At 70.4% G+C, this 459326-nt stretch carries 424 protein-coding genes, 7 tRNA genes, 17 pseudogenes and 5 riboswitches (2 of these 453 cut by a window edge); of the genes and pseudogenes, 174 read left to right on the top strand and 274 right to left on the bottom strand.

Annotation, left to right across the window (positions count from 1 at the left end; genetic code table 11):
* The 6 genes from dtd to FB557_RS02685 all read right to left on the bottom strand — a co-directional run.
* Positions 1-294, bottom strand: partial view of a D-aminoacyl-tRNA deacylase gene (gene dtd / locus FB557_RS02710; RefSeq protein WP_144855395.1) — the 5' portion only. It extends 165 nt beyond the left edge of the window; only the first 294 of its 459 coding nucleotides appear in the window; the start codon lies at positions 292-294; its stop codon lies off the left edge, out of view.
* 11 nt (positions 295-305) lie between these two features.
* On the bottom strand, positions 306-1295 hold the full coding sequence (locus FB557_RS02705; RefSeq protein WP_144855393.1) for an asparaginase: 990 nt from the start codon (positions 1293-1295) through the stop codon (positions 306-308).
* A gap of 30 nt (positions 1296-1325) precedes the next feature.
* Positions 1326-1952 carry a hypothetical protein gene (locus FB557_RS02700; protein ID WP_144855391.1) on the bottom strand — a complete coding sequence of 209 codons (627 nt, stop codon included), beginning with the start codon at positions 1950-1952 and terminating at the stop codon, positions 1326-1328.
* A gap of 21 nt (positions 1953-1973) precedes the next feature.
* The gene (locus tag FB557_RS02695) at positions 1974-2540 is read right to left on the bottom strand and encodes a helix-turn-helix domain-containing protein (protein WP_144855389.1); all 567 of its coding nucleotides are present in this window, start codon (positions 2538-2540) and stop codon (positions 1974-1976) included.
* A 247-nt stretch (positions 2541-2787) separates the two neighbouring features.
* Positions 2788-3807, bottom strand: coding sequence for a CAF17-like 4Fe-4S cluster assembly/insertion protein YgfZ (ygfZ, locus tag FB557_RS02690; protein WP_144855387.1), 1020 nt, complete (start codon positions 3805-3807; stop codon positions 2788-2790).
* Complete coding sequence (locus FB557_RS02685; RefSeq protein ID WP_144855385.1) at positions 3804-4238, bottom strand: Fur family transcriptional regulator; 435 nt, start codon at positions 4236-4238, stop codon at positions 3804-3806. The genes ygfZ and FB557_RS02685 overlap by 4 nt, the downstream gene beginning before the upstream one ends.
* A 57-nt stretch (positions 4239-4295) precedes the next feature.
* Between FB557_RS02685 and FB557_RS02680 the strand changes: the two genes are divergently transcribed.
* Positions 4296-5345 carry an LCP family protein gene (locus tag FB557_RS02680; RefSeq protein ID WP_144855383.1) on the top strand — a complete coding sequence of 350 codons (1050 nt, stop codon included), beginning with the start codon at positions 4296-4298 and terminating at the stop codon, positions 5343-5345.
* Between the two features lie 133 nt (positions 5346-5478).
* On the opposite strand, the gene FB557_RS02675 is transcribed toward FB557_RS02680, so the two are convergent.
* Positions 5479-5976 carry a heme-binding beta-barrel domain-containing protein gene (locus FB557_RS02675; RefSeq protein WP_144855381.1) on the bottom strand — a complete coding sequence of 166 codons (498 nt, stop codon included), beginning with the start codon at positions 5974-5976 and terminating at the stop codon, positions 5479-5481.
* 35 nt (positions 5977-6011) lie between these two features.
* The gene (locus FB557_RS02670; RefSeq protein ID WP_144855379.1) at positions 6012-6863 is read right to left on the bottom strand and encodes a hypothetical protein; all 852 of its coding nucleotides are present in this window, start codon (positions 6861-6863) and stop codon (positions 6012-6014) included.
* A 41-nt stretch (positions 6864-6904) separates the two neighbouring features.
* On the opposite strand from FB557_RS02670, the gene FB557_RS02665 reads away from it, so the two are divergent.
* From FB557_RS02665 to pstB, 8 genes are all read left to right on the top strand, one after another.
* The gene (locus FB557_RS02665) at positions 6905-7615 is read left to right on the top strand and encodes a winged helix-turn-helix transcriptional regulator (protein WP_144855377.1); all 711 of its coding nucleotides are present in this window, start codon (positions 6905-6907) and stop codon (positions 7613-7615) included.
* On the top strand, positions 7612-8508 hold the full coding sequence (mshD, locus tag FB557_RS02660) for a mycothiol synthase (protein ID WP_144855375.1): 897 nt from the start codon (positions 7612-7614) through the stop codon (positions 8506-8508). Before FB557_RS02665 ends, mshD begins: the two co-directional genes overlap by 4 nt.
* Before the next feature lie 4 nt (positions 8509-8512).
* On the top strand, positions 8513-10759 hold the full coding sequence (locus tag FB557_RS02655) for an RNA degradosome polyphosphate kinase (protein ID WP_144855373.1): 2247 nt from the start codon (positions 8513-8515) through the stop codon (positions 10757-10759).
* Entirely contained in the window at positions 10756-11718 is a 963-nt protein-coding gene (locus FB557_RS02650) for an NUDIX hydrolase (protein WP_144855371.1), read from the top strand. The genes FB557_RS02655 and FB557_RS02650 overlap by 4 nt, the downstream gene beginning before the upstream one ends.
* Positions 11719-11942: 224 nt before the next feature.
* Positions 11943-13064, top strand: coding sequence for a phosphate ABC transporter substrate-binding protein PstS (gene pstS / locus FB557_RS02645; protein ID WP_144855369.1), 1122 nt, complete (start codon positions 11943-11945; stop codon positions 13062-13064).
* 129 nt (positions 13065-13193) lie between these two features.
* Positions 13194-14147, top strand: a complete 954-nt coding sequence (pstC, locus tag FB557_RS02640) for a phosphate ABC transporter permease subunit PstC (protein WP_211356464.1) — start codon at positions 13194-13196, stop codon at positions 14145-14147.
* On the top strand, positions 14147-15244 hold the full coding sequence (pstA, locus tag FB557_RS02635) for a phosphate ABC transporter permease PstA (protein WP_144855367.1): 1098 nt from the start codon (positions 14147-14149) through the stop codon (positions 15242-15244). Before pstC ends, pstA begins: the two co-directional genes overlap by 1 nt.
* Before the next feature lie 28 nt (positions 15245-15272).
* The gene (gene pstB / locus FB557_RS02630; RefSeq protein ID WP_144855365.1) at positions 15273-16052 is read left to right on the top strand and encodes a phosphate ABC transporter ATP-binding protein PstB; all 780 of its coding nucleotides are present in this window, start codon (positions 15273-15275) and stop codon (positions 16050-16052) included.
* Positions 16053-16223: 171 nt separating this feature from the next.
* Here the strand turns inward: pstB and FB557_RS02625 are convergent, their stop codons facing one another.
* The 4 genes from FB557_RS02625 to FB557_RS02610 all read right to left on the bottom strand — a co-directional run bounded on the left by FB557_RS02625 (position 16224) and on the right by FB557_RS02610 (position 19607).
* Positions 16224-17216, bottom strand: a complete 993-nt coding sequence (locus FB557_RS02625) for an inorganic phosphate transporter (protein WP_144855363.1) — start codon at positions 17214-17216, stop codon at positions 16224-16226.
* Positions 17217-17218: 2 nt separating this feature from the next.
* On the bottom strand, positions 17219-17842 hold the full coding sequence (locus FB557_RS02620; RefSeq protein WP_170236156.1) for a DUF47 domain-containing protein: 624 nt from the start codon (positions 17840-17842) through the stop codon (positions 17219-17221).
* Positions 17843-18252: 410 nt separating this feature from the next.
* Entirely contained in the window at positions 18253-18816 is a 564-nt protein-coding gene (locus tag FB557_RS02615; protein WP_144855359.1) for a hypothetical protein, read from the bottom strand.
* 38 nt (positions 18817-18854) lie between these two features.
* Positions 18855-19607, bottom strand: coding sequence for an enoyl-CoA hydratase/isomerase family protein (locus FB557_RS02610; protein WP_144855357.1), 753 nt, complete (start codon positions 19605-19607; stop codon positions 18855-18857).
* 67 nt (positions 19608-19674) lie between these two features.
* Here FB557_RS02610 and FB557_RS02605 point away from each other — a divergent pair, with 67 nt between their 5' ends.
* The 3 genes and pseudogenes from FB557_RS02605 to FB557_RS02590 all read left to right on the top strand — a co-directional run bounded on the left by FB557_RS02605 (position 19675) and on the right by FB557_RS02590 (position 22680).
* A complete protein-coding gene (locus FB557_RS02605) occupies positions 19675-20004 on the top strand; it encodes a DMT family transporter (RefSeq protein WP_144855355.1) in 330 nt (109 codons plus the stop codon).
* A 571-nt stretch (positions 20005-20575) separates the two neighbouring features.
* Positions 20576-21117 (top strand): annotated as a pseudogene (locus FB557_RS14460) (DNA-processing protein DprA).
* A gap of 81 nt (positions 21118-21198) precedes the next feature.
* Positions 21199-22680 carry a serine/threonine-protein kinase gene (locus tag FB557_RS02590; RefSeq protein WP_211356463.1) on the top strand — a complete coding sequence of 494 codons (1482 nt, stop codon included), beginning with the start codon at positions 21199-21201 and terminating at the stop codon, positions 22678-22680.
* A 361-nt stretch (positions 22681-23041) separates the two neighbouring features.
* Here FB557_RS02590 and mobF read toward each other — a convergent pair.
* Positions 23042-24361: pseudogene (gene mobF, locus FB557_RS02585) on the bottom strand (MobF family relaxase); the annotation flags it as partial.
* A 55-nt stretch (positions 24362-24416) separates the two neighbouring features.
* Positions 24417-25664 carry a PIN-like domain-containing protein gene (locus FB557_RS02580; protein WP_144855351.1) on the bottom strand — a complete coding sequence of 416 codons (1248 nt, stop codon included), beginning with the start codon at positions 25662-25664 and terminating at the stop codon, positions 24417-24419.
* Positions 25665-26086: 422 nt separating this feature from the next.
* Here FB557_RS02580 and FB557_RS02575 point away from each other — a divergent pair.
* Positions 26087-26933: pseudogene (locus tag FB557_RS02575) on the top strand (type VI secretion protein); the annotation flags it as partial.
* Positions 26934-27005: 72 nt separating this feature from the next.
* Complete coding sequence (locus tag FB557_RS14095; protein ID WP_170236155.1) at positions 27006-27293, top strand: hypothetical protein; 288 nt, start codon at positions 27006-27008, stop codon at positions 27291-27293.
* Positions 27294-27370: 77 nt separating this feature from the next.
* Here the strand turns inward: FB557_RS14095 and FB557_RS02565 are convergent.
* Both FB557_RS02565 and FB557_RS02560 read right to left on the bottom strand, forming a co-directional pair.
* Positions 27371-27443 (bottom strand) — tRNA-Lys (locus tag FB557_RS02565).
* A 57-nt stretch (positions 27444-27500) separates the two neighbouring features.
* The gene (locus FB557_RS02560; protein ID WP_144855349.1) at positions 27501-28244 is read right to left on the bottom strand and encodes a sulfotransferase family protein; all 744 of its coding nucleotides are present in this window, start codon (positions 28242-28244) and stop codon (positions 27501-27503) included.
* Between the two features lie 241 nt (positions 28245-28485).
* Here FB557_RS02560 and FB557_RS02555 point away from each other — a divergent pair, with 241 nt between their 5' ends.
* Together FB557_RS02555 and FB557_RS02550 are read left to right on the top strand one after the other, a co-directional pair.
* Positions 28486-29445 carry a glycosyltransferase gene (locus FB557_RS02555; RefSeq protein WP_144855347.1) on the top strand — a complete coding sequence of 320 codons (960 nt, stop codon included), beginning with the start codon at positions 28486-28488 and terminating at the stop codon, positions 29443-29445.
* A 17-nt stretch (positions 29446-29462) separates the two neighbouring features.
* Positions 29463-30749, top strand: coding sequence for a glycosyltransferase family 2 protein (locus FB557_RS02550; RefSeq protein WP_144855345.1), 1287 nt, complete (start codon positions 29463-29465; stop codon positions 30747-30749).
* Positions 30750-30756: 7 nt separating this feature from the next.
* On the opposite strand, the gene FB557_RS02545 is transcribed toward FB557_RS02550, so the two are convergent.
* Complete coding sequence (locus tag FB557_RS02545; protein WP_144855343.1) at positions 30757-31899, bottom strand: UDP-galactopyranose/dTDP-fucopyranose mutase family protein; 1143 nt, start codon at positions 31897-31899, stop codon at positions 30757-30759.
* Between the two features lie 215 nt (positions 31900-32114).
* On the opposite strand from FB557_RS02545, the gene FB557_RS02540 reads away from it, so the two are divergent.
* On the top strand, positions 32115-33044 hold the full coding sequence (locus FB557_RS02540; RefSeq protein ID WP_144855341.1) for a glycosyltransferase family 2 protein: 930 nt from the start codon (positions 32115-32117) through the stop codon (positions 33042-33044).
* Positions 33041-33949, top strand: a complete 909-nt coding sequence (locus tag FB557_RS02535; RefSeq protein ID WP_211356462.1) for a glycosyltransferase family 2 protein — start codon at positions 33041-33043, stop codon at positions 33947-33949. Before FB557_RS02540 ends, FB557_RS02535 begins: the two co-directional genes overlap by 4 nt.
* Positions 33950-34014: 65 nt before the next feature.
* On the opposite strand, the gene FB557_RS02530 is transcribed toward FB557_RS02535, so the two are convergent.
* Positions 34015-35271: a DUF445 domain-containing protein gene (locus tag FB557_RS02530; protein WP_144855339.1), complete on the bottom strand. Its 1257-nt coding sequence runs from the start codon at positions 35269-35271 to the stop codon at positions 34015-34017.
* A 75-nt stretch (positions 35272-35346) separates the two neighbouring features.
* On the opposite strand from FB557_RS02530, the gene FB557_RS02525 reads away from it, so the two are divergent.
* The 5 genes from FB557_RS02525 to FB557_RS02505 all read left to right on the top strand — a co-directional run bounded on the left by FB557_RS02525 (position 35347) and on the right by FB557_RS02505 (position 38321).
* On the top strand, positions 35347-36783 hold the full coding sequence (locus FB557_RS02525) for a GuaB1 family IMP dehydrogenase-related protein (protein ID WP_144855337.1): 1437 nt from the start codon (positions 35347-35349) through the stop codon (positions 36781-36783).
* 85 nt (positions 36784-36868) lie between these two features.
* The gene (locus FB557_RS02520) at positions 36869-37936 is read left to right on the top strand and encodes a PHP domain-containing protein (protein ID WP_144855335.1); all 1068 of its coding nucleotides are present in this window, start codon (positions 36869-36871) and stop codon (positions 37934-37936) included.
* A gap of 117 nt (positions 37937-38053) precedes the next feature.
* Positions 38054-38126, top strand: a tRNA-Glu gene (locus FB557_RS02515).
* Between the two features lie 22 nt (positions 38127-38148).
* Positions 38149-38222, top strand: a tRNA-Asp gene (locus tag FB557_RS02510).
* Between the two features lie 25 nt (positions 38223-38247).
* Positions 38248-38321 (top strand) — tRNA-Phe (locus FB557_RS02505).
* Between the two features lie 64 nt (positions 38322-38385).
* Here FB557_RS02505 and FB557_RS02500 read toward each other — a convergent pair.
* Positions 38386-38847 (bottom strand): FAD synthase family protein, encoded by a 462-nt coding sequence (locus FB557_RS02500; protein ID WP_144855333.1) that lies wholly within the window; start codon positions 38845-38847, stop codon positions 38386-38388.
* A gap of 144 nt (positions 38848-38991) precedes the next feature.
* Between FB557_RS02500 and FB557_RS02495 the strand changes: the two genes are divergently transcribed.
* On the top strand, positions 38992-39870 hold the full coding sequence (locus FB557_RS02495; protein ID WP_144855331.1) for a glycosyltransferase family 2 protein: 879 nt from the start codon (positions 38992-38994) through the stop codon (positions 39868-39870).
* 73 nt (positions 39871-39943) lie between these two features.
* Entirely contained in the window at positions 39944-40672 is a 729-nt protein-coding gene (locus FB557_RS02490) for a sulfotransferase family 2 domain-containing protein (RefSeq protein WP_170236154.1), read from the top strand.
* Here FB557_RS02490 and FB557_RS02485 read toward each other — a convergent pair.
* Positions 40641-43241, bottom strand: a complete 2601-nt coding sequence (locus FB557_RS02485; RefSeq protein ID WP_144855327.1) for a glycosyltransferase — start codon at positions 43239-43241, stop codon at positions 40641-40643. The genes FB557_RS02490 and FB557_RS02485 overlap by 32 nt on opposite strands.
* Before the next feature lie 254 nt (positions 43242-43495).
* Entirely contained in the window at positions 43496-43711 is a 216-nt protein-coding gene (locus tag FB557_RS02480; RefSeq protein WP_144855325.1) for a hypothetical protein, read from the bottom strand.
* Positions 43712-43889: 178 nt separating this feature from the next.
* On the opposite strand from FB557_RS02480, the gene FB557_RS14280 reads away from it, so the two are divergent.
* The 3 genes from FB557_RS14280 to FB557_RS02465 all read left to right on the top strand — a co-directional run bounded on the left by FB557_RS14280 (position 43890) and on the right by FB557_RS02465 (position 49191).
* Positions 43890-44042 (top strand): hypothetical protein, encoded by a 153-nt coding sequence (locus FB557_RS14280; RefSeq protein WP_211356461.1) that lies wholly within the window; start codon positions 43890-43892, stop codon positions 44040-44042.
* 61 nt (positions 44043-44103) lie between these two features.
* Positions 44104-45729: a stealth family protein gene (locus tag FB557_RS02470; RefSeq protein WP_144855323.1), complete on the top strand. Its 1626-nt coding sequence runs from the start codon at positions 44104-44106 to the stop codon at positions 45727-45729.
* A 3-nt stretch (positions 45730-45732) separates the two neighbouring features.
* Complete coding sequence (locus FB557_RS02465; protein WP_246074337.1) at positions 45733-49191, top strand: CDP-glycerol glycerophosphotransferase family protein; 3459 nt, start codon at positions 45733-45735, stop codon at positions 49189-49191.
* On the opposite strand, the gene FB557_RS02460 is transcribed toward FB557_RS02465, so the two are convergent.
* The 4 genes from FB557_RS02460 to FB557_RS02445 all read right to left on the bottom strand — a co-directional run bounded on the left by FB557_RS02460 (position 49154) and on the right by FB557_RS02445 (position 57095).
* On the bottom strand, positions 49154-51331 hold the full coding sequence (locus tag FB557_RS02460) for an acyltransferase family protein (RefSeq protein ID WP_144855321.1): 2178 nt from the start codon (positions 51329-51331) through the stop codon (positions 49154-49156). The two genes, FB557_RS02465 and FB557_RS02460, sit on opposite strands and share 38 nt — an antisense overlap.
* A 77-nt stretch (positions 51332-51408) precedes the next feature.
* On the bottom strand, positions 51409-53160 hold the full coding sequence (locus tag FB557_RS02455) for a glycosyltransferase (protein ID WP_170236153.1): 1752 nt from the start codon (positions 53158-53160) through the stop codon (positions 51409-51411).
* Positions 53161-53757: 597 nt separating this feature from the next.
* Positions 53758-54573, bottom strand: coding sequence for a CDP-alcohol phosphatidyltransferase family protein (locus FB557_RS02450; RefSeq protein WP_144855317.1), 816 nt, complete (start codon positions 54571-54573; stop codon positions 53758-53760).
* Positions 54570-57095: a glycosyltransferase gene (locus FB557_RS02445; protein WP_144855315.1), complete on the bottom strand. Its 2526-nt coding sequence runs from the start codon at positions 57093-57095 to the stop codon at positions 54570-54572. Before FB557_RS02445 ends, FB557_RS02450 begins: the two co-directional genes overlap by 4 nt.
* Positions 57096-57244: 149 nt before the next feature.
* Between FB557_RS02445 and FB557_RS02440 the strand changes: the two genes are divergently transcribed.
* From FB557_RS02440 to FB557_RS02430, 3 genes are all read left to right on the top strand, one after another.
* Positions 57245-58120, top strand: coding sequence for an ABC transporter permease (locus FB557_RS02440; protein WP_144855313.1), 876 nt, complete (start codon positions 57245-57247; stop codon positions 58118-58120).
* The gene (locus tag FB557_RS14795) at positions 58113-59843 is read left to right on the top strand and encodes an ABC transporter ATP-binding protein (protein ID WP_144855311.1); all 1731 of its coding nucleotides are present in this window, start codon (positions 58113-58115) and stop codon (positions 59841-59843) included. Before FB557_RS02440 ends, FB557_RS14795 begins: the two co-directional genes overlap by 8 nt.
* Positions 59844-59996: 153 nt before the next feature.
* A complete protein-coding gene (locus FB557_RS02430) occupies positions 59997-60188 on the top strand; it encodes a DUF3073 domain-containing protein (RefSeq protein WP_144855309.1) in 192 nt (63 codons plus the stop codon).
* A gap of 49 nt (positions 60189-60237) precedes the next feature.
* On the opposite strand, the gene FB557_RS02425 is transcribed toward FB557_RS02430, so the two are convergent.
* The 4 genes from FB557_RS02425 to FB557_RS02410 all read right to left on the bottom strand — a co-directional run bounded on the left by FB557_RS02425 (position 60238) and on the right by FB557_RS02410 (position 64003).
* The gene (locus tag FB557_RS02425) at positions 60238-60858 is read right to left on the bottom strand and encodes a response regulator transcription factor (RefSeq protein WP_144855307.1); all 621 of its coding nucleotides are present in this window, start codon (positions 60856-60858) and stop codon (positions 60238-60240) included.
* On the bottom strand, positions 60855-61961 hold the full coding sequence (purM, locus tag FB557_RS02420; protein ID WP_144855305.1) for a phosphoribosylformylglycinamidine cyclo-ligase: 1107 nt from the start codon (positions 61959-61961) through the stop codon (positions 60855-60857). The genes FB557_RS02425 and purM overlap by 4 nt, the downstream gene beginning before the upstream one ends.
* Positions 61962-62005: 44 nt before the next feature.
* The gene (gene purF / locus FB557_RS02415; protein ID WP_211356460.1) at positions 62006-63613 is read right to left on the bottom strand and encodes an amidophosphoribosyltransferase; all 1608 of its coding nucleotides are present in this window, start codon (positions 63611-63613) and stop codon (positions 62006-62008) included.
* Between the two features lie 129 nt (positions 63614-63742).
* Positions 63743-64003, bottom strand: coding sequence for a hypothetical protein (locus FB557_RS02410; RefSeq protein WP_144855301.1), 261 nt, complete (start codon positions 64001-64003; stop codon positions 63743-63745).
* Between the two features lie 96 nt (positions 64004-64099).
* Between FB557_RS02410 and FB557_RS02405 the strand changes: the two genes are divergently transcribed.
* Complete coding sequence (locus FB557_RS02405) at positions 64100-65188, top strand: Gfo/Idh/MocA family protein (RefSeq protein WP_144855299.1); 1089 nt, start codon at positions 64100-64102, stop codon at positions 65186-65188.
* Here the strand turns inward: FB557_RS02405 and FB557_RS02400 are convergent.
* Positions 65185-65547, bottom strand: a complete 363-nt coding sequence (locus FB557_RS02400; RefSeq protein ID WP_144855297.1) for a sterol carrier family protein — start codon at positions 65545-65547, stop codon at positions 65185-65187. The two genes, FB557_RS02405 and FB557_RS02400, sit on opposite strands and share 4 nt — an antisense overlap.
* Positions 65548-65832: 285 nt before the next feature.
* On the opposite strand from FB557_RS02400, the gene FB557_RS02395 reads away from it, so the two are divergent.
* Entirely contained in the window at positions 65833-66654 is an 822-nt protein-coding gene (locus FB557_RS02395) for a spermidine synthase (protein WP_144855295.1), read from the top strand.
* A 28-nt stretch (positions 66655-66682) separates the two neighbouring features.
* Here FB557_RS02395 and FB557_RS02390 read toward each other — a convergent pair whose 3' ends face one another.
* The 11 genes from FB557_RS02390 to FB557_RS02340 all read right to left on the bottom strand — a co-directional run bounded on the left by FB557_RS02390 (position 66683) and on the right by FB557_RS02340 (position 77968).
* Positions 66683-67321: a hypothetical protein gene (locus FB557_RS02390; protein WP_144855293.1), complete on the bottom strand. Its 639-nt coding sequence runs from the start codon at positions 67319-67321 to the stop codon at positions 66683-66685.
* 23 nt (positions 67322-67344) lie between these two features.
* A complete protein-coding gene (locus tag FB557_RS02385) occupies positions 67345-68025 on the bottom strand; it encodes an HAD family hydrolase (protein ID WP_144855291.1) in 681 nt (226 codons plus the stop codon).
* 3 nt (positions 68026-68028) lie between these two features.
* Entirely contained in the window at positions 68029-68940 is a 912-nt protein-coding gene (locus FB557_RS02380; protein ID WP_144855289.1) for a LysR family transcriptional regulator, read from the bottom strand.
* Between the two features lie 381 nt (positions 68941-69321).
* Positions 69322-71595 carry a phosphoribosylformylglycinamidine synthase subunit PurL gene (gene purL, locus FB557_RS02375; protein WP_144855287.1) on the bottom strand — a complete coding sequence of 758 codons (2274 nt, stop codon included), beginning with the start codon at positions 71593-71595 and terminating at the stop codon, positions 69322-69324.
* Entirely contained in the window at positions 71592-72263 is a 672-nt protein-coding gene (gene purQ, locus FB557_RS02370; protein WP_144855285.1) for a phosphoribosylformylglycinamidine synthase subunit PurQ, read from the bottom strand. Before purQ ends, purL begins: the two co-directional genes overlap by 4 nt.
* The gene (purS, locus tag FB557_RS02365) at positions 72260-72568 is read right to left on the bottom strand and encodes a phosphoribosylformylglycinamidine synthase subunit PurS (protein WP_144855283.1); all 309 of its coding nucleotides are present in this window, start codon (positions 72566-72568) and stop codon (positions 72260-72262) included. Before purS ends, purQ begins: the two co-directional genes overlap by 4 nt.
* A gap of 100 nt (positions 72569-72668) precedes the next feature.
* Positions 72669-75230: a glycosyltransferase family protein gene (locus tag FB557_RS02360; protein ID WP_211356459.1), complete on the bottom strand. Its 2562-nt coding sequence runs from the start codon at positions 75228-75230 to the stop codon at positions 72669-72671.
* A 270-nt stretch (positions 75231-75500) separates the two neighbouring features.
* Positions 75501-75878, bottom strand: a complete 378-nt coding sequence (locus FB557_RS02355) for a type II toxin-antitoxin system death-on-curing family toxin (RefSeq protein ID WP_144855279.1) — start codon at positions 75876-75878, stop codon at positions 75501-75503.
* On the bottom strand, positions 75875-76078 hold the full coding sequence (locus FB557_RS02350; protein WP_144855277.1) for a ribbon-helix-helix protein, CopG family: 204 nt from the start codon (positions 76076-76078) through the stop codon (positions 75875-75877). Before FB557_RS02350 ends, FB557_RS02355 begins: the two co-directional genes overlap by 4 nt.
* Before the next feature lie 12 nt (positions 76079-76090).
* Entirely contained in the window at positions 76091-76702 is a 612-nt protein-coding gene (locus tag FB557_RS02345) for a hypothetical protein (RefSeq protein ID WP_144855275.1), read from the bottom strand.
* A gap of 51 nt (positions 76703-76753) precedes the next feature.
* Positions 76754-77968, bottom strand: a complete 1215-nt coding sequence (locus FB557_RS02340) for an MFS transporter (protein WP_144855273.1) — start codon at positions 77966-77968, stop codon at positions 76754-76756.
* 51 nt (positions 77969-78019) lie between these two features.
* On the opposite strand from FB557_RS02340, the gene FB557_RS02335 reads away from it, so the two are divergent.
* The gene (locus FB557_RS02335) at positions 78020-78592 is read left to right on the top strand and encodes an ArsR/SmtB family transcription factor (RefSeq protein WP_170236152.1); all 573 of its coding nucleotides are present in this window, start codon (positions 78020-78022) and stop codon (positions 78590-78592) included.
* Between the two features lie 140 nt (positions 78593-78732).
* Here the strand turns inward: FB557_RS02335 and FB557_RS02330 are convergent, their stop codons facing one another.
* The 3 genes from FB557_RS02330 to purD all read right to left on the bottom strand — a co-directional run bounded on the left by FB557_RS02330 (position 78733) and on the right by purD (position 82112).
* Positions 78733-79689 (bottom strand): phosphoribosylaminoimidazolesuccinocarboxamide synthase, encoded by a 957-nt coding sequence (locus FB557_RS02330; RefSeq protein ID WP_144855269.1) that lies wholly within the window; start codon positions 79687-79689, stop codon positions 78733-78735.
* Positions 79686-80579 (bottom strand): polyphosphate kinase 2, encoded by an 894-nt coding sequence (gene ppk2, locus FB557_RS02325; protein ID WP_144855267.1) that lies wholly within the window; start codon positions 80577-80579, stop codon positions 79686-79688. The genes FB557_RS02330 and ppk2 overlap by 4 nt, the downstream gene beginning before the upstream one ends.
* Before the next feature lie 237 nt (positions 80580-80816).
* A complete protein-coding gene (gene purD / locus FB557_RS02320) occupies positions 80817-82112 on the bottom strand; it encodes a phosphoribosylamine--glycine ligase (protein ID WP_144855265.1) in 1296 nt (431 codons plus the stop codon).
* Between the two features lie 357 nt (positions 82113-82469).
* Between purD and FB557_RS02315 the strand changes: the two genes are divergently transcribed.
* On the top strand, positions 82470-84713 hold the full coding sequence (locus FB557_RS02315) for a HelD family protein (protein ID WP_144856029.1): 2244 nt from the start codon (positions 82470-82472) through the stop codon (positions 84711-84713).
* Between the two features lie 186 nt (positions 84714-84899).
* Here the strand turns inward: FB557_RS02315 and FB557_RS02310 are convergent, their stop codons facing one another.
* The gene (locus FB557_RS02310; protein WP_144855263.1) at positions 84900-85079 is read right to left on the bottom strand and encodes a DUF5302 domain-containing protein; all 180 of its coding nucleotides are present in this window, start codon (positions 85077-85079) and stop codon (positions 84900-84902) included.
* A gap of 163 nt (positions 85080-85242) precedes the next feature.
* On the opposite strand from FB557_RS02310, the gene FB557_RS02305 reads away from it, so the two are divergent.
* Positions 85243-86529: an adenylosuccinate synthase gene (locus FB557_RS02305; protein WP_144855261.1), complete on the top strand. Its 1287-nt coding sequence runs from the start codon at positions 85243-85245 to the stop codon at positions 86527-86529.
* A gap of 201 nt (positions 86530-86730) precedes the next feature.
* Here the strand turns inward: FB557_RS02305 and FB557_RS02300 are convergent, their stop codons facing one another.
* The 3 genes from FB557_RS02300 to fbaA form a co-directional block, all read right to left on the bottom strand.
* Positions 86731-87516, bottom strand: coding sequence for a helix-turn-helix transcriptional regulator (locus FB557_RS02300; protein WP_144855259.1), 786 nt, complete (start codon positions 87514-87516; stop codon positions 86731-86733).
* Between the two features lie 211 nt (positions 87517-87727).
* On the bottom strand, positions 87728-88129 hold the full coding sequence (locus FB557_RS02295; RefSeq protein ID WP_211356458.1) for a DUF3151 domain-containing protein: 402 nt from the start codon (positions 88127-88129) through the stop codon (positions 87728-87730).
* A gap of 2 nt (positions 88130-88131) precedes the next feature.
* Positions 88132-89166, bottom strand: coding sequence for a class II fructose-bisphosphate aldolase (gene fbaA, locus FB557_RS02290; protein ID WP_144855257.1), 1035 nt, complete (start codon positions 89164-89166; stop codon positions 88132-88134).
* Positions 89167-89476: 310 nt separating this feature from the next.
* Here fbaA and FB557_RS02285 point away from each other — a divergent pair, with 310 nt between their 5' ends.
* A complete protein-coding gene (locus FB557_RS02285) occupies positions 89477-90229 on the top strand; it encodes a hypothetical protein (RefSeq protein WP_144855255.1) in 753 nt (250 codons plus the stop codon).
* Between the two features lie 54 nt (positions 90230-90283).
* Here the strand turns inward: FB557_RS02285 and FB557_RS02280 are convergent, their stop codons facing one another.
* Genes FB557_RS02280 through FB557_RS02270 form a run of 3 tightly spaced genes read right to left on the bottom strand, consistent with a single transcriptional unit; the run spans position 90284 to position 93004 of the window.
* Positions 90284-91141: a mechanosensitive ion channel family protein gene (locus tag FB557_RS02280; protein WP_144855254.1), complete on the bottom strand. Its 858-nt coding sequence runs from the start codon at positions 91139-91141 to the stop codon at positions 90284-90286.
* Positions 91138-92346 (bottom strand): aminotransferase class I/II-fold pyridoxal phosphate-dependent enzyme, encoded by a 1209-nt coding sequence (locus FB557_RS02275; RefSeq protein ID WP_144855252.1) that lies wholly within the window; start codon positions 92344-92346, stop codon positions 91138-91140. Before FB557_RS02275 ends, FB557_RS02280 begins: the two co-directional genes overlap by 4 nt.
* A gap of 22 nt (positions 92347-92368) precedes the next feature.
* Positions 92369-93004: a TrmH family RNA methyltransferase gene (locus FB557_RS02270; protein ID WP_144855250.1), complete on the bottom strand. Its 636-nt coding sequence runs from the start codon at positions 93002-93004 to the stop codon at positions 92369-92371.
* A 118-nt stretch (positions 93005-93122) separates the two neighbouring features.
* Between FB557_RS02270 and FB557_RS02265 the strand changes: the two genes are divergently transcribed.
* Complete coding sequence (locus FB557_RS02265; protein WP_144855247.1) at positions 93123-93761, top strand: DedA family protein; 639 nt, start codon at positions 93123-93125, stop codon at positions 93759-93761.
* Between the two features lie 86 nt (positions 93762-93847).
* On the opposite strand, the gene serS is transcribed toward FB557_RS02265, so the two are convergent.
* Positions 93848-95167, bottom strand: coding sequence for a serine--tRNA ligase (gene serS, locus FB557_RS02260; protein WP_144855245.1), 1320 nt, complete (start codon positions 95165-95167; stop codon positions 93848-93850).
* Positions 95164-96507 carry a cation:proton antiporter domain-containing protein gene (locus FB557_RS02255; RefSeq protein WP_144855243.1) on the bottom strand — a complete coding sequence of 448 codons (1344 nt, stop codon included), beginning with the start codon at positions 96505-96507 and terminating at the stop codon, positions 95164-95166. Before FB557_RS02255 ends, serS begins: the two co-directional genes overlap by 4 nt.
* 43 nt (positions 96508-96550) lie before the next feature.
* On the opposite strand from FB557_RS02255, the gene FB557_RS02250 reads away from it, so the two are divergent.
* Positions 96551-97681, top strand: a complete 1131-nt coding sequence (locus FB557_RS02250) for a diacylglycerol/lipid kinase family protein (protein WP_246074335.1) — start codon at positions 96551-96553, stop codon at positions 97679-97681.
* A 99-nt stretch (positions 97682-97780) separates the two neighbouring features.
* Here the strand turns inward: FB557_RS02250 and FB557_RS02245 are convergent, their stop codons facing one another.
* The 7 genes from FB557_RS02245 to FB557_RS02215 form a co-directional block, all read right to left on the bottom strand.
* Positions 97781-99217, bottom strand: a complete 1437-nt coding sequence (locus FB557_RS02245; RefSeq protein WP_144855239.1) for an HAD-IB family hydrolase — start codon at positions 99215-99217, stop codon at positions 97781-97783.
* Positions 99218-99310: 93 nt separating this feature from the next.
* Positions 99311-99502, bottom strand: coding sequence for a 50S ribosomal protein L32 (rpmF, locus tag FB557_RS02240; protein WP_144855237.1), 192 nt, complete (start codon positions 99500-99502; stop codon positions 99311-99313).
* Between the two features lie 100 nt (positions 99503-99602).
* Complete coding sequence (locus FB557_RS02235) at positions 99603-100517, bottom strand: N-acetylglucosamine-6-phosphate deacetylase (RefSeq protein WP_144855235.1); 915 nt, start codon at positions 100515-100517, stop codon at positions 99603-99605.
* Positions 100514-101347 carry a carbohydrate ABC transporter permease gene (locus FB557_RS02230; RefSeq protein ID WP_144855233.1) on the bottom strand — a complete coding sequence of 278 codons (834 nt, stop codon included), beginning with the start codon at positions 101345-101347 and terminating at the stop codon, positions 100514-100516. The genes FB557_RS02235 and FB557_RS02230 overlap by 4 nt, the downstream gene beginning before the upstream one ends.
* Positions 101344-102261: a carbohydrate ABC transporter permease gene (locus FB557_RS02225; RefSeq protein ID WP_144855231.1), complete on the bottom strand. Its 918-nt coding sequence runs from the start codon at positions 102259-102261 to the stop codon at positions 101344-101346. The genes FB557_RS02230 and FB557_RS02225 overlap by 4 nt, the downstream gene beginning before the upstream one ends.
* Entirely contained in the window at positions 102258-103511 is a 1254-nt protein-coding gene (locus FB557_RS02220) for an extracellular solute-binding protein (RefSeq protein WP_246074333.1), read from the bottom strand. The genes FB557_RS02225 and FB557_RS02220 overlap by 4 nt, the downstream gene beginning before the upstream one ends.
* 161 nt (positions 103512-103672) lie before the next feature.
* Complete coding sequence (locus FB557_RS02215) at positions 103673-104485, bottom strand: DeoR/GlpR family DNA-binding transcription regulator (protein WP_144855229.1); 813 nt, start codon at positions 104483-104485, stop codon at positions 103673-103675.
* 99 nt (positions 104486-104584) lie between these two features.
* Between FB557_RS02215 and FB557_RS02210 the strand changes: the two genes are divergently transcribed.
* Both FB557_RS02210 and FB557_RS02205 read left to right on the top strand, forming a co-directional pair.
* Positions 104585-105490, top strand: coding sequence for an SIS domain-containing protein (locus FB557_RS02210; RefSeq protein WP_246074331.1), 906 nt, complete (start codon positions 104585-104587; stop codon positions 105488-105490).
* The gene (locus FB557_RS02205) at positions 105487-106317 is read left to right on the top strand and encodes a class II fructose-bisphosphate aldolase (protein ID WP_144855227.1); all 831 of its coding nucleotides are present in this window, start codon (positions 105487-105489) and stop codon (positions 106315-106317) included. The genes FB557_RS02210 and FB557_RS02205 overlap by 4 nt, the downstream gene beginning before the upstream one ends.
* A 1-nt stretch (position 106318) precedes the next feature.
* Here the strand turns inward: FB557_RS02205 and FB557_RS02200 are convergent, their stop codons facing one another.
* From FB557_RS02200 to FB557_RS02190, 3 genes are read right to left on the bottom strand one after another with little or no spacing between them, the layout of a single operon-like run.
* The gene (locus FB557_RS02200; RefSeq protein WP_144855225.1) at positions 106319-107293 is read right to left on the bottom strand and encodes a 1-phosphofructokinase family hexose kinase; all 975 of its coding nucleotides are present in this window, start codon (positions 107291-107293) and stop codon (positions 106319-106321) included.
* Complete coding sequence (locus tag FB557_RS02195; protein WP_246074328.1) at positions 107290-108201, bottom strand: ROK family protein; 912 nt, start codon at positions 108199-108201, stop codon at positions 107290-107292. Before FB557_RS02195 ends, FB557_RS02200 begins: the two co-directional genes overlap by 4 nt.
* Entirely contained in the window at positions 108198-109394 is a 1197-nt protein-coding gene (locus tag FB557_RS02190; RefSeq protein ID WP_144855223.1) for a CPBP family intramembrane glutamic endopeptidase, read from the bottom strand. Before FB557_RS02190 ends, FB557_RS02195 begins: the two co-directional genes overlap by 4 nt.
* 407 nt (positions 109395-109801) lie before the next feature.
* Here FB557_RS02190 and FB557_RS02185 point away from each other — a divergent pair, with 407 nt between their 5' ends.
* Positions 109802-113551, top strand: coding sequence for a transglutaminase family protein (locus FB557_RS02185; RefSeq protein WP_211356457.1), 3750 nt, complete (start codon positions 109802-109804; stop codon positions 113549-113551).
* A 234-nt stretch (positions 113552-113785) separates the two neighbouring features.
* Here FB557_RS02185 and FB557_RS02180 read toward each other — a convergent pair whose 3' ends face one another.
* On the bottom strand, positions 113786-114499 hold the full coding sequence (locus FB557_RS02180; RefSeq protein WP_144855221.1) for a DUF2189 domain-containing protein: 714 nt from the start codon (positions 114497-114499) through the stop codon (positions 113786-113788).
* Between the two features lie 247 nt (positions 114500-114746).
* Between FB557_RS02180 and FB557_RS02175 the strand changes: the two genes are divergently transcribed.
* The 4 genes from FB557_RS02175 (at position 114747) to FB557_RS14440 (ending at position 121081) form a co-directional block, all read left to right on the top strand.
* Positions 114747-116099, top strand: a complete 1353-nt coding sequence (locus FB557_RS02175; RefSeq protein ID WP_144855219.1) for a cryptochrome/photolyase family protein — start codon at positions 114747-114749, stop codon at positions 116097-116099.
* 73 nt (positions 116100-116172) lie between these two features.
* On the top strand, positions 116173-116601 hold the full coding sequence (locus FB557_RS02170; protein WP_144855217.1) for an SRPBCC family protein: 429 nt from the start codon (positions 116173-116175) through the stop codon (positions 116599-116601).
* A complete protein-coding gene (locus FB557_RS14790; protein WP_144855215.1) occupies positions 116598-120119 on the top strand; it encodes a DUF1365 family protein in 3522 nt (1173 codons plus the stop codon). The genes FB557_RS02170 and FB557_RS14790 overlap by 4 nt, the downstream gene beginning before the upstream one ends.
* Positions 120116-121081, top strand: a complete 966-nt coding sequence (locus tag FB557_RS14440) for an SDR family NAD(P)-dependent oxidoreductase (RefSeq protein WP_144855212.1) — start codon at positions 120116-120118, stop codon at positions 121079-121081. Before FB557_RS14790 ends, FB557_RS14440 begins: the two co-directional genes overlap by 4 nt.
* Before the next feature lie 463 nt (positions 121082-121544).
* Here FB557_RS14440 and FB557_RS14855 read toward each other — a convergent pair.
* A pseudogene (locus FB557_RS14855) lies at positions 121545-122012 on the bottom strand (MerR family transcriptional regulator); the annotation flags it as partial.
* Positions 122013-122118: 106 nt separating this feature from the next.
* On the opposite strand from FB557_RS14855, the gene FB557_RS02150 reads away from it, so the two are divergent.
* The 3 genes from FB557_RS02150 to FB557_RS02140 are packed head-to-tail and all read left to right on the top strand — an operon-like array spanning position 122119 to position 125463.
* Positions 122119-123297, top strand: a complete 1179-nt coding sequence (locus tag FB557_RS02150) for an alanine racemase (protein ID WP_144855208.1) — start codon at positions 122119-122121, stop codon at positions 123295-123297.
* Positions 123294-124616 (top strand): D-arabinono-1,4-lactone oxidase, encoded by a 1323-nt coding sequence (locus tag FB557_RS02145; RefSeq protein WP_144855206.1) that lies wholly within the window; start codon positions 123294-123296, stop codon positions 124614-124616. The genes FB557_RS02150 and FB557_RS02145 overlap by 4 nt, the downstream gene beginning before the upstream one ends.
* Positions 124617-124647: 31 nt before the next feature.
* The gene (locus tag FB557_RS02140; protein WP_144855204.1) at positions 124648-125463 is read left to right on the top strand and encodes an acyl-CoA thioesterase; all 816 of its coding nucleotides are present in this window, start codon (positions 124648-124650) and stop codon (positions 125461-125463) included.
* Positions 125464-125502: 39 nt separating this feature from the next.
* Here the strand turns inward: FB557_RS02140 and FB557_RS02135 are convergent, their stop codons facing one another.
* The 5 genes from FB557_RS02135 to FB557_RS02115 form a co-directional block, all read right to left on the bottom strand.
* Complete coding sequence (locus FB557_RS02135) at positions 125503-125973, bottom strand: SRPBCC family protein (protein ID WP_144855202.1); 471 nt, start codon at positions 125971-125973, stop codon at positions 125503-125505.
* A 103-nt stretch (positions 125974-126076) separates the two neighbouring features.
* Complete coding sequence (locus tag FB557_RS02130) at positions 126077-127555, bottom strand: DEAD/DEAH box helicase (protein WP_144855200.1); 1479 nt, start codon at positions 127553-127555, stop codon at positions 126077-126079.
* 245 nt (positions 127556-127800) lie between these two features.
* The gene (locus tag FB557_RS02125) at positions 127801-128691 is read right to left on the bottom strand and encodes a M23 family metallopeptidase (RefSeq protein ID WP_144855198.1); all 891 of its coding nucleotides are present in this window, start codon (positions 128689-128691) and stop codon (positions 127801-127803) included.
* Positions 128692-128749: 58 nt separating this feature from the next.
* Entirely contained in the window at positions 128750-130087 is a 1338-nt protein-coding gene (locus FB557_RS02120) for an MFS transporter (protein ID WP_144855196.1), read from the bottom strand.
* The gene (locus FB557_RS02115) at positions 130080-130661 is read right to left on the bottom strand and encodes a winged helix-turn-helix domain-containing protein (protein ID WP_170236151.1); all 582 of its coding nucleotides are present in this window, start codon (positions 130659-130661) and stop codon (positions 130080-130082) included. The genes FB557_RS02120 and FB557_RS02115 overlap by 8 nt, the downstream gene beginning before the upstream one ends.
* A gap of 128 nt (positions 130662-130789) precedes the next feature.
* Between FB557_RS02115 and FB557_RS02110 the strand changes: the two genes are divergently transcribed.
* Positions 130790-131839, top strand: coding sequence for an NAD(P)H-binding protein (locus tag FB557_RS02110; RefSeq protein WP_144855192.1), 1050 nt, complete (start codon positions 130790-130792; stop codon positions 131837-131839).
* A gap of 31 nt (positions 131840-131870) precedes the next feature.
* Here the strand turns inward: FB557_RS02110 and FB557_RS02105 are convergent, their stop codons facing one another.
* Entirely contained in the window at positions 131871-132146 is a 276-nt protein-coding gene (locus FB557_RS02105; RefSeq protein WP_144855190.1) for a DUF7218 family protein, read from the bottom strand.
* A gap of 120 nt (positions 132147-132266) precedes the next feature.
* On the opposite strand from FB557_RS02105, the gene FB557_RS02100 reads away from it, so the two are divergent.
* From FB557_RS02100 to FB557_RS02060, 9 genes are all read left to right on the top strand, one after another.
* Positions 132267-133130, top strand: a complete 864-nt coding sequence (locus FB557_RS02100) for an SDR family oxidoreductase (protein WP_144855188.1) — start codon at positions 132267-132269, stop codon at positions 133128-133130.
* A 69-nt stretch (positions 133131-133199) separates the two neighbouring features.
* Positions 133200-135776 (top strand): circularly permuted type 2 ATP-grasp protein, encoded by a 2577-nt coding sequence (locus tag FB557_RS02095; protein ID WP_144855186.1) that lies wholly within the window; start codon positions 133200-133202, stop codon positions 135774-135776.
* Positions 135773-136855 (top strand): transglutaminase family protein, encoded by a 1083-nt coding sequence (locus tag FB557_RS02090; RefSeq protein WP_246074327.1) that lies wholly within the window; start codon positions 135773-135775, stop codon positions 136853-136855. The genes FB557_RS02095 and FB557_RS02090 overlap by 4 nt, the downstream gene beginning before the upstream one ends.
* Entirely contained in the window at positions 136852-137670 is an 819-nt protein-coding gene (locus FB557_RS02085; protein ID WP_170236150.1) for a patatin-like phospholipase family protein, read from the top strand. The genes FB557_RS02090 and FB557_RS02085 overlap by 4 nt, the downstream gene beginning before the upstream one ends.
* Entirely contained in the window at positions 137667-138668 is a 1002-nt protein-coding gene (locus tag FB557_RS02080) for a 1-acyl-sn-glycerol-3-phosphate acyltransferase (RefSeq protein WP_144855184.1), read from the top strand. Before FB557_RS02085 ends, FB557_RS02080 begins: the two co-directional genes overlap by 4 nt.
* Before the next feature lie 65 nt (positions 138669-138733).
* Positions 138734-139756 (top strand): alpha/beta hydrolase, encoded by a 1023-nt coding sequence (locus tag FB557_RS02075; RefSeq protein WP_144855181.1) that lies wholly within the window; start codon positions 138734-138736, stop codon positions 139754-139756.
* Positions 139757-139822: 66 nt separating this feature from the next.
* The gene (locus FB557_RS02070) at positions 139823-140662 is read left to right on the top strand and encodes an N-formylglutamate amidohydrolase (RefSeq protein WP_144855179.1); all 840 of its coding nucleotides are present in this window, start codon (positions 139823-139825) and stop codon (positions 140660-140662) included.
* The gene (locus FB557_RS02065) at positions 140659-141852 is read left to right on the top strand and encodes a peptidase MATCAP family protein (RefSeq protein ID WP_246074325.1); all 1194 of its coding nucleotides are present in this window, start codon (positions 140659-140661) and stop codon (positions 141850-141852) included. Before FB557_RS02070 ends, FB557_RS02065 begins: the two co-directional genes overlap by 4 nt.
* A 79-nt stretch (positions 141853-141931) precedes the next feature.
* Complete coding sequence (locus FB557_RS02060; protein ID WP_144855177.1) at positions 141932-142975, top strand: glutathione synthetase; 1044 nt, start codon at positions 141932-141934, stop codon at positions 142973-142975.
* On the opposite strand, the gene FB557_RS02055 is transcribed toward FB557_RS02060, so the two are convergent.
* The 4 genes from FB557_RS02055 to FB557_RS02040 form a co-directional block, all read right to left on the bottom strand.
* Positions 142933-143574 (bottom strand): hypothetical protein, encoded by a 642-nt coding sequence (locus tag FB557_RS02055; protein WP_211356456.1) that lies wholly within the window; start codon positions 143572-143574, stop codon positions 142933-142935. The genes FB557_RS02060 and FB557_RS02055 overlap by 43 nt on opposite strands.
* Positions 143571-144497: a prephenate dehydratase gene (gene pheA / locus FB557_RS02050; RefSeq protein WP_144855176.1), complete on the bottom strand. Its 927-nt coding sequence runs from the start codon at positions 144495-144497 to the stop codon at positions 143571-143573. The genes FB557_RS02055 and pheA overlap by 4 nt, the downstream gene beginning before the upstream one ends.
* Positions 144498-144973: 476 nt before the next feature.
* Positions 144974-145390, bottom strand: coding sequence for a DUF4446 family protein (locus tag FB557_RS02045; RefSeq protein WP_144855174.1), 417 nt, complete (start codon positions 145388-145390; stop codon positions 144974-144976).
* Positions 145378-146658, bottom strand: coding sequence for a glycosyltransferase 87 family protein (locus FB557_RS02040; RefSeq protein ID WP_246074323.1), 1281 nt, complete (start codon positions 146656-146658; stop codon positions 145378-145380). The genes FB557_RS02045 and FB557_RS02040 overlap by 13 nt, the downstream gene beginning before the upstream one ends.
* Positions 146659-146786: 128 nt before the next feature.
* Here FB557_RS02040 and FB557_RS02035 point away from each other — a divergent pair, with 128 nt between their 5' ends.
* Entirely contained in the window at positions 146787-148910 is a 2124-nt protein-coding gene (locus tag FB557_RS02035) for a hypothetical protein (RefSeq protein ID WP_144855170.1), read from the top strand.
* Here the strand turns inward: FB557_RS02035 and FB557_RS02030 are convergent.
* The 4 genes from FB557_RS02030 to FB557_RS02015 are packed head-to-tail and all read right to left on the bottom strand — an operon-like array spanning position 148825 to position 152544.
* On the bottom strand, positions 148825-150426 hold the full coding sequence (locus FB557_RS02030) for an MptA/MptB family glycosyltransferase (protein ID WP_144855168.1): 1602 nt from the start codon (positions 150424-150426) through the stop codon (positions 148825-148827). The two genes, FB557_RS02035 and FB557_RS02030, sit on opposite strands and share 86 nt — an antisense overlap.
* Complete coding sequence (locus tag FB557_RS02025) at positions 150419-151126, bottom strand: glycosyltransferase (protein WP_144855166.1); 708 nt, start codon at positions 151124-151126, stop codon at positions 150419-150421. Before FB557_RS02025 ends, FB557_RS02030 begins: the two co-directional genes overlap by 8 nt.
* Before the next feature lie 2 nt (positions 151127-151128).
* Positions 151129-152010: a DUF5926 family protein gene (locus FB557_RS02020; protein WP_144855164.1), complete on the bottom strand. Its 882-nt coding sequence runs from the start codon at positions 152008-152010 to the stop codon at positions 151129-151131.
* 57 nt (positions 152011-152067) lie between these two features.
* Positions 152068-152544 (bottom strand): ATP-binding protein, encoded by a 477-nt coding sequence (locus tag FB557_RS02015; protein ID WP_246074321.1) that lies wholly within the window; start codon positions 152542-152544, stop codon positions 152068-152070.
* Between the two features lie 52 nt (positions 152545-152596).
* Here FB557_RS02015 and FB557_RS02010 point away from each other — a divergent pair.
* Positions 152597-152845, top strand: a pseudogene (locus tag FB557_RS02010) (response regulator transcription factor); the annotation flags it as partial.
* A 33-nt stretch (positions 152846-152878) separates the two neighbouring features.
* On the opposite strand, the gene FB557_RS02005 reads toward FB557_RS02010, so the two are convergent.
* The 5 genes from FB557_RS02005 to FB557_RS01985 all read right to left on the bottom strand — a co-directional run bounded on the left by FB557_RS02005 (position 152879) and on the right by FB557_RS01985 (position 158456).
* Positions 152879-154378, bottom strand: coding sequence for a DUF4232 domain-containing protein (locus tag FB557_RS02005; protein ID WP_144855160.1), 1500 nt, complete (start codon positions 154376-154378; stop codon positions 152879-152881).
* A 57-nt stretch (positions 154379-154435) separates the two neighbouring features.
* Positions 154436-155443 (bottom strand): pirin family protein, encoded by a 1008-nt coding sequence (locus tag FB557_RS02000; protein ID WP_144855158.1) that lies wholly within the window; start codon positions 155441-155443, stop codon positions 154436-154438.
* A 163-nt stretch (positions 155444-155606) separates the two neighbouring features.
* On the bottom strand, positions 155607-157214 hold the full coding sequence (locus FB557_RS01995; RefSeq protein WP_144855156.1) for an MDR family MFS transporter: 1608 nt from the start codon (positions 157212-157214) through the stop codon (positions 155607-155609).
* Complete coding sequence (locus FB557_RS01990; RefSeq protein ID WP_211356455.1) at positions 157211-157684, bottom strand: MarR family winged helix-turn-helix transcriptional regulator; 474 nt, start codon at positions 157682-157684, stop codon at positions 157211-157213. Before FB557_RS01990 ends, FB557_RS01995 begins: the two co-directional genes overlap by 4 nt.
* Before the next feature lie 121 nt (positions 157685-157805).
* Entirely contained in the window at positions 157806-158456 is a 651-nt protein-coding gene (locus FB557_RS01985) for a VOC family protein (RefSeq protein ID WP_144855152.1), read from the bottom strand.
* 34 nt (positions 158457-158490) lie between these two features.
* Here FB557_RS01985 and FB557_RS14690 point away from each other — a divergent pair, with 34 nt between their 5' ends.
* Together FB557_RS14690 and FB557_RS01980 are read left to right on the top strand one after the other, a co-directional pair.
* Positions 158491-158622, top strand: a complete 132-nt coding sequence (locus tag FB557_RS14690) for a hypothetical protein (protein ID WP_281290037.1) — start codon at positions 158491-158493, stop codon at positions 158620-158622.
* Positions 158619-158852: pseudogene (locus FB557_RS01980) on the top strand (type II toxin-antitoxin system PemK/MazF family toxin); the annotation flags it as partial. The gene FB557_RS14690 and the pseudogene FB557_RS01980, both read left to right, overlap by 4 nt.
* A gap of 170 nt (positions 158853-159022) precedes the next feature.
* On the opposite strand, the gene FB557_RS01975 reads toward FB557_RS01980, so the two are convergent.
* Positions 159023-159784 (bottom strand): SDR family oxidoreductase, encoded by a 762-nt coding sequence (locus FB557_RS01975; protein WP_144855150.1) that lies wholly within the window; start codon positions 159782-159784, stop codon positions 159023-159025.
* 87 nt (positions 159785-159871) lie between these two features.
* Positions 159872-159986: riboswitch (SAM riboswitch) on the top strand.
* 51 nt (positions 159987-160037) lie between these two features.
* Between FB557_RS01975 and FB557_RS01970 the strand changes: the two genes are divergently transcribed.
* Together FB557_RS01970 and FB557_RS01965 are read left to right on the top strand one after the other, a co-directional pair.
* The gene (locus FB557_RS01970; protein ID WP_144855148.1) at positions 160038-161051 is read left to right on the top strand and encodes an isopenicillin N synthase family dioxygenase; all 1014 of its coding nucleotides are present in this window, start codon (positions 160038-160040) and stop codon (positions 161049-161051) included.
* A 49-nt stretch (positions 161052-161100) separates the two neighbouring features.
* Positions 161101-161601, top strand: a pseudogene (locus FB557_RS01965) (ABC transporter permease subunit); the annotation flags it as partial.
* Here FB557_RS01965 and FB557_RS01960 read toward each other — a convergent pair.
* From FB557_RS01960 to FB557_RS01940, 5 genes are all read right to left on the bottom strand, one after another.
* Positions 161511-162380 (bottom strand): carbohydrate kinase family protein, encoded by an 870-nt coding sequence (locus tag FB557_RS01960; RefSeq protein ID WP_246074319.1) that lies wholly within the window; start codon positions 162378-162380, stop codon positions 161511-161513. The pseudogene FB557_RS01965 and the gene FB557_RS01960 overlap by 91 nt on opposite strands.
* Entirely contained in the window at positions 162380-163351 is a 972-nt protein-coding gene (locus FB557_RS01955) for a pseudouridine-5'-phosphate glycosidase (RefSeq protein ID WP_246074318.1), read from the bottom strand. The genes FB557_RS01960 and FB557_RS01955 overlap by 1 nt, the downstream gene beginning before the upstream one ends.
* Complete coding sequence (locus FB557_RS01950; RefSeq protein ID WP_144855144.1) at positions 163348-164298, bottom strand: phosphatase domain-containing protein; 951 nt, start codon at positions 164296-164298, stop codon at positions 163348-163350. Before FB557_RS01950 ends, FB557_RS01955 begins: the two co-directional genes overlap by 4 nt.
* Complete coding sequence (locus FB557_RS01945; protein ID WP_144855142.1) at positions 164295-165218, bottom strand: diacylglycerol/lipid kinase family protein; 924 nt, start codon at positions 165216-165218, stop codon at positions 164295-164297. Before FB557_RS01945 ends, FB557_RS01950 begins: the two co-directional genes overlap by 4 nt.
* Positions 165219-165435: 217 nt before the next feature.
* A complete protein-coding gene (locus FB557_RS01940; protein ID WP_144855140.1) occupies positions 165436-166686 on the bottom strand; it encodes a YncE family protein in 1251 nt (416 codons plus the stop codon).
* 169 nt (positions 166687-166855) lie between these two features.
* On the opposite strand from FB557_RS01940, the gene FB557_RS01935 reads away from it, so the two are divergent.
* On the top strand, positions 166856-167377 hold the full coding sequence (locus FB557_RS01935; protein WP_342778888.1) for a DUF4442 domain-containing protein: 522 nt from the start codon (positions 166856-166858) through the stop codon (positions 167375-167377).
* A 27-nt stretch (positions 167378-167404) separates the two neighbouring features.
* On the top strand, positions 167405-168223 hold the full coding sequence (locus FB557_RS01930; protein ID WP_144855138.1) for a hypothetical protein: 819 nt from the start codon (positions 167405-167407) through the stop codon (positions 168221-168223).
* 144 nt (positions 168224-168367) lie between these two features.
* Here the strand turns inward: FB557_RS01930 and FB557_RS01925 are convergent, their stop codons facing one another.
* Genes FB557_RS01925 through FB557_RS01910 form a run of 4 tightly spaced genes read right to left on the bottom strand, consistent with a single transcriptional unit; the run spans position 168368 to position 172113 of the window.
* On the bottom strand, positions 168368-168880 hold the full coding sequence (locus FB557_RS01925) for a hypothetical protein (protein WP_144855136.1): 513 nt from the start codon (positions 168878-168880) through the stop codon (positions 168368-168370).
* A 46-nt stretch (positions 168881-168926) separates the two neighbouring features.
* The gene (locus tag FB557_RS01920; RefSeq protein ID WP_144855134.1) at positions 168927-170531 is read right to left on the bottom strand and encodes an ABC transporter permease; all 1605 of its coding nucleotides are present in this window, start codon (positions 170529-170531) and stop codon (positions 168927-168929) included.
* Entirely contained in the window at positions 170528-171469 is a 942-nt protein-coding gene (locus FB557_RS01915; protein ID WP_144855132.1) for an ABC transporter ATP-binding protein, read from the bottom strand. The genes FB557_RS01920 and FB557_RS01915 overlap by 4 nt, the downstream gene beginning before the upstream one ends.
* Positions 171469-172113, bottom strand: coding sequence for a TetR/AcrR family transcriptional regulator (locus tag FB557_RS01910; RefSeq protein WP_144855130.1), 645 nt, complete (start codon positions 172111-172113; stop codon positions 171469-171471). Before FB557_RS01910 ends, FB557_RS01915 begins: the two co-directional genes overlap by 1 nt.
* A 253-nt stretch (positions 172114-172366) precedes the next feature.
* On the opposite strand from FB557_RS01910, the gene FB557_RS14435 reads away from it, so the two are divergent.
* Entirely contained in the window at positions 172367-172660 is a 294-nt protein-coding gene (locus FB557_RS14435; RefSeq protein WP_246074317.1) for a type II toxin-antitoxin system VapC family toxin, read from the top strand.
* Between the two features lie 18 nt (positions 172661-172678).
* Here FB557_RS14435 and FB557_RS01900 read toward each other — a convergent pair whose 3' ends face one another.
* Together FB557_RS01900 and FB557_RS01895 are read right to left on the bottom strand one after the other, a co-directional pair.
* Positions 172679-172987, bottom strand: a complete 309-nt coding sequence (locus FB557_RS01900) for a transcriptional regulator (protein ID WP_144855128.1) — start codon at positions 172985-172987, stop codon at positions 172679-172681.
* On the bottom strand, positions 172977-173417 hold the full coding sequence (locus FB557_RS01895; protein ID WP_144855126.1) for a hypothetical protein: 441 nt from the start codon (positions 173415-173417) through the stop codon (positions 172977-172979). Before FB557_RS01895 ends, FB557_RS01900 begins: the two co-directional genes overlap by 11 nt.
* A 207-nt stretch (positions 173418-173624) precedes the next feature.
* Here FB557_RS01895 and FB557_RS01890 point away from each other — a divergent pair, with 207 nt between their 5' ends.
* Positions 173625-174080 (top strand): universal stress protein, encoded by a 456-nt coding sequence (locus tag FB557_RS01890; protein WP_144855124.1) that lies wholly within the window; start codon positions 173625-173627, stop codon positions 174078-174080.
* 53 nt (positions 174081-174133) lie between these two features.
* Here FB557_RS01890 and FB557_RS01885 read toward each other — a convergent pair whose 3' ends face one another.
* Positions 174134-174337, bottom strand: coding sequence for a hypothetical protein (locus tag FB557_RS01885; protein ID WP_144855122.1), 204 nt, complete (start codon positions 174335-174337; stop codon positions 174134-174136).
* Positions 174338-174421: 84 nt separating this feature from the next.
* Here FB557_RS01885 and FB557_RS01880 point away from each other — a divergent pair, with 84 nt between their 5' ends.
* Entirely contained in the window at positions 174422-175918 is a 1497-nt protein-coding gene (locus FB557_RS01880) for a DHA2 family efflux MFS transporter permease subunit (RefSeq protein WP_246074315.1), read from the top strand.
* 308 nt (positions 175919-176226) lie between these two features.
* On the opposite strand, the gene FB557_RS01875 is transcribed toward FB557_RS01880, so the two are convergent.
* Complete coding sequence (locus FB557_RS01875; RefSeq protein WP_144855120.1) at positions 176227-176574, bottom strand: MGMT family protein; 348 nt, start codon at positions 176572-176574, stop codon at positions 176227-176229.
* A gap of 134 nt (positions 176575-176708) precedes the next feature.
* Between FB557_RS01875 and FB557_RS01870 the strand changes: the two genes are divergently transcribed.
* On the top strand, positions 176709-177227 hold the full coding sequence (locus FB557_RS01870) for a hypothetical protein (protein WP_144855117.1): 519 nt from the start codon (positions 176709-176711) through the stop codon (positions 177225-177227).
* 67 nt (positions 177228-177294) lie between these two features.
* On the opposite strand, the gene FB557_RS01865 is transcribed toward FB557_RS01870, so the two are convergent.
* Entirely contained in the window at positions 177295-177987 is a 693-nt protein-coding gene (locus FB557_RS01865) for a peptidylprolyl isomerase (protein WP_144855115.1), read from the bottom strand.
* 96 nt (positions 177988-178083) lie between these two features.
* Between FB557_RS01865 and FB557_RS01860 the strand changes: the two genes are divergently transcribed.
* Complete coding sequence (locus FB557_RS01860; protein ID WP_144855113.1) at positions 178084-179574, top strand: hypothetical protein; 1491 nt, start codon at positions 178084-178086, stop codon at positions 179572-179574.
* Positions 179575-179624: 50 nt separating this feature from the next.
* Positions 179625-180152 carry a DUF421 domain-containing protein gene (locus FB557_RS01855; RefSeq protein WP_246074313.1) on the top strand — a complete coding sequence of 176 codons (528 nt, stop codon included), beginning with the start codon at positions 179625-179627 and terminating at the stop codon, positions 180150-180152.
* Positions 180153-180254: 102 nt separating this feature from the next.
* On the opposite strand, the gene FB557_RS01850 is transcribed toward FB557_RS01855, so the two are convergent.
* The 5 genes from FB557_RS01850 to FB557_RS01830 all read right to left on the bottom strand — a co-directional run bounded on the left by FB557_RS01850 (position 180255) and on the right by FB557_RS01830 (position 184589).
* Positions 180255-180941, bottom strand: a complete 687-nt coding sequence (locus tag FB557_RS01850) for an FMN reductase (protein WP_144855111.1) — start codon at positions 180939-180941, stop codon at positions 180255-180257.
* Positions 180938-182113 (bottom strand): LLM class flavin-dependent oxidoreductase, encoded by a 1176-nt coding sequence (locus FB557_RS01845; protein WP_144855109.1) that lies wholly within the window; start codon positions 182111-182113, stop codon positions 180938-180940. Before FB557_RS01845 ends, FB557_RS01850 begins: the two co-directional genes overlap by 4 nt.
* Before the next feature lie 36 nt (positions 182114-182149).
* Positions 182150-182668 (bottom strand): DedA family protein, encoded by a 519-nt coding sequence (locus tag FB557_RS01840; protein WP_144855107.1) that lies wholly within the window; start codon positions 182666-182668, stop codon positions 182150-182152.
* A 3-nt stretch (positions 182669-182671) separates the two neighbouring features.
* A complete protein-coding gene (locus FB557_RS01835) occupies positions 182672-183325 on the bottom strand; it encodes a biliverdin-producing heme oxygenase (protein WP_144855105.1) in 654 nt (217 codons plus the stop codon).
* A 223-nt stretch (positions 183326-183548) separates the two neighbouring features.
* On the bottom strand, positions 183549-184589 hold the full coding sequence (locus tag FB557_RS01830; protein ID WP_144855103.1) for an alcohol dehydrogenase catalytic domain-containing protein: 1041 nt from the start codon (positions 184587-184589) through the stop codon (positions 183549-183551).
* A gap of 107 nt (positions 184590-184696) precedes the next feature.
* Here FB557_RS01830 and FB557_RS01825 point away from each other — a divergent pair, with 107 nt between their 5' ends.
* The 3 genes from FB557_RS01825 to ykgO all read left to right on the top strand — a co-directional run bounded on the left by FB557_RS01825 (position 184697) and on the right by ykgO (position 186656).
* A complete protein-coding gene (locus FB557_RS01825; protein ID WP_144855101.1) occupies positions 184697-185632 on the top strand; it encodes an intradiol ring-cleavage dioxygenase in 936 nt (311 codons plus the stop codon).
* 99 nt (positions 185633-185731) lie between these two features.
* Positions 185732-186433 (top strand): hypothetical protein, encoded by a 702-nt coding sequence (locus tag FB557_RS01820; protein WP_144855099.1) that lies wholly within the window; start codon positions 185732-185734, stop codon positions 186431-186433.
* Between the two features lie 100 nt (positions 186434-186533).
* Positions 186534-186656, top strand: a complete 123-nt coding sequence (ykgO, locus tag FB557_RS01815; RefSeq protein ID WP_144855097.1) for a type B 50S ribosomal protein L36 — start codon at positions 186534-186536, stop codon at positions 186654-186656.
* 129 nt (positions 186657-186785) lie between these two features.
* Here ykgO and FB557_RS01810 read toward each other — a convergent pair whose 3' ends face one another.
* The gene (locus tag FB557_RS01810) at positions 186786-187610 is read right to left on the bottom strand and encodes an oxidoreductase (RefSeq protein WP_246074311.1); all 825 of its coding nucleotides are present in this window, start codon (positions 187608-187610) and stop codon (positions 186786-186788) included.
* Positions 187611-187755: 145 nt separating this feature from the next.
* On the opposite strand from FB557_RS01810, the gene FB557_RS01805 reads away from it, so the two are divergent.
* From FB557_RS01805 to FB557_RS01780, 6 genes and pseudogenes are all read left to right on the top strand, one after another.
* A complete protein-coding gene (locus tag FB557_RS01805) occupies positions 187756-188829 on the top strand; it encodes a hypothetical protein (protein ID WP_144855093.1) in 1074 nt (357 codons plus the stop codon).
* 272 nt (positions 188830-189101) lie between these two features.
* The gene (locus FB557_RS14275) at positions 189102-189395 is read left to right on the top strand and encodes a transposase (protein ID WP_211356454.1); all 294 of its coding nucleotides are present in this window, start codon (positions 189102-189104) and stop codon (positions 189393-189395) included.
* A 52-nt stretch (positions 189396-189447) separates the two neighbouring features.
* Complete coding sequence (locus FB557_RS14270) at positions 189448-190206, top strand: DDE-type integrase/transposase/recombinase (protein ID WP_211356453.1); 759 nt, start codon at positions 189448-189450, stop codon at positions 190204-190206.
* Positions 190146-191495, top strand: a pseudogene (locus FB557_RS01790) (IS30 family transposase). Before FB557_RS14270 ends, FB557_RS01790 begins: the two are co-directional and overlap by 61 nt.
* Before the next feature lie 4 nt (positions 191496-191499).
* Positions 191500-191787, top strand: a pseudogene (locus FB557_RS01785) (integrase core domain-containing protein); the annotation flags it as partial.
* 381 nt (positions 191788-192168) lie between these two features.
* Positions 192169-193466: pseudogene (locus FB557_RS01780) on the top strand (ISL3 family transposase).
* Between the two features lie 185 nt (positions 193467-193651).
* Here the strand turns inward: FB557_RS01780 and FB557_RS01775 are convergent.
* The 7 genes from FB557_RS01775 to FB557_RS01745 form a co-directional block, all read right to left on the bottom strand.
* Positions 193652-196579, bottom strand: a complete 2928-nt coding sequence (locus tag FB557_RS01775) for an FAD-binding and (Fe-S)-binding domain-containing protein (protein ID WP_144855091.1) — start codon at positions 196577-196579, stop codon at positions 193652-193654.
* Between the two features lie 57 nt (positions 196580-196636).
* The gene (locus FB557_RS01770) at positions 196637-198130 is read right to left on the bottom strand and encodes a tripartite tricarboxylate transporter permease (protein ID WP_144855089.1); all 1494 of its coding nucleotides are present in this window, start codon (positions 198128-198130) and stop codon (positions 196637-196639) included.
* Positions 198127-198537, bottom strand: coding sequence for a tripartite tricarboxylate transporter TctB family protein (locus tag FB557_RS01765; protein ID WP_170236149.1), 411 nt, complete (start codon positions 198535-198537; stop codon positions 198127-198129). The genes FB557_RS01770 and FB557_RS01765 overlap by 4 nt, the downstream gene beginning before the upstream one ends.
* 348 nt (positions 198538-198885) lie before the next feature.
* Positions 198886-199737 (bottom strand): tripartite tricarboxylate transporter substrate binding protein, encoded by an 852-nt coding sequence (locus FB557_RS01760; protein ID WP_170236148.1) that lies wholly within the window; start codon positions 199735-199737, stop codon positions 198886-198888.
* 220 nt (positions 199738-199957) lie between these two features.
* Positions 199958-200950 (bottom strand): NAD(P)-dependent oxidoreductase, encoded by a 993-nt coding sequence (locus tag FB557_RS01755; protein WP_144855084.1) that lies wholly within the window; start codon positions 200948-200950, stop codon positions 199958-199960.
* Complete coding sequence (locus tag FB557_RS01750) at positions 200947-202527, bottom strand: amidohydrolase (RefSeq protein WP_144855082.1); 1581 nt, start codon at positions 202525-202527, stop codon at positions 200947-200949. Before FB557_RS01750 ends, FB557_RS01755 begins: the two co-directional genes overlap by 4 nt.
* A complete protein-coding gene (locus tag FB557_RS01745; RefSeq protein ID WP_144855080.1) occupies positions 202517-203182 on the bottom strand; it encodes an FMN-binding negative transcriptional regulator in 666 nt (221 codons plus the stop codon). Before FB557_RS01745 ends, FB557_RS01750 begins: the two co-directional genes overlap by 11 nt.
* 26 nt (positions 203183-203208) lie before the next feature.
* Between FB557_RS01745 and FB557_RS01740 the strand changes: the two genes are divergently transcribed.
* A complete protein-coding gene (locus FB557_RS01740) occupies positions 203209-204531 on the top strand; it encodes an aminotransferase class I/II-fold pyridoxal phosphate-dependent enzyme (protein ID WP_170236147.1) in 1323 nt (440 codons plus the stop codon).
* A gap of 60 nt (positions 204532-204591) precedes the next feature.
* A complete protein-coding gene (locus tag FB557_RS01735; protein ID WP_144855076.1) occupies positions 204592-206019 on the top strand; it encodes an aldehyde dehydrogenase family protein in 1428 nt (475 codons plus the stop codon).
* A gap of 484 nt (positions 206020-206503) precedes the next feature.
* Here the strand turns inward: FB557_RS01735 and FB557_RS01725 are convergent.
* Positions 206504-207719 (bottom strand): annotated as a pseudogene (locus tag FB557_RS01725) (IS3 family transposase).
* Positions 207720-207818: 99 nt separating this feature from the next.
* Between FB557_RS01725 and FB557_RS01720 the strand changes: the two are divergent.
* Positions 207819-208309, top strand: a pseudogene (locus FB557_RS01720) (IS630 family transposase); the annotation flags it as partial.
* 28 nt (positions 208310-208337) lie between these two features.
* Here the strand turns inward: FB557_RS01720 and FB557_RS01715 are convergent.
* Positions 208338-208715 (bottom strand): annotated as a pseudogene (locus FB557_RS01715) (IS1634 family transposase); the annotation flags it as partial.
* A 6-nt stretch (positions 208716-208721) separates the two neighbouring features.
* A pseudogene (locus tag FB557_RS01710) lies at positions 208722-210019 on the bottom strand (ISL3 family transposase).
* 413 nt (positions 210020-210432) lie between these two features.
* On the opposite strand from FB557_RS01710, the gene FB557_RS01705 reads away from it, so the two are divergent.
* Positions 210433-211575 (top strand): mechanosensitive ion channel, encoded by a 1143-nt coding sequence (locus FB557_RS01705; protein ID WP_246074308.1) that lies wholly within the window; start codon positions 210433-210435, stop codon positions 211573-211575.
* Positions 211576-211755: 180 nt separating this feature from the next.
* Here FB557_RS01705 and FB557_RS01700 read toward each other — a convergent pair whose 3' ends face one another.
* The 4 genes from FB557_RS01700 to FB557_RS01685 form a co-directional block, all read right to left on the bottom strand.
* Entirely contained in the window at positions 211756-212304 is a 549-nt protein-coding gene (locus tag FB557_RS01700; RefSeq protein WP_144855072.1) for an OsmC family protein, read from the bottom strand.
* Positions 212301-213461: a dimethylsulfone monooxygenase SfnG gene (gene sfnG, locus FB557_RS01695; protein ID WP_144855070.1), complete on the bottom strand. Its 1161-nt coding sequence runs from the start codon at positions 213459-213461 to the stop codon at positions 212301-212303. The genes FB557_RS01700 and sfnG overlap by 4 nt, the downstream gene beginning before the upstream one ends.
* A gap of 147 nt (positions 213462-213608) precedes the next feature.
* Positions 213609-214154 carry a flavin reductase family protein gene (locus tag FB557_RS01690; protein WP_170236146.1) on the bottom strand — a complete coding sequence of 182 codons (546 nt, stop codon included), beginning with the start codon at positions 214152-214154 and terminating at the stop codon, positions 213609-213611.
* A 5-nt stretch (positions 214155-214159) separates the two neighbouring features.
* A riboswitch (SAM riboswitch) is annotated at positions 214160-214248 on the bottom strand.
* 99 nt (positions 214249-214347) lie between these two features.
* On the bottom strand, positions 214348-215628 hold the full coding sequence (locus tag FB557_RS01685; RefSeq protein ID WP_144855066.1) for a DUF2254 domain-containing protein: 1281 nt from the start codon (positions 215626-215628) through the stop codon (positions 214348-214350).
* Between the two features lie 83 nt (positions 215629-215711).
* Here FB557_RS01685 and FB557_RS01680 point away from each other — a divergent pair, with 83 nt between their 5' ends.
* Complete coding sequence (locus FB557_RS01680; protein WP_144855064.1) at positions 215712-216323, top strand: DUF421 domain-containing protein; 612 nt, start codon at positions 215712-215714, stop codon at positions 216321-216323.
* Positions 216324-216352: 29 nt separating this feature from the next.
* Here FB557_RS01680 and FB557_RS01675 read toward each other — a convergent pair whose 3' ends face one another.
* The 3 genes from FB557_RS01675 to FB557_RS01665 are packed head-to-tail and all read right to left on the bottom strand — an operon-like array spanning position 216353 to position 217955.
* A complete protein-coding gene (locus FB557_RS01675) occupies positions 216353-216793 on the bottom strand; it encodes a TA system VapC family ribonuclease toxin (RefSeq protein WP_170236145.1) in 441 nt (146 codons plus the stop codon).
* Positions 216774-217037, bottom strand: a complete 264-nt coding sequence (locus FB557_RS01670) for a type II toxin-antitoxin system VapB family antitoxin (protein WP_144855061.1) — start codon at positions 217035-217037, stop codon at positions 216774-216776. The genes FB557_RS01675 and FB557_RS01670 overlap by 20 nt, the downstream gene beginning before the upstream one ends.
* Positions 217038-217088: 51 nt before the next feature.
* On the bottom strand, positions 217089-217955 hold the full coding sequence (locus FB557_RS01665) for an SMP-30/gluconolactonase/LRE family protein (RefSeq protein ID WP_144855059.1): 867 nt from the start codon (positions 217953-217955) through the stop codon (positions 217089-217091).
* 59 nt (positions 217956-218014) lie between these two features.
* Between FB557_RS01665 and FB557_RS01660 the strand changes: the two genes are divergently transcribed.
* Both FB557_RS01660 and FB557_RS01655 read left to right on the top strand, forming a co-directional pair.
* On the top strand, positions 218015-218854 hold the full coding sequence (locus FB557_RS01660; RefSeq protein WP_144855057.1) for a mechanosensitive ion channel family protein: 840 nt from the start codon (positions 218015-218017) through the stop codon (positions 218852-218854).
* Positions 218855-218941: 87 nt separating this feature from the next.
* Positions 218942-220189 (top strand): glucose-1-phosphate adenylyltransferase family protein, encoded by a 1248-nt coding sequence (locus tag FB557_RS01655; protein ID WP_144855055.1) that lies wholly within the window; start codon positions 218942-218944, stop codon positions 220187-220189.
* Positions 220190-220220: 31 nt separating this feature from the next.
* Here the strand turns inward: FB557_RS01655 and FB557_RS01650 are convergent, their stop codons facing one another.
* The 5 genes from FB557_RS01650 to FB557_RS01630 form a co-directional block, all read right to left on the bottom strand.
* The gene (locus tag FB557_RS01650; protein ID WP_144855053.1) at positions 220221-220580 is read right to left on the bottom strand and encodes a TraR/DksA family transcriptional regulator; all 360 of its coding nucleotides are present in this window, start codon (positions 220578-220580) and stop codon (positions 220221-220223) included.
* Between the two features lie 71 nt (positions 220581-220651).
* The gene (locus FB557_RS01645) at positions 220652-221026 is read right to left on the bottom strand and encodes a type II toxin-antitoxin system VapC family toxin (protein ID WP_144855051.1); all 375 of its coding nucleotides are present in this window, start codon (positions 221024-221026) and stop codon (positions 220652-220654) included.
* A gap of 75 nt (positions 221027-221101) precedes the next feature.
* Positions 221102-221995, bottom strand: a complete 894-nt coding sequence (locus tag FB557_RS01640; protein WP_144855049.1) for a 5-oxoprolinase subunit C family protein — start codon at positions 221993-221995, stop codon at positions 221102-221104.
* Positions 221992-222627 carry a 5-oxoprolinase subunit B family protein gene (locus tag FB557_RS01635; RefSeq protein WP_144855047.1) on the bottom strand — a complete coding sequence of 212 codons (636 nt, stop codon included), beginning with the start codon at positions 222625-222627 and terminating at the stop codon, positions 221992-221994. The genes FB557_RS01640 and FB557_RS01635 overlap by 4 nt, the downstream gene beginning before the upstream one ends.
* 33 nt (positions 222628-222660) lie before the next feature.
* Complete coding sequence (locus tag FB557_RS01630) at positions 222661-223491, bottom strand: LamB/YcsF family protein (protein ID WP_144855045.1); 831 nt, start codon at positions 223489-223491, stop codon at positions 222661-222663.
* A gap of 102 nt (positions 223492-223593) precedes the next feature.
* Between FB557_RS01630 and FB557_RS01625 the strand changes: the two genes are divergently transcribed.
* Positions 223594-224808: an MFS transporter gene (locus tag FB557_RS01625; protein WP_144855043.1), complete on the top strand. Its 1215-nt coding sequence runs from the start codon at positions 223594-223596 to the stop codon at positions 224806-224808.
* 25 nt (positions 224809-224833) lie between these two features.
* Positions 224834-225124 (top strand): hypothetical protein, encoded by a 291-nt coding sequence (locus FB557_RS01620; protein ID WP_144855041.1) that lies wholly within the window; start codon positions 224834-224836, stop codon positions 225122-225124.
* 30 nt (positions 225125-225154) lie between these two features.
* Here the strand turns inward: FB557_RS01620 and FB557_RS01615 are convergent, their stop codons facing one another.
* Complete coding sequence (locus FB557_RS01615; protein ID WP_144855039.1) at positions 225155-225625, bottom strand: aminoacyl-tRNA deacylase; 471 nt, start codon at positions 225623-225625, stop codon at positions 225155-225157.
* A 53-nt stretch (positions 225626-225678) separates the two neighbouring features.
* Between FB557_RS01615 and FB557_RS01610 the strand changes: the two genes are divergently transcribed.
* From FB557_RS01610 to FB557_RS01595, 4 genes are all read left to right on the top strand, one after another.
* A complete protein-coding gene (locus FB557_RS01610; RefSeq protein WP_144855037.1) occupies positions 225679-225909 on the top strand; it encodes a hypothetical protein in 231 nt (76 codons plus the stop codon).
* A gap of 418 nt (positions 225910-226327) precedes the next feature.
* Positions 226328-227620, top strand: a complete 1293-nt coding sequence (locus tag FB557_RS01605; RefSeq protein WP_144855035.1) for a hypothetical protein — start codon at positions 226328-226330, stop codon at positions 227618-227620.
* Between the two features lie 115 nt (positions 227621-227735).
* Complete coding sequence (locus tag FB557_RS01600; RefSeq protein WP_144855991.1) at positions 227736-228647, top strand: GNAT family N-acetyltransferase; 912 nt, start codon at positions 227736-227738, stop codon at positions 228645-228647.
* 10 nt (positions 228648-228657) lie between these two features.
* The gene (locus FB557_RS01595) at positions 228658-229269 is read left to right on the top strand and encodes a phosphotransferase (protein ID WP_144855033.1); all 612 of its coding nucleotides are present in this window, start codon (positions 228658-228660) and stop codon (positions 229267-229269) included.
* A 127-nt stretch (positions 229270-229396) separates the two neighbouring features.
* On the opposite strand, the gene FB557_RS01590 is transcribed toward FB557_RS01595, so the two are convergent.
* Both FB557_RS01590 and FB557_RS01585 read right to left on the bottom strand, forming a co-directional pair.
* Positions 229397-230152, bottom strand: a complete 756-nt coding sequence (locus FB557_RS01590; RefSeq protein WP_144855031.1) for a hypothetical protein — start codon at positions 230150-230152, stop codon at positions 229397-229399.
* Positions 230153-230159: 7 nt separating this feature from the next.
* The gene (locus tag FB557_RS01585) at positions 230160-230345 is read right to left on the bottom strand and encodes a hypothetical protein (RefSeq protein ID WP_144855029.1); all 186 of its coding nucleotides are present in this window, start codon (positions 230343-230345) and stop codon (positions 230160-230162) included.
* Positions 230346-230642: 297 nt separating this feature from the next.
* On the opposite strand from FB557_RS01585, the gene FB557_RS01580 reads away from it, so the two are divergent.
* Complete coding sequence (locus FB557_RS01580; protein ID WP_144855027.1) at positions 230643-231950, top strand: toprim domain-containing protein; 1308 nt, start codon at positions 230643-230645, stop codon at positions 231948-231950.
* Between the two features lie 326 nt (positions 231951-232276).
* Here FB557_RS01580 and FB557_RS14845 read toward each other — a convergent pair whose 3' ends face one another.
* The 14 genes from FB557_RS14845 to FB557_RS01505 form a co-directional block, all read right to left on the bottom strand.
* Positions 232277-233455: a TniQ family protein gene (locus FB557_RS14845; RefSeq protein ID WP_144855025.1), complete on the bottom strand. Its 1179-nt coding sequence runs from the start codon at positions 233453-233455 to the stop codon at positions 232277-232279.
* Entirely contained in the window at positions 233452-234789 is a 1338-nt protein-coding gene (locus tag FB557_RS01570; RefSeq protein ID WP_144855022.1) for a TniQ family protein, read from the bottom strand. Before FB557_RS01570 ends, FB557_RS14845 begins: the two co-directional genes overlap by 4 nt.
* Positions 234786-235766, bottom strand: a complete 981-nt coding sequence (locus FB557_RS01565; protein WP_170236144.1) for a TniB family NTP-binding protein — start codon at positions 235764-235766, stop codon at positions 234786-234788. Before FB557_RS01565 ends, FB557_RS01570 begins: the two co-directional genes overlap by 4 nt.
* A gap of 23 nt (positions 235767-235789) precedes the next feature.
* Positions 235790-237745: a DDE-type integrase/transposase/recombinase gene (locus FB557_RS01560; protein ID WP_144855018.1), complete on the bottom strand. Its 1956-nt coding sequence runs from the start codon at positions 237743-237745 to the stop codon at positions 235790-235792.
* A gap of 203 nt (positions 237746-237948) precedes the next feature.
* Positions 237949-238845 carry a TnsA endonuclease N-terminal domain-containing protein gene (locus FB557_RS01555; RefSeq protein ID WP_144855016.1) on the bottom strand — a complete coding sequence of 299 codons (897 nt, stop codon included), beginning with the start codon at positions 238843-238845 and terminating at the stop codon, positions 237949-237951.
* A gap of 196 nt (positions 238846-239041) precedes the next feature.
* On the bottom strand, positions 239042-239248 hold the full coding sequence (locus tag FB557_RS01550) for a hypothetical protein (protein WP_144855014.1): 207 nt from the start codon (positions 239246-239248) through the stop codon (positions 239042-239044).
* Positions 239249-239412: 164 nt separating this feature from the next.
* Positions 239413-240906 carry a type I restriction-modification system subunit M gene (locus FB557_RS01545; protein ID WP_144855012.1) on the bottom strand — a complete coding sequence of 498 codons (1494 nt, stop codon included), beginning with the start codon at positions 240904-240906 and terminating at the stop codon, positions 239413-239415.
* A complete protein-coding gene (locus FB557_RS01540; protein WP_211356452.1) occupies positions 240890-241282 on the bottom strand; it encodes a hypothetical protein in 393 nt (130 codons plus the stop codon). The genes FB557_RS01545 and FB557_RS01540 overlap by 17 nt, the downstream gene beginning before the upstream one ends.
* 48 nt (positions 241283-241330) lie before the next feature.
* Positions 241331-242230 (bottom strand): GIY-YIG nuclease family protein, encoded by a 900-nt coding sequence (locus FB557_RS01535; RefSeq protein ID WP_144855010.1) that lies wholly within the window; start codon positions 242228-242230, stop codon positions 241331-241333.
* Positions 242227-243432: a restriction endonuclease subunit S gene (locus FB557_RS01530; protein WP_144855008.1), complete on the bottom strand. Its 1206-nt coding sequence runs from the start codon at positions 243430-243432 to the stop codon at positions 242227-242229. Before FB557_RS01530 ends, FB557_RS01535 begins: the two co-directional genes overlap by 4 nt.
* Positions 243429-246140, bottom strand: a complete 2712-nt coding sequence (locus FB557_RS01520; protein ID WP_246074306.1) for a type I restriction endonuclease subunit R — start codon at positions 246138-246140, stop codon at positions 243429-243431. The genes FB557_RS01530 and FB557_RS01520 overlap by 4 nt, the downstream gene beginning before the upstream one ends.
* A gap of 685 nt (positions 246141-246825) precedes the next feature.
* Positions 246826-248052 carry an ATP-binding protein gene (locus FB557_RS01515; RefSeq protein ID WP_144855004.1) on the bottom strand — a complete coding sequence of 409 codons (1227 nt, stop codon included), beginning with the start codon at positions 248050-248052 and terminating at the stop codon, positions 246826-246828.
* Between the two features lie 44 nt (positions 248053-248096).
* A complete protein-coding gene (locus FB557_RS01510; protein WP_144855001.1) occupies positions 248097-248795 on the bottom strand; it encodes an SAM-dependent methyltransferase in 699 nt (232 codons plus the stop codon).
* 24 nt (positions 248796-248819) lie between these two features.
* Positions 248820-249350: a GNAT family N-acetyltransferase gene (locus tag FB557_RS01505; protein ID WP_170236143.1), complete on the bottom strand. Its 531-nt coding sequence runs from the start codon at positions 249348-249350 to the stop codon at positions 248820-248822.
* Between the two features lie 210 nt (positions 249351-249560).
* On the opposite strand from FB557_RS01505, the gene FB557_RS01500 reads away from it, so the two are divergent.
* Positions 249561-251057, top strand: coding sequence for an HNH endonuclease signature motif containing protein (locus FB557_RS01500; protein WP_144854997.1), 1497 nt, complete (start codon positions 249561-249563; stop codon positions 251055-251057).
* 122 nt (positions 251058-251179) lie between these two features.
* On the opposite strand, the gene FB557_RS01495 is transcribed toward FB557_RS01500, so the two are convergent.
* Positions 251180-252247, bottom strand: a complete 1068-nt coding sequence (locus FB557_RS01495; protein WP_144854995.1) for an SGNH/GDSL hydrolase family protein — start codon at positions 252245-252247, stop codon at positions 251180-251182.
* A 159-nt stretch (positions 252248-252406) separates the two neighbouring features.
* Here FB557_RS01495 and FB557_RS01490 point away from each other — a divergent pair, with 159 nt between their 5' ends.
* The 5 genes from FB557_RS01490 to FB557_RS01470 all read left to right on the top strand — a co-directional run bounded on the left by FB557_RS01490 (position 252407) and on the right by FB557_RS01470 (position 257670).
* Complete coding sequence (locus tag FB557_RS01490; RefSeq protein WP_144854993.1) at positions 252407-253918, top strand: NAD-dependent malic enzyme; 1512 nt, start codon at positions 252407-252409, stop codon at positions 253916-253918.
* Between the two features lie 25 nt (positions 253919-253943).
* On the top strand, positions 253944-254738 hold the full coding sequence (locus FB557_RS01485; protein ID WP_144854991.1) for a fructosamine kinase family protein: 795 nt from the start codon (positions 253944-253946) through the stop codon (positions 254736-254738).
* A 143-nt stretch (positions 254739-254881) separates the two neighbouring features.
* Positions 254882-256243, top strand: a complete 1362-nt coding sequence (locus tag FB557_RS01480; RefSeq protein ID WP_144854989.1) for a sensor histidine kinase — start codon at positions 254882-254884, stop codon at positions 256241-256243.
* A 59-nt stretch (positions 256244-256302) separates the two neighbouring features.
* Entirely contained in the window at positions 256303-256953 is a 651-nt protein-coding gene (locus tag FB557_RS01475) for a response regulator transcription factor (protein WP_144855986.1), read from the top strand.
* A gap of 3 nt (positions 256954-256956) precedes the next feature.
* Positions 256957-257670 carry a hypothetical protein gene (locus FB557_RS01470; protein ID WP_144854987.1) on the top strand — a complete coding sequence of 238 codons (714 nt, stop codon included), beginning with the start codon at positions 256957-256959 and terminating at the stop codon, positions 257668-257670.
* Positions 257671-257812: 142 nt separating this feature from the next.
* On the opposite strand, the gene FB557_RS01465 is transcribed toward FB557_RS01470, so the two are convergent.
* The 7 genes and pseudogenes from FB557_RS01465 to FB557_RS01435 form a co-directional block, all read right to left on the bottom strand.
* A complete protein-coding gene (locus tag FB557_RS01465; RefSeq protein WP_144854985.1) occupies positions 257813-259231 on the bottom strand; it encodes a xylulokinase in 1419 nt (472 codons plus the stop codon).
* Positions 259228-260382 carry an NAD(P)-dependent alcohol dehydrogenase gene (locus tag FB557_RS01460; RefSeq protein ID WP_246074305.1) on the bottom strand — a complete coding sequence of 385 codons (1155 nt, stop codon included), beginning with the start codon at positions 260380-260382 and terminating at the stop codon, positions 259228-259230. The genes FB557_RS01465 and FB557_RS01460 overlap by 4 nt, the downstream gene beginning before the upstream one ends.
* Positions 260370-261440, bottom strand: a complete 1071-nt coding sequence (locus FB557_RS01455) for a zinc-dependent alcohol dehydrogenase family protein (protein WP_144854983.1) — start codon at positions 261438-261440, stop codon at positions 260370-260372. The genes FB557_RS01460 and FB557_RS01455 overlap by 13 nt, the downstream gene beginning before the upstream one ends.
* Positions 261433-262977, bottom strand: a complete 1545-nt coding sequence (locus tag FB557_RS01450; protein WP_144854981.1) for a mannitol dehydrogenase family protein — start codon at positions 262975-262977, stop codon at positions 261433-261435. Before FB557_RS01450 ends, FB557_RS01455 begins: the two co-directional genes overlap by 8 nt.
* An 11-nt stretch (positions 262978-262988) precedes the next feature.
* The gene (locus FB557_RS01445) at positions 262989-263831 is read right to left on the bottom strand and encodes a carbohydrate ABC transporter permease (RefSeq protein WP_144854979.1); all 843 of its coding nucleotides are present in this window, start codon (positions 263829-263831) and stop codon (positions 262989-262991) included.
* Entirely contained in the window at positions 263828-264739 is a 912-nt protein-coding gene (locus FB557_RS01440) for a carbohydrate ABC transporter permease (protein WP_246074303.1), read from the bottom strand. The genes FB557_RS01445 and FB557_RS01440 overlap by 4 nt, the downstream gene beginning before the upstream one ends.
* Positions 264736-266061: pseudogene (locus FB557_RS01435) on the bottom strand (ABC transporter substrate-binding protein). The gene FB557_RS01440 and the pseudogene FB557_RS01435 overlap by 4 nt, the downstream one beginning before the upstream one ends.
* Before the next feature lie 150 nt (positions 266062-266211).
* Between FB557_RS01435 and FB557_RS01430 the strand changes: the two are divergent.
* Positions 266212-267141, top strand: coding sequence for a sugar-binding transcriptional regulator (locus FB557_RS01430; protein ID WP_144854977.1), 930 nt, complete (start codon positions 266212-266214; stop codon positions 267139-267141).
* Positions 267142-267279: 138 nt separating this feature from the next.
* On the opposite strand, the gene FB557_RS01425 is transcribed toward FB557_RS01430, so the two are convergent.
* The 4 genes from FB557_RS01425 to FB557_RS01410 all read right to left on the bottom strand — a co-directional run bounded on the left by FB557_RS01425 (position 267280) and on the right by FB557_RS01410 (position 270665).
* Positions 267280-268140: an Fpg/Nei family DNA glycosylase gene (locus tag FB557_RS01425; protein ID WP_144854975.1), complete on the bottom strand. Its 861-nt coding sequence runs from the start codon at positions 268138-268140 to the stop codon at positions 267280-267282.
* Positions 268133-269227: an App1 family protein phosphatidate phosphatase gene (locus tag FB557_RS01420; protein WP_144854973.1), complete on the bottom strand. Its 1095-nt coding sequence runs from the start codon at positions 269225-269227 to the stop codon at positions 268133-268135. The genes FB557_RS01425 and FB557_RS01420 overlap by 8 nt, the downstream gene beginning before the upstream one ends.
* A gap of 44 nt (positions 269228-269271) precedes the next feature.
* Positions 269272-269775 (bottom strand): thioredoxin domain-containing protein, encoded by a 504-nt coding sequence (locus tag FB557_RS01415; protein ID WP_144854971.1) that lies wholly within the window; start codon positions 269773-269775, stop codon positions 269272-269274.
* A 152-nt stretch (positions 269776-269927) separates the two neighbouring features.
* Positions 269928-270665, bottom strand: a complete 738-nt coding sequence (locus tag FB557_RS01410) for a GAF and ANTAR domain-containing protein (RefSeq protein WP_144854969.1) — start codon at positions 270663-270665, stop codon at positions 269928-269930.
* A 96-nt stretch (positions 270666-270761) separates the two neighbouring features.
* Between FB557_RS01410 and FB557_RS01405 the strand changes: the two genes are divergently transcribed.
* Entirely contained in the window at positions 270762-272012 is a 1251-nt protein-coding gene (locus FB557_RS01405; protein ID WP_144854967.1) for a hypothetical protein, read from the top strand.
* Positions 272013-272100: 88 nt separating this feature from the next.
* On the opposite strand, the gene FB557_RS01400 is transcribed toward FB557_RS01405, so the two are convergent.
* The 4 genes from FB557_RS01400 to FB557_RS01385 all read right to left on the bottom strand — a co-directional run bounded on the left by FB557_RS01400 (position 272101) and on the right by FB557_RS01385 (position 276456).
* A complete protein-coding gene (locus FB557_RS01400) occupies positions 272101-272964 on the bottom strand; it encodes a DUF3152 domain-containing protein (protein WP_170236142.1) in 864 nt (287 codons plus the stop codon).
* A gap of 46 nt (positions 272965-273010) precedes the next feature.
* Positions 273011-274081: an L-glyceraldehyde 3-phosphate reductase gene (mgrA, locus tag FB557_RS01395; protein WP_144854963.1), complete on the bottom strand. Its 1071-nt coding sequence runs from the start codon at positions 274079-274081 to the stop codon at positions 273011-273013.
* A 189-nt stretch (positions 274082-274270) separates the two neighbouring features.
* Positions 274271-275401, bottom strand: a complete 1131-nt coding sequence (locus FB557_RS01390) for an NADH:flavin oxidoreductase/NADH oxidase (protein ID WP_144854961.1) — start codon at positions 275399-275401, stop codon at positions 274271-274273.
* Positions 275398-276456, bottom strand: coding sequence for an exodeoxyribonuclease III (locus tag FB557_RS01385; protein ID WP_144854959.1), 1059 nt, complete (start codon positions 276454-276456; stop codon positions 275398-275400). The genes FB557_RS01390 and FB557_RS01385 overlap by 4 nt, the downstream gene beginning before the upstream one ends.
* Between FB557_RS01385 and FB557_RS01380 the strand changes: the two genes are divergently transcribed.
* A complete protein-coding gene (locus FB557_RS01380; protein ID WP_144854957.1) occupies positions 276455-276976 on the top strand; it encodes a hypothetical protein in 522 nt (173 codons plus the stop codon). The two genes, FB557_RS01385 and FB557_RS01380, sit on opposite strands and share 2 nt — an antisense overlap.
* A gap of 215 nt (positions 276977-277191) precedes the next feature.
* Here FB557_RS01380 and FB557_RS14685 read toward each other — a convergent pair whose 3' ends face one another.
* Both FB557_RS14685 and FB557_RS01370 read right to left on the bottom strand, forming a co-directional pair.
* The gene (locus tag FB557_RS14685; protein WP_144854955.1) at positions 277192-277749 is read right to left on the bottom strand and encodes an OmpA family protein; all 558 of its coding nucleotides are present in this window, start codon (positions 277747-277749) and stop codon (positions 277192-277194) included.
* The gene (locus tag FB557_RS01370; RefSeq protein WP_144854953.1) at positions 277746-278408 is read right to left on the bottom strand and encodes an ICP22 family protein; all 663 of its coding nucleotides are present in this window, start codon (positions 278406-278408) and stop codon (positions 277746-277748) included. The genes FB557_RS14685 and FB557_RS01370 overlap by 4 nt, the downstream gene beginning before the upstream one ends.
* Before the next feature lie 92 nt (positions 278409-278500).
* Here FB557_RS01370 and yaaA point away from each other — a divergent pair, with 92 nt between their 5' ends.
* A complete protein-coding gene (gene yaaA, locus FB557_RS01365) occupies positions 278501-279280 on the top strand; it encodes a peroxide stress protein YaaA (RefSeq protein WP_144854951.1) in 780 nt (259 codons plus the stop codon).
* Between the two features lie 104 nt (positions 279281-279384).
* On the opposite strand, the gene arsC is transcribed toward yaaA, so the two are convergent.
* The 3 genes from arsC to FB557_RS01350 are packed head-to-tail and all read right to left on the bottom strand — an operon-like array spanning position 279385 to position 281078.
* Entirely contained in the window at positions 279385-279738 is a 354-nt protein-coding gene (gene arsC / locus FB557_RS01360; RefSeq protein ID WP_144854949.1) for an arsenate reductase (glutaredoxin), read from the bottom strand.
* Between the two features lie 8 nt (positions 279739-279746).
* The gene (locus FB557_RS01355; RefSeq protein ID WP_144854946.1) at positions 279747-280403 is read right to left on the bottom strand and encodes an NAD(P)H-binding protein; all 657 of its coding nucleotides are present in this window, start codon (positions 280401-280403) and stop codon (positions 279747-279749) included.
* Between the two features lie 36 nt (positions 280404-280439).
* The gene (locus tag FB557_RS01350) at positions 280440-281078 is read right to left on the bottom strand and encodes a hypothetical protein (protein ID WP_144854944.1); all 639 of its coding nucleotides are present in this window, start codon (positions 281076-281078) and stop codon (positions 280440-280442) included.
* A 118-nt stretch (positions 281079-281196) separates the two neighbouring features.
* Between FB557_RS01350 and FB557_RS01345 the strand changes: the two genes are divergently transcribed.
* The gene (locus FB557_RS01345; protein ID WP_246074301.1) at positions 281197-281901 is read left to right on the top strand and encodes a M50 family metallopeptidase; all 705 of its coding nucleotides are present in this window, start codon (positions 281197-281199) and stop codon (positions 281899-281901) included.
* 81 nt (positions 281902-281982) lie between these two features.
* On the top strand, positions 281983-282753 hold the full coding sequence (locus FB557_RS01340; RefSeq protein WP_144854940.1) for an SDR family NAD(P)-dependent oxidoreductase: 771 nt from the start codon (positions 281983-281985) through the stop codon (positions 282751-282753).
* 170 nt (positions 282754-282923) lie between these two features.
* Here the strand turns inward: FB557_RS01340 and FB557_RS14425 are convergent, their stop codons facing one another.
* Complete coding sequence (locus tag FB557_RS14425; protein WP_246074299.1) at positions 282924-283967, bottom strand: thermonuclease family protein; 1044 nt, start codon at positions 283965-283967, stop codon at positions 282924-282926.
* Between the two features lie 143 nt (positions 283968-284110).
* Here FB557_RS14425 and FB557_RS01330 point away from each other — a divergent pair, with 143 nt between their 5' ends.
* Both FB557_RS01330 and FB557_RS01325 read left to right on the top strand, forming a co-directional pair.
* A complete protein-coding gene (locus tag FB557_RS01330; RefSeq protein WP_144854938.1) occupies positions 284111-285109 on the top strand; it encodes a DNA topoisomerase IB in 999 nt (332 codons plus the stop codon).
* Between the two features lie 221 nt (positions 285110-285330).
* Positions 285331-285693 carry a (deoxy)nucleoside triphosphate pyrophosphohydrolase gene (locus tag FB557_RS01325; RefSeq protein ID WP_144854936.1) on the top strand — a complete coding sequence of 121 codons (363 nt, stop codon included), beginning with the start codon at positions 285331-285333 and terminating at the stop codon, positions 285691-285693.
* Positions 285694-285721: 28 nt separating this feature from the next.
* On the opposite strand, the pseudogene FB557_RS01320 reads toward FB557_RS01325, so the two are convergent.
* The 12 genes and pseudogenes from FB557_RS01320 to FB557_RS01265 all read right to left on the bottom strand — a co-directional run bounded on the left by FB557_RS01320 (position 285722) and on the right by FB557_RS01265 (position 298305).
* Positions 285722-286714, bottom strand: a pseudogene (locus FB557_RS01320) (IS3 family transposase).
* Positions 286662-287372, bottom strand: a complete 711-nt coding sequence (locus tag FB557_RS01315) for a hypothetical protein (RefSeq protein ID WP_144854934.1) — start codon at positions 287370-287372, stop codon at positions 286662-286664. The pseudogene FB557_RS01320 and the gene FB557_RS01315 overlap by 53 nt, the downstream one beginning before the upstream one ends.
* A 316-nt stretch (positions 287373-287688) precedes the next feature.
* Positions 287689-288405 (bottom strand): ABC transporter ATP-binding protein, encoded by a 717-nt coding sequence (locus tag FB557_RS01310; protein WP_144854932.1) that lies wholly within the window; start codon positions 288403-288405, stop codon positions 287689-287691.
* Complete coding sequence (locus tag FB557_RS01305; RefSeq protein WP_144854930.1) at positions 288398-289468, bottom strand: branched-chain amino acid ABC transporter permease; 1071 nt, start codon at positions 289466-289468, stop codon at positions 288398-288400. The genes FB557_RS01310 and FB557_RS01305 overlap by 8 nt, the downstream gene beginning before the upstream one ends.
* Positions 289465-290331, bottom strand: a complete 867-nt coding sequence (locus FB557_RS01300; protein ID WP_144854928.1) for a branched-chain amino acid ABC transporter permease — start codon at positions 290329-290331, stop codon at positions 289465-289467. Before FB557_RS01300 ends, FB557_RS01305 begins: the two co-directional genes overlap by 4 nt.
* On the bottom strand, positions 290332-291072 hold the full coding sequence (locus FB557_RS01295) for an ABC transporter ATP-binding protein (RefSeq protein ID WP_144854926.1): 741 nt from the start codon (positions 291070-291072) through the stop codon (positions 290332-290334).
* 11 nt (positions 291073-291083) lie between these two features.
* Positions 291084-292421: an ABC transporter substrate-binding protein gene (locus FB557_RS01290; protein ID WP_144854924.1), complete on the bottom strand. Its 1338-nt coding sequence runs from the start codon at positions 292419-292421 to the stop codon at positions 291084-291086.
* Positions 292418-293197 (bottom strand): enoyl-CoA hydratase/isomerase family protein, encoded by a 780-nt coding sequence (locus FB557_RS01285; RefSeq protein WP_211356450.1) that lies wholly within the window; start codon positions 293195-293197, stop codon positions 292418-292420. Before FB557_RS01285 ends, FB557_RS01290 begins: the two co-directional genes overlap by 4 nt.
* Positions 293194-294267 (bottom strand): acyl-CoA dehydrogenase family protein, encoded by a 1074-nt coding sequence (locus FB557_RS01280; protein WP_144854920.1) that lies wholly within the window; start codon positions 294265-294267, stop codon positions 293194-293196. Before FB557_RS01280 ends, FB557_RS01285 begins: the two co-directional genes overlap by 4 nt.
* Positions 294264-295418 (bottom strand): acyl-CoA dehydrogenase family protein, encoded by a 1155-nt coding sequence (locus tag FB557_RS01275; RefSeq protein WP_211356449.1) that lies wholly within the window; start codon positions 295416-295418, stop codon positions 294264-294266. The genes FB557_RS01280 and FB557_RS01275 overlap by 4 nt, the downstream gene beginning before the upstream one ends.
* Entirely contained in the window at positions 295415-296167 is a 753-nt protein-coding gene (locus FB557_RS01270) for an enoyl-CoA hydratase/isomerase family protein (RefSeq protein WP_144854918.1), read from the bottom strand. The genes FB557_RS01275 and FB557_RS01270 overlap by 4 nt, the downstream gene beginning before the upstream one ends.
* Positions 296167-298305, bottom strand: coding sequence for an acetate--CoA ligase family protein (locus FB557_RS01265; protein WP_170236141.1), 2139 nt, complete (start codon positions 298303-298305; stop codon positions 296167-296169). Before FB557_RS01265 ends, FB557_RS01270 begins: the two co-directional genes overlap by 1 nt.
* A 129-nt stretch (positions 298306-298434) precedes the next feature.
* Between FB557_RS01265 and FB557_RS01260 the strand changes: the two genes are divergently transcribed.
* Complete coding sequence (locus FB557_RS01260) at positions 298435-299400, top strand: phosphotriesterase family protein (RefSeq protein WP_144854913.1); 966 nt, start codon at positions 298435-298437, stop codon at positions 299398-299400.
* On the opposite strand, the gene FB557_RS01255 is transcribed toward FB557_RS01260, so the two are convergent.
* The gene (locus FB557_RS01255; protein ID WP_144854911.1) at positions 299397-300053 is read right to left on the bottom strand and encodes a TetR/AcrR family transcriptional regulator; all 657 of its coding nucleotides are present in this window, start codon (positions 300051-300053) and stop codon (positions 299397-299399) included. The genes FB557_RS01260 and FB557_RS01255 overlap by 4 nt on opposite strands.
* A gap of 172 nt (positions 300054-300225) precedes the next feature.
* Here FB557_RS01255 and FB557_RS01250 point away from each other — a divergent pair, with 172 nt between their 5' ends.
* Both FB557_RS01250 and FB557_RS01245 read left to right on the top strand, forming a co-directional pair.
* Complete coding sequence (locus FB557_RS01250) at positions 300226-302010, top strand: flavin-containing monooxygenase (RefSeq protein WP_144854909.1); 1785 nt, start codon at positions 300226-300228, stop codon at positions 302008-302010.
* 3 nt (positions 302011-302013) lie between these two features.
* Positions 302014-303006, top strand: a complete 993-nt coding sequence (locus tag FB557_RS01245; protein ID WP_144854907.1) for an Ldh family oxidoreductase — start codon at positions 302014-302016, stop codon at positions 303004-303006.
* Positions 303007-303088: 82 nt separating this feature from the next.
* Here FB557_RS01245 and FB557_RS01240 read toward each other — a convergent pair.
* Positions 303089-304081: pseudogene (locus tag FB557_RS01240) on the bottom strand (IS3 family transposase).
* Between FB557_RS01240 and FB557_RS01235 the strand changes: the two are divergent.
* A complete protein-coding gene (locus tag FB557_RS01235) occupies positions 304065-304559 on the top strand; it encodes a DUF3427 domain-containing protein (protein WP_246074297.1) in 495 nt (164 codons plus the stop codon). The pseudogene FB557_RS01240 and the gene FB557_RS01235 overlap by 17 nt on opposite strands.
* A gap of 31 nt (positions 304560-304590) precedes the next feature.
* On the opposite strand, the gene FB557_RS01230 is transcribed toward FB557_RS01235, so the two are convergent.
* The 6 genes from FB557_RS01230 to gdhA all read right to left on the bottom strand — a co-directional run bounded on the left by FB557_RS01230 (position 304591) and on the right by gdhA (position 310209).
* Positions 304591-304836 carry a hypothetical protein gene (locus FB557_RS01230; protein ID WP_144854905.1) on the bottom strand — a complete coding sequence of 82 codons (246 nt, stop codon included), beginning with the start codon at positions 304834-304836 and terminating at the stop codon, positions 304591-304593.
* A gap of 142 nt (positions 304837-304978) precedes the next feature.
* Complete coding sequence (locus FB557_RS14840; RefSeq protein ID WP_246074295.1) at positions 304979-306634, bottom strand: NERD domain-containing protein; 1656 nt, start codon at positions 306632-306634, stop codon at positions 304979-304981.
* Between the two features lie 111 nt (positions 306635-306745).
* Positions 306746-307156, bottom strand: a complete 411-nt coding sequence (hepT, locus tag FB557_RS01220; RefSeq protein WP_170236140.1) for a type VII toxin-antitoxin system HepT family RNase toxin — start codon at positions 307154-307156, stop codon at positions 306746-306748.
* 23 nt (positions 307157-307179) lie between these two features.
* Positions 307180-307590 carry a hypothetical protein gene (locus FB557_RS01215; RefSeq protein ID WP_144854901.1) on the bottom strand — a complete coding sequence of 137 codons (411 nt, stop codon included), beginning with the start codon at positions 307588-307590 and terminating at the stop codon, positions 307180-307182.
* Between the two features lie 186 nt (positions 307591-307776).
* Entirely contained in the window at positions 307777-308814 is a 1038-nt protein-coding gene (locus FB557_RS14680; RefSeq protein ID WP_144854899.1) for an NYN domain-containing protein, read from the bottom strand.
* Between the two features lie 42 nt (positions 308815-308856).
* Positions 308857-310209 carry an NADP-specific glutamate dehydrogenase gene (gene gdhA, locus FB557_RS01205; RefSeq protein ID WP_144854897.1) on the bottom strand — a complete coding sequence of 451 codons (1353 nt, stop codon included), beginning with the start codon at positions 310207-310209 and terminating at the stop codon, positions 308857-308859.
* A 105-nt stretch (positions 310210-310314) separates the two neighbouring features.
* Here gdhA and FB557_RS01200 point away from each other — a divergent pair, with 105 nt between their 5' ends.
* From FB557_RS01200 to FB557_RS14075, 3 genes are all read left to right on the top strand, one after another.
* Complete coding sequence (locus FB557_RS01200; protein ID WP_144854895.1) at positions 310315-310578, top strand: GlsB/YeaQ/YmgE family stress response membrane protein; 264 nt, start codon at positions 310315-310317, stop codon at positions 310576-310578.
* Between the two features lie 294 nt (positions 310579-310872).
* The gene (locus FB557_RS01190; protein WP_144854891.1) at positions 310873-311418 is read left to right on the top strand and encodes an NYN domain-containing protein; all 546 of its coding nucleotides are present in this window, start codon (positions 310873-310875) and stop codon (positions 311416-311418) included.
* 230 nt (positions 311419-311648) lie between these two features.
* Positions 311649-312515: a sunset domain-containing protein gene (locus tag FB557_RS14075; RefSeq protein WP_170236139.1), complete on the top strand. Its 867-nt coding sequence runs from the start codon at positions 311649-311651 to the stop codon at positions 312513-312515.
* Between the two features lie 48 nt (positions 312516-312563).
* Here FB557_RS14075 and FB557_RS01175 read toward each other — a convergent pair whose 3' ends face one another.
* The 3 genes from FB557_RS01175 to FB557_RS01165 are packed head-to-tail and all read right to left on the bottom strand — an operon-like array spanning position 312564 to position 314430.
* Positions 312564-312962 carry a hypothetical protein gene (locus FB557_RS01175; protein WP_144854886.1) on the bottom strand — a complete coding sequence of 133 codons (399 nt, stop codon included), beginning with the start codon at positions 312960-312962 and terminating at the stop codon, positions 312564-312566.
* Positions 312959-313492, bottom strand: a complete 534-nt coding sequence (locus FB557_RS01170; protein WP_144854884.1) for a DUF4919 domain-containing protein — start codon at positions 313490-313492, stop codon at positions 312959-312961. The genes FB557_RS01175 and FB557_RS01170 overlap by 4 nt, the downstream gene beginning before the upstream one ends.
* Positions 313489-314430 (bottom strand): WXG100 family type VII secretion target, encoded by a 942-nt coding sequence (locus FB557_RS01165; protein WP_144854882.1) that lies wholly within the window; start codon positions 314428-314430, stop codon positions 313489-313491. The genes FB557_RS01170 and FB557_RS01165 overlap by 4 nt, the downstream gene beginning before the upstream one ends.
* Positions 314431-314546: 116 nt before the next feature.
* Between FB557_RS01165 and FB557_RS01160 the strand changes: the two genes are divergently transcribed.
* The 5 genes from FB557_RS01160 to FB557_RS01140 all read left to right on the top strand — a co-directional run bounded on the left by FB557_RS01160 (position 314547) and on the right by FB557_RS01140 (position 319459).
* Positions 314547-315371 (top strand): maleylpyruvate isomerase family mycothiol-dependent enzyme, encoded by an 825-nt coding sequence (locus FB557_RS01160; RefSeq protein WP_144854880.1) that lies wholly within the window; start codon positions 314547-314549, stop codon positions 315369-315371.
* Between the two features lie 149 nt (positions 315372-315520).
* Positions 315521-316474 (top strand): nitrite reductase, encoded by a 954-nt coding sequence (locus FB557_RS01155; RefSeq protein ID WP_144854878.1) that lies wholly within the window; start codon positions 315521-315523, stop codon positions 316472-316474.
* The gene (locus tag FB557_RS01150) at positions 316471-317139 is read left to right on the top strand and encodes a precorrin-8X methylmutase (protein WP_144854876.1); all 669 of its coding nucleotides are present in this window, start codon (positions 316471-316473) and stop codon (positions 317137-317139) included. The genes FB557_RS01155 and FB557_RS01150 overlap by 4 nt, the downstream gene beginning before the upstream one ends.
* The gene (cobJ, locus tag FB557_RS01145; RefSeq protein ID WP_144854874.1) at positions 317136-318689 is read left to right on the top strand and encodes a precorrin-3B C(17)-methyltransferase; all 1554 of its coding nucleotides are present in this window, start codon (positions 317136-317138) and stop codon (positions 318687-318689) included. Before FB557_RS01150 ends, cobJ begins: the two co-directional genes overlap by 4 nt.
* The gene (locus tag FB557_RS01140; RefSeq protein WP_144854872.1) at positions 318686-319459 is read left to right on the top strand and encodes a cobalt-precorrin-4/precorrin-4 C(11)-methyltransferase; all 774 of its coding nucleotides are present in this window, start codon (positions 318686-318688) and stop codon (positions 319457-319459) included. Before cobJ ends, FB557_RS01140 begins: the two co-directional genes overlap by 4 nt.
* Here the strand turns inward: FB557_RS01140 and cbiE are convergent.
* Positions 319393-320691 carry a precorrin-6y C5,15-methyltransferase (decarboxylating) subunit CbiE gene (gene cbiE, locus FB557_RS01135; RefSeq protein ID WP_246074293.1) on the bottom strand — a complete coding sequence of 433 codons (1299 nt, stop codon included), beginning with the start codon at positions 320689-320691 and terminating at the stop codon, positions 319393-319395. The two genes, FB557_RS01140 and cbiE, sit on opposite strands and share 67 nt — an antisense overlap.
* Positions 320692-320703: 12 nt before the next feature.
* A riboswitch (cobalamin riboswitch) is annotated at positions 320704-320860 on the top strand.
* Between the two features lie 22 nt (positions 320861-320882).
* On the opposite strand from cbiE, the gene FB557_RS01130 reads away from it, so the two are divergent.
* The 6 genes from FB557_RS01130 to FB557_RS01110 are packed head-to-tail and all read left to right on the top strand — an operon-like array spanning position 320883 to position 328922.
* A complete protein-coding gene (locus FB557_RS01130) occupies positions 320883-323033 on the top strand; it encodes a VWA domain-containing protein (RefSeq protein WP_144854868.1) in 2151 nt (716 codons plus the stop codon).
* Positions 323033-323647, top strand: a complete 615-nt coding sequence (gene cobO, locus FB557_RS01125) for a cob(I)yrinic acid a,c-diamide adenosyltransferase (protein WP_144854866.1) — start codon at positions 323033-323035, stop codon at positions 323645-323647. Before FB557_RS01130 ends, cobO begins: the two co-directional genes overlap by 1 nt.
* Before the next feature lie 7 nt (positions 323648-323654).
* A complete protein-coding gene (gene cobBC / locus FB557_RS01120; protein WP_246074291.1) occupies positions 323655-326156 on the top strand; it encodes a bifunctional hydrogenobyrinic acid a,c-diamide synthase/histidinol phosphate aminotransferase CobBC in 2502 nt (833 codons plus the stop codon).
* Positions 326153-327193 (top strand): nicotinate-nucleotide--dimethylbenzimidazole phosphoribosyltransferase, encoded by a 1041-nt coding sequence (gene cobT / locus FB557_RS01115; RefSeq protein ID WP_144854864.1) that lies wholly within the window; start codon positions 326153-326155, stop codon positions 327191-327193. Before cobBC ends, cobT begins: the two co-directional genes overlap by 4 nt.
* Positions 327190-327960 carry an adenosylcobinamide-GDP ribazoletransferase gene (locus FB557_RS14265; RefSeq protein WP_246074289.1) on the top strand — a complete coding sequence of 257 codons (771 nt, stop codon included), beginning with the start codon at positions 327190-327192 and terminating at the stop codon, positions 327958-327960. Before cobT ends, FB557_RS14265 begins: the two co-directional genes overlap by 4 nt.
* Positions 327957-328922, top strand: coding sequence for a cobalamin biosynthesis protein (locus FB557_RS01110; RefSeq protein ID WP_211356448.1), 966 nt, complete (start codon positions 327957-327959; stop codon positions 328920-328922). The genes FB557_RS14265 and FB557_RS01110 overlap by 4 nt, the downstream gene beginning before the upstream one ends.
* Positions 328923-328961: 39 nt before the next feature.
* Here the strand turns inward: FB557_RS01110 and FB557_RS01105 are convergent, their stop codons facing one another.
* The 9 genes from FB557_RS01105 to cobN form a co-directional block, all read right to left on the bottom strand.
* Positions 328962-329696 (bottom strand): (2Fe-2S) ferredoxin domain-containing protein, encoded by a 735-nt coding sequence (locus tag FB557_RS01105; RefSeq protein WP_144854860.1) that lies wholly within the window; start codon positions 329694-329696, stop codon positions 328962-328964.
* Entirely contained in the window at positions 329693-330466 is a 774-nt protein-coding gene (locus tag FB557_RS01100) for an ABC transporter ATP-binding protein (RefSeq protein WP_144854858.1), read from the bottom strand. Before FB557_RS01100 ends, FB557_RS01105 begins: the two co-directional genes overlap by 4 nt.
* Entirely contained in the window at positions 330463-331542 is a 1080-nt protein-coding gene (locus tag FB557_RS01095; RefSeq protein WP_246074287.1) for a FecCD family ABC transporter permease, read from the bottom strand. The genes FB557_RS01100 and FB557_RS01095 overlap by 4 nt, the downstream gene beginning before the upstream one ends.
* On the bottom strand, positions 331539-332555 hold the full coding sequence (locus FB557_RS01090; protein WP_144854856.1) for an ABC transporter substrate-binding protein: 1017 nt from the start codon (positions 332553-332555) through the stop codon (positions 331539-331541). The genes FB557_RS01095 and FB557_RS01090 overlap by 4 nt, the downstream gene beginning before the upstream one ends.
* A gap of 111 nt (positions 332556-332666) precedes the next feature.
* Positions 332667-332876, bottom strand: a riboswitch (cobalamin riboswitch).
* An 87-nt stretch (positions 332877-332963) separates the two neighbouring features.
* The gene (locus tag FB557_RS01085) at positions 332964-333521 is read right to left on the bottom strand and encodes a bifunctional adenosylcobinamide kinase/adenosylcobinamide-phosphate guanylyltransferase (protein ID WP_144854854.1); all 558 of its coding nucleotides are present in this window, start codon (positions 333519-333521) and stop codon (positions 332964-332966) included.
* Positions 333518-334252 (bottom strand): cobalt-precorrin-6A reductase, encoded by a 735-nt coding sequence (locus FB557_RS01080; protein WP_144854852.1) that lies wholly within the window; start codon positions 334250-334252, stop codon positions 333518-333520. Before FB557_RS01080 ends, FB557_RS01085 begins: the two co-directional genes overlap by 4 nt.
* On the bottom strand, positions 334249-335763 hold the full coding sequence (locus FB557_RS01075) for a cobyric acid synthase (RefSeq protein ID WP_144854850.1): 1515 nt from the start codon (positions 335761-335763) through the stop codon (positions 334249-334251). The genes FB557_RS01080 and FB557_RS01075 overlap by 4 nt, the downstream gene beginning before the upstream one ends.
* The gene (cobF, locus tag FB557_RS01070; RefSeq protein WP_246074285.1) at positions 335760-336515 is read right to left on the bottom strand and encodes a precorrin-6A synthase (deacetylating); all 756 of its coding nucleotides are present in this window, start codon (positions 336513-336515) and stop codon (positions 335760-335762) included. Before cobF ends, FB557_RS01075 begins: the two co-directional genes overlap by 4 nt.
* Before the next feature lie 4 nt (positions 336516-336519).
* Positions 336520-340128, bottom strand: a complete 3609-nt coding sequence (gene cobN, locus FB557_RS01065) for a cobaltochelatase subunit CobN (protein WP_144854848.1) — start codon at positions 340126-340128, stop codon at positions 336520-336522.
* A gap of 55 nt (positions 340129-340183) precedes the next feature.
* Positions 340184-340262, bottom strand: a riboswitch (cobalamin riboswitch).
* 39 nt (positions 340263-340301) lie between these two features.
* On the opposite strand from cobN, the gene FB557_RS01060 reads away from it, so the two are divergent.
* Positions 340302-340886 (top strand): histidine phosphatase family protein, encoded by a 585-nt coding sequence (locus FB557_RS01060; RefSeq protein WP_144854846.1) that lies wholly within the window; start codon positions 340302-340304, stop codon positions 340884-340886.
* Positions 340887-340891: 5 nt separating this feature from the next.
* On the top strand, positions 340892-341698 hold the full coding sequence (cobA, locus tag FB557_RS01055) for a uroporphyrinogen-III C-methyltransferase (RefSeq protein ID WP_211356447.1): 807 nt from the start codon (positions 340892-340894) through the stop codon (positions 341696-341698).
* Between the two features lie 67 nt (positions 341699-341765).
* On the opposite strand, the gene FB557_RS01050 is transcribed toward cobA, so the two are convergent.
* Complete coding sequence (locus FB557_RS01050) at positions 341766-342410, bottom strand: TetR/AcrR family transcriptional regulator (RefSeq protein WP_170236138.1); 645 nt, start codon at positions 342408-342410, stop codon at positions 341766-341768.
* A gap of 82 nt (positions 342411-342492) precedes the next feature.
* Here FB557_RS01050 and FB557_RS01045 point away from each other — a divergent pair, with 82 nt between their 5' ends.
* The 4 genes from FB557_RS01045 to FB557_RS01030 all read left to right on the top strand — a co-directional run bounded on the left by FB557_RS01045 (position 342493) and on the right by FB557_RS01030 (position 349091).
* Entirely contained in the window at positions 342493-344004 is a 1512-nt protein-coding gene (locus FB557_RS01045; protein ID WP_144854840.1) for an aldehyde dehydrogenase family protein, read from the top strand.
* Positions 344005-344148: 144 nt separating this feature from the next.
* Positions 344149-345900, top strand: a complete 1752-nt coding sequence (gene betA, locus FB557_RS01040) for a choline dehydrogenase (protein ID WP_144854838.1) — start codon at positions 344149-344151, stop codon at positions 345898-345900.
* A complete protein-coding gene (gene betT / locus FB557_RS01035; protein ID WP_144854836.1) occupies positions 345897-347933 on the top strand; it encodes a choline BCCT transporter BetT in 2037 nt (678 codons plus the stop codon). Before betA ends, betT begins: the two co-directional genes overlap by 4 nt.
* A gap of 54 nt (positions 347934-347987) precedes the next feature.
* Positions 347988-349091 (top strand): NAD(P)H-dependent flavin oxidoreductase, encoded by a 1104-nt coding sequence (locus FB557_RS01030; RefSeq protein ID WP_281290034.1) that lies wholly within the window; start codon positions 347988-347990, stop codon positions 349089-349091.
* A gap of 346 nt (positions 349092-349437) precedes the next feature.
* Here FB557_RS01030 and FB557_RS01025 read toward each other — a convergent pair whose 3' ends face one another.
* Positions 349438-350694, bottom strand: coding sequence for an acyl-CoA dehydrogenase family protein (locus tag FB557_RS01025; RefSeq protein WP_246074283.1), 1257 nt, complete (start codon positions 350692-350694; stop codon positions 349438-349440).
* A gap of 9 nt (positions 350695-350703) precedes the next feature.
* Between FB557_RS01025 and FB557_RS01020 the strand changes: the two genes are divergently transcribed.
* A complete protein-coding gene (locus FB557_RS01020; protein ID WP_144854834.1) occupies positions 350704-351159 on the top strand; it encodes a MaoC family dehydratase in 456 nt (151 codons plus the stop codon).
* A 12-nt stretch (positions 351160-351171) separates the two neighbouring features.
* Here FB557_RS01020 and FB557_RS01015 read toward each other — a convergent pair whose 3' ends face one another.
* Positions 351172-352533, bottom strand: coding sequence for a MauE/DoxX family redox-associated membrane protein (locus FB557_RS01015; RefSeq protein ID WP_144854832.1), 1362 nt, complete (start codon positions 352531-352533; stop codon positions 351172-351174).
* Between the two features lie 119 nt (positions 352534-352652).
* On the opposite strand from FB557_RS01015, the gene FB557_RS01010 reads away from it, so the two are divergent.
* Positions 352653-353297, top strand: coding sequence for a DUF2975 domain-containing protein (locus tag FB557_RS01010; RefSeq protein ID WP_144854830.1), 645 nt, complete (start codon positions 352653-352655; stop codon positions 353295-353297).
* Positions 353298-353300: 3 nt separating this feature from the next.
* A complete protein-coding gene (locus FB557_RS01005) occupies positions 353301-353537 on the top strand; it encodes a helix-turn-helix domain-containing protein (protein WP_144854828.1) in 237 nt (78 codons plus the stop codon).
* 71 nt (positions 353538-353608) lie between these two features.
* Here the strand turns inward: FB557_RS01005 and hypE are convergent, their stop codons facing one another.
* Genes hypE through FB557_RS00950 form a run of 11 tightly spaced genes read right to left on the bottom strand, consistent with a single transcriptional unit; the run spans position 353609 to position 366639 of the window.
* Positions 353609-354685 carry a hydrogenase expression/formation protein HypE gene (hypE, locus tag FB557_RS01000; RefSeq protein WP_144854826.1) on the bottom strand — a complete coding sequence of 359 codons (1077 nt, stop codon included), beginning with the start codon at positions 354683-354685 and terminating at the stop codon, positions 353609-353611.
* Positions 354682-355785, bottom strand: a complete 1104-nt coding sequence (gene hypD, locus FB557_RS00995) for a hydrogenase formation protein HypD (protein WP_144854824.1) — start codon at positions 355783-355785, stop codon at positions 354682-354684. The genes hypE and hypD overlap by 4 nt, the downstream gene beginning before the upstream one ends.
* Complete coding sequence (locus tag FB557_RS00990) at positions 355782-356069, bottom strand: HypC/HybG/HupF family hydrogenase formation chaperone (RefSeq protein ID WP_144854822.1); 288 nt, start codon at positions 356067-356069, stop codon at positions 355782-355784. Before FB557_RS00990 ends, hypD begins: the two co-directional genes overlap by 4 nt.
* Before the next feature lie 9 nt (positions 356070-356078).
* Positions 356079-358679 carry a carbamoyltransferase HypF gene (gene hypF / locus FB557_RS00985; protein ID WP_246074282.1) on the bottom strand — a complete coding sequence of 867 codons (2601 nt, stop codon included), beginning with the start codon at positions 358677-358679 and terminating at the stop codon, positions 356079-356081.
* Positions 358676-359917 (bottom strand): NHL repeat-containing protein, encoded by a 1242-nt coding sequence (locus tag FB557_RS00980; RefSeq protein ID WP_144854820.1) that lies wholly within the window; start codon positions 359915-359917, stop codon positions 358676-358678. The genes hypF and FB557_RS00980 overlap by 4 nt, the downstream gene beginning before the upstream one ends.
* Positions 359918-359930: 13 nt before the next feature.
* Entirely contained in the window at positions 359931-360890 is a 960-nt protein-coding gene (locus FB557_RS00975) for a Rieske 2Fe-2S domain-containing protein (protein ID WP_144854818.1), read from the bottom strand.
* Positions 360887-362458, bottom strand: a complete 1572-nt coding sequence (locus FB557_RS00970; RefSeq protein ID WP_211356446.1) for a hypothetical protein — start codon at positions 362456-362458, stop codon at positions 360887-360889. The genes FB557_RS00975 and FB557_RS00970 overlap by 4 nt, the downstream gene beginning before the upstream one ends.
* Positions 362455-363321 (bottom strand): hydrogenase maturation protease, encoded by an 867-nt coding sequence (locus FB557_RS00965; protein WP_144854815.1) that lies wholly within the window; start codon positions 363319-363321, stop codon positions 362455-362457. Before FB557_RS00965 ends, FB557_RS00970 begins: the two co-directional genes overlap by 4 nt.
* Positions 363322-363329: 8 nt before the next feature.
* Complete coding sequence (locus FB557_RS00960; protein ID WP_144854813.1) at positions 363330-364970, bottom strand: nickel-dependent hydrogenase large subunit; 1641 nt, start codon at positions 364968-364970, stop codon at positions 363330-363332.
* A 48-nt stretch (positions 364971-365018) separates the two neighbouring features.
* Positions 365019-365990, bottom strand: a complete 972-nt coding sequence (locus tag FB557_RS00955; protein WP_144854811.1) for an NADH-quinone oxidoreductase subunit B family protein — start codon at positions 365988-365990, stop codon at positions 365019-365021.
* Between the two features lie 10 nt (positions 365991-366000).
* On the bottom strand, positions 366001-366639 hold the full coding sequence (locus FB557_RS00950; RefSeq protein WP_144854809.1) for a DUF1641 domain-containing protein: 639 nt from the start codon (positions 366637-366639) through the stop codon (positions 366001-366003).
* A 135-nt stretch (positions 366640-366774) separates the two neighbouring features.
* Between FB557_RS00950 and FB557_RS00945 the strand changes: the two genes are divergently transcribed.
* The 4 genes from FB557_RS00945 (at position 366775) to FB557_RS00930 (ending at position 370174) form a co-directional block, all read left to right on the top strand.
* A complete protein-coding gene (locus FB557_RS00945) occupies positions 366775-367830 on the top strand; it encodes an AraC family transcriptional regulator (protein ID WP_144854807.1) in 1056 nt (351 codons plus the stop codon).
* 357 nt (positions 367831-368187) lie between these two features.
* A complete protein-coding gene (locus FB557_RS00940; RefSeq protein WP_144854805.1) occupies positions 368188-368583 on the top strand; it encodes a hydrogenase maturation nickel metallochaperone HypA/HybF in 396 nt (131 codons plus the stop codon).
* Entirely contained in the window at positions 368583-369398 is an 816-nt protein-coding gene (gene hypB / locus FB557_RS00935) for a hydrogenase nickel incorporation protein HypB (protein WP_144854803.1), read from the top strand. The genes FB557_RS00940 and hypB overlap by 1 nt, the downstream gene beginning before the upstream one ends.
* Positions 369395-370174: a hypothetical protein gene (locus tag FB557_RS00930; protein WP_144854801.1), complete on the top strand. Its 780-nt coding sequence runs from the start codon at positions 369395-369397 to the stop codon at positions 370172-370174. Before hypB ends, FB557_RS00930 begins: the two co-directional genes overlap by 4 nt.
* Positions 370175-370274: 100 nt before the next feature.
* Here FB557_RS00930 and FB557_RS00925 read toward each other — a convergent pair whose 3' ends face one another.
* Genes FB557_RS00925 through FB557_RS00910 form a run of 4 tightly spaced genes read right to left on the bottom strand, consistent with a single transcriptional unit; the run spans position 370275 to position 372121 of the window.
* Complete coding sequence (locus FB557_RS00925) at positions 370275-370952, bottom strand: dienelactone hydrolase family protein (protein ID WP_144854799.1); 678 nt, start codon at positions 370950-370952, stop codon at positions 370275-370277.
* Positions 370949-371275, bottom strand: coding sequence for a helix-turn-helix domain-containing protein (locus FB557_RS00920; RefSeq protein ID WP_144854797.1), 327 nt, complete (start codon positions 371273-371275; stop codon positions 370949-370951). Before FB557_RS00920 ends, FB557_RS00925 begins: the two co-directional genes overlap by 4 nt.
* A 36-nt stretch (positions 371276-371311) precedes the next feature.
* The gene (locus FB557_RS00915; protein WP_144854795.1) at positions 371312-371725 is read right to left on the bottom strand and encodes a DoxX family protein; all 414 of its coding nucleotides are present in this window, start codon (positions 371723-371725) and stop codon (positions 371312-371314) included.
* 6 nt (positions 371726-371731) lie between these two features.
* Positions 371732-372121 (bottom strand): antibiotic biosynthesis monooxygenase family protein, encoded by a 390-nt coding sequence (locus FB557_RS00910; RefSeq protein WP_144854792.1) that lies wholly within the window; start codon positions 372119-372121, stop codon positions 371732-371734.
* 247 nt (positions 372122-372368) lie between these two features.
* Here FB557_RS00910 and FB557_RS00905 point away from each other — a divergent pair, with 247 nt between their 5' ends.
* On the top strand, positions 372369-373793 hold the full coding sequence (locus FB557_RS00905) for an aminotransferase class I/II-fold pyridoxal phosphate-dependent enzyme (protein WP_144854790.1): 1425 nt from the start codon (positions 372369-372371) through the stop codon (positions 373791-373793).
* A gap of 243 nt (positions 373794-374036) precedes the next feature.
* On the opposite strand, the gene FB557_RS14070 is transcribed toward FB557_RS00905, so the two are convergent.
* The 3 genes from FB557_RS14070 to trxA (FB557_RS00895) form a co-directional block, all read right to left on the bottom strand.
* The gene (locus FB557_RS14070) at positions 374037-374201 is read right to left on the bottom strand and encodes a hypothetical protein (protein WP_170236137.1); all 165 of its coding nucleotides are present in this window, start codon (positions 374199-374201) and stop codon (positions 374037-374039) included.
* A 63-nt stretch (positions 374202-374264) separates the two neighbouring features.
* A complete protein-coding gene (locus FB557_RS00900; RefSeq protein ID WP_144854788.1) occupies positions 374265-374525 on the bottom strand; it encodes a metal-sensitive transcriptional regulator in 261 nt (86 codons plus the stop codon).
* A gap of 71 nt (positions 374526-374596) precedes the next feature.
* Positions 374597-375019: a thioredoxin gene (trxA, locus tag FB557_RS00895; RefSeq protein WP_144854786.1), complete on the bottom strand. Its 423-nt coding sequence runs from the start codon at positions 375017-375019 to the stop codon at positions 374597-374599.
* A 177-nt stretch (positions 375020-375196) separates the two neighbouring features.
* Between trxA (FB557_RS00895) and FB557_RS00890 the strand changes: the two genes are divergently transcribed.
* Positions 375197-376774: a cation:proton antiporter family protein gene (locus tag FB557_RS00890; protein ID WP_144854784.1), complete on the top strand. Its 1578-nt coding sequence runs from the start codon at positions 375197-375199 to the stop codon at positions 376772-376774.
* A gap of 105 nt (positions 376775-376879) precedes the next feature.
* On the opposite strand, the gene rraA is transcribed toward FB557_RS00890, so the two are convergent.
* Positions 376880-377362, bottom strand: coding sequence for a ribonuclease E activity regulator RraA (gene rraA, locus FB557_RS00885; RefSeq protein ID WP_144854782.1), 483 nt, complete (start codon positions 377360-377362; stop codon positions 376880-376882).
* Positions 377363-377535: 173 nt separating this feature from the next.
* On the opposite strand from rraA, the gene aceB reads away from it, so the two are divergent.
* On the top strand, positions 377536-379152 hold the full coding sequence (gene aceB / locus FB557_RS00880; protein WP_144854780.1) for a malate synthase A: 1617 nt from the start codon (positions 377536-377538) through the stop codon (positions 379150-379152).
* A 285-nt stretch (positions 379153-379437) separates the two neighbouring features.
* On the opposite strand, the gene FB557_RS00875 is transcribed toward aceB, so the two are convergent.
* The 6 genes from FB557_RS00875 to FB557_RS00850 form a co-directional block, all read right to left on the bottom strand.
* Positions 379438-381693: an isocitrate lyase/phosphoenolpyruvate mutase family protein gene (locus tag FB557_RS00875; protein ID WP_144854778.1), complete on the bottom strand. Its 2256-nt coding sequence runs from the start codon at positions 381691-381693 to the stop codon at positions 379438-379440.
* 20 nt (positions 381694-381713) lie between these two features.
* On the bottom strand, positions 381714-383597 hold the full coding sequence (locus tag FB557_RS00870) for an aldolase/citrate lyase/malate synthase family protein (protein WP_144854776.1): 1884 nt from the start codon (positions 383595-383597) through the stop codon (positions 381714-381716).
* A gap of 153 nt (positions 383598-383750) precedes the next feature.
* Positions 383751-384200: a hypothetical protein gene (locus FB557_RS00865; RefSeq protein WP_144854774.1), complete on the bottom strand. Its 450-nt coding sequence runs from the start codon at positions 384198-384200 to the stop codon at positions 383751-383753.
* 52 nt (positions 384201-384252) lie between these two features.
* Positions 384253-384807, bottom strand: coding sequence for a type 1 glutamine amidotransferase domain-containing protein (locus FB557_RS00860; protein WP_144854771.1), 555 nt, complete (start codon positions 384805-384807; stop codon positions 384253-384255).
* Between the two features lie 120 nt (positions 384808-384927).
* Positions 384928-385614 (bottom strand): DUF1345 domain-containing protein, encoded by a 687-nt coding sequence (locus tag FB557_RS00855; RefSeq protein ID WP_144854769.1) that lies wholly within the window; start codon positions 385612-385614, stop codon positions 384928-384930.
* 163 nt (positions 385615-385777) lie between these two features.
* The gene (locus tag FB557_RS00850; protein WP_144854767.1) at positions 385778-386203 is read right to left on the bottom strand and encodes an excisionase family DNA-binding protein; all 426 of its coding nucleotides are present in this window, start codon (positions 386201-386203) and stop codon (positions 385778-385780) included.
* Here FB557_RS00850 and FB557_RS00845 point away from each other — a divergent pair.
* Entirely contained in the window at positions 386126-386410 is a 285-nt protein-coding gene (locus FB557_RS00845) for a hypothetical protein (RefSeq protein WP_211356488.1), read from the top strand. The genes FB557_RS00850 and FB557_RS00845 overlap by 78 nt on opposite strands.
* Before the next feature lie 39 nt (positions 386411-386449).
* On the opposite strand, the gene FB557_RS00840 is transcribed toward FB557_RS00845, so the two are convergent.
* From FB557_RS00840 to FB557_RS14415, 3 genes are all read right to left on the bottom strand, one after another.
* Positions 386450-386532, bottom strand: a tRNA-Leu gene (locus tag FB557_RS00840).
* Positions 386533-386592: 60 nt separating this feature from the next.
* Positions 386593-387090, bottom strand: a complete 498-nt coding sequence (locus tag FB557_RS00835) for a MerR family transcriptional regulator (RefSeq protein WP_246074279.1) — start codon at positions 387088-387090, stop codon at positions 386593-386595.
* Positions 387087-387179 carry a MerR family transcriptional regulator gene (locus FB557_RS14415; RefSeq protein WP_246074277.1) on the bottom strand — a complete coding sequence of 31 codons (93 nt, stop codon included), beginning with the start codon at positions 387177-387179 and terminating at the stop codon, positions 387087-387089. Before FB557_RS14415 ends, FB557_RS00835 begins: the two co-directional genes overlap by 4 nt.
* 76 nt (positions 387180-387255) lie before the next feature.
* Between FB557_RS14415 and FB557_RS00830 the strand changes: the two genes are divergently transcribed.
* The 9 genes from FB557_RS00830 to pknB all read left to right on the top strand — a co-directional run bounded on the left by FB557_RS00830 (position 387256) and on the right by pknB (position 398197).
* Positions 387256-387438 carry a monooxygenase family protein gene (locus FB557_RS00830; RefSeq protein ID WP_144854765.1) on the top strand — a complete coding sequence of 61 codons (183 nt, stop codon included), beginning with the start codon at positions 387256-387258 and terminating at the stop codon, positions 387436-387438.
* Positions 387439-387672: 234 nt separating this feature from the next.
* The gene (locus FB557_RS00825; protein ID WP_246074275.1) at positions 387673-389700 is read left to right on the top strand and encodes an MMPL family transporter; all 2028 of its coding nucleotides are present in this window, start codon (positions 387673-387675) and stop codon (positions 389698-389700) included.
* The gene (locus FB557_RS00820; RefSeq protein ID WP_144854763.1) at positions 389697-390548 is read left to right on the top strand and encodes an oxygenase MpaB family protein; all 852 of its coding nucleotides are present in this window, start codon (positions 389697-389699) and stop codon (positions 390546-390548) included. Before FB557_RS00825 ends, FB557_RS00820 begins: the two co-directional genes overlap by 4 nt.
* A gap of 89 nt (positions 390549-390637) precedes the next feature.
* A complete protein-coding gene (locus tag FB557_RS00815; RefSeq protein ID WP_170236136.1) occupies positions 390638-391570 on the top strand; it encodes an FHA domain-containing protein in 933 nt (310 codons plus the stop codon).
* A 64-nt stretch (positions 391571-391634) separates the two neighbouring features.
* On the top strand, positions 391635-392108 hold the full coding sequence (locus tag FB557_RS00810) for an FHA domain-containing protein FhaB/FipA (RefSeq protein ID WP_144854761.1): 474 nt from the start codon (positions 391635-391637) through the stop codon (positions 392106-392108).
* Positions 392109-392111: 3 nt separating this feature from the next.
* A complete protein-coding gene (locus FB557_RS00805) occupies positions 392112-393353 on the top strand; it encodes a Stp1/IreP family PP2C-type Ser/Thr phosphatase (protein WP_144854759.1) in 1242 nt (413 codons plus the stop codon).
* A complete protein-coding gene (locus FB557_RS00800; protein ID WP_144854757.1) occupies positions 393341-394723 on the top strand; it encodes an FtsW/RodA/SpoVE family cell cycle protein in 1383 nt (460 codons plus the stop codon). The genes FB557_RS00805 and FB557_RS00800 overlap by 13 nt, the downstream gene beginning before the upstream one ends.
* Positions 394720-396174, top strand: a complete 1455-nt coding sequence (locus FB557_RS00795) for a peptidoglycan D,D-transpeptidase FtsI family protein (protein WP_144854755.1) — start codon at positions 394720-394722, stop codon at positions 396172-396174. The genes FB557_RS00800 and FB557_RS00795 overlap by 4 nt, the downstream gene beginning before the upstream one ends.
* 124 nt (positions 396175-396298) lie before the next feature.
* Positions 396299-398197, top strand: coding sequence for a Stk1 family PASTA domain-containing Ser/Thr kinase (gene pknB / locus FB557_RS00790; RefSeq protein ID WP_144854753.1), 1899 nt, complete (start codon positions 396299-396301; stop codon positions 398195-398197).
* 3 nt (positions 398198-398200) lie between these two features.
* Here pknB and FB557_RS00785 read toward each other — a convergent pair whose 3' ends face one another.
* From FB557_RS00785 to FB557_RS00775, 3 genes are all read right to left on the bottom strand, one after another.
* Positions 398201-399190: a YihY/virulence factor BrkB family protein gene (locus tag FB557_RS00785; protein WP_144854751.1), complete on the bottom strand. Its 990-nt coding sequence runs from the start codon at positions 399188-399190 to the stop codon at positions 398201-398203.
* A gap of 7 nt (positions 399191-399197) precedes the next feature.
* Positions 399198-399854, bottom strand: coding sequence for an aminodeoxychorismate/anthranilate synthase component II (locus FB557_RS00780; RefSeq protein WP_144854748.1), 657 nt, complete (start codon positions 399852-399854; stop codon positions 399198-399200).
* 124 nt (positions 399855-399978) lie between these two features.
* Positions 399979-400755 carry a DUF881 domain-containing protein gene (locus FB557_RS00775; protein WP_144854746.1) on the bottom strand — a complete coding sequence of 259 codons (777 nt, stop codon included), beginning with the start codon at positions 400753-400755 and terminating at the stop codon, positions 399979-399981.
* Positions 400756-400857: 102 nt separating this feature from the next.
* On the opposite strand from FB557_RS00775, the gene FB557_RS00770 reads away from it, so the two are divergent.
* The gene (locus FB557_RS00770; protein ID WP_246074274.1) at positions 400858-401241 is read left to right on the top strand and encodes a cell division protein CrgA; all 384 of its coding nucleotides are present in this window, start codon (positions 400858-400860) and stop codon (positions 401239-401241) included.
* A 196-nt stretch (positions 401242-401437) separates the two neighbouring features.
* On the opposite strand, the gene FB557_RS00765 is transcribed toward FB557_RS00770, so the two are convergent.
* Both FB557_RS00765 and FB557_RS00760 read right to left on the bottom strand, forming a co-directional pair.
* Positions 401438-402283 carry a rhomboid family intramembrane serine protease gene (locus FB557_RS00765; RefSeq protein ID WP_246074272.1) on the bottom strand — a complete coding sequence of 282 codons (846 nt, stop codon included), beginning with the start codon at positions 402281-402283 and terminating at the stop codon, positions 401438-401440.
* A gap of 50 nt (positions 402284-402333) precedes the next feature.
* Entirely contained in the window at positions 402334-402852 is a 519-nt protein-coding gene (locus FB557_RS00760; protein ID WP_144854744.1) for a peptidylprolyl isomerase, read from the bottom strand.
* 152 nt (positions 402853-403004) lie between these two features.
* Here FB557_RS00760 and FB557_RS00755 point away from each other — a divergent pair, with 152 nt between their 5' ends.
* From FB557_RS00755 to FB557_RS00735, 5 genes are all read left to right on the top strand, one after another.
* A complete protein-coding gene (locus FB557_RS00755; RefSeq protein WP_144854742.1) occupies positions 403005-404207 on the top strand; it encodes a hypothetical protein in 1203 nt (400 codons plus the stop codon).
* 176 nt (positions 404208-404383) lie between these two features.
* Positions 404384-405205 (top strand): DUF4397 domain-containing protein, encoded by an 822-nt coding sequence (locus tag FB557_RS00750; protein ID WP_144854740.1) that lies wholly within the window; start codon positions 404384-404386, stop codon positions 405203-405205.
* Positions 405206-405210: 5 nt separating this feature from the next.
* Complete coding sequence (locus FB557_RS00745) at positions 405211-405879, top strand: class F sortase (RefSeq protein ID WP_246074270.1); 669 nt, start codon at positions 405211-405213, stop codon at positions 405877-405879.
* 75 nt (positions 405880-405954) lie between these two features.
* On the top strand, positions 405955-406482 hold the full coding sequence (locus FB557_RS00740) for an RNA polymerase sigma factor (RefSeq protein WP_144854738.1): 528 nt from the start codon (positions 405955-405957) through the stop codon (positions 406480-406482).
* A complete protein-coding gene (locus FB557_RS00735; protein ID WP_144854736.1) occupies positions 406475-407260 on the top strand; it encodes an anti-sigma factor in 786 nt (261 codons plus the stop codon). Before FB557_RS00740 ends, FB557_RS00735 begins: the two co-directional genes overlap by 8 nt.
* A gap of 48 nt (positions 407261-407308) precedes the next feature.
* On the opposite strand, the gene FB557_RS00730 is transcribed toward FB557_RS00735, so the two are convergent.
* From FB557_RS00730 to FB557_RS14065, 3 genes are all read right to left on the bottom strand, one after another.
* Positions 407309-407872 carry a DUF411 domain-containing protein gene (locus FB557_RS00730; RefSeq protein ID WP_144854734.1) on the bottom strand — a complete coding sequence of 188 codons (564 nt, stop codon included), beginning with the start codon at positions 407870-407872 and terminating at the stop codon, positions 407309-407311.
* Positions 407869-409893, bottom strand: a complete 2025-nt coding sequence (locus FB557_RS00725; protein WP_246074268.1) for a heavy metal translocating P-type ATPase — start codon at positions 409891-409893, stop codon at positions 407869-407871. The genes FB557_RS00730 and FB557_RS00725 overlap by 4 nt, the downstream gene beginning before the upstream one ends.
* 169 nt (positions 409894-410062) lie before the next feature.
* A complete protein-coding gene (locus FB557_RS14065; RefSeq protein WP_170236135.1) occupies positions 410063-410200 on the bottom strand; it encodes a hypothetical protein in 138 nt (45 codons plus the stop codon).
* Between the two features lie 203 nt (positions 410201-410403).
* On the opposite strand from FB557_RS14065, the gene FB557_RS00720 reads away from it, so the two are divergent.
* A complete protein-coding gene (locus FB557_RS00720) occupies positions 410404-411468 on the top strand; it encodes a hypothetical protein (protein ID WP_144854730.1) in 1065 nt (354 codons plus the stop codon).
* Between the two features lie 46 nt (positions 411469-411514).
* On the opposite strand, the gene FB557_RS00715 is transcribed toward FB557_RS00720, so the two are convergent.
* From FB557_RS00715 to FB557_RS00680, 9 genes are all read right to left on the bottom strand, one after another.
* Positions 411515-412345 (bottom strand): alpha/beta fold hydrolase, encoded by an 831-nt coding sequence (locus FB557_RS00715; protein ID WP_144854728.1) that lies wholly within the window; start codon positions 412343-412345, stop codon positions 411515-411517.
* A 76-nt stretch (positions 412346-412421) separates the two neighbouring features.
* Positions 412422-412494 (bottom strand) — tRNA-Ala (locus FB557_RS00710).
* A gap of 23 nt (positions 412495-412517) precedes the next feature.
* Complete coding sequence (locus FB557_RS14060; RefSeq protein ID WP_170236134.1) at positions 412518-412694, bottom strand: DLW-39 family protein; 177 nt, start codon at positions 412692-412694, stop codon at positions 412518-412520.
* Between the two features lie 36 nt (positions 412695-412730).
* Positions 412731-412807 (bottom strand) — tRNA-Ile (locus FB557_RS00705).
* A gap of 67 nt (positions 412808-412874) precedes the next feature.
* Positions 412875-413333 (bottom strand): DUF3566 domain-containing protein, encoded by a 459-nt coding sequence (locus tag FB557_RS00700; protein ID WP_246074267.1) that lies wholly within the window; start codon positions 413331-413333, stop codon positions 412875-412877.
* Positions 413330-415906: a DNA gyrase subunit A gene (gene gyrA / locus FB557_RS00695; protein ID WP_144854726.1), complete on the bottom strand. Its 2577-nt coding sequence runs from the start codon at positions 415904-415906 to the stop codon at positions 413330-413332. The genes FB557_RS00700 and gyrA overlap by 4 nt, the downstream gene beginning before the upstream one ends.
* A gap of 86 nt (positions 415907-415992) precedes the next feature.
* Entirely contained in the window at positions 415993-418131 is a 2139-nt protein-coding gene (gene gyrB, locus FB557_RS00690) for a DNA topoisomerase (ATP-hydrolyzing) subunit B (RefSeq protein ID WP_144855950.1), read from the bottom strand.
* A 247-nt stretch (positions 418132-418378) separates the two neighbouring features.
* Positions 418379-419257: a serine hydrolase gene (locus FB557_RS00685; RefSeq protein ID WP_144854724.1), complete on the bottom strand. Its 879-nt coding sequence runs from the start codon at positions 419255-419257 to the stop codon at positions 418379-418381.
* 1 nt (position 419258) lies between these two features.
* Positions 419259-420152 (bottom strand): hypothetical protein, encoded by an 894-nt coding sequence (locus FB557_RS00680; protein ID WP_144854722.1) that lies wholly within the window; start codon positions 420150-420152, stop codon positions 419259-419261.
* Positions 420153-420293: 141 nt separating this feature from the next.
* Between FB557_RS00680 and FB557_RS00675 the strand changes: the two genes are divergently transcribed.
* A complete protein-coding gene (locus tag FB557_RS00675; protein ID WP_246074264.1) occupies positions 420294-422252 on the top strand; it encodes a cation:proton antiporter in 1959 nt (652 codons plus the stop codon).
* 87 nt (positions 422253-422339) lie between these two features.
* Here FB557_RS00675 and FB557_RS00670 read toward each other — a convergent pair whose 3' ends face one another.
* The 7 genes from FB557_RS00670 to FB557_RS00640 all read right to left on the bottom strand — a co-directional run bounded on the left by FB557_RS00670 (position 422340) and on the right by FB557_RS00640 (position 428768).
* A complete protein-coding gene (locus FB557_RS00670) occupies positions 422340-423782 on the bottom strand; it encodes an aldehyde dehydrogenase (protein ID WP_144854720.1) in 1443 nt (480 codons plus the stop codon).
* A gap of 14 nt (positions 423783-423796) precedes the next feature.
* On the bottom strand, positions 423797-424003 hold the full coding sequence (locus FB557_RS00665) for a tautomerase family protein (protein WP_144854718.1): 207 nt from the start codon (positions 424001-424003) through the stop codon (positions 423797-423799).
* Entirely contained in the window at positions 424003-424824 is an 822-nt protein-coding gene (locus tag FB557_RS00660) for a 2-keto-4-pentenoate hydratase (protein ID WP_144854716.1), read from the bottom strand. Before FB557_RS00660 ends, FB557_RS00665 begins: the two co-directional genes overlap by 1 nt.
* Positions 424821-425918: a 4-hydroxy-2-oxovalerate aldolase gene (dmpG, locus tag FB557_RS00655; protein ID WP_144854714.1), complete on the bottom strand. Its 1098-nt coding sequence runs from the start codon at positions 425916-425918 to the stop codon at positions 424821-424823. Before dmpG ends, FB557_RS00660 begins: the two co-directional genes overlap by 4 nt.
* A complete protein-coding gene (locus FB557_RS00650) occupies positions 425915-426949 on the bottom strand; it encodes an acetaldehyde dehydrogenase (acetylating) (protein ID WP_144854712.1) in 1035 nt (344 codons plus the stop codon). Before FB557_RS00650 ends, dmpG begins: the two co-directional genes overlap by 4 nt.
* Before the next feature lie 34 nt (positions 426950-426983).
* Entirely contained in the window at positions 426984-427775 is a 792-nt protein-coding gene (locus tag FB557_RS00645; RefSeq protein ID WP_144854710.1) for a 2-keto-4-pentenoate hydratase, read from the bottom strand.
* A gap of 165 nt (positions 427776-427940) precedes the next feature.
* Complete coding sequence (locus tag FB557_RS00640; RefSeq protein WP_144854708.1) at positions 427941-428768, bottom strand: IclR family transcriptional regulator; 828 nt, start codon at positions 428766-428768, stop codon at positions 427941-427943.
* A 2-nt stretch (positions 428769-428770) separates the two neighbouring features.
* On the opposite strand from FB557_RS00640, the gene FB557_RS00635 reads away from it, so the two are divergent.
* A complete protein-coding gene (locus FB557_RS00635) occupies positions 428771-429634 on the top strand; it encodes an IclR family transcriptional regulator (RefSeq protein ID WP_144854706.1) in 864 nt (287 codons plus the stop codon).
* Positions 429635-429638: 4 nt separating this feature from the next.
* Here FB557_RS00635 and FB557_RS00630 read toward each other — a convergent pair whose 3' ends face one another.
* From FB557_RS00630 to FB557_RS00600, 8 genes are all read right to left on the bottom strand, one after another.
* Positions 429639-430310 (bottom strand): alpha/beta fold hydrolase, encoded by a 672-nt coding sequence (locus FB557_RS00630; protein WP_281290040.1) that lies wholly within the window; start codon positions 430308-430310, stop codon positions 429639-429641.
* 18 nt (positions 430311-430328) lie between these two features.
* On the bottom strand, positions 430329-430478 hold the full coding sequence (locus tag FB557_RS14410) for a hypothetical protein (protein ID WP_246074260.1): 150 nt from the start codon (positions 430476-430478) through the stop codon (positions 430329-430331).
* The gene (locus FB557_RS00625) at positions 430475-431575 is read right to left on the bottom strand and encodes an NADH:ubiquinone reductase (Na(+)-transporting) subunit F (RefSeq protein ID WP_144854704.1); all 1101 of its coding nucleotides are present in this window, start codon (positions 431573-431575) and stop codon (positions 430475-430477) included. The genes FB557_RS14410 and FB557_RS00625 overlap by 4 nt, the downstream gene beginning before the upstream one ends.
* A gap of 116 nt (positions 431576-431691) precedes the next feature.
* Positions 431692-432018, bottom strand: coding sequence for a phenol hydroxylase subunit P4 (locus tag FB557_RS00620; protein WP_144854701.1), 327 nt, complete (start codon positions 432016-432018; stop codon positions 431692-431694).
* 1 nt (position 432019) lies between these two features.
* Positions 432020-433588 carry a YHS domain-containing protein gene (locus tag FB557_RS00615; protein WP_144854699.1) on the bottom strand — a complete coding sequence of 523 codons (1569 nt, stop codon included), beginning with the start codon at positions 433586-433588 and terminating at the stop codon, positions 432020-432022.
* Positions 433589-433697: 109 nt separating this feature from the next.
* A complete protein-coding gene (locus tag FB557_RS00610; protein WP_144854697.1) occupies positions 433698-434012 on the bottom strand; it encodes an MmoB/DmpM family protein in 315 nt (104 codons plus the stop codon).
* Between the two features lie 12 nt (positions 434013-434024).
* Entirely contained in the window at positions 434025-435032 is a 1008-nt protein-coding gene (locus tag FB557_RS00605) for a ferritin family protein (protein WP_144854695.1), read from the bottom strand.
* 40 nt (positions 435033-435072) lie between these two features.
* Positions 435073-435525: a hypothetical protein gene (locus FB557_RS00600; protein ID WP_144854694.1), complete on the bottom strand. Its 453-nt coding sequence runs from the start codon at positions 435523-435525 to the stop codon at positions 435073-435075.
* A gap of 243 nt (positions 435526-435768) precedes the next feature.
* Here FB557_RS00600 and FB557_RS00595 point away from each other — a divergent pair, with 243 nt between their 5' ends.
* Positions 435769-436716: an AraC family transcriptional regulator gene (locus FB557_RS00595; protein ID WP_144854692.1), complete on the top strand. Its 948-nt coding sequence runs from the start codon at positions 435769-435771 to the stop codon at positions 436714-436716.
* A 10-nt stretch (positions 436717-436726) separates the two neighbouring features.
* On the opposite strand, the gene FB557_RS00590 is transcribed toward FB557_RS00595, so the two are convergent.
* From FB557_RS00590 to dnaA, 8 genes are all read right to left on the bottom strand, one after another.
* On the bottom strand, positions 436727-437158 hold the full coding sequence (locus FB557_RS00590) for a GlcG/HbpS family heme-binding protein (RefSeq protein ID WP_144854690.1): 432 nt from the start codon (positions 437156-437158) through the stop codon (positions 436727-436729).
* A gap of 2 nt (positions 437159-437160) precedes the next feature.
* Positions 437161-438090, bottom strand: a complete 930-nt coding sequence (locus tag FB557_RS00585) for a catechol 2,3-dioxygenase (RefSeq protein WP_144854689.1) — start codon at positions 438088-438090, stop codon at positions 437161-437163.
* A gap of 10 nt (positions 438091-438100) precedes the next feature.
* Positions 438101-438499: a 2Fe-2S iron-sulfur cluster-binding protein gene (locus FB557_RS00580; RefSeq protein WP_144854688.1), complete on the bottom strand. Its 399-nt coding sequence runs from the start codon at positions 438497-438499 to the stop codon at positions 438101-438103.
* Between the two features lie 115 nt (positions 438500-438614).
* Positions 438615-439220 (bottom strand): DciA family protein, encoded by a 606-nt coding sequence (locus FB557_RS00575; protein ID WP_246074258.1) that lies wholly within the window; start codon positions 439218-439220, stop codon positions 438615-438617.
* The gene (gene recF, locus FB557_RS00570) at positions 439217-440422 is read right to left on the bottom strand and encodes a DNA replication/repair protein RecF (protein WP_144854687.1); all 1206 of its coding nucleotides are present in this window, start codon (positions 440420-440422) and stop codon (positions 439217-439219) included. The genes FB557_RS00575 and recF overlap by 4 nt, the downstream gene beginning before the upstream one ends.
* A complete protein-coding gene (gene gnd / locus FB557_RS00565) occupies positions 440419-441477 on the bottom strand; it encodes a phosphogluconate dehydrogenase (NAD(+)-dependent, decarboxylating) (protein WP_144854686.1) in 1059 nt (352 codons plus the stop codon). Before gnd ends, recF begins: the two co-directional genes overlap by 4 nt.
* A 32-nt stretch (positions 441478-441509) precedes the next feature.
* On the bottom strand, positions 441510-442643 hold the full coding sequence (gene dnaN / locus FB557_RS00560; protein WP_144854685.1) for a DNA polymerase III subunit beta: 1134 nt from the start codon (positions 442641-442643) through the stop codon (positions 441510-441512).
* A gap of 638 nt (positions 442644-443281) precedes the next feature.
* Positions 443282-444817 carry a chromosomal replication initiator protein DnaA gene (gene dnaA, locus FB557_RS00555; RefSeq protein WP_144854684.1) on the bottom strand — a complete coding sequence of 512 codons (1536 nt, stop codon included), beginning with the start codon at positions 444815-444817 and terminating at the stop codon, positions 443282-443284.
* A 508-nt stretch (positions 444818-445325) separates the two neighbouring features.
* Here dnaA and rpmH point away from each other — a divergent pair.
* The 8 genes from rpmH (at position 445326) to FB557_RS00515 (ending at position 451450) form a co-directional block, all read left to right on the top strand.
* Positions 445326-445463, top strand: a complete 138-nt coding sequence (rpmH, locus tag FB557_RS00550; protein ID WP_144854683.1) for a 50S ribosomal protein L34 — start codon at positions 445326-445328, stop codon at positions 445461-445463.
* Between the two features lie 19 nt (positions 445464-445482).
* A complete protein-coding gene (gene rnpA / locus FB557_RS00545; protein WP_144854681.1) occupies positions 445483-445839 on the top strand; it encodes a ribonuclease P protein component in 357 nt (118 codons plus the stop codon).
* Complete coding sequence (gene yidD, locus FB557_RS00540; protein WP_144854679.1) at positions 445836-446198, top strand: membrane protein insertion efficiency factor YidD; 363 nt, start codon at positions 445836-445838, stop codon at positions 446196-446198. The genes rnpA and yidD overlap by 4 nt, the downstream gene beginning before the upstream one ends.
* Positions 446195-447235, top strand: a complete 1041-nt coding sequence (yidC, locus tag FB557_RS00535) for a membrane protein insertase YidC (protein WP_246074257.1) — start codon at positions 446195-446197, stop codon at positions 447233-447235. The genes yidD and yidC overlap by 4 nt, the downstream gene beginning before the upstream one ends.
* A gap of 46 nt (positions 447236-447281) precedes the next feature.
* The gene (locus tag FB557_RS00530) at positions 447282-447932 is read left to right on the top strand and encodes a Jag family protein (protein WP_144854677.1); all 651 of its coding nucleotides are present in this window, start codon (positions 447282-447284) and stop codon (positions 447930-447932) included.
* Between the two features lie 94 nt (positions 447933-448026).
* Positions 448027-448620 carry a 16S rRNA (guanine(527)-N(7))-methyltransferase RsmG gene (gene rsmG, locus FB557_RS00525; protein ID WP_246074256.1) on the top strand — a complete coding sequence of 198 codons (594 nt, stop codon included), beginning with the start codon at positions 448027-448029 and terminating at the stop codon, positions 448618-448620.
* Positions 448621-449369: 749 nt separating this feature from the next.
* Complete coding sequence (locus tag FB557_RS00520; RefSeq protein ID WP_281290033.1) at positions 449370-450335, top strand: ParA family protein; 966 nt, start codon at positions 449370-449372, stop codon at positions 450333-450335.
* A complete protein-coding gene (locus FB557_RS00515; protein ID WP_144854671.1) occupies positions 450332-451450 on the top strand; it encodes a ParB/RepB/Spo0J family partition protein in 1119 nt (372 codons plus the stop codon). The genes FB557_RS00520 and FB557_RS00515 overlap by 4 nt, the downstream gene beginning before the upstream one ends.
* 100 nt (positions 451451-451550) lie before the next feature.
* Here FB557_RS00515 and trxA (FB557_RS00510) read toward each other — a convergent pair whose 3' ends face one another.
* The 3 genes from trxA (FB557_RS00510) to FB557_RS00490 all read right to left on the bottom strand — a co-directional run bounded on the left by trxA (FB557_RS00510) (position 451551) and on the right by FB557_RS00490 (position 453992).
* Positions 451551-451877 (bottom strand): thioredoxin, encoded by a 327-nt coding sequence (trxA, locus tag FB557_RS00510; RefSeq protein WP_144854669.1) that lies wholly within the window; start codon positions 451875-451877, stop codon positions 451551-451553.
* 47 nt (positions 451878-451924) lie between these two features.
* Positions 451925-452971 (bottom strand): thioredoxin-disulfide reductase, encoded by a 1047-nt coding sequence (gene trxB, locus FB557_RS00505; protein ID WP_144854667.1) that lies wholly within the window; start codon positions 452969-452971, stop codon positions 451925-451927.
* Positions 452972-453773: 802 nt separating this feature from the next.
* The gene (locus FB557_RS00490) at positions 453774-453992 is read right to left on the bottom strand and encodes a hypothetical protein (RefSeq protein ID WP_144854666.1); all 219 of its coding nucleotides are present in this window, start codon (positions 453990-453992) and stop codon (positions 453774-453776) included.
* A 164-nt stretch (positions 453993-454156) separates the two neighbouring features.
* On the opposite strand from FB557_RS00490, the gene FB557_RS00485 reads away from it, so the two are divergent.
* Together FB557_RS00485 and FB557_RS00480 are read left to right on the top strand one after the other, a co-directional pair.
* A complete protein-coding gene (locus FB557_RS00485; RefSeq protein ID WP_144854664.1) occupies positions 454157-454543 on the top strand; it encodes a hypothetical protein in 387 nt (128 codons plus the stop codon).
* Positions 454544-454562: 19 nt separating this feature from the next.
* Positions 454563-455774, top strand: coding sequence for a hypothetical protein (locus FB557_RS00480; protein WP_144854662.1), 1212 nt, complete (start codon positions 454563-454565; stop codon positions 455772-455774).
* A gap of 420 nt (positions 455775-456194) precedes the next feature.
* Here FB557_RS00480 and FB557_RS00475 read toward each other — a convergent pair whose 3' ends face one another.
* Positions 456195-459326: the 3' portion of a hypothetical protein gene (locus FB557_RS00475; RefSeq protein ID WP_144854660.1), read on the bottom strand. The gene runs 588 nt beyond the window's last position; only the last 3132 of its 3720 coding nucleotides appear in the window; its start codon lies off the right edge, out of view — the gene reads right to left on this strand; the stop codon is at positions 456195-456197.

Here is a 459326-nt window from a genome sequence, read left to right as displayed (position 1 = left end):
GGGTGCGGCGGCGTTCCACGACGGGCGCCGACCCTTGCGCACGTCCGCGTGCAGGGTGAACTGGCTCACGACGAGCACCTCGCCGCCCACCTCGAGGACCGAGCGCTCACCCCCTTCGCCCTCGGGTTCGAAGAGACGCAGCCCCGCGATCTTGGCCGCGGTGGTCTCGACCTCGGCCGAGCCGTCGCCGTGGGCGACGCCGACGAGCGCGACGAGGCCGGGGCCGATCGACCCCACCACCTCACCCTCGACCCGCACCTCGGCCCGACTCACCCGCTGCAGCACCGTGCGCACGTCGACCCCCTCTAGAACCCGACGACCGCGACCTCGCCCACCGGCCGGCCATGGCCGAGCACGGGGGAGGTCGCGTGCTCGCGGGTGCCCTCGGAGTGGACCCCGAGCCGGAGCAGGCCGGTGGCCAGGACCGCCGTCCGGGCCCGGGCGAAGGGGGCACCGTCGCTGATCTTGACGGCGACCGCGCGCCCGTCGTCGGCTGCCGCGACGAAGGTCGCCTCCGCCCCGTCCTTGGCGATGAGACCCGGGGTGCGCCGCATGAGGTCGGTGACCTCACGCCCTTCGCCGCCGACGTGCTCGGGGTGGGTGCGCATCGCGTCGGCGACCCGACGCTCGGGCGTGCCTGCGGCGGCGGAGGCGATCGCGGCGAAGGCGCGCGCCATGCCGACCAGCGGGACCGCGGGCAGGGGCGCGCCGCACCCGTCGACGCTGATCGGGCCGACCGGGCCGACGAGCGAGGTGACCTCGGCGAGGATCGCCTGCTGCAGCGGGTGCTCGGGGTCGAGGTAGTCCTCGGTCGACCAGCCGTTGACGACGCAGGTCGCGAGCATGCCCGCGTGCTTGCCGGAGCAGTCGTGGCCGATCGGCTCGGGGCGGCGCCCCTCGACGAGCCAGTGGGCCTGGGGCAGCTCACCGAGCGGGAGCGAAGGGGTGGTGCGCAGGTCGTCGACGCTCAGGCGGGCTCCGGCGAGGATCTCGGTGACGGCCTTGAGGTGGCGCGGCTCCCCCGAGTGGCTGGCGCAGACCGTCGCGAGGTGATGGGGGGCGAGGTCGAGGCCGTGGCGCACCATGGCGAGGGCCTGGACTGGCTTGAGCGTCGAGCGCGGGTAGACCGGCGCCTCGACGTCGCCGCGGGTGAGGGCGGGGGCGCCGTCGGCGGCCAGCGCGGCGATCCGGCCGTGGTGGGCGGACTCGACGAGGCCCCCGCGGGTCACATGGACCAGCACGGGGGCCTCGTCGAGGGCGGAGGTGTCGTCGGGGGTGCGGCGAGAGTCACTCACCCGACCGACGATAACCGCCGACCGGTGAGCTCAGTCGCCGACCTTCTCGGCAGCCTTGGCCGTGGACTTCGCGCCCTTGGCGGCGGTCTTGCGGGCCGAGGTACCGGTGGACTTCGCCTGGGTGCGGGTCCGGGCGGTGCCCTTCTTCGCGGTGGTCGAGGTCCGCTTGGCCGAGCTGCGGGTGTTCTTCGCGGCGGACTTCACCGCGGTGCTCGCCTTCTCGGTGTCGACGTCGACGTCGACGTCCACCGAGTCGGCGACGGCCTCGGCGGCCTTGACGGCCTCCTTGCGGCCGACGGTGACGGTCGCCTTCGCGGCGCGCTCGACCTCGTCGACGGTCTTGCGGGCCGAGGTGACGACGCCCTTGCCGAGGGCGAGGGTGGCCTTGGCCTGACCGAGGAAGTCCTGGGTGGACTGCTGGGTGCGGATCCGCTCCACGAGCTTCTCGCCGCGGACCACGAGGTCGTCGTACTCCTTGGTGGCGACCTCGGGGGCCTTGGCCAGGCGAGCCTGGACCTTGGCCGGGGCGTACTCGGCGCGCAGGGCGTCGAGCTGGGCGCGGGTCTCGCGGACGCGCTCGACGGCGAGGTCGGTCGTGCCGACGACGGCGTAGGGGTAGCCGGTGACGACCTTCTTGATGCTGGTGGTGACGCTCATGCTGCTTCTCCTTCTGGTGCTTCAGCGGGTGTTCTTGGCGGCGCGGGCGGTCGTCGTCGACCGCTTCGCCGTCTTCTTCGGTGCGGTGGACTTCTTCGTCCCGGGCCGCTTCGGGGTGGTCTTCTTCGCGGAGGTCTTCTTCGCGGATCTCGCGCCGGCGCCGGTCTCCCGCGCCGCCGAGGGGGCGGGCGAAGGGAGGTCTGCCGGCTCCTCGCCGGCGCTCACCCCGGGGGACGAGCCGACGAAGGAGTCGTAGATGTCGATGAGGGTCTGTCGCTGACGTCCGGTGAGCCGGAGGTCGGCGGCGATCGCCTCGCGCGCCGTCGGCCGTGACGGCGCATCGTCATCGGGGTCGATCAGCCCGGCCTGCACGTACAGGGTCTCGGCGCTGATCGAGAGGCCCTTGGCGATCTGCTGCAGGATCTCAGCGCTGGGGCGCTTGAGCCCCCGCTCGATCTGGGAGAGGTAGGGGTTGGAGATCCCCGCCCGCTCGCTCAGCTGCCGGACCGACAAGGAGGCGCTGACCCGTTGGTCGCGGAGGTACTCCCCGAGGTTGTTCCCCAGGTCTCCGAGCGGGTTCTTGGCCATGCCTCTATTGTGCTAACTCCAGTTAGCAGATGCAAACTGGAGCGTGCATGAGGTGCGTCACACCGGGTCGAGGTATGCCCGGTAGAGGTACAACTGCGGCGTCCAGCCGGGCGCTTGTACCTCGACCCGCTGGGAGGGGGTGGGCGGGTCACACCGGGTAGAGGTACAACTGCGGCGTCCAGCCGGGCGTGAATACCTCAACCCGCTGGGAGGGGGTGGGGGCGGGGGTGGCGGTGGGGGTGCGGGGTCAGGGGGCGACGATGACCGTCTGCGCCGCGGCGACCGGGGCCTCGTCGCCCGCGGTGAGGTCGACGTCGACGGGGGTGTTGCGCTTCACGAGCGCGAGCGCGACCGGCCCGTCCTCGTGATGACGGGCGACCGAGGTGAGTGCCCCGACCTGCTTCTCGCCCCATCGCACCGGCTCCCCCGCGGTCGGCACGATGTGCCCCGACCCGTCGAGGTGCAAGAAGACGAGGCGCCGCGGCGGTCGGCCGAGGTTCTTCACCCGAGCCACCGTCTCCTGACCGCGGTAGCAGCCCTTGTGCAGGTGCACGGCGCTGCGCAGCCAGTCGACCTCGTGGGGGATGGTGCGGTGGTCGGTCTCGGCCCCGAGCCGCGGCCGCCAGGCCGCGACCCGCAGCGCCTCCCAGGCCCACAGTCCCGCGAGCTGGCGGTCTCCCACGGCGGCGGGCACATCCCCCTTCGGCACGATCAGCTCGCGGCAGGACCATGCCGCCCCCGGGTGCTCGGAGGTGTCCGGCCCGTAGGCGAAGGTGTCACCCACCGGACCGGGCCACGGGTCGAGCCAGGCCAGCGGCTCGCCGTCGACGCTCTCGCGGTCACCGCTCTCGCCGACCACCGCGTAGTCCGCGCTACGGTCCTCGACCTGGACGTCGAGCATGAAGCGCATCGAGTCCAGCCAGCCGACGAGGTCGCCGGCGGTACCGGGCTCGCAGGTGATCCACACCCGCTCGCCGTCGTCGACGAGGTGCAGGTCGTGCTCGACGTGCCCCTTGGGGCTGAGCACCAGGGACTCCGCGGAGGTCCGCGGAGCCAGGTCGCTCAGCTGCTGGGTGGTCAGGGAGTGCAGCCAGGTCAGCCGGTCCGAGCCGGCCACCGTGACGACCCCGCGGTGGCCGAGGTCGACCGCGGCCAGGCCCTCGCGCAGCAGCCGCTGCTCCCGCAGGGGGTCGCCGTAGTGGACGGCCACCGCGGCGTCCCGCCCCTCACCGGGGACTGCTCCGGGCTGATGGACGAGCTCGCTCATCGGTCCTCCTCGCCGGCGCATCGCGCGCACCGGCCGTGAATTGCCATGTGGGTCGGGTCGGCGCGGAAGCCGGTCTCGGAGCGGATCGTCCCAACGAGCGCGGCCGCATGCTCGGAGGGCAGCTCGGAGACCGTCTTGCAGGAGCGGCACACGAGGTGGAGGTGCCGGTGCGGGCCGGCAAGCTGGTAGGTCGGCGGCCCGTGGTCGAGGTGGGTGTGGGCGACGACACCAGCCTCCTCGAGCGCCTGCAGCGTGCGATAGATCGTCGAAGGGGGCAGCTCGCTGCCACCGTCGTCGGTCACCACCTGGAGGATCTGCTCCGGGGTCTGGTGCTGGGAGCCGGCGAGCGCGGCGAGCACCCGCCGTCGCGGATCGGTCATCCGCAGGCCGCGGGCACGGACGGCCGCGGTGAGCCGGTCGATGTGCACCATGACCGCCAATGTACGGCCTCCTGCGGCGGTCCGGCCGACCCGCCTAGACTCACCCCCGTGCTGGAGGACGACCTCTTCGACGGCGACGACGCGCGCGACGACCGCAACCCCGGGCGACGCGGTGCTGCCCGTCCCCGCCGACGCGGCCTACGACGAGCCCTCGTCGCCCTGCTGTGCATCGTCGTCCTCGCCGTGGCGGGGGTCGGCGGCTACCTCGGCTTCCTCAACAGCAAGGTCGACGACGTCAAGCGCGAGGCGCTGCTGCCCGGTGGCGAGGGCGGCGACGAGGAGCAGAGCACCCGGGGCGACCGGCTCGTCACCGACGGTGGGACGAACTACCTCGTCATCGGGTCCGATGCGCGACCCGGAGAGACGGCCTCCCGCGCGGACGTCATCCAGCTCGTGCACATCCCGAAGGACAGCAGCGCCGTCTACCTCATCCACTTCCCCCGCGACCTCTACGTCGAGATCCCGGGCCGGGGCAAGGGCAAGATCAACGCGTCGTACGCCTACGGTGGCGCGCCCCTGCTCGTCCAGACCCTGCAGGACCTGCTCGGGGTCAAGGTCGACCACGTGGCCAAGACTGACTTCGAGGGCTTCAAGCAGATGACCGACGCCGTCGGCGGCGTCCGGGTCTGGGCCGACGAGGCCAGCTCGTCCAGCGGTAACGGCGGGGTCGAGATCCAGCAGGGGTGGAACGACCTCGACGGCGAGCAGGCGCTCGGCTTCGTCCGGGAGCGCTACCAGCTCAGCGAAGGGGACATCTCCCGCGGTCAGCGCCAGCAGGCCTGGATGAAGGCGATCATGACCAAGGCGCTCTCGCCCGGTGTGCTGCTCAACCCGGTGAAGTTCGCCAGCTTCGTCGAGGCCGGCACCTCGAACGCCGTCGTCGACGACACCCTCACCACCGGTGATATGCGCAACCAGGCGTTGGCGCTGCGCGGCGTGCGGGGCGAGGACATCCACTTCGTCACCGCACCCTTCGCCGGCTACGGCACGACCGAGGGTGGCGAGTCGATCGACGTCCTGGACGAGCAGGGCATGGCCGCCCTGAGCGATGCGCTCAAGGCCGACGACATGGCCGGTTACGTCCAGTCCTCCAGCTGACGCCCCGCACCTACCGTGGCTCGCACCCACAAGCCCCGCACCTACCAAGGCTCGTACCGACTAACCGGGCACCTGCCTTGGCAGGTGCGGGGAGGGCCGGCGCGGTGAGACGCCCCAGGCTCAGCCCTCGACCTCAGCCCTCGACGCGCTTGAGCTCGGCGGACATGTAGCTCTGCATCGGCTCGCCGTGCGCGGCCATGTCCATGACCCACATGAGGTTGCTCTGCACCAGCCCGTACAGCCGGGTGGCGGCGCTGTAGTCGACCGCCTGCGGGCTGCGGATGATGCCGTCGGTGCTCATCTGGATCTTCGCGGTGTCGACGGCGCCGAAGTAGAGCTCGACGTGGCCGCTGGGGTGGGTGAGGAGCAGCTCGACCTCGCCCTCACCGCCGGGACGCCAGAAGCCCAGCTCGGTGGCGAACTGCTCGACCTGGTTGCCGTCGGCGTCGAGCAGCCAGGTGCGCGACTCCCACCGCAGGAAGGGCCGACCGTCGTGGGAGCAGACGACCTCCTGGCCGAAGTTGCGCGACTCCATGCCCGGGTACCCGACGACGCCAGCGCCCTCCCACCGGCCCACGAGCCAGGCGAGCGGCGCGATGTCGGGGTGCAGCGTGGCGTCGAGAGTGAACATGGCGCCAGCCTACGGCTCCTCGCCGACCGGCCCGGTCAGCCGAGGAAGACCCGGGCGAGGGTGAGCACCACCGGACCGACGACGAGCAGGGACGCGGCGCCGGTGGCGATCGAGCCGACCGGCTCGTCGATCCGCGGCAGCTGGGCCAGCACCTGACGCAGGGCGAGGGCGATCCCGGCGGCGAGGACGCCGACGAGCACGGCCCAGACGAGCATCTCGTCGCGGACCGCCAGCTCGACCACCAGACCGGCGATGCCGCCGACGACCATGGTGACCGGCAGCAGCCAGGACCGAGCTCGGCCCCGGGTCATGATCACCTCGACCACCGCCGACACGGCGATGGCGACGGCGGCCACGATGACCGGACGGCGCGCGTCGGAGACCCCCGTGAGGACGAAGCCGCTCACGAGGAGCAGCACCCCGAGACTGGTGGCGCTGAGCCACCAGGTGAGCTGCCGGCGCGCCGCTGCGCTGACCAGCGGGGTCAGGCACGCCATGACGAAGCCTCCGGCCGCGGCGAACGGCACCAGCTCCAGCAGCGGCTCACCCTCCTTGAACATCCGCGCGGCGACGAGGCCGGCGGTGGTGAGCAGGAGGACGACCGAGCTCGCCCGGGCGCCGACCAGCCCGACGAGCCGGGGCAGGCCCACCGCGACGAGCACCGCGCACAGGGCGACCACGCCGATGAGCAGCGAGTGCTCGGTCGCGGTGCTCGCGACCGCGACGGCGAGACCAAGGACCATCGTCGCCGCAGCGACGACCGGCCGGGGGCGGGCGGGAGCTGCCTCGAGCGCGGGGCGAGCCGGTGTCTCGTCGGGGCCCCGTCGGCCCTGCTGCGCCCGCCGACGCTCGGCCCGGGTCTGCGGGAGCTGCTCAGCGGATGACACGCGCTGACCTTACCCAAGGGTTCTCCGTAGGATCTGCTCCGATGGCCAGGTTGCTGCTGCTGACCGACGACCTGGCGCCGAGCGCCGAGGTGCTCCCGGCGCTGGCGTTGCTCGGTCATCACGTCCGGACCCTCCCCGCGGAGGCGTCCGCGCTGCTCGACGCCCCAGAGGTCGACGTCGTGCTGCTCGACGCCCGGCGCGAGCTGATCCAGGCCCGGGCGCTCAGCCGGGTCATCCAGGCCACCGGCGCCCCCGCTCCCGTCATCGTCATCCTCACCGAGGGCGGCCTGACCGCCGTCACCGCCGAGTGGCAGGCCGACGACGTCGTCGTCGACAGCGCCGGCCCCGCAGAGGTCGAGGCCCGGATCCGGCTCGCCGTGGGCAGGTACCGGGACGAGGCGCCCGAGGACGAGATCACCGCCGGCAGCGTGAGCATCGACGAGGCGAGCTACGCGGCGCGGCTCGACGGCCAGCCACTCGACCTCACCTTCAAGGAGTTCGAGCTGCTGAAGTACCTCGTCGCCCACCCCGGCCGGGTCTTCACCCGCGCCCAGCTGCTCCAGGAGGTCTGGGGGTACGACTACTTCGGCGGCACCCGCACGGTCGACGTCCACGTCCGCCGGCTGCGGGCCAAGCTCGGCGCCGACTACGAGGTCCTCATCGGCACCGTCCGCGGGGTCGGCTACCGCTTCGTCCCCGACGCCGAGCCGACACCCGCCGATGTCGACGAGCCCGGCAGGGTGGACGCATGACCTCCCCGCGAACCGACCGGAACGAGCCGCGCTGGCACCAGGCGCTGGACCACGAGAGCGCCGACGCGGTCCAGGCCCTCGCGGACGACGCGGCCGAGCACGACGGCGTGGCCCCCCTCGGCGAGGAGCTCGTCCTCGGTCTGCGGCGGCCCGGCCGCCACCTGCTCGCGGGCGAGCGACCCCCCTTCGCCGGGTATGCCGGCCTCACCGAGGACGGGACCGCCGAGGTCGTCGTCGCTCCCGGCTCCCGCCGCTCGGGCGTCGGCCGGACTCTCGCCGAGTCGGTCCTCGCGGCCGAGCCGAACGCCCGCTTCTGGGCCCACGGCGACCTGCCCGCCGCCCAGGGGCTCGCGGCCGACCTCGGCCTGGAGCAGGTCCGGGAGCTGCGGGTCCTGCGCCGCGAGCTCGCCGGGGTCCCGGACGCGCCCGAGCCGCCGCCGGGGTACCGGGTGCGGACCTTCGTCCGCGGCACCGACGAGGAGGCGCTGCTCGAGGTCAACGCTGCCGCCTTCGCCGACCACCCCGAGCAGGGGCGGCTGGACCGGGCCGGCTTCGAGGAGCGGGCGCAGCAGCCGTGGTTCGATCCCGCCGGAATCTTCCTCGTCGAGGACGGCGAAGGGGGGATCGCGGCCTTCCACTGGACGAAGGTGGCCGACCCCCCAGTGGGTGAGGTCTACGTCGTCGGTGTCCACCCCAAGCACCAGGGGCGCGGGCTGGGTGGCCTTGCGACCGCGGTCGGCCTGCAGCACCTGCGCGACCGGGGGCTGCAGACCGTCGAGCTCTACGTCGAGGGCGACAACACGCCGGCGCTGGCGACGTACGAGCGGGCCGGTCTCACCCCCTTCGCCGTCCACGCCATGTACGCCCGCCCCCACGGCGCGCTGCCACAATGAGGCCATGGCCAAGGTGACGAGCACGGCGACCGAGCACCCCGACACCGAGGTCTCGAGCGTCACCGCCTCCCCGAGCAGCAACCCCGGGCTGCGCCCGCGGGCCTCCAACGGCCGCTTCGTCCGGGTCGTCGGCGACGACGACGGCGACGACCAGCGGCTGCCGGCCGACCGCTTCCTCGACCGCGAGATCAGCTGGTTGCAGTTCAACGAGCGGGTGCTGCAGCTGGCGATGGACGAGCACGTCCCGCTGCTCGAGCGGGCCCGCTACCTCGCGATCTTCACGAGCAACCTCGACGAGTTCTTCATGGTGCGCGTCGCCGGGCTCAAACGGCGGATCGCCACCGGCATCGCGGTGCGCAGCGCGTCCGGGCTGGAGCCGCGGGAGGTGCTCGAGCAGATCTCGATCGTCAGCCACGACCTCGCCCAGCGGCAGGCGAGCGCCTTCGAGGACGTCGTGCGGCCGGCGCTCGCGCAGGAGGGCATCACCCTCGTCGGCTGGCACGAGATCGAGGACGCCGAGCACGAGCGGATCTCGGAGATCTTCGGCGAGCAGATCTACCCCGTGCTCACCCCGCTCGCGGTCGACCCCGCCCACCCCTTCCCGTACATCTCCGGGCTCTCGCTGAACCTCGCGGTCATCCTGATCAACCCCAAGACCGGCAAGGAGCACTTCGCCCGGGTCAAGGTGCCGCCGTCGCTGCCCCGCTTCGTCCGGGTGCGCCGGCCCGAGGCCTCGGTGACCGCGGAGCTCTTCGAGGCGCGCTTCGTCCCGCTCGAGGACGTCATCGCCGCCCACCTCGACCAGCTCTTCCCCGGCATGGAGGTCCACGAGCACCACGTCTTCCGGGTCACCCGCAACGAGGACCTCGAGGTCGAGGAGGACGACGCGGAGAACCTCCTCACCGCCCTGGAGCGCGAGCTGACCCGGCGCCGCTTCGGCCCGCCGGTCCGCCTCGAGGTCGAGGAGGGGATGGACGACCACGTGCTCGAGCTGCTCGTGCGTGAGCTCGACGTCCACGAGTCGGAGGTGTACCGGCTGACCGGCCCGCTCGACCTGCGCGGGCTGAACACCATCGCCGACCTCGACCGCTCCGACCTGCACTTCGAGAGCTTCGTCGCCCGGACCAACGCCGACCTCGCCCCCACCGAGTCCTCCAAGCCTCGCGACATCCTCGCCAAGATCGCGAAGCAGGACGTGCTGCTGCAGCACCCCTACGACTCCTTCTCCACCTCGGTCCAGGCCTTCATCGAGCAGGCGGCGGCCGACCCGCGGGTGCTCGCGATCAAGCAGACCCTCTACCGCACGAGCGGCGACTCCCCGATCGTCGACGCCCTCATCGACGCCGCCGCCGCCGGCAAGCAGGTGCTCGCGGTCGTCGAGATCAAGGCCCGCTTCGACGAGCAGAACAACATCGAGTGGGCCCGCAAGCTCGAGCAGGCCGGGGTGCATGTCGTCTACGGCATCGTCGGGCTGAAGACCCACTGCAAGCTCTCCCTCGTCGTCCGTCAGGAGGAGGACGGGGTGCGCCGGTACTGCCATGTCGGCACCGGCAACTACAACCCCAAGACGGCCCGGCTCTACGAGGACCTCGGTCTGCTCACCGCCGACCCGGCGGTCGGGCAGGACCTGACCCGGCTCTTCAACCAGCTCTCCGGCCTGGCACCGCGTAGCCGGTTCAAGCGGCTGCTCGTCGCACCCCGCTCCCTTCGCCGAGGCCTGGTGGAGCGGATCGAGGCTCAGATCGAGCGACAGCGCCGTCACGGCGACGGCTACGTCGGCATCAAGGTCAACTCGATCGTCGACGAGGAGATCATCGACGCCCTCTACCGAGCCAGCCAGGCCGGGATCCGGGTCGACGTGTGGGTGCGCGGGATCTGCGCCATCCGGCCCGGCATCGACGGGCTGAGCGAGAACATCCGGGTCCACTCGGTCCTCGGCCGCTTCCTCGAGCACAGCCGGGTCTTCCTCTTCGGCTCCGGTGACGAGCGCCAGGCGTGGTTCGGCAGCGCCGACCTCATGCACCGCAACCTCGACCGCCGGGTGGAGGCCCTGGTGCAGATCACCGCCCCGGCGCACGTGGAGCAGCTCTTCGACCTCCTGGCGAAGGGGATGTCGGGAGACTTCGCGCACTGGAGCCTCTCCGGTGACGGGCGGTGGACCCGGCACCACCTTCGGGACGGTGCCCCGCTGCCCGGCATCCAGGAGCACCTCATCGAGATGCACTCACGGCGCCGCCGGGAGCGCCGATGACCTCCGTCGTCCTCGCCGCGGGGACGCTGCCCTGGCGCCGGCGACGCGGGCAGCTGCAGGTTGCCGTCGTCCACCGTCCCAAGTACGACGACTGGTCCTGGCCCAAGGGCAAGCTCGACCCGGGTGAGACCTTCCCCGTCGCGGCGGCCCGGGAGACCGCCGAGGAGACCGGTCTGGTCGTCCGGCTCGGGCGACCGCTGCCCACCTCGACCTACCACCTGCAGGACAAGCAGGGCATCAAGGCCGTCAAGGACGTGCGCTACTGGGCCGCCGAGGTCGTCGGCGGAGACGGAGCGCTGGAGCACGAGATCGACGAGGTGGTCTGGCTCGACGTCGCCGACGCCCGTCGCCGGCTGAGCTACTCCCACGACGTCGACCAGCTCGACGCCCTCGTCGAGGCGGACGGCGAGGGTGCGCTGACCACCTGGCCGCTGGCGCTGGTCCGTCATGCCAAGGCCCAGCCACGCGACGACTGGTCCGGGGAAGACGCGCTGCGGCCGCTCGACGCGCGCGGCCGGCGCCAGGCCGACGAGCTCGTCCCCCTCCTCGCCGCGTACGGCCTGAAGCGGCTCGTCAGCTCTCCTTCGACGCGGGCGGCGGACACGATCGCCCCGTACGCCACGAGCACCGGCGGTCGCCTCCGGCTCAAGCCCGGCCTGTCGGAGGAGGGGTACGAGGCCGACCCCGGCAAGGCGACGCACCACCTTCGCCGGCTGCTCGAGCGGGGGGCGCCAGCCGCCCTCTGCTCGCACGGACCGGTGCTGCCCGACCTCGTCGCCACGCTGCACGGTCTCGTCGGGCCGGCCGAGCCGCAGGGCGAGCTCGCGACCTCGCTCCTCGCCTCGGTGCTCGAGGCCGGCATGGCCAAGGGCGAGGTGCTCATCTGCCATGTCGTCGGTACCGGCGAGCCCGCCCGGGTGGTCTCGGTCGAGCGGCACCACCCGGACGACCGGGCGTGAGCCCAACCCCCTTCGCTCGCTCCTCGTCTGCCGTCATTACCGTCTGCTGACCCCCTGTGTGCGCGGGAGCCCCCGGGTGTCCAGCAACTGTGCAGCACGCGTTCACACCTCGTTCACCCGTCGCCACCCGTCGCGTCAACTACCGCTCCTAGCGTCCCCGTGTAAGCACTGGGCGCACCGCTGCGCGCAGAACCCCGTGGCCCTTTCAGAGAGGTTCATCTTCAGTGAAGCGTTCACTCGCACGTCGCACGTCCATCCCCGCGGCTCTTCTCCTGTCCTTCTCCCTCGCTGCGTGCGGGGCGAGCAACGAGTCCTCCGGCGGTTCCGGCTCCGGTTCCGAGGGTGAGGGCGGCTCCGACAGCGGCGTCTCCGGCACCCTGAACGGCGCGGGCGCCTCCTCGCAGGCCGCCGCGGTCGACGCGTGGAAGGTCGGGTTCCAGGAGTCCAACCCCGACGCCACGGTGAACTACGACCCGGTCGGCTCCGGCGGTGGCCGTGAGCAGTTCACCTCCGGCGCGGCCCCGTGGGCCGGCTCGGACGCCTACCTCGCCGACGAGGAGCTGACCGAGGCCCAGGAGCAGTGCGGCGGCGAGGGCAACCTCATCGAGATCCCCGCCTACATCTCCCCCATCGCCATCGCCTACAACGTCGAGGGCGTCGAGGAGCTCAACCTCTCGGCCGAGACCATGGCCAAGATCTTCGACCAGAAGATCAAGAAGTGGGACGACGAGGCGATCAAGGCCGACAACCCCGACGCCGAGCTCCCCTCGACCGACATCACCGTCGTCAACCGCTCGGACGAGTCCGGCACCACCGAGAACTTCGTCGAGTACCTCTCCGCCGCGGCCGAAGGCGCCTGGCCGCACGAGGTCAGCGGCGACTGGCCGGTCAGCGGCGGCACCGCCGCCAAGGGCACGACCGGTGTCGTCGACGCGATCGGCGGGGCCGACGGCGCGATCGGCTACGCCGACGCCTCGCAGATCGGTGAGCTGAAGTCGGTCAACGTCAAGGTCGGCGAGGAGTACGTCGGCCCGACGGCCGATGCCGCCGCGAAGATCATCGACGCCTCCGAGCAGGTCGCCGACCGTGGCGAGTACGACTTCGCCACCGACCTCAAGCGCGACACCGCCGAGTCGGGCACCTACCCGGTCGTCCTGGCCTCCTACGAGCTGGCGTGCACCCAGTACGACGACCAGGAGACCGCCGACATCGTCAAGGCGTGGCTGACCTACATCACGAGCGAGGACGGCCAGCAGGCCGCCGCCGAGCAGGCCGGCTCCGCCCCGATCAGCGAGGACCTGCGCGGCAAGGCCGGGAAGGCCATCGACGCGATCTCCGCGAAGTAAGCGCTCTCGCTCGAGAGCTGAGGCACGCTGGTGGCGGTGAGGACAGGCCGGTCGACCCGGACGCCCCCCGCCACCAGCGTGTGCCACCTCCCTTCGGCATCTGACGGCATCTGACCTAGGAGAACCCCTGTGAGCACCTCGACCCAGACCCGGGAACCGGCCGCTGCAGAGCTGACCACGGGCGGTCGACGTTTCGGCGACCAGATCTTCCGCGGGCTCTCCACCTCCGCCGGTCTGGTCATCCTCACCGCGCTGTTCCTCGTGGCCGCCTTCCTGCTCTGGCAGGCGTGGCCGGCGCTCGTCGCGGACCCGGCGGACGTGCGCGGCGGCAAGGGACTCGTCCACTACATCGCGCCGCTGCTCGTCGGCACCGTCATGGCCGCCCTCATCGCGCTGCTCACCGCACTGCCGTTGTCCATCGGCATCGCGCTCTTCATCAGCCACTACGCACCGCGCCGGCTCGCGTCGGCGCTGGGCTACCTCGTCGACCTGCTCGCCGCCGTCCCGTCGGTCATCTTCGGCCTCTGGGGCATCACGGTCCTCGGGCCCGGGATGATCCCGGTGCAGGGCGGCCTCGTCGACTACCTCGGCTGGCTCCCCTTCTTCGGCGGGACGTCCAGCCCGAGGTCGATGCTCGTCACCGGCCTGGTGCTGGGCATCATGATCCTGCCGATCATGACCGCGGTGAACCGTGAGGTCTTCCTGCAGACCCCTCGCCTGCACGAGGAGGCCTCGCTGGCCCTGGGCGCCACCCGCTGGGAGATGATCAAGCAGGCCGTCTTCCCCTTCGGCAAGTCCGGGATCATCTCCGGCGCGATGCTCGGCCTGGGCCGGGCGCTCGGCGAGACGATGGCCGTCGCGATCATCCTCTCCCCCTCGGTGCGCTACACCAGCGTGCTCAACACCTCGGGCAACCCCGGCACCATCGCGGCCGACATCGCCCTGAACTTCCCCGAGTCCAGCGGGATCGACGTCAACACCCTCGTCGCGAGCGGGCTTGTCCTCTTCTTCCTCACGCTCGTCGTGAATATGTTCGCCCGATGGATCGTCTCGCGGCGGTCCGAGTTCTCCGGAGCCAACTGATGACCATCACCGAGCACGACCAGGACACCACCAACGACACCGACGAGCCGTCGTTGGAGGCCAGCGGCCGAGGCCAGGGCACGCTGCCCGAGTGGGTGCGCTGGGCCGTGGCCGCCGCGTCCTTGGCCGTCGGCGGCCTCCTCGTGGCCTTCCTGTGGAAGGTCAACATCCCCTTCACCGTCATCGTCGGCGCGCTGATCTACGTCGTGGCGATCTACCTCATCTCGCGCACCGTGGAGTCCCAGCGGCACGCGGTCGACCGGGTCGTCACCGGCGTCGTCACGACGATGTTCTTGCTCTCCCTCATCCCGCTGATCTCGCTCGTCGTGACGGTCGTGACCAAGGGCGCCGAGCGCTTCGACGCGCAGTTCTTCACCTACTCGATGCGTGGCGTCCTCGGTGAGGGTGGCGGCGCCTACCACGCGATCATGGGCACGCTGGTGATCACCGGCGTCACCACCTTGATCTCGGTGCCGATCGGCATCTTCGCCGCGATCTACCTCGTCGAGTACGGCAACAAGAACGCGATCTCCCGGGCGCTGACCTTCTTCGTCGACGTCATGACCGGCATCCCCTCGATCGTCGCCGGTCTCTTCGCGGTCGCCCTCTTCACCCTCTTCCTCGGACCGGGCACCCGGATGGGCATCATCGGCGCCGTCGCGCTGACCGTGCTGATGATCCCGGTCGTCGTGAAGTCCACCGAGGAGATGCTCCGCCTGGTCCCCAACGAGCTGCGCGAGGCGAGCTACGCCCTCGGGGTGCCGAAGTGGCTCACGATCAGCAAGGTCGTCCTCCCGACCGCCATCGCCGGCATCGCGACCGGGGTCACCCTGGCCATCGCCCGCGTCATCGGCGAGACCGCGCCGCTCCTGGTGACGGTGGGCACGACGGACTCGACGAACCTCAACCCCTTCGACGGGCGCATGCAGACCCTGCCGGTCTACGCGTACTACAGCTACGCGACCCCGGGCATCCCCCGCGAGCCGTACTTCGCGAGGATGTGGGCAGCCGCGCTGACGCTCATGCTCATCGTCATGGCGCTGAACGTCATCGCCCGTCTCATCTCCAAGTACTTCGCCCCCAAGACCGGTCGCTGACCACCGACCTCGCAAAGGAAGAACCGACGTGTCCAAGCAGATCGACGTCAAGGACCTCAACATCTACTACGGCGACTTCCTCGCCGTCCAGGACGTCAGCACCACCATCGCGCCCCGGTCGATCACCGCGCTGATCGGCCCGTCAGGGTGTGGCAAGTCGACCTTCCTGCGGGCGCTGAACCGGATGCACGAGGTGATCCCCGGTGCCAAGGTCAAGGGCAGCGTCGAGCTGGACGGGCAGGACATGTACGGCCGAGGGGTCGACCCGGTGCTCGTGCGGCGCAAGGTCGGCATGGTCTTCCAGAAGCCCAACCCGTTCCCCACCATGTCGATCAAGGAGAACGTCCTCGCCGGGGTGAAGCTGAACAACAAGCGGATCAAGAAGTCCGAGGCCGAGGAGCTCGTCGAGTCCAGCCTTAAGGGCGCCAACTTGTGGAACGAGGTCAAGGACCGGCTCGACAAGCCCGGCTCGGGTCTCTCCGGCGGCCAGCAGCAGCGCCTCTGCATCGCCCGGACCATCGCGGTCAAGCCGGAGGTCGTGCTCATGGACGAGCCGTGCTCGGCGCTCGACCCCATCTCGACCCTGGCGGTCGAGGACCTCATGGCCGAGCTGAAGAACGACTACACGATCGTCATCGTGACCCACAACATGCAGCAGGCCGCCCGGGTCTCGGACAAGACCGGCTTCTTCAACATCGAGGGCACCGGCAAGCCAGGCAAGCTCGTTGAGTACGACGAGACCTCGAAGATCTTCAACAACCCGAGCGAGAAGGCCACCGAGGACTACATCTCCGGTCGCTTCGGCTGACCGGCGACCACAGACCACAGCTCCTCGCCCCCCTTCGCCTGCGGGTGGCGCCTGGCCCACCCCCTTCGCCACTTGTGCCCTGAGGTCACAGATGGCGGGCGTGTCGCGCGACACGCCCGCCACTTGTGCCCTGAGGGCAGATCTGGCGAACTGGGGGCGCGGACCGCGCCGTCAGGCCAGCGAGACCAGCAGCGCGCCGACCGCGGCCAACGCCGCCGCCCCGGGGAAGGTCAGCACCCACGCCAGGACGATCGAGCGCACCACCCGCCAGCGCACGGCCCTGGCTCCCCCGGTCAGCCCGGCGCCGGTGATCGATGCCGTGATCGCATGCGTGGTCGAGATCGGAGCGTGCAGCGCAGTCGCCGTGTAGAGGATGAGGGCTGCGGTCGCCTCGGCGACGAAGCCTTCGGCCGGCCCGAGCGGGCTGATCCGCGCGCCGAGGGTCCGCACGATCCGCCACCCTCCGGCGAGGGTTCCGGCGCTGATCACCACGGCGCTCAGGACGAGCAGCCAGAAGGGGATCCTCGCGTCGGCTCCGTCGTGATGCCCCGAGACGACCAGGGCGAGCACGACGACGCCCGCGGCCTTGGCCGCATCCTGCATCCCGTGGCCGAACGCGACCAGCGCCGCCGACCCGGTCTGCGCAGCCCTGAAGCCGCGCCGCGCCCGGTGCGCGGGGACGGCCGACGCCCGCCGCAGGAGGATCGAGGTGCCCAGGTAGGCCAGCGCCAGCCCGAGCGCCGGGCTGGCGATCATCGGCAGGAGGACGCGGGTGGTCATCTGCTCCCAGTGGATCGCGCCACCGCCGACGACGACCGCGCCGCCGAGCGCCCCGATGAGGGCATGGGTGGACGAGACCGGCATCCCGAGCCACCACGTGAGGAGGTTCCAGATGGTCGCCGCGACGAGCGCGACGGCGGCGAGCACGAGGCCGGTCGAGCCGGACGGCGGATCGACCAGCCCTGCGCCGATCGTCTCCGCGACCCTGGCGCCGAAGAAGGCGCCGACGAGGTTGGCCAACGCGGCCATCGTCACCGCGGCGCGTGGGGTGAGCGCCCTGGTCGAGACGGAGGTGGCGATCGCGTTCGCCGCGTCGTGGAACCCGTTGGTGTACGTGAACGCCATCGCGAGCAGCACGATCACCAGGACCGGCAGCCAGTCCACGGTCAGGACTCCTTGACGGCGATCAGCTCGATCTGGTGCGAGACGAGCTCGAAGGAGTTCGCGGCGGACTCAAGCCGCTCGAGGAGGTCCTTGCGCCGGATCAGCCCGACCGGGTCGCTCGCGCACTCGGCGAAGAGCCCGGCCAGCATCCGCCGGTACCGCTGGTCGGCGTCGTTCTCGAGCCGGTTGATCTCGATGCAGTACTCCTCGACGCCCCGCATGGACCGCAGCCTGGGCATGACCTCGACGGTCAGCTGGGCCATCCGAGCGATGATTTCCAGCATGTCGACCATGCCCGGGCACGACGTGGTGAAGCCGTGCAGGTCGATGGTGAAGCCGAGGTTCTCCAGCTCGTCGACGCACCGGTCCAGCGCCCCGGTGAGCGCGATGAGGTCTCCGTGGTCGAAGGGGGTGACGAAGCTTTCGCGCGCCTTGCGCACGATCCGGTGGCTCACGCAGTCGGCGTCGGCCTCGATGTCGCGCAGCCGGGCCAGGCCCGGCGCGGAGGAACCGTCGGGGTCGCCGAGCATGAGGCTCAGCTCGTCCGAGGCGCTCACGGCATGACTGGCGAGCTCGCCGAGAAGGTCGACGAACGCCTGGTCGTGCTTGAACGGGCGGATGTGCACGGTCGTCGATCTCCGGGTCGAGGGCGGTGTCGGGATCAGGGTAGGCCCACGATGTTCCCGACCTGTAACCCCGCGTTCGGGTCGCGTTCGGATGAGCGAGGTCCGGAGAGTGCGCCGGGCCGGGAGCGCCTCTCGGCACAGGGCCGCTCGTAGCGGCTGAATTTGGGACCCGGGGCTACCGCGACCCGGCGCACGACCGAGGCTAACGCCCCTCAGCCCCGATCGCATTCCCGGCATGCCCCACCCCTTCGCTCTCCTCCCTTCGCACCCGAGGTGGCTGGGCGACGGCATCGCAGATCCCTAGGTTCCTGTCAGGTGCCCGGGAAAGTTCCTGGGCACCTGACAGGAACCTAGGGATCTGCGGATCTCGGGGGCGGGCAGGGCGAAGGGGTAGGGACGGGCGAAGGGGGTCAGTCCAGCTCGCCGGCGCGCCACAGGGAGGCCGCGGCGGCCAGGTCCTCGGCCGTGGTCATGAGGTCCGCCGCCGACGCGGCACTCGCCCGGTCGTCCTGGGCGCGGCCGGTGGCCGTCACGGCGCAGAAGGCCGCGCACCGATCCAGGGCGCTGTCGAGGTCGCGCTGATAGAGCCCGGCGAGGACCGCGTCGAGGAGGGTCTGGACCTCGCGGGGGCCGGGGGGTTCCTCGACCCCGGCGATGACGTGCGACACCGGGGCGATCGCGCTGCCGCTCGCGTACTCCCGGCTGGCGACCTCGGGCTGACGCTGCACCCACTCGCGCACGAGATAGAGGCGCCACAGGGCACCGGGCAGGCTGCGCGCGGGGCGGTGCGACCAGAGCTCGGCGAGGGTCTCCAGCCCGACCTCCTCGACGAGGCCGACGAAGCGATCGGCGACCGCCGGGTCCTCGGAGCGGCCGGCTTGCACGAGCAGCTCGGCGGCGGCGTCGGCAGCGGCGGCGAGCTCGTCGGGGCCCGGGCTGGCGCCGGCGTGGCTCTCCATGGCGTCCGGGCTCATGTGCACCGGGCGCCGCGGAGGTCGCGGTCCGCTGGTGCTCAGGCCTGGCTCCGCGGGCGAAGCATCGCGCGGACCATGGTGGCCGCCTCGGACTGGGAGAGGTCGGTGCGGGAGGTGTCCCAGGAGGTGCGCAGCAGCCGGCGGGTCTCACCGTTGGCCCACAGGTGCTCACCGGTCAGCGACTGGGCCAGCTCGTGCAGGGCGCGCCCGAGGTCGCCGGACTCGACCTCGGTCATCCCCCACCCGGCCGCGGTCTCGGCATCCACGACCCGGCGCCGAAGGGCGAAGCTCAGCGCGCGCGGCTGGCCGATCGCCCTCGGCAGCAGCCAGGCGACACCCGGGTCGGGGGCGCCGAGGGAGTCCTGCGCTGCCACGCGGAAGGTGGCCGACGGGGAGGACAGCACCATGTCGGCCGCGAGCGCCAGACCGAGGCCGGACCCGGCGGCCAGACCCTGGACGGCGGCGAGCACCGGCTTGGACGAGCCGTGGATGATCCCGAAGAGCTCGTCGAGCGCGGCCGCGACCTCGAAGACGTGCGTCGTCGGGTCCTCCGAGGCCTGTGCGGCGGCGGTGTCGGTCCCGACGCAGAAGCTCTCCCCGGTCGAGGTGAGCTTGACGATGTCGACGTCGTGGGCGCGAAGGGCGCGCTGGAAGGCGTCGCGCAGCGCATGGGTGGTCTGCAGGTCGAGGGCGTTGCCGGCCTCGGGCCGGTTCAGCTCGATGTGGGCGATGCCGTCGGCGGCGGAGTACCGCACGACGGACTCGGGGCTGGCGTTCGCGGCGAGGGACACCCCTGCAGGATAACGAGGAACTCATCGCCGGGCAGAGGAGTGAGTGCAGCGCTGCGACAATCGGCCCATGCCCTACCTCGTCCTGGCCGTCGCCGTGCTGTGCGAGGTCGCTGCCACGACCGCGCTGAAGTTCTCCGAGGGGTTCACCCGCCTCGGCCCGTCGCTCATCGTCGTCGCGGGGTACTCGGCCGCCTTCTACCTGCTCAGCCTCTCCCTCGACCGCGGGATCCCGCTCGGGGTGGCCTACGGGATGTGGGCGGCGGCGGGGGTCGCGCTCGTCGCCGTGATCGGCGTGGTCCTGCTCGGCGAAGGGCTGACCTGGGTGCAGGTGGGCGGGCTCGGCCTGGTCATCGCCGGCGTCCTCGCGCTCGAGCTCGGCGGTCAGCACCCCCAGTAGACCCGAGCTCTACCAGCTGGAGCGCTCGCAGGCGCCTCGAGAGAGTGGGCCTCCGTAGAGAGTTCGAGAACCCTGCCCGGCCTTGAGAACGGTGGCTTCTCTCAGGTCGCGAGAGGTCTATCGACGGGATCGGAGGCCGTTGGAGCCGGCCATGGTGGACTCGTCAGGGCCGATGGTGCGGGTGGTTGGGATGACTCGAACCTTTCTGAGCCCGGCGCACGTGAAGGAGCCGGTGGCCCTGTACGAGGCGGGCACAACACTCGCGGAGTTGGGCGAGCGGTTCAGCATCCATCGACGTACGGCTGCCGCACATGCAGGTGGTGTTGCGGTTCGGGGTCAGGCCACGCGGAGACGGCCAGGATCGGCGTGATGATCCCCGGCGACCGGGACTGGCCCACCGCCCTGACAGACTGGACGAACGAGAGCCGTTCGTGTAGTAGAGGATTGGAGCCGCGTCGTTCCTGTCAGGCCCGCTGTCGGAGAGGCTGACGATCACCGGCTCACGAGCGGCGACTCCTACGGCGAGCATGTCGCCGTCAAGTTTGCCGCCGACCTGGCACGCGACGGGCGGGTGGTCGTGGCCGGCGGCGCATACGGGATAGAGGGCGCCGCACACCGCGCCGCCCTTGCCGCCGGTGGGGACACGATCGCCGTCCTCGCCGGGGCGTCGACCGGCCCTACCCTGTCGGACATCGCGAGCTGCTCGATCAGATCGCCGGCGTAGGGCTGCTCGTGAGCGAGACGCCACAGGGTTCGACGCCGACCCGGCACCGGTTTCTCGCGCGTGGTCGGCTTCTGGCCGCTCTGTCGAATACGACCATCGTGATCGAGGCCGGGGCACGCTCCTGCGCGCTGCGCACCGCCCGCCAGGCATACGACTTGGGTCGCGACGTCGGTGCGGTCCCTGGCCCGTTGACCAGCGCCGCCAGCATCGGCCCACACCAGCTCATCGGTGACGCTCGGGCACGGATCGTCACCAATACCGGGCAGATCACCAACATGCTCCACATGCAAAGAGCTCTCCACGAGAGTCCACGGCGGTCACCCCTCGGCCCAGCGTTCCCCCGAGACCCCGAACGCCGCGACATCGGGCGCGATACTCCCTCACTCTGAAACCGTCGGGTGACAATGCGGCGGCTACACCACGGCAGCGGGTCGACACGAGACGGACAGCGTCAGCCGTACGCTCGGATCATGAAGATCGAGTTGGAGCGCGGCGCGTGGACGAGGGGTGAGCCTCTGGCCGACGGCGAAGGCGGTTTCGGGACGGTGTACGAGGTCCAGGCAGGCGACGGCTCCCCAGCGGTGGCCAAGTTTGTCCCCAAGGCACCGGGCGCCGAGCGTGAACTCCTCATCGGCGACTCGCTTCATGCTGCGGAGTTCCGGAACGTCGTGCCCGTGATCGACCGGGGCGAACACGAGAACTCCTGGGTTCTGGTGATGCCTCGAGCCGAGAAGTCACTGGCGCGGCACCTGGAAGAGGCTCACGCCCCGTTGGATCTCTCCGAAGTCGTGTCCATCCTCAGCGACATCGCCACGGCTCTCTCTGACATCGACGGTGCTGTTGTCCATCGGGACTTGAAGCCACAGAACGTATTGCTCCTTGACGGCACATGGTGTGTCGCGGACTTCGGCATCGCCAGATATGCCGAGGCGACTACCGCAGACGACACGCGCAAGTTCAGCCTCACGCCCCCTTACGGGGCCCCCGAGCAGTGGCGAAGTGAGCGCGCGACGAGCGCAACGGACATCTATGCCTTCGGCGTCATCGCCTTCCGGTTGCTGTCCGGCACACTCCCGTTCGACGGGCCGGATGCTGCCAGTTACAGAGAGCAACACCTCACGGGCAGCCCTCCTTCACTCACTACAGGGACCGCTCGGCTTCGGACACTCATCGAAGAATGCCTCTACAAAGCGCCTCAAGCACGACCCAACGCCGCCAACGTCCTTGCCCGGCTGGCTATCGCTGCCGAGGAACCTTCCCGTCCGGGACTAACCCGGCTTGCGCAGGTGAGCCACTCGGAAGTGCAGCGCCAAGCGCAGAGCCATGCGCATGACGTGGCGCGCCGCGAAGAATCCGAACGGCGCGCTCAGATGTTCGCGGCGGCCGAGCAATCATTCGAATCGTTCTCGCAGCCACTGTTGCAGGCCATCGAAGACAACGCTCCCACGGCACGGATCGAGGTCGGTCGGGGCCACGGAAAGATGCGGTTCATGGCAGAACTTTCCGGTGCCAAACTCGGTGTCAGTCAGCCCCAACCATCACCCGCTTGGCAAGGCCCGTTCAGCGTCATCGCGTTCGCGAACGTCGCAGTCAACTTGGGAGGACGGAACCGAATGGGTTGGGAAGGCCGAAGTCACTCGCTGTGGTTCTGCGACGCCCACAAGCAGGGCCGCTTCGCCTGGTACGAAACAGCGTTCATGGACTCACCGTTCGGCAGCGGCCATCCATCGGTCGAACCATTCTCGTGCTCGCCCGCACAAGGACAGGTTGCGTTCCAGAACGTCATCGGCACGATGCAGCTCGCGTGGCCTGTCGAAGAGTTGGACCGTGCGGACCCCACCGAGTTTCTCGACCGTTGGATCGGCTGGTTTGCCGACGCTGCCGAGCATCGCCTCGCCCGACCTTCCACGATGCCGGACAAGCAGCCTGGCCGTTCCTGGCGCCGCGGATGATGCTCGACACCAACTCCAACGGCTGACGGGTGGCCGGGGTCGCACGTTCACGCAGGAGAACCCGAACCGGCTGACGAAAGGTGCTCGGCAACCACGGCGCAGCAGGCATAGAGCGGTCGTCGGCGAGGAGCACCTCGCGGTTGCTCCCGCCAGCCGTGCGTCTCACAGGCTCGGCCCCTGCCGGGGCAGGTAGTCGGTGTTACTGGCGCTGTTCGGGCTGGTCGGCGAGCTAGCGGAGCGCGATCTCGGCTCTGGCGCGGTCGACCTTCCGTGCCGTGTTCTCCGGCACCGGGCCGAGAGACGTGTCCTCGGTGATGCCATATCGGTCGCGGTAGGCGGCGACGGTGCGGGCGTGCCCGGGCGCGTCGTCTCGGTCGCCCACGAGGAGTCCGAAGACGCCGCCGGCGTCCACGGATTGGAGCTGGGCGAAGTCGCCCACGAGTAGCACCTTGGCCCCGGCTCGTCCGGCCAAGTGGGTGATGCGATCCAGAGAGAGGGTGCCGGCGAGGGAGGCTTCATCGATGATGACGAGCTGACATACCCGGAAGTCTTCGCCGTGGATGAGGTGGTTCTGCCACTACCTCGCCGTGTTCTCCGTCGCGATGCGCAGGTCTTCGGCGAGGATCCGCGCGGCCATCGCTGGCGGTGCACGCCCGACCACTGAGCTCTCGCCGTGTTCCTTCTCCCACGCCCGGCGAAGCGCGTTCATGGCGGTGGTCTTCCCGGCGCCAGCCGGGCCCGACGAGCACATCGAGCAGCCGGCCGGATTCGGCTATCTTCATCAGAGCGTCGTCCTGGTCCTTACCGAGCATCAGCCCCTCACCGTCAGGCTTCGTGGTGATCTATGGTTGCGGCCGATGTCGCGCGCTTCCCATTCGACGCCGAAGATGCGTGCCATGTGGTCGGCGAACACCGCTCGTGCGACTCCGACAGCGCGACCACCGCGGCATGCATCGGTCGCCCATCCAGCCTCCGCCACTTCCCGTCCAGCACGGTCTGCACCTTGTTGCTGATGACGACATGTGTGTGCAGGTGGGGGTCGCCGGCGCGCGAGTCGAAGTGATCGAACGCCGTCGCCGCCAACCCGGTCACGTCCACCTGCGCAACAGCCCCGTCACCGGCGGTTGCACCGCTGCGGGTGGCTGAAACCTAGCGCTCCATAAACGCAACCACCTCCGCAACCGCCGCATGATGCACCTGCCCGATGAGCGCCTGCGTGCCGGCGTCGGCGACCGCCCACAACGCCGAGGCGGACTTCGGGACCGAGAAGGTGAAGTCGAACCCGGCCACCGCCCGCCGTCTGCAGCGCTCAGTCTCCTCGGCCCCAACTGCCGCGACCGCCTCGCCCCTTCGCGCCCGGACTTAGTTCGGGGTCAAGGTCAGCGATCCGAGCCTCGATCCGCACCGGCACCTACTTGAAGGCCGGGAACGCCTGCCCGAGCGGGTCGCCGCTGATTGGATCACGCCCTATCCCCATCAAGAGCTGGAGCTGAGCCTCTGACACCCGATCACCCACCGCGAGCCGACCCTTGCCGAGTGAGGCGATGCCAGACCCGAGCCATTGGCCCGGTGGTGTTCCCACCTTCGCACGATACCTCGTCAAAGGCGTGGACAACTCACGGTCGCCATCCACGGCCGCGGCAGTGCGCAGCAGGTACTTGTAGCCATCCCCCGCGCTCATTACTCGCATCGAGACCGTCACACCACGCAGGTACGCGACTCGCTTCGAGGAGCTATTAGGTGGGCTCCGGTCCGAGCAATTCCACGACCTCATGGGGTACCGCAAAGTGAGACGACTTCACGCCGGTCTCATATACGGCGTCGAGCAAAGCGGCAACGCCGTATGGCACATCCCCCTTTGCTTGAAGTTCAGCCGTGACGCGCTTGACGGGGCGCGTGAATCCACGCAGCATCTGGCTCTCGTCACGATTATCCAGTTCGTAGACGCGCGCACGCGGGATTCTGCCGCCATTCGCAATCGCTTCTCTAATAACGTCAGCTTGTGTATGACCCTGAGAATCGAGTTCCTTCAGAACTGCTCTCGCCGCGTCAGCGCTCCACGGGACATGCTCTGGTGATTCGTCACGCACACGTTCGATGTCCTGGACGGATTCAGGGCTGGTTCCAACGCCCAGCACCGAAGAGTGCTTGATCAGGTCCGCTGGTTCGAGAAGAAAGAACCGGCGCCCCGTCGCTTGGAGGTACTCGTCAATCAGCTCGTGGCGGGCACCAATGATCGACCCTCGATCTGCCCGGTTCCACCAATCTTCTTTCGTGTCCGCGGTCACAAGCACCAAGTCAGCCCCACGCCCACCGCCCTCAAGAAGCAATTGATGCCAGACGAGATAGTCTCCCGATGCCCCTTCCGGGAGGTCAGACTCGAGCTTCTCGACATCCATATAGCCAGGAGGGATCGAGTTCTCTACCCGTCGTTCACCCTCCTCGACCGCCGTCTTCCAATCCACTTCCGAGAGCGCGGGGCCAACCGAGTCCTCCAGCAACTTTTCCAGTCGCGCCAACAACCTATCCTCAGACGTGGGCGCGTGAGCAGAGACTCTGATGGGCTCCTCACCGACGCGCTCCCGCAAACCCTCGTAGAAGTCGTCCACTTCCTCGGTCAGGTTGACCCTTTCCTCGCTAGGAAGGGCAACACTCTTGGCCCAACGGATTATCGCGTCCTTCGTTGAGGTCGAGTTCTTCGCCAGCGCTGCCTGGGCGTCCCTGGACGCGCTGCCTAGGCTCGCGATGACCGACTGGCGATTACGCCAGAACTCCCGGACCACCTGGTGCGGTACGAAGAGGCGCTCTTCGGCAGCCTCGGCCACGCGCAGCAAGTCATCGACAGTCTTCTCGTTGTACCGGTAAAGATTCAGCAACACATTGGTGTCAAGGGCAACGACGCCGTGCTGGAGCGCTCTCTTGATGTCTTCCGCCGTGAGGACGCGGTACGCCTCAAAACCTGAGTACAACCCGCCTCTGCCCACTCTCGCTCCTCAAGGCCCGTTCGTCGTTGGGTGTCAGCCTACGACCAGCGCGCCGCCTCAGTGGCGACATTGCCTCGATCTGCAAGACGCCTGTGACCTCGAACGCCGATCGGACCGAAGGACGGAGGCGGCAGCGTCGGCGGTCTTGCTCGGGCGACTCGGTTCGGACGGCCGGTGCGTGGCGGAGTCGTGCACCTGACCGGTGACCAGCTCGGCATCAGTTCTCGATGAGGCACGGATGCCGGGGACGACCGTCACCGGAGCAGACTTCATGCACGATCCCAGCGCCAGTGGTCCCACACCGATGCAACCGGGACCTGCGAGGCGCGGGCGATGCTCGACCTCGACGACCTGCCCGATGGCACCCTCGAGGTGATCCTGTTCGGGCGTATCTCGGGCACGCTCGCGGTGCGGCGGCTGATATGAACCAGCGGCGGGCCGGGGGGATGGGCGACGAACTCACCAACGCGGCCCTCATTGGCCTGGTCGGGATGTTCGGGATCGCTCTCGTCCTCCGTGCCGCTGGCAGCGTCGCCGCGTTCCTCACCGGCACAACGCAGCCCGAAGCGGGCGTAGCGGCGGGGCTCGCCGTGCTGTTCAACCCCGGCGACCCGGCGACCGCGCTCGGTGCCGACGGGCTAAACCCGGCCGTCTACGGGCTCGTCAGCACGGCACTGCTCGGCGGCCTGGCGCCGGGATCGTCTGGGTGTGGATCGTGCTGCGCCGACACACGCGGAAGACAGAGACCGACCCGCACCGACTGGCGGGGATCGCGACCAGCCATGAGGTCAAGACCGCGGCATCCGCGAAGGCACTGCTTCACCGCGCGGCCTCGCTGCGGGCCTTCCTTGGCGTCGCCAGCGCCGCAGGATATCGGCTACCTGCTGGGGGCGAGTCGTGGAACGAAGGTCTGGGCATCGGTTGAGGACTCGATCCTGCTGATCGGACCGCCCCGCTCCGGCAAGGGCCTGCACGTCGCCATCAACGCGATCCTCGACGCTCCGGCGCGGTCGGCACGAAGCCCGACAACCTCACCGCCACGCTCCGCGCCCGACGCCGAAGGGGCGGGTCGTTCGCCGTGTTCGACCCCCAACACCTGGCTGAAGGTACCCATCTTGGCTGCGCTGGTCACCCGTTCGCGGTTGTGACGATCCGCGGACCGCGATGATCCGCGCCAACGGCCTCGCTGCCGCTACTGGCCTCAGTGCTGGAGCGGTCGAGTCCGGCGGGTTCTGGGAAGGAAAGGCCCGCACCGAACTCCAGAGCCTGCCCCGCGACCGGCTCGAAGGCGAGCACGACGGTCTCATGCTGGCGCACTACGCCGATGCGATCCCGCCGTAGGTGCTCAAGCGTGAGCAAGACCGGATCGTCGTCGAACTCGACCAGGTGACTCGCCGCATCAACGCCCACTTCGGTGACTACTCCGACGCCCGCGCCCACCTCGACGATGCGCTCGGACTGCTGGCCAACTGCGCCGACATGTACCGCAGGTGCGACGACACGAACCGGCGACTGTGCAATCAGGCCTTCTTCACGGAGGTCTTAATCGACGAGACAACGAACTGCGTGTCGAGCACAACCGGCCCTTCGAGGCTCTGCTCGATCCGCAGGTCAACGCCAACGCTCTGACCTGGGCCGCAGACGCACACAAGCCCGAACCTCGACCAACGTTTCCGTTGGCAATGGTTCGAGCCTTGTGGGCGGGGTGGGCCCCGTGGGGCTCGAACCCACAACCTACGGATTAAAAGTCCGCAGCTCTGCCAGTTGAGCTAGAGGCCCTGGCGGGCCCCAGCGTAGATCAGGGGGAGGCTCCTCCCCCCCTTCGCCGGAATCCGCTCAGGACCGCCAGGCGCGCAGGTCCCGGCCCAGCATCTCTTCGAGGCGGCGGGTGTGCGGGTCGTACTCCTCGTGCAGCCGGCTGCGCAGCTGCGGGCTCAGCACCGGCATCTGCTGCCACTCCTCCCCGAGTCGCAGCTTCGAGGTCTTCTTCGTCTTGTCGTTGGCGCGGAAGGTGACGTCGTCGACGCCGAGGTCGGAGTCGAGCCCGAGGTGCTCCATGATCTCGGTGACGAAGGCCAAGGGGTCGGCGGCCAGGTCGTCGTAGATCATCGGCTTGAGCTGGGGATGGACCTCCCACCACCGCTCCAGGGCCTCGGCATAGCGCCCGAAGGTGAGCATGGAGTACTCGTCGCTGAGGTCGTCGATGACCGGTGTGTAGGCGAAGCGTCCCTGCATCATGTGGTGGATGTACGCCGACTCGTACCGGTCCACCGGGTGCCGGAAGACGGCCAGCATCGCGGGCGCGCCGAGCATCGACCGGATGTTCTGCGCCGTGGGCGAGGTCGCCCGGAAGTAGTGCGGCGTGCTCTCCAGGTAGTAGCGCACCCCCGGCAGGTCCTCCTCGGGGAAGTGCGCCCGGAAGGCGGCCACCTTCTCGGGCGCGTCGAAGTTCGGCTGGTTGAAGAAGTTCAGCTCCTTGACCTTCGACGCGTAGATGTGACGCGAGCGCGCGAGGCAGTGGTGCAGCCAGCTGGTGCCGCTCTTCTGGCTACCGACGACGAGCAGGTTGGGCAGGGGCATGTCAAGGGGGTCCCGTGGATCGACGATGGGGGGGTCGACGGTAACCCGCGGAAGGAACCGGCAGGCGCCCGTTCAGCGACCAGCGGGTGGACCGCAGATGACCTTTCGGTGGCCGCTTGATTAACCCCTGGCGCCGGCCCGCCGACAGGCCCGTAGACCTGGATCTGTGCGCCGTCGCTGTGGCTATCCTGACCGCGCCCAGCCCGCGGCACACACGATCAGGAAGCGTCGACCGAAGCAGATGAGCCAGCCGGACCTGTCCGTCATCATCCCCATGCACAACGCGAGCGGGACCGTCGTGCCCGTCATCGAGTCCTTTCTCGCGATCGACTCCGCTGGCATCGAGGTCGTCGTCGTCGACGATGCCTCCACCGACGACTCCGTCGAGCGGGTCCGCGAGCTCGACGACCCGCGGGTCGTCCTCCTGCCGCTCACCCTCAACCACGGCGCCGGCCAGGCGAGGAACCACGGCTTCGCGAAGGCGGGCGGGCGGTACAGCCTGTTCTTCGACGCCGACGACGAGATCCATCCCGAGAGCCTCACCGCGACACTGGGAGCGCTCGACGACACCGGAGCGAGCGTCGCGATGATGCCGTACCGCTACCGGCGCCCCGGGACGGTCGGCGAAGGGATGAACTCTTACGACATCGCGGTGTGGGAGAAGTACGTCGCGGGGCCGCGCCGTCTCGCTCGGCTGGACGAGGTGCCGCGGCTGCTCGGCTTCACCAACTACCCGTGGAACAAGGTCGTGCGTACCGAGCACTATCGGCGGACCGGGCTGCGCTTCGGCTCGACCCAGGTGCACAACGACATCCTGGGCCACTGGCTCACCCTGGTCGACGCGGAGACCGTGCTCCTGCTCGACCAGCCGCTGTGCACGCACGTCGTCCAGGAGGGCGGCAAGAACCTCACCAACCGGGAGAGCCGCGCGCGGCTGAACCTGCTCGACGCGCTGGACGAGACCTACACCGAGCTCTGTGCCCGCCCCGAGAAGCGGCGCCGGTACGCCAACCATTACTGGGACCTGGCGCTGCGCGTCATCGAGTGGGCGTCCGGGCGGATCACGCCCGAGGTGCGCGACAAGTTCAGCTACCGGGTCCAGGAGCACCTCTTCCGTATCGACCTGGGCGACTTCCACCGCATCCGGTTCAAGCAGAACCCGGGACTCGCCAACCGCATCGTGCGCCGCACGCAGGCCTGAGCAGAAGGAGCACCGACATGGCCGAGGTCAGCATCATCGTCACCACGTACAACATCGAGGACTACGTGGAGCAGTCGCTGGCGAGCGTCGCGGCGCAGACCCTGAGCGACATCGAGGTGCTCGTCGTCGACGACGGGTCCTCGGACTCGACGCCGCAGAAGATCGCCGACTTCTGCGCGGGCGACCCCCGGTTCGTCCCCGTCCTCCTCGAGGAGAACAGCCCGGGCGGGGTGGCCACGGCGGCGAACGCCGGCCTGGACCGGGCGACGGGCACCTGGGTGGGGTTCGTCGACGGTGACGACTACGTCGAGCCGACGATGTTCGAGAAGCTGCACTCCGCCGCGCTCACCCATGGCGCCGACCTGGCGATGTGCGAGTACCAGGAAGAGGTCGACGGCACCGGCGAGCGCCGCGCGCCGGCCGACGCCCACCGGTGGGCGCAGCTGAGCGATCCTCACTACGTCCTCGACGTGCCCACGACACACACCTTCCTGCGCTTCATCGCCGTGCCGTGGCGCAAGCTCTACCGGCGCGAGCTGCTCGAGCGTGAGTCGATCCGCTTTCCCGTGAGCGACGGCTTCTTCGAGGACAACCCGTTCCACTGGTTCGCGCTGGTCTCGGCGGACTCGATCGCCGTCGTGCCGGAGGTGCTGTGCTACCACCGGGTGGCGCGCGCCGGGCAGACGATGGCGACGGCGGACGAGCGGCTCTTCCACATCTTCCACCACCACGACACGATCCACACCTGGCTGGCCTCGCGGGGGCTCCTCGACCTGTACCAGATCCCACTGCTGGGTTGGGTCATCTCGCAGATGGAGTGGATCTCCCGCCGCACCCCGCCGGAGCTGCGGCGGCGGCTCTTCGACATCCTCGTCCCGATCTTCGGCGAGTACTCCGAGCAGACCATCGCGCGGGCGCTCCAGGAGAACAACAAGGGCGCGGCGACGCACCGGCTCGCCAAGGCGGTCGCGAAGCGCGAGTTCGGCAGCTTCGCACGGTGCCTCTCGACCCGTCCCGGGTCCGACAACCCCCTCGTCACCGCGGCCTTCCACCTACGCCACTCCGGCGTGCGCCACACCGCGTCCCTCACCAGGCGTTACGCGCGCAACGCGATCGCGGGCGGGCAGGTCGCGAGCTACGCCAACCGCATCCGCAGCCGCCGCAGCGACGCCGGAGGCCGGGACGTGATGTTCGGCCTCGTCGTCATCGAGAAGCGGCTCGCGCGGATGGAGCAGCAGCTCGACTCCGTGGAGCGGCGCCTCGCGTCCTTCGAGGGCGGCCGCGACGGCGACCGCCCCGCCTGACCCCCGGTCAGGCGTCGACGAAGAGCGAAGGGATGTCGCGCCCTTCGCGGATCGCCTCCAGGATCCCGTCGGCGGCGGTGAGCGCCTCGCCGATCGTGACGTCCATGTCGAGGTAGCGGTAGGTGCCGAGCCGGCCGACGAAGGTCACGCCCGTCTCGCGCCGAGCGGCGTCGGCGTACCGGGTGAGCACGGTCTTGTCGTTCGTCATCCGGATCGGGTAGTACGGGATGTCGCCGTCCTCGGCCAACCGGCTGTACTCGCGGAAGCAGACGGTGTCCTCGTGCTCCTCCCACGGCGCGAAGTGCTTGTGCTCAGCGATCCGGGTGTACGGCACGTCGACGTCGCCGAAGTTCATCACCGAGCAGCCGAGGTAGTCCCCCTTCGCCCGGATCTCCTCGAAGTCCAACGTCCGGTACCGCAGGTGGCCGAGCTCGTGCCCGAACCACGCATCCAGCTGGCCGGTCCAGATGGAGTGGTCGAAGTCGCCCCGGTCGGCCTCGGTGTAGGGCGTCGAGAGCCGCACCTCGATCCGCGGGTGGTCGATGATGCCCGCGACGATCTCGGTGTAGCCGTCCCGCGGGATCGCCTGGTGCGGGTGGTTGAAGTAGGAGTCCTCGTAGCTGAAGCGAAGGGGGAGCCGCTTGAGCACCGACGCGGGGATCTCGGTCGGCGGCAGACCCCACTGCTTGCGGGTGTAGCCGTGGAAGAAGGCGTCGTAGAGGGTGCGGCCCATGAACTTCAGCGCCTGCTCCTCGAAGTTCTGCGGGTCCTCGATCGAGGAGTCGGCCTGCTCGGCGATGAAGGCGCGGGCCTCGTCCGGTCGCATCGCGGTGCCGAAGATCTGGTTGATCGTCAGCAGGTTGACCGGCAACAGGTAGGTCTGCCCGCCGACGGTGGTCCGCACCCGGTGGTTGTACGGCATCATCACGCCGAAGCGGTTCACGTACTCCCAGACCCGCTCGTCGTCGGTGTGGAAGATGTGCGGCCCGTAGCGGTGGATCATCACCCCGGTCTGCGGGTCACGCTCGGTGTGACAGTTGCCGGCGATGTGGTCGCGGGTCTCGAAGATCACGACGTCGTGGCCGGCCTCGGCCAGCTCGCGTCCGATGACCGCTCCGGAGAAGCCGGCGCCGGCGATGCCGAACCTCACCGGGCCACCTCCGCCCGCAGGTCGGCCCGGGGGTGCACGGGCAGCGCGAAGGGGGTGACGTCGGCACGATCTGATCTGAGCACGTGGGCACCGTACGCAGCATCCTCGCGGTCTACCGCAGCAGATCGGGCGTCGCACCAAGGCGTCGCGAGAACTACACCTGACCCACCATCTCAGTTCACCAGGAGTTGGCCGTCTTCGAGGACGTTGGCCTCATGGCGCAGGTCCCGACGATCCCACCGGCGGGGGCGGCCGACCGACCCCGGTGGTCGGTGGTCATCCCTGCGTACAACTGTGCCGACTTCCTCGCGCGGGCGCTGCCCGAGGTGCTCGACCAGCTGGGCGACCGGGACGACGCCGAGATCGTCGTCGTCGACGACGCCTCGAACGACCACCCCGAGCGGGTCGTCGACGCGCTCGGCGAGGGTCGGGTCCGCCTGGTGCGGGGCGAGCGCAATCTCGGCGCGATCGCGACCTTCAACCGGTGCGTGACCGAGGCGAAGGGGGATCTGGTGCACCTCCTCCACGGGGACGACGAGGTGCTCCCGGGCTTCTACCGGGCGATGGAAGAGGCGATGGAAGACCCCGCGGCGGTCGCCGCAGTCTGTCGCGCCCAGGACATCGACGCCGGCGGCACGACGCTCTACACGACCCGGTCCTACCGAGAGGGAACCGGCGTATGGGCCGACGCCCTCCCCACCTTCGCCGTCTCCAACCGGGTGCGGACCCCCGGCATCGTCGTGCGACGCCGCGCCTACGAGGAGGTCGGCGGCTACCGGCTCGACCTGCCGCACGCCGCGGACTGGGAGATGTGGACCCGTCTCGCCGCTCACGGCCCGATCGTCTTCGTCGACGAGGTCCTCGCCCGCTACCGCCGCCACGACGGCTCGCACACCTCCGAGCTGGTGCGCACCGGGGCCAACGTGCGGGAGCGGGTCGAGGCGATCGGCACGGTCTGCGCGCACGTGCCCGCCGAGCGCCGCGCCGCGACCGTGCGGCGCGCCCTGGCGTACTCGGTCTACTTCGCCGGGTCCACCGCGCTGCGCCGGGCCCGCGCCGGGGACTGGAGCGCCGCCGGCCACCAGGCACGCGAGGCCGCCCGCTGCGGCGCCCTCATCCCTCGAGCAGTGGAGCTGACCGGATGATCATGGACATCCCCATCACCGACGCCACGCCCGCCGACGCGCCCCTGCCCGTACCGTCGCGCCCCCGGGTGTCGGTGGTCGTGCTGACCCAGTGCACCCGCCCTGCCGAGCTAGACCGCGCCCTGGCCTCGGTCCGGGCGCAGGTCGGGGTGGACTACCGGCTGGTGCTCGTCGTCAACGGCGCCGAGCCGCCGGTGCCCGACCCCTCGGACCAGCTCATCGTGCTGCCGGAGAACGTCGGCATCCCCGCCGGGCGCAACATCGGGGCGGCGGCCTGCGACGCCGAGATCGTGCTCTTCCTCGACGACGACGCCGAGCTGCAGGGCAGCGACCACCTGGCCACGATCGCGGCACGCTTTGACGCCGATCCCCGTGTCGGGGCGATGGCGGTGCGGATCGTCGACCATGAGGGCCAGACCCAGCGCCGTCACGTCCCCCGGGTCGGCGGTGGCTCGGCCGAGCGGGCCGGGGACGTCACCCACTTCATCGGGGCCTGCTGCGCGGTGCGCTCCGAGGCCTTCACCGATGTGCAGGGCTTCGACCCGAGGTTCTTCTACGCGATGGAGGAGTCTGACCTCGCCTGGCGGCTCATGGACCGCGGCTGGTCCATCTGGTACTCGGCGGACCTCACCGCCTACCACCCGCGGACCGCTCCGACGCGTCACGCCGACTGCGTGCGGCTGCAGGCGCGCAACCGCTTCTGGATGGCATGGCGGTCGCTGCCGACGCCTCTGCTCGCCGGTTACCTGCTCACCTGGACCCTTGTCCCGGCCGCCCGCCAGGAGCCGGTTCGTGAGGTGATCGCCGGCTACCGCGAGGCGTCCGCGGATCGCCCGGAGCGTCGGCCGCTGCACTGGCGCACCATCGCCCGGATGACCCGGCTGGGCCGCCCCCCGGTCGTCTAGCCGGCCACGCCCGCGCTCCCTGAGGTGCGACGAAGGAGCCTCGACGGGAGAGTCCCGACGGGACGCTAGGTGAGCAGGACGCTCACGGTGTGGATGACGAGCCCGGCGAGAGCGCCGATGACGGTGCCGTTGATCCGGATGAACTGCAGGTCGCGCCCGACGTAGAGCTCGATCCGCTTGCTGGCCTCGTCGGCGTCCCAGCGCTCCACGGTCACCGAGATCACCTCGGCCAGCTCGTCGCCGTAGGTGTTCACGGCGAAGGCGACGCCCTCCCCGAGGTGGGTCTCGAGCCGGTCGCGCCAGCGCGGGTCGTTCACGAGGTGCTCGCCGACGTGTGAGAGCAGCTCGTCCCCCCTTCGCCAGAAATAGCTGTCCCGGTCATCCATCGCGGACAGCAGGGCGGAGCGGATCGACTGCCAGACCGCCACCGCGCTGCGCGAAACCTGCGGGTGGGCGAGCAGGCGCTCCTTGATCCGCTCGGCGGAGGCCTGCACCTCCTCATCGTGCTGCAGGTCGTGCGCGAGCCGGCGCAGCAGGTCATCGACCGCGGTGCGCGCCGGGTGACTGGTGTCGGCACGCATCTCGCGCAGCCAGGTCACGGCCTGCTCGTAGGCCCAGGCGATGACGCGATCGTCGACCCAGTTCGGTGTCCACCACGGCGCCTTGTCGACCATCACCTCGGCGAAGATCTCGGGGTTGTCGCGCAGCCACAGCAGCACCTGGTCCAGCCCGAGGTCGACGAGCCCGTCGTGGGTGCGCTCCTCGACGACCTTCTCCAGCAACGACCCGGCGATCGGGCTGATCGGCTCGCGAGCCAGCCGCGGCAGCAACAGGTCGGTGAGGAAGTCCTCGACGTCGGAGTCCTGCATCCGGTTCAGCCCCGCCCGCAGCGCCGTCACCGACTCGCGCATGACCCGCTCCCGGCTCTCGGGCCGCTCCAGCCAGCGGCCGAGCCGCAGCCCGACCTGGGCCGAGGCGAGCCGCTCGCGCGCGATCTCCTCGGTGAGGAAGTTCGAGGCGACGAACTCCTGCAGGCTCCGCCCGAGCTCGTCCTTGCGCCGCTTGACCAGCGCGGTGTGCGGGATCGGCAGCCCGAGCGGGTGCTTGAAGAGGGCGGTCACGGCGAACCAGTCCGCGAGCGCGCCGACCATCGCGGCCTCGGAGGCGGTGTTGACGAAGCCCCAGACACCGTCGTGCGGGAGCCGCAGGGTGAGCAGGTAGACGACCGCGGCGACGAGCAGAGCCGAGGTCGCGACGATGCGCATGCGGCGCAGCCCGTCGCGGCGGGCCTGGTCGGCCGGGGTCTCGATGAGGAAGCTCACGATGATGATCCAACCGCATCGCTGGCCCGAGGCTTCCCGGGGTGACCTCCACCTGGGGGTGCCAGACTTCGCCAGGTGGAGTTCCTCAACGGCCTGATGCCTCAGCACGACCTGACCTACGACGACGTCTTCATGGTGCCCCGGCGCAGCGACGTGGCCTCCCGCCACGGCGTCGACCTCGCGAGCACCGACGGGACCGGCACGACGATCCCGCTCGTCGTGGCCAACATGACCGCGATCGCCGGCCGGCGCATGGCCGAGACGACAGCGCGGCGGGGCGCGCTGACGATCATCCCGCAGGACATCCCCGTCGACGTCGTCACCGAGGTGATCCGGTGGGTCAAGGGCCGCCACCTCGTGCACGACACCGCGATCGAGCTGCACCCGACCACGACGGCCGGCGAGGCACTCGTGCTCATCCACAAGCGGGCGCACGGCGCCGGGGTCGTCGTCGAGGACGGTCGGCCGGTGGGCATCGTCACCGAGCGTGATCTCGACGGGGTGGACCGCTTCACCCAGGTCCGCGACGTGATGTTCACCCAGCCGACGACGCTGGCCGACGAGCACGACCCGGCGGTCGCGTACGACGCGCTGCACGAGGCCCGCCGTCACCTCGCCCCGGTCGTCGACGGCGACGGTCGGCTCGTGGGGGTCCAGACCCGCAAGGGGGCCGTCCGGTCCTCGATGTACCGACCTGCGGTCGACGCCGGCGGGCGGCTGCGCATCGGGGCCGCGGTCGGCATCAACGGCGACGTCACCGGCAAGGCCGCGGCCCTGCTCGAGGCGGGGGTGGACGTCCTCGTCATCGACACCGCGCACGGGCACCAGCAGAAGATGCTCGACGCGCTGGCTGCGGTGCGCGGCCTCGACCCGTCGGTCCCGATCGTTGCGGGCAACGTCGTCACCGCCGACGGCACGAGGGAGCTGATCGAAGCCGGCGCCGACATCGTCAAGGTCGGGGTCGGCCCCGGCGCGATGTGCACCACCCGGATGATGACCGCCGTCGGGCGACCCCAGCTCTCCGCCGTCCTGGAGTGCGCCGACACCGCGCGAGCGCTCGGCAAGCACGTCTGGGCCGACGGCGGGGTGCGCCACCCGCGGGACGTCGCGCTGGCGCTCGCCGCGGGTGCGAGCAACGTGATGATCGGGTCCTGGTTCGCCGGCACCCTGGAGTCCCCCGGTGACCTCTACGTCGACGCCGACGGGCGCCAGTACAAGGAGTCCTTCGGCATGGCCTCCGCCCGCGCCGTCCGGGGACGGACGGCCGAGGACTCCCCCTTCGAGCGGGCCCGCAAGGGCCTCTTCGAGGAGGGGATCTCGACGGCCCGGATGTACGTCGACCCGGCTCGGCCGAGCGTCGAGGACGTCATCGACCAGATCATCGCCGGGGTGCGCAGCTCGTGCACCTACGCGGGGGCCGCGACGCTCGAGGAGTTCCGCGAGCGGGCGGTCGTCGGGCTGCAGTCGACCGCGGGCTACGCCGAGGGCCGCCCGCTGCACACGTCATGGTGACCTCGCTAGCGCGCCCGCTACCACGCAGTAGTGGCTGTGATCACAACCAGTACTGCGTGGTAGCAGGCGGGTTTGGGGGTGGGGCATGCACTCGCTAGAGCCGTTGGGCGAAGTGGTGAGCCCGGCCGAGGCGTTGCGGCGTACCGCCTTCCTCCTCGAGCGGGGGCGGCAGCACAGCCGTCGGGTCGAGGCCTTCCGCGGGGCGGCGGCGGTGGTCGCCGAGCTCGGCGAGGAGGAGGTCGCGGCGCGCGTCCAGGCGGGCACGCTGCGCGAGCTCGCCGGGATCGGGTCCTCGACGGCCGGGGTCATCGAGCAGGCCGTCGCCGGCGAGCTGCCCGACTACCTCGCCCGTCAACAGGAGGAGCACGGCGGCCCGCTGGTCGAGGCAGGAGAGGGCACAGCGGCCCTCATCGAGGCGGTCATCGGCGACTGCCACACCCACTCCGACTGGTCCGACGGCGGCTCGCCGGTGCAGGAGATGGTGCTCACCGCCGTCGAGCTCGGCCAGGAGTGGCAGGTGCTCACCGACCACTCCCCCCGCCTGCGCATCGCCAACGGGCTGTCGGCCGAGCGCCTGGCCAAGCAGCTGCGCCTCGTCGAGGCGATCAACGCCTCGCTGGGTGGACAGTTCCGCCTGCTCAAGGGCATCGAGGTCGACATCCTCGACGACGGCGGGCTCGACCAGAGCGAGGAGATGCTCGGCCAGCTCGACATCGTCACCGCGAGCGTGCACAGCAAGCTGAAGATGCCCAAGGGCGCGATGACAGCCAGGATGATCGGCGCGGTGACCAACCCGAGGGTGGACGTGCTCGGGCACTGCACCGGCCGGCTCGTCACCGGCGGGCGCGGCACCCGACCCCAGAGCGAGTTCGACGCCGAGGCGGTCTTCACCGCCTGCGCGGAGAACGGCGTCGCGGTGGAGATCAACTCCCGGCCCGAGCGGTGCGACCCGCCGGACGAGCTGATCGAGCTGGCGCGTGACCTCGGGTGCCTCTTCGCCATCGACTCCGACGCGCACGCCCCCGGCCAGCTCGAGATGAAGGCGTACGGCTGCGAGCGCGCTCACCGCCTCGGGATCGAGGCCGACCGGGTCATCACGACCTGGTCGGCGGAGCGCCTCCTCGAGTGGTCCGAGGAGCGGCGAAGGGGGTGAGCGAGCCGACGATCGAAGCCGGTTTGGTCGGCGGCTCGTCACTCCCGTATAGTCCTGCTCGTCCTCGACGGATCCGGGCGCTGCCTGCTGCGTGGCGAGGATCTGGTCGGAGATCAGGTCCCCATCGTCTAGCGGCCTAGGACCCCGCCCTTTCACGGCGGTAGCACGGGTTCGAATCCCGTTGGGGATACGCAAGAAGCCTTGCACCACAAGGCCCTGTAGCGCAGTTGGTTAGCGCGCCGCCCTGTCACGGCGGAGGTCGCGGGTTCGAGTCCCGTCAGGGTCGCTCGTCACGTCAGCAGACGTGACTCGGCCAGGTAGCTCAGTTGGTACGAGCGTCCGACTGAAAATCGGAAGGTCGGCGGTTCGACCCCGCCCCTGGCCACCTTCTCCCCCTTCGCCTTGCGCGCGACCGCGCCGGCTCGGGCCTAGCGACCAGGCGGATTCCGCTAGCTCAGCTCCTTGACGATCTGCCCGATGGTGTCGATGGTGCGCTTGAGCTCCTCGACGTGCCGGGCGTCGAACTCGCTGAGGATCCGCTTCATCTCCGTGGTCGAGATCCCGTCGGTACGCGGCAGGTAGACCAGCTCGACCTGGTCGGAGAGGTCGTCGAACTTGCCCTGCCAGTCCGCGCCCATGCCGAGAATGTCGACGTCGTAGGTCTCGATGTCCTCAGGCTTCTGGCTCCACCGGTCCTCGGGGATGGCCAGGTCGACGTACTTGATGCTCTCGACGATCTCCATGCGCTGCTCGAAGGGGACGATCGGCTTCTTGCCCTTGATCGCGTTGAACTCGTCGGTGGACACCCCGACGATGAGCCGGTCGCCGTGCTCACGCAGCCGCTTGATGATGTTCAGGTGCCCGATGTGGAAGAGGTCGAACGTTCCGTAGGTGATGACGGTCTTACCCATTAGGAGATGCAACCTCGCGCGTCAGGTGGGGGATTGACGCACCCGAGTCTAGGTCTCCGCGCGCTGGGCGTTCACCAACAGTCCGTGCGGCGTTCACCTTCTCTTCGTCGTAGGGTCAGGTTCAGCCAGACCAAGGAGAGGCCGATGCCGGAGCAGGACGCGACCCCAACGGTCGACGTCGTCGTGCTCAGCCAGGGCGACCGCCAGGCAGAGACGCGCCGGGCTCTCGAGTCGGCCAGGGTCCAGACCGGGGTCCAGACCACGCTCATCCTGCTCGGCAACGGCTGGCAGCCGGAGGGCTTCGACGCGGACGTGCAGACCATGTACGTCCGGGAGAACGTCGGCCCGCCCGAGGGTCGCAACATCGCCGCCGCCCGTGGCTCGGGCGAGTTCATCCTCTTCCTCGACAACGACGCCTGGCTGCGCGATGCCGACGCACTGGAGCGCGCGGTCGCCCGATTCCGCGCCGAGCCCGGCCTCGGCCTGATCCACGCCCGGGTCTCGGACCCGAGCGGGGTGACCGAGCGGCGCTGGGTGCCCCGGGCGCGGGTCGGCGACCCGGCTGTCGGCGGTCCCGCCTTTGCGGTCTGCGAAGGAGTGGTGCTGATCCGTCGCGCGGCCTACCAGGACGCGGGCGGGTTCCCGGGCTCGTTCTTCTTCGGCAACGAAGGGGTGGAGCTGGCCTGGCGGATGCGGGACCGGGGCTGGGAGCTGGTCTACGACCCGTCGCTGCACATCTACCACCCAGCGACGTCACCCGATCGGCATGACGTCTTCTTCCGGCTCAACGCCCGCAACCGCGTGTGGGTCGCCCGCCGCAACCTGCCGTGGCCCGTCGCAGTGGTCTACGTCTGCGCCTGGACCGTGCTGATGATCCTGCGCACGTGGCGGCGTCCTGCCGACCTGCGCCTCTGGCTGAACGGGTTGCGCGAAGGGCTGACCACCGACCCCGGTGGCCGCCGGCCGATGCGGTGGCGAACCGTGCTGCGCCTGGCCCGTCTCGGCCAGCCTCCGATCATCTGAGGCTCCTCGGTATAGTCCGGAGGCACTGCGCGCCTACCCCTGGGACGCGCATAGAGCCGAGCGAGGGATCACGGTGCCTGTCTTCCGACAAGGCGAACGCAAGTTCTTGTACATCCATATCCCCAAGACGGGTGGCTCCAGCATCGAGCGGGCCTTCACCGATGCGGGCATGGACATGGAGTACCAGGACGGCAGGGTGAGTGCCACGTCGTGGAACACGGTGCGCCGCTGCACGCCGCAGCACATGCATCGTGACCAGCTCGAGGCCATCTTCAAGATCCACAAGTTCGACGGCATCTTCACCGTCGTGCGGGACCCGATGGCGCGATTGCGCTCCGAGTATCTGTGGCGTCACCGGGACCAGGACTTCGAGATCGACGGAGCGTCCGTGGAGCAGTGGGCGGAGAAGGCCTTCGCCGCCTACCCGCGGCACCCGTTCATGTTCGACAACCACATCCGCCCACAGGTCGACTTCCTGGTCGACGGTGTCTCGGTCTTCCGGTTCGAGGACGGTCTGGAGCAGATGGCCACGACCCTGAACGAGCGCTGGGACCTCGGGCTGGCGCCTACCCTTCCACGGGTGCGTGAGGGAACCTCCGCCACGAGGTACGCCAGCAAGGACGTGGAGGTCACCGACGGGCTGGAACGGCTCGTGTCCGACTTCTACCGCGAGGACTACGAGAGGTTCGGCTACACCGCACCTGCCCCAGCCCCGGCGGCACGTCGCGCGGCCATCGGCAGGGACACGGCGACCAAGGTGCGTTCACGCCTCAGCTCGTGGCTGCCGCGCTCCCGGGGCTGAGAACGCGGTAGAAGTCCTGCGTCGCCTCGAGGTTGTACTCCGCCGCGTCGAACGCAGGGTTCGGCACCTCTCCCCGCAGCGCAGCTAGCATCCCGTCGGCGAGGGCGGCCTCGTCGCGGTCGACCACGAGCCCGACCCCATCAGGCAGCGCCCCGGCGGCCGAGGCGAACCTCGTCGAGACGACCGGCAGCCCTAGGACACGCGCCTCGAGGATCACCATGGGCTGGCCCTCGTAGTCGCTGGACAGGACGAAGGTGTCGGCCTTGGCGAGCACCACGTGCGGGTTGCTGCGCTGGCCGGCGACCGTGACCGCGTCACCCAGACCCAGGTCGAGCACGACGTCGCGCAGCCGGGCCTCGAGCGGGCCTCCCCCGATGATCACCAGTCGCGTCGCGGGATCCACCTGGTGGACCAGGTCGAAGGCTCGGACAAGCCGCTCGTGGTTCTTCTCCGGCGATAGCCTTCCCACGGTCACGAAGGTGCGGACCCCGGGGGCGGGAGGGATCACCTCGCTGATCGTGCGATACCGCTCGACTTCGCCTTCCAGTGCCTGCGCGCCGTGCAGGTCACCGAGGGCGCGCACCGCTGCTGGCAGGTCCCGCGCCGGGACCGAGACGTCCGCGTCATCGGTCACGGGCGCGACCGTCGAGTGGTCCCCGGGGGCGTTCCGCGTGATGTAGCCCGCGTCGATCGTGTTCCGCGCGAAGGTGTGACGCTCCGGGGGCGCCATGTCCGCCAGGTTCTCCCGGTTGATCTCCATGAGCACTTCTGAGACGGACACCAGGTGGTCGAAGTCGCGGTACGTCCGGAAGACCGAACCCAGGTTCGCCTCGTGCGGGCGGTGGCCGTCGACCTCGCGCATCTGATCGGCCTTGAGGTCGTTGTGCAGCCAGATCGAGTGGCTCGAGGCCGGCCCCGCCTGCAGCAGCAGTGCCCAGAACGCGGCGTAGCCGCTGAAGTCGACGATGTGGTCGAACTCGGCTAGACCGAAGCAGCGCCGCCACTCGTGAGCGAACTGGTGACGGACCCGCTCCGGGGTCTCCTCGCCGGACCGTTCCCCTCCGTGCAGCGCCTGCCCCCGCTCCTTCCCCGCGCGCAACGACCAGAGCATCCCTCCGATGCGCGGCAGGACCCGTACCCGCGGGTGGACCTTCGCCTCCGTCGCGCGGACCTCCGCGGAGCTGGAGTACTGGTAGAGCACCGAGACGTCGAAACGGTCGTGATCGATGTTGTTGAGCAGGCTCAGCGCGGAGGTCGTGATCCCGTTGGGCCGCATCCCACCGAGGTAGAGCAGCAGGCGGGTGCGCCCGTCCGAGCGGACATCGCGGACGTCACGATCGTCTCGCCTGCCGCGCAGGACCACGTCGATGACCCGCTGCGTGGCTCCGCCGTCCTCTCGGGATGCGAAGCGCTCACGGGCAGAGGCGTAGGCGTCCCGGTGGGTGACACGGGGGTCGTCCCCTTCACCCGATCCCTCTGCCACCAGGACTCGCGCGAGCTCGCCGACGGTGCCGACGACCGGACCGGGCAGCTCACCCGGGTCGAGGTACAAGCCGCGGTAGTCGTCGTAAGAGCGCAGATCCGGGGTGAAGAACACCACCGGGCGGCCCGTCGCGAGGAAGTCGAAGAAGATGCTCGAGTAGTCCGTCACCAGGACGTCGGTGATACCGAGCACCTCGTTGCTGGGTATCTCGTCGGGGATGAGGATGTCGGCCAGCTCCGGGTGCTGCAGCGCGAAGGTGTAGACCTGCTGGTGCACCCGCAGGAGCACCTGGTGTCCCTCGGGCAGTTGCCGCTTGAGCTCCCTGACGCGTTGAGCGAGCAGCACGACGTCGTTCGACGGCTTCTGGAAGGACTCCCCCCGCCAGGTGGGGGCGTAGAGGATCACCTTCTGGTCCGCCTGCAGCGCAACACCGGCCCGCTCAAGGCGACGGCGGACCCGAGCACGAGCCGACTCGTCGAGGAACTGCCGGTCGACCCTGGGCGAGCCCTCGGTGACGATCTGCCCGGTCGCGATGTTGGTCAGCCGGTAGGCGTCCTCGTACATCTGCTCGGCCATGAAATCATTCGCGGCGAGCAGATAGTCGGCGGAGAGGAAGTTCCGGATGACGTTGCGTGCCCCGGGGCCGCCGCCGGGCTCGTCGTACCCCATCTGCTTGAACGGGGTTCCGTGCCAGGTGTTGACGTACACCTGCTCGTCCCGCTTGGCGAACTCCGGCGGGAAGGTGGCGTTGTTGAAGAGGTACCGCGACGTCGCCAGGGCGCGGAAGTACTGGGGCGACTTGTACCGCACGAAACGCACCCGCGGGTGGCCGTCGAACTCGCGGCGCACCCCCGACTCCCACATCGCCGGCGACAGGCACCAGACGTGCTCGAGGTGAGCGAAGTCCGGATCGTCCAGGAGTTCGCGGAAGATGGCCTCGGGGTTGCAGAGCATCCCGTTGCCCGCGAACGACTCGTAGAAGACGGTGTCGCGCTCGACCGGACGCTCGCGCCAGTGAGCTCGCCACTCTTGGGAGCCGACTCGGCGGGCTCGCTTGAGCGACTTCACTGCGTCCGATACGCGCATGCGGCACAACCTCCTCCATCACGACACCTCGCTAGAGGCGCCCTGGCCACGGTCGACGGGCAATTATGCCGGTGCTCAGGAACCCTCGATACCACCAGCGCGCCGCCTGCGCGACCTCGCCGCACCGAACTACTCGAACCGGCTCGAGGTCACGATCATCGCCAAGAAGCCGCAGGCGGTGGCCAGCGCCAGCGGCAGCGCGGCCGCGAGCCACCACGAAAGGACCGTTCCGGGCTCGAGCACCCCGAGGCCCCTCAGCACCGCCCCGACACGCCGGCGAGGTCGGTCGCCTCGGCGAGCTCGGCCAGAGCCGCCGCGTTGTACGCGGCGACGTCGAAGGTGCCGAATCGAGGCCGGTCCGAGATGACCTGCATCATCGCACGGGCGACGGCATCGTCGTCCTGCTCGACGACGAGCCCGCACCCGGGAGGGACCACGCCCTCGACCGACGAGAATGCCGTCGTGAGCACCGGAAAGGGGTGTCCAGGCGACCGGTGAGGTGCACCGCCCCGCTCAGCCCGAGCCGATCGACCAGCTCGGCCAGCTCGGCGACCAGCGGCCCGTCGCCCACGACGACGACGGCGAAGCTGGGCACCCGTCGCCCGTGGGGTCCCGGACGCGCGGATCAGCCGCGCCAGGACCGCCCTCATGGTGCTGCGCACCTGGCAACGACCGCAGGAGCTGAGACTGTGGCTGCGCGGACTTCATGAGGGACTGACGACCGACCCTGGCGGTCGTCGGCCGATGCTGTGGCGCACCGTGCTCCGGCTGGCGCGGCTCGGGCAGCCGCCGGTCATCTGACAGGATCGGCTCTCATGACGACCAGCACCGTTCCGCCGCGCCCGGCGCGCGGCCTCGACCTGTGCTCAGCGTCCTGAGTGCCCGCGCCCGGCTGCACGCGCGGGCGCTGCGCGACGGCACCAGGCCGATCGACATCCAAGGGCTGGCCCCCGGGGGGACCGTCTCCGTGCGCCGAGGGCGCTCCTTGCTCACGGCTGTCCTTGTCGACACCTTCGACGCGTGGGCCCTACGAGATCGCTGCCGGGATGTCACGGTCGAGGCACTGACCCGCGCCGGTATCGAGCATCGGGTGCTGCCCGCCCTCGGCGCGGAACCGCACCGTGTGGTCGTCTCATCCTCCGACGCCGAAGCGACTCAGTCCATCCTGGTCGCGCTCAACGACATCGACCCCGACCTTCACCTCCACACCGGGCTCCATGCCAGCGGCCGGCTCGGACCGTCGCGCCCGGCTCGCTCGCTCCCCGCGCTACGCGCCGGCTCGGTCGTGCGGGTCTGGTCACCACAGGTCTCTCCCGCGGGCCGCATGCTCCCGACCCGCTCGCTCGGCGTGGACGTAGAAGTCTGGACCGAGCTGGCCGCAACGCAGGCGTCCCCCGACGGCCCCGAGCGACCCACCGGCACCCTGGTCGCGCCCCGGCCAAACCCCTTCGTCCGCTCCATCCCCCCGGGCACCCTCGCAGCCTCGCTCGACCCGCCCACCGGCACACCGCTCGAGCAGGTCGACTTCCCGATCGACGTCGTCTACACCTGGGTGGACTCCGCCGACCCTGCCTGGCAGGAGGACTACGCCGCGGCCCGCGCGGGCACCGACACCTCAGCCGGGCACGCCAGCGCCTGGTCCACGGCGCGCTGGACGAACCGCGACGAGCTGCGCTACTCCCTTCGCTCGATCGCCGCCTATGCGAGCTGGGTGCGCACCATCCACATCGTCACCAACGGCCAGGTGCCGGGGTGGCTCGACACCGACCACCCGAAGGTCCGGGTCGTCCGGCACGACGAGATCTTCGCCGACACCGCTGACCTGCCGACCTTCAGCTCGCACGCGATCGAGGCCAACCTGCACCGAGTCCCCGGTCTCGCCCAGCACTACCTCTATCTCAACGACGACGTCTTCCTCGCCCGACCGCTACGACCGGAGCACTTCTTCACCGGGAGCGGGCTCGTGCGGTGGTTCCCATCGCACGTCCCGGTCGACGACGGCCCGGCTCGCGCCGACGACCTGCCGGTCGTCCAGGCCATGAAGAACGGCCGCGCACTGCTCGACGAGCATCTCGGCAGGAGGCCGACGACGCGCCCGCGGCACACGCCGCACCCTCAGCGGCGTGATGTGCTCGAAGACATCGAGGCGGCCTGCCCCGACGCGGTTCGCCGCACGAGCCGGGCCCGGTTCCGTTCGCCCACCGACATCTCTCTGGCCTCCCAGCTCCAGGCATGGTGGGCGGATGCGACCGGCAGGGCCGTCCCCTCCGACACTACCTACGAGTTCATCGACATCGGCGATCCGGGCGTCGACGCCCGGATCGAGCGCATGCTCGTCCGCGCCGACCTCGACTCCTTCTGCCTCAACGAGACCACCGACACCGACCCCGAGGTCGCGGCCAAGCGCCTACGCGGGGTGTTGGAAGCGTTGCTGCCGTGCCCCTCCCCCTTCGAGATCCCGGACCCCTCTCCCGACACGGACGGATGACGCATGCCTTCCCTCCCGCTCCTCGCCCAGCGCGCACTGCGCGCCCGTCGTGACCGGCGCGCTGCCCAGCCGCCGGAGGTCGGCCCCTACTCCCGGCTCCGGCTCGACATGGTGCAGGAGGGGAGCAAGATCACCGTGGGCGCATGGACCGGCCCAGGTCTGCACCTGGAGACGCTGTGGCTGCTCGTCGCCGACGAGTGGCAGCCGGCCGGCACCTGGGAGACCACCGAGCACGTCGTGGCCGGGGATGCCGTGCTGTTCCACCATGCGGTCGTCGACCTGCATGTCGTGGACCGGCTGGACCTTGCGCGGGCCGAGGAGCCCACGGTGGACGCTCCGACCACGGCGGACCCCGAGGCCACACCTGCCGCGGAGACGGGCGCCCGCACCAGCGTGTGGACCTCGGTCCGCGAGGACCGGGAGCGCGCCCCACGCTTCGCCACCGAGATCGTCGAGGGAGAGGGCACGCTGGAGTACCGGGTGCCGCTGGGCCGGTTCCGGCGCACCCCTCCTCCGACCTTCGCCCCTGTCCACACCCCGATGGGGCACGATGTCACGCCGTACGTCAACCGCAACGGCCACCTCTCCCTCGCGATCGATACCGACGTGCGCCAGAGCATGCGGGTCGATGTCACTCGCCTGCGGATCGTCGAGGGTCATCTCGAGGTGAGCGGCACGATCGTCTCCTCGGGCGCGGAGCTCGATCAGGTCCGGCTCACCCTCGTCGGACGCACCGGTGGATACCGCTCGTCGAGTCCGGCAACTGTCGCCCTCGACCCGCTCGGCTCGCTGCGTGCGAACGGATCGCGGGCGTACACCTGGCGTGCGCGCCACGACTTCCGGCAGGACCTCGAGGGCCGGCTCACCGCCGACACCATCGCTGACCTGCGCATCGAGGCCACAACAGTCGACGGGGCAGCCGTCACGGGTCGGGTCGGTCGCACCCCCTACCTCGTGCGTCTTGCCACGAACGACGGGGCGGCAAGCGTCGGCGGACGCACGCTCGCAGTCACGCCCTACTACACCTTCAAGGCGAAGTACCCCTCGCTCCACCTCGAGCTCTTCGGCACCGAGGCCTACCGCGCACTGCACGCCCGGCTGCAACGGCCGGCACTGACTTTGCCCCGTCGCCCTGGCGGCAAGCCGGTGTGGCTGATCGGTGAGCGACCGTCGAAGGCCCAGGACAACGGGCTGCACCTCTTCCGGCACCTTCGCGAGCACCACCCCGAGATCGACGCCTACTACGTCATCGACCACGACTCCCCAGAGCGCGCCAACCTCGCCGGGCTCGACCACGTGCTGGACCGCCGCTCGCCCGAGCACATCGACGTCATCTTCCGCGCCGACCGGCTCGCCAGCACCCACCATCCCGACTTCCTCTACCCCACCCGGTCCCGCCGATTCGCACGACGGATGAAGGCGCCGGCGATCTTCCTCCAGCACGGGGTCATGGGGACCAAGTGGATGGCGCTGAACTACGGCAAACGGGTGTCGTCCTTCCACACCGACCTCTTCCTCGTCTCCTCCGAGCGGGAGGCGGAGTACATCGTCCAGGACTTCGGCTACCGCCCCGATGAGGTCGCGGTCACCGGCCTCTCCCGCTTCGACACCCTGCTCGACGGGAAGACGCCAGCCGTGCCGGGTCAGATCCTCGTCCTGCCCACCTGGCGGGACTGGCTGCAGGACCCCGACACCTTCACCGAGACCGACTACTTCCAGCAGTGGCTGGCATTCCTGACCAGCCCGCGGCTCGCGGAGATGCTGCGCGACCACGATGCGCATGTCGTGCTCTGCCTGCATCCCAACATGCAGCAGTTCAGGGATTACTTCGACGTTGCGGGAGTGCGGGTCGTCCAGCAGGGTGAGGTCGACGTGCAGCATCTGCTCAAGGAGAGCGCGGTGCTCGTCACCGACTACTCCAGCCCTGGCTTCGACTTCTCCTTCCTCGACAAGCCGGTCATCTACTTCCAGTTCGACGTACGCCCCTTCCTCGGGCGCTGGGGCAGCCACCTCGATCTCGCCACCGAGCTGCCAGGCCCCATCTCGCACGACCTCGACGCCGCCCTTGACGAGCTCGAGCGAACCCTGGAGCGCGGCGCGACGATCGAACCGCGCTACCGCACCCGGGCGCAGCGCTTCCTCACCCACCGCGACCTCGGCAACAACGAGAGGGTCGTCGCCGCGATCACGAGCGCGCGACGTGAGCGCTCCATACGTGAGCTCGTGACCGGCAGCGAGCTCGGAGCGCTCCTGATCCGCAGAGCGCGACGTCATCGCTGGTACTTCCCCGCGATGCGCCGACTCCTTGCCCTAGCCCGGCTGCTCCCAGCCCGCGACGCGGTCCTCTTCGAGAGCGGCATCGGGAAGCAGTACAGCGACAGCCCGCGCGCGATCTACGAGGAGCTCGTCCGCCGCGGCGACCCGAGGACGAAGGTCTGGGTCTACGAGAGGGCCGTCCCGGTCTGGGACCCCGAGCTCGTCGTCGTCAAGCGACTCTCTCCTGCCTACTTCTGGCATCTCGGGCGCTCCCGGTACTGGGTCACCAACCAGAACTTCCCGCACTACGTGCGCCGCCGACGGGACGGCGTCTACCTCCAGACCTGGCACGGCACGCCGCTCAAGCGGATGCTTCACGACCTCGACGAGGTCGTCGGCCGTGACGAGGGCTACGTGGAGCGGGTCGATCAGGCGATCTCACAGTGGACGGCGCTGCTGTCGCCGAGCCCGTACGCGACGCGGGCCTTCCGGTCCGCGTTCCGCTACGAGGGCGAGGTTCTTGAGCTGGGCTATCCGCGCAACGACATCCTGGTCGCCCCGCACAGCGAGGCGACACGGGAGACCGTGCGCCAGCGCCTTCAGCTGGCCGAGGGCACCCGAGCAGTCCTCTACGCACCGACCTTCCGCGATGACGCGAAGGGCGGACGCGGGTTCTCCTTCGACCTTCCGTTCGACCTCGAGAGGGTCGTCGCAGCCCTCCCTGACGACGTCGTCCTCCTGCTGAGGATGCATGTCCTCATCGCAAACCGGCTGCAGATCCCCGAGCACCTGGCTGGTCGGGTCGTCGACGCCTCGCGCTACCCAGACATCCAGGAGCTCTACCTCGTGAGCGACGTCCTCGTCACGGACTACTCCTCGGTGTTCTTCGACTACGCGCTGCTCCGCCGACCGATGATCTTCCACGCCTACGACCTCGACTCATATCGAGACGACCTACGCGGCTTCTACCTGGACTACGAGGCAGCCGTGCCCGGGCCGGTCACCCAGACCGACGACGAGCTGGTCGCCGCTCTGTCCACGGCGCTGGCCAGAAGCTCGTCGGCTGACCCGACCATCGAGGAGTTCCTCGCGACCTACGCGCCCCACGACGATGGCCACGCTGCCGCTCGTGTCGTCGATGCCGTCCTGGGGGGAGGCGAAGGGGAGGTCAGCCCTCGAGAGCCGCGAGGATCGGCTGCTCCATGAATGGCGCCATCGTCGCCACATAGGTGGCCGTGAGGTGGGAGCTGTCGAAGTAGGCGACGACGCCACCGATCGCCCCGTCGCAGGTGGTCGGCCCGCAAACGAAGTCGTCGAAGCTCACCGAGGTGACTGTCGGCAGGTCCACCATCTCGACGGCTGCCATCAGCGGATCGTCGATGATCCACTCCGAGCGCGGAGCCGAACATCGACTGTGGTCGCCCGGGTTCTCGGCGAGGCATTCGGGGACGTCGATGCCGGGGAAGGTCGGGTCCTTGATCGCGAGGATCTTCGTGCCTCCGGCGGCCCAGTCGCGCAGATAGCTGGTGTACCCGGTGACGGCCTTCGGGCCGGTGGTCGCCATGGTGGTCCCGAGCACCGGCACGGACTGTCGTTCCGAGGTGATGACGAGGTCGAAGGTGTCCCCAGAGGTCTGCTCCTGGACCCACTGCCCGTAGTCGTAGCAGTTCTGGGTCATCTGCTCGGTGTCGAACCGCTGCCGGGCATCAGTCACCGCACACCGCGACACGAGAAACGTGGTGATGGCCCAGTCGTTCTTCTCGGCGATGATCTGCAGCGCGGGTAGCCAGTGCCCGGCGTGGGAATTTCCGACGAGGGCGATCCGGGTGGGGCCGTCTCCGTAGGTGCACGTGGCGCGATCGGTGAACGGCTGATTGGTCCAGCAGCCGTCGGCGTAAGCATCCGACTTGTCTTCGGCTGCCAGGTCGACAGAGGGGACAAGCGTCGCGCCCGGATCGATCGTGCATTGGCCCTGTCCCTCACGCAGCGCACCGGCGCCGAGGCAGGGATCCGCACTCCCCAGCGCGCTCGCCAGCTCACCTTCCGCCTGATCCGTGCGGTAGGTGGACTCGGCGATCTGCACGGTCCCCACAGCGGCGATGACTGCCATCCCGGCCGCCGCGGCTGCGTAGCTGCGGCGCAGACGCGCCCCAGGCCGCGGATGACGGTAGCGGTCCTCGACGTAGGTCTTGGTCAACCCTGCCAGGACCAGGGTGGTCACGACGATCACCACCTGATCCAGGACCCCCAGACTGCCACCGCTGGCATACGGCAGCAGCACCACCAGCGGCCAGTGCCACAGGTACACCGAGTACGACACATCACCGAGCCACTGCACCGGCCGGGCCTGCAGCACCCCGGTCGGCGATGCCGCGGACTGCGTCCCGGCCCAGATCACCGCCGCCGTACCCAGGACCGGTAGCAACGCGGTGTATCCAGGGAACGGCGTATCACCGGAGTAGGTCACCCCGGCGATGACCACCGCCCCCAGACCCACCCACGCCACCGGCACCGCCAAGGCCCTCAGACGCGGCGAGCCCGACATGCTCCCCACCGTCGCAACCAGACCACCGACCGCCAGCTCCCACATCCGGGTCGGAGTGATGAAGTACGCACTCGCCGGCGAGACCGTCGTCTGCCAGACCGAGACCCCCAACGAGAGAGCGACCATCCCACCGATGACCACCCGCGCGACACTTGCCGCACGCCAGCGACACCGCCCAGCGACGACAAAGACAGCCAAGATCAGAATCGGCCAGATCAGGTAGAACTGCTCCTCGATCGAGAGCGACCAGTAATGTTGGACCGGGCTAGGCGCCTCCCCCTCGGCCAGATAGTCCACCGAGGACGACGCCAGCACCCAGTTCTGCACGTAGAACGCCGACGCGATGATCTCCTTCGCCGTCCCCGCCCACTGCGTACTCGGCGCCAACAGCCGGGTCGCCACGACCGTCACCGCCAGCACCGTCAACGCAGCGGGGAGCAGCCGATGCACCCGCCGCGCCCAGAACACGCCCAGATCACCGACCCCCTTCGGCGGCCGCGACAATAGATGCGACGTGATCAAGAACCCCGAGATCACGAAGAAGACATCGACCCCCACATACCCGCCCGCCAACACCTGTGGCCAGATGTGGAACACCACCACCAGCGAGACCGCCACGGCCCGCAAACCCTGAATGTCGCGCCGAAACCCCCGAGAAGACGGGGTTTCTGAAGATCGTGGGGGGTCGGCGGGCCGGGCGCTCTCAGAACTTGTTGAGATCGGGTCCTCCAGGGGGTGAAAGCCGGGCCACGCCTCGATGTGATCGACTCTGGCGCCGACAGCATCCCGCGTCGCGCCCATAGCCGATGATAATCGCACGACCGTTTGCTCCGATGTCGTGTCTGACTAGTCCCACCTTCCTCAGCGATGTCGGGTCGTCAGGCAGGTGCACGAAGTCGACGTTGGATACTCACCGATCCGTGCGCGGTCGAGTACGGCAGCCAGGGTTCCCGACCAGCGCCGAAGCTCACCCGGATCTCTTGACGCAGGTTGTTCGCGCGGACACCGACCGAGAGGTCCAGGAACTTGCCCGTCGGCCCACTCGTGGGGGCGCAGTCATCGGGTGCAAACGCGATGACGACCGACAGGCGGCCGGGCCGACGCTCGCGCACCTTCACAGGGAGGAAGGTCGGCGGTCCGACAGCGCGCCGACGCACTGCGAGATATGGCTCGATCAGCTCCACAGCGGGTGGCCCGCATGACTGAGTCCACGTGATATCTCCGAGTACCTCGACCGCTCCGGACCCCCACAAAGTTGTCCTCGTGATGTCGAACGTCAGGTCCCTGACGACCAGGCGAGCGTTCTTGCGTGTGAAGCACTCCGCGATCGCAGCCAGCCACCGATCAAGGACCGCTCGCTCCGCGAACGCGTTGCTCCCTTGCCACGCAGCCTGCCCGAGGCGTCGCGCCAGCGCCTCGTCCGTGCAGATCTGGACGATCCTCTCGGCTGCGGCTGCATGGTCCCCCTCCTGAACGAGGAAACCGTTCTCTCCGTCCGTGATGAGCGAGCTCGGGCCATACCTGATGTCGAACGCGACGGGGGGGCATCCACGGCCCAGACTCTCCATCAGGACCAGCGGCTGCCCCTCTTTCCTGCTGGTGAGAAGAGAGAAGGCTGCGGACTCGAACGCACGAGAAGCCTGGGGAGTTGGACCACGAAGGGTGACATGGTCATGGGCACCGAGCTCGTCGATGAGGTCTCGGAGCCGCTGCTCCTCCGGGCCTCCACCGTAGACATCCAAGTGCACGTCTGGCACCGTCGCCGATGCTCGATGGATGATCCGGATCGCCGCCTCGACGTTCTTCCGCTCGGAGAGCGAGCATGCCATCGCACCGTTGGTGCGACTGCGACCGTCGAAAGCCGGTTCGGGACTAACTCTCTGGCGCGCGTTCGAGATGGCGTACATGTTGTCGGAGCCACCGAAGGCGCGCACGAAGTCGTCCCGTTGCCCATCGGTGAGGAAGACCACGGCATCCCAAGCAGAGGTGTTGGCTGATACGGGTCGCTGGCGTGGAGAAAGCGAGCCCGAGAGCGGATCCTGGCCAGGGACGGCGTGGCTATTGTGCAGAACCGCCAGCTTGACGATGTTGGGCTCCTCGAATGACGTCAGCAGCCGAGCAGTGAAGATGCTGTCGATGATCAAGGCCGTCGGCCCCCCCGAGGCCAGGGTGCGCAGCCATTCGTGGTAAAGGCTTGTGGCCCCGGCCCATCGCCCCGCAATGCGGCCGTCCTTGGTGAGCATCGTCAGGGTACGGCGGAGTTTGCGACCATCCTCGTCGACCGGAGACTGGTCGACGAGGTACGTCGACCCGTCCGGTCGCACGTACTCACGCAGGATCACCGTGTCCGACTGCGGAAGTTTGGTGACTCGGCAGAAAAGCAAGCCGTCGTCATCGACGATCTCGCTTACAGAGCACTCCTCGGGCACCTCCGGCGCAGCTTCTAGCACTTCGTCGGCGCCCAGGAGCGGGGTGAGGTCAGCGGAGCGGTAGTAGTGGTACACGTTCCAGATCTCGAGTTGGTCGAAACCGTGTCCAGAGTTCCGCAACGACTCCATGGTCCTTCGGTACCCGCCGATCGGCTCGAAGGTGAGCACCGGCGTCACGACATCAGCGTGCTCGCTGAACATGCGAGCACGCTGAAGGCACACCGTCGTCATGCCTCCGAAGTCGTCGGCGATTCCCCAGGTCACCATGAAGATCCGCTCGGCCGACTGACCGCGGTCCGCGCGGCGTGGGCGCACGCGAGGCCTGCGCATTCTCACGAGGAGACCCTCGCCCATGAGAGCTTGCGCGACGGCGTGGGCTGGGGCAGCCATCTTTCCCCGCTACCCGCCCACCGAAGACGACGACTCAGGAGTTCTCCACCGAGAGATGCCACAGCGTAGACGTCGACCAGGTCAGGTCCCCTCTCGAGTACAGCCAGAGCATCAGGCGGAATCGTGCAGCCGACGGCCCATTCTCCCGGCGATGAGCGCAGGATGCGCGCATCGACCAGCATCTCGTCGGATGACCCACGCGGGACCAGGCGCACGCCCGGGTCGGTGAGTCGCGGCGAATCGGCGGCCGCGACGAACCGCAGCTCGACCTCGATCTGCCCATCGGGCAGAAGGTGGAGCGCGTCCAGAACTACCTGTGCCTTCACTGTCTCCCTCTCATCGAGAGCTGCATGGTCGCGTCGGCCGTACCGAGATAACCATTCAAGCGCATCGCATGGTGCCCACGATCTACTCGAAGCGTCGAGACGTCACGATCATCAGCAGGAACCCGCCGGCGGTGGCGAGCGCGAGCGGCAACGAGAGCAGGGCCCACCCGCGCAGGACCGCCCCGGCGTCGGTGACGCCGGCTGCGTCGAGGACGACGTCGAGGGTCGCGGCCGCGAGGGTGAGGAGCGAGTACTCGATCGCCACGAAGGCGCGGAAGAAGGGGAAGAAGCGCAGGGCGCTGCGCGCCGAGCGCAGACCGGAAGAGCGCGAGGCGGCGACCTCGGCGCTCTCCTGCGGCTTCGGCAGCCCCGCGTAGAGGCGGGCAACGAAGACGAGGTCCCCGAACGACTTCTTCAGCAGCACGAGGCAGCCGGTGAGCGCGCCGAGGGTGGTCCAGCCGCCGACCGAGCCGAGCCCGCCGTCGACGTGGACCCCGAGCGCGATCGGCAGCGCGGCCTCGGTGACGTAGTGGCCCACCCGGTCCAGGTACACCCCCATCGGGGAGGACGTGCCGCGCCAGCGGGCGACCTCGCCGTCGGAGCAGTCGATGAGGATCTGCACCTGCATGAGCACCGCGCAGGCCAGCACCGCCCACCAGGTCGGGATCATGAGGACGGCGGCCCCGATCGCCCCGACGACGATCATCAGCCAGGTCACGCCGTTCGCGGAGATGCCGGTGGGCAGGATCATCCGGGTGAAGTACAGCGACATCCGTCGCAGGTACAGGGTCCCAGCCCAGTGCTCCGAGTTGCGCCGGCCGACGACCGACGGCGGCTGGGCGACCGCGCGCAGCTCCTCGATGGAGGGGTGGTTGGTACGGGGGGCAGGCTGGGTCACGGGCGTCCTGAGGGTGGTGGACCGGGTCGGTCGGTCTCGTCCAGGCCGATCGCCTCTGCGAACTCCCGCAGCGCCGTGTCGTTGTACGCCGCCACGTCGAAGGTGCCGAAGGCGGGCCGGCTCGAGACCAGCTCAATCATCGCACGGGCCACCTCCTCGTCGTCGTTGCCGACGACGACCCCGCAGCCCGGAGGGACGACGCCCTCGACGGAGGAGAAGGCGGTGGTGAGCACGGGGGTGCCCAGGGCGAGCGCCTCGAGGATGACCATCGGCAGCCCTTCGTGCTCGCTGGTCAGGGCGAAGCAGTCCGCCGCCGCGACCACAGGGAAGGGGTTGCTCAGGTGCCCGGTCAGGTGCACGGCGCCGGTCAGCCCGAGCTGCTCGACGAGGTCGGCCAGGTCGGACGCCAGCGGACCGTCGCCCATGACGACCACGGCGAAGGGGCGACCCGTCGCCTTGGTCCGTGCGGCCGCACGGATGAGCCTCGCCTGGTGCTTCTCCCGGGTCAGCCGACCGGCGGTGACGATGGTCGGCCGCGCGGGGTCCTGCAGCGCAGACAGCACCTCCTGCGACAGCCCAAGCTGCTCGAGCGGCTCACCGGCCAGCCGCCGCACCCGCTCGGCATCGACGAGGTTGCGGGCGTAGCGGAAGGACGCCTCCCCGCAGATCGCGGCGAAGGACCGCTCGTTGACCCGGGAGAGCGGCTCCGATACCGAGACGAGCCGGTCGAAGCGGCGGTACAGCCCGAAGACCTGCCGGAGGTGCCGGGCCCGCCGCCCGCCGTGCCGTGCGGCGCTCGCGACCTCCGCGGCCAGGTCGTTGTGCAGCCAGATCGCGTGGGTGCGCACCGGCCCGGGCGCCACCCCGCGCGACATGAGCAGCGCCCAGTACGGGGAGTACCCGCCGAAGTCGATGACGTGGTCGAAGCGGGTCGTGGCGTAGCACCGCACCCACTCCTCCCGGAGCAAGGCCACCAGCGCCGCCATCGGCACCCGGCGACTGTCCGGCCCGAGCCGCTCCAGCAGATGCCGCGACCACACCACCGGGCGGTGCCCGTTGATCCCGCCGACACGCGGCAGCAGGCGCACCCGCGGGTCGATCGCGGCGACGAAGCCCGCCGGGTCCGCGGCCCTTGCCGGACCCCAGGTCACCGTCACGTCGAGCCGGTCGAGGTCCAGCCCGCCGAGCAGCGCGATGAGAGCCGAGGTCACCCCGTTGCGCTGCAACGACCCCGCATGGATCATCAGGCGCGGCTTGCCCCCTTCGCCCTCCGCCGGTGCCAGCGGCACCACCCGACCGACCTCGGGAGACCGCCCGCGCCAGACCACGTCGACCACCCGGGCCGTCGCGTCACCGTCGTCGAAGGGGGCGTAGCGCGCGGCGAAGTCGGTCCGCTGCGGGCCGGCGATCCCCCCTTCGGCCACGTCGTCAACCACCTCCTCGACGGTTCGGCAGACCCGGCCCGGCAGCTCCTCCACTGGCAGGTAGAGGGGGCGCGAGCTCTCGTAGTCGTCCTGGTCCGGCACCCAGAAGGTCAGATCGAGGTGCGGGTCGGCGAGGGCGTCGAAGAGGATGCTCGAGTAGTCGGTGACGAGGTGGTCGGCGATCGTGAGGACCTCGTTGGCCGGCACCTCGGCGGGGACGACGGCACCGGCGAAGGTGGGATCGGCGCCGGCCCGCTCGGCCACCGCTGGGTGCGGCTTGAGCAGGACCTGCCAGCCCGGCAGGCGCTCACGGAGCGTCGCGACAAGGGGTGCCAGGTCGGCACCGAGGCGCGGGTCGGCGAAGCGCTCACCCCGCCAGGTCGGTGCGAGAAGCAGCACCGGCCGGCCAGCCTCGATCCTCACCCCGAGCCCGCGCAGCCGGGTACGCACCCGCTCGCGCTCCGCCTCGTCCGCTGCGGTCTGCACATCGGTGCGCGGTGAGCCGACCTCGAGCACCGACCCCGGCGCCAGACCCTCCAGCCGGTAGGCGCGGCGGTACATCGTGTCGGTCATGTACGGACCGGAGGAGAGGAGGTAGTCGGCCGCGAGGAAGGTGCGCAGCACGTTCGCCGACTCCAGCGCGCCGCCCGGGGTGTCGTAGCCCATCGACTTCAGCGGCGTGCCGTGCCAGGTGTTGAGGTAGACCTGCCCGGGCCGCTTGCCCATCTCCGCGGGGAAGGTGGCATCGGCGACGAGGTAACCCGCGGTTGCCAGGTGGCGGAAGTAGGACGGCGTGCGGTACCCGATCACGCTCACCTGCTGCGCGCTAACCCCACGCGAGAGCAGGTGCTCGCGGGCGCGGCGGCGCCGCTCGGCGTCGGCGACCACCCACACGTGGTGCAGGTGGGCCTGGTCGGGCTCGGCGAGGAGCCGCTCGAAGATGGCGTTCGGGTGGCCGGTCAGGCCCGCCCCGAAGCCGGACTGGTAGAAGACGACGTCGCGCCGCACCGGTCGGGACCGCCAGTGGGCCACCCACTGCGCCCGCGGCACGCGGCGGGCGCGAGCCAGCAGCCCGACCGCCCGTCCCAGGCCCGCCATGCGCTTCTCCTGTCCGCCCGTCTCCCGGCGCGCCAGTCTAGGCGCGAGGCCGCCGGCTACCCGGTCGGTATGATCACCGCGGGTCGCGAGCGGCCTGGACCCGCCCGCCCCCTGTGGCGTCCGCGGGAGTCGACCGAGAAGGGACGAGTGTGGCTGACGTCGCGACGAGCGCCGAGGACGCGCAGGCCCTGGCAGCCCGGCACGGCCTACGGGCCCTGAGCGAGCGCCCCCCGCTGGGCCGCTACCTCCGCGACCTCTGGGAGCGACGCTCCTTCCTGTGGACCCTCGCCTCGGCCGAGTCACGGGCCGAGAACGAGACCAACCGGCTCGGCCAGCTCTGGGCGGTGCTCAACCCGGCCCTGCTCATCGGCAGCTACTACCTCATCTTCGGCCTCCTGCTACGCACCCGCGGCGGGGTCGAGAACTTCGTCGCCTTCCTCAGCATCGGCGTCGTGATGTTCACCTTCACCTCGGCGGCGGTCACCCGCGGGGCGCGCGCCATCCTCGGCCGGATGAGCATGGTGAGGACCCTGCACTTCCCCCGGGCGATCCTGCCCATGTCGGTGACGCTCACCGAGCTACTCGCCTCGATCCCCGGCTTCGCCCTGCTCCTGGTCCTCATGATCGCGACCGGTGAGAGCCCGCAGCTGAAGTGGCTGCTCTTCCCCGTCGCGGTAGCGCTGCAGGGGGTCACCCTGCTCGGCTTCACCTTCATCACCGCGCGGCTGGTCAACGCCTCCCCCGACCTGGCCAACCTCGTGCCGGTCATCGTCCGGCTGCTGCGCTACATCTCCGGGGTGTTCTTCCCCATCGCGCACTACGTGCAGGGAGCACCGGTCATCATCCAGGAGGTCCTCACCAAGCAACCCTTCGCCCTCATGCTCACCACGGGGCGGCAGGCGCTGCTCGAGGGCACCCCGCTGGCGCTCACCGACTGGCTGGTGATGACCGCCTGGGCGCTAGGCGTCGGTGGGCTGGGCCTGATCATCTTCTGGCGCGCAGAGGCGAGGTACGGCCTTGGCTGAGCAGAGCGAGCGCACCCCGACGGTCGTCGTGCACGACCTGAGCATCACCTACAAGGTCCTCGGCGGTGACCGCCGAGGGACGCCCGAGGACAAGGAGGGCGCCGGCCCCCTTCGCCGTCTCCTGCGCAAGGAGGGGACCGAGCGGATCCGCGAGGTCCACGCGGTCAAGGGCGTGAGCTTCGTCGCCCGGCACGGTGAGTCCATCGGGGTCGTCGGGCACAACGGCTCGGGCAAGTCGACCCTGCTACGGGCCGTCGCCGGCCTGATCCCGCCGTCGAAGGGGCGGCTGTGGGTCTCCGGCGAGCCCGCCCTGCTCGGGGTCAACGCCGTGCTCATCAACAAGCTGAGCGGCAAGCGGAACATCTACGTCGGGGGTCAGGCCCTCGGGCTGAGCAAGGCCGAGATCGACGCGAAGTTCGACGACATCGTCGAGTTCTCCGGGATCGGCGATGCGGTCTACCTGCCGATGAGCACCTACTCCTCGGGGATGGGCGCCAGGCTCCGCTTCGCGATCTCGACCGCCGCCACCCCGGATGTACTGATGATCGACGAGGCCCTGGCCACCGGCGACGCCGCCTTCCGCCAGCGCAGCGCCAAGCGGATCGCCGAGATCCGGCGGGCGGCGGGCACCGTCTTCCTCGTCTCGCACTCCAACTCCACCGTCCGGCAGATCTGCGACCGGGTGCTGTGGATGAACCGGGGTCGCCTCATCATGGACGGACCTACCGAAGAGGTCATGCAGGCCTACGAGGCGACCCTCCCGAAGAAACCAAAGCCGGCGAAGAAGGTGCCCGTCGCCGAGTCTGAGGTTCCTGGGACGCGCCGGTGGTCTGGCGAGAACCGCATCCAGATTGCCCGATCCGCCGGACGCGAGACCTGGGAACCCGGCGTCGAGGGTTGCTTCGTCGTGAGCGTCAACGCGGTAGCGACGGCGAGGATGGTCACCCCGATCGCGGCCCGAGCAGGCTGGCCGATCCTCTGGATGAACGCCAACGGGCTCCCCCCATCGTCTCTCGCCGAGCTCGACCGGCTCGCCCCCCGCCGTGTGGTCGTCGTCTCCGGTGAGCGTGAGGCCCCGTCGGACCTCGACCACCAGATCGGCCAGGTCGTCTCCACGACAGGTGAGCACCTTGAGAGCCGTGACCTCGGCGGGACCGCCGCCGACCTCCTCGAGGCCTTCCCGCCAGCGGACACCTCAGTCATCTATGTCACTCGCGCTGCAAATGCCCCGCGGGAGACAGTGCTCTCCCTCGTCGCGGCGCGGCAGGAGAGGGCCCATGTCGCCATCGGCGGGTCTCGCGTCGATGCTCGGCTCCTCGAGACACTCTCACGACTGGCACCTGAGCGACTCGCGCTGGCCGGGCACCCCGAGGAGTGGCCGGCAAGCGTCGTCGAGGCGCTCCAGCAATCGACCGGGGCAGAGCTGTCGTATCTCACCGACCCTGGGCCCATGGCGCTGGCGGCCGGGCTGTGGGGGGACGTCGCGCCGGGGGGGCGGGTCATCGTCAGCGCCCCCAACGTCGTGGAGCTCCTCACCGCCACGACGGTCTCCGCGGTCACCGGTACCCCGGTGGTCGTCACCGACGCCACGCTGCCCCGGGTCGTCATCGAGAGCCTGCGCAGTCTCCAGCCCTCCGAGATCGTCGTCTGCGGCCTCGTCTCAGCACTGCCGCCCACCGTGCGCGCCGAGCTCGGCGAGCTCGTCTCTCGACCCGCTGTGTGAGCGGTCTCGGACGGCAGACCGGATGGGGCGTACCGGCCGTTGACCATGTACCGTGGGGCCCACGACAGATACCAGGATCCGGGACCGCACCAGCACGTGAGCACCTCACGCGCTGCCTGCCGTCCCGCACTAACGTAACGAGGGGGTCTCGCCATGGGGCGCGGCCGAGCGAAAGCCAAGCAGACCAAGGTTGCCCGCGAGCTGAAGTACTACTCGCCCGACACCGACCTGCGCGCGCTTGAGCAGGAACTCCACCAGCAGTCGGGCCAGCAGCACGGGCCCGCCGAGGACTCCCGCTGGGACGAGGACGAGGACGACGACCGCTGGGCCCCTGGAGACCGGTGATCTGATCCCCCGGCCGGCGCAGAGCGGGTCGGTCGCTCGTCCGGACAGGTCAGGGCAGCAGCCCTCGACGCCGAGCCTCGGCGATCGCCGCCGCGCGGTGACGCACCCCGAGCCGCCCGAAGGCGTGGGTGAGGTGCGACTTCACCGCCGAGAGGCTGAGGTAGGTCCGCCCTGCGATCTGCGGGTTGGTCAGTCCTTCGTCGGCGAGCGCGAGGATCTGCAGCTCGCGCTCGGTCAGGGGACTCGCCTCGTGCGCCCTGGTCGCCACCAACGGCCCGGTCACCGGGATGAGCCCGGTGTCTCCCTCGACGCTCCGGCCGGCGCAAGCGGCGCGGACGGCGTCGACGACCTGCGTCGGGGTGGCGTCGGCGACGAGCACACCGGCCGCTCCGGCGTCGAGCGCCTCGGCCGCATGCGACGGGTCCGACTCGCAGATCACGACGAGGGTCGGCACCGAGAAGTCAGTCTTCAGCGTGCCGATCAGCTCGTGGGGCAGGTCGGTCGCGGGGTCTCGCACGAGCATCGCGCACGACGCCTCGCCCGACCGCTCCAGCACGTCGCCCACATCGCCGACCCCGATCGGCTCGATGCCCTTCTCCGCCTCGAGCAGCGCGATCCAGCCGCGACGCGAGCACGGGTCGGGGTCGGCGACGACCACTCGGATGGTCACCGATGCTCCCCGACGACCTGCACTCCCCCGCCGTCGACCCCCTTCGCCCCCTGGACCACCTCGACGCCCGGGTCGAGCCGCGCGGACTCCCTCACCTCGACCTCCCCCAGCACCCACGCCAACAGACCCCGACCCGTCAGGTGCGCGACCGCCGCATCGGCCTGTGCGGCCGGCACGACGACGACGAAGCCGACCCCCATGTTCAGCGTGCGCTCCAGGTCGGGGCGCGGCACTCGGCCCAGCTCGGCGACGATCCCGAAGATCGGCGCAGGGCTCCACGTCGAGCGGTCCACCCGGGCCACCGTGCCCGCCGGGAGCACGCGGGCGAGGTTGGCGGCCAGCCCGCCGCCGGTCACGTGGCTCAGGCCGTGCACGTCGACGTCGGAGCGGATGAGGTCGAGCAGGTCGAGGGTGTAGATGCGGGTCGGCTCGAGCAGCTCCTCCCCGAGCGTGCGGCCCAGCTCTGGGACATCCCGCTCGTACCCCCAGCCGGCACGGTCGAGCACACCGCGCACGAGGGAGTAGCCGTTGGAGTGCAGGCCGGAGGACCCGACGCCGATGACGACGTCGCCGGGGAGCACCGCGTGCGCCCCGATCACCTCGTCGCGCTCGACAACTCCCGTCGCGGCACCCGCCACGTCGTACTCGTCGGGCTCCAGCAGGCCCGGGTGCTCGGCGGTCTCGCCGCCGACGAGGGCGACCCGGGCCAGCTCGCACCCCTTCGCGATGCCGCTGACGATCGCCGCCACCCGCTCGGGCACCACCGACCCGGTCGCGATGTAGTCGGTCATGAAGAGCGGCTCCGCGCCGCACACGACGATGTCGTCGACGACCATCGCGACGAGGTCCTGCCCGATCGTGTCGTGCACGTCCATCGCCTGGGCGACCGCGACCTTGGTGCCGACCCCGTCGGTACTCGTCGCAAGGACCGGGGAGCGCATCCCCACCAGCGCGGAGGCGTCGAACATCCCGGCGAATCCGCCGAGCCCGCCGAGCACCTCTGGCCGCTGCGCCCGGCGCACCGACTCCTTCATCAGCTCCACGGCCCGGTCACCGGCCTCGACGTCGACCCCGGAGGCTGCGTAGGTGAAGGGCTCGCTCACGCCGGACAGGGTAGACCGTGCCCCGTCACCGCCCGCAGGCGCGGTCACGGACGGTGCACGGCGTCGGCGCCACCGGCGCTCGCCGTGGCCGCGACCCGCTCGACGTCGAGGGTGCCCACCTCGGTGACGTCGGCGTCGTCGTCGATGCCGAGCTGCAGCTCGAGCACGCCCTTGCCGAGGCGGTCCTCGGCGGGCAGCTCGATCGGGTACTCCCCCGAGAAGCAGGCGTGGCAGAGCTGCTCGCGCGGCTGGCCGCTCGCCTCGATCATCCCGTCCTCGCTGATGTAGCCCAGGCTGTCGGCGCCGATCACCGAGCAGATCTCGGCCGGGCCGGCGCCGGTCGCGATGAGCTCGGCCCGGGTGGCGAAGTCGATGCCGAAGAAGCAGGGCCAGCGCACCGGCGGGCTCGAGATCCGCACGTGCACCTCCGCCGCGCCCGCCTCGCGGAGCATCCGCACCAGGGCACGCTGGGTGTTGCCGCGCACGATCGAGTCGTCGACGACGACGAGGCGCTTGCCCTTGATGACCTCCTTGAGCGGGTTGAGCTTGAGCCGGATGCCGAGCTGGCGGATCGTCTGGCTCGGCTGGATGAAGGTCCGCCCGACGTAGGCGTTCTTCACCAAGCCCTGGCCGTAGGGGATGCCCGACTCCTGGGCGTAGCCGATCGCCGCCGGCGTGCCCGACTCCGGGGTGGGGATGACGAGGTCGGCCTCGACCGGGTGCTCGCGGGCGAGCGCGCGTCCCATCTCGACCCGCGCCTCGTGGACGACGCGCCCGTTGATCGAGGTGTCCGGCCGGGCGAGGTAGACGTACTCGAAGACGCAGCCCTTCGGCGCGGCCTCGGCGAAGCGGTGACTGCGCACGCCCTCCTCGTCGATGGCGATCAGCTCGCCGGGCTCGACCTCGCGGACGAAGGACGCGCCGACGATGTCGAGCGCCGCGGTCTCCGAGGCGACCACCCAGCCGCGCTCGAGGCGGCCGAGAACGAGCGGGCGCAGACCCTGCGGGTCGCGGGCGGCGTAGAGGGTGCGCTCGTCCATGAAGACGAAGCAGAAGGCGCCGCGGCAGCGCGGCAGCACCTCCAGCGCGGCGGCCTCGAGCGAGGTGTCGGGGTTGTCGGCGAGGAGCGCGGTGACCAGGGCGGTGTCGGTGGTGTTGCCGTAGCGCAGCTCACCCTTGGGCTGGGCCGAGCGCCACGTCCCGTCCGGCTGGCTCTCCCCCTTCGCCTCCAGCCGCTCCTGCACGAGGTCGCGCAGCTCGGCGGAGTTGATGAGGTTGCCGTTGTGCGCGAGCGCCACCGTGCCGTCGTCGTGGCCGCCGAGGGTCGGCTGGGCGTTCTCCCAGGTCGAGCCGCCGGTGGTCGAGTAGCGGCAGTGGCCGACGGCGAGGTGGCCGCGCAGCACGCTCAGCGCCCGCTCGTCGAAGACCTGGCTGACCAGGCCCATGTCCTTGTAGACGAGGATGCTGTCGCCGTCGGAGGTGGCGATGCCGGCCGACTCCTGGCCGCGGTGCTGGATCGCGTAGAGCCCGTAGTAGGTCAGCTTGGCGACCTCCTCGCCCGGCGCCCACACCCCGAAGACACCGCAGGCGTCCTGGGGGGCCTTGTCCGTGGGGTCGAGCTCGTGCGAGAGCTGTCCGTCTCCGCGTGGCACGGGGCTCATCCTCCCACAGCGGTCCAGGTCCCCCGTCCCCCTTCGCCCCGCTGGCTCGAGGTATACGCGCCCGGGGGGAGACCCCAGACCTACCTCTACCCGAGGGGCGGGGCGAAGGGGGGGCGGGCGTCAGTCGCGGTTCCGCCCCACCACCAGGGCGAGGACGAAGGCCGCGACGAGCGCCCCGAGGAAGGCACCGAAGATGCCCATGAAGCCGACAGTCGTCGTGGCGGTGTAGGCCGCGCCGGTCGCGGTGTCCTTGTTCGGGGTGAAGAGCGCCCAGCCGCCGAGGAGCGCGAAGCCGAGGATGGCGCCGGTCGCGATCCACCGCCAGGGGCGCGGTGCGCGGCGACGGCGAAGGGGGGTCTGCCGGGTCTGGGGGTCGCTCACCCCACCATCGTCTCACCCGGGGGTAGCGTCGAGAAGACTCACGGAGCGGGCGCACCGGACCCGCCCCCCGACCGCCGCTGACCGCAGAGGGTGACGATGACCTCGACCGACCGTCCCAGCACCGACGTCTCGCAGCTGACGCTGCCCGCGTCCACCCGCCCGGACCCGGCGCAGGTGCCCGGGCTGCGTTGGGGGGTGCTCGGTGCCGGGTGGATCGCCGGGCAGATGGTCCATGCGCTGGAGCGCAGCGAGCTCGGCAGCACCGAGCAGCAGGTCGTCGCGGTCGGGTCGCGCGACCTGGGCCGGGCGCAGGCCTTCGTCGCCGAGCACTGCGGCGCACATGCCCGGGACCACGGACCGGTCCGTGCGCACGGCAGCTACGAAGAGCTGGTCACCGACGAGCGGGTCGACGCGGTCTATGTCGCGACACCGCACAGCGAGCACCTCGAGCATGCCCGGATGGCGGTGCGGGCCGGCAAGCACGTGCTCGTCGAGAAGGCCTTCACCGCCGACGCCGCCCAGGCCCGCGAGCTCGTCGCGGCGATCCGGGAGGCCGGGGTCTTTGGCATGGAGGCGATGTGGAGCCGCTTCCTGCCCCACTACGACGTCATCCGTCAGGCGCTCGCGGCGGGCCTGCTCGGCGAGGTGGTCACCGTGCTCGCCGACCACGGGCAGCGGCTGTGGCCGGGCGGTCCACGGCGGCTGTCGGACCCGGCACTGGCCGGCGGCGCGCTGCTCGACCTCGGGATCTACCCGCTCTCCTTCGCGGCGATGGTCCTCGGCGAGATCGAGGCGGTGGCGGCGACGGGCGCCTTGACCGACGAAGGGGTGGATGCTCGCGCCGCGATGTCGGTGCGGGGGCCGTCGGGAGCGGTCGGTGCGCTGTCATGCGACATGTCGGCGCGCACGCCGACGACCGCGACGGTCATCGGCACCGAGGCCCGGCTCGAGCTCGACGCCGACTTCTACACCCCGACGACGGTGCGCCTGCTCGACTCCGACGACACCGTGCTCGACGAGCTGCCCGGTGATCCCGCCGAGAAGCACCGCGGCCTGCGGCACGAGGCCTGCGAGGTCGCCCTTCGCGTCCACGCCGGCGAGACCGAGTCCCCGCTCATGCCGCTCGACGAGAGCGTGGCCCTCATGGAGGTCATCGACTCGGCGCTGGCGCAGATCCACCCCTAGCCGGGAGGGGCGTAGAGCGGAAGGTGGGCGGAGAGGTCGGCCCGACGACCGCTGACACGCAACCCCCCTTCGCCGACCGCGTCCGACCACGCGAGCTGGCCGGCGGCCAGCCGCACCCAGGTCTGCGGGTCGGTCTCGACCACCGCCGGCGGGGTGCCCCGGGTGTGAACGGTCCCCTCGATGCACTGGACGGCGCCGAAGGGGGGAACCCGCACCTCGACGGACCGGCCCGGTGCCCGGTCGGCGAGCAGCTGCAAGGTCCAGCGAACCGCGGTGGCGGTGCTCGTCCGATCCCGCTCGCCGGCCAGGACGGCCTCCACCGCCGCTCGCCCGTCGTCTGCACTCAGCCGTCTCGCCACGGGTCGATCCTCTCAGCCCGCCACACCCGCCACCCGGGCACCGTTCACCGATTCGTCGCCCGACGAACACCCGTGAGACGCCGACCTGGGGCACAGTGACCGCAGGCCGCCGAGGTCGCCTTCCCGGTCGAGGTCACCGCCGCGGCCGGCGAGGACGACGACCAGGGTGAGACCCCGACCGGCCCGATCGTCGAGACCGACCTCGTCGACTAACCCGAGCCAGCCGCAGGAGGGGCCGTCCACCGCGACGGTGGGCGGCCCCCCTTCGCTCTCTAGGCTGAGTGGGTGAGCGAGATCGAGCTGGTGAGCGACGAGCACGGCGGCGTCACCGTCGTCGTCGACGGCCAGCCGCAGTCCTACGTCGACGTTGATGACCCGGAGGGGCTGGTCTTCGAGTACGTCCAGCACTTCGCGGCGGCGATCGACGCGCTGCTCCCCCGAGGCCGGCATCCTCGGCTGCGCGCCACCCACGTCGGCGGCGCGGGCCTGACCCTCCCGCGCTGGGTCGAGGCGACGCGGCCGGGCTCGCCGCAGATCGTGCTCGAGCCCGACGAGCGGCTCACCGACCTGGTCCGTCGCGAGCTGCCGCTGCCGCGCGGCCACCGGATCCGGGTGCGGCCACAGCCCGGACGCGAAGGGGTGTCGGCCCTGGCCGACGGCAGCGCCGACGTCGTGGTCGTCGACGCCTTCGCCGGGGGCCGCGTGCCGGACGACCTCGCGACCGTCGAGTTCTTCGCAGAGGTCGCCCGGGTCCTCGCCCCGGGTGGGGTGCTGCTCATGAACTGCCCGGACGAGCCGGGGCTGCGGTTCGTGGCGCGCGTGGCCGCGGGGGTGCGAGAGGCCCTGGGCGAAGGGGGTGAGGTCGCCTTCGTCGCGATGCGCGACGTGCTCAAGGGGCGCCGCTTCGGCAACGGCGTGCTTGTCGGCACCCGCGGTGCTCTCGACGTCGCGGAGGTCGACCGCCAGGTGCGCCGGTGGCCCTTCCCCTCGGGTGTGCTCGGACCGGGCGAGCTGGCCCGGCGCGGCGCCGGGGCAAGACCGATCGGCGATGCTGACGGCGTGCAGACCCCTCAGGCGCCCGAAGGCGGCTCCTGGCGGGTGCGCTGACCCACCGAGGGTCCAAGGGATCCGGCGGTCAGTCCTGCACGTCGTACGTGGCCGTCGCGCTCACCTGCACCAGCATGACCTGGGCGCTGCTCTCGACCCGCCTCTCCAGGTCGTCGGGGAACTCGTCGAGCACCCGCGTCGCCACGTCCCCTCCGGTGAGCGACCCGACGAGGCTGATCGGCTCGACGTAGGGGTCTTCGGGACCGAGAGGACTGAGCTCAAGGGTTACCCCTTCGCACTCGTAGCGGCCTGAAGGCAGGGAGGCCGGCTCGGTCTGGATCTCCTCACGCCAGTACCGCTGGGCCCGGGTCAGGTCGCTCTTGGGCCTGGCCTTGCAGCCAAGATCGCGCGCCGTCTGGTGCAGCGTGCTCAGGACTGCGGAGACCTCGTCCGGACCGCTGGCTCCGTCCAGGACCCACGAGTACCCCACCGTGCAGGCGTACCGCGCCTCGGTGACCTTCCAGTTCCGCTGGCCTTCCTGGCACACGTCCTTGCGGGCGCGGGCGATCGGCTCACCCAGGCCCCAGGCCTGCGGTCCGAAGCGCTCCACCGATGTCGTGGCGGCCCTGCGGTCGGCCGAGTCCTCGCCCGGCCGCTCGGCTCCCGACATACCGCACGCGGTCAGCGTCAGCAGCGCCGCCCCCGTGACCCCTGCCCAGCGCGCCATCTGGCAAGCGTAGGGCGTGACTCTCAGGCGGTGAGGTCCTGCACCGCACGGGGCAGGTCGGCCATGGTGTGGATCACCGCGGTCGCGTCGGCAAACCAGTCGTGCAGGGTCATGTCGGTCTCGTAGCCGATGACCTGCATGCCCGCGGCGCGCCCCGCCTGCACCCCGGAGAGGCTGTCCTCGACGACGACGCAGCGCGCGGGGTCGACGCCCATCTGCTCGGCCGCGAGCAGGAAGACGTCGGGTGCGGGCTTGCCGCGCTCGACCTGCTCGGAGCTGAATCGCGCCTCCGGGGGCAGCAGGTCAGCCAGACCGGTGCGCTCGAGCTTGTACTCCAGGGCCCGGCGGATCGAGCCCGACGCGACGCACACGGCATAGCCGTGACCGACGAGCTGCTCGATCGCCTCACGCGCGCCGTCGATGACCTCGAGGTGCTCGTGGCTCTCGCGGAACCGGCCGCGCCAGAGTCGCTCCTGCTCGGGGTCGATCTCGCCGCCGGCGAGCTCGGCGATGCGGGGACGGTTGTCGGCGTAGGCCTTGCCGATGAAGGTGGCGATCACGTCCTCGTCGCTCCACTCCTGACCCAGCTCGGCAAGCATGCTCTGCCAGGTGCGCAGGTTCAGCCGTTCGCTGTCGACGAGCACCCCGTCGCAGTCGAGGACGACGAGCCATCCCGCTCCCGTGCCTCGTCCTGGTGCCACCATCGTTCACCCCTTCGCCTCGAGCTCGGCCCAGACCTCCCGGACCGCTGCGAGGGCAGCCTCGATCGCCGGGCGGCGGTGGCTGGCCTCACGGTGCACCATGATGATGCGTCGGGTCGGCGAGCGGCGAAGGGGGAGGGCCACGACCTCGGGGGGCAGCTCGGGCCGGCCAAGCTTCGGGACGAGGGCGACGCCGACCCCGGCGGCGACGAGCGCCAGCTTGCCGGGGTAGTGGTCGACGTGGGCCGCGATCCGGTAGCCGTAGCCCCGCTCGCGCAGCGCCGTGATCAGCCAGTCGCTGAAGACGCCCGGGGTGTCGTCGATCCAGGTCCGCCCGTCCAGGCTCTCCGGCTCCACCCCCTTCGCCCCGATGACCAGGTCGTGGTCCGCGCGGGCGACGAGCTCGACCTCGTCGGTGCCGAGCACCTCGCTGACCACCCCGTCGGGCAGGGCGAGGTGGCGGTCGGTCCAGTCGTGCACGAGGGCGACGTCGATCTCGCCCCGCCGCAGCGGCTCGAGGGAGAGGTCAGGGTCGAGCTCGTGGAAGGTCAGGGACAGGTCGGCGTGCCGCTCGGCGAGCAGGCGGGTCGCCGGGGCCAGGAGGCCGACGAGGCCGGTCGGGAAGGACGCCCAGGTCAGCGGACCGGCGACGTCCTGGTCGAGCCGCTCCAGCTCGGCGCGCGTCGACTCGTCGAGCCGCTCGATCTCCTCGGCCATCCCGACGAGGACCGCGGCCGCGTCGGTGGGGCGCAAGCCGCGGCCCTGGCGCACGAGGACCGGCTGGCCGACCTCGCGCTGCAGCCGGGCCAGCTGCTGACTCACCGCGGACGGGGTGAGGCCGAGCCGGTCCGCCGCCGCAAGGAGGGTCCCCTCCTCGACGACGGCCTTGAGCGAGACGAGATGCTCCGGTGTGAACACCCGCTACCACGCAGTACTGGTCGTGATCACAGCCACTACTGCGTGGTAGCGCGGGATTCGAGGTGCAGTGAACATGCAGTGATCCTTACACGTATCGTTAAGAAACGTCCATTTGTGCTAAGCGTTTGCAAGCACCATGCTGGTACCTGTCAGACATCGACCCGAAGAAAGGTGGTTCCACCATGACCGCTATCTCCCGCGCAGTCCGCAGCACGATCTCCGTCATCCGTGAGCTCGGTCAGAGCTGGGGCCCCATCGAGCACATCCGCTGACGACTGGACCTCACGACGAAGCCCCCCGGCCGATCCCGGCCGGGGGGCTTCTCGCGTCGGGGGTGCGTCCGGGCGAAAGGAGCGCCCCGGGCGAAAGGGGCGACCCGGGTCAGGCGAAGTGACGCCGCAACGTCCCGGCGTGCGCCTCACGGAGCTGCTCGACGGGCAGGTCGAGCACGTCGGTCACGCGCAGGCGCTCACCGCCGGTGACCCCGACCCGCGCCATCGGCACCCCGTGCTCCTGCGCGAGCCCGGCGAGGGTGGCCAGGGCGTCCTCGTCGCGCACGGTGACCACGGCACGCGCGGTCGACTCCGAGAGCAGCGCGGTGACGGCGTCGATCCCGTCGCGCTGCAGCAGCGGCGCGAGGTCGACCGAGGCGCCGACGCCGTGCCGCAGCACCGACTCGGCGAGGGCGATCGCGAGACCGCCGTCGGAGAGGTCGTGCGCGCTGGTGAGCACACCGGCGCGGACCGCCGCGACGAAGACCTCGGCGAGCGCCTTCTCCGCAGCCAGGTCGACCCGCGGCGGAACGCCGCCGAGGTGACCGTGCAGCGCGTGCGCCCACTCTCCCCCGTCGAGCTCGTCCCGGGTCTCGCCGAGGACGAGCACCGGTTGCCCGGCGGCGGCGAAGCCGGCGGACACCCCCTTCGCCACGTCGTCGATCACGCCGAGGACGCCGACGACCGGGGTCGGGTGGATCGCCGTCTCTCCGGTCTGGTTGTAGAAGGAGACGTTGCCACCGGTGACGGGGATGCCGAGGTCGCGGCAGCCGTCGACCAGCCCGGCGACGGCGCGCTCGAACTGCCACATCACCGCCGGATCCTCCGGCGAGCCGAAGTTGAGGCAGTCGGTGACCGCGAGCGGCAACGCACCGGACGTCGCGACGTTGCGGTAGCTCTCGGCCAGCGCCAGCTGCGCACCGGCGTACGGGTCGAGGCGCCCGAATCGGCCGTTGCAGTCGGTCGAGACCGCAACCCCGAGGCCGGTCTCCTCGTCAACCCGAACCATGCCGGCGTCGGCGGGCATCGCGGCCGCGGTGTTGCCGAGCACGTAGCGGTCGTACTGGTCGGTGACCCACGACCTGTCGCAGAGGTTGGGGCTGGCGAGCAGGTCGAGGAGCACCTGACCCATCTGCGTCGGCTCGGGCCGGGTGAGGGAGTCGGTCGTGTCGGCCTGGAGCGCGTCCAACCAGTCCGGGCGGGCGAAGGGGCGCTCGTAGACCGGTCCGTCGTGCGCGACCGAGCGCGGCGGCACGTCGACGATCGTCTCCCCGTGCCAGGTGATGACGAGGCGCCCGGAGTCGGTGACCTCTCCGAGGACGGTCGCCTCGACGTCCCACCTGTCGGTGATCGTCATGAAGTCCTCGACCTGACCGGGCGCGACGACCGCCATCATCCGCTCCTGGCTCTCGGACATGAGGATCTCCTCGGCCCGGAGGGTGGAGTCGCGAAGGGGGACCCGGTCCAGCTCGACCTGCATCCCCCCTTCGCCGGCGGACGCCAGCTCGGAGGTGGCGCAGGACAGGCCCGCCCCGCCGAGGTCCTGGATGCCGTCGACGACGCCGGCGGCGTAGAGCTCGAGGCAGCACTCGATGAGCACCTTCTCGGCGAAGGGGTCGCCCACCTGGACGGCCGGCCGCTTCGTCGGGCCCCCTTCGTCGAAGGTCTCCGAGGCGAGCACGGACACCCCGCCGATGCCGTCGCCGCCGGTCTTGGCGCCGAAGAGGATGACCTTGTTGCCGACCCCGGAGGCCTTGGCGAGGTGCAGGTCCTCGTGGCGCAGCGTGCCCACGCAGAGGGCGTTGACGAGCGGGTTGCCCTGGTAGCAGTCGTCGAAGACGATCTCGCCGCCGATGTTGGGCAGGCCGAGGCAGTTGCCGTAGCCCCCGATGCCCTTGACGACGCCGGGCAGGACGCGGGCCGTGTCGGGGTGGTCGATGGCACCGAAGCGAAGGGGGTCCATCACCGCGATCGGGCGGGCGCCCATCGCCATGATGTCGCGCACGATGCCGCCGACGCCGGTCGCGGCACCCTGGTACGGCTCGACGTACGAAGGGTGGTTGTGCGACTCGACCTTGAAGGTCACCGCCCAGCCCTGCCCGATGTCGATGACTCCGGCGTTCTCCCCGATACCGGCGAGGGTCTTGCCCAGCGGGGTCTCGTCGGGCAGCTCGCCGAAGCGGCGCAGGTGGACCTTGGAGGACTTGTAGGAGCAGTGCTCGGACCACATCACCGAGTACATCGCGAGCTCGGCGCTCGTCGGGCGGCGGCCGAGGATCTCGCGGATCCGCTCGTACTCGTCCGCCTTGAGCCCGAGGTCGGCCCAGGGCTGGTCGGTCTCGGGCGTCTGCTCGGCGTGGGTGACGGTGTCGAGGGCGCTCATGCTGACACCACACGCTCGATGACCGAGGTGAAGAAGCGGCGCCCGTCCAGGCTTGGGCCGAAGCCGGTCTCGACGCAGTGCTCCGGGTGCGGCATGAGGCCGACGACGGTGCCGCGCTCGTCGGTGATGCCGGCGATGTCGCGGTAGCTGCCGTTGGGGTTCTCGCCCAGGTAGCGGAAGGCGACGCGGCCCTCGCCTTCGAGCCGGTCGAGGGTGGGCTCGTCGGCGACGAACTGGCCGTCCTGGTTCTTCAGCACGATGGTGATCTCCTCGCCCTGCTCGAACTGGCTGGTCCACGCGGTGGCGGTGCTCTCGACGCGGAGGCGCTGGTCGCGGCAGATAAAGGTGCGGTGGTCGTTCTGGATCATCGCGCCGGGCAGGAGGTGGGACTCGCAGAGGATCTGGAAGCCGTTGCAGATGCCGAGCACCGGCATGCCACCGGCCGCGGCGCGGATCACCTCGGTCATGACCGGGGCGAAGCGGGAGATGGCCCCGGCGCGCAGATAGTCGCCGTACGAGAAGCCGCCGGGGATGACGACGGCGTCGACGCCCCTGAGGTCGGCGTCGCGGTGCCAGAGGGCTACCGACTCCCCTCCGCAGAGGTCGACGGCGCGGCGGGCGTCGTGGTCGTCGAGGGAGCCGGGGAAGGTGACGACACCGATCCTCACGCGGCGCCTCCGCTGCTCCCCGTCGCCCCGGTGATCGGCGCCTGCTCGGGCTCGTCGTGGGTCAGCTCGTGGACGTCGACGACGTCTTCGATGACGGGGTTGGACAGCAGGGTCTGCGCGGCCTCACGGGCCTGGGCGAGGTGGTCGTCGGTGACCGGGCCGTCGACGGAGAGGACGAAGCGCTTGCCCTGCCGGACGTCGGTGAAGTCCTCGAAGCCCAGCCGCGGGAGAGCGCCCCGGACGGCCTGCCCTTGGGGGTCGAGGATCTCGGGCTTGAGCATGACGTCGACGACGATGCGTCCCACGGGGGTCTCCTGGAGCGAAGGGGTTCTTCCGCAGCGGAGTCTAGTTGGACTGCCCGAGACAGTTCCTCGCGGTCGACAGGCGAGGGCAGCTGGCTGCGCGTCAGTAGTTCGCCCACTCCTCGGCGAAGGGGGTAACCCAGGCAGACCACGGCTTGGAGGTGTCCCGCCAATTCACGACCCCCGGATCGCTCCGCACCTCGTAACCGGGGGCGTGGTTCCAAACGCCATCGAGCTCTGTGCGGTGAGGACCGGCGTAGATGTTCATGGCCTCACCGAAGCTCATCCCGTACTTGAGGATAAGAGGTAGGAGATGCCCCGCGAGGTTCGCACGTCGGGCCGCCTCCAGATCGATGACCATCACGTTGGTGTCGAAGGTCGAGAACTCGCCCGGGTGCCGTCGGTGTGCCGCGATGAGGAAGTCGAGAGCCCTGGCGTTGTCGTCCCCCTGCCGACCAGAGATGCGCCGGATAAGTTCCAGGCCGCTTTCCCGGCCCCGATGGCGCTCGGCGGTCGCCGTGACCAGTGCCCCCTCCTCTGGCAGGACGGTCGCCAACCTGGTGAGATCGTCCCGCACCAGGGCCGAGGCGGGAAGGAAGACCGCATGCCGTGCGTGCGGCAGTGCAGGCGCCGCGAGTGCAAGGCTCAGCTCGTGCTGACGGTTCGGCGTGACGTCGCCCAGGCTTCGGACGGCAACCTCGTCGACCGTGATCCAGCGCACAGGCAGCGGCAGATCGTCGGAGCGAAGGCTCTGCCGCTCACCCTCGGTAGTCGTCGCTCCGACCGCCAAGATCTCCACCGGGGCCGAGGTGTGCGCATCGATCGACCGGATAAGCCGGGGGAGGTGCTTCGCCTCGCCGCGACGAACGTCGACCACGACGTGGACAGCGGCAGGGTCCGAGCCTCCGTGCTCACCGCTGCCCTGCGCCGGCACGAGAGCCGTCACCGCCTCGGCCGTGAGGACCGGCAGCTCCCTTGCTGCGAGGAACTCGTCGGCTTCGGCCATAGCCGGAGCGCAGATCTCACGCCATCTCGCATACACGTCATCCTCGTCGGCGCCCGATGCGATGACCTGGAGGATGCGCGAGGCCTTGTCGAGGATGCCCTGGCGGATCCGCTCGAAATCCGCGTCGCTGGTGTCAATGAGACCGCCGAAGCGGTTGTTGGACCTGTTCTTCGGTAGGAAGGTGACCTGCGACCCAACCGAGCGCGCTGGCAGGAAACAGTGCAGCCGCGACGTGACGACCTTGTCGTACTTTAGGTGGTAGTCGCGCACCCAGTCGCGCGCGAGCCGGAGGTTCTCGACGAAGGTTAGGCTCCGGACACTCATCTGCTCCTGCATCCGTGACGTCCCGGGCCCCGTCTGCGGCGAGTCGACATACACAGTGGCATCTCGAGTGTCCTCGCCGTCTCGTCGGAACACCGTGTCGACCGTCGTGGTGAGGCAGCCGGAGAAGAATGCGGGGACACCAACGGACCGCAGCAGGGCGACGGTCTGCCAGTCCCGGCACCCCACCGGGGAGTACCGGCGCAGGTAGTCGAGAGCCTCAGGTGTCAGCATGGCCGGGAAGCGGACGTGGAAGGACAGGATGATCGGTCGCACGTTGTCGTGGAACGGGAACGCGAAACCCTGGCCAAACATGTGATGCATGAACCAGCCGAACGTCAGCGCCCACGTGCCCTCTGGTACCGCCTGCAAGGGGCTGCCGTCCCGGTTGAGCTGGAAGAGATTGAGAGAGACGGACTCGCCGTCGACGAGGCGTTCGGTCTTCGTCGACCCACGCAGCTCCTCGGCCAGCTCGACGAGATCCGGGTCACCGGTGAAGGTGAAGTTCTGTTGGCGTACCAGATGTCCCATCGACGCCACGGTCTGGATGTAGTCACCGATATTGCGGGACGCGATGTCTGGCTGGTCGTACCCGATCACGCCGAAGGGGATCGCCCCCGCGACCTGCGGGATCTCTGCCCTCTTCGACCCTCCTGGGAGCCAGCTAGCCAGACGTGCGAGCTCCTTGCGGACGTTCTCGGTCATCGAGGCCTCGGGCCGCCCCTGGGCCGTCCGGATGAGGACCTCGGCCTGATCGCTCAACCCGCGAGCCAGAGCCTTCTGCGCAACGCGGAGCAGCGTCACGCCACTCCAACTGTGGAAACGACCTGACGCAAGGTCGGCGTCCAGGACCTCAGATGCGTCGTCACCCAGGGCGCCGAACGCCGCTGCGTAGAGGTCATTCGCGACCAGGTCGGCGTCGTCCGTGCCGGCGATCTCGCTGAAGACCGTCCAGGCGCTGGCGGGGCCGGAACTGTTCAGCAGGGCGATACCCAGGACCGCACAACCGGTGCTCCGCGTCGCGGGCCTGCCTCGGAGCGCGTGCCCAAGGGCGAGCGCCTTGTCCTTCTCACCATTCTTGATCAGTGTCCGCACCTCGGTCAGGACGGCGTCGTCCAGAGCAGTGCCGCGAGCCAGTTGATCGGAGTTCACCGTCCGGGACCTCGCAGTTCGCGCAGCCTTGACCTTCTGCTGGACGGCTGCCTTGGTCGGCGGAGTTGACCCCGTGCCATTGCCAGGCGAGCACGCCTCGGGGAACTCGCGCTCAAGGGCCCTGTAGGCGTCAGCAAAGGCCTTGGCGTCGGCCGCTGGCGTCGTCTTCTCGCTGGCACCGGCCATGCGGGCAATGGTGGGCATCGCCCGGGTAGCTGCAGGCCTCAGGACCTTCTTGAGGTGCTGCCGCAGCGGGGAGGTGGTCGACCTGAACGCCCTGCGGATGGGACTCATGTGCTGTTACACCTTCACTGGATGCTGGTGGCCTCGATGCTCGAGGGTACCCGCGCCCGGCCAGATCCCCGCCGCCGTCGGGCCCGTCGCGGACCAGCAGCTCGCAGGGTCACGGATCTTCGGTCGAGCATGGCTTCGACGACAATGCACCCTTCGACCGAGTCAGCCCCGGCTCTCGCTCCCCGCCTCGAGTGCGGCGGCGATGTCGGCGACCTCGTCGAGGGCGCCGGTCGAGATCGCGATGATCAGGTCGTACGCCTCGTCGTTGGTCAAGGTGAGCCGGCGACCGTTGAGGCCGTAGGCGGCGATGATCGCAGCGAGGGTGAGACGCTTGTTGCCATCGACGAGGGCATGGTTGCGTGCGATCGACTGGGCCAGCGCAGCGACCCGCAGGTGCAGGCTGGCGTAGGCGTCGGCCCCGAAGACTGTCGTCGCCGGGCGAGCCGCCGCCGACGCAAGAAGACCGGCATCCCGTACCTGCACCTCAGGAAGCACCCGGTGCGCGATGTGCAGGAGATCGTCGAGGTCGAGGTCGATCACTGCCCGAGCCGCTCGAGCGCCTCGGCGTAGCGCGGCAGCTCGGCGTCGAGGACGACGTCGAGATCATGACGCCTCGTGCCCCGCTCGGCCCGGTCGATGACGGCCCGCCGGATGACCTCCTGGCGGGACACCCCTTCGGCCTCGACCAGGGCATCCAGTGCCTTCTCGAGCTCGCTGTCGGTACGCAGGGTGAGAGCCATGAGGAGATGGTATCACTCTGATACCGCGCCGGTTCGGCACCACCATGCCGCTGTCGAGACCAGGGCAGCGGCGGCCACCGCCACCCAGACGAAGCCGCGGTCCACCCAGGTCGCGGCGACCCCCGCCGCGACGACGGAGAGGGCGTTGAGCACGGTGAGCCACGGGCCGAGCACCGCGCGCATCCGCCGTCGACTTCGCTCTAGCCACTGCTCGAGGGGTTGCTCCGGGTCGCCACCGAGGATCTCTCGGCGATGGCGCCGGAGAAGCGACGAGGCGAGCACCGCGTTCCCGAGCAGCCAGGCGATACCCCAGGGTGCCGGGGAGGCAACACCGGTGCGCATGAACGCGAAGGTGAGCTGCGCGGCCAGCAGGACGAGGAGGAGACCCCGGGCCCACCCACCACCGCCACCGACCAAACGCAGATCACGCTCGTGCGCGTCCCGTCGCGCCTCGGGCGTCGGCCCGCGCGGGTCCCAGAAGCCTGTGCTCGGCGCGTCTTGGGTCCACCGCGAGGAGGCTGGCCGCTCGACGCGGCGGCTCTCCCCCTTCGCCCGGAAGGCGTCGTCGAACTCGGAGGGGACGCGCTCGCGCCGGCCCCGCCCTTCGCCATCGGGCGCACTCATGGCACCAGACGGTATCGACCCGCGACGCCGTCACAGGGCCCTCGCGAGTGACTACCGGGCCAACTCGAGGCGAACGGCGCGCGTCGCCCACCCGCAGATACCCAGCCCGACCACCCCGACGACGATGAAGCTGGCGCGCGGCCCGAGGAACGTCCCGAGCACTCCCCCGAGAGCCATCGCCAGGACCGTGCACGAGCGCGCGGCCCCACCGACGAAGGCGACCACCCGCCCTCGCGTCGCCGGGTCGGTCGCGGTGACCATCAGCGTCATGATGAGCGCGTTGAGCCGCCCCATGAGCAGGCCGACGCTCGCCGCGAGGGTGACGTAGACGGCCATCGTGGGCGCGAGGCCCTGCGCGAGCTGCGCAGCCGCGACACCGCCGAGTGCCACGAGGATCCCGGTCACCCGGGCGTGCAGGACCCTAGCCGCGCCCGCCCACAGCGCGCCGACCACGGCGGCCGCTCCGGCTACGCCCTCGGACAAACCGAAGGCGGCGGCGCTCCCTCCGAGCACGTCCCGTACGAGGAAGACCTCGACCGCGTTGACCGACTCGAGCACGACGACGAAGGGCAGCACGGCGAAGGTCAACGTCGCAAGGACCGGCTGCGCGCGCAGCGCAGCGACTCCGTCGAGCGGAAGGAGCGTGCGCAGCACCCCCCTCCCGGCCGCGCCCCCGGGCTGCTCACCCCCTTCGCCGGTGAGGAGGAGCCCGGCGAGGATCAGCGGGATGCAGCTGAGCGCGTCGAGGGCGAAGGGGGACCAGCCACCGGCGTACTCCATGAGGAGTCCGCCGGCGGCGGCCCCGGCAGGGGCCGCGATGGCGAGCACACCGTGATGAAGGGAGACCAGGGTTCCGACGCGCTTCTCGGGCACCAGACGAGGCAGGGCGACCACCCACGCAGGGTTGGCTAGTGCGAAGCCGCACTGGAGCACGAGCACCGCGCCTCCGGTCCACACCAGGTTCTCGTGCCAGGCGAGCGCAAGGGCCGCGAGCAGCTGGGTGGCGGCCGCGGCGAGCACGACGGGCCGGACGTCGGACAGCTCGGCGAGCCGGCCGGCGACTCCGGCGAGGAAGACGAGAGGGAGCGCGAAGAGGACGAGCAGGACGGCGAGGGTGGGCGAGCCCCCGCCCTGCTCGTGCACCCGAAGCAGCAGTCCGACGCGGGCTGCACCGTCCCCCACGACCGAGGCGGCGAGGGCGAGGAGTACCCACCTCGCCCGGCGGACGCCGAGGACTGCGCCGATATCATGAAGCAGTCCCTTCATATATGTGAAGGTACTGCTTCACGATGTATCGCGCCACCTAGAATCAAGGTCATGGCACGACGACGTACCGAGCTGCGGATCAGCGACCTACGCACGCTGCGAGCGCTCGCGCACCCGGCTCGCCAACGCCTCATCACCGAACTGTTCTCCGGCGAAGTGCTCACCGCGACCGAGGCGGCGGGGATCGTCGGGCTCACCCCTTCGGCCACGAGCTACCACCTCCGGGCGCTGGAGAAGGCCGGCATCGTCGTGCGCAGCGAGGCCGCGGGAGACGCTCGGGAACGGCCCTGGCGGGCAGCCGCCGAGAGCATCTCGGTCGTCCCGGAGGGCCACCGCGCGGCAGGACCGGAGCTCAGCGAGGAGTACCTGCTCGGCCTCGTCGCCGATCTGCAGGAGGGACTCACTCGACAGGCGCGCGCGATTGCCGCCGGCGAGGACGAGGTCGGCACGGCGAGCCGCGGCCGGCGTTGGCTCACCGACGCCGAGGCGCGCGAGCTGCGCGAGCGCCTCCGCGAGATCTACGACGAGTACGCCGGCCGCAACCGGTCCGACCACCCGCAGGGGGCGCGACCGTGGGACATCCACCTCTTCATGCTCCCGGCGCGTGAGCTTCCCGGGCCCTGACGCCGACTCCCCCTCGCTCCACAAACCCCAGCCGGCTGGGTTTCGTGGACCTGGCTGGGTCTCGAAACCCAGCCAGGTCATCAAGACCCAGCCGGCTGGGTTTTGTGTGGGGGGCGTCGAGGTGCGGGGCAGGGGGCGAGTCAGGCGAAGGGGGTGCCGGTGAGCCGCTCGTAGGCCTCGACGTACCTCGCCCGGGTGGCCTGGACGACCTCGGCAGGCAGCGAAGGGGGCGCCACCCCGGAGTCCTTGGACCAGCCGGACTCCGGCGAGGTGAGCCAGTCGCGGACGAACTGCTTGTCGAAGCTCGGCTGCGGGCGACCCGGCTCCCACTCCTCGGCCGGCCAGAAGCGCGAGCTGTCAGGGGTGAGCACCTCGTCGGCGAGGACGACCTCGCAGGACGCGCCGCGGGAGCGGATTGCCTCGCCGGCGTCCTCCCCCTTCGCCAGGTCCAGACCACGCAGCCCGAACTCCACCTTGGTGTCCGCGAGGAGGATGCCCCGCTCGGCGGCGATCTCGTTGCCGCGCAGCAGGATTCGCACGGTGAGGTCACGGACCTGCTCGGCCAGCGCCGGCCCGATCTCGGCCACGACGCCGTCGTAGCTGATCGGCTCGTCGTGCTCCCCCATCGGCGCCTTGGTCGACGGGGTGAAGACCGGCTCTTCCAGGCGCGAGCCATCGACCAACCCGGCGGGCAGCGGGACTCCGCTGACCTCCCCCTTCGCCCGGTACTCCGCAAGCCCACCGCCCGTGAGGTACCCGCGGGCCACGCACTCGACCGGGAGCATGTCGAGGCGCTCGACGAGGACGGCTCGCCCGGCGACCGCCTCGGGCACGTCGGTGGAGACGACATGGTGCGGCGCGAGGTCGGCCAGCTGGTCGAACCACCACAGCGAGAGCTGGGTCAGCACCGCGCCCTTGTCCGGGATGGGCGGGTCGAGCACGTGGTCGTAGGCGCTGATCCGGTCGCTCGCGACGAGGAGCAGGCGGTCGGTGCGCTGGGCGCCCGCCTCGTCGAGCGGGGCGTAGAGATCGCGGACCTTGCCGGAGTAGAGGTGCTCGTAGCCGGGCAGGGCCGGGGGTGCGAAGGGGGCGGTCATCCCTTCGCCGACTTCGTGCGGGTTGACCGCTTGCCGGTCGAACGGGAGCCCGACGACCCCTTCGAGCCCGTCGCCGGAATGAGCTCGGCGGCCCGGTCCGGCACGTAGGTCTGCGAGGTGCGCGGCGGGCGGGTGTAGCCCACCGGCGCGGGCCGCTCCGGGATGTCCGGGACGTCCGGCTCGACCCGCTCCCACGGCACGGAGTCGAGCAGGTGGGCGATGACGTTGATCCGCGAGGCTCGCTTGTCCTCGGACTCGACCACGTGCCACGGCGTCTGCGAGCGGTCGGTCGCGGCGAACATCTGGTCCTTGGCCTCGGAGTACTCCTCCCACCGGGTGATCGACTCCAGGTCCATCGGCGAGAGCTTCCACTGGCGCATCGGGTCGCTGTGCCGGGAGCGGAACCGCGCCTCCTGCTCGACGTCGGAGACCGAGAACCAGTACTTGAGCAGGATGATCCCGTCGTCGATGAGCATCTGCTCGAAGATCGGCGCCTGGACCAGGAAGCGCTCGTACTCCTCGTCGGTGCAGAAGCCCATGACCCGCTCGACGCCGGCCCGGTTGTACCAGGACCGGTCGAAGATGACGATCTCGCCGCCGGCGGGCAGCTGCTCGACGTAGCGCTGGAAGTACCACTGGGTCTTCTGCCGGTCCGAGGGCGCGGGGAGGGCGACGACGCGCGCGACCCGGGGGCTGAGGTACTGGGTGATCCGCTTGATCGCCGACCCCTTGCCGGCGGCGTCGCGCCCTTCGCAGACGACGACGACCCGAGCCCCGGTCGCCCTGACCCACTCCTGCATCGCGACGAGCTGCTCCTGCAGCCTCTCCAGCTCGGCCTCGTAGGCCTTCTTGTCCACCCGAGGCGTGCCGTTCGCAGTCTTCTTGGCCATGCCCCTATCGAACCACCGAGCGCGGCGGCGCGGGGTACGAGGTGCGAAGGAGGTGACCGTTCGTCTGAGGTTCCCCGGGGAGCTGCGACGTCCCGGCGTCTCCGAAGTGCGACGAAGGTGCGAAGGGGGGACCGTTCGTCTGAGGTTCCCCGGGGAGCTGCGACGTCCCGGCGTCTCCGAAGTGCGACGAAGGTGCGAAGGGGGGACCGTTCGTCTGAGGTTCCCCGGGGAGCTGCGTCAGAGGCGGATCTCGTCCCGGCTGGCGCGCAGGGCGATGTCGGTGCGGTGGTGGGAGCCCTCGAGCTCGATCTGCTCGACCGCGGCATAGGCGGCCGCGCGGGCCGCCGCCAGGTCGTCCCCGAGGGCGATGACGGAGAGCACCCGCCCGCCGGAGCTGACGACCTGCCCGTCCCCACCGGCCGCGGTGCCGGCGTGCAGGACGTACGCCTGGGCATCGTCCGCGCCGACCCCGACCCGGTCGATGCCCTCGATCACATCGCCGGTGCGCAGCGACTGGGGGTAGCCGCCCGCCGCGACGACGACGGTGACCGCGGCCTCGTCGCGCCACTGCAGCGGCTCGGCCTCGTCGAGCCGCCCCTGCGCGGCCGCGAGCAGCAGCCCGCCGAGGGGCGTGCTCAGCCGGGCCAGGACCGACTGGGTCTCGGGGTCTCCGAAGCGGGCGTTGAACTCGATCACCCTCGGCCCGCGAGAGGTGAGCGCCAGCCCGACGTAGAGCACCCCGACGAAGGGGGTGCCCCGCCGCGCCATCTCCTCGACCACCGGCTGCGCGATCCGCTCCACCACGTGCGAGACGAGCCCGTCGGGCGCCCACGGCAGCGGCGAGTACGCGCCCATGCCACCGGTGTTGGGCCCTTCGTCGCCGTCGAAGACGCGCTTGAAGTCCTGCGCGAGCTCCAGCGGCACGACGCTCGTGCCGTCGCACAGGCAGAAGAGCGAGGCCTCCGGGCCGTCGAGGAACTCCTCGACGACGACCCGGCCCTCGCCCCCCTTCGCGCCCTTGGCCAGGCACTCCCGACCGTGCGCGAGCGCCTCCTCGCGGTCGTCGGTGACGACGACCCCCTTGCCGGCGGCGAGGCCGTCGTCCTTGACGACGAAGGGGGGACCGAAGGCGTCGAGCGCCTCGGCCAGCTGGGCCTCGGTGGTCGCGACGTGCGCCATTCCGGTGGGGACCTCGGCGGCCGCCATGACCTCCTTCGCGAACGCCTTGCTGCCCTCGAGGTGCGCGGCCGCCCGGTCCGGACCGAAGCACGGGATGTCGGCAGCGCGAAGGGCGTCACCAACCCCCGCGACGAGCGGCGCCTCCGGGCCGACGACGACGAGGTCGACCTGGTGCTCACGGGCGAGGGCGACGACGGCGTCGGGATCGGTCGGGTCGACCGGAACGCAGAGGGCGACGAGGTCGATCCCCGGGTTGCCCGGCGCGCAGATCACCGCGTCGACCGCCGGGTCGGCGACGAGTGAGCGGACGACGGCGTGCTCGCGGGCACCTGAACCGATGACGAGAACCTTCACGGCCCCGAGACTACGAGGCGACGACGAGGCGAAGGGGGGACGGCGCGCCCGCCGGTGGTGTGAGGCCGGCGAGAAGACCGCCCCGGGGGGTAGAAGAAGGGGGCGCAGCGAGCCACGTGCAGGGGGTGAACGTGGCTACGAGCTGCGCCCCCTCGCCGACCGCGGAAGCAGGGGGTGTACCGCGGTTGGCCCCGACCCGAAGGCCGGTAGACAAGAATTTAACCAACTGCGGCGGCTCTCGCAAGAGCAGACCTCCGGCACCTGCCGCTGAGGCGGTGCGGCGCGGCCCCGCAGGAGCCGTAGACTGCCGTGGTTGCCCCCATGGCGGCGCGGACCGACCAGCAGCGCGACCGGAGCATGATCGACGTGACGGACACCCCCCTTCGCCCCTCGAGCACCGACGTGCCCCCGCACGTCGCCGCCGAGATCGCGGCGGAGCAGGCGCACCTCGACCGGGTGCACGCCGAGCTGGCCAAGGCCGGCGACCGGGCGGGCCTGGTCGCCAACGACGGGATGTCGCGGGGCCGGACCGACCGCACCGGCGACGTCCGTGACGAGGAGATGTCCGGGCTCTTCGAGCGCGACGCTCTCGTCTACCAGGCCGCACGTCGACTCGCGAGCCTGCAGCACCAGTACGAGGGGCTTGTCTTCGGCCGGCTCGACCTCGACCACGGCGAGCAGATGGACCCCGCCGACCGCGAGGTGCGCTACGTCGGCCGCCTCGGGGTGCGCGACGACGACTACGAGCCGCTCGTCATCGACTGGCGCGCTCCGGCCGCGTCGCCCTTCTACCAGGCCACCCCCGTGGCCAACCACGGCGTGATCCGCCGGCGGGTCCTGCGCTGCCGGGCCGAGACCGTCCTCGGTGTCGAGGACGACCTCATGGTGCCCGAGGCGCCGGAGGACCTCACCGTCATCGGCGACGGTGCCCTGCTCGCGGCGCTCACCCGGGCGCGAGGCACCCGCATGCGCGACATCGTCGCGACGATCCAGGCCCACCAGGACGAGGCGATCCGCGCCTCCGACCGAGGCGTGACCGAGATCACCGGCGGACCCGGCACCGGCAAGACCGTCGTCGCCCTGCACCGCGCCGCCTACCTGCTCTACAACGACCGGCGACGCTACGAGTCCGGCGGGATCCTCGTCGTCGGCCCGTCGGCGGCCTACACCGCTTACATCGAGCGGGTGCTGCCCTCGCTCGGCGAGGACTCGGTGTCGCTGCGGGCGCTCGGCGACATGGTGGACGCCATCGACACCGCGCGGTTGGACTCCCCCGAGGTGGCCGAGATCAAGGGCTCCTCGCGGATGCGGCAGGTGGTCTCGCGGCTCGCGAAGGAGCCGGTGCCGGACGCGCCCACCGAGCTGCGCACCTTCGTCGCCGGGTACGCGGTGCGGCTCGACGACAAGGCGTTGCGGCGGGCCCGGCGCCAGGCGCTGCGGGAACGCACCCGCAACCAGGCGACCTCCGCGGCGCGCGAGCTGCTCGCCGACGCGGCGTGGGCGCAGGTCCGCGAGGGTGACCGCGGCGAGTTCCTCGACGCCTTCGACGAGTCCCTGGCGGTCGACTCGTTCATGGAGGAGTGGTGGCCGCAGGTCGACCCGCGGACCGCCCTGCTGTGGCTCACCGACACCGAGCGGGCCTACCGGATCACCCACGGCATCCTGTCGCAGGGCGACGCCGCCGCGCTGGCCCACTCGATGCGTGAGGCCCTCGAGCTCGGCACGTGGTCGGTCGCCGACGTCGCGGTGATCGACGAGCTGTCGGTCCGGCTCGGGCTGGTCGAGGAGGCACAGGACGAGGAGCGCAGCTTCTTCGAGATCGACGAGCTCGACGACCGGGCAGCGCAGAAGGAGCTGCAGGCGATGGGCTCGTCGGTCCAGCCCTCCCGCGAGGCCCACCACGTCACGCCCACCGAGGCCCGGGAGCGGCTGCTGCATGGCCAGATCGGCCGGCCGGCCGGCTTCGCGCACGTGCTCGTCGACGAGGCCCAGGACCTCTCGCCCATGCAGTGGCGGATGGTGGGCCGCCGGGGCCGGCGCGCCTCGTGGACCGTGGTCGGGGACGCCGCCCAGTCGTCCTGGCCCGACGCCGACGAGGCCCGGCAGGCCCGTCTCGACGCCTACGGGACGGCCGAGCCGGCGCACTTCCACATGGACACCAACTACCGTAACGCGCGCGAGATCTTCGACTACGCCCGCGATGTCATCCTGCCGGTCGTGCCCGACGCCGACATCCCCAGCGCGGTCCGGGAGACGGGGGTCGAGCCGGTCGAGCTGCGCTTCGGCGACGCGCTGGACACCTCCGTGCCGCCGGTCGACCAGACCGCTGCCGACGCCGTCGAACGACTCCTCGACGAGGTCGACGGTGCGATCGCCGTGATCTCCCCGATGCGCCATCTCGAGCGGGTCGCCGGGCTCTTCAATCATGAGTCCGGCCGGGTGAGCGTCCTGGACCCGATGTCGACCAAGGGGCTGGAGTGGGACGCCACCGTCGTCGTCGACCCGGACGCGATCATCGAGGAGTCTCCCGGCGGCGCCCGGGTCCTCTACGTCGCGCTCACCCGCGCCGCACACCGGATGACCGTCCTCCGACCCACCTGACCCTCCCCCTTCGCCTCCGGCACCCGTCCACAAAACCCAGCCAGCTGGGTCTTGTGGAGCCGGCTGGGTCTCGAAGGCCAGCTCGTTCCACGAAACCCAGCCGGCTGGGTTTTGTGACAGCTCGGCAGGAGACAAACGCGAGACGAAGGGGGTCGGCCGGCCGACCCCCTTCGCCCGGGCCGCCCCTCAGCCGGACTTGCGGCGGAACATCTGCTGAGCGCCGGAGGTCTCCGGGCCGTGAGCCGACTCGACCTTGCCGTGGCCGCGGTCGGCAGAGACGTCCGTCCCGCCATGGGGCTGCTTGCGCTCCAGCGCCTGGCGGAACTTCTCCTTGACGTCCTCGGGGGCGCTCTCGTGCTTGGTCATGCGCCACTCCTTCGGGTCGGGGCGCAGTCGTCGCGACCGCTGCCGGTCCGAGCAAGCCTGCTCCGCTCCCCGCGCCGGCGCAACGGGGTTTGTCGCGGCGCCGGTACAGTGAAGCGTCCTGCCGACCACAGACCAGCCCCGCGCGGGCGATGAGGAGAGTCACATGCCGGCGATCGTGCTGGTCGGAGCCCAGTGGGGAGACGAGGGCAAGGGCAAGGCCACCGACCTCATGGGGCGCGACGTCGACTACGTCGTGAAGTTCAACGGCGGCAACAACGCCGGGCACACGGTCGTCATCGACGGCGAGAAGTACGCCCTGCACCTGCTGCCCTCGGGGATCCTCTCCCCCAACTGCACCCCGGTCATCGGCAACGGCGTCGTCATCGACCTCGAGGTGCTCTTCGCCGAGCTCGACGGGCTCATCGCCCGGGGGGTCGACGTCTCCAAGCTGCGGGTCTCGAGCAACGCGCACGTCATCGCCCCCTACAACCGGACCCTCGACAAGGTCACCGAGCGGTTCCTCGGCAAGCGCAAGATCGGCACGACCGGGCGGGGCATCGGTCCGACCTACGCCGACAAGATGAACCGGGTCGGGATCCGGGTCCAGGACATCTTCGACCAGTCCATCCTCCGGCAGAAGGTCGAGGCCGCGCTCGGGCTGAAGAACCAGGTGCTGGCGAAGGTCTACAACACCCGTGCCGTCGAGGCCGACCGGGTGGTCGAGGAGCTGCTCTCCTACGCCGAGCGGCTCGCGCCGATGGTCGCCGACACCTCGCTGGAGCTGGAGCAGGCCCTCGACGCCGGCAAGAACGTCCTCCTCGAGGCCGGGCAGGCCACCCTGCTCGACATCGACCACGGCACCTACCCCTTCGTCACCTCCTCCTCCGCAACCGCCGGCGGCGCCTGCACCGGCTCGGGCATCCCCCCGACCCGGGTCACGCGGGTCATCGCGATCCTCAAGGCGTACTCGACCCGCGTCGGTGAGGGCCCCTTCCCGACCGAGCTCTTCGACGACGACGGCGAGTTCCTGCGCAAGACCGGGCAGGAGTACGGCACGACGACCGGCCGGCCGCGGCGCTGCGGCTGGGTCGACACCGTCGTCGGTCGGTACGCGACCCGGATCAACGGCGTCACCGACTTCGTCATCACCAAGCTCGACGTGCTCACCGGGCTGAAGAAGGTTCCGGTGTGCGTGGCCTACGACATCGACGGCGTGCGGCACGAGCAGATGCCGCCGAGCCAGAGCGACTTCCACCACGCGACCCCGGTCTACGAGGAGCTCGACGGGTGGTGGGAGGACATCTCCGACTGCCGCACCTTCGAGGAGCTGCCGGCCAACGCCCAGGCCTACGTCCTGCGGGTCGAGGAGCTCATCGGCGCACGGGTCTCGGCGATCGGGGTCGGCCCCGGGCGCGAGCAGATCATCGAGCGGCACGCGCTGCTCGACTGACTGACCGGTCCCTGCCCGCTCCGGACCCTGCCTCGCCCCGCCGATTATCGGGTTGAGGGAGTTGTTGCACCTTCACCCGACTACCGACCTCGGGTGAAGGTGCACCTTCTCGGGTCAAGTCCGGGCGAAGGGGGGATGAGCGGCGCGGGCAGAGGTCGACCGTTCGTCTGAGGCTCCCCGGGGATCTGCGAAGGGGTGGAGTTAGAGGACGCCCTCGCGGACCAGCTCGGCCCCCAGCTGGAAGCGGGTGCCCACGCCGTAGTGGTCCATGAGGGACGCGACGCGGCGCCGGACCGTGCGCAGCGAGACGCCGAGCTGGCGGGCGATGGCCTCGTCCTTGTACCCGCGGGCCAGGAGGGTGACGAGGCGTTCGTCGAGCGGGGCGCTGTCGGCTCGCGGAGCACACACCTGCCACGTCAGCTCGAACCACGCGGTGAAGGCCGCGATGAGCACCGGATGGCGCACCACGAGGTACGAGGACCCCGGGTCCCCCCACACCGACGGCGTCACCACCGCCTCCTCGCCGAAGATGGCGAACTCGTGCTCGAGCTCGGTCGATACGCGCTGCTGCTGGCCGGCCGCGGCGAGCCCGTCGATCCTCCCGACGACCTCCGGCACCGCGAAGAGGTGCTCGCCGTAGATCGTGCGCTGCCGCTGCCCCTGCGCCGCGCGCTCGAGCTCGTGGCTACGGTGCTCCTCCTCGGCCCCGGCCCCGACGACGGCGTCGAGCAGGACGTTGTCGATCCGCTCCACCCTCCCGGCGAGCCGGTCGACCACCGGCGCGGCCAGCTCCTGCTCAAGCATCTCCACGCCCAGGGGGGACCCCAGCTGGGTCAGGTCGCCGAGCTGGGCGCGAAGGGAGATGAGCAGGTCGCCCATGTCGGCCAGCTCGGCGCGGCGGCGGGCCAGCCGCTCGACGTCGGTGGCGATGAGCAGCTGTAGGCGGTGGATCGGGTCCGCCCCGGCAGCGGAGGATTCGTCGGCCATTGTGGCATCTTAGTGCCGGTGGCCTCTTAGTGACGTCAGTTTGAGTGTGTCCTGATGCACAATGGTTGCCACAGGGGAGGCGTTGCCGATGTGACAGGGGACATCGGCAGCGCCTCCCGATTCGCCCGCCGCTGTGGCGCGGATCAGCAAGGGCCCGGCTCGCCACGAGCCGGGCCCTTCGCTGTCCCCGTGCATCTGCCGGTGCGTCCGGTCAGCGCAGCAGCTCCGCGGCCGCCTCGGGTGAGCTGTCGGCGAGGAAGGTGCGGCAGCGCTCCTCCTCGTCGCTCTCACCGATCGCCTCGGCCGCCCGGGCCAGCGCGGCCAGGGCACGGAGGAACCCGCGATTGGGCTCGTGGCTCCACGGCACCGGCCCCTGACCCTTCCATCCGCTGCGGCGCAGGGAGTCCAGCGCCCGGTGGTACCCGGTCCGGGCGAAGGCGTAGCCGTCCACCCGCAGGCCCTCGTCGAGCGCCTCCTCGGCCAGCACCGCCCAGGCCAGCGACGACGTCGGATGCGCCGCGGCCACGTCGGCCGCGGGCACCCCTTCGCCCAGCTGGGCCGCCGCCGGGTCCTCGGGCAGGTAGGTCTCGGGGATCCCCAGGAGGTTGTCCATGCTCAGCCCGTGACCGAGGTGCCGGCGCTGCGCAGGTTCTCGCAGGCCTGGGCGACGCGGGCGGCCATGCCCGCCTCGGCCTCCTTGCCCCAGCTGCGCGGGTCGTACTGCTTCTTGTTGCCGACCTCGCCGTCGACCTTGAGCACGCCCTCGTAGTTCTGCAGCATCCACCCGGCGACCGGGCGGGTGAAGGCGTACTGGGTGTCGGTGTCGACGTTCATCTTCACCACGCCGTAGTCGACGGCGTCGGAGATCTCCTGCTCGGTCGAGCCGGAGCCACCGTGGAAGACGAGGTCGAGCGGGTGCTCACCCTTGTCGCTGCCGTACTTCTCCACGATGGCGTCCTGGCACTGCTTGAGGATCTCGGGACGGAGCTTGACGTTGCCGGGCTTGTAGACGCCGTGGACGTTGCCGAAGGTCAGGGCCGTCATGTAACGCCCCTTCTCGCCCAGGCCGAGCGCCTCGACCGTGGCCAGCGCATCACCGGGGGTGGTGTAGAGCTTGTCGTTGATCTCGTTGGCGACGCCGTCCTCCTCGCCGCCGACGACCCCGATCTCGACCTCGAGGATGATGTCCGCGGCAGCGGCGAGCTCGAGCAGCTCCTGCGCGATCTGCAGGTTCTCCTCCAGCGGCACGGCCGAGCCGTCCCACATGTGCGACTGGAAGATCGGCGTGCCGTGCTTGTCCTTGTGCTCCTGGCTGGCCTTGAGCAGCGGACGCACGAAGCCGTCGAGCTTGTCCTTGGGGCAGTGGTCGGTGTGCAGCGCGATGTTGACGTCGTAGTTCTTCGCCACCTCCTGCGCGTACGCCGCGAGGGCGAGCGAGCCGGTGACCATGTCCTTGATCGTCGGGCCGGAGAGGTACTCCGCGCCGCCGGTGGAGACCTGGACGATGCCGTCCGATCCGGCCTCGGCGAAGCCGCGGATCGCGGCGTTGAGGGTCTGGCTGGAGGTGACGTTGATCGCCGGGTAGGCGAAGGACTCGGCCTTCGCACGATCGAGCATGTCCCGGTAGACCTCGGGGGTTGCGATGGGCATTGCGACTCTCTCCTTGTCAGCGGGTACGGGGCCGTGTCTCACCGACGATCTTTCCACGTCGCCCACCTGCACCGCAGGGGGCCCAGACACCCCGGCGGCCCTGCCGGTCCCTTGGACATCACATCCGTCAGAACTCTGGTCAGACGCCGCACAAGTCACTAGCATCGCCAGTACGCCAAACACAGCAGGTACCGGCGATCGCCACAGCCGCTGCGGGATACACCGCAACCGCGGCCTCATGAGGGGAACATCAGGGAACATGAGAGCACGAACGGGCAGGATCGCGGGGGCAAGTGCTATCGCCCTCGCCATGGCCGCGATGACCACCACGACCGCGTCCGCCGCAGACATCGGTGATGACACGAGCGTCCGAGGTGTGCAGATCACCACGGAGGACTGTGAGCGCGTGGAGGTGACCATCGACGCCACGCTGACCGGGACCACTGATGACGGCGGCGGTCTCGACTCGGTCTACTTCAGCCTCTGGGACGACGGCGAGATCGAGGCGATGTACACCGCGCAGGTGCCGGTCGGAGAGACTGTGAACATCTCGGTCGTGCTCGGCTTCTCCGGCCTCTACCAGCTCGGCGCCGAAGGCGTCGGCATCACTGTCGGTGAGGCGGAGGGCGCGCGCGACCTCTTCAGAGAAGACCCGTTCATCCCTGAGGACTCCTCCGGCGAGTGCAACCCGGACGACGGGCCGACGGCCACGACGAGCACCTCACCCTCGACGACCGAGCCCACAAGCTCGACCACCAGCACCACGAGCGAGCCCACCAGCACCACGAGCGAGCCCACCAGCACCACGAGCGAGCCCACCAGCACCACGAGCGAGCCCACCAGCACCACGAGCGAGCCCACCAGCACCACGAGCGAGCCCACCAGCACCACGAGCGAGCCCACCAGCACCACGAGCGAGCCGACCGGCCCGGTGGTCGAGACCGACCGCATCGATCCTGGGTCCGACCAGCAGGCGACGGGTACCCTGGCCGCCGGCCTCGGGCTACTGGGGGCCGCGGGGGCCCTGGTGGCGGGTCGCCGGAGGACTACCCGCCGTCACTGACCTGACCCCGTCATAGGCGCGGCACTGCCTCAAGGCGGTGCCGCTCCTGCGTGCTCACTCGTGCTCTGCGATCGCGACACTCTGGTCCTTGAGGATCCGCTGCAGCCGCGGGCCGGCCTCGATGACGTAGGCGTCCGAGCCGGTGACGACCCCGGCGGCATCGAAGTCGTGGAGCACCTCGCGGATCACCGCGTGCTGGGCCTCGCGGGTGTCGAGCTGGGTCGAGCCGGACCAGAAGCGCAGCTCCAGACGCACGGTGCCGTTGCCGATCTGGGTGAGGAGGGCCTCCGGCGCGGGCTCGACGAGCACCGCGGGTAGGTCGTCCATCGCCGCGAGCGCCACCTCGCGGGCCAGGTCCAGGTCGGTGGTGTCCTCCAGGTCGACCTCGACGGTGGAGCGCACGTACTCGAATCCGGTCTGGACGGTGACGACCTCCGAGTGCAGCGTGCCGTTGGGAATGAGGACGAGCCGCCCGTCGAAGCTTCGGATCGAGGTCGAGGACAGGCCCATCTGCACGACGGTGCCGCGGTAGTCGCCGCACGCGATCTGGTCGCCGACCCGGAAGCGGTCACGGGCGAGCAGCAGCATCCCGGCGAACATGTTGCCCAGGACGGTCTGGAAGGCGATACCAGCGGCGATCGAGATGACGCCGACGCCGCCGAGGATGTTGACCGGCTTCACGCTGGGGAAGAGCACCGTGAGGGCGGCGGCCACGCCGAGCACGATGATCGCCCACCCGGCGACCTTGCCGAAGACCCGCGACGAGCTCACCCCCCGGCCCCGCCACCGCAGCAGCGCGGCGAGCGCGTGCCGGACCACCCAGGCGAGCACGAGCGCGCCGACGAGCACGGCCGCGGCCACCGTGGCTCCCTCCCAGGTCACCGCGGGGAGCTGGAGCACCTCGTCGTTCATGAGGCATCAGCCTGCCAGGTGATGATCCGCTCGAGAGCCTCCGCGACCGCGTCGTGCCCGGCGGCGAAGGAAAGACGCACGTGCCGGCTGCCGGCGCGCGCATCGAAGTCGTCGCCCGGGGTGAGCGCGACGCCGGTCGCGTCGAGGAGCGCCGCCGCGTAGGAGGGCGCGTCGCCCCACCGGCGCAGCTGGTCCTGACCGAGCTCGGCGTAGTAGTAGAAGGCGCCGTCGGCCGGCGCGGCCGACCCCCACCCCAGCCGTGGCGCCTGCGCCAGGACGAGGTCGCGGGTGCGGGCGAACTCGGCCACACCCCCTTCGCACTCCTGCAGCGCGGCGTCGCTGAAGGCGGCGAGCGCTGCAAGCTGGGCCGGAGCGGGCGGGCACAGCGCGACGTTGCCCGCGAGCGCGTCGACCGGCCGCACCAGGTCCTCCGGCAGCACGGCCCAGCCGAGCCGCCAGCCGGTCATCCCCCAGTACTTGCTGAACGAGCTGACGACCACCGCGGTGTCGTCGACGGCGGCGGCGCACACCCCCCGCGGGTCAGCGGCGCCGGGCTGCGGGTAGGTCACGCCGTGGTAGATCTCGTCGCTGATCAGACGCACGCCCTCGGCGCGGCACCAGTCGGCGATCGCGGTCAGCTCGGAGTGGGTGACCATCGTGCCGGTCGGGTTGGCCGGGGAGGCGAGGACGAGCCCGTCGATCGGGGTCCGCGCATGCGCCTCGGCGAGCTGGTCGACGCTCGGCTGGTAGCGCTCGGCGGGCCCGCAGTCCAGGTCGAGCACCTCGCAGCCGAGGCTGGCCAGGATGTTGCGGTAGGCGGGGTAGCCGGGTCGGGCCAGGGCCACCCGGTCGCCGTGGTCGAATGCCGCGAGGAAGCTCAGGACGAACGCCCCGGAGCTGCCCGTGGTCACCGCGACCCGCTCGGGCGCCAGCTCCAGCCCGTACCAGTCGCGGTAGTGCTCGGCGATCGCGGTACGCAGCTCGGTGATGCCCAGCGCGGGGGTGTAGCCGAGCGGGAGGCGTTCGGCGTGCACCCGCGCCGCCGCCTCGGACACCGCTGCAGGCGCACCGCCGCCGGGCTCGCCGGCGCACAGCGAGATGACGTCACGGCCGGCGGCGCGCAGCCGCGCGACCTCGGCGAGCACCTCCATGACGGCGAAGGGGGTGACCTGGCTGCGCCTCGACGGCCCGGCTGCGCTGCTCATCCCCCGATCCTCCCAGCCTGGGTCAGACGCTCTGGTCGTGGACGTGCCGGCGGACCCAGGCGTGCATCGCGATCGCGGCGGCGGCGCCGGCGTTCATCGACCGGGTCGAGCCGTACTGGCCGATCGCCAGCACGTCGTCGCACACCGTCAGCATCTCCTCGGTGATCCCCGGCCCCTCCTGGCCGAGGACGAGGACGCACTCCCGGGGCAGGTCGTAGGTCTCGAGCGGGACCGATCCGGGCACGTTGTCGATGCCGACGAGGCGAAGGGGGGTCCCCCCTTCGCCTGCGGTTGCCGCCCACTCCCGCAGGGCGGCCGGGTCCCGGTGGTGGTGCTCGACCTGGTAGCGGTCGGTGACCATGGCGCCCCGGCGGTTCCACCGCCGGCGCCCGACGATGTGGAAGGCGGCGGCGCCCATCGCGTTGGCGGTGCGCACGACCGATCCGATGTTGAAGTCGTGCTCCCAGTTCTCGATCGCGACGTGGAAGGAGTGCCGACGGCCCTGCAGGTCGGCGACGATCGCCTCGTGCCGCCAGTAGCGGTAGCGGTCCTCGACGTTGCGCCGGTCGCCGTCGCGCAGCAGCTCGGGGTCGTAGCGCTCGTCGGTCGGCCACTCGCCCTGCCACGGCCCGACCCCGACCTCGCGCTCACCAGTCATCGGGGGACAACCTAGCCGTACCCCTTCGCCGACTGGCCTCAGCAGGCGCTCAGCCACCGCCAACTAGCCTGGACCCGACCATGGCGCAGGCACGGCGCCCGACCGCGGGAAGGGCGGCATGCAGCAGATCATCGACTGGGTCGTCTCCGTCATGGAGTCGGTCGGCGGCCCCGGGATCGCGCTGGCGATCTTCCTCGAGAACATCTTCCCGCCGGTGCCGAGCGAGGTCGTGCTGCCGCTGGCCGGGTTCACCGCTGCCGGGGGCCGCTATACCGTCGTCGAGGCGGTGCTGTGGGCCACGCTCGGCTCGGTCACCGGCGCCCTGCTGCTCTACGGCATCGGCGCAGCGCTGGGCATGGACCGGCTCCGTGCCATCGCGCAGCGGATGCCGCTCGTCGACGTCGCCGACATCGACAAGACCGACGTGTGGTTCACCAAGCACGGACCCAAGGCGGTGTTCTTCGGCCGCTTCGTCCCCGGGATCCGCAGCCTCATCTCGATCCCGGCTGGCATCGACCGGATGCCGCTCACGGCCTTCCTCACCTATACGACCGCCGGGTCGCTGCTGTGGAACGCCCTCTTCGTCTGGCTCGGCTACCAGCTCGGCGACCGCTACCACCTCGTCGAGCAGTACATGGACCCGATCAGCAAGGTGGTCTACGCCCTCATCATCCTCGCCGTGCTCGGCGTGCTCGTCTGGATGATTCGTCGCTCGATGAGGCGCAGCCACGACCCGGACGACCGCGTCGAGCTCTGACCCGACCCCGCCTGCTGGTTCGAAGAGAGAGCGTCACCTCGAGGTGACGGAGCGTCTTCGAACCGAGGCGAAGGGGGTGGCCCCCCTCAGGCCTGTGGCGTGAGCACCTCGAGCCCGAGATAGGGCTGCAGCGCCTCCGGGACCCGGACCGAGCCATCGGCCTGCTGGTGGTTCTCCAGGATCGCGACGAGCCACCGGGTCGTGGCGAGTGTGCCGTTGAGGGTCGCGGCGACCTGGGTCTTGCCGTCGGCGTCCTTGAAGCGGGTGCCGAGCCGCCGCGCCTGGTAGGTGGTGCAGTTCGACGTCGAGGTCAGCTCGCGGTAGCGCCCCTGGGTCGGCACCCACGCCTCGCAGTCGTACTTGCGTGCGGCCGGACCGCCGAGGTCGCCGGCGGCGGTGTCGATGATCCGGTACGGCAGCTCGACCTTGGCCAGCATCTCCCGCTCCCACGCGAGCAGCCGCTGGTGCTCGGCGGCCGCGTCGGCCGGGTCGCAGTAGACGAACATCTCGAGCTTGTTGAACTGGTGGACCCGGATGATGCCGCGGGTGTCCTTGCCGTAGCTGCCGGCCTCCCGGCGGTAGCAGGTGGACCACCCGGCGTAGCGAAGGGGGCCACCCGAGAGGTCGATCACCTCACCGGAGTGGTAGCCGGCCAGCGCGACCTCGGAGGTGCCGGTGAGGAAGAGGTCGTCGGCCTCGAGGCGATAGACCTCCTCCTCGTGGGCGTCGATAAAGCCCGCCCCGGCCATCGTCTCCCGGCTGGCCAGAGTCGGCGGGATCATCAGGGTGAAGCCGGCCTGGGTTGCCTGGGCCGCGGCCATCGTGAGCAGCGCCAGCTCGAGCTGGGCGCCGACCCCGGTGAGGAAGTAGAAGCGGCTGCCGGCGACCTTCGTCCCGCGCTCCATGTCGATCGCCCGCAGCGACTCGCCGAGCTCGAGGTGGTCCTTGGGCTCGAAGCCTTCGGCCGCGAAGTCACGCGGCGCCCCCACGGTCTCCAGCAGCGCGAAGTCGTCCTCGCCGCCGGTGGGCACGCCCGGCTCGATGACATTGCCGATCTGGCGGAGCAGGGCATCGAGATCGCCCTGCGCGGCGCTCTGCACCGCGTCGAGCTCCTTGACCCGAGAGGCCAGCTGACCCCCCTTCGCCTTGAGCTCCTCGGCCTGCGCCCGAAGACCCGATACGTCCTCGCCGGCCTTCTCCCCCGCCTTGATCCGGCCCATGAGCGGGCCGAGGTCCTTGCCGGAGGCCTTCTGCTCGGCCCGGACCGACTCGAAGTCGGCGATCGCGGACCGGCGCCGCTCGTCGGCGGCGAGGGCGGCGTCGACGAGCGACTCGTCCTCCCCCCGGGCGCGCTGGCTGGCGCGCACGACGTCGGGCTGGTCGCGGAGGAGCTTGATGTCGATCACGTGGCCGAGGATATCGACGCGCGGTGCTGCTCGATCCAGGCCATGCTCCGGCGGGCGGCGACGCCGTGGACGACGACCGAGACGACGATGGTGAAGGCGACCGTCGACCACAGCCACCGCTGCTCGGGGAAGCTGGCCTGCCCGAGCGCGTAGGCCAGGTAGTAGATCGAGCCGACGCCGCGCACGCCGAAGAAGGCGACGACGCCGCGCTCGCGCCAGTCAAGGTCGCCGCACTCGTCGTGGTGGCCGATGCCGACCCGCAGCGCGATCGCCGCGGCCAGTGGCCGGATGACGAAGATCAGCGCCAGCCCGAGGACGACGCCGCGCCAGTCGAGGTGGTCGAGCAGGCCGCGGGTGAGCTGAATGCCGATCATCAGCAGGACGAGGAGGACGAGGATCCGCTCGAGGCGCTCGACGATCGCGTGCATGTGCTGGTGGTAGACGCTGCCCCGCTCCAGCGATCGCATGGTCATCGCACACGCGAAGACCGCGAGGAAGCCGTAGCCACCGGCCAGCTCGGCCGCTCCATACGCGGAGAGGATGGCGGCCAGGGCCAGCAGGGGCTCGCCGTTCTCGGCCATCCGCAGCGACTGTGCGCGGGACTGGAAGGCGAGCCGCCCGAGCACCCAGCCGACGACCACCCCGGCGACGACACCGATGGCCACCTTGCCCACCAGCTCCCACGCGACCCAGCGCAGCGCCCACTGCGCCGGGTCCCCCTTCGAGGCGAGGAAGACCGCGGCGTAGACGAAGGGGAAGGCCAGCCCGTCGTTCAGACCCGCCTCGGAGGTAAGGGCGAATCGCACCTCGTCGCCCTCGTCGAAGTCGTCGGGGTCATCGGGTCCTGCCGGCTCGTCCTCCTCGCCGGGGGCGGAGTCAGCAGTCGGGCCCTCGACCTGGACGTCGCTCGCGAGGACCGGGTCGGTCGGTGCGAGCGCGGCCCCGAGCAGCAGCGCCGCGGCCGGAGCCACTCCAAGCGCCACCGCACCGACGAGGTAGACCCCGGCGATGGTCAGCGGCATCGCGATGAGCAGCAGCCGCCAGGTGGCGCTCCACCGCCGCCAGGTGCCGAGGCGACGCAGGCTGAGTGGGCGGTCCAGGGCCAGACCGACCCCCATGAGGGCGATGAGCACGGTCAGCTCGGCGACGTGCTCGATCGTGGGGCGGATGTCGACCGGGTCGAGGTTGGTGCCCTCGGGCATCGGCAGGAAGCCGACGAGAACGCCGACGAGCACGAGGACCATGGGCACGGACACCGATACCCGGTCGACGGCGACCGGTAGGACCACCGCTACGAGGAGCGCGATACCGGCGACGAGGTAGACGGCGTCGGCGGGCATGACCGCGATCCTAGGTGCGCGGCGCTGGGGTAGCGTCCCGCACGTGTCTGGCTCCTGGCTCCTCCTCCTGCTCGCGGTGCTGCTGTGCCTGCTGCTGCTCGCGGTGGTGCTGGCCCTCGTCGTGACCGACCCGGGTCCACGCGGTGGGCGGGGGCGCCGGGTGCGGCCGCCGCGCAGTGCCTTCCGGCGGTCGGCGAACGGGGGTGAGCCGGCCCGCCGGCAGCGGGCCGCGATCATCGTCAACCCGACGAAGGTGCCCGACGTGGCCGTGGCTCGCGACGAGCTGGCCGCGGTGTGCGAGCGGCTCGGCTGGGACGCGCCGCTCGTCATCGAGACGACCGCGGAGGACCCCGGGACCGGCCAGACCCGGCAGGCGCTCGAGGCCGGTGTCGACCTCGTCTGCCCGCTCGGCGGCGACGGCACCGTGCGGGCAGTGGCGGTCGCGCTCGCCGGGACGCGCACGCCGCTCGGCCTGCTGCCGCGCGGCACCGGCAACCTGCTGGCGCGCAACCTCGACATCCCCTTCGCCGACATCACGGCAGCGATGGAGGTCGCCTGCACCGGGCGCAACCGGCCGATCGACGTCGCCTGGCTGGAGATGCCGCCGCGCGAGGAGGAGCGGGTCGAGGACGAGGGCCAGGCCGACCCACCCGTCGAGGGGCCGCGGGTGGACCGTCACCTCTTCCTCGTCATGGCCGGCATGGGTTTCGACGCCGAGATCATGGAGGCGACGAGCGAGGAGCTCAAGGACCGCGCCGGGTGGCCCGCGTACTTCATGACGGGGATTCGCAAGCTCTTCGTCAAGCGCTTCGCCGTGCGGTACTCCGTCGACGGTCAGGCCCAGGACCAGGTCGCGGCGCGCACCATCGTCTTCGGCAACTGCGGCACGCTCACCGGCGGCATCCAGCTCATGCCCCGGGCGGAGATCGACGACGGCCAGCTCGACTGCGTCGTCGTCAACCCCCGCACGATCATCGGCTGGGGCTCGATCGCGGGCCGGGTCCTCAGCCGCTCGACCCGGGACGCGCGCGAGCTGATCCGGACCACCGGCGAGCGCTTCGAGGTCGAGACCGACGACGAGCACGCCGTGCAGGTCGACGGCGACGTGCTCGGCACGGCGGACCGCCTCGTCATCACCGTGGACCGCCAGTCCCTCATCGTCCGCAGCCGCTAGTTATCGGGTTGAGGGACGTGTTGCACCTTCACCCGACTACCAACCTCGGGTGAAAATGCCGCTTCTCGGGTGAAGCCCGGCGTCAGAGGACGAAGGGGGCTACTGGCCCCCGTCTCCGTCGACGGCGAAGGAGATGTCCTCCTCGGGCACGACGCCGTCGGGGTAGGTCCGGGCGAGCTCGGCGAGCGTGGGCCGCGGAGGGTCCTGCAGCTCCGCCGGCAGCAGCTCGCGGATGGCGGACATGATGCGGTCGGTGTCCCTGGCCTCGCTGCGGTACTTCAGCTCGACCGGCGGCCCGAAGGTCACCGTCACCGTCGGGGGCTTGAGCAGGGAGAGCACGTTGGGAGCCGGAGCGGAGCGCGGCCAGACCTCGTCGGTGCCGGAGAGGGCGAAGGGGATGACCGGCGCCCCGGTGAGGGCGGCCAGCCGCGCGGCGCCCGGTCGACCTCGCAGCGTCGCAGAGAAGAAGTCGGGCCCGCGCGGGATGGTGCCCTGCGGCATCATCCCGACCAGCTCACCGCCGGCGATCGCGCGGGCAGCGGGGACGAGCGGGTCGACCGAGTGCGCGTCGTGCCGATCACGGTCCACCCTGATCCCCCCGGCGGCCCGCATCACGGGCCCGATGACCGGGGCGTCGAAGATCTCGCGCTTGCCGAGGAAACGGCCGGTCCGCCCGGAGCGCGACAGCGCGAGAAGCATCGTCGGCAGGTCGAAGTAGCTGCGGTGGTTGCCGACGACGATCGCGCCACCCTCGGCGGGGATGTGCTCCACGCCGTTGATCTCGAAGCGGGCGTATGGGAAGACCTCGGGTCGGGCCAGCAGCATGCCGACCTGCTGGACCTCGAGCCCGATCATCGGCAGCGTGAGCACTCCCGGCGAGGTGTCGAAGGACAGGATCGGCCAGCGCAGCGCGAGCGCGGCGGCGAAGAGCCGCGGGTCGGGGTTGACCGCGCCGGGGTTGCCGACCGCCCGCAGCAGCGGCAGGTCGTATATCGAGTCGGAGTAGGCGAAGCTGTCGGCGAGGTCGGTCTCGTGCTCCTCGGCCCACTCCCGCACCGCGTCGAGCTTGCCCAGCGACCACACGAACGGGCCGTCGAGCCGCCCGGTGAACCGCCCTCGCCCGTCGACCTCGTAACGGGTCGCGACGACGTCGTCCAGGCCCATCCGCTCGGCGAAGGGACGGACGAGATGCTCGGGCGTCGTGGTGGCCAGGACGACCGGCCGACCCGCGTCACGGTGCTGGTCGATGAGCATCCGGGCGAAGGGGCCGACCAGCTCCTCGAGCGCCTCGGCCGCCGCCTCGGCGGCCTCGTCGAAGGCGTCCGCGGGCACCCCCTTCGCCACGAGGCTGGCCTGCCGCGCCAGCGCGATCGACCCGAGCGACTCCCCGAAGACGTCGAAGAAGCCGAAGATCGTCCGCTCGAAGGGCAGCCGTCTGGTCACCACGCCGGTGTCGCGCATCGCAGCGGCGAGGATCGGCCCCGAGGCGCGGCGCAGCAGGGTGCGGTCGAGGTCGAAGAAGGCGGCGCCGGGCATACGCGCAACCGTAGCGACCGACGCCGCCTCGTGGCCCCCCTTCGCCCGACTCAGCCGTGCTCGACGTCGGGCCCGCTCACGCCCGGCGCGGGGTCAGCGCGGGACGGGCGCGGCGTAGGGGGTGGGGTCGACGTATCCCCGCTCGATGGCTCGGACGAGACGCCGCGGCACCCGGTACCGGACTCCGTCGACGGTCACCGGGAGGAGGTCGACCGGCGTCGCGCGCCAGGTGGACCGGCGGTGCCGGGTGTTGCTCCGAGAGGTCTTGCGCTTGGGGACGGCCATGGGACATCTGCTCCTTGGGAATGGCCCACCGGGGCGAGCTGCCGAGGGTCACGAAGTCGAGCTGGTGAGCGGCCCGACGCCGGCTGAGCAGACCGGCGCGCTAGAGCCGCAACGCCCGCGCCGGGGTGTCCGACGCCGACCGGTACGCGTCGCCCTCGTCGACCCCGGCGACCTCGACCGCCCACCGCACGCAGTCGGCCAGGGTCGAGGTGCTCCCGGCGATCGAGCCAGCGTCGGAGAGCCGGGCCACCCCGCCCTCGACCGTGACCGACAGCGAACCGAGCCGGTACTGCCCGTCGCCAAGCCCGGTCGCCGACATCGCGTCGCTGACGAGCACGACCCGCTCCGGGCCGACGGTCTCGAAGACCATCCGCACCACCTCGGGGGCGACGTGCACCCCGTCGGCGATGAGCTCGACGAAGGCCTCACCGCGCCCGGCAGCGGCCAGCGCCGGCGCCACCGCTCCCCCGTCCCGGTGGTGGAAGGGACGCATCCCGTTGAAGAGGTGGGTGACCAGCGGCGCCCGCCCGCTCGTCTCGGCCGCCTCACCGAGAGCCCGCTCGATCTCGACCGGCTCGGCGTCGGTGTGACCGACCGCCGGGAGGATGTCGTACTCCGCGAGCGAGCGGAGCAGGCCGGCCCGACCGGGCCGCTCCGGGGCGAAGGTGAGGTGCTTCAGGGCGCCGGGCGCGCCCCCTTCGTCGGCCGCAGCCGCCATCGCCTCGACGAGGGCGACGTCCGGGTCGCGCAGGGCGGCCGGGTCGTGCGCGCCGCGGCGTGCATCGGCGAGGAAGGGCCCCTCGCTGTGGACGCCGGCGAGGGTGCCGTCCGCGACGAGAGGGGCAAGCACCGCAACCGCCTGCACCATCTGCTCGTGAGGTCCCGAGACCAGGCTCGCGACGACCCGCGCGACGCCCTCGTCGCGGTGGTAAGTCGCCGCCTGCCGACTCCCTTCGCCGTCGCCTCCGAACTCCGAGCCCACCGCGCCGTGGCAGTGGATGTCGAGCAGGGTCATTTCACGCTCCCTGCGGTCAATCCGCCGACGAGGTGCTTCTCGATGATGGCGAAAAGGATGACGACAGGGACGACCGCGATCACCGACGCCGCGAAGAGCTGGTCCCAGTGCTGCTCGTAGCCGGTGACGTATGAGCGGAAGCCCACGGTAAGCGGCTTCTTGGCGTCGTCGAGCATGAGGGTGAGGGCCACGATGTACTCGTTCCACGCGGCGATGAAGGTGAAGATCGTCGCGGTCACCAGGCCCGGACGAGTGAGCGGCAGCATCACCTTGCGCAGGATCTGGAAGCGACTCGCGCCGTCGAGCAACGCGGCCTCCTCGACCTCGACGGGGATCGAGGAGAAGAAGCCGTGGAGGATCCAGACGGCGAAGGCGAGGTTGAAGCCGGCGTTGGTGAGGATCAGCGCGCCATAGGTGTTGACCATGTTCAGCTCGAAGAACTGGCGGTACAGGCCGACCACGAGCGCAGTGGGGCTGAACATCTGGGTGATGAGCACGACGACGAGGAAGGCCATCCGCCCGCGGAACCGGTACCGGGCAGTCATGTAGGCCGCGGGGATCGCCACGACGATGACCAGCGCGGTCGAGCCGAAGGCGACGAGCAGGGAGGTCTGCAGCCAGTTGACGAAGCGGCCGTCCCCGATCACGGTGGCATAGGTGTCCCACTGCCACTGGCGCGGCAGGATCGACGGCGGGGTGGTCTTGACGTCGGTGCTCGTGCGCAGCGAGTCGAGCACCATCACGAGATAGGGGGCGAGGAAGACCAGGGCGACGAGGACGCCGAGGAGGGTGGTCCCGACCCGTCGCGTGCTCGTGGGGGCGGCGCTCATCGGGTCTGCTCCTGCCAGTTGACGACCTTCATGTAGACCGCGATCACCACGAGGATGAGCAGGACGTTGCCGATTCCCGCCGCCGCAGACATGCCCACGTCCTTCTCTTGGCTCTCGAAGGCGAGCTTGTACATGAAGGTGATCGTCGTGTCGTGCGCGTAGCCCGGGTTGCGGTCGTTGAGGGTGTACACGATCGGGAAGCTGTTGAAGACGTAGATGACGTTGAGCACGCTGGCGACCATGAGCGCGGGACGCAGCAGCGGCAAGGTCACGTGCCGGTAGCGCTTCCACGCGCTGGCTCCGTCGACCCGCGCAGCCTCCATCACGTCACCCGGGATGGCGTTGAGCCCGGCGATGAAGACGAAGGTGGTGAACGGGAGCGAGACGAAGATGCCGACGACGATCATCGAGGCCAGGGTCAGCCGGTCGTCGCCGAGGAAGTCGATCGAGGTCTCGATGAGCCCGACCTTCTTCAGCAGGTGGTTGATGATCCCGTAGTTGTAGTCGTAGAGCAGCACGAAGAGCTGGCTGGTGATGATCAACGACGCCGCCCACGGCACGATGACCGCCCACCGCACGATCCGCCGGCCTGGGAACTGCTTGATCAGCAGCTGGGCCAGACCGAGCGAGATGAGGATGGTCGCCGCGACGACGACCACCACCCAGATCACGGTGTTCCTCACCACCACCTCCAGTGAGGGGTGGTTCAGCACCGCCGTGTAGTTGCTCCACCCGGCGTCGCCGGTGCGCAGCCCGGTGATCGAGTACTCCCCGCGGCTGGCTCGGAAGAGCTGGATCGCCGGGAAGAGAACGACGCCGAGGATCAGCGCCGTCGCCGGTGCCAGCCAGAGCCAGGCTGCGCCCGAGCTGATCTGGCCGGTCTGGCGGCGACGGCGCCGTCCCCGCGGGGTCACTGCTGCTCGGCGGTCTGCTGCAGCTTGTCCAGGACGTCCTTGGGGTCGCCGTCCATGGCTGCACCGAGGTTCTGCTGCACGGCGAGCTTGACCTTGTCCCACGTGGGGTCGTCGGTCGGGGTCAGCTGCGCGTTGGGCAGGGTCTCGAGGTAGACCTTGAGGTCCTCGTTGTCGGAGAAGCGCTCCACCCCGGACTCGGTCACCGGGAGGAAGCCCTCCTTCTCGATGAAGGTGTTGACCTGGTCGGGCTGGTAGTAGAGCTCGTAGAACTTCTTCACCGCGTCCTGGTTACCGTCCTTCTTGAACGCCATGAGGTAGTCGGTGACACCGAAGGTCTGCGACTCGCCGCCGTTGTTCGTCGGGAAGGGCGCGGGCTCGTAGTCGACCGTGCCGTCCTCGTCCAGCTGGGCGGCCAGGGGGCTGAAGCCCACGACCATGCCGACCTTGCCGGACTTGAAGAGATCGAAGGCGTCGGCGCGGTTGGTGCGCCCCGGGTTGTTCTGGGTCAGGCCGTCCTCGTCCAGCTTCTTCAGGAACTCGAGGGTCTCGACGTTCTCCGCGGAGTTGATCGTCCAGCTGTCGCCGTCCTTCCACATGCCGCCGTTGTTGAACAGCCACATGGAGAACTCGCCCTGGGACTCCTCGGGCCCCAGCGGCAGCGCGTAGCCGATGTTGCCGTCGCCCAGGTCGGTGATCTTCTGCGCCGCATCACGCAGCTCGTCCCAGGTCTTCGGCGGCTCGTTGATGCCGGCCTTCTCGAACAGCTCGGTGTTGTAGAAGAGAGCCCGGGCGCTGGCCAGGTCGGGGAAACCGTAGAACTTGCCGTCGTACGTGCCGTACTTGACGAAGGTGTCCAGGATGTCCTCCTGGGACTCCTGAGGAATCACGTCCTCGGCGCTCCAGAGCAGCCCGTCCTTGGCGTACGAGGCATAGGCATTGAGGTTGAGGATGTCGGGAGCCTGGTTGTTCTGGATCATCGTCGAGGACTGCTGGTCGATGTTGTCCCAGCTGATGATCTGAACCTCGAGGTCGTACCCGGACTCCTCCTTGTACTTCTTGGCGAACTCGTCCCAGAAGGCCTTGGTGTTGTCCTTGCTGTACTCCGCGGCGACGAGCTTGATCGACGTGGCCTGCTCGCCGTCGCCGCCGTCACCCCCGTCAGCGTTACCGGCGCCGGTGCCCCCACCGCACGCGGCAAGGCCGAGGGAGCTTGCGGTCAGGGCCGCCAGGACCAATGACTTCTTCGTCATGACTCTCCTTGTCGAGGGCGGCCGACGGACCAGATGACCTGGGTCAGCAGTGAGCGTCTCGCCCAGCTCGCCGGTCGCGCTGTGACTCTCAACCTATGACTGCCACAGTCAGAGCGCAAGGGCATCCCTGCACGGAAAGGTCACAAAACGCGCACATTCGATCAGACGACGTGGACGCTGACTCCCAGAGCGGACAGCTCATCGAGCTCGCCCCGAGCCGCCTGCGCAGCATCGCCCTCGGGCTCGGTCGTCACGAGATGGGTGACCTGGTGCGCGGCGCAGATCGAGGCGAATCGGCGCCGACCGAGCTTCGCGGCGTTGGTCGCGACGACGACCTGCTTGGCACGGTCGATCATGAGTCGGATCAACGCCGCCTCGTCCTCGAGATCACACGTCGCGCCCTCGAGCGCGCTCAGCCCGGTCACCCCGACGACCGCGGTGTCCAACCACAGCTGGCCGAGCGCCTGCATGGCGAGGGGGCCGGTCACCTCGAACGACTCCGGACGCGCCACTCCCCCAAGACTGACGCAGCGAACGCCCGGCCGCAGCACCACCTCGGCGGCGATGTTGAGCGCGTTGGTGACGATGGTCAGCTCCTCGAGCAGCCCCTCCCGGGCGGTCACCGCCCGGGCACACGCGGTGGTCGTCGTCCCACCGTTCAGACCGATCACCTGCCCGGGCTCGACCAGGTCCGCGACCCGCTCCGCGATCCGCGCGAGGTCCTCGTCGTCCTGGCTGGCTCGATAGCGGTAAGGCAGCTCGTAGGCCACGGACGCCGCGACGATGCCGCCGTGCTGGCGGGTTACCAGCCGACGACGCGCCAACTCCCCGAAGTCGCGGCGGATCGTCGCCTCACTCACCCCCAGCCGCTCGGCCGCCTCGGTGACGCCGAGTCGACCGGTGGCCGCCAGCATGTCGAGCATGGCAGACCAGCGGTGGGTTCGAGCCCCAGGCTCCTGCGCGGCACCGGTCATGGCGTCACCGTACCGCCCATGGACATGCGTGGACATGCACGTACATGCTCAGATAGCCTCGATTTCACGCAGAGCCAATCATCAACTTCGGAGGCGCATGTGACCCAACACCACTCTCATCTGGCCCGTGAGGTGGCCGGCCAGCCCGAGGACTGGGCCCGCGAGATCCAGCGCGCGGACGAGGTCGCCGAGCTCTTGCCCCGGCGCGGCGAGCGGGTGGCCACGATCGGGTGCGGCACCTCCTGGTTCATGGGGCAGGCGTACGCGGCCCGGCGTGAGGAGCTCGGGCACGGGGTCACCGACGCCTTTACCGCGAGCGAGCACCACCTGGACCGCGGCTACGACCGGGTCGTCGTCATCACCCGGTCGGGCACGACGTCGGAGGTGATCGAGGTGATCGAGGAGCTGAGCCGGCGGGGCACGCCTCACGTCAGCTTCGTCGCCACCCCCGGAACTCCCGTCTTCGAGCAGTCTCAGCACACCGTGTCGATGGAACAGGTCGACGAGGAGTCGGTCGTGCAAACCCGCTTCGCCACCTCGACCCTGGCTCTCCTGCGCGCCAGCCTCGGCGACGACCTGGCCTCGGCCATCACCGACGCCCGCGCGGTCCTCTCGGAGGGCGAGGACGCGATGGGACCGCTCCTGCAGGCCGAGCAGCTGACCTTCCTCGGGCGCGGCTGGACCGTGGGCCTGGCGCACGAGGCGGCGCTCAAGCTGCGCGAGTCTGCGCAGTTCTGGGCGGAGTCCTACCCGGCGATGGAATATCGGCACGGCCCGATCAGCATCGCCGCTCCCGGACGGGCGACGTGGATGATCGGCGAGCTGCCCAAGGGGCTAGGCGACCAGGTGCGCGAGACCGGCGCCCACCTCGAGCATCGACCCACCGTCGACCCGCTCGCCGAGCTGGTGCGGGTGCACCGACTGTGCCTCGCACGGGCGCAGAGCATGGGCATCGACCCAGACCAGCCGCGCAACCTCACCCGCTCGATCGTCCTGGACTCATGAGCCTCACGGACCTCGCCTCGGTCCTGGCACCCGCCCGACAAGAAGGCCGGGCCGTCGCCGCCTTCAACGTCATCCAGATCGAGCACGCCGAGGCGTACGCGACGGCAGCGCAGGCCGCTGGTCTCCCTGTCGTGATGCAGATCAGCGAGAACTGCGTGCGCTACCACGGCGCTCTGCGCCCCCTGGCCCAGGCGACGCTGGCGATCGCCGAGGACTGCCCGGCCCCGGTCGTGGTCCACCTCGACCACGCCGAGTCCACGGACCTGGTCAGGGAGGCGCTCGACCTCGGCCTGACCTCGGTGATGTACGACGGCTCCCGACTGCCCGACGAGGAGAACCGAGCCACCACCGCTGAGGTGTCGCGGTGGTGCCGCGCCGCCAGCGCCAGCCTCGAGGCCGAGCTCGGCGAGATCGGCGGCAAGGACGGCGTGCATGCCCCGGGTGCCCGCACCAACCCCGTCGATGCGGCCGCGTTCGTCGCCGACACCGGGGTGGACGCCCTAGCCGTGGCCGTGGGCAGCTCGCACGCGATGACCGAGCGCACCGCGTCCCTCGACGAGGCGCTCATCGCCGAGCTGGCCGAGGCGGTACCGGTGCCGCTGGTCCTGCACGGCTCCTCCGGCGTGCCGGACGCGGGCCTGGTCGCCGCGGTGCGAGCCGGCATGACGAAGATCAACATCGCCACCCACCTCAACCAGGTCTTCACCCAGGCGATGACCGACCGGCTGGAAGCGGCCCCCACGGTCGACACCCGGAAATACCTCGGCGCGGGCCGGGACGCGGTGGCCGGCGAGGCGGAGCGGCTCCTACGCCTCCTGGCGGGCTGACTCAGCCCGTCTCGACCACGACCGCGGGCAGGAGATGCTCGACATCGGCCGGGTCGACCTCTCCGGCGACCGGCTGGATAACCGCGGCAGCGGACCAGGCCACACCGACCCGCGCCGCCTCCTCCCAAAGCTGCGGTTCCGGGGACGTGCCTGCCTGGCCCAGGTGCGCGGCCAGCGCCGCCGTCAGCGCGTCGCCGGCGCCGGTGGGGTTGCCGGTCACCGGCTCGCGGAGGCGAGCAGACAGGGCGAAGGGGGATCCCCCTTCGTCGCGGGTGGCCAGGACCAGTCCTCGGGGACCGTCGGAGACCACCGCGCACCAGGCGCCCAGGTCGAGCAGCGAGCACGCGCACCACAGCGCGTCCTGGCTGCCGGCCGCGACGCCCGCCGCGCTGAGGGTCTCGCGCGCCTCGGCCAGGTTGGGCTTGGCCACCAGACGGGGCAGGGCCGCGCCCGACTCACCCAGCGCGGCGATGAGGTCCTCTCCCCGGGTGTCGAGCACGACCGTGCCGGCGCCGGCGCGGGCGAGCCGATTGACGATGCCCGGCGGCGCGCCCGGGGGCAGCGAGCCGGAGACGACAAGCACGTCCTGGGCTCTGCTGCAGCTGCGCGACGCGGCGGCCACCACCTCGTCCCACACGTCGGCCCCCGGGTCGGCGCCCTCCTCGTTGAAGACCGTCGCCTCGCCGTCGTCGTCGACCACGGCCAGGGAGCGACGGGTCGGCACCAGGGAGTCGATCAGGGTGGCCCGGATGCCCCGACGGCCGAGGTCATGCTCGACCGTGGCGCGGGACTCGCTGCCGACGTGCAGCACCGCGATCGCGTCCCTGCCCATGGCCGTGGCTACGGCGGCGGTGTTGACCCCCTTGCCGCCCGCCCGAGTGGTCAGGTCGCTCAGCCGGTGGGTCTCGCCGACCCGTACCTGTCCCAGCCGGGCCGTCACGTCCACGGCGGGGTTGGGCGTGAGCGCGACGATCATGACTCCACCTCCGTGAGCAGGTCCAGGGCCAGGCAGGCGGCACCAAGGGCACCCGCGCGGTCACCGAGCTCGGCCACCCTCACCGAGAGCTCGGACCGGCCAGGCAGCCGGGCAGACAGCGCCCGATGCAGCGGGTCGGCGAGCAGGTCGCCCGCCAGCGCCAGCCCACCGCCGAGCAGGACCAGTCGGGTACCGGCCGCCGCGACCGCCGGGGACAGGACGAGGGCGAGAGCATCGACCGCCTCGGACCACACCCCCTTCGCTCGGTCGTCGCCGGCCCGGACCGCAACGGCCAGGTCCTCGGCGTCGCGTGGCTCGCCCTCCACCTCGCTCCAGATCCGACCTAGCGCCGCGGCGCTGGCCTCGGCCTCCAGGCAGCCGCGGGCGCCGCACCCGCACTCCCGCCCATCAGGACGGATCACCACATGGCCGACCTCACCGGTCCATGGCGACCCCGCGGTCACCACGCCCCCGGTCATGTGAGCCGAGGCGATCCCGGTCCCTAGCGGGAGGAAGAGCACGTCGTCGACCTCACGGGCCGCCCCGAACCGATGCTCGGCGAGCAGGCCGGCGCGCACGTCATGACCCGAGGCGACCGGGATGTCCAGCGACCCGGCGAGCAGCTCGGTCAGGGCGAGGTCTCGCCAGCCCAGGTTGGCCGACCAGCGCGCGATGCCGGCCCGGTCCTCGAAGAGCCCCGGCACCACGACCGCTAGGGCATCCGCGCTGTGCCCCGTCGCTGCCTCCAGCTCGGCCCTCAGCTCGCCCGCGATCGTGCCCAGCTCGGGGCCGGGTCGGGCGGGGGTCGGGCGGACGGTCGCTTCGAGCACATCACCAGAGCCGGTCATCAGCACGGCCTTGATCCGGGTTCCCCCGACGTCGATACCGACCGCGCGCGGTCCGCTCACCGCACCTCCGACCCGCGCGGCACCACCCGCCGGTCCACGCCACGCCACCGGGCCAGCCACCACAGCGCCGCCGTCGCGACGGCCACGGCCACCCAGGACACGAGCGTCGCCTCCCAGGTGCTCGTCGTCTCCGGCTCGATGAAGCTGCCCGCGAGGTCGCCGAAGAGGATCGCGTAACCGATCGCGACGAGGTTGTTCACCGCGTGCAGCACGACCGCGGCCTCGAGCCCACCGGTGCGCCAGGTGATGAGCACCATCGCCGTCGCCATCCCGGCGAGGTCGAGCAGCACCCACGGGTCGAGCGACATGTGCGCCAGCGCGAAGAGCACCGAGGACAGCACGATCGAGATCCCCAGCGCCACCCACCGGTGCCGGAAGAGCGCACCCATCTGCTGCATGATCCAGCCGCGGAAGAGGTACTCCTCGCCGGCTGCCTGCAGCGGGGTGGTGAGCAGCATGAGGACGAGCAGGAGGATCCAGTGCTCGGGCCGGTTCGCCCCGTCACCGGCGCCTCCGCTGGCCGCGCTGCTCGACAGGAGCAGGCTGGCGACCGCGACGTACCCGCCCCACAGCGGCACGAGCAGCGCAAGGCACCACGCGGTCCAGCCCCACCGGAAGCGTCCGATCACCGAGGAGACGAAGCCGGGGCGCACCTGGTGCACCAGCCACGTCGTCAGTCCCGCGAGCGGGATGAAGGAGGCGAGCATGAGGTTCTGGATCGTGAAGATCCAGGGGTCGGACATGTCGAAGTTCTCCGGCCCGGTCATCACCTCGTCGAGGTTGCCGCCGTTCTGCACGAGCAGGGCGACGAGCAGGGCGACGCTGCCGGCCATGACCAGCGCGAAGCCGCCCACCAGCACGACCCCGAAGGAGAGCAGCGGACGCCACCACGCCTGTCCCGGCCCGGTGAGTGCGAGGTGGTACTCCTCCCCCGCCGCGAGGACCGGCGGCTTCGGCGCCGGGTACCCGTACCCGGGCTGCGACAAAGGGGGGTAGCCGGAACCGGGCTGCGGGGGCGGGGGGTAGCCGTATCCGGGCGCAGGCGAAGGGGGATAGCCGTATCCGGGCGCAGGCGAAGGGGGATAGCCGTATCCGGGCGCAGGCGAAGGGGGATAGCCGCCCGGCGGCGGAGGCGGCGGCGGGTAGCCCGGCTGTCCCTGCGGTGGCCCCTGCGGTGGTCCCTGCGCTGTCATGGCGACAGTCTCCCCCTTCGCCCTGTCGCTGCGACCACCGCCCAGCCGGGGCGCACCTACCCGGGGGCCGGGTGACGATCCGCTTCACCCGCACTGAGCGGGTTCGGGCCCGCCCCGGGCGAAGGGCGATGCGGCCGGCCCGTCGGGGTGTCCCAGCCGGTGACTCGCGGGTCGGACGACACGAGTGAGGCCCCCGCGGCGCGAAGACCCGAGATCTCGGGGGCCCGCCCGGGTGGCTCGCGGACTTGTGTCGTCGTACCCGCGAGTAGCAACTGGTAGCCGAAGGGAGACCCGGCCCGCCCCGCACAAATAGCCTGGCTATCCCTGCGCTGTCATGGCGACGGTCTCCCCCCTTCGCCCCTGTCGCTGCGACCACCGACCAGCCGGGGCGCACCTATGGTGGCCGGGTGACGATCCGCGTAGCCCTCGAGCACCGCACGACCTACCGCTTCCCCGAGCCGATCCGGGTCTACCCGCACACGGTGCGGCTGCGGCCGGCGCCGCACTCGCGCACGCCCATCGCCAGCTACTCCCTTCGCGTGGAGCCGGCCGAGCACTTCCTCAACTGGCAGCAGGACCCCTTCGGCAACTGGCTGGCGCGCATCGTCTTCCCCGAGCCGGTCGCCGAGCTCGACATCACCGTCGACCTGCAGGCCGACCTCACCGCGATCAACCCCTTCGACTTCTTCGTCGAGGACTACGCATCCGCCGTCCCCTTCGCCTATCCGCCGCTGCTGCGCCACGACCTCGAGCCGTACCTGCGCCCGGTCGACGACGGTGACGAGGGGGCGGGTCTGGACGCGAGTACCACCGCCTGGATCGAGGACACCCTCGACCAGATCGGGCAGGGCCGGCCGGTCGTCGACTTCCTCGTCGCGCTCAACCAGGCGATCCGCGCCCGGGTCGACTACTCGGTGCGGATGGAGCCGGGGGTGCAGACCCCCCATGAGACCCTCGACCGCGGCATCGGGTCGTGCCGCGACTCCGCCTGGCTGCTCGTCGCCGCGCTGCGCCACGTCGGGCTGGCCGCGCGCTTCGTCTCCGGGTACCTCGTCCAGCTGACCGCCGACCTCTCCGCCGTGGGCGACGACTCGCTCAACGGGCCCGCCGAGGACTTCACCGACCTGCACGCCTGGGCCGAGGTCTTCGTCCCCGGCGCCGGATGGATCGGCATGGACGCCACCTCCGGCCTCTTCGCCGGCGAGGGCCACATCCCGCTCTCCTGCACCCCGCACCCCTCGAGCTCCGCCCCGATCGCCGGCGCGACCGCGCCGACCGAGGTCGAGTTCTCCTTCTCCAACACCGTCACCCGGATGGCCGAGGACCCTCGGGTCACCAAGCCGTACACCGACGACCAGTGGCAGGCGATCACCGAGCTCGGGACGGCGGTCGACGACCTCCTGGCGAAGGGGGACGTGCGCCTGACGATGGGTGGCGAGCCCACCTTCGTCGCGGCCGGCGGCACCGACGACCCGCAGTGGCACACCGCCCCCGACGGGGAGGAGAAGCGCGAGCTCGCGATGCAGCTCGCCCGCCGGCTGACCCGGCCGGGGATGCTGCGCCAGCACGGGCAGGGCAAGTGGTACCCCGGCGAGCCGCTGCCGCGGTGGGCGATCACCCTCCTCGAGCGGGTCGATGGCCAGCCCTTGTGGCAGGACGCCGCCCTGCTCGACACCCCCTGGGGCGAAGGGGTGGTCCCGCCCGGGTCCGCCGAGGCGGCTGCCGCCGCCCGCGACCTCGCGGTCGGCATCGCGACCCGGATGGGCATCGCGCCGGAGCGGCTCGTCGCCGCCTACGAGGACCCGCTCGCGGCCCTGGCCGCCGAGGCCCGCCAGCCGCTCGGCGACGGGCCGACCGAGGGCGACCTCGACCCCGACTCCCCCGAGCTCGCCGACGAGGGCAGCCGGGCCGCCACGGTGTCGGCGCTGGATGAGCAGCTCGCGACCCCCGCCGCCTGGGTGCTGCCGATCTTCGTCGCCCCCGACGGCGAGGGCTGGGGCACCACGCGCTGGCAGACCCGGCGCGGCTCGCTCATGCTCACCGGCGGGGACTCCCCGGCGGGCCTGCGCCTGCCGCTCGGCTCGGTCTCGTGGACCGGTGGTGCGGAGGTGCCCGAGCGCTCCCCCTTCGCGCCCCGGGGCCTGCTGCCCGCCGGTGAGCCGCCCGCCGACTCGCCCACCGCGGCCACCCCCGCGGTCGAGCTCGACGTCGACGAGGCGCCGCGCACCGCGATGGCGATCGAGGAGCGTGAGGGGCACCTCTTCGTCTTCCTCCCGCCGCTCGAGGAGCTCGAGCGGGCGGTCGAGCTCGTCACCGCGATCGAAGGCTCCGCCCGTGAGCTCGGCCTGCCCGTCGTCCTCGAGGGCTACGACCTGCCCAGTGACGAGCGGGTGCGATCGATGTCGGTCACCCCCGACCCGGGCGTCATCGAGGTCAACGTCACGCCGACGACGAGCTGGGGCGAGCTCGTCGAGCAGACCGAGACCCTCTACGAGCACGCCCGTCAGATCCACCTCGCGACCGAGAAGTTCGACCTTGACGGGTCACACACCGGCACCGGGGGCGGCAACCACCTCACCCTCGGCGGCCCCACGCCGGTGGACTCGCCGCTGCTGCGCCGCCCGGACCTGCTGCGCTCGCTCGTGACGTACTGGCAGCACCACCCGTCGCTGTCGTACCTCTTCTCGGGGCGGTTCATCGGCCCGACGAGCCAGGCGCCGCGGGTCGACGAGGGGCGTGCCGAGTCGCTCTACGAGCTCGAGATCGCCTTCGCCCAGATGGACCACGTCCTCGCGATGGAGCACGACGAGGAGGACATCACCGACCCGCTGGACGAGGAGTTCTTCGCCAAGAAGGGCACCCGCCCGTGGCTGGTCGACCGGCTGCTGCGGCACCTGCTCACCGACATCACCGGCAACACCCACCGCGCCGAGTTCTGCATCGACAAGCTCTTCGCGCCGGGCTCGGAGCGCGGCCGGCTCGGGCTGCTGGAGATGCGCGGCTTCGAGATGCCGCCGCACCCGCGGATGGCGCTGCTCCAGGCGCTGCTCGTGCGCACCCTGGTCGCGCGCTTCTGGGACGAGCCGTACAGCGGGCCGCTCGTGCACTGGGGGACCCGGCTGCACGACCGCTTCCTCCTGCCCGCCTTCGTCGCGACCGACCTGCGCGACGTCATCGAGGACCTCAACCGCTACCTCTCGCGGGTGGGGGCGCCGCGGATCGACCCGGCGTGGTTCGACCCGTTCCTGGAGTTCCGCTTCCCCCGGCTCGGCGACGTCGAGATCGACGGGATGGGCCTGGAGCTGCGCACCGCGATCGAGCCGTGGCACGTCCTCGGCGAGGAGGTCACCCAGCAGGGCACCGCCCGGTACGTCGACTCCTCGGTCGAGAAGGTCCAGGTCCGCGCGACCGGCCTGGTCGAGGGGCGCCACCTCGTGACGTGCAACGGCGTGCCCGTGCCGATGATGCCGGTCGCCGAGCACGGCTGGGGCGGCCCGGTCGGGGCGTCCGGGTCGGGCGGAGCCTTCGTCGGCGGGGTGCGCTACCGCGCGTGGGCGCCGCCGTCGGCGCTGCACCCGACGATCGGGGTGCACGCCCCGCTCGTCTTCGACCTCATCGACCGATGGACGGGCCGCTCGCTCGGTGGCTTCACCTACCACGTGACCCACCCGGGCGGGGTGGCCTACGACAGCTTCCCGGTCAACGCTGCCGCGGCCGAGTCGCGGCGTGGAGCCCGGTTCGTCGCCGGCGGGCACACGCCCGGGCCGGTCGCCCTCAACGCGCTGCCGACTCTCTCTGCAGACCTGTCGCCGGCGGTCACCGACTACCCGTGCACCCTCGACCTGCGCCGCTATCCCGGGGTTGACCGTCGGGCGAGCGCGCCCGACGAGTTCGCGCCGCCGCCGGAGGAGCAGGACCCAGCCGACCAGCCCGACGCCGCACCCCGGCCGGGTGAGCCGATCGTCGAGACCGCCGCGGAGGGCGCCTTCGCCCGCGAGGATGTCGCGCAGGCGGAGGTCGATGTACCGAGCGCCCCGACCGACGGCGTGCCGACCCCGCAGCGCGAGCAGCACCGCGAGCACACCGACCTGCGGGCAGGGGCCGAGGGCGCCGAGACGCCCGAGGGTGGCGCGGTGGCTCAGGGCGAAGGGGTCTGAGTCGCCCGGCACGTAGAAGCACCACACGAAGGGGGCCCGGCCGGCCCCTGTTTCCCGCCGGGCCCACCCGTTCGTGTGGTGCTGAGGACAATCATGCTCCGGGCGCCCCTGGGCGCACATCCATCCAAGGGTTGATCTGCCCGATCCACCCCCTACGACCCTGGGATGAGACCTCCGGCAGCCGCGCCTCGACGGCGGGGAGGAATGCGGGAGGGGCGAAGGGGGCGGGGTGGATCAGGCGGGGGTGCGGACCTGCCCGCCGGTGAGCACCCGGTAGGCGTAGGCGGTCGAGATCGAGATCACCGGGCCGACGACGAGCAACCCGAGGCCGAGGGTGCAGCAGACGCCGATGATCGCCGCCACGAGGGCAAGGAGCAGCCAGATGATCACCGGCCCGAGGTTGTCCTTGACGAGGTTCAGGCTGCCCGTGAGGGACTCCCCGATGCCCCGGCCGTGGTCGACAGCGTGCGAGGTGGCGAAGACGAGGGCGACGGCGGCGACGATGCCGGGCAGGATGCACAGCATCATGCCGACCGACGTCAGCACACCCACGATGATCGAGACGAGGATCGCGGCCCCGACCGGGTACCCCTGAAAGAGCCGACCCAGCTCGGCCTTGCGCCCGTCGAGGACGTCGAAGGACATCCGCAGCATCCCGACCGAGATGACGCTGCCGATGACGGTGGTCACGATGTTGGCCACCGTCGACCAGGGGCTGAAGGCGCCGGCGAAGGGGTTGTCCGGGTCGGCGGTCTCCACCGCAGCGTTGAAACCCCCGTCAAGCAGCATCCCTCCGACGCTGATCGCCGCGAGGAGCGCGAGCGAGGCCAGCGTGACAACGAGGTATGGCCCGAGGTTCTTGGTGAAGGCGGCCCAGCCGTACTTCAGCGCCTCGACCGCGTCGAGCTGTCCGACCGCCGGCCCGTAGCCGGCCCCTGGCGCGGGCATCGACCCGTAGCTGCTCGGCGCGTGCGACGGCCCGGGGTAGGGCGGCTGGCCTGGGTAGGGCTGCTGACCGGGCGACGCCGGCTGGCTCGGGTACGGCTGACTTCCGTAGGGGCCTGCACCAGAGGGCGTCTGGTCGTCGTGGGGAGGCTGGTCACCGGGGGGCGGCGGAGGAGGAGTGCTCATCCGCTAAGCATGCCCACCTCGCAGGGCGCTTGTCAGCCATCTCGACGACATAGGTTGGACGCCTATGAGCACCTCGGTGATGTGGTTCCGCCTTGACCTGCGGACCGAAGACAACCCCGCCCTGGTGCGCGCGGCCGAGGACGACGAGGTGCTCCCCGTCTTCGTCATCGATCCCGACCAGTGGGCCCGCGCCGGAGCAGCCCGTCGCGCCTGGCTCGCCGCGAACCTCCTCGCCCTGGACGACACCTTGGGCGGTCACCTCGCCGTCCACCACGCCCCCGCCGCCGAGGTCGTCCCGCAGTTGGCGGCCGACGCCGGCGCCGGGTCGGTCCACGTCACCCGCGACCTCACCCCCTTCGCCCTGCGCCGCGACCGGGCGGTCGTCGAGGCGCTGCGGGAGGCGGGCGTCGAGGGCGTCGCCACGGGCACCGCCTACGCGGTGGCGCCGGGGTCGGTGACGACGAAGGGGGGAACCCCCTTCAAGGTCTTCACCCCGTACAGCAAGGCCTGGCGCGAGCACGGCTGGGACGCCCCCGTCGGGGCGCCCGAGGTGAACTGGGCGAAGGGGGAGACCCCCGCCGAGGTCACCGAGATGCTGCAGCAGGCGGTCGCAGAGTGCCCGATCGACCTCCCGGATGCCGGGGAGGAGGCGGCCTGGGCGCGGTGGACCCGCTTCCGCGACGAGGCGCTGCACGACTACGACACCGACCGCGACCGGCCCGCGGTCGAGGGCACCTCGCGGATGTCGCTGGACCTGCACCTCGGCGTGCTCCACCCGCGTCAGCTGCTCGAGGACATCAAGGACAAGCGCAGCACCGGCGCGCACACGTACCGCACCGAGCTGGCGTGGCGCGACTTCTACGCCGAGGTGCTCCACCTCAACCCGCACACCGTCTGGCGCGACCTCAACCCGCTCGACATGCCCTACGACGAGCCCGAGGACGCGATCGAGGCGTGGAAGCGCGGCGAGACCGGCTACCCCTTCGTCGATGCCGGGATGCGTCAGCTGCTCGCGCAGGGGTGGATGCACAACCGGCTGCGGATGATCACCGCGAGCTTCCTCACCAAGCACCTCCACGTGTGGTGGCCGCTTGGCGCGGAGCACTTCCTCGACCACCTGCTCGACGGCGACGTCGCCTCGAACAGCCACGGCTGGCAGTGGGTGGCCGGGACCGGCACCGACGCCGCCCCGTACTTCCGGATCTTCAACCCGGTGACGCAGGGGCAGCGCTTCGACCCCGACGGGGAGTACGTGCGGCGCTGGGTCCCCGAGCTGGAGCACCTGCCGGGCAAGGCGGTGCACACCCCGTGGGAGCACGAGGACGGGTACGCGAAGGGGTACCCGCGCCGGATCGTCGACCTCGCCGAGGAGCGCAAGGTCGCTCTGGACCGCTACGAGAAGGCGCGCCGCGGCTGACCTTGAACAAACCTTTGACGAACGCCGTACGCACCACGGACGCTTCACCTATCACCGACAGAGAGGCATCATCATGGCCCGCATCCAGCGCATCGTGACGACCGACGCAGACCCGCGCCGGGTGCACGAGTACCTCGCCGACTTCACCAACGCCACCGAGTGGGACCACGGCACCGTCTCGTGCGAGCTGGTCTCCGGCGACGGCGGGCCGGGCTCGGTCTACCGCAACACCTCCGAGTTCGGCGGCCGCGAGGTCGAGGTCATGTACACCGTCCAGGACGTCACCTACCCCAAGGTCGAGCTCATCGGGCGTAACGGCAAGACGAGCCTGCACGACCGGATCCGGATCGACGAGCACGGCGAGGGCAGCTCGGTGACGTACGACGCCGAGCTCACCTCCTCCGGCCTGCTCCGCCTCGCCGCGCCGGTCATGGGGCTGCTCTTCAAGCGGCTGGCCGACAAGACCGAGCAGACCCTCGCGCAGGCCCTGGGTCGTCTGTGACGGCGCAACCACCTCAGCGCGACGTCGCCGTCGTCGGCAGCGGGGTCTCGGGCCTCGTCGCCGCCCATGTGCTGAGCCGCTCGGCACGGGTGACGCTCTACGAGGCCGACGACCGTCTCGGCGGCCACGCGCACACCCATGACGTCGACCTCGGCGATCGCACCATCGCGGTCGACTCCGGTTTCATCGTCCACAACGACCGGACCTACCCGACCCTCCTGCGTCTCTTCGCCGACCTCGGAATCGAGACCCAGGAGACCGACATGAGCATGTCGGTCCGGGCCGACGCCGACGACCTCGAGTACGCGGGGGGCAAGGGCACCCCCGGCCTGCTCCCGTCGCTGCGCACGGCGGCCCGACCGCGCTACCTGCGCATGCTCGCCGAGGTCACCCGCTTCCACCGCCACGCACGCGCCCTGCTCGACTCCCCCGTCGAGGACGACGCTGGCGTCGGTCCGACCGTTGCCGAGTTCGTCCAGCAGCACGGCTACTCCGAGGACCTGCGGCGCTGGTTCCTCACCCCGCTCGTCGCCGCGGTGTGGTCCTGCGAGCCCGACGACGCGCAGGCCTACCCGGCCCGCTCGCTCTTCACCTTCCTGCGCCATCACGGGATGCTCGGCGTGCTCGGCAGCCCCGCCTGGCGCACCGTCGTCGGAGGCTCCCGGGTCTACGTCGAGCGGGTCGCGGCCCGCCTGCACCGGGTGCGCCTGTCAACCCCGGTGACCTCGGTGACCGAGGACGGCGAAGGGGTGACCCTGGCTCTCCCCGGCGGCGAGACCGCCCGGCACGACGCGGTCGTCATCGCCGCGCACGCGCCGCAGGCGCTGGCGATGCTCGCTGAACCGACGCCTGAGCAGCGAGACGTCCTGGGCGCGATCCGCTACTCCCGCAACGTCGCCCGCATGCACACCGACACCTCCATCCTCCCCCGCAACCCCCGCGCCCGCGCCTCCTGGAACTACCTCGTCCCCGACCAGACCGACGACGACACCGACCACGACGCGACCCACCCCTTCGCAGATCCCCGGGGAACCTCAGACGAACGGTCACCCGAACCGACGACCACCCCCTTCGCAGATCCCCGGGGAACCTCAGACGAACGGTCGACCGGACCCACCCAGGCCGACCTCGACGGCGGGGTGATCGTCACCTACGACCTGACCCGCCTGCAGCGGCTGCGCACCGGCGAGCGCCGCATCCTCGTCACCCTCGGCGGCGAGCACCTCATCGACCCGAGCTCGGTCATCGCGACGATGACCTACGAGCACCCCCTCTACACGGCCGAGTCGGTCGCCGCGCAGCAGCGTCTCCCCGAGATCAGCACCGACCGGATCGCCTTCGCCGGCGCGTACCACGGGTGGGGCTTCCACGAGGACGGCGCCCTGTCGGGGCTGCAGGCGGCGCAGCGCCTCGGCGGCGACTGGGACACCCCGACGCCCGACACCGTGACACCCGAGACAGCGCCGGCCGCCGACACCCCCCGCCACCCGGTGCTCCCCCGGATCTACGAGACGACGATCCAGCACTCGCGGCGCTCCCCCCTTCGCCACTCGTTCAGCAACCGCTCCTACTCGTGGCTGGTCGACCTCGACCACCTGCCCGACCACGGCGCGCTGGCCCGCTTCGAGGCACGCGACCACATCGGGGACCCGACCACCTCGATCCGCGAGAACCTCGACACCTTCCTCGCCGAGGAGGGCATCGACCTGCGCGGCGGCCAGATCCTCATGCTCACCAGCGCCCGAGTCGCCGGCCACGTCTTCAACCCGATCACCGTCTACTGGTGCTATCGGGCCGCCGAGCAACAGCAGCGCGAGCTCGCGGCCGTCGTCGTCGAGGTGCACAACACCTACGGCGACCGGCACGCCTACCTCGTCCACCCGGACGAGCACGGCGACGCCGAGGTCGACAAGGCGCTCTACGTCTCGCCGTTCAACGACACCAGTGGCCGCTACCGGCTGCACGTGCCCGAGCCGGGCGAGACGGTCCACATCAGCGTGCGCCTCGACCGCGACGGCCAGGCCCCCTTCGTCGCCACCCTCCGCGGCCACGCCATGCCGGCCACCCTCGCCACCGTGCGACGCATCGCGTGGCGCCGGCCCCTGGAGCCGCTCGCGGTCACCGCCCGGATCCGCCAGCACGGCATCTGGCTCTGGGCGCGCGGACTGACCGTGCAGCCGCGCCCGGAGCACCCGCCCCAGCCCGGGGTCCCCGGTGGCCCGGACGAAGGGGTGAACCGAGTTGACGCCGAGCGGTGGCCGGACGTGGCCGAGGTCCCCCAGGGGCTGAAGGCGCGGGTCGCCGCTCGGGTGACCCGCGGCCTGATCCGCTCGCTCGCCCGCACCCTCGATCTACGGATCGCCCTCCCGGACGGCACCGTCCTCGCGGGCAAGGCCGAGCGCACCGACCTGCCCCTGCTGCAGGTCAACCGCCTCGAGCACCTCGCTCGCCGGGTCGGCGCGCACGGGCTGATCGGGTTCGGCGAGTCCTACATGGCCGGCGACTGGGAGGCCGAGGACCTCACCGCCGTGCTCACCGTCTTCGCCCGCTCCGTCGAGGAGATCGTCCCCCGCTCCTGGCAGCGTCTGCGCGCCGCGTACGTCGCTCGGCACCCCCACGACGAGGTGGGCTCGGTGGAGAACGCCCAGTCCAACATCTCCCGCCACTACGACTTGTCCAACGAGCTCTTCGCCTCCTTCCTCGACCCGTCGATGGCCTACTCCAGCGCCCTCTTCACCGAGCCCGACCCCGACGAGGCCGTCCTCGCCGAGGCGCAGACCCGCAAGGTCGACCGGCTGCTCGACGAAGCGGGCGTGGGCGAGGGCACCCGACTGCTCGAGATCGGCACCGGCTGGGGCGAGCTGGCCCTGCGAGCGGCCCGCCGGGGCGCACAGGTCACGACGATCACGCTGTCAACCGAGCAGGCCGAGCTCGCCACGACTCGCATCGCCGAGGCGGGCCTGAGCGACCAGGTCGAGGTGCTCGTGCGCGACTACCGCCTCGTCGAGGGCCAGTACGACGCGGTCGTCTCGGTGGAGATGATCGAAGCCGTCGGCCTGGACTACCTGCCGGAGTACTTCGCCACGATCGACCGGGTGCTCGCCCCCGGCGGCCGGGTCGCGATCCAGGCGATCACCATGGCCGATCACCGGATGCTCGCCACGCGTGACACCTACACCTGGGTGCACAAGTACATCTTCCCCGGCGGGCTCATCCCCTCGCTCGAGGCGCTGGACCGGGCGATGGCCGGTACCGGGCTGCGGGTCAGCGGCGACCTCGCGATGAGCGACTCCTACGCCCAGACGCTGCGCCTGTGGGACGAGCGCTTCGCCCGCGCCTGGCCCACCCTCGACCTCGGGCTGGACGAGACCTTCGCCCGGATGTGGCACTTCTACCTGTGCTACTCCCGGGCCGGCTTCGAGGCCGACTACCTCGACGTCCACCAGCTCACCCTCACCCGACCCGGCGAGGCCACCCCTTCGCCGTCCGCCCACGCCCTCGAGGAGGCACCGGCATGAGCACGCTCACGACGGCCGCGCAGGCGGTCGACACCGCACTCGACCGGACCATCGCGCCCGGCTACACCCGGATCGGCTACCACCTGCGGCGCCACCTGCCGACCTGGCCGGCCGACCCGCGCCCCGGGTCGATGGCCGGCCACGACGTCGTGGTCACCGGCGCCTCCTCCGGGCTCGGCGAGGCCTGTGCCCGCCAGCTGCTCGGCCTGGGTGCCCACGTCCACCTCGTCGTCCGGGACGAGGCGAAGGGGGAGGGTGTCGCCTCCGAGATCGACCCGGGCCGCGAGTCGAGCACCGTGTGGGTGTGCGACGTCGGGGACCTCGACAGCGTGGCCGACTTCACCGAGCGGTTCCGGGACTCGGGGACTCGGCTGCGCGGGCTGGTGCACAACGCGGGGGTTATGCCGCCCGAGCGGACGACGAGCGCGCAAGGCCACGAGCTGTCGATGTCGGTGCACCTCCTCGGGCCGCTGGCGATGACCGACGCGCTCGTCCCGGCGATGGAGGGCGTGCAGACCCGGGTCGTGTTCGTGACCTCTGGCGGGATGTACGCCCAGGAGCTGCCGGTCACCGACCCGGAGTACCGCGACGGCGAGTACGCCGGCGCGACGGCCTACGCGCGAAGCAAGCGGGCTCAGGTCGAGCTGCTCCACCCGATGCAGCGACGCTGGGTCGGTCGCGACGTCCGGGTGTGCGCGATGCACCCGGGCTGGGCGGGCACGCCCGGGGTAGCGGAGTCCCTGCCGCTCTTCGACAAGATCACCGGGCCGGTGCTGCGCAGCGCCGACGAGGGCGCCGACACGATCACCTGGCTCATCGCGCGGGACGACCGCCCGCAGCCGGCGACCCTGTGGCACGACCGCCGACCCCGCCCGACGAGCTATCTCTCGCGGACCATGCCGACGCCCACCGAGCGGGAGCACTTCTGGGAGTGGGCGAAGGGGGCAGCCGGCCTGGGGTGACGCGGGCCAGGTCCGGGCTACGCCCGCGTCTCGGCGGGGTCAGGTGGGTCAGGCGGAGCGGGATCGCCGCGTCGAGCTGGCTGACGGCGGCGACCGGGTCGCCCTGCAGGTGCAGCGCGCCGAGCTGTGCGGCCACCTCGGCGCTCGCGCCGGCGCCGCCGATCGCCAGGATGCTCACGTCCGCGATCCGGCGCAGCAGCGGCAGCTGCGCCTCGAAGACCGAGCCTCGGATCCCGCTGAGCACGACGGCGTCGGCGCGCAGGGTCGAGGCGACCGAGTCGAAGACGGTCAGCGGGGTGTCGCCCCCGAGGAAGCGCACCGACCAGCCCCTGCGGGAGAGCACGACCGCGACCATGAGCGAACCGATGTCGTGCCGCTCGTTGCTCGGGCAGCCGACGACGGCGACCCGGCGCCCCACCGAGGGCAGGTCGACGGCCATCGACCCCACATGCCGGCGGACGGTGTGGCTGGCGAAGTGCTCGTGCGCGACCGAGACCGTGCCGTCGGCCCACTGCTCGCCCAGCAGGTGCAGGTAGGGCAGCAGCACCGCGCTGATGGCGCCCTCGACGCCGAGCTCGACGGTCGCCCGGCGCACCGCTGCCGTGGCGCCGACCTGGTCGAGGGCGCGGACGGCCTGGTCGAGGTCGTCGATCAGCGGCTGCGCCTCGCCGGCGCTGCCCTCCTCGCTGGCGCCGTCAGCCTCGTGCGCGCCGGCAGCCGCACGGGCGCGCAGCTGCTCGACCGCGGTGCCAATCGGCGTGCCCCGTGATCGGAGGGCAATGAGGTCCCGGGCGATGCGCTCGTCCTCGGCGGAGTACAGGCGGTACCCGCCCGTGCTGCGCTCCGGCTCGAAGAGGTCGTAGCGTCGCTCCCAGGCGCGCAAGACGTCGGTCGAGATGCCCAGGCGCTGGGCCATCTCGCCGATCCTCATCCGCGTCTCCACCGTCCGATTCTAAGCGGCCTGACGCGGCGGGCGAGCCTCCCGCGCCCGCCGGAGCCGACGGTCGGTGGGCGCAGGGGCGTGCCATGCTGACCGGGTGAGCGACCACCGAGAGCGCCTTGTGGAGGCCACGGCCCACCTCGACGCCCCGCTCGCGCTGCTCGACAAGGACGCGCTCGAGCGCAACGCCGACGACCTCGTGCGCCGCGCCGCCGGCCTGCCGGTCCGGGTGGCCACCAAGTCGGTCCGGGTCCGTTCGGTGATCGAGCGGACGCTGACCCGAAGCGGGTTCGGCGGGGTCATGACCTACTCGCTGGCCGAGAGCGTGTGGCTGGCCGATCACGGCGTGCAGGACATCCTGCTCGCCTACCCCGCGGTGCAGGCGAGCGCGATCCGGGACCTCGTCGCACAGGAGCACCGACGGGCTGCGATCACGGTCATGGTCGACTCGGTCGAGTCGCTCGAGGTCATCATCGCTGCCGCGGGCGCAGGTCACCCTCCGATCTCGGTGTGCCTCGACATCGACTGCTCGCTGCGGCCGGGTGTTCTCGGTGTGCGCCCGGTCCATCTCGGTGTGCGGCGCTCTCCGGTGCGTACCCCGAGGGCTGCCCGCGCGGTCGCCCGAGCGGTCGAGGATCGCCCTGGGTTCGAGCTGTCCGGGCTGATGTTCTACGACGCGCAGGTCGCGGGCCTGCCCGACACCTCGCCGGCGGTCCGCTGGGTCAAGCGCGCCTCGGACGCAGACCTGCTCGAGCGCCGCCACGAGATCGTGGCGGCGGTCGGCGAGCACGCCCAGCTGCGGTTCGTCAACGCCGGCGGGACCGGCAGCCTCGAGGCCTGCGCCGCCGACCCGGTGGTCACCGAGCTGACGGCCGGCTCGGGTCTCTTCATGCCGACGCTCTTCGACCGCTACGACGCCTTCGAGGCGCGGCCAGCGGCGTATTTCGCCCTCGACGTGGTGCGCCGGCCGGCGCGCTCGGTCGCCACGTGCTTCGCCGGTGGGTACATCGCCTCCGGGTCCGCGTCGGCGAGCCGCCAGCCCAGCCCGGTGTGGCCCGAGGGGCTCGAGCTGACCGGGACCGAGGGCGCCGGAGAGGTGCAGACACCAGTCACAGGACGCGCGGCCCGAGACCTGCGGGTCGGTGACCGCGTGCTGTTCCGTCACGCCAAGGCCGGCGAGATGTGCGAGCGCTTCGACGAGCTGAGCATCGTCGGCTCGGACGGGCACGTCGAGACGGTCCCCACCTACCGCGGCGAAGGGCGGAACTTCGGATGAGTCAGGTCTGGGAGAACTGGGCGGGCAACGTCAGCGCGCATCCGACACGGGTGCTCCACCCGTCTTCGACCGAGGAGGTCAGGGATGTCGTGCGCGCCGCCCGCTCCGAGGGTCTCACCGTCAAGGCCTACGGGGCCGGCCACTCGTTCACCCCGATCGTCGCGACCGAGGGTGTGCTGCTGCGGCTCGACCGGATGAACAGGCTGCTCGGACACCCTGCGGCGGCGACCCCTTCGCCGATCGAGGGCGAGCGCCTGGTGCGCGTCGAGGCCGGGATGTCTCTGCACGAGCTGAACCGCCAGCTGCTCGCGCTCGGCCTGGCCCTGCCCAACCTCGGTGACGTCGACCCGCAGTCCGTCGCCGGCGCGATCTCCACCGGCACGCACGGGACCGGGAGCCGCCTGCGGGGCATCGCCGACGCCGTGGCCGCGCTGCAGCTCGTGACCGCTGACGGCGAGGTGGTCGAGATCGACGCCGAGCACCCGTGGTTCGACGCGGCTCGGGTCTCGCTCGGGGCGCTGGGCATCATCACCGAGGTGACGCTGCGCTGCGTGCCCGCCTTCCTGCTCCACGCCCGGGAGGAGCCGATGGCGCTGCCGGAGGTCCTCGACCGGCTGCCGGAGCTGGTCGGGGACAACGACCACTTCGAGTTCTTCTGGTTCCCGCACACTCAGAATGCGCTGGTCAAGCGCAATAACCGCGTCCCCGCCGGCACCGAGCGCGCCCCGCTCGGCCGCGCGCGCCGTCTCGTCGACGACGAGCTCCTGAGCAACGGCCTCTTCGAGGTCGTCAACCGGGTCGGGCGACGCGCCCCCCGTTTCACCCCGTCGATCAACGCGGTCAGCGCTGCGGCGTTGTCGGCACGCGAGTACGTCGACCACTCCCACGAGGTCTTCATCTCCCCCAGGCGGGTGCGCTTTCGCGAGTCGGAGTTCGCGATGCCGCGGGAGGCGCTCACGGAGGTCGTCGCGGCGCTGCAACGCTGGTTCGACGCCGGCCACGAGCGCGTCACGTTCCCGGTCGAGGTGCGCTTCACCGCCGCTGACGACATCTGGCTCTCCACCGGCCACGCCCGGGAGAGCTGCTACGTCGCGGTGCACCAGTACCACCGCACCGACCCGACCCGCTACTTCGCCGCGGCCCAGGACATCTTCACCGCCCACGAGGGGCGCCCGCACTGGGGCAAGATGCACACCCTGGCCGCCGAGCAGCTGCGCGAGCGCTACGACCACTTCGAGGACTTCCTCGCGGTGCGTGACGCCGCCGACCCCGAGCGCGTGTTCACCAACGCCTACCTCGCGCGCGTCCTAGGCGACTGAGTCCGCAGCGCGCAGTGAGACCATCTCCCTCATGGATCTCCAGGAGATGCTCGACCAGGCCCGGACCGGCACCGCGCACGTCGCCCCGGGGTGGGGCCAGGGCCGGGCCACCTACGGCGGGCTCGTCGCCGGGCTCATGCTCTCCGCCCTCAAGGCGCAGCTGCCCTCCGACGGGACCGACGCGGGGGCAGACGAAGGGGGGCTGCTCCCCCTTCGCTCGATGACGGTCTCCTTCGTCGGGCCGCTCGAGCCGGGCGAGGCCGAGCTGCAGCCGCGCATCCTGCGCGCGGGCCGCTCGGCGGTGCAGGGCGAGGTGCTCGTCGTCCAGGACGGTGACGTCGAGGCGGCGATGCTGGCGAGCTTCGGGCGGCCCCGCGCGTCACAGGTCGTCGTCGACCCGGACGCGCAGCGGAGCGACCTGACCCCGCCGGAAGAGGTCAGCGTGATCCCGTTCATCGAGGGGACCACCCCCGACTTCCTCGCCCATGTCGACCTGCGCACCGCCGACGGCGGATGGGCATACAGCAGCGCCGGCACCAGCCACCTCAAGGGGTACATGCGCTTCCGCGAGGCGCCGCCGGTCTTCGGCGAGGAGCACTTCGTCTCGCTCCTCGACGCGTGGCCGCCCGCGGTGATCCAGATGCTCGACCAGCCGCGTCCGGCGAGCTCGATGACGTGGACCCTCGAGCTGCTCGACGACGTCACCGCCGCGCCGGACACCTTCTGGCAGTACGAGGTCCGCACCGACCAAGCCCGCGACGGCTACGCGCACACCGTGGCGCACGTCTGGCACCCAGACGGCCGGCTCGTCGCGATCAGCCGGCAGACGATCGCAGTGTTCGGCTGACCTCGGGCGAAGGGGGATGAGCCAGGGCGTCGGCCCGGCTCAGGCCGCCTCGGCCGCCTGCTTGACCCGCTCGAGGGTGCGGGCCATGCCCTGCTCCATCTCGGCCTCGAAGGGGGCGACCCCGCCGAGGACCTTGCGCTGCAGCGTGAGCGAGACGTCGGTGAGTCCCGCGCTCGCGTCCCGTCGGTGGGTCAGGCGGGTGCCCGTCGCGGTCGGCTCGAGGTCGAAGGTCCAGATCGCGGCGTTGTCCTTGACCCGGTAGGCGTAGCGGCGTGGGGGGTCGAAGTCGATGACCTTGGCCCGGGTGGGCCACACCAGAGCGCCCCGGCGGTTGATGTTGAGGGTGCGGGTGCCCTTGCCCACCGGGTCGGTGCCTCGCACGATCGTGCGCAGCACCTGGTCGGAGAAGCCGCCCATGGCACGCGGGTCGGAGACGATCGCCCACACCTGCTCGGGCGGTGCGGCGATGTCGATGCTGGCCTCGATGACTGGGGCGTGGCTGTCGGTCATGTACCCGACAGTAGCGTCCGCGGCGCCGTGGCATTCGAAGAAGGATCGTCACCTCGAGGTGACGATCCTTCTTCGAATCAGTGCCCTGACGACCTCAGTGCTCTCAGCGACCGGCGCTGACGTCGGCCGCTGTGCGCCGACGGCCACCACCGGAGCCGGCCTGGCCCGAGCGCGGCTGACCCGAGCGGCCCTGCCCGCCGGCGCGACCGCCACCGGAGCCCCCGGAGCGACCCCCGCCGGACCCGCCACGCTGGCCGCCGGAGCGCTGGCCCCCACCAGAGCGGCCACCGCTGGAGCGGTTGCCCCCGCCCGAGCGACCGCCCTGGCCGCCGGGACGACCACCCGAGCGTCCCCCCTTCGCCCCGCCCCTGCCGGAGGACTGCTGCTGCGGGACCTCCGGGACGAAGGCGCCGGGGAACTCCCGCTCGCCGGGTGCCAGCTCACTCAGCAGCACATGCCCGGGGGCGACCTGAGTGGTCGTGGGCTTGATCCCGGCCTTGCGCATGAGGGAGTGCACGTCGGATCGCTGGTCGGGCGTCATCAGGGTGATAACGGTGCCCTCGGACCCGGCGCGCGCGGTGCGGCCCGAGCGGTGCAGGTACGCCTTGTGCTCGACCGGCGGGTCGGCGTGGATGACGAGCGCGACGTCGTCGACGTGGATGCCGCGCGCGGCGATGTCGGTGGCCACGAGGGTGCTCGCCTTGCCGGAGTGGAAGGCGTCCATCGTGCGGGTGCGCGCGTTCTGACTGAGGTTGCCGTGCAGCTCGACGGCGGGCACGCCGCGCTGACCGAGCTGCTTGGCGAACTTCTTGGCTCGGTGCTTGGTGCGGGCGAAGACGACGGTGCGTCCCGGCGCCGCGACGAGGTCGGCGAGCACGTCGAGGTGGTGGCCGGGGTCGACCCGCAGCACGTGGTGCTCCATCGTCTCGACCGGCGACTGGGCCGAGTCGGCCTCGTGGGTGACCGGCCGGTCGAGGTAGCGCTTGACGAGCACGTCGACGCCGGCGTCGAGGGTGGCGGAGAAGAGCATCCGCTGCCCGCCGCGCGGGGTCTTGTCCAGCAGCCGCTTCACGCCGGGGAGGAATCCGAGGTCGGCCATGTGGTCGGCCTCGTCGAGGATCGTCACCTCGATCGCGTCGAGGCTGACGTGGCCCTGGCCGATGAGGTCCTCCAGGCGCCCGGGGCAGGCGATGACGACATCGACGCCGCGGCGGATCGCCTCGACCTGCGGCCCCTGGCCGACGCCGCCGAAGACGACGCGGCTGGTGAGCGGGGTGCCCTCGGTGAGGGTGGCGAAGGACTCCTCGATCTGAGCGACGAGCTCGCGGGTCGGGGCGAGGATGAGCGCGCGGGGCCGCTTGCTCTGCGGGCGGCGGGGCTCCTGCGTGAGCCGGGTGACGAGCGGCAGGAGGAAGGCGAAGGTCTTGCCCGACCCGGTGCGCCCGCGGCCGAGGACGTCGCGCCCGGCGAGGCTGTCCGGCAGCGTCGCCGCCTGGATCGGGGTGGGGGTGGTGATGCCGCGCCGGCCAAGCGCGGTGACGAAGGGGGTGGGCACGCCGAGGTCGGCGAAGGTCTGGGTCATGCGGTGGTGCTCCACATCTGTGGTCCTGGTCGTTCTGCCCGGCGCGACGGGGTGTCGCGGCGCATCGGCGAACAGACGTCAGCGCTGCATCGGCAGGCGAGGAGGTCTCTCCGGGGCGGCTCGTCCGTGAGCTGCCCGGCACCGGCACGAAGAGGCCGGTGCGGCGGCCCGCAGCAGAACTGGGCGGGCCATTGCCATCAATCCTATTGCGAGAGAGGCGAAGGGGGCGAATCGAGCGATCCCGGTCAGCTCGGCTCGGTCCTCGTCGGCACTCCTGGCGGCCGTGATGCACTCACGAAGACCTGACCGTCGGCGGGCAGGCCAGGCGTGATCTGCCGCGACACCGGCTTGTGCGACCAGGATTCGTCGGTCTCCTTGCCCCGCTGCCGGATGTTCTCCCAGCGGAAGGGCAGACCTGCTGCCGCGGTGAAGCGGGAGTGGTCCATGAGCTGGACGTGCAGGTGCGGCTCGCTGGTGTTGCCCGAGTTGCCCACCAGTGCGATCTGCTCTCCTGCCGTCACCTGGTCATCGGCAGAGACCGTGACCGAGCCCTGCTGGAGGTGTGCGTAGGCCGAGTAGACCCCGTCACCGTGGTCGATGACGACGTGGTTGCCCACGACGAACCCCGCGCCCAGGACCTCACGCGCGGCGGCCTCGATCGTCAGCATGTAGATCAGACCTGGCCAGGTGCTGCGCGTCCGGTGATCCCGTAGCCCGTCGGATGCGCGCACGACGGTGCCTGCAGCCATCGCATGAACCGGCTCGCCGAAACAGCTGTACGCCTCGGGCGGGCGCTGGCTCAGGCCCCATCCGGGCGCCGGAGGACGTGGCATGGAGCGGGGGTGCAGGATGTCGATCGCGAAGGCCTGGCCGTAGGCGCGGATGCCGTGACTGGGGACCTTGGACCCGGGTGAGTTGATCGGCACCCAGCGGCCGAGCACCGGGGGCTGGGTGTGCACGGGGCTACGGTGGTCCTGCCGCGGCGCCCGCACGAAGAACATCGCGACGAAGACGACCGCCAGCAAGGACCCGGCAGGTCCCAGCGAACCGCCGAGCTCCCCGGCCACGACCGTGAGGAAAGCCAACCGCAGCCACCAGGTCTGGTAGCGGGCGACCGCCCGACGTGCAGAGTCCACAGGTCTTCCCTTCGTCCTCGCCTGAGGATAGGCGGAGGCGAGGAGCAGACAGCGACGGTCAGGCGGCGCCCCTGGGGAGGGGACGAGAGCGCTCGGCGCGCAGCGCGGGCAGGTACGCGGGCAGGGCTGCGAGGCCGACGACCGCCGCGACGACCATCGCCGTGGCCGTGCTGGTCCGCTCGGCGAGGATGCCCAGCGCCGGCGACGCGAGCGCGAAGGCGAAGAAGGTCACCATCGACTCGAGCGACAAGACGGTCGCGCGGTTGTCTGCGCTGGCCTCGCGGTGCATAAGCGCCCGGTTCATCGCGCCGCTCCCGAAGAGTCCGTAGGTGAGCAGGTACGCCCCGACGAGCGCCACCGGCCCCAGCATCAGCCCCATCGCCAGGGCACCTAGGCAGTGCAGGGCGCGCCCGAGCATCGCGGTGCGGGCGACACCCAGCCGCCGGGCGAGCCGCCCGTAGCCCGCGGCCCCGAGCGCGAAGGCCCCCCACCCGAGCGCCGCGACCGGTCCCATCCACGCCCCGGAGCGACCCAGGTCGTCGCCGAGGAGCTCGGTGAGACGGATCGGCATGAGGCTCTCCTGCACGACCATGACGACCGAGGTGAGCGCCCCGGCGAGGATCACCCCGCGCAGGGCGGCGCTGGCGCGCAGCAGCCGCAGCCCGCTGCGGATGACCGAAGGGGTGGCCCGGGCCGAGCGCAGCGCGCGGGCCCACGCGCTCTCGCCGGGGTCATCGTCGACGACGAGGTCGTCGGTGGCCGCGTCGGCGTGCAGGTGCGGCACCTCGCGCATGAGCAGGGCGACGGCGAGGAGGTGGCCGAGTGCGGTGACGGCGAAGAGGATCATCGGCAACTCGAGCGGGGAGCGTGCGGCGAAGGGGTGCCACCACACGAGCAGACCGGCGAGGAGCGAGGTGCTGGCCATGCTGGCACCGACGAGCGAGGCCGCGCGCGCCAGCGGCTGGTCTACGTCGGCACCGGGCTCGTGCACGTGCACGGCGTCGACGAACCACGCCTCGAGCGGGCCGGACTCCAGGGCTCGGAAGGCGCCCATGAGCACGCCGGCGAGCAGATAGCTCACCGGCCCCTCGGCGACGAGGTACGCCACTGCTGAGGCGACCTGGACCGCCGCCGCGGCGAGGTAGACCGGGCGGCGCCCGAAGGCGTCGGTGAAGCCGCTCGTCGGCAGCTCGAGCAGCGCGACGACGACCCCGATCACCGCCATCTGGGTGAGCGCCTCGGCGGTGCTCAGCCCGATGTCGAGGGCCCACAGCACGAAGAGGCCGACGACGAAGCCGGTCGGCACCCACCGGGTGATCGTCAGCAGGTAGAAGGTCCGCCGCGCGGCAGCCACCGACGGCACGCCCTCGGTGCGCAGGTCGGCTCGCTCAGTCATCACCCTGCCCCGGCATGGCGAAGGACTGCACCTGCACCTGGTACAGGCGCGCGCCCGGCGACGCCTCGTCGGTCGCGGCCGGGTACTCCTCGACGACCTGCCAGATCAGCTGCTCGAGGCGGCGGCGGATCTGCTCGGCCTGCTCCGCCGTCACCCGCACGACGGCATCGCTTGCGCTGGTCAGCGCCGCCCACGACTCGGGCAGGGTCGACTGCTCCTCGGCAGCCTGCTGCGCCGTGCGGGCATACATCGACACCACGGCCTGGTGGAAGGCGCCGGCCGCGTCCCTCCCTTCGCCCGCCTCCGGCCACCCGACGCTGGTGAACTGGGCCGCTGCCCGCCACCATCGCTCCCGCCTGGTCCCGAGCTCGGCGGCGTCCTCGACGAAGCCGTGCCGCTCCAGCTGGCGCAGGTGATAGCTGGTCGCCCCCGAGCTCTCCCCGACGACGGCCGCGAGCCGGGTGGCCGTGGACGGTCCGTGCAGCCGCAGCTCACCGAGCAGCCGGAGGCGAAGGGGGTGAGCGATCGCCTTGAGCGCGGTGACGTCCGGGGTGATGGCGTCGGGTCGGGTCACGGAGAGAGAATAGACCGCAAAGATTCCTTTGCACACTTTCCTTTGGTGTTGGGCCAGGTTGGACATGGCGTTGACACCGCCCGCTCTCCCGGTGAGAGTTCGACCGACCCCGAGACAAGGAGAAGACCATGCGAGTCCTCGTCACCGGCGCCACCGGCTACGTCGGCAGCCGCCTCGTCCCGCTGCTGCTCGACGCCGGCTACGCGGTGCGCACGACCACCACGCCGGGCGAGGAGCAGCCGTGGTGGTCCGAGCGCGTCGAGACCGTCGAGATGGACATCCTCGACGAGCAAGAGGTCTCAGCCGCCCTGCAGGGCATGGACGCGGTCTACTACCTCGTGCACGGCATGGGGGGCGACGACTTCGTCGAGAAGGACCGCGAGGCCGCGCAGCACGTCGCCGCAGCCGTCGACCAGCACGGGGTGCAGCGCGTGGTCTACCTCTCCGGCATCGTCCCGGATGCCCCGGCCGACGAGCTCTCGGACCACGTCACCTCCCGGCACGAGGTGGAGCAGATCCTCTCGGGCACCTCGGCGACGACGATCACGCTGCGCGCCGCGGTGCTCATGGGCAGCGGCTCGACCTCCTTCGAGATCATCCGCCAGGTCAGCGAGCGGCTGCCGGTGCAGACCGTGCCGGACTGGATGAACTCCGACGTGCAGCCGGTCGCGGTCGTCGACGCCCTCACCGCCCTGGCCGGTGCCCTCACCGTCGACTCCGCGACCCGGCACTACGACATCGGCGGGCCCGAGCGGATGCCGTACGGCGATCTGCTCGAGACCTACGCCGAGGTCGCCGACCTGAAGCGGCCCCAGGTCGAGGTGCCCCTGATGCCCACCGACCTCGTCGGCTCGCTCACCGGTGTGCTCACCGACGTGCCCGCCCCCACCGTCGAGGCCCTGGTCGAGAGCCTGCACCACGACATGGTGGCCGCCGAGGACGACTTCCACCGCGACCTGCTGCCGGAGGGGCACGAGCTGGTCGGCATGGAGGAGGCGATCCGCCGGGCGCTGCCCGACCCGCGCGAGAACGACCCGTCCCACCCGGAGAACGCCGACCCGATGGGGCCGATGCCGCAGGACCCGGCCTGGGCGTCCGGAGGCAGCGGCGAAGGGGTGGGCGAGCGGGCCGCGCAGGCGGTCCGCTCGATCGCGGACCGGCTGGTCGGCGGCTCCTGAGGAGTCCGCGCCCCGGACCGGCCCGACCAGGTCAGTGGTTGCGCAGCGCCTCGATCAGCTCATCCTTGCTCATCGAGGAGCGCCCCTCAATGTCGAGCTCCTGGGCGCGCTGCATGAGCTCGTCCTTGGTGCGCTCGTCGTAGTCCTCGCCCTTGCCGCCGCGCCGGCCCACCTCCTCGCGTGAGCTGTTCGCCGCCGCGTTGGAGATCGCGGCCGCCTTGGCCTTGCTCTCGCCGTCGTCGCGCAGCGCCTCGTACATCTCCGGGTCCTTGATCGAGGGGCCCGGCCCGCGCTTCTTCTGGGGCATGTCGACTCCTGCCATCCGTGGTCCGCCGGCAGGCGGCTCCTTCGTCGAAGGTAGCCCGTCTGCCCAGGCCAGCGGCCCCTAAGCGGCCACCTCACCCCCTTCGCCCGGTAGACACTGAGCATGACCTCCCAGCGCGCAGACCTGTCGACGATCCCCGGCCAGACCCAGCAGTGGCCCGGCACCACCGCCGACCTCGACCCGCAACCCGACCACGGCGAGCAGAGCTGGACCGGCCGGGACCGGCTCACCGGCAAGCGGGCTCTGATCACCGGCGGCGACTCCGGCATCGGACGGGCGGTGGCTCTCACGTTTGCCAAGGAGGGCGCCGACGTCGCGATCTCCTACCTGCCCGAGGAGCAGGCCGACGCCGAGGAGACCCAGCGCCAGGTCCAGCAGACCGGGCGCGCCTGCCACCTCCTGCCCGCCGACCTGCGCACCGAGGAGGCCAACGACGACCTCGCCCGCACGGCCGTCGCCGAGCTCGGCGGGGTCGACGTGCTCGTCTGCAACGCCGCCTACCAGATGACCCACGACGACCTCGAGGACTTCCCCGGCGGGCAGATCCAGCGAACGTACGAGACCAACGTCTTCGGGCCGTTCTGGCTGAGCCAGGCGCTGCGCGAGGAGCTCGCCGGCGGTGTCGTCATCGTCACCACCTCGATCCAGGCGATGGAGCCCAGCTCGCACCTGCTCGACTACGCCTCGACCAAGGCCGCGCTGAACAACCTCGTCGTCAACCTCGCCGCCGAGCTCGGGCCGCAAGGCACCCGGGTCAACGCGGTCGCGCCGGGCCCGATCTGGACCCCCCTCATCCCCTCGACCATGGCTGCGGACAAGGTCGAGGGCTTCGGCAGCGACACGCCGCTCGGCCGGGCCGGGCACCCGGTCGAGGTGGCCAGCGCCTACGTCTATCTCGCCTCGGACGAGGCGTCCTACGTCTCGGGCACCGTGCTCGGCGTGACCGGTGGCAAGCCGATCTTCTGAGCCGCCGACCGCCGCCGCCCTCGAGATCCTCAGACAACGCCGAGGTGTCCTCTCGTAAGGTGACGACCCATGAGCGCCGATCCGTTGGTGGCCTACCGCGCCCTCGTCCACGAGCGGCCCGAGGGGATCGACGAGACCGTCACCCTCGACGGCACCCGTGAGCACGCCACCGCCCTGACCGCCGCCATCGAGCGACTCGGCCTGGACGCGCTGCAGCAGCGGGTGCGCGAGACCCGCCGCTTCGTCGCCGACGACGGCATCACCTACGGCGCCGGACGCCCCGCCGACGACGGTGACCGGGTTCGCACCGACCGGCCGCCGCAGTCCGCCGGCCCCTGGCAGGTCGACCCGCTGCCGCTGGTCATCGACAACGACGAGTGGACCGGGCTCGAGCGCGGTATCAAGCAGCGGGCCCACCTGCTCGACGCGGTCCTGACCGACCTCAACGACGAGCAACGCCTCGTGCGCGACGGCACCATCCCGGGGCAGGCGATCTTCGGCCACGCCGGCTGGCTCCCCCAGGCCGAGGGGATCACCCTGCCGGGCAAGCACCAGCTCGTCCTGCCCGCGACCGACTTGGCCCGCGACAGCGAAGGCACCTGGCGGGTCTACGCGGACCGGGCACAGGCACCCAGCGGCGCCGGCTACGCGATGGCCAACCGCCGGATCATCGCCCGCGTCATGCCGGACCTGCACCGGGCCAGCGACCTCTCCCGGCTGCGCGGCTTCTTCTACGGCGTGCAGCGCGCCGTCCGGCAGGTCGCACCAGACCCCCACGACCTCCCGCGGGTGGTCATCCTCTCCCCCGGCACCCTCAGCGAGACCGCCTTCGACCAGGCCTTCCAGGCCATGCTCCTCGGCTTCCCCCTCGTGGAGTCCGACGACCTCGTCTCCAGCGACGGCCGGATCTGGATGCGGACCACGAGCGGCCAGGTCCCGGTCGACGTCATCATCCGGCGGGTCGACGCGGACTGGTGCGACCAGCTGGAGTTCCGCTCCGAGTCCCGGCTCGGCCTGCCCGGCATGGTCGAGGCGGCGCGCACCGGCAAGCTGTCGATCGTCAACCCGCTCAGCGCGGGACTGCTGGAGAACCCCGCCCTCGTGCCCTACCTGCCGCAGATCTGCCGCCGTGTGCTCGGCGAGGACATGCTCCTGGAGTCGCCGAACACCTGGTGGGCCGGCGAGCCGACCCACCTGAGCCACATCCTCACCCACCTGGCCGGGCTGGTGATCCGCCCGATCGACCGGGTGACCGCCGACAACACGATCCGGGGCTGGGACCTCGGCCCGGAGAACCGCGAGCGGCTCGCCGCCAAGATCGCCGACGAGCCGTGGCGCTGGACCGCCCAGGACCCGCTGACGATGTCGACCGCCCCCGTCGTCACCGACGACGGACTGGACCCGCGCAACCTCGTGCTGCGCACCTTCGCGGTCGCCGACGACGAGGACTACCTCGTGATGCCCGGAGGCCTCGGCCGCCTCTCGGTCGAGCGCGACTCGGCCAACGTCTCCAGCGGCGTGGGCGCCCCGAGCAAGGACGTCTGGGTGCTCGCGGGTGACCTGCCGTCGGTGACCCGCGAGCCGGACTCGCTGCCCGAGCTCGTCCCCAGCCCTCCGGTCGACCACGCGGTGAGCCTCGTCGCCCCCGCGCCGCGCGTCGCCTCCGACCTGTACTGGCTCGGTCGCTACGCCGAGCGGGCCGAGTCGGCCGCCCGCGTCCTGCGGGTCGCGGACGACCTCGTCGACGACCACGCCGGCCGGCCCGGCAGCACCGGGCACGCCGCGATGGTGGCGCTGCTGCGCGCCGTCACCTCGATCACCGCCACCGGCCCCGGCTTCGTCGGCGAAGGGAGTGAGGACCGCGTCGCGGCCCCGTTGCCCCACCTGCGCGACCTCGTCCTCGACCCCTCCACCGTCGGCTCGGTCGCCTACAGCTCGCGCCGCGCGGTCATCGCGGCACAGTCGCTGCGGGAGCAGCTCTCCGGCGACACCTGGCTCGTCGTGAGCCGACTCGAGGACGTGCTCGCCCATGCCCAGCCCGAGGACGACCTGCAAGAGCTGCTCATGGAGGTCATCGAGGCCTACCTGGCGCTGTCCGGGATCGCCGTCGAGTCCACCGTGCGCGACCCCGCGTGGGCCTTCACCGAGGCAGGGCGACGGATGGAGCGGGCACAGCAGACGGTTCGCCTGCTGCGGCACACCCTCGCCGTCGAGCGCAGTCCCCTCGTCGAGGGGGCGATCACCGAGGCCGCGCTCATGGCCGCGGAGTCCGTCATCACCTACCGGCGTCGTCTGGCCGCCGGGCTCGGCCCGCTGTCGGCCGTCGAGTCCGCGGTCTCCCTGCTCCTCGGCGACGCGATCAACCCGCGGTCGGTGGTCTTCCAGCTCACCCGGATGGCCGAGGCGCTAGACGTCATCGGCGAGGACGACGTCGCCTCCGAGGCGCACGCCATCGCCGAGGACGTGGCCGGGCTCGAGATGCGCGAGCTCATGGCCGAGGACCGGGCCGGGCTCTACAACACCCTCGACCAGCTGACCACTCGACTCAGCCAGGCCCACCTCGACATCGAGGAGCGCTACTTCGTGCGCAAGGGCACCCAGCGCAGCGTGGAGACCACGCAGTGGACGGACGGAGCCCCCTGGTGAGCGACGAGGAGACCGAGGACCTCACCCCGACGGTCGACCCGGAGAACCACACCCGCCGACCGTACGAGGTGGTCCACAGGACCGAGTACCTCTACGAGGAGGACGTCACGACCTCCTTCGGCCGGGCGATGCTCGCGCCGCGAGAGACCCCCCAGCAGCACATCGTCGATCACGAGGTGCAGATCGACCCCGAGCCGGCGGTCCTCTCCGAGCACGTCGACCACTTCGGCAACCGGAGCTACTACTACGAGGTGAGTACCAACCACACCACGCTCACCGTCACCAAGCGATCGCACCTGGAGATCGAGTGGCCGGCGCCGGACATGGACCACCTCGACCAGTGGACGGTCGCCGAGGCGGCCGCGCTGATCCGCGCCGGCGGCGCACCGGATGCGAAGGGGGCCGGCCCGGGCGATGACGCTGAGCAGGGGCCGACCATCGACCTCGTCGAGGCCACCCAGTACCGCCTCCCGTCGACCCTGGTCGACGTCACCGGAGAGGTCGAGGAGTACGCCGCGACGATCCTCCCCCCGGACCGGCCCTTCGGCTCGGCCCTCGTCGCGCTGTACTCGCGGATCTACCGCGACTTCGCCTACGCGAAGGGAACGACGAGCGTCAAGACGACCTTGCCCGAGCTCCTGGAGCAGCGCGAAGGGGTGTGCCAGGACTTCGCCCATCTGGCCGTCGGCTGCCTGCGAGCAGTGGGCATCCCGGGTCGGTACGTCTCGGGGTACATCGAGACCACCCCACCGCCGGGCAAGCTCAAGCTCGCCGGCTCCGACGCCAGCCACGCCTGGGTGTCCGCGATGGCTCCCGACGGTCAGTGGGTCGACCTCGACCCGACGAACAACCACTTCGCCGACAGCCGGTACGTCGTCACCGGCTGGGGCCGGGACTTCCGCGACGTCTCACCGCTGAAGGGAGTCATCTACACCGAGGGCAAGGGCAGCAAGCTCAAGGTGGAGGTCGACGTCATCCGCCAGGACCGCCCGGACCCGCGGGTCACCCCTTCGCCTGCAGACCCCGCGCCCCCGGCGATGCCGCCCACCCCGGCCCCCGATCCCCCCGCCCCGTCGTGACCACCGCCTTCGTCCTCGGCGGCGGTGGGATTCTCGGGGCTACCGAGGTCGGCATGCTGCGCGCCCTGCTCGAGCACGGCATCACCCCCGACCTCGTCCTCGGCACGAGCATCGGGTCGGTCAACGGCGCTTTCGTCGCCGCCGACCCGAGCAGCGACGCCGTGGCTGCGCTCGAGGAGCTGTGGGTCGAGGTGGTCCGCTCCGGCGCGCTCAAGGAGTCTCCGGTGCGCCAGGCGGCGCGCTTCGCCCGGTCGGGGACGCACGTGATGTCACCCTCGACGATCCCGGGGCTGGTCGAGAAGCACCTGTCGGTCACCGACTTCGAGGAGCTGTCGGTGCCCTTCCAGTGCGTCGCCGCCGAGATCGAGACCGCTGCCTCGCGCTGGTTCTCCTCCGGTCCGATCGCGCCCGCGGTCGCCGCGTCCTGCGCCGTGCCCGGGCTTTTCGCCCCGGTCGCGATCGACGGGCGGCACTATCTCGACGGCGGGCTGGTGCACTCGATCCCCGTCGGGCGAGCGCTCACCCTCGGCGCGACCCGGATCTACGTGCTGCACGTCGGGCGGATCGAGCAGCCGCTGAGCGTCCCGAGCAACCCGTGGGACCTTGGGCTGGTCACCTTCGAGATCGCGCGGCGGCACCGCTTCGTCGAGGAGATCGCGACCGTCCCCGACGACGTCGAGCTGCACGTCCTGCCCAGCGGGGCCGAGCGCAGCCCGGCGCTGTCGACCTTCTCCATCGGCCGGGGCAGCACCGTGGCCGACCGGGTCCGCACGGCCTACGAAGCGACCGCCGACCTCCTCGCGCTGCAGCCATGAAGGTCGCCCCTCCGCCCTACTGGCTGCAGGTCGTGCTGCGGGTCCTCTGGCCCGGTGTCGCCGTCGTCCTGACCGCCCTCGCGCTGCCGGTCATCGCTCTCGGGCTGCTGCTCTGGCCGGTCGACCGGCGGCTCCGGCTCGTGCGGGTCACCTTCCTCGCGATCTACTTCATCTGGGAGGACGTCGGCGCGGTCGGTCAGTGCCTGTGGCTCAGCGCACGCTCTCCGCGCGGGTGGAGCCCGACCTGGGTCGCCGACCACGAGGCGATCATCCGCGACGCCCTGGACAACTTCTTCCGCACCGCCCGGCACTGGGTGGGCTTCCGCGTCGACGTCGACAGGACGCTCGACCTCGGCGACGAGGACGCCCCCGTCATCGTCCTCTCCCGGCACGGCGGACCGGCGGACTCGCTCGCCCTGGCGTGGCTGCTCACCAGCCACGGCGGCAGGGTGCCGCGGATCGTGCTCGCCGCCGGCCTGCTGTGGGACCCCGGCATCGCGATGGTGCTGCGTCGCCTGCGCGCGTACTTCGTGCCGTCCCGCTCCGGTGCCGGGGACGACCGGACGAAGGGGGTGACCCAGCTCGCCCGTCGGCTCGCCCCTCGGGACGCGCTGCTGATCTTCCCCGAGGGACGCAACTGGACCGTGCACCGGCAGCGGGCCGAGGTGGCCCGGCTGACCGAGGCCGGGGAGACCGAGCGGGCCGAGCGGGCCGGCCGGTGGCCGTGGCTGCTGCCGCACCGCCCGCGTGGCGTGCAGACGCTACTCACCGCGCGCCCGGATGCCGGGGTGACGGTGATCGCCCACACCGGGCTGGAGCTGCTCGACAGCCCGCTCGCGATCTGGCGGGCCATCCCCTTCGACCGCGAGCAGGGCCTACGGGTGCGCAGCTGGCACTACCCGCCCGAGGAGGTCCCCCGCGACCCCGACGCCATCGAGACCTGGCTCGACGAGCGGTGGACCCAGATCAACGACTGGATCGCCAGCCACCACCGCTGATCCTCGAACCCCACGCTCCCCGAGGTGCGGCGAAGGCGCTGCCCGCAGATGCGAGGATCGAAGACATGCTGCGCCGCGACCTGCCGCTCCCGCTGACCATCTCTCCCGAGGCCGCGCAGGTCGCGCACCAGGCCGAGAACGCCACGCACCGCTGGCCGCTGACCCCCAGGATCACCGCCCGGCTGCGCGCGAGCGGGCTGCGGTCACGCCGGGACGCCGTGCACCGCCTCGCCCGCACCACCGGCGTCGACATCACCGCCTCCCAGATCAGCGTCGACGTCGACGGGGTCGCCGTCACCAGCCTCGTCCTCACCCCGTCAACACCTCGGTGGACCGACGACGGGGGAGCTGACACCCCTTCGCCCGATCTCGCCTCGGCCCAGCCGTGGGTCTTCTGGATCCACGGCGGCGGCTTCTGCTGGGGGTCCGCGCTCGACGGCGCCGCGGTGCGCCTCGCCGCCGACCTCGGGGTCCCCGTGGTGTCCGTGGAGTACCCGCTCGCGCCGGAGCACCCCTACCCCGCCGGGCTCGACGGGTGCCTCGCCGCCTACCGAGCCCACGTCCGGGCGTGGGGGCCGCGGGTCGTCCTCGGCGGGCAGTCCGCGGGGGCCAACCTCGCGCTCGGGGTGCTCCAGCGCTTGCGCTCCGAGGCGGGCGACGACGGTCCCGAGCCGCTGGGACTGATCGCCGCCACCCCCTTCGGCGACCTCGCCGGCCGGGGCGACTCCTACAGCGCCAACGAAGGCCGCGACCCCGTCGTGCGGTGGGGCGGTCAGCAGGAGCGCTTCGCCAAGGCCTATCGGGCGGACACGCCCGCCACCGACCCCTTCGTCTCCCCCGTGCACGCGCGGTGGGACGCGCCCGCGCCGCCGACCCTGCTCACCTCCGGCACCCGCGACCTCTTCCTCTCCGACGCCGTGCAGATCGCCGCCGCCCTGCGCGCGGCCGGCGGCGAGGTCGAGCTGCGGATCTGGGAGGGCATGTGGCATGCCTTCGAGAACGACGCCTCCTCCCCCGAGGCGCGCGAGTGCCTGCGGCTGCGCGCTGACTTCGGGCGGGCGGTGCTCGGGCTGGCGGGCCCAGCCTGAGGGCGCCGGCGAATCCGCCCTCCTCGCGCCCACCGAAGGGCGGGGATGTTCGGGTAGACAGTGGGCATGTCGCAGACACCTGCCGAGCACAGCCCTGCCGTCGCGAGCTTCGTCGGTGACTGGAGCGGTCAGATCATCACGACCGCGATCCACGCCGGGCACGACCTGCGCGAGGAGGTGGCCGAGGCGATGATCCTCGACGAGACCGTCCGGCTGCGGGAGGAGGACCCCCACACCGACCGGATCGGCGCGCACCTGCCCGCGCGGGTCATCGCCCACCGGTCGCGCTTCGAGGTCGACCTCAACCGGGTCCGCGAGGAGGCGGTCTATCGCGAGCCAGACGATTGCTGGGGGCTCGAGGTCTGGCGCGAGACCCCGCTCGACGACGACATCGCGCAGCGCAGTCTCGAGGTCTACGACTCCTTCTACGCCGAGCTGGCCGAGCGGCTCGACGAGGTGAGCGCCCGCGGGCCCTTCGTCGTCTACGACGTGCACTCCTACAACCACCGCCGCGACGGCGAGCTCGCCGAGCCGGCCGACCCCGAGCACAACCCGGAGGTCAACGTCGGCACCGGGTCGATGGACCGCGAGCGCTGGGGCCAGGTCGTCGACACCTTCATCACGGCGCTGGGCGGCTCGTGGCCGGCCCCGCGAGAGTCCGGACCGCGGATGGACGTGCGGGAGAACGTCAAGTTCGTCGGGCGTGGCCTGGCCCAGTGGGTGCACGAGCGCTACCCCGACACCGGCATCGTCCTCGCCCTGGAGTTCAAGAAGACCTTCATGGACGAGTGGAGCGGCGAGGTCGACGAGACCAAGCTCGCGGAGGTCTCCGCCGCCCTGGCCGACACCTACGAGCCGGTGCTGCACGCGCTGCGTGACCTCTCCGGCAAGACCTTCTACCCGTGACCGAGGACGACGCCGCGCTGCGCACCGTCTCGGTCGAGGACCTCGCGATCGACCATTCCCTGGCGCAGATGTCGCGCTCGATGCGCTTCCTCCTCGACGTCACCCCGGTCAACTCCGACGAGATCAAGGCCGACTTCGTCGCCGGACGGGTCAGCGAGCCCCACTTCGAGTACCGGCCGATCGAGTCCGACCCGGAGGTGCTCAAGCAGGTCGTCGCCAACGTCGACGTCGCCTCGGTGCAGGACGCGACCCTCGCCAGCCTGCTGCGCGGCAAGCACCGTGAGCTGACCCTGCAGCTCGACATGCTCCTCGCCCGCGACACCGACGACTTCCGCCAGCTCTCGACCGAGCTGTACGGCGGGGCCTCGCCGCGCCTGCGGGAGCAGGCCGAGGAGATCCTCCAGGGGGTCCCCCGACCGGAGGCGAAGGGGGAGAAGGTCACCGCCGATGAGTTCCTCGAGCTGGCACAGGCCGAGATCGAGTACTACACCGAGGTCGATCCCGACATCGAGATGCACGCCGAGGTCCGCGACGAGGTCAACGGCGTGATGGTCTCGGGCGACACCCTGCTCATCGACCCGGACTCGGTGATCCAGCGCAGCCGGGCGGTCGCCCTGCTCCAGCACGAGGTCGGCACCCATCTCGTCACCCAGGTCAACGGCTCGGCCCAGCCGATCCAGACGCTCGGGACGGGTTTGGCGGGCTATGACGAGACCCAGGAGGGCCTGGCGGTCCTCGCCGAGATCGGCTGCGGGGGGCTCACCGCCTTCCGGCTGCGCCAGCTCGCGGCGCGGGTCATCACGGTCAACCACATGCTCGCCGGAGCCAGCTTCGTCGACGCCTGGCGCGAGCTCGTCGACGCCGACTTCCCTGCCGCCAGTGCCTTCACCACGGTGATGCGGGCCTACCGCTCCGGCGGGCTGACCAAGGACGCGATCTACCTGCGCGGCCTGGTCGACCTGCTCGAGCATCTCGCCCGCGGCGGAAGCCTCGAGCACCTGTGGCTCGGTAAGTTCTCCCTCGACGACCTGCCGCTCATCGACTCCCTCGCGGACAACGAGGTGCTCACCCCCGCGCGGATCCTCCCGCGCTGGCTCGAGGACCCCGGCGCCGCCGCGCGGCTGGAAGCCGCCGCCGGGTGCGCCGGGGACCTCACCGGGCTGCTCACCCCTTCGCCCCAGTCCGCCTGAGGCCCACCCACCCACGACACCTCGCAGGTGTCCCCCCTTCGCCGGGGTGCCCTGCGCAACGCAAGCAAAGGAGACGGAAGTGAAGATCGGATTCGTCGTCAACGACGTGGAGACCGAGAAGGCGCAGTACACCACCACCCGGCTCGCGCTCGCCGCGCACCAGCGCGGGCACGAGCCGTGGCTGATGGGGCTGGGCGACTTCGCCTACCAGCCCGACGGCTCCCTGTCGGCGAAGGTGCGCACCGCGACGGCGAAGAAGTACACCTCGCTCGAGCGCTTCCTGCGTGACGTGCAGAAGCCGGACGTCGTCCAGGAGCAGAAGCTCGACGACTTCGACGTCGTGATGCTGCGGGCCGACCCTGCCGATGACGCCGAGGAGAGCCCGTGGGCTCCCAACGCCGAGATCGCCTTCGGGCAGCTCATGGCGTCCAACGGCGTGCTCGTCGTCAACGACCCGACGTCGCTGGCCAACGCGCTGTCCAAGGCGTACTTCCAGCACTTCCCCGAGGCGGTCCGGCCCAAGACGCTCATCTCGCGGGACGAGGAGCTGATCCAGGACTTCATCGACGACCTCGGCGGCAAGGCGGTGCTCAAGCCGCTGCAGGGCTCGGGCGGGTCCGGGGTCTTCCTCGTCAACAGCAAGGAGTCGCCGAACCTCTCCCAGATCGTCGAGGCGATCGCCCGCGACGGCTATGTCGTCGCGCAGGAGTACCTGCCCGAGGCCAAGGACGGCGATGTGCGGATGTTCGTCATGAACGGGCAGCCGATCACCGTCGACGGCGAGGTCGCCGCCTTCCGGCGCAAAAGCTCCGGTGAGGACATCCGCTCGAACATGTCCACCGGTGGCAAGGCGAGCAAGGTCAAGGTGACCAGCGACATGCTCGAGCTCGTCGAGGCGGTGCGCCCCAAGCTCATCGCCGACGGGATGTTCCTCGTCGGGCTCGACATCGTCGGCGACAAGCTCATGGAGATCAACGTGTTCAGCCCCGGCGGGCTCGGGTCCTGCCAGGCGCTCTACGACGTGGACTTCTCCCCGGCGATCATTGACGACCTCGAGCGCAAGGTCGCGATGCGCCGCCACTACCCCGGCGCGCTCCCGAACGTGCGGCTCGCGACCCTCTGACGTCTCCGCAGCACGACGGCGCCGCCGACCAACCCGGCGAGCACGAGCACCCCACCAGCCACCCAGCCCGAGATCCTGTCGGGCTGGGTGGCCAGCGCGTGGGGCGCGAACCAGCCGAGGAGGATCGGCTCGAGCACGGCTCCGAGGGGGACGACCAGCCGGGCGAGCAGCCCGAGGAGGTCGTCGCGCCGCGCCAGCCAGCCGACGAGTCCCAGCGGCGGCCCCGTGAGCAGGGCGGCGACGAACCACGAGAGGTTGTCAGAGGCGCTGCCCGCGGGCATGAGGCCGGTGAGCTGGCCGATCCCGTAGTGCGCGGCGAGGCTCGCCACCCCCGAGATCGGACCGGCGACGAGCGCACCGAGCGGGCGGGCGACGAGCCACCCGGCGAGCACCGCGAGCCCTGCCCACACCGTCCCGGCGTTGACGATGCGGCTCAGCGTCCACCGCAGGGTCAGCACCCCGTCGGCGCGGCCCGAGAGCTGCTCCGCGGTCGTGGCATTGGTCAGCAGCGAGACCACGGCCAGCGCCAGCACGACCGCGGCGAGCACCGCCCAGCCGCGGGCCGAGCCGAGGGCGCCTGCGGGCCCTCGCTCGCTCACCTGCCGGGGTTCCGGATGCTCGCGAGCCAGTCGGCCGCCTCGGCGAAGGCGGGGTCGGAGGTAAGCGGGTCGACGCTCACGGCCTGACCGTTCGCCGCGGGGTAGCTCCCGAGGAAGCGCACCTGCGCGCACACCCGGTGCAAGCTCATCAGCGCCTCCCCGACCCGCGCGTCCTGCACGTGCCCCTCGAGGTCGATCGAGAAGCAGTACGACCCCATCGACTCCTTCGTCGGGCGGGACTCCAGCCGGGTCATGTTGATACCGCGCGCGGCCAGCTGCTCGAGCAGCTCCAGCAGCCCGCCGGCCCGGTCGCTGCGCTGGTAGAGCACGACCGTCGTCTTGTCGAAGCCGGTCGGCCTCGGCAGCCACTCCGGCCGGGAGACGACGACGAACCGGGTCACCGCGCTCGCCATGTCGCCGATGTCGTCGGCAAGGACGGTCAGGCCGTGGTTGGCGGCGGCGACCGGAGCACAGACGGCGGCGTCGAAGGGGGTGTCGCCCCCCGCGAGGTCGGCGGCGGCCGAGGCGGTGGACAGGGTCGGGACGTACCGGGCGTCGGGGATTTTCTGCTGCGCCCAGCCGCGCACCTGCGCCCAGGCGTGGGAGTGCGAGCCGACGGCTCGCACGTCGGTCAGGGTCACCCCTTCGCGGGCGGCGATGACGAAGGTGATCGGGACGAGGATCTCGCCGGTGACGATGAGCGGATCCCCCGAGGCGAGGGCGTCGAGGGTGGCGCTGACGCCCCCTTCGACGCTGTTCTCGATGGGGACGACGGCGGCGTCGATCTCTCTCTCCCGCAACGCGTGCAGCGCGGCGTCGACGGAGCCGAAGGCGACCTGCTCACGGCTCTGCGCCGGCTGCCACGCGTGCAGCGCCATCTGGGTGAAGGTCCCCTCGGGTCCGAGGTAGCCGTAGCGGGTCACGTCGCTCCTTCGCTCGTCGTCTCGCGCCAGTCTCGCCCACCGGCGGGCCGGCCCGTCGGGGTGTCCCAGCCGGTGACTCGCGGGTCGGACGACACGAGTGGGTCCCGTCCGCGCGGCAACCCCCGAGATCTCCGGGGGTCGCCCGGGTAGCTCGCGGACTTGTGTCGTCGTACCCGCGGGTAGCAATGGCGGACGACGGGAGCCCCGGGCCGACAGCGGGCGAAGGGAGACCGGGCCGGCTTCTCGGGTGTCCCAGCCGGTGACTCGCGGGTCGGACGACACGAGTGGGTCCCGTCCGCGCGGCAACCCCCGAGATCCCGGGGGGTCACCCGGGTAGCTCGCGGACTTCTGTCGTCGTACCCGCGGGTAGCAACGGCGGACGAAGGGAGAGCCGCGCCGGCAGCGGGCGAAGGGAGACCGGAGAGCCGCGCCGGTCGGCGGACGAAGGGAGACCGCGCCGAGAGGGGCGAAGGGCGTCAGGCGCTGGCCGAGCCCTTGCGGGCGGCGGCTACGGCCTGCCGCTCCTCCGGGGTGAGGGTGGCCGCCGCGTCCGGGGAGTCGCCGGCTGTGACGCCCTTGGCGTAGGTGCGGGACTCGCTGCGGCCGTGGATCGAGGTGAGCACGATGCCGTCACCGTTGGCATCGAGCAGGGCAGCGCTGAAGGAGAGCCGACCACCCATGTCGCCGAACGCGTCGTAGCGGACCACGGCGACCCGGCTGAGCGCCGCGCCGACCTCTGAGCGGAGCGTGGCCGACTCCGCCTCCCCGACCGGGGCGGTGCGCTCGACCTCGGCAAGCCGGGCACGCAGCACGCTCGTCTGACGAAGCAGGACCAGCGCGAGGAGCAGGGCGAGCGCCGCGACGACGACGGCGACGACGGTCAGCGGCTCCACGGGCGCGACCCTACCGGCGGGCTCTGCGAACCAGCCTCCGCCTGCGCCGCGACAGCCCCCGACCCGCCGGCGGCGTCGCGGTCACCCCGGCTGATCGCCCAGGCAAGCAGGGCGAGGATCACCAGCGACCCGATGACGTTGCCCTCGACGAGCAGGTCGCCGAACCACGCTGGCTCGCGTTGCTCGCGCTTCCACAGCACCCCCCAGAACGGCATGGTCGCGACGAACCAGGCGAAGGGGATCGCGGCCACGGCCAGGCGCACCCGGTCGCGGCCGCCGCTGGCCCCGATGATCGCCGGAACGATCACCATGAGCCAGTGCAGGTGGTGCACCCACGACACCGGGGAGAGCAGGAACCCGGCGAGCCCGACGACCGCGGCCTCCATCAGCCAGTCCCCCTGCCGGTAAGCCCGCCGGGCGAGCCAGAAGCAGACCCCGCCGATCACGAGGAGGTACGGCGCCCAGGCGAGCAGCAGCTCCGTCGAGCCCGCCTCGAGCCCCCGTCGCAGCAGCAGCGCGCGGAAGGCCTGGTTGGCCGAGCCGTCGTTCGGCCCGAGCCGGGTGGGGTCGGACAGCGCCCCGCCCCAGAAGGCGAAAGATGCCGAGGGCAGCACCATCCAGGCGCCGATCGAGACCAGCGAAGCGGTCACGATCGCGGTGGCGGCCTCGCGCCACCGCTTGCACACGAGGTAGTGGATGATGAAGACGCCGGGGGTGAGCTTGATCGCCATCGCCAGCCCGACGAAGACCCCGGGCGGGATCGAGCGCAGCACCGGCAGCCGGGGACGCTTGAGGTCGAGCAGGATCGCCAGCACGAGGAAGGCGTTGACCTGGGCGAAGCGGATCCCGTCGCCGACCGGCTGGGTCCACAGGAACGCCCCGGCGACCGCGGCGACGAGCACCGGCGCCCACGCTCCGACCCGGCGGCGCACGTGGATCCACGCGACCCAGGCGATCGCGAGGTTGGCGGCGAGCTGGACGATCGTCCACGTCCAGGCGGCGACCTCGAAGGGGACGAGTGCCAGCGGCACTGCGAGCAGCGCCGCGATCGGCGGGTAAGTGAAGGGCAGCAGCTGCGGCGGGTCGGTCATCTGCTGGTAGACCGGCCGCCCCTGGAGCACCGAGATCCCCGCCTCGCGGTAGACCTGGATGTCGACCTGCCACTGGTCCTGGGGGAAGAGGAAGAGGAACTTCGTGATCGGCCAGGCGGCCAGCGCCACGAAGACGACGGCGGCGAGCAGCCAGTGCGTCGTCGTGGGGCGGGTCACCGCCCCATTGTCACCCCTACGGTCGTATGACCGCGGTGGCACTGCCGCGCACAGGGTCCAGACCGCAGACCGACGCGCGGGCCCCTATCTCGGCGAGAGCTGGGAGGGGACTGCGCGACAATCGGCGGGTGATCCGTGCCCTGCTCGCCCTCGTCGCCGCCCTCCTCGGGCTGGTGGCGGGGGCGGGCGGCGCCATCGCGGAGCCCGCCGACCAGCCCGAGGTCGTGCTCGTCGGGGTGGCCGGGCTGACCTGGGAGGACCTCGAGCAGGCCCCCACCATCCGCGGTCTGGCTGAGCGTGGAGCCACGGCCAACCTCGTCGTCCGTGGCCTGCACCTGCAGACCTGCCCCGCCGACGGCTGGCTCAGCCTCGGCGCCGGTGACCGGGTCGCCGTCCCCCGCGACGGCAGCCCCGACCTGACCGACCCGGCTGCGGCTCCGCGGTGCGCTGACCTCCCTTCGCCCGTCGACGGTCGGATCGAGGGGTGGGACGAGATCGCCGCGCACAACGACGAGGGCAAGGAGGACGCCACCCTCGGGCTGCTCGCCCGCTCCCTCACCGCCGCCGGTGAGTGCGTGCAGAGCGCCGGGGCGGGCGCCGGCCTCGCCGCCGCGGGAGGCGCCGGTGAGGTCGGCTCCGCCCAGGGGTGCCGGGTGAGGCTGGTCGACGCGGGCGTGATCGACGAAGGGGGCTCAGCTCGGCGCCAGCAGGTGGCCGCGGCCGACGCCGCGGTCGCCGGGGCGACCGCCGCGCTGCCCGAGGATGCGTTGGTCGTCGTCGCCGGACTCGCCGACGACGGCAGCGGGCCGCGCCTGCACCCGGTGGTCTACGCCGGCGGCGGGGTCGAGCCGGGCGCGCTCCGGTCGGCCTCGACCCGGCGCGCCGGGGTGGTGCAGCTGCCCGACCTCACGGTCGACCTGCTCGAGCGGGTCGGCGCGGAACCGGCCGCGACCAGCCCCGGGCGGGCCCTCACCGTCGTCGGCGCCGGGGACGCCGCGGACCGCGTCGAGGACCAGTCGGCGATCGCTGCCCAGCTCGCGGCGGCCAACGCCACCATCCCGGTCTTCTTCCGGACCTTCGGGTACTCACTGCTCGTCGTCACGGTGCTCGGGGCGGTGGGCTGGTGGCTCACCCGCACCGCTCCGGTCGCGCGGGCGGCGCTGCGCCGGGTCCTCACCCTCGTCGCGCTCACCGCCGCCTCGGTGCCCGCCGGCACCTACGTCGCGACGCTGACCGGGTGGTGGCGCTCGGGTCAGCCCGGGGTCGCGCTCGCGGGGGTCGTCGGGGGCTTCGCGGTCGGGCTGGCTGCGGTGGCGTGGGTGGTCGCGAGGCTCGCCCGCTCGCATGTCGACCAGCATGGGGAGGGCGGCTCCCACCTCGACCAGCGGCGCGGGGGTGGGCTCGCCGCGGTCGGGGTGGTCGGCGGGGTCACCGCGCTGCTGCTCGCGCTCGACCTGCTGCTGCGGGGTGGGCAGGCGATCTTCCTCTCCGTCCTCGGGCTGCACCCCTGGGACGGGGGCCGGTTCTACGGGTTCGGCAACGTCCCCTTCGCCGTCTTCGTCACCGGTGCCCTGCTCGCCGTCACCGCCGTCCTCGACCCGCTGCTGCGGTCCGGCAGTCGGCGGGCGGCCACGGTCCTGGCCGCCGGCCTCGGCGGGCTGGTGCTGCTGGTCGACGCCGCCCCCTTCGCCGGCGCCGACGGAGGCGGGGCGCTCGCGCTCATCCCCGCCGTCGGATTCCTCGTCCTCGCCATCTCCGGTGCCCGCGTGACGCTCACCCGCCTCGCGCTGCTCGCCGCGGCGACGGCGGTCGGGTTCCTCACCATCGCCGGGCTCGACTACCTGCGGCCGGAGGGTTCACGCAGCCACCTGGGCCGATTCTTCGCGCGGCTGCTCGACGGCGACGCCTGGCCGGTACTGGAGCGCAAGCTCGCGACGAACGTCGACATGCTCCTCGGCCCAGAGCGGACCGCGCTGCTCGTGCCTGTGCTGCTCATCGTGCTCATCTGGGCCCTCGCCGTGCCCGGGAGCACCCTGGCGCGGCCCATCGCAGGGGCACTGGAGGCTCACCCAGCGCTACGGCCGGGGCTGATCTCGCTCGTCGTCGCGCTCACCGTCGGCTTCCTGCTCAACGACTCCGGCACGGCGATCCCCGCCGTCTCCGCGATCATCCTGCTCCCGGCCCTCGCCGTGCTGGCACTGAGCGGGAGCGAGCCCAGCGCAGGATCACCAGCCACAGGACGGCGGTCGTGAGCGGCACCACGACGAAGCGGAAGCCCAGGGTCACCGTCTCGATGTCCCCCGGCAGCTCGACCCGACCAGGCACGTAGCCGAGCGCGAGCACCGTCCCACGCACGACGAGAGCGGTGAGGGCGAGCCGGGCCACCCGGCTGCGCGCGCCCCCTTCGCCCGCGGTGAGACCGAGCCAGGCCGCCGCGGCCGCCCACATCGGCAGCTCGTACCACGGCAGGACGTACGCCGCGCCCAGCGCATAGGCCGCCGTCAGCACGAGCAGCACCCCAGCCACCGCAGATCCCCGGGGAACCTCAGACGAACGGTCACCCCCCACATCCGCAGATCCTCGGGGAACCTCAGACGAACGGTCGCCCTCCGCCAGACCGACCACGGCGAAGGGGGTGAGCAGCAGCCGCCACAGGGCGGCCGCGAGCGCGAGGACGAGGACCCACGAGGCGAGCGAGGCGGCCTGGCGGGCGAGAGGCTCGGCAGCAACGACGTCGAGGAGGGTGTAGACCGCCCGCCACGGGCTGGCGTAGGAGATCCCCCCGGTCGCCGTGAGCAGCTGGCCGAAGACATGCGGACCGGCCCACAGGTGCAGCGGGACCATGACCGCCAGCGCCGCCACCACCATCGCCGACAGCTGCGTGGCCGCCACCCACGACGCAGATCCTCGCCACTTCGGCAGGCATCGGCGCAGGTGGGGCAGGGCGAGGGCCAGCCCCACGACGCCGGCGGTGATCTTCGAGCTGGCCGCGAGACCGACGAGCATCCCCGCCGCCGCTGACCCGCCGACACCGCGAGCCCGCACCCCCACCGCGAGCGCCCCGACGACGAAGGCTGTCGCCAGCAGGTCGACATGCGCCCCGAAGAGCCCGGCTCCGAGGACGAGCGGGTTGGCGCTCCACCACGTGTCGACGACCTCGCGACGGCCGGTGAGCGCGACCAGCACCCACCGCGCGGCCAGCCAGGCCAGCACAAGGATGACCTGCCAAACCCAGACGACCGCGCGCATCGACTCTCCGCCGATCGCGGCCGCCACCCCCATCAGCCCGGTCGCGACCGGGCCGTAGACGCTCGGGGTGTCCCGCCACGGCGGCCGCACCATCGAGGTCACCGGGTCCTCGCCGAAGCCCGCCGGCGAGGTGAGCCACGGGTCGCCGCCTTCGAGCAGGATCCGGCCGTACGCGGCGTAGTTGGTGTGGTCGGCGGTGCCGTAGGGCACGGTGAGCAGGACCAGCCCGCCGAGGACCGGCCAGACCCACCACGGGGCGCGAAGGGAGGACGGCCGCCACAGCGCCCGGAGCAGGGCGACACCGCCGAGCAGGTAGCCCAGCGTCTGCACCGCGACGACACCCCACCCCCGCAGCGGCAGGTCGGGCAGGTGCGGCACCCACCCGACCGGCCCGAGCGGCGGCGCCGCGACGCTCGGGTGAGCGAGCCCGACGAGCAGCAGGCACCCGATCGACCCGGCGAGCAGGGCGAGCCGCACCGGGTCGCGCTGGGCGGGCCGGTCCCCCTTCGCCTCAGGCACTGCGGAAGCGGCGCTCCACCAACGCCCGCGAGACGTCCCGCATCTGCCGGGCCCGGTGCAGCTGACCGCGCAGATCGGTCCCGGTCGCCCTGTGCGACAACGTGATCGGCACCTCGACGACCCGCCCGCCGGCGCGCACGACGTCGACGAGCATCGCCGCCTCGACCCCCCACCCGGACGCGAGCGGGCTGGCCCAGCCGAAGGCTTCACGCGTCATCGCCCGCATCCCGTTCAGCGGCTGCTCGAAGCGCCGCCCGGTCATCGTCTCGATCTGCCCGCGGGCGAGCCGGACCACCCGCCCCGCTCCGTGCGAGGACGCCGAGCGGGGGATGTTCGCGACCGCCAGGTCGGCGGCGCCGTCGAGCACCGGACGGCAGAGCCGGCCCAGCTCGGCGGCAGAGCCTTCGAGGTCGGCGTCGGCGAAGAGCAGGACGAAGGGGGCGACCCCCCGCCGCTGCTCCTCCTCGGCTAGGCGCTCGACGCCGGTCTGCAGCGCGGCCGCCTTGCCGAGGTTGGTCGGGTGGCGCACGACGAGCGCCCCGGCTCCGGCGGCCCAGGCGGCGGTGTCGTCGCTCGACCCGTCGTCGACGACGACGACGAGCTCGACCTCGGGCAGGGAGCGCAGCGCGGCGACGGTGGAGACGACGCGCGGGACCTCGTCCTTCGCCGGGACGATGGCCGCTACCCCTGCCGCGGGCATGACTACCTCAGGGTGACCTGTCGCGAGAGCAGGCCCGAGCGCTGGCGGCGCTCCTCGGCGGTGAGCGGCTCGTCCGAGGCGAGGGCGGCGGCGTACCGCTGCGCCATCGCGGTCAGCGCCGCGGCGTGGTCGCCCGGCTCGCTGTCGGCCGGCACCTCCCACACCGGGACGAGCAGCCCGCCCGCGCGGAAGGCGCCGAGCAACTTGTTGCCCTCGCCGAGCTCGGTCTCCCCCGCCGCGGCCAGCCGCGCCAGCGCCCGCGTCGCGGCGTCCTCGTCGTCGCCGAGCACCCACCGGATGTAGGTCCGCTCGCCCATGCGCGCCCAGTAGGCCGAGTCCACGCCCTCGACGGCGACGGTCGGCACGACGCTCTCGTTGGCCCGATCCAGCGAAGCCCTCGCCTCGCCGTCGAGCTCACCCTCCTCGACCCAGAAGTCGAAGCCCTCGTGCACGGTGAGGTCCAGCGGTGCAGCGGTGTCGAGGATGTCCTGCAGCCGGGGCGTGTCCTCGGTGGCCATCGGCACGGACGGCACGGGTGTGCCCGGCTCGGCGGCCAGCGCGGCGAGGAGCGCGGCGGCGAGGTCGCGGCTGGCGTCGCCGCTGCTCGACCCGGACTGGGTGGCGACGAGGACGGTGCCGTCGCCGCGGTGCAGCGCGGCCCAGGCCATCGGCAGCACGGTGGCCAGGGTTGCCGTGGTCGGTGCGCCCTCGGGGACCGCGTCTGACCTCAGGGCCAGCGGCGCCGTGGCGGCCGGGATGATCTCGTGCGCGGCGACCCAGTCGGTCTCACCGGGCAGACCCTCGAAGGGTCGAGCCACGTACGGGGCCGGGGCGACCTTGCGCCTGCCGCCCTCGGACTTCTTGCGTCGCGATGCCTTGCCCATGGGGGGCAGCCTAGGTGAGCGAAGGGAGGGTCACCTCCCGACGCGGCGAAGGGAGGGTCAGCTGCCGACCCGACGGCGGGACGGCCCGCCGAGGGAGGCCCAGACGGTGACCCGCTTCTCGTCCTCGCTGACCCCCCACTCGTGCGCGAGGCTGCGCACGATCCGCAGCCCGCGCCCCGAGGTGGCCCAGAGGTTCGGGGCGGCCGGTTTGGGCTTGTTCTCGCCCCCGCCGTCGCTCACCTCGACCTCGACGACCTCGCCGCGGACCTTCCAGTGCACGCGGACGCACTGGTCAGCGAGCGGCGTGGCGTGCCGGAAGGCGTTGGTGACCAGCTCGGTCACGACGAGCTCGCACTCGTCGACGACCTGCTCGGGCACGCCACGCTCGTGCAGGTCCTCGGTTATGACCTCGCGGATCGCGGGGATGACCTCACCCTTCCACTGCGCTCGCACGGTCCGGGCCTGCCCGTCGCCGGGGTCGGCGCCGAACTCGTTGAGCAGCCCGCGCGCCACGTCCTTGCTGTCCTCGCTCACCGATGCTCCTCGTCGTTGATGCTCGCGCCATCGTATGCGCGACCTGCGACAACCCGCCCTGCCGCCCACCGGCGCCGCCCACCCGCGGCTGGCCGATCTCACCCCGCGCGAGATCGAGGTGCTCCGCGCCGTCGCCGAGGGCAAGACCAACGGCGAGATCTGCGCGGACTTCTTCGTCGCCGAGGCGACCGTCAAGACCCACATCGGCCGCATCCTGCACAAGCTCGGGCTGCGCGACCGGGTGCAGACGGTGCTGCTGGCCTACGAGACCGGTCTGGTGCGGATCGGGTCAGGCGACTGACGCTCAGCCGCGCGTCGCGCCGCGCTGGTCGGGTTACTCCGGCCGGTGCCACGGCTCGACCCGCACGAAGCTGCCGTCGCGCAGCGAGGTCGTGGGGTCGTGGATCAGCCCCACCGGGACCGCGGCGGAGGCCTCGGCGTCCCCGCTCAGGAGCACCGCCAGTGAGCGGACCGCGTCGGCTCCTGCGGCCCCGGTCGACACCTCGCCCTGAGGGTCGTCTCCATCCGCCTCGCCCTCGGTCACGATCTGCGGCGCGCCCCGCCACCACGCCGTGGCCGTCACCTGGTCCCCGGGCTCGAGGGTGACCGGCTCGGGCGTGACCGGCTCGCCGGTGAAGAGATGGTCGACCCGCGCCTGGTACAGCTCGACCGGCTGGCCGTCGACGGTGAGCAGGAGCGAGGGATAGCCGCTCATCGTGCATGCCTCGCGGGTCCGGTTGGTCGCGACGAGCACCATCGCCTCGGTGCCGACCCGTAGCCGCAGGTCGCGCTGGGAGACGAAGAGGTCGGCGGGCTCGCACGCCCGCTCCGCCACCGGCGAAGGGGGTGTGGCTGCCCCGTCGTCCGGCGCGGCGGCGACCTCGGGCCGGGCGTCGAGGTAGGGGTTGAGGAGGTCACCGACGAGCTCGGCGGAGCGAGCCCGGCTGCCCGCTCCGACGTCGACGTACCAGAGCAGCCCGAGCGGGAGGATCAGCGACCCGGCCACGGCCGAGGCGAGGATCCGACCCCGGTGGGCCGACCGCGGCTCGTGCGCACCGCCGGCCACGGTCCTGCTCCAGAGGGTCCCGACACCGGCCACGCCCGCGACGACGACGTTGGAGAGGAGGAAGGCCTCGCTCCACCCCTTCGCCTCCACCCCGACGACGACGAGGGGGACGACCCAGATCGCGCCGACGGTGACGGTCGAGACCGCCAGCGCCCGCCACCACGACCCGCGCCGCGAGGAGCGCGGCCGGGCCAGTCGGTCGAGGGCATCGAGAAACACGGTCAGCCCGACCCACCACGCCGCGGTGACGAAGCCGACCATCAGCCCCCCGACGAGACTGGCCAGGCCGAGGGCGGCGGCGGTGATCGCGTTGGTCGCGGCGACGAAACCGGTCGCGAGGAGGGCGTGCCGGGCCGGGTTCGCGGCGTGCTCGTCGGAGATACCGTCGCCGAAGGGGTGAGCCGGGCGGTTGCGCCCGACCGTCACCATCCCCCCGGTGAGACCGGCGAGGGCCAGCCCGTGCACGAGCCAGGCGCCGACGACCGAGGAGCGCAGTGCCGCTCGGTCACAGGTCTCCCCCGTGGGGCAGCTGGCACCCCAGTCCGGCATGAGCGCCGCGCCGAGCACCCCGATGAGCAGGAGCAGTGCCAGGCAGACGCCGATGACCCAGCGGCCGATGAGGCGGCGACCGCCGCCCCCTTCGCCGTGCTGACGGTCAGGTCGGCGCCACGGCGCACCTTCCCGGCCACGCCTCCAGCGGTGAGATGCGGGCCGGGACGCCTCGACCGGTGACCGGGTCGGAGCCGGGTCACCGGTCGAGAGGTTCACATCTCCCAGGGTCCCACGCTCGGGCGAGGCAGCGACCCGGCGGCGCGACCTGCCGCCTCAGAGCACGTGGTGGCCGGGCTGGTCGGCGACCACGTCGAGCGCCGGCCGGACCCGGGGCTGCTTGGGGACGACGCCCAGCCGACCCGCCTGGAAGTCCTCGAAGGCCGCGATGAGCTCCTCCTTGGTGTTCATCACGAAGGGGCCGTAGGCAGCCACCGGCTCACGGATCGGGCGCCCCCCGAGGACGAGCAGCTCCAGGCTCGGGCTGCGCTCGTCCTGACGGTCACCGGCCGCGACCTCCAGGTGGTCACCGGCACCGAAGACCGCCAGCTGACCCTCGCGGATCGGCCGCCGCTCGGGCCCGACGACCCCGCTCCCGGAGAGCACGTAGACGAGGGCGTTGAAGTCGCGCCGCCACGGCAGCTCGAGCCGAGCCCCCGGCGCCACGGTCGCGTGGACGAGGGAGATCGGGGTGTGAGTGATACCCGGGCCGTCGTGCCCGTCGACGTCTCCGGCGATGACCCGCAGCAGCGCGCCGCCGTCACCGCTGGAGAGCAGCGCCACCTGGCCGGAGCGGATGTCCTGGTAGCGGGGGTCGGACATCTTCATCGTGCCCGGCAGGTTGACCCACAGCTGGATGCCGTGGAAGAGGCCGCCGCGCATGACGAGCTGCTCGGGCGGCGCCTCGATGTGCAGCAGGCCGGAGCCGGCGGTCATCCACTGGGTGTCGCCGTTGGTGATCGTCCCGCCACCGCCGTGGGTGTCTTCGTGGTCGAAGGCGCCGTCGATGATGTAGGTAACGGTCTCGAAGCCGCGGTGCGGGTGCCAGCTCGTGCCGCGCGGCTCGAGCGGGGCGTACTCGACCTCACCCATCTGGTCCATGTGGATGAAGGGGTCGAGCCGCTCCAGCGGGACGCCGGCGAAGGCCCGGCGCACGGGGAATCCTTCGCCCTCGAATCCCTTCGGCGCGGTCGAGACGGTGTGCACCTCGCGGCTGACGCTCTCGGCGCCGGGCGGGCTGAGACGGGGCAGGGTGAGGATGTTGTCGACGGTCACGGCTGGCATGTGGTCCTCCTTCGGGCTCGACGGTCTCAACATAGTTGACGTGTCAACTATTCCCCCCGGGACCACCAGTCCTCCCAGAATGCTGCTGGCAGCACTTCGGCGAGCCAGCAGCAGCTCGAGGTGCGGCTAGCTCACCACAATGCTGCTGGCAGCATGGTGAGAATCAGCCGCCGAGCGGCGCCGCCTCCGGGGTCTGCACGCGCGACTGCGAAGGGGTGGCCGTCGGCACGGCCGGCTCGTCCAGGGTGTCCCGCAGCGGCTTGGCCGGGATGAGCGCGGTGGCGACGAAGACGACGGCGAGGATCGGCAGGCCGAGGACGAAGACGTCGTGGAGGTTCTCCGCGAGGGCCTGGCGCACGGCGGTGGCAACCTGCGGCGGCAGCCCCTCCAGCGCGGCGGGGTCCAGGACCGAGCCCGCGTCGAAGCCGCCCCCCTGCGCGCTCGACGCCGCGCCGGCGGGCAGGTGCGAGCGGACCTTCTCGGCCAGCCCGCTCGTCATCACCGTGCCGAAGATCGCGATGCCGACCGTCGAGCCGACGTTGCGGAAGAACTGGACGGTCGCCGTGGCGACGCCGAGGTCGGAGCGGGTCACGTCGTTCTGCACGACGAGGGCGTACTGCTGCATCGCCATACCGAGCCCGAGGCCGACGAAGATCATCGCGACCGTCAGCTGGGTCTGGGTCGCCTCGTAGGTCAGCCGGGTCAGCAGGTAGATCCCGAACGCCATGACGAGCACGCCGGTGAGCATGAAGGGCAGGTACCGACCGGTGCGGGTGATGAGCTGCCCCGTGAGGATGCCCATGATGATGAAGCCGAGCATGAGCGGCATGAGGACCAGCCCGGAGTTGGTCGCGTCGACACCGACCACGCCCTGGGCGTAGACCGGGATGTAGATGATCGCGCCGAACATCACCATCGACAGGCCGAAGGCCGCGATGCCGGCGTAGCTGAAGACCTTGCGCCGGAAGAGCCGCAGCGGCAGGACCGGCTCGACCGCGCGCCGCTCGACAAGGACGAAGGCGCTCAGCGCGACGACGGCGACCGCGAAGAGGGAGACCGACGAGGCCGAGCCCCATGCCCAGGAGGTGCCCCCGAGCGAGAGCGCGAGGAGCAGCGAGGTCAGGCCGAGCACGAGCGCGGCGATACCGGCGTAGTCGATCTGCACCCGGCGCGGGGTGTGCTCGAGGTGGAGGAAGCGCGCGACGAAGACGAACGCGACCGCCCCGACGGGCAGGGCGACGAAGAAGAGCCACCGCCAGCCCCAGGTGTCGGTGATGACTCCTCCGGCGAGCGGTCCGGCGACCGAGGTCAGCCCGAAGACGGCACCCATGAGGCCCTGGTACTTGCCGCGCTGCCGGGGCGGGATGATGTCGCCGATGATCGTCTGGCTCAGCGGCATGAGCGTGCCCATGCCCAGGCCCTGCACCGCGCGCCCGAGCACGAGGGTCCAGAAGTTCGGTGCGAAGCCGCAGATGAGCGACCCGATGAGGAAGACGATGATCCCGCCGAGGTAGAACCCGCGGCGCCCGTAGAGGTCGGAGAGCTTGCCGACGATGGGCACCGAGACGGCGGAGACGAGCATGGCGGCGGTGGCGACCCAGCTGTAGTGGTCCATGCCGCCGAGCTCGGCGACGATCCGGGGCATGGCCGGCCCGACGATGGTCTGGCTGACCGAGGCGACGAGCATGCCGAGCATGAGCCCGACGAAGACACGGCGGTTCTGCGCGGAGAGCCGGTAGGGGGCGGGCCGGCTGGTGGGGGCGGTGGTCATCCGGCGATCCGATCGGGCGAAGGGGTGGTGCGGGCGGCGTCGCGCAGGTCGGCGACGTCGGTGCCAAAGCGGTCGAGGAGCGAGGTGAGGGTCGCGACGTCCTCCTCGGACCAGTCACCGAGGGCGGCGGCGAGCAGCTCGGCCCGGTGGGCGCGCTCGGTGCGCAGGGCCGCGGCCCCGTCGGCGCTCACCGAGACCCGGCTGGCGCGGCGGTCGTGGGGATCGGGCTCGCGGTCCAGCCAGCCGCGCTCGACGAGGCTGGCCAGACGGCGGCTGACCGTGGAGAGGTCCTGGCCGTCGGCCAGGTCGCTCGGGCGCACGGCGCCGAGCCGCTCGATGGTGATGAGGACGAGGTAGTCGGGGCGCCCCATCGTGGCTTGATGGTGTGGCCGCTCGGCGTAGGCGACGGAGATCTGCTGCCAGGCCCGCGACATCGTCTCCTGCAGGCTGCTCGCCGAACTTGGTTGCATGCTGCAAGCATATATCTGTCTCCGCATTCAACCAAGTCCCGCGCCCCCTTCGCCCGCTACCACGCAGTACTGGCTGTGATCACGACCAGTACTGCGTGGTAGCCAGCGACTGGACGGGGCACTACCGAGCCGGGGCGATGAGCAGCGTCGGCACGCGCAGGTCCGGGTCGCGGACCGTGGCGACCCGCGTCCCCGGTTTGCGTCCAGGCCGGATCTCGGAGACGTCGACCCCGGCGGCGGTGAGCCGGTCGCGCTCTCTCGCCAGGTCGGTGCAGCGCCAGGCGAGGCCCGCGAAGCCGTCGGCCCGCTCGCTCTCGTCATCACGGACGATCACCTCGACGACCGCATCCCCGCAGCGGAAGAAGAGACCTCGGAACCCGAATCCGGTGTCCCGGTCCAGCCGCAGGTCCAGCCCGAGCCGAGCCCCGTAGTCGGCAGCCGCCCGGGTCGGGTCGCTCGCCGACACGACGACGTGGTCCAGGGGCGAAGGGGGTGAGCTCACCCCTTCGTCGGGTCGAGCCTCGGTGAGCCGCCAGCGCACGCCGGCGATCGAGACGAGGCCCCCCTCGACGTCGAGACCGCGTCGGCTGAGCAGCGCAGCCGCCAGCTCGACGTTCTCGGTGAGAAGGCCCACCTCGACCAGGCCGGCGTACCCCCCTTCGCCCGGAGTGACGACGTCGACCGGAAGCGCGACGCCCAACCTGTCCCACACAGCCTCGGTCGCAGGGACGTCCGGTGAGGCGACGACGGCTCCAGCAATGCTCAGGCTCATCCCCGCAGGCTAGGCCGAATCCACCATCCGGCTCATGCCACTCCTACGGCATGGTTGTGGGGCTACGCCCGCGGCCTATGCCCGCGGCTATGCCGAGGCGCCGGCCGGCGCACCGGACGAGTGGGGCGACTTCGAGGGCTTCCTCGACGCGGCACGGCTGACATGAGGTCGGGGCTGCCGGCTCGGGGTGAGCTGTGGTGGGCCGACCTCGAGGACGCGGGCCGACGACCTGTGGTCATCCTCAGCCGAGATGCCGCGATCCTCGCGCGACGGCGGAGCATCGTCGCCGCCTGCAGCACCATCGCCCGCGGGCTACCGAGCGAGGTTCGCCTGGAGCCGGGTGAGGACCCGGTCCCAGCGGCATGCGTCGTCCAGCTCGACGCAGTAGTCGACGTGGATGTCAGGGTGCTGACCCAGCGCCTCGGGCGGCTCGACCCCGACCGCGCGCGCGGTGTGCGCGGCGCTCGCCGTCGCTACCGGCTGCGACTGACCGGTCAGGGTCCAGGCTCACCACGGAGAGAGCCTCCCCTTCGCTCTTCGCGGTCGGCGTTGCCGTCGCCCGCCGCTCAGAAGAGCTTGCGCACCGCCGGAAGCGGGAGCACCTGCATGGCGCGGGCGATCGCCTCCCACGGCTTGGCGGGGACGAAGGCCTTGGCCCGGCGCCGCTCGATCGCCTCGACCATCGAGCGCACGCCGGTGACGGTGTCGACCATGTACTTGGTCTTCTGCTCGACCTTCTCGTTCATCTCGCTGCGGATGTAGCCCGGGCAGATCACCGAGACGTCGATGTCGAGGTCGGGCTTGCCCAGCATCTCGGAGCGGATGCCCTCACCCAGGCTCGCGACGGCGGCCTTGCTCGCGGCGTAGGCGGTCATCGAGCTTGGGAAGCCGCGCACAGCGGTCACCGAGCTGATGACGACGAGGTGGCCCTGCTTGCGCTCGCGGAAGTGCTGCATCGCCGCCTCGGCCTGGGCGAAGGCGCCGATGACGTTGGTCTCGAGGGTCTCGCGGTTGGCGTAGTGGCTGCCCTTGCCGACCGGGGCGCCCTTGCCGAGCCCGGCGTTGACGATGAAGCGGTCGAAGCCGCCGAAGTCAGCCGCGATCTGCTGCGTCGTCGAGATGACGGCGTCGTCGTCGGTGACGTCGAGGGCATAGGTACGCACCTGACGCTCAGGATGCTTGGCCGCGATCTCGGCCTGCAGCCCGTCGAGCCGCTCGGTGCGGCGGGCGCACAGCGCGAGGTCGTAGCCGAGGTCGGCGAACTGGCGGGCCATCTCGGCCCCGAGACCGGAGCTGGCGCCGGTGATGACGATGGTTCCTTCAGGCATGGGGTGACCCTACCGAGCGGACCTGTCTCGCCTGTGCCGCACACCGCTTTGACAAGCGCTCGGAGCCGGACGTAATGTCCTCGCCACGGTTTCGAGCTCCAGCGACAAGTCCCGGCTTGCTGGACAGCAACCCTCCTACTGCGGCGGGGTGCTCCGGGATACGACCGGGTCTCGTGCCGACCGGCCGAGGCAAGCGCAGCTGCTTCCTTGATGCAGCTCCATCGCGGCACCCGTGTGCCGGGAAGGGGCAGTCATGCCTGGTACCCCGTCGTCCACCTTCGCCCCGGCGCTGCCGGTGCTCGACCTCTCCCGAGCGCGAAGGGAGGACGCGACCACCTTCCGCGCCGACCTCCTCGCGGCCGCCCGGGACGTCGGCTTCTTCTACCTCGTCGGCCACGGCGTCCCCGCGGCCACCACCGATCGCCTGCTCCAGGCCGCCCGGGAGTTCTTCGCCCTCCCCCTGTCGGAGAAGCAAGCGATCGAGAACCTCCGCTCACCCCACTTCCGGGGGTGGACCCGGCTCGGCGGTGAGCTGACGCAGGGGCGACAGGACTGGCGCGAGCAGATCGACTTCGGCATCGAGCGGGACCCACGCCCGGCGACCAAGGACGAGCCGTGGAACATTCTCGAGGGCCCGAACCAGTGGCCCGCTGCCCATCCCGCGCTGCGCGAGGTGGTTCACCAGTGGCAGCACGCCCTGACCGGCATCGCCGAGGAGCTGCTGTCACAGTGGGCGGTTGCCCTCGGCCAGGATGCGAGCATCTTCGCCCCCGCCTTCGCCGAGCCGTCCTCACTGATCAAGATCATCTGCTACCCCGGCCGGGACAAGGCCGACCAGGGCGTGGGGGCGCACACCGATTCCGGGGTGCTGACTCTGCTCCTCCTCGAGCCGGGGTCGGTCGGCCTTCAGGTTCGGCGTGACGGCACCTGGGTCGACGTGGAGCCGGTCGAGGGTGCCTTCGTCGTCAACATCGGGGAGCTGCTCGAGGTGGCCACCGACGGCCTGCTCCGGGCCACTGCGCACCGGGTAGTCAGCCCCCCAGCGGGCAGCACTCGCATCTCCGTCCCGTTCTTCTACAATCCCAGCCTCTCCGCGCAGATCCCGACGCTCCAGCTCCCCGACGACCTCGCCGCCCAGGCCCCCGGGGTCACTCAGGACGCCTTGGACGTGCTGCACAGCACCTATGGCGGCAACGCCCTGAAGAGCCGGCTGCGAGCACACCCGGACGTGGCCGAGCGCCACCACCGGCACCTGCTCGCGTCCTGAGCTCGCGTCCTGAGCTCGCGTCCGCGACCAGCGCCGGGCGGTCGAGACCGCGCTCGCCGAGGTCTCCGAGGGTAAGATCAAGGCCGCCCGGGCGATGGGCGCGCGCACCCAGGACATCGTCCGCAAGGTGCTGCTTCCCGAGGCGGCGCCGTCGCTGGTCTCGGGCGCGACCCTGACGCTCGTCATGCTCGTCGGCTTCTCCGCGATGGCGGGCACGATCGGCGGCGGGGGTCTGGGCGACCTCGCCCTCCGCTACGGATACCAGCGCTTCAACACCCCGGTGCTCCTCGTCGCAGTGGTCGTCCTCATCGGACTGGTCCAGCTCATCCAGTCCGGCGGAGACCTGCTCGTTCGTGCTCTGCGTCGCCGAGTTGAGACGACCGGCCCCCCTTCGCTGTCGGTGCAGCGCCGAGGTCTGCTGCACTCCCTCGACGCTGCTGCCCGCGACAGCTTCAAGGGTCAGGCGAGGGCGGCGCCGGGGGCGCGAAGTGAGCGCGCCGCCAGGGCGTGCGCGGACGCCACGGCGTCCTCGAGCCCCTCGCCCCGGTAGATCGCGGTGAGGAAGCCCGCGGCGAAGGCGTCGCCCGCGCCGGTGGTGTCGACCACCCCGGGCACCGGGGGCACGGGCACGACGATCGGCTCGGTGCCACCGATGAGGATCCGGGTGGGCTGCGCCCCGCCTCGGGCGAGCACGACCAGCTGGGGGCGGCGCGCGAGGAAGGCTGGGTCGTCGAGCCCGAGCGCGCTCACCTCGTCGGCGTTGGCGCTGATCCAGGTGGGCTCTAGCGCGTCGATCATCCGGAGCACGCCCTCCCAGCCGTGCACGTCGACCATCCGCACCGACGAGATGTCGACGCACACCCGGCCACCGGCCTCGCGCACCGCAGCCGCCGCGCGCCACAGGGCCTGCGGGGTCGAGCCCGAGTCGAAGCCGTACAGCGGCAGGTGCAGCAGGTCGACCCCGTCGAGCCACTCCGTGTCGACGTGGGTCAGCTCAGCGGCAGCAGCGCGGTCGGGCAGCATGGTCCGCTCGCCTGACTCGTCGACGACGACGACGATGCAACCCGTGCGCCCGCGTTCCTGCACGCAGACGTCCACCCCGGCCTCGCTCAGCTCGGTGGTGAGTGCCTCGCCGACGAGATCGTCGCCGACGCAGCCGATGAAGCGCACGGCGCACCCGGCCTGCGCCGCGAAGGCGGCGACGTTAGCCGCTGACCCACCGCGCCGGCGGGTGATCTGCGCGGCCGCGTCGCTGCCCGGCCGCACCGGCTCCTGCACGTGCACGACGACGTCCTCGACGAGGTCCCCGGCGACGGCGAGCACACCCATCAGATCCTCACGGCCCCCGGGCCGGTCAGGGCAGAGGCGATCTCGCAGCCCAGCGCGACGTTGCCTCGGTACAGCGCGACATTGGCCTCGAGCGAGGCGTCACCGGTCTCGCGGCGGATGAAGTCGAGCAGGAACGGCGTGCTCGCCTGCCCCCGCACTCCCTGCTCCTCCGCGGCCGCCCAGGCCCGCTCGATCACCTCGTCGAGCGCCGCCGGGTCGAGGCTGTCGGGCTCGGAGATCGGGTTGCCAACGAGCACCGACGCCGGCAGACCGAGCGCACGCGACGCGCGGTAGACCTCGGCCACCTGCTCGGCCGACTCCACCCGCTGGCCGATCGGGTACCCGGAGTCGCGGACGTAGAAGCCCGGGTACCGGCTGGTCCGATACCCGATCACCGGCACCGAGAGGGTCTCGAAGCGCTCAAGCGTCGCCGGGATGTCGAGGATCGCCTTGGCCCCGGAAGAGACGAGCACGACCGGGACCCGCGCCAGCGTCACCAGGTCGGCCGACTCGTCGAAGGTCGACGACGCCCCGTGGTGCACGCCCCCGAGCCCGCCGGTCGAGAACACCTCGATGCCGGCCGCGTGCGCCAGGTAGGCGGTGGCCGCGATGGTCGTCCCGGCGCTGGCTCCTGTGGCGCGAGCGACCGGCAGCTCACGCACCGAGGCCTTGATCACGTCGTCGTCGCCGGCCAGCTGGTCGATCTGCACGGCGCTCATGCCGACCGTCGGCACCCCGTCGACCACCCCGATCGTGGCGGGCACGACCCCGGCGGCCCGCACCTGCTCCTCGGCCGCGAGCGCGACCTCGCCACCGCGCGGCCGCGGCAGGCCGTGGGTGAAGATCGTGGACTCCATCGCCAGCACGGGTCGGCCGTCGCGGACGGCCTCGCGCACCTCGTCCGAGACGTCCAGGGCCGCAGGGTCGACGACGGTGGCGAAGGGGGTGTGCTGGGTCGGCGTCTGGCTCACCTGACCAGGGTATGCGCCGCGTCGACGTCCCGCAGGAACAGCTCCCGGGTGGCGTGCTCCTGCTCCGGCGACTCCCAGGAGACCGAGTCGAGTGCGCTGATCGCCTCTGCCACAACGGTCTTGACGTTGTGCAGCGACACCATGCCGAGACGGCTGGCCTGCACCGCGGCACCGACGTACGTATCGACCAGGTGCACCCCCTTCGCCGCCAACCGGTCGCGCTCGGGCTGCGGGGTCGAGACGACGTCGTGGATGAAGATCGTCGGGATCGCCTCCGGGTGCGCCTCGCGCATGCCCTCGCCGACGAGCACGTCGCCCTGCCCGGAGTCGCCGACGAAGACGATGCCGTACTCGGGGAAGAGCTGGCGGTAGCGCTCGACGTTGCCGAGCTTGCCGTCGGCCATCGCGTCCTTGGAGTGCAGGAAAGCGAGCCCGCCGGAGAGGATCGAGGACGAGGCGACGCCGGCCTCGCGCAGCGCGTTCTTGCTCGTGGACTCGATGAGCCCGAAGGCGACCTCCGGGCGCGCGGTGAGGAAGGTGAGGTCCCCGCGGGACCAGGGCGACTCGACCGGCCCGTCGTCGAGCGCCTGCAGGAAGGCCAGCGAACCCGGCACCGGCGTGTGCCCGCGCGGGTACCGGCGCTCGTGGACCATCGGGAAGATCGTGTCGTCGATGTCGGAGAGCACCTTGACCCCGAGCCGGCCCAGCGGCTGGGCCTCGGCAGCGATGTGGGCGAGGATCCGCTCGCGGATGGCCTCGTCGTCGATGTCGCCGAAGACGAGCTCCTCGAGGTCGTGGTGGTCGTCGCGCCGGTTGAGCGCGTTCTTCAGCCGGGTGAGTTCCTCCCCCTCCACGCCGCAGATGATGTCGGCGACCTGCTCCTCCTCGTGCCGGCGGGTCCACCCCTCTTGCAGTGCATGGATCGCCTGAACGTGCTCCTCGCTCATCGCGCCCTCTCTCTCGTGCCGTTGACCATCACAGCCTGGTGCATCAGCCGCACTCGCACCCGGCTGACGTCGGCGGTGATGTCACCGTCGAGCTGGACGTGCTGCGGGTCCGACGCGACGATCTCGACCTCTCGCGCCGACCGGGTCACCAGGCCGGGCACGTCCCGGCGCAGCCCGAGCACCCCCTTCGCGGCGATCGGTAGCCACTGGTCGGGACGCCGGACGGTCACCTCGAGCACCTCGAGCAGGCCGTCGTCGAGCTCGGCGCCGGCGGTGATCCGGACCCCGGCGCGGACGCGTGAGGCGTTGGCGGCGAGGACGCTCCAGGCGCGAAGGGGGCGGGCGACCTCTCCATCGAGCGAGACCGACATCGGCACCGGCCGCCGGATCGCGTGCCGGGCCGCGGGGAGGATGTAGGCGGGCCAGCCGATGCGGTGCTTGAGCTCGTCGCGGGTGGCGGCGACGGTTGCGGCGTCGTGCCCGAAGCCGGCGAGCACGAGGAAGGGGTGCTCGACCCGCTCCTCATCGAAGGTCGCCAGCCCGAGGTCGACCGGGCGCGCAGTGCCGTCGAGGGCGAGCGCGAGCGCGGCCCGCAGGTCGCGGATCGGCAGCCCAAGGTTGTGCGCGAAGAGGTTGGCCGTGCCGAGCGGGACCACCCCCATCACCACCCCGTCGGGTTGGGCGAAGGGGTGTACCCCCTGAGCGACCGAGCGCACCGTCCCGTCCCCGCCGGCGGCAAGGACGAGGCGCGCTCCCCCCTTCGCCGCCGCGGCGGCCTGAGCGGCGCCGGTCTCGGCGACGGTCGTCTCGAGCACGGTCGGCTCGGGCCACCCACGCTCCGCGCACGCCGCAGCGAGCAGCGGGACCAGCTGGTCGGCACGCCGCTTGACCGGGTTGAGCACGAGCGCGACGCGGGTCATCCCGCCGAGGCTACGCGCGCCCTCCCTTCGCAGATCCCCGGGCAAACTCAGACGAACGGTCACCGGCACCTACCCCCTCCCCTTCGCAGATCCCCGGGGAAACTCAGACGAACGGTCGATCTGGACCCTTCCGACGACCGTTCGTCTGATGCTCCCCGGGGATCTGCGCAGTGGGGACCGGGCGAAGGGGGAAGCGCGGGGCCGGGCGAAGGGGGAGTCAGGCGGCCCGGCGCGAGTCGTCGAAGACGAGGAGGGAGCCGCCGTAGCAGGCCACCCAGACCCGCTTGGTCGTCGGCTCGTAGGTGACGCCGATCGGGTGGGGGTCCACCGCCTCGCTGTCGACGACCTGCATGTCGGCCGTGGTGATCTTCGACATCCGCGATGCGCCGTACTCGACGACGTAGAGGGCTTCGCCGTCCGGGGAGATGGCGGTCGAGCGCGGGTCGGCCGCCGTCTTGGCCTCGGCGACGATCTTGCCGGTGGCGGCCTCGACCTTGGAGACCGTGTCCGCGCCGCTGTTGGTGATGTAGATGTAGGTGCCGTCCGGGGAGGTGACCACGTGCCGCGGCTTGTCGCCGGTGTCGACCAGCTCGCTCACCTGCTGCGAGCCGAGGTCGATCGCGACTGTCCGGTCACTGCCCATGACGGTGACGTACGCGGTCTTGCCGTCCGGGCTCGTGGCGATCCCGCGCGGGTGCTTGCCACCGGTCGGGATCGACGCGGTGACCTTGCCGCTCGCGGCGTCGATGACCGTGACGTCCATCGAGCACCAGTTGGAGACGAGGATCGTCGAGCCGTCGGGGGTGACCGCGACGTACTTCGGCACCGCGCCGACCTCGATGACCCGCTCGATCTCGAAGGTGGCCGTGTCGATGTCGTACAGGTAGCTGTTGGAGATCCCCTTGCCCGACGTGCACGCATCGGCGCCCTCGGGCAGGAACCCCTCGCCGTACATCGAGTAGTTGCTCACGTAGGCGCGCGAGCCGTCGGGGCTGAAGGCCATCTCGACCGGCGCGCCCTTGCTCGTCCCCGGATGCCCCTTCACACCGTGCTTGGCCAGGTCGACGGAGTCGTCGATGGTGGCGACGCGCGCGCCATCGGGGGTGTAGGCGGTGACGGTGTGGGTGTACATCATGTTCTGCGCGAAGAGCAGCCCCTCCGACGAGGCGACGACCGACTTCGGCGTCAGCCCGCCGGTGATCCGCTGCAGCCGCACCAGCTCACTGTCGGCCGTCCCGGCCTGCGCACCCTGTTCTTCCGCCGGCTCGATCGGGGGCGCCTCCTGCTCGACGGGCCGGTCCACGGCCTGACTCGCCGACACGGCCGGTGCGCTGGCCTGCGCCGGCTCGTCACCACCGAAGATCAGCCGCCCGACCCAGCAGAGCAGCAGGACCACGACGACGATGACGGCCAGCACGACCAGCCGACGTCGCTGGTAAACCGGGTCGTTCTTGACCGTGAGCTTCACTGGCGCCTCTTCCCTTCCTCGCCTCGTCGGGAGCCACCGTAGGTGTCGGGCGAAGGGGGATCACGCAGGCGCACCGAGGTGGCCGGGAGAGCGTGCTCAGGCATCCACAAAGGGTCCGTCGCGCAACCGGAGGGTCGTACCGTTCATCGACCCCTGCGAGAATCGGCCCGTGCCTTCTCCGAGCCGAATGCCCAACCCTTCGTCTCTCGCCTCCCGCCTGCCGACCTGGCAGGACCTCGCCGACGACCCGCGGGCGATCCGCCACGGGATGAACCTCTGGCCCCCGTTCCGCTTCGCCGGGATCCGGGTGCGCGAGATCAGCCCGGACTGGCGGCGGGCGCGGGTGGAGCTGCTGCGACGGGCGAGCAACCGCAACTTCGTCGGCACCCAGTTCGGCGGCTCGATGTTCGCGATGACCGACCCGTTCTGGATGATCCTCGTGATGCAGAACCTCGGCCGCGACTACGTCGTGTGGGACAAGGCGGGTGAGATCGAGTTCGTCCGGCCCGGGCGCACGGCGCTGCACGCCGAGTTCGTCGTCACCGAGGAGCTGCTCGAGGACCTGCGCGCCCGGGCGGCGGACGGGTCGAAGGTGCTGCACTGGTGCGAGACAGACGTCGTGGACGAAGGGGGCGAGGTCGTCGCCCGGGTGCGCAAGCAGCTCTACGTGCGGCGCAAGCGCCGCGACTGAGCGCCACGCGAGCACTATCGTGCTCGCGTGGCAGGGGAGCAGGTCGAGATCGACGAGCCGCAGGTCTGGGAGCTTGAGGTCGACGGACGGTCGCACCGGGTGGAGACCTCGACGGGCGGCTGGAGCAACTCCGTGCGCTGGCTCGTCGACGGTGAGCTGATCGCGACGAAGAAGAGCGCGGCCGACGACAACCTCGAGCTCGAGGCCGACGAGGACCACGAGCTGGCCGATCAGGTCGGCGCGATCAAGGTGCGCTTCACCGGGACCGGGCGGCCGCGGCGGGTCACCCACTTCGCGGGCGAGCGCAAGGAGGCGAAGACCCGGGCGCTCATGGGCACCGGTGGGGTCGACATGGATCCCGAGCCCGGCAGCAAGGCCGCGCGGCGCGAGGACTTCGCCACCCGTCACCCCGTGCTCGGGGCCGCCGACGACATCCTCGGCGGGCTGGGCAAGATCCTCATCCCCCTGGCGATCGCCGCGCTCATCCCGATCCTGCGCCGGCTGCTGCCCGACTGGGACGTCGACCTGCCCACGCCGGACATCCCGTGGCCCGACTGGCGGCTGCCGAGCATCCCGTGGCCGGACCTCGACCTGCCCTCGATCCCCTGGCCGGACCTCCCGGACCTGCCCGCGTGGCTCGAGCCGGTCATCGACTCGCTGGAGCTCATCTGGCCGCTGCTCGTCGGCATCGGCATCGCGTGGGCGGAGTACAAGCGCCGCAAGCGCAACCGCGCCGCCCGTGAGGAGCGTCAGGCTCGACGTGCCACAGGCAGCGACTCACCGGAGCGCGAGGCGGATGATCAGGAGCGACCGCCCGAGGCCCACCACAACTCGAGCTCGCGCTGACGCTGGGCTCGGATCCTTGCCAGAGCGCCGCTGCGCTCCGCTACGAGCAGCACTTCCTCGAGCCACCGCACACGCTGCAGCGGCGTGGTCGCCAGGCGTGCCCGCACCGTCGCCGGGTCCTCGGAGGTGCCGCGCGCCTGCGGCTCAGGCCCCTGCTCCATGACCACCTCCTGTCCTGATCGCGGTCAGCGCGTCGATGTCGGCGTGATCCTGCGGACGGCCACTGTGCTTCTTCATCTCGATGAGGTGGTCTATCGAGGCCACCCTGACCCGGGTGCCGTCGCCAAGGTCTACCGTCACAGCGCCTGCCGACAGCTCGGCGAAGGGGACTGGGGTCGTTGCGAGGAGGTCGACCTCGACCAACGCGTCGGCCGGGTCGACGAGGGTGAAGGCCACGAGATTGCGCTCCTCGACCCAGGCGCGGCGTATCTCGGGATCGGCGAACTGCTCTGCAGGCACTGGCAAGCGCGGATGCAGACCCGCCGCCTGGAGTACGGACAGGGCGGCGCGCAGGTTGTCGCTGGACAGCTCGAGTGCGATGTCGAGGTCGACGGTCGTACGCACATGGCCGTGCAGGACGACCGCGACTCCCCCGACCACGACGTGGTCGACCCCCGCGGCGTCGAGCGCCGAGACGAGAGCGAGGGAGCGCAGCATGCACCGAACCTAGCGGGCTCGATCTGGGGTCGGCGCGAAGGGAGGGTCAGCCGCGCGGGACGTCGCGTCGCCGGAAACCGAAAAACCCGGCGACGAGGAGGACCAGGCCCACCCCGGCCAGCACGGCGACCGCGACGAGGTCGACGTCCTCCGCTGGCGGTGACCCGACCGCGGTGAAGGGTGAGATGTCGATGAGCCACTGGGGCAGGTCGATCCCCGGCCCCATGTAGGACACGACGGCCGCCAGGCCGAAGACGACCCAGGCGAGCATCCTCCCCTTCGGCCACAACCCCAGCAGCGCCACGGTCAGCCCGAGGAAGAGCAGCAGCACCGGCAGGTGGGCCACCCCGGCGCGTAGCAGATCACCGGTCCAGCGGGACTCCCCGAGCGCAGCGGCGGTGCTCGCGCCGAGGGTGAGGCTGCCGATCAGCTGGATGAGCACCGCGCCGAGGGCGACGACGAGGACGTGCACACCGAGCCAGGCCGGCCGGCTGCGGCCCTGCACGAGCTGAGCCTCCAACCGCCCGGTGTCCTCCTCGGCGCGCAGCGAGCCCATCGCCTGCACGACGAAGGCGGCCGTGAGCATGGTCTGCATCATGACGAACATCGCCTCGATCTGCTCGAGGATCTGCTCCCCTCCCCCGCCGCCGATGAAGTCGGTCAGGCTCGGGTTGGCCTCGAGCGCGTCGATGATCGCCTGGGTGAGTGCCCCGTAGGTGCCCATGAGGATCATCGAGAGGGCAAGCCAGCCGATGATCGGGCCGCGGTGCTCGTAGAGGGCCAGGCCGAAGGGGGAACGCAGCACGGAGGAGGCCCGGGCAGGTGCGGGACGGGAGCCGACGAGGGCGGCGCCGACGTCGCGACGGGCGGCGAGGGCGAAGGCGGTGAGCGCCAGGGCCACCGCGACGGCGAGGGAGATGAACAGCGGCCAGGCACGGGCGTCGTCGCCGAAGGGTCGGACCTCGTCGAACCAGCCGAGCGGGCTGGCCCACAGGACGGCGTTGTCCTGGACCGCGCCGACACCGCGCAGGAGGTAGGTCAGGACGACGACGGCCAGCCCGGCACCCCAGACCGCGCGGTTGTGCTCGAAGACCTGAGCGAGCACGGCGGTGGACCCGGCGTGGACCGCGCCGAGGCCGACGAGCGCGGCGCCGTAGAGGAGCGCCCCGCCGGCGTCGGCGCCGAGCGCGATCATCGTGACGCTGGTGAGGACGGCCAGGGCGAGCAGGGCGCCGAGCGCGATGAGGAGGGCGGCGAGCAGCGGGGCGTGCCGGCCGATGCGGGAGGCGAGGAGCAGCTCGAGCCGGCCGGCCTCCTCGTCGCGGCGGGTGGAGCGGGCCACGAGGGCGAGGGCCATGATCGGGACGAAGAAGGCGACGACGAAGCCGAACTCGTTGGCCATCACCCCGCCGACCGTGTCGGTGCCGGCGACCCGGCCGTTGAGCATGTACATCGCGCCGCCGGTGATCGACTCGGCGTAGCCGCGCAGCTTCTCGTCGGTGTCGTAGAGGGCGATGATCGAGGCGGCCGAGACGGCGAGCACGGCGAATAGCCCGAGGACCCAGCCGAGGATCGCCTTCCACCCGGTGCGCCACTGGACCCGGGCGATCGCCGGCGTGCCCGCGACGGTCGAGGTGCCGGCGACGCTCATGCCGACTCTCCCCCTTCGCCGTCCTGGTCCTGGGGGTGCTGGTCTGTGCGGTACTGCTCGAGGAAGAGGTCGTCCAGGCTCGGCGGGGTCATCGTCAGGGAGCGCACGCCCGCAGCGTGGACCCGGCCGACGAGCGCTGGGATCGCGGATGCGTCTGCGTGGCAACGGATCTCGGGCTGCCCGTCACTGCTGCCGGTGTGCACCTCGCCCACCCCGTCGATGCCGGTCAGGTCGACGCCGACGTCAGTGACGGCGTGCACGTGGGTGCTGGTGTGCTCGCGCAGCTCGGCGAGGGTGCCGGTGGTGACCGTGCGGCCGGCGCGGATGATGCTCACCCGGTCGGCGAGGGCCTCGACCTCGGCGAGGATGTGGCTGGAGAGCAGCACGGTGACCCCCTCGTCGCGGCGCTCGCGGACGCATTGCTGGAAGACCTCTTCCATGAGCGGGTCGAGGCCCGAGGTCGGCTCGTCGAGGACGAGCAGGTCGACGTCGGCGGCCAGCGCGGCGACGAGCGAGACCTTTTGCCGGTTGCCTTTGGAGTAGTCGCGGGAGCGCTTGGTCGGGTCGAGGTCGAAGCGCTCGATGAGCTCGCTGCGGCGCCGGTCGGAGAGGCCCCCGTGGGCGCGGCCGAGGACGTCGATGCACTGCCCGCCGGACAGACCCGGCCAGAGGGTGACGTCGCCGGGGACGTAGGCGAGGCGGTGGTGCAGCTCGACCGCGTCCCGCCAGGGGTCGCCGCCGAAGAGGCGGGCGGTGCCGGCGTCGGCGCGGGCCAGGCCGAGGAGGATGCGGATGGTCGTGGACTTGCCGGAGCCGTTCGGCCCGAGGAATCCGTGCACCTCCCCTTCGCCCACGGTGAGGTCGAGCCCGTCCAGGGCGCGGGTGGGGCCGAAGGTCTTGACGAGGTCGCTGACCTCGATGACGGGCGAAGGGGTCATCAGCTCTCCTTGGCGGGGGGCGAAGGGGGATCGGGCCAGATGGCGGCGTAGACGCGCATGGACTCCTCGGTCCAGCGCTGCATGCCGTCACCGAGGGGATCGGTGCCGAGGATCTCGGTCCACTGCTCACGCAGGAAGATCAGGCCGAAGTCGGCCGACATCGCGATCGCGGCGCGCGTCTCGGGGTCCGGGCCGGCGTCGAGCACACCCGCGTCGTGCCAGGCGCGGAAGATCGCGACCGTGCCGTCGTGCCAGCGGCTCAGCAGCTCGGTCGCGGCGGGGTCGCCGGCGAGGAAGAGGCGGCGCAGGTAGGCGGGGATCGGCGAGCCGGGCGGGAGGGCGGCCTCGAGGAAAAAGCCGAGGGTGGCCATGTCGCCCTCGATCATGTCGGCGGCGGTCTCGGGGTCGCTGGAGGAGTCGATGAGCTCGTCCATCCAGTGCTTGACGTGGTCGACGACCGCCTCGCGCAGCCCGGCCTTGGAGCCGTAGTGGTGGACGACGAGCCCGGGCGAGACCTCCGCCCGCTCGGCGATCTGGCGGATGGTCACCGCGTCCTCGCCCCGCTCGGCGAAGAGCGCCAGCGCGCCATCGCGGATGCGGGCGCGGGCGGTGACATCGCTGGGAGGCGAGTCGGCTGAACGCATGTTCAGTATGTTATACGAGCGTTTAGCAGGGTCAACGAGCACCAGAGCCGTTCCGTCGACGCCTGGAATCGAGCTTTCGCTGAGCCGCACACGCAGCACTCCTATATGCGCATACACCTGTGCATGCTCACCGGATGCCCCTGATGGAACGTCGCCTGCAACTATTGCTCGACGACGCTCGATACGAGTTCGTCGCCGCCGAAGCGGAGCGCTCCGACCGGTCCGGGGCAGCAGAGGCTTCCACCGGCTTCACTTGAGCGTCGAGGGCGGACAGGAGTTCCACTTCCACCGCCTCCGCCGGACTGATCCCGAGACCGCCGTGCGCCAGTTCGACCTCGTCGATGACTTGGTGACCTGGCACCCCTTCGACGTCGAGGTCCTGCACCTCGCCCGCGACCTCGCCGCGCAGAATGGCGTGCGAGGCCGCGACGCCGTCCACGCCGCGACCGCGCTCCGCGCCGGCTTCGCCGACATCGTGAGCAGAGACCCCGACTTCGACGGCATCCCTGGCCTCACTCGGCTCGACCCGACCGACGGACTCGCCTGACCGGGTCGTCCGCGCCGATCACCCCCCTTCGCCGGTGATCCGACGCAGCTCGGCGACGTGCGCATCGAAGGCCGCCTTCCCCTCCGCCGTCTGCGCCACCCAGGTCAGCCGACGGGCATCGTCGCGGGCCGCCGACCTCTCCTTCGTCGTCCTGACGTACCCGGCGTCGGCGAGCACCTTCAGGTGCTTGGACAGGGTGGCGTCCGAGATGCCGATGGTGTCGCGCAGCACGGCGAAGTCGACCTTCTCGGCTCCGCGCAACAACCCCGAGATCCGCAACCGCACCGGCGCATGGATCGTCTCGTTAAAGGACGGATCACCGCTCACGGGTCAGCTCCCGACGAGTCAGTCGCTCGCTGGTGACGCTCAGCCACCACCCAGCGCCGAAGGCGAGCACCGCCGGCACGATGAGCCACCAGGCCGACAGCTGGGTCGCGATGACGTTGGCGATGACGATGACGATGATCAGCGCGAGCAGGAAGATCAGCGCCAGCAGGATCATCGGCGCCGACCACGAGCTCATCGCGACGCCGGACCGTCGCGGCGGGTAGAGCATGAGTCCGACCCAGATGGCCACGGCGACGGGCATCACGAAACCCGACCAGTCGTCAGGTACCAGGCCCATGAGGACGAGCGCGGCAGCGGTTGTTCCGACGAGCGCGTGGTACCAGGTCGGCATCCGGGTGCGGTCGGCGAGGGCGGCGCGGTCGGCGTCGAGCGCTGCGAGGGAGTCGCGGGCTTCAGTGTTGTTTTCCATACCGGCAAGACAATCACTCAACAACCCGGCAAGTCAAGTCTTTTTCCAGAATGGCAAGAATTACGTAGAGCCTCGGCACGCTGTCGGTGGTCGAACGTATGTTTGATCCATGGCCGTGGTCGCTACGGTGGGGAGCAGACGGCGGACACCACGCCGAGGTCGCCGACCGCGCGGTCCGCCGGTGGATCAACCGAGGAGGACGCCCACATGGACACCAGACCAGTCGTCGTCGGAGTCGACGGTTCAGAGGACTCCCTGCAAGCCCTGAGGTGGGGCGCCGACTACGCGCAACGGTTCGACGCGCCCCTGCACGCCGTGGCCGTCTACGACGTGCCGCGGGTCTACGGACCCATGGCGATGACCGGCTTCCAGGACGCCCAGGAGCTCGAGAAGAGCTACCAGGCCATGCTGAAGGAGGCGGTCGGCTCCGCGCTCGGGTCGCAGGCGCAGGTCACCGAGCGTGTCGAGCGCGGTCATCCCGCGCGCAACCTCATCCAGGCCTCCCGCGACGCGCAGCTGCTCGTTCTCGGCAGCCGCGGCCACGGCGGGTTCGTCGGGATGCTCCTCGGGTCGGTGAGCCAGCACTGCGTCGCCCAGGCCCGGTGCCCCGTCATCGTGATGCCGCACGAGGCGAAGGGGACCGCAGAAGAACAGGGGCAGTAGACCCGACGATCAGACGGCGCCGACACCTCCTTGCGAGGTCGTGCGCGGCGGGGCTAGCCGTTGTTGGTCAGGTTGTTGCGCGTCCGGCTCGGGTTGAGCCGGCGCGTGACGACCGCGCACACGACTGCCACGACGAGCGCTGCGATCGCACCACCGGACACCTCGCCGCTCTCGGCCATCCCCGGTGCGCTGAGGACGAGGTAGATCCCCGCCACGGCCACGACGAACAGGCACACCACCGACACAGCCGTTCGCATGGACAACCCTCCTGCTCGCGTTCGACGTGCGCTACTCACGCTACCGCCGACGACCCTCGCCGCTCGGGCGCGTAACGTGCCCCCGTGAGCGGCACTCATCCCCCTTCGTCCGCGGCAGCGGAGGGACCCGCCAACCCCTGGCCGGCACTCTGGGCCCTCGTCGTCGGGTTCTTCATGATCCTCGTCGACGTCTCGATCGTCTCGGTCGCGACGCCCGCTCTCATCCGAGAGCTCGACGCAAGCATCACCGAGGTGCTCTGGGTGACCAGTGCCTACGCCCTCGCCTACGCCGTCCCGTTGCTCATCACCGGTCGTCTCGGCGATCGCTTCGGTCCCAAGCGCCTCTACCTCGCCGGGCTGTCCGTCTTCACCCTCAGCTCCCTCGCCTGCGGGCTCAGCGGCAGCATCACCGAGCTCGTCGCCGCCCGCGTCATCCAGGGCCTAGGCGCGTCGATGATGACTCCGCAGACGATGGCGATCATCACCCGCACCTTCCCGGTCGACCGGCGCGGCACCGCGATGTCGCTGTGGGGCGCGACCGCCGGCGCCGCCTTCCTCGTCGGCCCGCTCCTCGGTGGGGTGCTCATCGACAGCGCCGGCTGGGAGTGGATCTTCTTCGTCAACATCCCCGTCGGGGTCCTCGGCCTCCTCGCGGCCTGGCGACTCGTGCCCGACCTGCCGACGAGCGCACGCACCATGGACTGGCTCGGCATCGCGCTCTCTGCGGCCGGGCTGACCTGCCTCGTCTTCGCGATCCAGGAGGGGGAGCAGTTCGGCTGGGGCGTCATCGCCGGACCGCTCTCGATCCCCCTGCTCATCGCGGCGGGCCTCGCGCTGCTCACCACCTTCGTCTGGTGGCAGTCCCGGGTGCAGCCCGAGCCGCTGGTGCCGCTCGCGCTCTTCGCCGACCGTAACTTCACCCTGAGCAACGTCGCGGTGACCGTCCAGGGCTTCGCCGTCAACGCGATGCTCTTCCCCCTGCTCGTGTGGCTGCAGACCGCGCGTCAGCTCACCCCGAGCGAAGCCGCGCTGGTCATCGCCCCGCAGGCGGTCTTCTCCATCATCCTCGCGCCGCTGGTCGGCCGGTGGATCGACCGGCTGCACCCCCGCCTCCTCCCCAGCGTTGGGCTGCTCGGGTTCTCTGCGACCCTCTTCGTCCTTGCTGCCGTGATGACCCCGGACTCTCCGCTGTGGCTCGTCGTCATCGTCACCTGCTTCATCGGCATCACCGGCGCCTGCATCTGGGGGCCGCTGGCTACGACCGCCAACCGCAACCTCCCCCTTCGCCTCGCGGGCGCCGGGTCAGGCGTCTACAACACCACTCGGCAGGTCGGCTCCACCGTCGGAGCCGCCGCCATCGCGGCGGTGATGAGTGCCCGGCTGACCGCCGAGGCCGGCCCGCAGGCCGCGTCCTTGGCCGGCGGCGAAGGGAGGTCAGCCGGCTCCGCGAGCCTGCCCCCCGAGGTGGTCAGCGGCCTGTCCTCGGCGTTCAGCCAGTCGATGCTGCTGCCCGCAGCGGTTGTCCTCATCGGCGCCGCAGCGGCGCTCGGCATGGAGGAGATGCGGCACCGGCGCCGATGAGTACCGGGTCCAGCCCAGCGTCACGGCCTCAAGGCTCGCCCCTCAGAGCTCCTTGGATCATCGAGGCGCCTAGGGCTGGATCGTCAACGGTTACCACCACATCGGGCCCGCTGGTCCGTCGGATCAGCAGGCCCGATCCACGGCGCACAACATACGCGTACGATCCAGCCCCCACCCACAGGCCCCACCCACCCCCGGATCGTCGGGTCCAGGGTCTGCCACCGGCCGGACCTGATCGCCACCAGGTCGACCCGCTCATGCATCGGGCACGAGCGCGGGTCGGAGCAGCGTCTGGCATCGCAGGCGCCTCACCCATCCTTTGAGGTCAGGTCGACACAGGCCAGGGCATGCTCCTGCGCCAGCCACTCGAGGTCGACGCGGTAGTCCGCGATCCGGCAACCCAGCCGGTTCGGCTTGGGCGCGATTCCCTCCTTCTCCCACCTCGCGAAGGCCTCCTCACGCAACGGCGCCGGCAGGTCACCCGAGGCGGACAACACCCGCCACCAGGTGACGTTGCTGCCGTAGTGCCGCATGATCGACCCGACCTGGCGGGGGCCGATCCCGGTTAGGGCCGCGAGATCGCCGTAGCTGACCACGCGCCCCGCGGGCACCAGCTCGACCGCCCGGAGCACCCGCTCGACCAGCACGTCGTCCATGCCGCCATCGTGCCCCGTCCCGGCTGAGTCGACAGCCAGGTCTGGCCGCGTTCATACCCTCATGACAGGTTGCGGCGACAGTGTCGATGTCGCAGGTCGGGGCACGAGGTTCCGGCCACGACGGAAGGTTCGACATGAAGCAGACGATGACGACGGCCGCCGTGACGAGCGCAGCGGTCCTCGGGATCCTCGGGGGTGGCGTGGCGGTCGCAGCGACCACCCCGAGCCCGTCGGCGAGCGAGTCCGCCACCACCTCGGAGGGCAGCGGCTCATCGGAGGGTTCGTCCGGCTCACAGCAGGGAGAGACCTCACAGCAGCGCGACGGCAGCTGTGAGGGCCCGGGTGGCCAGGGCGGTCCAGGCGGTCACGAGCACACCGCGGTAACCGGCGACGAGCTGACGAAGGTCACCGAGGCGGTCACCGCGAAGTACCCCGACGTCCAGGTGCAGGAGGTACGCAAGGATCCCGACGGCTCCTACGACGTCATGGCCGGCACTGACGACGACCGCACGATGTACGAGGTGAGCGCCGACCTGCAGACGATCACCGAGCGCGAGGGCGGACCGCATGGTCCGCGGGGGGAGCGTGACGGCAGCAGCGACGACTCCTCGGACGACTCCGACAGCAGCGCGACCGAGTCCTCGGCCGCCTGACTGAGATCAGAGACCGGCCCGTCCGCCCACCCCTGAGGCGGGCGGGCCCTCGGTCGCCCCCCTTCGCTCACTCCTCCTCGATCGTCACCGACTCGATCGTGTGGGTGGTCTGAGGCGCGCCGGACTCCGAGCCGTCGCCCTCGATCGTCTTCACGACGTCCATGCCGTCGGTGACCGTGCCGAAGAGGGTGTACTTCGCCGGCAGCGCTACCCCGGCGTCGCCGGTGACGATGAAGAACTGGGACCCGTTGGTGTCCGGTCCGGCGTTGGCCATGGCGACCGACCCGACCTCGTACTCACCCGCGTCGGGCAGCTCGTCGCCGAAGGTGTAACCGGGTCCGCCGCTGCCGTCACCGCTGGGGTCGCCGCCCTGGATCATGAAGGTCGGGATCACCCGGTGGAAGGTCACGCCGTCGTAGAACTTGTACCTGCTCAGCACGACGAAGTTGTTGACCGTCTCCGGCGCCTTGTCGTCGTCGAGCTCGATGGTGATCTCACCGGCGTCGGTCGTCATCACCGCGGTGTAGGTCTTGGCGGTGTCGATGCACATCGGCGGCGCCGCGTCGAAGGACTGCACCTGCTCCTGCGCTCCGCCCTCCGGCGGGCAGTCCACGGTGGCAGCGCTCTCGCTCGCGCCGTCGCTGACGGTGCTCTCGCTCACCCCGGTCGGGTTCTCGGGGGCGTCCTCGGAGCATGCCGCCGGCAGGAGCAGGGCGGGCAGGGCGATGAGGGCCAGGGCTCTGGGGGCAACGCGGCGCATGACGTGATCCTACGAAGGGAGGCGCGCACCTGCCTTGGCAGATACGAAGGGAGGGAGAGGTTGCGGTGGCGTGGTCTGGGCCACAAGGATCGGGCCATGAGCGAGAGCGAGACCTCGGCCGGCGTGCACTTCCCGCGAGAGGGCGACGGGCGACCGACGACCGCGACCGCCCGCGGCATCCTCGCCGACTCGGTCGCGACCACCGACCCCGAGCTCGCCGCGCGGATCCACGAGACCCAGGACTGGCGCACGGACTACGTCGGTCACGTCCGCGCGGTCACCGAGGCGTCGAGCCGCTCCGCCGACGACGCCCAGACCATCGCTCGCGAGGGACTTGCTGCCATGCGACGGCGCCTGGTCCTCGTCGACGACGACGGTGGCGAGACCTCCCTGGCCGAGGCCTCCCTCGAGGAGGCGAGCGGTTCCCCCTTCGCCACCGAGTCCGTCGTCGGCACCGCCGACCCCGTGACCGAGCTGCGGGTGCCCTTCGAGGGGGCTGAGCTAAGCGGCGACGCGCTCCTCGGCGAGGTCGGCCGGTGGGTCGAGGACGGGCTGGTCGAGCCGTCCTTCGCTACCGCGGTCGGCGAGGTGGTCACCCACCCCGAGTGGCTGGCGCTGCCCGACCGCCAGGTGCTGCTCATCGGGGCGGGGTCGGAGATGGGTCCCCTGGAGCCGCTGCTCGACTGGGGGGTCGACGTCCACGCGATCGACCTGCCGCGCTCGCGGGCCTGGCGGCACAAGAAGGGCATCGCCGCCGGCGGTGCGGGGACCCTCACCTTCCCCGTCGACGGCCGAGGGGACTCCGGCGCCGACGTCGTCCACCAGCCGGCGCAGGTGTTGCAGTGGATCCGCAGCCGGCGCACCGACGAGCCGCTCGTCGTCGGCATGCACGCGTACGCCGACTCGGGCGTGCACGTGCGGGTCAGCGCCGCCACCGACCTGCTGATGCGGGCGCTGACCGCCGACGACCGGCACACCGCGCTGGCCTGGCTGGCGACGCCGACCGACAGCTTCGTCGTCCCGCCCGAGGTGGTGACCGAGGCGCATCGGCGGTGGGCGGACCGAGGGCGCGTCGTGCGCGGCGCGCAGGCTCCGTTGCGGATGGCCGGCCGGGGCAAGGCCTTCGCGCCCGCCTATCCCGGGGTCGCCGATGGCTCGGCAGGCATCGCGGATGTCCTTGTGCCGCAACAGGGTCCGAACTACGCCATCGCCAAGCGGGTGCAGCGCTGGCAGGGGGTCGAGGGCGAAGGGGTGGGTCAGCGGGTCTCCTTCAACGTCGCCCCGGCGACGTGGACCCGCTCGGTCGTGAAGAACCCGGTGCTCGGCGCGGCGTACGCGGGAGCGCACCACTTCGGGGTCGAGGTCTTCCAGCCCGAGACGGTCCGCCCGCTCATGGCGGCGCTGCTCGTGCGAGACCTCATGGTGGGGATGCCGGCGCGCGAGCACCCCGAGCAGCTCTTCTCCGACGCGGCGGCCCACGGCGGGCTGTGGCGGGTGGGGTACGAGCCGAGGACTGCGCTCGGGTTCGCGGCGGCTGCGGGCCTGCCGTCCCGGCTGCGCGCCTCGATCCCCCGAGGACTGCGCTGACCGGCGGCCTCTGGATCGGGCGAAGGGGGAATTCGTGACAGCGTGGAGCGATGGACTCCACGATGCTCTGGACCGGATGGACCCCGATCGTCCACGCGGCGCTCATGGCCACTGTCGGTTATCTCGCCCTCGTCCTGCTGCTGCGTACGACCGGCCCGCGCACGATGTCGAAGATGACCCCTCTCGACTTCGTCATCGCGGTGAGCGTCGGCTCGGCCTTCGGCCGGATGGTGACCGCCGAGAAGATCTCGCTCGTGCAGCTGCTGTGGGTGCTCGTCGTCCTCGTCTCGCTGCAGTGGATCCTCGCCTGGGCGCGCTCGCGCTCGGACCGGGTGCGCCATCTCCTCGACCACCCGCCGGTCGTGCTCTACGAGGACGGGCAGATGCGTGACCGCGCGCTGCGACGCCACCGGCTCCTCGAGGACGACGTGCACGAGGCGGTGCGCGGAGCCGGTAAGGGCTCGCTCGCCGACGTGCACACCGTGCTGCTGCTGCGCGAGGGAAGCCTCGGTGTCATCGGCAAGGACGACATCGGCGACTCGTCCAGCGTCACGCCGTACGTGGCGAGCGAACGCTGAGCGTGGGGCGACCGCTCGTCTGAGGTTCCCCGGGGATCTGCGAAGGGGAGGGGCGACCGTTCGTCTGAGGTTCCCCGGGGATCTGCGACGGTGTGGGCAGGGTCAGCCGGTGCCGTCGTGACCGCGCAGCAGCGAGGCGAAGTCGGTGACCACGCCCAGCTCGTGCGCCCGCGCGCGACCCTGACCGCGACCGCGCTCGTCCCCGCTGGTGGGGGCGAAGCCTTCGACTCCGGAGGGGGTGCGCACCACGAGCGCTGCCAGCTCCTCGGCGGCGCGGTGGATCCGCGCCGAGAGGGCGTCCTCCCCCGCACCGTCCACGGCGCCGAAGTCCTCGGTCGCGGCGAAGACCCCGGTCGGCGCGACGACTGCGCGCAGGTAGCCGAAGAGCGGCCGCATGGCGTGGTCGAGCATGAGGGAGTGCCGCGCGGTGCCAGCGGTCGCAGCGACCAGGACGGGCATGCCGACGAGCGCCTTGGGGTCGAGCAGGTCGACGAAGGTCTTGAACAGGCCCGAGTAGCTGGCGCTGAAGACGGGCGTCACCGCCACCAGCCCGTCCGCGCCCGCGATCGACTCCTGCGCGGCAACGACGCCGGGGGTCGGCCGGTTGCCCGAGACCAGGGTCTGTGCCATCTCGACCGCGAGCTCGCGCAGCTCGATCGTCTCGACCGCGACCGACTCCCCGCGCCCGCCGATGGCCGAGCGCACCGCGTCGGCGATCTGGTCCGCGAGCAGGCGGGTGCTCGACGGGGTCGACAGACCCGCCGAGAGGACGACGACACGACGACTCATGAGGTGACCTTCTCTCCCTTCGCCCGGCTCTCCCCCTTCGCCGCCTCCTGCTCGGCGATCGCGACGGGGCTGCTGATCACGCGGTGGTGCCTGTCCTGCGGACCGGCCGCCACGAGGCTCTCATGCGTCGGCGGGTCGCTCGGGACGTGGGCGGGGCGGCGTCGGTCGAACTCGGCACGCAGCACCGGGGCGACCTCGCGCCCGAGGATCTCGATCTGCTCGAGCACCATCTCCAGCGGCTGGCCGGCGTGGTCGATGAGGAAGAGCTGGCGCTGGTAGTCGCCCACCGCGTCGGCGAAGGAGAGGGTGCGCTCGATGACCATCTCGGGGGTGCCGACGGTCAGCGGGGTCTGCGCGGTGAACTCCTCCAGCGACGGGCCGTGCCCGTAGACCGGCGCGTTGTCGAAGTACGGACGGAAGATCCGCTTGGCCTCGGCCTCGCTGCCGGCCATGTACACCTGGCCACCGAGCCCGACGATCGCCTGGTCGGCCGATCCGTGGCCGTAGTGCTCGAACCGCTGCCGGTAGAGCCGCACCATCTGCGCGGTGTGCCCCATGTCCCAGAAGATGTTGTTGTGGAAGAACCCGTCGCCGTAGAAGGCGGCCTGCTCGGCGATCTCGGTGGAGCGGATCGAGCCGTGCCAGACGAAGGGGGGTGTGCCGTCCAGCGGCGCCGGGGTGGCGGTGAATCCCTGCAGCGGCGTGCGGAACTGGCCCTGCCAGGTCACCGACTCCTCGCGCCACAGGCGGCGCAGGAGGTGGTAGTTCTCGATGGCGAGGGGGATGCCGTCGCGGATGTCCTTGCCGAACCACGGGTAGACCGGGCCGGTGTTGCCCCGCCCCATCATGAGGTCGTTGCGTCCGCCGGAGAGGTGCTGGAGGAAGGCGTAGTCCTCGGCGATGCGGACCGGGTCGGTGGTCGTGATGAGGGTCGTCGCGGTGGAGAGCCGCAGGCGCTCGGTCTTGGCCGCGATGTAAGCCAGGTGGGTGGTCGGCGCGCTCGGGACGAAGGGAGGGTTGTGGTGCTCCCCCGTGGCGAAGACGTCGAGGCCGACCTCCTCGGCCTTGAGCGCGATGCTCGTCATCGCCTGGATGCGCTCGCCCTCGTCGGGGGTGATGCCCGTGGTCGGGTCGGTCGTGACGTCACCGACGCTGAAGATGCCGATCTGCATGGCTCGCCTCGCTCTCGCGTGTAGTTGATAGTTTAACTACACGCGAGCGTCGGACATTCCCGCCTTGCGTCTGGCCGTGCGTCGGCTCATCCACCTGGTCACGCCGACGACGAAGAGCACGCCGAGCAGCGCGATCGCCAGCGGCGACCCGGCGGCCGCACCGATGGCCGCCTCCCACGCGGCGAAGCCGATCGTGGCGTAGATCAGCGCCCATGCGAGCGCGCCCGGGATCTGCGCGAGGGTGAAGCGCAGCCAGTGCACCCGCAGCACCCCGCACGCGGCGAGCACCATCGTCTGGAACCCCACGGTGAGGTAGGCCAGCGGGATCACCGGTAACCCCCACCGCTCGATGGCGCGACGACCGCGTGCGACCTCCGCGCCGTCGAGCCAGCCGTTCACGCGGGCAGGCCACCCTGCCGACCGGTCCGTGCGGCGGATGGTCTGGCTCGCGGTCCACCGAGCGATCCCGTACGTCAGCTGCCCCCGTGCGGTCCCGATGACGTACAGCACGAGGAAGACCAGCGCGAAGGGGCGACCCTCCAACCACGTCGGCACCGCTCAGCCGACCCCCGCGGCCAGGTGGGCGCCGCCTCGGGCCGCGCTGAGGTCGGCGAAGACCGAGCGGTTCATCTCGAAGCTCTCCTCCGCCTGGTCGAGCACCCGCTCCCGCTGCCCGGCGGACAGGTCGAGCGCATCCAGGGTTGCCCGGTACCGGTCCTTGTAGGTCTTGGGCTTCTCGATCTCGGGGAAGCGGTAGAAGCTGACCACGTCGTCCCCGAGCTGGTAGTGGCGCTGCACCAGACGGGAGACGATCTGCCCGCCGGAGAGATCGCCGAGGTAGCGCACGTAGTGGTTGGCGAGCAGGGTCTCGGCGTCGGCCCCCTCGAGGGCGTCCACGTACTGCCGGGTCGCCGGCAGGACTCGCTCAGCGCCGACCGTCTCGACCTCGACGCCCAAGGCGCGCAGGTCGTCCTCCAGGGCGGAGACACGTCGCAGGGCCGGGTCGTCGACCGGCGTCAGGAGCGGGTGACCGGCGAGACGGTCCAGACCCCCCTCAAGCGCGCGGTAGATCGCGAGGTGCTGGATGACCATGGCCGAGTAGGCACCCCGGCAGGCGTCACCGTGCACCAGGTTGGTGACGAAGTCGGACTCCTCCGCGCGCGTGTGCGCTGTAGCAGTGCGCTCCTTCAGCGCGGTGGACAACGCAACCATGACCCTGCACCCCTTCGTATCGCGATAAGGCAAGCCTACCCTTTGGTTGCAGGAGGCGTCACCGGTCCCGAGCAGCGCTGCCCGCCAGTTCGGCCCCTGCCCCACGGCGTACCGAAGCGCGGCTCAGGCCCGTGGCCCGCTCGCCTCGGGCACGTCGAAACGGTCGCGGTACCGGGCGAGGTCTGGACGGCCGGGCTTGAGGCGCACGCGCCCACCGTAGGGGTCAGGGGCGGACGACGGTGACGCCCGGACGCAGGGGTGGCGCACCGAGAGCGGCGAGCGCGGCGGGCGCCTCGTCGAGCCCGACGACCGCACCCACGAGCCGGGAGAGATCGACCCCGTCGGCCATGAGGTCGAGCATCGCGGGGTAGTCAGCGGCCGCGAGCCCGTGCGTGCCGTGGATCGACAGCTCCCACGCCACGACCCGGTCCATCGGAAGCGGGGGGCGTGCCTGGTCGCCGAGGAGGAGCCCGGCCTGGACGTGTCGACCACGGCGGCGAAGGGAGAGGACGCTCGCGACCGCGGTCGGCCCTGACCCGTACGCGTCGAGGGAGAGGTGAGCCCCGCCGCCGGTCACCTCGTGGACCCGGTCCCCCACGTCCGCGGGCGCCAGCCCGGTCCCGTCGAGCACCACCTCTGCGCCCAGATCGGTGGCCAGGGCCAGAGAAGCGGGTGCGACGTCGACGGCGACGACCCGCGCCCCGAGCGCTTTCGCGACGAGCAGGGCGGACAGTCCCACCCCGCCGGCTCCGTGGACCGCGACCCAGTCCCCTTCGCCGACCTTCCCGTGCTGTGCCACGGCCCGATAGGCCGTCGCGAACCGGCAGCCGAGCGCCGCCCCCTCGATGTCGCCGATCGCCTCCGGGACGGCGACGAGGTTGTGGTCCGCGGCGTGCAGGGCGACCTGCTCGGCGAAGGAGCCCCACCCGGTGAACCCCGGCTGGGTCTGGTCGGGGCAGACCTGCGACTCCCCCGCGGCGCACGACGCACAGGCCCCGCATCCGCAGACGAAGGGGGTGGTGACCCGGTCGCCGACCCGCCAGCGGGTCACCCCTTCGCCGACCTCGCGGATCGTGCCGACGAGCTCGTGCCCAGGGACGTGCGGGAGGGCGACCGGGTCGTGCCCCATCCAGGCGTGCCAGTCCGACCGGCATACCCCGGTGGCGGCGACGTCGACGACGACCCCGCCCGGAGGGCACCGCGGGGCGGCGACCTCCTCGACCGCCGGCAGCTCACCGGTCTGGCGAATCACGACCGCTCTCATGCGGCCAAGTCTCTCCCGCTCTCACACGACGCCCACCCACCACCCACAGCAGACGCATAGCCTGCTCGGCTGCCCTAGGGGTCACCACTACGCGAAGGGACACCACCATGACGACCAACCGCAGCTACCAGGGCCGGGTCTTGCCGAAGCAGGACGAGGAGCTGGTGGACCAGGGCCTGCAGTTCGACATCGCCACCCTGCTCGACCGACGCCGCATGCTGGCGCTGGTGGGCCTCGGCAGCGTCGGCGCGCTCGCCGCGTGCGCGGAGACGACGAGTACCGGGTCGACAAGCTCGACGAGCGGCGTCACCGCGGGCACGTCGTCGAGCTCGTCGGGCAGCGCGAGCGCCGCGTCGTTGACCGAGATCCCAGAAGAGACCGCTGGCCCCTACCCCGGCGACGGGAGCAACGGGGCCGACGTCCTCGAGCAGAGCGGGGTGGTCCGCAGCGACATCCGCTCCAGCTTCGGTGACTCGACCACGACCGCCGAGGGCGTCCCGATGACCCTCACGCTCAAGGTCAAGGACCTCGCCTCCGGGGGCACCCCCTTCGCCGGGGTCGCCGTCTACGTCTGGCACTGCGACCGCGAGGGCCGCTACTCGATGTACTCCTCGGGCGTCGAGTCAGAGAACTACCTGCGCGGGGTGCAGGTGGCCGACGACTCCGGCGCGGTGACCTTCTCGAGCATCTTCCCCGCCTGCTACGACGGGCGATGGCCGCACATCCACTTCGAGGTCTATCCCGACGAGGGCAGCATCACCGACGCGAGCAACGCCATCGCGACCTCGCAGGTGGCGCTCCCCCAGGACGTCTGCGCGACCGTCTACGGCACCGACGGGTACGAGTCATCCTCGAGCAATCTCTCGCGGGTGTCGCTCACGAGCGACAACGTCTTCGGTGACGACGGCGGGGCCAGCCAGCTCGCCGACGTCACCGGCGACACGGCGAAGGGGTACACCGTCACCCTGACGGTGGGCGTGGACACGACGACCGCCGCCGGCGGCGGCGGTGGCGGGATGGGCGCCCCGCCCGCCCGCAGCTGACGCCCCCCTTCGCAGATCCCCGGGGAGCCTCAGACGAACGGTCACCCCTTCGCACTGCCCCGGCAGAGGCGAAGGGGTGACCCATCTACCCTGTCGCGCGTGCCAACCCTCGACCGACTCGACGCCGACCTCGTCCAGAGCACGATCGCCCGGGTGGAGTCCCGGGTCCGCGCCCGGTTCCCCGAGCGCGGCCTGACCGCCGTTGCCGCCGAGCTGCGATCGCTGGCCGACGAGGTCGAGGACGTCTCCGGAGCCTCCCGCCTCAGGCTGCGGGTCACCCGCTGGATCAGCCTCGCGTTCGGGCTTCTCATCGCCGCGGTCACGCTCTACGTCGTGATCGCCGTCGTCCGCGAGGTCGCCCGGACCTACGAGGGCGAGCCGACGGAGTGGGTGCCGCTCGTCGAGTCGGGCATCAACGACGTCGTCTTCGCCGCGATCGCCATCTGGTTCCTCCTCGCGCTGCCCGCCCGGCTCGAGCGCGCGCGGATCCTTGCTCTGCTGCACCGTCTGCGCTCTCTCGCACACGTCATCGACATGCACCAGCTGACCAAGGACCCCGAGCACCTCAGCCGCGACTACGTCCCGACGGGCGCTTCCGTGCACGACCCGATGACGCGCGAGGAGATGGCGCGGTACCTCGACTACTGCTCCGAGCTGCTCTCCCTCACCGGCAAGGTCGCGGCCCTGTGCGCCGAGGCCAGCGAGGACGACGTCGTGCTCGACACGGTCTCGGACGTCGAGGCTCTGTGCTCCGGCCTGGCCGCGAAGATCTGGCAGAAGATCTCGCTGCTGCCCGACTGACCGCCGCCGACTTCCCCCTTCGCATTGTGAGCGATAACCGTTCTCATCGAAGGCCAGGGGATGCATACCCAGCTCGACCAACTGCAGAGGGAGACCGACGATGAAGGTCCGCAAGTCCCTGCGCTCCCTCAAGAGCCAGCCCGGCTCCCAGGTCGTCCGCCAACGCGGCAAGACCTACGTCATCAACAAGGAGAACCCACGGATGAAGGCTCGTCAGGGCTGAGCCGGCGCGCCGGCTACCCGGTGACCGGCCGACCTCGGGGCGAAGGGGGAGTGCGCAGCAGTTTGTCGTCGGTGCAGCACATGCAGGTGCTGCACCGACGACGAAGTGCTGCATGCAGCACTTCGGAGGTCAGCCCATGCCGCGGCGCATCGCGACGTCCATCACCTTGGCGGGGAGCACCCGGGCGGCCAGGGTGAGCGGCTTGGCCCCCATCCCGATGACGTACCGGATCCGCGGGCGGTCGGCGGTCGCCGCGTGCTCGATCGCCTTCGCCACCACCTCCGGCGAGGAAGCGACGTTCGCGAAGCTGCGGCGGAACCCCTTCGCCATCGCCTGGACCCGGTCCGCGTACGGGCCGTCACCGGAGACCTCGAGCGCCGACTCGGCCGCGATGTCGCCCCACTCGGTCTTGATCGCGCCGGGCTCGATGATGCTCACGTCGATGCCGAAGTCGGCGACCTCCGAGCGAAGGGAGTCGCTCAGCGCCTCGAGCGCGAACTTGCTGGCGTGGTACCAGCCGCCGAAGGGGGCGGCGAAGCGTCCGCCCATCGAGGAGACGTTGATGATCCGGCCGGATCCTTGCTCGCGCATGGTCGGCAGGACCAGCTGGACGAGGCGGGCCAGACCGAAGACGTTGACCTCGAGCTGGCGACGTGCCTCGTCGATCGAGACCTCCTCGATCGAGCCGTACGAGCCGTAGCCCGCGTTGCCGACGAGCACGTCGATCCGGCCGTTGTCGGCCAGCACCTGACCGACACCGTCGACCAGGCTCTGCTCGTCGGTGACGTCCATGACGAGAGGGCGGATCCCCTCGCCCAGCTCGGCAAGCCGATCGGCGCGGCGGGCAGCGCCGTAGACGACGAAGCCCGCGCGGGCGAGCCTGCGGGCGGTCGCGGCGCCGATGCCGGAGGACGCTCCGGTGACGATGGCGACGGGGCTGGTCTGAGCTGGCACGAGATGCTCCTGAGATCGGGGGGTCGCGTTCCATTGTCGACCGTACCGGCGCGGGAATACCCTCGACCCCGCACACCGCTGTCGCCGACGAGCCCGAGCCCGCCGGCTGCGAACCGCCCCCGTGCCCCGCCACTGACAGGACCCCGTGCCCTCACACCCCGCCGCCCCCGACGCTCTCAGCATCCTCGTCGTCGCCGACCCCGGTCTGCCCACCCGCCGTGTGCTGTCCGGTCGTGACGATCTGCGCGCAGAGCTCGCCCGCGACCTGGACCGCGAGGTCGAGGTCATGGTCGAGAGCGAGCTGATCCGCACCGATCAGGACGACCGGATCGAGCTCGGCTCCGCCGAGCGGATCGCGGACCGGTACGAGCGCGTCGACGTCGTCCTCGTGCTCACCGAGATGCCGCGCTACACCGACGGGCGCCCGCTGGTCGCCGGGGTCTTCCCCGAGCAGCGGGTTGCCGTGATCTCCTGTCCGACCCTGGGCGCCTGGGTCTCGGCCGACCGTGTGCGGTCGGTGCTCGCGGCGTGCACGGTGCAGATGTTCGCCGGCGACCTGCCCGGCAAGGTGACGCGACGGCACCGGCTGCGGTGGGCGAGGTGGCACGAGCGCGAGGACGGAAGCCGCGCGCTGGCGAGCTCACCGGTGGCCGGCGGCGCTCGCCTGATCGGCGGGATGATCGTCGCCAACGAGCCGTGGCGGACCGCGCCGCGGCTCTCCGGGGCCTTCATGGCCGCCTTCGCCACCGGCGCGTTCGGCATCTTCTACAACTCGATCTGGCGGATGTCGGACGCGATGCACCCCGCCCGACTGCTCCTCGTGGCGGTCGCGGCGGTGCTGTCGATGACGGTGTGGCTCATCCTGAGCAACGGGCTGTGGGACCGGCGGGAGCACAGCCGCCGCGCCGCGATCGTCCTGCTCTACAACCTCTCCACCGTGGTGACGATCTTCCTCGCGGTGCTCGCCCTCTACCTCATGCTGCTCGTGCTCATCCTCATCGGGGCGACCGCAGTCATCGCGCCGGACTTCATGAGCGAGGTCATCGGCTCGCCGGCCGGCGCGGTCAACTACGTCCGGATCGCGGTCTTCGCCGCGGCGATGGGTGTCGTCGCTGGGGCCCTGGGCTCAGGTTTCGACTCCGAGGCCGACCGGCGCAAGATCACGCACGGGCAGCGGGAGCGCCAGCGCCGTCTCGAGGACGACGAGGAGCGCGGGTAGGCCGCCCGAGCGCGGCAGCGGCGACGAACGACCCGCGGCCTCAAGGCGATCCGGGAACTGGACCGCGACGGCCACCCGATCAACTACGTCACCGTCGCACGCGCCGCCAACGTCTCCCGCTCACTGCTGTACCGCGACCCCACCCTGCGTCAGGAAATCGACAGGCTCCGCACGCCAGACCACGGTCCGACGCCACGACGACGGGGACTGCTGCACGGATAGGTGACATCTGATCTGTGGCGCTGAGTGGTGCCGCTGGAAGGATGTGCACTGTGCCGAAGCCGTACCCCAAGGAGTTCCGCGACGACGTGGTCCGTCTCGCGAGGAACCGTGAGCCGGGAGTCCACCTCAAGCAGATCGCTGCCGACTTCGGCATCAGCGAGTCGTGCCTGACGAACTGGATCAAGACCGCCGACGTCGAGGATGGCGTGAAGTCGGGGACGACCGCTGCCGAGAGCGCCGAACTTCGTGAGGCGAGGAAGAGGATCCGGCTCCTGGAGCAGGAGGACGAGGTGCTGCGCCGCGCGGCCGCCTATCTCTCGCAGGTGGACCTTCCGGGAAAATGACGTACCCGCTCGTCCGCGAGCTGGCCGTGGACGGGATCCCCGTCACGGTGACGTGCCGGGTGCTCAAGATCGCGCGCCAGCCCTACTACCGCTGGCTCCAGCGTCCGGTCACCGACGCCGAGGTCGAGGAGGCTACCGCGCCAACGCGCTGTTCGACGCCCACCGCGACGACCCCGAGTTCGGCTACCGGTTCCTCGTCGACGAAGCCCGTGATGCCGGTGAGCCTATGGCGGAACGAACCGCGTGGCGGATCTGCTCGGACATGGGCTGGTGGTCAGCGTTCGGCAAGCCCAAGCGCGGGAAGGCGAAGAAGCCCGGCCCGCCAGTCCACGACGACCTGTGCGCCGTCACCGACGAGCACGGCGTGATCCGGCACGAGTTCAATGCCGATGGGCCGAACGAGCTGTGGATCGGCGACATCACCGAACACCGCACCGGCGAAAGCAAGCTCTACCTCTGCGCCTTCAAGGAGACCTACTCCAACCGGATCGTGGGCTATTCGATCGACTCGAGGATGAAGTCCCGGCTGGCCGTCACGGCGCTCAACAACGCCGTCGCGAGGCGCGGCGACGTGGCCGGGTGCATCGTCCACACCGACCGAGGATCGCAAGGTGAATTCAACTGGTCGTCGCAACACCTCGATCATGGAGGTGTTCAGGGATGGCGACGAGCGACTGGCGCACGAAGACCAGCGATGTACCGGAGAGGCTTCGTCGGCAGTGGCGTGCGGATCGGGCGCTGCGCCCGCCGATGCGTTCGCCTGGACGACCCGAGCCTGCGCGGGCGGTGCAGCGACAGTTCTGGCGGTTGATCGCCACGGGCATCACCTCGGCCGAGGCTGCGGTGAGGGTGGGCGTGTCCGTGCCGGTGGGCTCGCGCTGGTTTCGTCACGCTGGCGGCATGCCACCGATCTGTCTGGCCGAGCCCACGGGCCGTTACCTGTCTTTCGAGGAGCGTGAGGAGATCGCGATCTTGCGCGCCCGAGGTCAGGGGGTGCGCGAGATCGCGCGGGCGATCGGTCGTGACCCGGGGACGATTTCTCGTGAGCTTCGCCGCAACGCCGCCACTCGGGGCGGGAAGCTGGAGTACCGGGCGGGGGTGGCGCAGTGGAAGGCTCAGCAGGCAGCCAAGCGCCCCAAGACCGCGAAGCTCGTCAAGAACGAGCGGTTGCGGCAGTACGTCCAAGAACGGCTCGCGGGCAGCGTCCGGGGGCCTGACGGCACGCCCGTCGAGGGTCCGAGACCGCCTGCGTGGAAGGGGCTGAACAAGCCGCACCGGGCCGATCGTCGGTGGTCGACGGCGTGGAGCCCCGGAGCAGGTCTCACAGCGGCTGAAGGTCGACTTCCCCGATGATGGGTCCATGCGCATCAGCCATGAGGCGATCTACCAGTCGCTGTTCATCCAGGGGCGCGGCGCGCTCCAGCGTGAGCTGGTCGCCTGCCTGCGCACCGGTCGAGCGCTGCGGCGGCCGCGGGCCCGTACGCGAAACAAGGCGCAAGGGCACGTCACCGCTGATGTCGTCCTGTCCGAGCGTCCGGCCGAGGCCGATGACCGGGCCGTACCCGGTCACTGGGAGGGCGACCTGATCATCGGTACCGGCAGGTCGGCGATCGGCACCCTCGTCGAACGCTGCAGCAGGAGCACCGTGTTGGTGCACCTGCCGCGACAGCAGGGCTGGGGCGAGAAGCCGTACGTTAAGAACGGGCCAGCCCTGGCCGGCTACGGAGCCGACGCGATGAACGCCGCGCTTACCGCGTCGATGACCCGACTGCCCGAACAGCTGCGCAAGACCATCACCTGGGACCGCGGCAAGGAACTCTCCGGCCACGCCACGTTCGCGCTGGCCACCGGCACCAAGGTGTTCTTCGCCGACCAGCACTCACCTGGCAACGGCCGACCAACGAGAACACCAACGGGCTTCTGCGGCAGTACTTCCCCAAGGGCACCGACCTGTCCCGCTGGTCGGCCGAGGACCTCGAAGCCGTCGCGTACGCACTGAACAACAGGCCCCGCAAGGTCCTCGGGTGGAAGACCCCCGCCGAGGTCTCCGAAGAGCAACTACGCTCCCTTCAACATCACGGTGTTGCATCGACTGGTTGAACCTGCCCAATTTCCAAGCCGGAAATCCGTCCGTGCACTCAACCGTCACCACATGGTCGGATCCATGGGCCGCGTCGGCGCGGCCGGCGACAACGCGGCCATGGAGAACTTCTTCGCGCTGCTCCAGAAGAACGTCCTCAACCCCCGCTTCTGGGCCACCCGCGAGGAACTTCGGATCGCCATCGTGACCTGGACCGAGAGGACCTACCACCGCCGGCGTCGACAGGCCGCTCTCGGGCGGTTGACCCCTATCGAGTTCGAGACCATCATGACCCAGCCAGCCACCCAGGCTGCCCGACCCCACCTGTCACCCGTTCGTGCAGCAGTCCCACCAGCCGCTCAACGGATGAGCGCAGCATCCCGCGAGGAACGCGTGACCTGCCTGCAGGACGAGATCCGCACCCTCAGATCCGACAACCGCGCCCTACGAGAACGACTCGCCACCGTCCTCAGTGAGGACCGCGCCAACCACACCGATTGACGGCTCTTCATACCTGCGGTGGGGGCGGGGCGACACGCCGGTGCTCGGTGATGCTGTGAGGTGAGGGTCGAGGTCCTCAGGATCGGAAGCGACCAAGCTGACCGATCTACTGAGGACCTCGGCTGTGTCTGACCTACGAGGTGTGGGTGTACCCGCGCCTGTTCGACTCACCGCTACTGCGACAACTGCGATCTGCTCGTGGGCATGGAGGGCTACCACGTGCTGGAGGTGGCCGAACGCAGGAGGCATCTGGTGGTGACGATCGAATCGCCGCCGGGGCCGCTGGGTGTCCCTCCTGCGGGGTCGTCGCAGAGAGCCACGGCCGGCGGGTCCACACGATGATCGCCGCGCCGTGCTTCGGTCGCCCGGTGCTGCTGCGGTGGCGCAAACGCACCGGGACCTGCCACGAACCAGACTGCGCCAGGCGCACGTTCACCGAGCAGGACGCACACGTCGCCGCGCCGCGGGCGCTACTGTCGACGCGGGCGTGCTGGTGGGCGATCGGGCAGATGCGCCGGGAGAACGCCGCCGTGCAGGGGCTGGCCAGACAGCTGGGTACGACCTGGCGCACCGTGTGGTCGGCGATCAAGCCGCTGCTGGAGGCGATGGCCGCCGACCCGACCCGGTTCGAGGGCGTGACCGACCTGGGGGTCGACGAGCACATCTGGCACCACGTCAGCACCAAGTCGCCCGAGGACGGCGGGCGCGGGCCGAAGGAGTTGACCGGGATGGTCGACCTGACCCGCAACGAGCGCGGGAAGGTCACCGCGCGGTTGCTGGACCTCGTCCCGGGTCGCTCCGGGCAGGTCTACCGTGACTGGCTCGACGAACGCGGACAGGGCTTCCGCGCCGGTGTCGCAGTGGCGACCCTCGATCCGTTCCATGGATACAAGAACGCCATCGATGACCAGCTCGAGGACGCCGTCGCCGTCTTGGATGCCTTCCACGTGGTCAAGCTCGGCGCCCAGGCCGTCGACGACGTGCGCCGCCGCGTCCAGCAGGAGACCCGCGGTCACCGCGGCCGCAAGGGCGACCCGCTGTATGGCATCTGCACCATCCTACGAACCGGACGAGAGAACCTCACCGACCGACAACGCGACCGACTCGAACGAGCGATCCATGCCGATGAACGCCACGACGAGGTCGACATCGCGTGGCAGTGTGCTCAGCAGCTGCGCTCGGCCTACCAGGCGGACAACCCCGCCGAGGGACGACGGATCGCCGAGCGCGTCCTGGCCTCGCTGCCGTCCTGCCCGATCCCCGAGATCAAGCGCCTGGGCACGACCCTGAAACGGTGGGGCGCAGCGTTCCTGGCCTACTTCGACACCGGCCGAGCGAACAATGGCGGTACTGAGGCCGTCAACGGTCTCATCGAGCTCCAACGCCGCATCGCCCGCGGGTTCCGCAACCGCGAGAACTACCGACTACGCATGCTCCTGATCGGCGGCGGACCCACCCACCCCGAGCACCTACCCCCACCGCAGGTATGAAGAGCCCGATTGACGCTCGTCAGCGACATGTCCTCGACACCAGACCCCATACGACACGCTGATCCCAAGAGAACAGCTCCAGATAACGGTGAACGGTCTGATCGAGCTCCAGCGCCGCATCGCCAGAGGATTCCGCACCGCGAGAACTACCGGTTACGCATGCTCCTGATCGGCGGCGGCCTCACTCACCCAGAGCGCCTACCCCCACCGTAGGTATGAAGAGACCCTTTGGGGTCCCTACTACGGGACCGGCGAGGTTCGCGCGAGAGCAGCTCGACCAGGTGCACGCCCTCGCGCTCGGACAGGTCCGCGATCTGGGTCTGGCAGGAGAAACCGTCGGCGAGGACGACGGTGTCCGCCGCTGCATCCCGGATCGCCGGGAGCAGCTGCAGCTCGGCCACCTGGACCGAGACGTCGTAGTGCCCGAGCTCGACCCCCCAGTTCCCGGCCAGACCGCAGCAGCCGCCCAGTCGGGTGAGCGTGGCGCCGGTGCGGGCGAGCAGCGCCTCGTCGGCGCTCCAGCTCATCACCGCGTGCTGGTGGCAGTGCGGCTGGGCGACGACCTCGGTCCCGGTCAGGTCGGGTGCGTCCCAACGACCCTCGTCGATGGCCGTGCCGAGCAGCTCGGCGATCGTGCGCACGGTGGTCGAGACCTTGCGCGCCGCGGCGGAGTCGACCAGCCGTGGCAGGTCGTGGCGCAGGGCCGCGGTACAGCTGGGCTCCATGCCCAGCACCGGGATGCCCGCGTCGGCCGCCGGGGCGAGCACGCGGACGGCGGCCTCCATGGTGGACTTCGCCGCGTCGAGCTGGCCGGTGGAGATGAGGGTCAGGCCGCAGCACAACGCCTCCGCCGGGACGAAGGGGGTGAACCCCGCCTCCCGCAGGAGCGCCACCGTGGTGCGCCCGACGTGCGGTGAAAAGTGGTCGGTGAAGGAGTCGACGAAGATCGCGACGGGGTGCTCGGCGCCGGCCATCTGCGCGGCCGAGGCGATCATCCCTTCGCGCTGCACCCAGGTGCGGAAGGTCTCCGCCGCGAAGGTCGGCAAATTGCGACGGGGGTCCACGCCGGCGGCGGGGAGGGTGAGCTTCTTTAGCCCCGGCAGCGAGGTCATCGCGTTGACCAGGCGTGGTGCGTGTGAGGCGATCCGGGCCAGCTGCGGCAGCCGGCCGAGCGAGTAGTGGCTGCGGGGGCGCAGTCGTCCCTTCCACGTCTGGTGCAGTGCCTCGGCCTTGTACGTCGCCATGTCGACACCGGTCGGGCAGTCGCTGGCGCAGCCCTTGCAGGACAGGCACAGGTCGAGGGCGTCGTGGACCTCCGGCGAGCGCCAGCCCCCGGTGACCGTCGAGCCGTTGAGCATCTCCTGCAGGACCCGGGCACGACCGCGGGTGGAGTCCTTCTCCTCCCCCGTCGCCTGGTAGCTGGGGCACATGACCGTCGTGGACGTCCCGGCTGCGCGGCACTTGCCGACGCCGGTGCAGCGATGCACGGCCTGGCTGAAGTCGCCGCCGTCCTCCGGGTAGCCGAAGGCCAAGGGCACGGCGGCCTTGCGGGCGGCCGGGATGCGCAGGTCAGCATCGACCGGGGCCGGGTCGACCAGGACGCCGGGGTTGAGCAGATTCGTCGGGTCGAAGGCGTGCTTGACGGCGCCGAAGAGCGCGATCGTCTCGGGGCCGTACATCCGCGGCAGCAGCGCCGAGCGGGCCCGACCGTCGCCGTGCTCCCCCGACAACGATCCGCCGTGGGCCGCGACGAGGTCGGCGGCCTCCTCGACGAGCGAGCGGTAGCGCTCCTGCGCGCCGGGGGTGTCGAGCTCAATGTCGAGGCGGATGTGCAGGCAGCCGTCGCCGAAGTGCCCGTACGGCAGTCCCTGGACGTCGTGCTGCGCAAGGAGGTCGTCGAAGGCGCGCAAGTAGTCGCCGAGGCGGTGTGGTGGGACGGCCGCGTCCTCCCAGCCGGCGTGGGCGGGGCGGTCCCGCTGCGAGCGCGCGGACAGGCCCGCGCCGTCCTCGCGGATCTTCCACAACGAGCGCGCCTGCGCGGGGTCGGTGACGACGCGGGCGTCGAGCGACTCGATCTCGCGGCAGATGTGCTCGGCGGCCGCGGTCGCGCTCGCGATGTCCTCGCCCGGGACCTCGACGAGCATCCAGGCGGCGCCCCGCGGCAGGTCCGGGACGGCCTGCGGTCCGCGGCGCACGCGCACGACGTCGACGATGCGGGAGTCGATGCCCTCGGCGGCGATCGCACCCAGGCCCTTGAGCAGGTGGGCGACGTCGCCGGCGGCGTAGATGTCGGGGAAGCCGAGCACGGCCAGTGCGGTCGCCGGTGGGTCGCTCACGAGCCGCACCCGGGCGTGGGTGGCCATCGCGAGGGTGCCCTCGGAGCCGACGAGCATGCGACCGACGTCGAGACCGTTTTCGGGCGCCAGGTGCTCCAGGGCGTAGCCGGAGACCTGCCGTCCGAAGGTGCCGAACTCGGTGCGGATTATCGCCAGGTGGGCGTCCCGCAGGTCCGTCAGCCGGGCCACCAGGGCGTCGTCACCGGTCAGCGTTGGGGGTCCCCCCGCCACTCCCGTGGTCGCGGACAGGCGCGTACCCGCCGCGGTAAGCAGGTCCATGCCGACGACGTTGTCGCTCGTGCGGCCGTACCCGAGGGCGCGGTTGCCGCAGGCGTTGTTGCCGATCATGCCACCGACGGTGCAGCGCGAATGGCTGCTGGGGTCGGGACCGAAGCGCAGACCGACGCGACGGGCCTGCGCCTGCAGGGTGGCGTGGATCGCGCCGGCCTCGACCAGCGCGGTGCGGGAGTACGGGTCGACCTCGAGGACGCGGTTCATGTACCGCGAGGTGTCGATGACGATACCCGGGCCGATGGCATTGCCGGCGATGGACGTACCGGCTCCACGAGCGGTGATCGGCACGCCGGACTCACGGGCGAGGGTCAGCGTCGCCTCGATCTCCTCGACGTGCCGCGGGAAGACGACGGCGCGCGGGGGCACCCGGTACAGCGACGCGTCGGTGGAGTACATCCCCACCGTCAACGTGTCGCTGCGCACGTCGATGATTCCGGAGCGCCTTAGGGCCTCGGCCAAGTCGGTCGTGGTCATCGCACTCATGTCCCGATTCTTCCTCCTCACTCCGGGCCCCATCAGGGGATCGTTAGCCGCAACCTTTTAAGTCTCGGTGCCTGTTGAGCGGAAGTTCGAGAAAACAGAGCGCAGCACCGGTGTCAGCCCGGTGAGGAGGCTCGCGATGAGCAGGATCATAGGGATCGGTTCTAGGATCCACGAAAAGTTGCCGCCGGAGATGATAGTCGCACGCCGGAAGCCACTCTCGGCTATCGGCCCAACAATTAGGCCTATAACCATGGGGGCAGTCGGGTATCCGCCCTTGATCATGACGTACCCGAGGGCGCCGGCTGCAATCATCACCGCGATATCGAAGACGGAGCCACGGACGGCGAACGAACCCACAGCGCTGAGACCGATGACGCACGGCCATAGGTACCTCGTGGGGATCCGGGTGATCTGGCCCCAGGCCCGCACGCCGAGCAACCCAACTGCGAGCATGATCACCGGGATAATCACCAACGCCCAGAAGAGCGCCATGACGAGGTCGCCGGAGGCAGTGAACAGTTGTGGGCCAGGTCGCAAACCGTGCACCGTCAGCGCGCCTATAAGGACCGCTGCCGCCGAGTTTCCAGGGATTCCGAGGATCAGTGTCGGGGCGAGCGATCCCGGCACCGCAGCGTTGTTCGCCGCCTCAGCTGCGGCCACCCCGCGCGGGTCGCCGTGTCCGAAGTTCGACTTGTCCCGGGCTAGTCGTTTGACTTCATTGTGCGCGACGAAGGCGCCGATGTCGCCTCCAGTGCCCGGCAGTGCGCCAACCCCGAATCCGATTACGGAGCTGTACGCACTCGCGGGAAGCAGACGTAGCAGCTCGCGGCCGGGGAGCCGATACGACCCGGGAGTCAGTGCGTCCCCCGACTCCAGTCGTCCAGCGCTTTCGAAACGCAAGAACGCCTCCGCGACACCAAACAGCCCGATGAGGACGGGGATGAAGCCAAGCCCAGCCAGCAACTCGGTGCTGCCGAACGTGAAACGCGCCTGACCACTGATCGGGTCTAGTCCGACCGTGGCGATAAGTAACCCGAGCAACCCACTGATGAGTCCGCGCACCATGCTGCCTTGGGACATGGAGGCGATGAGCGCGAGGGCGAAGACGGCCAGCATGCAGAACTCGGCGGGGCCAAAACGCAACGCGTACTGCGCGAGGACCGGAGCGAAGAACAGCAGCAGGACACCACCCACGATGCCGCCTAGCACCGACGCGACGAGGGAGACAGTCAGCGCCCTACCAGCCTGACCCTGCTCGGTCATCGGATATCCGTCGAGAAGCGTGGCGGCGGAGGCCGGGGTGCCGGGGATGCGCAGCAGGATAGCCGGGATCGAACCAGCGTAGACACTGGCGAAATAGATCCCGAGCAACATCGCGATGCCGTTCAATGGCTCGAAGATGAAGGTGAATGGCAGCAGCACCGCGATGGACATCGTCGTGCTGAGGCCAGGCATCGCGCCTACGGCGACTCCGGCAATAACCCCAATAACCATGAAGAGGAGCGGCTGCCACTGGAGAATCAACCCTAGTCCAGCAAAGATGTCACTCATTGCAGCACCTTTTCGATCTGGCCGAGCGGCAATGGAACGCCGAACACGACGTAAAATAGAAAGAAGGTTGCAATTGCGAAGATAGTCGGCACCAGCACTAACGGCCGCAATCGTCGCACGCCCATGATTAGCAGACCGCCTGCGATAAGAACGGTAGTCGGCAAGATATAACCCAACGACTTGAGCATGAAGTAGTAACCCACTAAGAGCGCGAACGCACACGCGACCCGCAGAATCTCCGGGCGGGCTAGGCGTACCTCCTTCTGCTCTCCGCGTTGCAACAGCAGCATCACCCCGAGCGTGATAAGGCCAACCGCGATGATGCGGGGGTAGCCATCCGCGCCAGGATCACTCGGTCCTTGGCCGGACAGCCCGGCGGTCGAGAGGATGACAGCGATGCCAAGCACAATGAAGATGCTTGGACCCACATATCGCGTCAGTGCGTTCCAAGGTGGTGCCATTGGTACCTACTATCGGTTTCGTTCCGCATACTGGGCCGTTGAGGGTCCAGAGGCTCTCGAGGCTGATGAGACGAGTCGGCTAAGGCAGTCTGTATGGGTGCCTCCTGTGACAGCTGGTTGATCACCTCACGCCAGACAGGTTTGGGCGCTCCGGGCCGGTGGCGGATGAACCGTTCAGGGTCGGCGGTGGAGCAGCGTCAATGGCAGTTTGATGCTGACCACGGCCCTGTGGCACCACACATTTTCGTGATGCCACGGGGCCGCAATCTGCCTCCGCGGCAATCCACCACCTGGTCAGTAGAGTTCGTCGATGAGCGGCTCAAACCGGTCATATTCGGAGTTTATGAAGTCGGTGAACTCCGCTCCGTCGCGGTCAGCCACGCCCATGCCGATCTCGGCACGGAACTCGCTGAACTCTTCGGACGAGACTGCCTCACCGAAGCAGGTGCGCAAGGTCTCCACCCGCTCCTCCGGAATGCCTGCAGGGGCAACACTGCCGATCCAACTGCCCATCTCCCAGTTGACGCCTTCCTCCTTGAGGGTCGGCACTTCCGGAAGCGCCTCGGATCGCTCCTCAGCCATAGTGGCTAGCCCGCGCAACTTTCCTGCCTCGATCTGTTCCTGCACCTCACCGGCTGAGGGGCTCATCGCCTCCACCTGACCACCCAACACGGCAGGTATCATGGCGGCGGCACCATCGAAGGGGACGTACTCAGTGAATTCTGTGTCGAGCTCGAGGGCCAAGCCCCGCACTGCGAGGTCCCACGTGCCACCGGGCCCATTGGTGGCGGCCCGGATCTTCTCGCCGCTGGCGAGGCCTTCTTTGAGGTCATCAAAAGTCTCGTACGGGGAATCTGCCCCGACGGTGAGAACCGCCGGGTTAGCGGCCAGTTGCACCAGGCCGGTGACATCCTTCGGACTGAATGACGCCCCGTCCAGGTGATTGAGTATGGCCAACTCGGTGGTGGCCGTGCCGATTGTGTAGCCGTCCGGATCTGCGTCGATGACGGCCTGGTGCCCGGTCGCGCCTGCAGCACCAGTGACGTTACTAACCACGATCCGGGTACCGCAGGTGTCCTCGGCCAGAGACGCTAGATGGCGGCTGATTAGGTCGGTGCCACCACCGGCCGCCCACGGCACGATCATCTGGATCTGCTCACTGGGGAAGGAGTCCTCCCCGTCAGCCGAGCCTGTCGAGCCCGAATCGGAGCATCCGACGAGTGCCGCAGCGCTGACAACCGGGATGAGCCCGAATGCTGCGAGGCGGCCACGACGGCAAGCAGTCGTACGTCCTTGAATAATTCCCATGGTGTTCCCTTTCATGTGTGGTAGGCCGTGGAAGAACCCACGCTACCTGCTCAGCCTGTTAGTCCGTCGCCAATGGAACCGAGTTCTTCGCGTCTCTTCCTTCCATAAGCCTGACCGCCTGCTCGGCGAGAAGGTCGACCTGAAACCTCAGTGACGCCGCAGTGTTTCCACCGACGTGTGGGGTGATGAAAACGTTGGGCAGTTGCCATAGCAGGTCGTCGGCTGGCAGTGGCTCCGGGTCGGTGACGTCGAGCGCAAACTCAAGACGACCACTCCGGGCTTCCTCGTGAAGCGCTGAGGCATCCACCACCGAGCCACGCCCGATGTTAACGAGCACCGCACCGTCAGGCATCGCGGCAAGATGTGTCCGGTCGAGGAGGCCGTGGGTGAACTCCGTCTCCGGCAGACTGCAGACCACCGCGTCGTAGTGTGGGAGCAAGTCGACAAGTTCCTCGATGGCGTGCACCCGAGTCCCGTCGGCGAGGTCGCGACCATGATGTGCAACACGAGCGATCTCCACCGAAAAACCCGTAAGCAGTTGCTCCACCGCGCTCCCGACCCCGCCGTACCCCAACAGCAGCACCCTGGAGCCGACCAGTCCGGCCGTACGATGGTTATCCCACCGGGCACCGGTACGGACGAAACCGGGCAGCTCCCGAGTGGCCGCGAGTAGCAGTGTCACGGCAAGCTCCGCGGTGGGGAGCTCCATCACTCCACGGGAGTTGCACAGTACCGCGCCCGTCGGCACACACCCCTCGAGGCCTTCGACACCGATCGACAATGCCTGGACCACCGACACCGACGGGTACAGTTCTCGCGTCCGGCGCAGCACCTGAGTGCTCACATACTGCCCGGTTGTCTTCTCTTGCGTCGTGTGGTAAGGGATTACCAAAAGGTCGATTTCGGCTGGGTCAGCGGCTGAGGCATCCGGGTACTTCGGGCTCCACTTCAGGAGGCGGAGCTCGCCAGACGCCGTACGCGGTGCGAGCCGCTCGGCGACCGCGTCGTAAAGATAGTCGTACGGCAAGGACATGACGATGCTGCGTGTCACCGATGCCACCTCAGTTCACCGTTAACAGCGGTGGCTGTGACGCCGATCCCGCTGATCTCCTCCGTGGGCACCGTCCATGGGTCGCGGTCCAACAGGCACAGGTCGGCGTAGAAGCCCGGTCGCAGCCGGCCGAGGACCCCCTCTAGGCCGGCGACCCATGCGCCGTGGACAGTGAACATCTCGATCGCCTCTTGCACCGTGACAGATTCCTGCGGTGCGTAGGCTCGGCCGGTGACGTTGATGCGGTCGACAAATGCTTGGATCGCGGTGAGAGGCGTCCCCGGCAGTGGCCGATCAGTGCTGCCGACCAGCCGGATTCCGGCGTCCAACAACGAGCGGCCACGGTAAAGCCAATCGGCCCGGTCCGGCCCGAGGATTTCGGAGAAGTCGTGTACCGAGTCGTGGATGAATGCCGGCTGCGTGACGACGGTCAAGCCGAGGCCAGCCAGCCGTGGGATCTGATCTGGCCGGATGGCCCCACCATGCTCAATGCGGTGTCGGTGCTCACGCGGGTGACGATCGAGCGCCTCGGCGAAGCAGTCGAGCGCGAAGTCCACGGCCGCATCCCCGATCGCGTGCACCGCGAGCTGCCAACCTGCCGCGTGCCCGTCGAGGATCGCCTCGCGCAGTTCTGCCGGTTCCCGTTGCCAGTCACCGACGTTCTGCGTCCCAACGTACGGGTCGGTCATTCGCGCCGCGCGCACCATCATTCCGCCGTCGAGCATCACCTTCTGGGCACCGATCTGAATCATACTGCCGGCGCCCAGCCCAGTGATCGGCCCCAAGTCGTGGCCACGACTGAAGCCCTCGCTGGGGTGGGCGTGGACTGAGTGGAAGGTGTCGAAGCTCGGCATCAACTCAAGACGCACCGGGAGTCGGCGCTCACGTTGCAGTTGCACGTAGGCGCGCAGGTCCAACGAGCTGAGCGCGAGGAAGCCGCCGATACCGGCCTCGGTGCAGAAGGTGACGCCGTCCCGACCCGCTGCAGTTGAGGCATACTCGACGAGGGCGGCGATCTCCTCGGTGGAGTACGGGAGTCGCTGGGCGCGGACCAACTCTTGGTGCCCCTCGACCAGTAGCCCGACTCGAACGTCCCCGTCCGCCCGTGCCGCAGGGTCGGTAATCCCCTCGATAACAGCTGTCGACACGACGGCAGCGTGGCTGGAGATGTGCCGCGCCCACACCCGTCGCCCGCTGCCCGCCCTGTCCAACTCAATCGCAGTGAGGTGCCGGCCAAGTCGACGCTGATCGTAGCCAACAACCTCGACCCACTCGTCATCCGCTAGGTGCCGGGAACCTCGCGCGATGATGTCTAGCGCAGAATCCACGCTGTGGGCCGCGGAGACATCGACAGCAGTGATTGCCTGACCGCTGAACTGCAGGTGGGTGTGGGCGTCGATGAAGCCAGGCAGCAGCGTACCGCCCGCCGCGTCCACGCGGGTCGCGGCAGTACAGCGATCAAGTTGTTCGTCCAGACCGACGATGGTGCCACCGAGCACACCTAGCCGAGTGGCGCGTGGACGGTGCGGATCGAGGGTGCGGACGTTGGCATTCTCAATGATGAGATCAAGTCGCATCGGGCGTCTCCCTCCTCTTGGCAGCCGCGTGCATCTGGTCGGCGAGGTAGTGGTCGGCGCTTGCGCCCGATGCCCACAGGCAGGAAGCGACGCTGTGCTGGTCTTCCAGCGATCGGTTCTGACCAAGCTTGGCTTTAATCTCGACCTCTTCGACCAGCACTCGGAAACCGATGATTTGCGGGAGCAACTGATCCATCCGACGATGGGCGGTGTCGTCCATCGTCCACACCGGCCCCTGGGCGCGCCTTATCTGCTCGTGGTGAGCGATGAGGTCGACGAGGTGTGCGCGCAAAGCGTCATCGTCCTTCATCACAACGGCGGGACCAGCCAGATGCGCGACCGTGAAATTGTAGGTCGGCAGACCAGGCTGCTCATACCACGCTGGGCTGATGTAACTGGTGGCCCCCTGGAAGATCGACAACACCCGTGAACCGGCCTGAATCGCCTCGGCGGCCGGGTCAGCCAGCGGAATGTGGCCTACCAACTCGAGCCGGTCGGCATCCGCCGACTTGCTTGGTAGCGACCGCTTCAGCAGTAGCGGCACGTGTGCGACTCGCAACGGGTCCTCGACTATCAGCGTAGCCAACGAGTAGTCCCGAACGAGTCGGTCCAGAGCGTCAGGCTCCGTCTCAGCGAATACAGGGTTGATCCACATTGACTGCCCCAGTACAGTTTGTAGGTGTGCTGAACATTGAGTGGGCCAGCGTATCCTCTTCACAAGAGGTTGTCGAGACCATCGTGCTGGCGGTGCGCCGCGGGGAGCTCGGCGAGGGATCGCCGTTGCCGTCGATCCGAGAAATCGCGCGGCTCTCCGGGCTCAGCCCAGGTACCGTCGGGCTCGCCTTCCGAATTTTGCGCGAGCGGGGCGTCATTTTCACCAGTCACGGTAAGCGGGCACGCATCTCCAACAGGCCGGTGCAGCATCGCGCCTTCGAGATGCGAATCCCCGCCGGCGCGGTGAACCTCGCGGTGACGGGCCCGGATCCCAAGTTGCTTCCCGACGTCAACTGGCTGCTCAGCGCCGGACTCTTCCGCCCGACGCTCTATGACCAGCCGCACGTCGATGGCGAGCTCGGTGCCGCGCTGACCGACGGATTCACCCGCGACGGCATCCACGGAGAGCTGACGATCACCAACGGGGCGCTGGATGCATTGGAGCGGCTGTTGCTCAGCTGCGTGCGGCCGGGAGCAAACGTCGTTGTCGAGGATCCAAGTTGGGGCATGGCCCTCAACCTCCTCAATCTGCACCGCTTTAATCTCGTCGGGGTACCGGTGGACGACTACGGTCTGATCCCAGAGGCGCTGGCGGACGCGCTGTCCACCGGTCAGGTCGCCCTCGTGCTACTCACTCCCCGAGGGCAGAACCCCTACGGCAGCGCGATGAGCGCTGAGCGCACAGCGCTGCTCTCCGACCTGCTAAGTCGGCACCCCGACGTCATAGTGGTCGAAGACGACCACGCCGCACTGATCTCAGATGCCCCCGCGACGACATTGACTGCCGGTCGTGACCGCTTCGCGGTGATCCGCTCACTAAACAAGACGCTCGGGCCGGATCTGCGGCTCGCTGCGATGATGAGCGATCCGGTCACGGCCGACGACGTGCAGCGTCGACAGTTGCTTGGCCCAGGGTGGGTTAGCCACTTCACGCAGCGACTCGCAGCTAGGCTGTTGACGGATTCGACCACTCTCAACGGCGTTCGTCGTGCCGAAGAAGAATATTCGGCACGACGGAAGGCTCTCCTCGCTGCGCTAGACCAGCATCACATAGCGGCACACGGCCGATCTGGCCTCAATGTGGCGATCCCGGTGCCTGATGAGACCACCGTCGTCTCCGACCTTCTGATCTCGGGCTGGGCGGTGCGGGGCGGTGCCGACTTCCGGCTCAGGTCGCCGCCGTTCATCCGTGTCTGCACCGCCCAACTGCCACAGCAGCGCGCCCCCGATCTGGCGACCAGCATCGCTCTGGCCTTGAGAGGACGCCGATCGTCGTCTCTCGCGCCCTAGCAGCTACACCCGCGTCGTCCATGATCAGCCGCAATCGTTCCTAGTTCAAGGAGAGTACCGATGCCCTCGTTCCACAATTACATCAACGGACAACGAGTCCCTGGTGATGAATACCAAGAGAACATTAACCCGTCTGACACTACCGATGTCATCGGCCTCTTCCCGCGCAGCAGCGCCGCTGTCGTTGACGACGCGGTCGAAGCCGCGCGATCCGCGCAACCGGGCTGGTCAGCAACTTCCCCCCAGGTGCGCGCCGATCTCCTCGAACGCATTGCGGCCGGAATCCTCGACAACGCGCAGCGGCTCGGTGACTTGCTGGCTCAGGAAGAAGGCAAAACCCTGCCTGAAGCGATCGGTGAGGTGACCCGGGCAGGTCACATCTTCCGGTTCTTCAGCGGCGAGGCGCTGCGAATGTCCGGCGAGCGGATCGACTCCACCCGGGACGGCGTCCGCACTGGCAGCATCCGCGAGTCAGTTGGAACTATCGGTATCATCACACCGTGGAACTTCCCGATCGCGATCCCGGCCTGGAAGGTCGCACCGGCACTGGCCTACGGCAACACGGTCGTGCTCAAACCTGCTGAACTCACCCCCGCCAGCGTGAGCGCCTTGGCAGACATCATTCACCAGGCGAATCTGCCACCGGGGGTATTCAACCTAGTTATGGGCCAGGGTTCGGTTCTCGGTGACGCACTGGCCCGCCATCCACTCATCGACGCGATCAGTTTTACTGGCTCGGAGCGGGTCGGTGAGCAACTTGCCGCGATCGGGGCCGAGCGACTTATGCCTGTGCAGCTGGAGATGGGCGGAAAGAATCCTCTCGTCGTGGCCGCGGACGCCGATCTCGAGATCGCCGTTGACTGCGCGATTCAGGGTGCATTTTATTCCACAGGCCAACGCTGTACCGCCTCTAGCCGGATCATTGTCGACGAACGCATCCACGATGACTTCTTCAAGCGGTTACGCGCTGAGATGTCGGCCCTCGTCGTGGGCGACGCTCGCGCGCCGGGGAGCCACATAGGGCCAGTAGTGGATGCCCGCCAGTTGCAGACCATCCTCGACTACCTCGGCATGGTCCCCTCAAGTTCCCTCTACGGTGGCGACCTGCTCGATGGAGACACCGATGGCTTCTACCTCAGCCCAGCGCTCATCACCAACATGCCCAACTCCCATGTCACGAGCAGGGAAGAGATCTTCGGCCCGGTCGCATCCATCCTCCCTGCCGGGTCGTACGACGAAGCACTTGCCATTGCCAACGACACACCCTTCGGTCTCTCCGCCGGGATCTGCACCCGCTCACTCGCCCTCGCCGAGGACTTCCAGCGACGATCCGACGCCGGCATGGTGATGGTCAACGTGCCCACCGCCGGGGTCGACCCGCATATGTCCTTCGGCGGACGCAAGCGCTCAAGTTACGGCGCCCGCGAACAGGGCACTTCGGCAAAGGACTTCTTTACCCAAGTCAAAACTCTCTATGTACGGCCATGACAGCCTGGGCGACAACGCGTGCGCGACCTTTTCCGCGTCACTGGTTCGCGTCGGAGCACGCCTCATCACACGACGGTCAGCTATAGGCCAAGGACCGCTACCGAGGCGTCGTCAACCCGTTCCATCTCGCCGATGGTCAGGAAGCCGATCGGCTCGGTGAGGCAATTTGGGTCCACAGTGGCCGAGCTGATCACGCATGACTAAGGTCTGCTGATCGCCGATGGCCGATGGCCGATGGAGAGCGGAAGCTAGTGTGTCGCGCCGTAAATTCGTGCTATAACTTATAGAATGAGGCATGGCACGCACCGGACGCCCGAAAGCCTTGCTGGAGTTGACCGCTGAAGAGTGTGAGCTGTTGTAGCGTTGGGCGCGGCGACGGAAGTCCTCGCAGGCACTGGCGTTGCGCTCACGGATCGTATTGGCCTGCGCCACATGCATGTCCAACAGGGATGGGGACTGCTGCACCGATAGGTGACAGGTTGGGTCAGGCGGCCTGAGTGGCCGGTGTGGTCATGATCGTCTTGTACTCGATGGGGTCAATCGGCCGAGGGCGTCCTGCCGTCGGCGTCGGTGGTAGGTCCGTTCGATCCAGGTGACGATCGCAATCCGCAGCTCGTCACGGGTGGCCCAGGAACGCCGGTCCAGGACGTTCTTCTGTAGCAGGGAGAAGAAGCTCTCCATGGCGGCGTTGTCGCCGCAGGCGCCGACCCGGCCCATCGAGCCGACCATGTCGTGCCGGTGCAGCGCGCGGACGTGCTTCCTGCTGCGAAATTGGGACCCTCTGTCGGTGTGCAGGATGCAGCCGGCGACGTCACCGCGGCGGGCGAGCGCGTTCTCGAGGGCGGTCACGGCCAGGCGGGACTGCATCCGCGAATCGATGGAGTACCCGACGATGCGGTTGGAGAAGGCGTCCTTGACCGCACACAGGTACAGCTTGCCCTCGCCGGTGCGGTGTTCGGTGATGTCGGCCAGCCACAGCCGGTTTGGGGCGTCGGCGGTGAAGAGGTGTCGGGTCACGCCGTGCTCGTCGGTCACGGCGCACCGGTCGTCGTGGGCCGGTGGGCCGGGCTTCTTGCCCTTCCCACGCTTGGGCTTGCCGAAGGCGCTCCACCAGCGGTTCTGTGAGCAGATCCGCCACGCGGTGCGCCCCGCCATCGGCTCACCGGCATCACCGGCCTCGTCGACCAGGAGTCGGTAGCCGAACTGCGGGTCGTTCCGGTGAGCGTCGAACAGAGCGTTGGCCCGGTACGCCGCGGCACGGTCGGCGTCGGTGACCGGCTCCTGTAGCCATCGGTAGTACGGGGCCCGCGCGATCTTGAGCACCCGGCACGTCACCGTCACGGGGATCCCGTCGACGGCCAACTCGCGGACGAGCGGTGGGGGCACCTCCCGCTTGCGGGGGAACATCATTTTGGGCCGATGTTCGCCTGGGAGAGGTAGGCCGCCGCGCGGCGCAGCACCTCGTTCTCCTGCTCCAAGGTGCGGATCCGACGTTTGGCCTCGCCTAGCTCGGCGAGTTCCTCACGGCCCGGGCCGGAGCGGACCCCGGCGTCGCGGTCGGCTTGGCTCATCCAGTTCGTCAGACACGACTCGGAGATCCCGAAGTCCTTGGCGACCTGCTTCAGCGTGACGCCGTCCTCACGCTGACGGGCGACCCGTACGACGTCATCGCGGAACTCCTGGGGGTAGGGCTTGGGCACGGTGCACATCCTCTCCCGCGGCACCTCTCGGCACCACAGATCGGTTGTCACCTATCGGTGCAGCAGTCCCATGTCGCCACCCAGGAGCAGGTGTCGGCGCCGACGGTGGGTAAGTGGCGCTCGCGGTTCGCCGAGGCGCGCCTGGACGGGCTGGCCGATGACCCGCGCCCGGGCCGTCCGGCCACGATCACCGTCGATCAGGTCGAGGACGTCGTGGTCACCACGCTGGAGTCCACGCTGGAGAATGCCACGCACTGGACCCGCTCGAAGATGGCCGAGCGGTCCGGGCTGAGCAAGTCCACGATCGGGCGGATCTGGAAGACGTTCGGGTCAAGCCTCACCGCGAGGACGGGTTCAAGCTCTCCACCGACCCGCTGTTCATCGAGAAGGTCTACGACGTCGTCGGGCTCTACATCAACCCACCCGAGGCCTCGGTGGTGCTGTGCGTGGACGAGAAGAGCGAGGTGCAGGCGCTGGCCCGCTCCCAGCCGGCATTGCCGATGATGCCCGGGATGCCTGAGAAGCGCACCCCCGACTACGTCCGCCACGGCACCACCAGCCTGTTCGCGGCGTTCAACACCGCGGATGGTTCAGCCTGACTCGTGCCATCGGGGTGTGTCACTGAGGGGTGAGGTCGAGGGCTTCGAGGATCGATCGCGCTGCAGGGGTCAGGGGATCACCGGCGTGGTGCTCGTGGCCGGCGATACGCACGCGGATCTGCTGGATCGGGCGCAGTGCCTGGACGATCTTCTTGATGCTCATCCCGGTCACGTCCTGCAGGTAGCGGCCGATCGCGAGGGCGGCAAACACGACGGTCAGGTGCGCTTCGATCGCCTCGCGGGTGTGGTGGAACATCGGCCTGGCGCGCAGGTCACTCTTGCTCATCCGGAAAGACGCTTCGACCTGCCACAAGTCGTGGTAGCTGGCGATGACCTCACCCGCGGGCATCACGTCGGCCGGGATGTTGGTGACGTACCCCTTCAGGCCGACCAACCGGGCTCTTCATACCTGCGGTGGGGGTAGGTGCTCGGGGTGGGTGGGTCCGCCGCCGATCAGGAGCATGCGTAGTCGGTAGTTCTCGCGGTTGCGGAACCCGCGGGCGATGCGGCGTTGGAGCTCGATGAGACCGTTGACGGCCTCAGTACCGCCATTGTTCGCTCGGCCGGTGTCGAAGTAGGCCAGGAACGCTGCGCCCCACCGTTTCAGGGTCGTGCCCAGGCGCTTGATCTCGGGGATCGGGCAGGACGGCAGCGAGGCCAGGACGCGCTCGGCGATCCGTCGTCCCTCGGCGGGGTTGTCCGCCTGGTAGGCCGAGCGCAGCTGCTGAGCACACTGCCACGCGATGTCGACCTCGTCGTGGCGTTCATCGGCATGGATCGCTCGTTCGAGTCGGTCGCGTTGTCGGTCGGTGAGGTTCTCTCGTCCGGTTCGTAGGATGGTGCAGATGCCATACAGCGGGTCGCCCTTGCGGCCGCGGTGACCGCGGGTCTCCTGCTGGACGCGGCGGCGCACGTCGTCGACGGCCTGGGCGCCGAGCTTGACCACGTGGAAGGCATCCAAGACGGCGACGGCGTCCTCGAGCTGGTCATCGATGGCGTTCTTGTATCCATGGAACGGATCGAGGGTCGCCACTGCGACACCGGCGCGGAAGCCCTGTCCGCGTTCGTCGAGCCAGTCACGGTAGACCTGCCCGGAGCGACCCGGGACGAGGTCCAGCAACCGCGCGGTGACCTTCCCGCGCTCGTTGCGGGTCAGGTCGACCATCCCGGTCAACTCCTTCGGCCCGCGCCCGCCGTCCTCGGGCGACTTGGTGCTGACGTGGTGCCAGATGTGCTCGTCGACCCCCAGGTCGGTCACGCCCTCGAACCGGGTCGGGTCGGCGGCCATCGCCTCCAGCAGCGGCTTGATCGCCGACCACACGGTGCGCCAGGTCGTACCCAGCTGTCTGGCCAGCCCCTGCACGGCGGCGTTCTCCCGGCGCATCTGCCCGATCGCCCACCAGCACGCCCGCGTCGACAGTAGCGCCCGCGGCGCGGCGACGTGTGCGTCCTGCTCGGTGAACGTGCGCCTGGCGCAGTCTGGTTCGTGGCAGGTCCCGGTGCGTTTGCGCCACCGCAGCAGCACCGGGCGACCGAAGCACGGCGCGGCGATCATCGTGTGGACCCGCCGGCCGTGGCTCTCTGCGACGACCCCGCAGGAGGGACACCCAGCGGCCCCGGCGGCGATTCGATCGTCACCACCAGATGCCTCCTGCGTTCGGCCACCTCCAGCACGTGGTAGCCCTCCATGCCCACGAGCAGATCGCAGTTGTCGCAGTAGCGGTGAGTCGAACAGGCGCGGGTACACCCACACCTCGTAGGTCAGACACAGCCGAGGTCCTCAGTAGATCGGTCAGCTTGGTCGCTTCCGATCCTGAGGACCTCGACCCTCACCTCACAGCATCACCGAGCACCGGCGTGTCGCCCCGCCCCCACCGCAGGTATGAAGAGCCCCTTTGACAGAGGTTGATCGCGCAGGTCCATCTCGCCCACGGTGGAGGCAGTGCTTGCCTGGGAAACCCCTGACAACGCAGTGACGTGGGGGCCCGTGACATCTGGGCAGGGGCTGTTCACCTGACACCTCATGGGAGGAACAACCACCGTGGACTCGTTCCAGGACATCAATCGGGCCGACATGGCCGTCAAGGCGGGGGATCGCACTCCTCATCTTGCTGGTGACGTGGGCCCTGGCGAAGCTGGTCAAGACCGCCTTCGCCAAGCTCGTGCAGAAGGTCCCCGCCATGCAGCGCCTCGGCAGCGACGGCAAGTCGCTCGGGGAGTCGCTCGGGACCATCGCATCCCTCGTGGTGTGGCTGCTCGGCCTCGTCGCGATCCTCAACGTCTTCAACCTCAACCAGGCGTTGGCGCCGATCACCTCGATGCTCGACACCCTGCTGTCGTACATCCCGAACATCATCGGCGCGGCCTTCGTCTTCTTCATCGGCCTGCTCATCGCGCGCATCGCGCGGCAGCTCATCGAGACCAGCCTGAGCACGGTCAACTTCGACAAGTGGATCGCCAAGGCCGGCGGCACCGTCGGTGACGCCACGGACCTCGACCGGTCCGACAGCCACGCCGCGGCCCGCACCGAGACCGGCAGCACCGCCACCGGCGTGCAGTCGAGCACCGTCTCGCAGTCGAGCACGGGCAACAAGATCGGATCGACCATCGCCACGATCGTCTACGCGCTGATCCTCATCGTAGTCTCGATCGCCGCGCTGCAGATCGTCGGGATCTCCTCGATCTCCCACCCGGCCGAGCAGATGCTCACCGGCATCTTCAACGCGATCCCCAACATCCTGGCCGCCGCCATCATCCTCGGCATCGGCGTGGTCATCGCCCGCTTCGCCGGCGATCTGCTCGGTCAGGTGATCTCCGGCCTGGGCATCGACAACGCCCTGCGGGACGCCGACATCCTGCCCGAGGGCCGGAGCGCCGTGCCGACCATCTCCAAGGTCGTTCAGGTCGCGATCGTCCTCTTCTTCGCGGTGAGGGCCGCGCAGATGCTCGGCTTCCCGCAGATCACCAACTTCCTCTCCGAGGTCCTCGAGCTCGGCGGCAAGGTGCTCTTCGGCGGGGCGATCATCGCGGCCGGCTTCTACATCGCTCAGCTGCTCGCGAAGACCGTGACCGGCAACGCCGGCCAGGTCATCAAGTGGGCGACGATCATCCTCTTCACGGCCATGGGCCTGAAGTACATGGGGCTCGCCGACTCGATCATTCAACCTCGCCTTCGGCGCCCTCGTCGCCGGCGGTGCCGCCGCCGCGGCGCTCGCCTTCGGCCCTCGGCGGCAAGGACGCGGCCGCGCGGACGCTGAACAAGCTGGAGGAGAAGGCCGACCAGCCCACCACCCCCGCGAACCGCGAGGACGTCACCGGCGTCTGAGCAACTCACCCCGCCGCGAAGCGGCTCGGTTCCCCTTGCTGGAACCGAGCCGCTTCGTCGTCTCGCCCGAGGTAACCAAGCGTTGGGGTGAGCAGCTCACCCCTTCGCCTGGTCAGGCCCGCTCGACGCTCACCTCCGGCGGGTTCCGCAGAGTCTGGGCGACGACGCAGTAGCGCTCGGTCAGCTCGAGCAGCCGGTCGACCGTCGCGTCGTCGGCGTCGGTGTCGAGATCGGCGACGACGGAGACCGAGGTGAAGCCGACGGGGACGTCCTTGGCGACCCCGAGGGTGCCGCGGGCGTCCCACTCGCCGGTGGCGGTGAGCGTCGCCGACCGAAGGGGGACCCGCATCGCCGTCGCCACGGACTTCAGGGTGACGGCGGCGCAGGCGACGAGCGCCTGCAGCACGATGTCGCCCGAGCAGGCCTGTGTGCCGTCACCACCTGTGGCGGGGTGGAGGCCGGCTACGACCGTCCCCGCGTCGGTGTCGAGCTCGGCGGCGATGTCGTCGCCGAGGACCCGAGCACTGGCGCGCGAGGTGACGACGGCCGCCGCCGCGTCCTCGGAGTAGCGCTCTTTGAGCGGCTTCTGCCGGGCGCGCAGCGAGGCGACGTCGGCGATCTTCTCGTGGGCTGCGTGGTTCTCGGTCTGAGCGGTGGTCATGCCGAGACCCCGGCGGCATCGGTGGCGAGCGAGGTCGGGGTCAGTCCCTCCGCCTCCTCCAGCTCACGGACCAGCGGGATGACCTGCTTGCCGAAGGCTTCGACCTCCTCGCGGATGTGCAGGAAGCCGACGAGGAGCAGGTCGACCCCGACCTTGCGGTACTCGATGATCCGCCGCGCGACCTGCTCCGGGGTGCCGACCAGGCCGGTGCGGAATCCGTCGTTGTACTGCACGAGGTCGGCGAAGTCGGAGTCGGACCACATGCCCGTCTTGTTGCCGGTGGACTGGCCCGCCTGCTTGACCGCCTCGCCGAAGTCGTTGACCTTGTCGGCGTCGGCCTTGGCGATGATCTCCTCGACGACGGCGCGGGCCTCGTCCTCGGTGTCGCGAACGACGGCGAAGCCGTTGAGCCCGAAGCGGATGTCCCTCGCGAAGACCTCGGCCCGCGCCCGCACGTCGGCGATCTGCTCGCCGATCTTCTCCACCGACCCGCCGTTCATGAAGTACAGGTCGGAGAGGCGCGCGCCCATGTCGCGTGCGGCGTCGGAGTTGCCGCCCTGGAAGATCTCCGGCGCCACCGTGGGAGTCGGGCGGAAGGTGACGTCTCGGGTGCGATAGAAGTCGCCGCGGTAGGTGAACCCCCCTTCGCCGTCCCAGAGACCACGCAGCACCTCGATGAACTCCTCGGCGCGGCGGTAGCGCTCCTCGTGGTCGAGCCAGTCGAGCCCGAGCTCGGTGTACTCCCGCTTGAACCAGCCGGAGACGACGTTGAGCGCGAGCCGGTTGCCATGCAGCTCCTGGGCGGTGGCGCCGAGCTTGGCGAGGATATGCGGCGGCCACTGGCCGGGGTGCACTGCGGCGATGACCTTGAGCCGCTCGGTGCGCGAGAGCAGGCCGAGGGAAAAGCTGACCGACTCGTGCTGGGCGTCGGCGCCGTAGCTGGCGAGGTAGCGCACCTGGGTCAGCGCGTAGTCGAAGCCGACGCGCTCGGCGGTCTGGGCGACGTCGATGTTGTAGTCCGGCGTGTGGTCGGTGCGCTGCTCGATCGTCGAGACGACGAGCCCGCCGGAGACGTTGGGGACCCAGTACGCGAACTGCAGGTGGTCCGGGACGGTCGCGCTGGGGGCGACGATCTGGGTGTCGGGGGTGGCAGTCATGAGGTGTCCTTTACGGTGGAGTTGCCGGCTACCACGCAGTACTGGTCGTGATCACAGCCAGTACTGCGTGGTAGCCCGCGAGGTGGATAGGGCGAAGGGGGTGACCGTTCGTCTGAGGTTCCCCGGGGATCTGCGAAGGGGGGGTGGTCAGGAGGCGAAGGGGGAGCACCAGTCGCGGCCGAGGCGCAGGAGCGGTCGCCGCTCCTGCGCGGGTCGCTGGCAGAGCTCGATGTCGCTCACCGCGGCGATGACCACGTAGCTGTCGCCCGCATCGACGACGTCGGTGACGTCGCCGCTGAGTCGGGCGACCGCGTCGTGGACGACGGGCACGCCCTGCTGATCCAGGCTCCAGGTGCCGTCGACGACGAAGCGTCGGTCTCGGTCGCCGCCGTAGCGCTCGGCGAGGTGCTGCTGTCCGTCGTCGAGAAGGTGCGCTGCCAGTCGCCGCGAGCGCACCACCGTCGACAGCGACGAGGAGGTGCGGCTGATGTTCAGCGAGATCATCGGCGGGTCCAGCGACACCGAGGCGATCGACACGGCGGTGAAGCCGGCGAGCCGACCGGCTTGAGCGCTGGTGACGACCCAGGCGCTGGACGCTGTCCGCCCGAAGACGGAGCGCAGGTCCGGCGGCGGGGGCGCCGCGGACGCGGCCGGCTCGAGGTCGAGGGGTCGGGCATGTGCTGCGGTACTCATGTGAGCCTCCATCGATCCTGGCGTGAGCACCTGCCCTCTTGGGTGGTTGCTGCGGCGTCGTCGAGCCAGATCTCTCAGCCGCTCTGGATGGGTGCTCACATATAATCCTGGGTTATGGATTCCCGTCAACCCGGAGCAGGATTGTCTCGCCCGTCGGACGGCCTCCCGGCCGTGCCGGCGGGCGGGGCGACCGTCAGACGCGCGGGATGCGCTCGCGCCACAGCGTGATCGCCGGCTGCAGCTCCGGGCGGGCGGCGTAGCTCAGGTCCTCGAGCATGTCGTGCAGGTGGCGGGGGACCTGCAGCGACTCCCCGCCGTAGTGGTTGATCTCCTCCACCGCGAGGGCGAGCAGGGACTCCACCGACGGCACTCGGTGCACCACTCGCACGACCTCGTCGTCGTCGACGATGCACGGGCTCGGCGTCTCCCGACCGACCAGCGGGCGCAGGATGCGATGCAGCTCGTCGATCACCTGGATCGCCGTGGTCGGGTCGTTGATGCCGGGCGAGAGCGCGCGCTCGGCGATGTCGACGAGCTGTCGCACGCGGAAGGTGAGGTCCTGGCGCGAGCTGCGCGCCTGACCGATGCCGAGGGCGTCGGTCAGGGCCTTCTCCACGCTGCGGGTCTCCTCGACGTCGTCGAAGAGGTCACCCGTGCTCACCCCTTCGCTCAGGCCCCAGACCCGCGCCACCGGCTGCCGTTCGACGACGACGTCACCGATGGCGACGACGATCTCGACCACCGCGTCCGCGGCCTTGGCGGTGCGGACCATGTCCTCGTAGTCGACGTGGGTCAGGTGCCCGTGCCGGTCGCCGGAGTGCAGCCACCGGGCCTGCGAGCTCGGCGGCTCCCATCGCATCTCCGGACCGCTGCCGGGGTCTTCCGGATAGAGGTCGTCGACCGCCTTCGCCGCCGTGTCACCGATCTGGCTGACGACGTAGCCGACCTGGATCGACATCGTGATCTCGCGGATGAAGGCGAGGAAGAGTGCGACGCACGCCAGCACGAGGACGAAGGAGAGGGTGACCGCGACCTGTGGGACGAAGGGGGCGATGTCGTTGCCTCCGCGGACCGAGCGGAGCACGGTGAGGCTGTACAGGAAGGTGCCGGTGAAGACACCGAGAGTGAGCTGGCTGACCCGCCTGGCGAGGAAGTTGGTCAGCACGCGCGGGGTGAACTGGCTGCTCGCGAGCTGCAGCACGACCATCGTGATCGAGAAGACCAGACCGGTCACCGAGATCATCGCGCTGGCGATCGTCGAGAGCAGACCACGCGCCCCGTCCGGACCACCCTCGAAGACGAAGGGCACCTGCTTGCCCAGCGCCTCCTCGATCGTGGGCACGGCCAGCCCGGCCGCGATGCACGCGATGCTCACCACCAGGGGCAGCACCCAGAACGGGCGGAAGGCCCGCTCGATCAGCGTCGGGGGGACGATGCTGCGGACGTCGTCGAGGGTGCGCGCGCTGGCCGTCATGCGATGCGGACCTCGTCGGTCGGGGCGGCCGGTGGCATGGTGGACATGCTAGGCGGGTCGATTGCTGCTGGAAGGATGACTGCGTGGACGTCCTCGAGTACTACCTCGGCATGCACCCCATGGGTGCGATCGCGGTGGTGCTCAGCACGGTGCTGCTGTACTCGGCCTTCGCCTTCTTCCTCTCCCGTTTCGGTCAGCGGATGTACGCCTCGCCGTCGAGCCTCGACCTGGCCGTGGTCACCGTGCTCGGCGCGATCGTCGGTCGCGCGATCCTCGGCCAGGTCCCCACCCTCAGCGGCGGGTTGCTCGCCCTCGCGACGCTCTTCGCGATGGAGACGCTCGCAGGCCGGGTGCAGCGGATGGAGCGGATGCAGGCGCGCCAGCGGTACCGCGCGACGGCAGTGATGATCAACGGGCGGATCGACCGGCCCGAGCTGCACAAGCACGGTCTCGACGAGGCGGCGCTGTGGGCGGCGCTGCGCCAGAGCGGCGTGGTCCACCCCTCGCAGGTCGCCCTCGTCGTCCTCGAGCGGGGCGGCCGCTTCTCGGTGATGCGCACCGGCGAGGAGATTCACCCCGCGGTGCTCACCGGCGTCCGCCGCGCCTCCGAGCTGCGCGAGCAGCTCATCGGCAAGAAGGACGGAGCGAAGAAGAGCGCTCCCAAACCGCCCGGGGAGGCCGAGGCGAAGGGGTGAGCTCACCCCTTCGCGCCGGCTCACGTCCCCTAGGCCGTCGTCGGGTCGAGGACCCGGAGGCCGGGGAAGCGGGTAAACCCACGATCTGTGGTGACCATCGTCGCGCCAGAGCCGCGGGCAACAGCCGCGAGGTAGGCATCCGGGACATCCGCACCCTTCAGTCGCAGGTCAGCGACGTACTCGGTGAAGGCCTGCCAGGTCTGGGCGCCGGGCGTCACGACGCCGACGCTCGGGTGCGACCGCAGGGTGGCGGCAAAGTCGAGGGCGGTAGCGGGCGGCGCCGGCTCCTCGAAGACCCGGGGATGCGTCGCGATTCGAACCATCGAGGCGAGCACGGAGTCGCTCACGGCGACCCGGTCCCGCCCGGAGAGGCGGGCGCCGAGCCAGTCAGCGACGGCGGCCGCCTGATCGGACATGGTGGGCCGGAAGGCGTAGAGGCAGACATTCACATCAAGGAAGAGCACGCGCACCGCCCTCACCCTCAAGAAGCTGGTCCATGGTGTCGCGATCCTCGAGGTCGACCCCATCACGCAGTCCGGGCCGCTCCGGCGTGAAGGTCGGGAGGCCCGCGGGCACCGGGCCGCGCACCGCTCGCCGGTCCAGCAGATCCTGGAGTGACTCCTCGAGGACCGAACCGATCGTGCGGTGCTCACGCGCCGCAAGGATCTTGGCCTCGGCCAACAGTCCGTCGTCGATCGTGACCGTCGTTCTCATTCGTGCATCATAGCATCATGATGCACTCATCATGATGCGCGACTGACGCCCTCAAATTGCGGCCGTCTCGATCGCCCCGGCGCTCTGGCCGTCGACGTCCTTCGGCTCGGACGACGGCGCCGTCATCGCATAGAGGGTGCGTCCGTCCGCGCCGCCGACCGCGCAGGCGAAGGCGTTCTGCGTCGTCTCGACCTGGCCGGTGACCTCTCCCCCTTCGGCGTAGCGGACCACGGCAGGCCCGAGGGCGGCCGAGACCCACACCCCGCCCTGGGGGTCGGCGGCGATGCCGTCCGGGGCGACCATCTGCTCGGCGGTGGAGGCCCACACCCGACGGTCGGTGAGCGACCCATCGTCCTGCACGGTGAAGGCGGTCAGCTGCAGGCGCAGCGTCTCGGCGAGCACGAGCGTGCGTCCGCCGTCGACGAAGACCATGCCGTTGGGGAAGCGCACCCCTTCGGCGACGACCGTGACCGTCCCGTCCGGGTCGACCCGCACGAGGTCGGTCCGCCCGGCGGACTCATCCCCGAGGATCTCCTCGACACTGCGCTGCGCCATGTCGGTGTGCAGGTCGTACCCGAAGTTGCCGACGTAGGCCCGCCCCTGGTCGTCGACGAGCATGTCGTTGGCGTGATACCCGCAGTGGGCGGAGATGTCGGCGTGCTCCACGAGCGAGCCGTCCTCCTCGAGCCGCATCACCTTCTGGTCGGTCATCGACACCACGAGCAGCCGGCCGTCGGGCAGCCAGCCCAGGCCGGACGGCTGGCGGGGGACGTCGACGACCTTGGTCTCCTCGCCGGACTCCGGGTCGAGGGTGTAGACCGCGTGCCGGTAGAAGTCGCTGAACCAGAGCTGGCCGTCATGCCAGCGCGGCCCCTCACCAAAGTCGAACCCGTCGTGGATCACCTGTGCTGTCGCCATGACTCAACACTGGCACCGACCGCCCCGCTGCGGAAGGGGTCTGCCCTAGGTTTGGACCCGTGGACGACGTCGACCTGCCCGGCGGCCTGGGCACTCTCGACCCGGTGTGGGCGGGCGTGCTCGTCTTCGTCCTCGCCCTGCTCATCTCGATCGCGGCCCGGGTTGCGCTAAGCCGCTACGCCACCCGCGGCGAGAGCGACCGGCACGCCGTCCGGCAGATCGGCCGGCTGCTGAGCATCACCCTCGTCCTCATCGGCTCGCTCCTCGCGCTCGACGTGGCCGGGGTACGGATCGGGCCGATGCTCGGGGCGCTGGGGGTCGGCGGCATCGCGGTGGCGATCGCCGCGCAGGACATCCTGCAGAACTTCCTCGCCGGCCTGATGATCCAGGTGCGGCGCCCCTTCGTCATCGGCGACCAGATCTGGACCAACGACTACGAGGGCACGGTCGTCGACGTCGATCTGCGGGCGACCCGACTGGTCACCTACGACGGGCTCAACGTCATCATCCCCAACGCCTCGGTGCTGCGCGAGCCGATCGTCAACAACACCCGCACCCCCCTTCGCCGCACGACGCTCGCCGTCGGGGTGCGCTACGACACCGATCTCGAGCTGGCCCGCTACACCCTGCTCACGGCCGTCCGCGAGGTCGACGGCGTCTCCGACCGGCCAAGCGCGGAGGCCTTCGTCGAGGAGTTCGCCGACAGCTCGATCAACTTCGCGCTGATGTACTGGCACTCCGCTGACATGGCGACCCGGTGGCGGGTGCGCACCGCGGTCGCGATCGCGGTGAAGAAGGCCCTGGACGAGGCCGAGATCGAGATCCCCTTCCCGCAGCGGGTCATCTGGCACGGCGACGGACCCGAGCCGGAGGCGAAGGGGGCGGACGCGGCCCCCTGACCCGGCCCGACTGGCGGCCGGGCACCTCGTCGACCGGCCCCCCCTGCGGGGGCGCAGATCACCGCCCGGTCCGGTTACCTTTCCCGCATGCTCGAGGTCACCCCCTTCGCCCGCTCGCCAAGGATCCTGGGCATCGTCCAGGCCGGCGGCAAGGGCAGCCGCATGGACGTCCTCACCCGCGAGCGCGCGAAGCCGGCCATCCCGTACGGCGGCAGCTTCCAGCTCATCGACTTCGCCCTGAGCAACCTGAGCAACAGCGGCATCCCGGACGTGTGGGTGTCGGTGCAGTTCGCCGCGTCCTCCCTCGACCGGCACCTCGCCGGGGGGCGCCCGTGGGATCTGGACCGCACAACCGGCGGCTACCGACGGCTCGTGCCCGAGGAGGGACGGGCGGGGGCGATCGAGGGCTTCAGCTCGGGCAACGTCGACGACCTGCTCCAGCTCATGCCGCAGATCACCGAGCTCGGCCCGGACGTCGTGGTCGTCATGAGCGCGGACCAGGTGTACCGGCTCGACGTGCGGGCGGTGGTCGAGCAGCACCTGGCGAAGGGGGCGGAGCTGACCGTCGTGACCGTCGAGATCCCCGTCGAGGACGCCCAGCACAAGGCCGTGGTCGACGTCGACGACGACGGCCGGGTGACCTGGGTCGAGGACAAGCCGGACGAGCCGGCGCACGGGGTCGTTGCTGCTGAGGTCTTCGTTTACGACGCGGCCGCTCTGCTGCGCGAGCTCGACTCGCTCCGGCGGGACCGGGCGACCGAGGACCCCGGCCTGACCGAGGGGCTGGGCGACTTCGCCGACGGGCTCGTGCCGCGCTTCATCGAGCGGGGCAGCGCCTACGCCTTCGCGCTGAGCGGGTACTGGCGTGACCTGGGCCGGCCCTCGGTGTACCTCGAGGCGCACCGGGAGCTGTTGCAGGGGCGGGTCGACGTCTTCGACGACCGGCGGTGGCCGATCCGCACCCACTTCCCCGAGCTGCGGCCGGCGATGGTCAGCGCGGGCGCAGTAGTCGAGGACTCGCTGCTCACGGCCGGGGTCGAGGTGGCCGGGACGGTGCGGCGCAGCGTCCTCGGCCCGGGGTGCATGATCGAGGCTGGGGCGGTCGTGCAGGACTGCGTGCTCATGGACGACGTCGTCGTGCAGGCCGGTGCGGTGCTCACCGCGTGCGTCGTGGACCACCGGTGCCGGATCGGCAGCGACGCGACGGTCGGTGCCGAGCCCGCGCAGTGGCCACCGACCGACGAGGAGATCGTCCTCATCGGTCGAGAGTCGCAGATCTCCCCGGGGCAGGCGATCGAAGCGGGCGCCCGGCTCGAGCCGGGTAGCAGCGCCTGATCGCTGCGGCGGCCTTGCGGCGCGAAGGGGGTCAGGCAGGCCTGCGCGCGGCGCACGGCACGCAGGTCCGCGCGGTGGGGAGCGCCTCGAGTCGAGCCGCCGGGATCGCTTCGCCACAGACCTCGCACCGGCCGTAGTCGCCGGAGCTGACCCGGTCGAGCGCTGCCTCGACCCGGGTGAGGTGCGCTTCTGCCTGCGCGACGAGAGCCGCGACCTGCGCCCGCTCGAAGGCAATGGTCGCCCCTTCCGGGTCATGCTCGTCGTCGGCGTTGGAGTCGCGAGACGCCTCGACGATCCCGTCGAAGCCGCGCCGGAGCTCGGCGAGGCGCTCGACCACCTCACGGCGTTCTTCCTCGAGCCGGGTCGCCTCGGCATCATCACCCGTGGTCATCCGACCATTGTCCCCGCCGGTCAGCTGCACGAGGCGACATCCAGGACCCAGCTAACTCACCGCAGCACGAGCTATGCCTGCGAGCGGAGGGCCGGGATGACGTCGGTGTGAGTGAAGTCGACCCCGACGAAGAGAAGCGGGTCGCCACTGGCGACGGAGAGGACGTAGGCGAAGCAGTCGCCGACGTTCAGCCGGGCGGGCGAGCCTGACCCTCTGCCGAACCGCCGGTAGGCGGCACGGGCGATCTCGCCCTCCCGCTCTGACACCGGCACGACCTCGATGTTCAGGGCCTCGACCAGCTCGTCGAGGCGTGCGCCGTGCGAGGTCGACCGGGCATCGGCGACGATCGCCACCTCGAGCCGGGTCGCGACGGACATCCGACAGGCGGCAGAGGCGGCGGCGTCCAGGACCGCCTCGGCGCCCGGCTCGGCCTCGAGAATCGCCATGAGGCCGAGCCCCCGCCAGCGATTCCCCTCCGACCCCACCAGCCTCCATCCCTGCCCGGCATCCAGAGCAGTCGCTCATGCCTGCCACCTCATGGTGATTCGCTGGCCGGGCACCCCCTGAGCGACCCGGTCGACGTCGGCGCAGCGCACGACGCCGATCACCGGGTAGCCGCCGGTGACCGGATGGTCGTCGAGGAAGATCACCGGCCGCCCGTCCGGGGGCACCTGGATCGCGCCGCGCACCACCCCTTCGCTCGGCAGCTCCGCAGACTCCCGTTCGGGCGCCCGCTCGATCGGGTCACCGTCGAGACGCACCCCCTTGCGGTCGCTGCGCTCGGTGATCACCCAGCCATCGGCGCGAGCAAGCTGGCGCGGGTCGGCGAACCAGTCCCGTCGCGGGCCGGGCTGGACGGCGATCTCGAAGGGGTCGGTGCGCAGGAGCGCGGTGGGCGCCTGGTCGACGCAGTGGTGAACCGCGTCGACGGTCCCGACGGGCAGGAGCTGCCCCGTGCTGAGCGGGTGGGGGCCGAGCCAGGACATCGTGTCGGTGGAGCGCGACCCGAGCACCGGGTCGACGTCGATCCCACCGCGCACGCAGAGGTAGGTGCGCATCCCCGCAGCCGGCGCGCCGAGGGTAAGCACGGCACCGTCCGGCAGGCGAAGGGGGGACCCCAGCCCGACTGCTCGGTCACCGATGGTCGCCGGGGCGGGTGCCCCGGTGAGGCAGACGGTGAGGTCGTTATGGGCGCGCACCGACAGACCGCCGAAGGTCACCTCGATCGCGGCGCAGCCCGGGGGGTTGCCGACGAGCCGCTCACCGAGGCGGTAGGAGCCGCGGTCGACAGCCCCGGCGCGACCGACCCCGAGGGCCATGCTCCCGACGCGGCCCTCGTCCTCGATCAGCGCGAGCGGGCCGGTGGCGAGCACCTCGAGCGCCCGAGCCTGGCCGGCACCGGCCGCCTCGCTCACGGCGCCACCTGCACGAAGCGCACGGTCGACCCCGGCCGCAGCAGCGCGGGCGGGTCGCGGTCGAGGTCCCACATCGGGGTGCTCGTGGTGCCGATGAGCTGCCACCCGCCGGGGCTGCTCCGCGGGTAGACGGCGGAGTACTCGCCGGCGAGCGCGACCGACCCGGCAGGCACGGCGGTGCGCGGAGACTCTCGGCGCGGTACCTGCAGCCGGGGGTCGCCGCCGATGAGGTAGCCGAAGCCGGGGGCGAAGCCGCCGAAGGCGACCCGCCAGGGCGTGCCGGTGTGGGCGGCGATGACCTCCGGGATGCTCAGGCCCGTGTGCGCGGCGACGTCGTCGAGGTCCGCGCCGTCGTAGACCACGGGGATCTCGATCTCCTCGGCGCGACTGGCGGGGCCCCCGGCCCGTGGGAGCTCGGTCTCGCGCGCCGCGGCGGCCGTGGCCTGCCGGGCGAGCTCGCCGAGGTCGATCTCGCGGTCGGCGACGAGCAGCACGGTCCGGGCGGCGGGGACGACGTCGGCGACCCGGCGCCACGGTCCTTCGCCGGCGGCGCGCAGCTCCTCGAGCCGGGCGGTGAGCGCGAGCACCGCGTCGCTGTCGGTGGTCTCGAGCAGGATCGCCGCATCACCCATCGGGAGGACCTCGCATGGCACGCTCACCCCCGCTCACCCATCCGGTGCGGCACCGCTCGATCTGCCGCCCGACCTGGTGACGAAGGGGGCGATGCTTACCCCTTCGGCCTGGAGGCGGTCCCGGACCGCGCGGGCCATCGCGACCGCGCCGGGGGTGTCGCCGTGGGTGCAGATCGAGTCGGCCGGCACCTCGATCTCGGTGCCGTCGACGGCGGTGAGACGACCGGTGGTCACCAGGCGCGCGACCCGGTCGGCGACCTCGTCGGGGTCGTGCAGCACGGCACCGGGCTCCTGCCGGGAGACGAGCCGCCCCTCGGGCGTGTAAGCGCGGTCGGCGAAGGCCTCGCGGATCACGGGCAGGCCGGCGGCCTCACCGGCGGCGAGCAGCTCCGAGCCGGGCAGGCCAATGAGCGGCAGCGAGGGGTCGTAGGCGAGGACCGCGTCGACGATCGCTCGAGCCTGTCGAGCGTCGACCGCCGCGGTGTTGTAGAGCGCGCCGTGGGGCTTGACGTACTGCACGGAGGTGCCGGCGATCCGGCACATCGCCTCGAGCGCGCCGAGCTGGTAGAGCACGTCGGCGGTCAGCTCGGGTGAGGGCATGTCGATGCTCCACCGGCCGAAGCCGGCGAGGTGGTTGTACCCGACCTGGGCGCCGATCACCACACCGCGCTCGGCGGCGGCAGCGCAGGTGCGCTGGAGGGTCAGCGCGTCCCCGGCGTGGAAGCCGCAGGCGACGTTGGCCGAGGTGACGACGCCGAGCATCGCCTCGTCGTCGCCGAGGGTCCAGGTGCCGTAGGACTCCCCGAGGTCGCTGTTGAGGTCGACGGTGCGACCGGTCAGCCCTGTCGCCTCCCTGGTGTCCATGGCACTCCCTTCGCCCAGCGCGTGTCGTCATCGTGCTCCCGCCCATCATCGTCGCTGGCCCCGGCTGCCGGGTGGTCCCGCCCCTGCCCGTAGCCTCGGTCGGTGAGCGAAGAGCGGGTGCGCGGGTCGGCGGCGGAAGCGGCGCGGACGATCGCGCCGCTCATCCTCGTCGCGGCGGCGCTGCTCGTCTCGCTCAACCTGCGACCGGGCGCCTCCTCGGTCGGTCCGGTGCTCGACGAGCTGCGCACCGGGCTGTCTATGCCCGGTGGGCTCGCCGGCGCCCTGACCGGCCTGCCCGGGCTGTGCTTCGGTGTCGGTGGGGCACTTGCCGTGCGCCTCGGCCGGCGGGCTGGGCTCTCCGGCGGGATCACCATCGGTCTGCTGCTCGCCACCGCTGGTCTGCTGGCGCGCCCCTTCGTCGCGGGCCCGAGTGCCTTCCTCGCGCTGTCGGCCGTCGCGCTGCTCGGGATGGCGGTCGGCAACATCCTCGTCCCCGCCTGGATCAAGACCTGCCGGGGCATCGAGGTGCGCCTGATGACGATCTACGGCAGCGGGCTGATCGTCGGCGGGTCGCTCGGGTCACTGCTCACCGCCCCGATCGCCGCAGCCTCCGGCTGGCGCTGGAGCCTGGGCCTGTGGGGGTTGGGAGCTGCGGCCGCCGCTGCGCTGTGGTGGTGGATCGCGCGGACCGAGCGGCGGCGCACCCCGGCGTCGCCCCCGAGCCAGGCCGCCCCGTCGGGTCGGATCGCCCGCTCTCCCACGGCGATCGCGATGACCGCGCTCTTCGCCCTGCAGTCGATGCACGCCTACATCCAGATGGGCTGGCTGCCACAGATCTACCGCGACGCCGGGCTCTCGGCGTCCCTGGCTGGCGCGATGCAGGCGCTGCTCGCGGCGGTCACCATCGTCGGCGGGTTGACCATGCCGACCGTCATCGCCTGCGGCCGTGGCCTGGCGCCGATGATGCTCGGCCTGGGGGCGCTGCTGGCGACGGGCTACGGCGGGCTGCTGCTCGCGCCGGCGGCGCTGCCGTGGTTGTGGGCGGTCCTGCTCGGCATCTCCGGCTTCGCCTTCCCCCTGGTCATCGCGCTCATCACCGCCCGCACCCGCTCGCACGAGGTAACCGCCCAGCTCTCCGGCTTCGTCCAGCCGGTGGGCTACCTGCTCGCGGCGCTCGGGCCGGTTCTCGTCGGGGTGATCCACGCGGCGACCGGCGGGTGGGAGGTCGTGCTGTGGATCCTGGTCGCCACCGCCGTCCCCTTCACCCTCGCCGGCCTGCGAGCGGTGCGACCCGCGGTCGTCGACGACGAGATCTGACAGCGGCGGGCATCCTGTGCCGGCGATGCCGGGCGGCACTGCGCTCGCGGGACCGACCGAGTTCCTCGAAGCAGCCTTGGACATCGCGCTCATGGCGGTCGACACCAGCGACGACGTCCCGCTGCTGGAGTCCTTCCTCGAGGTGGATATCGCCGAGACGACCGCACTGCTTCATCTTGCCGCGGCGGTGACCGAGGACGAGCTGACCGCGATGCGCATCCGCCGGGTCCTGGAGCAGCGGCTGGGCTCGCCCGAGGTCCTCACCGGTGAGCGGCGGGCGGAGATCATCGCGGTCCGGGACTCACTTGCTCCGTAGAGCCGGTGTCGCAGTGAGTCGTCAGGTGGCTCAGGCGGGGTCGGCGACGTCGGCGACGTCGGCCTCCAGCGCTGCGAGCGCCGCGTCGGAGTCCACGGTCGCGGCCACGCCGTGACCGCCCGCGCCGAGGGAGATGGTCCGGCCGGGGACGGTCGCGTCGGCGATGACGGGCCAGGGGGTGGTCGAGCCGAAGGGGGTGATCGTGCCCCGCTCGTAGCCGGTCACCTCACGAGCCATCGCGGCGTCGGGCATGGAGAGGCGGTTGACGCCGAGGTGGGCGCGCAGCTTCGGCCAGGAGATCTGACGGTCGCCGGGGACGAGGACGAAGAGGTAGTCGCCCTCACCGCGGCGGACCACAAGGGTCTTGACGATGTCGGCGGGGCTCACCCCGCGGGCGGCGGCCGCTTCCTCGAGGCTGGCGACCCGGCCGTGCCGGGTGATGGTGTGCTCGATGCCGCTGGCACGCAACGCCTCTGCCGCACGGGTCTCGCCGTCGTCCATCGGTCCAGCGTAGGGCGAGTCGACTTGGCCGCAGTGCTCGATATCGTGCCCACATGAAGATCACCGTGGAGCTGCCGGACGCGCTGATGTGCAACCTGCGCGAGCGGGCTTCCACCGAGGGGGTTCCGATGCGGGACATCGTCCTGGAGGGGCTGCGGCGCGAACTCGACCGCCGATCGGCACCGGACGCGAGGGTGGACTTCGTCTTCCCCACATCGGCCGCGAGTGGCGACGGACTGGCACCGGACATCGACCCGTCACGGCTGGCTGAGTACGCCTGGTAACTGCTGTGGAGCGCTGAGGACACCGAGACCTCCGCACGCGACGCTCAGAGCGCGCGTCGCATGACGATCCGCGGCATCCCCGAGGCGACCGCATCGGTCACACCCACCTGCTCGAAGCCGGCCTGGTCGCTTCTACTGCCGTCGTTGCTTTAGTGCCCGAGGCCCTCAGTACCCGTGCAGCAACTGTGGTCGAAGGGCTCGGGTCAACTGGCGCGACCGGGACGGAGACCACGACCAGGTCCTCTGTGCCATCTGTTACGCGCTGCTGAGGCAGGCTCGAGGGGTCTGTGACAACTGCGGTCGAACAGCCATCCTCTTGGCGCGAGAGGGTGGTCGCAGTGGGCACCGCAAGAACGTGTGCGGGAAGCGCTATCGCCATCCCAAGCGGGAGTGTGGGATGTGCGGACGAACCCGTCGGATGGCCTTGCGGGCGACGGAGAACAGTCCGGACGTGTGCCCGACCTGCTACTGGGCGCCAGTGGTTGAGTGCTCGGAGTGCGGCGACCAGGCGCTGGGGCGGCGTACGACTCGTAACGGCCGGCCATGGTGTTTCGCCTGCCAAGCGCCTAAGCGCATCGACGAACTGCTGGTCGACGAAAGCGGGAGGGTGCGCCCGGGTTACGACGACCTGTGGACTGCACTGTTGGGAGTTGTTCGACGCGGGCTACTGAGCAACTGGGCACGTACCGAGAGCCTCACGCTCCTCGCTCGACTGCTCGACGAGCACGGACGCGTCCCCCACCAGCTCCTGGACCAGGAAGGCAATCGGACCGGGGTGCACTACTTGAGGGCGCTTCTGGTGTCAGCCAACGTCCTGGAGGAGCGGGACGAGCACATGTCCCGGCTGCGGGCCTTCTGCCGGGAGTACGTCGCCGAGGTCGACGATGCGGAGACACGCCACGTACTGAGCCGGTACGCCCACTGGCACATCGTCAGCCGCAAGCAGGTTGGACCGCATGGCCTGACGGTGTCGCAGCATTACAACGCGCGCCAGGCCGTCCGCACGGCGCGAGGTTTCCTGGACCACCTGGGCGCACGAGGGCTGACCCTCAAGGAGTGCACTCAGGAAGAGGTCGACAGGCGGGCAGGAGAGGCGTCGACATTGACCTTCCTGCACTGGTTGCAGGGCCAGCGGCTGCTGGCGCCGGATCTGGAGGTCCCTGAGCATTCCTTCGAGTCAGCAGTGAACACAGCCGACCCGGAGGCTCAGCTGGCGCTGGCGAGACGGCTCCTGCACGACCCAGATTCCGGAGGCGTGAAGGAACGTGCCGCAGGGTGTTTGGTGCTGCTTTACGCCCAGCCACTGACGAAGATCGTCCAACTGACGATCGACGACTTGTTTGTACGAAACGGCTCCGTGCAGCTAGCACTCGGGCCCGATCCGCTTGACCTAGCACCGCCCTTGGCTGACCTGCTGCGACAACTGCCCATCCGAAAGCCCTTTTGGGCAGCCCGAGCCTTGGCCGACGAACGCTGGCTCTTCCCTGGCAAGAACGCTGGCCGCCACAGGCACCCGACATCGCTGATGCATGCCCTGCGCGCGGTGGGGATTCCTGCACGGACCAGTCGGAACACGGCCGTGTATCACTTGGCCGGGCGTGTGCCGCCCGCGGTCATCGCGAGCATTCTGGGGATTCACCCCAACACGGCGCAGCGTTGGGCGGAGCAGGCCGGGGCGAACTGGCTCACCTATGGTCCACACCGCTCGTGAGCCCCGGATTGGCTGGACCGTAGTGCCTAATGGCGAGAACTGGATGGGCGATGCGGGACGCCCCGACCGGCAAATTCGGTTGCAGACTGTTCGTGCGATGCCTTGGATGGCCGTCGTGGACATCGTGCTGAGAACACCCGCTGCTGACGAACTCCGGTCACTGGCCTCGACGCTGAGCACCTTTCAGCGAGACAACGGACCGATCCAGCTGCACCCCGGCGATCTTGGCTGGTTCTCTATGAGAGGAGCGGAGGCCACAGCCCAGGCGCTCCGCGCTTGGTTTTGCGGCGACACTCTCCTCGCCCTTGGACTTCTCGACGGGCCTGACGGTCTTCTTCGGCTGGGCATCGATCCCGACCAACTAGACAATGAGGCCCTCGCTCGACAAGTCAGCGCCGACATCACGGACCCGGACCGTGGGGGGCTTCCCGCTGGTGAGGCAGTCGTCGAGGCGCGCGGCGCGACAGCACTGCAACGCGTGATGCTGGCCGACGGCTGGGAGCTCGACGAGCCGTGGACACCGCTGCACTGCGACCTGAACGATCCCGTCCCGGACACCCTCGTCACACAGACCGGCCTACGCGTCGAAAGCGTCGGGCCGAATCGCGCGGCCGCATGGATGGAAGTCCATTGGTCTGCATTCAGAGGTACTGCATTCGGGGAGGCAGAGCGGGCCGAGGTCGTCGACTGGTGGACGACGATGATGGATGGGCCGTTCGCTGAGCAAGGCCGCTCAGTGGCGGCCCTGGATTCAGAGGGTCGGATGGTGGCCATCGCTGGCGTGTGGTCCGCTGGGCGAGGTCGGCCGGGATTGATCGAGCCCATGGGTACCCACCGCGACCATCGCGGGAAGGGTTACGGCGCTGCCATCTGCCAGGCCGCAGGCTTCGCCTTGCGCGAGATGGGGGCATCCAGTGCGATTGTGTGCGCGGAGTCCTCCAACGTCGGCGCCGTGGCTACATACGCCTCGGCCGGTTTCACTCCGCACCCGCCGGTGGCGGACCTCCTTCGCCAGGGCACCGCCTGAGGTGGGCATGATGGACGACGTCCCCGGCCTCGGTCCCAGACCGCAGCGCATCACCGTCGAACCGGACCAGGTTCGGCGGCTTGTCCAGGAGCAGTGTCCCCAGTGGGCCTCGCTTCCGGTCGTTCCGGTGGAGAACGGTGGTTGGGACAACTGGACCTTCCACCTCGGCGAGTCGATGCTGCTTCGCCTGCCGAGCGCGCAGGAGTATGCCTTGGCTGTCGAGAAGGAGCACCGCTGGCTTCCGGTCCTTGCTCCGCACCTTCCGCGGCCAATCCCTGTCCCTCTTGTGAGGGGGGAACCGGGGGCGGGCTATCCGTTCTCTTGGTCGGTCTATGAGTGGATCGACGGAATGCCCGCGAGCTTCGACGCGGTGGTCGACCCGGTTGGCTTCGCCAAGGACGTGACCGACTTCGTCGCTGCGCTGCACGGCATTGACGCCACCGAGGGTCCGCAACCCGGCAAGCACAACTGGTTTCGCGGAGCGACGCTGGGCACCTTCGACGCCATGGCGCACAGCGCATTGGCCGATCTGCGTGGCCACATCGACGACGAGTTGGCTCTGGAGATCTGGACGCGAGCATTGGAGTCGCGGTGGGACGGCGTCGAAATCGCTCGCCGTTGACATGTCAGCGGGGACCGATTCTGAGACTGGACCCCCCGAATCTGCCGGATTCTGAGACTCGTTCTGCCGACGATTTTGAGACAGGCGGCCCTGCAACTCTGGCCCCGAGGCCCGAGGCTGCGGTCCGTCAGAACCGAGTGAGCCGGTCCAACCGCTCAAATCTAGGGCCCTCAGCTGGCTCCACCACTGTGTAGCCCATTCCCTCAAGCACCCGAACGGCTTCGGCAGGAGCGTCCCGGACAGAGGCGCCGATCTGGTGACGCCGCCAGCGGGCCCGGCCCGCATCGAGCACTGCTTGAGCTCCCGGAACTGTCGTTACGGCGAACTCACTCACCAACATCTGCAGGACGTCTTCGACGCAAGGTCTCATGCGTGCACCGCCGAGCGGGAAGTGCAAGTTCGACAAGCGCGGCACAGCCGCCTTGGACTCACCTGTAGCGGCCTTAACACGGATGGCGGGCTTCCCCCTGCCTGCTCGCAGCATCGCGAACAGGAACTCGTCGCGATGGGCATGAATCTGAAGGTGAGCGCACGGGAGGGCGGCCTGCATACTGTCCTCGAACTCGTACCGGAACAGCGGCGTCGCGTCGGTTGCGGGCCGTACGTGAACATTGGCCTTAGTGACCTTCAAGTAGGTCGCCTGGTGGTCCCAAATACAGTGGTAGTCGCAGATAAGAGTCAGCGCATGCGCGCCGCCAATCTCGAGACAAATGTCAACGCTGTCCTTCGGATGCACCAGCAACCGTTGCGTCGTTCCATCCCTTCGCGGCGACGCCTCAGCCACGAACTCAGGCATGGACTCCCCGAAGACGCCGCGAAAGGTGCTGGTCAACTCAGTTGCGAACGCCTCCGCATGATCAGCCAGCGTCTTGAGAGCCGTCATGCCGAGGTCAGTCGCTCTCCCCCAGCAGGTAGCGGATCTCATCCAGACGCCGCAGAAGCCGCGACTCGCTCGGCGTGAGGCTGTAGGCGGCGGCGCGTTCACGGAGCTCAACTTCGGAGAACGGGGACCCTGCGAGCAGGTGCTCCCGTTCGGCCTCCAGCTCGAGGATGGTCGGTTCGAGAACGACAGTCATTTCGCGCTCCTCTGTACTCGTCGCTTCCTATGTCTACATCATGTACCCCGCCACCGACAGTCTGCCTCCGCGCGCGGCGCTGAGGCTCGATCTACCAGCACTGTCCTGCTCCGGCCTCGGTCGAGCAGCCAGAACCGTCGTAGGCCACGGGTCTCCTCGCGCTGACCGCGATGGTCGACGCGGCGAGGACCAACTACGAACAGATGCTCTGCCGTGCCAGACCCGCATGCGATCGGCGACTAGGGTTAAAGGATGGGTTCTTGGTGGCAGATCGAGGTAGGGAAGCGGGCTGCCCCCGTGTTCGGTAAGAACTTCGTCTCCGACCAGTTGATGCTGGTCTTCACCGAGGGTGACCTCTTCGTCGACACCACGAAGCGTGATGAGCTCTCGAGGCTAGAGGAGCTATCGGCCGACCATCCGGAAGTCGACGCACCTCTCGCGTGGCACAGTCGGTTGATGGGGTATTCAGCGACTGCGGCGGCTCTCCGGACTCGCCTCGAACTCCAGGGGTTCTCTTCCGCGCGCGTGCGATCGCTCTGCACAGCCTATTTCGACGATGAGTTTTCGCCCAACGCCGAGGATGGCCATATTGACCCGCGGGACTCATGGCCAGAAGGGCGCAGCGCCTACCCCGACGGCGCTGCAGTCACTGCGGTCCTGTCAAGTCGCCGAGGCCAAGCGGCGGCACAAGCCCCGATCTTCCAATTGGACGATCCCGAACAGCGATTCCTTAACAACCAATGGGTATCCCTGCGCGAAGGTTTCGATGACCCTCGTTTCGCCCTCGCGCTCTCCCTCATGAATACTCGACCCGACACTCCGGTAACTCTCGATCTTACGGACCTCATCCTTGGTGGATGGATGGAGTTCGACGATCTGCCTCACGTAGGTGCGCGCGCCCGGATGGCCGCCGCCGTCTCCGCGAGCGGACCTGTCATAGTCATCACGGAGGGCCCCAGCGACGCGCGCTGGCTCCGCCGAGCGCTGGAAATTACGGCTCCTGCCGCTGCCCACCTGTTTGAGTTCCTTGATTTCGCTGAGTACCAGGCACCTGGCGGTACGGACCGAGTCGTGTCGCTTACCAAAGGTATGGCCTCAGCCAAGGTGATGAATCGCATCGTGGCCGTGCTCGACAATGACACTGCTGGTCGGGTCGCAGCGCAACAACTTCAAGCGCTGAGACTCCCATCCCATATCGCGGTAACTACCCTTCCGGAGGTCAAGTATGCGACTTCGTACCCGACTCTCGGCCCAAGCGGCTCCACGGTAACGAACGTCAACGGCCGCGCAGCTTCGATCGAGTTCATGTTTGGCGAAGATGTCCTCCGTGACACCGATGGCTCGATGTTTCCGGTGCGGTGGCAGTCCTTCATCGGCGCTGCTGATGATTACCAGGGGCGCTTGGACAAGCACCACAAGGCGATCGTCAAGGAGCGAATCGATCACGCTTTCATGAAGGCCGGCTCCGCGGGCATGCCCCACGAAGTGCTCGGAGGGTGCCATCGCCTAGCTGACATGCTTTTGGCCGCCGCCGACCCGCCGCCCCATATTCCAGCTTCAGAGTTCTCTGACCTACCGGCATCCTGGCGCAGGAGCCAAGTCTGACGGCCGCGGTTCGAATGGTGGAGCGCTGCCCTCTTACAAACAAGGACACCACTGGTAGCCGCGAGCAGCGCATTCGGGAGCCTGAGCCCAAGTCAGCGCTGGGAGACCGAATCCTTCTACCTGCTCTCGAACCGCCCAAGAGGCACGTTCAGGTTGATGGATCAGCGCGTCACATAGAAGTTCGGCAGAGCGGAGGAGTTCGTGCTTTATGGAAAATTTCGAAGAGAAGGCGTACCGAGTCCAGTTTCGTGATTTGTCCGGTGGGAAGCCGAGATCGGCGCCCGCGGCTACCCAGTCCTTGGCGTCCGTGCATGTCCTGGCCAGGATCATGGCGACGACGGCACGGAGGATGCGCTGGTCCGGCCTGGTGGAGTGGCGCAGATGCAAGGGCAGCGCACAAGGCCACACGAGTTGTGGATGTCGTCGACACCCCAGTCTTTATGCCCTATCGGCAGTCCGTCGTCTGTGACCAGGCGCCGCTGCATCAAGGTGTGCACTCGGCCGTGACGACGCAGCAGTTCGTCGATCACCGGACGTAGCGCGGCCGAAGGTTGGGTGATCCGACTGAAGGTGTTCGCATGTGGAGAGCGAATCCCTGCGCCCCGTATCCAGTGGTCAAGCACGTCTGCCGCAGCAGGGACATCTGCTGCGGTGACGAGGGGCTCGACTGCCCCTAGGAGCTGATCAATCAGGTCGGGGTCTCGGGGTGGGTTGGCCCAGCGGTGGGTGCGGCCCCAGCTGCCGGCGTCAACGGCTCCCAGTCGGACGGCGACGCCGATCGCTGACTGCCATGCCCGGAGTGTCTGCAGAGAGGTCCGTTCGATGCCCGCCACGCTTCCTCGCTCTCCGGCGGCGAGGTCGGCCAGGAGCCTGGCTCGGCGCAACCGGCCGGGGTCCGCAGCCAGCGCCGGCTGGTCGGTGAGGTCAGCCCCACAGACGCGGCCGCCCGCTTGGGGGCAAGTGCAGCGACGACCGTCAGGGGCAGCCGCGACGCGAGGTGGCGCGGATGCGTGGAACTTGTTGCCATGCCCCGACACACCTCCACAAAGCGAGCAGGCCCCTCGAAGGTGCACGTCGTGCCGCAGGCAGGTCGTGATCCACGGGATGCGCCAGCTCAGTCTCCATGCTCCGTCCTCTTCCAGGCAGGGCGGGCAGAAGGTGGTCCCGGCAAGCCAGACCCAGGCTGAGTGCGCTGTTGCTCTGGTGCCCGCGATCGCGGTGCCGTGAGCGAGGCCTCCAAGATCGAGGGCGAGCTGGTCGTAGGCGGCGAGGTGCATCTGCTGGACCTGATTGGGCTCGAGGCCCATCAGCGGGGCAACCCGTTGGACGTTGGTGTCATCCATGTTGACGCCGAAACGGCCAGGCCAGCGACCTCGTGCGTCGCGAAGTCCCAGGTGGCCCCCGAGGGATGCGACCGTCGTGTGGTGCTGCGCAGCGCACCGCGTGAGGTAGGACGACCACGACTCGTCCTGAAGTGGGGCAAGCACCAGCGGGAGCCTGGTCATGCCGCACACTCCCCCACGAGTTGTTCAAGTGCGACGCGCATCCTCGGTCCGTAGCACCGGTCGAAGTCTTCGATGCTCCGGTCTAGAACGCTGGGTCGAACGCGGCTGGAGGTGTAGGTGCAGGCCCACTGGTCGACGAGCCAGGTCCGCACCATCCCCTGGTGAGCCTCGGGTGCGGCGTTGATGGACGCGAGGAAGGCGCCGGGGTCGGAGCAGACAGTTTCGCGGAGTCGATAGTCGACGCGGTCCTCGATGAGTGCCGAGACAGCAGCACGACACTCCCGCCAGAAGTGTTCCGCGCGCCCTTCTTGCTCCAGGCGAACCAGTTGCTGGAAGAACTTGAAGAGGTTACTGCTCCGTCGTCTCGGCGGCATGAGTTCGATGGCCTCATACAGGTGGCATCCTGTGGCGCTCATCAGCGTCCCCAGCGCGGCGATGGCCCTTCCGTCCCGGATCCGCGCCGGGTAGAGCAGGTCGGAGAAGCCGCCCACGAACATGGGTGTGGGCAGCAGGTGCGCGAAGACGTTCCAGTCGCCCGGGAAGCCGAGGGAGTCGGGCGCCCGGATGTGTCTCGTCCTGGCTTGGACAGGCATGGAGGTCATTCCTTGGGCATCCGGGTAGCCGCGCGCAAGTGCCATCCGAACCGCGTTCGTCAGATCTGCGAGAGCCGCTTCGGGATCCTGCGTGGCTCGCCGGTGCAGCGGCTCCCAGCCGCGCCTGTTGGCTCGTCTGAGGTGACCCTCGACATCCATGAAGAAGGCGGCGTTGTCTGCGGTTGGGCGCAGCCGTGACAGGACGTTGGCCTGAGCTTCGGCGATCTCGGCCGTCAAGGTGAACGGCACAGGTGACTGGTCAACCGACCTCAACAGCTCGCCGTGCGTCAGACAGATCAGATGCGTCTGGAGGCGCCAGGTCATAGCTCGGTAGCCCGGCAGCTCGGCCACGCACTGCGGGCACCAGCGGTCCTGTCCCCCACTGACGATGAGGCCGATCTTCTGGGTCGGATGCTTGCTCGCACGGTGCGGGCTGGTGGGATCGAAGAGGTCGCGGTCGGAGTCAGCCATGCGGATGGCGGAACCGTTGAAGGCACTCAGGTGCATCCGGTCGACTTCGTCCGGGTCCAACCTGAAGAGATCTGCGAGTTGCAGGACCGCCTCTCGGGTTGCCACCGTTCCCGACCACGTCAACCTGTACCGGGGGATGACGGTCGCACCCGGAGCGCGAGACAGGAGTGCCGTGGGCAGAACGCGATAGACGGTCGCCACCCGGGCGACATAGCCGCGCCACCACTCCCCTGGCAGAGGGTCGATGCGGAGAGGCAGGTGCGTGGTCATGGCCGCTCCTGAGTCAACAGTCCAGATCGCGTCGCGTCCAAGGCTGCGGCATCAAGATCCGTGTCGTTCCACACGGCATACGAAGCGGCCCTCTTGGCCCACTCGACGGCCAAGCCGGGTCGACCCCGGCTGCCCTCGTGGAGGATGTGGACGGCCCCGCGAGTGGTCAACCGGACACGCGTCGCATCGGCAGGGAGGAAAAGGCGTTCGTTGAGGCTGCGCGCGAGGTACTCCCAGTCGCCGATCTTCCCAGGTGACGGTGGTTCCCATCGCCCGATGTCGATCCACCTGGCGCCGCGGAGCCGTACTTGGTCTCCAGCGGCTCCATGAAGAACCCCGGACTCGCTGAAGCCGGTGCCGATGAGCACGATGGTTGCGGGGAGCCCGGTGATGATGCCCTTGAGGACGTCGGCCAGGAGCCGTGAGTCCTTGTTCTGGCCGGCCCCGATGCCGTGTCCGTCGTCGATGATGATGCCGCGCAGGCCGACCCTTGGCGCGATCTTGCGGAGTGCTTCCAGGTAGTCCGCTGTCGTTGCGCCCTGAGGTAGTGGGGGCGGCCCCAGGAAGCTCCAGATCGCCTTGAGCAGCGAGAGGCCTCGCGCAAGTTTGGGTACCTCTACGTAGATCCACGGAACACTTCGGTCGTACTTTCGGTCGTCCGGTGCCCGTCCGAGGGCCGACCAGATCTGCTTGGTCTCGCTGAATGCTGCAGACAGGGCGGCGTGTGTCTTTCCGCTCATCGGCTTGCCGTCGAGGATCACACAGGTCGCGCTCCCATATGCCGAGTGGTCGTTCTCGAAGTGTGCCCTTCGGATGGCTTCAGCGACCGCTGTCGTGTCCCGCGTGGTGACGGTGCCGATGCGCTGGTTGTAGGCATCGACACGCCTCCGAAGGTCGTCTGAGATGGGTCCGCCCAACTCGGGCCTCGGGTTCTGACCCATGACCAGATGTGGCCAGTCGTCGATGTCCTGCGGCATGAACCGGGTGCCCACTCGTGTGCTCATGACAGCCCCCACACCGACTCGTCCTGGATGCTCTCCTCGACGTCGACGTCGAAGGTGATCTCCTCGTCGTAGTCGATCTCCTCATCGTCGTCGCGGGTGTCGGGGTACTCCTGCGGCTCCTCCGAGAGCTCTGGTGCCGGGAACGCGAGGGCGCGCACTTCCTGGCTGGCCTCCTCGAGGTCGTGCGCATAGGTGCGCCGTCGTGCACCCTCGATCGCGGCATACCGAGCGTCCTGTCGCCCGGTGAAGACGCCGTCGAACCACCGGGTGAGCAGGGCCGCCTCGAGGTGATGCGTCTCCGCCTCGGTCAGAGGGCGACGCGTGTCCTGCTCGGCGGCGTTGAGTGCGACCTGGCGGACGAGTCCGCTCATCGGGGCGATGCTGCCGTTGCGGTCGATGGCGCGCGGCACGACCATCCAGTGCCGCTCGACGGGATGGACCAGGAAGATGCGGGTGGTGTCGAGGCGGTCGTAGAACACCGTCAACGGTCGTGCCTTGACGCCGATGCCCTTCATCACAACGGGTCTCAACTGCTGGAGCTGGCTGGAGTTGTAGGTCACCTTGTGCAGGCGGATCCCCTCCGGGCTCAGCTGGCGCTGTCTCCGCTCCAGGCCCTTGAGGAAGACCCACGGGTCGGCCGGGGCGTCGAGCTCACCGTAGGAGGTCACGTAGTCGGACCAGACCATCGCTGGGCTCAGCGGCTGGTCGGACCCGTGGGCCTCGGTCAGGGCACGATGCTCCTCGTTGGAGTAGACGTCGATGACGTACTCCCAGAGCATGTCCTGGAGGTCCTGCGGCTTGATCGGCACGGCGTTCTCGAACTCCGTGGGACGGTTGAGGACGTTCTGCCCCTTGTGGATCGGCATGGCGCTCTCCACGCCGCCCAGCACCCGGTGGACGGCCTCGACGATGCCCTTGGCGTGACCCTTGCGTGGAGGGCAGAAGACGATGTCGATGCCGCACTCCGCGGCATACCGCATGGCGTGGTCGCTGGCGTTCTCGGACCCGTGGTCGAACACGATGGTGCTCGGGTAGATCGCCGGCTTGCGTCCGATGACCTTCTGCAGGCTCGTCTTCTCACCCTCGGGGTCGTCGTTGATGGCGATGAGCCTGGGTATGCCGTGCCAGTGCTCCAGCTCGTACGGGTAGCCGGCACGGGTCGCGGTCGGTCGTCCCATCTGGGCGATGAGTGCGCAGACGTCTCGTGAGGTTGCTGCTCCGACGCATACCCGCAGGGCGACGAAGCACCTGGTGTAGACGTCGATGGCGCTGAGGATGACGGCCGGAACCAGGACTCCTTGTGGGCCGAGGATCGCGACGGTGGTGGGTGTCGCGTCGACCTGCACGAGCTCGCCTGGTCTGCTGACCCGCTGCGTCCCGTAGACGGCGACGGGACGGCTGGCCTCGCTGCGTCGGGTCTTGGCCGGATGGTGCAGCCCCAGCCCACGGGAGGTCTCGCCGATGAGGACGGTGAGTTGGTGCAGAGTGACGGCCTGACCGACACCTTCCGTGTTGAGCCGGCTGCGAATGCGTGCCATCAGCTTGCGCTGGCTCTTGTGTGGTCGGTCTCTCTCTGCGGCGACCTCAGCCCGCACGATCTCGAGGACGGCGGGGGCGTAGTCACTCAGCCGTTGCGAGATGGTCCTGCGGTTGCCGTGGACGAGGAAGTCTGGTCCTTCGTCGAGTCGCCTCAGGTGTCTGTAGACGGTGGACCGGTCGGTCCGGGCCTCTCCGCGGGCGCGCCACTCGCGCTGCTTAGCCGCGATGCGTTGAGCTCGTGTCGTGGTCTCGGGGTCGTAGTCGGGGTTGAGGATGCCGGCGCGCCGGTCTCCCTCGGCATTACCGGTCCGTGATCCGTACTTGATCTGCAGCAGGTCGCGGTACCGCTCGATGACGGCTGCTCGTTCATCATCGGGCAGCTCGGCGAGCATGGGTGCGGGGTGCTCGTCCACGGCATCGGCCCTGCGTTCTGGACGGTCCGCCAGCCGTTCCTTGACCAGGGTGGCCCAGGGGACTCTGGTCCGGTGGTCCCCGTGATCCAGAAGTACGACTACCCGTCCCTCCGCGTCACGGGTGATGCCGACGATCTTTGGCGCTCCGGGCTGACTGTTCACGTCCATCCCCACGCCCAGCGGTTCCCGTCTGGTGGTCCGGTTCAGAGATTGACGAGCCACGACCCACCTCCAGCCGGCCGGTCGGAAGAGACCCGGCTGTCGATATCTATAGGCTCGTCGAGGGGGATATGCGCGAGACCGTGAGCAATCAGGTCCCACAGCCGCAAGTAGCCCAGTGACCCACCCCCGAGCAACTGGCTGGCCCGTTCGACGTCGATCGGTCGTCGGGCCTGCCGGAGCAGTCTGGCTGCTGAGGAGCGGTCCTGCCGGACGTCGCGACGGCCGGCGTGGACGAAGTTGAGGTTACGGACTCGCTGGGGTGGCAACTCCGTCCGCACCTCGTACTCCCACCCGATCGTCTCAGCCGTGGCGCGTGTGAGTTGCAGGATCGATCGCAGCCGAGGGTCATCGAGCTTGGACCTCGTGGTGACGTCGACGAGCATCGTCTTCCCACCGTCCACGCGGAGCAGGAAGTCTGGGACGTGACTGCGCACTCCCGAGGCGAACACCCACTCCAGGCGCAGCGGCTGCGTGGACACCTGGGTGGGTTGCATGGTGATCAGCAGGTCCCGCAAGTGACTGAGCTCGTTGAAGCTCTCGCACCAGACGGCCCGCGAATCGTGTGCCTGGCTCGGGACGGTCACGCGGGAGATGTAGTTCCTCATGCCCTTGTGCGAGGCAGGGCGACGCACGGCGAAGAGTTGGTCAGGTGTCAACTGCGCCATGACGTCCACGTCGGCGGTCGTGACGATCGGGCGCCCGTCCGGGTCCCTGACCAGAGTGGTCGAAACCACAGACTTCGCCAGGGACGCTCGCTTCTGAGCGTCAGAGACCGATTCGATGACATCGGCCCACTTGGCCGGCTTGCCCTCCAGGGCGGGGATGAAGTTGGTCCGTCGACCCAGTCGGTGCGGGACGGATGACTCAAGTGATCGCATGGGTGGCTCCTGGTGTCGAGGAGCCCACTGTTGACGCGGACGCGTCAGGCGGCCAGAATGGCAGTAGTGAGCCCCTCGGGGTTCGTGGTGTGAACTTGATCGCGGCACCTGCCGCGCTTCGCGTGAAAGCCGGGCGGCCACCCGGCTTTCTCCGCGTCTGGGGGATGACGGGCTCCCAGAATCAGGCCCGTGCGACTCACATGGCCCGCTCCTTGCCCAGCCCGGCCAGGAGCGCGGACTCACCGACCGCACTCACGGTCCGGCCCGTGTCGTCGGCGACGGCGAAGAGCCACCGGGCGACGTCCGGTGCGAGGCGCAGCTCTACCCGCACTGGTTGGTCAGCGCTGATGGCGCGTAGCCGTGGACGACCCCGACGTGCCTTGGCTGGCTGCTTGTCGACCATCTCGTCCTCCGGCGCTCAACTTGCTCACAGGGGCCAGAGGGTTGTAGCCCGACTTCCAAGGACGGGATGGTCAGGACCGTCCAAGTTCACGTTCGGCCATGGGACCAGGTGTGACTCACCGTCCTGTGAACATACCGGTTATCGGGCTCCCTTGTGAAGGGCAGCTACTGGGATTGGCCCAGTTGCTCTTCCAGTGCAGTGGCCACGGCCTCAAACTCGGCCAGGGCTGCGGCAAGATCTTCAACGATCTCGCGGGCCAGCACATCCGGGGATGGCAAGTTGTCCAGGTCCTCCAGTGACTCGTCGCGCAGCCACGTGATGTCCAGGTTGGCCTTGTCGCGGGCGACGAGGTCGTCGTAGGTGAAGGACTTCCACCGCTCGCTCTCCTGTCGCTCGCCGTGCTGGCCTGGCTGGTATGCCGTGACGAAGTCGTCGAGGTCGCCTCGCCTCAGCGGGTTCTGCTTGAGGGTGAAGTGCTTGTTGGTGCGCAGGTCGTAGACCCAGAGCCGTTCGGTCCAGGGTGTGCCTGCACGGGCGACCTTCTTGTCGAAGAACAGGACGTTGGCCTTGACGCCCTGGGCGTAGAAGATGCCTGTCGGCAGGCGCAGCATCGTGTGCAGGTCGAAGTCGGCGAGCAGTTTGCGCCGGATCGTCTCTCCGGCTCCGCCCTCGAAGAGGACGTTGTCGGGCAAGACCACCGCAGCTCGGCCGTTGGTGTCCAGGATCGTCATGATGTGCTGGACGAAGTTGAGCTGTTTGTTGCTGGTCGTCGCGACGAAGTCCTGGCGTTCGATCACTCGGTCCTCACGCACCTCGCGGCCGTCCCCGCCGACCATCGTGAGCGACGACTTCTTCCCGAACGGCGGGTTGGACAGCACCACAGACCACCGCTGGCCGGGGTCGGCGATGAGGGAGTCTCGGACCTCGATGAGCGAGCCGCCGTCGGCGGTACCCATGCCGTGCAGGAGCAGATTCATCGCTGCCAGGCGAGCCGTGCCGTCGACCAGCTCATAGCCACGCACGAGGTCGTCCTGGAGCTTTCTGCGCTGTGTCGGGGTCATCGATTCCGAACCCTGCTCTGCATGGTCGTGGGCGACGAGAAGGAACCCTCCGGTGCCGCAGGCCGGGTCGACCACCGTGTCCTCGACGGTCGGCTGGATGACGTCGACGATGGCCTGGATCAGGGCCCGCGGGGTGAAGTACTGGCCTGCACCCGACCCCTTGTCTGAGGCGCCTCGACTGAGCAGTTCTTCGTACGCGTCTCCCTTGATGTCGGTCCCTGTGCTGCTCCAGTGCTCCTTGTCGATCAGGTCGACGACCAGGCGCTTGAGCTTGGCCGCATCCTGGATGCGGTTCTGCGCCTTGCGGAAGATGGTGCCGATGACGCCTGGCTGCCGGGCCAGCCCGACGAGGATCTTGGAGTACTCAACTTCGAGCTGGGTGCCCTGGGCGTCCAGGAGTCGCTGCCACGAGTACTCCTCGGGCACGATCTGCTGCGGCTTCAGCGGCCTGGTCGCCCTCTCGTGGGCCATCTTGAGGAACAGCAGGTAGGTCAGCTGCTCGGTGTACTCCAAGACACCCACGCCGTCGTCCCGGAGGACGTCGCAGTAGGACCAGAGTTTGTCGACGAGGCGGCGTGAGCTAGGCGTAGTACTCATGGGTCTTCTTCACCTGGTTCGTCCAGAAGGCGAGCTTCTGGTCTGCAGTCGGTTTCGGCGTGAGGAGGTCGAGGAATGTTGCCAGCGAAAAGAACCCGGGGCCGGCGTCGTTCTGGCCGAGGTACACCACGATGGACGACACCAGGGCGCCGACCTCGGGGAGCTTCGCCGTCGCGACCTCACCCAGCAGGTCACCCAGAGCGGCACGCTCTCCGTCTTGGCCGAAGTCGAACGGTCTCAGCCCAGTACGCCGGTGGAGCACTGCGTTCACCTCGGTATAGGACGTGAGTCGTCCCAACCGCGCCTGATCGGCCAGGAACTCTGCCGTCGTGTCGACGAGCTCCTGCCACTCGGACTCTTCACGACCCCACTTCATGACCGTTCCCTTCCTAGATGACCAGCAACGAAATCCAGGTCGCTCGGTTCAGTCAACGCCACGACTCTCCCACGCACCGAAGGAGCCCTCAGGCGACACCCACTCGACCCGGCCGTTACAGGATCGACCCAGCGCGACGGCCCCAGCGGTCGAGGGCGAGGAGAAGACTATGTCGCGAGTGACGAGACCGACACCGCCCTCAGCGACGATGGACCCATCCGCGAGCAGGTTCTCGTGCCGGGCGCGGTAGCCGGCGTAGGCCTTCTGTGTGCTCGTGGCTTTGCCCACGCCGTGCCACTTCGCGACCACGCGGGAGCCGGTCAGCAACGTAAACTCGCCGTCGATCTGCTGTGCTGAGGCGTCTACCCCGACCTTGGCGTTGCTCAGGGTGAAGATCGGCGACTCCACCGGGTCAGAGACCACGGGGAAGGGCGTCGGGCGGACTCGGATGGCGTTCACGCTCAGGACAGGCAACATGATCTGCAGCTGCCCGATGAAATACTCCATGTCCGAGGCGTCCGCCTCCGGGAGGTTCGGAGTCGGGGGCGCAGTCACGTTCTCCAGCGAAACCCGACCTGCCTTGGTGGCCAGTTGGATCAGGCGCGACTCCAGGTAGCGGCCATGTGACTTGGTGAGGTTCGTGTCCTTCGACGTGATGACGACGACCCGGTCCCAGAACGCACGATCCTTGTCGTTCGCGTGGTAGCGGAGCCGAGTCGCGATGACGTCAGCCTCGCCCACGTAGCACCGGGTGTCTCCTAGAGCAGTTTCGTCATCGCCCAACAACAGGTAGACGCCGGTTCGCTGAGCTTCCTCACGCTTCAACAAGTCGGCGAGGTCGGACCGGCGCGCCGAGAGGACATGCCCGGTCCAGTTGGTGATCTCGGCCGTGGTCAGGCCACCAGGGCTCCCGTCGACAAGGAACAGCTTGACCTGCTTGCCGTTCATGCCCCCGCCAACTCCTCGATGACTTCCTCGTCTGTATGCCGTCCGGTCAACTTCCCGTCGAACGCCGCCGCCAGCACAGCTCGACGGAGACCTCGATTCCGCTGCGCTGCGACGTCGATCGCCTCAAGCGTCCCTTGGCGATGGTCCCGGAGCCTGTCCATGGCAGCGATGATGCTTCGTTGCTCTGAGGGCGCTGGCACCGGCAACTGGATCGCCCCAAGTTGACCCTGATTGACCTTGTAAATCCCCGCACTGGTCCGAGCCACGCGTTCAATCTGATCTCTCGTGGCTCGCGCGTTCCAGACTAGATCGAGGAACTCGGGCGACAAGTCAACGGGTCGCGGGCGCGCGCGGATCACAGTGTCTGGGAAGGCAACCTCATCGGGCTCGCTGCGCACGAGAGAGCCCTTTCCAACGAGCCGAAGGCTGCCGTTGCCTCGTGCGATCAGGAAGTCTCCCCGGCGCACGAGGAACCGCATGGCATCTGCGCGCTCCCACGCGCCGCCCTTGCGCTCAGCCAGATCGACCCCACCCTCCTTCAATGCGGTCAGCCGAAGCACCGGAAAGCCGTCGTCCCGACTCGGTACCGACCGACCGTTCGCCAAAGGCATCTCGAGAACGTCAGCCAGGGGCCGCGTCGCTGTATCCGACTTGAAGTGGCAACGGAGCGCGGCCTCGATCAGCGAATCGAGGCGCGCCCGAGCACGAGCCAGGTCCATGCTGGCAGCGTCGAGGTGGGAGAGATGGACTTCGAGGATCTCAACGATCCGCCGCTGCTCAGTCGCCGGAGGCATGGGTACAGGGATTCGGCGCATCGCTGCCTGCGTCAGCTTCAAGCGCGTGGTGCCGTTTGCAAACCCTCGGTAGTCGAACGCGTCCAGGTAATGCTTCAGAAAGCGTCTGTCCAGGTGCGGCAAGGGGCGAAGAACATGGGCATGGTTGTTGACCCAGGCCGGGCCATCGATCAGGAAGGCTTTGGGTTTCGTCGGATCAAAGAACGGTGCCCCGTCCTCGCCGAGAAGTACCAGTGGTTCGTTATAGATCGCACGGTCGATGGTGCCGGCTTGGCCGGTAGCTCCGTAGTACGGGACCGTTCCCCCGAGAGCGGCTCGGTCGGAAGCCTTTACAGGAACCCGCCGCGCATCGAGGATTTCGACGACCTTGACTAGCGGTTGGAGCGGCCATCCAGCACCCAGTTTCACGCGGTGAGCTCCGTGTTGAGTTCGTCGATGAGGCCCTCTGCGCGGTCGCCAAGGTCGCGCAGCGCTCCATCGACGCCACCCTTGTCGGTGAAGGGTGAGCGGTCGAGGTCCTCGGCTGTGATGCCAGCGGAGGCTGCGATCACGTCGACCATGCGGTCCAGCCACCACCTTTCCAAGGGCGAGAACTCGGTCCCCGCCTGCTCCTGTTGAGCCAGCCACGCGGCATACCGTTCCTGGACACGGGTCGTGTAGGGGACCAGTTCATTGTCGAGCCCGACGGTATAGCGCAGCAGTGACACCAGGTCGGTCAGGGTGTGGCGGTCGCTGTTCCGGACCCGGTCGACGTCGATGCTGGCATAGGCATCCCAGATGACCTCGGGCGTCCAGTTGTAGGGCGGGCGGGAGATTCGGTCGGCCAGCTCCTGGATGTCGGTGAACGGGATGCGCAGCACCTTGGCCTCGGTCGCAAGCTGGATCGCGGTGATCTCGTCACGGTGGTCCTCCAAGTACTTGGTCCAGGACTCCACGACCAACTTCGCCCGGCTCGGGTCGACGACACCGTGAGCGTCCAGGAGCACGTCCTTGTTGACCTCGTCGATGACCCGATCGTGCGCGGCCCGCAGCTCCAGGATCCGGGTCCGCAGCTCGGGGTTGGCAGCGACCGGCTCGACCGCCCGCTCCAGCAGGTCGCGGCGAGCAGCCTCCGGGTCCGCCGCACCGTCAAGGACCTTGGCTTGGCTGTCCGGGTCGACAGCGTCGACGAGCCTTCGGACGATGTCACGGACCGGACCGCCCGCGACGTCGTCCAGCTCGGTCCGTTCTTCTGGAGTGAGCTGAAGCTCGAGCTTCGCCAGGCGTGAGGCCAGGGTCGCGGTCTCGTCCTCGGTGAGTGTGAGGGTGGCGGCCTTGTCCAAGAGCTTCTTCAGCGAGATGCCCTTCTCCCGGTTCAGCGGCGGGTCGACGAAGTCGTGCTCGGTGACGCCGACTGCGTCGACGATCACGAACCGGGTCTTGGCCGAGGCGTCCGGGGTGACGGACTGGAAGTCGGCCGGAGTGATGGTGCGGGCGCCGCGGCCCTTCATCTGCTCGAAGTACTGCGCGGAGCGGACATCACGCATGAAGAAGACACACTCCAGCGGTTTGACGTCGGTGCCGGTGGCGATCATGTCGACTGTGACCGCGATCCGCAGCGAGGGTGAGGTGCGGAAGGCCTGGAGCTGACCCTTGGGGTCGCGGGCGGCATACGTGATCTTGGCGGCGAAGTCGTTGCCCTTGCCGAAGACCTCGCGCACGGTGGTGACGATCTCCTCGGCGTGGGCGTCGTCCTTGGCGAAGATCAGCGTCTTGGGGAGCGTGGAACGGCCGGGGAAGATCTCGGTGAACAGCCGGTCGCGGAAGGTTTCCAGGACGGTGCGGATCTGGGACTTGGCGGTGACGGCCCGGTCGAGCTGCTTGTGCGTGTACTCGAAGTCCTCCTCGATCGCCTCCAGCCGTTCCTTGCGTGTGCGGCGGTCGACCTTGGGCACGATGGTGCCAGCCTCGATGGCCCCACCCTGCTCACTGATCTGGGTGCGGATCCGGTAGAGGTCGAAGTCGACGTTGACCCTGTCGGCCACCGACTGGGGGTAGGTGTACTCCGAGACCAGGTTCTGCCGGAAGAAGGCGAAGGTCTGCTTGCCCGGGGTCGCTGTCAGACCGATGACGTGGGCGTCGAAGTACTCCAGCACCCCGCGCCACACTCCGTAGATGGACCGGTGCGCCTCATCCACGATGACCAGGTCGAACGACTCCGGCGGCAACGCAGCCGAGTAGGCGACCGTCACCGGCGCGTCCGGCACAAAGTCGTCAAGGTTCGGGTCATCACCCGCGGTGACCTCATGTCCGCGCAGCACCGAATGGACCCGTTGGATGGTGGAGACGACCACGTTGGACGAGCCCAGCATGCCAGCGCTGGTGAGCTTGTCGACGTTGTAGATCTCGTTGAACCGGCGCCCGTCACCCGGGGTGCGGCAGTTCTGGAACTCCGCAATCGTCTGCTCAGCCAGATTGTTGCGGTCGACCAGGAACAAGACGCGGCGGAAGCCGCCGAACTTCAGGAGCCGGTATGCCGTGGTGACAGCGGTGAACGTCTTGCCTGCTCCCGTGGCCATCTGCACTAGGGACCGGTCGAAGTGCTGGTCAGCCAGGCTCTTCTCGATGCCCTTGATCGCGGTGATCTGCGCCGGCCGCAGCGGCCGCTCGTCCAGCGGCGGGAGGTGGCGGACCTTGGCCCGCCACGTCGAGTGCTCCGGGTCGGCCTCGGCGTCCCGGATGATCTGCGCCAGCGTGCCCGGCTTGGGGAAGTTGAAGACCCGGCGTGCCCGCGGATACGGGTCGTAGCCGTTGGTGAAGTGCGTCTCGGTCCCGCTGGCCTCGAAGACGAACGGCAGGCGTCCATCCACCGTGATGGCGCGTAGCTGGGCATTGGCCGGCAGGCCTGACGCGTACATCGCGGACTGCCACTCCACGCCAGACAGAGTCGTGCCCTCCGGCTTGGCCTCGATGACACCCACGACCTTCTTGTCGACATACAACAGGTAGTCGGCCCTGCCGTGGCTCTGCTTCATCACGACCTCGCGACAAACAACACCCTCCGCCGCGAAAAGATTCAGCTCCTTCTTGTCCTGGATCGACCAACCGGCATCAGCAAGCTGGCGGTCGATGAGCACACGCGCACGCTGCTCCGCCGCCAATCTCGGGTCTCCATTACCGGTATTCACTGCTCTCCAGCCTATCCAGAGGCCCGCGGGGCTGGGGTCTGTCGGGGCCTGTGGGTCAATGAGGCTATGGAAGACACCTGGACCAGCCGAGACCTTCCGGTGCTGAACGCGATCGTCAAGACCTTCGAGGATTCCGGCCCCGGCGTGAGCCCAGAGCAGATCGAGGCGCGAACTGAACTGGACGCCACGACCGTCCAGCGAGCGCTGATTGCCCTCGAGTCAGAAGAGCCACCGTTCTTGTCCCAACTGGAGCGTGTGGTGTCGGGTCAGGTCGTCTTCATCGGCGCCCCCACCGGCCACGCCCGCCGAGCGGTAGGCGCTTGGCCGACGGCTGAGGTGATCGCCGAGCGACTCGTCGAGGCGCTCGGGGGGCCGCCGATCGAGAGCCTGACGAGGAGCGCAAGACCTTCCTGCGCAAGGCGGCTACCTACCTGGCCAACGCTGGGCGCGACCTCGCCGTCGACATCGGGGCGGCAGCGATCAACCGCCAGATGGGGATGTAGCGCACCGACCTCAGTCGCAAAATCCGCCGCTGGAGTCGCAAAATCCGCCACTGAAGCGCCCGATCTGTCGCGCGTGTCGCGAACTCTCCAGTAAGTCGCAAAATCGTTCCCCGCTGACATGACAGCACACCTCACGTCTGCTCGCGCAGATACCTCCCGAAATGCGGCACGGTGAAGGCGATCCGCCCCCGCTCACCGGAGTAGATCAAGCCCTTCTTCAGCAGCGCATCCCGCGCGGGCGAGAGCGATTGCGGCTTCTTCCCGAGCAGCGCCGCGACCTCCGAGGTGGCAACCGACTCGATCTCGTCGAGTCCTCCCCCTTCGCCGTCGACCGCGTCCGCAGCCATGCGCGCCGCCACGTCCGCCATCGCCCGCAGGTACTCCCGCTCCCCCGGCGTCGCCCGCTCGAATCGCGACCCGAAGAACCCGACCGCCAGCTCGGCCTCGGCCTCCGGCGCGGCGACCGCGACGTCCTCGGCCCGGATCGGGGAGGCCGGGGCGACGTCCCACACCGACTTGCCGTACGCCTGGATGAAGTAGGGGTACCCGCCCGTCGCCGCATACAGCGCGTCGAGCGCCGCCGGCTCGAAGTCCGCGTCCTCCTCCGACGCCGGCGCCGTGAGCGCCAGATCGGCCGCCTCCCGCGGCAGCCGATCAATCCGCACGTAGCGGAAGAGCCTCTCCGAGTAAGACTTGCTGGCCGAGAGCACCGCCGGCAGGTGCGGCAGTCCGGCCCCGACGACGATGACCGGCAGGCCCGACTGGCTGATCTCGTGGCACGCCGCGCACAGCGCCGACACGTCGTCGGGCCCGAGGTCCTGCATCTCGTCGATGAAGACGCCGACGCCCCGCCCGAGGTCCGCCGCCAGCCCGCCGACGTCGGTGAGTAGCTCGACGAGGTCGATCTCGATGTCCCCGGAGTCCGCGCGCCCCTTGACCGCGGGCGCGTCGATCCCCCCGGTCCACATCTCGCGCAGCTTGGTGCCCGGTGCCGCGTCACGCTGCCCGAAGGACTTGATCACCCCGAGCACGTGCGCGACCTCGTCGTCCTGGGTGTGCCCGAGCTCGCGGACCGCCTGGTGCAGCGCGCTGGCGAGGGGGCGGCGCAGCCGCTGGTCCGGGCGCGCCTCGAGCTTGCCGGTCCCCCACGTCGCGCGGACGGCGGCGCTGCGCAGCTGGTTGAGCAGCACGGTCTTGCCCACCCCGCGCAGCCCGGTGAGGACGAGGCTGCGGTCGGGCCGGCCGGCGGCGACCCGCTTGAGCACGACGTCGAAGGTGGTCAGCTGCTCCTCGCGGCCCGCCAGCTCGGGCGGACGCTGACCGGCTCCGGGGGCGTACGGGTTGGTGATCGGGTCCACGGCTCGGAGAGTATCCGGGTCTCTAGCGAAGGGGGGATATTTCGTTAGCGAGTCGGATCGAGGGGTCCCTCGGTTGGGGTGACGTAGGCCCGGGTCTCGCCGGCCCGGGTGACGAGCAGGAGGTCTCCGGCCAGCTCGACCGCCAGGCCGAGCGGGGAGAGGGTGGCCCCCAGACTCGCCTGGTCGACCCGGCTCCACGGGATCCTGGCCGTGCGCTCGTCGACGAGCTCACCCCCTTCGCGCACCCGCCACGCCTTCCGCCAGACGACCTTGCCGTCCCTGTCGACCTCCGCCTGGCACTCGCCCGTGTAGGTCCGCCGACCGATCCGCCGCTCGACGAAGGTCACCGGCTCCGGGTCCGCGACGGTCGGCGCATGCGCCGCGACCGGCGCGACGTGACCGATCATGTTGAGCGCCGTCATCACGGTGATCGGCTCGTCCAGGGCGCTGATCACGTCGGCGGCGGCGAAGGGGTAGACGCTCACCCGGTCGATCAGGCCGCGCTCGACGACCCGGGTGATCAGCGAGGCGCGCAGGGTCGGGTTCGGCTCGCAGGAGAGGACCTCGGCGGCCGGCAGCTGCTCGGCGACGACGGCGGTAGACAGACCCGTGCCGGCGCCGAGGTCGAGGGCGACGCCGGTCGTACCCCGCCAGGGCTCGAGAGCGGCCGCGAGAACGGGCCCCATCGTCGTCCAGTCGTCGGTGGCGAAGGCGTCGTAGATGTCGGCCTGGGGGTAGCTCACCGCGTCAGCGTACGAGAACGCTTCTCACTTTATCTCGGGGTGGCTGTCGATGACGAAGAGGCGGACCCCCGGCTCGTCGTAGTAGTCATCCGTCAGCCCTCGGTCCGCCATCCCGATCCGGCGGCACACCGCCTGCGAGGCGACGTTGTCCGGATGGGTCACGGCGAGGACCCGCGGAAGGGTCGCGAGGGCGTGGTCGAGCACCGTAGCCGCGGCCTCGGTGATGTATCCGCGGCCGGCGTGCTCAGGATGGCCGCGCCAGCCGATCTCGATGTCCGCGCGGTCCACCCCTTCGCTCGGCGGGATCGGCTGGAGCATGACCAACCCGACCGGCGCGCCGTCCGCGAGCCGCTCGACGGCGACAACCCCGAGGACCGGGTCGTCGTCGAAGCGCTGGAACCGCTCGATCCGCGCCGGGACCTCCGAGGGGTCGTCGAGGACCTGGCTCGGGATGAAGCGGCGCAGCCCCTCGCTCTGGTGGCCCGCGAGGACGAAGGGGGCGTCGGCCTCGGTGAAGGGGCGCAGCCGGAGACGCTCGGTGCGAAGGGGGATCACCTGGTCAGTGTGGCCGGTTGGGGGTGATCTGCTCGGGCGCGCGTAGTGGGTGCCTGCGTTCACGGTGCGGCGGTGGTGACGTTGCGGCGGTGGTTACGGGCCGACTGTGTCCGCCAGGGTGGCTGTCCACAGGCCCGGGTTCCGAAGCGCTGTGTCCACAGCCATCGGACCGTCGAGGACGTTGTCAGTTGTCGAACATATGTTTGATCTATGGCGATCGACGTGGCTCCCTCGACCGGAGCGGACCAAGCTCCGGGTGGGTTGTGCGGGCAGCTGCACTCTGGGCTGGACCAGCTCGAGCGGGAGCTCGACGCGTTGCGCGCTGCCCGGGGCGTGACGACTGCGGATCTCGGTCGGGTGCTGCGAGAGGTGACCCGGTTGGTCAACCGGTGCTCCGCCCTGCGGGACAAGGCCGCGGGGATCGCGGCCGAGGCAGGGGCGCCGGAGCGGGCGGGCGCGCGTAGCGCCGGGCACTGGCTGGGGCAGGTGACGGCCACCGACGCCCGCGAGGCGACGCGGATCGCCCGCCGGGCCGAGAGCACCGGGCTGGCACTCGCCTCCGCCGCGGGTGGCGCCGAGGCGTCCTCGGGTGGGTCCGGCACTGGCGGTGCTGGCTCGGGCGAGGCCTGCGGTTCGGCTGCCGATCTGCTGGCGCCTGGTCTGCCCACTCCCGACCTGCCCGCTCCGGGCCTGCCGGTGCTCGCTCGCGCCCAGCTGGCCGGTGATCTCTCCCCCGCCCACGTCGATGTCATCACGGGCACGCTGGGCACGTTGCCCGATGGGTTGGCCGCGGAGGTGGTCGGCGAGTGCGAGGCCGAGCTCGTACGACTTGCCCGCGGCCGCAGCCCCCGAGACCTGAGGCGACTCGCTGCGCGCGTGCTCGAGCGCGTCACCGGTGACGTCGCGGCCGCCGACGAGCACGAGGACCGCTGCGTCCAGGCGCAGGAGGAGGCGGCCTGGGAGCGCTCGTCGTTCTGGATCAAGGACAACGATGACGGGACGATGTTCGGGCAGTTCACGGTGCCGACGCTCGCGGGCAAGACGCTGCAGAAGATCCTCGAGGCGATGTCCGCGCCGAGACGGCGCACCGAGGGCGACGGCACTCGCGGCGACACCTCGACCGATGACCCGAGGCCCTGGTGCGACCCGAGCCTGACTCCGAAGGAACGCAGCCTCGCCCGGCAGCAGCGCCACGGGCAGGACCTCGCGATCCTGCTCGAGCACCTGCCGACCGACCACCTGCACGAGAAGACCGCCGCGACCGTCGTCGTCACGACCAGGCTGGAGGACCTCACCGGAGAGCTCACCCGGGTGGGCAGGACCGACCTCGGGACGACGCTCAGCGCCGGCGAGGTCCGGCGCCTTGCCAGCGCCGCCGGCATCATCCCCGCCGTCCTCGGGGGCGCGTCGGTGCCGCTGGACCTCGGGCGACAGTCCCGGTTCTTCACCCCCGGGCAGCGGGTCGCGCTGGCCACGCTCTACGACAGCTGCGCGGTGGAGGGGTGCGACATCCCCTTCGCCTGGTGCGAGATCCACCATCTGCTCGGATGGGCCGAGGGCGGCCCGACCGACCTGGCTAGCGGGGCACCGGTCTGCGGGCATCACAACCGGCTGATCGGGCGAGGGTTCGAGCAGACCGTGCGCGAGGAGCAGGTCGATGCCTCACCGGCGCGGAAGGTGATCACCCTGACGAGGTGTCGGCGGTGAGACGGCGCCCGGTCGGTCGACCTGTCGCCCGCGGCCAGGCCCCGACTCTCTCAGCGCTGCGCGGGAGTTGCCTTCGCCTGCTGTGCCTCCTTGGGTTGCTTGGCCTGCTTCGCCTGCTGTGCCTACTTGGGTTGCTTGGCCTGCTTCGCCTGCTTCGCCTGCTTCGCCGAGTGCACCCGGTCCATCTGGTCGACCTCGGCCCGGTCGTCGGTGTCGATCCCCAGTGCCTTCGCCCTGGACTGCACGCGGGCGGAGTCCAGGTCGGGGAGTCGGAACTCCTTGGGCTGGATCCGCCGGTCGAGCGTGGCGCGCTTGCGCTGCAGCTTCGCCTGGTCCGGGCCGGCCTTCTTAGCCGACGAGCGCACCGCCGACGTCACCGAGACGCTCGAGCCACTGAGCGGGAGGCTCACCAGCGGGGTGTAGCCCGTCGCGTGGCCCGACCGGTTCGGGTGGTAGGACTCATCGATCGGGTAGGACAGTCCGTTGATCCACTCCGGGCGGTCGCAGACCGCGTGACCGGTGAAGCGCTGGGTCGGGTTGACGAAGGTGAAGCCCGCCGCCGAGGCGCGGCTGGCGAGCAGGGCGTTGAGCTGGTCGGCGGTCTGGTTAAGCCGGGTCTGCTCGCTCGGGGAGAACCAGGTGAAGGCGTTGCAGTCCTTGCCCATGAAGATGCGCGGGTAGCCGACGATGACCACGGTGGCGTTCGGTGCTGCGGCGCGTACCTGGGAGTAGAGGGTGGTCAGGCGGCCCGGCAGCGACGTCGAGATGAAGGACTGGGCGCCGTCGATCGCCCGGTTGCACCGGCTGGCCCAGCTCGGCAGCGCACACTCGGTGAGGACGTCGGCGAATCCCGCGTCGTTGCCCCCGACGGAGAGCGTCACGTAATCGGTCGACCCGCTCAGGGCACCGAGCTGGGCGTTCTGGATGTCGGGCACCGTGGCACCCGAGCAGGCACGCAGATCGAGGGAGTACCCCCGCGCGGCGGCGACGAGGGAGGGGTAGGCCAGCGTCGAACGGCGGCACTCGGTGCCGTCCGCGAGATAGGAGCGGGTGCCCAGGCCCGAGGAGTACGAGTCGCCGAGGGCAACATACCGACCGGCGTCGGCGGCGCCGGTCGGGGCGGCGGGGAGCGTGATCAGCGCGGCGGCACCGGTGAGGGCGAGCGCGCGGCGGGTGGTGGAGGACCTCATTCGGTGTCCGATCTCGAAGGGGGTGTGTGGCGTGAGTCACACAGTAGGACGGGACGGGGAGTGTGGGGGGCGAACGGACTCGCCATTGCGCGTTGCGTCCTCGGCGATGCCGCGACCAAAGGCGCGGCGATGCAACGACCGGGATGAGACCCTGGTCACATGGCTGCCGCTACCCCATCGTCGTACTCGATCACCATCCGGCTGCACACCGAGCCCGACCACGCGGTCGTCGGTCAGGTGGCGACCGTCATCGCAGAGCAGGGCGGCATCGTCACCGCGATCGACGTCGCCGACTCCCGGCACGACCGGCTTGTCGTCGACGTCACCTGCTCGGGCATCGACTCCGGTCATACCGGCACGCTCGTCGAGGCCGTCGAGCAGGTCGACGGGGTGCGGGTGCACAAGGTCTCCGACCGAACCTTCCTCATCCACCTCGGCGGCAAGATCGAGGTCAAGTCCAAGGTCCCCCTTCGCACCCGTGACGACCTGTCCATGGCCTACACCCCCGGGGTCGGCCGGGTCAGCAAGGCGATCGCCAAGCAGCCGCAGGACGCGCGGCGGCTCACGATCAAGGGCAACACGGTCGCCGTGGTCACCGACGGCTCGGCCGTCCTCGGGCTGGGCAACATCGGCCCCGAGGCGGCGATGCCCGTGATGGAGGGCAAGGCGGCGCTCTTCAAGCGGTTCGCCGACATCGACGCCTGGCCGATCTGCCTGGCCAGCCAGGACACCGAGGACATCATCAAGGCGGTCGAGATGATCGCCCCCGGCTTCGGCGGCATCAACCTCGAGGACATCGCCGCGCCGCAGTGCTTCGAGATCGAGCGGCGGCTGCAGGAGAGCTTGGACATCCCCGTCTTCCACGACGACCAGCACGGCACGGCCATCGTCGCGCTCGCGGCGCTGCGCAACGGGCTGCGGGTCGTCGAGAAGGACCTCGCCGACTGCCGCATCGTCGTCGCCGGGGCCGGCGCGGCCGGGACGGCGATCGTCACCCTCCTGCTGGCAGCCGGCGCGGACGACATCGTCGTCTTCGACCGGGAGGGCTGCCTCTCCGGTGACGACGAGAGCCTGCCCGAGGCCAAGCTCGAGCTGGCCCGCCGCACCAACCCGCGCAAGGTGACCGGCGACCTCACCGCCGGCCTCGAGGGTGCCGATGTCTTCATCGGGGTAAGCGCGCCCGACCTGCTCAAGCCGGAGTGGATCCGCGACCACATGGTCGACGACGCGGTGATCTTCGCGATGGCCAACCCGGACCCCGAGGTCGACCCCGCCGAAGCCGCGAAGTACGCCAAGGTCGTCGCCTCCGGCCGCTCGGACTACCCGAACCAGATCAACAACGTCCTCGTCTTCCCCGGCGTCTTCCGCGGGCTGCTCGACGCCGCCGCCGAGGACGTCACCGTCGAGATGATGATCCGCGCGGCCGACGCCATCGCCGGTGTTGTCACCGACGAAGAGCTCAACCCCAGCTTCATCATCCCCAGCGTGTTCCACTCCGACGTCACCGACGCGGTCGCGACCGCGATCGCCGGTGAGGGCAAGCGCACCACCGGCGGGCTCGGCACCGAGGGCGCCACCGGAGGCGGGCACCACAAGGGCCACGGCCGGGTGACGCACAAGGAGCAGGACGCGATCGAGGAGGTCGGACAGAACCCGCACCGCGAGGACTGAGCTCGGCATTCGTAGGGTGGCGCGTGTGACCGAGGACGACAGGCCGCAGATCTTTCGCAAGGACGCCGGTGACGCGCCAGCGGGCTACACCGCGTGGGAGGCGGCCGGCTTGCTCTGGCTCGAGGAGGCTGAGGCGACGGGGGGAGCCCGCGTCGTGCGGGTGCACGAGATCGAGGACGACCACCTCGATCTGGAGCAGCTCTCGCCGGTCCCGCCGACCAACCTGCAGGCCGATGCGTTCGGCGCGGCCCTCGCCGCGACGCACTCCGCTGGAGCCGATGCGTTCGGGGCGCCGCCGTCCCATTGGCGAAGCGGTCATGGGTTCCTTGGCCCGGCGATCCGCCCCCTGCCGCTGCCGCTGGAGCCGATGCCGCGGTGGGGCGAGTTCTACGGCGAGCAGCGGATCATGCACACCTACCGCCTGGGGCGGAACCAGGGCACCTTCGATCTCGACGACGCCGCCCTGTTCGAAGGGGTGGCTGCTCGCCTCGCCGACGGGACCCACGACACCGACGACCCCCCTTCGCGCATCCATGGCGACCTGTGGACCGGCAACGTCCTGTGGACCCGGTCGGGCGGGGTGCTCATCGACCCGGCCGCGCACGGCGGGCATCGGGAGACCGACCTGGCGATGCTGCTGCTCTTCCGCGGGCCGCACGTCGCACGCATCGTCGCCGCCTACGACGAGGCGGCTCCGCTCGCCGACGGCTGGCAGGAGCGGGTTCCGCTGCACCAGCTGCACCCGGTGATGATGCACGCGGTCCTCTTCGGGGGGCACTACCTGGAGCAGTCCAAGGCGATCGCCCGCCGCTTCGCCTGAGGTTCCCCGGGGATCTGCGAAGGGGTGGGGTGACCGTTCGTCTGAGGTTCCCCGGGGATCTGCGAAGGGGTGGGGTTGCCCCCCGGGTGTGTCGGAGGTCAGCACCGCTGCCGCGACGACCCGGGCCTGCCTACCGTTGAGCCATGAGCAGCCCAGCACTTCCCGTCGGCGGACGGCCGACCCCCGAGACTGCCGGGGCGCAGGCTCCGGTCTCATCCACCGGATCGGTCCCGGGCCAGCCGCGCGCCGGCATCCTCCGCCGGTGGACGAAGGGGTGGGGAGACCTCGCCCTGCTGCTCACCCACACGGTCACCGCGTGGTTCGCCCTCGGGGCGTGGCTGCTGCTGCTCGGGGCGATCGCCGCGATCAGCGGCGTCATCGGCATCGTCCTCATCATCCCCGCGCTCTGGCTGTGCCGGGTGCTCGGCGTCGCCGAGCGGCACCGCGTCTCCGCGCTCACCGGCGCGCAGATCGCCGCGCCCACCCCGCCGGTCGGGCAGCCTCTCTGGCAGCGGCTCTGGCTCGACAAGGACAGCTGGCGCGCCGCCGCCTACCTCGTGCTGCACAGCATGTGGGGCCTGGCCATCGGCTTCACCATGCTGGTGGCCGCCGCCTTCGCACTTACCCTCGTCGCCCTGCCGCTCTACGCCGGCTCCATCCCCGACGACGGCCTCTCGCTCTGGCTCGTCCGGGTCGACGGTCTCGCCGAGCTCACCGCCCTCTGGTTGGTCGGCGTGCTCGCCCTCCTCGCCCTGCCGCTCCTCTCCTCGCTCGTCACCCAGGTCGACGTCCGGCTGGCCCGCTGGCTCCTCGGCCGCGACGAGACCCAGGTGATGCGCGCCCTGAGCGACCGGGTCGACACGCTCACCTCGACCCGCCAGGAGACCGTCGACTCCGTCGAGTCCGAGCGGCGGCGCATCGAGCGTGACCTCCACGACGGGCCGCAGCAGCGGCTCGTGGCCATCGCGATGAGCCTCGGCATGGCACGCGACGCGATCCGCTCCGACCCCGACGCCGCCTCCGAGCTGCTCGACGAGGCGCACGCCTCGGCCAAGGAGGCCATCGTCGAGATGCGCCACGTCGCCCGCGGCATCGCACCGCCGGTCCTCACCGACCGCGGCCTCGACGCCGCGCTCTCTGCGCTGGCGAGCCGCTCCCCGATCCCGGTCGAGGTTCGCGCCGACGGCGTCGGCCGGGTCGACCCCACGGTCGAGGCGATCGCCTACTTCGTCGCCAGCGAGGGCCTGACCAATGTCGCGAAGCACTCCCGCGCCTGCCGGGCGATGGTCGACGTCATGACCAGCCACGGTGAGCAGCCGGCACTGATCGTGCGGGTCACCGACGACGGGGTCGGTGGCGCGGACCCTTCGCTCGGCACCGGGCTGACCGGGTTGCGCCAGCGGGTCCGTTCCGTCGACGGCGAGCTCGAGGTCTCCTCCCCACCCGGCGGGCCGACCACCCTGACCGCGACACTCCCCCTTCGCACCGACAGGAGCCAGTCATGAGCTCATCCACCGGGTCGACCACCCCCACGCCCGCGAGCGCCGAACCGACGGCGCAGCGGATCAGCGTCGTCATCGCCGAGGACTCGGTGCTGCTGCGCGACGGGCTGGTCCGACTGCTCGGCTCCGCCGGATTCGACGTCGCCGCAGCCTGCCCGGACGCCGAGACCTTCCTGCGGGCGGTGCAGGAGCACCAGCCCGACCTCGTCGTCGTCGACGTGAGGATGCCGCCGACCTTCACCAGCGAAGGGATCAAGGCCGCGCTCGTCGTACGCGAGCAGCATCCGGGGACGGCCGTCATGGTGCTCAGCCAGTACGTGGAGGAGGAGTACGCCACCGAGCTGCTCGCCTCGCGCACCCGGTCGGTCGGCTACCTGCTCAAGGACCGGGTCGCCGACACCAGCGACTTCGTCGACGCGCTGCGCGAGGTGCACGGCGGCGGCACCGTCCTCGACCCGGAGGTCGTCGCCCAGCTCCTCACCCGCGCCCGCCACGCCGATCCGCTGGCGTCGCTCACCCCGCGCGAGCATGACGTCCTCGATCTCATGGCTCAGGGCCGCACCAACAGCGCCATCGCCGCCCAGCTGTACGTCTCCGAGGGAGCCGTCGAGAAGCACGTCAGCTCGATCTTCACCAAGCTCGACCTCCCACCCACCGAGGGTGATCACCGGCGGGTGCTCGCCGTCCTTCGCCGTCTCGAGCAGGAAGGCTGACCGATGACCCCGCTCACTCTCCTCATCCGGACCGTCGCCGGCGTCGTCTCTGCTGTGCTCGTCGCAGGAACCTCCCTCACCTTCCTCGGGCCGATGCTCCAGCGGTCTGAGACCACCGAGCACCCGGTCCCCTCCGACATCACCCGGCTGTCGATGAAGAACGGCCTCGGGGAGGTCGACATCCGTCAGGCCCGGGACGGTGAGCAACCGGCGGCGACGCTGACGAGCAAGTGGGGCCTGCGCGAGCCCGATGTCACGGTGCGCCAGTCCAGCGACACCCTCACCATCGACAGCGGATGCGAAGGGGGTGTGTGGCCGGACGTCTGCAGCACCCGGTGGGTCGTCGTCGTGCCCGAGGGCACGGACGTCGAGGTCGAGAGCGGGGTCGGGTCGCTCAGCACCGATGACCTGGATGGCGACCTGAGGGCTCGGGTCGGAGTCGGTTCGGTCACGACGACCGGCTCCCGCTCGGGCATCGTCGACGTGCAGGTCGGGGTCGGCGGCGCCGAGCTAGAGCTCGCCGAGGCAGCCGATCGCGCCTCGATCCAGGTGGGCGTCGGTGACGTCACCGCGACGATGCCGGGTGACGAGAGCTACTCAGTGTCCTTCGACGGGATGCCCGACAGTCTGGACAACCAGATCGGTGACGACCCCGGCGCCGCGCACACCGTCTCGGTGGAGGCAGGAGTGGGAACGGTGCGGCTCCTCGAGAGCTGAGCCGCCGCAGATCCCCGGGGAGCCTCAGACGAACGGCTCCCCCACCACCCGAACCCCTCGCCACCCCTTCGCAGATCCCCGGGGAACCTCAGACGAACGGTTCCCCCCGCACCCCGTCGATCGGCGGCTCTCCCCCAGCAGGTCAGCGTCGTGTCTCGGGGTGCACCAGCGCCACCTGGTCGCGATAGCGCCCGCGGACCTCGTCGTGGCGCTCGTCCGACCGGGGGTCCCAGGTCGAGTCGGACTCGACGGACCAGGCGGGCGGCTCGTCCGCGCCGGAGAGCACCCAGGCCGCCTGCCGCGCGGCTCCGAGCGCGACGTACTCGCCCGCAGCCGGCACGACGACCGGCAGGCCGGTGAGGTCGGCGGTGATCTGAGGGACGAGGGGCGAGGCCGAGGCCCCTCCGATGAGGAGCACGCGGTGCGCGTCCAGGCCGGCTTCGCGGAGCCGGTCCACCCCTTCGGCGAGGTTGCACAGCATCCCTTCGTGCGCGGCGCGGGCCAGGTTGGCCGGGGTCATCGAGGTCCGGGTCAGTCCGCTGAGGCTGCCGGTGGCAGCCGGGAGGTTCGGTGTGCGCTCACCGTCGAGGTAGGGCAGCAGCGTCAGCCCGCCCGCACCCGGCTCGGCCTCGCCCGCCAGACGGGCGAGCTCGTCGAGGTCGACCCCGAGCAGCTGCGCGGCGGCGACCAGCACCCGTGCCGCGTTGAGGGTGCACACCAGCGGGAGGAATCCGCCTTCGGCGTCCGCGAAGCCGGCGATGTCACCGGTCGGGTCGGCGACCGGCTCGTCGTGCCGCCCGAAGACGGTGCCGCTCGTCCCGAGCGAGATCACGACGTCGCCGGGCTCGAGACCCAGCCCGAGTCCGGCGGCCATGTTGTCGCCGGTACCGGGCCCGACGAGCATCCCGCCCGCGGTCCGTCCGGCTGCCTCACCGGGTCCGAGCACCCGAGGCAGCCCGGGGACGTGCCCCAGGCTGCGGCGCAGCCGGTCCTCGTCGTAGCGGCCGGTCGCCGGTGAGAAGTAGCCGGTGCCGGAGGCTTCGCCGCGGTCGGTGACCGACGAGGCGACCGGCTCGCCTCCCTCGAGGAGCCGTCGGGTCAGCCAGTCGTGCGGCAGCTCGACGCTCGCCACCGCGGCGGCGTGGTCGGGCTCGTGCTCGGCAAGCCAGCGCAGCTTGGTCACGGTGAAGCTCGCCCCGGGGACCGATCCGGTCGCCTCGACCCACGCCGTGGGTCCGCCGAGCTCCTCGACCAACGCGCGCGCCTGCGGCGCCGAGCGGGTGTCGTTCCACAGCAACGCATCGCGAATCACGGACCCGGCGTCGTCGCTGACGACCATGCCGTGCTGCTGTCCACCGACTGCGAGCGCCTCGACCCCTTCGAGCAGCCCGTCGCCGGTGGCCTCGGTCAGCGCCTGCCACCACCGGTCGGGATGCACCTCGGTGGCGTCGGGGTGGACGGCCCGCCCGGAGCGCAGGACGGCGCCGGTGGCGGCGTCGCAGACGACGACCTTGGTGGACTGGGTCGAGGAGTCGATCCCCGCGACAAGACGGGCACTCATGCTGGTCGGCCTCCCGGGCAGACGATGGCCTTGACGAGTCCAGGATCCTCCTGCCCGGCAACGACCGCATCCGCGGCGTCGGCGAGGTCGAAGAGGCGCACCGGGAGACCGTCGAGCACCACCTGACCCGAGGCGGCGAGCTCGATCGCGGTCGGCCAGGTGCCGGCATATCGGAAGGTCCCCGTGATGCTCACCTCGCGGTCCTGCAGCACCGAGCTGGGGACGCGCACCTCGTCGGCGCCCATGCCGACGAGCACCGCCCGGCCCGCGGGCTGCAGAGCGGCGAGGCCGTCGGCGACGGCATCGAGGTGTCCGGAGCACTCCAGGAGGACGGCGAAGGGGGTCCCGCCAGCTGCCGTCGGATCCGCACCAGACGCGTCGGCACCCGCCGTCGGATCCGCACCGGACCTGTCGGCACCTGCCGTCGGATCCGCGCCTGACCTGTCGGCACCTGCCGTCGGATCCGCGCCTGACCTGTCGGCACCCTGGACGGTCAGGCCGAGTCCCTCGGCGACCGAACGGCGCCGCGGGTCGGGCTCACGCACCGTGACCGCACCTCCAGCCGCGCGGGCCACCTGCGCGGCGAGCAGTCCGACCGGACCGGCTCCGGTGACGAGCACCCGGTCGCCGAGCGAGACCTCCCCGCAGCGCACGGCCCAGATCGCTACCGACAGCGGTTCGAGCATGGCCGCGGCGACGTCGGAGACGGTGTCGGGCACGGGGTGAGCCATCGCGGCGTGGACCGCCACGTACTCCTGCATCGACCCGTCGACCGGCGGGGTGGCGTGGAAGCTCATCTCCGGGCAGAGGTTGTACCGGCCGGACACGCACCAACGGCAGACGAAGCACGGCACGCCCGGCTCGATCGAGACCCGCTGCCCGACCCGTCCCGGGTCCACCGCTTCGCCGACCGCGACCACCCGCCCACCGGCCTCGTGACCGATGACCATCGGGCTGCGCAGCACGTGCTCGCCGATCCGGCCGTGACGGTAGTAGTGGGTGTCGGAGCCGCAGACCCCGACCGCGGTCACCGCGACGAGCACCTCGCCGGGCGCCGGCCGAGGGACCGGGCGCTCCTCCACGACCAGCTCGGCGGGCGCGCGCAGCACCGCGGCCCGCATGACGCTCGGCACCGCGCTCACTCCTCCCACGTGATGACGACCTTGCCCGCCGCGCCGGCCGCAGCGATCTCGTAGGCCTGCTCGGCCTGAGCGAGCGGCAGCCGGTCGGTGACCACCCGCTCGGGATGCTCACCCCAGCGGTCGAGCAGCTCGAGCAGCTCGGCCATGTGACCGAGGGAGGTCACCCAGGAGCCGTGCACCTCGAGCTGCTGGTGGATCAGGAGGTCCGACACGGCAAAGTCGACCCGCCCCCCTTCGCCGACGAAGACGCACCGTCCGCGGGTGCGGGTGCTGCGCAAGGCCGCGTGCCGGGCGTCGGGGTGGCCGGAGCAGTCGATGGTGACCTCGCAGCCCTGCCCCGCGGTGTGCTCGGCGACGACGTCGTCGAGCTCGCCGGCGTCGGTGACCGCCGCGTCGACGACCCCGAGCTCGCGGGCGAGCGCGACCCGCTCCGGCGAGGGGTCGGACCCGATCACCGTGCTCGCGCCGAGGTGCCGACCGAGCATCGCCGCGGCCAGGCCGACGGGGCCTAGTCCGGTGACGAGCAGTCGGTCGCGTCCGCTCACCCGGCCACGGAGCAGACCCTCGTACGCGGTGCCGAAGCCGCAGGAGACGAGCGCGCCGTCGACGTGGGTGAGGGAGTCCGGCAGCGGCAGGCACGAGACCGCCTCGGCGAGCATGTAGTCGGCGTGCCCACCGTCGCGCTGCCAACCGTGAGCGGCCCGGGTCGACGAGGTGCACCCCACCGGGTAGCCGCGGCGGCATTCGGCGCAGCGCAGGCAGCCGGCGATGTGGTAGACGACGACGCGGTCGCCCTCGACGAGGTCGCGCACGCCCTGGCCGACGGCGACGACGTCACCGCACGGCTCGTGACCGGCGACGACGCCCTGGTAGGCCTCCGCGCCGTGGCCCAAGTGCTCCCGGTAGATCGCCCTGATGTCGCTGCCGCAGATCGACGACGCGCGCATCCGCAGCAGGACCTGCCCGGGGCCCGGCTCGGGTACGTCGAGGGTGACGTGCTCGACCGTGGAGTCACCGGGCAGGCGGACCGCGGGCATGGTCGCAGGGACCGGGTCGCGCTCAGTCATCGTCACCCACAACCCTTTCGACCGCGCTGCGGGCACCGTCGCGGTGCAGCACCTCAAGGTGGTGCAGGTAGCGCTGCGTGAACCGCTCTCGCTCGGCCAGGTCGCCGAAGAGCTGAGGGTCGCGCAGGAACGCCAGGGGGTCGCCGCGCAGCTGCTCCTGGGCCGCCTCGAGCACGGCCTCCCGCCGGTGGTCGACGACCTCGATCGGCTCGCCCTGCTCGTCCACCCCTTCGGCGTAGCGCGCCCAGGACGCCACGACGAGGGCGCTGCGGTCGATCTCACCGCCCTGCTCGAGGTTGGCTCGGATCACCGGCACGAGCCACTTCGGGATGCGGTCCGAGGACTCCGCGCAGAGGCGGGCGAGGCTGTCGCGCACCTCGGGGTTGGCGAAGCGCTCGATCAGGGTGCGTGCGTACTGCTCGAGGTCCTGCCCGGGCACCTCGGGCAGGGTCGGCGTCGCCTCCTCGCGCATGTACCCGAGGAGGAAGGCGACGAAGGTGGGGTCGCTCGCGACCTCGTGGGCGTAGCGGTAGCCGGCGAGGTAGCCGAGGTAGCACAGCGCCTGATGGCTGGCGTTGAGCAGCCTCAGCTTCATCAGCTCGTAGGGCACGACGTCGTCGACAAGCTGGGCGCCGACCTGCTCGAAGGGGGGCCGCCCGGCCCCGAAGTGGTCCTCGAGGACCCACTGGGTGAAGGGCTCGCACACGACCGGCCAGCCGTCCTCGATGCCGAACCGGTCGCGGACCGCGGCCCGGTCCTCCTCCGTGGTCACCGGGGTGATCCGGTCGACCATGGCGTTGGGGAAGCGGACCTCGGTCTCGATCCACCGGGCAAGTTCGGGGTCGAGCTGCTCGGCGAAGGTGGTCACGGCGTGCCGGGCGACGTCACCGTTGCCGGGCAGGTTGTCGCACGACATCGCGGTGAAGGGGACGACGCCGGCCTCGCGGCGCCGACGCAGGGCCTCGGTGAGGTAGGCGAAGGCGGTGCGCGGTGGGCCGTCGCCGGCGAGGTCGGACGCCAGGCTGGGATGGTCGACCTCGAAGCGTCCGGTCACCTGGTCGATGAGGTACCCGCCCTCGGTGATCGTGAGCGAGACGATCCGGGTGGACGGGTCGGTCAGCCGCGCGAGCACCGCCTCGGGGTCGTCCGGGGCGAGCAGCAGCTCGCGGATCGAGCCGATGACCCGTGCGTCGTACTCACCGTCGGGATGCTTGACCACGAGGGTGTAGAGGCCGTCCTGGTCGTGCAGGGTCTCGATGATCGTCCGGTCGTGAGGAAGCAACCCGACCCCGGTGATGGCCCACCCGGAGGGCTCGGACGTCTCGTCCGGGCCCCCCGAGAGGGCTGCCCCTCCCCCCGCGCCCTCGCCGCGCCCGCCGAGCAGCCGGTCGACGTACATCGCCAGGTGCGCCCGGTGGAACCCCCCTACCCCGAGGTGGACGATGCCGGTACGCAAGCCCGACCGGTCATAGGTGGGCACCTCTACCCCTTCGCGCTCGCCGATGTCTGCCAGCGTCTGCGTGTTCAGTCGTGTCATGGCGCTCCCGATCACTTCACCGCGCCGAGCGAGAGACCCTGGACCAGCTTGTCCTGCGCGGCGAAACCGGCGATGAGCACCGGCAGCGAGACGACGAAGGAGGCGGCGCACACCTGCGCGAGGAAGAGACCCTGGCTGGTGACGAAGCCGGTGAGGAAGACCGGGGCGGTCTGGGCGACGGTTGAGGTGAGCACGCGGGCGAGGAGCAGCTCGTTCCAGCTGAAGATGAAGCAGATCAGCGAGGCCGCCGCGATGCCCGGCATGACGACCGGGGCGACGATGCGGGTGAGGGTGCGCAGCAGGCCCGCGCCGTCGATCTGCGCCGCCTCGAGCATCTCGACCGGGACCTCGGCGAGGAAGGAGCGCAGCATCCACACCGCGATCGGCAGGTTCATCGCCGTGTAGAGCAGGGTGAGGAACCAGATGTTGTCCAGCACCTGCAGCTGGGAGGCGAAGAGGTAGAGCGGCATGATCGCGGCGACGAGGGGGAGCATCTTCGTGGACAGGAAGAAGAACATCACGTCGGTCCACTTCTCCACCGGCTTGATCGACAGCGCGTACGCCGCGGGCAGGGCCAGGGCGATGCACAGCGCGGTGCTCACGACGCTCGCGGTGAGCGAGTTGAGCAGCGGCGGCCACGGTCCGGCGTCGAAGAAGGCCTGGTAGCCGTCGGTGGAGAGCGGGGCGAAGAACGCCGGCGGGTTCTGCGCCGCGTCGGTCTCGGCGTGGAAGGAGGTGAGCACCATCCACAGCACGGGGGCGACGAAGAGCAGGCCGATCACCCAGGCCGCCCCGCCGAGGAGGATGTTCGTGCGCCGGCTCGTGGTGCCCGGGGCTCCGGCTGTCGTGGTCATCGCTGCTCCTCGTTGAAGATCGACAGCACGGTGCGCAGGGCGAAGGTCGCCACGATGAGCGAGCCGAGCACCGTGATGACTCCTGCGGCCGACGCCCGGCCGTAGTCCTGACCGATGTAGAAGGTCTCGTAGATGTAGTAGGGCAGGTTGGCGGTGCCGAGGCCTCCGCCGGTGATGGTGAAGACGTGGTCGAAGTTCTGCACGACGAAGATCGCGCCGAGCAGGCCGGCCAGCTCGATGTAGCGCCGCAGGTGCGGCAACGTCATGTTGGTGAAGATCTGCCAGGGGCTCGCTCCGTCGATCCGCGCGGCCTCGACGACGTCGAGCGGCCGGCTCTGCAGACCCGCGAGCAGGATGAGCATCATGAACGGCGTCCACTGCCAGATCAGCGCGGCGGCGATCGCGAGGAAGGGGTTGGAGCTGATCCAGTCCCGCTGTGGCGCGTCGTCACCGAAGACCAGGGTGAGCATGCCGTTGAGCAGGCCGTACTCGGGGTTGAAGAGGGCGTGCTTCCACAGCAGCGCGGCGGCGATCGGGACGACGAGGAAGGGCGCGATCATCATCGTGCGCACCACCGAGCGACCCCGGAAGGGCCGGTCGAGCAGCAACGCGATCCCCAGGCCGAGAGCCAGGCTGACCAGCACGACGACCGTCGTGAGCAGGATGGTCACGATCACCGCGTTGCGGGCGTTGGTGTCGGTGAAGATGTCGACAAAGTTGGTCAGGCCGGCGAACCCGCGCTCGTCGGGGTAGTAGGAGTTCCAGTTCATGAACGCGATGACCAGGGCCGCCGCGAAGGGCAGCTGGGTCATGACGATCGTGAAGATCAGCGCCGGGAGGAGCGGGGCCCGCCGGGCCCACCGTCCTGCCTTGTCCAGCGTCCGGTCCGGGGCGGCTGCGCGGCTCACTGCTCCTCCTCGCGTCGCTGGTACTTCGTGCTGACGTCCTCGGCGAGCACCTGGCCGCGCTCGAGGGCGTCCTGGACGCTCTGCTGCCCGGCGATCGCCGCGCTGACCTCCTGGCTGACCTGGGTGCCGAGGATGGGGAACTCGGGGATGTCGACGAACTGGATGCCCGGCGCCGGACGAGGCTGCAGGCCCGGGTTGTTCGGGTCGGCGGACTCGATGGCCTCCAGGGTCGGCTCGGCGAAGGCGCTGGCGACCTTGAGGTAGTCCTCGTTCTCGTAGGTGGAGCGCCGCTTGCCGGAGGGGACGTTGGCCCACCCGATCTCCTTGCCGACGGTCTCCTCGAACTCCTTGCTGCTGGCCCAGGAGATGAACTCCCACGCCGCGTCCTTGTTCGTGCTCGCTTCCTGGATCGCCCAGGCCCAGACCTAGAGCCAGCCCGAGCTGTCGGTCTCCTTCACCGGGGCTGCGGCATAGCCGAACTTCCCCTTCGACGGGGAGCCGTCGGCCTCGATCGAGCCCGCCGCCGACGTCGCGTCGTACCACATCGCGGTCTGACCCTGGACCGCGCTGTTGAGGCACTCAGCGAAGCCGGACTGGGCGGCCCCGGGCTGGCCGTGCTCACGGACGAGGTCGACGTAGAACTGGGTGGCCTCGACGAACTCGGGCGAGTTCACCTTCGCCTCCCAGTCCTGGGTGAACCAGGTCCCGCCGAAGGTGTTGACGACCGTGGTCAGGGGCGCGAAGACCTGGCCCCAACCGGGCAGCCCGCGCAGGCAGATCCCGTCCATGCCGGGCTCCTTGCCGTCGATCTCGGCGGCGATCTCGGCGACCTCGTCCCAGGTGGGCTTCTCCGGCATCTCGACGCCGTGCTTGTCCAGCACGTCCTTGCGGTACATGAGGAAGGAGCTCTCGCCGTAGAACGGCTGGGCGTAGACCGAGCCCTCCGAGGAGAGCGACTCGGTCATCGACCCGAGGATGTCGTCCTGGTCGAACTCGGCATCCTCGGCGATGTACGAGTCCATCGGGGCGATCCAGCCGGCCTTGGCGTAGATCGGCACCTCGAAGTTGCTCAGCGAGGCCACGTCGTACTGCCCGGCCTGACTGGAGAACTCCTGGCTGATCTTGCCGCGGACGTCGTTCTCCGGGAGCACGGTGTAGTTGACCGTGATCCCGGTCTCCTTGGTGAAGTGCTCGTCGGTGAGGTTCTGCAGGTCGACCATCTGCGGGTTGTTGACCATGAGCACGTTGATGCTCCCTTGGCCCCCGTCGCCTGCTCCTCCGCCCCAGCCGGCGGTGCATCCGCCGGCCAGGAGGGCGACCATCGTCGCCCCCATCACTGCTGATCGCTTGTGCGGCACGTCAGTCCTCCGTTGCACGACGTCCCACCACCGATCCCTCCCGCCCCTGTCGGCGGTCAGTCGCTCATTTGAGCAATCGTGGTGCTCAGATGAGTATTGGGGTAGGTTTCGGGTGTGTCAACAGGAGAGCCTCCGGTCCCGCTCAGCGAGACCGAGCGCGCCCTGTGCGTGGCCGCCGCCCGGATGCACTACCTCGAGGACCGGAGCAAGACCGATATTGCCGAGGCCCTGGACATCTCCCGCTTCAAGGTCGCCCGCCTGCTCGGCCTCGCCCGGGAGCACCGGATCGTGCGCATCGAGATCGAGGACTCGGCGGTCGACCTTGAGCGCTCGGACCGGCTCGCCGCGCTGCTCGGACTGGATCGCGCCGTGGTCACGAGTGGAGACGTGGCGGTCGCGGCCGCCGACCTCCTCTCGGTCGTGCTCGACGACGGGGACGTCCTTGGCCTGCCGTGGTCGCGCACCGTGGCGCGGATGATCGAGCACCTGCACGACCTGCCTCGGGTGGACGCCGTCCAGCTCACCGGGGCCCACCACGCTCCCGAGCTGGACACGAGCGCGGTCGCCATCGTCAGGGCCGTCGCGCGCGCCAGCGGCGGCTCCGCGCATCTCTTCTTCGCCCCCTTCGTCGCCCAGGACGCCGAGACGGCTGCGGCCTTCGCCCGGCAGGCCGAGGTGCGCGCCGCGCGGTCCGAGCTGAGCCGGGTCACCCACGCCGTCGTCGCCGCCGGCTCGTGGGGGGCGGGGCAGTCCACGATCTACGACGCGGTGACGCCGGCAGAGCGCACCGAGGCCAAGGAGGCGGGGGTGGTCGGCGAGATCGCCGGGATCTTCCTCGACGCCAGCGGTGCTGCGGTCGAGGGCCTCGCCGCCGCGCGCCTGGTCACCCTCAGCCGTCAGGAGCTGCGCCATATCCCCCACGTCGCGCTCCTCGCCACCGGCCCCGACAAGGCGGCGACGGTGCGAGCTGCGGTGGCCGGCGGCCTGGTCGAGACCCTCGTCTGCGACCGCGCCCTGGCCCAGGTCCTCCTCGACGCGACCTGAGCAGCCCGCACCCCCCGTCGCAGATCCCCGGGGAGCCTCAGACGAACGGTCACCCCCGAACCCACCGGCCCCCTTCGCAGATCCCCGGGGAACCTCAGACGAACGGTCACCCCCGACGGGGAGGCCTACAGCAACGGGCTACTTCAGGAAGCGGCTGGTCCGGCGGTCCGCCAGCGGTTTGCCCTGCGTCTGGCAGGTGGCGCAGTACTGCAGCGAGCGGTCGGCGAAGCTCACCTCGCGCACGACGTCGCCGCACTCCGGGCAGGCCTGCCCGGTCCGGCCGTGCACGCGCATCCCGGCACGTTTGGCGTCCTTGAGCTCGGCCGCCGGCTTGCCGGTCGCCGCCTGCACCGCCTGGGCCAGCACCCCGCGCAGCGCCGTGTAGATCCGGTCGCGATCGTCCTCGTCCAACGTCGGTACGAGAGCGAAGGGGGATACCCGCGCCACGTGGAGGACCTCGTCGGAGTAGGCGTTGCCGACCCCGGCGATGACGGACTGGTGGCGCAGCACTCCCTTGATCTGGCCGGTCTGCCCGTCAAGGACCTCCTCGAACCGGTGCCGGGTGAAGTCCTCGGCGAGCGGGTCGGGCCCGAGCGTGGCGATACCGGGCACCTCGTCGACCGAGCGGACGAGGTAGGCGGCCAGAGACTTGCGGGTGCCCGCCTCGGTGAGGTCGAAGCCGGACCCGTCGGAGAGACGGACGCGAAGGGCGATCGGCCCCTTGCCCGGCCGGGCCGGGGCCTCGGGGACCTCCTCGTACCACCGCAGCCAGCCCGCCTTGGCGAGGTGGAAGACGAGGTGCGTGCCGTCGCAGTCGAGGTCGACGAACTTGCCGTGCCGGGTGACGGCATCGATCGGCGCTCCGGCGAGGGCCTGCGGTGGCGGGTCGAAGGTCTTGAGCACGGTGATCGACGCAAGCTCGACCGACTCGACTGCCAGGCCGACGACCCGGTCGGAGAGGAAGGCGACGAGGCCGGTGACCTCGGGGAGCTCAGGCACGCACACCCCCTTCGTCCGTCGGCTGCTCCGAGCGAGCACCGGCGAGGGCATCGCGGAGCACGGGCGCCATGACGAAGCCATCGGGCGCGCGGACCACCGGCAGGTCGACGCCGACGTGCTGCTCGAAGTCGTCGGTCGCGACGGGGGTGAAGTGCGACAGGAGCTGCTCGGTGGCGGTGAGGACGCGGATGCAGATGGCGCGCACCCGGTCGGGACGCTGCTCGGCGAAGCCGCCGTAGATGCTCGGGTCGTGCTGCCCGTCGTCGCCGACGAGCACCCAGCGGATGCCGGGCAGCTCGCGGGCAAGGCGGTGCAGGCAGGCGCGCTTGTGGTCCTGCCCGGAGCGGAACCACCCGGTGTTGGTCGGTCCCCAGTCGGTCATGAGCAGCGGGCCGAGCGGGTAGCCGGAGCGGCGCAGGAAGCGGGTGAGCTGCGGCACGGCGTTCCACGCCCCGGTGGAGACGTAGACGATCGGCGCGCCGGGATGCTCCTCGAGCAGTGAGCGGTACATCGTCGCCATCCCGCGGACCGGCCGGCGGGTGCCCTCGTGGCGGAAGAAGGTGTTGTAGGCGGCGATCATCGGCCGCGGCATGGTCGTCGTGATGATCGTGTCGTCGATGTCGCTGACGATGCCGAAGGTGGTGCTCGGGTCGACGACGAAGACCGAGGCGGTGGCCTCCGCGGCGCGCGGGGACTCGATCCGGATGTCGTGCCAGCCCGGGTCGAGGCCGTGCCCGGGGACGGTGATGTCGATGATCCCGGAGCGGTCGGCGCGCGCCCGGATGCTCCGCTCACCGACGTGGGCGGTGACGGGTTCGGCCATGGCCGGGGTGGTGAAGAAGGACCGCCAGCCGCGCCGCTCCCGCTCGGCGTTGCGCAGCTCGAGCCAGGTGGCGCGGGCGTCGGCGGAGGCGGGCGCATAGGGCCGACGGGTCATGAGCACCCGGCCGAGGACCCGCACCGACTCGGTCGACCCGTAGCCGGTGTAGGGCAGCACCCGAGTCCCCCATCCGCGCCGACGCATGCCACCGGCCAGCTGCCGGTGCCAGGCATCCTCGAGGAGGGCGGCGGTGTGTGGGCGCGCCATGGGCACACCTTAACGAGACGGGGCGAAGGGGGATCCCCAGGTCGTCAGGCCGGGTGGACCTCCTCCAGCGCGGCCAGCACTGCGCGGGCTCCGCGGTCGGGAGCCGGCAGGCGGTGGACCCCCGTGGTGCCGCTGAAGAACAACGCGTGGTCGCGGGGGTCGCCCAGGTCGCGCGCCACGCTGCGGTCCTCCCTGGCCATCGCGCGAGCCCGGTCCGAGGCGGCGAAGATCTCCACCGCCTCACCGTCTTGGGAGCGGCGGTGGGCGATCGCGGCGAAGGAGGACGGCTTCGCGACGTCCATCCCCTCGTCGGCGTGCGCCCGCACGACGTCCTCGACAGCCTGCACCGGGGTGGCCCCGTCGGCGGCGAGCAGGGCGATGACGCCGGCCGCCACATGCTCCGAGCTGGCGTGATCACCGGTGAGGACCACCTCGACGGTGATCCGGTCGTGCACGGCCATCACCACGTCACGCACGGCCCCGATCTGGGACCGGACCGTCTCGCTCAGCGGGTCGACGACCCAGGTGAGCAACGGCTGCTCCGCCACGCGGGGACGCCACAGGCGTGATGGACGTGCTCGGTCGCGCTGCGCCACGTGCCGCTCTCCTCGGGGCGAGGGCCGCGCGAGGACTGACGGGCAGCGGATCAGGTGCACCAACCGGGCCGCTCGCGCGATCCCCGGTTGGCTTCAGGGTGGGGTCAGTCTACGGCCTGCCCGGCGCTCGGGAGCTGGGACCCGGTCGCGTCGTCGACGATGGAGCGTGCGACAAGCCGGAGCTTGATGTTGGTGCGCTGCGACTGCTTCTTGATCAGGTCGAACGCCTCGACCTCGGTGAACCCGTGCCGTCCCATGAGAACACCCTTGGCCTGCTCGATGACGGCGCGGCTGGCCAGTGCCTGCTCGAGCTGACCGGCCAGCTCGCGGGCTTCGATCACCTTCAGCCCCGCGGCGACGACCCGCCCGACGTGAGCCCCCGCCGCGAGCATCACGACATCGTCGGTCCCAGCGAGCGCGCTGGCCGACCTGGCATAGAGGTTGAGCGCGCCCACCGACGTGCCCCCCGCCAGCAGCGGATAGGCGATGAGCGCCCGGGTCTTCTCCTCCTGGGCGGCGTCGGTGAACCTCGGCCACCGGTCGTACGCCTCGTCGAGCTCGGCCCGTACCACCTGCTTGGTCTCGTGCGCCTCGAGGCAGGGGCCCTCCTCAAGCGCGTACTGCATCGCATCGATGTCGAGCGTCACCGCCGAGGTGTAGGCCGCCGTCGTCGCCTTGCCGTCAGCGACCAGGGTGATGCCGACGGCGTCGCAGCCCGGTACCTCGGCGGCGACGACGTGGACGACGTCGTCGAGATAGCGCTGCAGCGCCTCGAAGCTGTCGATCACCCCGTCGAGCTGATCGAGCAGCGCGGTGGCCTGCGCGGGACCGGGGCTGTTCATCCCCTTACGCTATCGCCTCACCACTCCTGGCAACGACCTGACCTGGCACGATGCGCCCCAGACCCGCGCAGCCGCACCGGGACCTAGATTGGCACCGTGGCCGCCGACGACAGCACCTCGATACCGCTGACCGCGATGGGGTGCCGGTGGATCCTCGACCTCACCCACCTGCCCGTCGCGGCCGTCAAGGAGATGCGCCGTCGCTGGTCGCGGTGCGAGGAGCTTGACGCAGACCCCGCCACCATCGCCCTTGACGAGGACCGGGTGCCCGTCGTCCCGGTCCCCGCTCACCGATTCGGCGAGCTGCAGGAGAGTGACCGGCACCCCCCTTCGCCCCCGGTGTTCGTGCCCTACGACGACCACCGCCTGCACGCCCTGCCCTACGACCTCTCCCGCGCGCTGACCAGGCGCGGGATCACCCGGCTCACTGGGCGAGCGTTGCTCCTCCACGCCGCCGCGCTCACCGACGCCGCCGGGCGGGCCGTCGTGCTCGTCGCCCCGTCCGGCACCGGCAAGTCGACCGCGAGCGCCACCCTTGGCCGTCACCTCGGCTATGTCACCGACGAGAGCGTCGTCATCACGTGGGTCGGGGGCGAGGCGCGGCTGGCCCCCTACCCGAAGCCACCCTCCCTCATCCCCACCCGCATGGGTGAGGCGCCTACCGCCCAGGACAAGGACGAGCGGTCACCCGACGACCTCGGGCTGGCGCCGACGCACCCCGACCCGGTCGTCGCCGCCATGGTCACCCTGGCGCGGTCGGACGAGGCGGACGAGCCCCGGCTGGTCGAGGTGGACCTGCTGGACCAGCTGCAGGACCTCCTGCCGGAGACCTCCTCGGTCTTCGCCCTGCCCGACGGGCTCGAGCAGCTCGCCCGGGCGGCCACCCGCAGCGGCCCACCGCTGCGCCTGGAGTACCGCGAGATCGGCGACTGTCTCGGCCTGCTCCGGAGCCTGCTTCAGGAACGGGAACGGCCGGCGCCGGAGTGGGTGCACCTCCCGCCCCGTCCGGGTGAGCGGTTGCCGCCCTCGAGCGAGTCGGGGGCGAGCTGGGATGAGTGGCCGCTGACCGCGGGCGCGGTGGTGCGCCGGCTGCCGTGGACCGACGCGATCGCCCACGAGGGCCGGGTCCTCGTCCTCCTCCACCACCAGCCGGTGCTGCTCGCCGGGCTCGGCGAGCTCGTCTGGACCCAGACCGGCACGCCTCGCTCGGTCGGCGAGCTCGAAGCTCTGGCCGTCGCGGCCTTCGGGGAGCACCCGGAGTCAGCGCGGCTCGTGCACGACGCGGTGGCGAGCCTGGCCGCACGTGGTCTCGTCGTCGTCGACCCGGAGCAGGGCGAAGGGGTGTGAGCCGACCGCCCGGCCCCCGGGCGCCGACCGGTCGGCCCGAGCGACCGCCCCGTCATCCAGGGTCGCGCCACGGCGTCGACCGCCCCGGCTACCGCCTACCGACCCCGTCGCCGACCGGCCAGGACCACGCCTCGCACTCGCCCAACGACAACGTCTGCTGCATCATCACCGGCGCGCGTTCCCCCTTCGCCGGGCACTGGACGTGCCCGTACCGCAGGGCGTGACCCATCTCGTGGTTGACCAGGTAGGTCCGATAGCCCTCGAGATCGTCGCCGAAGGCGTCGGCGCCGCGCAGCCAGCGCTTGCTGTTGAGCACCACCCGCCCGCGCTGCATGCACGACACGTCACCCCTGGTGGTTAGCGGCGCGCACAGCACGTCGGTCTTGTCCGGGCTGGCGAGGACGACCGTGACGTCGACGTCTGCGCCGTTCTTGCGCTCCTTCGGCGTGAGGTAGCGGAAGGCGACCCCCTCCTCGGTCTCCCAGCCGCGCCGGTCCTGCAGCACCTGCCGGACGAGGGCGCCGACGGGCTCGAGGTCGATACCCAGCCCCTTCTCGGCCTCCATCGTCCAGCGCACGGTCCGGCCGTCGCGACCGGAGTCCTTGCCGGCGACCGGGACCGCGACGAGGGTGCCGGATCCGGAGGTGACGACCTCGGGGGATGACGGCGAGGGTGCCGGGCTGCTCGCGCTGCCGGACGCGGGCGAAGGGGGGTCACCCGTGCCCGGGTCAGCCTGCCGCGAGGTGCCGTCGACCCCGGCCTGACTTGAAGAGCTCGCCGATCCGGTCGGCTCGGCCTGGCCTCCCGGACCACCGGGGTCGTCACCCGCGACGAGGAAGGAGGCGAGCAGGCCGGTGGCGGTGAGCGCGAGGAGAGCCAGCCAACCGCCATCACGGCGCGGCGGGCGCTGCTGGTGACGTGCGGCGCCGGTCGGTGGCTGGGTCGGCGTCACCTTCTCGACCCTACGCACCGCCCCTCGGCCCGCGCGCGCCCCCTCGTCACGCGTCCGACGACGGCTTCCACAGGTTGATCCCGGCCTCGACGGCGTGCTGGTCGATGGCGTCGAGCTCGTCGTCGGTGAAGTCCAGCCCACCCAGGGAGTCGAGGGTGCTGTCGAGCTGGGCGACGCTGCTCGCGCCGACGAGCGCCGAGGTGACTCGCTGGTCGCGCAGGATCCAGGCGATCGCCATCTGGGCGAGGGTCTGGCCGCGGCGCTCGGCCATCGCATTGAGGGCCCGCACGTGCCGCAGCGCGTCGTCGGTGAGCAGGGCCGGGTCGAGGGACTTGCCCTGCGCCGCTCGTGAGCCCTCGGGTACGCCGTCGAGGTACTTGTCGGTGAGCATGCCCTGGGCCAGCGGCGAGAAGGCGATGCACCCCACCCCTTCGTCGCCGAGGACGTCGAGGAGGTCTTCCTCGACCCACCGGTTGAGCATGGAGTAGCTCGGCTGGTGGATGAGCAGCGGCGTGCCGAGCTCGCGCAGGATCGCCACGGCTTCGCGGGTGCGCTCGCCGGAGTAGCTGGAGATGCCGATGTAGAGCGCCTTGCCCTGCCGGACGATGGAGTCCAGCGCGCCCATCGTCTCCTCGAGCGGGGTGGTGTCGTCGAAGCGGTGGCTATAGAAGATGTCGACGTAGTCCAGCCCCATCCGCTGCAGGCTCTGGTCGAGGCTGGCCATGAGGTACTTGCGCGACCCGCCGCCCTGGCCGTAGGGGCCGGGCCACATGTCGTAGCCCGCTTTGCTGCTGATGATCAGCTCGTCGCGGTAGCGGCCGAGGTCGCGGCGCAGATGGGTGCCGAAGTTGCGCTCGGCCGAGCCGTACGGCGGCCCGTAGTTGTTCGCCAGGTCGAAGTGGGTCACGCCCCGGTCGAAGGCACGCCGCAGGATCGCGGCCTGGGTCTCCAGCGGCATGTCGTCACCGAAGTTGTGCCACAGCCCGAGCGAGATCGCCGGCAGGTCCAGCCCGGACCGGCCGCACCTGCGGTAGACCATGCCCGTCCCGCTGGTCGCAGCGGCGCCGTGGGCGTAGCGGCCCGCGGCCGCCTGGTACTCGTCGACTCGATAGGTCATGCCCCCATCCTCCACCGTGCGGCTCCCCCCTTCGCCATGGCCCGGTGCCCAGAAGGTCGCCAGATCTGCCCTGTGGGCAGAAGTGGCGGGTGTGTCGCGGGACGCGCCCGCCACTTCTGACCGGCTGGCACGACTGGCGAAGGGGGTAGGTCGGGCGAAGGGGGTGGCTCGGGCAAAGGGTGCGCCGCCTCATTCGGTCGGCCAGGCGCCCCGGGTGTACTGCGGCGGGTACGGAGCCTCGCGCCAGGTCAGGCCCAGCTCGGCGGCGGCGCGCTGCGGCCAGGAGGGTTCGCGCAGGGCGGCCCGGGCGAGGAGGACCGCGTCCGCGTGCCCGCCGGTGAGGATCGCCTCGGCCTGCGCGGGGTCGGTGATCAGCCCGACCGCCCCGGTGACGACGCCTGCCTCGCGCACCCGGCTGGCGAGCGGCACCTGGTAGCCGGGGCCGAGCGGGATGTCGGCGATGACGTTGCCGCCGCTGGAGACGTCGACGAGGTCGACCGCGCGCTCGGTGAGCCACGAGGCGAGCGTTGCGGTCTGTTCGATGTCCCAGCCGCCATCGACCCAGTCGGTGCCCGAGAGCCGCACGAGCACCGGCTTGCCCTCCGGCCAGACCGCCCGGACCGCGTCGACGATCTCGAGCAGCAGCCGCGCCCGCCCCTCGAGCGAGCCGCCGTACCCGTCGTCGCGGTGGTTGCTCAGCGGCGAGAGGAAGGAGTGGATGAGGTACCCGTGCGCACCGTGGATCTCCACGACGTCGAAGCCGGCCTGGTCCGCCCGCCGGGCGGCGTCGGCGAAGGCGGCCACCACCCCTTCGATGTCCTGCGCGGTCATCTCCCGCGGGGTCGGCAGTCCCTCGAAGGGGGTGGAGCTCGGTCCGAGCGTCGGCCAGCCGCCGTCGTCGGCGGGCACCGCGCCCTTCGGCTCGCCCGCGAAGGGGCGGTAGGTCGAGGCCTTGCGGCCGGCGTGCGCGAGCTGGATGCCGATCGCCGCCCCCTGCGCCCGGACGAAGTCGACGACCCGGCGCCAGGCGTCGCGCTGGGTGTCGTCCCAGATGCCGGCGTCCTGCGGGCTGATCCGACCTTCGGGTGCGACCGCGGCGGCCTCGGTGAGGATCAGGCCGAAGCCGCCGACCGCACGCGCGCCGAGGTGCACGAGGTGCCAGTCGGTCGGCACCCCGTCGCCCTCGCAGCTGTACTGGCACATCGGGGCGAGCCAGATCCGGTTGCGGATGGTCAGCTCTCGCAAGGTGATCGGCTCGAAGAGGGCGGGGCTCGGGGTCGTCTTGCGCGGGGTGGTCTCACGCGTGGTGGTCTCGCTCACGTCGTCCACCCTCCCAGGTCGTAGTCGACGACGACCGGGGCGTGGTCGCTGACCCGCTCCTCGTAGCTGGGCTCTCGGTCGACACCGGCGGCGACCGCGGTCCGCGCGAGGCCCGGCGTCGCGAGGTGGTAGTCGATACGCCAGCCGACGTCATTGGTGAAGGCCTGCCCCATCCACGACCACCACGAGTACGGGCCGTCGACCTCGCCGACCTGGCGACGGAGCACGTCGACCAGCGTCCGCGGGCCGATGAGCGTGTCGATCCACTCCCGCTCGACGGGCAGGAACCCCTCTGCCTGGTGGCTGCGACGCCAGTTGCGCACGTCGTGGGTGAGGTGGGCGATGTTGAGGTCGCCCATGAGGAGGAACTCCCGACCCGCGTCCCGAGCAGCCTTGCGCGAGCGAGTGACGTGGCGGGCCAAGGCGTCCATGAAGTGCAGCTTGCGCTCGTGCTTGACCCCACCGTCGGGTGCCTCGCGCATCCGGCCCGGCTTCTGCAGCTCGACCGGCAGACCCCCCTTCGGCAGGTACAGGGAGGCCACGGTCAGCGGCCGGTCGGCCAGGTCGACCTCGACGTAGCGGCCCTCGTCGGCGTAGCGGGAGATCCCCCGGGCCAGGGTGGCGAAGGGGGTGTCGAGCCGACTCCCTTCGCCAGGCTGAGTCCCATCGCCCCCTGGCGTGTGAGGGCCGCCAGGCCCGAGCCTCGAAGGGATCGCCCACGCCTGGCCGGACCACGTGCGCACCGCAGCGGGCGGCTCGCGGGTCAGCACCGCGACCCCGTTGCGACCCGGGATCTGACCCGGCTCGTACGTCGCGTGCAGGTGACCGAATACCCCTTCGGGCACCTGATCGACCGGGCAACGCACCTCCTGCAGCGCGACGACATCGGGGTCCCGGCGGGCCAGCCACTGCTCGAACCCGCGGCGCTGCGCGGCCCGGATGCCGTTGACGTTGTAGGAGGCGACGCGAAGGGGTGAGCTCACCTGCCCGATTGTCCCCGCACCGACCGGCGCGTCCTCGCCGGGGCGCGGTCGATCAGCCACAATGGTCGGCATGAGCGCGCCGTACAACGCCCCATCGCCCTACCAGACCCCCGAGCCGAAGCGGCGCAAGCCGTGGACCGCCATCATCGGTCTGCTGCTCAGCCTGATCGCCCTGGTCCTGCTCGCGATCGGCGGCTGGCAGACCTACACGTCCGTGACCGACCTCTCCGGCGCCGAGCGGTACACCGGCTCGCACACCGTGTCGATGGAGGCCGGCGAGACGCAGATGGTGTGGGCCAGCTCGTCTGACGTGCGCTGTGAGGCGAGCGGTCCGCAGGGCGCCGTTCAGGACAGCTCGCCCGGGGACTTCTCCGTGGAGGTCAACGGCGAGCGCCTCGAGCAGGTCCTGATGGTTCAGGCTACCGAGGCCGGCGACTACACGATCGCGTGCAACGGCGAGTTCGTCCTCGGGGACGGCATCTCGGTCGGCGGCTCCCTGCTCATGCTCGCCGGTGGCGCGCTGTGCTGCCTCGGCTTTGTCGTCATGGTGATCGGCCTGATCATCTGGCTGGTGCGCCGCAACAAGCGCTGAGCCGCGTCGACCGTTCGTCTGAGGTTCCCCGGGGATCTGCGAAGGGTGGGCCGGGTCGCGAGTGACCGTTCGTCTGAGGTTCCCCGGGGATCTGCGAAGGGCGGCCGGGTCGCGAGTGACCGTTCGTCTAAGGCTCCCCGGGTATCTGCGAAGGGCGGGCCGGGTCGGGAGTGACCGTTCGTCTGAGGTTCCCCGGGGATCTGCGAAAGGGGGCGTCAGCGCTCCCAGCGCACCTCGACCCGGCGGTTCAGCGCCCGGCCCTCCGGATTGTCCTCGCCGCCGACGGTGTTCGGCTCGACCGGCTCGCTCTCACCCTTGCCGGTGACGGTCGAGCTCAGGTCGCTGCGTTCCTTCGCGATGGCGTCGGCGACGGCTTGTGCGCGGCGCTTCGAGAGCTCGCGGTTGTCGGCATCCCCGCCGATGGAGTCGGTGTGTCCCTCGACCTCGATCGTGGCTCCCTCGGGCACCTCGTCGACGAGGTCGCCGATGGCCTTCGTGGCGGTTGGGGTGAGGTCGGCCCTGCCGAAGGCGAAGAGGATGTCGCTGCGCAGGCTGAGCACCTGCTCGTCACCGTCGGTCGACTCGCTCTCCAGCTCCGAGACCGAGCCCTCCAGGTCCAGAGGACTGACGCGGCGGTCGAGATCGGCAACGGAGGCCTGACGCTGCGCAGAGCCGATCTCCTCCCCCTTCGCTCCGGGCGGCAGCTCGGCCGCCGCAGGGCCAGCGCCCACGAGCAGCAGGGCGCCGGCAGCAGCCAGGACGACCGTCCTCACGACAGCGGGACCTCGGTGAGGGACCTAGCACCGCCGACGACGTTGACGGTGACGCTCTCGACGTCCTCGGGCGGGGCCGCGAAGACGGCGAAGGCGTAGTAGCGCTGGCCCGGGCCGAACTTCGTCCCTTGGTAGTCGGTGAGCAGCGGCTTCGGCTGCCCCTCACCCTTCACGACGTCGTGTACGCGCAGGTTCGTCGTGTCGATCACCTGCGGTGCCCATGTCTGCTGCCCGAGGTAGTGGTAGAGCCACTGTGGTTTGCCGTCGCCCTCGGCGGGGGTGAAACGGAAGGTGAGCACGAGCAGCTCGTCCTCACGGCGAGCCTCCAGCAGGTCCACCGTCAGGGTGGTGGGCTCACCGGTCGAGTCGGTCGCGGGCGCCTCGACGGTCGCGATCGGCTCCGGCGGCTCTTCCGGGTCGACGCCGGGCTCGCCAGCCTGGGTGTCCAGCTCCTCCGAAGAGTTCTCACCGCCCTCGTCCTCGGACCCGGTGGCGCTCGCCGACCCTCCCCCTTCGTCCTCGGACCCGGTGGCGCTCGCCGACCCTCCCCCTTCGTCCTGGCTGGCGCTCGTCGCGGGCTCCTCCGACCCGACACCGATCGAACACCCGGTGAGCATCAACCCAGCCGCCACCGCGGCCACCCCTGCTGCTCTGCGCATCGCACCTGTCCCTGTCCTCGACAACGTGCGCGAGCCTACCGAGCCCGCGCAGCCATCGGGGGGCACGTGCCGCACTCCGGTACGTTGCAAGGGTGCTCTCCCTGCTCTCCCCCGCGAAGTCCCTCGACCTCGACACCCCGCTGCCGACCCGCAAGCACACCCAGCCGCGGATGCTCGAGCAGGCGGGCGAGCTCGTCGAGGTGATGCGGGGCAAGTCCCCGGAGGAGATCTCCGAGCTGATGAGCATCTCCGCCGACCTCGGCGAGCTCAACGCGCAGCGCTACGCCGACTTCGAGACCCCCTTCACCCCCGCCAACGCCCGCCCGGCGATCTTCACCTTCGACGGCGACGTCTACCAGGGCATGGACGCCCCCGGCCGCTTCGACGCCCGCGACCTCACCGAGGCGCAGAAGTGCGTGCGCATCCTCTCCGGGCTCTACGGGGTGCTGCGCCCGCTGGACCTCATGCAGCCCTACCGGCTCGAGATGGGCACCCGGCTGGCCACCGACCGGGGCGCGAACCTCTACCAGTGGTGGGGTGCCGCGATCACCGAGCAGATCGCCGCCGACCTGCAGGAGAGCCCCGGCGCCGACGTCGTCGTCAACCTCGCCTCGCAGGAGTACTCGGGGGCAGTGGATCTCGGCGAGCTCGACGGGCGGGTGATCACGCCGCGCTTCGAGGACCGGGCGAAGTCCGGGCAGTGGCGCGTCATCTCCTTCTCCGCCAAGCGCGCCCGCGGCGAGATGGCCGCCTGGCTCGTGCAGCACCGGGTGCGCTCGGCGAAGGCGGTGCGCGACTTCGACGGCGGCGGCTACCGCTACGTCGAGGGCGAGTCGACCCCGGACGTCCCGGTCTTCCAGCGGGAGAGCTGAGCGACCCCCCCCCTCGACCCGCTGGCCGAGCGCGCGGGGCCCGCTGGTTCGAAGAGGAGACGTCACCTCGAGGTGACGTCTCCTCTTCGATCGGCGAAGGGAGGTCAGCCGATGAACTCGGCGACCCGCTCCTTCGGACGGCCGATGATCGCGCGGTCCCCGCGGATGAGCACGGGACGCTGCATCAGCCGCGGGTGGTCAACGAGCACCTCGACGATCTGCCCGTGGCTGCGCACGTCCTCATCGCTGAGACCCTGCTCGGCGAAGTAGGAGTCGCGCCGCACGAGGTCGCTCGCCGGGTCCTCGAGCTGGGTGAGCAGCCGGCGCAGCTCGACCTCGTCGAGCGGAGACTTGAGGTACTCCACGACCTCGACATCGACGCCGGCCTCCTCGAGGGCCTCCTTGGCGTGCCGCGAGGTCGAGCACCGCGGGTTGTGCAGCAGCGTGATCTCAGCCATGACCGGCCTCAGCCCTGGTGCGCGGCGAGCGCGTCGGCGATGGGCGTAGAGCCGGCGTTGAAGCGGACGGTCTGACCCCCGAGAGCAGCGCCGGCGCGGACGGTCTCGGCGATGACCCGCGCTACGTCGGCGCGCGCGACCTCGTCCGCCTCGTCGGCATCGGCGTCGATGGTCCCGGTCGCCTCACCGGACGTCAGCTTGCTCGGCTGGAGGATCGTCCAGGTGAGGTCCGAGCCGCGCAGGTGCTCGTCGGCCGCGGTCTTGGCCTCGGCGTAGTGCCAGAACGGGTTGTCCTGCGGCACACCGTGATCGGGACCGGCACCGAAGTAGCTCACTATGACGTACTGGTCGACCCCCTGCCGGGCCGCGGCGTCCATCGACGCGGTCGCGGCGTCCCGGTCGACGGCATAGGTGCGGTCGGGGTCCCCGCCGCCGGCGCCGGCCGACCACACGACGACGTCCTGCCCGGCGAGCAGCTCGTCGAAGCCGTCGGCGTCGAGGGTCGCGATGTCGGCGACCCGTGCGCGGGCTCCGGTCTGCTCGACCTCGTCGCTCTGGTCGGGGTTGCGGATCACCGAGGTGACCTCGTTCCCATCCTGGACGAGCAGGGGCGCGGCGAGCAGTGCGATCTTGCCGTGCCCACCGATGATCATGACGCGTGCCATGTGGTCCTCCTTGCGGTTGTCGGTCCTCTCTCGACCCTAGGACCTACCCGCGGGTCGGGTCACGGTCGTGCGCACCCGGGTCAGGCTGGGCCGCCGCGGTGCGGAGCTGAAGCCGAAGTCCGGCGCGGGGTCCAGGGGTGCGATCGCGCCGAGGTCGGTGCCGTGCCAGGTCCCCGACAGCGAGATCACCGCGTGCTGGTCGCGGGCGCCGTAGTACTCGCGTCTCCCGTTGCCTGCGCTGCCGTAGGTGCGCACACCCGGATGCAGCACCCGGGCGACCGGGTCGCCGAGCACCGAGGCGAGCCGGCTGGTGGCGAAGGGGGCGGGCAGCGCCCGCAGGAAGCGGCCCGTGCCCGTCCGGTCCCCGATGCGCAGCGACACGCGAAGGGGGCCTGCGTCGACTTGCCAGGTCCACCCCAACGCGTTAATCCCGTTGTGCTGCAGCTCGACCGGGCAGGTCACCACCTCGTCGAAGTGGTAGGTGGCGCTGACGTAGTCGCCGACCTGCGCGCTCGGGGCGAGGAGCACCCGGGTGCCGTCTGCGGTGGCGACCATGACATCGGTGAAGGCACCGAGCGGTGAGTCCGCCCAGTCGCCGACGACGAGACGGACCCCGCTGGTCGAGCCCGCCCCGAGGATCTGACCGTCGAAGCGGTCGGTGACACGTCTGTTCATGCCCCGATCCTGCCAAGGCGTCCGGGCTGCGGCCGACCCCCCGCTCCCCGGGCTGCGACGAAGGAGCCTCGAAGGGACCCACAGCGCGATGACAGGTGCCGCCCCTACCGTGCGGGGCGTGGATCCCAGCGACCTGAGCGCGCGCCTGCGCCCGGTGGCCGAGCCGGCGGCCCTGACCGGGACCGGCGTCGCCGTCGTGCTCGTCGTCGCGGTCGCCGCCACCGCCACACCGGCGCTGTGGCGGCATCTGCGCCTGGCGGTCACGCTCGTCCACGAGCTCGGGCACGCGGTGGTCGGTGTGGCCGCGGGTCGGCGGTTCACCGGCTTCGTGCTGCGCGGCGACGCCTCGGGGCACGCGGTGACCGTCGGGCCGGCACGAGGACTGGGCGTGGTCGCGACGACGTGGGCGGGGTACCCGATGCCGGCGCTCGTCGGAGCCGGGCTCGTCCTGGCGGGCGCGAAGGGGTGGGCCGCCCCGGTCCTCGCGGCCAGCCTGGTCGCGCTGCTCGTGGCGTTGCTCTTCGTCCGCTCGGCCCTGACCGGGCTGGTGGTCCTCACGGTCGGGCTGTCGGTGGGGACACTCTGGTGGTGGCGGGAGGACCCGGTGCAGCAGCACGTGCTCGTCGGGGTCGGCGTCGTCCTGCTCGTCGGCGCGTGGCGTCACCTCGGCTCGCTCGTCGGTGACCGGAGCCCGCGCAGCGACACCGGTGCGCTGGCCCACCTGACCGGGGTGCCCGCGGTGGTATGGCTGGTCAGCTTCGCGCTGGCGTGCGCGGTTGCCGCCTGGGCCGCGAGCGGGCCGCTGCTCGCCCCCTTCGCCTGACGGTGCGCGAAGGGCGACCGCCGCAGCTGCCTTGGCAGGCGCGACCAACCCCGGGTTGCCCCGGTCGGGGAGAATGGCGCCATGACCTCCGACGCACCCGCCATCACGCAGAGCTCGCCCGGAGTCGCCGTGGTGACCGGAGCGAGCTCCGGCATCGGCAAGGCGACCGCGCAGCGACTCGCCGCCGACGGCTACGACGTCGTCCTCGCCGCCCGGCGCACCGAGCGGATCGAGGCCCTCGCCGAGGAGATCGGGGCGCGGGCGGTCACCTGCGACGTCACCGACACCGAGCAGGTCGCCGCGCTCGCCAACGCCGCCGGGCCGCAGGTCGCGCTGCTGGTCAACAACGCGGGCGGCGCCTTCGGGCTGGAGACCGTCGAGGAGGCCGACCTGGCGAAGTGGCGGGCGATGTACGAGACCAACGTCATCGGCACGGTCGCGGTCACCCAGGCGCTGCTGCCCGCCCTGCGTGCCGGTCGCGGCACCGTCATCACGATCACCTCGATCGCCGCGCACGGTGCCTACGAGAAGGGCGCCGGCTACTGCGGTGCCAAGGCCGCCGAGGCGTATGTCTCCGACGCGCTGCGCCTCGAGCTCAACGGCGAACCGGTCCGGATCTGCGACATCGCGCCCGGGCTGGTGAAGTCCGACGAGTTCTCCCTCGTCCGCTTCGACGGTGATGAGGAGAAGGCCGAGGCGGTCTACGCCGGGGTCGAGGAGCCGCTCACCCAGGAGGACGTCGCCGAGTGCGTCGCCTGGGTCGCCGGCCTGCCGCACCACGTGAACATCGACAAGATGACCGTCAAGCCGCTCGCCCAGGCCGCCCCGCACAAGCTCCACCGCACCACCTGATCCGACCCCACCCCTTCGCAGATCCCCGGGGAATCTCAGACGAACGGCTCCCCTCCCCCTCCGCAGATCCCCGGGGAACCTCAGACGAACGGCTCCCCACTCCCTTCGCAGATCCCCGGGGAACCTCAGACGAACGGCTCCCCACCCTCTTCGCAGACCCCCGGGGAACCTCAGACCTTGGCGCGCCGCCAGCCGGCGTTCAGGGCTTCCTGCTCGGAGCAGAACATCCGCTCGCCCTTGCTCGGACTGATCTTCGTCACGCCGTAGTACCGCTGTCCGGGGAGGTGGTAGATCTTCTCGCCGTCGCTGGCGATGTTGCCCTTGATCGTGCAGCTCTGCTGCTGCGTCGGTGAGGGGGCCGCAGGTGTCGGCGCCGCGGAGCTGGGCTTCGGCTGAGGAGCCGCTGGGCTGGGCTTCGGCGAGGGCGCCGCGGAGCTGGGCTTCGGTGCCGGCGCGGCCTGCACCGGTTCGGGCTGGGCGCAGCGGCTGCTCCAGATCCCCCGACCGTTGCTCTTCGCCGTCGCCTCGGCACGTCGGTGAGCGGCCTGGCCCGCGTAGGCCCGCGCGTAGGTGTACTCGGTGGCGAACCCGCCGCGGATCATCGTCTCGGCGAGCGACGTCCCCGAGCTGTCGTACGCGTGCCGCAGCAGCCGTCCGTACCGGTCCCGGTCGCCCTGGGTCGAGTCGGCGGCGATCCACACCGTGCGGCTCTGTGCCAGGGACTGCATCTTCGACGCCGACTCCTGCCCGAAGCACTCCTTCGGGTTCAGCTCCGGGGCGTCGAGTCCGATGATCCGCACCCGCTCGGAGGTCCCCTTGACCCGCACGCGCATCGTGTCGCCGTCATAGACGCTGAGCACTGGGACCGCCAGCGCGCCGGCGGGCACGGCGGACGGCCGCTTACCGGTGGTGGCTTTGGGCGAGGGCGAAGGGGGTGAGCTCGCGGTCGCGGTCGACGCCGCCTTCGTGGTCGGAGACTTCCCGGACGACCGGGAGGGCTCGGGCTTCGTCGAGGAGGAGGCAGAGGTTGTCGACGAGGTGGTCGACGAGCTGGTCGACGGCCGGCTTGTCGAGCTCGCGCCGGAGGCACTCTCGTTCGCCGTTGACGCCGGCCCTCCGATCAGGCTGGCCACGGCACCCACGCCGCAGAGCCCGACGCACAGCGCGAGGACGGCGCCGCAGATCACGAGCAGGGTCTTGGCGGTTGAGCTCACGAGGGCCTTTCGTTGCCGGACGATCCAGCCCACACCTACCCCAGCCCAGCGCCCTGACCAGGCACGTCACCCCCTTCGTGATCGGATCGATGCCGCGTCCCGCTCCCGCCCCCTTCGCCCTCGACCTGCGGCATCATCCCCCCATGAGGCTGCGCACCGTCTCCCCCCGTTCGAAGGGGTGGACCCGCCGACGGGCGGGCCGTGGCTTCACCTACCTCGACGGCGACGGCCAGCGGCTGCCGGCCGACGACGTCGAGCGCATCCGCGGCCTCGCGATCCCACCCGCGTGGCAGGACGTGTGGATCTGCCCCGTGCCCAACGGTCACATCCAGGCGGTGGGCACCGACGATGCCGGGCGGCGGCAGTACCTCTACCACCCGCAGTGGCGGGTCAAGCGCGACGAGGCGAAGTACGACCGTGTCCTCACCGCGGCCCGACGTCTCCCCGAGGCGCGCAAGCGGATCGCCCTCGACCTCGGCGCGGAGGGCATGCCGCTGACCCGGGCCACGGCGGCGGCGGTGCGACTGCTCGACCTCGGGTACTTCCGGATCGGCAGCCAGAGCTACACCGACGACAACGGGTCGTTCGGGCTGACGACCTTGGAGCGCAGCCACGTGCGGGCGGCGAAGGGGGCGCTGGTCTTCGCCTTCGTCGGCAAGGGCGGGATCGACCAGTCGATCACGATCGAGGACGAAGAGGTGGCAGCGGCCCTGGCGGTGATGCGTCGGCGGAGGGGAGGCTCGGGTCGGCTGCTCGCGTACAAGGACGGGCGCCGGTGGAGCGACCTCGAGGCGGCGCTGGTCAACGAGTACCTCGCCGAGCTGTTCGAGGGCGAGTCGATCACGGCCAAGGACTTCCGCACCTGGCACGCCACCGTGCACGCCGCGGTCGCGCTCGCTCGCTCCGAGGAGCCCGGCGACACCAAGGCCTCACGCCGGCGCGCGATCAAGGCGGCCGTCGAGGAGGTCGCGGCGTACCTCGGCAACACCCCGACGATCGCGAAGGGGTCATACATCGACCCGCGGGTCCTCGACCTGTACGAGAGCGGCACGAAGCTCACGATCCCGACGTCGAAGCGTCGCCGGACCGTCGAGCAGGAGCAGGTGGCGATCGAGCGCGCGGTGCGCGAGCTGCTCGCGTAGCTGGCGATCGCTCTGTCGCTACCCGGGGCCGGCGATGACCCGACTGGAGCCCAGGCAACCTGAGAGCAGGGAGTGCGGGCCCCACCTACAACGAAGCCCGCGACAACCCTATGGTCGAGTTGCACCCTTCGAGCCTCGTTGGCCTTCGCACCAGGAGATCGACCTATTGCCCCTGCCGATTGCGGTGCGACATGGCCATGCATAGGAAGAGCGGAAGATACGTGAGCAAAGAGATCCGTGTCGTCGGTGCGGTGATCGTCGAAGGCGGCAAGGTCCTATGCGTGCAACGGAGTTCGCGCGGTGTTTTCCCTGGGAAGTGGGAGTTCCCCGGCGGGAAGATCGAGTGCGGCGAAGCTCCACGGGACGCACTAGCTCGCGAGATTCGCGAGGAACTCGACTGCGTGGTCCGGATTGACGATGAAGTCACCACGACCCGCCACGAGTACTCGTTCGGCGTCGTTACCCTGACGACCTTCTGGTGTCGACTTGCCAGCGGCACACCACGTCTGGTCGAGCACGTTGCGCAAGTTTGGTTATCGCCACGGCAAATCGTCGGTCTTGACTGGGCACCGGCAGACATCTGAACCGCCCTGGGTTCGATGGAGGCTCGATCTATTGGATTCCGGCCCTGGCGGGGTCGGGTTCTTGGGCAGCGTGGAACGCTGCTTCGTACTCTGCTGGTGGGACGTTGGTGCAGTGTCCGTGGAGTCGGGTCTCGTTGAACCAGTGGACCCAGGACAGTGTGGCGAGCTCGAGCTCGTCGACGTCGTCCCAGCCGGTGGTGTCGGGGCCGTAGACGCACTCGGTCTTGTAGAGCCCGTTGGTCGTCTCTGCCAGGGCATTGTCGTAGGAGTCAGCTACGGTTCCGATCGAGGGAAGCGCGCCGATCTCCTCGAGTCGCTCGGTGAATCGCACCGAGGTGAATTCACCCTGCGACCCGGCATCGGAGTGGGTCACAAGCCCAACGGGGCGACGGCCTCCGCGGAAGGCTCTGGCCATCTCGAGGGCGTCGAAGACCATCTCGGTCTTCATGCTCGCCGCGACCCGCCACCCGACGATGCGGCGGCTGAACGCGTCGACGATGAAACACACGTAGGCCATGCCCGAGCGGGTCGGGACGTAGGTCAGGTCCGTCACCCACAGAGCATCGGGACGATCCGCGGCGAAGTGTCGGTTGACCAGGTCCGGTGCCCGGGCCGCGTCGGGGTCTTGCGTGGTGGTGGCCACTTTCTTGCGCCGCCTGGAGACCCCCTCGATACCCAGTCACTTCCAGGGGCGGTCGAGCTCCGCCGCGAAGAAAGCCGCTGACCGCTTCAGCAGATCGTTTGCCCGGCGCAGCTCGCGGTTCTCCTGCTCCAACTCCTTGACGCGCTCGGCCGCCGCAGTGCTCAAGCCCGGCTCGACGCCCTCATCGACATCGGCCTGCTTGACCCACACGCGCAGGGACTCCACACCACACCCGATCTGGTCAGCCACCCGCTGCACCCTCCCGTGCGTCGTGCCAAGCTCCTTACGCAGTTGCCGCACCATCCGCGCCGCTCGGGCCTTCTCCTCAGGCGAGTACCGCCGCGCAGTCGGCCTCCCCGACGTGCTCTTCGTTCCCATGCCTCCATCCTCGTTTCCAAGGTCGGGAGCCTCCAAGCAACCCAGGGCGGTTCAGGCCCTGCTTGCGTGCGGCCTTAACCTGCGCTCTGCTCCACCCGAGCCGTGTCTCAAGGTCCGTCGGGGTGACATGTGCCGGCTCCAGAACCAGATCCTCCTCTGGGATGAGCTGGCGGATCCGGGCAGGTGACCATCCCAGGGTCTCGCCAACCTGGTCAAGACTCTTGCCATCGCGCCACAGCGCCGCGGCTCGACCTTGCTGCTCGGCCGAGACTCTGGTCACCGGTGGCCAGCCATGAAGCGCCGTCTCGATGAGCCGCGGCTCGACACCGGATCCCTTGGCCACCTCCTCCACTGGCGTGCCCACCCCGATCTCACCTATCCATGACTCGAGCCTCGACAGATGCGGAGCGAGAGTCCGGGTCAGTGCCGTCTCCGACCATCGCTGGACCGTCGCATGGTGTTTGAGCCCGAAAGCAGACTGAATCTCCTTCACTGCGACTCCGCAGAGGCGCATCTGCATCGCCTGAGTAGCTTGCTCCGCGAGAGGCTGCTTGGCCTCGAGCCAGAGCTCAACGAGCCACTGTGCGCAATCGGGGTCGAGCCCCTGCTGACGAAATGACCTCACCCAGATGGGTGCCAGGTGGTCAGTCGTGGGCATGAGGCGAACTTCGCTCTCTGAGGTCGATCCCGCACGGAGATGGCCTGACGTGGCACCACCGGCCGCTCCCGGGTCTCAGCCCTTCACAGCACCGATGACGGGTACCCGCTCGGCAAGCGGTACCACCGTCGCCGTCAGGCCGCCCGGGCCGGCGAGATTCACGCCGGACACAAGGCCCAGCTCGACGCCGCCGGGTTCCCCTGGCTCACCGGTGCGTGAACCTGAGACGGGACACGTGGGCCACGTCTGTGGGTGCGGGTTTCGACAGCAGATCAGATGGAGTCCTCTTACGGCTGCCGATCGCTCGGGTCGTTTCTCAAGTGGTGGCGGCGCGACCGAGGTATGCAGCGCGTACCTCCTCGGAGCGGGAAACGTCTTGCATCGAACCTGTAGCGATGATCTGACCGTTGTTCAGCACGACAACGGAATCGGCCAGAGCGGTCACCGCCTGGAGCACGTGCTCGATCATCACGATCGCCACCCCCGTGTCACGGCAGGCTCGAACCTGGTCGATGACGACGTCCACCTCTGCGGGCGTCAGCCCAGCCATGACCTCGTCCAGCAGCAGTAGCTTCGGGTTCGAAGCCATTCCGCGGGCAAAGTCCACCACACGGACCATCGCGGTCGGGATGTCGCCCAGTCGCCTGGTCCGATAGCGCCACAGACCGAAGGCCCGTAGTTGCTCTTCCGCTATCCGATTGACCGTGCTGAAGTCCTTCGATTGTCGGTAGGCAGCCATGGCGACACACTCGAACACGTTTAGTTCGGCGGTGTTGCCCGTCACCTGGAACGTCCGGGATACGCCCATCTTGAACACCTTGGCAGCGGGGCGACTGGTGAGCTCCTCACCGTCGAGTTGGATCCGTCCAGCGTTGGGCTGCAAGTAGCCCGAGATGAGATTGACGAGGGTCGACTTGCCAGCCCCGTTCGGCCCGATCAGAGCCGTGACCTCACCGGCGGGCGCAGTGAACGAGACGTCCGTCAGGACCCTAAGGCCACCGAAACTCTTGGCAACTTCAGCAACCTCAAGCATGCGCTGGCTCCTTGTCGTTGGATTCGAGCTCTGGTTCGACCTCGTGATGCTCGCGCGATGGGAACAGCCGGTCCAAGAGGGCGTTCCACATCGGGACGATGCCGTCAGCCCCGAGGCGCAGAATCAGGATCACGATGGCGGCGTAGATGATCTGCGTGATGCTGGAGACGCTCGAACTGGTGACGTCGAACGCCCTCAGTCCCTCTTCCAGCGCGGCGATGCCGATGCCCGCCACGATCGGCCCGGCCAATGTCGAAGATCCGCCGATGATGGCGCCAACCATCATCAGGATGCCAATCTCCAGTGTCAGGACGGACTCGTAGCTGACGAAGCTTGTGTACTGGGCGATCAAGCTGCCGGGGATGGCCGTCAGGGCCATGCTCAAACCCATCGTCAGCGCCTGGTTGCGCACGACGTCGATGCCCATGCTGGCGGCCATGTCGGGGTCTTCCCTGATGAACGGCAGAGACCGCCCGAACCGCGTCCGGCTGGTCAGCCACATCGTGAAGCAGACGATCACTACGAGCAGTATCAGGGCCACGTAGTACAGCGGCTTCGGGTCGAGGAACCACTGCAAGTGCAGGAGCCCCTCACCTGAGGTGTGGTTCTGAAGGCCGTCGACCTCGCCAGTGAGTGACCAGGATGCGGCGATGCCGGAGACGGCCAGCGACAGGGCCGCGGTGCCGAGAGCGAAGAAGAACGCGTTGACGCCGAACCGGCTCATGATGGAGCTGACGACGATGCCGACCAGACCCGACAGGAGCATGCCGACCAGAATCGCCAGCCACACGTTGACGCCGTGACCCCAGGTCAGGATCGCGACGGTGAACGCACCGATACCGAACCCGGCGACATGGGCCAATGACAGCAGGCCAACGAGGCCACCCGCGATGTTCCAGGTGAAGTTGCGCATCGCGTAGATGAGGGCGATGAAGCCGACGCCCACGAGTGCCGGATCGACGACCCACGGGAACACGATGGCGCCGATCATGCTCGCGACGACGATCAACGTGTTGATCGTTTGGCGTGGAGTCGTGTTCCGGAGGGCCTTGAGTGTTGTCATGCGAAGTCCGCCTTTCTCACGATCAGTCCCTGCGGGCGGACCAGGATCACCAAGAGGAACAGCAGGTAGATGACGGAGGAGGTCAGGGAGCCGGACACGAACGTGCTGCCGGCTGCTTCGGCCAGGCCCAGGATGAGTCCGGCGAGGACTGTTCCCCAGATTGAGGCGACGCCCCCGATCACGACGATGATGAAGGCCTTGATCGTCAGGTCGAGCCCGAAATGCGGTGAGACTGGCTGGAACGGGATGAGGAGTGCGCCGGCGATCGCCGCGATCGCCGCGCCGAAGGCGAAGGTCCCGCGGTAGACCCGGGGGAAGTTGATGCCGACGTGGACCGCTCCAGGCAGGGACTGCGAGCATGCCCGCAGGTTCTGGCCCAGACTCGTGCGGTATACCACCCAGGAGATCAAGACCGTTAGAGCGAGGCTGATGACGGCTGCCATGAGTCGTCCGGAGTTCACCGATACGCCGAGGATCTCGACCGACGAGAACGGCCATGGGTTTGCGATGGTCTGGTAGGGCTCGGGAAACTTGATCTGGAAGAAGTACTGCATCGCGATCCCGAGGCTGATGGTGATCACGAGCTGTGCGTGCCCGGGCTTGTGCAGCGTGAACTCAAGGAGCCAGCGTTCGATGACGTAGCCGAAGGTGGCCGCGAACAGCGCCACACCCATTGCAGCGACCAGGTAGGACGGCAGGCTGGTGGGGGCGATCCACAGCAGTCCGTACATGCCAATCAGCACGAAGTAGCCGTGGGCGAAGTTGACCACCCGCATCACGTTGAAGACGAGGAACAGGCCCAGGCCGATGAGGGCATAGATCACGCCCTGCAGCAGTCCGGTCACCAGAATCTGCATCAACATTCAGGAACCACCTTCCACACTCTCGACGTCGACGGCGAAGTAGCCGCTGAGGATTGCGTCCGAGCGCAGGAGCGCCTCGCTCGAGTCCGACGCGGTGACGGCACCGGACTCGATGACGTACCCCCACGAGGCCATCGCGAGGGTTTGATGAACGTTCTGCTCGACCAGCAGGATGGGCAGGCCCGAATGTGCGATGCGTTCGATCGTCGACATGATGAGATCGACGACGATGGGCGCGAGGCCAAGGGACGGCTCATCCAGGACGAGCACTTTTGGCTGCAGAGCCAACCCACGGGCGATGGCCAGCATGCTCCTCTCGCCTCCGCTGAGAGTGCCGGCGAACTGGCCCTTGCGTTCTGCCAGCCGCGGGAAGAGGTCGTACAGCGCGTCCAGTTCGAAGACTTGCTCTTGCGAGCGACCCGAGCGTTTCGACGCCAGTTCGAGGTTCTCCTGCACCGACATGTCGGTGAACAGGTAGCGGTCTTGGGGGACGACCACGAGGCCGTTGCGAACCATCTCCCAGGGCTGGGACCCGCGAACGTCCTGACCAAACAGATCGAGCTTGTCGGCCTTCATGGGCAAGAGGCCAAGCATGCCTTCGATCAGGGTGGTCTTGCCGGCTCCGTTGGCCCCGAGCAGTGCGACCACCTGGCCGCTCGGGATCGTCAAGTCGACCGACCTGACGATCTCCGAGCGGCCCCGCCACACGCGCAGGCCCTGAACGCTCAGCGCTGTGTCCATCACGACGCTTCCTACTTCACGGGATAGACGGCTGGCTCGCCGGCCACGTCTTCGGGGAACACGGGCACATACTTGCCGTCTTGAATCTGGGTGACCAGACCGAGGGCGCGCTCGTTGAAGCCCTTGTCGTCGAACTTCACGCCATGACTGACGATGTAGAGCCCGAGCTTGTCGCCGTTGATGCCGTCGATCGTGACGCGGCGCATGGCGGTGGACATGCCTTCGGCATCGCTGATGTCATCTGCGTTCGACAGGGCCTCGGCGATGACAGCAGCGGCCGAGTAGTAGTAGGCACCCACACCGTCGGGAACCTGCCCGTTGTACGCCTTGGCGTAGTCGGCCGCGTAGCCCTCAGGTGTCTGCTTCGCGTTGTCACCCGGCTTCAGCAGGGAGGTCCAGTAGTTGCCTGCCATGTCCCCGTCGGAAGCCTTGCCGACCGTCGAGATGAACTGTGCGTTCGTGTTGCCGCCCAAGATGCCCAAGGTCAGCTTGGGGTGCCAGTTCGATTCCTTCAGCGCAGGGTAGAATAGGAAGGCCCCCTGCGGGTTGCCGAAGTAGATGAGCAGGTCAGGATTCTGCGACTTCGCCTTTGACACGATCGGGCCGAAGTTGCTGGTTGCCGCTTCGTCGTACGAGGTCTCGTCGAGGAGCTTGACGTCGGGGTACTCATTGGTGAGCGTGCGCTTCCACGCCTCTGCCGCTTCGGGGCCGGCTCCGGCGCTGGCGTAGATGATCGATGCGGTCTTGATCGGGTCGTTGGCGTCTTCGGACGCCTTCATGGCGGATCGGATGCCCTGTGCGGCCCAGCCCTGGTCCGACAAGACGGACGGGGCGAGCTTGTAGACGTACTTGCGGCCGTCGCCGATGATCGCGTCGGCGGCTTCCATGGGTACCAGCAGGGGAACCTTGATCTGGTCCGCTGTTTGGGCGGCGGTGATGGTCAGCGGGGTCGAGGACGCGCCGACGATGAGGTCGATGTCGTCCGATGCGAGCCGCTTCATGAGTGCGGGGACTTCGTCGGGCTTGGAGCGGTTGTCCAGCGCCACGACTTCCAGGTCTCGCCCATTGACGCCTCCGGCTTCGTTGATGTCCTCCACGGCCAGCTCGAAGGAGTTCAGGCTCTGGGTGCCGTAGGGGGCGGCGATGCCGGTGAGGGCGGCGATGACGCCCACCTTGATCGGCCCAGTGTCGCTGGCGCCGTCTGAGCCTGAACCGCACGCCGAGAGAGCTAGTGCCCCGACGACCACCACTCCCGTGACTCTGGCCGCGAACGAGCGGCGGCCTATGCTGATTGACGTCATCACGCCATTCCTTTCCATTGGGTTGTTGCACTTGAGACGAGAGGTCATCGACCTCTCCAAAGGGGCGGGCGGTCCTCTCGGAAGGCAAGCGACCCTTCGGTTCGGTCATCACTGAGGTATGGGCTCGGACCAAGATCGAGCCGTACGGCAGAGGCGACGGGCAAGGCAGAGCCCTGCTGGATCATCGCCTTGAATCGGCGCAGGCTCAGGGGAGCCCGCGAAGCTATGACTTCGGCTATCTCTTGGACTTTCGCGTCGATCTGGTCGTCGGCGTACAGCTGGGAGACCAGACCGATCCGTTCCGCTCGCTCGGCGTCCATGGTTTCGCCGCGGTAGAGGATGTCGAAGGCATGGGCCCAGGGGATGATCCGTGGCAGCATCTGGCTGCCGAAGTTCGCGCCGAGACCGACGCGGCCCTCGGGCATCCGGAAGCGGGCGTTCTCCGCGGCGATGCGCATGTCGCAAGCCATGGCGAGTTCCATCCCACCGCCGACCACCCAGCCCTTGAGAGCCGCGATCGTCGGTTTGCGGCACTCGAACACCGTTTCGTAGACGTTCCGGTGAGCCATCCGCATCGGGTCCACCCAGCGACCCTCAGACGGTTCCTTCAGGTCGGCGCCGGCTGAGAACGCTCGCTCTGTTGTCGTGCCGAGGACGACCACGGCCGTGTCGTCGTCTTGGTCGAGCACGGTGAACAGCTCGACGAGGGCGTGTTGGACTCCTGTGCTCAGAGCGTTGAGCTGGGCCGGGCGGTCCAGACACACCCAGGTGACAGGGCCGTGTCGTCGCACCTGAACCCCGACGGGATCGGGGAGATCGTTCACCATGGCACGGTCTCGCCGACGTCTCGTGAGGCGAGGACCGTCAGCGGTGGCGTCAGCACGGGCCACGCTCCGGGGGAGGTAGCGAAGACGAGTTGTGTCGCCAACTCCACTGCCCACTGGGTGGCTGTGCCGAACTCATCCTGCCAACTCCACAGCCGACGGGTTCGCGTGTGCAGGGGATGTTCTTCGGTGGCACCGATCGCTCCATGCACCTGGTGGGCGAGCCGGGTCAGGACGGCCGATTGCTCACCGAAGATGACCTTGGCCGCGGCGACCCTCATTAGGCGCTGCTCGGGGGGGCTGAAGACCGCCGCGTCGACGGCGGACGAGACGGACGCGACGGCCTCGGCCATCATGACCAAGTGGTGCTGGACGGCCTGAAACCCTGAAAGAGGTCGACCAAACTGAGTTCGCTGCTCGGCGTAGGTCAACGACGCGTTCAACGCGAACTCCATGGCACCGACTCCGGATGCGGCGCGCAGCAATGCTCCTCGCGCTCGGACGTCCTTCACCCGCGGTGCTTCGTCTGCCACCTCGGTGGGAACCACCGCGGTGATCGTCAGGTCGTCACGTGGCTCAGACGCAAGGTTGACGCTCTCGTTGAAGTCGACATCGGCCCGCCTCAGCCGGGCCCAGCGAACCCGGTCGCCGATCCTGACCGGCGCGATCAGGACGTCGGCGCGACTCGCCCACGGAACCCGGCGCGCATGGCCGGTGATGGACATGCCGCCGGAGGCATCGACGCTTCCCACAAGGTCATCCCCGAGGGCGAGCCCGGCGCAGACGACGATCTCCTCGTCGGCCACACTCAGGCCCGCGTGCTCGGCGGCCCACCTGGCCAGCCCGGTATCGACCAGTGGCAACGCCACGGCATAGGCACCCACTGCCTTGGCCAGTGCGCAGTGGTCGGCCACGGTGGCGTCCCGTCCAAGGGTCGTGAACCCACTGGTTCGCAACTGATCCCACAGGTCCTGAGCCCACGGTTCCACGGCGTGGTAGCGCGCCGCCGCCTGCTTGCGCTCGAACATCTTGGAGGCGACCTCGAACAGGTCGTCGTTGAAGTTGATCATGCGACTCGCCTCCGGTTGCGGATGAGATCCTTCGCGATGACCCCTCGCAGCACCTCGTTCGTTCCGCCGCGCAAGGTGAAGGTCGGAGCGGTGATCACGGCATCGGCGAGCAGAGCTTCGAACTCCCCGCCCCGAGGATCGATCTCCGCGTTCACCAACCTCCGCAGGACCGCGACCGCCTGGTTCTCGAACTCCGTTCCCATGTCCTTGACCAGCGCGGCCTCGACCGCGGGCAACTCTCCAGCGTCGAGTCGCCGAGCGATCGACAGCGACATCGATCTGAACGTCATGTACATCGCGAAGAGACGCCCGAGCATCTCGCTCATCTCGAGGTCAAGGTCGCGCGCCCGTTGCCGTTCGTACAGCAGCTGCACGATCGGCATGACGGACAGGAATCGGTCGGGCCCTGAGCGTTCGTGGGCAAGCTCGGATGTGACCTGATGCCATCCGTCGCCCGGCTTGCCGAGCAGTAGCTCGTCCGGGACGAACACGTCGTCGAAGAAGACCTCATTGAAGTGATGCGCCCCGTTGAGCAGACGGATCGGGGAGACCGTCACCCCGTCGGCCTTCAGATCGACGAGCAGCTGGCTGAGACCGACGTGCTTGCTTTGGCCCAACGGTTCGGTGCGACAGAGGGTGACGGCGTAGTCCGCGTACTGGGCACCGGAGGTCCAGACCTTCTGGCCGTTGAGAATCCATCCGCCATCGGTGCGCGTGGCCCGTGTCCTCACGGAGGCCAGGTCTGAACCGCTTTCAGGTTCGCTCATGCCGAGGCAGAAGAAGACGTCGCTGGTGACGATGCGCGGCAGGAACCGGCGCTTTTGGGCCTCGGTCCCGAACCTCAGCAGCATTTGCGCGGTCTGGCGATCTCCCACCCAGTGCGCGCTAATCGGAGCGCCCGCGGCCAGCATCTCCTCGACGACCACGAAGCGGTCCACCGCGGTGCGGCCGTGGCCGCTGTACTCGACAGGTATGGACATCCCGACCCACCCGCGCCGTGAGATCAGTTTGCTGAACTCGGGGTCGGGCTCGGCGTTGATGCCGAGCTGGAGGCGATGTCCCTGGGCGCGGTAGTCGGCCATGAAGGCGCGGACCTGGTCACGCAGTGCAAGCTCGTCGTCCGTGAGCTCAGAGCTGGGAAAGGTGATCACTGGGCTGCCCTCGACAGTCGTCGCTCCTGCGACCACATCTGAACTCCGCGCTCGACCTCCAGCGCGCCATCCCAGGTCAGGAAGGGCCCGGCGGTCTCGATCTGGAACGAGCGCTTGACTCGCCTGGCCAGCAGCGGGTCACCGGCAACGTTCATGGCCATCTCGGCGGCGGTCTGCTCCACGCGATCGTCTTCGACGCACGTTGCCGCGAATCCCACCTCGTAGGCGCGTTCACCCGAGATCTCCTGTCCGAAGAGCCCGAGCGCGCCGGCCATCTCGCGGCCGGCCAGACGTCGTGCGAGGGTGAAGAACCCGCCACCGGGATGGATGCCTGCTGCGGTGAAGCCAGCGATGAGCCGGGCGTCGCGCGCGACGACGCGTGTGTCAGCGGCCAGGGCCAGATTGAAGCCGGCTCCAACGGCTGCGCCACGCACTGCCGCGATCGTGGGGACTGGAAGCTGACCAAACCGCACGAACGTGCCGTACATCGAGTCCGAGGCCTCGTACGCCTCGTCGGTCATCACGCCGTCGCTGTACGCCTCGGCCCACGAATCGGTGTCGGCACCGGAGCAAAAGGTGCCACCCTCGCCGCGGATAACGACGCACCCGATGCGCTCATCTTGTTCGATCTTGGCGCACACCGTCGCGAACTGCCGGCCCATGTCGTTGTTCAACGCGTTCTTGATGGTGGGATTGGAAACCGTCACCCATCCGACGGCGCCGTCCCTTTCGAGGTTCACCGAGGGCATCAGTCGTTCTCCTTTGTGATCAGTCGCATCAAGAAGTCCAGCGCCACGACCGGACGTGTGGGGTCGTGCGAGATGCGCAGTGGGTTGATCTCCAGTTCGCCAACGCGAGGACCGGCGGATGCGGCCAGCTGGCTCACTCTCGCAACGACATCTGCCACTGCGGCGATGTCGTACTCCTGTTGGCCGCGGAAGCCGGTCAGAAGCGCGGATGACCGGGTCTGCAAGATGAGGGCTCGGGCGCGCTCGGCGCTTACCGGCGCAAAGGTTGTCGCCGTATCGCGGAACAGTTCGGTGGCGGTGCCACCCAAGCCCACGGTCACCAGCGGCACCGCCCCGTTGGAGGTGGTGACTCCGACGATCAGTTCGGGGCCCGAAGGCACCAGCTCTTGCACGAGTACGCCATCCGGTTCGCTGTCGGCGAAGCGCTCCATCATCTCGGTGAAGGTGTCGGGAATCTGGTGGGGTGGGACTCCCACCAGGACGCCGTCGACCTCCGACTTGTGCAAGATCCGCTTGGACTGGATCTTGACGACCACGGGGGACTTGAACTGGGTGGTGGCTGCTTCCGCGGAAGGGCGGTCGGTCACGAGGGTGGCGTGCGGGACCGGGATGCTCGCAGCCGCCAAGAGGGCGCGGCCGCCTGCTTCGGTGACCGCCCCGTCCATGGACTCGACGATGCGTGCGACTTCGGCGGCCCAGACCGGTGCCGCTGGTGAGGCGCTTGGCTGCGTGATGCGCCGTAGCGATGCCAGGGCGCGCGCAGCGCGGCCGACAGAGTCATACACGGGCAACCCCATCGACTTCAGGTGAGCTCGTGCATCTGCCGTTTGCTCATGGGATGCGGCCCACGCCACAACGATGGGCTTGGCCGAGTCCTGTACGAGACTCGCCAGGGCCTCGGCCGTGCGGGTGGCGAAGTCGCCAGTGACGAGAGTCAACGCGATCAACAGACCGTCGATCTCGTCCATCTGCTTGACACGGCGGCAAACGTCGATGAAGTCGCTGGGATCGGTGTCACGGAAGATCTGAGCCGTGACGTCCACGGGGTTCTCCACCGCACCAAACTCGGGCACGAGGTCGGACAGGTGGGCCTGCGCCGACGTGGAGAACTCGGGCACGTGAAGCCCGGAAGCATCCAGCAGATCGGCCGCCAGGCTTCCGGCGCCCCCGGAGGTTGTGACGATGCCGGCGCGGCTGCCGTGCAGGGCCGGAAGTGAAGTGTTGGCATGAGCGAGATCGATGAGCTCGTCGATGTCGTGCGCTTCGATCACCCCGAACTCGGCGACCGTGGCGTCGAATGCTGCCGAGTTGCCGACGATGGCGCCGGTGTGGGAGGCGGCTGCTCGTGCGCCGGCTGCGCTGACGGCCGACCGCAGCACGATCAGGGGTTTGCCGACCTCCGCTGCCCGGCTCGCCAAGTCCAGGAAGGCCTCTTCGTCAGTCGCGCTCTCGAGATACATCGCCAAGGCGCGCGTATCGTCCTGCTCGATCAGGTACCGGCCAACCGTCACGGTGTCCAGGTCGTCCTGGTTTCCGGTGCTCACCCAGGACGAGAGGCCGATACCACGCTCGCCTGCCAAACTCAGGATCGAGCCGCCCACCGCTCCCGATTGCCCGACGTAGGCGAGTGAGCCGGTCGCGATCGGGCCGTTCTCCAAGGCCGCCGTGAAGGTGCCGTACATGTGTGTAGTTGTCGACAGGACCCCTTGGCAATTCGGCCCGATCAACCGGATCCCGTGCGTGCGGGCAGCGGCCAGCAGGTCGCGTTGAAGACTCTGGCCGCCCTGGCCGGCCTCACCGAACCCGGAGGCGAAGATGACCGCCGTTCGGGCCCCTGCTGCGGCGACCTCCGGCATGAGATCGATCGCGCCCTTGGCAGGGACCATCATCAAAGCCAGGTCGATCGTGGCGGGAACGTCGGCGAGAGAGGCGTAGCAGGGCAGCCCGCCAAGTTCGTCGTAGGCGGGATTGATCGGGAAGACCTGCCCTTCGAAACCGAACGCGGTCAGGTACTGCAGGGGGCGCGCGAACGGGTTGCCCGGGCGACCGGAGGCCCCGACGACGGCGACGGCACGAGGACGGAACAGCGCATCGAGGGCGTCGTGGAGCCCAACCTCAGGGGGTTGATGCATCGTCATTGGTGGACCTTCCTGGGGTGGAGCCTTGACAAGACACGCTGCGAAGATGTGTCCTCCCTCACGTAGGGAACATGAATCTGGCGCCATTGTCAATAACCTTCTGGCTGGCCCCACGACCCAAGGAGCACCATGAACACCCGCATCCCCACCGTCGCAGGAGCCGACTTGGCTCCAGAGGACCTCGGGCACACGCTCATGCACGAGCATGTGTTCGTCCTCAACACCGAGATCGAGTCCAACTACCCCTGGGAATGGGACGAGGAGGCCCTCGTGGCGGAGGCGGTGACGAAACTGGAATCGGCCTACGAGCGGGGAGTTCGCACCATCGTCGACCTCACGGTCATCGGTCTAGGACGTGACATCCCACGAGTTCACCGAGTGGCCGAGCAAGTGAGGATGAACATCATCCCAGCGACCGGCCTCTACACGTACGACGACGTCCCCATGTTCTTCAAGTTCCGTGGCCCGGGGCTGCTCATCGACGGGCCCGACCGTTTGGTCGAGTACATGGTGCGGGACCTGACGGACGGCATCGCCGGGACCGGCATCCGCGCCGGCATCATCAAGTGCGCCACCGATGCGCAAGGCGTGACGCCCGGGGTCGAACGCGTCCTACGTTCGGCTGCCAGGGCTCATGTGGAGACGGGCGCTCCCATCTCGACTCACACCCACGCCGGGACAGAGCGTGGCCTAGAGCAGCTGGACATCTTCGAGCAGGAGGGCGTTGACCTGTCGAAGGTGGTGATCGGCCACTCCGGAGACACCACTGACCTAAACTACCTGCGGCGCCTGCTCGCCTCCGGCGTCACGATCGGGATGGACCGGTTCGGGCTTGACTTGATGCTGGACTTCACCAGTCGGGTCGACACGTTGGCCTCGATCGTTGCCGACGGATTTGCCGACCAAATCGTGCTGTCGCATGACGCGTCCGTCTACACGCAGAACTTCGACATCGTGGCCAAGGCTGAGCTGTTGCCGAACTGGCACTACGAGCACATCCATCGCGACGTCCTGCCCGCGCTGATGGAACGCGGCGTCACGTCGGCGCAGATCGAGCAGATGCTGGTCCGCAACCCTGCCCAGATCCTCGGCTAGCCCAGGCCGGCCGACGACGAACCGGAGGGCACCCCGCCCCCCGGTTCGTCGTCGAAACCCTCGAGGCCCAGGGAGTTCGCCCACATCCTGCTCAACGTGTGGATCGCCAGGTCTTCCTCGAAGTCGGCCTCCATCGTGAACCACATGTAGCAGAAGTTGCTGACCATCGACGCCAGAGCCTCTGCCGCATACCGGGGAGGCAGGCTCGCGTCCATCAGGCCAGCCTCCTGCCAGCGACGAATCGAACGCTCATTGCGCGCCGTGTAACGGCGACGGGTCTCGATACGGGCCGCCTTGAACTCCGGAGTGACACTCGAGACCTGCTCGAGCAGGGCCACCATCTGTGCATTGGTGCGATAGGCCCGCACGTATTGCCCGGTCGCGTGCTCGATGCGCTCGCGCGGCGTGGCCCCGGGCCCCAACCTGTCGTCGAGCTGTTCGCGCATGCGCTCGTTGACCCGACTGATGACGACGCTGAAGATGTCCTCCTTCGAGTCGAAGTAGTTGTAGAAGCTCCCGTTGGCTGAACCGGCTTCTGCAGTGATGTCGGTGATCTTGGTCTCCAGGAACCCCTGCCGGCCGAAGACCACCTCTGCCGCGTCGATCAGTCGCTGACGAGTTCGCTCCCCGCGAGCGGTCAAGGTCCTGCTCATCGCTTCTTCCCTGCTTCTGTGACGTTCAACTGGTCTCGTGGCCTTCGACTATTCCATCGACACCATGGCCTCGCATCCTACTGAGCAGTTGGTCTGGCGGAAACAGTGTTGACGTTGGCGCCAGATTCACACTACCGTGACGCGGGTCACTTGCGAAACTCATGGAGGACCCATGCCGAACGGAACCGTCGCCGAAGAGGTTGCTGCGCGCTGGCTAGAGAGCTTTGCCGAAGCGCTCGGCGGAGCTGATCCGGACGCACTGCGGCGTCTGTTCCTCGAGGACGCGGAATGGCGGGACATCGTCGCGCTGACCTGGGACTTCACGACCTTGCGAGGCGCCGGTGAGATCGCGCAGTCCCTTGTTGCGTTGGCGCCCCAGGCGCGACTGTCTGATCTGCGTCTGGCCAGCGGACGCACTCCACCCGCGGAGGTTGGCCGGGCGGGTGAGACCGTGACCGAGGCCATCTGGGAGTTCACTACTGCTGTCGGTCGCGGCGCCGGCGTCATCCGCCTGCTGGCTCAACCCGATGGTTCGTACCGTGCCCGCCTGGTCTCCTCCACCCTCCAAGAGCTGACAGGCCACGAGGAACGGCGAGGTGCGCAGCGTCCGCAGGGCACGGCCTACTCGCGCACCTTCGGCGGACAGAACTGGCTTGACCAGCGCCTCGAGGAACAGAAGTACAACGATCGCCAGCCGGAGGTTGTTGTGGTGGGAGGCGGCCAAGCCGGGCTCGCGGCGGCAGCCCGACTTCGCGTGCTGGGGGTCGACGCACTGATCGTCGAGAAGTTGCCACGAATCGGAGATGTTTGGCGGCAGCGCTATCACTCCCTGACCTTGCACAACGAGGTCTGGGTGGCGAGCTTCCCCTATCTGGAGTTCCCCGACACGTGGCCCACCTTCCTGCCGAAGGACAAGCTCGCCGGTTGGATGGAGTACTACGCCGAGGCGATGGAGCTCAACGTCTGGACGAACACCGCCGTGACCGGGGGCTATCGAGACGACGACGCCTGGCATCTCACGGTGAGCCGCGACGGCGAGGACGTCGTCCTCCAGCCGAAGCACGTGGTCTTCGCCACCGGAAGCGTCAGTGGTCGGCCGTACATGCCCGAAATGCCCGGACTAGACGAGTTCCGCGGCGAGGTTCTGCACTCCAGCAGGTACACCTCCGGCTCGCGCTACGAGAACTGCCGCGCGCTCGTCCTCGGCACCGGAACCAGTGGCCACGATGTTGCGCAGGACCTGCACGCGCTCGGAGCCGACGTGACGATCGTGCAGAGAAGTTCAACGACGGTCGTCAGCCTTCAACCCAGTGGTGTGTTGGTCTACGGGCTCTACTCCCAAGGACTGCCGATTGAGGACGTCGACCTGATTAGCTCCTCCAACACGATGGACACACTGGTCAGGGCCAACAAGATCATGGCCCAGCAGATGGTGGAGTACGACGCCGAACTTCTCGACCGCTTGGCAGCTGTCGGATTCCGTACGGACATCGGCGAGGACGGGACCGGGTTCCATCTGAAGTACAACCGCCGGGGTGGGGGCTACTACATCAACGTCGGGGCTTCCGACCTGATTGCGGACGGCCAGATCGGGCTCCTGCAGCACGACCAGATCTCCCGCTTCACGAAAGACGGCGTGCAACTCGTTGACGGCAGCTACCGTCCGCTGGATGTGGTCGTCTTCGCAACCGGGTACCGCAACCAGCAGGAGGACATCCGCGATCTGTTCGGTGACGACGTCGCCGATCGGCTCGGACCCATCTGGGGTATCGGCGAGGACGGCGAGATGAACAACATGTGGCGCCCGACGGCTCAACCAGGTCTGTGGTTCAACTCGGGAAGCTTGGCAGCCAGCCGCATCAACTCGAAGTTCCTCGCGCTCCAGATCAAGGCGGACCTCGAAGGGATCAACCCTCGCACGGCAACCGAGCAGGCCGCACTCGTGGGAGAAGGCTGACTCATGAAGATCCAGATCGATGAGGCCCGCCAGCTGATCGCGGACGTTATGGCGACCTACGGGTACGACGACGAGCAGACAGCCACCATTGCCGACCACCTGATCGACACCGAGCTGCGCGGAATCCATCAAGGAGGCCTGGCGCGGGCCGCCACCTTGACAGAGCGCCTCGACCGATCGGAACCGTTCGGTCCGATCACCACGATCAACGAGACGCAGTCATCTCTGGCGCTGGACGGCGGCGATCAGCTCGGCTACATCGCCGCCAAGGAGCTGACCACGCGTCTCACTGAGAAGGCGAAGACCAGCGCCGTCGTGGCCGGCACCGTCCGCAACACGTGGGTGACGGGCATGTTCACCTACTACCTCGAGCTCGTGACAGCCGCCGGCTTGATCGGGTTCGTCGCGTCCGGCGGTGGCCCCTACGTGGCACCGTTCGGCGGAAGTGAAGCACGCTTCGGCACCAACCCGGTCGCCTTCGGCTTCCCGACCGACGGCGACCCGATCATCTGGGACATCGGAACGTCATCGCTCATGCTGGCCGACCTGACCCTGGCGAAGAAGATGGGTGAGCAGCTACCCGAGGGGCTGGCATTCGACGCCGAAGGCACCCCCACCCGAGATGCGGCCGAGGTTCTCGACGGAGGCACGATCACGACGTGGGGAGGCCACAAGGGGTCGGGCTTGGCGCTGTCTGCGCAATTGCTCGGAATCCTCGGCGGATCCGCCATCGCGCCCCCCTGGTTCACAGACATGGGCTTCTTCATGTGCGTCCTCGCACCGACAGCGTTCTCCGACGACTTCGCTGCTCGAGCCGGTGATTTCGCCGCCGTCCTGCGTGCCACTCGCCCCGTCGACCCCGAGCGCCCTGTGCGTGTGCCCTTCGAGCGTTCCGTGTCGCTGCGGGCCCAGACACGTGCTGCCGGGCATTTCGAGGTCGAGGAGCAGTTCGTAACGACACTGCGTGACGTACTCGCCCGCCGGTCGGGCACCTAACCAGAAGTATCCCGCAACGCCACCTACGCACGTGGCGTTGCGCTTGGTAGGTGAACCGCCCTGGGTTCGATGGAGGCTCGATCTATTGGATTCCGGCCCTGGCGGGGTCGGGTTCTTGGGCAGCGTGGAACGCTGCTTCGTACTCTGCTGGTGGGACGTTGGTGCAGTGTCCGTGGAGTCGGGTCTCGTTGAACCAGTGGACCCAGGACAGTGTGGCGAGCTCGAGCTCGTCGACGTCGTCCCAGCCGGTGGTGTCGGGGCCGTAGACGCACTCGGTCTTGTAGAGCCCGTTGGTCGTCTCTGCCAGGGCATTGTCGTAGGAGTCAGCTACGGTTCCGATCGAGGGAAGCGCGCCGATCTCCTCGAGTCGCTCGGTGAATCGCACCGAGGTGAATTCACCCTGCGACCCGGCATCGGAGTGGGTCACAAGCCCAACGGGGCGACGGCCTCCGCGGAAGGCTCTGGCCATCTCGAGGGCGTCGAAGACCATCTCGGTCTTCATGCTCGCCGCGACCCGCCACCCGACGATGCGGCGGCTGAACGCGTCGACGATGAAACACACGTAGGCCATGCCCGAGCGGGTCGGGACGTAGGTCAGGTCCGTCACCCACAGAGCATCGGGACGATCCGCGGCGAAGTGTCGGTTGACCAGGTCCGGTGCCCGGGCCGCGTCGGGGTCTTGCGTGGTGGTGGCCACTTTCTTGCGCCGCCTGGAGACCCCCTCGATACCCAGTCACTTCCAGGGGCGGTCGAGCTCCGCCGCGAAGAAAGCCGCTGACCGCTTCAGCAGATCGTTTGCCCGGCGCAGCTCGCGGTTCTCCTGCTCCAACTCCTTGACGCGCTCGGCCGCCGCAGTGCTCAAGCCCGGCTCGACGCCCTCATCGACATCGGCCTGCTTGACCCACACGCGCAGGGACTCCACACCACACCCGATCTGGTCAGCCACCCGCTGCACCCTCCCGTGCGTCGTGCCAAGCTCCTTACGCAGTTGCCGCACCATCCGCGCCGCTCGGGCCTTCTCCTCAGGCGAGTACCGCCGCGCAGTCGGCCTCCCCGACGTGCTCTTCGTTCCCATGCCTCCATCCTCGTTTCCAAGGTCGGGAGCCTCCAAGCAACCCAGGGCGGTTCATGAAGAGATCCTCGCAGCCCTTGATTTCCCAAGAAATCTCAACAGCTTCCGAGAAGGTGTGCTCTACCTCCCGGACCTGAACGCCGACGCCTTCTTCGTCACCCTGAAGAAGTCAGAGGCCGACTACTCCCCGTCGACGATGTACGCCGACTACCCGATCTCCCGCACGCTCTTCCACTGGGAATCTCAATCCACTACCTCAGCAGCGTCGCCGACCGGCCAGCGGTATCTCACGGGTTCAAGCACCGTTCTTCTATTCGCCCGACAGGAACAGAAGGACCAATTCGGCACGGCCCCTTACCTGTTCCTTGGGCCAGCGACGTACGTCAGCCACTCGGGCGAGCGACCGATCGCCATCACGTGGAGACTACCCACGCCAATGCCAGTGGACTTCTTCCAGCATGCGTCGGCGGCCGCCCAGTGATCGGCCCATGAGCCGTACCGGCACCGTCTGCCTAGACGTAGTTCGGCAGGAACCTCCCACGCAGCATCAGATTCACCAGTGACGCCGGCCCCTCCCAGTCGTCCAACGAGATGCCGGTGGCGTCGTGGCACTCCAGCAGATCCACAGCCGCTTGAAACGCAGCCGCCTCGAGCTCGCCTATACCGGGCCGGTCCGCCCGCCACCGCAGCTCAGCGATCTCCTCGGAGTGGTTGGTGAGGGGGATCCCAGACTGCGGACAGATCTCGTAGTGGGCCATGCATCGACCTTGTCGGCCCATCGACGACACGTCAGCTTCACGACCTCCTTCGTAGCTGACCTGCAGCTTCGGGCCGGCGCCTCCGAGGCTCGCTGCAAGCGCTACTCGCACCTCAGGGGTCAACGGTGCGACCCCCTTCGCGCTACCCGATCCGCAATCGCCGCGCCACATCCGGACCACCCATCGCCGTGATCAGCTCGGGGTTCCCGACCACCGAGCCGGTCGGTCGCCCGCGACAACCCGACGTAGAGCTTCTCCTTCGACCGGTCGTGGGCGCCGGTGTCGTTGACGCACAGCACGACCGCGCGCCGCTCGAGCCCCTTGCACCCGAGAACGTGCCCGTAGAAGACGGACTCCTTGTCCCAGAAGGAGTCCCAGTACCCCTCCTGCCCTTCGCTCTCCTGCAGGTCGACCTGCACCGGGTGCCGCTTGCCCGTCGGGCGACGTCCTCGGGCCGCCAGCCCTCGTCGAGCAGCTCGTCCACGCAGGAGTCCGCGGCGTCCACCGGGTCCTCCCCCGCCGGCGTCGGCACGAACGTCACCTCGGGACCGTCCCCGCCCATCGCCCGCATGCGCATCGGCGCCAACGGGGAGAAGACGTCGGCGATCTGCTGGGTGTTGCGCAAGTTGTGGTCGAGGACCAGCGGCACGAGCTGCACCGGCGGCCGCCCGAAGCGCGGGAAGACCCGCTGGTTCTCGTCCGAGTAGACGTGCAGCCCGCCCGTCTCCTCGTCGACGAGCGAGCGCAGCAGCGGCACCCACCACGAGTCCGCGAAGTCCTGCGCCTCGTCCACGATGATCGCATCGAACTTCTTGCCGTCGGGCAGCTCCGCCGCGAGCTCACCCATCCGGCGAGGCAGCTCGACCTCCCAGAAGTCCGTGTCCTGCCGCGTGCCGAACTCCGTCACCCCCAGGTGCGCCGCCAGCTCCTCGAAGGTCCCCACGAGCGCCGGCCTGCGGTTGTACCGCTCCCCCGCGAGCTCGCGCTTGAAGTACGACGCCAGCCCGATCGAGTTGCACAGCAGCGCCACCCGCTGGCGAGGACGCCCGTCAGCGCCACGAGCCAGGACGCGCGCCTGGGTCAGCGCGAGCATCGTCTTGCCGCTGCCCGCCCCGCCGCGCACCTCGACCCGGTTGAGCAGCCGGGTCACCTTGAGCAGCATGGCCTGCTCCGCGGTCAGCCGGGTGGTCGACTCGTCGCGCTCGGCAGCCATCGCGACGACGTCACGAAGGGGGAGCGCCCGGCCGCGGAGGATCTCGGCGACGAGGTCGCAGTCCTCCTGGGTCGGCGCGCGGTGACCGTCGACGTTCGCACGGGCGGCGTCGGCCAGCCGCCCGGCCAGGGCATCGATGTCGTCGCGTCCGTGGACCAGCCGCCGGGGAAGGTCGGGCAGCGAGAAGTCCTGCGCCACAGCCGAGCTCGCGAGGACTACCCCTTGACTCCAGTGCACCCGGCCACGGCTCCACCTCGGGTCGCCCTCGACGTACCGACGGGCCGCGTACTTCCCCACTTCGGCCTGCCGCACCGGGTCGATCACCAGGTCACCCTCCCGGCTGGCCTGCCGCCACTGCCCGTCCTCGACCCAGACGCTGCCGCCCTTGACCTCGAGCGAGACGATTGCATGGTCAGGGATGAGGACGAGCAGGTCGATCTCGTACTCCCGCTCGCCATCGGCCAGGTGCTGCCCCGCGATGATCGTCCAGTGCTCGGGCACCTGGTCCACGAGAGCGCGCCACACCGTCTCCTCGCTCGCGTGGGCGAAGTTCGGGTCCGGGGGCAGCAGCGTCGGTCCAGTCATGACCCCGATCGTGTCAGCACTGGCGGCCCACTCCACCCGGACGCGATCCAGGTGGACCCAGAAACGCTCGCGGAAGCCGGGGCGGGCAGCAGCCCTAACCCCTCGTCGTGCTCAGCCGCGGGCCTGGAGCCAAGTTGCCACCGACCGGACGTAAGCCGCGTAGTTCCGCCGGGCGAGCGGGACGGCAGCGGCCACCATCTCGAGGTCGGTGGCAACGTACTCATGGATGAGCACGTTGCGCATCCCGACCGAGGCCTTGAGCGCGTCCGCCAAGTCCTGCCGGATGAGGCCGGCACGCGCGGCGTCGTCGAAGCTCTGGCGGTACTCGGTCGGACGCAACCCGCCGAGGCTCGTCGCGGCGTGGGTGTTGATGTCGGCGGCGAGATCGACAAGCTGAGTGAGGATGCGCTCCGTCGCACGGCGGGCTATCCGGTCATTCTGGAGACGTTCGACCGTGAGCACACCCACGGCGTCGAGATCGTCGAGCAGGTCGCGCATCAGATCAAGGCGCACGACGAGCACCTCCGCAGAGAAGTCCCGCGGACTCATCGGGTCAGCGCCTCAAGTACCCGGTCCCGGAAGCGCTGGGTGTCGCAGTACTCACCGAAGGCGGCCATCTGCGCGTTGGCGTAGCGCCCCGGGGTCAGCTCGACGAGGACGTCGATACCGTGCAGCGCCTCATACCGTGCAACCGAACCCGCGTCGTCCAGGGACATGACGTCGACGTAGTCGCCGTAGCGTCCTGCCAGGGCATTGACGACGTCGAGATGCGGTCGGGCGGCGACGCCGCGCCGCCGCCCGTAGGCCACGTCGACGTCGTGGGCGGTGGACGGGTCGTCGAGGGCGCTGCCGAAGAGGACGAGCAGGTCGACCCCCAGGTCGGCGCAGAGAGCAGCGAGAGAACCCGACTCCGCGTCAAGACGGAGCCGGTCGACGGCGCCCGGGACATCGCTCATAAGTGCAGGTTATCGGCCGGGTGTAGCCGGACAGGGTGGATGACCGTTCGTCTGAGGTTCCCCGGGGATCTGCGAAGGGGTGGACGACCGTTCGTCTGAGGTTCCCCGGGGATCTGCGAAGGGTGGGGTGACCGTTCTTCTGAGGTTCCCCGGGGATCTGCGAAGGGGCGGGGCGGAGAAGCCGACTCACTCCATGCGGACGCGGTCCAGGTGCACCCAGAAGCGCTCGCGCAGATGCTGGCGTGCGTCGTCGGAGATGTGCGCGTCCTGGGTCTTGGTGGACAGGTCGCGCAGCAGGGCCCGGTCGAGCTCGGTCGGGATCGTCGGTCGGTCCTCGCGCAGCTCGGCGAGCTGCTCGGGGGTGGCGCTGCCGCACCACGATGCGATCACCTGCTTGGCAACGTGGTCGACCTGCTGCATCGTCACCCCGACCTCCGGGTCGAAGGGCACGTCCTGCGCCCCAGCCCACCCGGGCAGGTAGAGCCGGGTCGCCTTGCGCCGGCCGAGGACGGCCGGGCTCGGGACGGCCGGGCGGGGCTCCCCCTTCGCCTCCGCCGCAGGCTCGGCGCAGACTTCCTCCACGGCGGGCGAAGAGGTGGGCGCGGGCTCCTCGATCTCGGTCACCTCGGGCGCCGCCTCGGCCGCCGGGGCGGGCAGCAGCTCGTCCGGGATGGCCGTCGGGCGAACGGCCGCCTCGATGGTCTCCGCGGCGATCATCAGCATGCCGTCGACCTCGCGGCGCAGGTGCTTGGACACCCCGTGCGGGCGGCCCTGGTGGTCGGGCACGGCGAGCAGCACGACCTGCACGCCGTGGCTCTGCGCGATCTCGACCGCCTCGGTGAGGTCGTCGTCGCCGGAGACGAGGTAGACCACGTCGGCGACGCGGTGCTGACCCTGGATCGCCAGGTCGAGCCCGATCCGGATGTCGACGCCCTTCTGGTCGCCGCTGTACGACAGCCGCCCGAGGCGCAGCTTGACCCGCGGCAGCTGCCCGATCTCCTCCTGGATGAAGTCGGGCTGCCCGCCCGGGCGGGCCCCGGAGTCGTACCAGTTGACCCGCAGCATCGGCAGCTCGGAGTTCTGCTCGGCCTGCTCGATGAGCCGGGCGATGAGGGCCGGGTAGTCCACGGTCACCGAGCGGCGAAGGGAGGACCCGGTCACGTAGGTCGCGGCCGTGGCGAGCAGGTAGCCGACATCGACATGCACCGCGCAGTAGGACCTCATGGGCTCACCCTGCCACGGGCGAAGGGGGAGGGTGAGCGGCCCTCAGACCACCCCGAGGGCGACCATCGCGTCGGCGACCTTGGTGTAGCCCGCGAGGTTGGCGCCCATGACGTAGTTGCCGGGGTCGCCGTGCTCCTCGGCGGTCTCCAGGCACTGGGTGTGGATGTCGACCATGATCTGGCGCAGCTTGTCCTCGGTCTCCTCGAAGCTCCACGAGCTCCGGGTCGCGTTCTGTTGCATCTCCAGCGCGCTCGTCGCGACCCCGCCGGCGTTGCTCGCCTTGCCCGGCGCGTACAGCGCCCCGCCCTCGCGCAGCACGCTCACCGCCTCGGCGGTGCACGGCATGTTCGCGCCCTCGGCGACGAGGCTCACGCCGCCCTGCACCAGGGTCTCGGCGTGTCCTTCGTCCAGCTCGTTCTGGGTCGCGCAGGGCAGGGCGACGTCGCACGGCACGTCCCAGATCGTCCCGTCGCTGACGTGGCGGGCCGACTCCCCCTTCGCCTCCGCGTAGTCGGTCAGGCGCTCCCGCCGCACCTCCTTGACCTCCTTGAGCAGACCGACGTCGATCCCGGACTCGTCCACGACGTACCCGCCCGAGTCCGACACCGCCACGACGGTGCCGCCCAGCTCCTCGACCTTCTCCGCCGCGTAGATCGCGACGTTGCCCGACCCGGAGACGACAACCCGCTTGCCCTCGAGGGACTCCCCCTTCGTCCCGAGCATCTCCTGCGCGAAGTAGACCAGGCCGTACCCGGTCGCCTCGGTCCGGACCTGCGAGCCGCCCCACGCCAGGCCCTTGCCGGTGAGGACCCCGGACTCGTACCGGTTGGTGATCCGCTTGTACTGGCCGAAGAGGTAGCCGACCTCTCGCGCTCCGACCCCGATGTCACCGGCCGGCACGTCGGTGTACTCGCCGATGTGCCGATGCAGCTCGGTCATGAAGGACTGGCAGAAGCGCATGATCTCGGTGTCGGAGCGGCCCTTCGGGTCGAAGTCGGAGCCGCCCTTGCCGCCGCCGATCGGCATGCCGGTCAGCGCGTTCTTGTACACCTGCTCGAAGCCGAGGAACTTGATGATCGAGAGGTTGACGCTGGGGTGGAAGCGCAGGCCGCCCTTGTACGGGCCGAGCGCGGAGTTGAACTCCACGCGGAAGCCCCGGTTGATCCGCACCTCGCCGTCGTCGGTCACCCACGGGACCCGGAAGATGATCTGGCGCTCCGGCTCGCACATCCGCTGCAGGATCGACCAGCGCTCGTAGTCCTCGCGCTCCCCCGCGATCGGGGTGAGGCTGAGCATCATCTCGTGGACGGCCTGGTGGAACTCGCGCTCGCCGGGGTTGCGCTCGACGACGGTGTCGAACTGAGACTGGAAGGTCGGGTGCAGCTGCTCGGTCATGGGGACAGCGTCGCACCGATCCGCTCCGTGACGTCCCGCCTGACGTAGGGTCACCCCTGATCTGCAGAAACGCTGCACCTCTACCTCAGACAAGGACGTGATCACATGATCAGCTGGGGAATCATCGGCTGGATCATCCTCGGCGGCATCGCCGGCTGGCTCGCGAGCAAGATCATGGGCACCGACGCCCAGCAGGGCATCGGCCTGAACATCGTCGTCGGCATCGTCGGCGGTCTGCTCGGCGGGTTCCTGCTCAGTGCGCTCGGCATGGACGTCGAGGGCGGGGGGCTGATCTTCAGCTTCCTCACCGCGCTGCTCGGCGCCGTCATCCTGCTCTGGATCGTCAAGGCGGTCACCAGCCGCCGCTGACCAGCCTTAGGACACTCACTCCCGCAGCGCGTCTGCGGTGAGGCTCACCCCCGTCGAGATCATCTCGGCGGGGGTGCCTTCGTAGACCACCCGCCCGCCGTCGTGTCCCGCACCGGGTCCGATGTCGATGATCCAGTCGGCTCGGGCGACGACGGCACGTTGAGCAGTCGCTCGCTCTCCGCGGCGATCGTCCAGAAGACCAGGCTGGACTTGCCCGATCCCGAGACCCCGGTGAAGACAGTCAGGCGCCGATCCAAGCACGCCCTACCGACGACGAAGGGGGATGATGGGCTCATGTCGCAGCGCACCACCTACCTGCTCGTCGACGGGGAGAACATCGACGCCACCCTCGGAACCTCCGTCCTCGGGCGGCGGCCACAACCCGAGGAGCGCCCCCGCTGGCAGCGGCTCCTCGACCACGCCGAGGACCGGTGGGGGCAGGACGTCAAGGCCCTCTTCTTCCTCGCGGTCGGTGAGGAGCTGCCGTCCTCCTTCGTCCAGGCGCTGCTCGCGATGGGCTACACCCCGGTGCCGCTGAGCGGGGCGGGCAAGGTCGTCGACATCGCCATCGACCGGACCGCGCGGGCGCTGGTAGACCGGGCCGCGGACGTCATGCTCGTCAGCCACGACCGCGACTTCGTCCCGGCGATGACCGAGCTGGCCGACGGCGAGCGCCGCCTCGGGGTGGTCGGCTTCGGCGAGTTCATGGCCGGCGATCTCAAGGCGATCCCCGGCATCGAGATCCTCGACCTGGAGTACGAGGTCAAGGCCTTCACCTCGACCCTGCCGCGGGTGCGGATCATCCCGATCGACGAGTTCGACCCGGCCGAGTTCATCTGAGCGGCGGGCTGATCCTCCGGTCGACCAGCCCCCCTTCGCGATCCTTGGACGTTGCCCCAGCATCTGGGGCAACGCTTGAGCGCGGGACGACGGGGGCTAGGCGGCGCCGCGCAAACTGGGGGGCGGCGGAGCAGATTGGTCACCGCGCAGCGACCCGTGGGTCGCGGCACCTCACTAGCGTGAGCGATGACCCGATGCCGCACGCGGAACACCACACCCCAGGAGGGGCCATGAGCGAGCAGGACCTGGACCGCAACGACGAGACCGACGAGCCGCGCGAGCGCGGTGGCAGCCATGCCGTCGACCCCCGCCACCCCGAGGACCCGTACGGCTACGGGGTCCGCACCGACGACGACGACGGCAAGGACCCGCAGCGCGAGCTGGAGGACCGGCTGCAGCAGATCGAGGACGAGCAGCGTCAGGAGCGCGAAGGGGAGGAGAGCTCCCCTCGTCGGGACGGGGACGAGGGGGCCGATGGCGGAGCGGACAGTGGTGCCGACGGTGGAGCCGACGGCGGCGCGGACGGCGGAGCCGATGGAGACGCCGACCGGGCGACCCGCGGGGTGACCCCGGCCGACGAGGTCGAGGACGACCGCTCGGAGGGCGAGCACACCGAGAGCGAGGAGGAGAAGAAGGCCCGCGAGGAGGCCTTCGCCGTCGAGCACGACCCGGCCGATCACGACCTCGATACCGGTGAGGACTTCCGCCAAACCGGCGACTGGACCGCCGAGGACGGCAAGCTGACCGAGGACGACGTCACTCACCCCGACCAGGACGGTCATGAGGGCCACGACGGTCACCAAGGCCACGAGGGCGCGCACGGCGAGGCTGGCGCGGGGACCAGCAACGGCACCACCGGTGACACCGACGGCCGCCGGGTCTCGGGGGTCGAGGAGATCCGCGACGGCGGCTACGGCGTCGGGTCGGCCGCGCCGATCGGTGACGGCGCGATGCCCCTGGACCACGCGGTCAAGGCCTGGGAGGACGCCAAGACCTACCTCGAGCCGGGCGAGAATGGCTACGCCGAGGTCACCCCCGACGTCTGGTTCCGCAGCGCGCACGACGCGCGGCGCTGCGGATTCCACCACGGCGGCTGACCCCCTTCGCCCCGGCCGTGCCCGTCACCAAGGGCGCGGCCGGTGGGCTCAGGGCGCGACGGTGACGGTCCAGGTCGTCCCGCTGTCCATGCTCGGTGTCGAGAACTCGACCGGCTCACCCGGAGCAAGCGAGAAGTCGGTCCTCGTGTCGCGCAGGTTGATCCCGCCGCCGTCCCCGGCGGGCGCCATGGGGACGCTCGTGGTCAGCTCGACCCGCTCGCCGTCCCTGCCGGAGACCTCCAGCCGTTCACCCTGCGCAAGCGGCAGCTCCACCGACTCACCCTCATCGGCGGGCAACGTCACGCTCTCCTGCGCGCTGTCCCCGTCGGGAGCGCCAGCCCACGTCTGCGCCGAGACCGTCAGCGTCATCGGGGCCTCCTCGGCGCCGCTGCACGCCCCCGCGGCGAGCACGGACAGGCCAGCGGCGACCAGCGCGAAGAGCCTCATGCCCCCAGATCCTGCCGGACGACGAAGAACCTCTCCACCCCGTCCTGGCACAGGATCCGGTCGACGAAGGCTCCGCCCTGCCAGCGGCTGCTCTGCCCGGAAGCTCGCAGACCGAGCGATCGCAGCAGGTCGTACTCGTCAGCGACGCGCAGCACCGGCCATGGCCGCTCTACGGACCCGTCGCCCATCACCTGCACACCGTGGAGGGCTGCAGCGGCCATGGCGCGCTCGCGGTGTGCCTCCTCGAGGTCGCCGGTCCTCTCCAGCGCCTCGCCCAGCGCCAGGTGGGCCGACGGGTTGAGGAAGGCGCCCGGCATCCGGGCCAACAGGTCGGTCACGACTTCCTCCGGTGCCGAGGCGCCGGGGTCGAGCCGCGCACCGACAACCCGTCGGACGTCGAGATCGGGATCGAAGGTGGGGTCGCTCACGATCGCCCTGCGCAGCGGCTCCCAGGTCGACTCCTCCGGCTGCCGCAGGTAGGCCAGGGCCAGCTGCCCGACGGGGCGTCGCTCCCCCTTCGCCGTCGTCATTCCTGTCCCTCCCTGAGCAGCCGCTCGAGCTCCTCCGCGGTCATTCCCTCGAGATAGGTGCTTCCCTCGCCGCGGGCGTCGACCTCGACCGGCTGGTTGAAGTACCCGTCGTAGTCCTCGCGGGCCGGGATGTAGTTCTCGAAGTTCTCCTCCCAGGCTTGGACCTGCTCCTCGGTCACGCCGTTCTCGTACACCGGGTCCTGCCAGAAGGCCCACCACGGCACGTCCGCGTCCTCGACGGCCTCGTGCTGCCCGCCGTGCCGCAGCTCGTGGAAGACGGTGTGCAGGATCATCGGGTCGTCAATCACGTCGTTGTTGAGCATCACCTTCGACTCGCTGTGGCTCTCGCCCTCGGACCAGCTGCCGTTCGCACCCCCGGGCTCGTCCCTGAATTCGACCTGGGGCATGCCGATGCCGTAGTGCTCGGCGCGCTCCTCGATGATCTCGGCGAGGATCGTCTGCCGCTCCTCGTCCGTGTACCCGCGCCACCGCTCGTCCACCTCGCGTGGCAGCCGCCCGTAGTGCTCCGCGTCGCGAGACTGGCCCTCCGCCCAGGGGTCGGCGACCGGCCACGGGCCGATGACTGGCCAGCCGAGGCCACCGTCGATCCCCGGCCCCCAACCGGGACCGAACCCACCGGACACGCCCGCCCCCGGCCCCTCGCCACCGCCGGACTCGCTGGTCCGCCGCTGCGCCGCGCTCTGTGCGTCCAGCGCCTTCGCCATCCTCGCCACCGCCTCGGCCCAGGCGTCGAGGTCGCGGCGGCAGCGTCGCCACGACGCCTGCGCCGCATCCGCGTCCGGCCCGCCCCAGACCGGCGCCAGACGTCCGACCGCCCGCGAGGCCTGGCTGCTCAGGTCGGCGACCGCGTCGCCCTGACGGCGCAATCGCGCCGCACCGCGCTCGAGCGCAACGACGTCAGCTCCGTGCGTCAGCATCCGGCGCTCCTCTCCCTTCCGGTGGGGTCGACCGTAGGTGGCCCCGACCGGATGCGCCATGGGGAGCACTCCCCATCGACCGCCGCTGACGACGCGCCACCCCCTAACCTCGGAACATGAGCGAGGCACGCCAGCTGGTGCAGACCTGGGACGACGCGGCGCGGGACGCGCTGGAGACGGTGCGCGGCCTCGAGCCGGCCGACTTCCAGCGCTCCACGGTGCTGCCGGGCTGGCAGGTGCACGACGTCGTCGCCCACCTGGCCCATCTCGAAGGGGTGTGCGCCGGCTTCTCCCAGCCGCTCGGCGGGACGGTGCAAGAGGTCTCCGAGGAGCACCCCGAGCCCGGCATCAACGACATCGCCCGGGCGGGGGTGCATGCCCGCCGTGACCGGACCCCGAGCGACCTCGTGGAGGAGCTGGAGTCGGCGTGCGCAGAGCGCCGAGCGCGGTTGGCGCAGATCGACGTCGACGACCCGGACGCGATCGCGATCGGTGAGTTCGCCGCCCTGGGCTGGCCGCTCCTCGGGCTGCTGCGCAACCGGCCGACCGACCTGTGGGTCCACGAACAGGAGCTGCGGATGGCGACCGGGCTCCCCCTTCGCCTCACCGGCTCCGGCGCCGACCACGTGGCCGCAGTGCTGCAGCGCGCCTTCCCGATGGCGCTGCGCCGACTGCCCGCCGGGACCACCGTCGTCCTGCGGGTGACCGGCCAGCGGGACCTGACCCTGGCCGCGCAGATGGGCGAGGACGGACGGGCGAAGGGGGTCGAGCCGCCGGCCTCGACCGGGTCGAGCGAGCCGAGCGCCACCCTCGAGATGAGCGAGGAGACCTGGCTGCTCCTCGGGTCCGGCCGGGTGGCCCCCGAAGAGGCCGAGGTGACGGTGCACGGGGACGACGCGGTGGCGCGTCAGGTGCTGCGTCAGCTCAACGTGATGCCCTGACCCGCCCCGGCCCGTGCGCCGCCGGGCGGGCGCGGACGGGGAGAGCACGAGACCCGTGACTTCTGCGCCGTTGATCGTCCCCTCGTCCGGGCTGACTACAGTGGCCCGGACCGACCGGCGACCGCCGGCCCCTCGACCAGCTGACCCCCATGCCTTCCTCACAGACCGCTCACCCTCGCGAGCGCGCCGACCGCTGCCCCGGCGTGATCCGGACCTGGCCGGCCGACGACGGGATGCTCGCCCGGATCCGTCTCGTCGGCGGACGGATCGCGCCCGACGCCCTCCGCGCCCTCTCCTCGATCGCCGCGACATACGGCGATGGGAGGGTGCACCCGACGAGCCGGGCCAACCTGCAGCTCCGCGGCCTGCCGGGCGGCGGGGAACGCCTCGACGAGGAGGTCGTGCGTGCCATCGCCGCCGCCGGTCTGCTGCCGAGCAGGGCCCACGACCTCGTCCGCAACATCATGCTCTCCCCCCTCACGGGACGCGCCGGGGGCCGAGCCGACCTCTGGCCGGTGGCGTCCCGTCTCGACCTGCTCGTGCTCGCCTCGGCCCGGCTCGCCGACCTGCCCGGCAAGTTCCTCTTCGTCCTCGACGATGGGCGCGGTGACCTCGTCGGCCGAGCCGCTGACCTCGGCGTCGTCGCCCTCGACGAGCGTGTCGGCCAGCTGAGAGTCGGGTCGGGCTGGGGCGAGATCGTCGACCTCGCCGACGCACCCGAGGCACTCGTCGCGCTGGCCCACTCCTTCCTCGACGCACGCGGTTCGGACGGCAGCAGCGCCTGGCACGTCGACGAGCTGGCCGCTCCCCTCCTCCCCGCGACGGCACCCGACCACCGCGTCCCGAAGCCGGCCGCTCCACTTCCTTTCGGCCGGGTCCCCGGCGGCTTCCATCACGGCGCCTACGACGACGGGCTCGACCAGTCTGCCGTCGACGCGCTCACCGCGACACTCCCGCCCGGTATCACCGCACCGCTCGTGGTCACCCCGTGGCGCGGAGTCCTCGTCCCCGACGAGGCCTCTGCACCCCCTTCGCCCGAGTCCGGAGCAGCTGCCGACCCAGCTGCCCGCGCCACCACCCCGACCGACCAGAGACCGAGATGACCGCCGCCCCGCACCAGCCCACCCGCCGCTTCGAGTACGTCACCTCCGGACCGCAGATCTACCTCGACTCCTTCGCGACGATCCGGCGCGAGGCCGATCTCTCGGCGATCCCTCCGAGTGCCGAGCGGCTCGCCGTACGGATGATCCACGGCAGCGGTCAGGTCGACCTCGCCCGTGACCTCGTCGTCCACCCCGACGTGGTCCCTGCGGCCCGCGCGGCCCTCGAGGCCGGCGCACCGATCATCTGCGACGCGACGATGGTCGCGACCGGGGTGACTCGCAGCCGGCTCCCGGCCGACAACGACGTCCTCTGCCTGCTCAACGACCCCGCCGTCCCCGCTCTCGCCCGCGCCTGGCGGACCACTCGGACCGCCGCCGCCGTCTCGCTGTGGGAGCCCCACCTCGAGGGCGCCGTCGTCGCGATCGGCAACGCCCCCACCGCCCTCTTCCACCTCCTCGAGATGATCCTCGACGGCGCGCCCCGCCCGGCAGCCGTCGTCGGCTGCCCGGTCGGCTTCATCGGCGCCCGCGAGTCGAAGGAGGCGTTGCGCACCTTCGCCGCCGACCACGGCATCGACCTGCCCTACGTCACCGTTCGGGGTCGCCGAGGCGGGTCGGCGATGACCTCCTCCGCGCTCAACGCCCTGGCGCAGGAGGAGGAGTGAGCGCGCGCTTCCTCGTCGTCGGCGTCGGGCCCGGCGACCCCGAGCTCGTCACCCTCAAGGCGGCCCGTGCCATCGCTTCGGCGCCCGTGGTCGCCTACCACCGCGGCGCGAGCAGCCCGTCCAACGCGCGCCGCATCGCGGCCGAGCACATCGCCGCAGAGGCGATCGAGGAGGAGCTGCGCTACCCGGTGACCACCGGCAGCACCGATCACCCGGGTGGCTACGTCGGGGCGCTGACCGACTTCTACGAGGAGTGCGCGGAGCGCCTCGCGGTCCACCTCGATGCCGGGCGCGATGTCGTCCTGCTCGCCGAGGGCGACCCGCTGCTCTACGGCTCCTCGATGTACCTCCACGACCGCTTCCGCGCCAGCTACGACGTCGGGGTGATCCCGGGCGTCCCGGCCTTCGCCGCCGCCACCGCCTCGCTCGGGATGCCGCTGGCCCGCCAGCAGGACGTGCTCACGGTGCTGCCGGGCACCCTGCCCGAGCCCGAGCTGGCCCGTCGTCTCGCCGGGACCGACGCGGCCGTCGTCATGAAGCTGGGCCGCACCTACCCCGCCGTCCGTCGCGCCCTGGAGCAGGCCGGACGGCTCGACGGCGCGTGGTACGTCGAGCGAGCCTCACAGGGCGAGCGCGAGCGTCTGCTGCCGGCGGCCGGCGTCGACCCCGACTCGGTGCCGTACTTCTCGCTCGTCGTCGTCCCCGGCGACAGCGTGCACGGCACGGACGACGCCCGGCTGCGCACGTCGGCTGGTGCGATGTCGGGGCGCGACGAGCCGGGTGGGACCGCCACCGACTCCCCCACCTCGCCCCCACCGGGCAGAGCGGTCCTTCACGTCGTCGGGCTGGGGCCCGGCCCCGACCGCTGGCTCACGCCCGAGGCGGCCGCGCTCCTCGCGGAGGTCGATGACGTCGTCGGCTACGGGCCCTACGTTGACCGCGTACCTCAGCGGGCCGGCCTGACCCGGCACGCGTCGGGCAACACCGTCGAGGTCGAGCGGGCCCGCCTCGCGCTCGACCTCGCGCGCGGCGGACGCGGGGTCGCGGTCGTCTCCGGGGGCGACGCCGGGGTTTTCGGGATGGCGTCGGCTGTCTTCGAGGCGGCTCAGGACCCGGTCTACGCCGAGGTCGAGATCCAGGTCCTGCCGGGGGTGAGCGCGGTCCAGGCGGTCGCCGCGCGGGCCGGGGCACCGGTCGGCGCCGACTTCGCGGTGATGTCCCTCTCGGACCGGCTCAAGCCGTGGGCGGTCGTCGAGGACCGGCTGCGGGCCGTGAGCCGGGCCGACCTCGTCCTCGCGATCTACAACCCCGCTTCACGATCCCGCACCAAGCAGGTGGTGCGGGCACGGGAGGTGCTCCTCGAGGAGCGCTCCGCGGGCACGGTCGTTGTCGTCGGGCGCGACATCGGCCGCTCCGAGGAGTCGCTGACCGTCACTACCCTGGGCGAGCTGGACCCGGCGACGATCGACATGAAGTGCCTGCTCATCATCGGCGCATCCACGACGGTGGCCGACCCGGCCGGTGTCTGGACCCCGAGGTTCGTGCGATGACGGTCCACTTCGTCGGGGCCGGGCCGGGCGCGGCCGACCTGCTCACCGTCCGGGCCACCCGGATGCTCGCCGTGGCCGGCACGGTCCTCTACCCCGGGACCTACCTCGACCCGGAGGTCTTGCGCCACGTCAGCGCCGAGGCCGAGCTCGTCGACACCCAGCAGCTCGACCTCGACGAGATCGTCGGGCACCTGCAGCAGGCGCACGAGCGGGGTCACGACGTGGTCCGGCTGTGCTCCGGGGACCCCTCGGTCTACTCGGCGCTGAGCGAGCAGACCCGCCGTCTCGATGACCTCGGGGTTCCCTGGGACGTCACCCCAGGGATCCCCGCCTACGCCGCGGCCGCCGCGCTCGTCGGCCGCGAGCTCACCGTGCCCCACGTCGCCCAGTCCGTCGTCCTCACCCGCGCGCAGGCGCGCTCGACCGCCATGCCGAAGGGGGAGGAGCTCACCTCCTTCGCCGCGACCGGCGCCACCCTCGTCCTCCACCTCGCGATCACCCGCACCGCCGAGCTCATGGCGGCCCTCGCGCCCGCCTACGGCGAGGACTGCCCGGTCGTCGTCGTCGCCCGGGCCAGCCAGCCGGAGCAGCTCGTGCTGCGGGGCACGGTCGCGACGATGGGTGACCAGGTCGAGCGTGCCGGTCTGCGGCTCGCCGCCGTGATCCTCGTCGGTCCGGCACTCGAGGGGCGCGGCGGAGAGTCCTACCTGTACGACCCCGCGCGGGAGCGCCGCGGGTCGCCGGACCCGCCGTCGGCAGGCACGCAGTAGGACCACTGGGTGACCGCCCGCTGGGGCGTCCACCCGGTGAACGAGCCGATCGGCGCGGCCGACTCGACGGCGACCCGGACCAGCTCACCGCCGAGCGCGGCGTACCTCGTCGCGAGCTCGCGCTCGGTCTCGAGGGTCACCCCGTGCACGACGAGCCGACCCCCGGGGCCCAGGGCGTCGAGGCAGCGGTCGAGCACTCCCGGTGCGCTGGCCCCACCTCCGACGAAGATCGCGTCCGGCACAGCGAGTCCGGCAAGATCGTCCGGCGCCCGCCCCTCGACGACCTCCAGGTCGGGTACACCGAGTGCCGCGGCGTTGCGCGCGATCCGGGCGGCGCGCTCGGGGTGGGCCTCGACGGCGACGGCTCGGCACGTGGGGTGGGCGCGCATCCACTCGATGCCGATCGAGCCGGCGCCGGCGCCGACGTCCCACAGCAGGGCGCCGGGCACGGGTGAGAGCCGGGCCAGGGCGCTGGCGCGCAGGTCACGCTTGGTCAGCTGGCCGTCGTGCTCGTAGGCGTCATCGGGCAGCCCGGTCGCCCACCCGACGTGCAGCGGCCCGGCGAGCTCAAGGCCGATGACGTGCAGCCGGGGACCTGGGCCGGACCAGTGCTGCGCCGTCGTGTCGGCCCGGGTCTGCTCGGGCGAGCCGAGGTCGCCGAGGACGTGCATCGCGCTCTGCCCGTACCCGGCCCGCACGAGCAGCGCCGCGACGGAGTCGGGGGTGGTCTCATCGCTCGAGAGCACGAGAACCCGGCGGCCGGGTGCGAGCTCGCGCAGCACCCGCTCCGCCGCCCGGCCGACGACGCTCACGACGGCGCAGGACTCGGCGGACCACCCGAGCTCGGCGCGCGCGAGTGCCAGGCTGGAGACGGCAGGCAGGACCTCGACCCGGCCGGGGCCGAGGAGGTCGACCAGCGTGGTCCCGATCCCGGAGACGAAGGGGTCGCCCGAGGCGAGCGCGACGACCCGCTGCCCCGACGCGGCCTCGAGGAGGCGGGGCAGCCCCTCCCGCAGCGGGGACGGCCAGCCGAGCCGGCGCTGGCCCGCCACATCGGGAACGGTCGCGAGCAGTCGGTCGGCGCCGACGAGGACGTCCGCCGAGGCGAGGACGGTCCGCGCCTCACCGTCGGCGTCCTGCCATCCCCTCGCGCCGAGACCGACGACGGTGAGGAGGGCTTCACGCGCACCGTCGTCGCTCGGGTCGGGGGCGGCCAGGGGCTGGTCGTGCACGACGGGCACGTTATCGTGGCGGTGGCACGAGGTGCCCCGACGTCGTCCCCGCGTGGGATCCGGCGACGGGGAGAATCTGGGAAGCCGGTGAGACTCCGGCACAGGCCCGCTGCGGTGTGACCCCTCGAAGGGGTCGAGTCCGAAGACCGGCCTCGCGCCGACGACGATGGCCGATCGAGCGGGAGCCTCAGATGCCGGTGCAGTACCCCTTCTCCGCAGTCCTCGGCTGCGCGCCTGACGACCTCGACCCGATGGGGCTCGCGCTCGTCCTCACGACGATCTCCCCGGAGATCGGTGGCGTGCTCGTGCGTGGTGAGAAGGGCACCGCGAAGTCGACGGCCGTCCGCGCCCTCGCCGCGGTCCTCCCCGAGATCGACGTCTACGACGGCGACCGCTTCTCCAGCGACCCGGACGACCCGGGTGCGACCTCCCCGGACGGGCCCTTCGCGGAGGAGGCCCGTCGCACCCGCCCCGTCCGACTCGTCGAGCTGCCGGTCGGAGCCACCGAGGACAGGGTGCTCGGCTCGCTGCACCTCGAGCGGGCTCTGTCCTCCGGCCAGGTCGAGTACGAGCCCGGCCTCCTCGCCCGCGCCCACCGTGGGCTGCTCTACGTCGACGAGGTCAACCTGCTGCACGATCACCTCGTCGACCTGCTGCTGGACGCGGCAGCGATGGGTCGATCCACCGTCGAGCGCGACGGGATCTCGGTCGAGCACGACGCCCGCTTCATCCTTGTCGGCACGATGAACCCGGAAGAGGGCGAGCTGCGGCCCCAGCTCCTCGACCGCTTCGGCCTCACCGTCGAGATCGCCGCACCACGAGACCCGGTGCAGCGTGCCGACGTCGTGCGCCGTCGCATGCGCTTCGACACCGACCCGGCCGGCTTCGTCGCCGAGCACGCACCGGTCGAGGCCGACCTGACCCGGCGGATCGCCGCGGCCCGCGACCGCCTGACCAAGGCCCACCTCGACGAGCGCGCGCTGCTCACCATCGCGCAGGTGTGCGCCGGCTTCGAGGTCGACGGCCTGCGCGCCGACATCGTCATGGCCCGCACAGCCCTCGCGCACGCCGTCTGGCACGGGCGGACCGAGGTGACCCGCGAGGACATCCGCCAGGCCGCCCTGCTGGCCCTTCCGCATCGCCGGCGCCGCAACCCCTTCGACGCCCCTGGCATCGACGAGGACCTGCTCGACCAGCTGCTTGACGAGGACCCGCCGCCCCCGCCGCCCCCGCCGGGTGACGACGGTCCGGACTCCGGTGACGGACCAGGCAGCGGGCCGGACTCGCGCTCCGACGATGGGCCCGCGACGCAGCCGGAGGGCTCGCCCCCCTCCACCGAGTCCGACCCCTCGAGCCCGGGTGCCGACAGCTCGGAGCCGACCCGCTCGGAGAGTGCGCCGCACACCGAGCCGGGTGAGCAGTCCGCAGACGACGCCCCGAGCCCACCTCCGGGTAGCGCTGCACCCGACACCCCGGGCCAGGTGATCGGGGCATCGGCGCCCTACCGACCCCGTCTGCTCACCGTCACCGGGGTCGGCGAGGGCAGCGACGGTCGGCGCAGCCGGGCCATCGCCCAGCGCGGGCGACGGGTCGGGGCGCGCCCTGGCAGCAACGGCTCGCTGCACCTCGTCGAGACGCTCAAGGCGGCTGCCGGCCACCAGGGCCCGCCCGCCAGCGGGCCGCGTCGGGTCGAGCTGCGCAGCGCCGACCTGCGGGTGGCGGTGCGCGAAGGGCGGGAGGCCAACCTCGTGCTCTTCTGCGTCGACGCCTCCGGCTCGATGGCCGCGCGGCGCCGGATGACCCAGGTCAAGACTGCCGTCCTCTCGCTCCTCCTCGACGCCTACCGGAGGCGGGACAAGGTCGGCCTGATCACCTTCCGTGGGAGCGCGGCGAGCACCGACCTGCCCCCGACCCACAGCGTCGAGATCGCCGCCCGCCGGCTCGAGGAGCTCCCTGCCGGCGGACGCACCCCGCTGGCCGAGGGCTTGCTCGAAGCCACCGAGGTCCTCCTGCGCGAGCGGGTGCGCGACCCCCACCTTCGCCCGCTGCTCGTCGTCGTCACCGACGGACGCGCCACCGGAGGGCGCGACGCGGTCGCCCGCTCGCTTCAGGCCGCCGACGTCGTCGCGCGGCTGGGGGTGAGCACGGTCGTCGTCGACGGAGAGGCCGGGCCCTTCCGGCTCGGTCTGGCCCGCGACCTCGCCGGGCGGCTCGGCGCCGAGCACCTGGCGGTCGACCAGGTCGACGCGACCGCTCTGACCTCCGCCGTGAGCGACAGCCTCGGACGCGGTGACGGCTCCCGGGTGGCACCGGCCTCGCGGCGATCGGTGGGGGCAGCCTGATGCCGAAGGGGCAGCCCAGCCGGGTACCCGACGACGGCCTGACGACCCGGCAGCGCCGCAACCGTCCGCTGCTCATGGTCCACACCGGCGACGGCAAGGGGAAGTCCTCTGCCGCCTTCGGCCTCGCGCTGCGCGGCTGGAACCAGGGCTGGCGGATCGGGGTCTTCCAGTTCGTCAAGTCCGCGAAGTGGCGGATCGGTGAGCAGACCGTCCTCGAGCGGCTCGGCCGACTGCACGAGGAGACCGGCGAAGGGGGACCGGTCGAGTGGCACAAGATGGGATCGGGATGGTCCTGGAGCCGCAAGCAGGGCGATGAGGTCGACCATGCGAGCGCCGCCGTCGAGGGCTGGCACGAGATCACCCGGCGGCTCGCCGAGGAGCGGCACGACCTGCTCATCCTCGACGAGTTCACCTACCCGATGGGCTGGGGCTGGGTCGACGTCGACGAGGTCGTCGACGTGCTCACCCACCGGCCCGGGCACCAGCACGTCGTCATCACCGGCCGCCGTGCTGACCCGCGGCTGATCGACGCGGCCGACCTCGTGACCGAGATGGCGAAGGTCAAGCACCCGATGGACGCCGGTCAGAAGGGCCAGCGGGGGATCGAGTGGTGAGCCGGGCGTGGTGACTCGGCTGCCGCGCGTCGTCGTCGCGGCGCCGTCGACCGGCCAGGGCAAGACGACGATCGCCACCGGGCTCATGGCCGCGCTGAGGCACGGTGGTCGAGAGGTGAGCCCTCACAAGGTCGGCCCCGACTACATCGACCCGGGGTACCACGCGGTGGCTACCGGGCGCCCGGGACGCAACCTCGACCCGCACCTCGTCGGCGAAGACCTCGTCGCGCCCCTGCTCCTGCACGGTGCCCGCGGTGCGGACGTGGCCGTCATCGAAGGGGTCATGGGCCTGCACGACGGGCGACTGGGCACCGGAGGGTCCTCCTCGACCGCGCACGTCGCCCGACTCACCCGCACGCCCGTCATCCTCGTCCTCGACGTGTCGCGCATGTCGCGCACCGCCGCGGCGGTCGCGCTCGGCATGCGTGACTTCGACCCCGGGGTCAACGTGGCCGGGGTGATCCTCAACCGCGCGGGCTCGCCCCGCAACGACGCCGAGATCACAGCGGCGCTCGACGACATCGGGCTGCCGGTGCTCGGGGCGGTGCCGCGAGACGCCGACCTCGAGACCCCGTCGCGCCACCTCGGCCTCGTCACGGCCGCCGAGCGCGATGACGTCGCCGGGCTGGTCGAGCTGCTCGGCGAGCGGGTGGCCGAGCACGTCGACCTCGACGCCGTCCTCGCGCTCGCGGCAGACGCACCGGACCTTGACGTAGAGCCGTGGGACCCCCAGACCGTGGTCACCGCTCCCGCCGGCGCGGGCGCCGCGGGCGAGCGGCCCGTCGTCGCGGTCGCCGGGGGGCGGGCGTTCACCTTCCGCTACCCAGAAGTCGACGAGCTGCTCACCGCGGCCGGGTGCGCGGTCACCCCCTTCGACCCCCTTCGTGATCGGGCCCTCCCACCGGGGACCCGGGCGATCTATCTCGGCGGCGGGTTCCCCGAGGTGCACGCCGACGAGCTGGCCGAGAACACCGAGCTGCTCGCCGACCTGCGCGCCGCCGTTGCTGCAGGGGTGCCCACGGTCGCGGAGTGCGCGGGTCTGCTCTACCTCGCGCGCACCCTCGACGACCATCCGATGGCCGGCGCACTGCCGGTCACCGCCGCGATGGCCACCCGCCTCACCCTGCGCTACCCCGAGGCGTTCGCCCCCACCGACACCCTGCTCACCCGGGCGGGTGAGCGGGTCACCGGCCACGAGTTCCACCGCACCGCCACGGACCCGGTCCACGGGTCGGTCCCCGCGTGGCAGATCGACGACGCGCCGACCGGATTCGGTGGACCCAGCCTGCATGCCTCCTACCTCCACGTGCACTGGGCGGGGCACCCGCGGCTCGCCCAGCGGCTCGCCGATGCGGCGCACGCCGCGCCCGCAGCCTCCATCGCGAGCCGTGCGGTGGCAGCCGAAAGTCGTGCGGTGGACGCAGAGGGGGCTGCCGGCACGGTCGGCCCCGACGACACGCCCACCGACCCGGTCGTGCGCCCCCTCGATCATCACGGTGACGCCGAGGTCGGTCCTGGACTCCTCGACCTCGCGGTCAACGTCTATCCCGGGCCGCGACCGACGTGGCTCGACGCCGCCCTCGCCGGCTCGCTCGAGCAGGTCGAGCGCTACCCGGACGCGAGGGCCGCGCGCACCGCCGTCGCTCGCCGCCACGGACGTGACGCGGACGAGGTGCTCCTCTGCGCAGGGGCGGCAGAGGCCTTCACCCTGCTCGCCCGCCTGCGCCCGTGGCGCCACCCCGTCGTCGTGCACCCGCAGTTCACCGAGCCGCACGCCGCGCTGCTCCAGGCCGGGCACAGCGTGCACACCGTGCTCTGCCGACCCGAGGACAATTTCGCGCTCGACCCGGCCGAGGTGCCCGAGCAGGCCGACCTCGTCGTCATCGGCAACCCGACCAACCCGACCGGCGTGCTGCACCCCCGCGAGGCGATCGCCGCCCTGATCCGCACCGGGCGGGTCGTCGTCGTCGACGAGGCCTTCATGGACGTCGTGCCGGGCGAGACCGAGAGCCTCGCCGAGGAGCCAGGGGGCGCCCTTGTCGTCGTCCGCAGCCTCACCAAGCACTGGTCCATCCCCGGCGTGCGAGCCGGCTACCTCCTCGCCGCACCCTCGCTCGTCGCCGAGCTCGGCGCACTCCAGCCGTCGTGGCCGGTCTCGACACCTGCGCTCGCGGCCATCGAGGCCTGCAGCGATGACCGCGCGGTCGCGGAGGGTCGGCGCCGGGCCGATCAGCTCGCCGGGTGGCGCGACGAGCTGATCCACGCACTGTCCGCACGAGGCATACGAGTCCTGCCATCCGACGCTTCCTTCGTCCTCGCCGAGGTCGGCGCAGGGCGGCACGCCGCCCTGCGCGATGTCGGCGTCGCGGTCCGCCGGGCCGACACCTTCCCCGGGCTGAACGACCGCTGGGTCCGGATAGCGGTCCGGTCCCCCGACGTCACGCGGCAGCTGCTCGCCGCGCTCGACACGCTCGACCATCTATCCCCTCAGGACGGAGACACCCGATGAGCCGCATGTCTGCCCCCTCTCGCGCCGCCCGGGAGCACGCCGAGAGGCGCCTGGGGGCACTCGCTACCCCACCCGGCGCGCTGGGCCGCCTCGGCGGCCTGGCGGTGCAGGTCGCCGCCTGCCAGGGCCAGGTCCCCCCTCGGCCCCTCGAGGACGTGCGGCTGACGATCTTCGCGGGTGACCACGGGGTCGCCGAGCACGGGGTGTCTGCCTTCCCCCCAGCGATCACGGGGGCGATGGTGCGCACCTTCCTCGCCGGGTCGGCCGGGGTGAGCGCGCTCGCCGCCGCGCACGACGTGCGGGTGCGCGTACTCGACCTCGGGGTGGACGACGACTTCGCCGACCTCGACGAGACGACCCGGTCCGAGCTCACCCGCCACAAGGTGCGCCGCTCGAGCGGAGCCATCCACCTCGAGGACGCGCTGACCCCCGACGAGCTAGAGCGAGCCCTCGAGGCCGGTGCGGAGGTGGCCCGCGACGCGATCGCGGACGGCGCCCAGCTGCTGCTCAGCGGTGACATGGGCATCGGCAACACCACCCCGGCGGCGGCGATGATCTCGGCCGTCCTCGACCTGCGGGCAGGCGAGGTCGTCGGCCGGGGCACCGGCATCGACGAGCCCACCCTCCGGCACAAGACCGATCTTGTCGACCAGGCCCTCGACCGGTGCGGGCCACGTCGGGGCGACCCGCGCGAGGTGCTCGCCGCGCTCGGCTCGGCCGATCTCGCGGCCGCCACCGCCTACCTCCTCCAGGCCGCCCGGTCCGGAGTCCCGGTCGTGCTCGACGGGCTCATGAGCGTGGCCTGCGCGCTCGTGGCCGAGCGGATCGACCCTGGGGCGAGGGACTGGTTCATCGCCGGGCACCGCTCTCCCGAGCCCGGCCAGTCGCTCGCCCTCGAGGCCCTCGGGCTCGACCCGCTGCTCGATCTCGGGATGCGCCTGGGTGAGGGCTCCGGTGCCGTCACCGCAGTCCCGGTGCTGCGCAGCGCTGTCGCGGTGCTGCGCGAGGTCGCCCTGCTCGAGGAGCTGGGCGTGTGATCGTCCGCGACGGCTGGCGCCTCGCGGTGGGCACGCTCACCGTCGTGCCGATGCCGCCGCCGTCGACGGTGGACCGGCAACGCACCGGCGTGGCGATGCTTGTCTCGCCCGTTGCCGTGCTCCCCCTCGGCCTCGCGGTGACGCTGGTCGTCGCCGGTGGCCAGCTCGTGGGGCTCAGCACCGGGGTGACCGGCCTGCTCGCGGTCACCGCCCTCGCGCTCGGCACCCGGTGCCTGCACATCGACGGGCTCTCCGACGTGGCAGACGGTCTCACCGCCTCGTACGACCGCGAGCGCAGCCTCGCCGTCATGCACACGAGTACCTCCGGCCCCGCGGGGGTCGCCGCGACCCTGCTCGTCCTCGGGACCCAGGCCGCCGCCTTCGCCTCGATCGCGGGCTCGTCGCACCCCTACCGCTCGGCGGTCGTCGCCGGCGTCGCCGTCTGCCTCTCCCGGACCGCTCTGCTGCTCTGCTGCTCCCGCGGGGTCCCGGCCGCCGAGGTCGAAGGCATCGGGCGTATCTACACCGAGAGCGTGGCCCGATGGGCAGCCGTAGCCGGATCGCTGCTCGCGGCCCTCGTGCTCACCGCCCTCGCTGCGTGGGCCGGGTGGCCGTGGTGGCGTGGTGCGCTCGCGATGCTCGTCGGTCTGGCCGTGGTCGTCGTGCTGCTGCGACGGGTCGTGCGCCGACTCGGTGGGGTGAACGGCGATGTCTTCGGCGCGAGCATCGAGGCCTGTCTCGCCGCAGTCCTCGTCGGCCTCGCGTGAGCGCCCGGGCTGCCGGGCTCCTCGCCGGGTACCTCGCCGACCGGCTGCTCGGCGACCCTCGGCGCGGTCACCCGGTCGCGGGCCTCGGCCGGCTGGCCGCAGCCCTCGAAGGGAGGGTCTACGCGGACTCCCGGGCCCGCGGCGCGGTCTACACCGGGCTGATCGTCGGCGGGTCCGCGGCGGTGGGCGTCGCCGCCGAGCGGGCCTGCCGTGGACGACCCATCGCGAAGGGGGTCGCGACCGCCGCGGTGACCTGGGTGGTCCTCGGCGGCCGCAGCCTCGAGCGGGAGGCACTGGCGGCGCAGAAGGCACTCGCCCGCGCTGAGCACGGCGAAGCGCCCGAGCTCGAGGACGCCCGCCGCCAGGTCGGCCGGATCGTCGGCCGTGACACCGGGGCGCTCCACACTGACGGCATCGCCCGCGCCACCGTCGAGACCCTTGCCGAGAACACCTCGGACGCCGTCGTCGCGCCTCTCGTCTGGGGCGCCCTGGCCGGCGTGCCCGGCCTGCTCGCCTACCGCGCCGCGAACACCCTCGACGCGATGGTTGGCTACCGCTCGGAGCGCTACGCCCGCTTCGGCTGGGCCAGCGCCCGGCTCGACGACCTGCTCAACCTGCCCGGCGCCCGACTCACCGGCCTCCTCGTCATGGCCGCCGCGCCGCCCCGCGCCCCGGCTGCGTGGGCGACCTGGCGGGCAGATGCCAGGAGCCATCCGAGCCCGAACGCCGGGATCCCCGAAGCCACCGTCGCCGGCACACTGGGGGTCCGTCTCGGCGGCACGAACCACTACCCCGGTGGCGTCGTCGAGCACCGCGCCGTCCTGGGGTCCGGGCGCCCCCCGACGGCCGACGACATCACCGCCGCCGTCCGGATCACGCGCCGGGTCGGGCTCGTCGCAGCCCTTGTCTGCGCCAGCCTGGCGGAGGTCGTCGCGCGGGCCGGCACCGTCCCCGACCACTGACGACCCGGACGTCTCTATGGCCCCGGCGGCGATCGCGACTCAGCGCGGGAGCCGGTGCTCCGCGACCGGGACGCCGTCGACGAGATGCTCGGCGACGACGCGCCCCGCAGCGGCCGGATCCACCCGCCCGTACCAGACGTCGTCGGGCTGGACCGAGACCAGCGGTGCATGGTTGCACGGGAACTGGCACCCGGTGACGGTGACGAGGACGTCGTCGTCACCCAGACCCCGCTCGGCCAGCGCGGCCACGATCGCGCGCTGGGTCTGCGCTCCCCCAGCCGCGGCACACCGTGGACCGCGACAGACGAAGACCTGATGGCGGTGGCTCGGCACCCGCTCCCACGCCACCGATGTCAGCCCCGCCTCCCGACCGGTGAGCGGACGTGCAGAGGCGACCCGCTCGTCGATCCCGATCTCGTCGGCGAGGTCGACGGCGTGACGCTCGGCTACCGCCACGAGGACCGGGTCGCCGGACCAGGTCCGTGTCCAGTGCGCGACCACCCGACGCAGCCAGGACACCCCGGGCGCTGATCCCGCGAGGTCGACCCCGACGAGCCGGACCTCGCTGGCGCCGCCGTCTACCGCCCGCGCGAGCGCCGCGCCGAGCGAGGGGTCCCCGTGCTGAAGGTAGGCGACCTCGGCGCCGCGACGTCGCGCCGCTGCGGCGAGGTCACGGCGCGACGCGATCTCGGCGACCGACATACCGACGAGGACCTCCACAGACCGACCGCCGGTGACCCCGTCGCCCGGGCTCACCCCTTCGCCCGTGGTCATGCCGTCACCGGACCGTCCCACCGGATCACCGGGTGCTCCCGCCGCGGGTGCGGCTCGACGGTCACCTCGACGTCGTAGACCTCGCGGACGAGATCGGCCGTGAGGACCTCCTCGACCGGCCCCAGACCGCGGACCCGGCCGGCGCGCAGCACGACGACGTCGTCGCAGAAGGCCGCGGCGAGGTTGAGGTCGTGCAACGAGACGAGCGTCGTCAGGCCCAGCTCGCGTACCCGCTCGAGGAAGGTCAGCTGGTGGGCGAGGTCGAGATGGTTCGTCGGCTCGTCGAGGAGGAGCACCGACGGCTCCTGGGCCAGGGCGCGGGCGAGGTGAACCCGCTGACGCTCACCGCCCGACAGGCTCGTCCACAGGCGGTCGGTGAGTTGGGTCGCGTCGACGGTCGCGAGCGCGGCGCTGATGACCGCGCCGCCTTCCCGGTCCGCCGGGGCCAGCAGCGAGCGGTGCGGGATGCGCCCGGTCGCGACGACCTCACGGGCGGTGAGCGGCAGGGTCGTGCTCGCCTCCTGCTCGAGCAGGGCCAGCGTCCGCGCGCGCCGACGACCCCTCATCGCGTGCAGGTCCTCCCCGTCGAGACGGACCTGGCCGCTCGTCGGGCGGCGCACACCGCCGACCACGGACAGCAGGGTGGTCTTGCCGCACCCGTTCGGTCCGAGGACCCCGGTGACCCGGCCAGGCCGGGGTGCCAGGCTCACCGCGTCCAGCAGGACGGCGTCGCCGATCCGGACCCCGACCTCGTCGATCTCGAGCCTCATCCGGCGACCCCCTGCCCGGAGCCGCGGCGGAGCAGCCAGGCGAAGAAGGGGGCGCCCACGAGCGCGGTGATCACGCCGACGGGCACCTCTGACCCCTCGACGACCGAGCGCGCGACCGTGTCCGCCCAGACCATGAGGATCGCCCCGATCAACGCCGAGGCGGGCAGGAGCAGGCGGTGGCGGGGTCCGACGAGCAGCCGGGCGACATGGGGCACCACGAGCCCGACGAAGCCGATCGCGCCGACCTGAGCGACGACACCGGCCGTGACCAGCGCCGTCGCGACCATGAGGGCCCAGCGCATCGCGCTCACCGGGACGCCCAGCGAGCGAGCCGCGGACTCACCGAAGGCGAAGGCGTCGAGGGCGTCGGCCACCGCGACAAAGGCGACCACGGAGAGCAGCGCCACGACGACGAGAACCGCCGCCGAGGTCCACCGGATCCCGGCGAAGGACCCGAGCGTCCAGCTGAGCACCCGGCGAGCGGCGTCGCCGTCGCCGGCGAGAACGACGAGCGAGGAGTAGGCCGACGACACGTACGCGACGACCACCCCGGCGAGCACCACCCGGACCGGGCTCAGCTCGCCGGAGCGACCGGCCGCGAGGGCGAGGACGGCGATGAGCGCTGCGAGCGCCCCGGCGAAACCGGCCACGGTGAGTGCCGCGGCCCCGGCCAGCCCGCCCACCCCGACACCGAGGACGATGACGCTCACCGCCCCGGCCTGGGCTCCGCTGGCGATGCCCAGGAGGTAGGGGTCAGCGAGATCGTTGCGGGTGAGCGACTGCAGCACCGCTCCGCAGCCGGCGAGCGCGGTCCCCGCGGCGGCGGCCCCGAGGACGCGCGGCATCCGCAGGTCCCAGACGATCCGGTCCGCGAGGACCTCAGCCGGGACGTCGGCGCCCATCCGCTGCAGCACGACGTCGACGACGGCGTGTGGGGCGACGGGGACCGACCCGACCCCGAGCGCGAGCACCGCGCTGACGAGCAGCGTGACGCAGCCGACCAGGGCGAGGACGAGCAGCACCCGTGGGCGCTCACGCCACCGCCGCTGCGTCAGGGACGTCCCGGCAGTGCTCACCGCCGCAGCTGCTCGACCTGGTCGGCGACCGAGGCCACGCCGTCGGCGAGCCGCACGCCTGCGGTCGTCTCGGAGAAGGGCACGGTGATGAAGGCACTGTCCTGGACCGCATTGAGCTTCGTCAAAGCCGGGTCGGACTCCAGGTGCGCGCGCTTGTCCTTCGCGGAGTCCCACGCCGCGTCGGCGAGGACGATGACGTCCGGGTCGGCCTCGACGACCTGCTCCCAGCTGCCCTCACCCCAACCCCCCTCGAGGTCGGCGAAGATGTTCGTCGCCCCGATCGCATCCATGACGACCTGCGGCGAACCCCCGCCCGCACCGACGTTCGGCGTCTTCGTGCCGCCGTCGTACCAGAGGACGGTCTTGCCCTTCGCGACGTCCTTGACCTCTTCCAGGACTGCCTGCTGGTCGGTGCGGATCTGCTCGGCGCGGTCCTCGACGCCGAAGGCCTCCGCGACCTCGTCGACCTCGTCCCAGACCGCGTCGAAGGAGGGATCGGGGCGCTGTGCCTTGTCGTCGCAGCCGAAGGGGGAGAGGTAGGAGGCGACCGAGTCGGCGTCCAGCTCGGCCTGGGTGCCGGCCACCTTGTCCTCGAAGGCGCTGCCGTACGACGCGTAGACGAAGTCGGGGTCGGTCGCGAGGATCTTCTCGTGGCTGGGGTACTCCTTGGCGAGCACGGGTACGCTCTCGTAGGCGGTCTTCCACCGCGGGGCGACGGCATCGTCGAGGTAGGCGGTGCCGGCCATCGAGTCCTCGAGTCCGAGGGCGAGCATGACCTCGGTCGCCCCCTGGTTGAGGGTGATCGCCTTCGTCGGGGCCTGCTTCACCGTCGAGGTGTGCCCGCAGCTCTCGACCTCGACCGGGTACTCGGCGGCGCTAGAGCTGGCGGCGCCGCTGGTGCTGCTCGAGGCGTCTCCTGAGTCGGGAGGCCCGGCGCAGCCGGCGAGAGCCACCCCGGCGGTGGCGGTGAGGATGAGCGCGGCGCGGCGCGCACGGGGCTGGATGGTCGACATGTCTCTCCTTCGCGAGATCGGTCGGTGACGCGATCCGAGGAGGTGGGCATGCCCGAGCATCAGCTGCCTGGCGTCGGCCCTCCCACGAGGCCTCGGACCACCAGACCCCGGGCGGGGTCCGGTGCGCTGGCAGGTCTTCGGACTCGCGGGCACGCCAGGTCGGCACCTACTGGTCGTCGCTTCCCGGGGCTGTCCCAGTGCTCGTTGACGACGGTCGTTCCCACTCACCGCTGCGGGGCAGTGCCGGTCTCGCACCGGCTTCCCTCTTGCCTCGACCTCGCGCCCAGGGCGCTCGCTCGAACCAGCAACGAGGCGAGCATACCGAGGCCTCACTCGGACGCCGCGGCCGTCCTCCGGAGGGACGAAGGGGGAGTACTGACGGGCCGAGCGAAGGGGGTTCGCGACCTGTCAGAGGATGAGGACGCGGCCGGCGACGACGAGGTGGACCTCGTCGCACTCGCCCGCGATGACCTGGTTGACCTCGCCCAGGAGGTCGCGGAAGAGCCGCCCGGAGCGGTGCTCGGGGACCACTCCGAGGCCCACCTCGTTCGTCACGAGGACGAGGTCGACGTCTCTGTCGGCGCTGTCAGCCGGCTGCCGAGGACGCTCGGCGAGCACCTGCACCGCCGCAGCCAGCTGGCGGCGGACCGCGCCGCGGACGACCTCGGACGGCGCGTCCCAGAGTCCGGCGCTGTCGAGGTGCCCGGTGAGCCAGGTGCCGAGGCAGTCGAGGAGGACCGGTCCCGGGGTACCGAGAGCACCGGGCAGGTCCCGGCTCTCAAGGGTGGTCCAGGTGTCCGGTCGACGCCTCTGATGGGCGAGGATCCGCGCCGCCCAGTCCGGGTCCGAGTCCTCCTGCGTCGTCGGCCCCGGTGCCACGTAGGTCACCGCGCCCGCGCCGTCGAGCAGGCGCTCCGCGTGCGCGGACTTGCCCGAGCGGACGCCGCCGGTGACGAGGACCCTCATGACTGCGGCTCGATCCGGTGCTGCACCCAGGCCAGGGCGTCGGTGACCGAGTCGACCACGGGGACAGCTGCGGTCGGCGCCGGCCGGGCGATGACGACGACGGGCACCCCGAGATCCTCGGCCGCGGCCATCTTCGGCCAGGTGTAGGTCCCGCCGGAGTTCTTCGTCACGAGCAGATCGGTGCCGTGCTCGCGCATCAGCTCGAGCTCACTGTCGAGGGTGTACGGGCCGCGGCTGAGCACGACCCGCCAGGTGGGCGGCAGGGTCAGGTCCGGGTCGTCGACGACCCGGGCGAGGACGGACGACCTCTCGAGCGCGGGCAGATAGCGCGCGAGCTCCTGCCGGCCAACGGTGAGCAGCGGCGCCGCCGCCCGGGAGGCCCGCGCGGCGGCCGCCTCATGGGTGGGCACGACCTCCCACCCCGGCCGAACGGCCCAGCCGGGCCGCTCGAGACGCAGGAGGGGCACCCCTTCGCTCTGGCAGGCGGCCTCGGCGTTCGCGCTCATGCCTCGGGCGAAGGGGTGAGTGGCGTCGACGACGAGGTCGTGGTCGGCGAGGGCCGACCGCAGCCCGTCGACCCCTCCGAAGCCACCGATCCGGACCGGACCGGCCGGCAGGCGGGGGCGGGCGACCCGGCCGGCGAGCGAGCTGAGGACCGGGATGTCGCGCTCGACGAGGAGCGCGGCGAGCTCGCGCGCCTCGCTGGTGCCCCCGAGGAGCAGGACACTCATGACGCCCCCGCCGGGACGAGGCAGGAGCGCAGGGTCGGGAGGTCGCGCGGCGGACCGCCACGGGCGAGGTCGAGCAGTGCGTCGACGTCGAGGTGGGTCTCGACGAGGTCGCCGGCCCGGTCAAGGCGCGCGTCCCGGGCCGCGGTGAAGGACACAGCCGACGGTGGCAGGTCGAGCGTCGTCGCGAGGAAGGCCCGGCGGAAGGCGTCTCCCTCGAGGCTGCCGTGCCACATCGTGCCGTAGACCGCGCCCTGGCGTGCTCCGCCGAGGAAGTCCTCGCCACCTCCGAGCGTGATCCGCCCGTGGTGGATCTCGTAGCCGGACGCCGGGGCGCCGAGCGCCTCACCGGCGGGCAGGCGCAGGGTCTTCTCGGCGACGAAGTCGGTGCGCACGTCGAGCAGTCCCAGCCCGGTGACGGCGGCACCGGGCCTGCCCTCCACCCCGTCCGGGTCGGCGATCTCGCGGCCGAGCATCTGGAACCCGCCGCAGATCCCGAGCAGGGGGCGCCCGCGCCGGGCGTGGGCGACGATCGCGGTGTCGAGACCGCGACGGCGCAGCCAGGCAAGGTCGGCGATCGTGGCGCGGGTGCCGGGGAGGACGACGAGGTCTGCGTCGTCGATATCTCGCGGGTCGCCGGTGAAGGTCACGTCCAGGTCGGGCTCGAGCCCGAGCGCGTCGACGTCGGTGACATTGCTGATGCGGGGCAGGCGGATCACGACGACCCGGCGGGCGTCGACCCCTTCGACACGACGGGCGGCGATGTCGAGCGCGTCCTCGGAGTCCAGCCACAGGCTCTCGTCGTGCGGGACCACCCCGTAGACCGGGCGGCCGGTGACCCGCTCGAGGGTGCGCAGGCCTGGGGCGAGGAGGCCGGGATCGCCGCGGAACTTGTTCACGACGTAGCCGCTCACGAGTCGCTGGTCCTCAGGGTCAAGCAGCGCAAGGGTGCCGTGCATCGCGGCGAAGACTCCCCCACGGTCGATGTCACCGACGACGACGACGGGCAGCCCGGCGTGCTGGGCCAGCCCGAGGTTGACGTAGTCGCCGTCGCGCAGGTTGATCTCGGTCGGCGAGCCGGCCCCCTCGGCGACGACGACGTCGTGCCGGCTTGCAAGGTCATCGAAGGCGGCGTGCGCCGCCCGGGCGAGGTGGGCCCGGCCGCTCGTCCAGTCGGCCGAGCTGACCGAGCCGGCCGGCCGGCCCATGACGACGACGTGGCTCGTCCGGTCGCTGCCGGGCTTGAGGAGCACGGGGTTCATCGCCGGCTCGGGCTCGACCCCCGCCGCGAGCGCCTGCACCCATTGGGCACGCCCGATCTCTGCGGGCTGCCCGTCCGGGCCGAGGCAGACCATGGAGTTGTTCGACATGTTCTGCGCCTTGTAGGGGGCGACGTCGATCCCCCGCCTGGCCAGGGCGCGGCACAGGCCGGTCGTGATGACGCTCTTGCCCGCGTCCGAGGTCGTACCGGCGACGAGCAGACCTTCGGCGCCCCGCGACGGATCGGCACTCATGAGGTCCCCCCCGGGGCCCGGAGCAGGCAGGTGTCCATCACCCATCCGGCGCTCTGGCGCGCCCGCTCGCGGGCCTTCGCGATCGCGTCGGTCACCTCGCCGACGGGCCCGTGGACGAGCTGCTCGTGGGCGGTACCGAGATTGGCCCCCCACCAGATCGACCAGTCCTCCAGCCCGGTGAGATCGAGCCTCGCACTGAGCATGACGCAGAGGTTGCGCTGACCGGCCGCGATGTCGGCGTGCATCGCCCGGGCAGTCGTGACGTGCAGCGGCTGCCCTATCTCGTGCAGGACGATCGCGTGCCGGGCGGCGAGCAGCTGGGGCGCGCTGATGCCCGGAACGACCTCGAGGCGAAGGGGGACGGACTCGGCCACCTGCCGCACGATCCGGATCGTCGAGTCGTAGAGAGCCGGGTCGCCCCACACGAGGAAGGCGGGCGAGCCACCCCGCTCGCGCAGGACGTCGGCGTAGGCACGCACCCTGGCGGCGTGCCAGTCCTGCACGGCACGCTCGTACGCGGCGTGCGTGGGGTGCTCGCTGCGGTCCCGCTCGGGGTCGGCGACCGGGACGATCTCCAGGCCGTGCGCGTGGGCGATCTCGTGGCGGACGGCGAGCAGTGGGTCGTCCGCCGACTTCTGCGCGGCGACGACGTAGTCGCTGCGACGCAGGGCGGCGACGGCCTCTGGGGTGAGCTGGTCCGGGCCCATCCCGAAGCCGACGACCCGGACCGTCAGCGGCTCAACTGGGTGCACCGGATCACACCTCGACCCCGTCCTCGATCTCGCCCTCGACCTCGAGGTAGACCTGCTGCATCTCCGAGAGCAGGTCGGGGTCGGGCTCGGCCCACAGGCCGCGGTCGACGGCCTCGTGGAGTCGCTCGACCATGCCGCGCAGCGCCCACGGGTTCGACTGGCGCAGGAAGTCCTGGTTGGTCTCGTCGAGGACGTACTCGCGGGCGAGCCGGTCGTACATCCAGTCCTGGACCACCCCGGCGGTCGCGTCGAAGCCGAAGAGGTAGTCGACGGTCGCGGCAAGCTCGAAGGCTCCCTTGTAGCCGTGGCGCTGCATGGCCGCGATCCATCGGGGGTTGACCACCCGAGCGCGGAAGACGCGAGCGGTCTCCTCGCCGAGGGTGCGGGTGCGGATCGCGTCCGGCGAGGTCGAGTCACCGACGTACGCCTTCGGCTCGGCCCCGGTGAGGGCGCGCACGGTTGCGACCATCCCGCCGTGGTACTGGTAGTAGTCGTCGGAGTCGGCGATGTCGTGCTCGGCCGAGTCGATGTTCTTCGCCGCGACCTTGATCCGGCGGTAGTTCGTGCGCATGTCCTCGGCCGCGGGCGCCCCGTCGAGATCGCGCCCGTAGGCGAAGCCACCCCAGGCGGTGTACACCTGGGCGAGATCGTCGTCGCTGCGCCACGAACCCGACTCGATGACCTGGAGGATGCCCGCGCCGTACGAGCCAGGCTTCGAGCCGAAGATCCGGGTCCGGGCCCGCCGCTCGTCACCGTGACCGGCGAGGTCGGCGACATAGCTGGCCCGGACGTAGTTCTGCTCCGCTGGCTCGTCGAGCTCGGCGACCATCGCCACGGCATCGTCGAGCATCGCGACGACGTGGGGGAAGGCGTCGCGGAAGAAGCCGGAGATCCGCACGGTGACGTCGACCCTGGGCCGGCCGAGCTCCTCGAGCGGGACGACCGCCAGACGGGTGACCCGCCGCGACTCGGCATCCCACTCCGGGCGCACGCCGAGCAGGCAGAGCACCTCGGCGATGTCGTCGCCGGAGGTGCGCATCGCGCTCGTGCCCCACACCGACAGCCCGACCGAGGTCGGGTACTCGCCGGTCTCGTCGAGGTACTTCGCGACGAGCGAGTCGGCCATCCGCTGCCCGGTCTCCCACGCCAGCCGGGACGGGACGGCGCGCGGGTCGACCGTGTAGAAGTTGCGTCCGGTGGGCAGGACGTTGACCAGGCCGCGAAGGGGGGAGCCTGACGGCCCCGCGGGGACGAACCCGCCGTCGAGGGCGTGCAGCACGGCGCTCAGCTCGTCGGTCGTCCCGGCGAGGCGGGGCACGACCTGGGTCGCGGCGAAGGTGAGCACCTCGGCGACCTCGCGACCGACCTCGAGGCCGCCCACGGCGGCCGGGTCCCAGCCGGCTTCCTCCATCGTCTCGACGAGGCGACGGGCCACCCCTTCGACCTCGTCCACCCGGTGCAGCGGGGCGTCCTCGGTCAGCCCGAGCGCGCTGCGCAGCCCGGGGACGGCATGGCCGACCCCACCCCAGACCTGCGCCGCGCGCAGGACCGACAGCACGAGGTTGACCCGTGCCTCGCCGGTCGGGGCGGTGCCGAGGATGTGCAGGCCGTCGCGGATCTGGGCGTCCTTGATCTCGCACAGCCAGCCGTCGACGTGCAGGAGGAAGTCGTCGAAGTCCTCGTCCTCGGGCCGCTCCTCCAGGCCAAGGTCGCGGTGCATCTCCGCTGAGCGCATCAGCTGCCAGATCTCACCGCGGATCGCGGGCAGCTTCGCCGGGTCCATCGCGGCGATGTTCGCGTGCTCGTCGAGGAGCTGCTCGAGGCGGGCGATGTCGCCGTAGGCCTCGGCGCGGGCCATCGGCGGGACAAGGTGGTCGACGATCGTCGCGTGCGCTCGCCGCTTGGCCTGCGCACCCTCACCGGGGTCGTTGACGAGGAAGGGGTAGATGAGCGGCAGGTCACCGATGCACGCGTCCGGGCCGCAGGAGGCGGAGAGCGCGGCGTTTTTGCCCGGCAGCCACTCCATCGAGCCGTGCTTGCCGAGGTGGACCACCGCATCCGCGCCGAAGCCGTGCGCGAGCCAGCGGTAGGCGGCGATGTAGTGGTGGCTCGGGGCGAGGTCGGGGTCGTGGTAGATCGCGACCGGGTTCTCCCCGAAGCCGCGGGGTGGCTGGATGAGGATGACGACGTTGCCCGCCCGCATGGTCGCGAGGACCAGCTCGCCGGCGTCGTTGACGAAGAGGGATCCGGGCGCCTCTCCCCACGCCTCGGTCATCGCCTCGCGGAGGTCGGCCGGCAGGTCGGCGGTCCAGCGGCGGTACTCCTCCGGGGTGATCCTCACGTGGGCCTCGGTGAGCTGGGCGCTGGTGAGCCACTCCTCGTCCTGGCCGCCGGCCCGGATGAGCTCGTGGATCAGCGCGTCGCCGGCGGCGGTGTCGTCCTCGCCGTCGAGGAGGGCGGTCACCTCGTTGTCGCCGCCGAGGTCGTACCCCTCGTCACGCAGCCGGCGCAGCAGGTGGATCGCCGAGACCGGGGTGTCGAGACCGACGGCGTTGCCGATCCGGGCGTGCTTCGTCGGATAGGCGGAGAGGACGAGCGCGAGACGCTTCTCGGCGTTCGGGATCCGACGGAGCCGGGCGTGCCGCACGGCGATGCCGGCGACGCGGGCGGCGCGCTCGGGGTCGGCGACGTACTGCGGCAGACCCTGGTCGTCGATCTCCTTGAACGAGAAGGGCGCGGTGATGATCCGCCCGTCGAACTCGGGGATGGCGATCTGGTTCGCCGAGTCGAGCGGGCTCACCCCGTCGTCCGAGGCCTCCCACTCGGCGCGGCTGCTCGTGAGGCACAGCCCCTGGATGACCGGGATGTCCAGCGCCGCCATCCGCTCGACGTCCCAGGCCTCGTCGTCACCCCCGGCGGAGGCACCGGCAGGCACCGACCCACCGGCCGCGAGGACGGTGACGACGAGGGCGTCGAGCTGGCCGAGCGCCTCGTAGAGGTCGTCGGGGGCAGAGCGCAGCGAGCCGGCGTAGATCGGGACGGCGACGGCCTGCCCGGTCGCGTCGACCGCGTCGGCCAGGGCGTGGGCGAAGGCGGTGTTTCCGCTGGCCTGGTGGGCGCGGTAGTAGAGGATGCCGACCCGCGGCAGGTCCTGCCGGGCCGGGTCGTCCGTCGCCGCGTCGGGCCGCTCGAGGTAGCCCCACGCCGGGATGCTCACCGGGGCCTCGAAGCCCTCGCCGGTCAGCAGGACCGTGTCGGAGAGGAAGGCGTGCAGCTGGGCGAGGTTGACCGGTCCCCCTTCGGCCAGGTAGCGGTGCGCCTGCGTGGCGACCCCGATCGGGACCGAGGAGAGCTCCATCAGCTCGGCGCTCGGCTCCTGCTCCCCGCCGAGGACGACGACCGGCATCCCGGTCGCCGCGATCCGGCGGAACCCGTCGCAGAGGTCGCTCGGCCCGCCGAGCACCCGGCCGACGACGAGGTCGCACCCTTCGATGGTGTCGGCCATCGACTGGTGGGCCGGGCGGGCCGGGTTGGCCCAGACGTACTCGGCCCCGCTGGAGCGGGCCGAGAGCAGGTCGGTGTCCGAGGTCGAGAGCAGCGCGATCCGAGTCATCGGGGGTCCTCCTCCGGGGTTCTCGCCCCGGTAGCCGGTCGGGAGCGCGGGCGCGCAGTGTCTGGCTCTCCCGACGGGTCGACCGCGCTGGGATGACAGTGGCGGAACCGCCCCGGACTCGCACCGGGTTCCTGCCACGCTCGCGCTCGGCAGCCTACGGGACAATCGCAGCCATGCCCCGACGCCTTTACCTCGTGCGGCACGGGGAGTCGACCTGGAACCTCGCCCGACGCAGCCAGGGCCAGACCCCCCACCCGCCACTCACGCCGACTGGGGTCGAGCAGGCCCGCCGCGCGGCCGAGCTGCTCGCCGACGACCTGGCCGGTTGGGCGGGGCAGACCCGGATCGTCACGAGCGACCTCGCTCGGGCACGGCAGACGGCGGCGGTCCTCGCTGACGGGCTCGGCGTGGCGCCGGTCGTGGACGAGCGGCTTCGGGAGCAGTCGCTCGGACGGCTCGAAGGGGTGGACTACGAGGAGGCGTGGGCAGCGACGGCCGACCTCGACTGGTCGGATCCGGACGTCGCGGTCGGCGGAGGCGAGTCCTTCGCCGAGGTGGCGACCCGGATGGGGGAGGTCCTCTCCGATCAGCCGGCGGGGGTGGCGAACGTCCTCGTCTCGCACGGCGACGCGATCCGCGCCGGCCTGGCCGAGCTGCGCGGGGTCACCCACCTGGGCCCGGAGGGTGCCGGCTGGGTCGAGGTGGCCTCGGGCGCCGTGGCCCGGGTAGATGACGGCCTGACCTGGCTGGGACGATGACCGCCATGCCGAGCCCCAGCCTCACCCTCGACCCGGACCCCTTCGAAGGGGTGACCCTCGTCGGCGGCGGCCCGGGCGACCCGGAGCTCATCACCGTCGCCGGGCTGCGCTCCCTGCTCGCCGCCGACGTCGTCGTGACCGACCGGCTCGCGCCGACCGACCTCCTCGCCTCGCTCTCGCCGCGGGTCGAGGTCATCGACGTCGCGAAGATCCCCCGGGGCCGCTCCACCTCGCAGGAGCAGATCAACGCCCTCCTCGTCGAGCACGCGCGGGCCGGCCGACGGGTCGTGCGACTCAAGGGGGGTGACAACTTCGTCTTCGGCCGGGGGCTGGAGGAGATGGAGGCGCTCGTCGCGGCGGGGGTGCCGGTGCGGGTCGTCCCCGGGTTGTCGTCCGCGCTCGCGGTGCCCGCGCTGGCCGGGATCTCGGTGACTCATCGCGGGTTGGTCCAGGACGTCACGGTGATCTCGGGCCACGTGCCGCCGGGGCACTCGGGCGGTCTCGTGCGGTGGGAGGCTGTCGCCGCGCTCCGCGGCACGCTCGTGCTGCTCATGGCGGTCGAGAACGCCGGCGCCATCGCCGCCGCCCTGTGCGCTCACGGGCGCGACCCGAGGACACCGGTCGCCGTGATCGAGGACGGCTCGTTGCCCACACAGCGCGTCGTCCAGGGCAGCTTGGAGGGGCTCGGCGCGCTCGTCGCCGAGGAGCGGGTCCGTCCGCCGGCGATCATCGTCATCGGGGAGACGGTGGACGTCAGTGTCGCTGGCCGGACGACACAAGTCGGTCGTCAGTCCTCAGGCCGCCCCGTCTGACGGGCCCCGGTGCGGCAGCGGCTGGGACACGTGTCGTCCCGCCCGCGATCGCGCGACCAGGCTCGGCTCAGCGAGACTCCCTGGCCCGCGCGGTGACCCCTCCACGAGGCCGGCGGGCGAGCGCAGACTCGACGAGCGCGAGCGCGGTGGCCTCGGCGTCGTCGATCGCCTCCTCGTACGGCTCACGCAGCATCTGGGCGAGCAGGCCGTTGTAGACCACGACGAGCTGGGAGGTCAGGGTGGCCGACGCCTTGGGTCCGAGCCCGAGACCAGCCACGAGCTCGGCATGCCGCGAGCGCAGCAGCTCGGTCTCGGCGTCGAGCACCTGCTGCAGCTCGGGGGTGCGCTGGGGCACTGCGGCCCGGGTCCCGCTGAAGGCGCACCACTTCTCCTGCAGGTGCTCCTGCTGGTACCTGCGCATCGCCGGGTAGACCGAGAGCACGCGGCGCACCGGGTGGCTCGTCGCGTCGATCTCGTCCTGCCAGACCGTCGACCAGATCTCCAGCCGGCGCTGGAGGGCAGCGGTGATCAGCCCGGTCTTGCTGCCGAAGTGCTTGTACAGGCTCGGCGGGGAGGCGCCGGCGGCCCGGAGAATCGCGTCGACCGGGGTGCCGATGGCGCCGGTGACGAAGAGGTGCTGATCAACGGCGTCGAGCAGGCGATCGCGCACCGCCGGCTGCGGGGTGCCATCGCTGCGAGTTCGCGGAGGCATGACATCAACCATAACGTGCGTTATGGTTGCAGGGCGACGCTTAGATAATGAACGTTATATATATCTCGATCCAAGGAGCCTGATGACCAGCCCGGAGAGCCTGTACATCGACGGCCGGTGGCGTCCCGCCACCAGCGGCGAGACCCGCGAGATCACCTGCCCTGCCGACCGGCAGGTCGTCGTCACCGTGAGCGAAGGGGGCGCCCAGGACGTCCGAGACGCGATCGCCGCCGCACGTCAGGCCTTCGACCACGGTCCGTGGCTGAGCACCCCCACCCCCGAGCGGGCGGCCGTGCTCAGCACGGTCGCCGACCTGCTCGAGGCCGAGATCGACGAGGTCTCCCGCCTGGAGTCGCAGGACACGGGCAAGCGCTTCGCCGAGTCCCAGATCGACATGACCGACATCATCGGCGTCTTCCGGCACTTCGCCGCGCTCGTCCAGGGCGAGGCCGGCCGGGTCGTCGACACCGGCATGCCGGAGGTCTCCTCCCGCGTCGTCCACGAGCCGGTCGGGGTGTGCTCGCTCATCACACCGTGGAACTTCCCGCTGCTGCAGACCGCGTGGAAGGTCGCGCCGGCCCTCGCCGCGGGCAACACCTTCGTCCTCAAGCCCAGCGAGATCACCCCGCAGACCTCGATCTGGCTCATGGGGGCCCTTGAGCGCGCCGGCCTGCCCGCGGGCGTGGCCAACCTCGTGCTCGGGACCGGCGCCGAGGTCGGCTCGATCATGACCGAGCACCCCGACGTCGACCTCGTCTCCTTCACCGGCGGGCTGGCCACCGGCAAGGTCATCATGGCCGCGGCCGCCGACACCGTGAAGCGCGTGGCCCTCGAGCTCGGCGGGAAGAACCCCAACGTGATCTTCGCCGACGCCGACATGCCGGCCGCGATCGACAACGCCCTCACCGCGATCTTCCTCGACTCCGGTCAGGTGTGCTCCGCCGGGGCCCGCCTCGTCGTCGAGGAGTCGATCCACGACGAGGTCGTCGACGAGCTGGTCCGCCGCGCCGACCAGATCAGGATGGGCGCTCCCTTCGCCGACGACGTCGACACCGGGCCCCTCATCAGCGACGAGCACCGCGACAAGGTGCACTCCTACGTCCAGACCGCGATCTCCGAGGGCGCCGAGCTGCGCTGTGGCGGCGAGATCCCCGGTGGGGACCTGGCCCAGGGCAGCTACTACCCGCCGACGATCCTCGACCGGTGTACCGCCGAGATGAGCGCGGTGCAGGAGGAGTCCTTCGGGCCGGTGCTCACCGTCGAGACCTTCAGCGGCGATACCCGCGAGGAGGCCGAGGACGCCGCCGTCGCGATCGCCAACCACACGGTCTACGGACTCGCCGGCGCGGTGTGGACCCAGGACGCCGGGCGGGCCGAGCGGGTCGCGCGCCGCCTGCGGCACGGGACGATCTGGATCAACGACTACCACCCCTACGTCCCCCAGGCCGAGTGGGGCGGGATGAAGCGCTCCGGCATCGGCCGCGAGCTCGGCGTCGCCGGGCTGCACGAGTACGTCGAGACCAAGCACATCTGGCACAACACCCGCCCCGCCCCGGCGGACTGGTTCCCCGGCCGCCCCGGCGCGGCGAGCTGACTCCCCCCTTCGCCCCCCGGTCTCGCCCCCTACCACGCAGTAGTGGCTGTGATCACGACCAGTACTGCGTGGTAGCGCGGGACTTCTGGGGCGAGACCAGACGACACCACGCCACGCGAAGCGACGAGAAGAGAGAAGACACCCATGCGCAGCAGATACGACTACGTCATCGTCGGTGGTGGATCCGCCGGATCGGCCCTGGCCAACCGGCTCTCCGCCGATGAGTCCACCACCGTCCTCGTCCTCGAGGCGGGCCGGTCCGACTTCATCATCGACCCGCTGATCCACATGCCGGCGGCGCTGATGTTCCCCTCCGGCAACCCGCTCTACGACTGGGCCTACGAGACCGACCCCGAGCCGCACATGGGTGGCCGGCGTGTCCCCCACGCCCGCGGCAAGGTCCTCGGCGGCTCCTCCTCGATCAACGGCATGATCTTCCAGCGCGGCAACGCCGGTGACTACGACAAATGGGCCACCTTCGACGGCATGGAGCACTGGGACTACGCCCACTGCCTGCCGTACTTCAAGCGGATGGAGACCACCACCGCCGGCGCGGACGCCTGGCGCGGCGGCGCCGGCCCGCTCAAGCTCGAGCGCGGCCCGGCCTCCAGCCCCCTCTTCCAGGCCTTCTTCGAGGCGACCCGTCAGGCCGGCTACGCCCCCACCGACGACGTCAACGGCTACCGCCAGGAGGGCTTCGCCCCCTTCGACCGCAACGTCTACCAGGGCAGCCGGATGTCGGCCTCGCGCGCCTACCTCCGCCCGATCCGGAACCGAAAGAACCTCGACATCTCGACCCTGTCCTACGCGACCGGGCTGCGCTGGGAGGGCACCCGGGTCACCGGCGTCGACTACCAGCGCCTCGGCCGTCCCCGTAGCGTCGAGGCCGGCGAGGTCATCCTCTGCGGCGGCGCCTTCAACACCCCGCAGCTGCTCGAGCTCTCCGGCGTCGGCGACCCCGAGGTGCTGCGCGCCGCCGGGGTCACCCCGCGCGTCGAGCTGCCGGGTGTCGGCGAGAACCTCCAGGACCACCTCGAGGTCTACCTCCAGCACACCAGCCTGCAGCCCGTGTCGATCTCGCCGTGGCTGAAGAAGTGGAAGGCGCCCTACATCGGCGCGCAGTGGCTCTTCGCCAACTCCGGCGTGGGGGCGAGCAACCACTTCGAGGGTGGCGGCTTCATCCGCACCAACGACGACGTCGCCTACCCGAACCTCATGTTCCACTTCCTGCCGATCGCGGTCCGTTACGACGGCACCGCCCCGGAGGGCAAGCACGGCTACCAGGTGCACATCGGCCCGATGAACTCCGACGTGCGCGGCCACCTGCACATCAAGGACGCCGACCCCTCGACCCGGCCGTCGATCCTCTTCAACTACCTCTCCACCGAGAACGACCGGCGGGAGTGGGTCGAGGTGATCCGCGCGGCGCGGCACATCCTCTCCCAGGACGCCTTCGCGCCCTTCGACGGCGGCGAGGTCAGCCCCGGGCCGGGCGTCGAGACCGACCAGGAGATCATCGACTGGGTCGCCGAGGACGCCGAGACCGCGCTGCACCCGAGCTGCTCGGCCAAGATGGGCACCGACGCGATGTCGGTCGTCGACCCGTCCTCGATGCGGGTCCACGGCACGCAGGGTCTGCGGGTCGTCGACGCCTCGGTCTTCCCGACGATCACCAACGGCAACATCTACGCGCCCGTGATGATGGTCGCGGAGAAGGCGGCCGACCTCATCGCCGGCAACACCCCCCTTCGCCCCGCCGACGTCCCGGTCTACAAGGCCGGCGCCGGGATGCCGATCTACCCGCCGGGCGACCCGCGCAACGACGCCTGGAACACCCCTGACTCCGTCCCGTCCGCGCTGACCGCCATGTCCACCGACGACGAGGAGACTCGATGAGTACCGCCACCGACACGACCAATCCGCCAGGCCACGACCCGGGCGAAGGGGGGTCAGCCGGCCCCCGCCTGAAGCCCACCGTGGTGGTCGCGTCCTTCGTCTTCACCGCGGTCGTCGCGCTCTGGGCGCTCATCGCGCCCGAGCGCTCCGCCGAGATCCTCGGCGGCTGGGTCGGGCACATCTCTGACTGGTTCGGCTGGTTCTACATCACCCTGGCCACCGCGATCCTCTTCTTCGTCCTCTACGTCGGCTTCCGCTACTCGAAGGTGCGCCTCGGTGACGCCGACGACCGGCCGGAGTTCTCCACCTTCGCCTGGGCGTCGATGCTCTTCGCCGCCGGGATCGGCACCGACGTGATGTTCTTCGCTGTCGCCGAGCCGGCCAGCCAGTACCTCTACCCGCCGCAGGGTGAGGGCGCCACCTTCGACGCGGCGCGCGAGTCGACGGTGTGGACCCTCTTCCACTACGGCATCACCGGGTGGGGGATGTACGCCCTGATGGGCATCGCGCTGGGCTACTTCGCCTACCGCAAGGGGCTGCCGCTGGCGGTGCGCTCGACCCTGTACCCGATCCTCGGCAAGCGGATCAAGGGCGTCGCCGGCGACGCGGTCGACATCGCCACGGTGCTCGGCACGATCTTCGGTGTCGCGACCAGCCTCGGCATCGGCGTGGTGATGCTCAACGTCGGGCTCGACATCCTCTTCGGTGTGCCGCAAGGCATCCCGGCCCAGATCGGCCTTGTCGTCCTCGCCGTCATCGTCGCGACGATCTCGGCGACGACCGGGGTCGACAAGGGCATCCGGATCCTCTCCCAGCTCAACGTCCTGCTCGCGATCGGGCTGGCCGCGTGGGTGCTCCTCACCCGCGACACAACCTTCCTGCTGCGCTCGGCGGTGATGAACGTCGGCGACTTCGTCTCGATGTTCCCCGGCATGACGCTGGACACCATGGCCTATGACTACGACGCCGAGTGGATGGGCGGCTGGACGCTCTTCTTCTGGGCGTGGTGGATCGCCTGGGCGTGCTTCGTCGGGATGTTCCTCGCCCGGATCTCCCGCGGCCGCACGATCGGTCAGTTCGTCGTCGGCACGATGACGATCCCCTTCAGCTACATCGTCATGTGGGTGACGATCTTCGGCAACGCCGCGGTGAAGAAGATCAGCGACGGCGACGAAGCCTTCGGCGAGGCCGCGGTGAACACCCCCGAGGCGGGCTTCTTCAGCCTGCTGCAGGACACCCCGGGCGCGCTCGTGCTCGTGGCGCTCGCGACCTTCGTCGGGCTGCTCTTCTACGTCACCTCCGCTGACTCCGGAGCGCTGGTCATGGCCAACCTGTCCAGCGAGCTGCCGGACGTCACCACCGACGCCAAGCCGTGGCTGCGCATCGTCTGGGCGGTCGCGACCGGTGTGCTGACGATCGCGATGCTGCTCGTCGGTGGCATCCCGGCGCTGCAGAACGCGACGATCATCATGGGTCTGCCCTTCGCCTTCGTCATGGTCCTCGTGATGTGGGGGCTGCACAAGGCGCTCGAGGAGGAGCGGGTGATGGCCGACGCCTTCGAGTCCTCGATCACCTCCTCGCTCGTGGGCCGCTCCAAGGCGCCCGGGTCGTGGCGTCGCCGGCTGAGCGAGTCCTTCGGCTCGGTCTCGGTCCGCCAGGCCGAGGCGCACCTGGACTCGGTGGTCCTGCCGGCGCTGCACGCGGTGCGTGACGAGCTCACCGAGCGGGGCGCGACCGCGCTGGTCGAGGAAGGCACCGGCCACGGGCGCGTCGGACGCACCGCGGTGCTCGTCGTCGAGGGTGAGTCCACGACCTTCCGCTACCCGGTGCAGGTGCATCGCCACCTGGCGCCGAGCTACGGCACGCGGATGATCGAGGGCGACGACATGACGACCTCGCTCGAGGTCGCCCTGCCCACGGGCGGCACCTACGGCGTGCTCGACTACGACCACGACGAGGTCTGTCACGACGTGCTCGACCACTACCAGCGGTGGGCGACCAGCTCGGTGGTCGCCGCCGAGACGATCGGCTGACGCCGACCACAGGCGAAGGGGGCGGAGCCAGGGCGACCGGGCTGCGCCCCCTTTGTGCGTCGTGGCGAGAGGACCACTCAAGCAGCGGGACGTGACGCACGCCACGCCCCCTTCGCCTGGGCCGAACTGGCTGGCAGGATCGGAGATCCGCTTGGACCTCGCTCCACCGCCCCGCTGAGAGGACACCTGTCAATGAAGACCCGCGCCACCGAGCTGCTCGGTATCGAGCACCCGATCGTCCAGGGCGGCATGATGTGGGTGGGGCGGGCCGAGCTGGCCGCCGCGGTCTCCGAGGCCGGCGGCCTGGGCATCATCACCGCCCTGACCCAGCCCACCCCCGAGGACCTGGTCGCCGAGGTCGAGCGCGCCCGATCGCTCACCGACAAGCCGCTCGGCGTCAACCTCACGATCCTCCCGTCGATCAACCCGCCGCCCTACGCCGACTACGTCAAGGCGATCGTCGAGTCCGGGGTGAAGATCATCGAGACCGCCGGGGCGAACCCCGAGCCCTTCATGGACGAGCTCAAGGGCGCCGGGCTGAAGATCGTGCACAAGTGCACCAGCGTCCGGCATGCGCTCAAGGCGCAGCGGATCGGCGTCGACATGGTGAGCATCGACGGCTTCGAGTGCGCCGGCCACCCCGGTGAGGACGACATCCCCGGGCTGGTGCTCATCCCGGCGACCGCGGACAAGCTGGAGATCCCCTTCATCGCCTCCGGTGGCTTCGCCGACGGGCGCGGTCTCGCCGCCGCGCTCGCCCTCGGGGCGGAGGGGGTCAACATGGGCTCACGCTTCATGTGCACCACCGAGTCCCCGATCGCCGACGAGGTGAAGAAGGCGATCGTCGACGCGACCGAGCGTGACACCGAGCTGATCTTCCGGCCGCTGCGCAACACCGCGCGGGTGGCGAGCAACGAGGTCAGCCGCGAGGTCGTCCAGATCCTCGACGACGGCGGGGAGTTCGAGGACGTCCGCGAGCTCGTCGCCGGGGCCCGCGGCCGCACGGTCTACGAGAAGGGCGATACCGAGGCCGGTATCTGGTCGGTCGGCATGGTGCAGGGCCTGATCAACGACATCCCCAGCGCCGGCGAGGTCGTCACCCGCACCGTGCGCGAGGCCGAGCAGATCATCGAGCGCCTCACCACCCTCTCCGCCTGACCCCCCGCCCTCGCCCTTCGCAGATCCCCGGGGAGCCTCAGACGAACGGCTCCCCACCCCTTCGCAGATCCCCGGGGAACCTCAGACCAACGGCTCCCCACCCCTTCGCAGATCCCCGGGGAGCCTCAGACCAACGGCTCCCCACCCCTTCGCAGATCCCCGGGGAGCCTCAGACCAACGGCACCCCTTCCCGTGGCAGACGACGGCGCGCATGGTCTCGACATTACTCGCCGGTCACCTGCCCGGGAACCGCACCTGCCTTGGCAGGTGCGGTGGGTGACCGTTTCGGCGGGTACCTGCCTTGGCAGGTGCGAAGGGGGACGAACGAAGGGAGTGAGCGGGCCGGTCAGACGAAGGCAGACACCCCGGTCTCGGCGCGCCCGATGAGCAACTTCTGGATCTGCGAGGTGCCTTCGTAGAGGGTCATGACGCGGGCGTCGCGCATGTACTTCTCCACCGGGTACTCGTCGATGAAGCCGTAGCCGCCGAAGGCCTGGATCGCCTGGTTGGCCGCGCGCACGGCAGCCTCGGAGGCGTAGTACTTGGCCTTGGACGCCGCCGTGCCGAAGGGCTCGCCGGCGTCGATGAGGCTCGCCGCCCGCCAGGTGAGCAGGCGGGCCGCGTCGGCCTCGACGCTGATCTCGGCGACGATCTCCTGCACGAGCTGGTAGCTGGCGATCGCCCGGCCGAACTGCTTCCGCTCGGTCACGTAGCCGTTGACCGCCTCGAGGCAGCCCTGGATGATGCCCGTGCAGCTGGCCGCGATCGCCATGCGCCCCTTGTCCAGCGTCGCCATCGCGATCTTGAAGCCCTGCCCCTCCTCACCGAGCAGCGCCGAGGACGGCACCCGCACGTCGTCGAGGAAGAGCTCGGCGGTCGCCTGGCCGCGCAGCCCGAGCTTGCCCTTGACCTCCCTTCGCTCGAAGCCCTCGGAGTCCGTGGGCACGAGGAAGGCACTGACCCCCTTCGCCCCCTCTTCCGGGCCGGTTCGCGCGAAGACGAGGCAGACGTCGGCCCACGTCCCGTTGGTGATGAAGATCTTCTGGCCGCTGATGAGGTAGTCGTCCCCGTCGCGACGCGCCGTGGCGCGCATATGCGCAGGGTCCGAGCCGTGGTCGGGCTCGGTGAGGCCGAAGCAGCCGAGCTTCTCCCCCTTCGCGATCGGCGCCAGCCACTCCTGCTTCTGCTCCTCGGTGCCGAACATGAGGATCGGCTTGCCGCACAGCCCCGACGACACCGAGACGATGCCCCGGACCGCGGAGTCCGCGCGCCCCAGCTCCTCCATGGCCAGCGCATAGGTGACGTAGTCGCCGCCGACCCCGCCGTACTCCTCGGGGACCGTCAGACCGAAGAAGCCCAGCTCGCCGAGCTGCGGGATGAGCGAGGTGTCGACCTGCTCCGCCCGGTCCCAGTCACGCCGGTGCGGGACCACCTGCTCGTCGAGGAACTGGCGGGCCATCGCGCGGAAGGCGCGCTGCTCGTCGTCCAGGGTGAAGTCGACCATGATCGGGTCCTCCGGCGTCGTCGCGGGGTTGTCGGGTGGCTTCGCCCACCATCCCACGACGTGGCGGGTGCCTGGCGCGTTGTCACCCGCCTCGGACATGATGGGCCGATGACGACGAAGATCAGCACGCTGGAAGAGCTCAAGGCACTCGAGGGCCAGGAGGTCGGGGTCTCGGAGTGGATGACGATCACCCAGGAGCAGGTGAACCTCTTCGCCGAGGCGACCGGTGATCACCAGTGGATCCACGTGGACGAGGAGCGGGCGAAGGCTTCGCAGTTCGGCGGGACGATCGCACACGGCTTCCTCACCCTGAGCCTGATCCCCGTCTTCGGCTCGCAGATCTTCGACCTCGACATGGGCCAGGCCAAGCTGAACTACGGCTGCGAGAAGGTGCGCTTCACCAACCCTGTGCTCGTCGGGTCGAAGATCCGGGCGCGGGCCACCTTCGACTCGGTCAAGGAGATCGACAAGGGTGTGCAGGTCGTGACGACCTACACCGTGGAGATCGAAGGGGTGGAACGGCCGGCTCTCGTGGCGCAGCAGATCACCCTCGTGATCGGCTGAGTCGCTACCGCCCTACCGGGCGACGCTGCGCAGCAGGTCCTGGACGGCGTCGGCGCCGACGACGATCGGGGACTGCGGGGCGCCGCCGGTCCCGATGTGCACCGCCGCAGGGGTGCCGCCGACGCCGTAGGTCGCGGAGACGGTGCCGTCTGCGTCGACGAAGGTGAGCTCGGGCGCGTGCGGTGCGTCCTCGGGCTCGGACCGGTAGACCAGGGCGAGGGTGACCCCGTGGCCCTGGAGGTAGCGGGCGACCTCGTCGGCGTTGTCCTTGACCGGCTGGCAGGCGGCGCAGCCCTCTGAGACGAAGACCAGGGCCGCGGGGGCGAGGGAGCCGACGGGGATCTCCTCGCCGCCGCGGGTGAGGGTCGGCACCGGAACGTCGGCGAGGGTCTCCTGGATCTCACGGACGAACTGGCGGATCTCGTCGGGGCCGCTGACCGGACCACCGGCGAGCATGCCGTCCGCGCCGAGGAGGACGGCGCACACCTGGCCGCCCGCTCCGAGAGCCTGAGTGGCCACCCCTTCGTGGTCGTAGAGCCATCCCCCCTGACCGGCGAAGGTGGCCTCGGTCCGCTCGGGGGTCATCGTCGAGACGAGACGCACGTCGATCTGCGGCATCTGCTCGGCCCATCGCTCGCGCTCGGCGACGATGCGGGCGTTGTCGCCGCAGCCGCAGGTAAGGATGATGAGCAGTTGAGCCCGCCGACTGGCGAGGTGGCGAAGGGAGATCGGCTCACCCTCGCCGAGGAGGAGAGCAGGCGGGATCGGCTGGCGTAGGTATTCGTCGTCGTCCTCTGTCGGTAGGGCCTGGGTGGGCGCGGCCTGTGTCGGCGGAGCGGGCGCCGCGGGTCGCGGCTGGCCGGTCCTCTCGAGGACGACCCACCGGGTCACCGCGGCGGCAGCAGCGAGCACGAGCAGCAGCGCCCAGGCCTGGACTCCCCCGTTCCGCACCGTGGTCGGCACGGTGTGATCATCGAGCGCCCAGGCGAGGGCGGCGATCGCGAGGAGGGTGAGGACGATGTTGCGCACGAGGGTCTCGACGGTGATCGGCGCGCCGACCGCGCCGAAGCACCCGCAGCTGGGGCGCGGCGTCATCCGCAGCCCGCGGGCGACGACCGCGGTGTAGGCGAGCATGAGGGCCAGGGTGAGCGCGGCGACGGCTGCGAGCAGCGGCGGCGAAGGGGTGATGACGAGCAGCACGGCGAGGACGGCTTCGACAGGCGGCAGCTGACGTACCGGGGCGTGCAGCGCGTCGGGCAGGCGGAGCTGACGGATGGCAGAGACGAGTGAGTCGCGCCGCCCCCACTTCGCGTGAGCGGCGAGCGCGAGGACCGCGGCCAGGATGATCGGCGCGGCGACGAAGGCGTCGGGCACCCACCGATCCTAGTTGCTCACGAGCGTCGAAGGGATCCACCCCATTGACTTATCGACTCTCGATGTTATCGTTTATCAGTCCATCGAAAATCGATGGACTATGACGGAGAGGGGCGACCATGAAGCGGAACTGGTGGGAGCGGTTACTGACGTTCGACCGGCTGGACTACGCCGGCGTATACCTGGCCCTCGCCGGGGTGGGAGGCGGGGTCACCTTCGCCCAGCTCGGCGATCCGCTCCTCGCATGGGCCGACGGCGACCCCCTTCGTACCTCGCTGACCATCGAGGCTCTCTCCGATGAGAGCACCGGCGGTCCGTGGGAGGGACTGCGGCCCAAGCCAGGGGTCGACCTCGGCTGGGACGGGATGACACAGGCGACCTTCGCTGATCCGACGACGCAGGTCTGGCTGGCGCACCTCGCGCCCCGGGTACTCGTCGTCGCGGCCACCCTGATCGTCATCCTCGGCCTCTGGAGGGTGCTGAAGAGCATCCGCGACGGTCGGGCCTTCACCAACGCGAACCTGCGTCGCATCCGCGGCGTCGCCGCCACCCTTGTCGTCGCGCCGCTTCTGCTGGTCGTCCCGATCGTCGTGCGCGCTGCCGTCCTCACCGACGCTGCGGTAGAGACGCGGGGGACGATCTTCACCGTCACCCTCCCCTGGCAGTACCTCGCGGTCACTCTGGTCGGCCTGCTGCTGGCCGCACTGGCTCAGGCCTTCGAGCACGGCGTCGAGCTCGAGGACGACGTCGAAGGGTTGGTGTGAGTCGTGCCGGTCGAGGAACCGCACCGCGTGGTGTGCACGCTGGACGACCTGCTCGAGGAGCGCGGCATGACGCTGACCGCGCTCGCCGACCAGATCGGGGTCACCAACGTCAATCTCAGCGTGCTGAAGAACAACCGCGCCAAGGCGATCCGCTTCTCCACCCTGACCGCCCTCTGCGACGCGCTGGGGTGTCAGCCGGGTGACCTCTTCCGGGTCGAAGGGGGCGGGTCGTCGACCTAGGACCGGGTGCGGCGACCCCGTCCAGGCCCTTCGATGCTCGCTGGCGCTCGAACCTCAAGGGACCAAGACTCTCAGCAGATCCTGGGCAGCTGCTCACCGATCGGCATGTCCATCACCCGCGTGCCCCCGATCCCGGTCCGAGCCACGACGACCCCGGGATGGTCGGCGACGACCTCACCGATGACCGTCGCCTCGGCCCCGAGCGGGTGGGCGCACATCGTCTTGAGCACCCGGTCGGTGTCCTCGGCGGCGACGACCGCGACGAGCTTGCCCTCGTTGGCGACCTGCAGCGGGTCGAGCCCGAGCAGCCCGCACGCGTCGCGCACTTCGGCGGGCACCGGCAGCAACCGCTCGTCGAGCACCACCCCCGTGCCCGACGCCGACGCCAGCTCGTTGAGCGTCGCCGACACCCCGCCGCGGGTCGGGTCGCGCATCACCCGCACGTCCCCACCGGTGGCGAGCACGTCCGCGACGAGCCCGTGCAGCGCCGCCGAGTCCGACTCGACCGTCGTCCCGAACTCCAGACCCTCCCGGCACGACATCACCGCCACCCCGTGCACCCCGATCGCCCCCGAGACGATCACCCGGTCGCCCGGACGCATCCGCGACGCCGCCAGCTCTACCCCTTCGGGCACGACACCCACCCCGGCGGTGTTGATGTAGACCCCGTCCCCGCTGCCGTGGTCGACGACCTTGGTGTCGCCGGTGACGAGACGGACGCCCGCAGCGAGCGCCGCCCGCCCGACCGCCTCGGCGACCCGGCCGAGCTGCTCCATCGGCGTCCCCTCGGCGACGATGTACGCCGTCGAGAGGTACAGGGGGCGCGCTCCGACCATCGCGAGGTCGTTGACCGTCCCGTTGACCGCGAGGTCGCCGATCGACCCGCCGGGGAAGAACATCGGCTTGACGACGTAGGAGTCGGTGGAGAAGGCCAGCCGGCCCTCGACCGGCGGCAGCACCGCCGCGTCGCCGAGCTCGGTGGCCGCCGCCTCGCCGTAGCCGGGGACGAAGAGCGACTCGACGAGCTCGGCCGACATCGCCCCGCCGCCGCCGTGCCCCATGACGACGTTAGGCGTATGGCGAAGGGGGAGCGGGCAGGTCCATCCCTCGAAGTCGAGACCGCCGCTCGGCTGGGTGCCGGCGCTCATCCCGCCTCCACCAGGTCGAGCCGGCGGTAGGCGTAGTAAGCAGCGCACGCCCCTTCGCTGGAGACCATCGTCGCGCCGAGCGGGTTGCGCGGCGTGCACTCCCGACCGAAGGCTTCGCACTGCGGCGGTTTGATCAGCCCCTGCAGCACCTCCCCGGACCGGCAGATCGCCGACTCGGCGGTATCGATGCCCTCGACGCTGAACCGTCGCTCGGCGTCGAAGTCGGCATAGCGCGGCGAGAGCCGCCACCCGCTGCGCGGGATCTCCCCGATCCCCCGCCACGTGCGGTCGGTGACCTCGAAGACGTCCTCGAGCATCGCCTTCGCCGCCGGGTTCCCCTCCGCGGGAACGGCACGCGGGTAGGCGTTCTCCACCTCGTGCCGGCCCTCCTCGAGCTGGACGACGGTGCGGCGGATCCCTTCGAGCAGGTCCAGAGGCTCGAACCCGGTGACGACGATCGGCACCTGGTAGCGCTGCGCCAGCGGCGGGTACTCGCTCGTGCCCATGACCGAGCAGACGTGACCGGCGGCGAGGAAGCCCTGCACCCGGCAACTCGGGCTCTCCATGATCGCCTCGATCGCCGGCGGGACGAGGACGTGGCTGACGAGCAGGGAGAAGTTGCCCACCCCGAGCCGCCGCGCCTGGTGCACCGCCATCGCGTTGGCCGGTGCGGTCGTCTCGAAGCCGATGCCGAAGAAGACGACCTCGCGCTCCGGCTCGTCCTGGGCGATGCGTAACGCGTCGAGCGGTGAGTAGACGACCCTGACGTCACCGCCCTGGCTCTTGATGGTGAAGAGGTCGTCACGGCTGCCCGGCACGCGGAGCATGTCGCCGAAGGAGCAGAAGATCACCTCGGGCCGCCGCGCGATCTCCAGCGCCTTGTCGATGACGGCGAGCGGGGTGACGCACACCGGGCACCCGGGGCCGTGGATCATCTCGATGCCGTCGGGCAGCAGCTGGTCGATGCCGTGCCGGATGATCGAGTGGGTCTGGCCGCCGCAGACCTCCATCAGCGCCCACTGCCCGGTGGTCGCCTCGTGGATCTGGTCGAGCAGAGCCCGGGCGAGGTCGGGGTCGCTGAACTCGTCGAGGTACTTCATCGGCCTGCCTCCTGCGCCGCGCGCGCGACCTGCTCCTCGGGGCCGGCGAGCTCCTCAGTGAGGATGCCCATCCGCTCGAAGGTCGCCAGGGTCTCCTTCGCCGACTCCTCGTCGAGGCGTTGGATGGCGAAGCCGACGTGGACGATGACGTACTCGCCGACCTCGATGTCGGGCAGGTACGCCAGGCACACCTTCTTGCCGACCCCGCCGAAGTCGACCGAGGCCATCGTCGTCCCCGACTCCTCGTAGACCTCGGTGACGCGTCCGGGCACTGCCAGGCACATGGTGGCCTCCTAGCGGACGGCCGGCGAGGGGAGCGCCGGCGTCCAGTCGTCGTTGCAGGTGGTGTCGGTGGTCTCGTCCATGCTGAGTGTGCGCCAGGCGACGGCCGCCTGGCCCAGACTCAGGCCTCCGTCGTTGGCGGGGACCAGGCGGTGGCGAAGGGGGGTGAGCCCGCGCCTGGTGAGGTCGGTCGCCACGAGGTGCAGCAGCAGGCGGTTGACGAAGACCCCTCCGGTCAGTCCGACGGTGGTCGTGCCGGTGCGTTCGCAACTGGCGGCGGCCAGCTCGGCCATGCCCGCGGCGATCGCCCGGTGCACCGCGAAGGCGAGCGCCCCGGGATCGGCCGTCGGGGCCGCGGCGGCGGTGGCCCGGACCAGCGGTCGGGGGTCGAGCACGAGGGTGGGACCACCCTCGCCCTGTGGCGTGGTGGGGTCGTCGACCGGCGCCAGGGCGAAGGGGAGGTCCGGCACCCCCTTCGCAGATCCCCGGGGAACCTCAGACGAACGGTCACCCTCGGCCGCCCCCTCCCCCTTCGCAGATCCCCGGGGAACCTCAGACGAACGGTCGCCGCACACCCCACCGAGCCCAGGGTTCGCCCGCAGCCAGCGAGCGGCGCTCGCCTCGAGCTCGATCGCGGCCTGGGCGTCGTGATCGATCCGGTGGCGCACGCCGATGATCGAGGCGAGCACGTCGACGAGCCGCCCGGTGCTGCTCGTCACCGACGCCCCGGTCCCGGTGCGGGCGACCCCACGCAGATAGCTCGCCTCGGCGTCGGTCAGCTCATCGCCGGGTGCGGTCCCGTCGAGCTCGACACCGGCGTCGAGCAGAGCCAGCGCTGCAGTGCGGCACGGGTTGCGCACCCCGGCGTCGCCTCCCGGCAGGCGGACCGCACCGAGGTGCCCGAGCCGGTCGGCGACTCTCCCGCCGTCACGCAGGCGTAGCAGCTCACCGCCCCAGATCGTCGCGTCGCAACCGTACCCGGTGCCATCGAGCACGAGACCGACGAGGTCCTCCCCGAGCAGGCCGTGCTCGGCGGCCAGCGATGCCAGGTGGGCGTGATGGTGCTGCACCTCGACGTGCCTCACCCCCCACCCACCTGCCCGCGCCTGCGCCCAGGCACGCGACGTGTAGCCCGGATGGGTGTCGCTGGCGACCACGCCCGGCGAGGCGCGGTGGAAGGCGAGCATCTGCTCGACCACCCGAGCGTGAGCCTCCCGACTGGCCAGCGACTCCAGGTCGCCGACGTGCCCGGAGACGAAGGCCTTGCCGTCCCGCACGACGGTGACGGTGTTCTTCAGCTCCGCCCCGGCGGCGATGACGACGGGTCGACCGGCGCCCAGCTCGACCGGCAGCGGCGCGTACCCGCGCGAGCGGCGCAGCGCGACCGGCCCGGTCCGCTCTGACCAGGCGAGCACGGAGTCTTCGACCGGCACGGCGATCGGCCGGTCGTGGGTGAGGAAGAGGTCGGCGATCCCGGCCAGCCGCTCGAGCGCGTCCTCGTCGCGGTAGCACAGCGGCTCCGAGGAGATGTTGCCCGACGTCATGACGAGGGCCCGCGGCCCGGACCGACCAGAAGCCGTCGACGCGAAGAGCAGGTGGTGCAGCGGGCTGTAGGGCAGCACCACCCCGGTCTCCCCGAGCCCGGGGGCGACCTCGGCGCAGATCGGCGCGCCGTCACGGGCGGGCAGCAGCACGATCGGCCGCTCGGGCGAGTCGAGCAGCTCCGGGCAACCGAGGTCCACCAGAGCCCCGGCGGTCTCGAGGTCGGCTGCCATGACGGCGAAGGGCTGGCTCGGCCGCTGCTTGCGCGCACGCAGCGCCGCGACGGCACCGGCATTCGCAGCGTCGCAGGCGAGGTGGTACCCGCCGATGCCCTTCACCGCGACGATCCGGCCGTCGGCGATCGCGGCGACCGTCCGCTCGAGGACGTCCTCGGTGGCCTCGGCGAGCAGCGACCCGTCGGCGTCGCGCAGCGCGATCCGCGGCCCGCAGTCGTGGCAGGAGATCGGCTGGGCGTGGTAGCGCCGGTCGGCGGGGTCGGTGTACTCGGCGGCGCACCGGTCGCACATCGCGAAGTCAGCGAGCGTGGTGCTCGCCCGGTCGTACGGCAGCGCGCGGGTGATGCTCAGCCGCGGGCCGCAGTGCGTGCAGGTGACGAAGGGGTGCCGGTAGCGCCGGTCGGCCGGGTCGGAGAGCTCGGCGAGGCAGCGCTCGCACGGCGCGGTGTCGGGCGGGATCATCGTCAGCTCGCCGTGTCGGTCCTGGGAGTCGTCGATGGCGAAGGGGGAGGGCAGCTCCCTCGTCGTCGGGTCGAGCTCGTCGACCCGGGCGACCCGGGCCAGGCGGGGCGCCTCGGCGACCACTCGGCCGATCATCGCGTCAACCGCGCCAACGGGTCCGGCGACCTCGATCTCGACCGCGGTGGAGTCGTTGCGGCACCAGCCGGCGAGCCCGAGCTCACCGGCGAGACGGGCGACGTGGGGACGGAAGCCGACCCCCTGCACGACGCCGCGCACGACGAGCCGTCGGCGGACCGTCTGGGCCATGCCCGACGCTGCGGCGGCACCAGAGTCCGGCGGCCTCACCTCGGTCTGGACGCGCGAAGGGGTCACGGCTGCCCCCTTCGCTCCCAGAGGACGACCCGGTTGTTGCCGGAGTCGGCCACGGCCAGCAGCTCGCGCTGCCCGCGGTGCCAGGCCAGCCCGTAGGGCCAGCACAGGGTGTCGCGGGCGACCTCGTACCAGCGGTTCTCCCCGTTGGCGGCCAGGTCGGGCTGCGCGAGGGCGACCTGCGGGCGCCACTGCTGCACCGGCCCGTCCTGGAGGAGGACACGGTTGTTGGCGGTGTCGGCGACGGCGACCGCCCCGTCGAGGGTGGCCAGGCCGTACGGGAAGCGGTAGCGGTCGACCTGGGGCACGTAGGGGAACTCACCGGCCGAGCTCATGTCGGGCTGGCCGAGGACGACGTCGGCGCCCTCGTCCCGCTCGGGGTGGCTGCCCCAGCCGAGCACCCGGTGGTTCCCGGCGTCCGCGATCCACACCCCACCGCTCCCGTGCGGCCCGCCGGCGGCGATGGCGTGCGGCCAGCGGAAGCTCGCCGGGCCAGGCTCGCCACCACGGTTCTCCTCGCGGCTGGTCGCGTCGGGCTGACCGAGCACGACGTCCGCAGGCTGGCCCGGCTCGGGCAACCCGTCACGCCACACGAGGACCCGCCGGTTGCCGGTGTCGGCGACATAGCAGCGGCCGTCGATCACGGCGATGCCGAAGGGCCAGTACATGCTGCTCGCGGACGGCTCGCCGCCGGAGTTCGGCTCGGCGTACTCGGCGTCCGGCTGGCCAAGCACACGGTCCGGCGGGGTGTCGGTGGCCGTCGGGACCTCGTCCCAGACGAGCAGCCGGTGGTGCCAGGCGTCGGCGACGACGAGCCGTCCGTCGTGGCAGGTCACCCCGCACGGCAGGTGCATCCCCCCGGCCACTCCCCGGCCCCCAGCGGCGGGGCCCTCGGTGTGCTCGTCTGGCTGGCCGAGCACGACGTCGGCGGGAGCGCCGTCCTCACCGGGCAGTCCGTGCCAGATGAGCACGCGGTGGTTGCCGGTGTCGGCCACGACGACGAGGTCGTCCTCGAGGTGCACCCCGCGCGGCCCGTACATCCAGGACGCGGTCGGAGCGGCCGGCGGCAGCAGCAACCCGCCCGGTGCGGGCGCCCCGAGCACGACCGAAGGGAGCCAGTCGCCGTAGCTCGCCGGGTCGCCCGGGTCGACGCCGACCGGAGACCCCGTCCCGTCGACCTCGACCGGGCGAGACGTCGCGGCAGACCCGTCATCCCCCTTCGCGAGGATCGTCACGCGCATCGGCCGGCCCGCCTCAACGGCCCTCGGGCCGCACCCAGACCTGCCCGGCAGCGACCTGGCAGTCGACCTGCTCGAGCCGACCCCCGGTCAGCGTCAGGCACTCACCGTCGCTCACGTCGTAGCAGAGCCCGTGCCACGGACAGGTGAGCGTGCCCGCCTCTTCGTCGAGGAGGCCGTCGTCGAGCGGCAGCCCCTGATGCGCGCACTCGTTGACGAAGGCGGTGCACTCCCCCGATCGGTTGACGACGACGAGCGAGACCTCTCGCCCGCCGTCGTCGACGGTCACCGACCGCACCTCTCCCCCGGATATCTCGTCCGCGGTCAGCACGGCGGTCCACCCCTGCTCTCGTAGCCCCTGCTCCACGTCGTGCCCGCCTCGCGCCCGCACCCTGATCTGATCGAGCGGGATGAGCGTCGGCTCCGGCCGCGCTCGCGCCAGCTCGACCCGGCTCAGCCCGGGGACCGCGGCGTGCAGCTCCTGCTCCACCCGCTCCCGCAGCCGACCCGCAGTCGGGGAGCACCCCGACCCGACCCCTTCGAGCCGGACCGTGGCGACCCCCTCGGCGAGGGTGACGAGCTCGACCCTCCCTCCGGCGTCCTCCACCTCGGGTCGCATCCGGTCGATCGCGCTCGTGGCCAGGGTGATCGGGTCGGGGCGGATGATCCCGTGCATCGCGAGCAGCATCCGCACCCCCGGCTCGTCGACGAGCTCGTAGAGCAGCTCGCGGCCCCGGTCGTCGTCCCGCAGCCGACGCACGATCGTCGTCAGCCCGGCCTTGTGCAGCGCGTCGAGGGCCTCCTTGGCGTCGGCGAAGGGGGTGCGCGCGGACTCCTCCAGCGCGGCGATCCGCGCCATCGCGGAGTCCAGTCTCGCCGCGTGCGCGGCGACCTCGTCCGCACCGCGGGCCTGACCGTCACCGGCCGTGCCGGCCGGCCCCGCGCCGCCCTGCCGGGTCTCCTCGACCGTGCTCATCCCCCTTCGCCCCTCTCTGCCGAGCCGGGGACCGCTGCCAGGTCACCATCGGCACCATCGACGACGGGCGAAGGGGTGGGACGGCTGGCCGGGTCGACGACGGTCACGACGGGTGTAGGGGGCGCCTGGGCCTCGAGGTCGGCGAGCACCTGCACCCCCATGCCGGCCCGGTACGCACCGTCGCCCTGCGGCATCCGCGCCATCTGCTCGCTCTGCCGGGCCAGGTCGGCGAGCTCCTCGTCGGGGTCGCCGACCTCGGCGCGGGCGATCTCGTCGAGCACACCACGGACGGTCCGCACGGCGTCGTCGTCGCCGTGCTCCTCGAAGAGGTACCGGGCGTCGACGAGCTTGGTCCGCGCAGGGTCGAAGGCGCCGAGGTGGGCCAGGACGTTGCCCTGGTTGGCGAGCAGCCGCGCCCGCCCGAGCGGGTCGTCGTCGCGCACGCCGGAGGCGATGACCTCCTCGTAGAGCTCGACCGCCTCGACGAGGTTGTCCCCCTGGTGGGTGGACGGGGTGTACACGAGGGCGTTCGCGAGGTTGAGCGTGGCGGTGGACCAGTGCGCCGGGTGCTGCTCGGGGGTGAAGACCCGTCGGCAGGCCCGCAGCGCCTGCGTCGCGACGCCGAGGCGGAGCTGGTCCGATGCGCGTTGCATCGGCACCGCCATCTGCGCGGCGGCGAGGTTGAGGTTGAGCATCGCCCACAGCTGCGGCGAGCTCTCCTCGCTCACCAGCTGCAGCCCGTCGTAGTAGCACTGCATCGCCTCGCGCAGCCGCTGCCGAAGCACGCCGGGGTCGCCTGCGTGGCTCGCGAGCTCCTGACGAACGCCGCCGGCACGGAGCAGCAGCTCGGCCCGTGCCTCGTCGAGGTCTCGTCCCTGCAGGGCGTCGGCCGCCGCGAGCAGCTCGTGCACGGTGTCCCCGCCGCCCGCCTCCAGGGTGAGGTCCAACCCGGCATCGGCGGCGACCGAGGCCCGGTCGCCGCGCAGCATCGCGCCCAGCACCGGCGAGCTGTCGCCGGCGGCCTCGGCCGCCGCGCGCAGGGTGTCGATCGCCCCCGCCGGGTCCTCGTCCTCGAGACAGGCCGCGGCGCGTGCCGAGAGCACGATGGCCCGCACCTCGGGCGCGGTCTCCTCCGGCAGGTCCACCGGCGGCGCCGCGGCCCGGCCCAGCTGGTACTGCACCACCCCGACGAGCGCTGTCAGCTCACGAGGAAGTGCCTCGGCGACCTCGGCCGGGTCGCCACCGTCCGGGTCGAGCACCCACCGGTCGTAGCGCCACAGTGGCGAGTCGGCCGCCATGCCATCGAGGGCGGCCAGGGCGCCCTCCCGGTCACCGGCGAAGGCGAGACGCAACGGCTCCAGCGAAGGGGGCCAGGTGGCGGGGAGCCGCCCCTGGAGCAGCGAGGCCCGCACCTCGTCCGACCCGTCGTCGGCCGCGGAGGGGGATCCCTGGCCGGGCGGGTCGCCGGGAACGAGGAGGAGCCCGGCCGGTGGGGAGAAGATCCCCACCGGCTGCGGGCGCTCGCCCGCACCCTCTCCCGCGGCTCTCTCGTCGTGCGACGTGGTCACGCGCTCACCCCTTCGCGCTGCCCGCCCGCCCTCAGGGCCGGGGTGAGGTCGATCAGCCCCACCCGCCGGTCCTCGTCCCACTCGAAGTCGAAGCACCCGCTGATCGGCTCGAAGCCGAGCACCTCGCTGACGAGCAGGCTCCGGTCGCCGGCGGCGTTGCGCTGCTTGAGCACGAGCCCGCCGGCCACCGCGCCGCGGACCGGCACGAGCTCGAGTCGGTCGTCAACGCGGCGGGTGAGCAGCAGATCGTTGGCGAAGTAGCGCCCTGCGAGCGCCGCGGGCAGGTGCAGGTTGCCGGCGGTGGTGATCTCGACCTGCGGCACCTCGGCGCGATCCTCCCCCGGCGCCGCCCCCGGGTAGTGCTCGGCCACGATGCGCTTCTCGACCTGCTCGAGCGCGCTCTGCACGGCCTCGCCCAGCTCCGCACCAGCCTCGACCTGCTCGACCTCGACGAGGTAGACGGTGATGTCGCTCGGGCATAGCGGACCGAGCAGCCAGCGGGCGAGCGACAGCGCGTGGTCCCAGCGGAAGTTGTGGGAATGGACCGTGCTCAGCGCCGGCACCTCCTCGAGCTGGTCGGCCGGCACGCGGTAGGTCGTGCCCGGTGCCGCGCCGGTCGCCGCCGCGTCGACGATGACGACCCGGTCGGCACCGCGCATGCCGAAGGCGACGTCCATCCCGGCGGTGCCGCCGTCGACGACCCGCACCCCGTCGGGTACCCCGCGCTCGTGCAGGCGCCGCACGAGCACCGGTCCGGCGGCGTCGTCGCCGCGCAGGATGTTGCCGCAGCCGATGACGAGCAGCTCGCAGGTCGGTGGTGGGAATCCGTCGTCGAGCAGCTCGTACGGTGCGGGCTGAGCCATCGGCACGCTCACACCATGCCGTTGATGACGAACTGGTTGAGCTGCTTGCCGGTCCGGCCGTCGTAGGCGTGCACCGTGCACACGAGGCACGAGTCGAAGGAGCGGGCGACGTGCCCGAGCTCGACCGGGTCGCTCATGTCCTTGATCGGGGTGCCGATGAGCGCGGCCTCGATCGGTCCGAGCGTGCCGTCGGCGTCCCGGGGACCGATGTTCCACGCCGTCGGGGTGACAACCTGGTAGTTCGCGATCTTGCCGTCCTCGAGGACGATCCAGTCCTGCAGGGCGCCGCGGGCGGCTTCGGTCGCACCCCAGCCCTTGCCGGACTCACGCTCGACCGGCTTGGAGTAGAAGGACCCCTGCAGGTCGATCTGGGAGAGCCACTCCATGCACCAGGTGAAGTACTTCGGCGCCTCGTGCATCCGTGCCATCTGGCGCACGAAGACGCTCGGGCCGAGCTTGTCGAGCATGTCGGCGAAGAGCGGGTCGTTGTCGGCGTGGTCGGCCGGGCCCGGTCCGGCTGCGGCGATCCGACGGGCGAGCGGTCCGGCTTCGAGCGGGACGTAACCCAGGCCCGGTATGTCGTAGCGCGGCGACTTCGCCCAGCTGTACTTGCCGTCCTGGCGCGCCTTGGCGGGGTCGAGCGGGTTGGTCTCGCCCTCCCACGGGTGCAGCGGCCTGCTGCCGGAGTAGAAGGAGTGGCTCACGTCCTCGGCGACCCGCAGGTGGTCGTAGGTGTGCCACTGACCGTCGGCGTAGACCCCACCACGACCGATGAGCGCCTCGGCTCGGGCATCGATCGTCGGGTCGGTGTAGAGCTCCGGGGAGAAGTAGGTGCCCGGGGCGATGTAGTTGCCGACCCCGGCGCCGTACTTGTCCAGCCCGATGTCCTGGGCGTAGCGGATGAAGAAGCCGCAGTCGGAGTTGTAGTGGGCCTGGTCCTCCTCCAGCCACTCGAGCATGTCCTCCCAGCTCTTGATCTGCATCCACCGCTCGACCGAGCAGCCGAGCCACTTCGCCTCGAGCCAGTTGTCCTTCCAGTGGTTGAGGATCGCGGTCGCCCGGGTGACGTCGGCGAGGTTCGGCGCGGACATCACCCCGCCGGGGACCATGAAGGAGCTGTGCGGCCACTGGCCGCCGAAGATCGCGTAGACCTCGACCGGCTTGCCGGAGAGGACGACCCCGGTCTGGTACGAGGTGCCGACGTACGGAGCGAAGCGGCGCACCGCCTCCTCGTACAGCTCGGACTTCTCGTAGTTCTTGTTCACCAGGTCGACGGCGAAGAGGGCGTAGAAGTAGCGCGGGATCGACTGCAGGGTCTCGCAGGCCTGCGCGATGTTGCGGATGAGGGTCGCGTTCTCCGGGACGTGGGTCTCCCAGGCGGTGTCCAGGGCGTAGGCGGCCTTGTAGAGGTGGCTGCCGCCGCAGATCCCGCAGATCCGGGGGGTGACGACGAGGCCGGCCTGCGGGTCCTTGCCGCGCAGGATCATCTCGAAGCCGCGGAACATCGCCGCCTCGGTCCACGCCGACGTCACGACGTTGTCCTCGATGGTGACCCGCACGTCGAGGTCGCCCTCGACCCGGCCGAGGGGGGAGACGAAGAGGTCGACGGACTCGCCGGCCTGGGTGGGTCGGTTCTCGACGGTCGTCATGGGTGGGGTCCTTTCGGGCGAAGGGGGGTGAGGCGGGCCTGGTCGTGGTCACACCACGAAGAGGTCCTCCTTGCTCCACTGGGGGGCGGCGATCCGGGCGGCGGCGGCGTGCGCCATGTAGGTGATGTGGTCGGTGCCCTCGGGCACCTCCTTGGGGACGGCCCCGGAGACCTTCTGGGTCTTGAAGACCGTGCCGGGCTCGAGGTCGAAGAAGGGGAACTCGGGCTCGGTGCAGCCCAGGCACGGCATGCCGGCGCGGGTCTTGCTGCTCTGCCTGTTCCACAGGATCCGGTTGCACGGGCTGTGGGTCATCGGTCCCCGGCAGCCGAACTCGTAGAAGAGACATCCGGTGCGAGTGCCCTCGCCGAACTCCATCGTCGACTGCTTGTACTCGAAGAACTGCACCCGGGTGCAACCGGTCTGGGTGAAGGTCTTGAAGAAGGTCTGTGGTCGGTGCAGGTCGTCCAGGGCGATGTCGCCGGCGCGACCGGTGGCCAGCGCGACGAGGATCTGGGTGATCCAGTCGGGGTGGGCGGGGCAGCCGGGGATGTTGATCACCGGCAGGCCCGACTTGCTGCGCCAGTCCGGCCCGAGGAAGCCGCCGCGCTCGCGCTTGTGGAACTGCAGGCCGGTCGAGTCGCTCGGGTTGGGTGCAGTGGCGGGAATGCCGCCCCAGCAGGCGCAGTCGCCGATGGCGACGACGATGCTCGCTGCCTCGCAGAGGTCGGTGATCCAGTCCATCATCGGTCGCTCGGCGAAGTGCTGCATGCCGCCGGTGCCGTCGGGGCCCTGGATCACGGTGCCCTCGAGGACGAAGATGTCGAGCTCTCGCGCACCGGATGCGCAGTCCTCGAAGATCTTCTTCGCGTTGTCGCCGAGCTCCATCCCGAGGGAGGGATGCCACAGCAGCTCGAGGCCGAAGTCGACGATGAGGTCGACGACGTTCGGCTCCTCGGCGTTGAGGAAGGACATCGTGTTGCCGGAGCACGCCCCGGCCTGGAACCACAGCACTGATGACATGACTTCTCCCCTATCGGGCGCTCTGCTCGGTCGTGTTGCCGGTGGTCTCGGCTCCGCCCTGGGCTCGCCCCGCAGCGAGCTCCTGGCCGATGGCCTTGGCGATGGTCGCGCCGTAGGTGAGCGCGCGCTGGATGTCGGGGTCACGGAGCACTCGCGTGATCCCCCTGACGCCGCTGGCATCGACCGCTCGGCCGGTCTCGAACGCGGCGCTGCCACGCCCGACCCCGCGGGCGATGACGGCGAGGCCCTCGACCGCCTCGGGCGAGGCGATGTCGGAGCTGAGGAGCCGCTCGATGACGCCGGACTCGGCAGCGGCGGCGATGCCCGGCGCGGCCTTGGGCAGCACCGAGGCCAGGCTCATCCCCGACCGGGCCAGCTCGCTCAGCGGCGGAGCCGTGCCGGTGTCGACGTCACGGAGCTCGTCGATGCCGGCGAGCAGCGAGTCACCGATGACTTCTGACCGGGCGACGAGCTGGTCGAGTCCCTCGATGAGAACGGCAAGGAGGTCGGCGTGCTCGAGGATGGTGGTGAGCGAGGCGACCACCTGCGGGTCGTCCAGCGTGGCGGCGAGCGCCTGGCCGGCGGGCGGGCTGGCGCTCGCGGCGTGCTCGCCGGCACGGCCCGCCGTGCGATCTGGAGTCAGCGTCATCGGGTCCTCCACGAAGGTCAGGTGAATGGACCCTAGGCGGGTGCGTCCCGATCAACTATCGTCGTGACGCACGAACTATCAGGATTGCGCAAGATCATCATCTTGATCACGCACTATCCGGTGAGGGTGACCTAAGTGGAGCGTCTTTCGCGGCTGCGGTTCATGCAGGTCGACCGCACGGCAACACCGGTCCGTCGGCGGATCCGCTCGCGTGGCGTGCCGAATGCTCTGCAGGACCGCGAGATCGCCTACGTCACCAGCGCCGCGGAGGCAAGCGAGGTCACCTCGCAGCTCATCGGTCGCTGCGAGGTGGTCCCGCAGGGCGACCTCGAGGAGTTCCACTGCGCGGTCAACGGGATCAGCCTGATCGACGTGACGATGGCCTACGTCGACTTCGCCGTCGCGACCGACGTCGTGCTGCACAGCTCGGCGGACTGCTACCTCGTGCACATGACGACCAGCGGCGAGGCCGAGGTCACCGTCGACGGCAGCACCACCGAGCTCTCGGCGTTCTTCGCCCTCGTCGTCTCCCCGGGGTCCAGCCTGCGACTCCATCTGGGCCACGACTCGCCGCAGATGGTCATCCGGATCGAGCGGGACGCCGTCGAGCGCACCCTCTCCAGACTGCTCGGTCGCTCCCTCGACGCTCCGATCATCTTCGAGACCACCGGCGATCTCACCACCCACGAGGCGTCGCGCTGGACCTCGGCGTTGAACATGCTCAGCGCCGAGGTGATCGACGCCGGGTCGCTGGTACGCAAGGGGATCGGCGCCGGAGCGCTGGAGGACTTCATCGTCTCGACCCTGCTCTACGTCCACCGCTCGAACTACTCCGAGGACCTGCGGGCCGAGCACGGACCGTCGGGTCGGGCCGCCGTGCGCCGGTCGATCGAGTACATCGACCAGCACCTCGCCGAGCCGATCACCATGGCCGACCTCGCGAGCTGGAGCGGGATGTCGGTGCGATCGATCCAGGCGGGGTTCCGCGAGGACCTCGGCACCAGCCCGACCGCCTTCATCCTCGAGAGGCGCCTCCAGGAGACCCGCCGCGCGCTGATGACCGCCACCCGCGAGGACCGGGTGAGCGTCACCGACGTCGCCACCCGGTGGGGCTTCAGCCATCTCGGCAGCTTCTCCGTGCGCTACCGCAAGCGCTTCGGTGAGAGCCCCTCGCAGACTCTCCGTCGCTGACCTCCCCCCCTTTTCGCACCTGCCAAGGCTCGTACCCACCCCCCTTCGCACCTGCCAAGGCTCGTACACACCCCCTTCGCAGCTGCCAAGGCTCGTACCCGCGGCGAAGGGGAAGTCGCTCCCGTCGCCGCGCGGTCGCCGTCCCCCTTCGCCCGGTCGTCGCTGGCCGGACGACACGAGTGGGTCAACCGCCGCTGCGACCTCCGCAGAACTGCGGGCTGGCCGCGCTCGGCGCCTCACCTGTGTCGTCGTACCCGCGGGTCACCTCGGCGCGAAGTGGGGAGATCTGGGCAGTCCGCGCCCTGGCCCGCGACCGAGGCCGGTCGTAGCATCGAGGCGACCACGGGAGGTACGCCGATGCACGAGCTGTCGCTGTGCCAGGGCATCGTGCGCGTCGTCGAAGGGGCACGAGCCGGACGCGAGGTGGCCGCGGTCCACCTGCGGGTCGGCCAGCTGCGCCAGGTCGTGCCCGAGACGCTCCGGTACTGCTGGACCCTCGTCGTCGAGAGCCGCCCGGGGCTGGCCGGGTCGCGACTCGTCGTCGACCACGTACCGGTGACCCTCGCGTGCGAGGGGTGCGGCGCGAGCACCGAGGTCGAGCACGTGCTCGTTCTGCGGTGCGCGGCGTGCGGCTCTGGCACAGTGACGGTCACCACGGGTGAGGAGTTCGAGGTGACGACGATGGATCTGGCACCTGCACCCCCTTCGCCCCCTGCTCAGACCGCACCAACCACCTCACGCACGGAGACCTGATGGGCCGCTTCCACCGCCACGACGACGGCACCGAGCACTCCCACGACCACCACCACGCCACAACCCCTGAGGTGCGAGGAGCGAGCCTCGAAGGGGACCACGGCGACCACTCCGGCTATGCCACCGGCACCGAGCGGGTGCAGGTGCTTGAGCGGATCTTCGACGAGAACGACCAGGCAGCGCAGGCGAACCGCGACGCCTTCGACGCCGCCGGCGTCACCTGCGTCAACCTCATGAGCTCACCGGGTGCGGGCAAGACGAGCGTGCTGCGCTCGACCCTGGCGCACCTGCGCGACGCCGGGCTGCGGGCAGGGGTGGTCGAGGGTGACATCGAGACCGCGATCGATGCCGAGCGACTAGCCGACCTCGGCGCGCAGATCTCGCTGCTCAACACCGGCGACGGCTTCGGCGGGGAGTGCCACCTCGACGCGCCGATGGTTGCCCGCGCCCTGACCCGCCTCGACCTGGAGGCTCTCGACGTCGTCCTCGTGGAGAACGTCGGCAACCTCGTGTGCCCGGCAGAGTTCGACGTCGGCGCGCACCGCCGCGTCATGGTGAGCTCGGTGACCGAGGGGGAGGACAAGCCGCTGAAGTACCCGGTGATGTTCCGCGCCGTCGACGCGGTGCTGGTCAACAAGGTCGACCTGCTCCCCCACCTCGACCTCGACCTCGACGAGTTGATCGCCAACATCGCCCAGGTCAACCCGAGCGCCTCGGTCTTCGAGGTCTCGGCCCGCACCGGTGAGGGGATGGACGACTGGCACGAGTGGCTGCTCGACGGTCTGCCCATCCGCGCGGGCTCGACCGCTCGATGAGCGACGCGGGACCCCGCGGCGGCCTCACCGGTGGGGGTCACGCCGCCGGGCCGTCCGGTGTCGACACCCTCGACGCGCTCCTCGTCGAGGTTGCCGGTCGTCACGGCGCGGCCCTCGGAGGCAGCCGACGACCAGACCCGAGCGAGCAGGCCGAGCTCGTCACCGCCTACGCCGCGATCGACCAGGCATGTCTCGACCTGGACGGGACGCTCACCGACATCGGACGCCGACCCGACGTGCGCACCGGACAGGTGGTCGGCACCGCCGTCCTGGTGAGCATCCGGGCCCGCGAAGCGGTCGGGCTCACCGGGCCACCCCCCTTCGCCGGCACCCTGGACGAGCCACCGGTCGGCATCGTCGGAGGCCAGGCCGGGATCCACCGGGTCGACGCCGAGCGGGCCGCACTCGGGGCTCGCTGGCTCGTGCTCACCGACGACGGCCTGCGCTTGCCCGCCACCCTCACGATGCTGTTGAGCGACAGCTCTGGGGTCGACAAGGAGGCGAGTCTCGCCGAGCACCGAGACGCGCTGGAGGCGCTCACAGCGGCTGCCGGCGAGGTCGTTCACGGGGGTGGCGCCGGCGAGGACCCGATGGAGGTCAGCGGCGCACTCGACTGGCTGCTCTACGACTGGCTCATGGCGCACCGAGCGGGCGACTCCGCAGCGGTCGAGCTCTCCGCAGGGCGCACCCGCGAGGCGCGGATGATCGTCGCCGCAGCGGCGACGTCCGTTCGACTGCGCCGCACCTTCGACCCGGCCCTCTCTGCCGCACGCTGACTCGACCGTTCGTCTGAGACTTCCCCGGGGATCTGCGAAACCCGGACGCACGCTGACCCGACCGTTCGTCTGAGGCTCCCCGGGGATCTGCGAAGGGGGGTCAGGCGGTGGAGGTGGTTGAAGTGGAGGGCCGGGCGAGGGTGAGGTCGAGGACGGCGCGGGTGGCGCGGGCGTGCCAGCGCCAAGGCTTGTCGAGCAGGGCGTGGTTGCCGCCGGGCACGAGGTCGAAGGTGGCGTCCACCCCCTTCGCCGCCAGGGCGGCCACGTAGTCCCGCGCCCGCCAGGGATCGCACACCTCGTCGGCCTCGCCGTGGACGACCCGCACTCGCGCCCCCGACCCGACGAGGTGGGCGGTCGGCTCGTCCTGCGCCACCCACGGCGCGAGGGCGACCGCCCCGACCACACCCGGATCGGCCGCGACCCGCAGCGCGGCCCAGCCGCCGCTGGAGTGGCCGAGCACGACCACCGGCAGGGAGTGCTCCTCGACCAGCCCGCGGATCAGCTCACGTGCCTGCACCACGCCGCTGCCAGACGGGGCGACCCATCCGCCGTGGGTGTTGTGCACGAGCAGCGGCGCCACCCGCCCCCGCGAGCGCCAGGTGATGTCCCAGGCGAAGGGGAGCATCCGCAGGTAGGAGACGTCCTTCCACCGCGACGGCTGGCGGTCCTCGGCGCGCCCGCCGTGCAGCAGCAGGACGACTGCCCGCGCGCGGCGCCCCACGCGAAGTCGCCCGCGCCGGACGTCGGCGAGCAGCTCGGTCACGTCGTGGTCGCTCACGGGCACTCCTGGGTCTCCTGGATCTCGGTGCCACCGGTCTCGCGGGCGAGCAGGTCGAGGCCGGCGCACAGCAGCGCGGCGTCGCGCGGCACGGTCGGGTCGCACCCGGTCAGCTCACGCACCCGCGCGAGCCGGTTGAGCACGGTGTTGCGATGACAGTACTGCCGCCGCGAAGTCTCGCTGACCGACCCGGTCTGCAGATACTCCTCGAGCGTTCCAAGCACCCGGGTGCGCTCGGCCTCCCGCAGCCGGGCGAAGGGGTGGACGCTCGCCCTGGCCACGGCCTGGGCGAGCGCGCCGTCGGCGAACCCCACCCCCGCCATCGCAGATCCCCGGGGAACCTCAGACGAACGGTCGGCTCAGGCGGACCTTCTCCGACGCCACTGGCCGATCGCGTCGGTCGCCAGGAGCGCCCAGGCGACGAGCAGCGGCTGGAAGAAGAGCCTGGTCAACCGGGCGCGGTCGGTGTCGAGACCAAAGGCGTCGCGACCTTCGGTGTACTGCGCGACGTTGCCCGGGAAGACGGCGACGAAGAGCAGCGCGGTCGCGACCCCGACCAGAGCCCGGGCGGGCTGGCGCCAGGTGAGCAGCAACGCGGCTCCGACGGCGATCTCGACGACCCCCGAGGCGAGGACGACCAGGTCCGCGTCGAGCGGCACCCACGGTGGCACCTGCGCCTGGAACTCCTCACGGGCGAAGGTGAGGTGCCCCGTCCCGGCGTAGACCATGGCCGCCCCGAGCAGCGCCTGGGCAGCCCTGCGCAGCAGCGACATCGGCGATCAGGAACCGTGTCCCGCGCCGCCGTGGTGCTGCTCTCGAATGGCCTCAAGATCGGGGATGTCGAAGGACCAGACCTCCGAGCCGAGCCCGACCATCGGAGGCTTGGTGTTGTGCCCGTTGGTCTCCCCCGGCTGGCCCGCGGTCTCGCCGTGGGTGCCTCGGTGGGCGTTGGCGAAGGCGGCTCCGTTCTTCCATGCCTCGAAGGCTTCGCCGTCGCGCCACCGGGTGATCACCAGCCAGACGTCGCGACCGTCGGTGGGGCGCAGCAGCTCGAAGCCCTCGAAGCCGTCGGTCTGGTCGATCGCCCCCGCCCGGGCGGCGAAGCGCACGGCGAGCTCGTCGCCGCTGTCCTCGGGGACGGTGATGGCATTGATCCGCACGACGCTCATGCCGCAACTCTACGCAGCGCCGGACATCGATCGATCCGAGCGAAGGGGGAGGAGCCTCCCCTTGTTGCCGGGCGAGGCGGTTGCCGGCGGCGTGCCCCAAGGTCGTCACTTCTCCTCCGCCAGCTCGGCGGACGCGACCATCCACCCGAGACCCGCGCCAGCCGCAGCGCCGGGGTCACTGTCAGACTGACTCGAAGGGGTGAGGGCTCACCCCCTTCGCCCGGATCCGACACGAAGGAGTCCACACGTGCCGACCGACCCCCGCGGCCTGCGCGGCGACGCGCCGCTGCTCGACGGCTGGCTGAGCTTCTACGAAGAGGGTGGCCACCCCTTCACCATCCCCGGCCACAAGCAGCGCTACGACCTCGTCGGCGACGTCGTTGCCGGTGACGCCCCGATGCACGGCGGGGTCGACACGGTCAACCTCGCCCACGGTCGCCTCGAGAGCGCCCAGGCGAAGGCTGCCGCCCTGTGGGGCGCCGACGTCGCCCATCTCTCCGTCGGCGGCTCGACCCACGGCAACCAGGCGATGATGATCGCCGTCGGGCGCCCGGGCGCGAAGGTGATCCTCAGCCGCACCGCGCACCGCTCGATGCACACCGGCCTGGTCCTCGCGGGGCTCGAGCCGGTCTGGCTTCCCTCCCACGTCGACGACCGCACCGGGATGCCGCGCCCGACGACCCCCGCCAACGTCCGGGCCGCGCTGGCCAAGGCGCCCGATGCCGTCGCGGTGCTGCTCACCGACCCGGCGTACGTCGGCACCTTCGGCGACACCGCGGGGATCGTCGAGGTGGTGCGCGAGCTGGCCCCCGACTGCCCGGTGATCGTCGACGCGGCGTGGGCGGCGCACTTCGGCTTCCATCCCGACCTGCCGCCGCACGCGCTGGCGCAGGGCGCGGACGCGCTGGTCACGAGTGCGCACAAGTGCCTGCCGGCGATGTCGATGGGCGCGTTGGTCCTGGCCCGCACCGAGCGGATCGACGCCGAGCGGCTCGACGTCGGCATCCACGCGACGATGTCGACCTCGCCGGCCGGGGCGATCCTCGCGAGCACGGACGCGGCGCGGGCGCTGCTCGCCCGGGATGGGGAGCAGCTGCTGGGCACGTCGCTGGCGGCGGTGGACCGGGCCCGGCGGCGTCTCGCCGAGGTCGAGGGGGTCCTCGTCGTGGACGGCGAAGGGGTGGACCCCCTCAAGCTGACCGTCGTCCTGGCCGGGACGGGCGCTGACGGGACCGATGTCGAGGCCGACCTCATCGCGGCCGGCATGCCGCTGGAGATGGCCAACCGCGACACGGTCGTGGTCATGACGACGCTCGCCGACGAGGGCCCGGACATCGAGCGGGCGGTCGACCTGATGATCGAGTCGATCGGGCGGCACCGGGGCGAGCCGCGGGAGGTCGCCGGGATCGCCGCGTACGGGATCGACCCGGTGATGGGGGTGATCCCGCGGGAGGCCTTCTTCGCGCGGCGCGAGACGCTGGCGATGCGCGACGCCCTCGGCCGGGTCAGCGCGGAGCTCATCGCGCCGTACCCGCCGGGCATCCCGGTCGTCGCGCCCGGCGAGGTGGTCACCCAGGACGTCCTCGACGCACTCGACCAGGCGCACGAGTCCGGCGCGCGGATCGCCTACGCCGTCGACCCGACCGGGGCGACGATCGAGGTCGTGGCCTGACCCCCCTTCGCTCCCGTGGGGCCGGTTGAGCCGGTGCTCCGGCTCCACCTGAGAAGTTGCCCCTTCACCCGAGGTTGGTAGTCGGGTGAAGGGGCAACAAGTCCCTCAACCCGATACTTGGGCGAAGGGGGATCGCGCCGGGGACAGTAGGTCGGGCCGCGAGACGTGCGCGCAGGGGGGAGCCGACGGTTCGCGGCCCGAGGGCCCACCTGCAGGGGGTGGTGGACCCGGCTCAGCTCGGGCTCAGCGCCCGAGGATCTTGCTCAGGAAGCCCGACTCCTTGGGCTCGCCTTCGTGGCCCGCACAGCGGTCGGCCTTGGGGACCCCGCGCATGACCTGGTCGACGTGCTGGCCGCACCCGGCCCAGGTGGTCTTGCCGCACTTCTTGCAACGGACTGCTCGACACATGGTGATCACTTCTCTCCCTTGGTGACCGCCACCATACCCATAGGGGTATGGGTGCGCAAGGCCTCAGGCGAGGGAGAGGAAGAGCTTCTCCATGTCAGCCACGTCCATGACTTCGCCGTCGCGACCGGTGAGGCACTCGCGCATCCCGAGCGAGATCACCGCGAAGCCGGCCCGGTCGACGGCCTTGGAGACCGCCGCGAGCTGGGTGACGATGTCCTTGCAGTCGCGGCCCTCCTCGATCATGTTGAGCACGCCGCCGATCTGGCCCTGAGCCCGGCGCAGTCGCTTGACCACGCCCTCCATGTCGTCCTGGTTGAGCTGCATCTTCGGTCCCTTCTCGTCGCGTCGGCCTGGACTCGACACGGTACCGGGTCTGGTATCCGTGCCGAAGGGGATCAGCCAGCCTGCGAAGAGCCGCCAGCCCCGGAGTCGGCGGCAGCCGCGCCGGCCTCGGACTCAGCCTGGGCCTCCTCGACCTGTCGGCGCACGTCGTCCATGTCGAGCCCGCGGATCTGCTCGATGAGCTGCTCGAGAGCCTGGGCGGGCAGGGCGCCGGACTCGCGGAAGACCATGATCCCCTCACGGAAGGCCATGAGTGTCGGGATCGAGGTGATCTGCGCGGCGCTCGCGAGCTGCACCTCGGCCTCGGTGTCGACCTTGCCGAAGACGATGTCCTCGTTGCTCTCGCTGACCTGCTCGAAGATCGGGGCAAACATCCGGCACGGCCCGCACCAGCTGGCCCACCAGTCGACGAGGACGATGTCGTTGTCCTTGAGGGTCTGCTCGAAGGTCTCGGTGGTCAGGTCGGTCGTCGCCATGTCGTGCTCCTTGCCTGTCGTAACGTCAATGTGGTTCAGCCCGGCGCAACGGGGATACCCACTTGGGTATTCCCGGCGAAGGGGGTGAGGGTAAGCCGACCGGGGAGCGAAGGCGAGCCGGCACCGGGGCGAGAGGCATCCCCCTTCGCCATTGATGACCGCCGATAGGTTTGGTCCATGGAGGTCGCCGCCACATACCTCGTCGCGGCCTTCGCCTGCGCGCTCGCGGCGGTCTACCTCCGGCTGCCGCCGCTCGTCGGCTTCCTCGTCGCCGGCTTCGTCCTGGCCGCGCTCGACGTCCCCTACCTCGAGGGGATCGACCTCGCTGCCGACCTCGGCGTCACCCTGCTGCTCTTCGGCATCGGGCTCAAGCTCGACGTGCGCACCCTGCTCCGACGCGAGGTCCTCTTCACCTCCGTCGCGCACATGGTGATCTTCACCGTCCTCGGGGCGGGCTTCGTCAAGTTGCTGCTGCTCCTCGGGCTGCCCGGTCTCGGCTCGGTGACCGGCGGCGGCGCGCTCGCGATCGCCTTCGCGCTGTCCTTCTCGAGCACCGTCGTCGTCATCAAGGTCCTCGAGGAGCGCGGTGAGAGCCAGGCGTTCTACGGGCGCCTCGCCGTCGGCATCCTCGTCATCCAGGACATCGCCGCGGTCGTCTTCCTCGCCGCGAGCGAGGGCCACCTGCCGTCGGTGTGGGCGCTCTCGCTCGTCCTCCTCTGGCCGCTGTCGCTGCTGCTGCGCCGGGTCTGGAGCCACCTCGGGCATGGCGAGATGCAGGCGCTCTTCGGTCTGCTCATCGCCTTCGTCCCCGGCTACGCCCTCTTCGAGCTCGTGGGGCTCAAGGGTGACCTCGGGGCGCTCGTCATGGGCATGCTGCTCGCCCATCACCGCGCCGCGAGCGACCTCGGCCGGCAGCTGACGAACATCAAGGACCTGCTCCTCGTCGGCTTCTTCCTCGAGATCGGCCTCGCAGGCGTGCCGAGCCTGGTCGACCTGGCCGTGGCCGGTGTGCTGCTGGTCCTCGCCTTCGTGCAGGGGTGGGGCTACGCGCTGCTGCTGCGCCTGTCGCAGATCACCCGGCACACGACGAGCCGCGTAGGCCTGGCGATGGCCCAGTTCAGCGAGTTCGGGCTCATCGTCACCGCGGTCGCCGTCGAGATGGGGCTGGTCGAGGAGCGCTGGCTGACGATCATCGCCGTCGCCGTGGCCGCCAGCTTCGTCCTCTCCGCGGCGGCCAACCGCACCGAGAGCCACGCCGACCGCCTCTCCCTGCTCCTGCCCCCCGACCCGCCGGTCGACCGGCTGCACCCGGAGTGCCGCCCGCTGGCGCTCGAGGGCGCCGACGCGCTGGTCCTCGGGATGGGTCGTGTCGGTCAGGGCGCCGCGCACCAGCTGCTCGACGAGCACCGGCTGCACGTCCTCGGCGTGGAGCAGAACCCCGACAAGCTCCTGGCCCTGGCCAAGGACGGGCTCAAGGCGATCGAAGCCGACGCGAGCGACATCACGCTCTGGGACGGCGTGGTCGACCACCCCCGCATCCAGCTCGTCGTCATCGCCCTGCCGTCCCACGAGGTGGCCCTGGACATCCTCGGCCAGCTGCGTCAGCGCGACTACACGGGCCGGATCGCCGCGGTCGCGCGCTACCCCGAGCACGAGACCGAGCTGCGCGCCGCCGGCGCCGACGTCGTCACCCAGATCTACGGTGGCGCCGGTGCTCAGCTCGCCGACGACGCCTGCACCCCGTCGCCCGGCTGAGTCCCCCTTCGCCCGCCCCATCCCTCCCGCTACCACGCAGTAGTGGCTGTGATCACGACCACTACTGCGTGGTAGCAGGCGACTCGGGGCGAAGGGGGGTGAGCCTCACGTGAGCGCGTGGTCGGCCACGACGATGCCGGTGGCATCGGCGTAGAGGTGATCGCCGGGGGCGAGCCTCACCCCTGTGATGGTCACTGGGACGTCCCGGTCGCCGAGCCCGCGCTTTGCGGTACGAAGGGGGACCGAGCCCAGTGCCCGGACCCCCAGGTCGAGCGTGCGCAGCACCTCGACATCGCGGACGGCGCCGCTGATGACCAGGCCGGACCACCCCTTCGCCGCCAGCTGCTCGGCGATCTGGTCACCGAGGAGCGCCTTGCGCAACGACCCGCCGCCGTCGACGACGACCACCCGGCCCCGGCCGTCCTCCTCGACCAGCGCCTTGACCAAGGAGTTGTCCTCGAAGCACGCGATGGTCACCACCGGGCCGGCGAAGGCCTCGCGCCCACCGAAGTCGAGCCACCCCGGCGCGAGCACCCTCACGTCGTCGGGATGGTCGTCGCACAGGTCAGGGGTCGTCCAGCTCGGCATGGGAGCACCGTAGCGACCCGCTCCCGATCGGCTACCAGAACCGCGCTACCGGACCAAGCCGGTGTGAGAACCCGCACTTTGCGGTCTACGTCATGGACAGATCCGCTCAGAGAGAGTGTGCTGTGCAGATCCCGGCCTTGATCACCAGGCCACCCGCCCCCGAAGGAGACGCGATGAACGTCCAGGCCGCCACCCGCTCAGCCTTCCACCACGTCGTCGTCAAGGGCGAGCAGGCAGACCGCTACGACGAGGTGATCACCCCGGAGGCGCTCGACTTCCTGCGCAAGCTCCACCGCAAGTTCGCCAAGCGACGCCACGAGCTGCTCGACAACCGCTTCCACCGCGACGCGATCGTCAACGGGCTGCACTTCCGCGAGGAGACCGCCGAGGTCCGCGAGGACCCGACCTGGCACGTCGCCGAGCCGGCTCCCGGCCTCGCCGACCGACGCGTCGAGATCACCGGGCCGCTCGACCCGGGGTCGATCATCACGGCGCTGAACTCCGAGGCCGACGTCTTCCTCGCCGACTTCGAGGACGGCACGAGCCCGAGCTGGGCCAACATCGTCGAGGGTCAGCTGGCCCTGCGCGACGCGATCGCCGGGCGACTGCGCCACACCGACCCGGTCACCGGTGCGCAGACCTCCGTCGGCGACGACCCCGCGACAATCATGGTCCGTCCCCGCGGTCTGCACCTCCTGGAGCGGCACATCACCGTGGACTCCAACCCCATCCCCGGTGGCTTCGTCGACGTCGGGCTCTACCTCTTCCACAACGCCCAGCGGCTCATCGACCAGGGCAGCGGCCCCTACTTCTACCTGCCCAAGCTCGAGGGGCACCTCGAGGCGCGGCTGTGGAACGACCTCTTCGTCTTCGCCCAGGACACCCTGGGCATCCCGCAGGGCACGATCCGGGCGACGGTGCTCATCGAGACCATCCCGGCCGCCTTCGAGATGGAAGAGATCCTCTACGAGCTGCGCGACCACGCCGCGGGGCTGAACGCCGGGCGCTGGGACTACATGTTCAGCGTGGTCAAGAACTTCGGCACCGACCTGGGGTACATCTTCCCCGACCGGCACGAGGTCACCATGGAGGCGCCCTTCATGAAGGCCTACACCGAGCTGCTCGTGCGCACCTGCCACAAGCGCGGCGCGCACGCGATCGGCGGCATGGCCGCGATGATCCCGACCGGCGACGCGGCGCAGGACGCGGCCGGGCTCGAGAGCATCCGCGCGGCGCGCGAGGCCGAGGCCAAGGCCGGCTTCGACGGGGCGTGGGTGACCCACCCGGGCCTGATCGAGGTGACCCGCCAGCCCTTCACCGACGCCTTCGGTGACCGGCCGAACCAGATCGACGTCCAGCGTGAGGACGTCGAGGTCAAGGCCGAGGAGCTGCTCGCGATCAAGGACACTCCCGGCCAGGTCACCGCGGCGGGCGTGCGGACCAACGTCTTCGACCTGGTGCGCTACCTCAACGCCTGGCTCGACGGCACCGGCATCGTCGCGATCGACGGCATCCACGAGGACGCCGCGATGGCCGAGATCTCCCGCGCGCAGCTGTGGCAGTGGATCCACCACGGCACGCAGACCAAGAGCGGCGAGACGGTGACCATCGACGTCGTCGGCGGGCTGGTCGACGAGGCGATCGAGCGGCTCGACGAGCTGGCCGAGGACGGGCTGCCCGAGGGTCGCGCGGACGCCCTGCGCGACGTGATCCGTGAGGGCACGCTCGAGGAGTTCCTCCCGGGCTACATCACCGAGTACGCCTACCGGCGGTACCTGCAGTCGGCCTGATCCTCCCCCTTCGGCCCCTCTCCTGACGCCTGCTACCACGCAGTACTGGCTGTGATCACGACCAGCACTGCGTGGTAGCGCGCATCTGGGGGTGGCTCTCTACCTCCGGCTCCCCGCCCAGGCGCCTCACCCGAGAAGTAGCACCTTCACCCGAGGTTGGTAGTCGGGTGAAGGTGCAACTTCTCCCTCAACCCGATAATCGGGGGGCGAAGGGGGACGCGCGCGGGATGACGAAGGGGGCAGGGCCGGGATCGCCGGCCCTGCCCCCTTCGCGTCTGGTGGGGCTCAGCTCTCCTTGCGGATCAGCTTGCCGAGCTCCTCGCCGTCCTCGGCGGAGAGACGCTGGATGCCCGCCTCGTCGACCTTGGCGACGATGATCTCACCGACCTCGGTGGAGACGTCGGAGTAGATGCCCTGCTCCTTCATCTTCTGGGTCTGGTACTGGTTGTCCTCGGTCGGCGCGACGTAGTGCACCGAGGCGGCGCCGAAGCGCTTGATGAGGAAGAGGTGCACCAGGGTCATGAGGCGCTTCTGACGCAGCGACTCGTCGACCGTGTTCTGGTCACGGACCGAGAGGAAGGTCGTGCCGGAGCGGTCCTTCGTCGGGGCGAAGATGACATTGGCCTTGACCTCGTCACCGCTGCCGAGCACGGCGAGCTCGAGCAGGTCGGCTCCCTCGCGGCTCGGGCGCAGCTTGACGCTGAGCTGCTCGGTGCCGTTGACCTCGCTCCACTGCTTGAGCCAGCCCTCGAGGACCGACTTCGGCAGCTCGGTCTGGACGAGGTGCTGGACCTGGGTCGAGCCCTTGCCCATCGCCTTCGTCGTCGCGTTGCGCCCGGCCGAGGCCTGCAGCGCCGCGTCAAGGCGGGGGCCACCGACGTGGGTCTGCGGGGTGCGGTACGGCGACTCGAGCAGCCGGATCTTGCGCTGGACCTGGGCCAGGGCGAGCATGCCGTCGTTGAGCAGCGCGCTGGAGAACTCCTCCGCGGCGACGCCGTCGATCTGGTGACCGCCGTAGGTGATGAAGTTGAAGACGAAGCCCGCCTCACCCAGCTGCTTGGGGAAGGCGCGCATCTCTTCGTCGCTCATGCCGGTGGAGTCCCAGTTGAAGGACGGCGAGAGGTTGTAGGCCAGCATCTGGTCGGGGAACTCGGCGTGGATCGCCTCGGCGAACTCCTGCGCCTCACCGATGTCCGCCGACGCGGTCTCCATCCAGATGAGGTCGGCGTACGGGGCGACCGAGAGCGACTTGCGGATGGCGTACTCCAGGCCGCCACGGACCTGGTAGAAGCCCTCCGGGGTGCGGGCCGGCTCGGCGTCCCAGAAGACGTCGACCCCCAGCTCGCGGGCCTTGTCGCGGACCTGGCGGAAGGACGCAGTCTTGGCGAAGTCGGCCCACTCCTCCTGGCTCATCGCGGCATCGTCACCGTCCTGGGCGGCCAGCTCGAGCGCGGCCGCGACAGCCTCACCGATCGTCATCAGACCGGCAGCGTTCTCCCACTGCTCGACCATCGAGTTGACGAGCTTGTCGTAGGCGGCGTCGGTCTCCGGCTCGGGCTTGCCGACCTGCTCGGCGGCGACCTTCTCGGCCTCGGCCTTCAGCCCGATGCTGTCGAGCCACTGCTCCGCGGCGGCGAACTCGTCATCGCTGACCCGGTACAGGGTGTAGCCGTTGAACTGCTCGTGACCGGCGTTGAAGAACAGCCGCATGAGCGCCAGGCCGACGAGCTTGTACGACGGGACACCCTGCTTGGTCGCGCCGAGGATGAAGGGCTGGTCGCGCTCGTCGCCGGAGTTGTCGAGCAGCGTCGCGGCCTCGGCGTCGGTGCGGGCCACGATGATGCCGGGCACGCCCATGATGTCGAGCTGCAGGCGGGCGGCGTTGAGCCGCTTGATCTGCTCGTCGACCCCGACGAGCACCTTGCCGCCCTGGTGGCCGCACTTCTTGGTGCCGGGGCGCTGGTCCTCGATGTGGTAGCCGGTGATGCCGGCCTCGACGAAGCGGCGGATGAGGTTACGCACGTGGGCGTCGCCGCCGTGGCCGGTGTCGGCGTCGGCGATGATGAACGGGCGGTAGTCGACCGGCTCGGGCAGCTTGGCCTGCTCCTCCTCGGAGAGGCGGCTGCGCAGGTAGGTCTGGTTCTTGTCCGCGGTGAGCAGCGCGCGGACGATCGCCGCACCCTCCTCGGGGACCTGCGACAGCGGGTAGCTGGCGAGGTCGGCGCCCGGGTCCTCGGAGACCGAGCCCTTGGCGGAGGTGGCCCAGCCACCGAGGTAGATGCCCTCGATGCCCTGGCGCTTCATCGTCACGGCCTGGCTCGGGGAGTACGGGCCGTAGGTGGTGATCGACTTCTTCTGCGAGAAGAGCTCACGCAGCCGGGCGTAGAAGGCCTCGGCATTGCCACGCGCGATGGCGTAGTCGGCCGGGATCGTGCCCTGCTGCTCGGCGACCGAGCGGGCGGAGTAGAGGCGCTTGACGCTCTCGAACCGCTCGCCGGACATGTACTCCTGGGCCTTCTTGACGTTCTCGTCGAAGGTCATTGCTGTCGTCCTTCTCTCTCTCAGCTCGCGTCGAAGTCGAGGTTGTGGGTGATGCGGGTGCCATCAGCGCTGAAGGCGTCGAGGTAGGCCCGGATCCGCTCCGTGGCCACCTCGAGGTCGGTGGTGTTGAGGTTGATGTTGAGCAGGTCGATGTACCAGGGCGCCTTGATCTCGGCGAGGACGTACTGGTGGACGATCTCGCGGGCGATGGGCAGCGTCGTCGTCTTGGAGTCCTCGTGAACGTCCTTGCCGTCGGCGGCGAGGAGCTTGTCGTACTCCTCGGCCAGCAGTCGCTCGAAGAGCTCGGCGGTGAAGACGTCGCCGGCGGCGGCGCCGGTCTCCTCGTCGCCGTCGGTGAGCCGGGCACCCTTGTGCACCCACTCCCACAGCACCGAGAGGCGGATCTCACCGGTGGCGGCGTCCTCCATGAGGTAGAGGACGTCGTCGTCGCCGAAGAAGTCGGCGGGCTTGAGCGCCGCAGCCTGGAAGCCCTGACCGAAGGCGTTGCCGTACTGCAGGCCGACCGAGATGAGGTCGCGCGCGCCGCGGATGGTGCGCGGCGCCTCCTCCAGGAGGCGAAGGCCGTCGGCGTCGGCCTGGGTGTAGGTCAGCGGCTCGAAGTCGCGGCCGAGCTGGTTGTCCTCGCCGACCTTCTCCCACACCGGGCGCATGACGTGGACCATCTTCCAGTGGGCGACCCACTTGCCCGAGGCGCCCTCGGCCTGCTCGCGGGCACCGCCCGCGGTGGCCTTCTTCATCGCCGCGTCGACGGCCGCGTCCGACCCGACCGGGATGTTCGGCTCCATCCCGCCCTGCCACAGGGCGAAGTTGCCGTTCGCGTCGGGGGTGTTGACCGCCCTTCGCACCCGGTCCTCGTAGTTGCGCATGTAGCCGTAGGTCATCGTCACGGCGTCGATGTTGGGGTTGATGAACTCCGGGTCCCAGTAGTAGGCGTCGGAGACGGAGTTGATGTAGTCCCAGCGGCCGGTGTTGTAGCCGACGAAGTGCTTGCCGAGCGCGGCCCGGATCTCCATCAGCTGGAAGCACTCCTCGATCTGCTCGACGAGGACGTAGCCGAGGATCGTGCCGCGGTCCAGGCCGAGGTGGTCCTCGAGGGCGTCGAGGAGGGAGCCGAGGTGGGCGGCCTCGGCGGCGGTCTGCAGCTTGGGCAGGTAGAGCACGACCGAGCGGCCCTGCTCGATGAGGTGCTTGTGGTTGTTGACGACGTACGGCACGAGGTCGGCGATCGTCGCGGAGAAGCCGCTGCCGTCGGCGTGCTGGACGTGCCGGTCGTCGAGGTGCAGCCCGCGGATCCGGTAGATGCGGGTGGTGAAGTCCAGCTGCTCGCGCCAGTCCTCGATGATCTCGTGGCCGTGGAACCCCTTCGCCCACTCGTTCATCTCGCCGGCGACCTGCTCGGCGACGTCGAGGAACTGCTGGTCCTTGGTAATCATCAGGTGCAGGTTGCGCTGGTTGTCCAGGCTCATCGTGTCGACCTGGCCCACGGCGTCCTCACCGTCGAACATCCAGCCGTCGGCGCCGGAGAGCATCGCGTAGGCGACGTTGCGCAGCCCCGATGCGGTCGAGGCACGCGGCTTGGTGGCCGGGCCGGTGCCCTGGATCCACTGGCGGCGCAGGTCGTCGGGGATGACCGCGCCCTCGAAGCGGCCCGCACGGGCGTCGGCGACGGTGATGTCGGTGCCGTCGATCGTCGCGTCCTCGTCGAGGAAGTCGATGTGCTGCTTGTTCTGCGCGCGCTCGGTGCGGCGGGCGATGCGCTCGCGCATCAGCTCCCCCCGGCGGGCGTCGAGCGGAGCGAGGGCCTCCAGGGCCGCTACCACCTCCGGCGTGTAGACGTCTTGGTACGCGTCTCGTGCTGACTGCCGGATCGTGATGGCGGACATGCGGGGAGGACCTCCAGCTTCGTCGGGGGCTGTGGCCCCGAGGCTAGATCCCGAACCCACCGGTAACCCCGGCGAGTTGGCCGCGTCACATGTGCGGTATGTCTCAACGGCGAAGGGAGCGGGCGAAGGGGGGTCCCACGCCTCGCGGTACCGTCAGCTCCCGAGCCGGTCCAGGAGCAAGCGCTCGAAGCCGGCCACGTCGCCGCCGACGCTGTCGAGGTCACCGGCGTCGAGCAGCACCTCGTAGCCACTGCCGGTGTCGCGCAGGACGACCGGCGCCCCGCCGGCGTCGACGACAGAGCGCTGGGCGCCGGTCAGCTCGTCGAGGTGCTTCAGCTCGATCGAGACGGGGAGGCGCCGCGCGAGCTCGCCCCACTCCTTCTTGCGCCGAACGGGCGAGTGGGTGATGTCGCACAGGGCGCAGTGCGCAGTCCCGAGGATCTTGCCGATGAGGTACGCGGCCTCGCCGATCAGCCCACCGTTGGCGTTGTAGACGCCGATCAGCCGCCCCCTCGTGCGGTCGCCCGGGGCCGGTATTTGTGTGCGCTTCACGGTTTGAGCATGCCCGACGGGCCGCACCGGGGCGACGACGAAGGCGGGCACCGCCCCCTTCGCGAAGGGAGTAGTGCCCGCCTGCTCGAGGTGAGCCGGGTGGTTACTCCGCCGCGTCGGCGGCGACGCCGTGGTCGAGGGCGTCGAGGAGGGCCGAGTTGAAGGCGGGGATGTCGTCGGGGTTGCGGCTGGTGATGAGGTTGCCGTCGACGACGTTGCGCTCGTCGACCCACTCGCCGCCGGCGTTCTTGACGTCGGTCTGCAGGCTGGGGAAGGAGGTCAGGCGGCGCCCGTCGACGACACCGGCCTCGACGAGCACCCACGGGGCGTGGCAGATCGCGGCGACCGGCTTGCCAGCGGCGACCATGTCGCGCACGAAGCTGACCGCGTTCTCGTCGGTGCGCAGCGCGTCGGGGTTGGCGACGCCGCCGGGCAGGACGAGCGCGTCGAAGTCGTCGACCTTGGCCTCGCCGACGGTCTGGTCCACGGTGCGGGTGTCGGCCTTGTCGAGGTGGTTGAACATCTGCACCTCGCCGGACTCGGTGGAGAGCAGCACGGTCTCGTGACCGGCGTCGGAGAGCGCCTTCCACGGGTCAGTGAGCTCGACCTGCTCGATGCCTTCGGTGGCGACGAGGAATGCGACCTTCTTGGTGGCCATGGGGGTTCTCCTTCGCGTCGGGGATGTTCCTGCCCGGGACAACGGTCTCGACCGCGGCGGACATTCCTGACCGTAGCCGTCCGCGGAGGCCGTCTGGGCCGGTCAGGACCCCCCCTTCGCTCAGAGGAGGACGGTGATCGCGGTGGCGAGGATGACGGTGTTGAAGAGGAAGGCCAGGACGCCGTGGATCGCGACGGACTGGCGCATCTCCGGGGTGAGGATGTCGACATCGGTGGTGCCGGCGGTCGCGGAGATCGCGGCGGAGACGTAGAGGTAGTCCCCGACGGTGCGGTCGCGGTGGGGTGCTCCGTCGGTGGTCGGGAAGCCCAGCGCCGCCCACCCCTGGCGGCCGTCGATGCGCAGGTAGTCGAGGGCGAAGGAGACGACCATCGTCGCCCACGCGCTGACGATGAGCAGGCCGATCATCGCGGCCTTGCCCCCACCGATCGGGCCGAAGTTGCCGCTGACCGCGAGGCCGAGGATGCCGATGGAGAGCACCGCGAGGTAGACCCCGAGACCCGCGCCGGGCTCGGTGAGCATCACGTAGCGCTGGATGGCGGTGGGGCGCTGCGAGCGCTCGGCCCAGGTCTTGAGCCGCTTGGCGGGGGCGGCGAGGATGACGGCGGTGAGCGTCGCGTAGGTCGCCTGGTGGACCGCGATGAGCGGCAGCGCCCACTGCTCCGGCTCGGGGACGATCCGGCCGTCGCCGGCGATCGATCGGGCGAAGGGGTATGAGACGACCACGGCGACCGCCAGGGCGATCAAGGCGCGCCAGGTCTCCGAGGTAAGGGTGTCGAAGAGCTTCACGGGGTCAGACTGCCCGAAGGGGGGTCAGCTCGCCTGGTCGGTGAGGGCCAGGGGTGAGGAGGTCGCTAGGGACAGGGCGATCGGGTGCGCCGTCGCAGGCATGTCGCCCCACCTTCGGACGACGACGGACGGGTCGATCGGATGTGCGCCAGCTCCTGCCTGTTCACAGGGACGACAAGATCTGTCGGCGCTGCTTCTCCGTGAGAACGCCGGCAAACGGCGTGCTGGAGCGAAGATCGCAGCCGTACGGGCTCTTGTCCCAGAGTGCGTCGAGGATGCGGTCCGTCCCTCCATCGAGGATCAACGACCAGTCTTGGAGGTGCTTGGCTCCGATGGAGCCTGGCCGACTCCGGGATAGGCCCCTCTCGATGTTCTTCCGCGCAATGGCTATGACCCGCTCCGGGTCGGTCACCAGGCAACCTGCGACAGCCGCGTGAAGGCGGTGAGACTTCAGCTCAGGGCCCCGAAGGGAGGACATCAGCGAGTCGATCGCGTCGCGCGAGACCCGACGGTGGGTCCCAACCTTCGTGGACGGCAGCTCGCCGCGCTCGATCAGGTTGACGACATGCTGGCGCGACGACCCAATCATCTCGGCCGCCTGCACCACATCGGCATCGGCCGAGCATGGAACGCACACCCCGTCCTACTCCTCATCCAAGACCTCGACATTCCCCCAGCGCAGGGCGGTGGCCCCACCGTCATCCACGCCACGACCGGCGAACTCATCCGCGACCTCACCCTCGACCCCACCAAGGACTACCAACCCCAGAAACAACAAGGCCCGAACCCTCAATGAGGGTTCGGGCCTTGCAGATGTCGTGAGACATCACATCGGTGCGAGAGGGGGGATTTGAACCCCCACGCCCTTGCGGACACTGCCACCTGAAGACAGCGCGTCTGCCATTCCGCCACTCTCGCGTGAGGCCCGCCTATTCTGCCTCACCGCGGCCCGATCACCCAAACCGAGACTCAGGGCCCTCACCCACCCGTCGCGACGTGCTGGTGCGCCAGCCGCCGCAAGGCGAGCAGCACCGGCTCGACGAGCACCGTGCCGAGCACCACCTGGCGCACCGCCGCTCCCGGGTCACCGGGTGGCACCGTGGCGACGTCGAGGCGGGCCACGGCGAGCATCTGCTCGGCGTACGCGCGCAGCTGCTCCTCGCCCACCCCGATCTCGCCGGCCTCCATCCCCTGCAACGCGCGATCGAGATCGACGAGCACCGGGTCGTCGATCTCGATCGACCACCCGAGCTCCTTCACGAGGGCGTGAGCGGCACCCCCTTCGCCCTCCGGATCCCGCCGCCGGCCGTAGAGCGCCCGCTGGGCGGTCCCCATGACGTCGGCCGGGTCACCGGCGGTCTCGAGCACCTGACGCACGGTGGCGATCGAGAGCCCGGCCACCGAGGTGAGCGCCCGCACCAGCCGCACCCGCTCGACATGACTGTCGTCGTAGCTGGCCTGGGTGCGCGAGGTCACCCGACCGGGGTGGAGCACCCTTCGCGCAGGTAGTACTTCAGCGTCGCCACGCTCGCGCCGGTCGCCCCGGCCAGCTCCGAGATCCGCATCCACCCCTCCTCTTGCGCTGGACAGTACCGATACCTAATACTAGATATTTTCACTATCCAAGCGAAGCAGGGCCCCATGACCACCCGCACCACCCACGCCCACGACGGCGACGTCGTCGACTTCCTCATCGGCATGACCTTCACCCGGCCGTGGCGGGTCGACAAGTGGCTGCCCGTCTTCGCCGCGATGCCGCGGATGCTTGCCGAGCTCGAGCGCGCCCGCCAGCGCCTCGGCGGCCGGCTGCACCCCGCAGCCTGAGCTCGCCCCCTTCGTCCTCCGGATGGGGAGGGGCGGCGGACGAAGGGAGCGAAGGGGGGCAGGGCGTCGGCCGGGTGCAGGGGGCCGACCGGCGCCCGGGGGGACCGTTCGTCTGAGGTTCCCCGGGGATCTGCGAAGGAGGGGGGCGGGGAGAACCCTGGACACGCCTGGACGGAGGGGGCCGGTTGGGCGCTAGGTTCGACTCCCCACCCTGTCGACTCCGGAAGGCACACTGTGCAGCGGCTCGCAGCCTTCGTCACCAACGCCCGGACGGCGTGGATCGTCATCGTCGTCGCGCTGATCGCCAGCGGGGCCTTCTTCGGCCTCGGGCAGGGCGAGCGCCTGCCCAGCCCGACCGAGACGATGCCCGTCGGCGCCGACTCCACCACCGCCCGTGAGCTGGCCGAGGAGCTCCCGCAGGCCGACGACGGCACCGCGATCGTCCTCTTCGAGTCGCAGGACGGCCCGCTGAGCCGCGACCAGCTCGAGAGCATCGGCACCCTGGCGTCGCAGATCGGTGCCGAGGGCGGCGAGGGGGGCCGGCCCCCCTTCGCCCCGAGCGAGGACGGCCAGGCCGCGATCGTCGTCGTCCCCGTCGACGGCGAGACCTCGACCGAGCAGAACGAAGCCGTCACCGCCCTGCGCGACCAGCTCCGTGAGCAGTCCCCCGACGGGGTAAGCACCGGCGTCACCGGCCCGGCGGCGATCTCCGGAGACCTCGCCGCCGTCTTCGAGGGCGCCGACTTCCGGCTGCTCGCCGCGACCGCTGCCGTCGTCGCGATCCTCCTGCTCGTCACCTACCGCAGCCCGATCCTGTGGATCTTCCCGTTGCTCGTCATCGGCACCGGCGACCGGGTCGCCTCGATCCTGGCCACCCGCGGCCTGAACGCCGCAGGCGTCGCCTGGGACGAGTCGGTCACCGGCATCATCTCGGTCCTCGTCTTCGGCGCCGGCACCAACTACGCCCTGCTGCTCATCTCCCGCTACCGCGACGAGCTGCGCACCCGGGAGGACCGCCGCGAGGCCCTGCGCGTCGCCCTGACCCGCACCGCCCACGCCGTGCTCTCCAGCGCCACCACCGTCGTCGTCGGCGTGCTCACCCTCATGCTCAGCGCCTTCCCCGCCACCCGCGGGCTGGGCCTCGGCAGCGCGATCGGCATCGTCATCGCCGTCATCTACGCCCTGATCGTCCTGCCCGCCGTGCTCAGCTACCTCGGCCGCTGGGTCTTCTGGCCCAAGGTCCCGCGCACCGACCAGGCCGCCCTCTCCGAGCACCGCACCGTGTGGCGGCGCATCGGCGACACCGTGGCCAGACGCCCTGGCGCCTTCGTCGCCGGCACCCTCGTCGCCCTCGCCGTCGCCGCGATCGGCGTGAGCCAGATGCGTCTCGGGCTGCCCGAGGCCGAGCAGTTCCTCGACACCCCCGACTCGATCGCCACCGCCCAGCGCCTGGGCGATCACTTCCCCGCCGGCTCCGTGCAGCCCACGACGATCGTGACGAAGGGGGACGCCCAGGAGATCACCGACGTCGCCTCCGGGGTCGGCGGGGTCGACTCGGTCCGTCCGTCCTCCGCTGCCGAGGACGGCTCGCTCACCTCCCTGCAGGTGATCCTCGCCGAGGACCCCGACAGCGACGCCGCGCAGCAGACGGTGCGGGACCTGCGGGCGGCTCTGGCCCCCTTCGACGAGACCTATGTCGGCGGCGCGACCGCCGAGGCCCTCGACGCCGACGAGGCCCACGCCGGAGACCGGTGGCTGATCATGCCGCTGGCCCTCGTCCTCGTGCTCGTCGCGCTGATGCTGCTGCTCCGCTCGATCGCGGCGCCGATCATCCTCGTGCTCACCGTGCTCGCAACCTTCGCCGCGAGCCTGGGGCTCTCGTGGTGGATCTTCACCGAGATCCTCGGCTTCACCGCGCTCGGCTCCAATGCCCCGCTCTACGCCTTCCTCTTCCTCGTCGCGCTCGGGGTGGACTACAACATCTTCCTCGTCACCCGAGCCCTGGAGGAGCGCGGCGAGCACGGCACCCGCGAGGGCATGCTGCGGGCCCTGGCCGCGACCGGCGGGGTGATCACCAGCGCCGGCATCCTCCTCGCCGCCGTCTTCGCCGTCCTCGGCGTGCTGCCGCTGGTCGTCCTCGCCCAGGTCGGCACGATCATCTGCGTCGGCGTCCTCCTCGACACCCTCCTCGTGCGCACCGTCCTCGTCCCCGCCATCGCCCTCACCCTCGGCGACCGCTTCTGGTGGCCACGACAGGCATGAACCTCGACCGACTGCAACGAGCCGCCGGCACCGCCCTTCGCTCCCGGGTCGCCGGCGAGGACGCACCCGAGCGCGCGCGGGTGATCTGGGAGAGCGAGGGCGAGCGCTGGTTCACCCCCGAGGACCCGGTGTGGCGGGTGCACGCCGACGCCGCGATGTTCCCCGGCGGGGTCACCGCGCTGCTGCTGCAGATGCTCCACCCGATGGCCATGGCCGGGGTCGCCGGGCACTCCGGCTACCGCGGCGACCCGTGGGGACGGCTGCAGCGCACCAGCCACTACCTCGCCTCGACCACCTTCGGCACGACAGAGCACGCGCTGGAGACCATCGCCGGTGTCCGCGCCATCCACGAGCGGGTCCGGGGCAAGGACCCCTTCGGCCGCCCGTACCGGGCCAGCGACCCGCACCTGCTCATGTGGGTCCACGTCGCCGAGATCGACTCCTTCCTGCGCGCCTACCAGGCCTTCGCCGCCCAGCCGCTGACCCCGGATGAGGCCGACCGCTACGTCGAGCAGGCCGGCGTGGCTGCCGGTCACCTCGGGGTGCTCGACCCGCCGCGCAGCGTCGCCGAGCTCGACCTGACCCTCGCCTCCTACCGCGACGAGCTCGAGGTCACCGCTGCCGCGACCGACGCCGCGCGCTTCCTCCTCGCCGAGCCGCCGCTGCCGCTCGCCGCGCGACCCGGCTACTGGAGCATCGCCGCCGGCGGGGTCGCCCTGCTCGAGCCCTGGGCCCGGCAGATGCTCGGGCTGCCCGCCTCTCCCCGTCTCGGGCGGGCCGTGCTGCGCCCCCTCGGAGGGGCCAGCACCGCCGCGGTGCGCTGGGCGATGGCCGGGGTCGACCGCTGACGTCCAGCACCGTCGCAGGTTGCCCTGGTTAGGATCGCGAGGCAGGAGTACGGCCCAAGACCCGCGGCGACGACGACGAGGAGGTGGCGATGAGCTTGTTCGAGCGCATGGAGCGCCAGCTCGAGCGCACCGTCAACGGCGTCTTCGCCAGGGCATTCCGTGCCGAGGTCCAGCCCCTCGAGCTCGCCTCCGCGGTGCGCCGCGCGATGGACGACCGCGCGACCCTCATCGGTCGCGGCCGCACCTCGGTGCCCAACCTCTTCACCATCGAGCTCTCCCCCGCCGACCACGACCGCCTCCTCGAGTACGACGAGGAGCTCGAGGACGAGCTGATCGCCGCCGCGCAGGAGCACGCCGAGACTCAGCGGTACCGCCCCGGCGGGCCGCTCCAGGTGCTCTTCGAGGCCGATGACGAGCTCGAGACCGGCGTCTTCCGCGTCCGCCCCGCCACCTCCCGCCACCGCGTCCAGAGCCGCTCGGCCGTGCGCGAGTACCAGGACGACTACCGCGAGTCCGAGGGCGAGGACTACGACGAGTACTCCGCTCCCCTCCCCGTGCAGCCCGGCGAGGACGAGGCGCAGTGGTGGGACGACGAGGAGGCGAAGGGGGATGAGCCCGCCCCCTCGGGGCGGCAGGCAGACCCCCCTTCGCCCGTCCCGGCCCGACCCACCGAGCCCGAGCGGACCCAGGTCGCCGAGGTCCCCCCGGCCCGGCAAGCCCGGGTGCAGGACCTGCCCTGGCTGGCCATCGACGGCGAGCGCTACCCGCTGATGTCCGCGATGACCGTCCTCGGCCGCGACGACAGCGCCGACGTCGTCCTCGACGACCCCGGCATCTCCCGGCGGCACGCCGAGGTGCGCGTCACCCACGACGGACCCCGCCAGGTCGCCCACCTGCGCGACCTGGGCAGCACCAACGGCACCTATGTCAACGGCGACCCCGTCGACGCCTGCCCCCTGCACGACGGCGACCGGGTCACCATGGGGCGCACCTCGGTGACCTTCCACCTGGCCCGCCGCTGACCACCCACCCACCATCCGGCACGCCGTCCGCGGCGACCATCGAGGCAGAGAGGAGACGAAGCCGATGAGCGAGCTGACCGTCACCGTGCTGCGCTTCGGCCTGCTCCTGCTGCTGTGGGCCTTCGTCCTCTCCCTCGCCGGGGTGCTGCGCTCCGACCTCTACGGCACCCGGGTGATCAACCGCCAGGGCGCCCCCGCGCGCTCTCGGCGGCCCGGCCGCGACCAGGCCCCCCGGCGCAACCCGCGGGTGCCCACCCACCTCGCGATCACCAGCGGCCCGCTCACCGGCACCAAGCTCTCGCTGCGCGACAAGGGCGTGCTCATCGGGCGCAACCCCGAGTCCTCGCTCGTGCTCGACGACGACTTCGCCTCCGGCCGCCACGCGCGGATCATCCGCGGCGAGGACGGGTGGTACGTCGAGGACCTCGGCAGCACCAACGGCACCTTCATCGGCGACTACCGGGTCGGTGAGGCGGTGCCGGTCGAGACCGGGACGACGATCCGGATCGGCAAGACCCTCATCGAGCTGCGGAGCTAGGGCATGCCGCTCGGACTCAGGTACGCCGCCCGCTCCGACGTGGGGCTGGTGCGCTCGGACAACCAGGACTCCGGCTACGCCGGCCCACACCTGCTGCTCGTCGCCGACGGGATGGGCGGGCACGCCGGCGGCGACATCGCCAGCGCCACCGTCGTCACCGAGCTGGTCGAGCTCGACCACGACTCGCTCAGCGCCGCCGAGGCCTCCGCCCAGCTGGAGCGGGCGATCCTCAGGGCCAACCGGGAGATCGCCCGGATCGTCGGTGACGACGAGCAGCTCGCGGGCATGGGCACGACGACCACCGCCCTGCTGCGCAGCCGCAACAAGCTGATCCTCGCCCACATCGGCGACTCCCGCGCCTACCTGCTGCGCGAGGGGCGCTTCACCCAGATCACCAAGGACCACTCCTTCGTCCAGACCCTCATCGACGAGGGGCGGATCACCGAGGACGAGGCGAGCACCCACCCCCAGCGCAGCGTCGTCACCCGCGTGCTCACCGGCGACGACGGCGACGAGCCCGACGTCGGCGCCCGCGAGGCCCGCCTCGGCGACCGCTACCTGCTGTGCAGCGACGGGCTCTCCGGCTTCGTCGCCCACGACACCATCGAGGAGCAGCTCGCCGCCGGCCGACCCCCGGCCGAGACCGCCGACGCGCTGATCAACCTGGCCCTGCGTGCCGGCGGGCAGGACAACATCACCGTCGTCGTCGCCGACGTCGTCGATATCTCGAGCGGCGCCCCCACCTCCACCCAGCCCCAGGTCGTCGGGTCGGCGGCCCTGCGCGGATCCAAGACTCGCGCCATGCCGACCACCCCGGCCGCGAAGGCGGCTGCGCTCAGCCGCTCCGCGGAGGACGACGAGCCCGAGCTCGCCGAGGAGGGCGGCACGCGCCGGGGTCGATGGGCCAGGCGGGTCGCCGCGCTCGGCGTGCTCGCCCTCGTCGTCGCCGGGCTCGCCTACGCCGGCTGGGCGTGGACCCAGCAGCAGTACTACATCGGGGTGCAGGACGCTCGGGTCACGGTGTACCGCGGCGTCGTCGGTGACCTCGGCCCGATCCCGCTGTCCGAGGCGGTCGACCAGACCGACATCGCCGTCTCGGACCTGCCCGACTTCTACCGCGACAGCGTCGAGCAGACGGTCAGCGTCGAGTCCGAGGACGAGGCGAAGAAGAAGGTCGACGACCTGCGCGTCGCCGCCAAGCGGTGCGCCGAGCTGCGCTCCACGGGAGAGCAATGCGGTCGCTGAGGACGATCACGACCATCGCCCCCAAGCGTGGGCGCAACGTCGAGCTGGTGCTCATCGCGCTGGCGCTCGCGGTCGTCGTGCTCGCCTACGTCAACGTGGAGGTCGCGGCCAACGAGACCGTCCCCGCCGGCCTGCTCGGGCACGCCGGCATCCTCGCCGCCATCGCGCTCGTCGTGCACCTCGTGCTGCGCTGGCGCGCCTCCTACGCCGACCCGCTCATCCTGCCGATCGTCACCCTGCTCAACGGGCTCGGGGTGGTGATGATCCACCGCCTCGACATCGCCGCGGGGCGCGACTTCGGTGATGGTCTGGCGTTCAAGCAGCTGCAGTGGACCGCGCTCGGGGTGATCATCGCGATGGTGGTGCTCGTCATGCTGCGCGACCACCGGGTGCTGCGCCGCTACACCTACACCGCCGGCCTGCTCGGCATCGTCCTGCTGCTGCTGCCCCTGCTCCCGCTGATCGGCCACGACGCCTACGGCGCCCGTATCTGGATCAAGCTCGGCCCCTTCACCTTCCAGCCCGCCGAGGTCGCCAAGCTCGCGCTCGCGGTCTTCTTCGCCGGGTACCTCGTGCAGACCCGCGACGTCCTCGCCCTCGCCGGTCGCAAGGTGCTCGGCATGACCCTCCCGCGCGGCAAGGACCTCGGCCCGCTGCTCGTCGCCTGGGGCATCAGCATCCTCGTGCTCGTCTTCGAGACCGACCTCGGCACCTCGCTGCTGCTCTTCGGGCTCTTCGTCTCGATGCTCTACGTCGCGACCGAGCGGGTCAGCTGGATCATCATCGGCCTGACGCTGGCAGCGGCCGGAGCCTTCGTCGCCTACCAGCTCTTCTCCCACCTGCAGACCCGCGTGCTGTGCTGGCTGGACCCCTTCAGCCCCGAAGGAGTAGAGCAGTGCGGCCAGCTCGGCAGCGGCCTCATGGGCCTGGCGGCCGGTGGCCTGCTCGGCACGGGCCTGGGCCGGGGCCGGCCCTGGCTGACGCCGCTGCCGGAGACCGACTTCATCTTCAACAGCCTCGGCGAGGAGCTAGGGCTGGTCGGGATCATGGCGATCCTCGCCCTCTACGCCATCCTCGTCGAGCGCGGCCTGCGCTCGGCGATCGGCCTGCGTGACGGCTTCGGCAAGCTCCTCGCGACCGGCCTGGCCTTCACCGTGGCGCTGCAGGTCTTCGTCGTCGTCGGCGGGGTCACCCGGGTCATCCCGCTCACTGGCCTGACCCTCCCCTTCGTCGCCTACGGCGGATCCTCCCTCCTGGCCAACTGGACCCTCGTCGCCCTCCTGCTGCGGATGAGCGACCACGCCCGCCGCCCCGAGGCCGAGCCCGACACCCCCGTGCCCGAAGCCCCGACCGAGGTGGTGCGCCGATGAACGAACCGATCCGCCGGCTCTCACTCCTCGCCGGGCTCCTCGTCGTCGCGCTGCTCGTCGCCTCGACGTGGATCCAGGCGCTCGGCGCGGGCTCGCTGAACGACCGTCCGGGCAACCAACGCACCGCCCTGGCGAACTACGGCCAGGAACGCGGCCAGATCCTCATCGACGGCAAGCCGATCGCCCGGTCGGTCCCGGTCGACGACGCCCTGCGCTGGCAGCGGCAGTACCCCGAGGCCCAGACCTACGCCCACCTCACCGGGTACTACTCCTTCGAGTACGGCGCCGGCGGCGGGCTCGAAGGCGCGGCCAACTCGCTGCTCTCCGGCACCGACGACCAGCTCTTCTACGGGCGGATCGCCGACATCATCGCCGGGCGCAAGCCCACCGGCGCCTCGCTGGAGCTGACCATCGACGCCAGGGCTCAGCAGGCCGCCGTGCAGGCCCTCGGCGGCCAGCGCGGCGCCGTCGTCGCCCTCGACCCCTCCACCGGCGCGATCCTCGCGATGTACTCCAGCCCCAGCTACGACCCGTCACCTCTCGTCAGCCACGCGGAGGGGGTCCCGCAGGAGGCGTGGAAGCAGCTCACCGGCGACGAGAGCCAGCCCATGGTCAACCGGGCGATCGCCGGCAACCTCTACCCGCCCGGCTCGGTCTTCAAGGTTGTCACCGCCGCAGCAGCCCTGGAGTCCGGTGACTACGAGCCCGACTCCGAGCTGCCCGGCCCGGCGATCCTCGACCTGCCGCAGACCGAGTCCGACCTGCCCAACAGCGACAAGGCCCCGTGCGGACCGGGTGACCAGGCCACCCTGGCGACCGCGATGCAGAAGTCGTGCAACACCACCTTCGGCTACCTCGGGATGGAGCTGGGCGGTGACGCCCTGCGAGAGCAGGCGAGCAAGTTCGGCTTCGGCGACAGCCTCGACATCCCCATGGCGGTGACGCCGTCGACGGTGCCCACCGAGCTGAACGAGCCGCAGGAGGCGCAGGCCGCGGTCGGGCAGTACGACGTTCGAGCCACGCCGTTGCAGATCGCGATGATGAGCGCCGGCGTGGCCAACGACGGGGTCGTCATGCGGCCCCACCTCGTCGAGAAGGTGCAGGGCAGCGACCTCTCCACGATCTCCCAGGCCCGGCCCGAGCAGCTCTCCCGGGCGGTCGCCCCCGAGACCGCCCGCCAGCTCACCGAGATGATGACCAGCGTCGTCGAGAGCGGCACCGGCACCCAGGCAGCGGTCCCCGGCACCACCGTCGCCGGCAAGACCGGCACCGCTCAGCACGCCGAGGGAGCCGCGCCGCACGCGTGGTTCACCGGCTTCGCCCCCGCCGACAACCCGAAGGTCGCCGTCGCCGTCGTCGTCGAGAGCGGCGGCTCCGCCGGCAGCCAGGCCTCCGGCGGCTCCGTCGCCGGCCCGATCAGCGCCGCGGTCATGCAGGCGGTGCTCCAGTGAGGCCCGACCACTCCAAGACGGTCCCTGCCGGGCGACCTGCGCAGATGCCTCAGGTCGGACCGATGCTGAACGGCCCCGCGGGCCCGCGGTCGGCAACAATGAACCGTCGTCAGGAGAGGACGCCGTGACCAACCCCACCCCCCGCCTTCTCGGCGGCCGCTACGAGCTCGGTGAGCTCATCGGGCGTGGCGGCATGGCTGAGGTCCACCGCGGCTACGACACCCGCCTCGGCCGTCCGGTCGCGGTGAAGATCCTGCGCAGCGACCATGCCCGCGACGCCGGGTTCCTCCAGCGCTTCCGCCGAGAGGCGCAGTCCGTCGCCGGGCTGAACCACCGCTCGATCGTCGCGGTGTACGACAGCGGAGAGGACCACGCCGTCGAGTCCGGCGGCGCCGAGGTGTCCATCCCGTACATCGTCATGGAGCTCGTCGAGGGGCGGACCCTGCGCGAGATCCTCAACGAGCGGGGTCGGCTCGAGCCCGGGGAGGCCGCGCGGATCGTCGAGTGGGTCCTCGACGCCCTCGCCTACAGCCACCAGATGGGGATCATCCACCGCGACATCAAGCCGGGCAACGTCATGGTCGGCGACGACGGCTCGGTCAAGGTCATGGACTTCGGCATCGCCCGCGCCGTCGCCGACACCCAGGCGACGATGACCCAGACCGCGGCCGTCATCGGCACCGCACAGTACGTCTCCCCCGAGCAGGCCCGCGGGGAGACGGTCGACCACCGCAGCGACATCTACTCGGCCGGCTGCGTCCTCTTCGAGCTGCTCACCGGCACCACGCCCTATACCGGCGAGCCGATCAGCCTGACCTACCAGCACGTCAACGCCCCGATCCCCCTGCCCAGCAGTCTCGACCCGGACATCCCACGCGACCTCGACGCGATCGTCGCCGCGGCCCTGACCAAGGACCGTGACGAGCGCTACGAGGACGCCCGCGACATGGCCGACGACCTGCGCCACGTCCGCGACGGTCGACCGGTCGGCGCCCTCGCTGCCGCCGCCCTCGCCACCGCCATCGGCGGCGGAGCGGCCCTGGCCGCGGGTGAGGAGACGGTCGCGTACGCCCCGGCCGGCCCCCCTTCGCGATCGGGTGACACCACCACCTTCGCCGCGGCGGACGACCCGGAGGCGCCTCTCGACAAACGGCGTCGACGCGGTGGCTGGGGGTGGCTCCTCGCCCTGCTGCTCCTCGTGCCGCTGCTCGCCCTCGGCTGGCTGGCGTACCAGCAGAGCCAGCCCGACGAGGTCGCCCAGGTCACCGTGCCCCAGCTCGTCGGTATGGACGAGGACGCCGCCGAGGCCGAGCTCACCAACCTCGGCCTCGAGCCCGACCCCGAGGAGGGCAACAGCGACGCACCGGTCGGTGAGGTCTTCGAGCAGGAGCAGACGCAGGGCAGCGTCGTCGACAAGGGCAGCCGGATCACCTACCGGGTCTCGCTCGGTCCGGTCGAGGTGCAGGTACCCGAGCTCGTCGGCCTGTCCCGCAAGGATGCCGAGCAGGCGATCACTGACGCCGGGCTGAAGGTCGGCGAGGTCTCGACCCGCGACGGGGACGCGGAGAAGAACACCGTGCTGGACTCCCAGCCGGGTCAGTACACCTCGGTCGCCGCGGACTCCGAGATCGACCTCGTCGTCGCCAGCGGTGAGGTCGAGCTGCCCGACGTCGTCGGCAAGGACGTCGATGACGTACGACGACAGCTCTACGACCTCGGGCTGGAGCTCGAGACGAGCGAGCGGGTCTCGGACGCGCCGGCCGGCCAGATCCTCGAGCAGGCACCCGGCGCGGGCACGGTCGAGGTCGGCTCGACGGTCCGCCTCGTCGTCGCCCGGGCGCGGGACAAGACCGTCACCGAGACCACGACGAGCTCGCCGACCACGACGACACCGTCCCCCACGGAGACCTCCACCTCGCCGGACCCCACGACGACCGACGAGCCCGACCCGACGACGACCGAGCCGACCAGCCCGCAGAGCACCCCGCCGAACACCCGCTCGACGACCGGCCAGACCCCCTGAGGGTCAGCGCCGCTCGAAGTCGGCGGAGATCTTCTCGAATCCCTTGAGCCGCTGCGCCCGGGCCTGCCCGCCGTAGGCCCGGCGGTCGGCCTCGGTCAGCACGACGGCGTCGGTGAAGAGGGTGAGCAGCGAGCGCGGCCACAGCCGCTCGCTGAGGACGACGTTGATCTCCATGCAGATCACGAGGACGACGGCGTTGCTGTAGATGAAGACGAGCAGGCCGAAGACGAGGGCGAAGACCGAGTTGAGGTTGCTCGCGCCGGCCACGACCGAGCCGACATAGCTCGCCCCGAGCTGCTGCAGCACGCCGAAGAGCACCGCCGCGATCACCGAGCCGGGCAGCACCTGCCGCACGGTGAGCTCCTTCGGCGTGGCGACGATGAAGATCAGCGCGAAGACCCAGGTGTTGAGGACCACCGACCCGATGTTCACCGCCCAGGACTCCAGCCGCTGGCCCTGGGTCGCCTCGCTGGCGATGAAGGTCAGAACGGTCGATGCGATGACCGTCAGGCCGGCGGTGAGGACCATCATCACGCTGCGGGCGCGAGAGAGGATGACGTTGGGGCGGCTGTTGCGCGGCACCATCCAGGCCGTGTTCATCGCGTACTGCAGGGCCTGGCCGACGCCGAGCCCGCCGTAGGTCGCGGTGACCGCACCGACGACCAGCCCGACCGGCCCACCGCCGAGGGTCCCGGTCTCGCGCAGCTCGTCCCCGACGATCGGGAACTCCGAGACCGCGGAGTCCAGGATCGCCTGCTGCCACTCCGGCTGGCCCTCGAGGACGAAGCCGAGGATCGTGGAGAAGAGCAGCAGCAGCGGGAAGATCGACAAGAAGCCGTAGTACGTGATGAGCGCGGCGAGGTAGGGGCCGAAGTCGTCGAGGAACTTGTAGACCACGGCAATCGGGAAGCCGAGCCACGGGTGCCGACGCTGGAACCGGTCGACCGGTCCGACGGTCGGTGCCTGCTCCCCCTTCGCCCCCTGCGCGCTCATCACCCGCTCACCCGGCAGCGACCATCCGGGCCACGCCCTCAGCGTCACGGACCAGGGGGGTCATCCCGGTCGAGCGCTGCACCGCGCCCTCGTCGCCGGTGAGCTCGAGCCAGTTGGCGAGCATCCGGTGACCGCCCTGGGTGAGCACCGACTCGGGGTGGAACTGCACGCCGTGCAGGGGCAGGTCGCGGTGCTGGGCGGCCATGATGATGCCGCTCGCGGTGTGGCCGGTGGCGACGAGCTCGTCCGGCAGGGTGCTCGGGTCGATGGTCAGGGAGTGGTAGCGGGTCGCGGTGAAGGGGTCGGGCAGACCGGCGAGCACCCCGCTGCCGTCGTGGGTCACCTGCGAGGTCTTGCCGTGCAGCAGCTCGGGGGCCCGCCCGACGGTCGCGCCGAGGGCGACGCCGAGCGCCTGGTGGCCGAGGCAGACACCGAGCATCGGCTGGGCGCGCTCGGCGCAGCCTTCGATCATCGCGAGCGATACCCCGGCCTGCTCGGGCGTACCGGGCCCGGGCGAGATGAGCACGCCGTCGAAGTCGGCGCCGTCGGCGGGTGCGACCTCGTCGTTGCGCACGACCGTGGTCTCCGCCCCAAGCTGCTGGAGGTAGCCGACGATGGTGAAGACGAAGCTGTCGTAGTTGTCGACGACGAGGATCCGGGGCACCTGCCCGATTATGCCCGCTACGTCAGGGCGCGCCGTGGTCCTCACCTAGATCGCCCGCTACCACGCAGTATTGGTTGTGATCGCGACCAGTACTGCGTGGTAGGGGGCGATCCTGGGGCTGAGGTCAGCGCACGGCGCGGGCGTGCTTGAGCTGGCCCTGACCGGAGTAGGGCGGCATGCCGGTCTTGTCCGAGGTGCTCACCTCGTACCCGAGGCCGATGGCGTCGACGTACTCGCGGTAGACGCTCACGGTCGGGTCCTCGTCGAGCGCGGTGCGCATCGCCTCCTGGTCACCGATGGCGGTGATGACGAAGGGGGGTGCGTAGACCCTCCCTTGGAGGATGAGGGTGTTGCCCACGCACCGGACCGCGCTGGTGGAGATGACCCGCTGATCTTGGATCATCATCGCCTCGGCGCCCCCGCGCCACATGGCGTTGACCACTCCCTGCACGTCCTGCTGGTGCACGACGATGTCATTGACGTCGTAGCCCTCCGGGAGGTCGGCCGCATCGAGCGGAGCGTCGTCGAGACTCACGGTGAGCGAGGGTCCACTGACCGCCGCGAAGCCGGCGGGCCCCTGCATGCCCTGGATGTCGTCGGTCAGCGCCTGGAGCTGACCATCGCCGCCACCTGCCTGGACGGTCGCCTCGTCGACCTCTCGTCGCAGACGCTCTACGGCGAGCTCTCGCGTCGAGTTGTCGTGGGCGCGGTCCCGGATCAGGTCGGGGACGGTCTGGATGTCCGAGCGGAGGTCCTCGCCCTGAGCGGTGGCTGCCGTCACCCCGAAGAGCAGCCCGGCGGCCAGCGCGATGACGGGCACGAGCGCCGACCATCCCGACGCCCTGGAGTCGAGGAACATGCGCAGGCGGGACGACGACGCGGTCTCGCGCTTGCTCGGCACCTCGCCCTCCTGGCTCTCGGGTCGGCGCGCGCCGCGGCGGCGCGTGCATGCTCGGCTGAGCTTGTGCTCACCTCTACGCTAGGGCACGGACCTGAGCGCGCCGTGCCGCCGCACCTCGACGCTCACGAGCAGATGACCCAGGAGCAGAGCGACGTGGCCCCGACAGAAGACGCCAACGACACCACCGGCGAGCGCAGCAGCCGCGCCAAGGCGCGCTCCGGCGACCCGCGCACCCGCGCGCAGGCCGATGCCGTGGTCGAGGAGCGCGAGGAGTGCGAGCGCAAGCGCCGCAAGGCGCAGAAGATCGGCAACCCGAGCTGGTTCGTCCCGGTGATGGTCGGGCTGATGCTCCTCGGCCTGCTCTGGGTCGTCACCTTCTACATCACCCAGCAGGAGTACCCGATCCCCTCACTCGGGCAGTGGAACCTCGCCATCGGCTTCGGCCTGGCCATGGCCGGCTTCGCCATGACCACCCGCTGGAAGTAACCGCACCTGCCAAGGCAGGCACCCGGTCCCGCACGCCCGAACCCGCACCCTGCCAAGGCAGATGCGAAGGGGGTTACACGGGTGTGATTATCCCCAGGTGTGAGAAACCCTGTGGATAACTCGCTCGATGGCGTCCGATACCGAAGTATTGCGCTGTCGCAATAGAGCCGAAGACAGCTCGATCGTCGCGAGGCTCTCAGGCGAGGACGACGAACTTCAGCGCGAAGAGGGCCAGTGACAGCACGGCGACGGCCGCGATGCCTGCCCAGGCGACGGTGGGGTTGTCCCGCTGCCGGGGACGGGAGAGCAGCGCGGCGAGGGCCGCGCCCGCGACCAGCCCGCCGAGATGGGCCTGCCAGGCGATGTTCGGGATGACGAAGCCGATCACCGCGTTGATCCCGATCACGCCGAGCATCGAGGACGCATCGCGCCCGAGGTGACGCTGGACGACGACGATCGCCCCGAAGAGGCCGAAGACGGCACCGGATGCGCCGACGACGCCCTGGGTGGAGTCGACCGGCTGGAAGAGCAGGTAGGTCACCGAGCCCGCCAGCGCCGAGACCAGGTAGAGGCCGAGGAAGCGTGCCCGCCCCAGCCACATCTCGAGCTGGGGGCCGACGATCCACAGCGCCAGCATGTTGAACATGATGTGGAAGATCTGGTTCGGCGCGTGGAGGAACGCCGAGGTGAGCAGCCGCCACGGCTCGGACGTGGCGATGAAGGCGGCCAGCGCACCCTCGCGGTAGACCTGGTCGGTCGTCAGCTCACCGAGATAGACCAGCCCGCAGATCACCATGATCGCGATGGTCACCACGGGCGTGCCGCTGCGCGCCGCCCGACCACCCCCTGGGGTCCGCTCGCGCGGCATCGCGCGCTCGGCCTCGCGCACGCAGTCGACGCACTGGATGCCCACCGCCGCCGGGCGCTGGCAGTCCGGGCAGGCCGGGCGCTGGCACCGCTGGCAGCGGACGTAGCTGACGCGGTCGGGGTGCCGGGGGCACACCGGTGCCTCGGTCGCCTCGGTCGGTCTATCCCAGCTCACGGGTCGGCGAGAGGTGGAGGGCGAAGGGGGAGAAGCCGGCCTCGTCGAGGTCAGTCGGCGATCTCGACCGACTCGATGACGACCGGCTCGACCGGCTTGTCGTTGGGCCCGGTCTTGACCGCGGCGATCGCGTCGACGACCTCACGGCTGGCGCCGTCGGCGACCTCGCCGAAGACGGTGTGCTTGCCGTAGAGGAACTGGGTGGGGGCCACGGTGATGAAGAACTGCGAGCCGTTGGTGCCGCGGCCACCGCGCTTGCCGGCGTTGGCCATCGCCAGCTGGTACGGCTTGTCGAAGGTGTGCTCCGGGTGTGGCTCGTCGTCGAACATGTACCCCGGTCCGCCGATGCCCTCGCCGAGGGGGCAGCCGCCCTGGATCATGAAGCCGGAGATGATCCGGTGGAAGGTCAGACCGTCGTAGAAGGGCGTCGGGTTGGTCCGGCCCGCGTCGTCCTTGTAGTCGATGGTGCCCTTGGCCAGGCCCACGAAACTCTCGACGGTCTTGGGCGCGACGTTCTCGAAGAGCTCGAGGGTGATGTCGCCGTGGTTCGTGTGCAGGGTCGCCTTCATGCCCCGCAGTCTGGCACATGCCGACGACAGCCCCGGAGCCGTGAGGCGGCCCACGTGGTCCGTCCCTCGATCGACCCCCGGCCTTGGCTCGATTCCCCACGCCATCCGGGGCAGGATGGGGTAGAGGTAACCGTGACCGATGAGGAGGACCGGTGTTCCGAACCAACGACAGCAAGGTCGAGAAGGGCCGCGTCGCCGCCCACGAGGGCGCCGAGACCGGCGTAGAGAAGTTGCACCACCTGATCGACCGGGTGGCCGAGCAGGCCGAGACCGGCTCGGAGAAGGCTGCGGCGGCGGGGGCCGCCGCTCAGGTCAAGGGACGCGACCTGCGCGCCCAGGCCGAGCAGGCCCGAGAGGACGCCCGCAAGGACCTGGCGAAGGGCAAGAAGCAGGCCGAGAAGAAGCGCAAGAAGCTGCGTAAGGACGCCAAGAAGCGCGGCAAGAAGGCCAGCTCGGAGCTGCACGACCTGCGCGACACCTTCGTCGACGACGTGCTGCCCAAGGTCGCCGCGACCGCCACCGGCCTGGCTGCTGCCGGCGCCGCCGCCGGCCAGGACCTCGCCGACGAGGCGGGCAAGCGTGCCCCGGCGGCCTTCAACGCGCTCAAGGACGACCAGGACCCGCAGGCTGCTCTCGCCGCGATCAAGGGTGAGACGACCAAGAAGGCCCGCGGCAAGAAGCTCTTCCTGCTCGCCATCATCGCGGGCGGCGTCGCAGCGTACTTCGCCAAGAAGTCGCAGGAGCCCAAGAAGGACCCGTGGGCGGTTCCGGCCGGCGACCCGTACAAGGCTCCCGAGACCGGGCGCGACTCCTCGTTCAAGCCGAGCGACGGCCCGGCGGGCACGACGAGCTCCACCGGACCGACCAGCGCCGCGGGCGCGGGTGCGGTCGGCGCGGGAGGCGTCGGGGTGACCGCCGCCGGTGACCTTCCCGCCTTCGACGAGGTGAGCTCCACCGGCCGTGCCGACGGCGGCGCGGACGCCGGCGCCGATGGTGGGGCCGACGGCTCCGCTGACGGCCACGCCGGCCCGGGTGCCGACGGCGGCGCGGACGGTGGGGCCGATGGCCACGCCGGCCCGGGTGCCGACGGCGGCGCGGACGGCTCCGCCGGTGAGACCCACATCCTCGGCGGCAGCGAGATCGACGACCTCGCCTCGGAGGACCCGCAGGCCGCTCACGTCGGCGAGGCCCACGAGACGGCCCTCTCCGACGATGCCGCCCATGACCGCCGTGAGGGTGACGACGCCTGGAGCAGCGCCAAGGACTGGGCCGACGACTCCAGCGTTCCGTCCGAGACCTCGGAGACCTCTGACGTCTCGACCGAGCACCTCGGCCGCGACGGAGACGCTCGCTGAGCTGACCACGAGAGCGAAGGGGCCTGGGCGGATGATCCGCCCAGGCCCCTTTGCCGTGCTGTCACCTCCCCACGCCGAGAGTGATGCCGAGAGCGGGTGCATCCAAACCGGACCGTTGGGACGAAGGGAAGGGTAACGGTGCGCATCCGGCGCACCGGCGAAGGAGAGGAAGCACCATGTCCGTCACCACTCGCACCCTCGGCGCCACCGCCGCGATGGCCCTCGTCGGCCTCGCCTCCGCCGTCCCCGCACACGCCGCCGAGGACGCGCACGTCTCGATCCTGCACGGCGTCCCCGACGCCACCGTCGACGTCTACGTCAACGGCGAGGCCCTGCTCGAGGACTTCGAGCCCGGCACGCTGACCGACCCGCAGATGCTCCCCGAGGGCGAGTACGACCTCAAGGTCACCGCCCCCGACGCTGGTGCCGACGGTGACGCGATCGTCGAGGCGATGGACGTCGCGGTCCCGGCCGGCGCCAACATCACCGTCGTCGCCCACCTCGACGCCGACGGCGAGCCGACGCTCACCCCGTTCGTCAACGACACCAGCGAGATCGAGGCCGGCAAGGCCCGGCTCACCGTCCGCCACACCGCCGCCGCCCCCGCGGTCGACGTGCGCGCGAACGGCGAGGTGGCCTTCTCCGGGCTGACCAACCCCAACGAGGAGTCCGCGGACCTGCCCTCCGGCTCGATCAGCGCCGATGTCGTCCTCGCCGGGACCGACACGGTTGCGCTCGGCCCGGCCGACCTCGACCTCGCCGAGGGCTCGAACACGATCGTCTACGCCTGGGGCAGCGCGGAGGACGAGAACCTCAAGCTGGCCACCCAGTCGATCTCGGGCATGCACTCCGCGCCCGACGGCGTGCCCTCGGGTGACGGCGGCCAGGTGGCTGCCGCCGACCAGGCCGGGCGGTACGCGCTGGTCACCCTCGGCGCCCTCGCCGCCGGTGGTCTGGTCCTCGCCGGATCGCGTCGGACGGCCCGTCAGCGGTCCTGACCGACGTGAGCACGCACCGCGCCCCGCGAGGACGGGTCGGCCCGGCTCTGCTGGCCGCCGTCCTCGTGGGGGTGGTGCTGCTCTGGCTGACCCGGCCGGTCGGTGACGACCCGGCCGTGGTCAACGCGGCCGTGGCGGGCGAAGGGGGGTCCCCCCCTTCGCCGTCGGCCGCCGCCCCGGTGGTCCAGGCCGCACCCACGCCGACCACGCCCGAGGCCACCGAGACCCCCGGGCCCCCGACGCGGCTGGCCATCCCCGCGCTCGCCGCAACCCTGCCGGTGACGCCGGTCGGGGTGAGCGAGCAGGGTGCGATGGAGATCCCCGACGACCCGCGGACCGCCGGCTGGTACCGATACGGTCCCGGTCCGGGCGAGGCCGGAGCGACGGTCCTCACCGCCCACGTCGACAGCCGCGAGCGCGGGCCCGGACCGCTGGCCGGCTTGCGCACCCTCGACTCCGGGGACGAGCTCACGGTCACCGCCGATGGGCAACCCCACCGGTACCGCGTGCTCGAGGTCTACACGGCGGGCAAGGACGAGCTCGACCTCGACGCCGTCTTTCGACGCGACGGCCGGGAGGCGCTGCACGTGGTGACCTGCGGCGGTGCCTTCGACGCCGCGACCGGGCACTACGAGGACAACGTCGTCGCCGTCGCGGAGCCGATCAGCGAGTAGGACGTGCCTAGGATCGACGATGTGCAGCCATCCCGACCTCCGCACCAGGAGGTCACGCCCGAGAGACGAGAGGCCATGGCCGTCTCGCTGAGCGAGGGTGCCCCGCACGCCCTCGAGGAGGTGTACCGCCAGTACGCCCACCTCGTCTACACCATCGCGGTCCGCGCTCTCGGTGACCGCGGCGACGCCGAGGACGTCACCCAGCAGGTCTTCCTCGCCGCGTGGCGCGGCGCCGACCGGCTCGTCCCCTCGCCCACCGCCCTGCCGGCCTGGTTGATCGGCATCGCCCGGCACAAGATCGCCGACGCCCTCGCCGCCCGGGCACGAGACACGCGCCGGCTGCAGGCGGTCGCCGACTCCGACCTCGCCGCTCCCAGCAACCTCCCACCGACGGACCGCACCCTGGAGATCGCGGTCATCGCCGAGCTCGAGGCGATGGGCGACCCGCGCGGGACCGTGCTACGGATGACGATGCTCGAGGGCCTCACCCACGCCGAGGTGGCCGACCGGCTGGAGATCCCGCTCGGGACGGTCAAAAGTCACGCCCGGCGGGGTCTGATCCGCCTACGAGAGGTGCTCCAGGAGGTGAGCGACGATGTCTGAGGGTCACGACGAGCAGGCCATCCACCCGAGCGAGGAAGAGCTCGCCGGGCACGCCATCGACACCCAGGACGGCCTCACCCCGGACCCGCGCGTCGCCGAGCACCTCAAGGGGTGCGTCCGGTGCTCCCGGGTCCACGACGAGCTGCGGCTCCTCGCCGCTGGTCGTCTGCCCGGCGACGGACGCGCGCTGTCCGAGGCGCTGGACGAGGACCTCCAGGTCGACTGGGAGTACCCGCCCGACGGCGTGTGGTCGGGTATCGCCGCCGACCTGGGCCGCAGCGAAGGGGTGGCCGTCAGCCCGAGCGCCCCGGAGCCTGCCGGAGAGCCCGGTGGTCACCGGCCGGTCGGCGCCATCCGCAACAGCCTTCCGTGGCTGGCGGCAGCGGCCGCGCTCGTCCTCGGGCTCGCGGTCGGCCGAGCCCTCGGAATGGGAGATGAAGGGGAGGTGACCCGGGTCGCGCAGCTCTCGACGGTGGGCGACGAGGGGCAGGGTCGCGGTGACGCCGAGCTGGTCCGCTCCGACGATGGGCTCGCCCTGCGGGTCGCGCCGAGCGACCTGCCTAGGGGCGAGGGCTACCTCGAGGTGTGGCTGCTCAACACCGACGGCACCCGGATGGTCTCGGTCGGTGTGCTCGACGGGGAGTCCACCCGCGACTACCAGGTCACCCAGGACCTCATCGACCAGGGCTACACGATCGTCGACATCTCCCGGGAGCCGTACGACGACAAGCCCGAGCACTCCGGTGACTCCCTCGCCCGGGGCGCCCTCGAGACCTGAGCCGCTCCCGAGGCGGGCGCTGACCCCCCTTCGCCGAGGGGTACCACGTCAGGCCTCTTGGTCGGACCGCGAGGTGACCTTGGCGTAGACGGTGGTGCTGGCGCCTTCGCCGAGCTGAAGGACCTCGTAGGGCTCGAACTGCGAGCCCTGCTCCATCCCTGGGCTCCCGATGGGCATCGCGGGCACGGTCAGGCCGCGAGCTCCCGCCGGCGGGTCCGCGAGGTAGGCCTGGACGAAGGGGGCCGGGATGTGCCCGACGAAGACGTCACCGGCCTCGGTCAACGACAGGTGGCAGGACTGGTGCGGGGCGGCGATCTCGTGCTCGGCGAAGACCGCGCTGAGGTCGTCGGGGTGCACCACCTCGACGGCGAGACCTGCCTCCTCGGCGTGGCTGATCCAGCCGCCGCAGCAGCCGCAGCTGGGGTCCTTGTAGACGGTGAGGGTCGTGCCATCAGCCGAGCGTCCGCCGGGCGGGGTGCTGTCCTCGCTGCTCGGACCCGCCTCGGGCGGGACGTCACCACCCGCATCGCGGGAGCACGCCGTGGCGACGGCCACGAGCGAACCGAGGCCCAGGAGCAGGCCGGCCTGACGTCGCGTCGGGTGAGCGGTCATGAGTTCTCCTTCGAGATCGTGCCTGGACGCAGGTCCAGACGGCGCAGCAGCTGGGCGTTGAGCGCAACCACCACGGTGGACAGGGACATGAGGATCGCGCCGACACTCATCGGCAGGACGAAACCGATGGGAGCCAGGACGCCGGCGGCCAACGGGACCGACACGAGGTTGTAGCCGGCGGCCCACCAGAGATTTTGGCGCATCTTGCTGTACGTCGCCTCGCTGAGCCGGATCACCGAGAGGACCGATCGCGGGTCGCTCGAGGCCAGCACCACCCCGGCCGAGGCGATCGCGACGTCGGTGCCCGCACCGATCGCGATGCCCACATCGGCCTGGGCGAGGGCAGGAGCGTCGTTGACCCCGTCCCCGACCATCGCCACCCTCAAGCCTTCGTCCTGCAGCTCGGCCACCTTGGCTGCCTTGTCCTCCGGGCGCACACCGGCGAAGACCCGGTCGATCCCCAGCTCCTCGGCGACGGAGTCCGCCACCGCCTGCGCGTCACCGGTGATCATGACGACCTGCAGCCCCCGCTCGTGCAGTCCCTCGATCGCCTCTCGTGACTCCTCACGGATCTCGTCCGCGAGGCGTAGGGCCCCGACGACCTCGTCATCGACGAGCACGTGCAGGATCGTCGCGCCGTGCTCGCGCCACCGCTCGGCCACCTCGAGCTCGTCGGCTCGGCGCTCGCTGAGCAGGTAGGGACCGCCGACGCGCACCGTCTGCCCCTCGACCTGCGCGCTGACCCCGACCGCCGGGGCAGAGGAGAAGTCCGACGCAGCCGGCACGCTCACCCCTTCGCGCTCGGCCGCTCCACGGATCGCCGACGCCAGCGGATGCTCGCTGTCCCCCTCTGCTGCGGCGGCCAGGGCCAGCAGACGCTCATCGTCGAGGTCACCGGCGGACTCGATGCCGGTCACCGTGGGCTCGCCCTTGGTGACCGTGCCCGTCTTATCGAACAGCACGGCGTCGACGGTACGCATGGTCTCCAACGCCAGCCGGTCCTTGATCAAGACCCCTCCGCGGGCGGCGCGCTCGGTGGCGATCGACACCACCAGCGGGATGGCCAGACCGAGAGCGTGCGGGCAGGCGATGACCAGCACGGTGATGACCCGCACGACTGCCTCCTCCGGAGCGCCGATGAGACCCCACACCGTGGCGGTGATCAGTGCTGCGCCGAGGGCGAACCAGAAGAGCCAACCCGCCGCACGATCGGCCAGGCGCTGGGCGCGCGACGAGGAGGACTGGGCCTGCTCGACCAGTCGTCGGATGCCGGCCAGTGCCGTCTCGTCCCCGACGGCGGTCACTTCGACGCGCACTCCCGAGTCCGTCGCGACCGTGCCGGCGACGACCTGGTCATCGACCTCACGTCGGACCGTGGTGGACTCGCCGGTCACCATCGACTCGTCGAAGCTCGCGTTGCCGTCGACGATCGTGCCATCGGCCGGGACCGAGGCGCCCGGGCGGACGATGACGACATCTCCGACGGAGAGCTCGGCCGGAGCGACGGCGACCACCTCATCCCCTTCGACGCGCTCAGCCTCGTCCGGCAGGAGGTCAGCGAGCGAGTCCAGGGCCGAGGTGGTCTGCGCCAGGGACCGCATCTCGATCCAGTGACCCAGGAGCATGATGACGACGAGGAGCGCGAGCTCCCACCAGAAGTCGAGGTCGTGCGGCAGGACGCCGAGCGTGGCGCCCCACGAGGCGAGGAAGGCCACCGTGAGCGCCAGCGCGATGAGGAGCATCATCCCCGGCGAGCGGTCACGGGCCTCGGACAGACCACCGGTGAGGAAGGGGCGACCGCCCACGACGAACATCACTGTGCCGAGGACAGGAGGGATCCACCGGACCCCCTCGCCGTCCGGCAGGCCGTAGCCGATGAGGTTCGCGAACATCTCGTTGAAGCCGACCACTGGGACGGCCAGCGCGAGCATGATGAAGAAGAGACGCCGGAACTGGGCGACGTGTGCATCGTGCCCACCGCCAGTCGGACTGTCGTGGCTTGCGTGCTCGGTCTGTGACATCACTGCTCCTCCTGCGTACATACCCTAACGGGGTATGTACGCGGTGGCGCGCTGGGGTATTCCGAAGGGCGATGAGGCAGCAGTGTTTTCCCCGCTTGAGGCAGCCAACTCGGTGCTCTCGAGAGGCGAGGACCCCGGCCATGCCGCTGGTCGAGCGAAGGGGGGTACGTCAGGTCTCGGAGCGGTCGCCGATCCACTGGGCGTAGAAGTCGGGCAGGTCGGCTGCCGAGCGGCCGTCGGTCCAGGAGCGGGCGACCTCGACCGCTCGCTCGACGGCGTCCTCGCTCACCTCGTCGACCAGACCCACCCTGGCCTACATCGGCCGCTCCGGGTGGAACACGCTGCGCACCGACGGCGCGATCCCGCTCGACGAACTGCTCGACGCGGTCGACGAGTCCTACGAGCGGGTCGTCGCCAAGCTGCCGAAGAGAGACCGACCGACCAGATGACGACCATGGGGGCAACTGCACGCTCGGCTTCGCGGCGGTCTGACTTCGTTAGCGTGCAGGGATGACCGACCCAGCGCAGCTGCTCGAGGCCCATGTCGCGTTCGAGATGGCGCGGTGGACCGGTGACCGGCTCGACGAGAGCGTGGCAGAGCACGCCGGGGCGGTTCGCCGGTGGCTCGACGGGGTCACCGCCGCTGAGGTCGCACCCGCCGAGGCGACCGCCGGCACCCTCGGGCGGGTCGTCGCGGGACTCGACCTGAGCGACGCACTGCTCGAGGCCGTCGCCGACGTCGTCGCGGCGGGTCACGAGGTGCTGACGACCTTCGACGCCCCGGTGGGCGAGATCGTCGACGGCGACGACTACGACGCGCTCGTCGGGCTGCTCGCCGACGATCGCTCGGTCCGCGACGCGGTCATCGCCGCGGTCACAGCGAGCAAGGGCTACCGCAAGCTCGTCTCACACGTGCTCTACCAGGGGGTCAAGGGCTACCTCCTCACCGAGAACGTCGTCGCCCGCAAGCTCCCCGGTGCCTCGACCCTGGTGAAGTTCGGTCAGAAGACGATGAGCGCCGCGGCCCCCAACCTCGAGGCCAGCGTGGATCGCCGGATCACCGCCTTCGTCGAGGCCAACCTCAGCGAGACCCTGCGGGAGAGCCGCCGCTACCTCGAGGCCACGCTCACCCCGGAGCTGCTCACCGAGATGGCCGACGAGGTGTGGACGACCCTCGCCGACCGACCGGTCGGGGAGATCGTCGGCGTCGCCGACCCGGAGGGAACCCGTGAGGTCGTCGTCGCCCTCGGCCCGGTGGTCCGGCGGTGGCGCGACGAAGGGGTGATCGCTGAGGTCGTCGAGTCGGTCGCCGTCGAGGCGCTCAAGGAGCACGCGGACCGGTCGGTCGGCGAGCTCCTCGAGGAGTGGGGCGTCGAGCTGGAGACCGTCGTCGCCGACGCCGTCGAGCTGTTGCGGCCCTCGCTGGAGTACGCCCACGCGAGCGGCTTCCTTGAGGAGCGCATCCGGGCGCACCTCGAGCCCTTCTACTCCTCGCTCCCCTCGATCCTCGAGGCGGTGCCAGCGGCGAAGCCTTCGAGAAAGAGGACGACCCGGCGCACGAAGCACGAGTCCTGACGACGAGCTGCGGGATGCCAACCGCGCGGCCCCTCCCGACGGGACGTCAGGCCAGGAAGTCCCCGACGAGCCGGGCGAAGCCCTCCGCGTGCTCGATCTGCACCCAGTGACCGCACCGGCCGAAGACGTGCAGCTGCGAGTCGTCGATGAGCTCGTGCAGTCGCAGCGAGGTGCTCAGTGGGATGACCTCGTCGTCGCGGCCGTGGATGATCAGCGCGGGCTGGGTGAGAGCGCGGATGTCGGCGTCGGGCACGGCCAACGCCTCGACCGAGCGCTGCCGCGGAGCGGGGAACATCGCGCTGAACGCCTCGTGGACCCCCGGCCGGGTCGCCGCGTCGAGCCGCAGCTGGGCCAGGCCCTCGGTGAACAGCGACTTGTCGTACGCGAAGACGTCCATGAGCTCGATCATGTTGGGCAGCGAGGGCTCGAAGCCCCACACCTTGTCCAGGCCCTCGGTGATCTCGAAGGGCACGCCCGCCGCGCCCATGAGGACGAGCTTGTCGACCCGCTCGGGGTGCTGGGTCGCGACGGCGAGCGCGAGCGCCCCGCCGAAGCTGTTGCCGACGACCGAGACCCGCTCCAGCCCCAGGGCGTCGAGCAGCCCGACGAGGTGCTCTGTCCACGTCGCCATGTCATAGGTGACGCCCTCGGGCCGCTGCGTGTAGCCGAAGCCGAGCACGTCGGGGGCGATGACCCGGTGCTGCTGCGACAGCGCCGGCAGCACGCCGCGCCAGTTGGCCCACGCGCTCACGCCCGGCCCGGAGCCGTGGATGAGCAGGACGGGGTCGCCCTCACCGACGTCGTGGTAGTTGGTGGCCACGCCGGCGACGTCGATCGTGGAGGCGATCTCTGGATTGGCGGTCTGCAGATCAGTCATGTCGGCACCGTAAGTCCGTCGGTGCCATGACGAAGGGGGGTGCTCCGCTGTGCGGAACACCCCCCTTCTCTCTCGGTGGAGGCGAGGGGACTCGAACCCCTAACCCCCTGCTTGCAAAGCAGGTGCGCTACCAATTGCGCCACGCCCCCGAGGGCTTGCTGCTCTTCCCGCCTCAGGGGCGCGAGTCGGTCGCGGCCGCCCACACGTCCTTCGGCTGGTTCTGCTTCGCCGGCGCCTTACCTGCGCTGGCGGCGGCGAAGAGGTCCTTCTCCGAGCGCTGCTGCTCCATCTTGCGCTGGGCGTAGGCCGCCCCGAAGGCGACAGCGGCCAGGGCGAGCAACTTCTTCAACGTCGGCCTCCGTAGGTCCTGCGGCGAAGGGGGAAGTGGTGGGCCTAAGAGGACTTGAACCTCTGACCTCTTCCTTATCAGGGAAGCGCTCTAACCGTCTGAGCTATAGGCCCGCGCGCGTCGGTGACGCGACGCCCGAGATTACCTCACCCGCCGCGAGCGGGACAAAACGACGCTGGATCAGTCGTCGGTGAGGGTGAGGTGCAGGCCGCCGACGAGGCTGGCGACGATGTTGTAGAGGAAGGCGCCGAGCGTGGCCAGGGCGGTCATGAGCACGATGTCGATGACCGCGATGACGACGGAGAGCGAGAGGACACGGCCGAAGCCGAGGAAGTCCATGATGTCGAACTCCTGACCCGCGGCGTCGCCGATGATCTGGCTGGCGAGGCTGTTGATCGAGTCGAAGACACCCATGGCCGACATCAGCGCCCACAGCACGGCCGCCATGACGACCATGGCGATCCCCATCGCGACCGAGAGGAGGAAGCCGACCTTCATCGCCGACCACGGGTCGACCCGGGAGACCATGAGCTTGACCCGACGACCCCCTCGGGGGCGCGGCGAGGCCGGACGTGCCGGGACGCTACCCGCGCTCGACTGATCCGAGCTCGAGGTCTCCATCACGGTCGTGTCGCTCACTGGTCACCTCCGGCGGGCCCCTCGGCGCCGCTGTCCTCAGACACGCTGTCCTCTGCTGCAGGGTCTGACGCTACCGCGTCGTCGGCGACCTCGGCCGCGACACCCCGATCGGCGTTGCGCGCGACCGCGACGATCGCATCACCCGTGCGGGGCGTGGCGAAGGAGACGCCCATCGTGTTGCGCCCCGTCCGGGAGACCTCGGTGACCGCCGAGCGCACGATGTTGCCCTTCTCCATGACCACCATGACCTGGTCACCCTCGTCCACGGTGAGCGCGCCGACCAGCTCCCCGCCCTTGCCGGACTTGGCGGCGGTCACGCCGAGGGTCGCCCTCCCCTTCGCCGTCCACTCCGAGGCAGCGGTCCGCTTGGCGACACCGTTCTCGAAGACGACGAAGACGTCCGGGTCGGTCCCGGCCTCGATGACCGACATCGACAGCAGCGAGTCCTCGCCACGGAACTTCATGCCTGTCACGCCCGAGGTCGAGCGGCCCATCGGGCGCAGCTGCTCGTCCGTGGCGTGGAAGCGCACCGACATCCCGCCGCGTGAGACGAGGAGCAGGTCGTCCTCGCCCGAGGCGAGCTGGGCTCCGACGAGCTCGTCGCCGTCGCGCAGGTTGATCGCGATGAGACCGCCGGAGCGTGGCGAGTCGTAGTCGCCGAGGCGCGTCTTCTTCGTCAGCCCGTTCTTCGTCGCGAGGACGAGGTAGGGCGAGACCTCGTAGTCCTTGATGGCCAGGACCGCCGCGATCTCCTCGTCGGGCTGGAAGGCGAGCAGGTTGGCCACGTGCTGCCCCTTGCCGTCGCGGGTCGCGTCCGGCAGCTCGTAGGCCTTGGCCCGGTACACCCGGCCGTGGTTGGTGAAGAAGAGCAGCCAGTGGTGGCTCGTCGTGGTGAAGAAGTGCCCGACGACGTCCTCGCCGCGCAGCGACGCCCCGCGCACGCCCTTGCCGCCACGCTTCTGCGAGCGGTACTCGTCGACCCGCACCCGCTTGGCGTACCCGCCGCGGGTGATCGTCACGACGACGTCCTCCTCGGGGATGAGGTCCTCCATGGCGACATCGCCGTCGTAGGGCAGGATCCGGGTGCGCCGCTCGTCGCCGTACTTGTCGACGATGCCGGCCAGCTCCTCGGAGACGATCGCCCGCTGGCGCTCGGGTTTGGCCAGGATGTCCTGGTAGTCGAGGATCTGCGCCTCGAGCTCGTCGTGCTCGTCGATGATCTTCTGCCGCTCCAGCGCGGCCAGGCGGCGCAGCTGCATCTCGAGGATCGCGCGGGCCTGCTCCTCGTCGATGTCGAGCAGCTCGATCAGCCCTTCGCGGGCAACCTCGACGGTGCGCGAGCGCCGGATGAGGGCGATCACCTCGTCGAGCGCGTCGAGCGCCTTGAGCAGACCGCGCAGGATGTGGATCGCGGCCTCGGCCTTGGCCAGCCGGTACGACGTCCGGCGGACGACGACCTCGATCTGGTGCTCCACCCAGTAGCGGATGAAGGCGCTGATCGGCAGGGTGCGCGGCACCCCGTCGACGAGGGCCAGCATGTTCGCGCCGAAGCTGGTCTGCAGCTGGGTGTGCTTGTAGAGGTTGTTCAGCACGACCTTGGCGACGGCGTCGCGCTTGAGCTTGATGACCAGTCGCTGCCCGGTGCGCCCCGAGGTCTCGTCCGAGATGTCGGCGATGCCGCCGAGCTTGCCGTCCTTGGTCAGCTCGGCGATCTTCAGCGCAAGCGCGTCCGGATTGACCTGGTAGGGCAGCTCGGTGACGACGAGGCAGGTCCGGCCCTGGATCTCTTCGACCTCGACGACCGCGCGCATCATGATCGACCCGCGACCGGTCCGGTAGGCCTCCTCGATGCTGCGGGTGCCCATGATCAGCGCCCCGGTCGGGAAGTCCGGCCCGGTGATCCGCTGCATCACCGCCTCGAGCTGCTCCTCCTTGCTCGACTCGGGGTTCTCCAGCAGCCACTGCGCGGCCGAGGCGACCTCGCGCAGGTTGTGCGGCGGGATCTGGGTGGCCATGCCGACCGCGATCCCGGCCGAGCCGTTGACGAGCAGGTTGGGGAAGCGGGCCGGCAGCACGTCCGGCTGCATCGTCTTGCCGTCGTAGTTCGGCACGAAGTCGACCGTGTCCTGGTCGATGTCGCGCACCAGCTCCAGCGCCAGCGGCGCCATCCGGCACTCGGTGTACCGCGGGGCCGCCGCACCGTCGTTACCCGCCGACCCGAAGTTGCCCTGCCCGTCGATGAGCGGGTACCGCATCGACCACGGCTGGACCAGGCGCACCATCGCGTCGTAGATCGCGGAGTCGCCGTGCGGGTGGTACTGCCCCATGACGTCACCGACGACCCGGGAGCACTTGTTGTAGCCCCGGTCCGGCCGGTACCCACCGTCGTACATGGCGTAGACGATGCGGCGGTGCACCGGCTTGAGGCCGTCGCGCACGTCCGGCAGCGCACGGGAGACGATGACGCTCATCGCGTACTCGATGTAGCTGCGCTGCATCTCGGCGTTGAGGTCGATCGGCTCGAAGCGGTCGGTGCTCACCTCGGTGCCGGGTCCGTCGGGGGTGTCAGTCATGGGTCACCTTGTCGCTGGGTCTGTCTGGTCGGGGGCGAAGGGGGGTGAGCCGGCCGATCTCAGGCGGCGGCCCTCCCTTCGCTCACCTAGATGTCGAGGAAGCGCACGTCCCGTGCGTTCTTCTGGATGAAGGAGCGGCGGGACTCGACGTCCTCGCCCATCAGGACGGAGAACATCTCGTCCGCGGCGGCGGCGTCGTCGAGGGTCACCTGGAGCAGCACCCGGGAGTCGGGGTCCATCGTGGTCTCCCACAGCTCCTGGTAGTTCATCTCGCCCAGACCCTTGTAGCGCTGGACGCCGTTCTCCTTCGGCAGCCGCCAGCCCTGGGCCTGGCCGTGCGCAGTCATCGCGTCGCGCTCGCGGTCGGTGAAGGCGAACTCGTGCTCGTGGTTGGTCCACTTCAGCCGGTACAGCGGCGGCTGGGCCAGGTAGACGTAGCCCGCCTCGATGAGCGGCTTCATGAAGCGGAAGAGCAGGGTGAGCAGCAGGGTGCGGATGTGCATGCCGTCGACGTCGGCGTCGGCCATGAGCACGATCTTGTGATACCTCGCGCGGGCCAGGTCGAAGTCCTCGCCGATCCCGGTGCCGAAGGCGGAGATGAGGGCCTGCACCTCGGTGTTGGCCATCACCTTGTCGACCCGCGCCTTCTCGACGTTGAGGATCTTGCCGCGGATCGGGAGGATCGCCTGGTTGAAGGGGTTGCGTCCCGCCTTCGCCGAGCCTCCGGCGGAGTCGCCCTCGACGATGAAGACCTCGGAGACCGTCGGGTCCTTGGTCTGGCAGTCGCTCAGCTTGCCCGGCAGGCCGCCGGACTCCAGCAGCCCCTTGCGCCGCGTCGCGTCGCGGGCCTTGCGCGCCGCGATCCGGGCGCTCGCGGCCTGGATCGCCTTGCGGACGATGTCCTTGCCCTCGTTCGGGTGGGTCTCGAGCCAGTGCCCGAACTCTTCGGTCATCGCCCGCTGGACGAAGCCCTTGACCTCGGAGTTGCCCAGCTTGGTCTTGGTCTGCCCCTCGAACTGCGGCTCGCCGAGCTTGACCGAGATGACGGCCGTCAATCCCTCGCGGATGTCGTCACCGGTGAGGTTGTCGTCCTTGTCCTTGAGCAGGTTCTGCTTGCGGGCGAAGTCGTTGATCAGCCGCGAGAGGGCCGCGCGGAAGCCCTCCTCGTGGGTCCCGCCCTCGTGGGTGTTGATGTTGTTGGCGTAGGTGTGCACCGACTCGCTGTAGGCGGTGGTCCACTGCATCGCGATCTCGAGGGCCAGGGCGCGCTCGGTGTCCTCGGTCTCGATGTCGATGACGACGTCGGTGACCGGCTCGGCCTTCTTGCTCCCGACGAGGTGGCTCACGTAGTCGACGAGTCCCCCTTCGTACATGTACGTGACCGTGCGCGCCTTCTTGGCCTCGCCGGCGCCCGAGCCCACGCTGTCCTCGGGGTCAGCGGCGACGTCGGTGATGTCGGCGTCGACGGCGTCGAGGTCCTCCGGGTCCTCCTCGGTGCGCTGCTCGACCCGCTCGTCGATGAGGGTGACGGTCAGGCCCTTGTTGAGGAAGGCGGTCTGCTGGAAGCGGGCCCGGATCGTCTCGTAGTCGTACTCGACCGAGTCGAAGATCGCCGGGTCGGCCCAGAAGGTGATCGTCGTCCCGGTGTCGGAGGTCTCCTCCTGGCGCTCCAGCGGACCGGTGGCCTCACCGTGGTCGAAGGACATCCGGTAGGCGTGGCCCTGCTGGCGCACGCACACGTCGAGCCGGGTCGAGAGGGCGTTGACCACCGAGGACCCGACGCCGTGCAGACCGCCGGAGACCTTGTAGCCGACGCCGCCGAACTTCCCGCCCGCGTGCAGCTGGGTGAGCACGAGCTCGACGGTGCTCATCTCGTACTGCTCGTTCATGCCCACCGGGATGCCGCGGCCGTCGTCCTTGACCCTGACCGCGCCGTCCTCCATGAGGGTGACGGTGATCGTGTCGGCGTAGCCGGCGAGCGCCTCGTCGACGGAGTTGTCGACGATCTCCCAGACGAGGTGGTGCAGGCCGCGCTCACCGGTCGAGCCGATGTACATGCCCGGGCGCTTGCGCACCGCCTCCAGACCCTCGAGCACGGTGATCGCGCTGGCGTCGTAGTCCGAAGGGCTCTCGCCCTGCGCCGCGAGCTCGGCCGCCGCCTGGGCCTCGAGCTCGGCGCGGGCCTGCTCCGCCTCCTCGGGGGTGAAGCTCTGCTCGGCCGACATGTCGTCGTGCTGGTCTGCCACGGCACTCCTGAGGGTCATGACGACGGCGCGCCGACCGGGGTCGCGCGCCGTACGCCTGCAACATGGGAACTCGGTTCCATGATACTCCCCGGCGCCGACCTCGGCCGCATTTCCAGCGCCGTGGCGGCCTCTCAGAGCCGATCTCCCCCCTTCGCTCGACTCCCGATACGCGCCCGGCCCTCTCAGCGCGCCTGAGGCAGGTTCTCGTGACGCGGGCTGGGCTCCCTCATCCGCACGACCCTCCAGCCGTCTCGTCCAGGTGCGGGGCGAGGGCTCGGGTCAGCTCGTCCATGATCGCGGTGCCCTCGGGATGGCCCGCGGTCCGGGCCGCCATCGCGACGGCGAGCCGCCCGCCGTCACCCGTCGGCACCAGCCCCAGCTGCCGCACGACATACCCCTTCGCCGTCGGCCCCCAGCCGCCCTTGTACCGGCTGCCGTCGACGAGACCGAGGCCCCACCGCTGACCGTCGACGACCTCACCCATCGGCCGGGTGACCTTCGTCGCCGCCGGCAGGCAGGGTAGCCCGGCGACGAACCTCGCCTGGTCGCCCACCCGCCAGACCGTCTGGCCGAAGGGGGAGTACCCCGCCCTGGTCTGCTCGGCCTGGACCTGCGTGCGCTCGTCCCCGGCGTCGCGCAGCACCTCCTCGACCGCGCGGCCGGCCTGCGCCGGCTCGCCGAGGCTGCGCCACAGCCGCATCGCGGCGTCGTTGTCGGAGGCGCTGATGGCCTGGTTGACGGTGTTGGCCGGCAGGACCGCCTCGGCCCGGACCGCCGCGAGCGCCAGCGGCACCTTGATCGTCGACCAGGCCACGAGCCCGGCGTCGTCCCCGATCAGCTCGGGCTCGTTCCCGCCGACGGGAACGAGCGCGATCACCACGTCCTCGCCCCGGTGGCGGTCGACGACGGCCGCGAGATCGCGGCGCGCGGCGCCTGGGATCACTGCCTCCGTCTGCGACGCCGAGGCGGGCGAAGGGGGTGTGCCCGGCGTCGTGGTCGGCTCACCACCCTCTCGCGAGCCGACCGAGACCGACACGTGCCCGCAGCCGGTGGCGAGCAGGGCGATGGCCAGCAGCGCGACCAGAGGGCAGCCTCCGCGGCGCACGTCAGTAGAGGACGACCGAGGCGTCGTTGCCGCCGGTGCAGGTGGTGACGACGTCGCCGGTGCACCGCATCGAGTAGCTCCGTCCCGTCACCGGGCTCCTCACCTCCAGCGTCGCGGAGCCATCGTCGCCGGGGTCGGCGGCGAGGTAGGCGTCCCGGACCGCCACCGCGAAGGGGCAGGACGTCACCGAGGTGGTACGCCCGACCGCGATGCCGTCCTTCGCCCCGCCGCAGGCCGTCGCGCCGGACGGCAGCTCGCCGGTGCGCTCGGCCGTGGTGCTCGAGCTGCTCGAGCTGGTCGATGAGCTCGCTTCTGCGGGGCTGGATTCGGCCGAGGACGGCGACTGCGACGGGCTCTGCGTGCTCGACCCCTGCTCCTGGGCGGTCCCCTCGCTGCTGCCCGCGCCCGACGGCTCGTCACCGCGCAGCTGGGTGAGGGCGAGATAGGCGAGCAGCGCACCGACGACGACGGAGGCGAGGATCAGTAGGACGATCCCGGCGCCCCGGGCCACCGCGCCGCGGCGATCGGGCTCGGGTGGAGGCACCGCCTGCCGTTGCATCCCCGGTGCGCCGCCGTGGTCGTCGTGGCGAGGAGTCGAGTCGTCCCTGGCCGGCATGACCCGGCTCGGTCCACCCGCGTGGCCGGGCTCCTCTCCCCACCAGTCCTGCGGGACGGAGCTCTCCCGGTGACCGGGAGACGAGGCCGGCGGCTCACCCCCTTCGCCGGTCGCCGGTGGCTGCGCACGCCCCGACGCCGCGCCCGAGGAGTCGACCACCTGTGTCTCATCGGCAGTGGGCCGGTCGCCTGTGGGCTCGTCATCGGGGCTCCCGAAGAAGAAGTCCTCGAGCGGAGTCGCGTCGATCGGGGTCGGCTCGTCGCCCTGATACCGGGACATGGGTCACTCCTTCGCCGTCCGGCAACGGCACGACACTGCCACATCCTCCCTGGACGTGCGCCGGGTCCGGCCCGGACGCCCGGTGCACATCGCGGGCCGGAACATCCGGCGTGAGGACGGACACTCGCCTATCGTGCAGGGGTGCTGGACGAGATGGTGCACGCCTTCACCGAAGCCATGCCCGGGAGCTACATCGCCCTGGTCGTGCTCATCGCTGTACTCAGCCAGCTCATCGCGTGGTACCTCAAGGTGCCCTCGATCCTCCTGCTGCTCATCACCGGATTCGCTCTCGGCCAGGCGATCGAGGCCCCGACCGTCATCGGGCAGGACGTGCTCTACGCCGGGGTGTCCCTGACCGTCGGGATCATCCTCTTCGAGGGGTCGCTGTCGCTGAAGGTGCGCCAGCTGCGCGACCTCGGCCAGAGCGTGATGCGCCTGTGCAGCGTGTCCGTGCTCATCGCCTGGCCGCTCATCGCCCTCTCGGCGTGGATCGCCGGCGTCGAGCCGCGGCTCGCGGTGCTCATCGGGGCGCTGCTCGTCGTCACCGGACCCACCGTGATCAACCCGATCGTGCGTCAGCTGCGCCCGACCCGGCGCGCCTCGACCCTGCTGCGCTGGGAGGGCATCGTCGTCGACCCGATCGGCGCGGTCCTGGCCACCCTCGTCTTCCAGGCGATCGTCGCCCAGGGTGAGTCCCCGATCATGGCCGCGCTCACCGGCCTCGCGACGACGCTGCTCGTCGGCTTCGGGCTCGGCATCGGCATGGGCTGGCTGCTCAAGGTCGCGATGCAGCGCCACCTCATCCCCGACTTCCTCCAGGGCGTGCTCTTCCTCGCGGCGGCGCTCGGCGTCTTCGTCATCTCCAACGCCGTCGCCCACGAGAGCGGCCTGGTCACCGTCACCGTGCTCGGCGTCTACCTCGCCAACGTCAAGGGGCTCCACCTGCACCGGGTGGTCGAGTTCAAGGAGCACCTCCAGGTCCTCTTCGTCGGCTCCCTCTTCGTCCTCCTCGCGAGCCTGGTCACCCTCGACGAGATCCGCCGGGTCGCGCCGCAGGCGGCGATCCTCATCGCCCTGCTCGTCCTCGTCGTCCGGCCCGTCAGCATCTATCTCGGGCTGGCCGGGTCGGACTCGGAGATGAAGGAGCGCACCCTGCTGGCCTTCATGGCCCCGCGAGGAATCGTCGCTGCGGCCGTCGTGTCGATCTTCGCGATCGAGATGGAGCACCAGGCCCAGAACGCGCGCCAGTCGGCGCTCAGCTCGAGCGGCGAGGGCGCGAGCAACGCCGACGCGCTGGGGATCCGCGCCGACAACCTCGAGGCGCTTGCCGCGCAGGCGCAGGACCTCGTCCCCCTCGTCTTCCTCGTCGTCGTCGGCACGGTCGCGATCTACGGGCTCGGGGTCGGGCGGCTCGCCGAGCGGCTCGGCCTGGCGAGCACCTCGCCGCAGGGGGTGATGTTCGCCGGGTCCGCGCCGTGGCTGGTCGAGGCCGGGGAGCACCTCGCCGCCCTCGACGTGCCGGTCAAGGTCGTCAGCCACGACTTCTCCGCCATCCGCTCCGCCCGCCAGGCCGGTCTCGAGACCTACTACGGCCACGTCCTCTCGGACATCACCTCCGACGAGCTCGACGCCGCCGGGATGGGCCACCTCATCGCCGCCTCGGCTGACGACGACATGAATGCGACGACCGCGCGGCAGTACTCCTCGATCTTCGGCAGCGGCGCGACCTACCAGCTCAAGCGCGCCGACCAGGAGAACGGGTCGGAGAAGCGCACCCCGAGCGCGTCCCTCGGGGGCCGCATCGCCTTCCAGCCCGCGAGGACCTTCGACGAGATGCGTGACCTGCGTGCCGAGGGCATGCGAGTCCGGCGGACTCGGCTCTCCGCGTCCTTCACCCGGGAGGACTTCAAGCGCACCTATGGCGACAGGGCGGTTCTGCTCTTCCTCGTGTCGAGCGAGGGCAAGGTCACCGTGGCCACCAAGGACACCGAGCTGCCCGACACGGCGACCCACATCGTCGCCCTGCTGCCCGAGCGCACCGAGAACAGCAGCGACCGCAAGCGGGCGAAGAAGAAGGCGACCGCCTCCGCGGCGGGCTGACGCCCCCTTCGCCGGTTCGAAGACGGATCGTCAGCTCGAGGTGACGATCCGTCTTCGAACCACCCCGGGTCGGGTGGGCCCCCGCCGTCAGCGGCGAATCTGCATCACCACGGCCTTTGGCTCGGTGAAGAACTCGCGGCTGAAGTTGCCACCCTCGCGGCCCACCCCGGAGTCCCCGACCCCGCCGAAGGGGGTGCGCAGGTCGCGGATGAAGAAGCAGTTGACCCACACCGTGCCGGCCCGCAGGACCGAGGAGACCCGGTGGGCGCGCGAGAGGTTCTCGGTGAAGAGCATCGCGTTGAGCCCGTAGCGGGTGTCGTTGGCCAGCGCCACCGCCTCCTCCTCGGTCTCGAAGGAGTTGACGACGCACACCGGGCCGAAGATCTCTTCGCAGTACGGCTCGGCGTCCAGCGCCAGAGAGTCGATGATCGTCGGGCGCACCACCCACGAGCCGTCGTCGGCCACCCCACCGGTGTGGAAGCGCCCGCCGAGCTCCTTCGCGGACTCGACGTAGGAGCTGACCTTCTCGAAGTGCTTCCGGCTGGCCAGGGCGGAGAAGCGGGTGCTCGGGTCGAAGGGGTCGCCGATGCTCAGCTGTTCGGCCGCCTCGGTGAAGCGGGCGAGGAACTCGTCGTAGATCGAGGCCTGGACGAAGAGGCGCGACCCGGCCAGGCAGATCTGCCCCGCGTTGCGGAAGATCGCCTCGACCGCCCAGTAGACGGCGTTGTCGAGATCGGCGTCCTCGAAGACGATGTTGGCGCCCTTGCCGCCGAGCTCCAGGCTGACCGGGGCGAGGTGACTGGCCGCAGAGGCCATGACCGCCTTGCCGGTGGTCGAGGAGCCGGTGAAGGTGACCCGGTCGACCCGGTCGTCCCCGGTGAGGGTGGCTCCGGCGGGTGCTCCGTGACCGTTGAGCACGTTGAGCACCCCCGGCGGCAGACCGGCCTCGGTCGCCAGGCGGCCGAGCATCGTCACCGACGCCGGGGTGTCTTCCGAGGGCTTGATGATGCAGGTGTTGCCCCAGGCGATCGCGGGCGCGATCTTCCACGAGGCCATCATGAGCGGGAAGTTCCACGGGCTGATCGCGGCGACGACGCCGGCGGGGCCGAACTCGCTGTAGGTGTGGTGCCCGGTGTCCATCGGGTAGACCTCGCCGACGTGGTCGCGCTGGTGGTCGGCGAAGAAGCGGAAGTTCCACACCGAGCGGGCGACGTCGTGCTTGGCCTCCTCGAACGGCTTGGCCATGTTGGTCGAGTCCAGGCGCGCCAGGTCGTCGGTGCGCTCCTCCATCAGGTCGGCGAGCGCGTGGATGTGCTGGGCGCGCTCCACCCGCCCCATCGTCGCCCACGGGCCCTCGTCGAAGGCGCGACGTGAGCTCTCGATCGCCTTGTGCGCGTCGGCCTCCTGGCCGTCGGCGGCCTGGGCCCAGACCTCACGGGTCCACGGGTTCCACACGTCGAGGCGCTCGCCGCCGACGGACTCGACCTCCTCGCCGTCGATGATGTGGCCGAAGAACTGCTGCTCGCTCATGCTCTGCTCCTGGATCAGGACGAAGGGGTCTGCTGCGCCCGCTCGGCGAGGGTGGTGTCACCGGCGGCGAAGTTGGTGGGGGGAACCTCGCGGACGATCACCCGGACCGCCTCGCGGGGCGCGACCTGGGTCTGCACCATCGCGTCGGTGAGGGCCGAGATCATCGCCCGGATCTTCTCCGGCTCCCGACCCTCGGCGAGGGTGACGTCGATGATCGGCATCAGCTCCCCCCTTCGCCCTCGGCGCCGCCGTAGATCTGCACCGAGCCCAGGCTGGTGAAGTGGCAGGCCACGGACGACCCCGGGGGCGCAAAGACCGCATCGGTCATGCCGCCGGTCAGCACGATCCACCCCGCCTCGATGGCGTGGCCTCGTGTCGCGAGGTCGTTGGCCGCGAGCGCGAGCGCCTCGCCGGGGTGACCCTGGACGGCCGCGCCGGTCGCGCTGTCGACGACCTGGCCGCCGACCTCGACGAGCACCGCCTCCAGTGCCAGGTCGACCTGGCTCGGCGGCACCCCGAGACCGGCGGTGACGAAGGCGCCGGAGCTGGCGTTGTCGGCGATGACGTCACCGGCGGTGAACTTGAAGTCCTTGTACCGGCTGTCGATGACCTCGGCGCCGGCGTGCACGCTCTTGACCGCGGCCATCGCCTGCGCCCCGGTCACGCCCGGTCCCTCTAGCCGCTCACCCATGACGAAGACGATCTCCGGCTCGATGCGCGGGTGGATCAGCTTGTCCTGGGGCACCGGGTCACCGGCCGGCAGGATCATCGCGTCGGTGAGCCAGGCGACGAAGGGGGTGTCGACCCCCATCCGCCGCTGCTTGGCTCGGGAGGTCAGGCCGAGCTTGACCCCGATGAGCTGTTCGCCGCGCTCGAGGCGCTTGGCGAGGGTGAGGTCCTGGATCTGGTACCCGGTGGCGACGTCGAGCTCGGGCCACTCGTCGGTGAACTTCACCCGGTCGCGGCGCTCGTCCTCGCAGGCGAGCAGCTCGGCGGCGACGGACTCGACGTCCCAGGCTGACCCCTTCGCCCCGGCCGTCACAGCGACGCTCCTAGGGCGGGCAGGTCGCCCAGGTCGAGCTCTCTGGCCTTCTGGATCTCCAGGGCGACGTCGATGATCATGTCCTCCTGACCGCCGACGTAGCCGTACTCGCCGACCTTGGCCAGGATCTCGTGGGCGGGGACGTCGTAGCGCTCGGCCGCACGCTCGGCGTGGATGAGGAAGCTCGAGTAGACCCCGGCGTAGCCCTGGGTGATCGAGCTGCGGTCCATCCACGGCAGCCGGCGGATGTAGGGACGCACGACGTCCTGAGCAGCGCCCAGGATGCCGCCCGCGTCGACGCCGGTGGAGATGCCGAGCCGCTCGAAGGCGACCGCGAGGACCTCGGTCGGGGAGTTACCCGCCCCGGCGCCGAGGGCGCACAGCGAGCCGTCGATCTGCTTGGCTCCCGCGCGGTAGGCGAGCACCGAGTTGGCGACGCCGAAGGACATGTTCTGGTGGCCGTGGTAGCCCACCTGGGCGTGCTGACCGATCTCGGACACGAGAGCCTCGACCCGGTCGGAGACGTCCTCGAGGATCAGGGCGCCGGCGCTGTCGACGACGTAGACGCACTGGCAGCCGGCGTCGACCATGATCCGGGCCTGCTTGGCGAGCTCGTCGGGGCCGATCATGTGGCTGAGCATGAGGAAACCGACGGTCTCCATGCCCAGCTCCCGGGCGGCACCGAAGTGCTGGATCGAGACGTCGGCCTCGGTGCAGTGGGTGGCGATCCGGGCGATGTCGGCGCCGTTGTCGCGCGCCTGGTGCAGATCCTCGACGCGCCCCAGACCGGGGAGCATGAGCACGGCGATCTTGGCCTGCTCGGCCTCGGCGCGGGCGGCCTTGATCAGCGACATCTCGTCGACCGCGGAGAAGCCGTAGTTGAAGCTCGATCCGCCCAGGCCGTCGCCGTGGGTGACCTCGATGACCTGGACACCGGCCTGGTCCAGCGCGCGCACCGTGGTGCGCACCTGCTCCTCGGTGAACTGGTGCGACATCGCGTGCGAGCCGTCGCGCAGCGTGGTGTCGGTCAGGCGGACGTCGACGCCCCCGGAGAACTCGGGGATGGGGTGGGTCATGCTGGTCTGCTCGGTCATGCCGAGACCTCCTGGTGGCGCGCGTCCTGGGATCGCTCCCCGAGGTGCGACGGAGGAGCCTCGAGGGGTGCAGCGTCACCGGCGTCATCCGCCGGGACCCAGCCGGAGTCGACGCCGAGCCGGTGGGCGACCATCATGTCGCCGACGCGGGCGGCCGCCGCGGTGATGATGTCGAGGTTGCCGGCGTAGTCGGGCAGGTAGTCACCGCGCCCCTTGACCTCGATCGGGACGGTCACTCGTGCCATTCCGTGCCAGAGGTCGCGCGCCTCGTCGAACTGCGGCTCCGCGCGCAGGTGGTAGCCGGGCACGTACTCCTGGACGCGCTCGACCATGGCGGCGATGGACTCGCGGAGTTGGTCGTTGAGCTCGCCGGCCTCCGCGGCCTCCTGGGGGATGGCGCAGAAGACGGTGTTGCGCATCATCAGCGGCGGCTCGACGGGGTTGAGGATGATGATCGCCTTGCCCTTCTTCGCGCCGCCGACGACCTCGAGGGCCTGCGAGGTGGTCTCGGTGAACTCGTCGATGTTGGCCCGGGTGCCCGGGCCGGCGGACTTGCTGGAGATCGAGGCCACGATCTCGGCGTAGGGCACCTCGACCACGGACGAGACGGCGGCGACGATCGGCGTGGTCGCCTGGCCGCCGCAGGTGATCATGTTGACGTTCGGCGCGTCGAGGGTGAAGTCGAGGTTGACCGGCGGGCAGAGGTACGGCCCGACCGCTGCCGGGGTGAGGTCGACGGCCAGGACCCCGGCCTCGGCGTACTTCGGCGCGTTGGCCTCGTGCGCCTTGGCCGAGGTGCACTCGAAGACGACGTCAGGCAGCTCGTCCTGCGCGAGCAGCCAGTCCACCCCTTCGTGACTCGCCTCCAGGCCCAGGCTCGCCGCCCGCCGCAGCCCGTCCGAGGCGGGGTCGACGCCGATCATCCAGCGCGGCTCGAGCACCTCCGAGCGACGCATGAGCTTGAACATCAGGTCGGTCCCGATGTTGCCGGGACCGACGATCGCTGCGGTCCCCTTCGTCCGTGGGGTCATGGTCGGTGTCCTTTCGAAGGGGGTGACGGCGCCGTCACGACGCGAACCGGGCGGTGACGCTGCCGATGCCGGCGAAGGTTGCGGTGAAGCTGTCGCCCGCGGCGACCGGGGACATCGGGGTCACCGATCCGGGCAGGACGACGTGGCCGGCATCGAGGCTGGTGCCGAGCGCGCCGACGGTGTTGGCGAGCCAGACCAGGCTCGAGATCGGTGATCCGAGGACGGCGCCGCCGGCACCCGTCCCGACGATCTGGGAGTTGCGGGTGAAGACGCAGCCGGTCAGGCGCAGGTCGACATCCTCGAGGCGGGTCGGGGTGGATCCGAGGACGTAGGCACCGGAGCTGGCGTTGTCGGCGACGGTGTCGACGAGGGTGATCCGCCAGTCGGCGATCCTGCTGTCGACGATCTCGATCGCCGGCAGCACGTAGTCGACGGCATCGATCGCCTGAGTGAGGGTCACCCCCGGGCCCTGCAGGGGCTTGCCGAGGACGAAGGCGATCTCCGGCTCGACCTTGGGCTGGAGGAACCGGCCGACGGGGATGGGGTCGTGCTCGAGGTAGGCGAAGTCGTCCATGAGGTGACCGAAGTCGGGCGTGTCCACCCCGAGCTGCTTCTGCACCTGCGCCGAGGTCAGCCCCACCTTGTGCCCGACGACCGTGCGACCCGCGGCGGTCCACGAGCGAACCTGCTCGAGCTGGATCGCGTAGGCATCGGCGACGCCCAGGTCGTCGTAGGTCTCGGTCAAAGGCGGGGTCGCGGTGCCGCTCTCGTACGCCGCGAGCAGGGCCGCCGCGGCGTCCTGCAGGGTCTGGCTGGCCTGGCCCATCGCTCTCCTCGCTCGTGGGGATGGCTCGACGGTAGGCCCGCGCGAGGCCGACCCTCCGCCGTCGTTCTTCGCCGGGGAACGCCTCACCCCCTTCGTCCCGCTCACCTGAACACCCCCTTCGCACCTAGGGACGGCGGATGGTGGGTGGTGGGTGGTGTGGAGGCGCTACCGGCCGAAGGGAGTGGCCAGGCTGATCCGCCGGCTGGCAGCCCGCAGCAGGGGCACGATCCGGTCGACCTGCGGGTGCACGGCATCGGTCGGTCCGAAGACCGAGACGCACGCGATCGCGTGCTGGCCGCGCAGCACCGGCACGGCGATCGAGGTGATCCCGTCGAAGGACTCGTCGACCGCCATCGCGTAACCGCCCAGTCGCACGCCCTGCAGGGTGTCGTCCCACTGCGCCTCGGTACGCACTGTGCAGCGGGCGCGCGGGGGGAAGCCGGCTGCCCGGCGGGCCCGGTCGAGCTCACCGTCGAACGCGGCGAGCGCCTTCCCGGTCGCCGTCACGTGGGCGGGGAAGCGGCGACCCGCGTGACCGAGGACGCGACCCCCTTCGCCCATCTCGATCCGCTCGACGAAGACGACGTCCGGGCCGTCGGCGACCCCGAGGTTGACGGTGTGCCCGGTCTGGGCGGCCACCTGTCGCAGGGTCGGCAGGGCGGCATGGCGAAGGGGGTGACGTGCCTGGACGAGCATGCCCAGCTCGAAGAGGTGCAGGCCGAGGCGATAGAGGCCGGTGTCGCGGTCCTGCTCGATGAAGCCGCGTCCGGCCAGGGTGCTGAGCACCCGGTGCGCGGTGCTCTTGGCGACGCCGAGGCGCCGAGCGATGTCAGAGACCCCGAGATCACCGTCGGAGGCGAAGCACTCGAGCACGTCGAGCGCGGTCGTCACGGATCGAAGGCCGCCGGACTCGGGCGCGACCCGCTTCGGGGTGGTCGTGCACCACGGGTCCTCGGCCATAGTGACTCTCGGGAGGACGGGGTCGGCGCTCATGCGTGGTCTCCTTCGACGCGTGGGGTCGCCAGCTGGTGGATCTCGCCGGCGGGTATGCCCTGGTGGTCGACGATCGCGTGCCGATCCGGCATCATCAAGGAATGCGTCCCGCAGAGCGGAACACCCTCGCCGGACCGGGCGAAGCCGGAGTCATCGCCCGCGCGACCTGCCTCCTCGAGGCTGTCGCCGAGGGCGCCGACACGATCCGGGGTCTGGCTCGAGCCACCGGCATGGCACCCTCGAGCGTCCACCGGCTCGTCGGCCAGCTCGTCGATGTCGGCGTGCTCGCGCGGGCGGACTCCCGGATCCAGCTCGGCGCCAAGCTCTTCGAGCTCGGAGCCCAGGTGCCGGTGCGACGCGACCTGGCAGACGCCGCCGAGGCGGTGATGGAGGACCTGCGCGAAGCGACCCACCGCCGCATCCACCTCGCGGTGCTCGACGGGACCGATGTGGTCTACGTGCGCATCCTCGGCGCCCAGAGCGGGATCGCCTCGAAGGTCGGCGGCCGGATACCCGCGCATGCCACGGGCGTCGGCAAGGTGATCCTCGCCTACTCCTCCACCGCGGCCGTGCAGGCCTGCATCGACACCGGTCTGCATCGGGTCACCCCACGCACCATTCACACCCCGCAGGCCTTCACCTACGAGATGCGCAAGATCCGCACGGTCGGCATGGCCCTCGACCTCGAGGAGTCCACGGCCGGGGTGTCGTGCGTCGCTGCCCCGGTCTTCGGGGCGGACCGCAAGGTCCGTGCCGGGCTGTCGGTCACCGGGCCGACCCGCTCGATCGACCCGGGCACCCTCGGCATCGCCGTCCGCACTGCCGCCTTCACCCTCAGCCGAACGCTGAGAGACTCCGGGATCTAGCGCGCTACTCCGCGAAGAAGTCCAGGAGGAGTTCGGTGAAGGCGGTGCTGTGCTCGACCTGGGTCCAGTGCCCGCAACGGCCGAAGACGTGCAGGCGACTGTCGTCGATCCAGTCCAGCAGGGTGAGCGAGTTCTGCAGCGGGATCACGTTGTCGTCGCGCCCGTGGACAACCAGGGTGCGCGCCTTGATCGCCCGGATGCTCGCCTCATCGTGCGCCATGGCGTCAACCCACCGCTGCCGGGGCTCAGGAAACATTGCGGAGAAGGCCGCCCGCGTCCGTGGTCGCATGCTCGCCTGCTGCCGGCTGGCCACCAGCTCCTCGGTGATGAGTGAGTCGTCGTAGGCGAAGACGTTACGCATCAGCTCGCCCATGTCGTCACGATCGGGGTCGAAGCCCCACACCCGATCCAGCCCGTCGGTGATCTCGAAGGGGACCCCGACGCTGCCCATGAGCACGAGGCGGTCGACCCGGTCCGGGTGGTCGATGGCGAGCGCGAGCGCCATCGACCCGCCGAAGGAGTTGCCGACGACGTGCACCCGGGCGACCTCGAGAGCGTCGAGCAGGTCGACCACCTGCTGCAACCAGACCCCCTGGTCGAAGGTCGTGCCGACCGGACACTCGGTGAAGCCGAACCCGGCGAGGTCCGGGGCGATCACCCGGTGGTACCGGGCCAGCTCGGGCAGCTGCAGCCGCTAGTTGGCCCAGGCACTGACCCCCGGCCCGGACCCGTGCAGGAGGAGGACGACGTCGGCTTCGTCACCCCTTCGCCCGCGATGTCGGACGTTGGTGCGCAGCGCGCCCGTCGGGACAAGGCGACCGATCTCCGGGTTGCGCGAGCTCATCGCTTGATCAGGGGTGACTTCACGCCACCGCCGTCCTTGTCGGCCTCGTTGAAGAAGTCCTCGCGGTAGATGTCCCGGGGGAAGAGGCGCAGGCTCATGAGCGTCTTCAGTGCGGCGTCGACCATCGCCGGTGGGCCGCACAGGTACCCGGTGCATCCGCTCAGCCGCTCGTGGTCGGCGGCGATGACATCGGTGACCATGCCGAAGCCATACCCCTGGGCGTCCTCACCAGCCGCGCTGACCTGCTCCGCGGTCTCCTCGGACAGGCAGGGACGGAAGGTGAAGTTGTCGTGCTCGGCTTCGAGCTCGCGGAACTCAGCGACGTCGTAGAGCCACTCCCGTCCGCGGCCCCCGGCGTAGAGGGTGATCTCGCCCTCGTACTCACCATCGCCGAGGGCATGCTTGATCATCGACTTCAGCGGGGCGACCCCCGTGCCACCCCCGACCATGATCGCGTGGCGGTCGTCGCCGGTCTTGAGCACGAACCGCCCGTACGGGCCGGACATCCGCACCTGGTCGCCCTCCGCGAGGCGGGAGAAGACCCACCCGTCGGTGCCGCGACCACCCTTGACGTTGCGCACGTGGAACTCCAGCGCGGTGCTCTCCCCCGGGGGTGAGGCGATCGACCAGGTGCGGTCGACCTCTTCGCCGCCGGCGTCGTCGGCCGGCACGACGAACTTCATGTACTGCCCCGCGTTGAAGCCGATCTCCCGGTCGAGCTCGACGACGACCCGCTTGGTCTCGGTGGCGATGTCCTCGATGAGGGTGACCGTGCCGATGTAGTCGTCGACGGGGTAGACCTCCATGTCCTCGTCGACGTCGAGGTCGGCCTCGATCGTCACGTCCCCGCGGGGCTTCGCGCAGCAGGTGAGCAGCTTGCCCTCGTCCCGCTCGAAGTCCATCAGTGCGAAGGAGCTCGCCTCGCCCAGGTCCACCTCGCCGTCGAGCTTGTCGACCTTGCAGGTCGCGCAGGTGCCGTGGGTGCAGCTGTGCGGCAGCCACACCCCCGCCCGCAGGCAGGCGTCGAGGATCGTCTGGTCCTCCTCGCACTCGACCTCGCGACCGACGGGTTCGACGGTGATCGTGTGGGTGGTCATGGGTCTCTCCTCGAGCGGGACGAAGGGGGGAGCTGACGGCTTGTGAGGGAGGTGGAGGAGACGACGATTCCCCGCAGCGCGACGCAGGAGCGCCTCAGGGAATCGTCGTCTCCACCTCAGGCGGCCACGCGGGTGCCGATGACGTCCTTGTGACGGACGCCGAGCTCGGCGAGCGTCTGGTCGTCACGCGGCTCGAAGGGGGCGCCGTGCAGCATCCACGTGCGGGGGGCAGCGGGGTCGTAGTCGGGGTCCTCCTCGGCGAAGGGCACGAACATCTGGTCCCGGAAGTCGGCCCAGGTCATCGCCCTCGGTGCCCGGAACATCGCCGGGGAGGCGAACCACATCGTGTCCTGGAACCACACGGAGACGAGCTGGTCGTCGCCGTAGAGCTCCTGCCGGGAGCGGGAGGGGAAGTCGTACTCACCCATACTCTTGACCGCCATGTCAGGCACCTGCCTTCGTCTCGTCGGGGGTGGCGGTGTCGGCTGCGGCCTCGCCCTGCCAGGCCTGCCAGTTCCGGTGGTCGCGCGATCCGATGTACTCACCGGCGTCGCCGTCCTGCAGGCCGTACCACTCAAGCACCTCCGGCACGGTCGGGCCCCCGCAGTTGCCCTGGTAGATCTGGTGCACGGGCAGCCAGGCCTGGCGGTACTTCTCCGGCTCGCGCTCGAAGATCCACTGACAGCCGTTGGAGCAGGTGTGGTAGATCTCGCCCTCGAACTCGGACTCGCGCTGGGCGAAGGTGGTCGCGTCGCCGGGCTCGGTGAAGAGCATCGGCACCTGACAGACCTGGCACAGCTGGGGCAGGCCCGGCGCGAAATGCCGTCCGCCGGCCTCGATATTCTTCTTCTCCTTCTCCCAGAGCGGTCGGTAGTGGGTGTCGAAGGTGTCGGGGTAGGCCTGCGAGAGCCAGTCCATGTGCTCGTCGCTCGGAGCGCTCGTCGTGAAGGCGGCCGCGAAGGAGAACTGGTAGAGGGTCCAGTACACCTGGTGGGAGAGGATCTCCTTCTCCTTGATGGCGTCCTCGACGTGGCGCGGAGGCGTGATGCCGTAGAAGGCGAGGTCCTCGAAGAGGCCACCGAGCATCTGCTCCTCGAAGTACAGCTCGAAGGACTCCTTCCAGCTCATGACCTTGCGCGGGAGCATGTAGTCGAGCATCTGGGCGACGAGTGCGGTGACGCGGTAGGAGCGCCAGAACCACTTGTCGATCCAGCCCTGGACGATCGGGACGTTGGCCTCGTCCTGCTCGAGGAGGAACTTGATCGCCTCGAGGCCCAGGGTCATGTGCCGCGACTCGTCGGACTGCGCCGAGAAGCCGAAGGTCATCGTCGGCAGGTCGCCGTTGAAGGACGACCCGGACATGAAGGGCACGAAGAGCAGGTTGGTCAGCAGGTACTCGAAGGAGAAGCCGACCGCGATGAGGAACTCGAAGGGCCCGCAGGACAGTGCGTCCTCGAAGAAGCTCTTGGGCACCGACAGGTACCAGACCCGGTCGTACTCCTCCGGCCAGTTGTGGAAGCCCGAGTAGTACTTGTTGTAGTTGGACAGGGTGTGGATCTCGGTCTGCATGTGACGGATCTCGTCGATCGACTGGCACAGTGCCGCAAACCGCGGGCCGGGTCCGGCGAAGTGCCGCGCCAGGTAGGCGAAGTGCCGGTGGGCGCCGTACTCGAGCGGGGTGACGCCCTGGATGAAGATCTTCATCGCGTTGAGGTAGCTCGCATCGGTCAGACCGAGGTGGCCCTGCCCCTGCGCGAAGCCGTCGAGGACGGCGTAGAGGCGCTTGTCCTTCTCGGCCTGGTACTTGCAGTAGGCGTCGATCGTCAGGCGGAAGGGGTCCTCCCAGGCCGCCCAGTCGTGGATCTTGATGCCCTCGTAGTCGAGGTGCGGGAACATCTCGTCCTTCTCGACGTAGGACGGCTCCCAGTCGAGGCCGCGGGTGAGGGCCTCGTAGCGGGCCTTCATCGACAGCTTCTTGGCCTTCTTCGTCTTGTTCTCGGGTGCGAGTGTCATCGTGGGTCTCTCCTGTGGTCAGCGGTGGTCGAGGTGTGAGGGCGCCCCGCGCCCGAGCCTCGACACCTGATGGGGTCTGTCTGTCGGTCTGTCTGTCTGTCTGTCTGACTCAGTGGTCCCAGGCGATGACGATCTCGTCGTCGTCCCACTCCTGGATGTTGCCGAAGTAGCTGACGATCGCCATCTGGAACTCGTGCGTCTCCCACTCCCGGCCGAGCTTCTCCTCGACGGTCTCCTGGGTGATCACGATGCGGCCCGGGGCGGTGATGCGGACGAGTCCGGGGCTGTGCATCACGCTGCACCCGGGGTTGTCGGCCTCGATGGCCTCGATGACGGGCCGGTTGTTCTCCGACTCCTGGATGACGACGCCGACGTCGCGGACACCCTTCGTCTGCGGATCGTCTGCCGTGGTCTGCTCTTGCATGGCGCTCTCCTCTCAGGCGGCCGCACCGGTGTGCGCAGCGCGCACCTCGGCGGCGGTCGTGGTGATCCGGTCGACGGCCGAGCTACCGCCGAGCAGCTCGTCGATGCGGGCGGCGAAGGGGGTGACGACCTCGAGCGCCGTGTCGACGGCGGCCGCGCCGTGCTCCGCGAGGAGGGCAGCATTGGTCGCACCGAGCTCGGGGTCCTCGCGCCAGGCCGTGTACAGCGCGTCGATCCACCTGCGGTTGTCGGCGAACCAGCTCGCCATGTGCTGCGCGACGAGCGAGTAGGCCGGCGCACCGCTGACGACGGCCTCGTCATCGAGGTGCTGGTACAGCAGGTCGTACACGAGCCGGTCGACGGCGTCGAGACGCAAGAGCGCCAGACCCCAGTCGGTCTCGACGATGGTCTCCTCGGCCATCCGGCGCAGCCCCTGCAGGGGCGCGTCGTGCAGCCAGTGCTCCTTGGCCTCGGCGAGCAGGTCCGTCGTGCCGCCGCCGAGGGCGATGCCGACCCGGCTGAGGACCTGAGCGTTGCCGACCCGGTCGAAGGCAGAGTAGGCAGCCGACTGGGTCACCGTCGCGCCCCAGCCGAAGCGGGCCATCCCGCAGAGGATCAGCTGGCCGGCGCTCTCGAGATGCCGCAGGGGCAGCACGAGCTCGGCGAGGACGCTGCGCCAGCCGTCGGGCAGACGCTCGAGCAGCCCACGTGCCTCGATGTACTCGAGCGAGGTCGCGAAGGCCTCGTGGTGGCCGGAGCGGGCGGTGACGTAGGGGGCGTAGTAGTACTGCCGCGGGTCGAGGTAGCTGTAGGCATCGGTCAGCCGGAAGACGCTGTAGGAGTCGTCGTAGATCTCCCGCGTCGGGTCCCACGTCGGGCGGTACTGGAAGTGCTCCTTGGGCTGCACGTCGATGCTGCCCTCGATGTAGCGCGAGGCGGGCTTGTCGCCGTAACGCTTCGCGATGTGGGTGAAGGTCTGCCGCTGGGGTTCGATGACCTGGGTCTTGAGCTCGTACTGCACTGGACGTTCTCCTTGGTCTGGTGGGCGGGCGAAGGGGGAGTCAGCTCGGCTGCGCGGTGCGCGTCGCCTGCATAGGGGCGGTCTCGATGAGCCGGACGAGCAGATCTGGCAGGGCGTCGGGACCGTCGAGCTCACGCTCGTCATCCCCTTCGTCGAAGGTGCCGACGAGGCGCCCGACCGCTCGGCCGTCAGCGAAGGTCGTGGAGCACCGGGCGCCGGCGTCCCCGAAGGTCACGGTGAAGGCCAGCTCGCTCGGGAGGGTCTCGTCGACGAGGCCGAGCTGCTCGCGCTCGGACCCGAGGACGGCATTGGCCTCGCAGACGTACTGCTCGGCGAGCGAGCGCAGGGCGACGTGCCGATCGGCGCCGGTCCCGGTCGCCACCCGCTCGCTGATCCGGGTCCGCGGCACGGTGGTCGGCCCCTGGGCTAGCTGGCCCGGGTCCTGCTGGGGCGTGCCGACGAGCTCGGCGACGCGAGTCATGAAGGGCGTCATGGCACCTCTCCTCGGTGGTCCGGGGACGAGGAGCGAGGGTCCGCCCCACCACCCCGGCGTGGTGTGTCGTGGCGGCAGACTAGGCCGGGTGTGGCGCCGGCCACGATCCGATGGGCGCAGTCGCTGTCCGCTCGACGCAGGCACCCGGAAGCACACCCGCGTTCCCCGGTGCGGAACCCGACCGGGTCCGCCACGAAGGGGGGTCATGATCAAACGATCACGGAGGACCGCGAGAGGAGTGCGATGAGGCACCTTCTGGAGTCGGCACCCCGGTTCGAGGACTGGGAGGGTGTGCACGACGCCCTGTCCGATGCCTATTTCCCGCACGCGTTGCACCCCAAGGCCGTGCGCGGGGCTGCTGCCTCGGGCATCGAGGTCGTCGACCTCGACAGCTGCCGGCTCGCCCGCATGAAGTTCGGCGCGACCGTGGGGATCGACTCGGACCACCCCGGTGCCGTGGCGGTCAACATCCCGCTGAGCGGTCACCTCGCCTCCCGCATCGGCAGCACCGACTACGACGCCGCACCCGGTCGGGCCACGGCCTTCCCGGCCGACACCCCCGCACACATGCCGGCCTGGGCCCCCGACCTCGTCCTCCTCGGCCTGCGCATCGACAGCGCGCACCTGCACCGCGAGAGCGAGCGGGTCTTCGCCCGCAAGGACGTGCGGTTGCCGACCGACATCGACCTGCGCACCCCGGCGGGGGCTGCGTGGTTCCGGATGGCGCGCACGACCTTCGACAACGCCCGCGACTGCGGCGGCGTCCTCTACCGCGACCCACAGGTCGCCGACTCCGTCGCGAGCATGCTCGTCACGGGGCTGCTCCTGGCCGCCGTCCCGGAGGAACCCACAGCTCGCAACGCCCTACGGCCCCGCCCCGTCCACCGCGTCGTCGAAGCGATGGAAGCCGACCCGACGCGTCCCTGGACCCCGGCCGACCTCGCCGAGATCGCCGGCGTCAGCGTGCGCCGGCTCCAGCAGGCATTCCGCGAGCACCTGGGCACAACCCCCTTCGCCCATCTGTACGACCTGCGGCTCGACCGCATCCACGACGACCTCGTCCACGGGCGCGGGGGCACGGTGACCGATGTCGCCCTGTCGTGGGGTATCACCCACCTCGGGCGATTTGCCGCGGCCTACCGCGAGCGCTTCGGGGAGCTGCCGAGCCAGACCCTGGCCCGGGCTGCCTGACGCCCCGGGGCTAGGTCCCGGTGATCGCCACCGCTCCGGCCGCGGCCACCTGCTCGTCCTCGCCTGCCGAGCCGCCGGAGGCGCCGACCGCACCGACGAGCTCGCCGTCGACGCGTACCGGGACCCCGCCGCCGAAGGCAGCCACCCCGGGCCGGTTGCCGATGCCGCGGATCACCGCGTCCTCGCCAGCGAGCGCCTCGTAGAGGCCGGAGGTCGGTGCCCCGCCGAAGCGGACGACGGTCCGCGCCTTGTCGATCGCGATGTCGCCAGAGGCGGCGAAGGCGCCGTCCATGCGGGCGAAGGCGAGCAGCGTCCCGCCGGGGTCGACGACGGCGACGTTCATCCGCAGGTCGTGCTCGCGGGCGTGCGCCAGAGCAGCGGCGAGCGCCGCCTCGGCCCCCTCAAGGGTCAAGACGGCGCTGCCGCGGGTGTGCTCGCCCATCCTCAGGTGAGCACGGTGGTGAAGCGTTCGTTGAGCTCGCGGTCGTGGTAGAAGATCCCCTTGCCGAGCTGGTCGACGGTCCACACGTTCGTCGGGCGGTCGGGGAAGGCGAGGTACCCGCCGGCGAAGACCTCGTTGCGGTTGCCGCTGGGGTCGAAGAAGTACACGGTCTGCCCGCGGGTGATGCCGTGACGGGTCGGGCCGATGTCGATCGGCACGTCATCCATGGTCATCAGGTCCGCCGCGCGACCCACGGAGTTCCAGTCCTCGAGGCGGAAGGCGAAGTGGTGCAGCTTGCCCTGGGGGCCGCCGATGACCGCCATCTGGTGGATCTGGTTGTTGGAGGTCATCCACGTGCCGACGCACTCGTGGTCGTCGTCGAGGCTGGTCTGCACGCGCTCGGTGGCGTAGAAGCCGAAGACGTCGGAGAGCATCCGCTCCATCGTGCCCACGTCCCCGGTCGTGATGAGGGAGTGGTCGAGGGCCGGCACGCCGATACCGACGAGGTGGCGGGGGAAGACCTCGGGGTTGTGCGTGCCCACCTCGGTGCCGACCGCGGTCGCCTGGTGGTAGACCTCGAAGACGTGCTCGCTCGGCGTGACGAAGCGGATGCCGTCACCGATCTCCGGGTTGTCCCCCTTCGACATACGCTCGACGGTCAGGCCGAAGGTCCTGGCCTTGGCCTCGATGTCGTCGATGTCGGCCTCGTGCTCGACCTTCCAGCCGTACTTGACGACGCCGACGCCGCCCTCCTCGAGGACGACCGAGTGGTGGTCCCACTCGTCCCAGCCCTTGTAGAAGACGCGCTTGGCTCCGTCGGGGGTGACGTCGGAGTGGGTCTCGTAGAGGCCCATCGTGCCGTTGTAGTGGTTCTTCGCCTCGGTCATGTCCGTGACCTTGACGTGGGCGTAGCCCATGCGCATGACTCCCATGACTGACTCCTTAATCGTCGCCCGCGCCGGCGTCCGGCGTGGTGGGGGTGTCGGGTGCGGCCGCCAGCGCCTCGGCACGCAGGCGCGCCTTCTCGTTGATCTGACGGAGCAGGGGGTTGACCAGACGCACCTCGTACTCGCGCATCTGGATAGTGATGTTCGATTCGGGGATGGCTCGGCAGCTCAGGCAGGTCCCGTCGGTGCGCTCGTCGGTGCTGATGACGGTGTCGGCGACGGGGCGCTCGTACGAGAAGGAGCCCTCGATGACGTCAAGCTTGCAGATGCCGCACCCACCCCGGCGGCAGCCCACGGTGTAGCTGAATCCGGCCTTGTACAGGCCGGAGAGCACCGTCTCGCCCGGCTCGAGGTAGACCACCTCGTCCAGGGCGGGGATCGACAGGGTCGGCACGCACGCTCCTTCGCGCTCGTCAGCGGCAGCCCGCCGCTGTGTGGCCAGCGTGCCCGGCCCGGTGTCGGGCGGACCACGCTCGTTCCCACGTGCGGAACGACGGGGCGAAGGGGGGTCAGCCGTACGTGTCGCGAGGGCCTCGGCCGCCGTGCGAGCGCCGCGGCCCCTTGCGCCAGGAGGGCGCGCTCGGGCCGACGACCCGCAGCTCGACGACGGTCTCCGGACCGACCTCCTCGGCGAGCCGCCCAAGGATGCTGGAGGTGAGCAGCCGTAGCTGGGTCGCCCACGCGGTCGACTCCGCCCGGACGGTGAGCACGCCGTCCTCGTAGGCCACCGGCTGGCTGTGCTGAGCCACCTGGGGGCCGACAAGCTCTGGCCAGCGCTCCATCACCGACCCGGCGGCGACGTCGGTCTTCCAGCCCCGGTCGGTGATCATCCGCTCGAGCTGGTCACCGAGCAGCTCCGGGTCGCGCCCGGCGGCATCGAAGGCGCCGCCCTCCCCGGCCTCGATGCCGCGTCGGGCGCGGCGTCGACGGGGCTTCATGCCGGGCCGCAGCCCGCGACTGGTCGCGACCCCGCGGGCGCGCTCCAGTGCCGCCCGCGCGGCATCCTCGACCGAGGAGTCCTCCACCCCGTCCCGTGCCTGCTCGTCGGGCTCGTGCTTGTCGGGCTCGTGCTCGCTGGACCACGCGGACGCCCCGGGTGCGGGTGGCTCGCTCACGCCGGCCCGACCTCCCCCTTCGTCACCGCGAAGCGGGCGCCCGCCAGCTCGGCCGGGATGTCGTCCTCGACCGCGGCGGTGATGAGCACCTGCTCGCAGTCGGCGATCAGCCCGGCCAGGCGGGTGCGCCGCCCGCTGTCCAGCTCTGCGAAGACGTCGTCGAGGATGAGCACCGGGTCGTCCTGCAGGTCGGTGCGCAGCAGGTGGTAGGCCGCCAGCCGCAGCCCGAGCGCGAAGGACCACGACTCCCCGTGACTGGCGTACCCCTTCGCCGGCATCTCGCCGAGGCCGAGCACGACGTCGTCCCGGTGCGGACCGACCAGGCTCACCCCACGGTCCAGCTCCTGGTCTCGCACCTGCGCCATCCCCTCCTGCAGCAGCTCCCGCAGCGCCTCCACGGTCGGCACCGAAGCGGCCTCGGCGTAGCCGGCGGCCAGCTTCTCGCCGGCCGGCCCCGGAATCGAGCTGCGGTAGCGGGCGGTGACCTCGCTGACGCTGTCGCTCACCTCGCGGTAGCTCGACTGCAGCAGCGGGACGAGGTCGGTGAGCAGACGCAGCCGGGCGTAGAGCAGCTGCGCCCCGACGGTTGCCAGGTGCTCGTCCCAGATGTCCAGGGTGCGCAGCGCCTCCTCCCGATCGGCCGCCGGGTCCACCCCTTCGGGCAGGCGACGACGACCCCGACCGCGAAGGGAGGAACCGGCCGACTTCAGCAGAGCCGAGCGCTGCCGCAAGATCTTGTCGTAGTCCGAGCGCACCCCGGCCCAGCGTGGCTGACGCTGGACGAGCAGGTCGTCGAGGAAGCGGCGGCGCTGCTCGGGATCGCCCTTGACCAGCGCAAGGTCCTCCGGGGCGAAGAGCACCGTGCGCAGCGTCCCGAGCACATCCCGCGTGCGCGGCAGCGGAGAGCGGCCCAACTTGGCCCGGTTCGCCCGGCCCGGGGTGATCTCCAGCTCGACGAGCTGCTCACGCTCGCCGGTGAGCACCGCGCACCGCACCACCGCACGCTCCGCGCCGAAGCGCACGAGCGGCTGGTCGTTCGCCACCCGGTGGCTGGAGAGCGAGGCGACATAGCCGATCGCCTCGACGAGGTTGGTCTTGCCCTGGCCGTTCAGCCCGACGAGCGTGGTCACGCCCGGCTCGAGCGGCAGCTCGGCGCGCTCGTAGCTGCGGAAGTCCGCGACGGAGAGGTGCCGGACGATCACGCAGAGGTGTCGCCGGAGCCGGAGGACGGTCCGGCCTTGGCCGCCTTCTTGCCCTCGGCGGCGGCCTTCGCCCGGCTCGTCGTCGGCTTCTCCTTCTTCGCGGCCTTCTTCTGCGACGTCGAGGCCTTCTTCGGTCCCTCGGTCGCCGACTCATCGCGCAGCTGCTGGCCCTCGGCGATGGTCATCACCTTGTGCCCGCCGAACTGGCCGCGCAGCGCCGCGACGGCCTGCATCGCCGGGCTGGCCTCCTGCCGCGAGGCGAAGCGGGCGAAGAGGGCGGCGGAGATGACCGGCATCGGCACGGCATTGTCGATCGCCTCCTCGACGGTCCACCGCCCCTCGCCGGAGTCGGCCGTGTAGTCCGAGACGTCCTCCATCGTCGGGTTCTCCTCGAGGGCGGTGACGAGGAGGTCGAGGAGCCAGGAGCGCACGACGGTGCCGCGGCTCCACGCCTTGAAGGCGCCCGGCACGTCCTTGACGATCTCCTTCTTCTCGAGCAGCTCGTAGCCCTCGGCGTAGGCGTGCATCAGGCCGTACTCGATGCCGTTGTGCACCATCTTCACGTAGTGGCCCGCTCCGACGTCGCCGGCGTGGACGAAGCCTTCGTCGCGCGGCCCCTCGGGACGCAGCGCGTCGAAGATCGGCATCGCGGTCTTCACGTGCTTCTTCAAGCCGCCGACCATGAGCCCGTAGCCGTTCTCCAGGCCCCAGATCCCGCCGGAGACCCCGCAGTCGAGGTACCCGATGCCGTGCGCCCCCAGTTCCTCGGCGTTCTCGACGTCGTCGGTGAAGCGGCTGTTGCCGCCGTCGATGACGAGGTCGCCCGGCTCGAGCCGCTGGGCGAGGTCGGAGACGACGTCCTGGGTGACCTTACCCGCCGGGACCATGACCCACACGACCCGCGGCGCCTGGAGCTGGTCGATCATGTCCTGCACGCTCTTGGCGTCCGAGAGCGACTTGTCCCGGTCGTAGCCGATCACCTCGTGGCCCGCGCGGCGGAGCCGCTCGCGCATGTTGCCACCCATCTTGCCGAGTCCGACGAGTCCGAGCTGCATGATCCGTTCTCCTGACGTGGGGGCGAAGGGGGTCAGCCGGCGAGCCGGACCGGCTGGATGACGTAGCGGTAGCTGGGGTCGAGCTCGCCGTCCTGGCTGGTCTGGCCGGTGATCATCGCGGCCTTCAGCGGTCCGGTGAGCGAGATCCGGGTGAAGTCGGTGCCGAGCGCGCCGAGGCCATCGAGGAGGTAGCCGGGGTTGAAGGCGACCTGGATCTCCGGCCCGTCGACGCTCGCCTCGAGCGCCTCAGAGGCCTGGGCGTCCTCGCCCGTGCCGGCCTCGATGGCGAGCTGCCCGTCGCTGAACCGCAGCCGGACCGGAGTGGTCCGCTCCGCGACGAGGGCGACGCGCTTGACCGCCTCGATCAGCTCGGCGGTGGCGATGACGGCCTCGGTCTCGCTCGAGGTGGGGAAGATCTTGGCGACCTTGGGGTACTCGCCGTCGAGCAGGCGAGAGGTGCTGCGGCGCTGCCCGGCCTCGAAGCCGGCCAGCCCCTCCCCGCCCGCAGCGCTGCCGAGCGCGATGTCGATCGTGCCGACGGCGCCGAGGGATCGGGCCGTCTCGGAGAGGGTGCGTGCCGGGATCAGCGCGACGTGACTGGCGTCAGAGGCGGTCGGTGACCAGGTCAGCTCGCGCATCGCCAGGCGGTAGCGGTCGGTGGCGAGCAGGGTCATCTTCTCGCCGTCGACCTCGACCCGGACACCGGTGAGAATCGGCAGGGAGTCGCCTCGGTCGGCCGCGATCGCGACCTGGGCGACCGCGTGAGTGAAGATCGAGCCGTCGACCGTGCCGGAGGGCTCAGGCGAGGTCGGCAGGGTCGGGTACTCGTCGGCGGGCATCTGCAGCAGCGCGAAGCGAGAGCTGCCGCACGTCACCTCGACCTTGGTGCCCTCGGTCGTCAGCTCCACCGGCTTGTTCGGCAGGTTGCGGGAGATGTCGGCGAGCAGGCGGCCCAGGACGAGGACCGTGCCCTCCTCCTCGACGTCGGCCTCGACGGTGATCCGCGCGGAGACCTCGTAGTCGAAGGCGGAGAGGGTGACCGACCCCGAGCTCTCGGCGGTGATGAGGACGCCTGCCAGGACCGGGACCGGCGGCCGGGTCGGCAACCCGCGGGCAACCCAGGTGACCGCCTCGGCGAGGACGTCACGCTCGACGCGGAACTTCACGACAGACCTACCCTTCGTCGCGCCCTCGTGGCGCGCTCGCTCCTGCTCAGTGTGCCTGCGGACGAGCCGTCCGCGCATCGGATGACAACCCTAGTTGGTCTCGAGGGGCCGTGCGCGGGGTGCAGACATCTGCTGTCGGCAGCGGGCGACTTTGGACGGACCAAAGCGTGTCATTCACACCGGGCCGGGTCGTCATGCGTGGGGCCGGTCGGATGATCTCTAGGTCTCGTCATGGTCATCGGTCCTGTGCACGGTGGGGATAACTGGCCATGGTCGGCTCCAGGAGCGGGCTGCGAGGTGGTCATCGCTGTGGAGAGAATGTCGACGAGATGTGGATGAGCATCGCGGTGGTGTGGATCGGCGAATGACATCGACAGGGCGTCTCGGTCCGTGCACAGTCGTCCACACGACGATGCGCAGCGCTCTCCACAACCGCGTTGACCCCGCGGCGAGAACCCGGTCGATCTGCGGACCCACAGGGTTGTTCACAGGGTGTGGACACGTCGACGCCGCGCTGTGACGCGGTTCAGGGGCTCGTTGTTCTGCCGCGATCTGACGATTCGACCGCTGGTTCACACCCACTACGCACAGGTGTGGAGAAGTGCTGTGAAAAAGCCCGATCGGGAGTCGAGCGAGGCTCAGAGCGCCTGCTGCTTGATCCGGTTCGTCAGCTCGGTGACCTGGTTGTAGATCGCTCGGCGCTCGGCCATGAGGGCGCCGATCTTCTTGTTCGCGTGGATCACCGTGGCGTGGTCGCGGCCGCCGAAGAGCTTGCCGATCTGGGGCAGTGAGGCATCGGTGAGCTCGCGGCACAGGTACATCGCGATCTGACGCGCGGTGACGAGCACACGGGTGCGCGATGGCCCCTGCAGGTCCTCGATGGTCAGCCCGAAGTAGGCAGCGGTCTGAGCCATGATCGTCGCGGTGTCGACCTCGTTGGGAGCCTCGTGCGGGATGAGGTCCTTGAGCACGATCTGCGCCAGGCCGAGGTCGACGGGCTGCTTGTTGAGGCTGGCGAAGGCGGTCACCCGGATCAGCGCCCCCTCGAGCTCGCGGATGTTTGTCGAGATCCGGCTGGCGATGAACTCCTTGACGTCGTCCGGGACCTCGAGGCGCTCCTGGATGGCCTTCTTGCGCAGGATCGCGATCCGGGTCTCGAGGTCGGGCGGCTGGACGTCGGTGAGCAGGCCCCACTCGAAGCGCGAGCGCATCCGCTCCTCGAAGCCGACGAGCAGCTTGGGCTTGACGTCACTGGTGATGACGACTTGCTTGTTGGCGTTGTGCAGAGTGTTGAAGGTGTGGAAGAACTCCTCCTGGGTCTGCATCTTGCCGCTGAGGAACTGGATGTCGTCGATGAGCAGGACGTCGACGTCGCGGTAGCGCTGTTGGAACGCGGCCGCCTTGTCGTCGCGGATGCTGTTGATGAAGTCGTTGGTGAACTCCTCGGAGTTCACGTACCGCACCTTGGTGTGGGGGTAGAGGTTGCGGGCGTAATGGCCGATGGCGTGCAGCAGGTGGGTCTTGCCCAGCCCGGACTCGCCGTAGATGAAGAGCGGGTTGTACGCCCGGGCGGGGGCCTCGGCGACGGCCACGGCGGCGGCGTGGGCGAAGCGGTTCGAGGAGCCGATGACGAAAGTGTCAAAGAGGTACTTCGGGTTCAGCCGGGTCAGCTCGACGTTCTCGGGTACTACGGCCTGGCGCCGGTCGCTCCGCCGCTCGGGGAGGATGTCGGCCTCGGCATTGACGTCCGGGACGAAGGGGTCCTCGGTCGCCAGTCCCTGGCGAGGGGGCGAGGTCTCGGGCATCTCGACGTCGAGCACGTCGCGGTCGTGCTCGTTCGAGCCAGCGGGCGCTCGCGTGTCGTGGGCGTCGACCTGGCTGTCCGAACCGACCGGGTCGGCCTCCTCCGCCAGCGCGGGGTCGACGGTGACGGCGATACGGACATCGCGGTCTAGCTGGCTGGAGAGCGCCTGGGTCACCTGCATCCGCAGCCGCTGCTCCACCCACTCCTTGCTGAAGTCGTCCGGCACGGCGATGAGCGCGGTGTCGTCCAGGAGCCCGACGAGCTGGGCGCGTTCGAGGAAGGCGCGACGGTTGACGGGCACGCCATCGGCGTCGAGGGAGTCGAGGGTGGAGCGCCAGACGGTGGAGAAGTCCCTGTTGGCGTCGGGCACCTGCTCCACCTCGATCTGTGCTGATCTACTCGGTCGGTCCTCGTCAGCCCAGGGCTGCGATGGCGCGGGGTGGGGACCCGCATCGTGTGGGCGCCCGCGCCGCGCGCGATGTCCACACAGTTTTCCACACCCTGTGGGTGACGGTTGGGATGGAGGGTGACGCTAACAACACCCTGGGAGGGTGGCAACTCGTTCGCGACATTTTCTCGCCGTTCTCGGCGTGTCGCGCCGGCACGGGTCGAGTCCAGCGATAACGTCGCCCGTTTGATCACGTCCCGGGCCGGCGAAGGGGGTGAGTTTGACCCCTTCGCGCGGGTCGCCGTACCCTGGACGCTGGCCTGAGCGGCCGTCTTCGCATGCCCATCACCGCATGTCCCTGCGCCTCGTCGTGGGATGTCAGCGCAGGTGGTGGGTCTCCGATCGCGGCCGGTCGGGCGCCAGAGCAGCCCGGTCGCCGGACCGACCACAACGGTCGACGACCTGACGACACCAGCGAAAGAGTCTCACGATGAGCAAGCGCACCTTCCAGCCGAACAACCGCCGCCGCGCCAAGACGCACGGCTTCCGTCTGCGGATGCGGACCCGCGCCGGCCGCTCGATCCTGGCGAACCGCCGGGCCAAGGGCCGCCGCAAGCTCTCCGCCTGAGCCTGCGTCTTCGCCGTCCGTGTTGCCCGCGCAGCACCGCCTGACGGAGCGCCGGGAGTTCACGGCAACGGTCCGCGGTCCCGGCGCCAGACGCAAGGGGTCCCGGCTGCTCGTGGTCCACGCCCGTCACACCGACGCACGGTCCGGTCAACCGCCGCGCGTCGGTGTGGTCGTGTCCAAGGCGGTGGGCAACGCCGTGACGCGTAACCGGGTCAAGCGGCGTCTGCGCGCCCAGATCGCCCCCCTGCTCACGAGCATCCCGAGTGGTACGGACCTCGTGCTGCGCGCGAATCCCGCTGCGGCACAAGCGAGTTCGCGCGACCTGGGCGACACTCTCGGGAGCCTGCTGACCACTCTCACCACGGTCGACGCATGAGCGGCAGATCGGCGGCGGCTGCCCCCTTCGTCCTCCTGGTCCGCGCCTACCAGGCGCTGATCTCACCCCTGTTGCCGGCGACCTGCCGGTACTACCCGTCGTGCTCGGCCTATGCGGTCGCTGCGCTCGAGCGGCACGGTCCGATCCGCGGGGGGTATCTCGCGATGCGCCGCCTCGGCCGGTGCCACCCCTGGAGCGCGGGCGGGATCGACCACGTGCCAGACACCTGGGCCGAGCGTGACTCACCCAGCCTGAGCGAGCCCCGGCTCGGGGCCGACGAGCCGGCCCTCAGCCCGGCAGAGCTCGACGACCTCCAGCGCCGGCTCGGCGCGACCCGACAGCGAAGGATCTCCGCGTGAGCTTCAGCGACATCATGTTCCCCTTCGAGTGGATCGTGGCCTGGATCACGGTCCTGTGGCACAAGCTGCTCGTCGCGATCGGGATGCCGAGCGAGAACGGCTGGACCTGGACCCTGTCCATCGTCGGTCTCGTGATCGTCATGCGCGCGGCGCTCATCCCGCTCTTCGTCAAGCAGATCCACGCCTCCCGGAAGATGCAGCTCATCCAGCCGGAGATGCAGAAGATCCAGAAGAAGTACAAGGGCAAGAAGGACCCTGAGTCCCAGCAGAAGATGCAGCAGGAGATGATGTCGCTGTATCGGGACACCGGGACCAACCCGCTGGCCTCGTGCATGCCCATCCTCATCCAGATGCCGTTCTTCTTCGGCCTCTTCCGGGTGCTCAACGGGCTGGACGAGATGGCCCGCGGGGAGAAGGAGCCGATCGGACCGCTCACCCAGGCGATGGCCTCCGAGGCCGAGTCCTCGACGATCTTCGGCGCCAAGCTCTCCGACATCTTCCTCGGCGCGGACACGGTGAACGTCTGGGTCGTCACCATCGTGCTCATCGTGCTCATGTCGGCGACGACCTTCATCACCCAGCACCAGCTGATGCGCAAGAACATGCCCGCGGCGGCGCTGGAGGGGCCGTTTGCCCAGCAGCAGAAGATCCTGCTCTACCTCTTCCCGATCATCTTCGCCGTCTCGGGCGTGAACTTCCCCATCGGTGTGCTCATCTACTGGTTCACGACCAACCTGTGGACGATGCTCCAGCAGTTCTACGTCATCCGCCGGATGCCGGCGCCGGGCAGCCAGGCCGAGAAGGACATGCAGAGCCGGCGCCGCAAGGCCGGCAAGCCGGTCGACACCTTCGAGCAGACCCACGAGCGCGAGCACGACGTCGAGATGGCCGACGAGTTGCGCGAGAAGGGCGTCATCTCCGGCCAGCGAGCCCAGCCCAAGGGCAAGAAGCGCGCCAAGAAGGACGCACGCAAGGGCCCCGCGTCCTCCAGCAGCGCCGGGGCTGTCCGCGAGAGCGCGCCCAGGACCGACAACTGACCGACGACCGGCACCCACCGGTCACCCACGACCACCAGGAGAAGTGATGACGACGAACGAGACGGTGCACGAGGCCGACCAGCTGACCGAGTCCGACCCGGGCCCGGCGACGGCGGGCGAGAATCGCCGCGCCGAGCTGCTGCGCGAGGGTGAGGCGGCCGCCGACTTCCTCGAGAACCTCCTCGACATCTGCGACCTCGACGGCGACATCGACCTCGACATCGATGGCGACCGGGCAGCGGTGGCGGTCGTCGACAGCGAGGACGGGCGGGTGCCTCGCCGCCTCGTCGGCTCCGACGGCAAGGTCCTGGAGGCGTTGCAGGAGCTGACCAGGCTGGCCGTGCAGTCGGCGACCGGCGAGCGCAGCCGGCTGATGCTTGACGTCGCGGGCCACCGCGCGAGCCGACGGGCCGAGCTCGTCGAGGTGGCGCGAGAGGCGATCGCCCAGTGCCGCGAGTCCGGCGAGCGGGTCGAGATGACGCCGATGACCGCCTTCGAGCGCAAGGTCGTCCACGACGAGGTGCTCGCCGCAGGTCTGGTCTCGGAGTCCTCCGGGACCGAGCCGCGCCGCTACGTCGTCGTCGTTCCGGCGGACGACTCGGCCGGTACGTCCGAGTCGTCCACGACGGCAGAGCCGGCCGATGCTGAGGGTTCCGACGCGGCGGATTCCGCCCTGCCGTCGGACGACCGCGCCTGATCCGTTTCACGTGAAACACGACGCTGTACCGGCCGCAGAGGGTGACGCGGAGCTGCGGCTCGCAGCCCCCGGTGCGCCGAAGGTGGCTCGGCGTGTGTTCGGTGACCGGCTGTCCCTGGCGGAGTCGTTCGCGGAGGTGCTCGCCGACACCGGCGTGACCCACGGGCTGATCGGACCCCGCGAGGTGCCGATCCTCTGGGACCGTCACATCCTCAACTGCGCGGTGATCGCCGACGCATTCCCCGAAGGGGCGACGGTCATCGACGTGGGCAGCGGCGCCGGGCTCCCCGGCCTCGCCCTGGCCATCGCCCGCCCCGACCTCACGGTGCACCTCGTTGAACCGATGCTGCGGCGCACCGACTGGCTGCACGCGACCATCGCCGCCATCGGGGTCGAGGCGGTCCACGTGCACCGTGCTCGCGCCGAGGAGCTGCACGGCGAGCTGTCGTCCGGCTACGTCACCGCTCGCGCTGTTGCCCGTCTCGACAAGCTCGCGCGCTGGTGCTTCCCGCTGCTCACGCCTGGCGGGACGCTCGTCGCGATGAAGGGGCGCTCGGCCACCGACGAGCTCCAGGCCGCTCGACCCCGGCTGCGCAAGCTCGGGCTGGTTGACGCGACGATCTCCGAGCACGGCGGTGACCTTCTCGATCAGCCGACGGTCACCGTGGACTGCACCGTTCGCGGCTGACTCGTCGTTGTCGGGTCTCTTCTCCGTCTCCATCTTTCTCGTCGTGGTCGGCGGGGTGAGGGCTGCCCTCGGAGCTGCGGTCCTCGGGCGCGGGGCGCCCTTGCGGTCCGCTTGATGCTCCTTCAAGCATCCCTCCCCCCTTCCTCTTCCGGTCCGGGTCGGCGGGGTGAGGGTTGCCCTCGGAGCTGCGGTCCTCGGGCGCGGGGCGCCCTTGCGGTCCGCTTGATGCTCCTTCGGACACCCCTCGCCCCGCCTCCTCCGCTTCCGACCGTGGTCGCAACCCGCCCCAAAGGTCCAGCTATCTGGCACCCCGCGCCCTTGCCGTCCGCTTGATGCTCCTTCGGACATCCCTCGCCCCGCCTCCGGGTCTCCCATCGGAGCGAGGTTGACATCGCACAGGGTGAATCCCGCTTCGAGGCAGCCGTTTCACGTGAAACGCGCTGGTCTTTGGCGTGTCGGTGGTCGGTGCGCTTGGATGGGCGGCGATGAACGACGCAACGCAACTGGTGGGTGTGGACGGGGTTCGCAGGGTCGCAGAGGGGATCGGGTGGCCGAGCCTTCCGTCGTCCCTCTCGGGGGCGCCGGTCGGCTGGCAGGGGACTCGGGCCACGCCCCGCACGCCGGACGTCGAGGTCGCTGCCTACGACGAGGAGTCGGCCGAGGGTCCGGCGGCCGCTCTGTCCGTTTCACGTGAAACGGATTCCGCGGACGAGGAACCCCCTTCGCCGGCTTTTTCGACGCGTGAGTCCGTGACGCCTGAGGACGGCGACTCGCCGGTCTTGGCGGCGGTGACCGAGGATGCCGAGAAGCGGGCGCGGTTGGCGAGCAAGACCTTCCCTCGGCCGGACCGCCCGCGGATCATCACCGTCTCGAACCAGAAGGGCGGGGTGGGCAAGACGACGACGGCCGTCAACCTCGCCGCCGCATTGGCGCAGAACGGGCTGAACGTCGTCCTCGTAGACACCGACCCCCAGGGCAACGCGAGCACGGCGCTGAACATCGACCACCACGCCGAGGTGCCCAGCATCTATGACGTGCTCGTCGACGGGACGGCGATGTCCGAGGTGCTGCAGCCCTGCCCGGACGTCGACCACCTCTGGTGCGTTCCGGCGACCATCGACCTGGCGGGAGCGGAGATCGAGCTCGTCTCGCTCGTCGCACGAGAGTCGCGGATGCGCTCCGCCTTGGCCGCGCTGCTCACCGACGGCGCGGCCGGCGCCGTCAGCGGGGCGGACCGGATCGACTACGTCATCATCGACTGCCCGCCTAGCCTCGGCCTGCTCACCGTCAACGCCTTCGTCGCCGCCCACGAGGTGCTCATCCCGATCCAGTGCGAGTACTACGCGCTCGAAGGGCTGTCGCAGCTCCTGAGCAACATCGACCTCATCCGCACGCATCTCAACCCCGAGCTGCACGTCTCGACGATCCTGCTCACGATGTACGACGGCCGCACCAACCTCTCCCGGCAGGTCGCCGAGGAGGTGCGCGAGCACTTCCCCGACGAGGTCCTCGCCGCCACGGTGCCGCGCTCGGTGCGCGTGTCCGAGGCACCGAGCTTCGGTCAGACCGTCATCACGTACGACCCGCAGAGCTCGGGTGCCCTGAGCTATCTCGAAGCCGCCGCCGAGATCGCCGACCGGGGCTCGACCACGACCAGCACGAGCCCAGGCACCCCGATCGAGGACGGGTCCACTACTGAGGAGGCAGGACGATGAGCGAGAAGCGACGAGGACTCGGGCGAGGGCTGGGAGCGCTCATCCCGGACCAGAGCGCACCCCGCAGCCGGCCCACCGACGTCTTCTTCGCCGACCGTGAACCGGCAGCCGTCGGAGCGGGCCAGGCGAGTTCCCCTCCCGCGGCCGAGACGGAACCGGCCAGGTCGAGCGGCCCAGACGCTGCCGCTGAGTCGACTCCGGCGAAGCCGTCGAGCGAGTCGTCGGACCACCAGCCCGCAGGGATGGACCCTGTGACGTCGGAGACGGACTCCACCGACGGGACCGGTCTGGCCCCGGTACCCGGCGCCCACTTCGCCGACGTGCCGCTCGAGGCGATCCGGCCCAACCCGCGCCAGCCCCGGACCGTCTTCGATGAGGACGACATGGCCGAGCTCGTGCACTCCATCCGGGAGATCGGGGTGCTCCAGCCGGTCGTCGTGCGACCGATCGAGGCCACGGACGACGACGACGTCAGGTTCGAGCTCATCATGGGTGAGCGCCGGTGGCGCGCCTCGCGCACCGCGGGCAAGGAGACGATCCCGGCGATCGTCAAGGAGACCGATGAGGACGATCTGCTCCGGGACGCCCTCCTGGAGAACCTCCACCGCTCGGAGCTCAACGCTCTCGAGGAGGCGGCGGCCTACCAGCAACTCCTCGACGACTTCGGCTGCACCCAGGAGGAGCTGTCCCGCAAGATCGGCCGCTCCCGCCCGCAGATCAGCAACACCCTGCGTCTGCTCCGCCTCCCGCCGCTCGTCGCGCGCCGGGTGGCCGCCGGCGTCCTCTCGGCCGGGCACGCCCGCGCGCTGCTCTCCCTCGACGACGGCGCCGCGATGGAGCGGCTGGCCCAGCGGATCGTCGCCGAAGGGCTCTCGGTGCGCAGCGTCGAGGAGATCATCGCGCTCGGTGTGGAGCCGGAGACCCAGCGACGCACCGCGCCGCGAGCGGGACGTCGGCACCCCCAGCTGGACGACCTCGCGTCGACGGTGAGCGACCAGCTCGACACCCGAGCGACGATCAGCCTCGGCGCCAAGAAGGGTCGGATGACCGTCGAGTTCGCCTCCGTCGACGACCTGCACCGGATCCTCGACCGGATGGGTCTGTCACGGGACTGACTGCGCGAATTCCGTTGTGCCACAACGGAAACGGCAAAGGGGGGTCCGCCGGCGAAAAGGCCGGCGGACCCCCCTTCGCGGTGGTCCGTCGCTGATCAGGTCAGGCGAGGAAGGGCTCGATCTCCTTGACCAGCTTGGGCTTGGGCATGACACCCACGAGCGTCTTGACGATCTCGCCGCCGGAGTAGATATGCATCGTGGGGATCGAGGTGATCCCGTAGCGAGCGGTCACCTGCGGGTTCTCGTCGGTGTTGAGCTTGACGATGTCGAGCTTGCCGTCGTACTGCCCGGCGAGCTCCTCGAGGACCGGGGCGATCGCGCGGCAGGGGCCGCACCAGGGGGCCCAGAAGTCGACGAGCACGGGCTTGTCGCTCTTGATGACCTCGCTGTCGAATGTCGCGTCGGTGACGGCCTTGGTGCCAGCCATGGGGGTTCCTTCCAGTCGGGAGTCGTGAGGGTGTGGGCGAAGGGGGGTCAGCGGGTGGCAACGCCGTCGTCGACCGAGACCGGGACCGAGGCGGCATCACCCTCGGGCTCGATGAGGGCGGCATCTTGCGCGGGGGCGCCGGCCTCGTCCTGTGCCGCGAGCCACCGCTCGGCGTCGAGCGCGGCCTGGCAGCCCGAGCCGGCAGCGGTGATCGCCTGCCGGTAGGTGTGATCGACCAGGTCGCCGCAGGCGAAGACGCCCTCGACGTTGGTCCGGGTCGAGCGGCCGTCGACGAGGACGTAGCCCTCGTCGTCGAGCGCGACCTTGGTGGCGTCCTGGGTCTGCAGGAGCAGCTCGTTGCGGGGGTCGTGACCGATCGCGACGAAGAGGCCGGTGACGTCCAGGTCACGTTCGGCGCCGCTCTCGGTGTCACGCAGGGTGACCCCGGAGACCTTGGCGTCGCCGTGGATCGCGGTGACCTCGGAGTTCCACGCGAAGGAAATCTTCGGGTCCTTCATCGCGCGGTCGGCCATGATCTTGCTGGCCCGCAGCTCGTCGCGGCGGTGCACGATGGTCACCGACCGGGCGAACTTGGTGAGGAACGTGGCCTCCTCCACGGCGGAGTCACCGCCGCCGACGACGGCGATGTTCTGGTCGCGGAAGAAGAAGCCGTCGCAGGTCGCGCACCACGAGACCCCGTGGCCGGAGAGCCGCTTCTCGTCCTCCAGGCCCAGCTCGCGGTAGGCCGAGCCCATCGCGAGGATCACAGAGAGGGCGCGGTGCTCGGTGCCCTCGCCGTCGACGACGACCTTGGTCCCGCCGTCGAGCCGGACCGAGCTGACGTCGTCGGTGACGATCGTGGTGCCGAACCGCTCGGCCTGCCCGCGCATGGCCATCATGAGGTCCGGGCCCATGATTCCGTCGGTGAAGCCGGGGTAGTTCTCGACCTCGGTCGTGTTCATCAGGGCCCCGCCGGCGGTCACCGACCCCTCGAAGAGCAGGGGTTCGAGATTGGCGCGGGCGGCGTAGACGGCTGCGGTGTACCCCGCAGGTCCGGACCCGATGATGATGACGTTGCGGACGTCGGTGCTCACGGTTGTCCTTCGGCTGGATCGAGACGGTCAGGGTATGTCTGTGGCCAACAGCCATCGTAGGCGCAGGATTCCCACCCCGCTGATCTGAGGGCGTGCGGGGGCGGGCCGTTTGGCTTGCTTGGGTTCGAAGGGGTGGCTTGGGCCCGTGTACGTCGCGCGTCAGACTTCTTGGCAGGGCCGTGATGTAGGTCTTGAAGGAGGATCTGAATCATGGGTACACCACCGGTGATCCTGGCCGGGCGGAAGACTCGGATCGTGCTGAGCGTGCTGGCTTGGGGGGGGGTGAGCATCGCGGATGCCGCTCGGAAGGGGAAGGTCAGCGAGCAGTCGATCGGGAGGTGGAAGGCTGACTCCTCGAGGGGGGCAAGATCACTCCGGCAGCGGGTCGTAGCGGTCCCTTCGGGTTCGAGTCGTTCGTCGAGCTGCACCCGTGGCTGACCCACGTGCGCACCCGCGCGAAGAGCCCGGGCCAGAACGGCTCGCGCGAGCGAGAATTCGGCACGTTGAAGTACGAACGGCACCAAGGAAACCCTGCCAACTTCTTGACGCGGGACATGTAGAGCCTCCCACCGGGGCCCTTCTGGGCCGTTGCGGGGGTGGGAGGGCAGGCTGGCACCTGGCCGTCACCCGGTCAGGGCGAGGGCAAGGCCAAGGGCATGCATCCCGAAGTGCCACTGATTGGCCGCGCGCGACTATTCGGGCGCTGCTCGCCGAGGTCGTTGACTGCCGGATCGATCTTGCGGCATTGCTCGCCTCCGGCCCCCGAGCTGAACTCGCCCCGCGAACCGCTACCTGGGGGTGGTCACGTTGCGGCGGCGTGGCGAGCGCGATGGGCCGCGAGTGCGCCACCCAGCAAGGTGAGCGCGGCCAGGGCGAAGACAGCCACCAGCCACCACTCGGACTCGCCCGACCCGCCATCAGGCGACAGGCCGACCGCGCTCTCGATCCACTGGGGGTTGACCGCGGCCAGCCCGGCGAGCACCAAGGACAGGGCACCGAACGCCGCTGCCAGGCGCACCACGAGTGACGGCACCTCGGACAACCACTGCTTCAGACCTGACATTTCGCATCACGCGCCTTCTGGGGACGGGAGCTTGAGCCTATCGGGGTCCGCGGGAGGCGGCTAGAGTCGTTGAGGCCGGCAGTTCCCTCGTCACAGTGGCGGCAGACCCGAAGGAGTCGCGTATGGCCGATCGTCCCCCACCCGAGGTCAGCCGGACGGTCACCGGCGAGGACCCGTTGACCGGCGATCTCAACGAAGCCGCTGCTGACGATCAGGCTGGCCCCACGTCCGCCAGTCCGTTCGACGACGAGGCGGATGCGGGACCACCGGGTGCTCCACCTGAGTCTGCCGGCGACGAAGCGCCGCACCCGGCTGACGGCGAGGGTGACACCGCTTCCGGACCCGACGGCGAGAACAGCGAGGCTGAGCTGCTTGACCTCCGCGAGCAGCGCAAACGTCGCACCCGCAAAGCCAAGGGACCTCAGGATCCGACGGAGGTCGAGGACCCGACGGGCCTCCACCGGCGCGACGGGCCGACCTCCGCGCCGCTACCTCAGGATCCCTGGTGAGTCGGCGGTAGTAGCGGGTATGGCACGGATCGATGAGGTCGTGGTGCTCGCAGACGATGCCACCGGCCTACAGACCGGCACCGTCTGCGAGCCCTCGCTTGGTGCCTCGTCCACCGCGCTGCTGGTCACCGGCAACTGGTTCGCCTCCGTCAGCCGCGACGACGGCCGTACGTGGGAGCTGCTCGATCCGTTCCGGGTCTTCCCCTCCGATCCCTCGCTCTTCTGCTGCGACCAACTGGCCGACTACCTCGTACCGGAGCGGCGCTGGGTGTGGCTGCTGCAGTACCAACCGGTGCGCGGCGAGAACATCCTCCGGTTGGCGGTCAGCGATCGCGGCGACCCCAGCGGGTGGCACTGGTGGGACATCGCACCGGCCGATCTCGACCCCGCGTGGGGAGGCCTCTGGTTCGACTATCCCGATCTTGCCCTCAGCGACAAGCACCTGTATCTCAGTGTCAACCTGTTCGATATCCGGGGCATCTGGCGTCGAGCCGTGGTGATCCGCTGGCCGCGTCGCGAGCTCCGCCGATCGGCACCGCTGCGACGGATGCACTGGAGCACCACCGAGACCGGCTCGCTCCGCTTTGCCCAAGGCTCCACCGACACCATGTGGTTCGCCTCCAACGATGCGCGCACCTCGCAGCTGCTGCTGTTCGCGTGGCCCGACGACGACGAGCGGGTGCAGAGCTGGCGGCTACCGGTGGCCGGTTGGAATCCGACGAGCTACGACTCGGCTGGGCCGGCCGGTGAGCGCTGGCTCGAGCGGTGCGACGATCGGATCACCGGAGGCTGGGCCGCGGGTGATCGTCTCGGTTTCGCCTGGACCTCGGGCATCCTCCCGGGCCGCCCCCACCCGTTCGTGCGGTGCGTCGTGCTCGACGAACAGGGCCTGGGCCTGGTCGCAGAACCCGATCTGTGGAGCGTCAACGGGGCGTGGGCATATCCGGCGACCGCTCCGAATCGCCGTGGCCGGGTCGGGATGAGCGTGATGTTCGCCGGCCCCACCCACCCGGCGCACGCGGTCGCCACCCTCGCCGAGGACCAGAGCACCTGGCAGAGCGCTCTGAGCGGGGTCTCCACCGATCCGCCCCGTGGCGGGGTCTGGGGCGACTACCTCACTTGCCGACCCCACGTGCGGCGCCCCACTGCGTGGCGGGCCATGGGATACCTGCTCGACGGTGGCTCTGACCGACGCAATGTCGAGCCGCGGGTGGTGACGTTCACGGCGTAGCCAACCCCCCCGTCGTCGGAGGGACATAATCACTCGACCTAGTACCCCGCTGAGATGGTTCATTCGCCGCTGAAGAGTGAGCGGTGCCAATCGGCGTAACGGTGCTCCAGCGTCAGACAGGCCGGGGCGCCATGAGGTCCCACTCCGAGGGCCACACCGACCAGTAGTGGTGGACTCCGTAGCGGCCGTCGGGTTCGCGGGTGTAGCCGGTTGGGTCATCGGGTCGTAGGTGTGGTCCCCGGCGTGCTGCTGACCGCGAAGGGAACCCCGACGGCGCCCAGCGGCAGCATCCGCCAACTGGGCACGCCAGCTCGATCACGAACCGCCGCCGGGGTCCAGATACCGGTCGATGCACGACATCAATCTGCGATCCGCCACGGCCGGCACCACCCCCGACGCCGGCGGGGCGGCCAGACCGCGTCAGCGCAAGCGGAGGACGCGGGCGGCGGCGTAGGGCCAGCCGAGCACCAGGTCGCGTACGGTCGTGCCGGCGGGTGCCGGCAGAGGCGGGGAGTCCGCTGCAGAGGTCACCACCGCCAGCAGCAGAATGTGGCTCTGATCGGCCGGGATGACGCTGAGGTCCAGGTCGATCGAGATGGCTCGTGGTGACCTGGCGGTAATCGGCTCGAGGTTGGCGAAAGTCAGTCCCAGCAGCGGGTCAGTGGCTGCGCTCCATTCGTCAGGTAGAGCGTGTGGCTGCGCCAGGAAGTGGTCTGCTGAGTGCGCCACCAGGTCACCGATGTCGGCGCTCATCAAGTCTTCGACCACCGTGCCGGTGCGCCAATAGAGGATGGCTTGAGCGTCCAGCCTTGGCACGGCGCGCTCATCACGGTGGTGGAGCAAGACCTCCACCACACTCGGGATGCGTTCCACGGTCCACACCCCGGCGTCCTCGCGGCGGGGTGCCACCCGCTCCACCACATCGATCTCGCGCGCCGAGATGTCGGTGGTGTTGACGCCCCGCCACGGCGGGCAGAAGACGGCGAGCGGATGCGCTGGGTCAAGGACTCGGGCCGGATCGGACGGGTCGTAGGTAACGTCCAGCGTGAGCGGGTCGAGCCGCACCCCCTCCTCAACATCCGCTCCGTTGACCCTGCCGACAATCTCGCCCCAGAGCGTGGCGTTAATCGTGCGCGAGGCAGAGCGGCCCATGCGCTGGTTGTGGAAACGCAGGGCGTCGTCAAGCGCTTCGCTCCACTCGCCCGTGGCTTCGATGAACGGATAGAGGTGACGGAAGGCGGTTTGGAAGGTCCACACCGCGTGATTCGGCGCGTTCCACCGTGACAGGGACGAACGCCACAGCCACGCCGGGGGCGTGGCCACCGGCCAGGCCGGGCGCACCACGATGTCCGGGCTGGCGTGATCGGTCAGCGTCGCTCCGGGAGCGGCCCTGGGGTCCTCGAGCGGGGTGGGCAGGATTCGACGGGAATCGAACGGATGGACCCGCAGGTAGGTATCGCGACGGGCCGCCGCTGCCAGATCGACCTCCCACACCCCGCGCGACTGCACGGCGGCTCGCATCAACCGAGTGCCACCCGGCCCAACCTGGGTCCAGATATCGAGGTCTTGAACCACAGCGCTGGGGAGGCCGTTCACGAACGGCGTCCAGGTGAACGTGGCCGGCGCGGCGGTCAGCGTGCCCTTCCACACCCCGGTAGCCGTGCCGACATAGACATCGGCCGGGTTGCTGGGGTCAACCACCACCGTGAACACCGGGTCCAGGGGTCCTTGCGGGAGCGCTGGCGGATTGTCGAGCGCGCGCCGCAAACCGGTGGCGTGCCAGGCCCCGCCGCTGAACTTGAACAAGGTTTCCTGGGCGGCGTTGCCTCGATTTCCGGTCGTGCTGGCGAAGAAGTCCGCTGTTCCCGGGATGGCCGCGACATCGGTGACGAAGGTACCGCCCACCGGGAAGGCGCCAGATGCGATATCCCAGACGGTGGTGGTCCATTGCCCGGCGGGGCCTTCAACGTAGCGAACCACGCCATCGAGGTACGCGGCCAAGACCGTGCCGGCAGCCGCAAACTCCAGCGCCACGACGCTGCGAATTGACCCGGTCGACGGTGGGCCGCTCAGGGGCACCCCATAGTTCCCCAAACCAGCGTTGAAAGCCCCGGCCGGGCGGCAGTCGCGCTCGGGTGCGGCGACCGGGTTACCTGCGCCGTCGACGTGATCATGGGGCAAGACCCGCCAGGCCGGGGGCCGGTTGGTGCCAAGGTCGCGGGTGATCCACACCCGGTTGGTCCCAATGGCGAGGAGCCCGTTGCCGCCGGTGGCCGAGTCATCGAAAGTGGCCGCCTCTGAGTAAAACAGGCTGGCGTCATTTTCCGTGTCGCCGGAGAGGTCCGGCGGTCCGCCGGGGTCTCGTGCCATCGGGTCGCGGAACGGTCCCCGGCTGGTGGAGTTCCACGCCGCTTGCGCGTACTGCGCCACCACGATGTTCGTATGTACGGGGTGGAAGGCGACCCCGCCGCCGTCGCCCTGGTGGGTGACCTCCCATACCGTGTCGCCTCGACGCATCTGGGTTCCATTGTCTTGGCAGCCCATGGCGAGATAGTGCGGTGACGTGGGATGGCTGGCGACCATGTTGGCCTCCATGGCCCCCAAACCGGAGTTCCGCGCGGCGAAGGTATTAACCCGTCCGGAGGCCAACGACACGTACACCCCACCGTCGTTGCCCACCCACACCTGCCGTCGCTCGGGTCGATCTGCTGCCGGTGCGGCGAGTTGCGGGCCAGCGAGGCGAATGGCGTGGACGTCGCCATGCATGTTGTTGCCGATCAGCCCAGCTCGATCCGCCCCGGCATTCGTTGGTGGGGTGCCGACCCCGGCCAACACGCGGGGGACCGTGAGCGCGGGGGCCGCGCTCACGTCGTATACCCAGAGGGCCGCCGCCCAGTTGGTGCCGTCGCGGGGTTCGATGACCGAGCCCCCGACGTAGACGCGGTCATTGCCACCAGCATCGACGTCAACGGCGATGGCCTGGTCGTAGTCGCGCTGCGTGCCCCAGACCTGGTCGGTGGGGCGCAGCCCGGGGCAGTTGGTCGCCAGGGGCGGGTTGGCGCTAACGTCTGGAACTTGCCATACCCGGGCCCGATCGGTCTCCCCCAGGACGTAGAAGCGGTTGCCCGCCGCGTGCGCTAGGGACATGCGCCCCACGATCGGGGGGGCCATCGGGTTTTGCAGGGTGGGGACCGCGAAAGCGGTGGCGAAGGAGTCATCGCTATAGAGCAGCCCTTGTCCGGCCACGGCGACCACGCAGCGATGGTTGCCTCCGCCCAGGTCGAACCAGAGGGCGTCGGTCACCACCAGGTTGCCACCAGCGGGCAAGCCTGCGGTGGGGGCCCACGTATACCCGGGCCGGGTTGCTCCGCCGCTGTTGGGGATAGCGATGTCGCCCCGGGTGCCGATGAAGGCTCCGTCATTCGTGCACGCCAGAACTTGGTCTGGGGTGAGGCCACCGGCACCAGCTTGAACTCCGGGCATCCGCACCAGCCGATAGATTCCCCGCCCTTCCAGTTGGGCGAGCCCAGTGTCGGGCTCCCACGGATTGGT

Origin of the sequence: Marihabitans asiaticum, assembly GCF_007828725.1 — a bacterium.
GTDB classification, from domain to species: domain Bacteria; phylum Actinomycetota; class Actinomycetes; order Actinomycetales; family Dermatophilaceae; genus Marihabitans; species Marihabitans asiaticum.
This window is presented reverse-complemented; position numbering and strand designations above follow the sequence as displayed.

Bases quoted from the DNA above. Each gene is read 5' to 3' on its own strand.
- FB557_RS02700 (WP_144855391.1), bottom strand. From the start codon at position 1,952: ATGAGCGTCACCACCAGCATCAAGAAGGTCGTCACCGGCTACCCCTAC.
- FB557_RS02695 (WP_144855389.1), bottom strand. From the start codon at position 2,540: ATGGCCAAGAACCCGCTCGGAGACCTGGGGAACAACCTCGGGGAGTAC.
- ygfZ (WP_144855387.1), bottom strand. From the start codon at position 3,807: ATGAGCGAGCTCGTCCATCAGCCCGGAGCAGTCCCCGGTGAGGGGCGG.
- FB557_RS02685 (WP_144855385.1), bottom strand. From the start codon at position 4,238: ATGGTGCACATCGACCGGCTCACCGCGGCCGTCCGTGCCCGCGGCCTG.
- FB557_RS02675 (WP_144855381.1), bottom strand. From the start codon at position 5,976: ATGTTCACTCTCGACGCCACGCTGCACCCCGACATCGCGCCGCTCGCC.
- FB557_RS02665 (WP_144855377.1), top strand. From the start codon at position 6,905: ATGGCCAGGTTGCTGCTGCTGACCGACGACCTGGCGCCGAGCGCCGAG.
- mshD (WP_144855375.1), top strand. From the start codon at position 7,612: ATGACCTCCCCGCGAACCGACCGGAACGAGCCGCGCTGGCACCAGGCG.
- FB557_RS02655 (WP_144855373.1), top strand. From the start codon at position 8,513: ATGGCCAAGGTGACGAGCACGGCGACCGAGCACCCCGACACCGAGGTC.
- FB557_RS02650 (WP_144855371.1), top strand. From the start codon at position 10,756: ATGACCTCCGTCGTCCTCGCCGCGGGGACGCTGCCCTGGCGCCGGCGA.
- pstA (WP_144855367.1), top strand. From the start codon at position 14,147: ATGACCATCACCGAGCACGACCAGGACACCACCAACGACACCGACGAG.
- FB557_RS02615 (WP_144855359.1), bottom strand. From the start codon at position 18,816: ATGAGCCCGGACGCCATGGAGAGCCACGCCGGCGCCAGCCCGGGCCCC.
- FB557_RS02605 (WP_144855355.1), top strand. From the start codon at position 19,675: ATGCCCTACCTCGTCCTGGCCGTCGCCGTGCTGTGCGAGGTCGCTGCC.
- FB557_RS02590 (WP_211356463.1), top strand. From the start codon at position 21,199: ATGAAGATCGAGTTGGAGCGCGGCGCGTGGACGAGGGGTGAGCCTCTG.
- FB557_RS02560 (WP_144855349.1), bottom strand. From the start codon at position 28,244: ATGCCCCTGCCCAACCTGCTCGTCGTCGGTAGCCAGAAGAGCGGCACC.
- FB557_RS02555 (WP_144855347.1), top strand. From the start codon at position 28,486: ATGAGCCAGCCGGACCTGTCCGTCATCATCCCCATGCACAACGCGAGC.
- FB557_RS02550 (WP_144855345.1), top strand. From the start codon at position 29,463: ATGGCCGAGGTCAGCATCATCGTCACCACGTACAACATCGAGGACTAC.
- FB557_RS02540 (WP_144855341.1), top strand. From the start codon at position 32,115: ATGGCGCAGGTCCCGACGATCCCACCGGCGGGGGCGGCCGACCGACCC.
- FB557_RS02535 (WP_211356462.1), top strand. From the start codon at position 33,041: ATGATCATGGACATCCCCATCACCGACGCCACGCCCGCCGACGCGCCC.
- FB557_RS02520 (WP_144855335.1), top strand. From the start codon at position 36,869: ATGCACTCGCTAGAGCCGTTGGGCGAAGTGGTGAGCCCGGCCGAGGCG.
- FB557_RS02500 (WP_144855333.1), bottom strand. From the start codon at position 38,847: ATGGGTAAGACCGTCATCACCTACGGAACGTTCGACCTCTTCCACATC.
- FB557_RS02495 (WP_144855331.1), top strand. From the start codon at position 38,992: ATGCCGGAGCAGGACGCGACCCCAACGGTCGACGTCGTCGTGCTCAGC.
- FB557_RS02485 (WP_144855327.1), bottom strand. From the start codon at position 43,241: ATGCGCGTATCGGACGCAGTGAAGTCGCTCAAGCGAGCCCGCCGAGTC.
- FB557_RS14280 (WP_211356461.1), top strand. From the start codon at position 43,890: ATGGTGCTGCGCACCTGGCAACGACCGCAGGAGCTGAGACTGTGGCTG.
- FB557_RS02465 (WP_246074337.1), top strand. From the start codon at position 45,733: ATGCCTTCCCTCCCGCTCCTCGCCCAGCGCGCACTGCGCGCCCGTCGT.
- FB557_RS02460 (WP_144855321.1), bottom strand. From the start codon at position 51,331: ATGGGCGCGACGCGGGATGCTGTCGGCGCCAGAGTCGATCACATCGAG.
- FB557_RS02455 (WP_170236153.1), bottom strand. From the start codon at position 53,160: ATGTTCAGCGAGCACGCTGATGTCGTGACGCCGGTGCTCACCTTCGAG.
- FB557_RS02445 (WP_144855315.1), bottom strand. From the start codon at position 57,095: ATGGCGGGCCTGGGACGGGCGGTCGGGCTGCTGGCTCGCGCCCGCCGC.
- FB557_RS02430 (WP_144855309.1), top strand. From the start codon at position 59,997: ATGGGGCGCGGCCGAGCGAAAGCCAAGCAGACCAAGGTTGCCCGCGAG.
- FB557_RS02405 (WP_144855299.1), top strand. From the start codon at position 64,100: ATGACCTCGACCGACCGTCCCAGCACCGACGTCTCGCAGCTGACGCTG.
- FB557_RS02390 (WP_144855293.1), bottom strand. From the start codon at position 67,321: ATGGCGCGCTGGGCAGGGGTCACGGGGGCGGCGCTGCTGACGCTGACC.
- FB557_RS02385 (WP_144855291.1), bottom strand. From the start codon at position 68,025: ATGGTGGCACCAGGACGAGGCACGGGAGCGGGATGGCTCGTCGTCCTC.
- purL (WP_144855287.1), bottom strand. From the start codon at position 71,595: ATGAGCGCCCTCGACACCGTCACCCACGCCGAGCAGACGCCCGAGACC.
- FB557_RS02360 (WP_211356459.1), bottom strand. From the start codon at position 75,230: ATGGCCGGTGCCAGCGAGAAGACGACGCCAGCGGCCGACGCCAAGGCC.
- FB557_RS02350 (WP_144855277.1), bottom strand. From the start codon at position 76,078: ATGGCTCTCACCCTGCGTACCGACAGCGAGCTCGAGAAGGCACTGGAT.
- FB557_RS02345 (WP_144855275.1), bottom strand. From the start codon at position 76,702: ATGAGTGCGCCCGATGGCGAAGGGCGGGGCCGGCGCGAGCGCGTCCCC.
- FB557_RS02340 (WP_144855273.1), bottom strand. From the start codon at position 77,968: ATGAAGGGACTGCTTCATGATATCGGCGCAGTCCTCGGCGTCCGCCGG.
- FB557_RS02335 (WP_170236152.1), top strand. From the start codon at position 78,020: ATGGCACGACGACGTACCGAGCTGCGGATCAGCGACCTACGCACGCTG.
- FB557_RS02330 (WP_144855269.1), bottom strand. From the start codon at position 79,689: ATGACCGCCCCCTTCGCACCCCCGGCCCTGCCCGGCTACGAGCACCTC.
- ppk2 (WP_144855267.1), bottom strand. From the start codon at position 80,579: ATGGCCAAGAAGACTGCGAACGGCACGCCTCGGGTGGACAAGAAGGCC.
- FB557_RS02315 (WP_144856029.1), top strand. From the start codon at position 82,470: ATGATCGACGTGACGGACACCCCCCTTCGCCCCTCGAGCACCGACGTG.
- FB557_RS02310 (WP_144855263.1), bottom strand. From the start codon at position 85,079: ATGACCAAGCACGAGAGCGCCCCCGAGGACGTCAAGGAGAAGTTCCGC.
- FB557_RS02305 (WP_144855261.1), top strand. From the start codon at position 85,243: ATGCCGGCGATCGTGCTGGTCGGAGCCCAGTGGGGAGACGAGGGCAAG.
- FB557_RS02300 (WP_144855259.1), bottom strand. From the start codon at position 87,516: ATGGCCGACGAATCCTCCGCTGCCGGGGCGGACCCGATCCACCGCCTA.
- FB557_RS02295 (WP_211356458.1), bottom strand. From the start codon at position 88,129: ATGGACAACCTCCTGGGGATCCCCGAGACCTACCTGCCCGAGGACCCG.
- fbaA (WP_144855257.1), bottom strand. From the start codon at position 89,166: ATGCCCATCGCAACCCCCGAGGTCTACCGGGACATGCTCGATCGTGCG.
- FB557_RS02285 (WP_144855255.1), top strand. From the start codon at position 89,477: ATGGCCGCGATGACCACCACGACCGCGTCCGCCGCAGACATCGGTGAT.
- FB557_RS02280 (WP_144855254.1), bottom strand. From the start codon at position 91,141: ATGAACGACGAGGTGCTCCAGCTCCCCGCGGTGACCTGGGAGGGAGCC.
- FB557_RS02275 (WP_144855252.1), bottom strand. From the start codon at position 92,346: ATGAGCAGCGCAGCCGGGCCGTCGAGGCGCAGCCAGGTCACCCCCTTC.
- FB557_RS02270 (WP_144855250.1), bottom strand. From the start codon at position 93,004: ATGACTGGTGAGCGCGAGGTCGGGGTCGGGCCGTGGCAGGGCGAGTGG.
- FB557_RS02265 (WP_144855247.1), top strand. From the start codon at position 93,123: ATGCAGCAGATCATCGACTGGGTCGTCTCCGTCATGGAGTCGGTCGGC.
- FB557_RS02255 (WP_144855243.1), bottom strand. From the start codon at position 96,507: ATGCCCGCCGACGCCGTCTACCTCGTCGCCGGTATCGCGCTCCTCGTA.
- FB557_RS02245 (WP_144855239.1), bottom strand. From the start codon at position 99,217: ATGCCCGGCGCCGCCTTCTTCGACCTCGACCGCACCCTGCTGCGCCGC.
- rpmF (WP_144855237.1), bottom strand. From the start codon at position 99,502: ATGGCCGTCCCCAAGCGCAAGACCTCTCGGAGCAACACCCGGCACCGC.
- FB557_RS02235 (WP_144855235.1), bottom strand. From the start codon at position 100,517: ATGACCCTGCTCGACATCCACTGCCACGGCGCGGTGGGCTCGGAGTTC.
- FB557_RS02230 (WP_144855233.1), bottom strand. From the start codon at position 101,347: ATGAGCGCCGCCCCCACGAGCACGCGACGGGTCGGGACCACCCTCCTC.
- FB557_RS02220 (WP_246074333.1), bottom strand. From the start codon at position 103,511: ATGACGAAGAAGTCATTGGTCCTGGCGGCCCTGACCGCAAGCTCCCTC.
- FB557_RS02215 (WP_144855229.1), bottom strand. From the start codon at position 104,485: ATGACCGGTGCCGCGCAGGAGCCTGGGGCTCGAACCCACCGCTGGTCT.
- FB557_RS02205 (WP_144855227.1), top strand. From the start codon at position 105,487: ATGAGCCTCACGGACCTCGCCTCGGTCCTGGCACCCGCCCGACAAGAA.
- FB557_RS02200 (WP_144855225.1), bottom strand. From the start codon at position 107,293: ATGATCGTCGCGCTCACGCCCAACCCCGCCGTGGACGTGACGGCCCGG.
- FB557_RS02190 (WP_144855223.1), bottom strand. From the start codon at position 109,394: ATGACAGCGCAGGGACCACCGCAGGGGCCACCGCAGGGACAGCCGGGC.
- FB557_RS02180 (WP_144855221.1), bottom strand. From the start codon at position 114,499: ATGCCCGCGCCAGGGGCCGGCTACGGGCCGGCGGTCGGACAGCTCGAC.
- FB557_RS02175 (WP_144855219.1), top strand. From the start codon at position 114,747: ATGAGCACCTCGGTGATGTGGTTCCGCCTTGACCTGCGGACCGAAGAC.
- FB557_RS02170 (WP_144855217.1), top strand. From the start codon at position 116,173: ATGGCCCGCATCCAGCGCATCGTGACGACCGACGCAGACCCGCGCCGG.
- FB557_RS14440 (WP_144855212.1), top strand. From the start codon at position 120,116: ATGAGCACGCTCACGACGGCCGCGCAGGCGGTCGACACCGCACTCGAC.
- FB557_RS02145 (WP_144855206.1), top strand. From the start codon at position 123,294: ATGAGTCAGGTCTGGGAGAACTGGGCGGGCAACGTCAGCGCGCATCCG.
- FB557_RS02140 (WP_144855204.1), top strand. From the start codon at position 124,648: ATGGATCTCCAGGAGATGCTCGACCAGGCCCGGACCGGCACCGCGCAC.
- FB557_RS02135 (WP_144855202.1), bottom strand. From the start codon at position 125,973: ATGACCGACAGCCACGCCCCAGTCATCGAGGCCAGCATCGACATCGCC.
- FB557_RS02130 (WP_144855200.1), bottom strand. From the start codon at position 127,555: ATGACCCAGACCTTCGCCGACCTCGGCGTGCCCACCCCCTTCGTCACC.
- FB557_RS02120 (WP_144855196.1), bottom strand. From the start codon at position 130,087: ATGACTGAGCGAGCCGACCTGCGCACCGAGGGCGTGCCGTCGGTGGCT.
- FB557_RS02110 (WP_144855192.1), top strand. From the start codon at position 130,790: ATGCGAGTCCTCGTCACCGGCGCCACCGGCTACGTCGGCAGCCGCCTC.
- FB557_RS02105 (WP_144855190.1), bottom strand. From the start codon at position 132,146: ATGCCCCAGAAGAAGCGCGGGCCGGGCCCCTCGATCAAGGACCCGGAG.
- FB557_RS02100 (WP_144855188.1), top strand. From the start codon at position 132,267: ATGACCTCCCAGCGCGCAGACCTGTCGACGATCCCCGGCCAGACCCAG.
- FB557_RS02095 (WP_144855186.1), top strand. From the start codon at position 133,200: ATGAGCGCCGATCCGTTGGTGGCCTACCGCGCCCTCGTCCACGAGCGG.
- FB557_RS02080 (WP_144855184.1), top strand. From the start codon at position 137,667: ATGAAGGTCGCCCCTCCGCCCTACTGGCTGCAGGTCGTGCTGCGGGTC.
- FB557_RS02075 (WP_144855181.1), top strand. From the start codon at position 138,734: ATGCTGCGCCGCGACCTGCCGCTCCCGCTGACCATCTCTCCCGAGGCC.
- FB557_RS02070 (WP_144855179.1), top strand. From the start codon at position 139,823: ATGTCGCAGACACCTGCCGAGCACAGCCCTGCCGTCGCGAGCTTCGTC.
- FB557_RS02025 (WP_144855166.1), bottom strand. From the start codon at position 151,126: ATGCCCGCGGCAGGGGTAGCGGCCATCGTCCCGGCGAAGGACGAGGTC.
- FB557_RS02020 (WP_144855164.1), bottom strand. From the start codon at position 152,010: ATGGGCAAGGCATCGCGACGCAAGAAGTCCGAGGGCGGCAGGCGCAAG.
- FB557_RS02000 (WP_144855158.1), bottom strand. From the start codon at position 155,443: ATGCCAGCCGTGACCGTCGACAACATCCTCACCCTGCCCCGTCTCAGC.
- FB557_RS01995 (WP_144855156.1), bottom strand. From the start codon at position 157,214: ATGACCACCGCCCCCACCAGCCGGCCCGCCCCCTACCGGCTCTCCGCG.
- FB557_RS01990 (WP_211356455.1), bottom strand. From the start codon at position 157,684: ATGCAACCAAGTTCGGCGAGCAGCCTGCAGGAGACGATGTCGCGGGCC.
- FB557_RS01985 (WP_144855152.1), bottom strand. From the start codon at position 158,456: ATGAGCCTGAGCATTGCTGGAGCCGTCGTCGCCTCACCGGACGTCCCT.
- FB557_RS14690 (WP_281290037.1), top strand. From the start codon at position 158,491: ATGCCACTCCTACGGCATGGTTGTGGGGCTACGCCCGCGGCCTATGCC.
- FB557_RS01975 (WP_144855150.1), bottom strand. From the start codon at position 159,784: ATGCCTGAAGGAACCATCGTCATCACCGGCGCCAGCTCCGGTCTCGGG.
- FB557_RS01970 (WP_144855148.1), top strand. From the start codon at position 160,038: ATGCCTGGTACCCCGTCGTCCACCTTCGCCCCGGCGCTGCCGGTGCTC.
- FB557_RS01960 (WP_246074319.1), bottom strand. From the start codon at position 162,380: ATGGGTGTGCTCGCCGTCGCCGGGGACCTCGTCGAGGACGTCGTCGTG.
- FB557_RS01950 (WP_144855144.1), bottom strand. From the start codon at position 164,298: ATGAGCGAGGAGCACGTTCAGGCGATCCATGCACTGCAAGAGGGGTGG.
- FB557_RS01945 (WP_144855142.1), bottom strand. From the start codon at position 165,218: ATGACCCGCGTCGCGCTCGTGCTCAACCCGGTCAAGCGGCGTGCCGAC.
- FB557_RS01925 (WP_144855136.1), bottom strand. From the start codon at position 168,880: ATGCTGCGCTCCCTCGCTCTCGTCTCGGCGCTCGACGCCGCGGGGGTC.
- FB557_RS01920 (WP_144855134.1), bottom strand. From the start codon at position 170,531: ATGAGCGTCGCCGGCACCTCGACCGTCGCGGGCACGCCGGCGATCGCC.
- FB557_RS01915 (WP_144855132.1), bottom strand. From the start codon at position 171,469: ATGACCCCTTCGCCCGTCATCGAGGTCAGCGACCTCGTCAAGACCTTC.
- FB557_RS01910 (WP_144855130.1), bottom strand. From the start codon at position 172,113: ATGCGTTCAGCCGACTCGCCTCCCAGCGATGTCACCGCCCGCGCCCGC.
- FB557_RS01895 (WP_144855126.1), bottom strand. From the start codon at position 173,417: ATGGAAAACAACACTGAAGCCCGCGACTCCCTCGCAGCGCTCGACGCC.
- FB557_RS01890 (WP_144855124.1), top strand. From the start codon at position 173,625: ATGGACACCAGACCAGTCGTCGTCGGAGTCGACGGTTCAGAGGACTCC.
- FB557_RS01885 (WP_144855122.1), bottom strand. From the start codon at position 174,337: ATGCGAACGGCTGTGTCGGTGGTGTGCCTGTTCGTCGTGGCCGTGGCG.
- FB557_RS01875 (WP_144855120.1), bottom strand. From the start codon at position 176,574: ATGGACGACGTGCTGGTCGAGCGGGTGCTCCGGGCGGTCGAGCTGGTG.
- FB557_RS01870 (WP_144855117.1), top strand. From the start codon at position 176,709: ATGAAGCAGACGATGACGACGGCCGCCGTGACGAGCGCAGCGGTCCTC.
- FB557_RS01865 (WP_144855115.1), bottom strand. From the start codon at position 177,987: ATGCGCCGCGTTGCCCCCAGAGCCCTGGCCCTCATCGCCCTGCCCGCC.
- FB557_RS01860 (WP_144855113.1), top strand. From the start codon at position 178,084: ATGAGCGAGAGCGAGACCTCGGCCGGCGTGCACTTCCCGCGAGAGGGC.
- FB557_RS01855 (WP_246074313.1), top strand. From the start codon at position 179,625: ATGGACTCCACGATGCTCTGGACCGGATGGACCCCGATCGTCCACGCG.
- FB557_RS01850 (WP_144855111.1), bottom strand. From the start codon at position 180,941: ATGAGTCGTCGTGTCGTCGTCCTCTCGGCGGGTCTGTCGACCCCGTCG.
- FB557_RS01845 (WP_144855109.1), bottom strand. From the start codon at position 182,113: ATGCAGATCGGCATCTTCAGCGTCGGTGACGTCACGACCGACCCGACC.
- FB557_RS01835 (WP_144855105.1), bottom strand. From the start codon at position 183,325: ATGGTTGCGTTGTCCACCGCGCTGAAGGAGCGCACTGCTACAGCGCAC.
- FB557_RS01830 (WP_144855103.1), bottom strand. From the start codon at position 184,589: ATGAGAGCGGTCGTGATTCGCCAGACCGGTGAGCTGCCGGCGGTCGAG.
- FB557_RS01825 (WP_144855101.1), top strand. From the start codon at position 184,697: ATGACGACCAACCGCAGCTACCAGGGCCGGGTCTTGCCGAAGCAGGAC.
- ykgO (WP_144855097.1), top strand. From the start codon at position 186,534: ATGAAGGTCCGCAAGTCCCTGCGCTCCCTCAAGAGCCAGCCCGGCTCC.
- FB557_RS01775 (WP_144855091.1), bottom strand. From the start codon at position 196,579: ATGAGTGCGATGACCACGACCGACTTGGCCGAGGCCCTAAGGCGCTCC.
- FB557_RS01770 (WP_144855089.1), bottom strand. From the start codon at position 198,130: ATGAGTGACATCTTTGCTGGACTAGGGTTGATTCTCCAGTGGCAGCCG.
- FB557_RS01760 (WP_170236148.1), bottom strand. From the start codon at position 199,737: ATGATCGTGCCGTGGGCGGCCGGTGGTGGCACCGACCTAATCAGCCGC.
- FB557_RS01750 (WP_144855082.1), bottom strand. From the start codon at position 202,527: ATGCGACTTGATCTCATCATTGAGAATGCCAACGTCCGCACCCTCGAT.
- FB557_RS01745 (WP_144855080.1), bottom strand. From the start codon at position 203,182: ATGTGGATCAACCCTGTATTCGCTGAGACGGAGCCTGACGCTCTGGAC.
- FB557_RS01735 (WP_144855076.1), top strand. From the start codon at position 204,592: ATGCCCTCGTTCCACAATTACATCAACGGACAACGAGTCCCTGGTGAT.
- FB557_RS01700 (WP_144855072.1), bottom strand. From the start codon at position 212,304: ATGACCACCGCTCAGACCGAGAACCACGCAGCCCACGAGAAGATCGCC.
- sfnG (WP_144855070.1), bottom strand. From the start codon at position 213,461: ATGACTGCCACCCCCGACACCCAGATCGTCGCCCCCAGCGCGACCGTC.
- FB557_RS01690 (WP_170236146.1), bottom strand. From the start codon at position 214,154: ATGAGTACCGCAGCACATGCCCGACCCCTCGACCTCGAGCCGGCCGCG.
- FB557_RS01685 (WP_144855066.1), bottom strand. From the start codon at position 215,628: ATGACGGCCAGCGCGCGCACCCTCGACGACGTCCGCAGCATCGTCCCC.
- FB557_RS01670 (WP_144855061.1), bottom strand. From the start codon at position 217,037: ATGAGAACGACGGTCACGATCGACGACGGACTGTTGGCCGAGGCCAAG.
- FB557_RS01665 (WP_144855059.1), bottom strand. From the start codon at position 217,955: ATGGCGACAGCACAGGTGATCCACGACGGGTTCGACTTTGGTGAGGGG.
- FB557_RS01655 (WP_144855055.1), top strand. From the start codon at position 218,942: ATGCTCGAGGTCACCCCCTTCGCCCGCTCGCCAAGGATCCTGGGCATC.
- FB557_RS01650 (WP_144855053.1), bottom strand. From the start codon at position 220,580: ATGACCACGGGTGATGATGCCGAGGCGACCCGGCTCGAGGAAGAACGC.
- FB557_RS01645 (WP_144855051.1), bottom strand. From the start codon at position 221,026: ATGGCGATTCTCGAGGCCGAGCCGGGCGCCGAGGCGGTCCTGGACGCC.
- FB557_RS01635 (WP_144855047.1), bottom strand. From the start codon at position 222,627: ATGGGTGATGCGGCGATCCTGCTCGAGACCACCGACAGCGACGCGGTG.
- FB557_RS01630 (WP_144855045.1), bottom strand. From the start codon at position 223,491: ATGGACACCAGGGAGGCGACAGGGCTGACCGGTCGCACCGTCGACCTC.
- FB557_RS01620 (WP_144855041.1), top strand. From the start codon at position 224,834: ATGCCGGGCGGCACTGCGCTCGCGGGACCGACCGAGTTCCTCGAAGCA.
- FB557_RS01615 (WP_144855039.1), bottom strand. From the start codon at position 225,625: ATGGACGACGGCGAGACCCGTGCGGCAGAGGCGTTGCGTGCCAGCGGC.
- FB557_RS01610 (WP_144855037.1), top strand. From the start codon at position 225,679: ATGAAGATCACCGTGGAGCTGCCGGACGCGCTGATGTGCAACCTGCGC.
- FB557_RS01605 (WP_144855035.1), top strand. From the start codon at position 226,328: ATGGCCTTGCGGGCGACGGAGAACAGTCCGGACGTGTGCCCGACCTGC.
- FB557_RS01595 (WP_144855033.1), top strand. From the start codon at position 228,658: ATGGACGACGTCCCCGGCCTCGGTCCCAGACCGCAGCGCATCACCGTC.
- FB557_RS01590 (WP_144855031.1), bottom strand. From the start codon at position 230,152: ATGACGGCTCTCAAGACGCTGGCTGATCATGCGGAGGCGTTCGCAACT.
- FB557_RS01585 (WP_144855029.1), bottom strand. From the start codon at position 230,345: ATGACTGTCGTTCTCGAACCGACCATCCTCGAGCTGGAGGCCGAACGG.
- FB557_RS14845 (WP_144855025.1), bottom strand. From the start codon at position 233,455: ATGACCAGGCTCCCGCTGGTGCTTGCCCCACTTCAGGACGAGTCGTGG.
- FB557_RS01570 (WP_144855022.1), bottom strand. From the start codon at position 234,789: ATGACCACGCACCTGCCTCTCCGCATCGACCCTCTGCCAGGGGAGTGG.
- FB557_RS01565 (WP_170236144.1), bottom strand. From the start codon at position 235,766: ATGCCGCAGGACATCGACGACTGGCCACATCTGGTCATGGGTCAGAAC.
- FB557_RS01555 (WP_144855016.1), bottom strand. From the start codon at position 238,845: ATGCGATCACTTGAGTCATCCGTCCCGCACCGACTGGGTCGACGGACC.
- FB557_RS01550 (WP_144855014.1), bottom strand. From the start codon at position 239,248: ATGGTCGACAAGCAGCCAGCCAAGGCACGTCGGGGTCGTCCACGGCTA.
- FB557_RS01545 (WP_144855012.1), bottom strand. From the start codon at position 240,906: ATGAGTACTACGCCTAGCTCACGCCGCCTCGTCGACAAACTCTGGTCC.
- FB557_RS01540 (WP_211356452.1), bottom strand. From the start codon at position 241,282: ATGAAGTGGGGTCGTGAAGAGTCCGAGTGGCAGGAGCTCGTCGACACG.
- FB557_RS01535 (WP_144855010.1), bottom strand. From the start codon at position 242,230: ATGAACGGCAAGCAGGTCAAGCTGTTCCTTGTCGACGGGAGCCCTGGT.
- FB557_RS01500 (WP_144854997.1), top strand. From the start codon at position 249,561: ATGGCGATCGACGTGGCTCCCTCGACCGGAGCGGACCAAGCTCCGGGT.
- FB557_RS01495 (WP_144854995.1), bottom strand. From the start codon at position 252,247: ATGAGGTCCTCCACCACCCGCCGCGCGCTCGCCCTCACCGGTGCCGCC.
- FB557_RS01490 (WP_144854993.1), top strand. From the start codon at position 252,407: ATGGCTGCCGCTACCCCATCGTCGTACTCGATCACCATCCGGCTGCAC.
- FB557_RS01480 (WP_144854989.1), top strand. From the start codon at position 254,882: ATGAGCAGCCCAGCACTTCCCGTCGGCGGACGGCCGACCCCCGAGACT.
- FB557_RS01470 (WP_144854987.1), top strand. From the start codon at position 256,957: ATGACCCCGCTCACTCTCCTCATCCGGACCGTCGCCGGCGTCGTCTCT.
- FB557_RS01465 (WP_144854985.1), bottom strand. From the start codon at position 259,231: ATGAGTGCCCGTCTTGTCGCGGGGATCGACTCCTCGACCCAGTCCACC.
- FB557_RS01455 (WP_144854983.1), bottom strand. From the start codon at position 261,440: ATGACTGAGCGCGACCCGGTCCCTGCGACCATGCCCGCGGTCCGCCTG.
- FB557_RS01450 (WP_144854981.1), bottom strand. From the start codon at position 262,977: ATGACACGACTGAACACGCAGACGCTGGCAGACATCGGCGAGCGCGAA.
- FB557_RS01445 (WP_144854979.1), bottom strand. From the start codon at position 263,831: ATGACCACGACAGCCGGAGCCCCGGGCACCACGAGCCGGCGCACGAAC.
- FB557_RS01420 (WP_144854973.1), bottom strand. From the start codon at position 269,227: ATGGCGCGCCCACACACCGCCGCCCTCCTCGAGGATGCCTGGCACCGG.
- FB557_RS01410 (WP_144854969.1), bottom strand. From the start codon at position 270,665: ATGAACAGCCCCGGTCCCGCGCAGGCCACCGCGCTGCTCGATCAGCTC.
- mgrA (WP_144854963.1), bottom strand. From the start codon at position 274,081: ATGACCTATCGAGTCGACGAGTACCAGGCGGCCGCGGGCCGCTACGCC.
- FB557_RS01380 (WP_144854957.1), top strand. From the start codon at position 276,455: ATGAGCGCGCCGTACAACGCCCCATCGCCCTACCAGACCCCCGAGCCG.
- FB557_RS01385 (WP_144854959.1), bottom strand. From the start codon at position 276,456: ATGCCGACCATTGTGGCTGATCGACCGCGCCCCGGCGAGGACGCGCCG.
- FB557_RS01370 (WP_144854953.1), bottom strand. From the start codon at position 278,408: ATGCGCAGAGCAGCAGGGGTGGCCGCGGTGGCGGCTGGGTTGATGCTC.
- arsC (WP_144854949.1), bottom strand. From the start codon at position 279,738: ATGGCTGAGATCACGCTGCTGCACAACCCGCGGTGCTCGACCTCGCGG.
- FB557_RS01355 (WP_144854946.1), bottom strand. From the start codon at position 280,403: ATGGCACGCGTCATGATCATCGGTGGGCACGGCAAGATCGCACTGCTC.
- FB557_RS01350 (WP_144854944.1), bottom strand. From the start codon at position 281,078: ATGAACAGACGTGTCACCGACCGCTTCGACGGTCAGATCCTCGGGGCG.
- FB557_RS01340 (WP_144854940.1), top strand. From the start codon at position 281,983: ATGACCTCCGACGCACCCGCCATCACGCAGAGCTCGCCCGGAGTCGCC.
- FB557_RS01330 (WP_144854938.1), top strand. From the start codon at position 284,111: ATGAGGCTGCGCACCGTCTCCCCCCGTTCGAAGGGGTGGACCCGCCGA.
- FB557_RS01315 (WP_144854934.1), bottom strand. From the start codon at position 287,372: ATGCCCACGACTGACCACCTGGCACCCATCTGGGTGAGGTCATTTCGT.
- FB557_RS01310 (WP_144854932.1), bottom strand. From the start codon at position 288,405: ATGCTTGAGGTTGCTGAAGTTGCCAAGAGTTTCGGTGGCCTTAGGGTC.
- FB557_RS01305 (WP_144854930.1), bottom strand. From the start codon at position 289,468: ATGACAACACTCAAGGCCCTCCGGAACACGACTCCACGCCAAACGATC.
- FB557_RS01300 (WP_144854928.1), bottom strand. From the start codon at position 290,331: ATGTTGATGCAGATTCTGGTGACCGGACTGCTGCAGGGCGTGATCTAT.
- FB557_RS01295 (WP_144854926.1), bottom strand. From the start codon at position 291,072: ATGGACACAGCGCTGAGCGTTCAGGGCCTGCGCGTGTGGCGGGGCCGC.
- FB557_RS01290 (WP_144854924.1), bottom strand. From the start codon at position 292,421: ATGACCTCTCGTCTCAAGTGCAACAACCCAATGGAAAGGAATGGCGTG.
- FB557_RS01280 (WP_144854920.1), bottom strand. From the start codon at position 294,267: ATGATCAACTTCAACGACGACCTGTTCGAGGTCGCCTCCAAGATGTTC.
- FB557_RS01270 (WP_144854918.1), bottom strand. From the start codon at position 296,167: ATGCCCTCGGTGAACCTCGAAAGGGACGGCGCCGTCGGATGGGTGACG.
- FB557_RS01265 (WP_170236141.1), bottom strand. From the start codon at position 298,305: ATGACGATGCATCAACCCCCTGAGGTTGGGCTCCACGACGCCCTCGAT.
- FB557_RS01260 (WP_144854913.1), top strand. From the start codon at position 298,435: ATGAACACCCGCATCCCCACCGTCGCAGGAGCCGACTTGGCTCCAGAG.
- FB557_RS01255 (WP_144854911.1), bottom strand. From the start codon at position 300,053: ATGAGCAGGACCTTGACCGCTCGCGGGGAGCGAACTCGTCAGCGACTG.
- FB557_RS01250 (WP_144854909.1), top strand. From the start codon at position 300,226: ATGCCGAACGGAACCGTCGCCGAAGAGGTTGCTGCGCGCTGGCTAGAG.
- FB557_RS01245 (WP_144854907.1), top strand. From the start codon at position 302,014: ATGAAGATCCAGATCGATGAGGCCCGCCAGCTGATCGCGGACGTTATG.
- FB557_RS01230 (WP_144854905.1), bottom strand. From the start codon at position 304,836: ATGGCCCACTACGAGATCTGTCCGCAGTCTGGGATCCCCCTCACCAAC.
- FB557_RS14840 (WP_246074295.1), bottom strand. From the start codon at position 306,634: ATGACTGGACCGACGCTGCTGCCCCCGGACCCGAACTTCGCCCACGCG.
- FB557_RS01215 (WP_144854901.1), bottom strand. From the start codon at position 307,590: ATGAGCGATGTCCCGGGCGCCGTCGACCGGCTCCGTCTTGACGCGGAG.
- FB557_RS14680 (WP_144854899.1), bottom strand. From the start codon at position 308,814: ATGAGGTCCTACTGCGCGGTGCATGTCGATGTCGGCTACCTGCTCGCC.
- gdhA (WP_144854897.1), bottom strand. From the start codon at position 310,209: ATGACCGAGCAGCTGCACCCGACCTTCCAGTCTCAGTTCGACACCGTC.
- FB557_RS01200 (WP_144854895.1), top strand. From the start codon at position 310,315: ATGATCAGCTGGGGAATCATCGGCTGGATCATCCTCGGCGGCATCGCC.
- FB557_RS01190 (WP_144854891.1), top strand. From the start codon at position 310,873: ATGTCGCAGCGCACCACCTACCTGCTCGTCGACGGGGAGAACATCGAC.
- FB557_RS14075 (WP_170236139.1), top strand. From the start codon at position 311,649: ATGAGCGAGCAGGACCTGGACCGCAACGACGAGACCGACGAGCCGCGC.
- FB557_RS01175 (WP_144854886.1), bottom strand. From the start codon at position 312,962: ATGAGGCTCTTCGCGCTGGTCGCCGCTGGCCTGTCCGTGCTCGCCGCG.
- FB557_RS01170 (WP_144854884.1), bottom strand. From the start codon at position 313,492: ATGACGACGGCGAAGGGGGAGCGACGCCCCGTCGGGCAGCTGGCCCTG.
- FB557_RS01165 (WP_144854882.1), bottom strand. From the start codon at position 314,430: ATGCTGACGCACGGAGCTGACGTCGTTGCGCTCGAGCGCGGTGCGGCG.
- FB557_RS01160 (WP_144854880.1), top strand. From the start codon at position 314,547: ATGAGCGAGGCACGCCAGCTGGTGCAGACCTGGGACGACGCGGCGCGG.
- FB557_RS01155 (WP_144854878.1), top strand. From the start codon at position 315,521: ATGCCTTCCTCACAGACCGCTCACCCTCGCGAGCGCGCCGACCGCTGC.
- FB557_RS01150 (WP_144854876.1), top strand. From the start codon at position 316,471: ATGACCGCCGCCCCGCACCAGCCCACCCGCCGCTTCGAGTACGTCACC.
- FB557_RS01140 (WP_144854872.1), top strand. From the start codon at position 318,686: ATGACGGTCCACTTCGTCGGGGCCGGGCCGGGCGCGGCCGACCTGCTC.
- FB557_RS01130 (WP_144854868.1), top strand. From the start codon at position 320,883: ATGCCGGTGCAGTACCCCTTCTCCGCAGTCCTCGGCTGCGCGCCTGAC.
- cobO (WP_144854866.1), top strand. From the start codon at position 323,033: ATGCCGAAGGGGCAGCCCAGCCGGGTACCCGACGACGGCCTGACGACC.
- cobT (WP_144854864.1), top strand. From the start codon at position 326,153: ATGAGCCGCATGTCTGCCCCCTCTCGCGCCGCCCGGGAGCACGCCGAG.
- FB557_RS01105 (WP_144854860.1), bottom strand. From the start codon at position 329,696: ATGACCACGGGCGAAGGGGTGAGCCCGGGCGACGGGGTCACCGGCGGT.
- FB557_RS01100 (WP_144854858.1), bottom strand. From the start codon at position 330,466: ATGAGGCTCGAGATCGACGAGGTCGGGGTCCGGATCGGCGACGCCGTC.
- FB557_RS01090 (WP_144854856.1), bottom strand. From the start codon at position 332,555: ATGTCGACCATCCAGCCCCGTGCGCGCCGCGCCGCGCTCATCCTCACC.
- FB557_RS01085 (WP_144854854.1), bottom strand. From the start codon at position 333,521: ATGAGGGTCCTCGTCACCGGCGGCGTCCGCTCGGGCAAGTCCGCGCAC.
- FB557_RS01080 (WP_144854852.1), bottom strand. From the start codon at position 334,252: ATGAGTGTCCTGCTCCTCGGGGGCACCAGCGAGGCGCGCGAGCTCGCC.
- FB557_RS01075 (WP_144854850.1), bottom strand. From the start codon at position 335,763: ATGAGTGCCGATCCGTCGCGGGGCGCCGAAGGTCTGCTCGTCGCCGGT.
- cobN (WP_144854848.1), bottom strand. From the start codon at position 340,128: ATGACTCGGATCGCGCTGCTCTCGACCTCGGACACCGACCTGCTCTCG.
- FB557_RS01060 (WP_144854846.1), top strand. From the start codon at position 340,302: ATGCCCCGACGCCTTTACCTCGTGCGGCACGGGGAGTCGACCTGGAAC.
- cobA (WP_211356447.1), top strand. From the start codon at position 340,892: ATGCCGAGCCCCAGCCTCACCCTCGACCCGGACCCCTTCGAAGGGGTG.
- FB557_RS01050 (WP_170236138.1), bottom strand. From the start codon at position 342,410: ATGCCTCCGCGAACTCGCAGCGATGGCACCCCGCAGCCGGCGGTGCGC.
- FB557_RS01045 (WP_144854840.1), top strand. From the start codon at position 342,493: ATGACCAGCCCGGAGAGCCTGTACATCGACGGCCGGTGGCGTCCCGCC.
- betA (WP_144854838.1), top strand. From the start codon at position 344,149: ATGCGCAGCAGATACGACTACGTCATCGTCGGTGGTGGATCCGCCGGA.
- betT (WP_144854836.1), top strand. From the start codon at position 345,897: ATGAGTACCGCCACCGACACGACCAATCCGCCAGGCCACGACCCGGGC.
- FB557_RS01025 (WP_246074283.1), bottom strand. From the start codon at position 350,694: ATGTCCGAGGCGGGTGACAACGCGCCAGGCACCCGCCACGTCGTGGGA.
- FB557_RS01020 (WP_144854834.1), top strand. From the start codon at position 350,704: ATGACGACGAAGATCAGCACGCTGGAAGAGCTCAAGGCACTCGAGGGC.
- FB557_RS01010 (WP_144854830.1), top strand. From the start codon at position 352,653: ATGAAGCGGAACTGGTGGGAGCGGTTACTGACGTTCGACCGGCTGGAC.
- hypE (WP_144854826.1), bottom strand. From the start codon at position 354,685: ATGAGCGCCGGCACCCAGCCGAGCGGCGGTCTCGACTTCGAGGGATGG.
- hypD (WP_144854824.1), bottom strand. From the start codon at position 355,785: ATGAAGTACCTCGACGAGTTCAGCGACCCCGACCTCGCCCGGGCTCTG.
- FB557_RS00990 (WP_144854822.1), bottom strand. From the start codon at position 356,069: ATGTGCCTGGCAGTGCCCGGACGCGTCACCGAGGTCTACGAGGAGTCG.
- FB557_RS00980 (WP_144854820.1), bottom strand. From the start codon at position 359,917: ATGCGCGTGACGATCCTCGCGAAGGGGGATGACGGGTCTGCCGCGACG.
- FB557_RS00975 (WP_144854818.1), bottom strand. From the start codon at position 360,890: ATGAGCACGGTCGAGGAGACCCGGCAGGGCGGCGCGGGGCCGGCCGGC.
- FB557_RS00965 (WP_144854815.1), bottom strand. From the start codon at position 363,321: ATGGCTCAGCCCGCACCGTACGAGCTGCTCGACGACGGATTCCCACCA.
- FB557_RS00960 (WP_144854813.1), bottom strand. From the start codon at position 364,970: ATGACGACCGTCGAGAACCGACCCACCCAGGCCGGCGAGTCCGTCGAC.
- FB557_RS00955 (WP_144854811.1), bottom strand. From the start codon at position 365,990: ATGTCATCAGTGCTGTGGTTCCAGGCCGGGGCGTGCTCCGGCAACACG.
- FB557_RS00950 (WP_144854809.1), bottom strand. From the start codon at position 366,639: ATGACGCTGACTCCAGATCGCACGGCGGGCCGTGCCGGCGAGCACGCC.
- FB557_RS00940 (WP_144854805.1), top strand. From the start codon at position 368,188: ATGCACGAGCTGTCGCTGTGCCAGGGCATCGTGCGCGTCGTCGAAGGG.
- hypB (WP_144854803.1), top strand. From the start codon at position 368,583: ATGGGCCGCTTCCACCGCCACGACGACGGCACCGAGCACTCCCACGAC.
- FB557_RS00930 (WP_144854801.1), top strand. From the start codon at position 369,395: ATGAGCGACGCGGGACCCCGCGGCGGCCTCACCGGTGGGGGTCACGCC.
- FB557_RS00920 (WP_144854797.1), bottom strand. From the start codon at position 371,275: ATGGCGGGGGTGGGGTTCGCCGACGGCGCGCTCGCCCAGGCCGTGGCC.
- FB557_RS00915 (WP_144854795.1), bottom strand. From the start codon at position 371,725: ATGTCGCTGCTGCGCAGGGCTGCCCAGGCGCTGCTCGGGGCGGCCATG.
- FB557_RS00910 (WP_144854792.1), bottom strand. From the start codon at position 372,121: ATGAGCGTCGTGCGGATCAATGCCATCACCGTCCCCGAGGACAGCGGC.
- FB557_RS14070 (WP_170236137.1), bottom strand. From the start codon at position 374,201: ATGTGTCGAGCAGTCCGTTGCAAGAAGTGCGGCAAGACCACCTGGGCC.
- FB557_RS00900 (WP_144854788.1), bottom strand. From the start codon at position 374,525: ATGCAGCTCAACCAGGACGACATGGAGGGCGTGGTCAAGCGACTGCGC.
- trxA (WP_144854786.1), bottom strand. From the start codon at position 375,019: ATGGCGACGACCGACCTGACCACCGAGACCTTCGAGCAGACCCTCAAG.
- FB557_RS00890 (WP_144854784.1), top strand. From the start codon at position 375,197: ATGGAGGTCGCCGCCACATACCTCGTCGCGGCCTTCGCCTGCGCGCTC.
- rraA (WP_144854782.1), bottom strand. From the start codon at position 377,362: ATGCCGAGCTGGACGACCCCTGACCTGTGCGACGACCATCCCGACGAC.
- aceB (WP_144854780.1), top strand. From the start codon at position 377,536: ATGAACGTCCAGGCCGCCACCCGCTCAGCCTTCCACCACGTCGTCGTC.
- FB557_RS00875 (WP_144854778.1), bottom strand. From the start codon at position 381,693: ATGACCTTCGACGAGAACGTCAAGAAGGCCCAGGAGTACATGTCCGGC.
- FB557_RS00870 (WP_144854776.1), bottom strand. From the start codon at position 383,597: ATGTCCGCCATCACGATCCGGCAGTCAGCACGAGACGCGTACCAAGAC.
- FB557_RS00860 (WP_144854771.1), bottom strand. From the start codon at position 384,807: ATGGCCACCAAGAAGGTCGCATTCCTCGTCGCCACCGAAGGCATCGAG.
- FB557_RS00850 (WP_144854767.1), bottom strand. From the start codon at position 386,203: ATGATTGGGTCGTCGCGCCAGCATGTCGTCAACCTGATCGAGCGCGGC.
- FB557_RS14415 (WP_246074277.1), bottom strand. From the start codon at position 387,179: ATGCGGATCTCGGAGCTGGCCGGGGCGACCGGCGCGAGCGTGGCGACG.
- FB557_RS00830 (WP_144854765.1), top strand. From the start codon at position 387,256: ATGACCACCCGCACCACCCACGCCCACGACGGCGACGTCGTCGACTTC.
- FB557_RS00820 (WP_144854763.1), top strand. From the start codon at position 389,697: ATGAACCTCGACCGACTGCAACGAGCCGCCGGCACCGCCCTTCGCTCC.
- FB557_RS00815 (WP_170236136.1), top strand. From the start codon at position 390,638: ATGAGCTTGTTCGAGCGCATGGAGCGCCAGCTCGAGCGCACCGTCAAC.
- FB557_RS00810 (WP_144854761.1), top strand. From the start codon at position 391,635: ATGAGCGAGCTGACCGTCACCGTGCTGCGCTTCGGCCTGCTCCTGCTG.
- FB557_RS00805 (WP_144854759.1), top strand. From the start codon at position 392,112: ATGCCGCTCGGACTCAGGTACGCCGCCCGCTCCGACGTGGGGCTGGTG.
- FB557_RS00800 (WP_144854757.1), top strand. From the start codon at position 393,341: ATGCGGTCGCTGAGGACGATCACGACCATCGCCCCCAAGCGTGGGCGC.
- FB557_RS00795 (WP_144854755.1), top strand. From the start codon at position 394,720: ATGAACGAACCGATCCGCCGGCTCTCACTCCTCGCCGGGCTCCTCGTC.
- FB557_RS00785 (WP_144854751.1), bottom strand. From the start codon at position 399,190: ATGAGCGCGCAGGGGGCGAAGGGGGAGCAGGCACCGACCGTCGGACCG.
- FB557_RS00760 (WP_144854744.1), bottom strand. From the start codon at position 402,852: ATGAAGGCGACCCTGCACACGAACCACGGCGACATCACCCTCGAGCTC.
- FB557_RS00750 (WP_144854740.1), top strand. From the start codon at position 404,384: ATGTCCGTCACCACTCGCACCCTCGGCGCCACCGCCGCGATGGCCCTC.
- FB557_RS00740 (WP_144854738.1), top strand. From the start codon at position 405,955: ATGGCCGTCTCGCTGAGCGAGGGTGCCCCGCACGCCCTCGAGGAGGTG.
- FB557_RS00735 (WP_144854736.1), top strand. From the start codon at position 406,475: ATGTCTGAGGGTCACGACGAGCAGGCCATCCACCCGAGCGAGGAAGAG.
- FB557_RS00730 (WP_144854734.1), bottom strand. From the start codon at position 407,872: ATGACCGCTCACCCGACGCGACGTCAGGCCGGCCTGCTCCTGGGCCTC.
- FB557_RS00725 (WP_246074268.1), bottom strand. From the start codon at position 409,893: ATGTCACAGACCGAGCACGCAAGCCACGACAGTCCGACTGGCGGTGGG.
- FB557_RS00720 (WP_144854730.1), top strand. From the start codon at position 410,404: ATGACCGACCCAGCGCAGCTGCTCGAGGCCCATGTCGCGTTCGAGATG.
- FB557_RS00715 (WP_144854728.1), bottom strand. From the start codon at position 412,345: ATGACTGATCTGCAGACCGCCAATCCAGAGATCGCCTCCACGATCGAC.
- gyrA (WP_144854726.1), bottom strand. From the start codon at position 415,906: ATGACTGACACCCCCGACGGACCCGGCACCGAGGTGAGCACCGACCGC.
- gyrB (WP_144855950.1), bottom strand. From the start codon at position 418,131: ATGTCGGCCGAGCAGAGCTTCACCCCCGAGGAGGCGGAGCAGGCCCGC.
- FB557_RS00680 (WP_144854722.1), bottom strand. From the start codon at position 420,152: ATGTCCCGGTATCAGGGCGACGAGCCGACCCCGATCGACGCGACTCCG.
- FB557_RS00670 (WP_144854720.1), bottom strand. From the start codon at position 423,782: ATGAGCGAGCAGCAGTTCTTCGGCCACATCATCGACGGCGAGGAGGTC.
- FB557_RS00665 (WP_144854718.1), bottom strand. From the start codon at position 424,003: ATGCCGATCATCGACGTCACCCTCGCCGAGGGTCGGGAGCCGGAGAAG.
- dmpG (WP_144854714.1), bottom strand. From the start codon at position 425,918: ATGACCGAGCAGACCAGCATGACCCACCCCATCCCCGAGTTCTCCGGG.
- FB557_RS00650 (WP_144854712.1), bottom strand. From the start codon at position 426,949: ATGACCCCACGGACGAAGGGGACCGCAGCGATCGTCGGTCCCGGCAAC.
- FB557_RS00645 (WP_144854710.1), bottom strand. From the start codon at position 427,775: ATGGGCCAGGCCAGCCAGACCCTGCAGGACGCCGCGGCGGCCCTGCTC.
- FB557_RS00640 (WP_144854708.1), bottom strand. From the start codon at position 428,768: ATGAGCGCCGACCCCGTCCTCCCGAGAGTCACTATGGCCGAGGACCCG.
- FB557_RS14410 (WP_246074260.1), bottom strand. From the start codon at position 430,478: ATGAGCTCGCGCAACCCGGAGATCGGTCGCCTTGTCCCGACGGGCGCG.
- FB557_RS00625 (WP_144854704.1), bottom strand. From the start codon at position 431,575: ATGACCACCCACACGATCACCGTCGAACCCGTCGGTCGCGAGGTCGAG.
- FB557_RS00620 (WP_144854701.1), bottom strand. From the start codon at position 432,018: ATGGCGGTCAAGAGTATGGGTGAGTACGACTTCCCCTCCCGCTCCCGG.
- FB557_RS00615 (WP_144854699.1), bottom strand. From the start codon at position 433,588: ATGACACTCGCACCCGAGAACAAGACGAAGAAGGCCAAGAAGCTGTCG.
- FB557_RS00610 (WP_144854697.1), bottom strand. From the start codon at position 434,012: ATGCAAGAGCAGACCACGGCAGACGATCCGCAGACGAAGGGTGTCCGC.
- FB557_RS00600 (WP_144854694.1), bottom strand. From the start codon at position 435,525: ATGACGCCCTTCATGACTCGCGTCGCCGAGCTCGTCGGCACGCCCCAG.
- FB557_RS00595 (WP_144854692.1), top strand. From the start codon at position 435,769: ATGAGGCACCTTCTGGAGTCGGCACCCCGGTTCGAGGACTGGGAGGGT.
- FB557_RS00590 (WP_144854690.1), bottom strand. From the start codon at position 437,158: ATGGGCGAGCACACCCGCGGCAGCGCCGTCTTGACCCTTGAGGGGGCC.
- FB557_RS00585 (WP_144854689.1), bottom strand. From the start codon at position 438,090: ATGGGAGTCATGCGCATGGGCTACGCCCACGTCAAGGTCACGGACATG.
- gnd (WP_144854686.1), bottom strand. From the start codon at position 441,477: ATGCAGCTCGGACTCGTCGGACTCGGCAAGATGGGTGGCAACATGCGC.
- rpmH (WP_144854683.1), top strand. From the start codon at position 445,326: ATGAGCAAGCGCACCTTCCAGCCGAACAACCGCCGCCGCGCCAAGACG.
- yidD (WP_144854679.1), top strand. From the start codon at position 445,836: ATGAGCGGCAGATCGGCGGCGGCTGCCCCCTTCGTCCTCCTGGTCCGC.
- FB557_RS00530 (WP_144854677.1), top strand. From the start codon at position 447,282: ATGACGACGAACGAGACGGTGCACGAGGCCGACCAGCTGACCGAGTCC.
- FB557_RS00515 (WP_144854671.1), top strand. From the start codon at position 450,332: ATGAGCGAGAAGCGACGAGGACTCGGGCGAGGGCTGGGAGCGCTCATC.
- trxA (WP_144854669.1), bottom strand. From the start codon at position 451,877: ATGGCTGGCACCAAGGCCGTCACCGACGCGACATTCGACAGCGAGGTC.
- FB557_RS00485 (WP_144854664.1), top strand. From the start codon at position 454,157: ATGGCCGATCGTCCCCCACCCGAGGTCAGCCGGACGGTCACCGGCGAG.
- FB557_RS00480 (WP_144854662.1), top strand. From the start codon at position 454,563: ATGGCACGGATCGATGAGGTCGTGGTGCTCGCAGACGATGCCACCGGC.